The organism is Streptomyces sp. NPDC051913 (assembly GCF_044593635.1).
Classification (GTDB): Bacteria; Actinomycetota; Actinomycetes; order Streptomycetales; family Streptomycetaceae; genus Streptomyces.
The window spans coordinates 284,696-736,362 of sequence record NZ_JBIUCI010000001.1 but is presented as its reverse complement, the minus strand read 5'-3'; the positions used below and the strand labels follow the sequence as shown (position 1 = coordinate 736,362).

Annotated in this window: 420 protein-coding genes, 3 pseudogenes and 1 riboswitch (2 of these 424 running past the window's edge); of the genes and pseudogenes, 244 read left to right on the top strand and 179 right to left on the bottom strand. The window is 70.5% G+C overall.

The genetic code is table 11. From position 1 onward, the window contains the following. Window positions 1-350, top strand: partial view of a hypothetical protein gene (locus ACIHIX_RS03415; RefSeq protein ID WP_399949208.1) — the 3' portion only. Its footprint begins 595 nt before the window's first position; the window shows 350 of its 945 coding nt (coding positions 596-945); its start codon lies off the left edge, out of view; it ends in the stop codon at window positions 348-350. Between the two features lie 34 nt (window positions 351-384). Here the strand turns inward: ACIHIX_RS03415 and ACIHIX_RS03410 are convergent, their stop codons facing one another. Next, window positions 385-1,134: a hypothetical protein gene (locus ACIHIX_RS03410; protein ID WP_399949206.1), complete on the bottom strand. Its 750-nt coding sequence runs from the start codon at window positions 1,132-1,134 to the stop codon at window positions 385-387. A gap of 205 nt (window positions 1,135-1,339) precedes the next feature. On the opposite strand from ACIHIX_RS03410, the gene ACIHIX_RS03405 reads away from it, so the two are divergent. The 5 genes from ACIHIX_RS03405 (at window position 1,340) to ACIHIX_RS03385 (ending at window position 8,381) form a co-directional block, all read left to right on the top strand. Next, the gene (locus tag ACIHIX_RS03405) at window positions 1,340-2,839 is read left to right on the top strand and encodes an aldehyde dehydrogenase family protein (RefSeq protein WP_399949204.1); all 1,500 of its coding nucleotides are present in this window, start codon (window positions 1,340-1,342) and stop codon (window positions 2,837-2,839) included. 71 nt (window positions 2,840-2,910) lie between these two features. Continuing rightward, the gene (locus ACIHIX_RS03400) at window positions 2,911-4,437 is read left to right on the top strand and encodes a GMC family oxidoreductase (protein WP_399949202.1); all 1,527 of its coding nucleotides are present in this window, start codon (window positions 2,911-2,913) and stop codon (window positions 4,435-4,437) included. Then, on the top strand, window positions 4,437-5,477 hold the full coding sequence (locus ACIHIX_RS03395) for a glycine betaine/L-proline ABC transporter ATP-binding protein (RefSeq protein WP_399949200.1): 1,041 nt from the start codon (window positions 4,437-4,439) through the stop codon (window positions 5,475-5,477). Before ACIHIX_RS03400 ends, ACIHIX_RS03395 begins: the two co-directional genes overlap by 1 nt. Continuing rightward, window positions 5,477-7,420 carry an ABC transporter permease gene (locus tag ACIHIX_RS03390; RefSeq protein WP_399949198.1) on the top strand — a complete coding sequence of 648 codons (1,944 nt, stop codon included), beginning with the start codon at window positions 5,477-5,479 and terminating at the stop codon, window positions 7,418-7,420. Before ACIHIX_RS03395 ends, ACIHIX_RS03390 begins: the two co-directional genes overlap by 1 nt. 1 nt (window position 7,421) lies before the next feature. After that, entirely contained in the window at window positions 7,422-8,381 is a 960-nt protein-coding gene (locus tag ACIHIX_RS03385) for an ABC transporter substrate-binding protein (RefSeq protein ID WP_399949196.1), read from the top strand. Window positions 8,382-8,527: 146 nt separating this feature from the next. Here the strand turns inward: ACIHIX_RS03385 and ACIHIX_RS03380 are convergent, their stop codons facing one another. From ACIHIX_RS03380 to ACIHIX_RS03370, 3 genes are read right to left on the bottom strand one after another with little or no spacing between them, the layout of a single operon-like run. Continuing rightward, complete coding sequence (locus tag ACIHIX_RS03380; RefSeq protein WP_399950052.1) at window positions 8,528-9,244, bottom strand: isocitrate lyase/phosphoenolpyruvate mutase family protein; 717 nt, start codon at window positions 9,242-9,244, stop codon at window positions 8,528-8,530. 20 nt (window positions 9,245-9,264) lie between these two features. Then, on the bottom strand, window positions 9,265-9,741 hold the full coding sequence (locus ACIHIX_RS03375; RefSeq protein WP_399949194.1) for a carboxymuconolactone decarboxylase family protein: 477 nt from the start codon (window positions 9,739-9,741) through the stop codon (window positions 9,265-9,267). Next, complete coding sequence (locus ACIHIX_RS03370; protein WP_399949192.1) at window positions 9,738-10,265, bottom strand: carboxymuconolactone decarboxylase family protein; 528 nt, start codon at window positions 10,263-10,265, stop codon at window positions 9,738-9,740. Before ACIHIX_RS03370 ends, ACIHIX_RS03375 begins: the two co-directional genes overlap by 4 nt. 47 nt (window positions 10,266-10,312) lie before the next feature. On the opposite strand from ACIHIX_RS03370, the gene ACIHIX_RS03365 reads away from it, so the two are divergent. Beyond that, window positions 10,313-11,704: a PLP-dependent aminotransferase family protein gene (locus ACIHIX_RS03365; protein ID WP_399949190.1), complete on the top strand. Its 1,392-nt coding sequence runs from the start codon at window positions 10,313-10,315 to the stop codon at window positions 11,702-11,704. A gap of 52 nt (window positions 11,705-11,756) precedes the next feature. Here ACIHIX_RS03365 and ACIHIX_RS03360 read toward each other — a convergent pair whose 3' ends face one another. Then, a complete protein-coding gene (locus ACIHIX_RS03360) occupies window positions 11,757-12,632 on the bottom strand; it encodes a hypothetical protein (protein WP_399950049.1) in 876 nt (291 codons plus the stop codon). A gap of 127 nt (window positions 12,633-12,759) precedes the next feature. Here ACIHIX_RS03360 and ACIHIX_RS03355 point away from each other — a divergent pair, with 127 nt between their 5' ends. Genes ACIHIX_RS03355 through ACIHIX_RS03345 form a run of 3 tightly spaced genes read left to right on the top strand, consistent with a single transcriptional unit; the run spans window position 12,760 to window position 15,203 of the window. Continuing rightward, the gene (locus tag ACIHIX_RS03355; protein WP_399949188.1) at window positions 12,760-13,122 is read left to right on the top strand and encodes a hypothetical protein; all 363 of its coding nucleotides are present in this window, start codon (window positions 12,760-12,762) and stop codon (window positions 13,120-13,122) included. Between the two features lie 27 nt (window positions 13,123-13,149). Beyond that, the gene (locus tag ACIHIX_RS03350; RefSeq protein ID WP_399949186.1) at window positions 13,150-14,343 is read left to right on the top strand and encodes a glutathionylspermidine synthase family protein; all 1,194 of its coding nucleotides are present in this window, start codon (window positions 13,150-13,152) and stop codon (window positions 14,341-14,343) included. 44 nt (window positions 14,344-14,387) lie between these two features. Beyond that, entirely contained in the window at window positions 14,388-15,203 is an 816-nt protein-coding gene (locus ACIHIX_RS03345) for a methyltransferase domain-containing protein (RefSeq protein ID WP_399949184.1), read from the top strand. A 33-nt stretch (window positions 15,204-15,236) separates the two neighbouring features. On the opposite strand, the gene rocD is transcribed toward ACIHIX_RS03345, so the two are convergent. Further along, window positions 15,237-16,454 (bottom strand): ornithine--oxo-acid transaminase, encoded by a 1,218-nt coding sequence (gene rocD, locus ACIHIX_RS03340; RefSeq protein ID WP_399949182.1) that lies wholly within the window; start codon window positions 16,452-16,454, stop codon window positions 15,237-15,239. 91 nt (window positions 16,455-16,545) lie between these two features. Then, a riboswitch (ZMP/ZTP riboswitch) is annotated at window positions 16,546-16,635 on the top strand. 43 nt (window positions 16,636-16,678) lie between these two features. Here rocD and ACIHIX_RS03335 point away from each other — a divergent pair. Continuing rightward, on the top strand, window positions 16,679-18,130 hold the full coding sequence (locus ACIHIX_RS03335) for a glycine hydroxymethyltransferase (protein ID WP_399949180.1): 1,452 nt from the start codon (window positions 16,679-16,681) through the stop codon (window positions 18,128-18,130). 115 nt (window positions 18,131-18,245) lie between these two features. On the opposite strand, the gene ACIHIX_RS03330 is transcribed toward ACIHIX_RS03335, so the two are convergent. From ACIHIX_RS03330 to ACIHIX_RS03320, 3 genes are all read right to left on the bottom strand, one after another. Next, entirely contained in the window at window positions 18,246-19,001 is a 756-nt protein-coding gene (locus ACIHIX_RS03330) for a hypothetical protein (protein WP_399949178.1), read from the bottom strand. Between the two features lie 107 nt (window positions 19,002-19,108). After that, window positions 19,109-19,948, bottom strand: a complete 840-nt coding sequence (locus ACIHIX_RS03325) for a hypothetical protein (RefSeq protein WP_399950046.1) — start codon at window positions 19,946-19,948, stop codon at window positions 19,109-19,111. Between the two features lie 142 nt (window positions 19,949-20,090). Beyond that, window positions 20,091-20,651, bottom strand: a complete 561-nt coding sequence (locus ACIHIX_RS03320) for an RNA polymerase sigma factor (RefSeq protein ID WP_399949176.1) — start codon at window positions 20,649-20,651, stop codon at window positions 20,091-20,093. A 131-nt stretch (window positions 20,652-20,782) separates the two neighbouring features. Here ACIHIX_RS03320 and trpS point away from each other — a divergent pair, with 131 nt between their 5' ends. Both trpS and ACIHIX_RS03310 read left to right on the top strand, forming a co-directional pair. Then, window positions 20,783-21,796 (top strand): tryptophan--tRNA ligase, encoded by a 1,014-nt coding sequence (gene trpS / locus ACIHIX_RS03315; protein WP_399949174.1) that lies wholly within the window; start codon window positions 20,783-20,785, stop codon window positions 21,794-21,796. A gap of 185 nt (window positions 21,797-21,981) precedes the next feature. Further along, on the top strand, window positions 21,982-22,566 hold the full coding sequence (locus tag ACIHIX_RS03310; RefSeq protein ID WP_399949172.1) for a 2'-5' RNA ligase family protein: 585 nt from the start codon (window positions 21,982-21,984) through the stop codon (window positions 22,564-22,566). Window positions 22,567-22,623: 57 nt separating this feature from the next. Here the strand turns inward: ACIHIX_RS03310 and ACIHIX_RS03305 are convergent, their stop codons facing one another. Next, window positions 22,624-23,379: a decaprenylphospho-beta-D-erythro-pentofuranosid-2-ulose 2-reductase gene (locus tag ACIHIX_RS03305; protein WP_399949170.1), complete on the bottom strand. Its 756-nt coding sequence runs from the start codon at window positions 23,377-23,379 to the stop codon at window positions 22,624-22,626. Window positions 23,380-23,441: 62 nt separating this feature from the next. Beyond that, on the bottom strand, window positions 23,442-24,791 hold the full coding sequence (locus tag ACIHIX_RS03300; protein WP_399949168.1) for an FAD-binding protein: 1,350 nt from the start codon (window positions 24,789-24,791) through the stop codon (window positions 23,442-23,444). Between the two features lie 152 nt (window positions 24,792-24,943). On the opposite strand from ACIHIX_RS03300, the gene ACIHIX_RS03295 reads away from it, so the two are divergent. The 3 genes from ACIHIX_RS03295 (at window position 24,944) to ACIHIX_RS03285 (ending at window position 27,602) form a co-directional block, all read left to right on the top strand. After that, complete coding sequence (locus tag ACIHIX_RS03295; protein ID WP_399949166.1) at window positions 24,944-25,507, top strand: phosphatase PAP2 family protein; 564 nt, start codon at window positions 24,944-24,946, stop codon at window positions 25,505-25,507. After that, window positions 25,500-26,570, top strand: coding sequence for a decaprenyl-phosphate phosphoribosyltransferase (locus ACIHIX_RS03290; protein WP_399949164.1), 1,071 nt, complete (start codon window positions 25,500-25,502; stop codon window positions 26,568-26,570). Before ACIHIX_RS03295 ends, ACIHIX_RS03290 begins: the two co-directional genes overlap by 8 nt. A 120-nt stretch (window positions 26,571-26,690) precedes the next feature. Then, the gene (locus ACIHIX_RS03285) at window positions 26,691-27,602 is read left to right on the top strand and encodes a YihY/virulence factor BrkB family protein (protein WP_399949162.1); all 912 of its coding nucleotides are present in this window, start codon (window positions 26,691-26,693) and stop codon (window positions 27,600-27,602) included. Here the strand turns inward: ACIHIX_RS03285 and ACIHIX_RS03280 are convergent. Beyond that, window positions 27,556-28,836 carry a D-alanyl-D-alanine carboxypeptidase family protein gene (locus tag ACIHIX_RS03280; RefSeq protein WP_399949160.1) on the bottom strand — a complete coding sequence of 427 codons (1,281 nt, stop codon included), beginning with the start codon at window positions 28,834-28,836 and terminating at the stop codon, window positions 27,556-27,558. The two genes, ACIHIX_RS03285 and ACIHIX_RS03280, sit on opposite strands and share 47 nt — an antisense overlap. Window positions 28,837-28,927: 91 nt before the next feature. Between ACIHIX_RS03280 and ACIHIX_RS03275 the strand changes: the two genes are divergently transcribed. The 4 genes from ACIHIX_RS03275 to ACIHIX_RS03260 all read left to right on the top strand — a co-directional run bounded on the left by ACIHIX_RS03275 (window position 28,928) and on the right by ACIHIX_RS03260 (window position 32,714). Next, entirely contained in the window at window positions 28,928-29,170 is a 243-nt protein-coding gene (locus ACIHIX_RS03275) for an SCO4848 family membrane protein (RefSeq protein WP_399949158.1), read from the top strand. A 42-nt stretch (window positions 29,171-29,212) separates the two neighbouring features. Next, window positions 29,213-30,454: a metallophosphoesterase gene (locus ACIHIX_RS03270; protein WP_399949156.1), complete on the top strand. Its 1,242-nt coding sequence runs from the start codon at window positions 29,213-29,215 to the stop codon at window positions 30,452-30,454. A 205-nt stretch (window positions 30,455-30,659) separates the two neighbouring features. Beyond that, a complete protein-coding gene (locus ACIHIX_RS03265; RefSeq protein WP_399949154.1) occupies window positions 30,660-32,216 on the top strand; it encodes an ABC transporter substrate-binding protein in 1,557 nt (518 codons plus the stop codon). Between the two features lie 96 nt (window positions 32,217-32,312). Continuing rightward, entirely contained in the window at window positions 32,313-32,714 is a 402-nt protein-coding gene (locus tag ACIHIX_RS03260; protein WP_399949152.1) for an ATP-binding protein, read from the top strand. Window positions 32,715-32,769: 55 nt separating this feature from the next. Here the strand turns inward: ACIHIX_RS03260 and ACIHIX_RS03255 are convergent, their stop codons facing one another. Next, on the bottom strand, window positions 32,770-34,209 hold the full coding sequence (locus tag ACIHIX_RS03255) for a sensor histidine kinase (RefSeq protein WP_399949150.1): 1,440 nt from the start codon (window positions 34,207-34,209) through the stop codon (window positions 32,770-32,772). Further along, the gene (locus tag ACIHIX_RS03250; protein ID WP_399949148.1) at window positions 34,206-34,895 is read right to left on the bottom strand and encodes a response regulator transcription factor; all 690 of its coding nucleotides are present in this window, start codon (window positions 34,893-34,895) and stop codon (window positions 34,206-34,208) included. Before ACIHIX_RS03250 ends, ACIHIX_RS03255 begins: the two co-directional genes overlap by 4 nt. A 167-nt stretch (window positions 34,896-35,062) precedes the next feature. Here ACIHIX_RS03250 and ACIHIX_RS03245 point away from each other — a divergent pair, with 167 nt between their 5' ends. Continuing rightward, entirely contained in the window at window positions 35,063-37,471 is a 2,409-nt protein-coding gene (locus ACIHIX_RS03245) for an MMPL family transporter (protein ID WP_399950043.1), read from the top strand. A 6-nt stretch (window positions 37,472-37,477) separates the two neighbouring features. Here ACIHIX_RS03245 and ACIHIX_RS03240 read toward each other — a convergent pair whose 3' ends face one another. Further along, the gene (locus tag ACIHIX_RS03240) at window positions 37,478-38,242 is read right to left on the bottom strand and encodes a TetR family transcriptional regulator (protein WP_399949146.1); all 765 of its coding nucleotides are present in this window, start codon (window positions 38,240-38,242) and stop codon (window positions 37,478-37,480) included. A 24-nt stretch (window positions 38,243-38,266) separates the two neighbouring features. Beyond that, window positions 38,267-38,677: a VOC family protein gene (locus ACIHIX_RS03235; protein WP_399949145.1), complete on the bottom strand. Its 411-nt coding sequence runs from the start codon at window positions 38,675-38,677 to the stop codon at window positions 38,267-38,269. A gap of 131 nt (window positions 38,678-38,808) precedes the next feature. Here ACIHIX_RS03235 and ACIHIX_RS03230 point away from each other — a divergent pair, with 131 nt between their 5' ends. The 3 genes from ACIHIX_RS03230 to ACIHIX_RS03220 all read left to right on the top strand — a co-directional run bounded on the left by ACIHIX_RS03230 (window position 38,809) and on the right by ACIHIX_RS03220 (window position 42,203). Beyond that, window positions 38,809-39,228 (top strand): hypothetical protein, encoded by a 420-nt coding sequence (locus ACIHIX_RS03230; protein WP_399949143.1) that lies wholly within the window; start codon window positions 38,809-38,811, stop codon window positions 39,226-39,228. A gap of 96 nt (window positions 39,229-39,324) precedes the next feature. Further along, complete coding sequence (locus ACIHIX_RS03225) at window positions 39,325-39,717, top strand: hypothetical protein (RefSeq protein WP_399949141.1); 393 nt, start codon at window positions 39,325-39,327, stop codon at window positions 39,715-39,717. Beyond that, window positions 39,717-42,203 (top strand): DUF4132 domain-containing protein, encoded by a 2,487-nt coding sequence (locus tag ACIHIX_RS03220; protein WP_399949139.1) that lies wholly within the window; start codon window positions 39,717-39,719, stop codon window positions 42,201-42,203. The genes ACIHIX_RS03225 and ACIHIX_RS03220 overlap by 1 nt, the downstream gene beginning before the upstream one ends. Before the next feature lie 43 nt (window positions 42,204-42,246). Here ACIHIX_RS03220 and ACIHIX_RS03215 read toward each other — a convergent pair whose 3' ends face one another. The 7 genes and pseudogenes from ACIHIX_RS03215 to ACIHIX_RS03185 form a co-directional block, all read right to left on the bottom strand. Continuing rightward, entirely contained in the window at window positions 42,247-43,026 is a 780-nt protein-coding gene (locus ACIHIX_RS03215; RefSeq protein WP_399949137.1) for a hypothetical protein, read from the bottom strand. Window positions 43,027-43,087: 61 nt separating this feature from the next. Continuing rightward, window positions 43,088-43,695 (bottom strand): annotated as a pseudogene (locus ACIHIX_RS03210) (Uma2 family endonuclease). Window positions 43,696-43,850: 155 nt separating this feature from the next. After that, window positions 43,851-44,612 carry a succinate dehydrogenase iron-sulfur subunit gene (locus tag ACIHIX_RS03205; protein WP_046261720.1) on the bottom strand — a complete coding sequence of 254 codons (762 nt, stop codon included), beginning with the start codon at window positions 44,610-44,612 and terminating at the stop codon, window positions 43,851-43,853. Then, a complete protein-coding gene (gene sdhA / locus ACIHIX_RS03200; protein WP_399949135.1) occupies window positions 44,612-46,366 on the bottom strand; it encodes a succinate dehydrogenase flavoprotein subunit in 1,755 nt (584 codons plus the stop codon). The genes ACIHIX_RS03205 and sdhA overlap by 1 nt, the downstream gene beginning before the upstream one ends. A 22-nt stretch (window positions 46,367-46,388) precedes the next feature. After that, complete coding sequence (locus tag ACIHIX_RS03195; RefSeq protein WP_399949133.1) at window positions 46,389-46,874, bottom strand: succinate dehydrogenase hydrophobic membrane anchor subunit; 486 nt, start codon at window positions 46,872-46,874, stop codon at window positions 46,389-46,391. Between the two features lie 5 nt (window positions 46,875-46,879). Beyond that, complete coding sequence (sdhC, locus tag ACIHIX_RS03190) at window positions 46,880-47,260, bottom strand: succinate dehydrogenase, cytochrome b556 subunit (protein ID WP_399949131.1); 381 nt, start codon at window positions 47,258-47,260, stop codon at window positions 46,880-46,882. Between the two features lie 169 nt (window positions 47,261-47,429). Then, a complete protein-coding gene (locus tag ACIHIX_RS03185; protein ID WP_399949129.1) occupies window positions 47,430-47,999 on the bottom strand; it encodes a 2-oxo-4-hydroxy-4-carboxy-5-ureidoimidazoline decarboxylase in 570 nt (189 codons plus the stop codon). A 155-nt stretch (window positions 48,000-48,154) separates the two neighbouring features. On the opposite strand from ACIHIX_RS03185, the gene ACIHIX_RS03180 reads away from it, so the two are divergent. The 4 genes from ACIHIX_RS03180 to ACIHIX_RS03165 all read left to right on the top strand — a co-directional run bounded on the left by ACIHIX_RS03180 (window position 48,155) and on the right by ACIHIX_RS03165 (window position 51,843). Next, window positions 48,155-49,828, top strand: coding sequence for a glycoside hydrolase family 20 protein (locus tag ACIHIX_RS03180; RefSeq protein ID WP_399949127.1), 1,674 nt, complete (start codon window positions 48,155-48,157; stop codon window positions 49,826-49,828). A gap of 46 nt (window positions 49,829-49,874) precedes the next feature. After that, entirely contained in the window at window positions 49,875-50,558 is a 684-nt protein-coding gene (locus ACIHIX_RS03175; protein ID WP_399949125.1) for a DUF4328 domain-containing protein, read from the top strand. A 106-nt stretch (window positions 50,559-50,664) separates the two neighbouring features. Next, on the top strand, window positions 50,665-51,171 hold the full coding sequence (locus tag ACIHIX_RS03170; protein ID WP_399949123.1) for a hypothetical protein: 507 nt from the start codon (window positions 50,665-50,667) through the stop codon (window positions 51,169-51,171). Window positions 51,172-51,288: 117 nt separating this feature from the next. Then, a complete protein-coding gene (locus ACIHIX_RS03165; protein WP_399949121.1) occupies window positions 51,289-51,843 on the top strand; it encodes a hypothetical protein in 555 nt (184 codons plus the stop codon). 42 nt (window positions 51,844-51,885) lie between these two features. Here the strand turns inward: ACIHIX_RS03165 and ACIHIX_RS03160 are convergent, their stop codons facing one another. Further along, window positions 51,886-52,371 (bottom strand): DUF1877 family protein, encoded by a 486-nt coding sequence (locus ACIHIX_RS03160; RefSeq protein ID WP_399949119.1) that lies wholly within the window; start codon window positions 52,369-52,371, stop codon window positions 51,886-51,888. 111 nt (window positions 52,372-52,482) lie between these two features. On the opposite strand from ACIHIX_RS03160, the gene ACIHIX_RS03155 reads away from it, so the two are divergent. Beyond that, entirely contained in the window at window positions 52,483-52,890 is a 408-nt protein-coding gene (locus tag ACIHIX_RS03155; RefSeq protein ID WP_399949117.1) for a hypothetical protein, read from the top strand. 94 nt (window positions 52,891-52,984) lie between these two features. Here ACIHIX_RS03155 and ACIHIX_RS03150 read toward each other — a convergent pair whose 3' ends face one another. Then, window positions 52,985-55,660, bottom strand: coding sequence for an N-acetylmuramoyl-L-alanine amidase (locus tag ACIHIX_RS03150; protein WP_399949116.1), 2,676 nt, complete (start codon window positions 55,658-55,660; stop codon window positions 52,985-52,987). A gap of 216 nt (window positions 55,661-55,876) precedes the next feature. On the opposite strand from ACIHIX_RS03150, the gene ACIHIX_RS03145 reads away from it, so the two are divergent. The 5 genes from ACIHIX_RS03145 to ACIHIX_RS03125 all read left to right on the top strand — a co-directional run bounded on the left by ACIHIX_RS03145 (window position 55,877) and on the right by ACIHIX_RS03125 (window position 59,967). Further along, the gene (locus ACIHIX_RS03145; RefSeq protein ID WP_399949114.1) at window positions 55,877-56,308 is read left to right on the top strand and encodes a hypothetical protein; all 432 of its coding nucleotides are present in this window, start codon (window positions 55,877-55,879) and stop codon (window positions 56,306-56,308) included. A 131-nt stretch (window positions 56,309-56,439) separates the two neighbouring features. Then, on the top strand, window positions 56,440-57,057 hold the full coding sequence (locus ACIHIX_RS03140) for an RNA polymerase sigma factor (RefSeq protein ID WP_399949112.1): 618 nt from the start codon (window positions 56,440-56,442) through the stop codon (window positions 57,055-57,057). 33 nt (window positions 57,058-57,090) lie between these two features. Continuing rightward, complete coding sequence (locus ACIHIX_RS03135) at window positions 57,091-57,822, top strand: hypothetical protein (RefSeq protein ID WP_399949110.1); 732 nt, start codon at window positions 57,091-57,093, stop codon at window positions 57,820-57,822. Window positions 57,823-58,174: 352 nt separating this feature from the next. After that, window positions 58,175-58,864: an RNA polymerase sigma factor gene (locus tag ACIHIX_RS03130; RefSeq protein ID WP_399949108.1), complete on the top strand. Its 690-nt coding sequence runs from the start codon at window positions 58,175-58,177 to the stop codon at window positions 58,862-58,864. Then, on the top strand, window positions 58,864-59,967 hold the full coding sequence (locus tag ACIHIX_RS03125; RefSeq protein WP_399949106.1) for a hypothetical protein: 1,104 nt from the start codon (window positions 58,864-58,866) through the stop codon (window positions 59,965-59,967). Before ACIHIX_RS03130 ends, ACIHIX_RS03125 begins: the two co-directional genes overlap by 1 nt. A 198-nt stretch (window positions 59,968-60,165) precedes the next feature. On the opposite strand, the gene ACIHIX_RS03120 is transcribed toward ACIHIX_RS03125, so the two are convergent. Continuing rightward, window positions 60,166-60,987, bottom strand: coding sequence for a L,D-transpeptidase family protein (locus ACIHIX_RS03120; protein WP_399949104.1), 822 nt, complete (start codon window positions 60,985-60,987; stop codon window positions 60,166-60,168). 67 nt (window positions 60,988-61,054) lie between these two features. Between ACIHIX_RS03120 and ACIHIX_RS03115 the strand changes: the two genes are divergently transcribed. Beyond that, window positions 61,055-62,635: a methylmalonyl-CoA mutase gene (locus ACIHIX_RS03115; RefSeq protein ID WP_399949102.1), complete on the top strand. Its 1,581-nt coding sequence runs from the start codon at window positions 61,055-61,057 to the stop codon at window positions 62,633-62,635. 18 nt (window positions 62,636-62,653) lie between these two features. Next, window positions 62,654-63,301 (top strand): leucine efflux protein LeuE, encoded by a 648-nt coding sequence (gene leuE / locus ACIHIX_RS03110; RefSeq protein WP_399949100.1) that lies wholly within the window; start codon window positions 62,654-62,656, stop codon window positions 63,299-63,301. Here leuE and ACIHIX_RS03105 read toward each other — a convergent pair. After that, the gene (locus tag ACIHIX_RS03105) at window positions 63,291-64,742 is read right to left on the bottom strand and encodes an FAD-dependent oxidoreductase (RefSeq protein ID WP_399949098.1); all 1,452 of its coding nucleotides are present in this window, start codon (window positions 64,740-64,742) and stop codon (window positions 63,291-63,293) included. The genes leuE and ACIHIX_RS03105 overlap by 11 nt on opposite strands. A gap of 71 nt (window positions 64,743-64,813) precedes the next feature. Here ACIHIX_RS03105 and ACIHIX_RS03100 point away from each other — a divergent pair, with 71 nt between their 5' ends. After that, window positions 64,814-65,500, top strand: coding sequence for a TetR/AcrR family transcriptional regulator (locus tag ACIHIX_RS03100; RefSeq protein WP_399949096.1), 687 nt, complete (start codon window positions 64,814-64,816; stop codon window positions 65,498-65,500). Here the strand turns inward: ACIHIX_RS03100 and ACIHIX_RS03095 are convergent. Together ACIHIX_RS03095 and ACIHIX_RS03090 are read right to left on the bottom strand one after the other, a co-directional pair. Continuing rightward, entirely contained in the window at window positions 65,497-66,378 is an 882-nt protein-coding gene (locus ACIHIX_RS03095; protein ID WP_399949095.1) for a class I SAM-dependent methyltransferase, read from the bottom strand. The genes ACIHIX_RS03100 and ACIHIX_RS03095 overlap by 4 nt on opposite strands. Window positions 66,379-66,442: 64 nt before the next feature. Continuing rightward, complete coding sequence (locus tag ACIHIX_RS03090; RefSeq protein WP_399949093.1) at window positions 66,443-67,561, bottom strand: acyltransferase family protein; 1,119 nt, start codon at window positions 67,559-67,561, stop codon at window positions 66,443-66,445. 230 nt (window positions 67,562-67,791) lie between these two features. Between ACIHIX_RS03090 and ACIHIX_RS03085 the strand changes: the two genes are divergently transcribed. Together ACIHIX_RS03085 and ACIHIX_RS03080 are read left to right on the top strand one after the other, a co-directional pair. Further along, window positions 67,792-69,252 (top strand): glycosyltransferase family 29 protein, encoded by a 1,461-nt coding sequence (locus ACIHIX_RS03085; RefSeq protein ID WP_399949091.1) that lies wholly within the window; start codon window positions 67,792-67,794, stop codon window positions 69,250-69,252. Beyond that, the gene (locus ACIHIX_RS03080) at window positions 69,249-71,564 is read left to right on the top strand and encodes a glycosyltransferase (protein WP_399949089.1); all 2,316 of its coding nucleotides are present in this window, start codon (window positions 69,249-69,251) and stop codon (window positions 71,562-71,564) included. Before ACIHIX_RS03085 ends, ACIHIX_RS03080 begins: the two co-directional genes overlap by 4 nt. Before the next feature lie 41 nt (window positions 71,565-71,605). On the opposite strand, the gene ACIHIX_RS03075 is transcribed toward ACIHIX_RS03080, so the two are convergent. From ACIHIX_RS03075 to ACIHIX_RS03060, 4 genes are all read right to left on the bottom strand, one after another. Further along, complete coding sequence (locus ACIHIX_RS03075) at window positions 71,606-71,914, bottom strand: DUF6193 family natural product biosynthesis protein (RefSeq protein ID WP_399949087.1); 309 nt, start codon at window positions 71,912-71,914, stop codon at window positions 71,606-71,608. A gap of 10 nt (window positions 71,915-71,924) precedes the next feature. Continuing rightward, window positions 71,925-72,893 carry a hypothetical protein gene (locus tag ACIHIX_RS03070; protein WP_399949085.1) on the bottom strand — a complete coding sequence of 323 codons (969 nt, stop codon included), beginning with the start codon at window positions 72,891-72,893 and terminating at the stop codon, window positions 71,925-71,927. Between the two features lie 138 nt (window positions 72,894-73,031). Beyond that, entirely contained in the window at window positions 73,032-74,360 is a 1,329-nt protein-coding gene (locus tag ACIHIX_RS03065) for an alpha-2,8-polysialyltransferase family protein (RefSeq protein WP_399949083.1), read from the bottom strand. A gap of 1 nt (window position 74,361) precedes the next feature. Beyond that, entirely contained in the window at window positions 74,362-75,348 is a 987-nt protein-coding gene (locus ACIHIX_RS03060; RefSeq protein ID WP_399949081.1) for a glycosyltransferase family 2 protein, read from the bottom strand. A 198-nt stretch (window positions 75,349-75,546) separates the two neighbouring features. Here ACIHIX_RS03060 and ACIHIX_RS03055 point away from each other — a divergent pair, with 198 nt between their 5' ends. From ACIHIX_RS03055 to ACIHIX_RS03040, 4 genes are all read left to right on the top strand, one after another. Beyond that, a complete protein-coding gene (locus tag ACIHIX_RS03055; protein ID WP_399949079.1) occupies window positions 75,547-76,893 on the top strand; it encodes a DUF6716 putative glycosyltransferase in 1,347 nt (448 codons plus the stop codon). A 131-nt stretch (window positions 76,894-77,024) separates the two neighbouring features. Further along, the gene (locus tag ACIHIX_RS03050) at window positions 77,025-78,245 is read left to right on the top strand and encodes a cytidylyltransferase domain-containing protein (RefSeq protein ID WP_399949077.1); all 1,221 of its coding nucleotides are present in this window, start codon (window positions 77,025-77,027) and stop codon (window positions 78,243-78,245) included. A 15-nt stretch (window positions 78,246-78,260) separates the two neighbouring features. After that, window positions 78,261-79,202, top strand: coding sequence for an N-acetylneuraminate synthase family protein (locus tag ACIHIX_RS03045; protein ID WP_399949075.1), 942 nt, complete (start codon window positions 78,261-78,263; stop codon window positions 79,200-79,202). Window positions 79,203-79,257: 55 nt separating this feature from the next. Continuing rightward, window positions 79,258-80,340, top strand: coding sequence for a hypothetical protein (locus ACIHIX_RS03040; RefSeq protein ID WP_399949073.1), 1,083 nt, complete (start codon window positions 79,258-79,260; stop codon window positions 80,338-80,340). A 17-nt stretch (window positions 80,341-80,357) separates the two neighbouring features. On the opposite strand, the gene ACIHIX_RS03035 is transcribed toward ACIHIX_RS03040, so the two are convergent. Beyond that, on the bottom strand, window positions 80,358-81,017 hold the full coding sequence (locus tag ACIHIX_RS03035; RefSeq protein WP_399949071.1) for a class I SAM-dependent methyltransferase: 660 nt from the start codon (window positions 81,015-81,017) through the stop codon (window positions 80,358-80,360). Window positions 81,018-81,572: 555 nt separating this feature from the next. On the opposite strand from ACIHIX_RS03035, the gene ACIHIX_RS03030 reads away from it, so the two are divergent. The 8 genes from ACIHIX_RS03030 (at window position 81,573) to ACIHIX_RS02995 (ending at window position 91,407) form a co-directional block, all read left to right on the top strand. Next, on the top strand, window positions 81,573-82,793 hold the full coding sequence (locus tag ACIHIX_RS03030) for a M20 family metallopeptidase (RefSeq protein WP_399949069.1): 1,221 nt from the start codon (window positions 81,573-81,575) through the stop codon (window positions 82,791-82,793). Between the two features lie 300 nt (window positions 82,794-83,093). Beyond that, window positions 83,094-84,131 (top strand): BMP family protein, encoded by a 1,038-nt coding sequence (locus ACIHIX_RS03025; protein ID WP_399950041.1) that lies wholly within the window; start codon window positions 83,094-83,096, stop codon window positions 84,129-84,131. 223 nt (window positions 84,132-84,354) lie between these two features. Next, window positions 84,355-85,401, top strand: a complete 1,047-nt coding sequence (locus ACIHIX_RS03020; RefSeq protein WP_399949067.1) for a BMP family protein — start codon at window positions 84,355-84,357, stop codon at window positions 85,399-85,401. 224 nt (window positions 85,402-85,625) lie between these two features. Next, window positions 85,626-87,278 carry an ABC transporter ATP-binding protein gene (locus ACIHIX_RS03015; protein ID WP_399950038.1) on the top strand — a complete coding sequence of 551 codons (1,653 nt, stop codon included), beginning with the start codon at window positions 85,626-85,628 and terminating at the stop codon, window positions 87,276-87,278. Beyond that, on the top strand, window positions 87,275-88,393 hold the full coding sequence (locus tag ACIHIX_RS03010; RefSeq protein ID WP_399949065.1) for an ABC transporter permease: 1,119 nt from the start codon (window positions 87,275-87,277) through the stop codon (window positions 88,391-88,393). Before ACIHIX_RS03015 ends, ACIHIX_RS03010 begins: the two co-directional genes overlap by 4 nt. Beyond that, a complete protein-coding gene (locus tag ACIHIX_RS03005) occupies window positions 88,393-89,655 on the top strand; it encodes an ABC transporter permease (RefSeq protein WP_399949063.1) in 1,263 nt (420 codons plus the stop codon). Before ACIHIX_RS03010 ends, ACIHIX_RS03005 begins: the two co-directional genes overlap by 1 nt. Next, entirely contained in the window at window positions 89,652-90,053 is a 402-nt protein-coding gene (locus tag ACIHIX_RS03000; protein WP_399949061.1) for a cytidine deaminase, read from the top strand. The genes ACIHIX_RS03005 and ACIHIX_RS03000 overlap by 4 nt, the downstream gene beginning before the upstream one ends. 70 nt (window positions 90,054-90,123) lie before the next feature. Beyond that, complete coding sequence (locus tag ACIHIX_RS02995) at window positions 90,124-91,407, top strand: thymidine phosphorylase (RefSeq protein ID WP_399949059.1); 1,284 nt, start codon at window positions 90,124-90,126, stop codon at window positions 91,405-91,407. Window positions 91,408-91,466: 59 nt separating this feature from the next. Here ACIHIX_RS02995 and ACIHIX_RS02990 read toward each other — a convergent pair whose 3' ends face one another. After that, window positions 91,467-92,387 (bottom strand): AEC family transporter, encoded by a 921-nt coding sequence (locus ACIHIX_RS02990; RefSeq protein ID WP_399949057.1) that lies wholly within the window; start codon window positions 92,385-92,387, stop codon window positions 91,467-91,469. 122 nt (window positions 92,388-92,509) lie between these two features. Here ACIHIX_RS02990 and ACIHIX_RS02985 point away from each other — a divergent pair. After that, window positions 92,510-92,752 (top strand): annotated as a pseudogene (locus ACIHIX_RS02985) (hypothetical protein); the annotation flags it as partial. Window positions 92,753-92,782: 30 nt separating this feature from the next. Here ACIHIX_RS02985 and ACIHIX_RS02980 read toward each other — a convergent pair. Both ACIHIX_RS02980 and ACIHIX_RS02975 read right to left on the bottom strand, forming a co-directional pair. Then, window positions 92,783-93,805: a sigma-70 family RNA polymerase sigma factor gene (locus ACIHIX_RS02980; RefSeq protein ID WP_399949055.1), complete on the bottom strand. Its 1,023-nt coding sequence runs from the start codon at window positions 93,803-93,805 to the stop codon at window positions 92,783-92,785. A gap of 311 nt (window positions 93,806-94,116) precedes the next feature. Beyond that, the gene (locus tag ACIHIX_RS02975) at window positions 94,117-95,385 is read right to left on the bottom strand and encodes an MFS transporter (RefSeq protein WP_399949053.1); all 1,269 of its coding nucleotides are present in this window, start codon (window positions 95,383-95,385) and stop codon (window positions 94,117-94,119) included. Between the two features lie 63 nt (window positions 95,386-95,448). On the opposite strand from ACIHIX_RS02975, the gene ACIHIX_RS02970 reads away from it, so the two are divergent. Then, window positions 95,449-96,408, top strand: coding sequence for a LysR family transcriptional regulator (locus ACIHIX_RS02970; RefSeq protein ID WP_399949051.1), 960 nt, complete (start codon window positions 95,449-95,451; stop codon window positions 96,406-96,408). A gap of 26 nt (window positions 96,409-96,434) precedes the next feature. On the opposite strand, the gene ACIHIX_RS02965 is transcribed toward ACIHIX_RS02970, so the two are convergent. Continuing rightward, the gene (locus tag ACIHIX_RS02965) at window positions 96,435-97,196 is read right to left on the bottom strand and encodes an alpha/beta hydrolase (protein ID WP_399949049.1); all 762 of its coding nucleotides are present in this window, start codon (window positions 97,194-97,196) and stop codon (window positions 96,435-96,437) included. Between the two features lie 113 nt (window positions 97,197-97,309). Here ACIHIX_RS02965 and ACIHIX_RS02960 point away from each other — a divergent pair, with 113 nt between their 5' ends. Then, window positions 97,310-98,473 (top strand): adenosine deaminase, encoded by a 1,164-nt coding sequence (locus ACIHIX_RS02960; RefSeq protein WP_399949047.1) that lies wholly within the window; start codon window positions 97,310-97,312, stop codon window positions 98,471-98,473. Between the two features lie 139 nt (window positions 98,474-98,612). Beyond that, window positions 98,613-98,972 (top strand): ATP-binding protein, encoded by a 360-nt coding sequence (locus tag ACIHIX_RS02955; protein ID WP_399949045.1) that lies wholly within the window; start codon window positions 98,613-98,615, stop codon window positions 98,970-98,972. 77 nt (window positions 98,973-99,049) lie between these two features. Here the strand turns inward: ACIHIX_RS02955 and ACIHIX_RS02950 are convergent, their stop codons facing one another. The 5 genes from ACIHIX_RS02950 to afsQ1 form a co-directional block, all read right to left on the bottom strand. Next, window positions 99,050-99,259, bottom strand: a complete 210-nt coding sequence (locus ACIHIX_RS02950; RefSeq protein ID WP_399949043.1) for a PspC domain-containing protein — start codon at window positions 99,257-99,259, stop codon at window positions 99,050-99,052. Between the two features lie 105 nt (window positions 99,260-99,364). Continuing rightward, window positions 99,365-99,916, bottom strand: coding sequence for a VanZ family protein (locus ACIHIX_RS02945; protein WP_399950035.1), 552 nt, complete (start codon window positions 99,914-99,916; stop codon window positions 99,365-99,367). Between the two features lie 386 nt (window positions 99,917-100,302). Next, window positions 100,303-100,908, bottom strand: coding sequence for a hypothetical protein (locus ACIHIX_RS02940; RefSeq protein WP_399949041.1), 606 nt, complete (start codon window positions 100,906-100,908; stop codon window positions 100,303-100,305). After that, entirely contained in the window at window positions 100,905-102,452 is a 1,548-nt protein-coding gene (locus ACIHIX_RS02935; protein ID WP_399949039.1) for an ATP-binding protein, read from the bottom strand. Before ACIHIX_RS02935 ends, ACIHIX_RS02940 begins: the two co-directional genes overlap by 4 nt. After that, entirely contained in the window at window positions 102,449-103,126 is a 678-nt protein-coding gene (gene afsQ1 / locus ACIHIX_RS02930; RefSeq protein WP_013001223.1) for a two-component system response regulator AfsQ1, read from the bottom strand. The genes ACIHIX_RS02935 and afsQ1 overlap by 4 nt, the downstream gene beginning before the upstream one ends. A 242-nt stretch (window positions 103,127-103,368) precedes the next feature. Between afsQ1 and ACIHIX_RS02925 the strand changes: the two genes are divergently transcribed. After that, on the top strand, window positions 103,369-104,112 hold the full coding sequence (locus tag ACIHIX_RS02925; RefSeq protein WP_399949037.1) for a SigE family RNA polymerase sigma factor: 744 nt from the start codon (window positions 103,369-103,371) through the stop codon (window positions 104,110-104,112). A 178-nt stretch (window positions 104,113-104,290) separates the two neighbouring features. On the opposite strand, the gene ACIHIX_RS02920 is transcribed toward ACIHIX_RS02925, so the two are convergent. Together ACIHIX_RS02920 and ACIHIX_RS02915 are read right to left on the bottom strand one after the other, a co-directional pair. Then, the gene (locus ACIHIX_RS02920) at window positions 104,291-104,620 is read right to left on the bottom strand and encodes a DUF6281 family protein (RefSeq protein ID WP_399949035.1); all 330 of its coding nucleotides are present in this window, start codon (window positions 104,618-104,620) and stop codon (window positions 104,291-104,293) included. A 31-nt stretch (window positions 104,621-104,651) separates the two neighbouring features. Continuing rightward, window positions 104,652-105,359, bottom strand: coding sequence for a uridine kinase (locus tag ACIHIX_RS02915; protein WP_399949033.1), 708 nt, complete (start codon window positions 105,357-105,359; stop codon window positions 104,652-104,654). A gap of 60 nt (window positions 105,360-105,419) precedes the next feature. On the opposite strand from ACIHIX_RS02915, the gene ACIHIX_RS02910 reads away from it, so the two are divergent. Beyond that, window positions 105,420-105,827 (top strand): hypothetical protein, encoded by a 408-nt coding sequence (locus ACIHIX_RS02910; protein ID WP_399949031.1) that lies wholly within the window; start codon window positions 105,420-105,422, stop codon window positions 105,825-105,827. A gap of 78 nt (window positions 105,828-105,905) precedes the next feature. Here the strand turns inward: ACIHIX_RS02910 and ACIHIX_RS02905 are convergent, their stop codons facing one another. The 3 genes from ACIHIX_RS02905 to deoC are packed head-to-tail and all read right to left on the bottom strand — an operon-like array spanning window position 105,906 to window position 109,199. Continuing rightward, window positions 105,906-106,799, bottom strand: a complete 894-nt coding sequence (locus ACIHIX_RS02905; RefSeq protein ID WP_399949029.1) for an aldehyde dehydrogenase family protein — start codon at window positions 106,797-106,799, stop codon at window positions 105,906-105,908. Beyond that, complete coding sequence (locus ACIHIX_RS02900) at window positions 106,792-108,228, bottom strand: aldehyde dehydrogenase family protein (RefSeq protein ID WP_399949027.1); 1,437 nt, start codon at window positions 108,226-108,228, stop codon at window positions 106,792-106,794. The genes ACIHIX_RS02905 and ACIHIX_RS02900 overlap by 8 nt, the downstream gene beginning before the upstream one ends. A gap of 5 nt (window positions 108,229-108,233) precedes the next feature. Then, window positions 108,234-109,199: a deoxyribose-phosphate aldolase gene (gene deoC, locus ACIHIX_RS02895; RefSeq protein ID WP_399949025.1), complete on the bottom strand. Its 966-nt coding sequence runs from the start codon at window positions 109,197-109,199 to the stop codon at window positions 108,234-108,236. 107 nt (window positions 109,200-109,306) lie between these two features. Between deoC and ACIHIX_RS02890 the strand changes: the two genes are divergently transcribed. Both ACIHIX_RS02890 and ACIHIX_RS02885 read left to right on the top strand, forming a co-directional pair. After that, the gene (locus tag ACIHIX_RS02890; protein ID WP_399949023.1) at window positions 109,307-109,948 is read left to right on the top strand and encodes a PH domain-containing protein; all 642 of its coding nucleotides are present in this window, start codon (window positions 109,307-109,309) and stop codon (window positions 109,946-109,948) included. 100 nt (window positions 109,949-110,048) lie between these two features. Further along, complete coding sequence (locus ACIHIX_RS02885) at window positions 110,049-111,695, top strand: hypothetical protein (protein ID WP_399949021.1); 1,647 nt, start codon at window positions 110,049-110,051, stop codon at window positions 111,693-111,695. Window positions 111,696-111,704: 9 nt separating this feature from the next. On the opposite strand, the gene ACIHIX_RS02880 is transcribed toward ACIHIX_RS02885, so the two are convergent. The 4 genes from ACIHIX_RS02880 to ACIHIX_RS02865 form a co-directional block, all read right to left on the bottom strand. Further along, window positions 111,705-112,874: a hypothetical protein gene (locus ACIHIX_RS02880; RefSeq protein WP_399949019.1), complete on the bottom strand. Its 1,170-nt coding sequence runs from the start codon at window positions 112,872-112,874 to the stop codon at window positions 111,705-111,707. A 155-nt stretch (window positions 112,875-113,029) separates the two neighbouring features. Continuing rightward, on the bottom strand, window positions 113,030-114,661 hold the full coding sequence (locus ACIHIX_RS02875) for a phospho-sugar mutase (RefSeq protein WP_399949017.1): 1,632 nt from the start codon (window positions 114,659-114,661) through the stop codon (window positions 113,030-113,032). Window positions 114,662-114,858: 197 nt separating this feature from the next. Then, window positions 114,859-115,683, bottom strand: a complete 825-nt coding sequence (locus tag ACIHIX_RS02870) for a purine-nucleoside phosphorylase (protein ID WP_329335416.1) — start codon at window positions 115,681-115,683, stop codon at window positions 114,859-114,861. 102 nt (window positions 115,684-115,785) lie between these two features. Next, the gene (locus ACIHIX_RS02865; protein WP_329335415.1) at window positions 115,786-116,223 is read right to left on the bottom strand and encodes a gamma-glutamylcyclotransferase; all 438 of its coding nucleotides are present in this window, start codon (window positions 116,221-116,223) and stop codon (window positions 115,786-115,788) included. 97 nt (window positions 116,224-116,320) lie between these two features. Between ACIHIX_RS02865 and ACIHIX_RS02860 the strand changes: the two genes are divergently transcribed. Both ACIHIX_RS02860 and ACIHIX_RS02855 read left to right on the top strand, forming a co-directional pair. Further along, on the top strand, window positions 116,321-117,769 hold the full coding sequence (locus ACIHIX_RS02860) for an NAD(P)H-quinone dehydrogenase (protein WP_399949014.1): 1,449 nt from the start codon (window positions 116,321-116,323) through the stop codon (window positions 117,767-117,769). 166 nt (window positions 117,770-117,935) lie between these two features. Continuing rightward, on the top strand, window positions 117,936-118,901 hold the full coding sequence (locus ACIHIX_RS02855) for a DeoR/GlpR family DNA-binding transcription regulator (protein ID WP_399949013.1): 966 nt from the start codon (window positions 117,936-117,938) through the stop codon (window positions 118,899-118,901). A gap of 85 nt (window positions 118,902-118,986) precedes the next feature. Here the strand turns inward: ACIHIX_RS02855 and ACIHIX_RS02850 are convergent, their stop codons facing one another. Then, complete coding sequence (locus ACIHIX_RS02850; RefSeq protein ID WP_399950032.1) at window positions 118,987-119,529, bottom strand: TetR/AcrR family transcriptional regulator; 543 nt, start codon at window positions 119,527-119,529, stop codon at window positions 118,987-118,989. A gap of 249 nt (window positions 119,530-119,778) precedes the next feature. Here ACIHIX_RS02850 and ACIHIX_RS02845 point away from each other — a divergent pair, with 249 nt between their 5' ends. Beyond that, complete coding sequence (locus ACIHIX_RS02845) at window positions 119,779-120,768, top strand: response regulator transcription factor (RefSeq protein ID WP_399949012.1); 990 nt, start codon at window positions 119,779-119,781, stop codon at window positions 120,766-120,768. 114 nt (window positions 120,769-120,882) lie between these two features. Further along, window positions 120,883-121,581 (top strand): hypothetical protein, encoded by a 699-nt coding sequence (locus tag ACIHIX_RS02840; protein ID WP_399949011.1) that lies wholly within the window; start codon window positions 120,883-120,885, stop codon window positions 121,579-121,581. 90 nt (window positions 121,582-121,671) lie between these two features. On the opposite strand, the gene ACIHIX_RS02835 is transcribed toward ACIHIX_RS02840, so the two are convergent. Continuing rightward, entirely contained in the window at window positions 121,672-123,447 is a 1,776-nt protein-coding gene (locus ACIHIX_RS02835; protein ID WP_399949010.1) for an acetyl/propionyl/methylcrotonyl-CoA carboxylase subunit alpha, read from the bottom strand. Window positions 123,448-123,811: 364 nt separating this feature from the next. Here ACIHIX_RS02835 and ACIHIX_RS02830 point away from each other — a divergent pair, with 364 nt between their 5' ends. Continuing rightward, window positions 123,812-124,261, top strand: coding sequence for a hypothetical protein (locus ACIHIX_RS02830; RefSeq protein WP_399949009.1), 450 nt, complete (start codon window positions 123,812-123,814; stop codon window positions 124,259-124,261). Here ACIHIX_RS02830 and ACIHIX_RS02825 read toward each other — a convergent pair. Next, window positions 124,230-124,850 carry a Maf family protein gene (locus ACIHIX_RS02825; protein ID WP_399949007.1) on the bottom strand — a complete coding sequence of 207 codons (621 nt, stop codon included), beginning with the start codon at window positions 124,848-124,850 and terminating at the stop codon, window positions 124,230-124,232. The two genes, ACIHIX_RS02830 and ACIHIX_RS02825, sit on opposite strands and share 32 nt — an antisense overlap. A gap of 22 nt (window positions 124,851-124,872) precedes the next feature. Beyond that, entirely contained in the window at window positions 124,873-125,001 is a 129-nt protein-coding gene (mmpB, locus tag ACIHIX_RS02820) for a morphogenic membrane protein MmpB (RefSeq protein WP_399949006.1), read from the bottom strand. Between the two features lie 132 nt (window positions 125,002-125,133). Here mmpB and ACIHIX_RS02815 point away from each other — a divergent pair, with 132 nt between their 5' ends. Further along, window positions 125,134-126,216 (top strand): SGNH/GDSL hydrolase family protein, encoded by a 1,083-nt coding sequence (locus ACIHIX_RS02815; protein ID WP_399949004.1) that lies wholly within the window; start codon window positions 125,134-125,136, stop codon window positions 126,214-126,216. Between the two features lie 56 nt (window positions 126,217-126,272). Here the strand turns inward: ACIHIX_RS02815 and ACIHIX_RS02810 are convergent, their stop codons facing one another. Then, window positions 126,273-126,482, bottom strand: coding sequence for an acyl-CoA carboxylase subunit epsilon (locus ACIHIX_RS02810; protein WP_399949002.1), 210 nt, complete (start codon window positions 126,480-126,482; stop codon window positions 126,273-126,275). 9 nt (window positions 126,483-126,491) lie between these two features. Continuing rightward, window positions 126,492-128,087, bottom strand: a complete 1,596-nt coding sequence (locus tag ACIHIX_RS02805; protein ID WP_399949000.1) for an acyl-CoA carboxylase subunit beta — start codon at window positions 128,085-128,087, stop codon at window positions 126,492-126,494. A gap of 110 nt (window positions 128,088-128,197) precedes the next feature. On the opposite strand from ACIHIX_RS02805, the gene ACIHIX_RS02800 reads away from it, so the two are divergent. Further along, window positions 128,198-129,058 carry a biotin--[acetyl-CoA-carboxylase] ligase gene (locus ACIHIX_RS02800; protein ID WP_399948998.1) on the top strand — a complete coding sequence of 287 codons (861 nt, stop codon included), beginning with the start codon at window positions 128,198-128,200 and terminating at the stop codon, window positions 129,056-129,058. Window positions 129,059-129,200: 142 nt separating this feature from the next. Further along, entirely contained in the window at window positions 129,201-130,316 is a 1,116-nt protein-coding gene (locus ACIHIX_RS02795; RefSeq protein ID WP_399948996.1) for an adenylate/guanylate cyclase domain-containing protein, read from the top strand. Between the two features lie 78 nt (window positions 130,317-130,394). Here ACIHIX_RS02795 and ACIHIX_RS02790 read toward each other — a convergent pair whose 3' ends face one another. Beyond that, entirely contained in the window at window positions 130,395-130,997 is a 603-nt protein-coding gene (locus tag ACIHIX_RS02790) for a hypothetical protein (RefSeq protein ID WP_399948994.1), read from the bottom strand. A gap of 215 nt (window positions 130,998-131,212) precedes the next feature. On the opposite strand from ACIHIX_RS02790, the gene ACIHIX_RS02785 reads away from it, so the two are divergent. The 3 genes from ACIHIX_RS02785 (at window position 131,213) to hutH (ending at window position 134,938) form a co-directional block, all read left to right on the top strand. Then, complete coding sequence (locus ACIHIX_RS02785) at window positions 131,213-132,007, top strand: enoyl-CoA hydratase/isomerase family protein (protein WP_399948992.1); 795 nt, start codon at window positions 131,213-131,215, stop codon at window positions 132,005-132,007. Window positions 132,008-132,143: 136 nt separating this feature from the next. After that, window positions 132,144-133,298, top strand: a complete 1,155-nt coding sequence (locus ACIHIX_RS02780; protein ID WP_399948990.1) for a diguanylate cyclase domain-containing protein — start codon at window positions 132,144-132,146, stop codon at window positions 133,296-133,298. 101 nt (window positions 133,299-133,399) lie between these two features. Further along, entirely contained in the window at window positions 133,400-134,938 is a 1,539-nt protein-coding gene (hutH, locus tag ACIHIX_RS02775; RefSeq protein ID WP_399950029.1) for a histidine ammonia-lyase, read from the top strand. Window positions 134,939-135,008: 70 nt separating this feature from the next. Here the strand turns inward: hutH and ACIHIX_RS02770 are convergent, their stop codons facing one another. Together ACIHIX_RS02770 and ACIHIX_RS02765 are read right to left on the bottom strand one after the other, a co-directional pair. Then, window positions 135,009-135,797 (bottom strand): hypothetical protein, encoded by a 789-nt coding sequence (locus ACIHIX_RS02770; protein WP_399948989.1) that lies wholly within the window; start codon window positions 135,795-135,797, stop codon window positions 135,009-135,011. A 42-nt stretch (window positions 135,798-135,839) separates the two neighbouring features. Then, window positions 135,840-136,130 carry a hypothetical protein gene (locus ACIHIX_RS02765; protein WP_399948987.1) on the bottom strand — a complete coding sequence of 97 codons (291 nt, stop codon included), beginning with the start codon at window positions 136,128-136,130 and terminating at the stop codon, window positions 135,840-135,842. 110 nt (window positions 136,131-136,240) lie between these two features. On the opposite strand from ACIHIX_RS02765, the gene ACIHIX_RS02760 reads away from it, so the two are divergent. Further along, the gene (locus ACIHIX_RS02760; RefSeq protein ID WP_399948985.1) at window positions 136,241-136,585 is read left to right on the top strand and encodes a hypothetical protein; all 345 of its coding nucleotides are present in this window, start codon (window positions 136,241-136,243) and stop codon (window positions 136,583-136,585) included. 224 nt (window positions 136,586-136,809) lie between these two features. Then, a complete protein-coding gene (locus tag ACIHIX_RS02755; protein ID WP_399948983.1) occupies window positions 136,810-138,075 on the top strand; it encodes an Ig-like domain-containing protein in 1,266 nt (421 codons plus the stop codon). A gap of 503 nt (window positions 138,076-138,578) precedes the next feature. Here ACIHIX_RS02755 and ACIHIX_RS02750 read toward each other — a convergent pair. From ACIHIX_RS02750 to ACIHIX_RS02740, 3 genes are all read right to left on the bottom strand, one after another. Then, window positions 138,579-141,830, bottom strand: a complete 3,252-nt coding sequence (locus tag ACIHIX_RS02750) for a S8 family peptidase (RefSeq protein WP_399950026.1) — start codon at window positions 141,828-141,830, stop codon at window positions 138,579-138,581. A 263-nt stretch (window positions 141,831-142,093) separates the two neighbouring features. Beyond that, window positions 142,094-142,777 carry an ABC transporter ATP-binding protein gene (locus ACIHIX_RS02745; protein WP_399948981.1) on the bottom strand — a complete coding sequence of 228 codons (684 nt, stop codon included), beginning with the start codon at window positions 142,775-142,777 and terminating at the stop codon, window positions 142,094-142,096. A 109-nt stretch (window positions 142,778-142,886) separates the two neighbouring features. Next, window positions 142,887-144,362, bottom strand: coding sequence for an ABC transporter permease (locus tag ACIHIX_RS02740; RefSeq protein ID WP_399948979.1), 1,476 nt, complete (start codon window positions 144,360-144,362; stop codon window positions 142,887-142,889). 149 nt (window positions 144,363-144,511) lie between these two features. Here ACIHIX_RS02740 and ACIHIX_RS02735 point away from each other — a divergent pair, with 149 nt between their 5' ends. Next, window positions 144,512-145,282 carry a group II truncated hemoglobin gene (locus tag ACIHIX_RS02735; RefSeq protein WP_399948977.1) on the top strand — a complete coding sequence of 257 codons (771 nt, stop codon included), beginning with the start codon at window positions 144,512-144,514 and terminating at the stop codon, window positions 145,280-145,282. Window positions 145,283-145,286: 4 nt separating this feature from the next. Here ACIHIX_RS02735 and ACIHIX_RS02730 read toward each other — a convergent pair whose 3' ends face one another. Further along, window positions 145,287-146,213 carry a helix-turn-helix domain-containing protein gene (locus ACIHIX_RS02730; protein ID WP_399948975.1) on the bottom strand — a complete coding sequence of 309 codons (927 nt, stop codon included), beginning with the start codon at window positions 146,211-146,213 and terminating at the stop codon, window positions 145,287-145,289. Between the two features lie 172 nt (window positions 146,214-146,385). Between ACIHIX_RS02730 and ACIHIX_RS02725 the strand changes: the two genes are divergently transcribed. Together ACIHIX_RS02725 and ACIHIX_RS02720 are read left to right on the top strand one after the other, a co-directional pair. Further along, window positions 146,386-147,426 carry an NAD(P)-dependent alcohol dehydrogenase gene (locus ACIHIX_RS02725; protein ID WP_399948973.1) on the top strand — a complete coding sequence of 347 codons (1,041 nt, stop codon included), beginning with the start codon at window positions 146,386-146,388 and terminating at the stop codon, window positions 147,424-147,426. 92 nt (window positions 147,427-147,518) lie between these two features. Next, entirely contained in the window at window positions 147,519-148,340 is an 822-nt protein-coding gene (locus ACIHIX_RS02720; protein WP_399948971.1) for an SDR family oxidoreductase, read from the top strand. Between the two features lie 96 nt (window positions 148,341-148,436). Here ACIHIX_RS02720 and ACIHIX_RS02715 read toward each other — a convergent pair whose 3' ends face one another. From ACIHIX_RS02715 to ACIHIX_RS02695, 5 genes are all read right to left on the bottom strand, one after another. After that, window positions 148,437-150,170 (bottom strand): M48 family metallopeptidase, encoded by a 1,734-nt coding sequence (locus ACIHIX_RS02715; RefSeq protein ID WP_399948969.1) that lies wholly within the window; start codon window positions 150,168-150,170, stop codon window positions 148,437-148,439. A 63-nt stretch (window positions 150,171-150,233) separates the two neighbouring features. Beyond that, a complete protein-coding gene (locus ACIHIX_RS02710) occupies window positions 150,234-150,896 on the bottom strand; it encodes a hypothetical protein (RefSeq protein ID WP_399948968.1) in 663 nt (220 codons plus the stop codon). Window positions 150,897-150,993: 97 nt separating this feature from the next. Continuing rightward, window positions 150,994-151,587 carry a DUF4291 domain-containing protein gene (locus ACIHIX_RS02705; RefSeq protein ID WP_399948966.1) on the bottom strand — a complete coding sequence of 198 codons (594 nt, stop codon included), beginning with the start codon at window positions 151,585-151,587 and terminating at the stop codon, window positions 150,994-150,996. A gap of 104 nt (window positions 151,588-151,691) precedes the next feature. After that, window positions 151,692-152,360 carry a peptide-methionine (S)-S-oxide reductase MsrA gene (gene msrA / locus ACIHIX_RS02700; protein ID WP_399948964.1) on the bottom strand — a complete coding sequence of 223 codons (669 nt, stop codon included), beginning with the start codon at window positions 152,358-152,360 and terminating at the stop codon, window positions 151,692-151,694. A 121-nt stretch (window positions 152,361-152,481) separates the two neighbouring features. Next, a complete protein-coding gene (locus ACIHIX_RS02695; protein WP_399948962.1) occupies window positions 152,482-153,600 on the bottom strand; it encodes a hypothetical protein in 1,119 nt (372 codons plus the stop codon). 143 nt (window positions 153,601-153,743) lie between these two features. On the opposite strand from ACIHIX_RS02695, the gene ACIHIX_RS02690 reads away from it, so the two are divergent. Continuing rightward, window positions 153,744-154,901, top strand: coding sequence for a cystathionine gamma-synthase (locus ACIHIX_RS02690; RefSeq protein ID WP_399948961.1), 1,158 nt, complete (start codon window positions 153,744-153,746; stop codon window positions 154,899-154,901). A gap of 19 nt (window positions 154,902-154,920) precedes the next feature. Here the strand turns inward: ACIHIX_RS02690 and ACIHIX_RS02685 are convergent, their stop codons facing one another. From ACIHIX_RS02685 to ACIHIX_RS02675, 3 genes are all read right to left on the bottom strand, one after another. Further along, window positions 154,921-155,169: a hypothetical protein gene (locus ACIHIX_RS02685; protein ID WP_399948959.1), complete on the bottom strand. Its 249-nt coding sequence runs from the start codon at window positions 155,167-155,169 to the stop codon at window positions 154,921-154,923. Window positions 155,170-155,200: 31 nt separating this feature from the next. Continuing rightward, complete coding sequence (locus tag ACIHIX_RS02680; RefSeq protein ID WP_399948957.1) at window positions 155,201-155,704, bottom strand: sigma factor-like helix-turn-helix DNA-binding protein; 504 nt, start codon at window positions 155,702-155,704, stop codon at window positions 155,201-155,203. Window positions 155,705-155,902: 198 nt separating this feature from the next. Continuing rightward, window positions 155,903-156,409 carry a MarR family transcriptional regulator gene (locus ACIHIX_RS02675; protein ID WP_329344124.1) on the bottom strand — a complete coding sequence of 169 codons (507 nt, stop codon included), beginning with the start codon at window positions 156,407-156,409 and terminating at the stop codon, window positions 155,903-155,905. A 163-nt stretch (window positions 156,410-156,572) separates the two neighbouring features. Between ACIHIX_RS02675 and ilvA the strand changes: the two genes are divergently transcribed. From ilvA to ACIHIX_RS02660, 3 genes are all read left to right on the top strand, one after another. After that, window positions 156,573-157,811 (top strand): threonine ammonia-lyase, encoded by a 1,239-nt coding sequence (ilvA, locus tag ACIHIX_RS02670; protein ID WP_399948955.1) that lies wholly within the window; start codon window positions 156,573-156,575, stop codon window positions 157,809-157,811. Between the two features lie 146 nt (window positions 157,812-157,957). Continuing rightward, window positions 157,958-158,962 (top strand): ATP-binding cassette domain-containing protein, encoded by a 1,005-nt coding sequence (locus tag ACIHIX_RS02665; protein WP_399948953.1) that lies wholly within the window; start codon window positions 157,958-157,960, stop codon window positions 158,960-158,962. Next, on the top strand, window positions 158,959-159,816 hold the full coding sequence (locus ACIHIX_RS02660; protein ID WP_399948951.1) for an ABC transporter permease: 858 nt from the start codon (window positions 158,959-158,961) through the stop codon (window positions 159,814-159,816). The genes ACIHIX_RS02665 and ACIHIX_RS02660 overlap by 4 nt, the downstream gene beginning before the upstream one ends. Before the next feature lie 63 nt (window positions 159,817-159,879). Here ACIHIX_RS02660 and greA read toward each other — a convergent pair whose 3' ends face one another. Together greA and ACIHIX_RS02650 are read right to left on the bottom strand one after the other, a co-directional pair. Further along, window positions 159,880-160,380, bottom strand: coding sequence for a transcription elongation factor GreA (greA, locus tag ACIHIX_RS02655; RefSeq protein WP_399948949.1), 501 nt, complete (start codon window positions 160,378-160,380; stop codon window positions 159,880-159,882). Between the two features lie 168 nt (window positions 160,381-160,548). Further along, on the bottom strand, window positions 160,549-160,947 hold the full coding sequence (locus tag ACIHIX_RS02650; protein ID WP_399948947.1) for a DUF4307 domain-containing protein: 399 nt from the start codon (window positions 160,945-160,947) through the stop codon (window positions 160,549-160,551). Window positions 160,948-161,085: 138 nt separating this feature from the next. On the opposite strand from ACIHIX_RS02650, the gene mca reads away from it, so the two are divergent. Next, complete coding sequence (gene mca / locus ACIHIX_RS02645; protein WP_399948945.1) at window positions 161,086-161,967, top strand: mycothiol conjugate amidase Mca; 882 nt, start codon at window positions 161,086-161,088, stop codon at window positions 161,965-161,967. Beyond that, entirely contained in the window at window positions 161,960-162,208 is a 249-nt protein-coding gene (locus ACIHIX_RS02640; protein ID WP_399948943.1) for a hypothetical protein, read from the top strand. The genes mca and ACIHIX_RS02640 overlap by 8 nt, the downstream gene beginning before the upstream one ends. A 22-nt stretch (window positions 162,209-162,230) precedes the next feature. Here the strand turns inward: ACIHIX_RS02640 and ACIHIX_RS02635 are convergent, their stop codons facing one another. Then, the gene (locus ACIHIX_RS02635; protein WP_399948941.1) at window positions 162,231-165,431 is read right to left on the bottom strand and encodes a tetratricopeptide repeat protein; all 3,201 of its coding nucleotides are present in this window, start codon (window positions 165,429-165,431) and stop codon (window positions 162,231-162,233) included. A 139-nt stretch (window positions 165,432-165,570) separates the two neighbouring features. Between ACIHIX_RS02635 and ACIHIX_RS02630 the strand changes: the two genes are divergently transcribed. The 5 genes from ACIHIX_RS02630 to ACIHIX_RS02610 all read left to right on the top strand — a co-directional run bounded on the left by ACIHIX_RS02630 (window position 165,571) and on the right by ACIHIX_RS02610 (window position 174,169). After that, window positions 165,571-167,604 (top strand): thioredoxin domain-containing protein, encoded by a 2,034-nt coding sequence (locus ACIHIX_RS02630; protein WP_399948939.1) that lies wholly within the window; start codon window positions 165,571-165,573, stop codon window positions 167,602-167,604. A gap of 139 nt (window positions 167,605-167,743) precedes the next feature. Then, entirely contained in the window at window positions 167,744-169,012 is a 1,269-nt protein-coding gene (locus tag ACIHIX_RS02625) for a glycosyltransferase (protein WP_399948937.1), read from the top strand. Next, window positions 169,009-170,619 (top strand): ArnT family glycosyltransferase, encoded by a 1,611-nt coding sequence (locus tag ACIHIX_RS02620; protein WP_399948935.1) that lies wholly within the window; start codon window positions 169,009-169,011, stop codon window positions 170,617-170,619. The genes ACIHIX_RS02625 and ACIHIX_RS02620 overlap by 4 nt, the downstream gene beginning before the upstream one ends. Then, on the top strand, window positions 170,616-171,776 hold the full coding sequence (locus ACIHIX_RS02615; protein ID WP_399948933.1) for a glycosyltransferase: 1,161 nt from the start codon (window positions 170,616-170,618) through the stop codon (window positions 171,774-171,776). Before ACIHIX_RS02620 ends, ACIHIX_RS02615 begins: the two co-directional genes overlap by 4 nt. Continuing rightward, window positions 171,773-174,169, top strand: coding sequence for a galactose oxidase-like domain-containing protein (locus ACIHIX_RS02610; RefSeq protein ID WP_399948931.1), 2,397 nt, complete (start codon window positions 171,773-171,775; stop codon window positions 174,167-174,169). The genes ACIHIX_RS02615 and ACIHIX_RS02610 overlap by 4 nt, the downstream gene beginning before the upstream one ends. Here ACIHIX_RS02610 and ACIHIX_RS02605 read toward each other — a convergent pair. From ACIHIX_RS02605 to ACIHIX_RS02590, 4 genes are all read right to left on the bottom strand, one after another. Next, window positions 174,156-174,887 carry a Mut7-C RNAse domain-containing protein gene (locus tag ACIHIX_RS02605; RefSeq protein WP_399948929.1) on the bottom strand — a complete coding sequence of 244 codons (732 nt, stop codon included), beginning with the start codon at window positions 174,885-174,887 and terminating at the stop codon, window positions 174,156-174,158. The two genes, ACIHIX_RS02610 and ACIHIX_RS02605, sit on opposite strands and share 14 nt — an antisense overlap. A 33-nt stretch (window positions 174,888-174,920) precedes the next feature. After that, on the bottom strand, window positions 174,921-175,547 hold the full coding sequence (locus ACIHIX_RS02600) for a TetR/AcrR family transcriptional regulator (protein ID WP_399948928.1): 627 nt from the start codon (window positions 175,545-175,547) through the stop codon (window positions 174,921-174,923). A 4-nt stretch (window positions 175,548-175,551) separates the two neighbouring features. After that, window positions 175,552-177,096 carry a DHA2 family efflux MFS transporter permease subunit gene (locus tag ACIHIX_RS02595; RefSeq protein WP_399948926.1) on the bottom strand — a complete coding sequence of 515 codons (1,545 nt, stop codon included), beginning with the start codon at window positions 177,094-177,096 and terminating at the stop codon, window positions 175,552-175,554. Window positions 177,097-177,200: 104 nt separating this feature from the next. Further along, window positions 177,201-177,914, bottom strand: a complete 714-nt coding sequence (locus ACIHIX_RS02590; protein WP_399948924.1) for a hemolysin III family protein — start codon at window positions 177,912-177,914, stop codon at window positions 177,201-177,203. A gap of 342 nt (window positions 177,915-178,256) precedes the next feature. Here ACIHIX_RS02590 and ACIHIX_RS02585 point away from each other — a divergent pair, with 342 nt between their 5' ends. Next, the gene (locus ACIHIX_RS02585) at window positions 178,257-180,080 is read left to right on the top strand and encodes a phosphoenolpyruvate carboxykinase (GTP) (RefSeq protein WP_399948922.1); all 1,824 of its coding nucleotides are present in this window, start codon (window positions 178,257-178,259) and stop codon (window positions 180,078-180,080) included. A gap of 382 nt (window positions 180,081-180,462) precedes the next feature. Here ACIHIX_RS02585 and ACIHIX_RS02580 read toward each other — a convergent pair whose 3' ends face one another. The 6 genes from ACIHIX_RS02580 to ACIHIX_RS02555 form a co-directional block, all read right to left on the bottom strand. Then, window positions 180,463-181,062 (bottom strand): hypothetical protein, encoded by a 600-nt coding sequence (locus ACIHIX_RS02580; RefSeq protein WP_399948920.1) that lies wholly within the window; start codon window positions 181,060-181,062, stop codon window positions 180,463-180,465. Next, entirely contained in the window at window positions 181,049-182,572 is a 1,524-nt protein-coding gene (locus ACIHIX_RS02575) for a substrate-binding domain-containing protein (protein ID WP_399948918.1), read from the bottom strand. Before ACIHIX_RS02575 ends, ACIHIX_RS02580 begins: the two co-directional genes overlap by 14 nt. After that, the gene (locus ACIHIX_RS02570) at window positions 182,569-183,738 is read right to left on the bottom strand and encodes a toxic anion resistance protein (protein WP_399948916.1); all 1,170 of its coding nucleotides are present in this window, start codon (window positions 183,736-183,738) and stop codon (window positions 182,569-182,571) included. The genes ACIHIX_RS02575 and ACIHIX_RS02570 overlap by 4 nt, the downstream gene beginning before the upstream one ends. Continuing rightward, window positions 183,735-184,808, bottom strand: a complete 1,074-nt coding sequence (locus ACIHIX_RS02565; RefSeq protein WP_399948914.1) for a hypothetical protein — start codon at window positions 184,806-184,808, stop codon at window positions 183,735-183,737. Before ACIHIX_RS02565 ends, ACIHIX_RS02570 begins: the two co-directional genes overlap by 4 nt. Before the next feature lie 249 nt (window positions 184,809-185,057). Continuing rightward, a complete protein-coding gene (locus ACIHIX_RS02560) occupies window positions 185,058-185,453 on the bottom strand; it encodes a hypothetical protein (RefSeq protein ID WP_399948912.1) in 396 nt (131 codons plus the stop codon). 91 nt (window positions 185,454-185,544) lie between these two features. Further along, entirely contained in the window at window positions 185,545-186,756 is a 1,212-nt protein-coding gene (locus ACIHIX_RS02555) for a pyridoxal phosphate-dependent aminotransferase (protein ID WP_399948910.1), read from the bottom strand. A 125-nt stretch (window positions 186,757-186,881) separates the two neighbouring features. Here ACIHIX_RS02555 and ACIHIX_RS02550 point away from each other — a divergent pair, with 125 nt between their 5' ends. Continuing rightward, a complete protein-coding gene (locus tag ACIHIX_RS02550; protein ID WP_399948908.1) occupies window positions 186,882-187,568 on the top strand; it encodes a hypothetical protein in 687 nt (228 codons plus the stop codon). Between the two features lie 179 nt (window positions 187,569-187,747). Next, a complete protein-coding gene (locus ACIHIX_RS02545; RefSeq protein ID WP_399948906.1) occupies window positions 187,748-188,662 on the top strand; it encodes a serine protease in 915 nt (304 codons plus the stop codon). A 5-nt stretch (window positions 188,663-188,667) separates the two neighbouring features. Here the strand turns inward: ACIHIX_RS02545 and ACIHIX_RS02540 are convergent, their stop codons facing one another. Together ACIHIX_RS02540 and ACIHIX_RS02535 are read right to left on the bottom strand one after the other, a co-directional pair. Beyond that, on the bottom strand, window positions 188,668-190,248 hold the full coding sequence (locus ACIHIX_RS02540) for an amidohydrolase family protein (protein WP_399948905.1): 1,581 nt from the start codon (window positions 190,246-190,248) through the stop codon (window positions 188,668-188,670). Between the two features lie 11 nt (window positions 190,249-190,259). After that, window positions 190,260-191,540, bottom strand: a complete 1,281-nt coding sequence (locus ACIHIX_RS02535) for an amino acid deaminase (protein WP_399948903.1) — start codon at window positions 191,538-191,540, stop codon at window positions 190,260-190,262. A 126-nt stretch (window positions 191,541-191,666) separates the two neighbouring features. Between ACIHIX_RS02535 and ACIHIX_RS02530 the strand changes: the two genes are divergently transcribed. From ACIHIX_RS02530 to ACIHIX_RS02500, 7 genes are all read left to right on the top strand, one after another. After that, on the top strand, window positions 191,667-192,785 hold the full coding sequence (locus ACIHIX_RS02530; RefSeq protein WP_399948901.1) for a sugar kinase: 1,119 nt from the start codon (window positions 191,667-191,669) through the stop codon (window positions 192,783-192,785). After that, window positions 192,782-193,546: an IclR family transcriptional regulator gene (locus ACIHIX_RS02525; protein ID WP_399948899.1), complete on the top strand. Its 765-nt coding sequence runs from the start codon at window positions 192,782-192,784 to the stop codon at window positions 193,544-193,546. The genes ACIHIX_RS02530 and ACIHIX_RS02525 overlap by 4 nt, the downstream gene beginning before the upstream one ends. Next, window positions 193,543-193,953 carry a RidA family protein gene (locus ACIHIX_RS02520; protein ID WP_399948897.1) on the top strand — a complete coding sequence of 137 codons (411 nt, stop codon included), beginning with the start codon at window positions 193,543-193,545 and terminating at the stop codon, window positions 193,951-193,953. Before ACIHIX_RS02525 ends, ACIHIX_RS02520 begins: the two co-directional genes overlap by 4 nt. Before the next feature lie 116 nt (window positions 193,954-194,069). Then, entirely contained in the window at window positions 194,070-195,551 is a 1,482-nt protein-coding gene (locus ACIHIX_RS02515) for a GntP family permease (protein WP_399948895.1), read from the top strand. A gap of 121 nt (window positions 195,552-195,672) precedes the next feature. Next, window positions 195,673-196,782, top strand: a complete 1,110-nt coding sequence (locus ACIHIX_RS02510) for a hypothetical protein (protein ID WP_399948893.1) — start codon at window positions 195,673-195,675, stop codon at window positions 196,780-196,782. Beyond that, complete coding sequence (locus tag ACIHIX_RS02505) at window positions 196,779-197,462, top strand: hypothetical protein (protein WP_399948891.1); 684 nt, start codon at window positions 196,779-196,781, stop codon at window positions 197,460-197,462. The genes ACIHIX_RS02510 and ACIHIX_RS02505 overlap by 4 nt, the downstream gene beginning before the upstream one ends. Before the next feature lie 53 nt (window positions 197,463-197,515). Beyond that, on the top strand, window positions 197,516-198,181 hold the full coding sequence (locus tag ACIHIX_RS02500; RefSeq protein ID WP_399948889.1) for an RES family NAD+ phosphorylase: 666 nt from the start codon (window positions 197,516-197,518) through the stop codon (window positions 198,179-198,181). Window positions 198,182-198,188: 7 nt separating this feature from the next. On the opposite strand, the gene ACIHIX_RS02495 is transcribed toward ACIHIX_RS02500, so the two are convergent. From ACIHIX_RS02495 to ACIHIX_RS02410, 18 genes are all read right to left on the bottom strand, one after another. Beyond that, a complete protein-coding gene (locus ACIHIX_RS02495; RefSeq protein WP_399948887.1) occupies window positions 198,189-200,063 on the bottom strand; it encodes a caspase domain-containing protein in 1,875 nt (624 codons plus the stop codon). Window positions 200,064-200,114: 51 nt separating this feature from the next. Beyond that, window positions 200,115-202,142, bottom strand: a complete 2,028-nt coding sequence (locus ACIHIX_RS02490; protein WP_399948885.1) for a radical SAM protein — start codon at window positions 202,140-202,142, stop codon at window positions 200,115-200,117. A 58-nt stretch (window positions 202,143-202,200) separates the two neighbouring features. Then, the gene (locus tag ACIHIX_RS02485; RefSeq protein WP_399948883.1) at window positions 202,201-203,160 is read right to left on the bottom strand and encodes an aldo/keto reductase family oxidoreductase; all 960 of its coding nucleotides are present in this window, start codon (window positions 203,158-203,160) and stop codon (window positions 202,201-202,203) included. Then, a complete protein-coding gene (locus ACIHIX_RS02480) occupies window positions 203,157-204,641 on the bottom strand; it encodes a GMC family oxidoreductase (protein ID WP_399948882.1) in 1,485 nt (494 codons plus the stop codon). The genes ACIHIX_RS02485 and ACIHIX_RS02480 overlap by 4 nt, the downstream gene beginning before the upstream one ends. Further along, window positions 204,638-205,567 carry a PfkB family carbohydrate kinase gene (locus tag ACIHIX_RS02475; RefSeq protein WP_399948880.1) on the bottom strand — a complete coding sequence of 310 codons (930 nt, stop codon included), beginning with the start codon at window positions 205,565-205,567 and terminating at the stop codon, window positions 204,638-204,640. Before ACIHIX_RS02475 ends, ACIHIX_RS02480 begins: the two co-directional genes overlap by 4 nt. Window positions 205,568-205,650: 83 nt before the next feature. Beyond that, complete coding sequence (locus tag ACIHIX_RS02470; RefSeq protein ID WP_399948879.1) at window positions 205,651-206,454, bottom strand: HAD family hydrolase; 804 nt, start codon at window positions 206,452-206,454, stop codon at window positions 205,651-205,653. Continuing rightward, entirely contained in the window at window positions 206,451-206,996 is a 546-nt protein-coding gene (locus tag ACIHIX_RS02465; protein ID WP_399948877.1) for an NUDIX domain-containing protein, read from the bottom strand. Before ACIHIX_RS02465 ends, ACIHIX_RS02470 begins: the two co-directional genes overlap by 4 nt. Window positions 206,997-207,021: 25 nt before the next feature. Then, window positions 207,022-207,912 (bottom strand): SDR family oxidoreductase, encoded by an 891-nt coding sequence (locus ACIHIX_RS02460; RefSeq protein ID WP_399948875.1) that lies wholly within the window; start codon window positions 207,910-207,912, stop codon window positions 207,022-207,024. Then, window positions 207,909-208,925: an ROK family protein gene (locus ACIHIX_RS02455; protein WP_399948873.1), complete on the bottom strand. Its 1,017-nt coding sequence runs from the start codon at window positions 208,923-208,925 to the stop codon at window positions 207,909-207,911. The genes ACIHIX_RS02460 and ACIHIX_RS02455 overlap by 4 nt, the downstream gene beginning before the upstream one ends. After that, window positions 208,918-210,018, bottom strand: coding sequence for a sugar phosphate nucleotidyltransferase (locus ACIHIX_RS02450; protein ID WP_399948871.1), 1,101 nt, complete (start codon window positions 210,016-210,018; stop codon window positions 208,918-208,920). Before ACIHIX_RS02450 ends, ACIHIX_RS02455 begins: the two co-directional genes overlap by 8 nt. Beyond that, a complete protein-coding gene (locus ACIHIX_RS02445; RefSeq protein ID WP_399948869.1) occupies window positions 210,011-212,116 on the bottom strand; it encodes a glycosyltransferase in 2,106 nt (701 codons plus the stop codon). Before ACIHIX_RS02445 ends, ACIHIX_RS02450 begins: the two co-directional genes overlap by 8 nt. Window positions 212,117-212,128: 12 nt before the next feature. Beyond that, on the bottom strand, window positions 212,129-213,589 hold the full coding sequence (locus tag ACIHIX_RS02440) for a phosphotransferase (RefSeq protein ID WP_399948867.1): 1,461 nt from the start codon (window positions 213,587-213,589) through the stop codon (window positions 212,129-212,131). A gap of 3 nt (window positions 213,590-213,592) precedes the next feature. Beyond that, the gene (locus ACIHIX_RS02435; protein ID WP_399948865.1) at window positions 213,593-214,399 is read right to left on the bottom strand and encodes an ABC transporter permease; all 807 of its coding nucleotides are present in this window, start codon (window positions 214,397-214,399) and stop codon (window positions 213,593-213,595) included. Next, complete coding sequence (locus ACIHIX_RS02430) at window positions 214,396-215,193, bottom strand: ABC transporter permease (RefSeq protein WP_399948864.1); 798 nt, start codon at window positions 215,191-215,193, stop codon at window positions 214,396-214,398. Before ACIHIX_RS02430 ends, ACIHIX_RS02435 begins: the two co-directional genes overlap by 4 nt. Then, window positions 215,190-216,206 carry an ATP-binding cassette domain-containing protein gene (locus ACIHIX_RS02425; RefSeq protein WP_399948862.1) on the bottom strand — a complete coding sequence of 339 codons (1,017 nt, stop codon included), beginning with the start codon at window positions 216,204-216,206 and terminating at the stop codon, window positions 215,190-215,192. Before ACIHIX_RS02425 ends, ACIHIX_RS02430 begins: the two co-directional genes overlap by 4 nt. Further along, window positions 216,203-217,504 (bottom strand): aspartate aminotransferase family protein, encoded by a 1,302-nt coding sequence (locus ACIHIX_RS02420; RefSeq protein WP_399948860.1) that lies wholly within the window; start codon window positions 217,502-217,504, stop codon window positions 216,203-216,205. Before ACIHIX_RS02420 ends, ACIHIX_RS02425 begins: the two co-directional genes overlap by 4 nt. After that, the gene (locus tag ACIHIX_RS02415) at window positions 217,501-217,887 is read right to left on the bottom strand and encodes a cupin domain-containing protein (protein ID WP_399948858.1); all 387 of its coding nucleotides are present in this window, start codon (window positions 217,885-217,887) and stop codon (window positions 217,501-217,503) included. The genes ACIHIX_RS02420 and ACIHIX_RS02415 overlap by 4 nt, the downstream gene beginning before the upstream one ends. A gap of 98 nt (window positions 217,888-217,985) precedes the next feature. Then, window positions 217,986-219,194 (bottom strand): sedoheptulose 7-phosphate cyclase, encoded by a 1,209-nt coding sequence (locus ACIHIX_RS02410; RefSeq protein ID WP_399948856.1) that lies wholly within the window; start codon window positions 219,192-219,194, stop codon window positions 217,986-217,988. A 214-nt stretch (window positions 219,195-219,408) separates the two neighbouring features. Here ACIHIX_RS02410 and ACIHIX_RS02405 point away from each other — a divergent pair, with 214 nt between their 5' ends. Next, entirely contained in the window at window positions 219,409-219,909 is a 501-nt protein-coding gene (locus tag ACIHIX_RS02405; RefSeq protein WP_399948854.1) for a hypothetical protein, read from the top strand. Here the strand turns inward: ACIHIX_RS02405 and ACIHIX_RS02400 are convergent, their stop codons facing one another. Next, window positions 219,910-221,256, bottom strand: a complete 1,347-nt coding sequence (locus tag ACIHIX_RS02400) for a M14 family metallopeptidase (RefSeq protein WP_399948852.1) — start codon at window positions 221,254-221,256, stop codon at window positions 219,910-219,912. 186 nt (window positions 221,257-221,442) lie between these two features. Between ACIHIX_RS02400 and ACIHIX_RS02395 the strand changes: the two genes are divergently transcribed. Next, complete coding sequence (locus ACIHIX_RS02395) at window positions 221,443-222,759, top strand: Nramp family divalent metal transporter (RefSeq protein ID WP_399948850.1); 1,317 nt, start codon at window positions 221,443-221,445, stop codon at window positions 222,757-222,759. Here the strand turns inward: ACIHIX_RS02395 and ACIHIX_RS02390 are convergent. Further along, window positions 222,735-224,009: a hypothetical protein gene (locus ACIHIX_RS02390; RefSeq protein WP_399948848.1), complete on the bottom strand. Its 1,275-nt coding sequence runs from the start codon at window positions 224,007-224,009 to the stop codon at window positions 222,735-222,737. The genes ACIHIX_RS02395 and ACIHIX_RS02390 overlap by 25 nt on opposite strands. 83 nt (window positions 224,010-224,092) lie before the next feature. Then, window positions 224,093-224,602 (bottom strand): SigE family RNA polymerase sigma factor, encoded by a 510-nt coding sequence (locus tag ACIHIX_RS02385; RefSeq protein WP_399948846.1) that lies wholly within the window; start codon window positions 224,600-224,602, stop codon window positions 224,093-224,095. Window positions 224,603-224,742: 140 nt separating this feature from the next. On the opposite strand from ACIHIX_RS02385, the gene ACIHIX_RS02380 reads away from it, so the two are divergent. The 5 genes from ACIHIX_RS02380 (at window position 224,743) to ACIHIX_RS02360 (ending at window position 230,037) form a co-directional block, all read left to right on the top strand. Beyond that, window positions 224,743-225,120: a hypothetical protein gene (locus tag ACIHIX_RS02380; protein ID WP_399948844.1), complete on the top strand. Its 378-nt coding sequence runs from the start codon at window positions 224,743-224,745 to the stop codon at window positions 225,118-225,120. Then, a complete protein-coding gene (locus ACIHIX_RS02375) occupies window positions 225,117-226,100 on the top strand; it encodes a hypothetical protein (protein WP_399948842.1) in 984 nt (327 codons plus the stop codon). Before ACIHIX_RS02380 ends, ACIHIX_RS02375 begins: the two co-directional genes overlap by 4 nt. A 151-nt stretch (window positions 226,101-226,251) precedes the next feature. Next, the gene (locus ACIHIX_RS02370; RefSeq protein ID WP_399948840.1) at window positions 226,252-227,487 is read left to right on the top strand and encodes a glycosyltransferase; all 1,236 of its coding nucleotides are present in this window, start codon (window positions 226,252-226,254) and stop codon (window positions 227,485-227,487) included. Window positions 227,488-227,551: 64 nt separating this feature from the next. Then, window positions 227,552-229,711: an RNA polymerase recycling motor ATPase HelR gene (helR, locus tag ACIHIX_RS02365; RefSeq protein ID WP_399948838.1), complete on the top strand. Its 2,160-nt coding sequence runs from the start codon at window positions 227,552-227,554 to the stop codon at window positions 229,709-229,711. A gap of 38 nt (window positions 229,712-229,749) precedes the next feature. Continuing rightward, complete coding sequence (locus ACIHIX_RS02360; RefSeq protein WP_399948836.1) at window positions 229,750-230,037, top strand: hypothetical protein; 288 nt, start codon at window positions 229,750-229,752, stop codon at window positions 230,035-230,037. Between the two features lie 31 nt (window positions 230,038-230,068). Here the strand turns inward: ACIHIX_RS02360 and ACIHIX_RS02355 are convergent, their stop codons facing one another. Continuing rightward, window positions 230,069-231,763: a chitinase gene (locus ACIHIX_RS02355; RefSeq protein WP_399948834.1), complete on the bottom strand. Its 1,695-nt coding sequence runs from the start codon at window positions 231,761-231,763 to the stop codon at window positions 230,069-230,071. Between the two features lie 354 nt (window positions 231,764-232,117). Between ACIHIX_RS02355 and ACIHIX_RS02350 the strand changes: the two genes are divergently transcribed. From ACIHIX_RS02350 to ACIHIX_RS02285, 14 genes are all read left to right on the top strand, one after another. Beyond that, the gene (locus tag ACIHIX_RS02350) at window positions 232,118-232,951 is read left to right on the top strand and encodes a hypothetical protein (protein WP_399950023.1); all 834 of its coding nucleotides are present in this window, start codon (window positions 232,118-232,120) and stop codon (window positions 232,949-232,951) included. A 40-nt stretch (window positions 232,952-232,991) separates the two neighbouring features. Next, the gene (gene cpaB / locus ACIHIX_RS02345) at window positions 232,992-233,699 is read left to right on the top strand and encodes a Flp pilus assembly protein CpaB (RefSeq protein ID WP_399948832.1); all 708 of its coding nucleotides are present in this window, start codon (window positions 232,992-232,994) and stop codon (window positions 233,697-233,699) included. A gap of 7 nt (window positions 233,700-233,706) precedes the next feature. Further along, window positions 233,707-234,942: an AAA family ATPase gene (locus ACIHIX_RS02340; protein WP_329335249.1), complete on the top strand. Its 1,236-nt coding sequence runs from the start codon at window positions 233,707-233,709 to the stop codon at window positions 234,940-234,942. 47 nt (window positions 234,943-234,989) lie between these two features. Continuing rightward, window positions 234,990-235,310, top strand: a complete 321-nt coding sequence (locus ACIHIX_RS02335) for a pilus assembly protein (protein WP_399950021.1) — start codon at window positions 234,990-234,992, stop codon at window positions 235,308-235,310. A 1-nt stretch (window position 235,311) separates the two neighbouring features. Beyond that, window positions 235,312-235,701: a TadE/TadG family type IV pilus assembly protein gene (locus ACIHIX_RS02330; protein ID WP_399948829.1), complete on the top strand. Its 390-nt coding sequence runs from the start codon at window positions 235,312-235,314 to the stop codon at window positions 235,699-235,701. Window positions 235,702-235,714: 13 nt separating this feature from the next. Next, the gene (locus tag ACIHIX_RS02325) at window positions 235,715-237,052 is read left to right on the top strand and encodes a CpaF family protein (RefSeq protein WP_399948827.1); all 1,338 of its coding nucleotides are present in this window, start codon (window positions 235,715-235,717) and stop codon (window positions 237,050-237,052) included. A 12-nt stretch (window positions 237,053-237,064) separates the two neighbouring features. Beyond that, on the top strand, window positions 237,065-238,009 hold the full coding sequence (locus tag ACIHIX_RS02320) for a type II secretion system F family protein (RefSeq protein ID WP_399948825.1): 945 nt from the start codon (window positions 237,065-237,067) through the stop codon (window positions 238,007-238,009). 13 nt (window positions 238,010-238,022) lie between these two features. Further along, the gene (locus tag ACIHIX_RS02315) at window positions 238,023-238,910 is read left to right on the top strand and encodes a DUF5936 domain-containing protein (protein WP_329335242.1); all 888 of its coding nucleotides are present in this window, start codon (window positions 238,023-238,025) and stop codon (window positions 238,908-238,910) included. Between the two features lie 12 nt (window positions 238,911-238,922). Next, window positions 238,923-240,347, top strand: a complete 1,425-nt coding sequence (locus ACIHIX_RS02310) for a sensor histidine kinase (RefSeq protein ID WP_399948823.1) — start codon at window positions 238,923-238,925, stop codon at window positions 240,345-240,347. After that, window positions 240,347-241,114 (top strand): response regulator, encoded by a 768-nt coding sequence (locus ACIHIX_RS02305; RefSeq protein ID WP_399948821.1) that lies wholly within the window; start codon window positions 240,347-240,349, stop codon window positions 241,112-241,114. The genes ACIHIX_RS02310 and ACIHIX_RS02305 overlap by 1 nt, the downstream gene beginning before the upstream one ends. Window positions 241,115-241,210: 96 nt before the next feature. Next, entirely contained in the window at window positions 241,211-241,405 is a 195-nt protein-coding gene (locus ACIHIX_RS02300) for a Flp family type IVb pilin (RefSeq protein ID WP_399948819.1), read from the top strand. Then, the gene (locus tag ACIHIX_RS02295; protein ID WP_399948817.1) at window positions 241,405-242,001 is read left to right on the top strand and encodes a pilus assembly protein TadG-related protein; all 597 of its coding nucleotides are present in this window, start codon (window positions 241,405-241,407) and stop codon (window positions 241,999-242,001) included. The genes ACIHIX_RS02300 and ACIHIX_RS02295 overlap by 1 nt, the downstream gene beginning before the upstream one ends. A 34-nt stretch (window positions 242,002-242,035) precedes the next feature. Further along, window positions 242,036-242,623 (top strand): hypothetical protein, encoded by a 588-nt coding sequence (locus ACIHIX_RS02290; RefSeq protein WP_399948815.1) that lies wholly within the window; start codon window positions 242,036-242,038, stop codon window positions 242,621-242,623. Beyond that, window positions 242,620-243,258: an OmpA family protein gene (locus ACIHIX_RS02285; protein WP_399948814.1), complete on the top strand. Its 639-nt coding sequence runs from the start codon at window positions 242,620-242,622 to the stop codon at window positions 243,256-243,258. Before ACIHIX_RS02290 ends, ACIHIX_RS02285 begins: the two co-directional genes overlap by 4 nt. A 78-nt stretch (window positions 243,259-243,336) precedes the next feature. Here the strand turns inward: ACIHIX_RS02285 and ACIHIX_RS02280 are convergent, their stop codons facing one another. The 3 genes from ACIHIX_RS02280 to ACIHIX_RS02270 form a co-directional block, all read right to left on the bottom strand. Then, window positions 243,337-243,714 (bottom strand): nuclear transport factor 2 family protein, encoded by a 378-nt coding sequence (locus tag ACIHIX_RS02280; protein WP_329335228.1) that lies wholly within the window; start codon window positions 243,712-243,714, stop codon window positions 243,337-243,339. 63 nt (window positions 243,715-243,777) lie between these two features. Next, window positions 243,778-244,473: a DUF4232 domain-containing protein gene (locus ACIHIX_RS02275; protein ID WP_399948811.1), complete on the bottom strand. Its 696-nt coding sequence runs from the start codon at window positions 244,471-244,473 to the stop codon at window positions 243,778-243,780. 144 nt (window positions 244,474-244,617) lie between these two features. Beyond that, window positions 244,618-245,022 carry an ATP-binding protein gene (locus ACIHIX_RS02270; RefSeq protein WP_399948809.1) on the bottom strand — a complete coding sequence of 135 codons (405 nt, stop codon included), beginning with the start codon at window positions 245,020-245,022 and terminating at the stop codon, window positions 244,618-244,620. Between the two features lie 201 nt (window positions 245,023-245,223). Here ACIHIX_RS02270 and ACIHIX_RS02265 point away from each other — a divergent pair, with 201 nt between their 5' ends. The 3 genes from ACIHIX_RS02265 (at window position 245,224) to ACIHIX_RS02255 (ending at window position 246,912) form a co-directional block, all read left to right on the top strand. Next, complete coding sequence (locus tag ACIHIX_RS02265; RefSeq protein ID WP_399948807.1) at window positions 245,224-246,060, top strand: helix-turn-helix domain-containing protein; 837 nt, start codon at window positions 245,224-245,226, stop codon at window positions 246,058-246,060. Between the two features lie 8 nt (window positions 246,061-246,068). After that, window positions 246,069-246,257, top strand: coding sequence for a DUF397 domain-containing protein (locus tag ACIHIX_RS02260; RefSeq protein WP_399948805.1), 189 nt, complete (start codon window positions 246,069-246,071; stop codon window positions 246,255-246,257). Between the two features lie 64 nt (window positions 246,258-246,321). Next, window positions 246,322-246,912 carry a hypothetical protein gene (locus tag ACIHIX_RS02255; RefSeq protein WP_399948803.1) on the top strand — a complete coding sequence of 197 codons (591 nt, stop codon included), beginning with the start codon at window positions 246,322-246,324 and terminating at the stop codon, window positions 246,910-246,912. Between the two features lie 28 nt (window positions 246,913-246,940). Here the strand turns inward: ACIHIX_RS02255 and ACIHIX_RS02250 are convergent, their stop codons facing one another. After that, window positions 246,941-247,327 carry a DUF192 domain-containing protein gene (locus ACIHIX_RS02250; RefSeq protein WP_399948801.1) on the bottom strand — a complete coding sequence of 129 codons (387 nt, stop codon included), beginning with the start codon at window positions 247,325-247,327 and terminating at the stop codon, window positions 246,941-246,943. 407 nt (window positions 247,328-247,734) lie between these two features. Here ACIHIX_RS02250 and ACIHIX_RS02245 point away from each other — a divergent pair, with 407 nt between their 5' ends. The 8 genes from ACIHIX_RS02245 (at window position 247,735) to ACIHIX_RS02210 (ending at window position 254,063) form a co-directional block, all read left to right on the top strand. Continuing rightward, window positions 247,735-248,391, top strand: coding sequence for a hypothetical protein (locus tag ACIHIX_RS02245; RefSeq protein WP_399948799.1), 657 nt, complete (start codon window positions 247,735-247,737; stop codon window positions 248,389-248,391). Continuing rightward, window positions 248,379-249,425: a hypothetical protein gene (locus tag ACIHIX_RS02240; RefSeq protein WP_399948797.1), complete on the top strand. Its 1,047-nt coding sequence runs from the start codon at window positions 248,379-248,381 to the stop codon at window positions 249,423-249,425. The genes ACIHIX_RS02245 and ACIHIX_RS02240 overlap by 13 nt, the downstream gene beginning before the upstream one ends. 123 nt (window positions 249,426-249,548) lie before the next feature. Then, complete coding sequence (locus ACIHIX_RS02235; RefSeq protein ID WP_399948795.1) at window positions 249,549-249,869, top strand: hypothetical protein; 321 nt, start codon at window positions 249,549-249,551, stop codon at window positions 249,867-249,869. Further along, window positions 249,866-251,230, top strand: a complete 1,365-nt coding sequence (locus ACIHIX_RS02230; protein ID WP_399948794.1) for a hypothetical protein — start codon at window positions 249,866-249,868, stop codon at window positions 251,228-251,230. The genes ACIHIX_RS02235 and ACIHIX_RS02230 overlap by 4 nt, the downstream gene beginning before the upstream one ends. 25 nt (window positions 251,231-251,255) lie before the next feature. After that, a complete protein-coding gene (locus ACIHIX_RS02225) occupies window positions 251,256-251,915 on the top strand; it encodes a hypothetical protein (protein WP_399948792.1) in 660 nt (219 codons plus the stop codon). Between the two features lie 20 nt (window positions 251,916-251,935). Continuing rightward, the gene (locus ACIHIX_RS02220) at window positions 251,936-252,625 is read left to right on the top strand and encodes a hypothetical protein (protein ID WP_399948790.1); all 690 of its coding nucleotides are present in this window, start codon (window positions 251,936-251,938) and stop codon (window positions 252,623-252,625) included. Between the two features lie 41 nt (window positions 252,626-252,666). Next, window positions 252,667-253,557, top strand: a complete 891-nt coding sequence (locus tag ACIHIX_RS02215) for an LLM class flavin-dependent oxidoreductase (protein ID WP_399948788.1) — start codon at window positions 252,667-252,669, stop codon at window positions 253,555-253,557. Next, a complete protein-coding gene (locus ACIHIX_RS02210; RefSeq protein ID WP_399948786.1) occupies window positions 253,557-254,063 on the top strand; it encodes a GNAT family N-acetyltransferase in 507 nt (168 codons plus the stop codon). Before ACIHIX_RS02215 ends, ACIHIX_RS02210 begins: the two co-directional genes overlap by 1 nt. Here ACIHIX_RS02210 and ACIHIX_RS02205 read toward each other — a convergent pair. Further along, window positions 254,038-254,565 carry a DinB family protein gene (locus ACIHIX_RS02205; protein ID WP_399948784.1) on the bottom strand — a complete coding sequence of 176 codons (528 nt, stop codon included), beginning with the start codon at window positions 254,563-254,565 and terminating at the stop codon, window positions 254,038-254,040. The two genes, ACIHIX_RS02210 and ACIHIX_RS02205, sit on opposite strands and share 26 nt — an antisense overlap. A 50-nt stretch (window positions 254,566-254,615) precedes the next feature. Here ACIHIX_RS02205 and ACIHIX_RS02200 point away from each other — a divergent pair, with 50 nt between their 5' ends. Beyond that, on the top strand, window positions 254,616-255,425 hold the full coding sequence (locus ACIHIX_RS02200; RefSeq protein ID WP_399948782.1) for a methyltransferase domain-containing protein: 810 nt from the start codon (window positions 254,616-254,618) through the stop codon (window positions 255,423-255,425). Between the two features lie 84 nt (window positions 255,426-255,509). On the opposite strand, the gene ACIHIX_RS02195 is transcribed toward ACIHIX_RS02200, so the two are convergent. Beyond that, complete coding sequence (locus tag ACIHIX_RS02195) at window positions 255,510-256,694, bottom strand: winged helix DNA-binding domain-containing protein (RefSeq protein WP_399948781.1); 1,185 nt, start codon at window positions 256,692-256,694, stop codon at window positions 255,510-255,512. Window positions 256,695-257,538: 844 nt separating this feature from the next. Here ACIHIX_RS02195 and ACIHIX_RS02190 point away from each other — a divergent pair. The 8 genes from ACIHIX_RS02190 to ACIHIX_RS02155 all read left to right on the top strand — a co-directional run bounded on the left by ACIHIX_RS02190 (window position 257,539) and on the right by ACIHIX_RS02155 (window position 265,545). Further along, complete coding sequence (locus ACIHIX_RS02190; protein WP_399948779.1) at window positions 257,539-258,312, top strand: isoprenyl transferase; 774 nt, start codon at window positions 257,539-257,541, stop codon at window positions 258,310-258,312. 329 nt (window positions 258,313-258,641) lie between these two features. Then, window positions 258,642-259,967 carry a PhoH family protein gene (locus tag ACIHIX_RS02185; protein WP_399948777.1) on the top strand — a complete coding sequence of 442 codons (1,326 nt, stop codon included), beginning with the start codon at window positions 258,642-258,644 and terminating at the stop codon, window positions 259,965-259,967. Between the two features lie 399 nt (window positions 259,968-260,366). Beyond that, window positions 260,367-261,050 (top strand): transglycosylase SLT domain-containing protein, encoded by a 684-nt coding sequence (locus tag ACIHIX_RS02180; protein ID WP_399948775.1) that lies wholly within the window; start codon window positions 260,367-260,369, stop codon window positions 261,048-261,050. A 157-nt stretch (window positions 261,051-261,207) separates the two neighbouring features. Further along, window positions 261,208-262,548, top strand: a complete 1,341-nt coding sequence (locus ACIHIX_RS02175; protein ID WP_399948773.1) for an AI-2E family transporter — start codon at window positions 261,208-261,210, stop codon at window positions 262,546-262,548. 67 nt (window positions 262,549-262,615) lie between these two features. Then, window positions 262,616-263,584, top strand: coding sequence for a LysR substrate-binding domain-containing protein (locus ACIHIX_RS02170; protein WP_399948771.1), 969 nt, complete (start codon window positions 262,616-262,618; stop codon window positions 263,582-263,584). 178 nt (window positions 263,585-263,762) lie between these two features. After that, window positions 263,763-264,674, top strand: coding sequence for a MarR family transcriptional regulator (locus ACIHIX_RS02165; RefSeq protein WP_399948769.1), 912 nt, complete (start codon window positions 263,763-263,765; stop codon window positions 264,672-264,674). A gap of 42 nt (window positions 264,675-264,716) precedes the next feature. Then, a complete protein-coding gene (locus ACIHIX_RS02160; RefSeq protein WP_399948767.1) occupies window positions 264,717-265,112 on the top strand; it encodes a roadblock/LC7 domain-containing protein in 396 nt (131 codons plus the stop codon). A 4-nt stretch (window positions 265,113-265,116) separates the two neighbouring features. Next, window positions 265,117-265,545 (top strand): hypothetical protein, encoded by a 429-nt coding sequence (locus ACIHIX_RS02155; protein ID WP_399948765.1) that lies wholly within the window; start codon window positions 265,117-265,119, stop codon window positions 265,543-265,545. Window positions 265,546-265,598: 53 nt separating this feature from the next. Here ACIHIX_RS02155 and ACIHIX_RS02150 read toward each other — a convergent pair whose 3' ends face one another. The 5 genes from ACIHIX_RS02150 to ACIHIX_RS02130 form a co-directional block, all read right to left on the bottom strand. Next, complete coding sequence (locus ACIHIX_RS02150; RefSeq protein ID WP_399948763.1) at window positions 265,599-267,938, bottom strand: ABC transporter permease; 2,340 nt, start codon at window positions 267,936-267,938, stop codon at window positions 265,599-265,601. Beyond that, the gene (locus ACIHIX_RS02145) at window positions 267,935-268,621 is read right to left on the bottom strand and encodes an ABC transporter ATP-binding protein (RefSeq protein WP_399948761.1); all 687 of its coding nucleotides are present in this window, start codon (window positions 268,619-268,621) and stop codon (window positions 267,935-267,937) included. Before ACIHIX_RS02145 ends, ACIHIX_RS02150 begins: the two co-directional genes overlap by 4 nt. After that, window positions 268,618-269,142 (bottom strand): PadR family transcriptional regulator, encoded by a 525-nt coding sequence (locus ACIHIX_RS02140; protein WP_329335181.1) that lies wholly within the window; start codon window positions 269,140-269,142, stop codon window positions 268,618-268,620. The genes ACIHIX_RS02145 and ACIHIX_RS02140 overlap by 4 nt, the downstream gene beginning before the upstream one ends. 105 nt (window positions 269,143-269,247) lie before the next feature. Beyond that, on the bottom strand, window positions 269,248-269,475 hold the full coding sequence (locus ACIHIX_RS02135) for a hypothetical protein (RefSeq protein WP_194079577.1): 228 nt from the start codon (window positions 269,473-269,475) through the stop codon (window positions 269,248-269,250). After that, window positions 269,472-270,404, bottom strand: coding sequence for an SPFH domain-containing protein (locus tag ACIHIX_RS02130; RefSeq protein ID WP_399948758.1), 933 nt, complete (start codon window positions 270,402-270,404; stop codon window positions 269,472-269,474). The genes ACIHIX_RS02135 and ACIHIX_RS02130 overlap by 4 nt, the downstream gene beginning before the upstream one ends. A 248-nt stretch (window positions 270,405-270,652) precedes the next feature. On the opposite strand from ACIHIX_RS02130, the gene ACIHIX_RS02125 reads away from it, so the two are divergent. After that, window positions 270,653-272,953, top strand: coding sequence for a transglycosylase domain-containing protein (locus ACIHIX_RS02125; protein WP_399948756.1), 2,301 nt, complete (start codon window positions 270,653-270,655; stop codon window positions 272,951-272,953). A gap of 67 nt (window positions 272,954-273,020) precedes the next feature. Here ACIHIX_RS02125 and ACIHIX_RS02120 read toward each other — a convergent pair whose 3' ends face one another. The 4 genes from ACIHIX_RS02120 to ACIHIX_RS02105 all read right to left on the bottom strand — a co-directional run bounded on the left by ACIHIX_RS02120 (window position 273,021) and on the right by ACIHIX_RS02105 (window position 279,314). Beyond that, window positions 273,021-275,078, bottom strand: a complete 2,058-nt coding sequence (locus ACIHIX_RS02120; RefSeq protein WP_399948754.1) for a SpoIIE family protein phosphatase — start codon at window positions 275,076-275,078, stop codon at window positions 273,021-273,023. 304 nt (window positions 275,079-275,382) lie between these two features. Further along, window positions 275,383-276,075 carry a DUF402 domain-containing protein gene (locus ACIHIX_RS02115; protein ID WP_399948752.1) on the bottom strand — a complete coding sequence of 231 codons (693 nt, stop codon included), beginning with the start codon at window positions 276,073-276,075 and terminating at the stop codon, window positions 275,383-275,385. Between the two features lie 72 nt (window positions 276,076-276,147). Continuing rightward, the gene (locus tag ACIHIX_RS02110; RefSeq protein WP_399948750.1) at window positions 276,148-277,533 is read right to left on the bottom strand and encodes a class II fumarate hydratase; all 1,386 of its coding nucleotides are present in this window, start codon (window positions 277,531-277,533) and stop codon (window positions 276,148-276,150) included. A 113-nt stretch (window positions 277,534-277,646) separates the two neighbouring features. Further along, complete coding sequence (locus tag ACIHIX_RS02105) at window positions 277,647-279,314, bottom strand: fumarate hydratase (RefSeq protein WP_399948748.1); 1,668 nt, start codon at window positions 279,312-279,314, stop codon at window positions 277,647-277,649. 168 nt (window positions 279,315-279,482) lie between these two features. Between ACIHIX_RS02105 and ACIHIX_RS02100 the strand changes: the two genes are divergently transcribed. After that, a complete protein-coding gene (locus tag ACIHIX_RS02100) occupies window positions 279,483-280,172 on the top strand; it encodes a DUF1707 domain-containing protein (RefSeq protein WP_399948746.1) in 690 nt (229 codons plus the stop codon). 174 nt (window positions 280,173-280,346) lie between these two features. Then, a complete protein-coding gene (locus tag ACIHIX_RS02095) occupies window positions 280,347-280,724 on the top strand; it encodes a WhiB family transcriptional regulator (protein ID WP_399948744.1) in 378 nt (125 codons plus the stop codon). 171 nt (window positions 280,725-280,895) lie between these two features. Here ACIHIX_RS02095 and glpX read toward each other — a convergent pair whose 3' ends face one another. Further along, window positions 280,896-281,930 carry a class II fructose-bisphosphatase gene (gene glpX, locus ACIHIX_RS02090; protein ID WP_329335160.1) on the bottom strand — a complete coding sequence of 345 codons (1,035 nt, stop codon included), beginning with the start codon at window positions 281,928-281,930 and terminating at the stop codon, window positions 280,896-280,898. A gap of 126 nt (window positions 281,931-282,056) precedes the next feature. Between glpX and ACIHIX_RS02085 the strand changes: the two genes are divergently transcribed. Beyond that, window positions 282,057-282,590, top strand: coding sequence for a DUF4245 domain-containing protein (locus tag ACIHIX_RS02085; RefSeq protein ID WP_399948742.1), 534 nt, complete (start codon window positions 282,057-282,059; stop codon window positions 282,588-282,590). A 58-nt stretch (window positions 282,591-282,648) separates the two neighbouring features. Here the strand turns inward: ACIHIX_RS02085 and ACIHIX_RS02080 are convergent, their stop codons facing one another. From ACIHIX_RS02080 to ACIHIX_RS02065, 4 genes are all read right to left on the bottom strand, one after another. Further along, on the bottom strand, window positions 282,649-283,239 hold the full coding sequence (locus ACIHIX_RS02080) for a malonic semialdehyde reductase (RefSeq protein ID WP_399948740.1): 591 nt from the start codon (window positions 283,237-283,239) through the stop codon (window positions 282,649-282,651). 163 nt (window positions 283,240-283,402) lie between these two features. Next, a complete protein-coding gene (locus ACIHIX_RS02075; RefSeq protein WP_399948738.1) occupies window positions 283,403-283,645 on the bottom strand; it encodes an exodeoxyribonuclease VII small subunit in 243 nt (80 codons plus the stop codon). A 9-nt stretch (window positions 283,646-283,654) separates the two neighbouring features. Continuing rightward, the gene (gene xseA, locus ACIHIX_RS02070) at window positions 283,655-284,863 is read right to left on the bottom strand and encodes an exodeoxyribonuclease VII large subunit (RefSeq protein ID WP_399948736.1); all 1,209 of its coding nucleotides are present in this window, start codon (window positions 284,861-284,863) and stop codon (window positions 283,655-283,657) included. 80 nt (window positions 284,864-284,943) lie between these two features. After that, window positions 284,944-286,302, bottom strand: coding sequence for an APC family permease (locus ACIHIX_RS02065; RefSeq protein WP_399948734.1), 1,359 nt, complete (start codon window positions 286,300-286,302; stop codon window positions 284,944-284,946). Between the two features lie 105 nt (window positions 286,303-286,407). Between ACIHIX_RS02065 and ACIHIX_RS02060 the strand changes: the two genes are divergently transcribed. Next, window positions 286,408-287,418, top strand: a complete 1,011-nt coding sequence (locus ACIHIX_RS02060; protein WP_399948732.1) for a 4-hydroxy-3-methylbut-2-enyl diphosphate reductase — start codon at window positions 286,408-286,410, stop codon at window positions 287,416-287,418. 29 nt (window positions 287,419-287,447) lie between these two features. Further along, entirely contained in the window at window positions 287,448-288,191 is a 744-nt protein-coding gene (gene ppgK / locus ACIHIX_RS02055) for a polyphosphate--glucose phosphotransferase (RefSeq protein ID WP_399948730.1), read from the top strand. A gap of 1 nt (window position 288,192) precedes the next feature. Here the strand turns inward: ppgK and ACIHIX_RS02050 are convergent, their stop codons facing one another. Further along, entirely contained in the window at window positions 288,193-288,732 is a 540-nt protein-coding gene (locus ACIHIX_RS02050; RefSeq protein WP_399948728.1) for a DUF6542 domain-containing protein, read from the bottom strand. Window positions 288,733-288,897: 165 nt separating this feature from the next. Between ACIHIX_RS02050 and ychF the strand changes: the two genes are divergently transcribed. Beyond that, window positions 288,898-289,986, top strand: coding sequence for a redox-regulated ATPase YchF (gene ychF, locus ACIHIX_RS02045; RefSeq protein WP_399948726.1), 1,089 nt, complete (start codon window positions 288,898-288,900; stop codon window positions 289,984-289,986). An 85-nt stretch (window positions 289,987-290,071) separates the two neighbouring features. On the opposite strand, the gene ACIHIX_RS02040 is transcribed toward ychF, so the two are convergent. Together ACIHIX_RS02040 and ACIHIX_RS02035 are read right to left on the bottom strand one after the other, a co-directional pair. Further along, window positions 290,072-290,452, bottom strand: coding sequence for a nuclear transport factor 2 family protein (locus ACIHIX_RS02040; protein WP_399948724.1), 381 nt, complete (start codon window positions 290,450-290,452; stop codon window positions 290,072-290,074). A 33-nt stretch (window positions 290,453-290,485) separates the two neighbouring features. Beyond that, a complete protein-coding gene (locus ACIHIX_RS02035; RefSeq protein ID WP_399948722.1) occupies window positions 290,486-291,247 on the bottom strand; it encodes a nuclear transport factor 2 family protein in 762 nt (253 codons plus the stop codon). Between the two features lie 177 nt (window positions 291,248-291,424). Here ACIHIX_RS02035 and ACIHIX_RS02030 point away from each other — a divergent pair, with 177 nt between their 5' ends. Beyond that, the gene (locus ACIHIX_RS02030; RefSeq protein WP_399948720.1) at window positions 291,425-292,315 is read left to right on the top strand and encodes a helix-turn-helix domain-containing protein; all 891 of its coding nucleotides are present in this window, start codon (window positions 291,425-291,427) and stop codon (window positions 292,313-292,315) included. 34 nt (window positions 292,316-292,349) lie between these two features. Here the strand turns inward: ACIHIX_RS02030 and ACIHIX_RS02025 are convergent, their stop codons facing one another. After that, window positions 292,350-293,261, bottom strand: a complete 912-nt coding sequence (locus ACIHIX_RS02025; protein ID WP_399948718.1) for a LysR family transcriptional regulator — start codon at window positions 293,259-293,261, stop codon at window positions 292,350-292,352. Between the two features lie 90 nt (window positions 293,262-293,351). Between ACIHIX_RS02025 and ACIHIX_RS02020 the strand changes: the two genes are divergently transcribed. Beyond that, entirely contained in the window at window positions 293,352-294,182 is an 831-nt protein-coding gene (locus tag ACIHIX_RS02020; protein WP_399948716.1) for an oxidoreductase, read from the top strand. On the opposite strand, the gene ACIHIX_RS02015 is transcribed toward ACIHIX_RS02020, so the two are convergent. Together ACIHIX_RS02015 and ACIHIX_RS02010 are read right to left on the bottom strand one after the other, a co-directional pair. Next, a complete protein-coding gene (locus ACIHIX_RS02015; protein ID WP_399950018.1) occupies window positions 294,179-295,336 on the bottom strand; it encodes a serpin family protein in 1,158 nt (385 codons plus the stop codon). The genes ACIHIX_RS02020 and ACIHIX_RS02015 overlap by 4 nt on opposite strands. Before the next feature lie 5 nt (window positions 295,337-295,341). Beyond that, the gene (locus ACIHIX_RS02010; RefSeq protein WP_399948714.1) at window positions 295,342-296,565 is read right to left on the bottom strand and encodes a serpin family protein; all 1,224 of its coding nucleotides are present in this window, start codon (window positions 296,563-296,565) and stop codon (window positions 295,342-295,344) included. Between the two features lie 87 nt (window positions 296,566-296,652). Here ACIHIX_RS02010 and ACIHIX_RS02005 point away from each other — a divergent pair, with 87 nt between their 5' ends. The 6 genes from ACIHIX_RS02005 (at window position 296,653) to ACIHIX_RS01980 (ending at window position 303,063) form a co-directional block, all read left to right on the top strand. Beyond that, complete coding sequence (locus tag ACIHIX_RS02005; protein ID WP_399948712.1) at window positions 296,653-297,807, top strand: DUF4190 domain-containing protein; 1,155 nt, start codon at window positions 296,653-296,655, stop codon at window positions 297,805-297,807. Window positions 297,808-297,954: 147 nt separating this feature from the next. Then, window positions 297,955-298,707: a GntR family transcriptional regulator gene (locus ACIHIX_RS02000; protein ID WP_399948710.1), complete on the top strand. Its 753-nt coding sequence runs from the start codon at window positions 297,955-297,957 to the stop codon at window positions 298,705-298,707. A gap of 297 nt (window positions 298,708-299,004) precedes the next feature. Continuing rightward, window positions 299,005-299,199, top strand: a complete 195-nt coding sequence (locus ACIHIX_RS01995; protein ID WP_059192548.1) for an SPOR domain-containing protein — start codon at window positions 299,005-299,007, stop codon at window positions 299,197-299,199. A 10-nt stretch (window positions 299,200-299,209) separates the two neighbouring features. Next, entirely contained in the window at window positions 299,210-299,611 is a 402-nt protein-coding gene (locus tag ACIHIX_RS01990; RefSeq protein ID WP_399948708.1) for a (deoxy)nucleoside triphosphate pyrophosphohydrolase, read from the top strand. Window positions 299,612-299,760: 149 nt separating this feature from the next. Beyond that, complete coding sequence (locus ACIHIX_RS01985) at window positions 299,761-300,186, top strand: ATP-binding protein (RefSeq protein ID WP_399948706.1); 426 nt, start codon at window positions 299,761-299,763, stop codon at window positions 300,184-300,186. Between the two features lie 273 nt (window positions 300,187-300,459). Beyond that, window positions 300,460-303,063 (top strand): SpoIIE family protein phosphatase, encoded by a 2,604-nt coding sequence (locus tag ACIHIX_RS01980; protein WP_399948704.1) that lies wholly within the window; start codon window positions 300,460-300,462, stop codon window positions 303,061-303,063. Between the two features lie 11 nt (window positions 303,064-303,074). Here the strand turns inward: ACIHIX_RS01980 and ACIHIX_RS01975 are convergent, their stop codons facing one another. Then, window positions 303,075-304,502 carry a hypothetical protein gene (locus ACIHIX_RS01975; protein ID WP_399950015.1) on the bottom strand — a complete coding sequence of 476 codons (1,428 nt, stop codon included), beginning with the start codon at window positions 304,500-304,502 and terminating at the stop codon, window positions 303,075-303,077. A gap of 216 nt (window positions 304,503-304,718) precedes the next feature. On the opposite strand from ACIHIX_RS01975, the gene ACIHIX_RS01970 reads away from it, so the two are divergent. Continuing rightward, on the top strand, window positions 304,719-305,681 hold the full coding sequence (locus ACIHIX_RS01970) for a phosphotransferase (protein WP_399948702.1): 963 nt from the start codon (window positions 304,719-304,721) through the stop codon (window positions 305,679-305,681). Window positions 305,682-305,686: 5 nt separating this feature from the next. Continuing rightward, window positions 305,687-305,980 (top strand): hypothetical protein, encoded by a 294-nt coding sequence (locus tag ACIHIX_RS01965; RefSeq protein WP_399948700.1) that lies wholly within the window; start codon window positions 305,687-305,689, stop codon window positions 305,978-305,980. On the opposite strand, the gene ACIHIX_RS01960 is transcribed toward ACIHIX_RS01965, so the two are convergent. From ACIHIX_RS01960 to ACIHIX_RS01945, 4 genes are read right to left on the bottom strand one after another with little or no spacing between them, the layout of a single operon-like run. Further along, entirely contained in the window at window positions 305,961-306,731 is a 771-nt protein-coding gene (locus ACIHIX_RS01960; protein ID WP_399948698.1) for a succinate dehydrogenase/fumarate reductase iron-sulfur subunit, read from the bottom strand. The genes ACIHIX_RS01965 and ACIHIX_RS01960 overlap by 20 nt on opposite strands. Further along, a complete protein-coding gene (locus ACIHIX_RS01955) occupies window positions 306,728-308,671 on the bottom strand; it encodes a fumarate reductase/succinate dehydrogenase flavoprotein subunit (RefSeq protein WP_399948696.1) in 1,944 nt (647 codons plus the stop codon). Before ACIHIX_RS01955 ends, ACIHIX_RS01960 begins: the two co-directional genes overlap by 4 nt. Next, a complete protein-coding gene (locus tag ACIHIX_RS01950; RefSeq protein ID WP_399948694.1) occupies window positions 308,671-309,492 on the bottom strand; it encodes a hypothetical protein in 822 nt (273 codons plus the stop codon). The genes ACIHIX_RS01955 and ACIHIX_RS01950 overlap by 1 nt, the downstream gene beginning before the upstream one ends. A 19-nt stretch (window positions 309,493-309,511) precedes the next feature. Continuing rightward, a complete protein-coding gene (locus tag ACIHIX_RS01945) occupies window positions 309,512-309,802 on the bottom strand; it encodes a hypothetical protein (RefSeq protein ID WP_329335119.1) in 291 nt (96 codons plus the stop codon). Window positions 309,803-310,073: 271 nt separating this feature from the next. Between ACIHIX_RS01945 and ACIHIX_RS01940 the strand changes: the two genes are divergently transcribed. The 11 genes from ACIHIX_RS01940 (at window position 310,074) to ACIHIX_RS01890 (ending at window position 327,545) form a co-directional block, all read left to right on the top strand. Further along, the gene (locus tag ACIHIX_RS01940) at window positions 310,074-312,326 is read left to right on the top strand and encodes an ABC transporter family substrate-binding protein (RefSeq protein WP_399948692.1); all 2,253 of its coding nucleotides are present in this window, start codon (window positions 310,074-310,076) and stop codon (window positions 312,324-312,326) included. A 340-nt stretch (window positions 312,327-312,666) separates the two neighbouring features. Beyond that, the gene (gene typA, locus ACIHIX_RS01935; protein ID WP_399948690.1) at window positions 312,667-314,574 is read left to right on the top strand and encodes a translational GTPase TypA; all 1,908 of its coding nucleotides are present in this window, start codon (window positions 312,667-312,669) and stop codon (window positions 314,572-314,574) included. 653 nt (window positions 314,575-315,227) lie between these two features. Beyond that, window positions 315,228-316,265, top strand: coding sequence for an ABC transporter permease (locus tag ACIHIX_RS01930; protein ID WP_399948688.1), 1,038 nt, complete (start codon window positions 315,228-315,230; stop codon window positions 316,263-316,265). Between the two features lie 117 nt (window positions 316,266-316,382). Then, entirely contained in the window at window positions 316,383-318,191 is a 1,809-nt protein-coding gene (locus ACIHIX_RS01925; RefSeq protein WP_399948686.1) for an ABC transporter substrate-binding protein, read from the top strand. Window positions 318,192-318,281: 90 nt separating this feature from the next. Continuing rightward, window positions 318,282-319,262: an ABC transporter permease gene (locus ACIHIX_RS01920; protein ID WP_399948684.1), complete on the top strand. Its 981-nt coding sequence runs from the start codon at window positions 318,282-318,284 to the stop codon at window positions 319,260-319,262. Window positions 319,263-319,272: 10 nt separating this feature from the next. After that, window positions 319,273-320,334, top strand: a complete 1,062-nt coding sequence (locus tag ACIHIX_RS01915; RefSeq protein WP_399948682.1) for an ABC transporter ATP-binding protein — start codon at window positions 319,273-319,275, stop codon at window positions 320,332-320,334. A gap of 41 nt (window positions 320,335-320,375) precedes the next feature. Further along, on the top strand, window positions 320,376-321,506 hold the full coding sequence (locus tag ACIHIX_RS01910; protein WP_399948680.1) for an ABC transporter ATP-binding protein: 1,131 nt from the start codon (window positions 320,376-320,378) through the stop codon (window positions 321,504-321,506). Between the two features lie 114 nt (window positions 321,507-321,620). Next, window positions 321,621-321,761, top strand: a complete 141-nt coding sequence (locus tag ACIHIX_RS01905) for a hypothetical protein (protein WP_399948678.1) — start codon at window positions 321,621-321,623, stop codon at window positions 321,759-321,761. 62 nt (window positions 321,762-321,823) lie between these two features. After that, entirely contained in the window at window positions 321,824-322,897 is a 1,074-nt protein-coding gene (locus ACIHIX_RS01900) for a HesA/MoeB/ThiF family protein (RefSeq protein ID WP_399948676.1), read from the top strand. Continuing rightward, complete coding sequence (locus ACIHIX_RS01895; RefSeq protein WP_399948674.1) at window positions 322,885-324,105, top strand: hypothetical protein; 1,221 nt, start codon at window positions 322,885-322,887, stop codon at window positions 324,103-324,105. The genes ACIHIX_RS01900 and ACIHIX_RS01895 overlap by 13 nt, the downstream gene beginning before the upstream one ends. 47 nt (window positions 324,106-324,152) lie before the next feature. Beyond that, complete coding sequence (locus ACIHIX_RS01890; RefSeq protein WP_399948672.1) at window positions 324,153-327,545, top strand: BTAD domain-containing putative transcriptional regulator; 3,393 nt, start codon at window positions 324,153-324,155, stop codon at window positions 327,543-327,545. Between the two features lie 47 nt (window positions 327,546-327,592). On the opposite strand, the gene ACIHIX_RS01885 is transcribed toward ACIHIX_RS01890, so the two are convergent. Together ACIHIX_RS01885 and ACIHIX_RS01880 are read right to left on the bottom strand one after the other, a co-directional pair. Next, window positions 327,593-328,381, bottom strand: coding sequence for a BTAD domain-containing putative transcriptional regulator (locus ACIHIX_RS01885; protein WP_399948670.1), 789 nt, complete (start codon window positions 328,379-328,381; stop codon window positions 327,593-327,595). Window positions 328,382-328,489: 108 nt separating this feature from the next. Further along, the gene (locus ACIHIX_RS01880; RefSeq protein ID WP_399948668.1) at window positions 328,490-329,227 is read right to left on the bottom strand and encodes a class I SAM-dependent DNA methyltransferase; all 738 of its coding nucleotides are present in this window, start codon (window positions 329,225-329,227) and stop codon (window positions 328,490-328,492) included. Between the two features lie 72 nt (window positions 329,228-329,299). Between ACIHIX_RS01880 and ACIHIX_RS01875 the strand changes: the two genes are divergently transcribed. Both ACIHIX_RS01875 and ACIHIX_RS01870 read left to right on the top strand, forming a co-directional pair. Further along, window positions 329,300-329,686, top strand: a complete 387-nt coding sequence (locus ACIHIX_RS01875) for a VOC family protein (RefSeq protein WP_399948666.1) — start codon at window positions 329,300-329,302, stop codon at window positions 329,684-329,686. Window positions 329,687-329,728: 42 nt separating this feature from the next. Next, window positions 329,729-330,232, top strand: a complete 504-nt coding sequence (locus tag ACIHIX_RS01870; RefSeq protein WP_399948664.1) for a DinB family protein — start codon at window positions 329,729-329,731, stop codon at window positions 330,230-330,232. Between the two features lie 142 nt (window positions 330,233-330,374). Here the strand turns inward: ACIHIX_RS01870 and ACIHIX_RS01865 are convergent, their stop codons facing one another. From ACIHIX_RS01865 to ACIHIX_RS01845, 5 genes are all read right to left on the bottom strand, one after another. Next, complete coding sequence (locus tag ACIHIX_RS01865; protein ID WP_399948662.1) at window positions 330,375-331,421, bottom strand: ABC transporter ATP-binding protein; 1,047 nt, start codon at window positions 331,419-331,421, stop codon at window positions 330,375-330,377. Between the two features lie 26 nt (window positions 331,422-331,447). After that, entirely contained in the window at window positions 331,448-332,482 is a 1,035-nt protein-coding gene (locus ACIHIX_RS01860) for an ABC transporter ATP-binding protein (protein WP_399948660.1), read from the bottom strand. A 49-nt stretch (window positions 332,483-332,531) separates the two neighbouring features. Next, complete coding sequence (locus ACIHIX_RS01855; protein ID WP_399948658.1) at window positions 332,532-333,512, bottom strand: ABC transporter permease; 981 nt, start codon at window positions 333,510-333,512, stop codon at window positions 332,532-332,534. Window positions 333,513-333,613: 101 nt separating this feature from the next. Continuing rightward, entirely contained in the window at window positions 333,614-335,371 is a 1,758-nt protein-coding gene (locus ACIHIX_RS01850) for an ABC transporter substrate-binding protein (RefSeq protein WP_399948656.1), read from the bottom strand. 81 nt (window positions 335,372-335,452) lie between these two features. Further along, on the bottom strand, window positions 335,453-336,448 hold the full coding sequence (locus ACIHIX_RS01845; protein WP_399948654.1) for an ABC transporter permease: 996 nt from the start codon (window positions 336,446-336,448) through the stop codon (window positions 335,453-335,455). Between the two features lie 503 nt (window positions 336,449-336,951). Here ACIHIX_RS01845 and ACIHIX_RS01840 point away from each other — a divergent pair. The 5 genes from ACIHIX_RS01840 (at window position 336,952) to ACIHIX_RS01820 (ending at window position 342,916) form a co-directional block, all read left to right on the top strand. After that, on the top strand, window positions 336,952-338,592 hold the full coding sequence (locus ACIHIX_RS01840) for an ABC transporter substrate-binding protein (protein WP_399948652.1): 1,641 nt from the start codon (window positions 336,952-336,954) through the stop codon (window positions 338,590-338,592). Between the two features lie 7 nt (window positions 338,593-338,599). Beyond that, complete coding sequence (locus ACIHIX_RS01835) at window positions 338,600-339,523, top strand: ABC transporter permease (protein ID WP_399948650.1); 924 nt, start codon at window positions 338,600-338,602, stop codon at window positions 339,521-339,523. Further along, on the top strand, window positions 339,516-340,487 hold the full coding sequence (locus tag ACIHIX_RS01830) for an ABC transporter permease (protein WP_399948648.1): 972 nt from the start codon (window positions 339,516-339,518) through the stop codon (window positions 340,485-340,487). The genes ACIHIX_RS01835 and ACIHIX_RS01830 overlap by 8 nt, the downstream gene beginning before the upstream one ends. 424 nt (window positions 340,488-340,911) lie before the next feature. Then, window positions 340,912-341,886 carry an ABC transporter ATP-binding protein gene (locus ACIHIX_RS01825; protein ID WP_399948646.1) on the top strand — a complete coding sequence of 325 codons (975 nt, stop codon included), beginning with the start codon at window positions 340,912-340,914 and terminating at the stop codon, window positions 341,884-341,886. Beyond that, on the top strand, window positions 341,879-342,916 hold the full coding sequence (locus ACIHIX_RS01820) for an ABC transporter ATP-binding protein (protein ID WP_399948644.1): 1,038 nt from the start codon (window positions 341,879-341,881) through the stop codon (window positions 342,914-342,916). The genes ACIHIX_RS01825 and ACIHIX_RS01820 overlap by 8 nt, the downstream gene beginning before the upstream one ends. A gap of 124 nt (window positions 342,917-343,040) precedes the next feature. Here ACIHIX_RS01820 and ACIHIX_RS01815 read toward each other — a convergent pair whose 3' ends face one another. After that, entirely contained in the window at window positions 343,041-345,155 is a 2,115-nt protein-coding gene (locus tag ACIHIX_RS01815; protein ID WP_399948642.1) for a prolyl oligopeptidase family serine peptidase, read from the bottom strand. A gap of 178 nt (window positions 345,156-345,333) precedes the next feature. Here ACIHIX_RS01815 and ACIHIX_RS01810 point away from each other — a divergent pair, with 178 nt between their 5' ends. From ACIHIX_RS01810 to ACIHIX_RS01775, 8 genes are all read left to right on the top strand, one after another. Then, on the top strand, window positions 345,334-345,528 hold the full coding sequence (locus ACIHIX_RS01810; RefSeq protein ID WP_171142976.1) for a hypothetical protein: 195 nt from the start codon (window positions 345,334-345,336) through the stop codon (window positions 345,526-345,528). A gap of 31 nt (window positions 345,529-345,559) precedes the next feature. Continuing rightward, complete coding sequence (mshB, locus tag ACIHIX_RS01805; protein ID WP_399948640.1) at window positions 345,560-346,420, top strand: N-acetyl-1-D-myo-inositol-2-amino-2-deoxy-alpha-D-glucopyranoside deacetylase; 861 nt, start codon at window positions 345,560-345,562, stop codon at window positions 346,418-346,420. Then, window positions 346,417-346,827, top strand: coding sequence for a DUF6113 family protein (locus tag ACIHIX_RS01800; RefSeq protein ID WP_399948638.1), 411 nt, complete (start codon window positions 346,417-346,419; stop codon window positions 346,825-346,827). The genes mshB and ACIHIX_RS01800 overlap by 4 nt, the downstream gene beginning before the upstream one ends. 160 nt (window positions 346,828-346,987) lie before the next feature. Continuing rightward, a complete protein-coding gene (locus ACIHIX_RS01795; RefSeq protein ID WP_399948636.1) occupies window positions 346,988-349,381 on the top strand; it encodes a hypothetical protein in 2,394 nt (797 codons plus the stop codon). 131 nt (window positions 349,382-349,512) lie between these two features. Then, window positions 349,513-350,421 (top strand): ABC transporter ATP-binding protein, encoded by a 909-nt coding sequence (locus ACIHIX_RS01790; protein WP_399948634.1) that lies wholly within the window; start codon window positions 349,513-349,515, stop codon window positions 350,419-350,421. Next, window positions 350,415-351,173 carry an ABC transporter permease gene (locus tag ACIHIX_RS01785; RefSeq protein WP_399948632.1) on the top strand — a complete coding sequence of 253 codons (759 nt, stop codon included), beginning with the start codon at window positions 350,415-350,417 and terminating at the stop codon, window positions 351,171-351,173. Before ACIHIX_RS01790 ends, ACIHIX_RS01785 begins: the two co-directional genes overlap by 7 nt. Next, window positions 351,170-352,378: a sensor histidine kinase gene (locus ACIHIX_RS01780; protein ID WP_399948630.1), complete on the top strand. Its 1,209-nt coding sequence runs from the start codon at window positions 351,170-351,172 to the stop codon at window positions 352,376-352,378. The genes ACIHIX_RS01785 and ACIHIX_RS01780 overlap by 4 nt, the downstream gene beginning before the upstream one ends. After that, window positions 352,375-352,989, top strand: a complete 615-nt coding sequence (locus ACIHIX_RS01775; RefSeq protein WP_399948628.1) for a DNA-binding response regulator — start codon at window positions 352,375-352,377, stop codon at window positions 352,987-352,989. The genes ACIHIX_RS01780 and ACIHIX_RS01775 overlap by 4 nt, the downstream gene beginning before the upstream one ends. An 85-nt stretch (window positions 352,990-353,074) precedes the next feature. Here the strand turns inward: ACIHIX_RS01775 and ACIHIX_RS01770 are convergent, their stop codons facing one another. Both ACIHIX_RS01770 and ACIHIX_RS01765 read right to left on the bottom strand, forming a co-directional pair. Continuing rightward, entirely contained in the window at window positions 353,075-353,926 is an 852-nt protein-coding gene (locus ACIHIX_RS01770; RefSeq protein ID WP_399948626.1) for a transglutaminase-like domain-containing protein, read from the bottom strand. 29 nt (window positions 353,927-353,955) lie between these two features. Beyond that, window positions 353,956-354,966 (bottom strand): GNAT family N-acetyltransferase, encoded by a 1,011-nt coding sequence (locus ACIHIX_RS01765; RefSeq protein WP_399948624.1) that lies wholly within the window; start codon window positions 354,964-354,966, stop codon window positions 353,956-353,958. A 140-nt stretch (window positions 354,967-355,106) separates the two neighbouring features. Between ACIHIX_RS01765 and fdxA the strand changes: the two genes are divergently transcribed. Continuing rightward, the gene (fdxA, locus tag ACIHIX_RS01760) at window positions 355,107-355,424 is read left to right on the top strand and encodes a ferredoxin (RefSeq protein WP_010047804.1); all 318 of its coding nucleotides are present in this window, start codon (window positions 355,107-355,109) and stop codon (window positions 355,422-355,424) included. A 128-nt stretch (window positions 355,425-355,552) separates the two neighbouring features. Beyond that, a complete protein-coding gene (locus ACIHIX_RS01755; protein WP_399948622.1) occupies window positions 355,553-356,644 on the top strand; it encodes a bifunctional succinyldiaminopimelate transaminase/glutamate-prephenate aminotransferase in 1,092 nt (363 codons plus the stop codon). A gap of 64 nt (window positions 356,645-356,708) precedes the next feature. On the opposite strand, the gene ACIHIX_RS01750 is transcribed toward ACIHIX_RS01755, so the two are convergent. Both ACIHIX_RS01750 and ACIHIX_RS01745 read right to left on the bottom strand, forming a co-directional pair. After that, on the bottom strand, window positions 356,709-357,161 hold the full coding sequence (locus tag ACIHIX_RS01750; RefSeq protein ID WP_399948620.1) for an ATP-binding protein: 453 nt from the start codon (window positions 357,159-357,161) through the stop codon (window positions 356,709-356,711). A gap of 310 nt (window positions 357,162-357,471) precedes the next feature. Continuing rightward, a complete protein-coding gene (locus tag ACIHIX_RS01745; protein ID WP_399948618.1) occupies window positions 357,472-358,392 on the bottom strand; it encodes a heavy metal transporter in 921 nt (306 codons plus the stop codon). 141 nt (window positions 358,393-358,533) lie between these two features. Between ACIHIX_RS01745 and dapE the strand changes: the two genes are divergently transcribed. Then, window positions 358,534-359,613, top strand: a complete 1,080-nt coding sequence (dapE, locus tag ACIHIX_RS01740; protein WP_399948616.1) for a succinyl-diaminopimelate desuccinylase — start codon at window positions 358,534-358,536, stop codon at window positions 359,611-359,613. Between the two features lie 98 nt (window positions 359,614-359,711). Beyond that, entirely contained in the window at window positions 359,712-360,470 is a 759-nt protein-coding gene (locus tag ACIHIX_RS01735; RefSeq protein WP_399948614.1) for a TIGR00730 family Rossman fold protein, read from the top strand. A 4-nt stretch (window positions 360,471-360,474) separates the two neighbouring features. Here ACIHIX_RS01735 and folP read toward each other — a convergent pair whose 3' ends face one another. Further along, the gene (folP, locus tag ACIHIX_RS01730) at window positions 360,475-361,335 is read right to left on the bottom strand and encodes a dihydropteroate synthase (protein ID WP_399948612.1); all 861 of its coding nucleotides are present in this window, start codon (window positions 361,333-361,335) and stop codon (window positions 360,475-360,477) included. A gap of 141 nt (window positions 361,336-361,476) precedes the next feature. Here folP and ACIHIX_RS01725 point away from each other — a divergent pair, with 141 nt between their 5' ends. Together ACIHIX_RS01725 and ACIHIX_RS01720 are read left to right on the top strand one after the other, a co-directional pair. Further along, the gene (locus ACIHIX_RS01725; protein WP_399948610.1) at window positions 361,477-361,851 is read left to right on the top strand and encodes a DivIVA domain-containing protein; all 375 of its coding nucleotides are present in this window, start codon (window positions 361,477-361,479) and stop codon (window positions 361,849-361,851) included. Further along, window positions 361,848-362,432 (top strand): DNA-3-methyladenine glycosylase I, encoded by a 585-nt coding sequence (locus ACIHIX_RS01720; protein ID WP_399948608.1) that lies wholly within the window; start codon window positions 361,848-361,850, stop codon window positions 362,430-362,432. Before ACIHIX_RS01725 ends, ACIHIX_RS01720 begins: the two co-directional genes overlap by 4 nt. A gap of 80 nt (window positions 362,433-362,512) precedes the next feature. On the opposite strand, the gene ACIHIX_RS01715 is transcribed toward ACIHIX_RS01720, so the two are convergent. Continuing rightward, window positions 362,513-363,304: an enoyl-CoA hydratase/isomerase family protein gene (locus tag ACIHIX_RS01715; RefSeq protein WP_399948607.1), complete on the bottom strand. Its 792-nt coding sequence runs from the start codon at window positions 363,302-363,304 to the stop codon at window positions 362,513-362,515. Between the two features lie 363 nt (window positions 363,305-363,667). On the opposite strand from ACIHIX_RS01715, the gene ACIHIX_RS01710 reads away from it, so the two are divergent. After that, complete coding sequence (locus ACIHIX_RS01710) at window positions 363,668-363,835, top strand: DUF3117 domain-containing protein (RefSeq protein ID WP_003966491.1); 168 nt, start codon at window positions 363,668-363,670, stop codon at window positions 363,833-363,835. Between the two features lie 102 nt (window positions 363,836-363,937). Here the strand turns inward: ACIHIX_RS01710 and ACIHIX_RS01705 are convergent, their stop codons facing one another. Continuing rightward, a complete protein-coding gene (locus ACIHIX_RS01705) occupies window positions 363,938-364,570 on the bottom strand; it encodes an O-methyltransferase (RefSeq protein WP_399950012.1) in 633 nt (210 codons plus the stop codon). 229 nt (window positions 364,571-364,799) lie between these two features. Here ACIHIX_RS01705 and sigE point away from each other — a divergent pair, with 229 nt between their 5' ends. The 5 genes from sigE (at window position 364,800) to ACIHIX_RS01680 (ending at window position 370,080) form a co-directional block, all read left to right on the top strand. After that, the gene (gene sigE / locus ACIHIX_RS01700; protein ID WP_399948605.1) at window positions 364,800-365,570 is read left to right on the top strand and encodes an RNA polymerase sigma factor SigE; all 771 of its coding nucleotides are present in this window, start codon (window positions 364,800-364,802) and stop codon (window positions 365,568-365,570) included. After that, complete coding sequence (locus tag ACIHIX_RS01695; RefSeq protein WP_399948603.1) at window positions 365,567-366,541, top strand: zf-HC2 domain-containing protein; 975 nt, start codon at window positions 365,567-365,569, stop codon at window positions 366,539-366,541. The genes sigE and ACIHIX_RS01695 overlap by 4 nt, the downstream gene beginning before the upstream one ends. Window positions 366,542-366,703: 162 nt before the next feature. Further along, window positions 366,704-368,584 (top strand): trypsin-like peptidase domain-containing protein, encoded by a 1,881-nt coding sequence (locus tag ACIHIX_RS01690; protein WP_399948601.1) that lies wholly within the window; start codon window positions 366,704-366,706, stop codon window positions 368,582-368,584. Between the two features lie 182 nt (window positions 368,585-368,766). Further along, window positions 368,767-369,210, top strand: coding sequence for a sec-independent translocase (locus tag ACIHIX_RS01685; RefSeq protein ID WP_399948599.1), 444 nt, complete (start codon window positions 368,767-368,769; stop codon window positions 369,208-369,210). A 213-nt stretch (window positions 369,211-369,423) separates the two neighbouring features. Further along, on the top strand, window positions 369,424-370,080 hold the full coding sequence (locus ACIHIX_RS01680) for a hypothetical protein (protein WP_399948597.1): 657 nt from the start codon (window positions 369,424-369,426) through the stop codon (window positions 370,078-370,080). A 67-nt stretch (window positions 370,081-370,147) separates the two neighbouring features. Here the strand turns inward: ACIHIX_RS01680 and ACIHIX_RS01675 are convergent, their stop codons facing one another. From ACIHIX_RS01675 to ACIHIX_RS01665, 3 genes are read right to left on the bottom strand one after another with little or no spacing between them, the layout of a single operon-like run. Next, window positions 370,148-371,281 (bottom strand): Mrp/NBP35 family ATP-binding protein, encoded by a 1,134-nt coding sequence (locus ACIHIX_RS01675; RefSeq protein WP_399948595.1) that lies wholly within the window; start codon window positions 371,279-371,281, stop codon window positions 370,148-370,150. A 43-nt stretch (window positions 371,282-371,324) separates the two neighbouring features. Next, window positions 371,325-371,936 carry a DUF1003 domain-containing protein gene (locus ACIHIX_RS01670; RefSeq protein WP_399948593.1) on the bottom strand — a complete coding sequence of 204 codons (612 nt, stop codon included), beginning with the start codon at window positions 371,934-371,936 and terminating at the stop codon, window positions 371,325-371,327. Continuing rightward, window positions 371,926-373,221, bottom strand: a complete 1,296-nt coding sequence (locus tag ACIHIX_RS01665; protein WP_399948591.1) for a magnesium transporter MgtE N-terminal domain-containing protein — start codon at window positions 373,219-373,221, stop codon at window positions 371,926-371,928. The genes ACIHIX_RS01670 and ACIHIX_RS01665 overlap by 11 nt, the downstream gene beginning before the upstream one ends. A 181-nt stretch (window positions 373,222-373,402) precedes the next feature. Between ACIHIX_RS01665 and ACIHIX_RS01660 the strand changes: the two genes are divergently transcribed. Then, window positions 373,403-374,161, top strand: a complete 759-nt coding sequence (locus tag ACIHIX_RS01660; RefSeq protein WP_399948589.1) for a hypothetical protein — start codon at window positions 373,403-373,405, stop codon at window positions 374,159-374,161. A gap of 1 nt (window position 374,162) precedes the next feature. Here the strand turns inward: ACIHIX_RS01660 and ACIHIX_RS01655 are convergent, their stop codons facing one another. Beyond that, on the bottom strand, window positions 374,163-374,675 hold the full coding sequence (locus ACIHIX_RS01655) for a hypothetical protein (RefSeq protein ID WP_399948587.1): 513 nt from the start codon (window positions 374,673-374,675) through the stop codon (window positions 374,163-374,165). A gap of 22 nt (window positions 374,676-374,697) precedes the next feature. Next, complete coding sequence (locus ACIHIX_RS01650) at window positions 374,698-375,816, bottom strand: magnesium and cobalt transport protein CorA (protein ID WP_399948586.1); 1,119 nt, start codon at window positions 375,814-375,816, stop codon at window positions 374,698-374,700. 454 nt (window positions 375,817-376,270) lie between these two features. On the opposite strand from ACIHIX_RS01650, the gene ACIHIX_RS01645 reads away from it, so the two are divergent. After that, complete coding sequence (locus tag ACIHIX_RS01645) at window positions 376,271-376,855, top strand: suppressor of fused domain protein (protein ID WP_399948584.1); 585 nt, start codon at window positions 376,271-376,273, stop codon at window positions 376,853-376,855. A gap of 41 nt (window positions 376,856-376,896) precedes the next feature. Here the strand turns inward: ACIHIX_RS01645 and ACIHIX_RS01640 are convergent, their stop codons facing one another. Next, window positions 376,897-378,120, bottom strand: a complete 1,224-nt coding sequence (locus ACIHIX_RS01640) for an MFS transporter (RefSeq protein ID WP_399948582.1) — start codon at window positions 378,118-378,120, stop codon at window positions 376,897-376,899. Between the two features lie 168 nt (window positions 378,121-378,288). On the opposite strand from ACIHIX_RS01640, the gene ACIHIX_RS01635 reads away from it, so the two are divergent. From ACIHIX_RS01635 to ACIHIX_RS01625, 3 genes are all read left to right on the top strand, one after another. Beyond that, complete coding sequence (locus ACIHIX_RS01635; protein ID WP_399948580.1) at window positions 378,289-378,930, top strand: DUF6758 family protein; 642 nt, start codon at window positions 378,289-378,291, stop codon at window positions 378,928-378,930. 213 nt (window positions 378,931-379,143) lie between these two features. Further along, complete coding sequence (locus ACIHIX_RS01630; protein WP_399948578.1) at window positions 379,144-380,001, top strand: PHP domain-containing protein; 858 nt, start codon at window positions 379,144-379,146, stop codon at window positions 379,999-380,001. Between the two features lie 53 nt (window positions 380,002-380,054). Then, the gene (locus tag ACIHIX_RS01625; RefSeq protein WP_399948576.1) at window positions 380,055-380,660 is read left to right on the top strand and encodes a MarC family protein; all 606 of its coding nucleotides are present in this window, start codon (window positions 380,055-380,057) and stop codon (window positions 380,658-380,660) included. 59 nt (window positions 380,661-380,719) lie between these two features. On the opposite strand, the gene ACIHIX_RS01620 is transcribed toward ACIHIX_RS01625, so the two are convergent. Continuing rightward, window positions 380,720-380,872, bottom strand: a complete 153-nt coding sequence (locus ACIHIX_RS01620; protein ID WP_020136747.1) for a hypothetical protein — start codon at window positions 380,870-380,872, stop codon at window positions 380,720-380,722. Between the two features lie 195 nt (window positions 380,873-381,067). On the opposite strand from ACIHIX_RS01620, the gene ACIHIX_RS01615 reads away from it, so the two are divergent. Continuing rightward, window positions 381,068-381,961 (top strand): NYN domain-containing protein, encoded by an 894-nt coding sequence (locus ACIHIX_RS01615; protein ID WP_399948574.1) that lies wholly within the window; start codon window positions 381,068-381,070, stop codon window positions 381,959-381,961. Between the two features lie 32 nt (window positions 381,962-381,993). Here ACIHIX_RS01615 and ACIHIX_RS01610 read toward each other — a convergent pair whose 3' ends face one another. Further along, window positions 381,994-382,875, bottom strand: a complete 882-nt coding sequence (locus ACIHIX_RS01610; RefSeq protein WP_399948572.1) for an alpha/beta fold hydrolase — start codon at window positions 382,873-382,875, stop codon at window positions 381,994-381,996. Window positions 382,876-383,106: 231 nt separating this feature from the next. Continuing rightward, a complete protein-coding gene (locus ACIHIX_RS01605) occupies window positions 383,107-385,662 on the bottom strand; it encodes a DEAD/DEAH box helicase (protein WP_399948570.1) in 2,556 nt (851 codons plus the stop codon). A gap of 469 nt (window positions 385,663-386,131) precedes the next feature. On the opposite strand from ACIHIX_RS01605, the gene ACIHIX_RS01600 reads away from it, so the two are divergent. Continuing rightward, entirely contained in the window at window positions 386,132-386,869 is a 738-nt protein-coding gene (locus ACIHIX_RS01600) for a ferritin-like fold-containing protein (protein WP_399948568.1), read from the top strand. 107 nt (window positions 386,870-386,976) lie between these two features. On the opposite strand, the gene ACIHIX_RS01595 is transcribed toward ACIHIX_RS01600, so the two are convergent. From ACIHIX_RS01595 to ACIHIX_RS01580, 4 genes are all read right to left on the bottom strand, one after another. Continuing rightward, entirely contained in the window at window positions 386,977-387,246 is a 270-nt protein-coding gene (locus ACIHIX_RS01595) for a hypothetical protein (RefSeq protein ID WP_399950009.1), read from the bottom strand. 197 nt (window positions 387,247-387,443) lie between these two features. Next, complete coding sequence (locus tag ACIHIX_RS01590; RefSeq protein WP_059192479.1) at window positions 387,444-387,671, bottom strand: DUF3107 domain-containing protein; 228 nt, start codon at window positions 387,669-387,671, stop codon at window positions 387,444-387,446. Window positions 387,672-387,818: 147 nt separating this feature from the next. After that, window positions 387,819-388,460 carry a TetR/AcrR family transcriptional regulator gene (locus tag ACIHIX_RS01585; RefSeq protein WP_329334999.1) on the bottom strand — a complete coding sequence of 214 codons (642 nt, stop codon included), beginning with the start codon at window positions 388,458-388,460 and terminating at the stop codon, window positions 387,819-387,821. 201 nt (window positions 388,461-388,661) lie between these two features. Beyond that, window positions 388,662-388,877 carry a hypothetical protein gene (locus ACIHIX_RS01580; protein ID WP_399948566.1) on the bottom strand — a complete coding sequence of 72 codons (216 nt, stop codon included), beginning with the start codon at window positions 388,875-388,877 and terminating at the stop codon, window positions 388,662-388,664. 223 nt (window positions 388,878-389,100) lie between these two features. Between ACIHIX_RS01580 and ACIHIX_RS01575 the strand changes: the two genes are divergently transcribed. The 14 genes from ACIHIX_RS01575 to ACIHIX_RS01510 all read left to right on the top strand — a co-directional run bounded on the left by ACIHIX_RS01575 (window position 389,101) and on the right by ACIHIX_RS01510 (window position 408,212). Beyond that, a complete protein-coding gene (locus ACIHIX_RS01575; protein ID WP_399948564.1) occupies window positions 389,101-390,204 on the top strand; it encodes an alpha/beta fold hydrolase in 1,104 nt (367 codons plus the stop codon). 482 nt (window positions 390,205-390,686) lie between these two features. Next, window positions 390,687-392,054, top strand: a complete 1,368-nt coding sequence (locus tag ACIHIX_RS01570) for a DUF3152 domain-containing protein (RefSeq protein ID WP_399948562.1) — start codon at window positions 390,687-390,689, stop codon at window positions 392,052-392,054. Window positions 392,055-392,111: 57 nt separating this feature from the next. Continuing rightward, window positions 392,112-392,204 carry an Ms4533A family Cys-rich leader peptide gene (locus tag ACIHIX_RS01565; RefSeq protein WP_329334993.1) on the top strand — a complete coding sequence of 31 codons (93 nt, stop codon included), beginning with the start codon at window positions 392,112-392,114 and terminating at the stop codon, window positions 392,202-392,204. Between the two features lie 173 nt (window positions 392,205-392,377). Further along, window positions 392,378-394,096 (top strand): ABC transporter substrate-binding protein, encoded by a 1,719-nt coding sequence (locus ACIHIX_RS01560; RefSeq protein ID WP_399948560.1) that lies wholly within the window; start codon window positions 392,378-392,380, stop codon window positions 394,094-394,096. Between the two features lie 4 nt (window positions 394,097-394,100). Beyond that, on the top strand, window positions 394,101-395,087 hold the full coding sequence (locus ACIHIX_RS01555) for an ABC transporter permease (RefSeq protein ID WP_399948558.1): 987 nt from the start codon (window positions 394,101-394,103) through the stop codon (window positions 395,085-395,087). Continuing rightward, on the top strand, window positions 395,084-396,073 hold the full coding sequence (locus ACIHIX_RS01550) for an ABC transporter permease (protein ID WP_399948556.1): 990 nt from the start codon (window positions 395,084-395,086) through the stop codon (window positions 396,071-396,073). The genes ACIHIX_RS01555 and ACIHIX_RS01550 overlap by 4 nt, the downstream gene beginning before the upstream one ends. Next, on the top strand, window positions 396,070-397,692 hold the full coding sequence (locus tag ACIHIX_RS01545) for a dipeptide ABC transporter ATP-binding protein (RefSeq protein ID WP_399948554.1): 1,623 nt from the start codon (window positions 396,070-396,072) through the stop codon (window positions 397,690-397,692). The genes ACIHIX_RS01550 and ACIHIX_RS01545 overlap by 4 nt, the downstream gene beginning before the upstream one ends. A gap of 190 nt (window positions 397,693-397,882) precedes the next feature. Beyond that, window positions 397,883-399,577 (top strand): GT4 family glycosyltransferase PelF, encoded by a 1,695-nt coding sequence (gene pelF / locus ACIHIX_RS01540; protein ID WP_399948552.1) that lies wholly within the window; start codon window positions 397,883-397,885, stop codon window positions 399,575-399,577. After that, window positions 399,574-400,893 (top strand): hypothetical protein, encoded by a 1,320-nt coding sequence (locus ACIHIX_RS01535; RefSeq protein ID WP_399948550.1) that lies wholly within the window; start codon window positions 399,574-399,576, stop codon window positions 400,891-400,893. The genes pelF and ACIHIX_RS01535 overlap by 4 nt, the downstream gene beginning before the upstream one ends. A 264-nt stretch (window positions 400,894-401,157) precedes the next feature. Further along, complete coding sequence (locus tag ACIHIX_RS01530; RefSeq protein WP_399948548.1) at window positions 401,158-402,120, top strand: NAD-dependent epimerase/dehydratase family protein; 963 nt, start codon at window positions 401,158-401,160, stop codon at window positions 402,118-402,120. Beyond that, entirely contained in the window at window positions 402,108-402,863 is a 756-nt protein-coding gene (locus ACIHIX_RS01525) for a spherulation-specific family 4 protein (protein WP_399948546.1), read from the top strand. The genes ACIHIX_RS01530 and ACIHIX_RS01525 overlap by 13 nt, the downstream gene beginning before the upstream one ends. 63 nt (window positions 402,864-402,926) lie before the next feature. Continuing rightward, window positions 402,927-404,105, top strand: coding sequence for an adenylyltransferase/sulfurtransferase MoeZ (gene moeZ / locus ACIHIX_RS01520; RefSeq protein ID WP_399948545.1), 1,179 nt, complete (start codon window positions 402,927-402,929; stop codon window positions 404,103-404,105). Between the two features lie 386 nt (window positions 404,106-404,491). After that, entirely contained in the window at window positions 404,492-407,593 is a 3,102-nt protein-coding gene (locus tag ACIHIX_RS01515) for an ATP-binding protein (RefSeq protein WP_399948543.1), read from the top strand. Next, a complete protein-coding gene (locus ACIHIX_RS01510) occupies window positions 407,580-408,212 on the top strand; it encodes an SLATT domain-containing protein (RefSeq protein ID WP_399948541.1) in 633 nt (210 codons plus the stop codon). Before ACIHIX_RS01515 ends, ACIHIX_RS01510 begins: the two co-directional genes overlap by 14 nt. A gap of 365 nt (window positions 408,213-408,577) precedes the next feature. Here ACIHIX_RS01510 and ACIHIX_RS01505 read toward each other — a convergent pair whose 3' ends face one another. Beyond that, window positions 408,578-409,045 (bottom strand): NUDIX hydrolase, encoded by a 468-nt coding sequence (locus ACIHIX_RS01505; protein ID WP_399948539.1) that lies wholly within the window; start codon window positions 409,043-409,045, stop codon window positions 408,578-408,580. Window positions 409,046-409,063: 18 nt separating this feature from the next. On the opposite strand from ACIHIX_RS01505, the gene ACIHIX_RS01500 reads away from it, so the two are divergent. The 12 genes from ACIHIX_RS01500 to ACIHIX_RS01445 all read left to right on the top strand — a co-directional run bounded on the left by ACIHIX_RS01500 (window position 409,064) and on the right by ACIHIX_RS01445 (window position 416,455). Next, a complete protein-coding gene (locus tag ACIHIX_RS01500; protein WP_399948537.1) occupies window positions 409,064-409,843 on the top strand; it encodes a GntR family transcriptional regulator in 780 nt (259 codons plus the stop codon). A gap of 139 nt (window positions 409,844-409,982) precedes the next feature. Then, a complete protein-coding gene (locus ACIHIX_RS01495; RefSeq protein WP_399948535.1) occupies window positions 409,983-410,339 on the top strand; it encodes a hypothetical protein in 357 nt (118 codons plus the stop codon). Between the two features lie 14 nt (window positions 410,340-410,353). Continuing rightward, entirely contained in the window at window positions 410,354-411,697 is a 1,344-nt protein-coding gene (locus ACIHIX_RS01490; protein ID WP_399950006.1) for an FtsK/SpoIIIE domain-containing protein, read from the top strand. Between the two features lie 84 nt (window positions 411,698-411,781). Beyond that, window positions 411,782-411,988 carry a hypothetical protein gene (locus ACIHIX_RS01485; protein WP_399948533.1) on the top strand — a complete coding sequence of 69 codons (207 nt, stop codon included), beginning with the start codon at window positions 411,782-411,784 and terminating at the stop codon, window positions 411,986-411,988. Beyond that, complete coding sequence (locus ACIHIX_RS01480; protein ID WP_399948531.1) at window positions 411,988-412,656, top strand: DUF2637 domain-containing protein; 669 nt, start codon at window positions 411,988-411,990, stop codon at window positions 412,654-412,656. Before ACIHIX_RS01485 ends, ACIHIX_RS01480 begins: the two co-directional genes overlap by 1 nt. A 21-nt stretch (window positions 412,657-412,677) precedes the next feature. Next, complete coding sequence (locus ACIHIX_RS01475) at window positions 412,678-412,869, top strand: mobile element transfer protein (RefSeq protein WP_059191860.1); 192 nt, start codon at window positions 412,678-412,680, stop codon at window positions 412,867-412,869. 12 nt (window positions 412,870-412,881) lie between these two features. Beyond that, entirely contained in the window at window positions 412,882-413,037 is a 156-nt protein-coding gene (locus tag ACIHIX_RS01470; RefSeq protein WP_399948529.1) for a hypothetical protein, read from the top strand. 23 nt (window positions 413,038-413,060) lie between these two features. Further along, a complete protein-coding gene (locus tag ACIHIX_RS01465; RefSeq protein WP_399948527.1) occupies window positions 413,061-413,375 on the top strand; it encodes a SpdD-like protein in 315 nt (104 codons plus the stop codon). 94 nt (window positions 413,376-413,469) lie between these two features. Beyond that, window positions 413,470-413,655, top strand: a complete 186-nt coding sequence (locus tag ACIHIX_RS01460; protein ID WP_399948525.1) for a hypothetical protein — start codon at window positions 413,470-413,472, stop codon at window positions 413,653-413,655. Next, on the top strand, window positions 413,648-415,021 hold the full coding sequence (gene repSA / locus ACIHIX_RS01455; protein WP_399948523.1) for a replication initiator protein RepSA: 1,374 nt from the start codon (window positions 413,648-413,650) through the stop codon (window positions 415,019-415,021). The genes ACIHIX_RS01460 and repSA overlap by 8 nt, the downstream gene beginning before the upstream one ends. A 1-nt stretch (window position 415,022) precedes the next feature. Continuing rightward, window positions 415,023-415,220, top strand: coding sequence for an AlpA family transcriptional regulator (locus ACIHIX_RS01450; RefSeq protein ID WP_059191864.1), 198 nt, complete (start codon window positions 415,023-415,025; stop codon window positions 415,218-415,220). Next, window positions 415,220-416,455 (top strand): tyrosine-type recombinase/integrase, encoded by a 1,236-nt coding sequence (locus ACIHIX_RS01445; RefSeq protein ID WP_399948521.1) that lies wholly within the window; start codon window positions 415,220-415,222, stop codon window positions 416,453-416,455. The genes ACIHIX_RS01450 and ACIHIX_RS01445 overlap by 1 nt, the downstream gene beginning before the upstream one ends. 118 nt (window positions 416,456-416,573) lie before the next feature. On the opposite strand, the gene ACIHIX_RS01440 is transcribed toward ACIHIX_RS01445, so the two are convergent. From ACIHIX_RS01440 to ACIHIX_RS01430, 3 genes are all read right to left on the bottom strand, one after another. Beyond that, a complete protein-coding gene (locus ACIHIX_RS01440) occupies window positions 416,574-418,136 on the bottom strand; it encodes an alpha/beta hydrolase (RefSeq protein WP_399948519.1) in 1,563 nt (520 codons plus the stop codon). 130 nt (window positions 418,137-418,266) lie between these two features. Next, window positions 418,267-419,811 carry an alpha/beta hydrolase gene (locus tag ACIHIX_RS01435; RefSeq protein ID WP_399948517.1) on the bottom strand — a complete coding sequence of 515 codons (1,545 nt, stop codon included), beginning with the start codon at window positions 419,809-419,811 and terminating at the stop codon, window positions 418,267-418,269. Window positions 419,812-419,904: 93 nt separating this feature from the next. Then, complete coding sequence (locus tag ACIHIX_RS01430) at window positions 419,905-422,619, bottom strand: lysylphosphatidylglycerol synthase domain-containing protein (RefSeq protein ID WP_399948515.1); 2,715 nt, start codon at window positions 422,617-422,619, stop codon at window positions 419,905-419,907. A gap of 186 nt (window positions 422,620-422,805) precedes the next feature. On the opposite strand from ACIHIX_RS01430, the gene ACIHIX_RS01425 reads away from it, so the two are divergent. From ACIHIX_RS01425 to nudC, 5 genes are all read left to right on the top strand, one after another. Further along, window positions 422,806-423,183: an MGMT family protein gene (locus tag ACIHIX_RS01425; RefSeq protein WP_399948513.1), complete on the top strand. Its 378-nt coding sequence runs from the start codon at window positions 422,806-422,808 to the stop codon at window positions 423,181-423,183. Window positions 423,184-423,485: 302 nt separating this feature from the next. Continuing rightward, window positions 423,486-426,812, top strand: coding sequence for an ATP-dependent helicase (locus ACIHIX_RS01420; RefSeq protein WP_399948511.1), 3,327 nt, complete (start codon window positions 423,486-423,488; stop codon window positions 426,810-426,812). Between the two features lie 105 nt (window positions 426,813-426,917). Then, window positions 426,918-430,418: a UvrD-helicase domain-containing protein gene (locus ACIHIX_RS01415; protein ID WP_399948509.1), complete on the top strand. Its 3,501-nt coding sequence runs from the start codon at window positions 426,918-426,920 to the stop codon at window positions 430,416-430,418. Between the two features lie 10 nt (window positions 430,419-430,428). Further along, window positions 430,429-431,832, top strand: a complete 1,404-nt coding sequence (locus tag ACIHIX_RS01410) for a dipeptidase (protein ID WP_399948507.1) — start codon at window positions 430,429-430,431, stop codon at window positions 431,830-431,832. Window positions 431,833-431,898: 66 nt separating this feature from the next. Beyond that, window positions 431,899-432,840: an NAD(+) diphosphatase gene (nudC, locus tag ACIHIX_RS01405; RefSeq protein ID WP_399948505.1), complete on the top strand. Its 942-nt coding sequence runs from the start codon at window positions 431,899-431,901 to the stop codon at window positions 432,838-432,840. Between the two features lie 56 nt (window positions 432,841-432,896). Here nudC and ACIHIX_RS01400 read toward each other — a convergent pair whose 3' ends face one another. After that, window positions 432,897-433,139, bottom strand: a complete 243-nt coding sequence (locus ACIHIX_RS01400) for a mycoredoxin (protein ID WP_307026129.1) — start codon at window positions 433,137-433,139, stop codon at window positions 432,897-432,899. Between the two features lie 184 nt (window positions 433,140-433,323). Between ACIHIX_RS01400 and ACIHIX_RS01395 the strand changes: the two genes are divergently transcribed. The 5 genes from ACIHIX_RS01395 (at window position 433,324) to ACIHIX_RS01375 (ending at window position 437,218) form a co-directional block, all read left to right on the top strand. After that, window positions 433,324-435,525, top strand: a complete 2,202-nt coding sequence (locus ACIHIX_RS01395) for an ATP-dependent DNA helicase UvrD2 (RefSeq protein WP_399948503.1) — start codon at window positions 433,324-433,326, stop codon at window positions 435,523-435,525. A gap of 199 nt (window positions 435,526-435,724) precedes the next feature. Beyond that, window positions 435,725-436,009: a hypothetical protein gene (locus ACIHIX_RS01390; protein WP_079311785.1), complete on the top strand. Its 285-nt coding sequence runs from the start codon at window positions 435,725-435,727 to the stop codon at window positions 436,007-436,009. Between the two features lie 173 nt (window positions 436,010-436,182). After that, window positions 436,183-436,551, top strand: a complete 369-nt coding sequence (locus ACIHIX_RS01385; protein ID WP_399948501.1) for a WhiB family transcriptional regulator — start codon at window positions 436,183-436,185, stop codon at window positions 436,549-436,551. After that, window positions 436,548-436,874: a hypothetical protein gene (locus ACIHIX_RS01380; RefSeq protein WP_399948500.1), complete on the top strand. Its 327-nt coding sequence runs from the start codon at window positions 436,548-436,550 to the stop codon at window positions 436,872-436,874. The genes ACIHIX_RS01385 and ACIHIX_RS01380 overlap by 4 nt, the downstream gene beginning before the upstream one ends. Before the next feature lie 134 nt (window positions 436,875-437,008). Further along, window positions 437,009-437,218 carry a hypothetical protein gene (locus tag ACIHIX_RS01375; protein ID WP_399948498.1) on the top strand — a complete coding sequence of 70 codons (210 nt, stop codon included), beginning with the start codon at window positions 437,009-437,011 and terminating at the stop codon, window positions 437,216-437,218. A gap of 31 nt (window positions 437,219-437,249) precedes the next feature. Here the strand turns inward: ACIHIX_RS01375 and ACIHIX_RS01370 are convergent, their stop codons facing one another. Then, entirely contained in the window at window positions 437,250-438,617 is a 1,368-nt protein-coding gene (locus tag ACIHIX_RS01370; protein WP_399948496.1) for an ABC1 kinase family protein, read from the bottom strand. Continuing rightward, window positions 438,610-439,822 (bottom strand): annotated as a pseudogene (locus tag ACIHIX_RS01365) (TOMM precursor leader peptide-binding protein). The gene ACIHIX_RS01370 and the pseudogene ACIHIX_RS01365 overlap by 8 nt, the downstream one beginning before the upstream one ends. 337 nt (window positions 439,823-440,159) lie before the next feature. Between ACIHIX_RS01365 and ACIHIX_RS01360 the strand changes: the two are divergent. The 4 genes from ACIHIX_RS01360 to ACIHIX_RS01345 all read left to right on the top strand — a co-directional run bounded on the left by ACIHIX_RS01360 (window position 440,160) and on the right by ACIHIX_RS01345 (window position 444,056). Then, complete coding sequence (locus tag ACIHIX_RS01360) at window positions 440,160-440,756, top strand: M48 family metallopeptidase (protein WP_399948494.1); 597 nt, start codon at window positions 440,160-440,162, stop codon at window positions 440,754-440,756. Between the two features lie 127 nt (window positions 440,757-440,883). Next, window positions 440,884-442,590 (top strand): TerD family protein, encoded by a 1,707-nt coding sequence (locus ACIHIX_RS01355; RefSeq protein ID WP_399948492.1) that lies wholly within the window; start codon window positions 440,884-440,886, stop codon window positions 442,588-442,590. An 11-nt stretch (window positions 442,591-442,601) separates the two neighbouring features. Beyond that, complete coding sequence (locus ACIHIX_RS01350) at window positions 442,602-443,282, top strand: AIM24 family protein (RefSeq protein ID WP_399948490.1); 681 nt, start codon at window positions 442,602-442,604, stop codon at window positions 443,280-443,282. Between the two features lie 18 nt (window positions 443,283-443,300). Next, window positions 443,301-444,056, top strand: coding sequence for an AIM24 family protein (locus ACIHIX_RS01345; protein WP_399948488.1), 756 nt, complete (start codon window positions 443,301-443,303; stop codon window positions 444,054-444,056). A 52-nt stretch (window positions 444,057-444,108) separates the two neighbouring features. Here ACIHIX_RS01345 and ACIHIX_RS01340 read toward each other — a convergent pair whose 3' ends face one another. After that, on the bottom strand, window positions 444,109-444,624 hold the full coding sequence (locus tag ACIHIX_RS01340; protein WP_399948486.1) for an NUDIX hydrolase: 516 nt from the start codon (window positions 444,622-444,624) through the stop codon (window positions 444,109-444,111). Continuing rightward, a complete protein-coding gene (locus ACIHIX_RS01335; protein ID WP_399948484.1) occupies window positions 444,621-446,051 on the bottom strand; it encodes a zinc-dependent metalloprotease in 1,431 nt (476 codons plus the stop codon). The genes ACIHIX_RS01340 and ACIHIX_RS01335 overlap by 4 nt, the downstream gene beginning before the upstream one ends. 190 nt (window positions 446,052-446,241) lie before the next feature. On the opposite strand from ACIHIX_RS01335, the gene ACIHIX_RS01330 reads away from it, so the two are divergent. From ACIHIX_RS01330 to ACIHIX_RS01315, 4 genes are all read left to right on the top strand, one after another. Then, window positions 446,242-447,354: an SDR family oxidoreductase gene (locus ACIHIX_RS01330; RefSeq protein WP_399948482.1), complete on the top strand. Its 1,113-nt coding sequence runs from the start codon at window positions 446,242-446,244 to the stop codon at window positions 447,352-447,354. Between the two features lie 93 nt (window positions 447,355-447,447). Continuing rightward, entirely contained in the window at window positions 447,448-447,909 is a 462-nt protein-coding gene (locus ACIHIX_RS01325) for a molybdenum cofactor biosynthesis protein MoaE (protein WP_399948480.1), read from the top strand. A gap of 92 nt (window positions 447,910-448,001) precedes the next feature. Further along, window positions 448,002-448,211: a hypothetical protein gene (locus ACIHIX_RS01320; RefSeq protein ID WP_399950091.1), complete on the top strand. Its 210-nt coding sequence runs from the start codon at window positions 448,002-448,004 to the stop codon at window positions 448,209-448,211. 60 nt (window positions 448,212-448,271) lie between these two features. After that, entirely contained in the window at window positions 448,272-449,369 is a 1,098-nt protein-coding gene (locus tag ACIHIX_RS01315) for a PDZ domain-containing protein (RefSeq protein ID WP_399948478.1), read from the top strand. 74 nt (window positions 449,370-449,443) lie between these two features. Here the strand turns inward: ACIHIX_RS01315 and ACIHIX_RS01310 are convergent, their stop codons facing one another. After that, entirely contained in the window at window positions 449,444-449,986 is a 543-nt protein-coding gene (locus ACIHIX_RS01310) for a PPA1309 family protein (protein WP_399948476.1), read from the bottom strand. 163 nt (window positions 449,987-450,149) lie between these two features. On the opposite strand from ACIHIX_RS01310, the gene ACIHIX_RS01305 reads away from it, so the two are divergent. Next, on the top strand, window positions 450,150-451,667 hold the 5' portion of the coding sequence (locus ACIHIX_RS01305) for a UPF0182 family protein (RefSeq protein ID WP_399950003.1). It continues 1,446 nt past the right edge of the window; 1,518 of the gene's 2,964 nt are visible here — the first part of the coding sequence; the start codon lies at window positions 450,150-450,152; the stop codon falls past the right edge of the window.

Genomic DNA, 451,667 nt, shown 5'->3' with positions numbered 1-451,667 from the left:
ACGACGCCCCGGACGACGGCCGTCAGCTGCAGATCTTCCGGCTGGCCGAGGACAGTCCCGCCGAGTCGCTGCGCCAGGCCGAGAACGACCCCGGCTTCGGTTTCGCCCGCCAGCCCGGCTACCAGGCCCTCGAACGGGGCGAGGACACCACCTGGTCCGAGCTCACCTACCGCTACGACGACGAGGACAAGGGCGCCCGCCAGGTGATCGACCACCGTTTCGAGGCGGCCGACGGCACCCTCTACGCGATCCGGGCGAGCGGCCCCGAGGACCTGTCTCCCGCGCAGGTCCGCGAACCGCTCTCCATGGCGCTGAGCTCGTTCTGCCCCACAGGGCAGGAGTGCGCGTAGGCGTACGGGTACGCCGGGATCTCCGTGTGGTCCGTCACGCGTTCTCCAACTCCTGCTGGAGCTTGCCCACGTCCACCGACTCGTCGGCGGAGGGTGTGGCCGTCGGTACCGGCTTGTCGTAGTCCGTGAAGGTCAGGGTCAGGTCGGTGCCGCCGCCGCGCTGGGTGGCCTTCACCAGCCGGTGCGGGGCGTCCGAAGTGACGTACAGGACCGCCTGCTTGCCGTCCTCCACGCCTTTGAGCGGGATCACCTTCGTCCCGTCCACGGTCGTCTCGGTGCCCTTCTTCAGGGTCGACGCCTTGTCGTCGCCCGCGACCTCCTTCTGGAAGGAGGTCAGATCGCAGGTGTCGGCCATGCCCTTGAGCATGGCGTCCTTCGTGGAGCCGTGGATGTAGCGGTTCTTGAACAGCTCGGCCACCGCGTCGCCCTCGCCGCCGGGCACCTGTGCCTTCCAGAAGTCGGCGTCCGGCTTCATCCACACCTCGGCGCCCTGCTTGACGATCTCCACGCTGCCGCCGTGCGAGCCCATCGTCATGGAACCCACGCAGTTGCCGTGCTGGTCGAGGGCGAGGTCCATCGAGGCGGGCCGGGTGGTGCTCGCCCGGGTGTCGGTGCTGCGATCGGTCAGCTTGAGATGGACGGACTTCGTGTCGAGGAGGTGGTCCTTAGCCTGGTCGGCGAGTTGCCGCGCGGTCAGGTCGTCGCCGTCGTCGCCGTCCGCGGCGATCAGGACCGGCGAGAGGAGCAGAACCGCCGCCGCGCATATCAGCGCCTTGCCTGCCATGCGCCACCTCCGTGATCGGCGCCACACTGCGGAGCATCTCTCAGCGTACGATTTGCCCCATTTACCCGCATGTTCAGTGACGCGGGGCACTTTCAGGCACCGATTGCGCATGCAACGCGAGGGCGGGGGCAGGTGCTGACGGTCCCGGTGAGTGACACCTGTGTGACTCAGGGGAACCGAACTGGAACGGAAGGCGACAGCGAGCATGGCAAGGCAGCACGAAGAGCGGACGATCCACGTCGACGGAACATGGCGGGACGCGGTCTCCGGAGCCACCCGCGAGATCCTCGACCCCGCGGACGCCCGGCCCTTCGCCGTCGTCGCCGAGGGAGACGAGAAGGACACCGACCTCGCCGTGGCCGCCGCCCGGCAGGCCTTCGACCACGGTGACTGGCCACGCACCCCGGTCGCCGAACGCGCCGCCCTGCTCTACCGCGTCGCCGACCTCCTCATGCGCGACCGCGAACGGCTCGGCCTGCTGGAGAGCCGCGACGCGGGCAAGACCCTCGAAGAGGGCCGCGTCGACATCGACTGTGTCGCCGACGCCTTCCGCTACTTCGCCGGGCTCGTCGCCGCCGAGGCCTCCGGCCGGGTCGTCGACGCCGGCTCGCCCGACGTCCACAGTGTCGTCGTGCACGAACCGGTGGGGGTCTGCGCCCTCGTCACCCCGTGGAACTACCCGCTCCTCCAGGCCAGTTGGAAGATCGCCCCGGCGCTCGCCGCGGGGAACACCTTCGTCGTCAAGCCCAGCGAGATCACTCCGCTGACGACCGTCGCGCTGATCGAACTGCTCGCGGAGGCCGGTCTCCCGGCCGGGGTCGCCAACATCGTCACCGGGCCCGGCGCCTCGGTCGGCGCCCGGCTCGCCGAGCACCCCGACGTCGACCTCGTCTCCTTCACCGGCGGCCTGGTCAGCGGCACCAAGGTGGCCCAGGCCGCCGCGCCCTCGGTCAAGAAGGTCGCGCTGGAACTCGGCGGCAAGAACCCCAACGTCGTCTTCGCCGACGCCTGCGCCACCGAGGAGGGCTTCGACACCGCCGTCGACCAGGCCCTCAACGCGGCCTTCATCCACAGCGGCCAGGTCTGCTCGGCGGGCGCCCGCCTCATCGTCGAGGAGTCCGTACGCGAACGCTTCGTCGCCGAACTCGCCGACCGGGCGGGCCGGATCAGGCTGGGCCGCGGCACCGACGACGGCGTCGAGTGCGGCCCCCTCGTCTCCGAGCAGCAGCGAGCCAAGGTCGAGGCGTACGTCGCCTCGGCACTCGCGGAGGGCGCGGTGCTGCGCACGGGCGGCAAGCGGCCCGAGAGCCTGGACGCCGGGTATTTCTATGAGCCGACCGTCCTCGACGCCTGCCACCGCGAGATGAGGGTCGTACGCGAGGAGGTCTTCGGCCCGGTCCTCACCGTCGAGACCTTCCGTACGGAGGACGAGGCGGTCTTCCTCGCCAACGACACCGAGTACGGCCTCGCCGGCGGCGTCTGGACCGCCGACGCGGGACGCGCCCGCCGGGTCGCCGGCCGGCTGCGCCACGGCACCGTCTGGATCAACGACTTCCACCCCTATCTCCCGCAGGCGGAGTGGGGCGGCTTCGGCAAGAGCGGCGTCGGCCGTGAGCTGGGCCCCGCCGGGCTGGCCGAGTACCGCGAGACCAAGCACATCTACCAGAACCTCGCGCCCAAGCCCGTCCGCTGGTTCGCCGGCTGAACGGCCCGAGACCGTCGCCTGGTTCGCCGGCTGACCCCCGCCCTCCCCCCCACCTTCCAGGAGCAACCCCCATGCACCACAAACACGAGTACGACTATGTCGTCATAGGCGGCGGCACGGCCGGTTCCGTCATCGCCTCCCGGCTCACCGAGAACCCGGACGTCACCGTCGCCGTCATCGAAGGCGGCCCCAGCGACGTCGACCGCCAGGACGTCCTCACCCTGCGCCGCTGGATGGGCCTCCTCGGCGGCGACCTCGACTACGACTACCCGACGGTCGAGCAGCCACGCGGCAACTCCCACATCCGGCACAGCCGTGCTCGCGTCCTCGGCGGCTGTTCCTCCCACAACACCCTCATCTCCTTCAAGCCGCTCCCGTCCGACTGGGACGAGTGGGAGGCGAACGGCGCCAAGGGGTGGGGCGCGGTGCCGATGGAGGCGTACTACGCGCGGCTCCTCAACAACATCGTCCCGGTCGACGAGAAGGACCGGAACGCCATCGCCCGCGACTTCGTCGACGCCGCGCAGAAGGCGACGGGCGTCCCGCGCGTCGAGGGCTTCAACCGACGGCCCTTCAACGACGGCGTCGGCTTCTTCGACCTCGCCTACCACCCCGAGAACAACAAGCGGTCCTCGGCGTCCGTGGCGTATCTGCACCCGGTGATGGACGAACGCCCCAACCTGACGCTCCTGCTGGAGACCTGGGCCCACCGGCTCGACCTGGACGGCACACGCGCGCGGGGCGTCCACGTCCGCGCCAAGGACGGCGAGGAGTTCGTCGTACGCGCCCGCAACGAGGTGCTGCTGTGCGCGGGCGCCGTCGACTCGCCCCGCCTGCTCCTGCACTCGGGCATCGGTCCCGCGCGCGACCTGGAGGCCCTCGGCATACCCGTCGTGCACGACCTGCCGGGCGTCGGTGAGAACCTGCTCGACCACCCCGAGTCGGTGATCGTCTGGGAGACGAACGGCCCCATCCCGGAGAACTCCGCGATGGACTCCGACGCGGGCCTGTTCGTCCGCCGCGACCCCGAACACGCGGGCCCCGACCTGATGTTCCACTTCTACCAGGTCCCCTTCACCGACAACCCGGAACGGCTGGGCTACGAACGCCCCTCCCACGGCGTCTCGATGACCCCCAACATCCCCAAGCCGAGGAGCCGCGGCCGCCTGTACCTGACCAGCGCGGACCCGTCGGTCAAACCGGCCCTGGACTTCCGCTACTTCACGGACGAGGACGACTACGACGGCCGCACCCTGGTCGACGGCATCCGCATCGCCCGCGAGATAGCGCGCACCGAACCACTGGCGGGCTGGCTCAAGCGCGAGGTCTGCCCCGGCCCGTCCGTCACCAGCGACGACGACCTCAGCGAGTACGCCCGCAAGGTCGCCCACACCGTCTACCACCCGGCCGGCACCTGCCGCATGGGCGCGCTCGACGACGAACTCGCCGTGGTGGACCCAGAGTTGCGCATCCGGGGCCTTGCGGGCATCCGAATCGCCGACGCGTCGGTCTTCCCGACGATGACGGCCGTGAACCCGATGATCGGGGTGCTCATGGTCGGTGAGAAAGCCGTGGACCTGATCGGAGGCGGTGCGTGATGAGCGAAACCCCTGTCTTCTCCGTGAACGGGCTCTGGAAGGTCTTCGGCCCCAAGGCCGACAAGGTCCCCACCGACCCCGAACTCGCCGCCCTCGACCCCGCCGACCTCCGCGCCCGCACCGGCTGCACCGCCGCCGTCCGGGACGTCTCCTTCGACGTGCGCAAGGGCGAGGTCTTCGTGGTGATGGGCCTGTCCGGGTCCGGCAAGTCCACGCTGGTGCGCTGTCTGACCCGGCTCATCGAGCCGACGGCGGGCACCCTCGCCATCGACGGCGAGGACGTCCGCGCCATGGACCGGTCCCGGCTGCGCGAACTGCGCCGCCATCGCGCCGCGATGGTCTTCCAGCACTTCGGTCTCCTGCCGCACCGCACGGTCCTCGACAACGTCGCCTACGGCCTGGAGATCCAGGGCATGGGGAAGGCGGAACGCAGGGCGCGGGCGGCGGAGGTCGTCGCCAAGGTGGGCCTGGAGGGCATGGAGCAGCGCAGGCCGAGCCAGCTGTCCGGCGGCCAGCGCCAACGTGTCGGTCTCGCCCGGGCGCTGGCCGTGGACCCCGAGGTCCTCCTCTTCGACGAGCCCTTCAGCGCGCTCGACCCGCTGATCCGCCGGGACATGCAGGAGGAGGTCGTCCGTCTGCACCGCGAGGAGGGCCGCACGATGGTCTTCATCACGCACGACCTGAGCGAGGCCCTCAAACTCGGCGACCGCATCGCCCTCATGCGCGACGGCAAGGTGGTCCAACTGGGCACCCCGGAGGAGATCGTGGGCTCCCCGGCCGACGACTACGTCCGCGAGTTCGTCCGTGACGTACCGAGGGAGCAGGTCCTGACGGTACGCACGGCGATGCGGGCGGTGTCGGACGGCGACGCGGGCAAGGGCCCCGCCGTCCCGCCGAACGCCACGGTCTCGGAGGCGATCGAGGCGGTGGCCCGGGCGGGCGAGCCGGCTCGGGTGGTGGACCAGGGGCGGTGCGTCGGAATGGTGGACGCGGACGGGCTGCTCGGGGTGGTGGCCGGTACGGCCAAGGAGGCGGTCTGATGGCTGCGATCACCGTCTTCTCCCCGCGTACCGTGCCCGCCGTCCTCAGGCACCGTGCCGTCCACAAACTCGCGCTGCTGGCCCTGGCCGCCGCCGTCCTCGTCCCGCTGGCGACCGCCCGCTGGGCCGGCGGCGCATGGCCGGACGCCCTCACCGTCGACCTCTCCGACCCGCTCACCCGGGTCAGCACCTGGATCGTCGACAACCGCGACACCCACCCCCTGTTCCTCTACTTCTTCGGCCACATCAGCAACGCGGTCGTCCTCTCCGTACGCGCCGTCTACCTCGTGCTGCTGGCGGCCGGCTGGGCCGGCGTGACGGCCCTGAGCGCCCTGGTGGCCTGGCGGGTCGCGGGTCTGCGCCTCGCCCTCGGCACCGTGGCCGCGTTCCTCACCTGCGGCCTCCTCGGCATGTGGGTGCCGACGATGCAGACCCTCGCCCTGATGGTCGTGGCCGTCGCCGCGTCCGTCGCCGTAGGAGCCGTCCTGGGCCTCGCCGCCGGTCTGAACGACCGCCTCGACCGCGCCCTGCGCCCGGTCCTCGACACCATGCAGGTCCTCCCGGCGTACGCCTATCTCCTCCCTGTCGTCCTGGTCTTCGGCATGGGCGTCCCCGCCGCCGTCCTCGCCACCGTCGTCTACGCCGCCCCGCCCATGGCCCGCCTCACCGCGCTCGGCCTGCGCGGCGCCGACAAGGAGGTGCTGGAGGCCGTACGGTCCCTCGGCGCGACCGCCCGCCAGCGACTGCTGACCGCCCGTGTCCCACTGGCCCGCAAAGAGCTCCTCCTCGGCCTCAACCAGACGATCATGATGGCCCTGTCGATGGCGGTCATCGCGTCGGTCATCGGCGCGGGCGGCCTCGGTGACCGCGTCTACCAGGCCCTCGCCTCCGTCGACGTCGGCGCGGCCCTCGCCGCCGGCATCCCGATCGTGCTGCTGGCCGTCGTACTGGACCGGGTCACCGGAGCGGCGGGCGGCGGCTCGACGCCCCCCTCGCAGACGCGCCGCCGGGCATGGCCGTACGCCCTCGTCGCCGCCCTCGCGATCGCCGTCGCCGCACGTCTCATGGGCCGCCTCGACTGGCCCGACGCCTGGACCGTGCCGATCGCCGAGCCGGTCAACCGCACCGTCGACTGGATGACCGACCACCTCTACTCCGGCGTCCCCGTCGTCGGCGGCACCGCCGACTGGGCCGCCCACTTCACCACGTGGGTCCTCAACCCGCTCCGGGACGGACTGACCTGGCTCCCCTGGTGGTCGATGCTGCTCCTGGTCGCGACCCTCGCCTGGCTCATCGGCACCTGGCGCACCGCGCTCACCGCGGTCCTCGCCATGGCCGCGATCGGCGTCCTCGGCGTCTGGACACCGGCGCTAGACACCCTCTCCCAGGTCCTCGCGGCCGTCGCCGTCACCCTGGTCATCGGCTTCGCGACCGGTATCGCGGCGGCCCGCAGCGACCGCCTCGAACGGGCCCTGCGCCCCGTCCTGGACGTCTTCCAGACGATGCCGCAGTTCGTCTATCTGATCCCGGTCGTCGCCCTGTTCGGCGTCGGCCGCGCCCCCGCCGTCGCCGCGGCCGTCGTCTACGCGCTGCCCGCCGTCGTCCGCATCACCACCCAGGGGCTGCGCCAGGTCGACCCGGCGGCGATGGAGTCGTCGAGCTCGCTCGGCGCGACGAGCTGGCAGCAGCTGCGCCAGGTCCAGCTCCCGCTCGCCCGCCCGGCTCTGCTGCTCGCCGTCAACCAGGGCGTGGTCCTGGTCCTCGCCGTCGTCATCATCGGCGGCCTGGTCGGCGGTGGCGCCCTCGGCTACGACGTCGTCTTCGGCCTCGCCCAGGGCGACCTCGCGACCGGTCTGGTGGCCGGCGCCGCGATCGTCTGCCTCGGCCTGATGCTCGACCGGGTGACCCAGCCGACGGACCGCCGAACGAAGAAGGGAGCGTGACATGCGCATCCGTACCCGTATGTGTGCGACCGCCGCGGTCGCCTCGCTGCTGCTGCTCACCGGCTGCGGCGCCGCCGACATGACCCAGCAGTCCTCGCCCTTCGCCCATGCCCAGGGCGCGAAGACGGTGACCCTCTCCGTCCAGTCCTGGGTCGGCGCCCAGGCCAACGTGGCCGTCGCCCAGTACCTCCTGGAGCACGAGCTCGGCTACCGCGTCGACACCGTCCAGGTCGACGAGGTCCCCGCCTGGGACGCGCTCAGCCAGGGCCGGGTCGACGCGATCCTGGAGGACTGGGGCCACCCCGAGCAGGAACAGCGCTACGTCGACGACAAGAAGACCATCACGCGCGGCGGCGAACTCGGCGTGACCGGCCACATCGGCTGGTACGTCCCCACGTACTTCGCCAAGCAGCACCCCGACGTCACCAGCTGGAAGAACCTCGACAAGTACGCCGACCTCATGCGCACCGCCGAGAGCGGCGGCAAGGGCCAGCTGATGGACGGCTCACCGTCGTACGTCACCAACGACAAGGCGCTGGTGAGCAACCTCGACCTGGACTACCAGGTCGTCTTCGCCGGCTCCGAGGCCGCCCAGATCACCCAGATCAAGCAGTTCGCCAAGGAGAAGAAGCCCTTCCTCACCTACTGGTACGCGCCGCAGTGGCTCTTCGAGAAGGTCCCCATGACCGAGGTGAAGCTTCCCGCCTACAAGGAGGGCTGCGACGCCGACCCCGCGAAGGTCGCCTGCGCCTATCCGCACACCCCGCTGGAGAAGTACCTCAACTCCGACTTCGCCCGCTCGGGCGGCTCGGCGGCGGCCTTCCTGAAGAAGTTCAAATGGACGACCGAGGACCAGAACGAGGTCTCCCTGATGATCGCCGACCAGAAACTGTCACCGGAGGAGGCGGCGCGGAAGTGGGTCGAGGGCCATCGGTCCACATGGCGGGCGTGGCTCTCCTGAACGCCCCTGTTGGTGATCTGTTGTCTTGTCGGAGATCCGTCGAGAGGGCGTCGGGAATCCGCACCGGAGCCTCCGGCCGGCAGATGAGCAACGGCAGGGTCTACCGCACGCCGGAGGTCCGCTTCTGATGCCGGGGCTGGGCGGAGTCAGCGCATCTCCTCCATCAAGTCGTGGAGGATCGCCCCCGCCCGCCGCTGAAAGCCCGGCCCGAACGTGATGCGGGTGGCCCCGAGTTCGCCCAGCTCGGCGGGCGAGGGGCCCGTACCGACCTTCGCGAACACGTTCACCGGCCCATGGATCCCGGACCGCAGCAGGGGCAGTACGTCCGCCGGGGCGCCGATCGGATACACGCAGTCGGCGCCCGCTGCGGTGTACAACGCGGCCCGCTCGATGGCCCGTTCGGGATCGTCGACCCCGCGCAGGAAGGTGTCGATACGCGCGTTGACGAAGAGCCCGTCCCCGGCCGCGTACCGCACCTCGGCGAGCCATTCGGCGTGCTGGTGCGGGTCCTTGAGGACACCCCCGTTGGAGTCCTCAAGGTTGCAGCCCACGGCACCCGCCTCCAGCAGCCGCTCCACCAGCTCCTTGGGAGCCAGCCCGTACCCGTCCTCGACGTCCGCGGACACGGGCACGTCCACGGACCGGGTGATCCTTGCCACCGCCGCGAACATCTCGTCGGCCGGCGTCTCCCCGTCCTCGTAGCCCAACGAGGCGGCGACCCCCGCGCTGGGCGTCGCGAGCGCCGGGTAGCCGGCCTCGACGAACACCCGGGCGCTGGCCGCGTCCCAGGGACCCGGCAGGACGAGCGGGTCGTCGACGGCCCGGCGCCGATGGAGCCGCTGGAAGATCTCGACCTTGCTCATCTCGGGTGACCCTCCGACGCTCATGCTGTGTAACCCCCCGGCGGGATACGGCGGCTCACCATCACCCGGTTCCAGTTGTTGATGGCGACGATCAGACCGACCAGATGGGCGAGCCGGCTCTCGTCGAAGTGCTTGGCCGCCGTCGCGTACACCTCGTCCGGCACGAAACCTCCCCCAGAGCCGAAAGCCTGGGAGGTGCCCCCGGTCAGGACGGTCACCGCCTCCGTCAGCGCGAGCGCGGCCCGCTCCCGCTCGTCGAAGACCCCCTCGGCCTCCTCCCAGGCGGCCAGCAGATCCAACTGCTTCTCCGGCACCCCGTGTTGACGCGCGATCGTCAGATGCATGTCGAGACAGAACGCGCAGTGGTTGAGCTGCGAGGCCCGGATCACGACGAGCTCCGCCAGCGCGGGATCCCCGAGACCTCTCTTCGCCGCGGCGCTCAGCGTGGACATGGCCTGCGCGACCTGCTTGTCCAACAGCCGCGTACGCGCCGTCACTTGTGCCCCGGCTGGTAGTGCCCGGGAACCAGCCGGCAGGTCACTCCGAACCGGTTCCACGCGTTGATCACCGTGATCGCGGCGATCAGCTGCGCCAGCTCGGCCTCCTCGAAGTGCGCCGCCGCCCGCTCGTACACCGCGTCCGGCACGAACCCGTCGGTGAGCACGGTCACCGCCTCCGTCAGCGCCAGCGCCGCCAGCTCCCGCTCCGTGTAGAAGTGCTCCGACTCCTCCCACGCGCTCAGCTGCACGATCCGCTCGACGCTCTCGCCCGCCGCGAGGGCGTCCTTGCTGTGCATGTCGACGCAGAGCGCGCAGTGGTTGATCTGCGAGGCGCGGACCTTCACCAGCTCCAGCAGCTTCGGGTCGAGGCCCTTCCGGGCGGCGGCGTCGAGCCGGACCATCGCCTTGAAGACCTCGGGAGCCTGCTCGGCCCAGGCCAGCCGTGGGGTGTGCGCGGGGGCGTAGCCCACGGTGCCGGTTCCTTGATCGGTGGGGGTCCTGTCGTCGGTGTGCGTCGTCATGTCCTCGACCCTAGATTCGAGGCAGCCCACCGGTATGGTCCATTCCCATGGCGAAATCATGGGCCACTTTGGGCGTCGACCTCCACCTGGAACCCGCCGGCCCACACCTGCGCCGGGGCCTGACCGACGCCCTGCGCGAGGCGGTCCGCACCGGCCGCCTGGCCCCGGGCACCCGGCTGCCCTCGTCCCGCACCCTCGCCACCGACCTCGGCATCGCCCGCAACACGGTCGCCGACGCCTACGCCGACCTGGTCGCCGAGGGCTGGCTCACCGCCCGGCAGGGCTCGGGCACGAGGGTGGCGGAACGCACGGTGGCCGCCCCCTCCGCCGCCCCGGGCGGCCCCGGCCCCCGGGCGCCGCACCGCCCCGCCCACGACTTCCGCCCCGGCGCCCCCGACCTCGCCGCCTTCCCGCGCGCCGAGTGGCTCAAGGCGGCCCGCCGCGCCCTCCTCACGGCCCCGAACCACGCCCTCGGCTACGGCGACCCGCGAGGCCGCATCGAACTGCGCACCGCCCTGGCCGACTATCTCGCCCGCGCCCGCGGCGTCCGCACCGACCCCGACCGCGTCCTGGTGTGCTCGGGCATCGCCCACGGCCTGCGCCTGCTGGGCACGGTCCTGCGGGCCCGCGGCGTCCGTACGGCCGCTGTCGAGTCGTACGGCCTCGACGCGCACTGGAACCAGCTGGTCGGCGCCGGCCTGCGCACCCCGCCGATCCCCTTCGACCGCCTCGGCACGAACCCGGCCGACCTCGGCGACGCGGGTGCTCTGCTGCTCACCCCCGCCCACCAGTTCCCGATGGGCGTCCCCCTCCACCGGGCCCGCCGCACCGCGGTGGTCGAGTGGGCCCGCCGCACCGGCGGCCTGATCCTGGAGGACGACTACGACGGGGAGTTCCGCTACGACCGCCAGCCCGTCGGCGCCCTCCAGGGCCTGGACCCCGACCGTGTCGTCTATCTCGGCACGGCCAGCAAGTCCCTCGCCCCCGGCCTTCGCCTCGCCTGGATGGTCCTGCCCCCGTCCCTGGCGGCGGAGACGGCGGCGGCCAAGGGCAAGGTGGACACCTCCAGCGCCCTCGACCAGCTGACCCTGGCCGAATTCATCACCTCCGGCGCCTACGACCGCCATGTCCGCGCCTCCCGCCTGCGCTACCGCCGCCGCCGCGACGCCCTGCTCACCGCCCTCGCCGCCCAGGCCCCCGACGTCCACATCACCGGCATCGCCGCCGGCCTCCACGCCGTCCTGCGCCTCCCGCCCGGCACCGAACACTCCGTCGTCCAGTCCGCGTCCTGGCAGGGCGTCGCCCTCCACGGCCTCTCCTACTTCCGCCACCCCGAAGCAGCCCCGGACGGCCTGGACGCCCTGGTCGTCGGCTACGGCACCCCACCGGACAGCGGGTGGACGGGGGCCCTGGAGGCCCTGTGCAGGGCGATGCCGTAGGGGGTGCCCGCGGGTCGAGGAAGCGGCGCCGGAGGAGCCGCACCCGGGGCGGTCACCCAGAGGCCCCCGCACCCCTCACGCTGTCCGCACCCTCCCCGGCCCCACCCCCGGAGGCAGGTGCCTCACCGAAGCGGGCCAGGCCCAGCGCCCCCGCGACCGCCACCGCGAACCCCAGCACCGCCAGCCACCCCAGCCCCTCCCGCGTACGGTCCCCGAGCCACACCACCCCCACCAGCGCCGGCCCCACCGTCTCGCCGATCACCATCGCCGCGGTCGCCGTCGTCACCGACCCCCGTTGCAGTGCCGAGGTCAGACACAGGAAAGCGGCACCCCCGCCGAGGAGCAGCGCGTACGTCGCCGGATGCGTGAGCAACGAGGACAGGGCGAGGGAGTCGATCAACCGCACCGCCACCTCGACCACCCCGAACCCGACCCCCGCCCCGAGCCCGAGCACCAGCGCCCGCGAGCGCCCCGCCAACCGCCCCCCGGCGAGCCCGAGCAGCAGCACCCCCACGGCCACTCCGAGCATCACCCACTTCAGCGCCGGCGGCCCGTCCAGATCCCCCTCCGTCCCGGACGCGACCCCCAACATGGTGAGCCCGGCACACACCACCCCCACCGCCCCCCACTCCGCCCCGCTCAACCGCACCCGCAGCAACCGCGCCGCGACCACCGCCGTCACCGCGAGACTCGACGCCAACGCCGCCCCGACCGCGTAGATCGGAATCGACCGCAACGCCACGATCTGCAGCACGAACCCCAGCCCGTCCAGCCCGAGCCCGGCCAGGTACCGCCACTGCCGTACCGCCCGCAGCAGCAGCGCCGCCTCCCCGCCGGAACCGTCGGGCGTGCCCGCCGCCCGCGCGGCGACCGCCTGCAACACCGTCGCCGTACCGAAACAGACCGCCGCACCCAGCGCGCACACCATCCCAAAGAGCACAAAGCGACTGTAGGGGAGGCGTGAAGACGGACGGGGTGCCCGCGCGAGCACTCTCACCGATCTCTAGGCTGACCGCCGGACAACAGCTTCGAGGCACCACGGGGAGACGGGGAACATGGCGGAAACTCGGCGACGGCTGCGCTCCAGCACCGTCGTGCTCGGCGGCATGGGAGTCGTCGCGGCGGCACTCACCTCCTGCGGCTCGGACCCCGACCGCCGCTGCGTCGACCGCGACAGCTACACCTACGAGGGCTACAAGGTCGTCGCTGACAAGAACTGCAACTCCGGCAGCTCCGGCTCCTCGTCCTCCTCCGGCAAGGGCGGCAAGAAGAAGACCGGCACCGGCAAGAGCGCCGACGCCGCCTGGTACTACGACGCCGATGTCAGCAACGGCCGCGCCGACTTCGGCACCTTCAGCAAGAGCGAGGCCGTGGACCGCGGCGGCTTCGGCTGCTCCGGCGGCAGCGGCGGCGGCTGAGCACGGACCCCGCCCCGGAGAGACGCCATGGAACGCCGCACCATCGAACCCCGCCCCGGCTGGCAGCAGACCGTCGAGGAACAGGGCCTGATCTACCCGCTCACCCGCTACCCCGACGACTCCCTGCGCCCCTACTGGGACGAGAGCGCCTACTACGCCTTCTCCCTCGCGGAGGTCGAGGCCCTGGAGGACGTCGTCGAGGAACTCCACCGCATGTGTCTGGCGGCGGCGGACCACATCGTCACCGCGGACCGCTTCGCCGACCTCGGCATCACCGACCCGCGCGTCGCGGACGCGGTCGCCGAGGCCTGGCGCCGCCGCGCCGAACTCCCCTCTCTCTACGGCCGGTTCGACCTTCGCTACGACGGCACCGGCCCGGCCAAGCTGCTGGAGTACAACGCCGACACCCCCACCTCCCTCGTCGAGGCCGCCTCCCCGCAGTGGTTCTGGATGGAGGAGCGCTTCCCCGGCGCCGACCAGTGGAACTCCCTCCACGAACGCCTCGTCGCCGCCTGGAAGAAGCAGGCCGCGCTGCTCCCGCCGGGCAGCCCCCTCTACTTCGCGTACTCCTCCGCCGACGAACTCGGCGAGGACCTCATGACCGTCGCCTACCTCCAGGAGACCGCCGACCAGGCCGGCCTCGACACGGCCTGGATCTCCGTGGAGGAGATCGGCTGGGACTGGCTCTCCGGCCGCTTCGTCGACCAGCGACTCCGCTTCATCCGCAGCTGCTTCAAGCTCTACCCGTGGGAGTGGCTGACCACCGACCGCTTCGCCGACCACGTCCTCGCCACCCTCGACAACGGCGGCGGCACCGGCACCACCCTGTGGATCGAACCCGCCTGGAAGATGCTCCTCAGCAACAAGGCACTTCTGGCCATTCTCTGGGAGCTCTACCCCGGCCACCCGAACCTCCTCCCGGCCTATCTCGACGGACCCAGGGAGCTGGCGACGACGGCGGGCTACGTCGCCAAACCACTGCTCGGCCGCGAGGGCGCGGGCGTCACCGTCCACGCACCGGACAGCGCCGGTAACCTCCCTGCCCTGCGCGAAGAACCCTGCTGCTACCAGGAGTTGGCGCCCCTGCCCGATTTCGACGGCAATCGCGTCGTCCTGGGCGCCTGGGTCGTCGAGGACGAGTCGGCCGGCCTCGGCATCCGTGAGTCGGCCGGACTGGTGACCGACGAATACGCGCGCTTTCTGCCCCATGTGATCCTCTGACGCGACAGAATGATCGGCCCACAACCAACGAAGAGGGGCGATCGGTGGGCGACACGGCCACGATGGAGAGCGGATACGTCTTCGACCCGTCCTGGGAGCGGGAGCACGGGCGGTTACTGGCCCTGGAGGAGATCTACGACGACCAGAGCCGCCACCGCCTGACCGAGCTGGGAGTCGAAGAGGGCTGGCACTGTCTGGAGGTGGGCTGCGGCGCCGCCAGCATCGCGCGCTGGCTGGCCAAGCAGGTCGGCGCCGCCGGGCGCGTGCTCGCCACCGACCTGGACACCCGCTTCGCCCACGACCGCGGTCTGTCCAACCTGGAGATCCGCACCCACGACCTCCTCACGGACGAACTCCCCGCCGGCGCCTTCGACCTCGTCCACGCACGGGCCGTGGTGGAGCACCTGCCCGACCGCGACGAGGCACTGCGCCGCCTGGCCGCGGCGACCCGCCCCGGCGGCTGGGTGGTCGTCGAGGACTTCGACATCGACGGCCCGATGTACCCGGCCGCTGCCCGCTACTACCCGCCCGAGCACCTGGAGTTGGCCGAACGCCTCGGCCGCGCACTCCGCGCCGCCTTCGGCGCCGCCGGGGTCGACCCCGGAACGGGCCGCCGACTGCCCCAGGCCCTGACGGACGCCGGACTGACCGAGATCGGCGCACAGGTCCACGCCCCGGTCCTCACCGGCGGAGCCGCCGCCTTCTTCCCCCTCACCCTGCGCTCACTGCGCCCCCGGCTGCTGGCCACGGGCGAGGTCAGCGACGCGGACATCGAGGAGGTCATCACCCTGACAAAGAGTCAAGGCACCACCTACATCCCCAACTTCATGGTCATCGCCTGGGGTCGCAAGCCCTTCTGACCCGAGGCCGAAACCTCCACCCGGATCCGCTCCTCACGGGCCGGGGCGAGCCCCCAGCACCGCCCGCACCTGGTCCAGTCCCCAGTCCAGGTCCTCCTCGCTGATCACCAGGGGTGGAGCGATGCGGATCGTCGCGCCGTGGGTGTCCTTCACCAGCACGCCGCGGTCCATCAGCTTCTCGGACACCTCCCGGCCGGTGCCATGGGCGGGGGCGATGTCGACGCCAGCCCAGAGGCCGCGGCCGCGTACCGCGGTGACATGGCCGGTGCCGGACAGGGTGTTCAGTTCGCGGTGCAGATGGGCGCCCAGCTCCGTGGCCCGCGCCTGGTACTCGCCGGTGCGCAGCATGGCGATCACCTCCAGCGCGACCGCGCAGGCCAGGGGGTTTCCGCCGAACGTCGAGCCGTGGTCACCGGGCCGGAAGACGCCGAGGACCTCCGCGCTCGACACCACCGCCGACACCGGTACGACCCCGCCGCCCAGCGCCTTGCCGAGGACGTACATGTCGGGCACCACGTTCTCGTGCTCACAGGCGAACGTCCGACCCGTGCGGCCCAGCCCCGACTGGATCTCGTCCGCGATGAACAGCACGTTCCTCTCGCGCGTCAGCTCCCGGACCGCCGGGAGATAGCCGGCCGGCGGGACCAGGACGCCCGCCTCACCCTGGATCGGCTCCAGCAGCACGGCCACCGTGTTCTCCGTGACCGCCGCACGCATCGCCGTCGCGTCCCCGTACGGCACGATCTCGAACCCCGGTGTGTACGGGCCGAAGTCCGCCCGCGCCTCAGGGTCGGTCGAGAAGCTGATCAGCGTGGTCGTACGGCCGTGGAAGTTGTTGCCCGCCACCACGATCTTCGCCATCTCCGCGGGCACGCCCTTGACCCGGTACCCCCACTTCCGCGCGGTCTTCACCGCCGTCTCCACCGCCTCCGCGCCGGTGTTCATCGGCAGCACCGTCTCCATCCCGCACAGCTCGGCGAGCTCCGCGCAGAACGCGGCGAACCGGTCGTGATGAAACGCCCGGCTCGTCAGCGTCACCCGCTCCAGCTGAGCCTTCGCCGCCTCCACGAGACGCCGGTTGCGGTGACCGAAGTTGAGCGCCGAATAGCCGGCCAGCAGATCCAGATACCGCCGCCCTTCCACGTCCGTCATCCACGCCCCGTCCGCCGTGGCCACCACCACGGGCAGCGGACGGTAGTTGTGCGCACTGTGGGCCTCGGCCGCGCCGATGAGCCTCTCCGTCGCGTTCACGAGCACTCCCAGGGGTGAGGTGGCCCCCTTCCTATCGTCGCTCGCATGGTGGACGCGGGACCTCCGTCGTCCGGCGCGCCCGGTAGGCTGACCGGCAGGCCGTGACTGGCGCGCTGGGATGGGACGGACCATCGGGGAGCGGCCTGGGAATGACCGAGTGCCGTGCGCCTGGGCCGAACCGTGAATCGTGACCGCAACCCGCCACGCCATCCGGAGGCCGACGAATGTCAGAGCAGCAGCCCCTCTCCAGCGAGTCCACCGCCTTTCGCGCCGCCCTCGACGTGATCCGTGCCGTCGAGCCGCGCGTCGCCGACGCCATCGGCCAGGAGGTCCACGACCAGCGCGAGATGCTCAAGCTGATCGCCTCCGAGAACTACGCCTCCCCGGCCACGCTGCTCGCCATGGGCAACTGGTTCAGCGACAAGTACGCCGAGGGCACCATCGGCCGCCGCTTCTACGCCGGCTGTCGCAACGTGGACACCGTCGAGTCCCTGGCCGCCGAGCACGCCAAGGAGCTCTTCGGCGCCCGCCACGCCTACGTCCAGCCGCACTCCGGCATCGACGCCAACCTCGTCGCCTTCTGGTCCGTCCTCGCCGACCGCGTCGAGGTCCCCTTCCTGGAGAAGACCGGCGCCCGCCAGGTCAACGACCTCACCGACGCCGACTGGGCAGAGCTCCGCCAGGCCTTCGGCAACCAGCGCATGCTCGGCATGTCCCTGGACGCCGGAGGCCACCTCACCCACGGCTTCCGCCCCAACATCTCCGGCAAGATGTTCGACCAGCGCTCCTACGGCACCGACCCGGCGACCGGCCTGATCGACTACGAGGCGCTGCGCGTCTCCGCCCGTGAGTTCAAGCCGCTCATCATCGTCGCCGGTTACTCCGCCTACCCGCGCCTGGTGAACTTCCGCATCATGCGCGAGATCGCCGACGAGGTCGGGGCGACCCTGATGGTGGACATGGCCCACTTCGCCGGCCTGGTCGCGGGCAAGGTGCTGACCGGCGACTTCGACCCGGTCCCGCACGCGCAGATCGTCACCACCACCACCCACAAGTCGCTGCGCGGCCCGCGTGGCGGCATGGTCCTGTGCGACGACTCCCTCAAGGACCAGGTCGACCGCGGCTGCCCGATGGTCCTCGGCGGCCCGCTGCCGCACGTCATGGCGGCGAAGGCGGTGGCCCTCGCGGAGGCACGGCAGCCCGCCTTCCAGGACTACGCCCAGCGCATCGTCGACAACTCCCGGGCCCTGGCGGAAGGCCTGATGCGCCGCGGCGCGACCCTGGTCACCGGCGGCACCGACAACCACCTCAACCTGATCGACGTCGCCACCTCCTACGGCCTCACCGGCCGCCAGGCCGAGGCCGCGCTCCTCGACTCCGGCATCGTCACCAACCGCAACGCCATCCCCGCCGACCCCAACGGCGCCTGGTACACCTCCGGCATCCGCATCGGCACCCCCGCCCTGACCACCCGCGGCCTGGGCACCGCCGAGATGGACGAGGTCGCCGGTCTCATCGACCGCGTCCTGACCACCACCGAGGCGGGCACCACCAAGTCGGGCGCGCCCTCCAAGGCCGCGCACGTCCTGGACGCCAAGGTCGCCGACGAGATCTCACACCGCGCGACCGACCTCGTGGCGGGCTTCCCGCTGTACCCGGAGATCGACCTGGGCTGACAAACGCCCTGTTGAGTTGTCAAGGAACGGCGACTCACGAAGATCGTCGATGGATCAGACATCGACCAGAGATCAGAGATCAGGGATCAGGGATCAGGGATCAGAGGTTCCGAGATCACAGATCGATGAGCTCCTGGCGTGGTTCCTCCCGCGGCGGTCCGGCCTTCTGCCGGGCCGCCGCGCGGCGTATCAGCAGCGTTCCGCCCACCCCGGCCGCGATCCCCGGTAGCGCCCACCACCAGTCCGTGGTGCCGTCGCCCGGTCCGGACGATCGGGCGGAGGCCGCGGCGAGCGTCGGATCGGGGCTCGGGGGCGCTCCCACGTCCGTGCCGTCCGCGCCCTCCAGGCCCTCCGCCGTGTCCCAGGGCGGCGGATACTCCACCGCGGAGTCGCCGTCAGTGGCCTTGCCCATCACGCCCAGGTCCTTGAGCAGGTCGCGGAGCACGGCGGGCTGCCGGGCGCGGTGCCAGGTGCCGTTCGCCGACGCGTCCAGGTTCGCCGCCGTGTGGATCCAGACCGCCTCGGAGCCCTTCGCCGGGTAGACCCGGTCGACCCGCCAGGGCGACACGTCGTGCACCATCCAGGTGACGTTGAGCTGCGGGCCGACGATCAGGTCGGCCTCGGGCGGCTTGTCCGCCGTACCCGTGCCCGGCGCGCCGAGCAGGCGCTCCAACACGCCGTACTCCCGGTCGGAGTAGTACAGCGACGCCGTCTCCGCGCTCTCCGGGGAGACGATCAACACGCTGGTCGGCCCGCCGGCCACCGCGGAACCCGCGCTCCCGAGCGTGAGTCCGAGCGCCGCCGCCGACACCCCTGCGACCGCCGTCAGCCGACGACAGCCACCCCTCCAGCCGCTTGCCTGCGTATGCATCACGAGCCCCCAACTTGCCGATGCCGTACGGCCCGCCCCGGTCCCCGCGAGCCGTGTGTCACTTCTGGTACACCGCTCGGCCCGCCGGGGTTCCCACCCCGCCCGCACTATTGCGAAGAAGTCCCCGAACGCTCCGCGACCGACTTCGCGATCTCCACCGCCCGCCCCTTCGACGCCACTCCCTCCAGCCGCAGCGTCACCTCCGCGAGACCGACCGCACGGCTCCACAGCAAGGTCGGTCCGGCGGTCCGCTCCTCCCGGCCGAAGCGCTCCCCGTCCGCGCCCACCAGCCAGAAACTCAGCAGGTGGGGACGGGGAAACCACAGCGCCGTGCCGCCCGCGCCGCCGTTGTCGAAGCCGCCCAACGAGATCCACTCCGGCTGCTCGCGCACGGTCTTCGTGAACGCCAGGTCCAGCCCCGCGGCGAACTCGTCCAGCCGGATGGTCTCCCCGTCCACGCGCCAGCACAGCGTCACGACGAACCGCCCGCGCGGCCCGCCGGACACCGACATCGCCTCCGGCGCACCGAGCGCCTCCGGCACCAGAGGCTCGAACCCGGCCCGCCGCTCCGCCTGCGCCGCCGACACCGACCTGCCGCAGCCGGGCACCTCGGCACCCGGCGAGGGCGCCGCCGACGGGTCGTACCGCACCCCGACCCCACCGAAGTCGAACCAGTCGTAGACCGCGGCCCGCACCGGTGGAGTGAGCGCGAGCACGGTCAGCAGACCGCACAGCGCAGCGGTCAGGGACCGCCAGCGCACGCGGGTCCAGCGCCGGACCGCCCGCAGCCGCTCCCGGGCGCCCCGGGGCTCGGCCACCGGCACCGGCACCCGCTCGGCCAGTATCTGTCCCAGCACCCGCTCGACCATCGTCTCGGAACCGAGAGCGCCGTCGGTGCCCCCGTCGGCGTCCAGCGACCGCCCCAGCGCGCGCAGCTCCTCCGGCAGCCGCGACGCGTCGACCGGAGGCCCGCCGTCCCGACCGCGCCGCCCCGATCCGGGACGCCGCTCGCCGCCCCGGCCGCGCGGGCCCCGGCCACCGGCGGCCCCGGGACCACGGCCGCCGTCACCGCCGTAGGCCTCGTGTCCCTCACTCACACTCGTCACCCCCTTCCCGAGGCTCGGCGTCCGGCAGCAGTCGGCCCAGTTTCCGCAGTGCGCGGTTGAGCCGGGATTTCACCGTCCCCCGCGGCCAGCCCAGGGCCTGGGCCGTCTCCGACTCGTCCATCTCCAGCAGATAGCGGTAGGTGACGACCAGGCGGTGCTCCTCGCTCAGCTTCGCCAGGGCGGACTGGAGTGCGGCACGGCGCTCTATCTCCAGGGCCGCGACCGCAGGGTCCGCCGATTCCGGTATCAGCGGCTCCGCCTCCACCAACGCCGCCTCCCGGCCGGCGAGCGTGCGCTGCCGGGCCGCCGTCCGCACTGTGTTCCTCGTCTCATTGGCGACGATCGACAGCAGCCACGGCCGGAACGACGCGCCGGCCTTGAATCTGCCCAGCGCGCAGTACGCCTTGACGAAGGCCTGCTGCACCACGTCCTCCGCGTCCGCACCCGCCCCGAGTGCCGCGGCCGCCCGGAGCGCGATGCCCGTATGGGCGCGCACCAGCTCCGCATACGCCTCCGGGTCCCCGGCGCGTACGCGTGCGATCACCGCGGCCTCATCGACGATGCGGCCCCCCTCCCGCGTTCTCACATTCTTGTTACACCGCAGGAGACGGATCGGTTCCCATCTGTTTCCGACCAGTTCCGGATCGGACCCCGACACCTGAGAGAATGGTGAGCATGGCCTCTGATCGTCCTCGCGTGCTCTCCGGAATCCAGCCCACCGCAGGCTCGTTCCACCTCGGCAACTACCTCGGCGCCGTCCGTCAGTGGGTGGCCCTGCAGGAGTCCCACGACGCGTTCTACATGGTCGTCGACCTGCACGCGATCACGCTTCCGCAGGACCCGGCGGACCTGCGGGCCAACACCCGCCTGGCCGCCGCCCAGCTCCTCGCGGCCGGTCTCGACCCGGACCGCTGCACGCTCTTCGTGCAGAGCCATGTCCCCGAGCACGCGCAGCTCGCCTGGGTCTTCAACTGCCTCACCGGCTTCGGCGAGGCCTCCCGCATGACCCAGTTCAAGGACAAGTCCGCCAAGCAGGGCGCCGACCGAGCGAGCGTCGGCCTCTTCACGTACCCGATCCTCCAGGTCGCGGACATCCTGCTGTACCAGGCCAACGAGGTCCCCGTCGGCGAGGACCAGCGCCAGCACATCGAGCTCACCCGCGACCTCGCCACGCGCTTCAACGGCCGCTTCGGCGAGACCTTCACCCTCCCCAAGCCGTACATCCTCAAGGAGACGGCGAAGATCTACGACCTTCAGGACCCGTCGATCAAGATGAGCAAGTCGGCGTCCACGCCGAAGGGCCTCATCAACCTCCTCGACGACCCGAAGACCACCGCCAAGAAGGTCAAGAGCGCGGTCACCGACACCGACACCGTCATCCGCTTCGACACCGAGAACAAGCCGGGTGTCAGCAACCTGCTCACCATCTACTCGACCCTCACGGGCACGGGAATCGCGGAACTGGAGCAGAAGTACGACGGCAAGGGCTACGGTGCGCTCAAGACGGACCTCGCCGAGGTCATGGTCGAGTTCGTGACCCCGTTCCGGGAGCGCACCCAGCAGTACCTGGACGACCCGGAGACGCTGGACTCGATCCTGGCCAAGGGTGCGGAGAAGGCGCGTGCCGTCGCCGCCGAGACGCTGGCGCAGGCCTACGACCAGGTCGGCTTCCTGCCCGCCAAGCACTGAGGCGAGCACGCACGCGTACCACCGCACAGAACCGTACAGACGTACCACTGGGCAGAGCGCTGCACATCACTACGGTTGCGCCTGCCCACAACACAGCCGTGGCCGTACAGTCGATAGCCGGACGGCCGGGACGAACCCGACAAGGGGGAGACCCCCGACACCCGAGAGGGAAGACAGGAGACGACGTGGGGACCGTAACGATCGGTGTGTCGATCGCGGTCCCGGAGCCTCACGGCAGCCAGCTCCAGCAGCTGCGCGCGGGCTTCGGCGACGCCGCGGCTCACGGCATCCCCACGCATGTCACCCTGTTGCCCCCGACAGAGGTCGAGGCCGACGCGCTGCCCGCCATCGAGGCGCACCTCACCGAGGTCGCCGCGGCCGGCCGCGCGTTCCCGATGCGGCTGTCCGGCACCGGCACCTTCCGGCCCCTCTCGCCGGTCGTGTTCGTCCAGGTCGCCGAGGGAGCCGAGGCCTGCACCTGGCTCCAGAAGCAGGTCCGTGACGCCTCCGGGCCGGTCGCCCGCGAACTCCAGTTCCCGTACCACCCGCATGTCACGGTCGCCCACGGCATCGACGAAGCGGCCATGGACCGCGCGTACGAGGAACTCGCCGACTACGAGGCCCGCTGGCCGTGCGCCGGCTTCGCCCTCTACGAACAGGGCGCCGACGGCGTGTGGCGCAAGCTGCGCGAGTACGCCTTCGGCGGGACCGCCGTGGTGCCTCCTCAGGGTTCCTCCGCCTCCGTGGAGCAGGGCACGACCGCCCACTGACCCGGTCACGACGGGACGGCGGGGGAGGGCTCGGCACGACGTCCTCCCCGGCGGTCGCTAGATCGGCAGCCGTCGGAACGCCTCGCGCGGGACGTGCCGCAGAGCCGACATCACCCACCGGAGCACCCCGGGCACCCACACCGTCTCCGAACGCCGCCTGAGACCCAGCTCCACGGCCTTCGCGACCTCCTCGGGCGTCGTCGCGAGCGGTGTCTCGGGAAGGCCGGCGGTCATCTTCGTGCGGACGAACCCGGGGCGCACGACCATGACGTGCGCGCCGGTGCCGTGCAGGGCGTCGCCCAGCCCCTGGGCGAAGGCGTCGAGGCCGGCCTTGCTGGAGCCGTAGATGAAGTTGGAGCGGCGGGCACGTTCGCCGGCGACCGAGGAGAGGACCACCAGGGAGCCGTGTCCCTGCGCCTGCAACGCGCGCGCGGAGACCAGTCCCGCCGACACCGCGCCCGTGTAGTTGGTCTGCGCGACCCGCACCGCGTCCAGCGGTTCACGCTCGTCGAGCGCCTGGTCACCGAGGACACCGAAGGCCAGCAGCACCATGTCGATGTCGCCCTCGGCGAAGACCTTGCCGAGAACCGTGTCGTGGGACTCGGGGTCGAGCGCGTCGAAGGCGACGGTGCGCACCTCGGCCCCCAGGACGCGCAGGTCGGCCGCGGACTGCTCCAGCGCGGGCGACGGGCGCCCCGCCAGCCACACCGTGCGGGTGCGGCGGGCGACGAGACGGCGGGCGATGGCCTGCGCGATCTCGGACGTACCGCCGAGGACGAGCAGGGACTGGGGGAGGCCGAAGGCGTCCTTCACGGCAAGCAGCTCCTATGGGTCGTGCCAGAGGTTCCGGAAAACGAGGCAAGCTCTACGGGGCGCTAAAGGTCGAGGCGGCGGGACAGGTCCGAGACGAACACCCCGCGCGGGTCCAACTCCGCGCGCAGCGCGCGGAAGTCGTCGAGGCGCGGATACATCGCGGCGAGCAGTTCGGGGCGCAGCCGGGAGTCCTTGGCGAGGTAGACCCGCCCGCCGGCCGCGGCCACCTCCTCGTCCAGTTCGTCGAGGAGGGGGCCGAGGCCGGGCAGTCCCGTCGGGATGTCCAGGGCCAGGGTCCAGCCGGGCAGCGGGAAGGAGAGCCAGCCGGGGTCCGCGTCCCCGAAGCGCTTGAGGACGGCCAGGAACGACGGACAGCGGCGCTCCGAGAGGCGGCGCACGATCCGGCGCAGGGTGTCCTCCTGGCCGTACGGCACGACGAACTGGTACTGCACGAAGCCGCCGCGGCCGTAGATCCGGTTCCAGTGCGGGACCCCGTCCAGGGGATGGAAGAACGTCGAGAGCTTCTGGAGCCGGCCGGTACGCGCGCGGGGGGACGTGCGGTACCAGAGCTCGTTGAACCAGCCCACGCCACGGCGGCTCAGCAGTCCCTCCGGGAGGCGGGCGGGCGGGGCCGGGAGCCGCGAGGGCCGGAACGCCAGCGCGTCTCCACGCGCACGCGTGCCCAGCGCGTCGAGGGGCGCGTGCTCGCCGCGTGTGAGCACCGCGCGGCCGGTCGCGGTGCCCCGCGCGAGCAGGTCGATCCAGGCGACCGAGTACCGGTAGTGGTCGTCGGTGGCGGACAGCCGGGCCATCAGGTCGTCGAGGTCACGCGCGCGTTCGGTGTCGACCGTCATCAGCGAGGTCTGCACCGGCTGGAGCTGCACCGTCGCCGTCAGGATCACGCCCGTCAGGCCCATACCGCCGGTGGTCGCGTCGAACAGGGGCGTGCCGCGGCGCACGGTGCGGATCTCGCCGTCGGCGGTGAGGAGTTCGAACGACAGCACATGCCGGGAGAAGGCGCCGCAGACGTGGTGGTTCTTGCCGTGGATGTCGGCGCCGATGGCTCCGCCGACCGTGACGTAGCGGGTGCCGGGTGTGACCGGGACGAACCAGCCGAGCGGCAGCAGGACCCGCATCAGCCGGTGCAGGGAGACGCCCGCGGCGCACAGCACGGTGCCGCCGTCGGCGTCGATCGCGTGGACGCGGTCCAGTCCCGTCATGTCGAGGATCTCGCCGCCGGCGTTCTGCGCCGCGTCGCCGTACGCCCGTCCAAGGCCCCTGGGGATGCTTCCGCGGGCCCCGCAGCCGCGGACGGCGGCAACGGCCTCCTCGTACGTCCGCGGGCGGACCAGCCGGGCCGTGGTGGGCGCCGTACGGCCCCATCCCGTGACGGAAACGGTGTCGGCAGACATGCCGGTGACCGTATCGCCCTCAGGCGGGCGATTGGTTTGTGGACATCCGGAACATCACAGAACATCAACCCTCTCCCCGAAATGGGTGATTAATGGGATGTCGCTCAATATTGCCGGAGTTCAGACGGCGTCCGCGTGAACAGTGAGGCCTCATGGGCCTCTTCGACCACCACGTCGCGCACGGCGGCATCGACCACCGAATCCTTTCCGCATTCTGGGCGTCCGCTGCCGATCCGCGCGTCGGTGGTGCCGCGCGTGCGTTGTCCAAGGCCGGCGAGCACGGGGCGCTGTGGCTCGCGGCGGGCCTCGCGGGAGCCGCCGTGGACTGCGCGCGGCGCGGCGCCTGGTTGCGCGGAACAGCGCTCATCGCGGGCGCACACGCCGTCAGCATGGGCGTGAAAAGGGTGGTGCGCCGCCCTCGCCCCACGCATGTCGAACCCCTCGTCCGCACCGTCGGCCGCTACTCCTTCCCGAGCGCACACGCGGCCTCCGCCGCGGCGGCCGCGGTCGCCTTCGGCGCGCTGGGAGCCTGCGGAACGAGCAGGGCGCGCTCCCGGCACGGCGTGCGTCTGATCCCGCCCCTCGCCGCCGCCATGTGCCTCTCGCGCCTCGTCGTCGGTGTCCACTACCCCTCCGACGTCGCGGCGGGTGCGGCCTTGGGGGCGCTCACGGCGCGCTTCGGAGTGCGCTGGATGAGGAGGGGCGCGCATGACTGAAACAGCGCCGCTCACCAGCGGCGCACACCCTGACAACAGACATCCCGCCGACGCGCACCCTGACAACGGACATCCCGCCGGCGTACAGGCCACCACCCCGGCGCTCCTAGGTCAGCGCACGCCCCCGCGACCCCCCGCACCACCCCGCCGCCCCCGCTCCGTCCTCCTCGGCCTGCTCAAAACCGCCCGCCCCAAGCAGTGGGTCAAGAACGTCCTCGTCGTCGCCGCCCCCGCAGCCGCCGGCCAGCTCTTCACCCGGCACGCGCTCACCCAACTCGCGCTGGTGTTCGCACTGTTCACGGCCTGCGCGGCCGCCGTCTACCTGATCAACGACGCCCGCGACGCCGACGCCGACCGCGCCCACCCCACCAAGCGCCACCGCCCGGTCGCCGCGGGAGACGTCCCCGTACCCGTCGCGTACGGCGTCGGAGGCGTCCTCGCCGTCCTCGCGCCCGCCGTCGCCTGCTGGCTCACCCCGCCCCTCGTGCCGGCCCTGCTCATCGCCTACCTCGGCATGCAACTGGCCTACTGCGTCAGCCTCAAGCATGTCCTCGTCGTCGACCTCGTCGTCGTCACGACCGGGTTCCTGATGCGGGCGATGGCCGGCGGGCTCGCCCTCGGGATCCCGCTGTCGCGCTGGTTCCTGATCACGACCGGCTTCGGGGCGCTGTTCATGGTGGCGGCCAAGCGCTACTCCGAGGCCGTGCAGATGGCGGGCGCGGCGGGCGCCACGCGCGCGTTGCTCACCGAGTACACGACCGGCTACCTGCGCTTCGTGTGGCAGCTCGCGGCCGGGGTCGCCGTCCTCGGGTACTGCCTGTGGGCCCTGGAGGACGGCGGGACGCACCTCCTGGGGGCGCACACCGCCCCCGCGGCCACCGGCCTGCTGCCGTGGCGTCAGTTGTCCGTCGTGGCGTTCATCCTGGCGGTCCTGCGCTATGCCGTCTTCGCCGACCGCGGCATCGCGGGAGAGCCCGAGGAAGTCGTCCTCGGCGATCGCGCACTCGCCGTCATCGGCCTGGTGTGGCTGGCGATGTACGGGCTGGCGGTGGCGCACTGGTAGAGCGCCCGGAGGCTCCCCGAACGTGACGTCTCGGACGCCACTGTCCTGCGCTTTCGGGGTACCCGTACATGGGTCTTCAGGACGTGGGGCATACCTGGGTCACCTAGCACAGAGGCGGACATGGACTGGCTGAAGAACCTCCCCGTAGTCGGGCCGGCGGTCGTCCGGCTGATGGCCACGCACGCGTGGCGGTCTTACGAGCGTCTCGACCGGGTGAAGTGGACGCGGTTGGCCGCGGCGATGACGTTCATCAGTTTTATCGCGCTGTTCCCTCTGCTGACCGTGGCCGCGGCGATCGCCGCCGCGACCCTCAGCACGGCGCAGCAGGACGAGCTGCAGAACAAGATCGCCGACCAGGTGCCCGGCATCTCCGACCAGCTCGACATCGACAGCCTGGTCGCCAACGCCGGCACGATCGGGCTCATCGCCGGCGTCGTCCTGCTGTTCACCGGCATCGGCTGGGTCGGTTCCATGCGCGAATGCCTGCGCGCGGTGTGGGAGCTGCCCGACGAGGAGGTGAACCCGCTCCTGAGCAAGGCCAAGGACACCGGCATCCTGCTCGGCCTCGGCGGTGCCCTGCTCGTGACCATCGCCGCGTCCGCCGTCGGCTCCGCCATGGTCGGCTGGATCAGCGACCAGATCGGCATCGACCGGGAGGGCTGGGGCGCGGTCCTGCTGCGGTGTGCGGCGTTCCTGATCGCCGTGCTCGCCGACTTCCTGCTCCTGCTGTACGTCCTCACCCTGCTGCCCGGCGTCGAACCGACCCGCCGTCGGCTGCTGGTGGCGGCGCTGATCGGCGCGGTCGGGTTCGAGCTGCTGAAGCTGCTGCTGAGCGGCTATATGCAGGGCGTGGCCGCGAAGAGCATGTACGGCGCGTTCGGCGTCCCGGTGGCCCTGCTGCTGTGGATCAACTTCACGTCGAAACTCGTCCTGTTCTGCGCCTCCTGGACGGCGACGCAGAGCAAGGAGGACGAGCCGGACGAGGTCAGCGACGACGCCGTACGAGATCCGGCAGCGGCCACCGGCGGTTGACCAGGTACGCGCCGGCCGCGAGCAGTGCCAGCACCCCGCCGGTGATCGCGAGGGCGATGCCCATGCCGCCGGTGCCGGAGGACGCCGTGGCGCTCGCCACCGGCTTGGCGGAGGACCCGCCGCCGCCACCGACGGCGCCGCCCGCCTCCCCGGAGGCCGTCGCACCCGGCTGGGCGCTCGGCTGCGCCGCGCTCTTCGGCAGGACCAGCTCGCCCACCGGCTCCACCTTGCCCGCGGCCTTGAAACCCCAGTCGAAGAGCTTCGCGGTCTCCTTGTAGACCTCGTTGTGCTCGTTCTTCTCGGGGTTCATGACGGTGACCAGCAGCACCTTGCCGTTGCGTTCGGCGACGCCGGTGAAGGTGGCGCCCGCGTTGGTGGTGTTGCCGTTCTTGACGCCGGCGATGCCCTGGTAGACGTCTATGTCGGAGTCGCCGGACAGCAGCCGGTTGGTGTTCTGGATCTCGAAGGACCCGCGGACCTTCTTGCCCTTCTTGTTCTTCTTCGTCTCGCCCGGGAACTTGGCGGTGACGGTCGAGCAGTACTCGCGGAAGTCCTTCTTCTGCAACCCGGAGCGGGCGAACAGCGTCAGGTCGTACGCGCTCGACACCTGGCCCTCGGCGTCATAGCCGTCCGGGCTGACCACGTGGGTGTCGAGGGCCTGGAGCTCCTCGGCGTGCTCGTTCATCTCCGCGACCGTGTTCTTGACGCCGTCGTTCATCGCGGACAGCACGTGCACGGCGTCGTTGCCGGAGCGCAGGAAGACGCCGAGCCACAGGTCGTGGACGGTGTAGGTCTCGCCCTCCTTTATGCCGACCATGCTGGATCCGGCGCCGACGCCCGCCAGGTCGGAGGGGACGACCTTGTGCTCGGTGGTGCTGGGGAACTTCGGCAGGACGGTGTCGGCGAACAGCATCTTCAGGGTGCTCGCGGGGGCCAGCCGCCAGTGCGCGTTGTGCGCGGCGAGCACCTGGCCGGACTCGGCGTCGGAGACGATCCACGACCGCGAGGTGAGGTTCTTGGGCAGCACCGGCACCCCGCTCGCCAGGTTGACCTGGGTCCCGGCCTGCCCGAGCCGGGTGCCGCCGACGGTCGACATGGTCGCGGGCGGGGTGGCCGACGGGGACGTCGAAGGGCTGGGCGCGGCGAGCACGGGGGCGGCGGTCAGCGCGGCGGACGTCAAGGTGGCGGAAACGACCAGCAGGGTGCGCCTTGCGGTCTTCTTGGGTGCGGACACGGTCGGAAACGTACATGCCACCGCCCGTGAAGTCCCAGCGCCCTCCCCACCCCGACCGCGGAACCGGTCACCCGGCGGAGATACTGGACGTATGAAGCTCAGCCGCCCCGTCTCCTGGTTCCTGCTCGCCTTCGGGGTGTGGAGCTGGGTCATCTGGATCACTTTCGTCAAGAATCTCGTCAAGGACGGCAGCGGACTCGCGTTCGACGACGCGGGCGACCCGACCGCCTACTTCTGGGTCCACCTGACGCTCGCCGTCGTTTCCTTCGTATTGGGGACGGTCGTCGGCGGCATCGGGTTGCGCGGGGTGCGCGCATTGCGGCAGACGTCATAGCGGGACAGAACCCCGCAGAAGCCAACAGAGGGATACGACTTCGTGGTCATCGTCTTCGCCGTGCTCGCCCTGGCCGTCCTGGTGACCGCCAACTGGTATCTGTGGCGCCGTCTGTTCCGTGACACGACCAGTGGCCCCGGGTGGGTCCGGCGGACCGGCGCGGCGGTCGTCGCCGGTGGCTGGCTGCTGGCGATCGGCGCCCTCGTGGGCGAGCGCACCGGAGCGCCCTTCTGGCTCCAGCAGGTGCTGGCGTGGCCCGGTTTCCTGTGGCTCGCGCTGTCGATCTACCTGCTGCTGGGAGTGGTGGTGGGAGAGGCCGTACGACCGCTGCTGCGCCGCTTCCTGGAGCGGCGGGACCGGCGGAACGCACCTGCCGCTGTCGCCGTACCGCAGCCGGAGCCCGTACCGGCGGGCCCGGCCCCCGAAGAGCCCGCCGAACCCGCCTCCCCGCGTCTTCTCGCCGCCCCCTCCCGCCGCCTCTTCGTCTCCCGCGTGGTCGGCGGAGCCGCCGCCGCGGCGGCGGTCGGGACCGTCGGCTACGGGACGTACGGCGTGCTGCGCGGGCCGCGGGTGAAGCGGGTCACCGTGCCGCTGGCCAAACTGCCGCGCGCGGCGCACGGGTTCAGGATCGCGGTGGTCAGCGACATCCACCTCGGCCCCGTCCTCGGCCGCGGCTTCGCGCAGACGGTCGTCGACACGATCAACTCCACGCAGCCCGACCTGATCGCGGTCGTCGGCGACCTGGTGGACGGCAGCGTCAAGGACCTCGGCCCGGCCGCGGCCCCGCTCGCGCAACTGAAGGCGCCGGCCTACTTCGTCACCGGCAACCACGAGTACTTCTCCGGCGCCGAGCAGTGGGTGGCGGAGGTGCGCCGCCTCGGACTGCTCCCCCTGGAGAACACCCGTACGGAACTGCCCTGGTTCGACCTCGCGGGCGTGAACGACATCGCCGGGGAGAGCGAGGGCCAGGGCCCCGACTTCGCCAGGGCGCTCGGCGACCGCGACACCACGCGCGCGTGCGTGCTCCTCGCCCACCAGCCCGTCCAGATCCACGACGCCGTCGACCACGGCGTCGACCTCCAGCTCTCCGGCCACACCCACGGCGGCCAGCTCTGGCCCGGCAACTTCCTGGCCGAGGCCGCGAACCCGACCGTCGCGGGCCTGGACCGCTACGGCGACACCCAGCTGTACGTCAGCCGCGGCGCGGGCGCCTGGGGGCCTCCCACGCGCGTGGGCGCGCCCTCGGACATCACGGTCATCGAGCTGGCGTCACAGCAGGCGTGAGGCCGCGCGGAGCCGCTCTGAAACCGTTCGCGGCGGACTCTGTGGGAGCCCTGTGAAACTCTTCCGTAACACCTTGCGGCAATGACTTTCTCAACTCTCAAGATCCCCCTTCCCCAGGGTGAAACCCGTGTGATTAGGTGAGCCGCGCCGCTAGGGGAGTGGCATATGCGCTTGGGGGCCGTCAGGGGCCCGGGGAAGGAAACCGATGCGATCGGTTCGCATACGGATTCTCGCGACGCTGCTCGTGCTGGCGGCCGTGGGAGTGGGCGGCTGGCAGCTGATGCCGTCGCAGGAGGACACCGGCAAGACCATCACGGTCGGTACGACGGACGTCGTGACGTCCCTCGACCCGGCCGGCGCCTATGACGCCGGGTCCTGGGCCCTGTTCAGCAATGTCTTCCAGTCGCTGCTGACGTTCGACTCGGGCGGCACCAAGCCGGTACCGGACGCGGCGGAGAACTGCGACTTCGTCGGCGGCGGGCTCAAGACGTACCGCTGCGAGCTGCGGTCGGGCCTGGAGTTCCCGAGCGGGCGGGCGATGACCGCCGAGGACGTGAAGTACTCCTTCGACCGCGTCAAGAAGATCAAGTCGGACGTCGGCCCGGTCTCCCTCCTCGACACCCTCGACTCGGTGACGGCCAAGGGTCTGACGGTCACCTTCCACCTCTCCTCCGCGGACGCCACCTTCCCGTTCAAGGTCGCCACCGGGGCCGGCTCGATCGTCGACCGTGAGAAGTACCCCGCCAACGGCCTGCGCACCGACAACGGCGTGGACGGCACCGGCCCGTACGAACTCACGTCGTACACGAAGGACAAGAAGGTCGCCCTCGCGCCCAGCGGCCGCTACAAGGGCGCCGTCAAGGACTCCGGCCGCCCCGTGGAGCTGCGCTACTACAAGGACGCCGACGCGCTGAACTCGGCCTGGAAGGCCCGTCAGATCGACGTCGCCACCCGCCAGCTGCCGCCCGAGGTGCTCGCCTCGCTCAACCCGAGCGACCCCTCGATGCGGGTCTCCGAGGCCGACAGCTCCGAGGTGCGCAACCTCTACCTCAACACCCGTTCCTCCTCGCCGCTGCACGACACCAAGGTCCGGCAGGCGATGGCCTGGATGATCGACCGCGAGCGGCTGGCCGCCACGGTCTACGAGGGGACCGTCGACCCCCTCTACTCGCTGATCCCGGCCGGCCTCACCGGCCACACCACGGCGTTCTTCGACGCCTACGCCAAGCAGAGCACCGCGAAGGCCAAGGAACTGCTCACCGAGGCCGGGGTCTCGCTGCCGGTGAAGTTCACCTACGGGTACGCCACCGGTCGCGGCGCCGCCGACAAGGAGGCCGTGGAGCTCAAGAAGCAGCTGGAGGCGGGCGGCCTGTTCAAGGTGACGCTCAAGCCGTACGAGTGGACCGCCTTCCAGAAGGCGTGGGCCACCGGCAAGCTCGACGCCTACGCGGTCGGCTGGGTCGCCGACTTCCCCGACCCCGACACCTACGGCGGCCCGCTCGTCGGCACCGACGGCACCATGAACACCGGCTACAGCAGCGCCGAGGTCGACAAGCTGATCCAGGCCAGTCAGCAGTACGCCGACCGCGCGGACGCCGCGGACGACTTCCGGTCGATGCAGGACGCCGTCGCGCGCGATGTTCCCGTCATCCCGCTCTGGCAGGCCAAGGAATACGTCGTGAGCAGCGAGGACGTCGGTGGTGGCCAGTACCTTTCGGACGGCACCGGTGTCTTCCGTCTCTGGCGTCTCAACTGGATCTGACCCGAACGCGCGGAATCGACATGAGCCCGAGTGACGCCGGGCAGCCGCCCGACGCAGCACCATGTGACGGAGGTGTGTGCGGGGTGAGGAGCAAACGTGCTGAGACGCAACTCCTTCCGGCTGCCCCGGCATCCGGCTTCCGTCGGTCTGGCCCGGCGCCGGGTCCGGGACCATCTGGCCGACTGGGGGCACGGCAGTGACGACCCGGCCCTGGCCGACGCGGTGCTGCTGGTGTCCGAGCTGGCCACCAACGTCGTACGCCACGGGCCGCTCCTGGAGCGCGAGTTCGAGGTCGCGGTGACGGCGCTCGCCGACGGCTCCTGCCTCATAGAGGTCTCCGACGAGGGCCAACTGGAGCCACGACTCAGGCTGGTGGGGGAAGGGGACGAGGCCGGGCGGGGACTGCACCTGGTGGAGCACATCGCCGCCGCCTGGGGCGTGTGGAGCCGGGGCCGACACGGCAAGACGGTGTGGGCCCTGGTGCTGGCCGGTACGTGATCGCACGCGCGCGTCCGTGTCCGGCGCCGGCCGGTACGTGATCGCACGCGCGCGCTCATGCCCGCGTCGGCAGCATGACCGTCACCGCCAGCCCCTCGCCGGGTGCCGTCTGCACCGTCACCCGCCCGCCGTGGGCCTGCACCACGCCCTGCACGATCGCCAGGCCGAGCCCGCTGCCCGCGCCGCCGCCGGCCCGGAAGAAGCGGTCGAAGACACGAGCCGCGTCCTCCTCGGCGAGGCCGGGGCCCTCGTCCGCGACGCACAGGCGTACCGCCCCGAAGGACCGCTCCACCCCGAGCCGCACCGGCACATCGGCCGGCGTGTGGGTGCGGACGTTGCCCACCAGGTTGCCCAGGACCTGTCTGAGCCCCGCCTCGTCGGCGTGCACCAGCAGCGCCCCGTCGGCGTCGACGCTGATCGGCCGCCCCGGCTGCTGCACCCGCAGATCCTCGGCCGCGTCCCGCACCAGCCGGGTCAGATCGACGTTGCGGAACCGCAGTTCGGGCTGCTGGTCGAGGCGGGCGAGGGTGAGCAGCTCGTCCACCAGGTGTCCCATCCGGTCGGCCTCGGCCATCACCCGCCCCCACGCGCGCTTGCGCTCGTCGGGGTCCTGGAGCATCCCCTTGTCGTACAGCTGGAGATAGCCGCGTATCGCGGACAGCGGGGTGCGCAGTTCGTGCGAGGCGTCGGCGACGAAGCGGCGCAGCTGGGTCGCGCTGCGCTCGCGCGTGCGGTACGCCGACTCGACCTGGTGGAGCATGGAGTTGAGGGCGGTACGCAGCTGCTCGACCTCCAGCGTCGCCTCCCGGCTCGACGGGACGCGCCGGGTGAGGTCGCCCTCGGCGATCGCCGACGACGTCTCCACCATGTCCTCCAGCGGCCGCATCCGGCGCCGCACGCTGAACATGGTCAGACAGGCCAGCAGCGCCAGCAGCAGGCTGCCGATGGCGAGGTCGAGCCGCACCGCCTTGCCGATGCCCTTGTGGACGGCCTCGGTGGACGTGGCGAGCAGGATGTACGAGCCGTCGCTGAGCCGGGTCGCGGTGGCCCGGTAGGCGTCGCCGCGCACCCGGATGTCGTGCGGCTCGGTGTCGGCGGCCAGCGCGCGCGGGTCGGTCACGGTGTCCGCGAGCTCGCTCTGCACGTCGCTCGGGGCGAGATGGCCCAGCGCGATGGGGTCGCCCCGCTCGTCGACGACGGTGATGATCTGGTCGGGGCGGGAGCGCCCGGCGTCCTGCTGGAGGAACTTGTCGCGCACGATCGCCAGGTCCGCCAGGCCGTTGATGGTGTCCATCGTGAGCTGCGAACTGCCCAGGGACGTACGGGTCTGGGCGAGCTCGGAGTCGATCTGGTCCAGCAGGTAGTACCGCATGCCCATCACGCTCACCGCGGTCGCCGCGACGATGCCGAGCGCGAGCAGCGCCACGTTCGCCAGCGTCAGTTGGGCGCGCAGCGAGTGGATGCCGCGCTTGCAGCCCAGCTTGCGCAGCCTCATGCCAGCCCGTACCCGACGCCGCGCCGCGTGGTGATCATCGGCGGTCCGAGGGCGTCCAGCTTGCGCCGCAGATAGCTGATGTAGGTCTCCACGACGGTCGACTCGGGTGGCGTGTGCTCGTACTGCCAGACATGGCGCAGGAGTTGCTCCTTGGGCACGATCCGGCCGCCGTTGCGCACCAGGAACCGCAGCAGCGCGTACTCGGTGGGGGTCAGCTCGACCGTGCGTCCCGCGCGGTGCGCCGAGTACGTCGTCTCGTCCAGCTCCAGGTCGCCGTAGCGCAGCACCGGCCGCTGCGGCAGGACGTCGACGGGGCGGGTACGGCGCAGCACGGCGGTGATCCGGGCGACGACCTCGTCGATGTTGAACGGCTTGGTGATGTAGTCGTCGCCGAAGCCGAGGGCGCCGACGACCTCGGAGGGTGCGTCGCGCGCGGTGAGGAAGACCAGCGCCAGCTCCGGCCGCTCGGCGCGCAGTTGTCGCCCGAGGGCGCGTCCGTCGCCGTCGGGCAGCATCACGTCGAGCAGCGCCGCGTCGGGCCGGGTGCGCTCGACGAGCGCCAGGGCCTCACGGACGCCGCCCGCGACCATCACCTCGAACCGGTGGTAGCGCAGCGCGATGGCGAGGACGTCAGCGATGCTCTCCTCGTCCTCCACGACCAGCACGGTGCCTGGAGCCGTCGTCATGCCCCCAGTATCGGCGGCCCCACTGACAGCGGGTGGGTCCGGTGCTTTGGAGTTCCTTGAGAGTCGGTCGGCTTCGGTGTCCCCGCACGCGCGGCGCCGCCAGTCTTGTTGCCCAGGACCTGGGGGACCGACCGACGACCGACTGGGGAGTGTTTCGCGTGGCGGCATTGGCACGGTGGTGCTATCGGCACCGGCTGGTGGTCCTGTTCTTGTGGGTGGGGGCGTTGTTCGGGCTGGGCGCGGCGGGTTCGGCCGCGGGCACCGACTACGCGAACGTCTTCTCCCTGCCGGACACGGACTCGAAGACGGCGTACGACCTGATGACGAAGGCCTTCCCGCAGAGCGCGGGCGACACCGACACGGTGGTGTGGAAGGTCGACGAGGGCTCGGTACGGGACGAGTCCGTACGATCCCGGCTCGAACCCGCGCTCAAGGAGATCGCGGCGATGAAGGGCGTCGGTGAGGTCACCGACCCCTACGCGGCCGAGGGCGCCGCGCAGATCAGCGAGGACGGGCGGATCGCGTACGCCCAGGTCACCTTCGCCGAGCAGGCGAACGCGGTGCCCAAGGAGCTGATCGAGGACGTCGTCGACACCGCGCAGGCGGCCCAGCGGGACGGACTCCAGGTCGAGTTGGGCGGTCAGGCGATCGCCCGCACCCAGGAGCCGCCGCAGGGCACCGCCGAGCTGGTCGGTATCGTCGCCGCGGCGGTCGTGCTGTTCCTGGCCTTCGGCTCGCTGTTCGCGATGCTGCTGCCGCTCGTCGTGGCCATCGCGGCCCTCGGCACCGGCCTGATGGCGACCTCGCTGCTCAGCCATGTCACGGACGTGCCCGAAGTCGCCCCGCTGCTGGGCTCGTTGATCGGCCTGGGCGTCGGCATCGACTACGCCCTGTTCATCGTCACCCGGCACCGCCGCGGCATCCTGCGCGGCATGAAGCCGCAGGACGCGGCCGTCACCGCGCTCAACACCTCGGGCCGCGCGGTGCTGTTCGCGGGCGGCACCGTGTGCATCGCGCTCGCCGGCATGCTGGTGATGAACATGCGCTTCCTGGACGGGGTGGTCGTCGCGACCTCCCTGACCGTCGTCCTGAGCGTGCTGGCCGCCACGACCCTGCTGCCCGCCCTCCTCGGCATGCTCGGCATGCGGGTCCTCAGCCGCAGGCAGCGGCGCCGGCTCACCGCGAACGGCCCCGAGTCGGCGGAGGCGAGCGGGCTCGCGGCGCGCTGGTCGTCGTACGTCGAGAAGCGCCCGCGCTCGATCGCGGCGGGCGCCCTCGTGGTCATGGTGATCCTCGCGCTGCCCGTGCTGTCGATCCGGCTCGGCGCCACCGACCAGGGCAACCATCAGGAGTCCCAGACCACCCGGCAGGCGTACGACCTGCTCGCCGAGGGCTTCGGCCCCGGCTTCAACGGGCCGCTCCAGGTGGTCGTCGAGAAGGGCGACGCCCAGGCGCTCGCGACGACCATCAAGTCCACGGAGGGCGTGGCCCAGGTCGCCGCCGCGCCGCCCGCGAACGGCATCTCCGTCATCCAGGTCGTCCCGACGACCTCACCGCAGTCGGAGAAGACCGACCAGCTGATCGACCGGCTGCGCGACGACGTGATCCCCGCCTCCGGCGCCGAGGCCCATGTGGGCGGCGTGACGGCGGTCTTCAAGGACTTCGCGGCCGTCACCGGAGACCGGCTGCCCTACTTCGTCGCCACCATCATCGGCCTCGGCTTCCTGCTCCTGCTGGTCGCCTTCCGCTCGCTGGTGGTGCCGCTGACCGCGGCCCTGATGAACCTCATAGCGGCGGCCGCGTCCTTCGGCGTGCTGGTGGCGATCTTCCAGTGGGGCTGGGGCACGGAGTTCATCGGCATCGGCAAGGAGGGCCCGATCACGGCGTTCCTGCCGGTCATCATGCTGTCCCTGCTGTTCGGCCTCTCCATGGACTACCAGGTGTTTCTGGTGAGCCGGATGCACGAGGAGTGGGTCCACACGCGCGACAACGCGCGCGCGGTGCGTGTCGGCCTCGCCGAGACCAGCCGGGTCATCAACTGCGCGGCCCTGATCATGATCTGTGTGTTCTCCGCGTTCGTGCTCAGCGGCGACATGGAGGGCGCCATGGCGGGCATCGGCCTCGCCGCCGCCGTCGCCCTGGACGCGTTCATCCTGCGTACGGCGCTGGTGCCGGCCGCGATGCATCTGCTCGGCAACTCCAACTGGTGGCTGCCGGAGGGGCTGGAGAAGCGGCTGCCGCATCTGGCGGTGGAGCCGAAGGAGGACGAGCCCGCTTCGGTGGTGACGGAGCCGGACGGCCCGGCCTCGGCCGTCCACGGCTTCGTCCGCAACGCCGACGGGGAGGCCGTGGAGGGCGCCTCGGTGTCGCTGCTCTCGCGCGGCGGACGTCAGCTGGACCGGGTGGTGACGCTGGCCGACGGCTCGTACATCGTGTCGGTCCCGGCGCCGGGCACCTACCTCCTGGCGGTGTCGGCGGCCTCGTACGGCTCGCGCGCGGGGCACGTGGTCGTCGCGGACGGGCCGCTGGTGTACGACGTGGAGCTGGCCGAGGGCGAGGTCGACGCCGTCAACTGACGCGGCCTACGAGGGCTTCCTGCCGGGGTCGGGCATCATCTTCGTCATCCCCGGCAGGAAGTCCGTGAACAGCTCGTGCACCTCCCGCACCAGCGGCCGCAGCACCCGGAAGCGGGCCAGCGCGACCCCGCGCGCGGTGAGCCGGGCCCCGCGCTCGGCGAGCCGGTAACTCCGCTCCCGCCCTGGAGTCCGGTCGAAGATCCAGTACAGCACGAGCCCCATCTGGGAGAGCCACATCAGCTCGGGCAGCACGTCCCGCAGCTCCTCCGGCACCTTGGTCCGCGTCCCGGCCAGCACCTGGCGGTGGACCGAGATGGCCTCCACGCGCGCGTGCTCCGACTCCTCGGAGAAGGGGCTGAGCGGGCTGTCGGGGTCGGCGGCGTTCTTGAAGAACTGCACCGCGAACTCGTGGTACGGCGTGGCGATGTCCAGCCACGCCCGCAGTACGCCCGCGAGACGTGCCTCCAGGTCGGTCTCCCGCGCCAGGACCGCCCGGACGGCCACCTGGTGCTCGGCGGCGATCCGGTCGTAGAAGCCCTGGATCAGGTGTTCCTTGCCCTCGAAGTAGTAGTACGCGTTGCCGACGGAGACCCCGGCCTCCTTGGCGATGGCCCGCATGGTCGTCTTGTCGTAGCCGTGTTCCTGGAAGAGCCGCATGGCGGTCTCCAGGATGAGGGCACGGGTCTGCTCGGACTTGCTGGACGGCGCGGCGCCGCCCTCGTCGTTGTCACTGGACGGTACGAGGCCGTCCGCTTCGTTCTTCGCGGGCACGCAAAGAGCCTAAAGCCCCTCGCGTCACGGCCTGCGACCGAGCTCCGGCCGCTTGGTGTAGTCGGTGAACCCGAGGACGTTGCCCCATGGGTCGGCGACCTCGACGGTCCACCCGGTGGCCACCGAGAACGGCTCGTCCAGCAGCGCGATCCCGGCGGCGCGCAGCTCCCGCGCGGCCACCCGCGCGTCCGCCACCTCCAGCCACACGCGCGGGGACGGCCACGGCGGCGGACGGTGCCCGAGCGCCTCGTCCTGCCGGAGCAGCACGCCGGGTGTCTCACCCCCGACCTTCAGCACCGCGATCCCGGCCTCGTCGAGCCGGAACCCCACCACGAACCCGGCGCGCTCATAGAACCCGACGGCCTCGCCGAGGTCGCCGACGGGCAGCAGCACGTTGTCGAAACCGAGCAGTTCGTACGACTCGTCATCTGACATGCGATCAGATTAGGTGCGGGGGTGACGGTTGCCGGGCGGACCGACCGCGAGGTCACTCATTGGGCCGAGAACGGGCCCGCCGCGTCGGTACGCTGAGCGCTCGCCGGTGCCGTACGACCGAGGGGGCGCGGATGGTTGTGGAAGCAGAGGCCTTCTTCGACGAGGTGCGGGCGGCCTTCGCCGGGGCCGCGCGAAGACTGGCGCTGGACGGCCCGGAAGAGGCCGCGGACCGGCACCTCGCGGTCGCGACGTACGCCGGCGCAGACGTGCGGTACAAGGTCGTCCTCGGCCTGTGGGCGGGGGACGTCGAGATCCATGTCTGCCGGCGGACGGCGGCCACCGAGTGCAAGGTCGGCGTCGAGAAACTGGCCCGGGCGGCCGGGGTCGCGGGGAGCCGGCGGGAGGCGTCCTTCGGCGCCCGCAGTCTCCGGCAGCTGAGGAAGTCCCTGCGCAGTCAGGTCCGTTACGTCGAACTCGTCCACCCGCAGGTCACGGTCGAGCTGATGCGGGCGGCCGGGGCGCGGGAGTGGAGCAGGCCGCTGGTGCGGTGAGCGGATGCCTGGACGATGAGCGGATCATCGGACCGCGCCCCTCGGCCTGTGGACGGACGCCCGGCGTTGTCAGTGGTGGGCCGTACTGTCGGCGGCATGGGATTCGTGACGTTCGTCGACGAGACGACAAGCGGGGGCCGCAGCGACGGCTGGGGGCTGGAGATCGCCGAAGAGCGGCTCAGCGTGCGGGAGTTGATCCGCCGCCGGGTCTTCCAGGAGGTCGCCGAGTACAACGCGCGCACGCCCGAGGTCTTCCAGGGCCTGGTGCAGCCCGAGGACACCGAGCGCGTGCTCAACGGCTACGCGCTGCGGACGCCTCGCCGCATAGACCCGGAGAAGCAGACGGCCCTGGCGCTGAAGGCGTTCGCGGGGAACGGCTTCCTGGTGCTGGTCGGCGACCGCCAGATGACCGAGCTCGACGAGGAGATCGAGCTGGGCCTGTCGACCGAGGTCACCTTCCTCAAGCTCGTGGCACTGGTGGGTGGCTGATGACCGAGTCGACCGAGGGGCGCGCCGAGCTGATCCGGGTCGTCCTCGCGCTGATGGCGGCCGAGGACGCCGAGAGGCTGGCGCCGAAACTGCTGGAGCTCGCCGAGCTGGTCGGTGGCCCATGGGGTGGGCCCGAACAGGAGGTCCTCAAGGCGTTGCGGATCGTCGAACCCCCGTTCCGGCCCCGGCTGATCCACCGTCTCGCCGAGCGGTACTTCGAGCTGGACCAGGGCGCGGACGGCCGCCGGCACATCATGCACATGCTGGCCAACCTGCGGGACCGGACGATCGACGACGACCATCCGCGCGACCTGCGGCCCGTCCTGATCGCCGTGCTGTCCGAGCAGGAGGCGCACCACGACGTGACCCAACTCCTCCGGCTCACCGAGCTGGAACGCGCGGACGGCAACGACCTCCCGGGCGAGTTCGTCGCACTGATCCGCCGCACGCGCCTGACGTCGTGGAACGGAAAGGAACGGCTGAGCCCCTTGGTCGCGACGCTCACCCACCCCGTGGTGAACCCGGGAGAGGCCTGGTCCGACCACGCCCTGGCGGACCTGGCCGGACTCGACGAGGACTGGTCGCGGCTCGTCGCCCACGCGGCCACCGCCACCGCCGCCCGCCCCTCGCCCAAGTGGGAGGAGACCGGGCGGGCCCTGATCGAGGCCGTCGGCCCGGAGCCGGTGCGGCAACGCCTCACGGACTGGCTGCGCCTGGTGGGACGCCCCCGCACCCGCCCCCTCCTCGTCCCGCCGTACGGCACGGACCCCAACGTCACCTTCGACCCGTACAACGCCGACGTCCTGCGCGGACTGACCTGGCTCCTCTCCTTCCTGCCGCCCCACCCCGAGACCGCCCGCACCCTGGGCGCCGTCGTCGAGACCTCGCTCAAGAAGGTCTCCGGCCTGGGCCCGGTCAACCCCAAGGTCGCCAACGCCGGTGTCACCGCCCTGTCCCGCGTCGACGGCGCGGCGGCCCTCGCCGAACTGGCCCGCCTCGCCACCCGGGTCACCTACAAGGGCACGCTCAAGCTCCTCAACACGTCACTCGACGTGCGCGCCGAGGCCATGGGCCTCAGCCGCGGGGAGATAGAGGAACTGGCCGTCCCCGCCTACGGTCTGACGGAGGTGGGCCGTGCCGAGCACCAGCTCGGCGAGACCACGGCGACCATCGAGGTCCACGGCACCAAGACGGCGCTGGGCTGGCGCAACGCCGCCGGCAAGGCCGTGAAGAGCGTCCCGGCCGGCGTCCGCCGCGACCACCCCGACGAGCTCAAGGAGCTCAAGGCCGCCGTCAAGGACATCGACAAGATGCTCTCGGCCCAGAGCGAGCGCCTGGACCGCCAGTTCGTGGCCCGCCGCACCTGGTCCTTCGCCGTCTGGCGCGAGCGCTACCTGGACCACCCCCTTGTCGGCACCCTCGCCCGCCGCCTGCTGTGGACGATCGACGGCACCACGGCCGGCTACGCCGACGGCGCCCTGCGCACCCTCGCCGACACCCCGGTGGACAGCGGCAGCGAGGTCGCGCTCTGGCACCCCGTCGAGCATGAACCCGCAGAGATCGTCGCCTGGCGCGACTGGCTCGAACGCCACGGCATCACCCAGCCGTTCAAGCAGGCCCACCGCGAGGTCTACCTGCTGACGGACGCGGAACGCGCGACCGGCACCTACTCCAACCGCTTCGCCGCGCACTACCTCCGCCAGCACCAGTTCCACGCCCTGGCGGCGGTCCGCGGCTGGCGCAACAAGCTGCGCCTGAGCGTGGACGACGAAGCGCCGCCCGCCACCCGCGAGCTCCCCGAGTGGGGGCTGCGTGCCGAGTACTGGATCGAGGGCGACGGCGGCGAGAACCACGAGGACCTCACCGACTCGGGCAGCTTCCTGCGGCTGCGCACCGACCAGGTCCGCTTCTACCCGATCGACGCGCCGGAGAACTCCGCGCACTGCTGCGGCGGCGAGTACGGCATGTGGCTGCGCGACGGCGCGGAGCCGGTGGACCCGATCCCCGTCTCGGAGATCCCGCCCCTGGTCCTCTCCGAAGTCCTGCGCGACGTGGACCTGTTCGTCGGAGTCGCGAGCGTCGGCAACGACCCGACCTGGCAGGACGGCGGCCCCGGCGGCCGCTTCCGCGAGTACTGGACGTCGTACGGCTTCGGCGAACTGGGCGCGAGTGCCGAGACCCGCCGCACCCTGCTGGAACGCCTGATCCCCAGGCTGGCGATAGCCGACCGCTGCACGCTGGAAGGACGCTTCCTCCAGGTCAAGGGCGACCGCCACACGTACAAGATCCACCTGGGCTCGGGCAACATCCTGCGCACTCCGAACGACCGGTATCTGTGCATCGTCCCGAAGTCCAACCCGTCCGCCCCGCAGGCCGGTTACCTCCCCTACGAGGGCGACCGCATGCTCGCGGTCATCCTCAGCAAGGCGATGATGCTGGCCGCCGACACGAAGATCACAGACCCGACGATCCTGAGCCAGTTGTAGCCGAAGGGCCTCGATGGCACCCGGAGCCGGGAGGACCCCGGCCTCAGCCTCCGCAGCCACCCACCCGCCGCGTGCTCACGGCGATGTCGTCCAGACGCAGGTCGTACGACGACGGGCTCGGGTCGGCCTGGTACAACTGCCAGCCCAGCTTCAGCCTGTCGAAGGTCGGGAAGGTGAACGGGTCGCCGGTGCCCCCGTGTCGGCCGGTCGACACCGTCAGGTCGGGCTGCTCGACGCCGTCGAAGTAGACGGTCACGCGGTTGTCCGTCGCCTCCAGGTGGAACTCGACGCACTGCCAGGTGCCGGCCGTGGCCGGGGCGGAGGTCTTCCAGGACGTCCAGTCACCGGTGAGGCCGAGGTCCGAACCCACGCCCCAGAAGTTGCCGTGGTCGGTGGGCGCGTACTGCCCGCCGAGCGGACGGACGAGCGTGGGGGAGTCGGCCCCGGACGCCTCGGCGACGGTCCAGTGCGCCCAGTCGGGGGCGGTGGGGAAGGCGTCCACCCTCAGACGCAGCCGGGCCCAGTAGCTGTTGCCGGGAGCGGCCAGGTCCGGGAAGACGAGGAAGGCGCGGCCGTTGTCCTCGGTGTGGAGGCGGAGTTCACGGCCATGGCCGGTGGAGCTGGGGGCGACGGTCAGGGTGCCGTCGGCGGTGTCGGCGGTCCAGCCGTGGCCCTTCGTCACCAGGCCCAGAGGGAGGCGGTCGAAGGTCTCGCGGGCGAGGGTGCCGTGCGGGGTGGGGGCCGCCAAGGAGGGGGTGGGGATCGCGAGCAGGAGGGCCGCTGCGGCGGAGAGGGCGGCGGCGGCCTTCTTCAGGAGGGGCATGGGGTCAGTGTGCAACCGGGGTCACCCAAGTCCCAGGTGTCACAGGGGAGTTGGCTGGATCTCAGCCGCTCTTCGGCTGGCCTGCCTTGAGGATCTCCGCGACGTCGAGGGTGAATTCGGCGCCGATGGAGTCGGGGAGAGTGACGACTTCGCCGGGGGCGTGAGGGCGGTGGTTCTCGTATTTGTCCCCGGCGGGGTCGGTGAGGACGTGGAGGCGCTGGTGCTTGCGGTCGACGATGACGTAGACCGGGACCTTCGCCTCCGCGTAGGCGGTGACCTTGGTGCGCAGGTCGGCCCGGTAGTTGCTGGAGGTGACCTCCAGAACCAGGCGGAAGCAGGCGGGGTCGTAGCAGTTGTTTTCGATGGAGTGGTCCCGAAAATCGGCGTCCACCAGGGAGAGGTCGGGGATCGCGTAGTCCTCGGTGCCTGCGGGCAGCCAGAGACCGATGCCCTGGATCAGCCTGGATTCCGACCCATGCAGACCGCCGCCATGAATGGGGCCATAAGCTCGGTCAGGGCATCGCCGTGCGGTCCGTCCGGGGGCGGGCTCACGAGGATCTGGCCTTCGATGATCTCGACGCGGAAGCCCGGGTTGCGCTCGATGAGTCGGTTGGCCTGAGTGATGAGCGGCCGCTCGCCATGAGGCCGCTCGACGGCTGCTGCGGACATCGCGTGCCTCCCGTGGGCTTGTGCCGAGACCGACATCGTAGGCCGCCCCCACCGGTATGTCCTTGACGATCACGTTCACCCGAACGGGTGCCCACACGCCAGAGGACCCCGCTCCCAAAGGAAACGGGGCCCTCACAGCCGTACCGAAATCGACCTCAGAACCGGCGCGTGATCAGCGCCTTCTTCACCTCGGCGATCGCCTTCGTGACCTCGATGCCACGCGGGCAGGCGTCCGTGCAGTTGAAGGTGGTGCGGCAGCGCCACACACCGTCACGGTCGTTGAGGATCTCCAGGCGCTGCTCCCCGGCCTCGTCACGCGAGTCGAAGATGAAGCGGTGGGCGTTGACGATGGCCGCCGGGCCGAAGTACTGGCCGTCGTTCCAGAAGACCGGGCACGAGGAGGTGCAGGCGGCGCAGAGGATGCACTTCGTCGTGTCGTCGAAGCGCTCGCGGTCCTCGGCCGTCTGGAGACGCTCACGCGTCGGCTCGTTCGTGTCCTTCGTGATGAGGAAGGGCATGACGTCGCGGTACGCCTGGAAGAACGGCTCCATGTCGACGACCAGGTCCTTCAGGACCGTCAGACCCTTGATCGGCTCGACCGTGATCGGCTTCTCGGGGTTGATGTCCTTGATGAGGGTCTTGCAGGCAAGACGGTTCTTGCCGTTGATCCTCATCGCGTCCGAGCCGCAGATGCCGTGGGCGCAGGAGCGGCGGAAGGTCAGGGTGCCGTCCAGGTCCCACTTGATCTTGTGGAGGCCGTCGAGGACGCGCTCCTTGGGGTCGATCTCCAGCTGGAAGTCTTCCCAGGTCGCCTCGGCCGAGATCTCCGGGTTGAAGCGGCGGACTCGGAACGTGACCGTGATGTAGGGAGAGGCCGCGGACTCCGCCTCGACCTTGTCCAGAACAGGGGTAGCCATCAGTACTTACGCTCCATCGGCTGGTAGCGGGTCTGGACGACCGGCTTGTAGTCGAGACGGATCGACTCGGCGCCGTCGTCGCCCACCTCGCGGTACGCCATGGTGTGGCGCATGAAGTTGACGTCGTCGCGGTTGGGGTAGTCCTCGCGGTAGTGACCGCCGCGGGACTCCTTGCGGGCGAGCGCGGAGACCGCCATGACCTCGGCGAGGTCGAGCAGGTTGCCGAGCTCGATCGCCTCCAGCAGGTCCGTGTTGAAGCGACGGCCCTTGTCCTGGATCGAGACGTTCTTGTAGCGCTCGCGCAGCTCCGCGATCTTCTCGACCGCCGTCTTGATCGTCTGCTCGGTGCGGAACACCATGACGTTGGCGTCCATGGTCTCCTGCAGCTCCTTGCGGAGCACGGCCACCCGCTCGGTGCCGGTGGAGGCACGCAGCTTCTCGACCTGCTCGACCACGAACTCGGCCGGGTTCTCCGGCAGCTCGACGTAGTCGGCCGTGTGGCTGTACTCGGCGGCGGCGATGCCCGCACGGCGGCCGAAGACGTTGATGTCCAGGAGGCTGTTCGTGCCCAGACGGTTGGCACCGTGCACCGAGACGCAGGCCACCTCGCCGGCCGCGTACAGGCCCGGAACGACCGTGGTGTTGTCCGACAGGACCTCACCCTCGACGTTCGTCGGGATGCCGCCCATGGCGTAGTGCGCGGTGGGCTGGATCGGGATCGGGTCCGTGTACGGCTCGATGCCCAGGTAGGTGCGCGCGAACTCGGTGATGTCCGGGAGCTTCGCGTCCAGCTGCTCCGGCGGGAGGTGGGTGAGGTCGAGGTAGACGTGGTCGCCCTCGGGACCGCAGCCACGGCCCTCACGGATCTCCGTGTAGATGGAGCGGGACACGACGTCACGGGACGCGAGGTCCTTCATGACCGGCGCGTACTTCTCCATGAAGCGCTCGCCGTCCTTGTTGCGGAGGATGCCGCCCTCACCACGGGCGCCCTCCGTCAGCAGGATGCCCATGCGCCAGATGCCGGTCGGGTGGAACTGGAAGAACTCCATGTCCTCCAGCGGCAGACCGCGGCGGTACACCGCGGCCTGGCCGTCACCGGTCAGGGTGTGGGCGTTCGACGTCACCTTGAAGAACTTGCCGGTGCCGCCGGAGGCGTAGATCACGGCCTTCGCCTGGAAGACGTGGATCTCGCCGGTCGCGAGCTCGTACGCCACCACACCGGCCGACTTCTTGACGCCGTCGACCTCGGTGATGAGCTGGTCGAGGACGTAGAACTCGTTGAAGAACTCCACGCCCTCCTTCACGCAGTTCTGGTACAGCGTCTGGAGGATCATGTGGCCGGTGCGGTCCGCGGCGTAGCAGGACCGGCGGACCGGGGCCTCACCGTGGTTGCGGGAGTGACCGCCGAAACGGCGCTGGTCGATCGTCCCGTTCGGCGTCCGGTTGAACGGCAGGCCCATCTTCTCCAGGTCGAGGACGGCGTCGATGGCCTCCTTCGCCAGGATCTCGGCGGCGTCCTGGTCGACCAGGTAGTCACCGCCCTTGACCGTGTCGAAGGTGTGCCACTCCCAGTTGTCCTCTTCCACGTTGGCCAGCGCGGCGGCCATGCCGCCCTGCGCGGCGCCCGTGTGGGAGCGGGTGGGGTAGAGCTTCGTGAGCACGGCGGTACGGCTGCGCTTCGTCGACTCGATCGCGGCGCGCATGCCGGCGCCGCCCGCGCCGACGATGACGGTGTCGTACTTGTGGATCTTCATCAGGAATTCCTCAGCCCCGTGCCTAGCGGATGTTCGGGTCGAAGGTGAAGATCACCAGCGTGCCCAGCAGGATGGTGAACACCGTGGCGGTGTAGAGCAGGCCCTTGAGCCACAGCCGGGTGTTCGCGCGCTCCGCGTAGTCGTTGATGACCGTGCGCAGGCCGTTGGCGCCGTGCAGCATCGCCAGCCAGAGCATCAGCAGGTCCCAGACCTGCCAGAACGGGGACGCCCAACGGCCGGCCACGAAGGCGAAGCCGATCTTGGAGACGCCGCCGTCGAGCACCAGCTGGATCAGCAGGTGGCCGATGACCAGGACGACCAGCACGACGCCGGACAGGCGCATGAACAGCCAGGCCGCCATCTCGAAGTTGCCCCGAGTGGACTTCGGGGTCTTCTTGGTGCGCTTGCGCGGCGCCTCGATCAGCGGGGCCGGGTTGTCGACGTTGTAGAGCTCGCCGCCCTCGACGGGGCCGATCCCGGAGTCGGCGCTCTTCTCGGTAATGGACATACGCGTCAGCTCCCGAACAGTTCACGAGCGGCGTGGCCGAGGACGGGGTAGACCGCCCCGATCATCAGCACGAGCCACAGGCCGACGACCGACCAGAGCAGCTGCTTCTGGTAGCGCGGGCCCTTCGACCAGAAGTCGACGGCGATGACACGCAGGCCGTTGAGCGCGTGGAAGAGGATGGCGGCGACGAGGCCGTACTCCAGCAGCGCAACGATGGGCGTCTTGTACGTGGCTACGACCCTGTCGTAGTCCTCAGGGGAGACACGGACGAGAGCGGTGTCCAGCACGTGAACGAACAGGAAGAAGAAGATGAGGACGCCGGTGACTCGATGAGCCACCCAGGACCACATTCCTTCCCGGCCGCGGTACAGCGTTCCAGCCGGCACGGAAGTCCCTCCGGGAGCGGGGATTGGGGCCGCGCCGGCTTGTGCTGTCGGTCGGGCCCGGCCGGGTACGGTCCACCGGCCCCCAGCATCGTAGCGACGGTTGCCTTCAGGGCTTACGTCGGGCCTACCGGTGTGATCAAAGTGGCACGCGGATGGGTGAGCTTTGCGGCTAATGGGGTGGGGTGTGCTGTTGTGTGCCGGGTGCCGGTTCGTTGTGGCTGGTCGCGCAGTTCCCCGCGCCCCTTAGGGCGTCACACAACCGCTCCCTTGCGAGGCGCCGTAGCTCCTCCGCAGCCACTACCCGTTCCTCCTCCGGGTCGTTCGTCAATCGTGACCTGATGGCTGCGAGTACGTGGTCCAGGGCCTCGCCCGTGGACAGTCCCGCCAGGCAGATCACGAACGCGTGTCCGAACTTCGCCTCGTATGCGGCATGAGCGGCGTCAAGTGCCATATGGGCGATGTCGTAGGTCTCGTCCGGCAGGGCCGTCAATGTCTCGCCCGCCAGGGCCTCCGACAGGTCCGCCGGGGTCAGGTCGTAGGCCGCCTCGTCGGAGGCGGCGAGTAGGGCCGGGGCGTCCGGGTAGGGGCGGTGGGCGGTGATGCGGTCCGCCCAGCGGAGGCTGCGGAGGCAGGTGAGAAGGAGCTTGCGGGCCTCGGCTGCGGGGGCGACGTTGAAGGCGTCCAGGACTGTGGGCAGCGCCGGTATGGCGACTCGGCCAGGAAGGTGTGTGGGCGTCACGTGTGTTTCGGCAGGGGATGCTGGGAGAGGTGTGACGTCACGCTATCGAGTGCGGACATGACGTGTCCGACAGATGCCCGAATTTCACTCGCACGGGAGAGTTTCGGAACGTGTGGTGGACACTTCCGGCCACCCCTACACCCTAGGTTGGGCTCGTGAGCCAGCACAGGCGTCGGCCGCCGGCGCAGAAGGCGCGGCAGGTGAGGACCCGGGCGGTGATCGTGACGGCGGTGGCCGTGACGGTCGCGGCCGGGGTCGGGATCGGGCTGTGGGCCTCGGGGGACGGGGACGACAGCGGTCCCGCGGGGGCCGCGGCGCGCCAGCCCTCCGAGGGGCGGTCGGCCACGTCCGCCGGCCCGTCGTCCGGTTCGCCCGGTCCCAGTCCGAGTCCGACCCGCAGCTATCCCCTCTCGCAGTCCCCCCGGACGATTCCCGCGGTGGCGGCACACACTCCGGAACGGGGGCCGGGCTGGCGGCCGCGGAGCGGGGAGCGGGTGGTGGTGAGCGACGCGGAACTCGCCGACGAGGGGCGGCTGGTCGCGAGTGAGCTGGGGCTGACGTACGCGGGGCAGAAGGGCGACACGCGGGGCGGCGATCTGCGGCTCGTGCTGAACGACGACGCCAGGGGCGATCCGGAGTCGTACACCATGACCGTGCGCGGCGGGCGGGTCACCATCAGCGGGGCCGCCGACGCCGGGGTGTTCTACGGGACACGGACGCTCAAGCAGGAGGTGCACGGCGGGGGCACGGCGCCCGAGGGCGTCGTCAAGGACGCGCCGGCCAAGCCGGTGCGCGGGTTCATGCTGGACATCGCGCGCAAGCACTACACCGCGGGGTGGATCGAGGACCGGGTGCGGGAGCTCGGGGATCTGAAGTTCAACGAGCTGGGGCTGCACTTCTCCGACGACCAGGGGTTCCGGATCGAGTCGACGTCGCATCCCGAGATCGTGTCCGCGCAGCATCTGACCCGGGCCGAGGTGAAGCGGATCATCGACCTCGCCGCCGAACGGCACATCACGATCGTCCCCGAGATCGACTCGCCCGGCCATCTCGGCGCCGTCATCGCGGCGCACCCCAGCCTCCAGCTGCTGAACGCGTCGGGCGTCGCCGCACGGGGTGCGGTGGACATCTCCCAGGACGCGGCCGCGACGATCGTCGACGAGCTGCTCGACGAGTACGCCGACCTGTTCCCCGGTGACCGCTGGAACCTCGGCGGCGACGAGTACCGGGCACTGATGGTGTCCGACCCCGAGGCGTCGTACCCGCAGCTCGCCACCGCCGCGCGGAAGGCGTACGGCACCGGCGGGACCGTCGCCGACCTCACCACCGGCTGGCTCAACGACCGGGCCGACACGGTCCGGAAGCACGGCAAGGCGATGCGCGTGTGGAACGACGGCTTCTTCCGGGGGACGTCCGTGCAGCCGGCCGAGGACCTTCAGGTGGCCTACTGGACCGGCAAGGAGATCGGGGCACGGCAGCCGACGGAGTATCTGAGCGCGGGCCGCGAGCTCATCAACTACAACGACCTGTTCCTCTACTACGTCCTCGGCCAGCCCAACCAGTTCTACTACCCGACGGGTCAGCGGATCTACGAGGAGTGGACCCCGCGCGTGGTGCGCGGCACGCAGGCGGTCGACGCCAAGTACGACGACCAGATCCTCGGCGGCTCCTTCGCGGTGTGGGGCGACTACCCGGGCGCCCAGACGCAGGAGCAGATCGCGGCCGGCATCCGGCTGCCGCTGCGGGCGCTCGTGCAGAAGCTGTGGGACGCGGACAAGCCCCCGCTGACCTGGACGGAGTTCAAGTCCCTAGCGGACCGGCTGGGTTGAGAAAGAGCCTGGACTTACCGGGTTGGCGAACGTATGTTCCCCACTCGTGATCGACAACCGCCATGACCAATTCATCGCGCCGGCCGCCTGGCTCCGGTCGCCGATCGGGCTCGGCCGGGCCGCCGTCGCCGGGCTCGGCGTGGTCGTCGCCACCGATCTGTTCGCCATCGGGTCGGGCGTCTTCGTGTACGACGTGAGCGGCGACCTGGAGAGCGGCGCCCTCCTCGACGGGCGGGCCGAGCTCGCGGACCGGCTCTACTCCGCGGCCGGTGTCGTCCAGACCGTCGCGCTGCTCACGACCGCCGTCCTCTTCCTGTGCTGGTTCCACCGGGTACGGGTCAACGCCGAGGTCTTCGACCCGTACGGGCACGACAAGAAGCGCGGCTGGGCGATCTGGGGCTGGCTCGTGCCGATCGTCAACCTCTGGTACCCGCGCCGGATGACGCTGGACATCTGGGACGCCAGCAGCCCCTGGAGCGCGCCCCGGCCGCACGGGCTGGTCAACACCTGGTGGACGTTCTGGGTGATCGCGATGGGGTTCGGTCGCTCCGCGTCCACCGCGTACCGCAGGGCCGAGAGCGCCGACGAGATCCAGGACGCCGTGGGGCAGCTGATGCTCTCGGACGCCGTCGACGTCGTCGCCGCCGCTCTCGCCATGGCCGTCGTCCTGCGGCTGAACCGGATGCAGTACGAGAAGGCACTCGCGGGCCCGGCCCCCGTACCCGTCTGACGCCCGCCTGAGTCGCGGCGGATTGTCCGATACGGCTGCGAACTGCCGTGCGACTGTGGTGTATTCGGCCCGAGCCGCAGCCGAGTGTGTGCCGGGGGGAGCCGGAATGGGCTACTGGGGGTATTTCGTCGTGGGCCGCAGCGAGCGGCCGCTCAAGGAGCTGGAGGCGCTGGCCGGGGCGGCCGAGGGGCTGAGTCCCAGGGGTGAGGCCGCCGACGGGTGGCAGGTGTGGGAGTACCCGAGCGGGGACGGGGACGTCGGCAGCATGAACGCGCTGGCCCGGGAGACCGGAGCGCCCGCGCTGTTCGGGTATGTGATGGACAGCGCCTGTGTGGTCGTCGAGGCGGCCGGGCCGGAGAGCGGGGCCTGGACGACCTGTCTGGCGCGGGCGGCCATGGCCGGGTACATCGGCGCCGGTCAGGAGGGCCTCGCGCTGGAGGACTACTTCCTGGAGCCGCCCGACGCCGCCGAACGGGCCGCCGCCTGGGCCGAGGAGGCGGGGCGGGCGGTGGACGCCGGGGGACTGCTGGACGTGTTGACCGCCGACCCCGACCCATTGGCCGAAAACCTGTTCTTCCGGCTGCTCGACCGGCTGGCCGTGGTGCCCCTGTGACACTCCGGGGCCGTTGCACGCAGTAAGGGGAAGTGCGGGCTCCGTTAGGGGGTTTCGCAGGCGAAGCGGTGTTGCCGGGCTCCGGACGGCTCGGCGGTACCCCTCAGGGAGGCGTGGATGAGTCTGGTGGAGCTGATCGCTCAGGCCGACGAACGCGGACTGGCCGCCAGCGGGTTGGCTTGTTTGGATCGGTGCGTGCCCCTGCTGGGCGGCGACGACGAGATCCTGCGGCCGCTGTGGGCGAGCCTCGCCGATGGCGGTGCCGGCGACTGGGAGACGGGGCTGCGGGTCGCGCGGGACAAGCTCGCCGGGTCCGTCGACGCCGCCGAGGACGAGGCCGCCGACCATGCCCGCCGGATGCTCGACGCCGCTCCGGCCGCGCTGGACGCCGCCGAGCTGCGGGCGTGGGCCGACGCGTGCTCCGTGGCCTCGCTGCGGATCCACCGGCTGCTCGATCCGGCCGCGGACGACGTCCCGCTCGACGCCCGCCGCGAGGGCCGTACGGAGGGCATGCCCCCGCTCGTCGCCGCCGAACTGCGGCGCCAGGTCACCGTCCTGGAGGTGCTCGCCGGGCACGGCACGGCCGGGCTGCGCCGGGCCCTGGAGGTCTCCGTCGAGGGACGGCGCGTGCTGCGGGCGGTGGTGTCACGACGGGCACGCGGCACGCGCTGACCCCCCGCCTCACCCTGAGGCCCCCTATATCCCTTACATCCCTTACGGCACGAGCCACTTCACCACCGCGTCGCCGTAGTGCGCCGTCTGCCCGTAGAACGCGGTGAGGTCGCGGTGGGCCGCCGCGAAGACGCCGTGCACCTCCGGCTCGGTGTCCGTGCCGCCGTACGCCGGCAGCAGCAGGTCGCGCGCGTCCAGCCACAGGTTCTCGAAGTCGGCCTCGGCGAGATAGGCGGCGACCCGGCTCGTCTGGGCGGCGGTGAGCAGCAGGAACGGAGGCAGGCCGGAGTCGCGGTGCGGTATCGGGCGGCCACCGAGCACCACATGGGTGTGCGGGCCCTCGTCGCCTTGGGTGCCGGCGTAGAGGAGTTCGTTGTCGAGGTAGCCCTTGTCCAGGATCTCTTCGCGATGCCGGCCGATCCGCTCGCGTACGGCGTTCCAGTCGTCCTCGAAGAGCTTCTCCAGCCAGGCCGGGCTGTTGCGCAGGGCCGCGGGCGGTATGGCGCGGAAGTGGAAGTACATGCTCATCAGTGACTGGAGCGCACGGGAACCGTGAAGCGTCACTCACCGGCGGACCACACATGTGAGAGGTGTCCGGATCCGGGTGACGAACGCCACGTCCGGAACGCTCTTGTGGGTGTGACGACACAGTACGAAACCAGGCCCGCGGCGGCGACGAAGCCGGTGCGGTGGGCGGCGGACGCGGTGGCGACCATGCGCGAGGGGGCACGCGTGCGGCTCGACTACTCGGCACAGAGTCTGTGGCGCGTCGACCGGATGATCGACGACCTGCGCCGCGAGGAGACTCCGTACGCCGCCGTGGAGACGGTGCTGCGCGGATTCGGGGCGTACGCCGGTGAGGTGATCGTCCGTCAGACCGGCGCCGAGTGGTGGGCGAGCGGCGGCGACCACTGGATACGCACGCCCGACGGGCGGTTGTGGGATCCGCTCGACGAGGCGCGGCGGTGTTTCGCGGGGAACGGGTCGCTGCGGCTGCTGTGCCGGGACGCGACCGGGGCGGGCCACCGCGGGGACCGGGGGCGGTAGGGGGCCGTAGGGAGGGACGCTCGCGTTCCCCGACGGCCGGACAACGGCAGGGATCCCGCGCGGTGGTGGGGACCCCTGCCGTCGTCTCGGGCGCTTACGGCGTCAGCGTCTGGCCCAGTCGGGCGTCCGTCGGCGTCGCCAGCGTCGTCTTGCTGTAGATCGCCGCCTCCGTGTAGCCGAGCCCCGTGCTGTTGCTCGGGAGGTGGAGGAGGATGCCGTCGCCGCCGTCCTCGTTGTCGGCGCCGAAGGTGAGGTCGGCGCGGCCGTAGCCGGAGAGGTCGGACAGGGAGACCGCGGAGCCGAAGCGGTCGTCGGTCTCCGTGGAGCCGGGGATGCCCGAGGTGTCCTGGGAGACGGCGATCGAACCCGTGCCCGTCAGACCTGCCGAACTGCCCTTCACCAGGATCGCGTTGCCGGCGTTCGTGCGGTTCACGCCGTCGCGGACCAGGTCCTCGCCCGGCGCCCCCGCGAGCGCGTCCGTGTAGCCGTCGGCGTTGTAGTCGCCGACCGAGACGGAGCTGCCGAAGGCGTCGCCGGACTCGTTGCCGCCGGGGACGGACGCGGTGTCCTGGTGGATGGTCGTCATCCCGGTCGTCGTGAAGCCCGTCGAGGTGCCCGGCACCATCGTGATCTGCCCGCCCGACCTGCCGCCGGACTCGGACGCCACCGGCTGGCCGATGACGATGTCGTCGTAGCCGTTGCCGTTGACGTCACCGGCGGCGATGGACCGGCCGCCCTTGACCGAGATGACGCCGGCCTTGGTCAGCCCCGTCGCCGAGCCCGCGAAGCGGACCACACGGCCGATGCCGCCGGTGTCGCGGTAGTTGAGGGCGACGTCCGCGTAGCCGTCCCGGTTGAAGTCGCCGGTCGCGGCGTCGAGGTAGGCGACGGAACCGGTGGCGGTGGTGAGGGTGCCGTAGGTCGTCTTGCCGCCGGTGAGACGGACGTTGTAGTTGCCGCCCTTGCCCGCGCCCGCCGCGAACACGTCCGCCTTGCCGTCGCCGTTGAAGTCGCCGACGGTGACGGTCGAGCCGAGCTTGGCGCCCGCCGCCGTGACCCCTGAAGTGGTGTACGAGAAGCCGGTGTTCAGGGCCGGGCCGTACATCACCGTGACCTGGCCGCGGTCGGCGTTGCCGCTGGTGTCGTCCTCGCCGGGGGCGCCGATCGCGAGGTCGGCGTAGCCGTCGCCGTTCACGTCGCCCCACGCGGTCGAGGTGCCGAAGGCGTCACCGGACTCGGAGGAACCGGGGACGCCGGGGCTGGACTGGGTGAGGGAGACCTTCGCCGCCGTCACCGGCCCGTCGACACTGCCCGGCACGATCCGCACCGCGTTCGCCTTCGGCACGCCGGCGACCAGGTCGGTCACCCCGTCCCGGTTGTAGTCGGAGGTGGCGAGGGCGTGCGAGATGCCCGGTGTCTTCGCGAGCGACGCGATGCGCGACAGCTTGGAGTAGAGGTTGGCGCCGGGGCAGGCGGTGGCGTTGGTGTCCCGGTGGCCGAAGACGCGCGGCAGGGTGATCGAGCTGCCCTTGGCGACCTTGTTGCCGTCGACGCCCGCGTCGCTGCCGGAGACCAGGGTGACCTTGCCGGTCGGGTCGATGCCGTACATGCCGAACTTCCACGCCACGATCCGCGCGATGGAGTCCAGCGCGGCCTTGCTGGGCTGGGCGCTCTCGTAGTTGCCGATGTACGAGATGCCGACCGTGTTGGTGTTGAACCCGATGTCGTGCGCGCCGATCACCGGCAGGTCCATGCCGCCGCTGCGGCCCTCGAAGATCTGGCCGCACTTGTCGACGACGAAGTTGTAGCCGATGTCGTAGTAGCCGCGCGCGAAGTGCTCCTGCTGGATGGAGCGCATCCGGGCCCGGGAGTCGGCGCAGGACAGCGTGTTGTCACTGTCCATGCCGGTGTGGTGGATGACGGCGGCCTTGATCTCGGTGCCGTAGCCCGGTGTGCCGTCGTAGTCCGTCGACGCACCCCACTCCGCCTGGGTGATGACCGGCGGCTGCACGACCGTGGAGGGCCGCGGGGCCGGGACGGTGGAGGTGGGGGAGGGAGACGCGGTGGCGGTCTCCGTCGGAGAAGGCGACGCCGAGTCGGTCGGCGACTCCGAGGCCGACGGCGACTCGGAAACCGACGGCGACACCGACTCGCTCGGCGAGGCCTCCGGCGTCGTCGTCTCCGCCACGAACGCCGCGGGCTCCGCGGCCTCCGCGGAGGCCGCCGACACCCCGCTGCCCCGGGGGTCCGTCCCCGGGTCCAGCAGCTTGACGTCCATCCCGGCCGGCTGGCCGCCCGCCTCGGTGCCGTCGGCGTGGACCACCCGCACCTCGACGCCGTCCGAGTCGCCGGTCCACAGCGACTCCGTACCGCCGCGCAGCGCCGCCCGCTCGCCCTCGGCACCGTCGGCCTGGCTGGGGTCGACGGTCAGCTTCTGCCAGCCGGACCACTTGCCGGTCTCCAGGTCCCGGGTCCGCACCTCGGGCCGGCCCTTGGCCTGGGCCTCGGCGTCGTCCCAGGTCAGCAGGACCGCGCTGAACCGCTCCGTGCCGCGCTTGGCGAGACCCTTGCGACCCGCGCCCTCGCTCTGGAGCTTCAGTGTGTGGATGGCGGGCTTGCGGCTGCCCGCCTTGCCGTCGGACTGCGCGCCCTGGTCCGCCATCGCGTACGTCACGATGCCCGCGCCGCTCAGTACGACGGCCCCGGCGGTCAGCCAGGCCCGTTTCCTGAGACCGATCGGTCTGTACGCACGGCTCCTGCGAGGACTCAACTACCCCACCCCTGTGAAATGAACTCGGTCGCATCACCTGCCACTTGGGCAGCACTTACACACAGCGCATGGCTCTGGCCAAACATCACTGGCCGAAAGGGTTGTACGGCGCCCGTGGTTTTCCTGTGTGGGAATCGCCACGCCCGCGCCCCGTGATGTTCAGGGGACGGCATCCGCTGGAACAGCGGGAGAGCCGAGCGAATGGGGTGGGGGCTCATGGGGAAGCAGGTTGAACGCGTCACCTGCGCGGGCGGGATGCGGGGACAGGCGGCGGAGTTCGTGACCCGGGTCACGGCGCGCGGCAGGCTGCCGCTGGACTACTCGGTGGCCAGCCTGCGCGTCGTCGACTTCCTGATCGACGGACTGCGCAAGGGCGGCGCCGACCAGGACCGGGCGCGCGAGCCGCTGGCGGGTCTCGGTGCCTACGTCGGTGAGGTGCTGGTGCGCCGGGCGGGCGCGGTGTGGGTCGACCTGGACGAGTTGCAGCGCACGTACTTCGGCCAGGAGGTCGGCGTCCGGATGCCCGACGGCCGGGTCTGGAACCCGCTGGGCAAGGTCCTCAACCGCTTCACGTCGGGCGGCCCCGAGGACTCCCTGCAGACTTTCTATCTCACCCTGCACGGACGGGTCCGCCGGACCGCCGCCTGAGAAGGGCGGGCCCCGGGCGTGCAGTGACACTTCCGCGCGGCCCGGCGCTGTTGTGCGTGAAGGACTTGCGCAAGGGCGACCGCATCTGACGGTGTGAGATCGCCGCGAAACGTGATGAACGAGGACAGTTCTTGGGTCGAGGAGGCGAACCCCGCCGCGTGCAGGCGTACGACGTCGAGCTCGGCGCGGCTGTCGCGCGGGCCCAGGACGGCGACGAGGCCGCCTTCGCGGTCGCGTACCGGATCGTGCAGCCCGGGCTGCTCGGCTACCTCCGGGGGATCGTCGGCGACGACGCCGAGGACGTGGCCTCCGACGCCTGGCTGGAGATCGCCCGCGACCTCGGCCGGTTCAAGGGCGACGGGCCGGGCTTCCGGGGCTGGTCGGCGACGATCGCCCGGCATCGGGCGCTGGACCATCTGCGTCGGCAGAAGGTACGGCCCCGGTCGGCGACGCTCGAACAGGACGTACTGGAGCTGCCGGGCCCGCACAGCACGCACGACCAGGCGCTGGAGTCGCTCTCCACCGAGTACGCCCTGGAGCTGGTGCGCGGACTGCCGCGGGACCAGGCCGAGGCGGTACTGCTGCGGGTGGTCGTCGGCCTCGACGGCCCCGCCGCCGCCCGCGTTCTCGGCAAGCGGCCCGGCGCGGTGCGCACCGCCGCGTACCGGGGGCTCAAGCGCCTCGCCCAGCAGCTGGGCGTCGACAGTGTGACGGATGACGACCCCCACACGCTGGGGGAGTCGAAGTGAACGACGACGGGCCGGACAGAGACAGGAACGGACATGGGTGAAAGGCAGAACGGCGGGGTCCCCGGCCACCGACGTGTGCACCCAGGCGCCGGCGTCCCCGGTCCACAGGGCACGGACGGCACGGACGGTGCGGCCGGCGCGGACGGCCTGGAGAAGCTCCTGGCCGAGGCCATGCGGGCGCATCCCTTCGGCGGCGAGGGCGAGCAGCGGGCCGTCGCCGCTTTCCGGGCCGCCCGGGACACGGGCACCCACCGCGCCCGTACCCGTCGCCGCGACGACTGGCGGCCCCGGGAGCGCCGGGGCGCGGGCCGCTCGCTGAAGACCACCCTGTCCGTGCTCGTGGCGAGTCTCACCATCGGCGGCGTCGCGTTCGCCGCGATCGGCACCTCCGGCTCCGCCTCCCACGGCTCCGCCGGCCCGACCCCGACCCGGCAGCCGCACAGCGCCGCCTCCGAGCAGGCCGGCACCACCCCGGACACCGCCACGTCCGAACCCTCGGACCGCCCGGTCACCGCCCAGGACACCGAGGCCCACTGCCGCTCCTACGAGAAGCTCCAGGGCCGCGGCAACGCCCTGGACTCGGCGGCCTGGCAGCGGCTGGTCGAGGCGGCCGGCGGCGAGGACCAGGTCGCGGCGTACTGTGCGCGGCAGTTGGCGCAGGACACCCCTCGGGGCAAGGCGTCGGGCAAGGGCAACGCGGCCACGGACGCGCCGGGCAACAGCGGGACGAAGCCCGAGAAGGCCACGGGCAAGAAGAAGCAGTAACCACGGAAAACCCGAAAAAAGGGCCCAGCGACTTCGCTGTGCCCTCTGTCCCGCGCCCGCGGCACGCGGAGACGGCCGGGGCCGCCACCCCCCACAGGAGAGGCCCCGGCCGTCGCGCGGCACGGGCCGCGCGGCGGCCCGTACTTCCTACAGCGCCATGAGTGCGTTTTCTGTCACACCCGGCTCGAATCGGGGTCCGCCCACCCCGTCACGAGGTAGTTGCATCTTGTACGGACATGGACGAGCAGCGGTTTCAGGTCGTAACGTGCCTTTCGCGCCGAGCGGGAGGCGAGGAACCACCGCAATCGCAGGCGGCCCCGGGGGGCCGCGACCATCGACCGAGGAACCATGCGTGCTGGGGGATGACGCGGAGCTGACCGCCGCGGTGCTTGCGGCACAGGACGGGGACGAGACCGCGTTCCGGACTGTGTACCGCGCCGTGCACCCGCGGCTGCTCGGATACGTCCGCACGCTGGTCGGCGATCCGGACGCCGAGGACGTCGCCTCCGAGGCCTGGCTGCAGATCGCCCGGGACCTCGACCGCTTCAGCGGGGACGCCGACCGCTTCCGCGGCTGGGCCGCCCGGATCGCCCGCAACCGCGCCCTGGACCACATACGCATGCGCGGCCGCCGCCCCGCGATCGGCGGCGACGAAACGGAACTCACCGGGAAGGCCGCCGAGTCCGACACCGCGGGCGAGGCCATCGAGGCCCTGGCCACCGACAGCACCCTCTCCCTCATCGCCCGGCTTCCGCAGGACCAGGCCGAGGCCGTCGTCCTGCGCGTGGTGGTGGGCCTCGACGCCAAGTCGGCGGCGGAGACGCTGGGCAAGCGGCCCGGAGCCGTGCGCACCGCCGCGCACCGCGGGCTGAAGAAACTCGCCGAACTCCTGGGCGCCGAGACCCCGGAGGCCGCGGGCGCGGCCGATCCGGAATCGGCCGAGGCCCTCGACGCCCTGCCGCCCCAGCGAGAACCGCGCGACCGCGCGGTGACGTCCGCGAGTGTGACGCATACGCGTGCGCGGACGCAGAAGGACATGTGATGGCCGACAAGCAGTACGAGTGGCTCGACCGCGAACTGGCGGAGCGATTGCTGCGCGGCGACTCACTGGACAACGCTGTCGACCCCGCCGCCCGCGACGAGGCCGAGCGGCTCGCCAAGACCCTGGGCGCGCTGTCCCAGGACCCGCCGCCGAGCACCCTCGAACTCCCCGGCGAGGAAGCCGCCCTGGCCGCCTTCCGCAAGGCCCACGCCGACCGGGGCACGATCCCCGCGGGCCAGGCGCGCGCGGACGACGGGGGCAGGGCCGCCGCGCATGCCGACGTGGGCCTCGTCCGGATCAGCGGACGGCACGGCCGTACCGCCCCTCCGGCGTCCCGCCCCCGCCGCTCCCGCCCCGTCCGGCTCGCGCTCGCCGCCGCGCTGGCCTTCGGCCTGGCCGGCGGAGTGGCCGCCGCGGCCGGCGCCGGGCTGCTGCCGACTCCGTTCGGCGACGCCGAACCCGGCCCCAACGCCTCCGTCTCGGCCGCCGTGACCTCGGACCGCCCGCTGGTCTCACCGTCGCCGTCCGAAGGCACCGGCGAGGGCGAGGCGACGCCGGACGGTTCCAGTGGCGCCTCCGCCAACCCCGGCGGCGGACGCGACACGGCCCGCGACGGCGCGGGCGCCTCCCCGGGAGCCGGCACGGACGAGAAGGACGGCACGTCCGGCTCCTGGTGGAGCAAGGCGCCCTCGGCCTGCCGTGACCTGCGCGCCGGCAAGGAGCTGTCCGGCGACCGACGCCGGGCCCTGGAGGGCCTGGCGGGCGGTTCGACCCGGGTGTGGAAGTTCTGCCAGGGCGTCCTGGACACGTCCTCCGGCGCCCGTTCCGACAGCCGGCCCGGCACCGGCGAGGACCGGGACGGCGCCGGCAAGGACCAGGACGGCAACGGCGGCCAGGGCAAGGGCGACGACGACGGCCACCACAGAGGCTCCGGAGGCGGCGGCCACGGCCGCGGCAATGGTGGCGGCGACGGTGGGGGCAACCGGCACGACGAGGACGGGGGCCGCTCCACCGAGGAGCCGGACACCGCCGCCCCGCTCCTGCCGAAGCGGACGGCGACCGCACCGGAACCGGCGCCGAGCCCGTCGTACTCGACGCTCTGAACTCCTCCGCGGCGGGCCCCGCGGGATTTTTTTCCGGGGGGTGTGACGTTTTCGGACCCGGCGACGCAGTACTGAGTGAGCCGACTGGTCATCGGCCGTCGCACAGAGCCGGGGTTCCCCCCGTACCTACGGCTCGTGCATTCGGCGCGGGCGGGACACGTTCCCCCGGTCCCGCCCGCGCCCCACACACCCCGCGGTTCACCAGTGCACGACGACCTTGTCGCCGTCGCGCACCTCGTCGAAGAGCTCCGCGATCGCCGTCTGGTCCCGTACGTTCACACAGCCGTGCGAGGCACCCGCGTAGCCGCGGGCCGCGAAGTCCGTCGAGTAGTGCACCGCCTGGCCCCCGCTGAAGAACATCGCGTACGGCATCGGTGAGTCGTAGAGCGTCGAGTAGTGGTCGCGGGACTTCCAGTAGACGTGGAAGACGCCCTCGCGGGTGGGGGTGTAGTCGGACCCGAACCGCACCGGCAGCGTCTTCAGCGTCCGGCCGTCCACCATCCAGCGCAACGTACGGCTCGACTTGCTGATGCACAGCACCCGCCCGCTCTTGCAGCGCGCGTCCGGCGCGTCGGCGGGCTGGCCGCCCATCAGATACAGCTCCCACTTGCCCGGCTCGTGGGTCATCTTCTTCAGCCGCTGCCAGGTGACCGCATCGGTCTCGCCGGTCCGCGGCAGCCCGCGTTTGCCCTGGAAGCCCTTGACGGCTTCCTCCGTCGCGTCGTCGTACGTCCCCGTCGGGCCCTCGAAGATCCAGGCGACCTGCCGCAGCCGGGCCTGGAGTTCACGGATGTCCCGGCCGGTGTCGCCCGGGGACCACAGGACCGTGGACAGGAGGCTCGTGGACGGTGTCGGGGAAGGAGGGGTGGTGCGCGGCGCCGGCGAGGTGCTGTCCGGCAGCTCGATCCGCACCGGCGACCGGTTCTTCCCGTCGTCCTGCGTGCCCTGCACGGTGCAGCCGCCCAGGGCGGCCACGACCACCAGCGCGGCGACCACTCTCCCCATGCCCTCGATACGCATCGCGGCCCCCGTCGTCTCACCCTGGCATTGTGGGAACCAGTACCCCAGTGACGGGAGGCGGCACACCATGGCGCGCGAGTCGGAGTCCGGACTGCCCATCGAACCGGTGTACGGACCGGAGGCCCTGGAGGGCTGGGACCCGGCACGGCAGCTGGGTGAGCCGGGCGCCTACCCCTTCACCCGGGGCGTGTATCCGTCGATGTACACCGGCCGCCCCTGGACCATGCGCCAGTACGCCGGTTTCGGTACGGCCGTCGAGTCCAACGCCCGCTACCGGCAGCTCATCGCCCACGGCACCACGGGCCTGTCCGTCGCCTTCGACCTCCCCACCCAGATGGGCCACGACTCCGACGCCCCCCTCGCGCACGGCGAGGTCGGCAAGGTGGGCGTCGCCATCGACTCGGTCGACGACATGCGGGTCCTGTTCGAGGGGATCCCGCTGGACAGGGTCTCCACGTCGATGACGATCAACGCCCCGGCGGCGCTGCTGCTGCTCCTGTACCAACTGGTGGCGGAGGAGCAGGGCGTCGCGGCCGGGCAGCTGACCGGCACGATCCAGAACGACGTCCTGAAGGAGTACATCGCGCGGGGAACGTACATCTTCCCGCCGAAGCCCTCCCTCCGGCTGACCGCCGACATCTTCAAGTACTGCCGGGCCGAGATCCCGAAGTGGAACACCATCTCGATCTCCGGCTACCACATGGCCGAGGCGGGCGCGTCCCCCGCGCAGGAGATCGCGTTCACGCTCGCCGACGGCATCGAGTACGTGCGGACGGCGGTGGCGGCGGGCATGGACGTCGACGACTTCGCCCCCCGTCTCTCCTTCTTCTTCGTGGCGCGGACGACGCTCCTGGAGGAGGTCGCCAAGTTCCGCGCGGCGCGGCGCATGTGGGCCCGCGTGATGCGCGACGAGTTCGGCGCCCGGAACCCCAAGTCGCAGATGCTGCGCTTCCACACCCAGACGGCCGGCGTCCAACTCACCGCCCAGCAGCCCGAGGTGAACCTGGTCCGGGTCGGAGTCCAGGCCCTGGCCGCGGTGTTGGGCGGCACGCAGTCGCTGCACACCAACTCCTTCGACGAGGCGCTCGCCCTGCCCACGGACAAGAGCGCGCGGCTGGCGCTGCGCACCCAGCAGGTCCTCGCCCACGAGACGGACGTGACGGCGACGGTAGATCCCTTCGCCGGGTCCTACGTCATCGAGCGGATGACCGACGACGTCGAGGCCGCGGCGGTGGATCTCCTGCGCCGGGTCGAGGACCTCGGCGGCGCGGTCGCGGCCATCGAGCACGGCTTCCAGAAGGACGAGATCGAGCGCAACGCCTACCGGATCGCCCAGGAGACCGACGCGGGCGAACGGATCGTGGTCGGCGTCAACCGCTTCCGGCTCGACGCGGAGGAACCGTACGAGCCGCTGCGGGTCGATCCCGCCATCGAGGCCCAGCAGACGGCGCGGCTGGCGCGGCTGCGGGCGCAGCGGGACGGGGCGGCGGTCGAGTCGGCGCTGGCCGCCCTGAAGAAGGCGGCGGCGGGACAGGGCAACGTCCTGTATCCGATGAAGGACGCCTTGCGGGCACGGGCGACGGTCGGTGAGGTGTGCGGTGCCCTGCGGGAGGTGTGGGGGACCTACCGTCCGTCGCATTCGTTCTAGCGTGCGAGACTCCTTCGCATGCTCGGTGTCATAGACCTCCCCACCTATCTGGCCGGACTCGTCCTGATCGTCCTGCTCCCCGGTCCGAACTCGCTGTACGTCCTCTCCGTCGCCGCCCGGCGCGGGGTACGGGCCGGGTACACCGCCGCGGCCGGCGTGTGGTGCGGGGACGCCGTGCTGATGACGCTGTCGGCGGCCGGGGTGGCGTCCCTGCTCCAGGCCAACGCCGTGCTGTTCGGGATCGTGAAGTACGCGGGCGCCGGTTATCTGACGTGGCTGGCGTTCGGGATGCTGCGGGCCGCGTGGGGGATGTGGCGGTCGCGGACGGCTCCCGCCGGGGAGCAGGCCGGTGAGGTGGTCGCCGATGAGCGGCCGTACCGCCGGGCCCTGGTCATCAGCCTCTTCAACCCCAAGGCGATCCTGTTCTTCGTCGCCTTCTTCGTGCAGTTCGTCGATCCCGGGTACGCGTATCCGGCGCTGTCCTTCGTGGTGCTCGGCGCGTTCGCGCAGCTCGCGAGCTTCCTGTACCTCACCGCGCTGATCTTCAGCGGGACGCGGTTGGCGGACGCGTTCCGGAGGCGGAAGCGGTTGTCGGCGGGGGCGACGTCGGCTGCGGGGGCGTTGTTTCTCGGGTTCGCGGTGAAGTTGACGATGGCTAGTGCTTGAGCCGGGTGCGGGTACGTTGCGGCTGGTCGCGCAGTTCCCCGCGCCCCTGGAAGCCCATGCGCCCGACGTATGTCGTCAAGGCACTCGGTGATGTGCCTGCCCAGCCGACGTAGCCGTCCGGGCGTACCAAGAACATGCCGCTTCCGTACGACGGCTGCACGGGGCCGCTGATCACTCGCACCGGCTCCGGCAGCCCTTCCGGCGCCTCCACCCCCACCGCCACCAGCGTCCAGTGCGGCCCCCGGAACGCGTCGAACAGTCGTACGCCACCCAGCGTGCCGTCCGGTGCGCGGTCGCCGGCCCTCAGCGGACCCGGCAGGGTGCCCGCCCCCTCCGTCAGGGACGAGTCTCGGTACCCCAGGCCCAGCTGACGCGTCGCGTCCCCCCGCCGTGTCTCTCCCCGGTGGACGCTCGTCGTCAGGCCGAGCATCTGGGCGGCGATGGGGCGGCGCTCCTCCTCGTAGGTGTCGAGGAGGGACTCAGCCGCACCCCCCACCAGTACCGCGCCCAGCTTCCAGCCCAGGTTGTAGGCGTCCTGGACGCTGGTGTTGAGGCCCTGGCCACCCGCCGGGGAGTGGACGTGGGCCGCGTCCCCGGCGAGGAAGACGCGGCCGGCGCGGAAGCGGTCGGCGAGGGCCTGGCGGGGGCGGAAGTCGGAGGCCCAGCGGAGTTCCGTGATGGCGTCGGGGGCGAGGTGGGAGCGGGCGGCGACGACCTTGCGGACGCCGTCGAGGGAGACGTCCACCGCGGTGCCCTCCGGGAACTGGGCCACGACCTGGAAGTCCTCGGTCCCGGCCAGCGGGCAGATCGCGAGGAAGCCGTCGCCGTCCCCGCGCGGCGGGAAGACGTGCCAGTACTCGCGGTCGAGGCCGGTCAGCCGCACGTCGGCCACCAGCACCGGATTCGGGTCGACGGTCTCGCCGGTCATGGCGATGCCGAGGGCGCGGCGGACGGCCGAGCGACCGCCGTCGGCGGCGACGACGTACCGGGCGCGGAGGCCGGGGCCGTCGGCGAAGTGCGCGGTCACCCCGTCCTCGTCCTGGGTGAGGCCGGTGAGCTCACGGCCGAAGGCGACCGTGCCGCCCAGCTCCGCCAGCCGCGCCGCCAGGATCTCCTGCGTCCGCCACTGCGGCACCATCCACGGCTCGTTGTAGGGGGAGTCCTCGGTCGGCTCGGCCGGTTCGAACATCTGGTGCTCGCCGGCCTGCTTGCCGTCCTGCCAGATCATCCCGACCGGGTAGGTGCCACCGGCCGCGCGGATCGCGTCCCGGACGCCGAGGTCGTCGAAGACCTCCATGGTGCGCGGCTGGAGGCCCTTGCCGCGCGAGCCGGGGAACAGGGCGTCCGCCTTCTCCACCACCAGCGCGTCCACCCCGCGCCGGGCGAGGTCGATCCCGAGGGCGAGGCCGGTGGGGCCGGCTCCGACGATCAGAACGTCCATGATCCATCTCCTTAACGATGTTAAGTGCCGTCGATGGCAAGACTGCCCTTAACGCTGTTAAGCTGTCAACCGTGAGTACGGAGAAACGCGCCCCCCTCGACCGCGGTCGGGTCGCGGACACCGCCCTGACGCTCCTGAACGAGCTGGGCCTGGACGGTCTGACCCTGCGGGCCATCGCCAGGGAGCTCGATGTCAAGGCGCCCGCCCTGTACTGGCACTTCAAGGACAAGCAGGCGCTGCTCGACGAGATGGCGACGGAGATGTACCGCCGGATGGTCGCCGGGACCGCGCTGGACCCCGGCGACACCTGGCAGGAGCGGCTGGAGAAGACCAACCGCGGCCTGCGTACCGCCCTGCTCGGCTACCGCGACGGCGCCAAGGTCTTCAGCGGCACCCGCTTCACGAGCCTCGTGCACGTCGAGGCGATGGAGGACAACCTCCGCCTGTTCACGTCCGCCGGCTTCACCCTCGCCCAGGCGGTCCGCGCGGCCCAGACGACCTACCTCTACACCCTCGGCTTCGTCACCGAGGAACAGGGCGTCGAGCCCTTGCCGGGTGACCGAAGAGAGGGCTTCGACATAGAGGAACGAGCCCGCCTGATGGCCGACTTCCCATTGTCGGCAGCGGCGGGGAGGGAGATCTTCGAGAACTTCGACAGCCACTTCGAAGAGGGCCTGGCTCTGATCATCAACGGGATCGCAAACGCCCTGAAGGGGCGCGGGGAACTGCGCGACCAGCCCCCACCCACCCGCAGCTAACCACGAACGGTCAGAGCCCTCCGTACTGCCCGAGTAACAACCGGCGGCAACAGATCAACGGCAATACGACGCGCAGGCGACCGGCGAGGCGTCGAGGGAACCACCACCGTCGGCGCCACATAATGCCGCGACCTGGGAAACTCCACCGCCCGCATCCCTGTGGAACGCACCCGCACCAACCGCTGCCCCGCCGCCTCCTGCACACTCAGCCCGCAGTCCGGCCGCCCCCTGAGCATGGTCAGCAGCTCCTCCCGCACCACCTCCGGGTCACCCCACGTCCCGTACAGCTTCTGCGTGCTGAGGCAGACCACCCGAAGGCCCCGGTTCAGTACCGCCTCCCACACCGCCACCGACACCCCCGGCGTGTGCTCGGAACGGAAGTCGTCGAGGACGACGATCCCGTCCGGCACCAGCAACTCCCGCGCCGCACCGATGTCGTCGCGGACGTGCTCGTACAGGTGCGAGGCGTCGATGTGGACGAAGCGGCAGGTCTTCGGGGCGACCTCGGAGGAGATCACGGAGCTGGGCGCCTCGATGACGCGGGGCAGCTCGTCGTGGAAGGAGAGGTAGTTGCGCTCGAAGGACTGCCGGGTGAGGGAGGCGTACGACTTCGCCGTCTCGGCCTTGTTCGCCCCGTCCGGCGCCTCCCCGCCGAACAGGTCGCAGACGGTGAACTCCTCGCCCGCGCCCAGATGCCGGCCGAGCAGGATCGCGCTCTTGCCCATGTAGGCGCCCAGTTCCAGCAGGTCACCCTGGAGGCCCTGCCGCCGCTGGCGGTCGAGGAACCAGGTGAACAGCATCTGGTCGAGCGGAGGGAACCAGCCGGGTACGTCGCTGAGTTCACCGGGGTACGTGTACGTCTGCTGTGCGTGGACCATGAGACATTCCTGCTCGCCCACGGCCGGACGAACTGACCCTCGGCGGAACGTCAGATGAACAACCTCACCGAGCCTTGGCCAGAGCCGAACGCAGTTTCGGAGTCAGCGGCTTCTCCACGTACCGGTTCAGCAGCCAGGCCAGCAGGAGCATCGCGGCGACCGACAGGGCGAAGGTCGCCGCCGACGGCAGGCCGAGGCCGATGTGCAGGGCGTGGATGACCACCCAGCCGAGGTGCTCGTGGACCAGGTAGAACGGGTAGGTCAGCGCCCCGGCGACCGTCAGCCAGCGCCAGTTCGCCCAGTGGAGCCAGCCGAGCGCGATCGCCGCGACCGCGAGGAAGCCGAAGGCGACGACGGCCACTATCCCGAGCGTCGTCCGGTGCGCGAAGGCGCCCGGGTCCGTGGCGTTCCACAGGCCGCGCACCGCGTAGTGCTGGCCGATCAGGAAGCTGACGCCGACGATGCCCCACGCGTACACGTCCCGCCGGTCGCGGTGGACGAGGTAGAGGCCGACACCGCCGATGAAGAAGGGGGCGTACTCGGGCATCAGCACGACGTCGAGCAGCGGCTGGTGCGCGGCCTGCGTGATCGCCGCCGCGAGCGTCCAGCCCGCGCAGAACAGGATCACCCGGCGCCGCGAGGCCCCCGGCAGGACCACGCACAGGGCGAAGAGGGCGTAGAACCGGACCTCGGCCCACAGCGTCCAGCAGACCCCGAGCACCCGGTCGACGCCCAGCGGCTGCTGGAGCATCGTCATGTTCACCAGCGCGTCGCTCGGCGAGACGGTCCGGTACGCCACCATCGGCAGCGCGAAGACGGCGGTGACCAGCACGACCGCCGCCCAGTACGCCGGCAGCAGGCGGGACGCGCGGGACGCGAAGAACGACTTCAGGGGCCTGCCCCAGCCGCTCATGCAGATCACGAATCCGCTGATCACGAAAAAGACCTGGACGCCGAGACAGCCGTACGAGAAATACTGGTGCAGCGTCGGGAACTGGGATTTCGGGGAACTTCCCCAGGCCGCCGTGACGTCGCCGCCCCGGCCGCCGTAGTGGTACGCCGCCACCATCAGCGCGGCCACCAGCCGCAGCCCGTCCAGGGCCCGCAGCCGGGTCTCGCGGGGCGCCGCCGGTTCCGGCCGCAGGGGCGTTCCGGACACCTCGCGGACGGTCAACGTGGTCACGGATATCCCCTCGACAAGCTGTTCGCGTGCTGTTCCTACGGGTGCACACAGGGACATTAGTCCGAATCACAGGGATGTCTTGGCCGGCCAGCCAACGATTAGCCGCCCGGTCCCGGTGAGTTCACCTGAATGTCGTTTTGGCTTCCTAAATTCCCTCAGAATCCGCCCATGCAAGCGGCTAAACCCAAGAACTCGTCTGAGCTTTGGTAAGAAGACAAAACAGGAGTGCCATGACGACGGTCCAGAAGAGACGTGCACGTGCGCGTGGAGGGGAGCTGGACGACTGCCTGCGCGCCTGCGCGGTCCACAGCGGGAAGGTCGTCGGCAGCGTCGACCGCCGTCGCGTCGAACTCGCCGAGCAGTTGCGCAAGCTCCTCGTCGTATGGGGTACGACGAGTGCCGCCCCCGCGCCCGCCCCGGCCGGTGGCGCCACCGCCCTGCTCAAGCGGGCCGTCAAGGGCGCCGCCACCCCCGCGAACGGCATCCCCAACGAACTCCTCGACGCCCTGCTCGCCGTCGCCAACAAGGCCCTGGAGTGCGGCTACGACGACGAGTTGAACCTCGCCCTCGTCATCAGCGACACCGTCCTCGCCCAGCGCAAGAACTCCCGCGCCGGCTGGCGACTGCGCGCCCGGCTCCTGGAGACGCTCGGCGAGGAGACCGAGGCCGTCGAGGCGTACGACAAGTACCTCGCCCTCACCGACGACGACGGCTTCGGCGTCCGCGCCAAGATCGCCGGACTGCGCGCCGCCGCCGAGAAGGAGCGCGAGCTGCTCGCCCTGCTGCGGCGGCAGAACCCGCGCGCCGAGGAGTTCACCCGGCGCGCCGCCACGGACGTCTGGGCCGAGGGCCTCGCCGCGCAGGCCGTGGGGGACTGGACCGAGGCCGAGCCGCGCCTCGTGGGAGCGCTCCTCGCCCTGGCCGCCGAGGACGCCCCGGTCGCCGACCGGCAGGAACTCCTCAGCCAGTACCTGGACTTGAGGATGACGAAGGAGACGGACCTCCCCGCCCTCACCGAGGCCCTCGCCCTCTACGCCGAGCAGCGCCGCAACCGCATGCGCGGCCCCGTCGCCGACCCGACCGTCGGCGGAGTGCAGTGGATCAGCCTCGGCGAGTTCCGCAACCGCATCGCCGGCAAGTCGATCTGCCTGATCGCCAACTCCGGTCGCGTCGGCGCCAGTTCGATGGGCGCCGAGATCGACGCGTACGACCTCGTCGTCCGCTTCAACTCGTACCGGATCGACCCGCGGCACACCGGCAGCCGTACCGACATCCACGCCACCATCCACAAGCACGGCTTCAACTGGGACCAGCGGGTCGACACCCGGCTGGTGTTCGGCGGGATCTCCGGCGACTGGAAGTACTCCCTGCGCAACCGGCTCGTCCCCGGTGCCCAGACCTTCCTCGGCGACGAGTCGCTGCGCTGGCCCGTGCGCAACATCGGCAAGCTCTCCGCCGACGTCTGGTCCGGCATCCCGACCACCGGCTTCAACATGCTCTACCTGCTGGACTTCCTGGACGTCAGCCCGACCCTCGACCTGATCGGCTTCGACTTCTACGAGAGCGGCGCCTACCGCGTCCAGGAGGCGATGAAGCTCGCGATCACGTCCGTGCACGAATACACCAGCGAGAAGGCATGGGTCATGCAGCGGGCCCAGAGCGTGACCGACATGAGGATCTCCCTGCGATGACCACCACCCTGACCGCCGCTCCCGTCACCGACGCCCAGGCCCTCACCGGCAAGCGCCGCATCGCCTTCGCGTCCTACGTCGACGAGAACTACCTGCCCGGCTTCCTGAACCTCCTCAGGAGCCTCGCGCTGTCCAACCCGAGCGTGTGCGAGGACTTCGTCGTCCTCTACGACGATCTGCGCCCCGGTTCGATAGCCAGGATCCGTGCCCTGCACCCGCGGATCGTCCTCAAGCGCGTCAACGACACGCACTACGACTCGTACAAGAAGGGCGACCAGGACAACTACCTGGTCCGCAAGGCGTACTTCATCCTCGACGTGTTCCGGATCCGGGAGTACGACACCGTCATCACCCTCGACACCGACATGGTGGTGCTGGGCGATCTGCGCGAACTGCTGGAACTCCGGGAGGGGTTGGCGGCCGTCCCGCAGTTCTTCTACGGACAGCACAAGCTCAACTCGGGGCTGCTGGTCATCCAGCGCGAGTACCTGAGCGACGAGTTCTGCGCCAAGCTCGACCAGTGCGGGCGCTCGGGCGACTACGAGCTCGACAAGCACGACCAGGGCATCCTCAACGCCGTCCTCGACGGCGACTTCGTGCGCCTCGACCCGCGCTACAACTTCGTCAAGCGGCGGCTCTCCGGTGACCTGCCGGTCCCCGACGACACCGCGATCCTGCACTTCACCGGCCGCCACAAGCCGTGGCAGGGCGGTGAGGCGGGGTACAGCCAGGCGGAGGACCGCTGGCGCGAGTACGAGCTGTCCGACGCCGACTTCCAGGCGGCCTACCTGGAATCCAGCGGCGGCCTCCACCACGACCTGGTCGTCCACTTCGGCACCCCGCACGTCCAGCGCACCGGCGAGGTCGAGGTGGCCCGCAAGGTCGCCGCCGCGCACATCGCCAACGGCGACTACCAGGACGCGGTCGACGTCCTGAGCGGTGTCCGCATTCCCCTCGACGAGGCATGGCCGCACGAGGTCCTCGGCCACGCCCTGATGAGCGTCTCCCGCCACGAGGAGGCCAAGGCCCAGCTGCTCCTCGCCACCGCCGCCCCCAACCGGGCCGCCACCGCCTACGCGCGACTGGCCCAGATGGCGTGGGTGCACGGCGACAACACCGAGGCGTTGCGGTACGCCACCGCCGGCATCACCGTCGACCCGACGCACCGGTCGAGCCGGCTGTGGGCCCAGCGGGCCGCCGCCGTCCCCTCCCAGGAGCGGGGCAGCGCCGAGGACCAGCTCGCCCATGTCGCCTTCTACATGGACCGGCAGGGCAACGCGGGCGACAAGCTCCTCCCGGAGACCGTCCGCCTCGCCTTCGGCCCGGACACCACCTCCCGCCGCTGGCACTCGGTCCACGCCCACCGGCTGTTCGACGAGGCGGCGCTGGAGCGCGTCAACGCCCGCCGCGGGCTGGTCATCGGCGGTGGCGGTCTGTTCATCCCGGACACCATGCCCAACGGCAACAGCGCCTGGCAGTGGAACGTCCCGGACGCCCTGTTGAACCGCATCGACGTGCCCATCGCCGTCTTCGCGGTCGGCTTCAACGCCTTCGACGGCCAGTCCTACCGCGCCAACCGCTTCCGCGAGTCACTGCTCCAACTCGTCGAGCGTTCCGCCTTCTTCGGTCTGCGCAACCACGGCTCGATCGAGAAGGTCCGTGCGATGCTGCCGTCGCACCTGCACGACAAGGTGCGCTTCCAGCCCTGCCCGACCACGGTCATGCGCCAGCTGGTCGCCGGCTGGCAGGACCCGGCGCGCCGCGACGACACCATCCTCATCAACGCCGCGTACGACCGCGCGGGCCTGCGCTTCGGCCACGACTACGCCTACTTCCTCGCCCAAATGGCCCAGGCCGTACGTGACCTGGGGGCGCTCGGTGAGGTGAAGTGCGTGGCGCACTCGCTCGACGACGAGAAGATCGCCTTCGACCTGCGCCGCGAGCACGGCATCTCGATGCCCGTCATCCCGATGTACGACTTCGAGAACGACGAGATCCGCGACCTGTACGCCCGCACCAAGCTGGTCATCGGCATGCGCGGCCACGCCGGCATGATCCCCTTCGGCGTCGGCACACCGATCATCAGCCTGATCTCGCACCCGAAGATGGCGTACTTCCTGCGGGACATCGAGCGCCCGGAGTGGGGCGTCTCCGTCCACGACCGCCACCTCGCGGCCCGGCTGGTCGAACGCGCGAAGGACCTCCTCGCCGACCACGCCAAGACGGTCGCCGACGTCCACGGCCGCCAGCAGGAGCTGTGGAAGGTCACCGAGGCGAACGCGGCCGACCTCAGGGTGATCCTGGGCAGCTGAAAGACCGGTGCGGGCCCCCACGGCACAGGGAGGCCCGCACCTCACTCGTCCGGGAGCGTTTCGAGTACGAGGGCGACGGCCTCCCGCGCCGTCTCCACCCGGCCCACCACGTCCTGCCGGGTCGGGCCCATCACGAAGTACGTTCCCCCGTACTCGGACAGCACGAAGCGGGCGTCCCAGGTCCACGGATGCTCGGTGGTACGGCTGAAGTGCAGCTCGCCCATCCCGATCCACGGGTACCGGCGCCGCAGCCGGGGCTCCGCGTAGGCGAGGTCCAGCAGCTCCTCCCGTACGCGCCCGTCGGCCCGCGCCTTCCGCCAGCCCGCCTCCACCGCCGCATCCGTGTCCATCGGCCCATCATCAGCGGCCGACGGTCCTGCGCACCAGCTTGTCCAGGAACGACGGCTCGCTCTCGTAGGCCTTCCTCAGCTGCTCGAAGTGATCGGCCCGGGTGCGGCTCAGGTACTCGTCGGACCGCAGCGGCTTGGCGAGGGACCAGGCGCGCCGGTGCTGGCCGTCGTAGTGGGCGACGTACGCCTTGGACAGTTCCAGGACGGACTTGAAGGGGATGCCGCCGGTGTGGTCGCGGTCGATCCTCTCCTGGACCGCGGAGATGAGCGCGAGCTTCTCGTCGACCGTGTAGTCGTCCTCGGTGATCCGCTTGAGGACGTCCGCCGGGATCGGCTTCGTCACCTCGAAGGCGAGCGTGGAGCGGATCGGCGGCCCGGCGATCTCGATGTACGGCAGCAGCGCGCCGGTGCTGTGGTGCAGCCACGGCAGCCGGGGCCCGGCGAAGTCCTGGTGCAGGACGACCGAGCCGGGCCGTGTCCGGCTCAGGAACCGCTCCGAGACGCAGCGGAAGACCCGGGCCGTCTTGGCGATGTCGATGTGCAGGAACTCCACCGGGGTGGTGTCCTCGGGGTCCGAGGTCTGCCACAGGTCACCGGCGTGAATCTCCACGAACGGCAGGAACGGGCCGAGGCGGCGCCTGAAGTCGTCCAGGAAGGAGTTGTCGTCGGCCGGCTTGTGCCCGGAGTCGAAGAACTTCTCCGAGGCGAACGTGCCCTTGCCGACGCGGAAGAAGTCGTACGCGTGCAGTCGGCCCTTCCGCGGGTCGAAGACGGGGCTCTCGCTCAGCCCGAGCGCGAGGGCGTACGTCGATCCGCCGCCCCCGGAGCCGAGTTCGACGATCTGCCCCTGGCCCGTGAGGTGGTGCCGGCCCACCAGGTACAGGAACTGGAGTTCCCAGCTGCTGCACTGGGTGTAGGGCAGGTCCTCCGGCAGCTCGACGCTGTCGAAGAGGGAGTAGAGCCGGCCGAGCTTCGTCATGAGAGCCTCACGGGATACGGAGAGCGGTGCCCGTGATCCTAGGGACCTCGGACACCGCTTCACCATGGAATCAACGGAGTAACTCGATGATGGGGCCGTATTTCCATGCCCTTTCCGGGGAGTTCATGCCTGGTTCGCTCAGCGCTTCACGGCCTTCCTCAGCGCCCGGGCCTGGCGGACGACCCGGCGGGCCGTGGAGTTGTGCGGGAGGAACGCCAGCCGCTCCGGGATGCCGCCGGGCAGGCCCAGGGAGGTGAGGCGCTTCTTCTTGAAGTAGCGCTGGGTGCGCGGGCGCAGGTGCTTGGCGAGGTACTTCTCCGCCGTCGCGCGCCGGGCCGGGTAGATGCGGTCCTGCATGGTGAAACCGACCGCGACGACCAGATCGGTCAGCTCCTCGCCGGGCAGCGGCTCCTCGCCGCCCCGCTGCTCCAGGTCCGGCAGCACCGCGTCGGCCAGCACCACCGGGACGCGGTTGCTGTTCTGGTAGGGCGTGAGGCGGTCCAGGAGGGGCGCGGTGCCGACGCGGGCGACCGGGAGGCCGTAGAACTCTGCGGCCGTGAACAGGGCCGTGGAGAAGCAGCCGACGACCAGTCCGGGGCGGGCCTTCTCGAACAGCACCTCGGCGAGGACGGGGGTGTCGAGGACGGTCAGGTCGACGCCCAGCTTCTCCGCCTCGGTCTCCAGGGCGCGGCTGAAGCGGGCCGGCGCGGTGGGGTGCGGCTTGAACACGACGGAACGGTGCCCGCGTTCGACCGCCCCACGCAGCATCCGCACGTGGAGGTCCTCCTCCTCCTTCGCGGAGAGGATGTTCAGCGCGGACAGGTACTGGCCGAGCAGCAGCGCCGAGTTGTCGGGCAGCGCCGGCAGGTCCGCCACCGTGTCGGCCAGTTCGCGCAGCACCTTCAGGAAGGCACCCGACGGCACGACCTGCGCGGGTACGTCGAACTCGGTGAGCAGCAGGGGCGTGAGGCCCGGCACCAGGTCCAGGTGGAGCAGCCGGCGCACCCGCGTGCCGACCAACGGGTCGAGCTTGTTGCGGGTGGGGCCGTAGCTCATCAGGCCGTCCGCGTAGACGTGCACGGGGGCGCCGGTGAACAGCTGGGCCACGGTCAGCGCGGGCGTGACCTGGATGGACTCCAGGACCAGCTCCACCCGGTCGTCCCCGAGACCCCACAGCAGCCGCAGATAGCGCTCGAAGAGCGGGATGTCGTCGGCGCGCGGGGTCCAGGCGCCGGGGTGGAAGGGATGGATGGCCTCGTTCCAGGACAGCACCGCGTCGAAGTGCGCGCGGAGGGGCTCGAAGCCGGGCATCGCGTCCAGCGGGAGCGTGGTCTCCGGGGTCGCCGAGTTGTTGAACACCAGCAGCACCCGGCGCTCGGCCTCGTCGAAGAGGTCGGAGTCGACGGCGGCGGCGAGCGTGGCCGCCCCGTACAGCGTGGAGGCGCAGAAGATCTGGGTCGTGGGCATCTCAGGCAGCCGCCTTCGCTGTGCTGACCCTGCGTCGCAGCCGCCGCAGCTTGGCGGAGCGGCGCAGGTCCATCGTGTCGAGTACGTCGCCGAGCATGTCCTGCGGCATCCGCTTTATCGCCGCCGCGCTGCGGGCTCGCAGCTCCTTGGCGACGGCCGGCTCCCACTTGGCCTCGTCGGAGAGGTGGTGGGCGATGATCGCGCAGTACGTGCGCACGGCCTTCGGCAGCAGCCGGTCGGCGTCCGGGTCCTGCGCGGTCTCCTCGACGACCTGGTCGAAGGCGCGGATGAAGTCCAGCTGACGGGCGTCACCGATCTGCGTGAGCGAGGAGGCCACCCCGCGCCGGTAGAAGACGCCCAGGAGGCTCACCACGGCGAACGACTCGGCCTCGCGGTGCAGCTTCCAGATCCAGGGCCGGTCCTCGGCGGTCCGCAGCCCGTCCGTGAAGTGCAGCAGCCCCTGGTCGAGCAGCCGGCGGTGATAGGCCCCCGCCCACGCGTAGGCGTAGTCCACGGACGTCGTCCGGTCGGCGGGCAGGATCGCCTCGCGCGGGTTCAGCACCTCCCCGCGCAGTCCGACCGGGGCCCGGTGCACGGACCGGGCGCGGGCGGTCGCCTGCACATGGTCGGTGCGCACGAAGTCGCAGCCCAGCCCCTCGATGGCGGCCACCAGCTCGGCGAAATAGCCCGGCGCGAGCCAGTCGTCGCCGTCCAGGAAGGTGAGGTACTCGCCGGTCGCCGCGTCCAGTCCCGTGTTGCGGGCGGTCGCGAGACCTCCGTTCGTCTCATGGCGGATATATCTCACCTGCGCGACATCGGAAAGCGACTCGGCCGCCCGTTCGAGAATGGCGGGCGTTTCATCCTTCGATTTGTCGTCGACGAGGATGAACTCGAAGTCGCTCCGGGCGTTGAGCCGCAGACTTCTGAGGGTGTCCGGGGCGTATTGCTGCACGTTGTAGAACGGCACGATCACGGAGAGCTTTGGCACCCGGGAAACGCTAGAAGGCCGTCCGGCTGGGCAACTTGACGCCGATGGTACGGGGGGTGAACTCGATGTGTCGGAATGGTGCACCCCATGTACTTCCGGGGCTTTGCCGGGCCAGTTCGGTTCTCGGTGGGCTGTTGTTAACTTTTCGTTGATTCGCGGTTGGGCCGTACCTAGAAATTGCTTCCTAGCGTCTTCGACGTGCCAGCAAGTACGCCAGCAACCACAACGCCGCCGCTGCGAATCGCGGTCCTCGCGGACTCCGACACCCGCTGGAAATGGGGTGCCCTCACCGCTCATCGCATCGCACCGCGCGACCCCGCGCAAGACGCCCTCTCCCTGAACGGCTTCCTGCTGCGCGGCCGGGCCACGCCCACCCCCCGCCAGCTGGCGGAGGTCGGGGTCCAGGCCGAGTCGCTGCGCGAGGTGACGTCGGTGGAGTTCCTGCGGGCCATGGCCGAGGAGCCGTACGACATCGTCGTGCTCGCCCTCGTCGGCGGTGGCGTGCAGGCGATGCTGCACGGGCTGAAGCGGGTGTGGGAAGGGCGGGCCGCTCGCCCGGTGGTGGTGACCGGTTACGTCGGCGTCGTCTACGAGAAGCTCGCCGACGGACTGCTGCTGCGGCACGGGGCCGACCTGGTCCTCGCCAACTCCCGCCAGGACGCGGAGCGTTTCCGGTCCGTGTACGAGGGGGTCGGCGCCGACGCCTCCGCGGTGACGGAGGTGGCGCTGCCGTTCCTCGGCGGTGCGGCCTACGAGGGCGAACACGACCCGTACACCGTCGTCTTCGCCGTCCAGCCGTCCGTGCCGGACAGCCGCAAGGACCGTACGTATCTGCTCAACCGGCTGATCAGGCACGCCCGGTTGCACCCCGAGCGCGAGGTGCTGCTGAAGCTGCGCTCCAAGCCGGGGGAGCACACCACGCACATCGAGGAGCAGCCCTACCAGAAGCTGGTCCAAAGGCTCGCTCCGCCGGCCAACTTCCGTCTGGTGTACGGGAACATGGGCGAGGTACTGGACCGGACGGATCTGCTGGTCACGATCAGTTCGACGGCGGCCCTGGAGTCCCTGCACCGACGTATCCCGACCGTGGTCCTGACCGACCTGGGCGTGCGGGAAGTGCTGGGCAACCATCACTTCGTGGGGTCCGGCTGCCTCGCCTCCTGGGACCAACTCGACGACGGGTACCGGCCGGTGGCCGACGCGGAGTGGGTGGCGCGGCAGGGGGTCGCGGCTGCGGGTCCCCCCTCTGGGGGAGGGTCGTACGCCACCGCCTTCGACGCGGCGCGGGAACGGATCGCCAAGCTTCTCGCCGGTGCGCTTCCGCCGCTGACGCCGTATTACACGCCGACGACCGCGCCTGGATATCTGCCCGGAATTCTGGCTCGTCATCACCTCGGCCCCGACGGAGATCCGTTGCCGGGGGCGCCCGCCGCGGACAAGGAGCCCGGTCCTGTTCGGCAGATCGTGCGGCGGGCCGCGCGGGGTGCGTACCGGCACGGGGTGCAGCGGGTGGCTCCCGTCATTCGGCGGATGGGGGAGTTGTGAGCGCCTTCGAGAGTGCCGGGACGGGTCGTCTTGCGGGTGCGGCGCCGTCTCGGCTGGTCGCGCAGTTCCCCGCGCCCCTTGAAGGCGGCTCCGCCGCCTCCCTTCAGTCCCCTGCGCTAGGAGTGCAACCCATGTCCGACTCCCCGTCGGTACGCCGTGTTCTCGCGGTGATCCCTGCCCGCGGCGGCTCCAAGGGTGTGCCTGCCAAGAATCTCGCCCCCGTCGGCGGCGTGCCGCTCGTGGCTCGGGCCGTTCGTGAGTGCCGGGCGACCCGCCTCGTGACGGATGTCGTCGTCTCCACCGATGACCAGGGCATCGCCGCCGCTGCCCGGGAGGCCGGTGCCGAGGTCGTGTTGCGGCCCGCGGCCATCGCCGGGGACACGGCGACCTCCGAGGCGGCCGTGCTGCACGCCATGGACACGCACGAGGCGCTGCACGGCGCGGCCGTCGACGTGGTGATGCTCGTGCAGTGCACCAGCCCCTTCATCGTCCGCGAGGACGTCGAGGCGGTCGCCGCGGCGGTCGTGGAGATGGGTGCGGACACCGCCGTGGCCGTCGCGCCCTTCCACGGGTTCGTCTGGCGCGACGAGGCCGACTCCACGCAGGAGCCCGGCGGTTACGGCGTCAACCACGACAAGGCGTACCGGCCCCGCCGCCAGGACCGCCCCCAGGACCTGCTGGAGACCGGCGCCGCCTACGCGATGGACGCGGCCGGCTTCCGCACGCACCAGCACCGCTTCTTCGGTCGCACCGAGCTCGTCCGCACCGACCCCGCGCGCGTGCTGGAGATCGACGACCCGCACGACCTCGCGCGGGCAAGGGCGCTCGCGCCCCTGTTCGACGCGGACCGCCCCGGCGCCCTGCCGTCCTTCGAGGACGTCGACGCGGTCGTACTGGACTTCGACGGCACCCAGACCGATGACCGGGTGCTGATCGACGCCGATGGAAAGGAGTTCGTCTCCGTGCACCGCGGGGACGGCCTCGGTATCGCCGCGCTCCGCAGGAGCGGGCTGGCGATGCTCATCCTCTCCACGGAGCAGAACCCGGTCGTCGCCGCCCGCGCACGGAAGCTGAAGCTCCCCGTGCTGCACGGCATCGACCGGAAGGACCTCGCCCTCAAGCAGTGGTGCGAGGAGCAGGGCATCGCGCCCGAGCGCGTGCTCTACGTCGGCAACGACGTCAACGACCTCCCGTGCTTCGCCCTCGTGGGCTGGCCCGTGGCGGTCGCGAGCGCCCACGACGTGGTACGCGGCGCCGCCCGTGCGGTCACCACCCTCCCCGGTGGCGACGGCGCGATCCGAGAGATCGCCAGCTGGATCCTCGGCCCCTCTCTCGACTCCCTCGACAGTTAAGGAACGTCTGAAGCCATGTCTTCCAACACCCGTCTGCGCACCTTCGGCACCGAGCGCATCGCCGGTCCCGGCCAGCCCGTCTACATCTGCGGCGAGATCGGCATCAACCACAACGGCGAGCTGGAGAACGCCTTCAAGCTCATCGACGTGGCCGCCGAGGCCGGCTGCGACGCCGTGAAGTTCCAGAAGCGCACCCCCGAGATCTGCACCCCGCGCGACCAGTGGGACATCGAGCGCGACACCCCCTGGGGCCGGATGACGTACATCGACTACCGCCACCGCGTGGAGTTCGGCGAGGACGAGTACCGCCAGATCGACGCGTACTGCAAGGAGAAGGGGATCGCCTGGTTCGCCTCCCCGTGGGACACCGAGGCCGTCGCCTTCCTGGAGAAGTTCGACGTCCCGGCCCACAAGGTCGCGTCCGCGTCCCTGACGGACGACGAGCTGCTGCGTGCCCTGCGCGCCACCGGCCGCACGATCATCCTCTCCTCCGGCATGTCGACGCCGAAGCAGATCCGCCACGCCGTCGAGGTCCTCGGCTCGGAGAACATCCTGCTCTGCCACGCCACTTCGACGTACCCGGCGAAGGCCGAGGAGCTCAACCTGCGCGTGATCAACACGCTCCAGGAGGAGTACCCGAACGTCCCGATCGGCTACTCCGGCCACGAGACGGGCCTGCAGACCACCCTCGCCGCCGTCGCCCTCGGCGCCACCTTCGTCGAGCGCCACATCACCCTCGACCGCGCGATGTGGGGCTCCGACCAGGCCGCTTCGGTGGAGCCGCAGGGCCTTCAGCGCCTCGTCCGCGACATCCGCACCATCGAGGCCTCCCTCGGCGACGGCGTCAAGAAGGTCTACGACTCCGAGCTCGGCCCGATGAAGAAGCTGCGCCGCGTGACCGGTGTCGTGGCCGAGGCGGAGATCGCCGCGGCGGCGGGCGAGCCGGTGGCGGTCTGACGCGCCTGACTCCTTGATTCCCCTGATTCCCTTACGACGGGACGGTCGTACGTAGATGAGCCGCCGCGCCGGGTCAGCCGGCCCCCACACTCTCGCGTTCGTCGAGAGCCCGGTACAGCTGCTGAACGTGCTGGAGTGGGCGCATGCGCACGAGCATGCCTCGGGCGAGGCCCTGGGCGCGGGGCTCACCCTCGTCGTCCTGTCCCCGACGGACCCGATGACCCGGGGCCAGCTGCGCCGGATGGCGGAACTGGCCCGTGAGGAGGGGCACGAGGTCCGCTGGGAGGAGGCACGGGGCGGCCCGGCGGCCCCCTTCCAGACGATCGGCGGCCTCGCGGGCATGCTCCGCAGGGCCGACCGGGTCGTCCTGGGCGACCCGTTCTCGCGCTACGTACAGCTGCTGCTGACGATCACGAAGGCGCCCGCCCTCGTCGTGGTCGACGACGGCACGGCCACGATGGAGTTCGTGGCCCAACTGGCCCGCGGCGAACGCCTGGTGCGCTGGCACCGCAAGGGCGGCCGCCCGGGCCCCCGCGACCTGGTCTTCGCCCCGGTCTCCTCGGCGGCCCGCAGACGTCTGACGCCGTCGGGTGACCGGAGGGTCGAGATCTTCTCCTCGATGCCGATGCAGGAGAAGCCGGAGGGCGTGACGACGACCGCCAACACCTTCGCCTGGACCCGCTCCCGCTTCGGCCCGCCGCGTATCACCAAGGGCGCGGACATGGTGGGCACGTCGCTGGTGGAGACGGGGGTGGTGGACGGCGACGCCTATCTGGAGGCGGTACGCACCCTGTCCAAGGCGCACGGCACGACCCGCTACTTCGCGCACCGCCGCGAGAGCGCGGAGAAGCTGCACCGGCTGGCGGTGGAGACGGGCCTGGAGGTGGTCCGCCCGGACCTCCCCCTGGAACTGATCGCCCGCAGGGGCCCGATCGGCCGAACGATCCTGAGCTTCCCGTCGACGGTCGTCCACACCTTGCCGCTGGCGCTGACCGGCACGGACGTCAAGGTCGCGGTCTGCGACATCGACCCGGCCTGGCTGACGGAGAACGCGTCACCGCGCGCACAGGGCTTCCTGTCCGGGGTGACGGGCACGGCGAGGGACGTCACCCGGTTGTCGGCCGTGGCGGCGGTGTGACGCCGACAGGCCGCTGATCATCCGTCCTTACGGGCGAGGACATAGGCCTTCCGGTACTTCTCCTGACCCTGGGGCTCGCGCACGGTACGGCTGTGCAGCTGAAGCCCGGCGCCGGTGAGCAGCTCGACGACCTCCTCCGGCCCGCGCCAGTAGTAGTCGAGCGAGATGGCATGCCCGAACCGCTCGTCGAGATGCAGGTGATCCGTCTCCTCGTCGTACTGAAAGGCGAGCAGCAGATACCCGCCGGGTGCGAGCACGCGGAGGAACTCCGCGAACACGCCGGGAAGTTGCTCGTCCGGCACATGAATGACCGAGTACAGCGCGGCGATTCCGCCGAGCGTCGCGTCGGGCAGGTCGAGGGAGGTCATCGAGCCCACGTGGAACCGGAGTTCGGGATGGTTCCGCCGGGCCATGGCCACCATGCGCGGCGAGACGTCGATCCCGAACACGGGCACCCCGAGCGCGTGCAGCCGCGCGGTGACCACCCCCGGACCGCTCCCCACATCAGCGACCGGCTCCCGCCCCCGCTCCTTCACCAGCTCCGCGAAACCGCTGATCAGCGCCCTGTCGAAGGTGTGAATGCCGGCCCAGTCCGCACACTGCTCGGCGTAGTCGTCGGCGATGATGTCGTACGCGGCACTGGTGGACCGTATGAAGGCGGGGGTCTCGGCACTCATGGGGGCACCCTAGCGAGGCACCTCGAAGCCGGCCTGCCTGAAGGCTTGTTCCACACCCCCGCCCCCAGCACCCACCCCGCCGCGATCATCACCGTGAGTGACCGAAGCCGGCGCGGCCGTCGTGATCGTCATGCCGGGAACCGTGCTCCGGCCGGAGGGTCTCGTCACGCCGCGTGGCGGAAACGTCGCGTGGCGGTGATGATTCCGGGACCGGAACAAGCGTCTCAGCGGAGGCAGGGTGGATTCCTGGCTTAGTACGGTCCCGACAGGTGAACACGGGCGACGCGGGGGCATCGCGGCGTGGTATCCCAGGAGGAGGGGACGAGTGACGGGTGTGGCCGGATGCCTTCGACCGAGGCAGTCGCAGGTCAGCCGGCGGTCACTCTCCGTGGATCGCATGATCCATCCGGCCGGGAGGTCGGCCGAGTTTACCCATTCCAGCTCACACGTATGCGCCCAGCGGCCAGATTTTCTTCCCCTAACGGGTTGAACTTTTGTTGATCGAGGGTCAGTTGGCCACCCGGGCGTCCTACCCTTCAGAGGGTGAAGCAATTGATGTCCCAAGAGTCCGAGGCCGAGCCGGCCGGGGAAGCCGTGCTTCCCGGCACGCTGCCCGAGAGCCTGCGTGCCGAACTCGTCGCGTTCCGACGCGACTTGCACATGCACCCCGAGCTCGGCAACCAGGAGTTCCGCACGACCGCGGCCATCAAGGCGCGGCTCGAGAAGGCCGGGCTGCGGCCCCGGGTGCTCCCCGTGGGCACCGGGCTCATCTGTGACATCGGTGAGTGGGACGGACAGAAGCCGATGCTCGCGCTGCGCGCCGACATCGACGCCCTGCCCATCCCGGACACGAAGAGTGACTGCTCGTACCGGTCCACCGTGCCCGACCGGGCCCACGCGTGCGGACACGACGTGCATACGACCGTCGTCCTCGGGGCGGGGCTCGTGCTGGCCCGGTTGCAGCAGGAGGGCAGGCTGCCGCGCCCCGTCCGGCTGCTCTTCCAGCCCGCCGAGGAAGTCCTGCCCGGCGGCGCCGCCGACGCCATCGACTGCGGGGTGCTGGAGGGCGTCGGGAAGATGATCGCCGTGCACTGCGACCCGCGGGTCGACGCCGGCCGCATCGGACTGCGCACCGGCGCCATCACCTCCGCCTGCGACCGCCTGGAGGTCTCCCTCGACGGACCCGGCGGACACACCGCCCGGCCCCATCTGACCACCGACCTCGTCACCGCCGTCGCCCGCGTCGTCACCGACGTGCCCGCCGTGGTCGCCCGGCGCGTCGACAGCCGCAGCGGACTCGCCGTCACCTGGGGACGCATCGAATCCGGCCACGCGCCGAACGTCATCCCGCAGCACGCCGAGCTGTCCGGAACCGTGCGCTGCCTGGACCTCGACACCTGGCGCCAGGCGCCCGACATCGTCGTCGCCGCCATCGACGAGATCGCCAACCTGCACCGCGCCAAGTCCGAGATCAACTACGTCCGGGGCGTCCCGCCCGTAGTCAACGACGCGGACGTGACGGAGCTGCTGCGGGACGCCATGACCACCCGGCGCGGTGCGGAGTCCGTCGAGAGCACCGAGCAGAGCCTCGGCGGCGAGGACTTCTCCTGGTATCTGGAGCAGGTCCCCGGTGCCATGGCGCGGCTGGGCGTCCGCACCCCGGGTGAGCGGACCGTGCGCGACCTCCACCAGGGGGACTTCGACGCCGACGAGGCCGCCATCACCGTAGGCGTGGAACTGTTCACGGCTGCCGCGCTGCTCGACGCGGCTTCCTGAGAACGCCCCAGGGGGCGGCCGGGAAGATCATGTGAAGGGGTGCCACCATTGGTGCCCCTTCGTCCCCTTGTGTCACCCGTGTGTAACCGGGTTCTCGCGAACGTAACCCGATGGCGGCACGGTTCGATAACGGCCACGAGAAACCCCGTTCCCCTCCCCTTCTACGCGCGTTACTGTGCGCCGAAATCGCCACCGTTGGCGGCACATTGGGGATGCGGGGCCGTTCGGCGGTGCCGTGGGGATGAAGGGGTGCTTGCTGTGCGTCGAATATCTCGGAGGACCAGGTTCTCCCAAGCGGTGGTGGCTGTCTCGGTCATCGCCCTCGCGGCCGTCGGATGCGGTGAGTCCAGCACCAAGGCCGACAGTGACAAGGCGTCCACCTCGGCGGACGGCAAGTACTCGGGCAAGGGCATCGGGCTCGCCTACGACATCGGCGGCAAGGGCGACCAGTCCTTCAACGACGCGGCCTTCGCCGGCTTCGAGAAGGCCGACAAGGAATTCGGCATGGGCGGCACGGACATCGAGCCGCAGGACGGCGAGTCCGACGCGGACAAGGTCCAGCGCCTGGAGCAGCTCGCCAAGGCCGGCTACAACCCGATCATCGGCGTCGGCTACATCTACGCGCCGGCCGTGAAGGAGGTCGCCGCGAAGCATCCGGACATCACGTTCGGTGTCATCGACGACGAGCAGGTCAAGGCCGCCAACGTCGCCGACATGGTCTTCTCCGAGGAGCAGGCGTCCTACCTCGCGGGCGTCGCCGCCGCCAAGGCCTCCAAGGCCAAGCACGTCGGCTTCATCGGCGGTGTGGACATCCCGCTGATCCACAAGTTCGGCGCGGGCTTCAAGCAGGGCGTCCAGTCCGTCGACCCGAAGATCAAGATCGAGTCGCAGTACCTGACGCAGACCCCGCAGGAGGGCGGCTTCTCCAGCCCCGACAAGGGCAAGGAGGCGGCCAGCGGCCAGATCGAGAAGGGCGCCGACGTCATCTACCACGCCGCCGGCCTCTCCGGTCAGGGCGTGATCTCCGAGGCCGCCGCCAAGAAGGTGTGGGCCATCGGCGTCGACTCCGACCAGTACAACCAGGACGCGCTGAAGAACTACAAGGACTACATCCTCGGCTCGGCGCTCAAGAACGTCGGCGGCGCGGTCTACGACCTCGCCAAGTCGGTCTACGAGGGCAAGCCGCTCACCGGTGTCGTCCGCGGCGACCTCAAGTCCGGCGGTGTCGGCTTCGCCGACTCCAACCCCAAGTACAAGGCCATGACCGACGTCGTCGCGGCGGTCGAGGCGGCCAAGAAGGACATCATCGAGGGCAAGGTCACCGTCAAGACCTCCTGACCCCGCCCCGCATCAGTCCGCCAATAGGCCCTCTGGGCCCTTTGCAGGCCATACGCCCCTTGCCTCCCGCAAGGGGCGTACTGCTGTCCGTAGTCTGTCCACCAACTGTGGCCACAGCTCGATAACGGACCGGACAGAAGGGGTTTTCCGTCTGGTCTACGCGCGTTACGCTGCGGCGGAACCAGCGCCTGGTTTGGGCGCTTGCACAAAGGAGTCACGTTCCATGCGCCGGGTGTCCCGTATCACCGTTGCGGGTGTTGCTACCGCAGCCCTCGCTCTGACCGCGTCTGCCTGTGGCAGCTCGTCCAGCTCGTCCAGCAGCAGTGACAGCAAGGACCTGGGCCTGGCCCTGGCGTACGACGTCGGTGGCAAGGGCGACCAGTCCTTCAACGACGCCGCCACCGCCGGCCTGGAGAAGGCCGACAAGGAGTTCGGCTACAAGTCCACCGCCGTCGAGCCGCAGGACGGCGAGTCGGACGCGGACAAGGTGCAGCGCCTGGAGACCCTGGCCAAGCAGGGCTACAACCCGGTCATCGGGGTCGGCTACGCCTACGCGCCCGCCGTCAAGGAGGCCGCGGCCAAGTACCCGAAGACCACCTTCGGCATCGTCGACGACGAGCAGACCAAGGCCGACAACGTCGCCGACCTGGTCTTCTCCGAGGAGCAGGCCTCCTACCTGGCCGGCGTCGCCGCCGCCAAGGCCACCAAGTCCAACGTGGTCGGCTTCGTCGGCGGTGTGGACGTGCCGCTGATCCACAAGTTCGCGGCCGGCTTCAAGCAGGGCGTCGAGGACACCAAGAAGGGTGTCCAGGTCAAGGTCCAGTACCTGACCCAGACCGCCGCCGAGGGTGGCTTCTCCAGCCCCGACAAGGGTGAGAGCGCCGCCGAGGGCCAGATCGACGACGGCGCGGACGTCGTCTACGCCGCCGCGGGCCTGTCCGGCCAGGGTGTCATCAAGGCCGCCAACGCCAACAAGATCTGGGCGATCGGCGTCGACTCCGACCAGTACAAGCAGGACGCGCTGAAGGCGTACAAGGACTCGATCCTGACGTCCGCCATGAAGAACGTCGAGGGCGCGGTCTACGACCTGGCCAAGTCCGTCCACGACGGCAAGCCGGAGACCGGTGTGGTCCGCGGCTCGCTGTCCAACGGCGGCGTGAGCGTCTCGCAGTCCAACCCCACGTTCGCGGACAACACCGCGATCCAGGACGCGATCAAGAAGGCCGAAGAGGGCATCAAGGACGGCTCCATCAAGGTGAAGACCTCCTGACCGTCTGATCCCGACCCGGTCACAGGCCTTGGCCAAATATCCGCTGTAATGGCAGCGTGACGACCGCGCAACGGGGCACCTGGAGCATGGCTCCCTGTGCCCCGTTCTCGCGGCAGAATGCTCGGAACAGATCGTCTCTTCAACGAAGACGGTCACATCCGGGCACTATTTAAAGCAGGGGCGCTACGCGCGTAGAGTGGCCCCTTCCTCAAGGAGAGTGCGCCATCGACGCGACCAGCAGCCCTCCGCTCACCGCGCCGTCGACGATCGCGGTCGAGCTGGCGGGGATCACCAAACGATTCCCGGGTGTCGTCGCCAACCACGACATCCACCTGACTGTCCGCAAGGGCACCGTCCACGCCCTCGTCGGCGAGAACGGCGCCGGCAAGTCGACCCTGATGAAGATCCTCTACGGCATGCAGAAGCCGGACGAGGGCACGATCGCGGTCGACGGCGAGCAGGTGACCTTCGGCAGCCCCGCCGACGCCATCGTGCGCGGCATCGGCATGGTCCACCAGCACTTCATGCTGGCCGACAACCTGACGGTGCTGGAGAACGTGGTGCTCGGCAGCGAGAAGCTGTACGGCATCGGCGGCGCCGCCCGTAAGAAGATCAAGGAGATCTCCGACCGCTACGGCCTCGGCGTCCGCCCCGACGCCCTGGTCGAGGACCTCGGTGTCGCCGAGCGTCAGCGCGTGGAGATCCTCAAGGTCCTCTTCCGCGGCGCCAAGACGCTCATCCTCGACGAGCCGACCGCGGTCCTGGTGCCCCAGGAGGTCGACGCGCTCTTCGACAACCTGCGTGAGCTGAAGTCCGAGGGCCTCTCCGTCATCTTCATCTCGCACAAGCTCGGCGAGGTGCTCTCCGTCGCCGACGACATCACGGTCATCCGGCGCGGTACGACGGTCGGCACGGCCGTCCCCTCCGAGACCACTCCGCGCCAGCTCGCCGAGATGATGGTCGGCAGCGAACTGCCCACCCCGGAGACCGCGGAGTCCACGGTCACCGACAAGCCCGTCATCCAGGTCGAGGGCCTCACCGTCTACGCCTCCGGCGGCGCCTCCCTGGGCGTCGAGGCCGAGCCGTCCGGCGGCGTCGGCCTCGCCGCGGACAGCGGCGAGGTCAAGAAGGTCCTCGACGACGTCACCTTCACCATCCACGCCGGTGAGGTCATGGGCATCGCCGGCGTCGAGGGCAACGGCCAGACGGAGCTCATCGACGCGCTGATCGGCACCAAGAACGCCGACTCCGGCACGATCGCCTTCCTCGGCGAGGACATCACCTCCTGGGTCACCCGCAAGCGCCGCCAGTCCGGCGTCGGCTACATCCCCGAGGACCGGCACCGCCAGGGCCTGCTCCTGGAGGCCCCGCTCTGGGAGAACCGCATCCTCGGCCATGTCACCGAGGCCCCCAACGCCAAGGGCTTCCGGCTCACCCCCAAGGCCGCCCAGGCAGACACCCGCCGGATCGTCGAGGAGTACGACGTCCGCACCCCCGGCATCGACGTCACCGCCGCCTCGCTGTCCGGCGGCAACCAGCAGAAGCTGATCGTCGGCCGCGAGATGAGCCACAACCCCAAGTTCCTGATCGCCGCCCACCCCACCCGCGGTGTGGACGTCGGCGCGCAGGCCCAGATCTGGGACCGCATCCGCGAGGCCCGCCGGGACGGCCTGGCCGTCCTGCTGATCTCCGCCGACCTCGACGAGCTGATCGGCCTGTCGGACACGCTGCGGGTGATCTACGACGGCAGGCTGGTCGCCGACGCCGACCCGGCCACGGTCACCCCGGAGGAGCTCGGCTCCGCCATGACGGGTGCCGCCACCGGTCACCTGGAGCACGTCGAGGAAGAAAGCGCCCCGGAGGACGAGGCCCGATGAAGAAGTTCGACAAGGAGCGCGTGCTCCTCGCCGTGGCCGGACCGGCCCTGGCGCTCGTCGCGGCGATCCTGCTGACCTCGGTCGTGCTGATCGCCTCCGGCAAGAGCCCGATCGAGCCCTACCGGCTGATGATCGAGCAGGCCACCTACTCCGACGTACAGGTCCTGATCATCAACCAGGCGTCGATGTACTACATCGCCGCCCTCGGAGTCGCCCTCGGCTTCCGGATGAACCTGTTCAACATCGGTGTCGACGGCCAGTACCGCCTCGGTGCCCTGATGGCCGCCATCGTCGGCGCCCACGTGGCACTGCCGGCCGCCCTCCAGGTGCCGATGCTGCTCCTGGTCGCCGCGCTCACCGGCGCCATGTGGGCCGGTATCGCGGGCATCCTGAAGGTGACCCGAGGCGTCAGCGAGGTCGTCGCGACGATCATGCTGAACTCGATCGCCACCGCCGTCATCAGCTACCTGACCCTGCGCGACAACTTCGGCGTCGCCCTCGGCGACAACACCACCACCGGTGAGATGAAGGAGTCCGGCTGGGTCCCCGGCATCGACCTGGGCGCCGACGTCGGCGAGATCTACGGCCTGGTCTTCCTCGCCCTCGCCATGGGCATCGGCTACTGGTTCGTCCTCAACCGCACCCGCTTCGGCTTCGACCTGCGCGCCACCGGCGCCTCCGAGACCGCCGCCGCGGCCTCCGGCGTCAACGCCAAGCGCATGGTCCTCACCGCGATGCTGATCTCCGGCGCCGTCGCCGGCATCTCGGGTCTGCCGCTGCTGCTCGGCGACGCCCACACGTACAGCCTCAGCTTCCCGGCCGGCCTCGGCTTCACCGCCATCGGCATCGCCCTGCTCGGCCGCAACAACCCCGGCGGCATCGCGCTCGCCGCCCTGCTGTGGGCCTTCCTCGACAAGGCGTCCCCCGCTCTCGACTACGCGACTCCCGAGCCGTACGAGAAGGAGATCGCCACGATCATGCAGGGCCTGATCGTGTTCGCGGTCGTCATCTCCTACGAGGTCGTCCGCTCGTGGGGTCTGCGCCGGCAGCAGAAGCGCGTCGGTGAGGAACTCGCCGCGGCCGCGGCCAACACCAAGAAGGAGGTGGCGGTCTGATGAGCACCGCGACCATCGCCAAGCCCGCGGCCAAGCAGCCCGGCAAGGGCGGCCGGCGCATGTCGCTGCCCGTCCTCCTCCTGGTCATCTCGGGCGTGCTGATCCTGGTCTCGGCCGTCCGGCTGATCACCGGCGCCGACGGCATCACGTCCACCGGCCAGATGTCCACCGCCCTGCGCGCGGCCGTGCCGATCGGCCTCGCCGGCCTCGGCGGTCTGTGGGCCGAACGCGCGGGCGTCGTCAACATCGGCCTCGAGGGCATGATGATCCTCGGCACCTGGTTCGGCGCCTGGGCCGGCTACCAGTGGGGCCCGTGGACCGGTGTGCTCGTCGGCATCCTCGGCGGCGCGCTCGGCGCCGTACTGCACGCGATCGCCACGGTCACCTTCAACGTCAACCACATCGTCTCCGGTGTGGCCCTGAACATCCTGGCGCTCGGCACCACCCGCTACCTGTCGAAGTTCACCTTCGAGGACGCCCCGCAGGGCTCCTCCAAGCAGTCCCCGCCGATCGACTCGCTCGGCACCTTCGACGTCCCCGGCCTGTCCAGCTGGCTGGAGACCCTCAACCAGAAGCACTGGTTCCTGATCTCCGACATCGCCGGCCTCGTCGGCGGCCTGATCACGGACCTCTCCCCGCTGACCGTCGTCGCCGTCGCCCTGATCCCGACCACCTGGTACGTCCTGTGGCGCACCTCGTTCGGCCTGCGGCTGCGCTCCTGCGGCGAGAACCCGGTGGCCGCCGAGTCCCTCGGCGTCAACGTCTACAAGTACAAGTACATCGCCGTGATCGTCTCCGGCGGCTTCGCCGGCCTGGGCGGCGCCTTCCTGTCGATCGTGGCGTCCAACGTGTACCTCGACGGCCAGACGGCCGGCCGCGGCTACATCGGTCTCGCCGCGATGATCTTCGGCAACTGGATGCCGGGCGGCCTCGCCCTCGGCGCCGGCCTGTTCGGCTACACCGACAGCCTCAACCTGCGGGGCGGCACCACCAACGTCCACGCGCTGCTCCTGCTGCTGGCGATCCTGCTGGTGTTCGGCGTCGCGTACCTCGTCTGGAAGAAGAAGTACGTCCCCGCCGTCATCACCGCCGCGATCTCGGCCCTGATGTTCATCTGGTACGTCAACACGGACGAGGTCCCGAACCAGGTCGTGTCGGCCAGCCCGTACGTCATCACCCTCCTCGTCCTCGCGCTCTCCGCACAGCGCCTGCGGATGCCGAAGGCCGACGGACTGCCGTACCGGAAGGGACAGGGCAAGTGACCTCCGCCGACTTCGACTGGGAGCCCCTGAGGGCGGTGGCGCGCGAGGCGATGAGCCACGCGTACGCCCCCTACTCGGGCTACCCGGTCGGCGTCGCGGCCCTCGTCGACGACGGCCGCACGGTCTCCGGCTGCAACGTCGAGAACGCCTCGTACGGCCTCGGCCTGTGCGCCGAGTGCGGGCTCGTCTCGGAGCTCCAGCGCACCGGAGGCGGCCGGCTGACGCACTTCACGTGCGTCGACGGGCGCGGCGAGGTCCTCGTCCCCTGCGGTCGCTGCCGACAGCTGTTGTACGAGTTCGGCGGCCCCGACCTGCTGCTGGAGACACCGGCCGGGATCCTGCCCCTCTCCGAGATGCTGCCGCAGGCCTTCGGGCCGGACCATCTCACCTCCAAGTAACTCCCGTGCGGCCCCTCTGCTTCGGCGCGGAGGGGCCGCACGATTTCTCTGTACGTCCGGAAGGAAAGCCATGGCCATGGACGCCATCTCCGTCATCCGCACCAAGCGGGACCGCGGTGAGTTCAGCGACGAGCAGATCGACTGGGTCATCGACGCGTACACCCGCGGCGAGGTCGCCGACTACCAGATGGCCGCGCTGAACATGGCCATCCTCCTCAACGGCATGAACCGCCGCGAGATCTCCCGCTGGACCGCCGCGATGATCGCGTCCGGCGAGCGCATGAACTTCTCGTCCCTCTCCCGCCCGACCGCCGACAAGCACTCCACGGGCGGCGTCGGCGACAAGATCACGCTGCCGCTGGCCCCCCTGGTGGCGGCCTGCGGCGCGGCCGTACCCCAGCTCTCCGGCCGCGGCCTCGGCCACACCGGCGGCACCCTGGACAAGCTGGAGTCGATCCCCGGCTGGCGCGCGCTGCTCTCCAACGAGGAGATGCTGCACGTCCTCGACACCACCGGCGCGGTCATCTGCGCGGCGGGCGACGGCCTGGCCCCGGCGGACAAGAAGCTGTACGCCCTGCGGGACGTCACCGGCACGGTCGAGGCGATCCCGCTGATCGCCTCCTCGATCATGTCGAAGAAGATCGCCGAGGGCACCGGCTCCCTGGTCCTGGACGTGAAGGTCGGCTCCGGCGCCTTCATGAAGACCATCGAGGACGCGCGCGAGCTGGCCTCCACGATGGTCGGCCTCGGCACCGACCACGGCGTGAAGACGGTCGCGCTCCTGACGGACATGTCGACCCCCCTCGGCCTCACCGCGGGGAACGCGCTGGAGGTCCGCGAGTCGGTGGAGGTCCTGGCGGGCGGCGGCCCGGCGGACGTCGTCGAGCTGACGATCGCCCTGGCGCGCGAGATGCTCGACGCCGCGGGCGTCCGTGACGCCGACCCGGCGAAGGCCCTGGCCGACGGCTCCGCCATGGACGTCTGGCGCCGGATGATCGCGGCCCAGGGCGGCGACCCGGACGCCGAACTGCCGGTCGCCAAGGAGCAGCACGTCATCAAGGCGGGCGCCGCCGGCGTCCTGACCCGCCTCGACGCGTACGACATCGGCGTCGCCGCCTGGCGCCTCGGCGCGGGCCGCGCCCGCAAGGAGGACCCGGTGCAGGCGGGCGCGGGCATCGAGATGCACGCCAAGCCCGGCGACACGATCACCGAGGGCCAGCCCCTCCTGACCCTCCACACGGACACCCCGGAGCGCTTCGAGTACGCGCTCCAGGCGATCGAGGGTTCGTACGACATCGCCGCCGCGGGCACGGACTTCACGGCTTCCCCCGTGGTGCTGGAGCGGATCGCCTGATCCGCACGGAGGGACGAGGGCCGGTGCCTGAGGGCGCCGGCCCTCGTCCGTGCCCGGGGTCAGCCGAGCAGGGCCGCCACCACCACGAGCACCGGCACCGACAACACCGTCGACACCAGGATCGAGTCCCTCGCCAGCCGCTCGCCGACCCCGTACTGGGACGCGTACGTGTAGAGGTTCTGCGCCGCGGGGAGGGCCGATGTGACGACCACGTCCAGGAGTTGGTGGCCGCGCAGGCCGAAGACGCCGGCCGCGAGGACCCAGGCGAGGGCGGGCTGGCCGAACGACTTCAGGGCGACCGACAGCAGGACCGGGACGCGGTCGGGGCCCTTGCCCGGCATCGTGGAGCCGCACAGGGAGATGCCGAAGGCCAGCAGGACCGCCGGGACGGACATGCCGCCGATCAGGGTCAGCGGGTCCATCACCGGACTCGGGACGTGCACACCGGTCGCCGCCGCCAGCACGCCCGCCAGGGAACCCACGGCGATCGGATTGCGCAGGGGCGTGAGCAGACGGCGCCACAGCGGGCCCTTGTCACCGTCGCCGGACAGGTCCAGGACCGTCACCGCGATCGGCGCGACGAGAACCAGCTGGAACAACAGCACCGGCGCCACCAGTGAGGCGTCCCCGAGGACGTACACCGCGATCGGGATGCCCAGGTTCCCGGAGTTGACGTAACTGGAGCAGAGGGCACCGATGGTCGTCCGGCCCACCCCCCACCCCCGTACGACACCCACCGCTACGAACACGCCCGCCGCCGCTGCGGTGCTGAGCGCGGTCACCAGCAGACGGCTGGAGAAGACCACCGACAGATCGGCCTTGGCCAGCGTGGTGAACAGCAGGGCGGGGGACGCCACATGGAAGGCGAGCTTGGTCAGGACCTCGCGGCCCTGGTCGCCCAAGTAGCCGCGCAGACCGATGACATAGCCGACGCCGATCACGACCGCGATCACGGCGAAGCCCGTCAGCACTCCCTGCACGGAGCCTCCTCACAGGTGAGAAGGGCGTGCGGGATCCAGGGCGGTGCCGATATGTGGGGCATGCACCTAACCCTCTGGGGCAGAAGGGCCGCAGGTCAATGTGATCCCTGTCGGCCTGCGCGATGAGTTCCGCCCTTTCCTTCGGTCTACCGCTCGTGGACGCTGCCATGACACCCGCCGTGCTCGTGCTCGCCGGCCCCGTCACCCGGGACGAGGTGGCGGGGCTGTGCGACGACGTGCGGGCGCTGCTGGAGGCCGGCGGGGCCGGGGTCGTGGACTGTGACGTCGGTGGGCTTGGCCCGCCGGGGCTCGGCGTCGTCGACCTCCTCGCCCGGCTTCAGCTCACCGCCCGGCGGGCCGGGGGACGGATCAGGCTCCGCGATCCCGACCCGGCCCTACACGCCCTTCTCGACCTGGTCGGACTCCGCTTCGACAGCGTCGAGATGGAGGGGGAGCCCGAACAGCGGGAACCACCGCTGGGTGTCGAGGAAGAAGTGGAACCCGGTGAGCCGGCCGTCTGAGATCTCCAGCACCTGCACCGCCCAGGGGGTCCAGCCGCCCTTCTCGGGGTCCGGCTTGTACTGCGCGAAGCCCGGCAGACCGTTGACCTGGACCGGCATCAGCCGGGAGCCCTCGCAGGCCGAGCCCAGTGTGGTCATGAAGCCCGTGATGTCGTCGTGGCCGGTCAGCCACAGGTCGAACGGCGGCATCGTCATGATGGCGTCCTCGTGCAGCAAGGCCGTCAGCGCCGTCATGTCGTACCCCTCGAACGCCGCCACGTAGCGGTCCAGGAGCTTCTGCTGCTCGTCGTCCAACGGGTCGGAGACGGTCGCGTCCGCGCCGTGCTGACCGTCCCGCTCGGCGAGGGTGGCCCGGGCCCGCTGGAGGGCGCTGTTCACCGACGCCACCGAGGTGCCGAGCAGCTCGGCGACCTCGCTGGCCTTCCAGGCCAGCACCTCGCGCAGGATCAGCACCGCGCGCTGCTTGGGCGGGAGTTGCTGGAGGGCGGCCATGAAGGCGAGGCGCACGGACTCCTTGGCGACGGCCGCCTCCGCCGGGTCCTCGACGGTGGGCAGGATGCGGTCGTCCGGCATGGGTTCCAGCCAGGTGTGGTCGGGGCGGGGGGAGAGGGCGGCCTGGGCGAGGGGGGTCGACTCGCTGAGGTCCATGGGCCGGGCCCGCTTGTTGCCCGCGGACAGCATGTCCAGGCAGACGTTGGTCGCGATCCGGTACAGCCACGAGCGCAGACTCGACCGGCCCTCGAACTTCTCGTAGCTCCGCCAGGCCCGGACCATCGTGTCCTGCACCGCGTCCTCGGCCTCGAAGGAGGAGCCGAGCATGCGATAGCAGTACCCGGTCAGCTCGACCCGGTGCTTCTCCAGCCTGATGTCGAGGTCCGCCGTCGTCGTGTCCGTCATCGTCCACCCACCCCTGTGGCCGTTCTGCGTCGCGCCTTTGCGCCCAGCACGTTCGAAGCTATCGCAGCCCACTGACAATGGCGTGCGGAGTGATCAAACGCGCAGGTCAAAGGCTTCTTTCGCCCCCGCCGCCCTTACCCGTCCCATCACTGGGGGCTGCCGCCCCCAGACCCTCGCTTGGGCCCCGAAAGGGCCTCGTCCTCAAACGCCGGACGGGCTGGGTTCCTCAGCCCCGGGGGCGAGAAAAAGGCCGATCCCCCTGGCCGACCGACCTCGACCAGGGGGAAGACAGGGGGAGTGGGACGGGCGGCTCACGCCGTCAGGAGCCGCTGCTGCACGCGAGCCGCACGCGTACCGAGGAGCGTGATCGTGACCACGCCGAACACCGCCAGGAGGCCGACTCCGACCGTCCCGGCCCAGCCGCCCGCGTGGAAGGCGATCGCGCCGACCGTGCTGCCCGCGCTGGAGCCGATGTAGTACGCCGACTGGTACAGCGCCGAGGCCTGGGCACGACCCTCCGTCGCCGTCTTGCTCACCGCCGAGGACGCCACCGCGTGCCCCGCGAAGAAGCCGCCCGTGATCAGGACCAGGCCCAGCAGGACCAGGACGAGGGAGTCGGCCAGCGACAGGAGCAGGCCCGCCGTGGTCGTCGCGCCCGCCGCGTACAGCGCACCCCGGCGGCCGAGGCGGCCCACCAGCCGGCCGGCCGTCGACGCCGAGACCGTGCCCACCAGGTAGATCAGGAAGATCGAGCCGATGACACCCTGCGGCAGCCCGAACGGTGCCTCCGTCAGCCGGTAGCCGATCACCGTGTACACCCCGCCGAAGACGGTCATGAACAGCGCGCCGATCGCGTACAGCCGACGCAGCAGGGGGTTGGAGAGGTGGTCGCGGACCGTCTCCACCAGCACCCTCGGCCGCAGCGACCCCGCGACGAAGTGCTTCGGCGCCGGCAGCAGCAGCCGGAACGCCACCGCGCACCCGACGGCGATCACTCCGATCACGCCGAGGGCTGCCCTCCAGCCCCATTCCTGAGCCACCCACCCGGTGATGACCCGGCCGCTCATCCCGCCGACACTGTTGCCCGCGACGAACAGGCCGATGGCCGTGATCAGGGCCTTGGGCCTGACCTCCTCCGCCAGATAGGCGGTCGCGGAGGCGGGCAGTCCGGCCAGCGCCGCGCCCTGTACCGCCCGCAGCACGACCAGCGCCGGCAGCGAGGGAGCCAGCGGGACCAGCAGACCGACCGTCACCGCCACCGCCAGCGAGGCCGTCATGACCGTACGCCGTCCGAACCGCTCGGAAAGCGCGCTCATCGGCAGGACGAAGAGCGCGAGCCCGCCCGTGGCCGCCGCCACCGTCCAGCTGGCGTCGCTCGCCGCCACCCCGAACTCGTCGGAGATCAGCGGCAGCAGGGCCTGCGTGGAGTACAGGAGGGCGAAGGTCGCGACACCGGCGAGGAAGAGGGCGAAGCTCATCCGGCGGTAGCCGGGGCCGCCCGGGGACATACGGGAGTCGACGACAGGAACGACGGGGTCGGCGCCCACGCGGGTGGTGGACGCCTCGGTACTGGCAGGCATGAGTCGAAGCTACGACCACCTGCGTTGATGCGTCCAATGCATGAACTGGCCATAATCGTTCCCATGGTGCATCAACCCAGCTCACAGCCCCGTGTGTCACCGTCCAGTGACACAGAAGACATGACCGAGATGTCGCTGCTGCTGGCCCCGCGGCTCGCCTACTTCGCCGGGGTCGCCCGCACCGAGCACGTCACCCGGGCCGCCCTGGAGATGAACGTCCCCCAGTCCACGCTCTCCCGCGCGATGGTCCGCCTCGAACAGGACCTGGGCGTCGACCTGTTCGCCCGCATCGGCCGCACGGTCTCCCTCACGCCGTCCGGCCGCGCCTTCCTCCAGCACGTCGAACGCGCCCTCGCCGAGATCGACCGCGCCGCCGAGGAGGTCCGCGCCGACGCCGACCCGGCCACCGGCAAGGTCGCCTTCGGCTTCCTGCACACCATGGGTTCGGAGACGGTCCCCGGCCTGATCCGCGCCTTCCGCGCCGACCACCCGCGCGTCCGTTTCAGCCTCGTCCAGAACTACGGCGAGGCGATGATCGAACGGCTCAGGGCCGGCGAGCTGGACCTCTGCCTCACCTCCCCGGTGCCGGACGCTCCCGACCTCGTGGCCCGCCGCCTGGACGAGCAGAAGCTCCGCCTCGTCGTCCCCGCCGACCACCCCCTCGCCTCCCGCAAACGCGTCCGCCTCGCCGAGGCCGCCGACGAGACCTTCGTGACCCTGGAGCCGGGCTACGGCCTGCGCCGAATCACCGACGACCTGTGCAAGGAGGCAGGCTTCCGCCCGAGGGTCGCCTTCGAGGGGGAGGAGGCGGAAACCCTGAGGGGCCTGGTGGCGGCGGGTCTGGGGGTGGCCCTGCTCCCGCCGCCGGCCGTGGCCCGCCCGGGGGTGGCGGAACTGACGGTCACGGCTCCAAGGGCGGTACGGGAGATCGGCGTTGCATGGCTGGACGGCCACCCGGACACCCCACCGGTGGCCGCCTTCAAGAAGTTCCTGCTCTCAAGAAGGGGAAGCTTGTTGCCCTAGGGGAGCGGGGCTGCGTCTCTTCGCGGCTACCGCCGCAAGGACCGCCCGAACCCAGAAGCCAACGGCATCCGCAACCCCAACGGCGGCGGAGCGGCGAGCGCGTCCTCCACGGGCCGCGACAACGGCCTCCCGAACAACGCCCCCATCACGAAATCCTCGGCCAACGCCAGGACTTCGTCCCGGTACTGCCGCAACCCGTGTCCATCGGCGTGCACTTCGAACCGGCACACATCCCGGTTCGCCTTCTTCGCCCGCGACGCGAGCCGGAACGACAGCTCCGGGTCCGTACGTTCGTCATGCGTGCCGTGCACGACCAGCACCCGCCGTCCCACGAGCTGCTTCACCGGTTCGGGTGCCGCCGCCACATCCTCCTCCGGCAGCCAAGGAGCAAGCGCCACCACGGAGTTGACGGCTTCGTGCCCGCCCGCGTGGAGCGCCGCGCGTCCGCCCATGCCGACCCCGGCGAGGCACACGGAGACGTCGCCGTAGCGTCGTACGACCTCGTCCGCCGCCCATGCGGCGTCCCGCGCCAGATGGGCCTCCGAGCCGTTCCAGCCGCGATAGCGGTAGTGGACGACATGCGTGGCCAGACCGTCCTCCCGGCCCGCGCGGGTCAGCCTGCGGCCGAGGGCGCGGACGGAGGCGTTCGCCAGCATGGGGGACGGCCGGCGTTCGGAGGTCTCCTCGCCGCCGGGGAGCAGCAGCACCACCCCGCTCACCGCCGTCGGTTCCGGACCCGGTGCCCGCCCCAGCCGGGCCGTGCGAACCGGCGTCGATTGCTGTGCCATGACAGAACAGTGTCAGAAGCAAGGGTGTACGCCACCCGTCGGGGCGGTCACCGTTACGTATCGGCGGTGTTGTACACCGCGCGATCTACGCGCGTAGGAGTTAGAGTGCGGAAATGACGAGCCAGACTGACCGGATGGGGAACACCCCGAGCTCGGACCAGATCCGCCGGGCGCCCAAGGTTCTGCTGCACGATCACCTCGACGGCGGGCTGCGTCCCGGCACGATCGTCGAGCTCGCCCGGGAGACCGGGTACGGCCAACTCCCCGAGCACGACGCCGACAAGCTCGGCATCTGGTTCCGCGAGGCCGCCGACTCCGGTTCGCTGGAACGGTACTTGGAGACCTTCTCGCACACCGTCGGTGTCATGCAGACGCGGGACGCGCTGGTGCGGGTCGCCGCCGAGTGCGCCGAGGACCTCGCCGCGGACGGGGTCGTCTACGCCGAGGTGCGGTACGCGCCCGAGCAGCACCTGGAGAAGGGGCTGACCCTCGAAGAGGTCGTCGAGGCCGTCAACGAGGGCTTCCGGGAAGGCGAGCGGCGGGCCCGGGAGGACGGGTACCGCATCCGCGTGGGCGCTCTGCTCACCGCCATGCGGCACGCCGCCCGTGCGCTGGAGATCGCCGAGCTCGCCAACCGCTACCGCGACCTGGGCGTCGTCGGATTCGACATCGCGGGCGCGGAGGCCGGGTTCCCGCCCACCCGGCACCTCGACGCCTTCGAGTACCTCAAGCGGGAGAACAACCACTTCACCATCCACGCCGGAGAGGCCTTCGGGCTGCCGTCGATCTGGCAGGCGCTCCAGTGGTGCGGCGCCGACCGGCTCGGGCACGGGGTGCGGATCATCGACGACATCGAGGTGCGGGACGACGGGAGCGTGAAGCTCGGCCGGCTCGCCTCCTACGTCCGCGACAAGCGGATCCCGCTGGAGCTGTGCCCGAGCTCCAACCTCCAGACCGGGGCCGCCGCCTCCTACGCCGAGCACCCCATCGGGCTGCTGCGGCGGCTGCACTTCCGGGCCACCGTGAACACCGACAACCGGCTGATGTCCGGCACCAGCATGAGCCGGGAATTCGAGCACCTGGTCGGGGCGTTCGGCTACACGCTCGACGACATGCAGTGGTTCTCCGTCAATGCGATGAAATCAGCGTTCATTCCTTTCGATGAACGACTGGCGATGATCAATGACGTCATCAAGCCCGGATATGCCGAGCTGAAGTCCGAATGGCTGTTCCAGCAGACCGCCTCCACCAGCGGTTCTGTAGCGGAAGAGGGCTGATCGGGGGATATTGCGCACCTCGGAATGCGGACGGGTATTCACAATCCGTCCGCATTTCGATGTTTGCGGCGGGTGGCCTGGCGTGTTTACGGTCGTGGACCGCTCACACCCCGTCATCCCATTTCGAGGACGCAATTTCATGAAGCAGTCTGCTGCCAAGACCCTCGGTGTCGCCGCCCTCGGTGCCGCCTTCGCCGCCGCCGGTGCGGGTGCCGCCAGCGCCGCCCCGGCCGTCCCGGACGCCTCCCAGGCCCTGGACACCGTCACCAAGACGCTCCCGGCGGAGAACGTCGCCCAGGCGCTGCCCGGTGCCGGTGAGGCCCTGTCGCAGGCGCAGCCGGCCGTCGCCTCGGGCCTGTCCGCCGTGCAGCCGGCCGCCCAGAAGGTGCTCGCCGACGGTCCGACGGCGCCGGTCGCGGGCCTGCTCGGCGGTCTGCCGGTCGGCCAGACCGGTCTGCCCACGCACGGCCTGCCGCTGAACGGTCTTCCGCTGGGCTGAGCGGCGCCCTCGAACGCCCCGATGGGGCGCAACCCTTGATCCGGGCTGCGCCCCATCGGCGTACGTACGGGCCGGAGTTACCAGGCGGCCTGCGTCCCGCCGGCCTTGCCCTCGGAGGGGAACAGGATCCACAGGGCTATGTAGAGCAGGAACTGCGGGCCGGGCAGCAGACACGAGAGCAGGAAGATCACCCGCATCGTGGTCGCCGAGGTGCCGAAGCGCCGAGCCAGCGCGGCGCACACTCCGCCGATCATGCGGCCGTGGGTGGGGCGGGCGAGGCGGTTCATCAGCTGCTCCTTCGTGAGCGTCGGGTCAGAGGCTTCTCGTCCGGGTTCTTCCGGGTGCCTCATCTGCCATCAACGCTACGGAGACGAAGGGGGCAAAGCGTCGCTCTACGGTGCGATTCCGACCCTGGGAAACGTCGGGGTTCGACCCTGAGCCGCTTCCTCCTGCGGGACGGCGGCCCGCGCGTGGCGCTCGAAGCGGCGGCGCAGCCAGGAACGGGACACGGGCACGACAGCGAGGTGGGCGAGCATCACGCCGACCGTGTTGAGGAGCAGGGAGTCGACGTCCGGGACCCGGCCGGGCACGCCGGTCTGGAGGAGCAGGACGCCCAGGGAGACGAGGGAGCCGGCGGCCGCCGTACGGATCAGGGACCCCAGCGGGGACGCCTCCAGCCTGCCGTGGGCCGCCGGGAGCAGGACGCCGAGCGGGGCCAGCAGGACCAGGCCCTCGGCGATCCGCCGGGCCGCCCCGGGCCACCCCAGGGCCAGGTCGGCCCGGATACCGGCGAGCGGCGTCAGATTGGGCGGCATCACCCAGGGCACGTCCAGTGGACGCAGCGTGAACCAGGCGACGAACGCGAGGTGTGCGACGAGGAGGACACCCCCTGCCGCACGGACACGGATCGCGGCGTTGCCGCCGATGAAGCCTTGACGCTGCACGCCCCCCATGACGCCGCTCCCGACGCGATCGGTTCCGGAACCCCCGGATACGCCTGGGTGAGGCGTGCGACACAGCTCCACACCGCCCCCTGACACGAGCCAGCCCACGAGCGCCACCCACCCGCGGACCGCCAGCCCGGTCCCTCGACGGCCCGCCGACCGCCCGCCGTGAGCCGCGAGCCGCCTGACGCCAGTCCGCCCAGCCGTCAGCCGTCGCTCATCAGCCGCCGCGAGGTGCCGTGCGTCGGCCGCTCGCGAGGGGCTCGATCCGCAGGCCTCTTGCCCGTCCCTCGCCCGCCGAGTGCCGTTCCGCCGACCCGCCGCGAGCCACCGCCGCCGCCCACTGGTCGACCGCCGGCCCTCGACCGGCCGTCCTCGTGCGTTCGTCAGCCCTCCGTGACCTCCGACGACGGGGGTTTCTCGTGGTTCGGGTCGGTGCGGACGTCGTCCGTGCACTCGTAGGCGCGCAGTGGGGCCTTGTCCGGGCCGCCGAGGATGACCGAGCCGTCGCCCTCGGCCGCCGCGGAGTCGGAGAAGGTGCAGACGATCTGGGCGAGGGCGGAGTCCGTGAGCGCGTCCGGCGGGAAGCTGAGCCTCAGGGTGTCCTCGGGGTCGTCGGGGTGCGGTCCGCTCACCGTCATGCCGTCGCGGACCGTGGTGGTGTACCCGGCCTCCCGCTCGGCGGTCGAGGGCGCCGCCGCGAGCTGGTTGAGCAGCTCCTGCGCGACCTCGACCCGGCGCCGCGAGTCCGGCGTACCGTCCTCGACGCTCACCGTCCGGTCGACGGCCACCAGCGACGAACCGCACAGCAGGAACACCTGCACGGGCAGCCCCCGCGAGGACTGGGTCGAGATGTCCGGCGAGGAGGCGGAACAGGCCACCCGGGACGGGGCGGGGCCGAAGTCCGTCGGGACCTCGGTGGCCCGGATGCCGCATCCGGTGAGCAGCGCGGCCAGCGCCGGCAGCGCGAGGAGGCGTCTTAGGTTCGTCAACTCTTCTTCTCCTCGCCCTCCCGCGCCAGTTCCGACGCGTCCCTGGGCAGGTGCAGGGTGAACACCGCGCCGCCCTCGGGGGAGTTGGCGGCGGTGATCTCGCCGCCGTGGATGTGGGCGTTCTCCAGGGCGATGGAGAGGCCGAGTCCGCTGCCCTCGGAACGGGGGCGCGAGGCGCTCGCCTTGTAGAAGCGGTCGAAGACGTGCGGCAGGACGTCCTCGGGGATGCCGGGCCCGTGGTCGCGCACCTCGATGACGACCTCGGAGTCCGCGGTACGCACCGCGACCCGCACCGGCGAGCCGCCGTGCTTGAGCGCGTTGCCGATGAGATTGGCGAGGATGACGTCGAGCCGGCGCGGGTCGAGACGGGCGTGGATGCCGCGCTCGGCGTCCAGGTCGACCGCGTCCAGCCAGGCCCGGGCGTCGATGCAGGCGGTGATCTGGTCGGCCACGTCGACGTCGTCGAGGACCAGACGGGCGGTGCCCGCGTCGAAGCGGGTGACCTCCATGAGGTTCTCGACCAGGTCGTTGAGGCGCCGCGTCTCACTGACGACGAGCCGAACCGCCGGCTCGATCATCGGGTCCATCGACCCCGACTCCGCCTCCAGCTCCTCCTCCAGGATCTCCGTCACGGCGGTGATCGCGGTGAGCGGCGTACGGAGTTCATGGCTCATGTCCGCCACGAACCGCCGGGACGCCTCGTCCCGCGCGGCCATGTCGTCGACCCGTTTCTCCAGCGCCTCGGCCGCGTCGTTGAACGTCCGTGACAGATCCGCGAGTTCGTCCGTGCCCGACACCCGCAGGCGCGTGTCGAGCTTGCCCTCGCCGAGCCTGCGCGCGGCGACACCGAGCCGGTGCACCGGCTTCAGTACGGTCGTGGCGGCGGCCTGCGCGAGCAGCGCCGAGCCGATCAGCGCGAGACCGGTGGCGATACCGAGCGACCAGGCGAGCGAGTTGAGGTCCTTCGCCTCCGGCTCCAGGGACTTGAGCATGTACCCGGTGGTGCCGCCGTTGATGACCTTCGTACCGGCCACCAGATATGGGGTGCCGTCCTCCACCACCCGCTGCCAGTACAGGTGGTACGCGTACTTGTTGTGGGAGTCGACCTTCTGCTCCTCGCCCACCGCCGTACGCAGCGACTTGGGCACGTCCTGGAGCGAGAAGCCGTTCAGGGCACCGGAGTTGGCGGACACGTCCTCGCCGGCCGTGTTCTGCGCGACGAGCAGCACGCTGAAGCGCTGACTGCTGGTCGCCATCTCCCGGGCGGTGCGCTGGAGTTCGTACTGTTCCGGACGGGCGCGCAGCAGGCCCGCGCGGTTCTGCATCTCCTGCTGGAAGTCCCGCAGCACCGCGTCCTGGGTGCGGGTGAGGACCGCCTCGCGGTTGAGCCAGTACGCGATCCCGGACGCGGACACGGCGGCGGTGAGCGCGACGAGACCGAAGACGACGACGAGCCGGAGCCGCAGACTGGTGAAACGCAGCCGCGACAGATGTCCCTTGCGAGCCGCGGCCCAGCCGCGGACCCCCCCTTGCGGTGCTGTCACTGAGGCGTGTCCAGCCGGTAGCCGACACCACGGACCGTACGGATCAGGGTCGGGGAGGACGGCACGTCCTCGACCTTGGCGCGCAGCCGCTGCACACACGCGTCGACGAGCCGTGAGTCACCGAGGTAGTCGTGTTCCCAGACCAGGCGCAGGAGTTGCTGCCGGGAGAGCGCCTGACCGGGCCGCCGGCTCAGCTCCAGCAGCAGCCGCAGCTCGGTCGGCGTGAGCTGAAGGTCCTCGCCGTTCTTGGTGACGGTCATGGCGGCACGGTCGATGACCAGACTGCCGAACGTCGCCGCGTCGTTCGCCTCGCGCTCGCCGCGCCGCAGCACGGCACGGATCCGGGCGTCGAGCACCCGGCCCTGCACGGGTTTGACGACATAGTCGTCGGCTCCGGACTCCAGACCGACGACCACATCGATGTCGTCGCTGCGCGCGGTCAGCAGAATGATCGGCAACTGGTCCGTGCGCCGGATGCGCCGGCACACCTCGAACCCGTCGATGCCGGGCAGCATCACATCCAGCACGATCAGGTCCGGCCGCTGCTCGCGCAGCAGCTTCAGACCGTCCTCACCGGTGGCAGCCGTGGCAACCCGGTGACCCTGGCGCGTCAGAGACAGCTCCAGGGCCGTACGGATGGCGTCGTCGTCCTCGATCAGCAACAGGGAAGGCACGGGGCTCATTCTGGCCCATGGTGGGGTGGGGTTTCGACACCTGTACGGGTACGTGCACATACCGCTGCTCTCGGTGATCGGCCTGTGCGATTCCTGAGACAAGGCCCTGTGACAGGTCTGTGACAGTCGGCGGACACGGCCATGAAGGTGCGAGGGCAAGCTTCTCGGCACAGGCAAGGAAGCAAGAAGCCGAGCACCACGCAACAAGCCGAACACCGGAAGTCCACGACGGGGGGCGCGAGATGAACACGCTGCACAGCAACAGCACCAGCGCAGTGATCACGCGTCTGCACGACGTGAACGGGGGCCGGGGTTCCGAGAAGTCCGGTGCCGTGAGCGGGCGGGGGTGCGCTCGCGGCGCCGGGCGTCAGCACACCGCGTACATGACGGTGGTTGACGGTTTCACGGGGGAAACGCACGGGGGAGCCGCGTACGGGGAGGGCTCGGGGGAGCGTCGTTCGCTGTCGGAGGCGGAGTTCACCGCCTACGTCCAGGAGCGCCGCGCCTCCCTGTACGCAACCGCCTACCACCTCACCGGTGACCGCTTCGAGGCCGAGGACCTGCTCCAGAGTGCGCTGTTCTCGACGTACAAGGCATGGGACCGGATCAGTGACAAGGCCGCGGTCGGGGGCTACCTCCGCCGCACCATGACCAATCTGCACATCAGCGCGTGGCGCCGCCGCAAGCTGAACGAGTACCCGACCGAGGAACTGCCGGAGACGCCCGGCGACACGGACGCGATGCGCGGCACCGAACTGCGCGCGGTCCTGTGGCAGGCGCTGGCCCGGCTGCCCGAACTCCAGCGCACGATGCTGGTCCTGCGCTACTACGAGGGCCGCACCGACCCGGAGATCGCGGAGATCCTCGACATCAGTGTCGGCACGGTCAAGAGCAGCATCTGGCGGTCGCTCCGCCGGCTGCGCGAGGACGAGGTCCTCAGCCACGACCGTGACGAGCAGAACGCCTTCGGGGAGCTTGTCGCCTGAGGGTGGGGGGGAAGCGCCACCACGGGGGAAGCGGTAGCGGGGTGGCGCGGCAACACGGGGGAGCGGTGACCGGGGGGTCGCCGCACGGGGGGAAGCACCACGGGGGAAAGTACGGGGGAGCACCAAGAAGCGGGGCTGGAGGGCCGGGGGGTCCGTCCAGTCCCGCTTTGGTGTGCGGTCAGCGGGCCGTCATGGGAGCCGCGTCGGCGGGGGTGTCCCCCACGGCGACACTCTCGGCGGGGTCCACCCCCTCGATGGCGTACGCGCCCGTCCGCCGCTCGGCAGAGCCGTTGTCCACGCCGTCCCCGGTGTCGTCGCAGGCCTCGACCGTGGCGGTACCCAGGCGCTCGCCGACAGTGAAGACGGACTTCTCGGTGGGCAGATAGCCCCGCCCGTCGTAGTTCACCAGTCCCGAGCAGGAGGCCGAGCCGCCGCCCGACTCCGCGCATCCGGCCAGGGCCAGCATCGCGGCCGTCACCAGCAGTGCTCCACATCTGATCGTCGTCATGGTCCTACGACGGTGGAGGCGCCGCAGTCGTTCAGCCCGCCTGCGTCGAAGCCGCCGGACGGCGTCCCGCCGCCGCTGCCGCCAGCCGGCCCAGCGCCTCGTCCTTGTCGCAGGCGTGGGCGCCGAGGGCGGTCTGCCGGGTGATGATCGTGCGCTCCAGACGCATCAGCCGCCAGCCGCGGCGGAGCAGGAACGGCACCGACTTGCGGCCCTCCTTGAGGTCCCGCAGGAAGCGGCGGCGGAATGTCTGCAAGGGACCGCGGCTCAGGCACAGCGCGTCGGCGAGGACGCCGGCCTCCCGGCAGCGGGTGACGATCTCGGCGGCGAAGATGCCCTCCGCGATGAACAGCGGGGTCCGGCCGATGTCGACGGTCTCGGCGCCGGTGATGGCGCTCAGCGAGATGTCGTACTGCGGGACGTCCGTACGGCCCGTGCGGCACAGTTCGGCGATGGCCGCCACCGCCGCGTCCGCGTCCCACGACTGCGGGTGGTCCCAGTCGATGTCGGAGCTCCCCGCCACCAGCGGCAGCGTCGGGTCGTCGCCCTCCTTGTAGAAGTCGTCGAGGCGCAGCACCGGGAGGCCGGAGCGGGCCGCGAGAAGGGACTTGCCGGAGCCGGAGGGGCCGCAGAGCAGCACGACTCGCGTCGGTATGGACGAAGGGGAACTCACGGGACACCAGTGTGCGGCATTCACCTGCTGTTCAACGACCCCGCGGGTCGGCTTTGAAGCGCGCGTCACACGTCAACTACCCTTCGTGTCGACCTGATTACCCTGTGCAAGTCGAAGGTGGCAGCAGCAATGGCCCGACACGCGTCCTCCTCCACCCCCACCGCCCAGCGCGCGCTGGCCGCCCTCGCGACCGCGGGCGTGGCCCTGGGCGCAGGCGCCGCGTCGGCCGCCGCGGACACCCAGCCGGTCGACGAGCTGGTGCACACCCGCCCCACCTCGCTGGGCCGGATCGACCCGCAGGCGGGCCTCCAGGGCCTGACGAACACGGTCGGCTATGTCACCGGCCCGGTCGCCGGCCTCAAGCCCAACCCCCTTGCCGGTACCGGTGTCGACCCCCTCGACAACGGACTCGGCACGCAGATCGCCGACTTCCAGCCGGTGGCCACGCAGATGCTGACCGCGCCCGTCGCGCAGGCGCAGTCCATCGGGAGCATGCCGGTGGTCGGACAGGTCACGGGGCTGCTGGGCAACGGCTGAGACCACCGCCGGGCGCAGCGGAGAGCCGCGTCTCCCCCGGACGGAGGGGAGACGCGGCTCTCCGGTCTCGGAAGACCCTCAGTAGGAGGAGCCCGACGCGCCCAGCGAACCCGTGGGGTGCCAGACCGTCTTCGTCTCCAGGAACGCCGTCATGCGGTCGATCCCGGGAGTCGCCGCGTAATCCACAGCCTGTGGACGGAGAACCCGCTTCAGGTTGTCCGCCGCCGCGATCTCCAGTTCCTTCGCCAGTACGTCGTCGGCGCCGGCCAGATCGATCGCGTTGACGTCCTGGTGCGCGGCGAGCGGCGTCGCGATCTCCGCCGTACGGCCGGACAGGACGTTGACCACACCGCCGGGGAGGTCCGAGGTGGCCAGGACCTCGCCGAGGGAGAGGGCGGGGAGCGGGGACTTCTCGCTCGCGATCACGATCGCCGTGTTGCCGGTCGCGATGACCGGGGCGACGACCGAGACCAGGCCCAGGAAGGACGACTGCTGCGGGGCCAGCACGGTGACGACGCCCGTCGGCTCCGGCGAGGAGAGGTTGAAGTACGGGCCCGCCACCGGGTTGGCGCCGCCGATCACCTGGGCGATCTTGTCGGTCCAGCCCGCGTACCAGACCCAGCGGTCGATCGCCGCGTCGACCTGGTCGCCCGCCCTGGACTTCGACAGCCCTTCGGCGTCGGCCACTTCGCGCACGAACTGCGCCTTGCGGCCCTCCAGCATCTCCGCGATCCGGTACAGGATCTGGCCCCGGTTGTAGGCGGTGGCGCCCGCCCAGCCGCCGAACGCCTTGCGGGCGGCGACGACCGCGTCACGGGCGTCCTTGCGGGACGAAAGCGGCGCGTTCGCCAGCCAGTTGCCCTTCGAGTCCGTCACCTCGTACACCCGGCCGCTCTCGGAACGCGGGAACTTCCCGCCGACGTACAGCTTGTAGGTCTTGAAGACGCTCAGACGCTCATTGCGGTCAGACATCGAGGTATGCCTCCAGGCCGTGCCGACCGCCCTCGCGGCCGAAGCCCGACTCCTTGTAACCGCCGAACGGCGAGGTCGGGTCGAACTTGTTGAACGTGTTGGACCAGATGACGCCCGCGCGCAGCTTGTTGGCCACGGCGAGGATCCGCGAGCCCTTCTCCGTCCAGATGCCGGCGGAGAGGCCGTACTGGCTGTTGTTGGCCTTCGCCACCGCCTCGTCGGGGGTACGGAAGGTCAGCACGGACAGCACCGGGCCGAAGATCTCGTCCCGCGCGATGGTGTGCGCCTGGGTGACGTTCGTGAACAGCGTCGGGGCGAACCAGTAGCCGGAGGTGGGCAGTTCGCAGGCGGGCGACCAGCGTTCGGCGCCCTCCGCCTCGCCCGCCTCGACGAGCGAGGTGATCCGGGTCAGCTGCTCCTCGGAGTTGATCGCGCCGATGTCCGTGTTCTTGTCCAGCGGGTCGCCGAGACGGAGCGTGGACAGACGGCGCTTGAGGGAGTCCAGCAGCTCGTCCTGGATCGACTCCTGGACGAGGAGGCGGGAGCCCGCGCAGCAGACCTGGCCCTGGTTGAAGAAGATGCCGTTGACGATCCCCTCCACCGCCTGGTCGATCGGGGCGTCGTCGAAGACGATGTTCGCGCCCTTGCCGCCCAGTTCCAGGGTCAGCTTCTTCGACGTACCCGCGACCGTGCGGGCGATCTGCTTGCCGACGGCCGTGGAGCCGGTGAAGGCGACCTTGTCGACGTCGGGGTGGGCCACCAGCGCGGCGCCCGTGTCGCCGTATCCCGGAAGGATGTTGACGACGCCCTTGGGGAGACCGGCCTGACGGCAGATGTCCGCGAAGAACAGGGCCGAGAGGGGGGTGGTCTCGGCGGGCTTGAGGACGACCGTGTTGCCGGTCGCCAGTGCCGGGGCGATCTTCCACGCCAGCATCAGCAGCGGGAAGTTCCACGGGATGACCTGGCCCGCGACGCCGAGGGGGCGCGGGGTCGCACCGAAGCCGGCGTGGTCGAGCTTGTCGGCCCAGCCCGCGTAGTAGAAGAAGTGCGCGGCGACCAGGGGCAGGTCGGCGTCGCGGGTCTCCTTGATCGGCTTGCCGTTGTCCAGGGTCTCCAGGACGGCCAGTTCGCGGCTGCGCTCCTGGATGATCCGGGCGATGCGGAACAGGTACTTGGCGCGCTCGGCGCCGGGCAGCGCCGACCACTTCTCGAAGGCCTTGCGGGCGGCCCCCACCGCGCGGTCGACGTCCGCCTCGCCCGCCCGGGCGATCTCCGACAGGACCTCCTCGGTCGACGGCGAGACGGTCTTGAAGACCTTGCCGTCGGCCGCCTCCACGAACTCACCGTCGATGAACAGGCCGTAGGACGGCGCGATGTCGACGACCGAGCGGGACTCGGGTGCCGGTGCGTACTCGAATGCAGATGCCATGTGGATCAGTCCACCGTCACGTAGTCGGGGCCGGAGTAGCGGCCGGTGGCCAGCTTCTGACGCTGCATCAGCAGGTCGTTCAGGAGCGAGGAGGCGCCGAAGCGGAACCAGTGGTTGTCCAGCCAGTCCTCGCCCACGGTCTCGTTGACCAGGACGAGGAACTTCACGGCGTCCTTGGTCGTCCTGATGCCGCCGGCGGGCTTCACGCCCACCTGTACCCCGGTCTGGGCGCGGAAGTCGCGGACCGCCTCCAGCATCAGGAGGGTGTTCGCGGGGGTCGCGTTCACCGCGACCTTGCCGGTGGACGTCTTGATGAAGTCGGCGCCGGCCAGCATGCCGAGCCAGCTCGCCCGCCGGATGTTGTCGTACGTCGACAGCTCGCCGGTCTCGAAGATGACCTTGAGGCGGGCGTTGGTCCCGCAGGCCTCCTTCACGGCGACGATCTCGTCGTACACCTTCATGTAGTGGCCCGCGAGGAACGCCCCGCGGTCGATGACCATGTCGATCTCGTCGGCGCCCGCGGCGACCGCGTCGCGGGCGTCGGCGAGCTTCACCGCCAGGGCCGCGCGACCCGCCGGGAAGGCGGTGGCGACCGAGGCGACCTTCACGGTCGAACCGGCGACGGCCTCCTTGGCGGCGGCCACCATGTCGGGATAGACGCAGACGGCCGCGGTCGCGGGGGTCGTCCGGTCGGTCGGGTCGGGGCGGACCGCCTTGGCGCCGAGCGCCCGGACCTTGCCCGGGGTGTCCGCGCCTTCCAGCGTCGTCAGATCGACCATCGAGATGGCGAGGTCGATGGCGTACGCCTTCGCGGTGGTCTTGATGGAACGGGTGCCGAGGGACGCGGCGCGCGCCTCCAGGCCGACCGCGTCGACGCCGGGCAGCCCGTGGAGGAAGCGACGCAGCGTGCTGTCGGACGCGGTCACGTCCGTAAGAGCGTGTGCGGGAGATGCAGTGGTGGGCATGGTCACCAGCCGAGCATATCTACGCGCGTAGCGGCTGTACAGCCCCGAGTGCTCGTCGCATCGGGCCCCACCACTGACGAGCGTCGCCGTACCCGTCGGGCACAATCGGGCCCATGACGACCAAGGACCGGATCTACCGCTCACCCGCGGCCATCGCCGGAGGCGTGCTGCTGCTCGCCATCGCCGTGTGGCTCGGCATCGACGCCCTGGTCCAGGGCACGGGCCGGACGCCCTGGCTGGCGCTCGCCGCGATGATCCTGGTGATCCCGCTGGTCGCCGCCTTCACCCTGCGCCCGGCCGTCTTCGCCGACGAGGACCGGATGCGGGTCCGCAACCCGTTCCGCGTGATCGTGCTGCCCTGGGGCCAGGTCGCCGCCTTCCGCTCCAGCTACTCCAACGAGGTCGTCGCCGCCTCCGGCACCAAGTACCAGCTCTGGTCCATCCCGGTCTCCCTGCGCGCCCGCAAGAAGGCGGCGCGGCGCACGGCCCGGGCGGAGTCCGGCGGCGGGCGTTCCCGGGGAACGGGCGGGCTCGGCTTCCCCGGCGCCGGTTCCACCGCTGCCGCCGCCGATGCCGCCGACGGCCCGCTGCGCGCCGAGACCGACAAGGTCATGGACGAGCTCCGCGAGCTGTGGGAGGCACGGGAGAAGGCGGAGAGCGCGCAGGGCGAGGTGTCCGTGCGCTGGGCGTACGAGGTGCTGGCGCCGGTGGTGGCCGGTGCGGTGCTGCTGGCGATCCTCATCGCGACGGGCTGACCCACGGGTTCACAGCTTCCGGGGTGATGATCTGCCCCGCCTCGGCCGTGCCGGATCCGAGGACCGCGACCACCGGCGTGGTCCGAGTGTCTGGAAGACGATGAGTACGCATCCCCAGCGGCCCCTGCCGCTGCCCGCCTCCGCGATACCCGACGGCTGTGCCCCCTGGAGCGGAGAACAGACGCGGCACTGGACGCGGGCGCTTCCGCCGCGCCTGGTGCCCTCACGGCCGCGGACCGAGGCCGTGATGGCGGTGGTGCTGCTGGGCCTCGGCGCCGCGCTGATGCTGGTCGCCGTCACGGACGGGGGCGTACCGCCTGTGGCCGCCGCGTTCATGGCCCTCCAAGCGGTCTGGCTGGTGTCCCGGCCCGAGGTCGTACGGTTCACCGCGCCGACGGCGGTCGTCATGGCTGTGGCACTGGAGCCCTCCTGGCCGCTCTTCCTGGCCTGCGCCGTCCTCGCGGGGCTGTGCGCACGGGCCGCCGAGACACGGCTCGCCGCCCGGAAGCGGCAGCGCGCAGCGGCTCTCGCGGCGGCCGGGGGTGTCACCGCGCGCGTGCCGTACGCCGATTCGCCGGTGACCCGCGGGAAGGGGCTGGCCTGGTTCGGCTCCGCCGTGCTGGCGGCCGGTGTCGCGGTGAGCGTCACCTCCGGCGCCTGGGACGACGTCGTCGACCGGGAGGGGGCCGCGACCGCGGGGCTCTACGTGGCCGGTCTCGGTCTGACCGTGCTGCTCTCCGCCGCGCTGGGCCGCCGCCGGGCCCTCGCACTGCGCCGGGAGCCGGTGCCGGTGCTGCGGGTGCTGGTGCGGGAGAACGCGGACGTGGACGCGGAGGTCTTCGCCGCCGATGATCCGGGCGCGCTGCGACCACTGTTCACCGTCTCCACGCTGGAGCTGGACGACGAGGATCAGGACGAGACACAGAGCGAGACGGAGGGCGAGGGCGACGAGCTCGACGAGGAGGAGCTGAACGTCCTCCTCGACCGGCTCGACGACGACGCTCCCGGGCCGCTGCGCGAGGCCGTCCTGTACGGGACCCCCTACGACGGCGCCGAGATCGTGCTCCTCGCCGCCGACGAGGACCCGGACGAGCCGCCCGTCGCCGAGTACTCGACCGGGCCCGTACGGCCGCTCTCCGACCGCACCGTGAACCGCGCGCTCGTCAAGGAGAAGCGGGCCGCGGCGGAGGAGGGGCGGATCGAGGTCGCTGCCGTACCGAAGCCGGTGACCCTGGGGCGCTGGCGCGCCGGATGGCCCGACCGGCTCACCGCCACCGCGGTGGTGCTGTGGGCCGGCCAGAACCTGTGGGGCGAGACCGGGGTGTGGCGGTGGGGCGCCGGCGGCGTCCTCGCCCTCTGCGGAGCCTGGGTGCTGACCTACTGGGTCGGCTGGCGCATCACGGCGGACAGCGCCGGGCTGTGGTTCAACGGGGTGCGGCGCACCCGGCACATCGCGTGGGACCACATCCGGATCGTCCGCTGCAAGGGCACCGAGCTGAGGATCGACAGCCGGCGGGCCACCTTCTCGGAGTGGAAGGCGTTCAGCCTGCGCTGGCGATGGCTGGAGCGGAGACTCGGCTTCGTCCACCCCTATGAACGGGTCGCCGCCGAGATCACCGCCATGTGGAAGGACCCGGCGGCCCGGCCGACCGGAGAGATCGACGCACGGGAGCGGGACCGCCGTCTGTGGCCGGTGACGCTGACCCTGCTCCTCGCCTGGGCGGCGGCCCTCTACCTCATGCCGTAGGCAGGTGCCCTACGGCGCGCTCGGCCACACCAGCACCATGTACGCCCCCCAGTACGCCGACCCCAGCACCGCCCCCGTCAGCACCAGTGCGCGGTAGTGGGCGGGGAGACGCAGGAGACGGACGGCGAGGGGGAGCAGGAGCGGGAACGCCGGCAGGAGGAAGCGGGCACGCGGGAAGTAGACACCGCCGCTGGCCAGCACGATCGCCAGCAGCACGCCGGTGAACACCAGCAGCGGAAGCGGCTGGCGGTCCCGGAGGCTCAGCGCCAACAGCGCCACCGACACCAGCAGCGTGCACGTCACCAGGACGAGGAACAGCTCCGGCGTCGAGTCGCGCACCAGCAGCTCCCGGAACCGCCGCAGGGTCTCCCGGCCGCCGTCCACCTCGTTGCGCCACAGCGCCTGTACGGCGAAGTAGCCGTCCCAGCGACCCAGACGCAGGCCCACCCAGCCGACGTACCCGCACCAGCCGAGCGGGGCGATCAGGGCGGCGGCGAGAGCGCGCGGGGAGAACCCGCGGCGCAGGGCGAGCAGACACGTCACCGACACCGCCGCGGCGACCGCGACGCCCGTCGGACGGGTCAGGCCGGCCAGGACCGCGAGCCAGGCCGCGGTGAGCGGACGGTCGGCGAGCAGGGCGTACAGGGTCCAGGCGGCGAACGCCGTGAACAGGGACTCCGTGTAGCCCATCCACTGCACCAGGCCCACCGGGAACGCGGCCCAGAGGGTGGTCAGGAGGATGCCGGCGCGGCGGCCGTGCAGACGGTCGCCCACCGCGAACACGCCCCAGGCCGCGCCGAGCGAGGCGAGGACGGCGATCAGCAGGCCCGTGGTGGCCCGGGTGCCGGGGGTGACGGCCGCGACCGCCTTCACCAGCACCGGGTACAGCGGGAAGAACGCCAGGTTGTTCGCGTCGTACGCGGTGCCCAGCTCGTGCGCGTAGCCGTGGTCGGCGATGCCCAGATACCAGTGCGCGTCCCACTGCGTCGCCAGGATCGGCCACACGCCGTGGCCCTGGTGGTGCGCCCAGAAGGAGAGGAACAGCAGGCCCACGACGCGTACGGCGACGTAGGCGAGGAGGGCGGGGGCGGCCCGGCGCAGGACGGGCGCGGCGGGGCGGGCCGTGGGCGCGGTGTCGGGTCGCCGGCTGCCCGGGATGCTGGGGGCGGTCGAGGACACGGGGCGGCTCCGGGGCGTGCGGCGGACGGGTTGTCCGCTCACCGTTTCCCGGAGAGCCGGTCAGGGGGTGGAGCGTATGGGGGGAGGGGGCGGTAAATCACCCGTTGGGGTGCCCCGACGGGTCGGGACGGTCGGGACACCCCGTCGGGCGCGGGTCAGATGCCGGCCGCCGCCGACAGGTCCCGCTTGATCGTCTCCAGTACGTCCGTCGCCCTGGCGTGGGCCGCCGGGAGGTCGGCGTGCGTCGCGACGGGGACGACGACCTCCAGATAGCACTTCAGCTTCGGCTCGGTGCCGCTGGGGCGGACGATGACGCGGGCGCCGTCGAGGGTGTACCGCAGGCCGTCGGTGGGCGGGAGCCGGTCCGTGCCCCGGGTGAGGTCCTCGGCCCTGGTGATCGCGAGCCCGGCCAGCTCGGTGGGCGGCTGCTCACGCAGGCGGCGCATGGCGTCGGCGATCACCGACAGGTCCTCGACGCGCACCGAGAGCTGGTCGGTGGCGTGCAGGCCGTGCTGTACGGCGAGGTCGTCGAGGAGGTCGAGGAGCGTGCGCCCCTCCTCCTTGAGCTCGGAGGCCAGTTCGGTGATGAGCAGGGCGGCCGTGATGCCGTCCTTGTCCCGCACGCCCTCCGGGTCCACGCAGTAGCCGAGGGCCTCCTCGTAGCCGTACCGCAGACCGTCCACGCGGGCGATCCACTTGAAGCCGGTCAGGGTCTCCTCGTACGGCAGACCCGCCTTCTCGGCGATCCGGCCGAGCAGGGAGGAGGAGACGATCGACTCGGCGAACGTACCCTGTGCCCCGCGGTTCACCAGATGGGCGGCGAGCAGGGCGCCGACCTCGTCGCCGCGCAGCATCCGCCAGTCGCCGTCCGCCTTGACGGCGACGGCACAGCGGTCGGCGTCCGGGTCGTTGGCGATGACCAGGTCCGGGTCCGTGGCGCGGGCCTTCGCGAAGGCGAGGTCCATCGCGCCGGGCTCCTCCGGGTTGGGGAAGGCGACGGTCGGGAAGTCCGGGTCGGGTTCGGCCTGCTCGGCGACGAGTTCCGGGGCGGGGAAGCCGGCGCGGGCGAAGGCGGCCAGCAGGACGTCCTTGCCGACGCCGTGCATCGCCGTGTAGACGGTGCGGGCGGTGCGGGGGGAGTCCTGCGCGAGTACGGCGTCCGTGCGGGCCAGATAGGCGTCGAGGACGGCGTCGTCGAGGGTCTCCCAGCCGGCGTCCGGGCGGGGGACGTCGTGGAGGCTCGCGATCGCGTCGATCTCCGCCGCGATCTCCGCGTCGGCGGGCGGGACGATCTGGGAGCCGTCGCCGAGATAGACCTTGTAGCCGTTGTCGCGGGGCGGGTTGTGGCTGGCGGTGACCTCTACTCCGGCGACCGCGCCGAGGTGCCTTATGGCGTACGCCAGGACGGGGGTGGGGAGTGGGCGGGGGAGGATCGCTGCTTTCAGTCCGGCGCCGGTCATCACTGCCGCGGTGTCGCGCGCGAAGTCGGCCGACTTGTGGCGGGCGTCGTAGCCGATGACTACGAGGCCGTCGGTGCTGCCCTGCTTCTTGAGGTACGCGGCGAGTCCGGCCGCGGCGCGGATGACGACGGCACGGTTCATGCGCATGGGGCCTGCGCCGAGTTCGCCTCTGAGGCCCGCGGTGCCGAACTGGAGGGTGCCGCTGAAGCGGGCGGTGAGCTCGGTGACGTCCCCGGCCTCGATGAGCTTGCCGAGTTCGTCACGGGTCTCGGGGTCGGGGTCCTCGGCGAGCCATGTCCTGGCCTGGGTGATGAGGTCGTCGTGCACCGGGGGGAGCCTCTCGTCGGTTGTGCGGGTGCGGGTGCGTGGGGGTGGCGGCCCCTGGGGGCTCCGCCCCCAGACCCCCGGCCTGTGCCCGCCCACCACCCGTTTACTGTCGGCCAAGAGGTGAACCTTTCGACCCACCGAGTCGGGCGGTGGATGGGCATAGGCCGGGGGTCCAGGGGGCGGAGCCCCCTGAGCGGTCAGATGCGGCCGAGCACCTGGGCCAGGAGGGCGCCCATCTGCGTCGCGCTGTCCCGGCCCGCCTGGAGGACCTCTTCGTGGTTGAGGGGCTCGCCCGTCATGCCCGCCGCGAGGTTCGTCACCAGGGAGATGCCGAGCACCTCCGCGCCGGCCTCACGCGCCGCGATCGCCTCCAGCACCGTCGACATGCCGACCAGGTCCGCGCCGATCACGCGGGCCATGCGGATCTCGGCCGGGGTCTCGTAGTGCGGGCCGGGGAACTGGGCGTACACGCCCTCTTCGAGGGTCGGGTCGATCTCCTTGCACAGGGCGCGCAGCCGAGGCGAGTAGAGGTCCGTCAGGTCGACGAAGTTCGCGCCGACGATCGGGGACGTCGCCGTGAGGTTGATGTGGTCGCTGATCAGGACCGGCTGGCCGGGGCGCATGCCCTCGCGCAGACCGCCGCAGCCGTTGGTGAGGACGATCGTCTTGCAGCCCGCCGCCACCGCCGTACGGACGCCGTGCGCGACCGCCGCCACGCCGCGGCCCTCGTAGTAGTGCGTGCGGCCCAGGAAGACCAGAGCCCGCTTCTCGCCCATCTGGTACGAGCGGATCTTGCCGCCGTGGCCCTCGACCGCCGGCGGCGGGAAGCCGGGCAGCTCGGTGACCTGGAACTCGGCGTCGGGAGCGCCGAGGGCGTCCACGGCCGGCGCCCAGCCGGAGCCCATCACGAGGGCGACGTCGTGGGTCTCGGCGCCGGTCAGTTCGCGCAGGCGCGCGGCGGCGGCGTCGGCGGCGGCGTGCGGGTCGCCCTGGATGTCGTCCGGAAGAAGAGATGCGTTCACGCGGATGAGCGTAGCTGGTCTGGGCCTACGCGCGTAGATGACAGAGCGAACGGGATGGCGATCGTTGTCTTGTCGTTTCCAACGAGAGGTGTGACGCGCGCTTCAGCAGGGACGCTTGCGCAGTTCCATCACATAGTCGTGCGGCGCGCCCGCCGATTCGGCCGCGTCCGCGATCTCGCCGAGGTACCGGGCCGAGGGCAGGCCGCCCTCGTAGGCGTCGAGGACGTACACCCACGCCGACTCCTCGGTGTCGAGCGTGTGCACCCGTACCCGCATCCGGCGGTAGATGCCGAGGCCGACGCCCTCCCACCGGTCCATGGAGTCCTCGTCCGGCGGGGCGATGTCGTACAGCGCGACGAAGACCTGGGAGAGGGGGTCCTCGACGAGGGTGGCGAGGGCGCCCTCCCAGCCCATCTGCTCGCCGCCGAAGGTGAGCCGCCAGCCGTTCAGCCAGCCCGTGGCGCGCAGCGGCGAGTGCGGTGCGCGGCGCGTCATCAGCCGGGCGTCGAGATTGCCGGCGTAGGCGGCGTAGAGCGACATGCAGGAGAGGGTACGGCAGCGGCATCCGGCGTCACTCCCGTAACAGTGGCGTCTCGGGCGGGCCCCCGGGCAGTAGCACCTTGAAGCGTGCGGGACAATGGAGTACGTGACTCGGATCGTGATCATCGGTGGCGGACCCGGCGGATACGAAGCGGCGCTGGTCGCGGCGCAGCTCGGCGCGGAGGTGACCGTCGTCGACTGCGACGGTCTGGGCGGAGCGTCGGTGCTGACCGACTGCGTGCCGTCGAAGACCCTTATCGCTACGGCCGAGGTGATGACCACCTTCGACTCGTCGTACGAAGAGCTCGGCATCATCGTGGCCGACGACACCCCGCCCCTGGAGCAGGCCGCCCGGGTCGTGGGCGTGGACCTGGGGAAGGTCAACCGGCGAGTCAAGCGGCTCGCGCTCGCGCAGTCGCACGACATCACCGCCTCCGTCACCCGCGCCGGCGCCCGCGTCATGCGCGGCCGTGGACGCCTGGAGGGCATGCAGGGCCTGGACGGCTCCCGCAAGGTGATCGTCAGCACCGCCGACGGCACCGAGGAGACCCTCGTCGCCGACGCCGTGCTGATCGCGACCGGCGGCCACCCGCGCGAGGTGCCCGACGCGCTGCCCGACGGCGAGCGCATCTTCAACTGGACGCAGGTCTACGACCTGACCGAGCTGCCGGAAGAGCTCATCGTGGTCGGTTCCGGTGTGACGGGCGCCGAGTTCGCCGGCGCCTATCAGGCGCTGGGGTCCAAGGTCACGCTCGTCTCGTCGCGCGACCGCGTGCTGCCCGGCGAGGACCCGGACGCCGCCGCCGTCCTGGAGGACGTCTTCCGCCGCCGCGGCATGAACGTCATGGCCCGCTCCCGCGCCGCCGCCGCCAAGCGGGTCGGCGACCGGGTCGAGGTCACCCTCTCCGACGGCCGTGTCATCTCCGGCACCCACTGCCTCATGGCCGTCGGCGCCATCCCCAACAGCGCGGGCCTCGGCCTGGAGGAGGCCGGCGTCAGGCTGCGCGACTCCGGGCACATCTGGACCGACAAGGTCTCCAGGACGACGGCTCCCGGTGTGTACGCCGCCGGTGACGTGACCGGCGTCTTCGCCCTCGCGTCCGTCGCCGCCATGCAGGGCCGTATCGCCATGTACCACTTCCTGGGCGACGCGGTGGCCCCGCTGAACCTCAAGACCGTCTCCTCCAACGTCTTCACCGACCCGGAGATCGCGACCGTCGGCTACACCCAGGCCGACGTCGACGCGGGCAAGATCGACGCGCGGGTCGTGAAGCTGCCCCTGCTGCGCAACCCGCGCGCCAAGATGCAGGGCATCCGCGACGGATTCGTCAAGATCTTCTGCCGCCCCGGCACGGGCATCGTCGTCGGCGGTGTGGTCGTCGCGCCGCGCGCTTCGGAACTGATCCATCCGATCTCGATCGCGGTCGACAACAACCTGACCGTCGAACAGATCGCGAACGCGTTCACCGTGTACCCCTCCCTTTCGGGGTCGATCGCCGAGGTGGCGCGTCAGCTCCACACCCGGAAGGAAACCGGCGGCGCCTGACGGCCGAAACCGACTCCCCGCTGGTCACAGGGAGTTGTCGACCATTCGTGCGGCATAGTCGGGGCGATTAGGCCCTATACCACTTCCGACTCTGCCGTGCGAACAACTTCGTTTATTCGGCGCATACTGCTGAAAGCAGACGGTCGTCCGCGTTACTGTCAGTTTCGTGTTCGCTGCAGAACGTCGCCAATTGATCCTCGAAATGGTGCGAGCGAACGGGGCCGTGTCGCTCCGTGAGCTCGCCCGCGTCGTCCAGACCTCCGAAGTGACCGTACGGCGGGACGTGCGCGCACTGGAGGCAGAAGGACTCCTCGACCGCCGACATGGCGGTGCGGTATTGCCGGGCGGGTTCACGCGGGAGTCCGGCTTTCCGCAGAAATCGCATCTCGCGACCGCCGAGAAGACGGCCATCGCCGACCTCGCCGCGAACTTCGTCGAAGAAGGCGAAGCCATCGTGGTCGGGGCGGGTACGACGACACAGGAGCTGGCCCGCCGGCTCGCTCGCGTACCCGGGCTGACCGTCGTCACCAACTCCCTGCTGGTGGCTCAGGCGTTGGCCCATGCCAACCGGGTGGAAGTCGTGATGACCGGCGGCACGCTGCGGGGCTCCAACTACGCGCTGGTCGGTTCCGGCGCGGAGCAGTCCCTGCAGGGGCTGCGGGTGTCGCGGGCCTTCCTGTCCGGCAGCGGTCTCACCGCCGAGCGCGGGCTGTCCACGTCCAACATGCTGTCGGCGTCCGTCGACCGGGCGTTGGTGCAGGCCGCGGCGGAGGTCGTGGTGCTCGCCGATCACACCAAGCTCGGTACGGACACCATGTTCCAGACCGTGCCCACCGATGTGATCACGCGGCTGGTGACGGATGAGCCGCCGGCTCATGACGACCGCGCCGGCACGGAGTTGCAGGCGCTGGCCGACCAGGGTGTGCAGATCGCTGTCGCGGGGGCGTCGGGAAACTCGGGGGGTTCGGGGGGCTCGGGTGATTCCGTCCCCCCGCGCCAAGCTCGCCGTGACGTGGCCCTGCCGGGGCCTCGGCGGGGGCAGGTTCCGGGGGCGGGGCTTCGGACGTTGACGTCTGAGGCGCCGGGGGCTGAGCAGCAGCGGGCGCGGGTCGCTGACATGCGGCGGCGTTGAAGGGCCGATGCCTAGTCGCCGTAGGGGTTCGTGTGAGTGCGCGAGTGCAGGCCGTATGTGGCTGGTCGCGCAGTTCCCCGCGCCCCTAAGTAAGTCCCCGCAGCGTTAGTTGCAACAATCTGTCCGCCAAGTCCTCGTCCCCCGGGCTCTCCTCCGCCGCCAGTGCGATCGCATGGGTCAGTTGGAGGAGGTCGGTGATTGCCACGTCCTCGCGTACCGCGCCCGCCTCCTGCGCTCGCCGCAGCAGCGCGCTGCCCGCCTCCCTGATCGGGTCGCTGCACCGTGCCAGTGCCGACGTGTCGTCGGACGTCACCGACATCAACTGCCTTGCCAGGCCCCGGTACTCGCCTGCGTGCGTGACGATCTCGCGCAGCCAGGTCACCAGGGCCGCGCAGGGGTTGGGGTCGGCCAGGAGTTCGTGGGAGCGGGCCAGCAAGTCCGCCACCGCGTCCTCGAAGACCGCGCTCAGCAGGGCGTTGCGGTTGGGGAAGTGGCGGTAGAGGGTGCCGATGCCGACGCCCGCGCGTCTTGCCACGTCCTCCAGGGACGCCTCCGCGCCGTGCGCGGCGAAGGCCGAGCGGGCCTCGGTGAGGAGGCGCTCGTAGTTGCGGCGGGCGTCGGCGCGCATGGCGCGTGTCGGTGCGGAGGCCGCCGTGGCCTCCCGGTTCTCCGCGGTCTCCCGTGAGATCGCGCTCACCATGGCTCCCACCTGCTCTCTCGCACGCCCCCGGTATGCCCCCAGGATGCCATCGAAGGCGGCCGACCGGGCTTGCCGGGGCGCGCTGAGGCCGTACCTTCTTCTCGGGAGAGCCTTTCTCGGGGTTTCCTCTGACATCTCAGGACTTCTCAGGGCGAGAGCGGCGCCGGGAGAGTGCGTATGGAGATCGCCGGTCGGGATGCGCGGCGGGTGCTCGGGATCGCGGGCGAGCTGGAAGACGCCGGGTCGGAGCGGGAGTTGCGGGGGCGGGCGCTGGGGGCGCTGATGGAGTTGATCCCGGCCGACGCGGGGCAGGCGTACCGGCTCTCCGTCGACGGGGCCGGGGTGTCCGCGCTGTCCGTGCCCGAGGACTCCTTCCATGCCGACCCGAGGGTGATCTACGACCATCCCCTGGACCACCCGCTCACCGGGATCATGCTGGAGACGCCCACGTCGGCGGCCTGGCGGGTCAGCGATGTCGCCGGGGACCGGCAGTGGCGGCGTACCCACTGCTTCAATCTGGACTTCCGGCCCTTCGGGCTGCGCCGGCATCTGGTGGCGACGGCCGGTGCCGGGCAGGGCGCGGTCGAGGGGTACGCGCTCGTCAGGTCCGGCGCCGACTTCAGTGAACGGGAACGCGATCTGCTCGGCTTCGCCCAGCTTCAACTCGCGGCAGTGGAGCGGAGGTTGGCCGATCGGCAGCGGCTGCTCGCGTTCTCCGACGCCGCGCTGGCCCTCGCCACGAGTCATGGGTGGGGTGTCGCGGTACGGGGCGAGGACGGGCGGGCCCAGCCGCTGAACGCCCTCGCCGCCGACCTGCTGACCGTCGTACGTGACGATCCCCGGCTCGCTGACGAACACCGTTTCACCGTCCGGGACGTCGAGGTGCGGCCCGTGCCGCCGGCCGCGCCCGAGCTGCCCGCGTTGGTGCTTCTCCGCGACCTCGCCCGAGGCCGGGCCGCCGCACGGCTGTTCGGCGTGACCGAGCAGGAGCACCGGACCCTGCGCCAGCTGCACGACGGCCGTACGGCGACGGAGGCGGCCCGGCGGATGGGGCTCTCCCCGACCACCGTGCGCGGCTATATCGCGTCCCTGCACCGGAAGCTGGAGGCGGGGCACACGGCGGCGCTGCTGCGGCGGGGGCGGGACCTCGGGCTGCTGTCCGACTGACTGCCTGAGGACCGGCCGCCGCAACCCTCAGAATTGACGGATGGTCACCGGGCGGGGCCGCTCGGTTCACTGGCCTGAGGCGCTCCGAAAAGACGCGACCTCAGGGGGACTTCCATGGCCACCACGTCGTCACACCCGCCCACCACCACCGAACCGGCGCCCGCCGGGACCGCACGGCGGCTCGCGGCGGCCGCGGCCGTACTGGGGCCGCTGCTGTTCGCGGCGGCGTTCCTGATCAGCCCGTACGACACCAACGCCGACGCCGACGAGATCGCCCGGGTGATCGCCGCCCACCAGGGCGCCACCGAGGTGTCCGTGTGGCTGTGGACGGCCGGCACCGTCGTCCTCGCCCCCGGCCTGATCGCCGTCGGCATGCTGGCCACCGCGCGGTCCGCCCGGCTCGGCCTGTGGGGCTCGGTCCTCTTCGGTACCGGGCTGCTCGCGATCACCGCGACCCCGTCGCTCGACACCGTCGCCCTCGGCGCGTTCGACAAGGGGGTCCCCGTGGCCACCCTCGCGAAGGTGGCCACGGGGACCAACGATCTGCCCGCGGTGGGGGTCCCCGTCCTCTACTTCGTCGCCGCCCATGTCGTCGGCGCCGTCCTGCTCGGCGTCGCGCTGCTGCGCGGCCGGACCGTCCCGGCGTGGGCCGCCTGGCTGCTGATCCTGTCCATGCCGTTCAACGTCGCCGGCTACGCGACCGGCGTCGACCCGGTGACCGTGCTGTCGTTCGTGATGCTCGCCGTCGCCTTCGGCTACGCGGCCCTCGCCTTCGTGCGCCATGGCACGGGGTGGGTCCGCAGCCCCTCGTAGACCACCGCCTCGGGGGAGAAGGAAACGGAGCGCCCGGCGGACTGACTGCTCCAGTCCGCCGGGCGCCCCGGTATGCCGTGGGAGACCTGCTCAGTCCTTGATCTCGCAGATCGCCGCGCCGGACGTGATCGACGCGCCGACCTCGGCGGACAGGCCCTTGATGGTGCCGGAGCGGTGCGCGTTGAGCGGCTGCTCCATCTTCATGGCCTCCAGGACGACGACCAGGTCGCCCTCCTTGACCTCCTGGCCCTCCTCGACGGCGATCTTGACGATCGTGCCCTGCATCGGGGAGGCGAGGGTGTCGCCGGAGGCGACGGGGCCGGACTTCTTGGCCGCGCGGCGCTTGGGCTTGGCGCCCGCCGCGAGACCGGTGCGGGCCAGCGTCATGCCGAGCGAGGACGGCAGGGAGACCTCCAGGCGCTTGCCGCCGACCTCGACCACGATCGTCTCGCGGTCCTTGTCGTCCTCGTCCGCCTCCGCGTCGGTGGGGGCGGCGAAGGGCTTGATCTCGTTGACGAACTCGGTCTCGATCCAGCGGGTGTGGACCGTGAACGGGTCGGCGGAGCCGGTGAGTTCGGGGGCGAACGCCGGGTCCTTGACCACCGCGCGGTGGAACGGGATCGCCGTCGCCATGCCCTCGACCTGGAACTCCTCCAGGGCGCGGGCGGCCCGCTGGAGCGCCTGCTCACGGGTGGCGCCGGTGACGATCAGCTTGGCCAGCAGGGAGTCCCACGCCGGGCCGATCACGCTGCCGGACTCGACGCCCGCGTCCAGGCGGACGCCCGGGCCGGTCGGCGGGGCGAACGTGGTGACCGTGCCGGGAGCCGGGAGGAAGTTGCGGCCCGGGTCCTCGCCGTTGATGCGGAACTCGAAGGAATGGCCGCGCAGCTCCGGGTCGCCGTAGCCGAGCTCCTCGCCGTCGGCGATACGGAACATCTCGCGCACCAGGTCGATGCCGGCGACCTCCTCGGTGACCGGGTGCTCCACCTGGAGACGGGTGTTGACCTCCAGGAAGGAGATCGTGCCGTCCATGCCGACCAGGAACTCGACCGTGCCCGCACCGACGTAGCCGGCCTCCTTGAGGATGGCCTTCGACGACGCGTACAGCTCGGCGACCTGGGCGTCGGAGAGGAACGGCGCGGGCGCCTCCTCGACCAGCTTCTGGTGGCGGCGCTGGAGCGAGCAGTCACGCGTGGACACGACGACCACGTTGCCGTGGCTGTCGGCCAGGCACTGCGTCTCCACGTGCCGCGGCTTGTCGAGGTAGCGCTCGACGAAGCACTCGCCCCGGCCGAACGCGGCCACGGCCTCACGGACCGCCGACTCGTACAGCTCCGGGACCTCTTCCAGCGTCCGGGCGACCTTCAGACCACGGCCACCACCACCGAAGGCGGCCTTGATGGCGATCGGCAGGCCGTGCTCCTCGGCGAACGCCACGACCTCGTCCGCCCCGGAGACCGGGTCCGGCGTGCCGGCGACCAGCGGCGCACCGGCGCGCTGGGCGATGTGCCGGGCGGCGACCTTGTCACCGAGGTCGCGGATGGCCTGCGGCGGCGGGCCGATCCAGATCAGGCCCGCGTCCAGGACCGCCTGCGCGAACTCGGCGTTCTCGGACAGGAAGCCGTAGCCCGGGTGGATGGCGTCGGCCCCGGACTCCCGGGCGGCGTTCAGGATCTTGTCGATCACCAGATAACTGGTCGCCGGGGTGTCACCGCCCAGGGCGAACGCCTCATCCGCGGCGCGGACATGCAGAGCGTCCCGGTCCGGGTCGGCGTATACGGCCACGCTCGCGATACCGGCATCCCGGCAGGCCCGGGCCACGCGGACAGCGATTTCGCCACGGTTGGCGATGAGCACCTTGCGCACGATTGAGGCTCCCTCCTTGAAACAAGCCGAGTTTAGGGACTGCCGACACGGCACTTCGACCCGTCCCCAATGGTGAGCTTGCCCACACGGAGCGTGATTCGAGGCTCGCTCGACCCGCGAAATCCCTTGTCGCGCTTCGGTACGCAGGACTCCTCCGGGAAACCCTAGCCCTCCCTTGTGGTCAAGGTCTCTGTCACCACGTGCTGCGGGCCACTCCGTTTCTTTGTGGAGTCCCTACGAATGGCCCAATGATTCTTTGCCGTCCGCAGAACCCTTGTCCCACGGTTTACCCGTTAGTAGCGTTCGGGCTGTATCGAACGTACTTGGAGTAACCAGGGCTCGGCTTGAGAGTGGGTGGGGGCCGGTGGTGCGCAGGCCGGTGGCGTGGATCGTGGCGATAGTCCTCTTCGCGGAGGCACTCGGGATCGCGGCGGTCAACTGGTTCCTCGGGGTGGTCGTCGACCGTCAGGACATGTCCCTGGCCGGCCTCGACCCCGACATGATGTCGATCTCCTCGAAGATCGGCGGCGTCGTCTTCGGCCTCTACTTCGCCTTCTGCGGCCTGGTGGCGCTGCTGGTCGCCCTGCGCGACCGCGCCCCGGCCGGCTTCGGGCGCATCCTGCTGATCAGCGCGGCCGTGGTGCACGCCCTGCTGGGCGCGTTCGCGTGGGGTCTGCTGGGCCCGGCCCAGTTCGGGTTCATGATCGTCGTACTGGCACTGATCGTGCTGCTCCTGATGACGTACGACCGTCCTCAGCAGCCCAAGGAAGACGCCGTTCCGGTCAGTTCTCCGCCGGCGCCCACAACTCCGTGATCCCGACGCCCAGTTCGGCCAGCAGCCTCCGGACGAGGGGCAGGCTGATGCCGATCACGTTGCCGTGGTCGCCGTCGATACCGTCGATGAACGGCGCGCTGCGGCCGTCGAGGGTGAACGCCCCGGCGACGTAGAGGGGTTCGCCGGAGGCGACGTAGGCGGCGATCTCCTCGTCGCTCGGCTCGCCGAAGCGGACGACGGTCGAGGCGACGGCGGAGACATACCGGCCGGAGACGGTGTCGTAGACGCAGTGGCCGGTCTGGAGCGTGCCCGCGCGCCCGCGCATGGCCTTCCAGCGGGCGGTGGCCTCCTCGGCGTCCGCGGGCTTGCCGAGCGCCTCGCCGTCGAGGTCGAGCACCGAGTCGCAGCCGATCACGATCGCGCCCTTGACCTCGGGCTTCGCCGACACGACGGAGGCCTTCGCCTCGGCGAGCGCGAGGGCCAGTTCGGCCGGGGTGGGGGCGCTGACGGCGTCCTCGTCGACACCGCTCACGAGTACCTCGGGCGCCAGTCCGGCCTGCCGCAGCAGATTCAGCCGGGCGGGGGACTGGGAGGCGAGGACGAGTCGGCGGCGTGGCTGAGCAGTCATGCGGTCAGGGTATCGGCGCCCGTCACTTCGTGCCGAGCACGAGCATCGCCAGCACCATGGCCAACGCCAGGAACAGGCCCAGTCTCCGCAACATCTCCTGCATGTCGCGCAGTTCCTTGGGCGGTTCGTTCTCGGGGTCGGACCAGAGCATGGGTCCAGCGTGCGCCGCGGGGGTGGGGCGGCGCCTGAGTACGCGTACTCAACTTCACCAAAAGGGTCTGTGGTTCCGTTAGTGTGTCTATTGTTAAGGGAACTCTGGTCCCGTTTGAAGGGTCGTGCCGCTGTGTTCACCACTGTCTGGGCTGCTTCCCCCCAGCTCCCGAGCGAAGGCTTCACCCCCAACTGGTCCCGCGAGGGCTTCTGGCGCCAGTCCCTGCGCCAGGTCGTGCGGCTGAGCGGGGGCGGGGACCGGCTGCGGATACGGCTGTCGAACGCGTACGGCACCTCGCCCGTGCGGGTCGCCGGGGCGAGCGTCGGAGGGCGGCGGCTGAGCTTCGGGGGCGCCCGTGACGTGGCGATCCCGGCCCGGGGCGAGGTCGTCAGCGACCCCGCGCAACTGGCCGTCAGCGCGGGGGAGTCGGTGGCGGTCACGCTGTACTTCGAGGAGGCGACCGGACCGGCGACGTTCCATGCGCAGGCGTTCGCGACGACCGAACGGGGCGAGGGGGATCTGCTGGACAGTGCCGAGGGCTTTGATGCCGTGAGCGAGTCCTGGTACTTCCTGAGCGCCGTGGAGGTCGACGCCGGTCGCGGTGACGGGGTGGTGCTGTTCGGGGACTCCCTCACCGACGGGTTCGGGTCGACCGTGGACGCGGACCGGCGGTGGTCGGACGCGCTGGCCCGGCTGACCGGGCGGCCCGTGCTCAACGCCGGGATCGGCGGGAACCTGCTGCTCAACGACTCCGCGTGGTACGGGGAGAGGGGCGTCCGGCGGTTCGGGCGGGACGTCCTCGGGCTGACCGGGGTGGACACGGTCGTGGTGCTGCTCGGGCTGAACGACATCGGGTTCAGCGAGACGGACGAGCAGCCCACGTACAAGCCCTCACCGGTGGTGGAGGCGGATGAACTCATCGCCGGATACCGGGAGTTGATACGGCAGGCGCGGGGGCTGAGAGTCGTCGGGGGGACCTTGCTGCCGTTCGGGGGCTCGGACCACTGGGGGGAGCATGCGGCGAAGGTGAGTCACGAGGTCAACGAGTGGATTCGGGGCGCGGAGGAGTTCAGTGGGGTGGTGGATCTGCAACGGGTGATGGCCGATCCGGGGGATCCGGATCGGCTGCACCCCGCGTATGACTCCGGTGATCATCTGCACCCCAATGACGAGGGGTACGCGGTGATGGCCGAGGCCGTGTCGGGTTGTTTGTAGCTGCGGGTCGGTGGGGGCTGGTCGCGCAGTTCCCCGCGCCCCTGGGTGGGTTGCCGCTAGCTCGGCCAGTAGGTGCGGGCCCATGTACTGGGGCCCGGCTGGGGCAGGCGGCGGGTTGCGATGCGGGACGGGTCCGACCACCCGTCCCGCTGTTCGGGGGCGCCGGACGGCGTCTGCGCTGCCGCCGCGGCGCGGGCTCGGACCACCGCCAGGGCGGCGGCGAGCTCCTCGGGGGTGGGGTTGCCCCGTACGACCTTGATGTTCACAGCGTCTCCTTACAGGGGGATGTTGCCGTGCTTCTTCGGGGGCAGGGACTCCCGCTTGGTGCGCAGCTGGCGCAGGCCGCGGACCACATGGCGGCGGGTCTCGGACGGCATGATCACGGAGTCGACGTAGCCGCGCTCGGCCGCGATGTAGGGGTTGAGGAGCGTGTCCTCGTACTCGCGGATCAGCCGGGCGCGCACCACCTCCAGGTCCTCCCCGGCAGCCTCCGCCTCGGCGATGGTGCGCCGGTGCAGGATGTTGACCGCGCCCTGGGCGCCCATGACGGCGATCTGGGCGGTCGGCCAGGCGAGGTTGATGTCCGCGCCGAGGTGCTTGGAGCCCATGACGTCGTAGGCGCCACCGAAGGCCTTGCGGGTGATGATGGTGATCAGCGGAACCGTCGCCTCGGCGTAGGCGTAGATCAGCTTGGCGCCACGGCGGATGATGCCGTCGTGCTCCTGGTCGACACCGGGCAGGAAGCCGGGGACGTCGACGAAGGTGATCACGGGGATGTTGAAGGCGTCGCAGGTGCGCACGAAGCGCGCGGCCTTCTCGGACGCGGTGATGTCGAGGCAGCCGGCGAACTGCATCGGCTGGTTGGCGACGATGCCGACCGGGTGGCCCTCCACCCGCCCGAAGCCGGTGAGGATGTTCGGGGCGAACAGCGCCTGCGTCTCGAAGAACTCGGCGTCGTCCAGGATGTGTTCGATCACCGTGTGCATGTCGTACGGCTGGTTCGCGCTGTCCGGCACGATCGTGTCCAGCTCGCGGTCCTCGTCCGTGAGGTCGAGGTCCGCCTCCTCCGGGTAGACCGGCGCCTCGGAGAGGTTGTTGGACGGCAGGTACGACAGCAGCTGCTTGACGTACTCGATGGCGTCCTTCTCGTCGCCGGCCATGTGATGGGCCACGCCGGAGACGGAGTTGTGGGTCCTGGCCCCGCCCAGCTCCTCGAAGCCGACGTCCTCGCCGGTGACCGTCTTGATGACGTCCGGGCCGGTGATGAACATGTGCGAGGTCTGGTCGACCATGACGGTGAAGTCGGTGATCGCGGGGGAGTAGACCGCGCCGCCCGCACACGGGCCCACGACCAGGCTGATCTGCGGGATCACACCGGACGCGTGGGTGTTGCGGCGGAAGATCTCGCCGTAGGCGCCGAGCGAGGCGACGCCCTCCTGGATCCGGGCGCCACCGGAGTCGTTGATCCCGATGACCGGACAGCCGGTCTTCAGCGCGAAGTCCATGACCTTGACGATCTTCTGGCCGTAGACCTCGCCGAGGGCGCCGCCGAAGACGGTGAAGTCCTGCGAGAACACGGCGACAGGACGTCCGTCGACGGTGCCGTACCCGGTGACGACCCCGTCGCCGTAGGGGCGGTTGTTCTCCAGCCCGAAGTTGGTGGAGCGGTGCCGCGCGAACTCGTCCAACTCCACGAAGGAGCCCTCGTCGAGCAGCAGCTCGATCCGCTCACGGGCCGTCAACTTGCCCTTGGCGTGCTGCTTCTCCACGGCACGTGCGGAGCCGGCGTGCGTCGCCTCGTCGATACGACGCTGGAGGTCCGCGAGCTTGCCCGCGGTGGTGTGGATGTCGATCTCTTCCGGCTCGGACATCGGGTCGCGGCTCCCTGCCTGCTCAAAAGGGGGGACGGTTACTCATCCGTAGAGTAGTGCGGGGCCTACTAATCAGCAGTGCGGCGTAGGACACACCTAGGGTGGCTTGCATGACGCCGCGCGATGCTTCAGACGACAACCGCTGGTCCGACCTCGACCGTCCGCCGCTCAATGTCACCGCGCTGCGGCGTGGCCTGGTGCGGGAGGGCGGGCTGTGGCGCGAGGTGGACGTGGTGCAGAGCACCGGGTCCACCAACAACGACCTGGTGAACCTGGCCGCGAAAGGGGCGGCGGCGGAGGGCTCGGTCCTCGTCGCCGAGGAGCAGACCGCCGGGCGGGGGCGTCTCGACCGCCAGTGGACCGCGCCGGCCCGCTCCGGGCTGTTCTTCTCCGTCCTGCTGAAGCCGGCGGAGGTGCCGGTGTCCCGCTGGGGCTGGCTGCCGCTGCTGACCGGCGTGGCCGTCGCCACGGGGCTGTCGCGGGCCGCGGGGGTGGATACGGCACTCAAGTGGCCCAACGACCTGCTGGTGACCGTGGGGGGCCAGGAGCGCAAGGCCGGCGGGATTCTCGCCGAGCGGGCCGGGGAGGACGGGGTGGTGGTCGGCGTCGGCATCAACGTCACCCTGCGCGAGGACGAGCTGCCGGTGCCGGCGGCCGGTTCGCTGGCACTGGCGGAGGCCGTGAGCACGGACCGGGATCCACTGCTGCGGGGCGTGCTGCGGGCCCTGGAGGAGTGGTACGGGCGGTGGCGGGCGGCCGGCGGTGATCCGGCGGTGAGCGGGCTCCAGGAGACGTACGCGGCGGGATGCGCGACGCTGGGGAGGGTCGTGCGGGCGGAATTGCCGGGGGACCGTTCGATCACGGGAGAGGCGGTGGCGGTGGACGGAGACGGCCGCTTGGTGATCGCGACGGAGGAAGGCGTACAGGAACCGGTGGGTGCGGGAGACATCGTCCACTTGCGACCGGCGTGACTGGATCGACCTCAGGGGCGCGGGGAACTGCGCGACCAGCCACATCCGGCCCGCAGCCAACTGGGACGTGAGCTACCGCACACCTGCCGTAAAGTGAAGGCCGGTCGATACCTGACCGTGACAGATCGGAAGGGCAGCTGGCGTGACCGTCGACGACACGGGTTCCGGCGCGGACACGAACGGCGCCGACCCCGGAGGGGACCCGCACCCGCTCGCCGTGCGTCTCGAAGCGCTGATCCTCGGTGCGGAGCGGCGCTACACGCCCTTTCAGGCGGCCCGTACCGCCGGTGTCTCCATGGAGCTGGCCACCCGCTTCTGGCGGGCCATGGGCTTCGCCGACGTCGGACAGGCCAAGGCCTTCACCGAGGCGGACGTCCTCGCCCTGCGACGCCTCGCCGGTCTCGTCGAGGCCGGGCTGCTCAGCGAGGCGATGGCCGTGCAGGTGGCCCGGTCCACCGGGCAGACCACGGCCCGGCTGGCCGAGTGGCAGATCGACTCGTTCCTGGAAGGGCTGACCGAGCCGCCCGAGCCCGGTATGACCCGTACCGAGGTGACGTACCCGATCATCGAGCTGCTCCTGCCCGAGCTGGAGGAGTTCCTGGTCTACGTCTGGCGCCGGCAGCTCGCCGCGTCCGCGGGGCGGGTGGTGCAGGCGGCCGACGACGAGGAGATGGTCGACCGGCGCCTGGCCGTCGGCTTCGCCGACCTCGTCGGCTTCACGCGCCTGACCCGGCGCATGGAGGAGGAGGAGCTCGGCGAGCTCGTCGAGGCCTTCGAGACCACCGCCGCCGACCTGGTCGCCGCGCACGGCGGGCGCCTCATCAAGACCCTCGGTGACGAGGTGCTCTACGCCGCGGACGACGCGGGGGTCGCCGCGGAGATCGCGCTGCGCCTCATCGAGACCATGGCGAACGACGAGACCATGCCCGAGCTGCGCGTCGGCATCGCCTTCGGCACGGTCACCACCCGGATGGGCGATGTGTTCGGTACGACCGTCAATCTGGCCTCCCGGCTCACGTCCATAGCCCCTCGCGACGCCGTCCTGGTCGACTCCGACTTCGCCCAGGAACTGATCCGCACCGCCGAGGCGCCCGCCTCCGAGGCGGAGGCCGCCGAGGCCGCGGCCGCCGCGGAGAAGGAGGGCGAGGAGCCGCCGGCGTACCGCTTCGCGCTTCAGCCGATGTGGCAGCGGCCGGTGCGAGGGCTTGGGGTTGTGGAGCCTTGGTTGCTTACTCGGCGGAGTGAGACGACCGCCTGAGGGTGTGCCGCCGGGGCTTGTCGGGCGGGTGCGGGCGAGTGGGGCCGGTCGCGCAGTTCCCCGCGCCCCTTGGGGCGTTTATCGACCCAGCGGACCCACACACAGGCCGATCACCGGAACGCACACCCCACCACCGCCAGGGGGCTGGCTCGGCGTCGGTGTCGCCGGGGCCGGTGGCGGTGTGCTCGTGTTCTGACTCGGTGCCGGAGACGGTGTTCGTGTCGGTGTCGGCTGTGGGGGCGCCGTCGTCGGGTTCGGGGCGTCCGGGATGGTCGTGGGGCCCGGGGTCGACGCCACGACCCTCGCCGGTGTCGACGGCGGCAGCGGCACTTGGCTCACCCCACCCATGGGCGAGGTCGCCGACGGGCTCACCTTCGGCACCGCCGCGACCGTGGCGGCGGTGTTGGTCGCGCGGTCCGTGGCGGAACCGGCCGGCGGGTCGTCGAGGCGGGGTTCGGCCTCCGCGGTGCCGAGACCGCCGCCCAGGGCGCCCTCCGGAGCCATCCGGACGAGGCTCAGCGCCCCGGCCGCCACCGCCAGCCCGCCGACGGCGAGCAGGACCTTGCGGGGCCGGGGACGGCGGTGCCGGCCGCGTGAGCCGAAGAGACGCTGCGGTACGGCGTCGGGAACCGACAGCCCGGCAGCCGTGGCCTCCGTGTGCATGTCCGTCATCGTCGTCATGGCGACCCCTCCCCGATGCCCTCGCGCCCCCGGTGCGCCGTGGCGGAGCGCACGCTATGCGCTCTCGTGGGCGAAGGGGCCCGAGTTGGGCGGGATGTCACTCGAACGGGGTGTCGGGCGGCGATACAGGAACCGACCGCTCTTCCGCCGCTCCGGCCGGGCTGCGATGATCGGGCCCGGTGAAGTCTGTTAACCCGCGTTAACTGGAGGGTGTCATGAGCGAGGAACGGTACGGGGAGTTCGTGCTGGTACGGCGGCACGGGCACGTCGCGGAACTCGCCCTGGACCGGCCGAAGGCCATGAACGCCGTGTCGACGGAGATGGCCCGCTCGGTCGCCGCCGCCTGCGCCGCACTGGGCGACGACAGGGACGTACGGGCCGTCGTGGTGACGTCGACCCATGAGCGGGCGTTCTGCGTCGGCGCCGACCTGAAGGAGCGGAACTCCTTCACGGACGCCGATCTGGTCCGGCAGCGGCCCGTCGCGCGCGGCGCCTATACCGGCGTACTGGAACTGCCCGTCCCAACCATCGCTGCCGTCCACGGCTTCGCGCTCGGCGGCGGATTCGAGCTGGCCCTGTCCTGCGACCTGATCGTGGCGGACCGTACGGCGGTGGTGGGGCTGCCGGAGGTGTCGGTCGGCGTGATCCCGGGCGGCGGCGGCACCCAGCTTCTGCCGCGACGCGTGGGTGCCGCCCGGGCCGCCGAACTCATCTTCACGGCCCGCCGGGTTGAGGCGGCGGAGGCGCGGGAGCTGGGCCTGGTGGATGTGCTGGTGGAGGCCGGGCAGGACCGGGAGGAGGCCCTCGCCATGGGCACCAGGATCGCGGCCAACTCGCCCGTGGGGCTGAGGGCGGCGAAGAAGGCCCTGCGCCTGGGGCATGGGCTGGACCTGCGGGCGGGCCTGGAGGTGGAGGACGCGGCCTGGCGCTCGGTGGCCTTCTCGGGAGACCGGGTGGAGGGCGTGGCGGCTTTCAATGAGAAGCGGTCCCCGGAATGGCCGGGTGAATAGCAGGCTTTTTCAAGGGTGCGGGGAACTCCGCGGCAAGCCCCCACCGGCCGTCAGTCGCCCCGCAAGCCGCCGCCCCTGTCACTCCAGGCGCCCATCCAACGCACCTTTTCTCCCGGAACCTCCCTAACCTGGAGCAATGGCGGAGGACACGCGGCTCACGGCAGTCGTCGCGCTGGCGCAAGGCATGGCCGCAGCCCACGGCTCACGCGAGGCCTGGCGCGCGGCAGCGACCGGCGCCTGCCGCGCCCTGAGCGGCAGCTTCGCCGCCCTGTCGGTATGGGAACGCGAGCTGGGCCGGCTCCGCGTCCTGGTGAACGTCGGGGACCGGGCCCCCGACGAGGACGAGTTCCCCGATGCCGAGGCCTACCCGGTGCACCAGTTCCCGGAGATCACCGAGTTCCTGCACGAGCGCTGGGCGGGCGGCGGTGAGCCCAACGCGTGGGTGGAGACGGCCGAGGGGCCTGCCGCGGGGCGCCGTCCGGGGTACGTCCATCAGCGCGTCGCCGCCCTCCGCAGGAGAGGTCGAGGGTGTTGTGTCGTCGCGCCGATCGTGCTGAACGGCCGGGCCTGGGGTGAGCTGTACGTCGCCCGCCCGGCCGGTGAGCCTGTCTTCGACCGGGCCGACGCCGATTTCGCCACCGTCCTGGCCGCCGTCGTCGCCGCCGGGATCGCGCAGGCGGAGCGGTTGGAGGAGGCCCGGCGGCTGGCGTTCACCGACGCCCTCACCGGACTGGCCAACCGCCGTGCCGTGGACGTGCGGCTCGACGAGGCCATCGAGCGGCACAAGCGGGAGGGCGTAGCCGTCAGCCTCGTCGTCTGCGACCTCAACGGGCTCAAGCGGGTCAACGACACCCTCGGGCACGCTGTCGGCGACCGGCTCCTGGAGCGGTTCGGGTCCGTGCTGTCGCTGTGCGGCGCGATGCTGCCGGGGACGCTGGCCGCGCGGCTCGGCGGGGACGAGTTCTGTCTGCTCGCGGTCGGGCCGCCCGCCGACGAGGTCGTCAAGGCGGCCGACGAACTCTGCAGCCGGGCCGCGGAGTTGGAGCTCGGGGAGGGGGTGGCCTGCGGGGTCGCCTCCACCGAGGACCCCATCGGGCCGGTGCGGTCCGCCCGGCGGCTGTTCCGGCTGGCCGACGCCGCCCAGTACCGGGCCAAGGCCGAGCGCGCCGCCAAACCGGTCGTCGCGGGGCGGGAGGGGCCGGACGATCCCGTCGTACGGCTCGCGGACGCGCCCGCGGGGGAGCGTGAGGCGCACGGGGAGCGCCGTCGCTTCCGCGGGCGCCGACTGTGACGCACGGACCCCTGGCGGACTGGTGACGGATCAGTAAGGGGCGAACCCCGTCCCCACTCGTGACATCTTCGTCTTCACTGCGTACGCTCCTGAATATGGATATGCACACTGTGGTGGTGGGGACGTCCGGGGTGACCGCGTCCGACGTTCTCGCCGTGGCGCGCGACGGCGCCCGCATCGAGCTCTCCGGGGAGGCGGTCGCGGCCCTCGCCGCCGCCCGCGAGATCGTGGACGCGCTGGCCGCCAAGCCCGACCCGGTCTACGGCGTCAGCACCGGCTTCGGCGCCCTGGCGACCCGGCACATCAGCACCGAGCTCCGTGCTCAGCTGCAACGCAACATCGTCCGCTCGCACGCCGCCGGCATGGGGCCGCGCGTCGAGCGGGAGGTCGTCCGGGCGCTGATGTTCCTGCGGCTGAAGACCGTCTGCTCGGGCCACACCGGTGTGCGGCCCGAGGTCGCGCAGACCATGGCCGACGTGCTGAACGCCGGGATCACCCCCGTCGTGCACGAGTACGGCTCCCTCGGCTGCTCCGGCGACCTCGCGCCGCTGTCCCACTGCGCCCTGACGCTGATGGGGGAGGGTGACGCCGAAGGCCCGGACGGGGTCGTGCGTCCGGCCGGTGAACTGCTCGCCGAGCACGGCATCGCGCCCGTCGAGCTGCGCGAGAAGGAGGGCCTCGCGCTCCTCAACGGCACCGACGGCATGCTCGGCATGCTGGTCATGGCCCTCGCCGACCTGGAGATGCTCTACAAGTCGGCCGACATCACCGCCGCGCTGTCCCTGGAGGGCCTCCTCGGCACGGACAAAGTCCTCGCGCCCGAGCTGCACGCCATCCGCCCCCACCCGGGGCAGGCCGCCAGCGCCGCCAACATGCTGGCCGTGCTGAAGGACTCCCAGCTCACCGGCCACCACCAGGACGACGCCCCGCGCGTCCAGGACGCCTACTCGGTGCGCTGCGCCCCGCAGGTCGCGGGCGCCGGACGCGACACCGTGGCGCACGCCCGGCTCGTCGCCGAGCGGGAGCTGGCCTCCGCCGTCGACAACCCCGTCGTACTGCCCGACGGGCGGGTCGAGTCCAACGGCAACTTCCATGGCGCGCCCGTGGCCTACGTCCTGGACTTCCTCGCCATCGCCGCCGCCGACCTCGCGTCCATCGCGGAGCGGCGCACCGACCGGCTGCTCGACAAGAACCGCAGCCACGGGCTGCCGCCGTTCCTCGCCGACGACGCCGGCGTGGACTCGGGGCTGATGATCGCCCAGTACACCCAGGCCGCGCTGGTCAGCGAGCTGAAGCGGCTGGCCGTACCGGCGTCGGCGGACTCCATCCCGTCCTCCGCCATGCAGGAGGACCACGTCTCCATGGGCTGGTCCGCCGCGCGCAAGCTGCGCACCGCCGTCGACAACCTCACCCGGGTCGTCGCCGTCGAGCTGTACGCCGCCACGCGCGCCGTGGAACTGCGCGAGGGCCTCACCCCGGCGCCCGCCTCGCGCGCGGTCATCGAGGCCGTACGCAAGGCCGGTGTGCAGGGGCCGGGCCCCGACCGCTTCCTGGCCCCGGACCTGGCCGCGGCGGACGCGTTCGTGCGCGGCGGCCGGCTGGTGGCGGCGGCGGAGTCGGTGACGGGGCCGCTCCAGTAGGCCGCAGGCAGCCGAAAGGGGCCCTGTCGGGTGACGGGGCCCCTCTTCTCACGAGTGCTTGTACGAGTGCCTACTTGAGCTTGGCGACCTGGGCCGTGACGACCTCGGCCGGGATCTCGGTCTTGCCGCCCTTGCCCAGCGCGGCCAGGTTGACGGAGTAGAACGTCGCGACGGTGTTGCCCTTGCGGACCACCTCGGTGAGGAACGTGGCCGTGCCCTCGCCGTCCATGTCGACGTCCTCGGAGAACGCCACCGACTCGTCACCGGCGCCGGAGCTCTTCGCCGTGGCGACCTTGATGACCTTGGAGTTCTCGCCCTCGGCCTTGATGCCGTAACCACCGGAGCAGGCCGTCACGCCGTCGGAGACGGCCTTCACGGCCTTCTCGGCGCCGTCGCCGTCGTACGAGGACAGACCGACGAACGTGATGCTCACGTCGAAGGCGTTCTCGATGTCGGACTCGCTGAGGTCCGACGGGTCCTTGGAGGCCGCCGAGGTCTCCGCGGTGAGCGTGTTGCTGGCGTTCGCGTCCGTGTCGCCGGGGGCGAGCGCGGCGGTGGCCCAGGCCAGCGGGTCGCACTCCGCCTTGTCGGTCTTCACGTCGCTCTTGGACTTCGGGAGGGTGTCGTCGCCCGACTCGGCCTCGAAGCCCTTGATGTCGCCCTTGGCGAGCAGCAGCTTCTCCAGCTCGGCGGAGGTCAGCGCCTTCGCGGCCGGCGCCGACGAGGCGGCGGCCGACTCCTTGGCGTCACTGCCCTTGGTGTCGTCCGAACCGTTGTCGGAGCAGCCGGTGATGAGGGCGAGCGACAACGCGCTCACGGTGAGCGTGGCCGCTATGCGGGCCCCCGATGATCTCTTCATGAGCGGACTATGAGGTTTTGGTCAAAGGTCCGTCAAGTCGATTCAAAAACCGTGACGTTCCCGGCGTACGGAGTAGGTGACGAATCCGGCGCCGAGCGCGAGGAACGCCGTACCGCCGACGACGTACGGGGTGGTGTCGAAGCTTCCGGTGTCGGCCAGACGCGTGTCCTCGACGGTGCCCTCGGTGCTGACGGTGGACACCCTGGCCTGCTGCGTGACCTGCGATCTCGCCGGTTCGTCCTGGGTCGCGTTGGCGGACGGGACGAACCACAGGGCACACAGCAGCGTGCCCGCGGCGGTGGCGGTCAGCAACGAACGGCGAGCGGATGACACGGAATATCGATCCCCTTGTGGCGCTGGCGAATTGGCCGTGTGGGCAGATGTTAGTGAAAGGCGCGGGTCACGGGAAAGTCACGGGAGAAAAGGGCCGTACTCTCCGGGACATGAGCACTGAAGAGACTTCACGGTTTGTGCGGCTTCGGGTGGAATTGGTGGTGGAGATCGAGCAGGAGGACGCCGTCACCAAGGCCGCGCTGGAGCGGATCGCCGACGATGTGGAGATGCCGGCCGATGAGCAGGCGCACGCCGAAGGGGCTGTGACGGAAGACACCGCGGAGGCCCTCGCCTATCTCGTCGACCCGTTCGACCTGGTCAGCGAGGTGCCCGGAGTCGAGCTGGTGCAGGCCTCCTGGTCCAGCGAGCGGATCGACTACGACCCGGATTCGCCGGACTGGGACCTCGACGAGGATGATGAGGACGCGGAGGACGAGGAAGAGGCGGCCGGCTGAGTTCCCTTGGGGAAATCGTGACCCCGGGTGGCAACCGCCGTCCGGGGTTTCGTCGTCTCAGGGGGCGCACGGTCGACAGTCGCACCACCCGCCACGGCGGACGTGGTGTGCCCCACACGTTCGAAGAATGTGGAACGGGACGAACCGGTCGTAGCGTTTAGGTTTCATTGACGGGACTCTCGGGTTTGACGGGGGGCTCTCGGGTCTTTGGGGAATCGGCAACGATGGAGAAGCGTGTGATGACGGTCAGTAAGCGGCGCAGGGGCCTGGCGGTCGCGTCCGCACTGCTCGGCGGTGTGCTGGTGCTCTCGGCGTGTTCCGGTGGCGACGACGACGCCTCCGGCAGCGGCAGCAAGGACACCTCGCAGGCCAAGGCCGACGAGGCGGCGGCCAAGAAGACGTCCGAGGCCGACATCAAGATCACGCCCAAGGACGGCTCCGAGAACGCCTCCATCAACAACTCCGCGGCCGTGACCGTGAGCAAGGGCACGCTCACCGAGGTCACGATGACCACCGCCGACGGCGCGGCGGTCAGCGGCGCGATATCCGCGGACAAGACCAGCTGGAAGCCCAGCGCCCAGCTGGAGCGGTCGACGACCTACAAGGTCAACGCCGAGGCGAAGGACTCCGACGGCCGCGTGGCCCACGAGAACGCGTCCTTCACCACGGTCTCCCCGTCCAACAGCTTCCTCGGCTACTTCACGCCGGACGACGGCTCCACGGTCGGCGTCGGTATGCCGGTGTCGATCAACTTCGACAAGGCGATCACCAACAAGGCGGCCGTCCAGAAGGGCATCACGGTCTCCTCGTCCAGCGGCCAGGAGGTCGTCGGCCACTGGTTCAACGCCAACCGCATCGACTTCCGTCCCGAGGACTACTGGACCGAGAACTCCACCGTCACGCTGAAGCTCGCGCTGGACGGTGTCGAGGGCGCGGACGGTGTCTACGGCGTCCAGCAGAAGACGGTCACCTTCAAGATCGGCCGTAACCAGATCACGTACGTCGACGCGAAGACCAAGCAGATGAAGGTCACGCAGGACGGCAAGACGATCAAGACCATCCCGATCTCGGCCGGCTCCCCGGAGAACAAGACGTACGAGGGCATCATGGTGATGTCCGAGAAGTTCAAGGAGACGCGCATGAACGGCGCGACCGTGGGCTTCACCGACGACGACGGCAAGGGCGAGTACGACATCAAGGACGTGCCGCACGCCATCCGCCTCACCAACTCCGGCACCTTCGTGCACGGCAACTACTGGGGCGCGAAGTCCATCTTCGGCAGCGTCAACACCAGCCACGGCTGCGTCGGCCTCTCCGACACCAAGGGCGCCAACGACAAGGGCACGGCCGGCTACTGGTTCTACAACAACTCGATCATCGGCGACGTGGTGATCGTCCAGAACACCGGCGACAAGACGGTCTCCCCGGACAACGGCCTCAACGGCTGGAACCTGAACTGGGCGGACTGGAAGGCGGGTTCGGCGGTCTGACGCCGAACGTCTGACGTAAACCGATCGAGGGCGGCCACCTGAACGGGTGGCCGCCCTCAACTTTTGCCTCGCGTAAGGGAGTTGCCGGTAATGTCCGGCACGTGACGCCTTCGGGTGCGCCTCCCTTGTTCCGGGCCCCTCTCCTCGGGGCCCGGCCCGAAGCGAGGCGGTTCCGGGCAAATGAAAAAGGCCGCCTCCCTATGGAAAGGGAGGCGCACCTATGGGACGTCACGCCAGACCGAAACCGACTCTCGTGTGTCGGCTCACCCGGCGGCTGCCGGAACCCTGGGCCAAGCACGTGAGGAGGTGGTTGCTCTGGCTGCTCAGCAGGTAGCGGGAGGTCCCCCGAGACACTAGGGACCTCCCACCAAAGCTCCTGTTGAGCCGAAGCCCCTGTCACGGTGCCCGCCGTGGCGGGGGCTTCTTCCAGGAAAGTACACCGACGGCACCCTCCGCAACCGGGAGATGCCGCCGGTGTTCAGTTCGACCCGGTGCCGCGCGGACTACTTGCCGTAGTACGCGTTGTAGATCGAGACCGTCGACTTGTTGTTCTTCTTGTCGGTGATCTTGGCGTGGAACGAGATGCCCTTGCCCTTGTCCGGGTTCTTCACGGTGATCTTGCCGTCCTTGACCGTGACCTTCTTCCAGGTCTGGCCGTAGTCGTAGGACACGTACACCGTGAGGGACTTGAGGTTCGAGCCCTTGGCCGCGCCCTCGACCGTGACCGGGATCTTCACCGTCTCGCCGGCCTTGACGCGGCTGTCGAGCCCCGTCTTGGCGTTGAAGCGGACCGTGGAGGCCGGCAGCGTGACCGAGTCCTCGGAGGAGGCCCTCTTCGAGCGGAACGTGAAGCTCACGTCGATCCGCGTCGAGGCCGCCGCCAGCTTGACGCTCCGCTTCACGGACGACGTCAGCTTGTACTCGGCGTCCGCTGCGGGAACCGTGAACACCTCACCGAAGAGCGGGTCCTGGTTGGAGCCGATCTTCGTGCCGTTGCGGTACAGCTCGGTCTTCACCGAGGTGAAGTCCGACGATCCCGCGTGCTGCGCCCCGTCCGCGAACAACGGCAGCGATCCGTAGAGGTAGTTGCCCTCGCGGAAGACGCCGTAGTCCTTGTTGATGTGCGGGCCGAAGACCGCGGTGTTGAAGGTCTTCTTGTACGAGGTGCCCGCCTTGAAGGTCTGCGGGTTCCCCAGCGTGTAGCCGGCCTCCGGGATCGAGTTGCCCTGCTCGTCCTTGGCTCCCCCGTACTGAAGGAAGTCCAGGCCCCACTTGATCTGGTCGCCCGTCGACAGCAGCATGGTGCGGGTGCTCGGCAGCTTCTGCTCGACGGCCGTACCGAAGACACCGTCCTCGGGCAGCTCACCCCACGGGCTGATCGCACCGGTCTTGCCGCTCGCCGCGGCACCCATGTCGGCCTTGACCGTGGCGAAGTCGCTCGCCTTGTAGTGCTTGACCTTGTCGCCCACCAGGTGCTTGACCTTGGCCTGGGTCGCCACGTCGTACTCGGCGTTCGCACCCTTGGCCCACTGCCCGTACCAGGTCTGGGTCAGGCCGCCGGAGACATCGGCACCGAGGGCCGCTATCCGGATGTTCGCGAAGGAGTCCATGTTGACGCCGACCGGCAGCAGCGCGGGCTCGTAGAAGTAGCTGATCATCGCGGACAGCGGCTTGGCCGAGGTGTCCGGCACCGTGATGTCGGCCGACTTGGTCTTGCGGGCGTCGATCGTCACCGAACGGTTCTTGGTCATGCTCAGCTTCGGCTGCATCACCCAGTCGAGGCCGCCCTCGAAGGTGACCCAGTCCTTGGCGATCCAGGCGTCCAGCACGTACGTGCCCTTGGGCAGCCGCATCTTGGTGGTGCCGGATTCGTCGATCGTCACCTGGTAGGCGCGGTCCTTGGCCAGTCCCGTGTAGCCGAACGCGACGGTGTTGTAGTCCGCGGTCGGCTTGCCGTCCTTGCCGATGTGCTTGATCGTGAGGTCGTACGACTCGGCCTCACGCTGCACGGCAGCCGCCGTACGGACCGTCTGGCCGCCGCCCGTCGCCGTCACGTACGCGGAGTACGCGCCGTCGAGGGTGCCGCCCAGCTTGGTGTTGACGGTCGCCTTCACGGTGGCCTCGCCGCCCGCCGGGACCGTCACCTTGCTCGCGCCGAGCTTGAAGAAGCCCGTAGGAGCGGCCTGGCCCTTGGGGTTGGTGGCCTTCACCGACAGGGTGAGGGTCACGTCCTTCGTGCCGAGGTTGCGGTACGTCAGGTCCTTGGTGACCGGCTTGTCGTCGGTGTGCGGCCACGCCTGCGTACCGAAGCTCACCGACACCGGGTCGGCGACCACGGTCTGCTTGATGGCCTTGTCGACCTGGATGCGGCCCGAACCCTGTTCGAACGGGTTGTACTTGCCGCCCTTCGCGGAGCCCGTCAGGGCGCCCTTCAGTTCGGCGTACGTCCAGTCCGGGTGCTCCTGCTTGAGGATCGCCGCCGCGCCCGCCACATGCGGCGTCGCCATCGACGTACCCGAGATGGTCAGATAGCCGGCCGGCTTCTCGCCGACCTCCTGCTCGATGACGCTGCCCTTGGCCGAGGCGGCCGTGATGTCCACGCCCGGCGCGGTCACGTCCGGCTTGATGGCGCCGTCGCCGACGCGCGGGCCGGTGGAGGAGAACGGGGCGAGGACGTCCTTGTCGTCGACGGCGCCGACGGTGAGCGCGGCGTCCGCGCTGCCCGGCGAACCGACCGACTCGGGACCGGAGTTGCCCGCCGCGATCGCGAAGAGGATGCCCTTCTCGGCGGACAGCTTGTTGACCGCCGCCTCCAGCGGGTCGACCTCCGGGGTGTCCTGGCCGCCGAGGCTGAGGTTGACGACGTCGGCGCCCTCGGCGGCCGCCCACTCCATGCCGGCGAGGATGCCGGAGTCGTCACCGGAGCCGGTGTCGTCGAGGACCTTGCCGTTGAGGATCTTGGCGCCCGGCGCGACACCCTTGTACTTGCCGTTCGACTTGGCGCCGGTGCCCGCCGCGATGGACGCGACGTGCGTGCCGTGACCGAAGTGGTCGGTGGCGTCGGTGGCCGTGGAGAAGTTCTTGGCCTCGATCACCTGGTCCTTGAGGTCCGGGTGGCTCGCGTCGACACCCGTGTCCAGGACGGCGATCTTGACGCCCTTGCCGTCGTAGCCCGCGGCCCACGCCTTGGGGGCGCCGATCTGCGGGACGGACTTGTCGAGGCTGGCGGTGCGGACGCCGTCCAGCCAGACGTGCGCGACACCGGCCGCCGTCCTGTCGCCGTTGGTGACCGCGTCCCACAGCTCGGGCGCGTCGGCGGTCGGGGTCTGCACCGCGTCGGCGTTCAGCGTCTTCAGGGACTGCCGCAGGGTGCCCGCGTCCCGGACGTCGTCCTTCGCCGCGGTGGCGGCGCCCTGGTATCCGACGATCACCTTCAGGCCCTTGGCCTGCGACTTACGGGTCGCGGACTTGTCGAGCTCGGTGATGTCGAACAGCCGCTGGTCCAGTGTGCCGGCGGCGACCAGACGGGCCGCGTCACCGGGTATGACCAGGGTGTGTCCCTCGGCCTTGCGGACCTGGAACGGTATCTGCTCCCGTCCCTTCGCCCGCTCCACGCCGACGACCCGCCCCTTGGCGTCGACGGCGACCCGGTCGCCCGTGATCAGGGTGATGTGGTGAGGGGCACTGAACGGCTGGCTCGACCAGCCCGTCGGCCGTGCCTGAGCCTCCGGCTTCGCCGCTGCCGGGCTGGTCATGCCCGCGGCGAGAGCGACCGCCGCCCCCGTGGCCACGGTGGCAGCACAAACTCTTTTCACTTGTCTGCGCAAGATTCCCCCTTGCTGAAGGTCCGGGTGAAGTTCCCCGTTCACCCGGCCGGGGGTGGTCCCGCACAGACAAGCGTGCACCCCCCGGAACACGCAGTATGCCGGGGGGTGATCAGGCCCCTCAAGAGACAGGTGACGCACAGCATCGGACTGTTACGCGTTGCTCATACTCAGGAGGGGACGAGTTCTCGTACTCAGGAGCTCGCGTTCTCCTTCACCGTGATCTTTCCCTTGCGAATGGTGGCCAGCCGCGGGGCCTTCTTCGCGATCGCGGAGTCGTGCGTGACCATGATGAAGGTCAGCCCGAGCTCCTTCCACATGCGTTCGAGTACGTCCATGATCTCGTCGCGCATCGACTCGTCGAGGTTGCCGGTCGGCTCGTCGGCGAGCAGTACCTTCGGCTGCTTGACGAGGGCGCGGGCGATGGCGACGCGCTGCTGCTGCCCTCCGGACATCTCGGAGGGGAGGTGGCCCAGGCGTTCGCCCAGGCCGACGGAGCTGAGGGCCTCCGCGGCTCGTTCGCGGCGGTCCTTCACCTTGACGCCGAGGGGGACGAGGGCGGTCTCCACGTTCTCCTGGGCGGTGAGGGTGGGGATGAGGTTGAAGCTCTGGAAGACGAAGCCGATGTTCTCGCTGCGGACCTTGGTGAGCTTCGCCTCGGACAGCCTCGCCAGGTCCGTGCCGTCCAGGACGACTTCACCGGACGTGGGCTTGTCCAGGGCGCCGAGCATCTGGAGGAGGGTGGACTTGCCGCCGCCGGTGGGGCCCTGGATGACCAGGCGGTCTCCGTCGGCGATGGTGAGGTCGACGCCGGCGAGGGCGTCCACGGTGTCCTTGCCTCGGGTGTAGCGCTTGGTGACGCTTCTGAGTTCGTACATTTTGGGTGGCTCCTGGTTGTTGTCCGGGTGCGGGTTCGTTGTGGCTGGTCGCGCAGTTCCCCGCGCCCCTGAACAGCCTTCGAGCTCCCGTTCGCCTGAAAAGTGATCGCTACTCGACTCGCCTCAGCGCGTCCGCCGGCCTCAGCCGCGACGCCCGCCAGCCGCCGAACGCGCCCGCGATCAGGCCGCCCGCCACCGCGAGGCCCACGGCTGTCGCCACCGTCGTCGCGCTCACCGGGGCCGTCAGGGCGACCTCCAGGGTCTTGGCCGTGGTGCGGCCCGGGCCGCCGCCGAAGCCGCCGCCACCGCCGGGGCCGCCCATGCCGCCACCGCCGCCGGTGCCGCCGCCCAACTGGGCCTCCAGCGTGGGGCTGATGGCCGTGACGACGTACGCGCCCGCCAGGCCCAGGCCGATGCCGAGCGCGCCGCCGAGGAGGCCGTTGACCATCGCCTCGCCGACTACCTGCCGGGTCACCCGGCCCGAACGCCAGCCCAGCGCCTTGAGCGTGCCGAACTCGCGGACGCGGCGGGAGACCGCGGAGGAGGTGAGCAGACCGGCGACCAGGAACGCGGCGACCAGGACCGCGATCGACAGCCACTTGCCGACGTTCGTCGCGAGGGAGGACGCCGTGGAGAGGGAGCCGGAGACGGTGTCGGCGAGGTCGGCGGAGGTCGTCACCGTCGTACCCGAGATGTTCTTCTGGATCGTCGACTTGACCGAGTCGATCTGCTGGGAGTCGGTCGCCTTGACGTAGATCGTGGTGACCTTGTTCTTGGAGTCGCTGAGGGTCTGCGCCTGCTTCAGCGGGATGTAGAGGTTGGCCGCCGCGTCACCGCTGCTGGCGGTCGCGACACCGATCGCCTTGTACTTGGTGCCCTTGATGGTGATCGACGAGCCGACCTTGTACTTCTTCTCCTTGGCGTACGCCGAGTCGACCACGACGACCTTGGCGTTGGTCTCGGAGGTCTTGAAGGTACGGCCGCTGGTGATCTCCGAGGAGGTCAGCGGGCCGAGGGCCGGCTCGGTGACGTCGGTGCCGAAGACGGAGTAGTTGTTGACGTCGAAGTCGGCGCCGCCGCCCTGCACTTCACCCTGCGGCTGGCCGGTGCCGCCACCACCGGGGCCGCCCTGCTGCTGGCCGCCGCCGTTGCCGTTCTGCTGGAACTGGCCGCGGGTGAACTGGCCGCTGACCTTGATGACCTGGAGGCTGAGGCCGCCCACGGCGTCCGAGACGCCCTTCTGGTCGCCGACCTTGGTGACGGTCGAGGTCGCCAGCGTCTGGAAGCCCTGGACCATGACGCGGTCGCTGCTCTGCTCCTCGTCGGAGTCGCTGTCCTGCGCGTCGAAGTTGAAGCGCGGGCGCTCGGAGCTGTTGGCCGAGGGCGCGGCGGCGGCCTTGGTGACGGTCATGTCGGTGCCGAGGCCGTACAGCGACTGGAGGACCTTGTCCTGGGCCTTGCCCATGCCCGAGGACACGGAGCTGACCACGATGACCAACGCGATACCGAGCGCGAGCCCGGAGGCGACGACGAGGGCCGCCTTTCTGCGGCGGCGCAGTTCGCGCCTCAGGTAGGTGAAGAACATGGCCGCAAGCTAGGCACGGCGAGTGATGGCTGGATAAGGCTGAAATAAGAGAACGATGAGAAGGCTGTCCCTGGCCCAGGAAACAGCCCGTACGGACCTGTCAGGCGGAGGAGCAGCTTCCAGCTCGTCCGGCGTGTGAGTGTGGGGGCATGACCGCAGAGACCGTCGAATACATCCGATACCGCATCCCGGAAGACCGTTCGGCCGAGTTCCTGTCCGCCTACACCCGGGCGGCGGCCCAGCTGGCGGCCGCCCCGAGTTGCGTCGACTACGAACTCGCCCGCTGCGAGGAGGACTTCGAGCACTTCGTCCTGCGCATCACCTGGACCTCGACGGAGGACCACATCGAGGGTTTCCGCAAGTCCGAGCTGTTCGCCGACTTCCTCGCCGAGATCCGGCCCTACGTCGGTGACATCGAGGAGATGCGGCACTACAAGCCGACGGCGGTACGGGGGCGGGGGGCGGCCCTGCCCACCCTGTACGCGTGGGCGGGCGGCGCGGCGGCCTTCGCCCGGCTGACCTCGGTCTTCTACGAGAAGGTGCTGAAGGACGACCTCCTCGCCCCCGTCTTCGCCGGGCTGGCCCCCGAGCACGCCTCGCATGTGGCGATGTGGCTCGCCGAGGTCTTCGGCGGCCCGGCGGCCTACTCCGAGACCCAGGGCGGCCACGGCCACATGGTCGCCAAGCACATGGGCCGCGGCATCACGGAGCCACAGCGCCGCCGCTGGGTGAACCTGATCCAGGACGCCGCCGACGAGGCGGGCCTGCCGACGGACGCCGAGTTCCGTTCGGCGTTCCTGGCGTACGTGGAGTGGGGCACGCGGCTCGCCGTGTACTTCTCCGGGCCGGACGCCAAGCCGCCCGCCGAGCAGCCGGTGCCGCAGTGGGGGTGGGGGGTGGCGCCGCCGTATCGAGGGTGAGCCGTCAGGCCTTGGGCGTCGTGGCGTCCTTGCCCGCCCGCGTCGCGTCCGCGCCCCAACTGGCCAGCAGACGCAGGGCGTCGGCGGACGGGGAGCCGGGCTCGGCGGAGTAGGTGATCAGGGTCTGCTCGGTGCCGTCGGTCAGGCGGAACGACTCGAAGTTCAGGGTGAGTTCGCCGACCAGCGGGTGCATCAGACGCTTGACGCCGTAGCTCTTCTCCTTGACGTCGTGCGTGGCCCACAGGCGTCTGAACTCCTCGCTCTTGAGGGAGAGTTCGCCCACGAGCGCGGCGAGGCGCGGGTCGTCGGGGTGGCAGCCCGCGGCCATGCGCAGGAAGCTGACCATGTCGTACGCCTTCTGGTCCCACTCCACGAAGAGGTCGCGGTACTCGGGCTGGAGGAACACCAGCCGCGCCCAGTTCCGCTCCTGCGGCGGCAGCTCCGACCAGTCGCCGAAGACGGCCGCGGCCATCCGGTTCCAGACGAGGATGTCGGAGCGCCGGCCCGAGATGTACGCCGGGACGCCGTCCATCGTGTCCAGCAGCTGCCGCAGCGGCCCGCGCACCTGCTCGGTGCGGGCCGCCGGCTTCTTCTTGTGCTGCTTCGGCTTCGCGAGATGGGAGAGGTGCGCGTGCTCGGCGTCGCTCAGCCGCAGCGCGCGGGCGATGGCGTCGAGGACCTCCGCCGACACGTTCCGCCCGTTGCCCTGTTCCAGGCGGGTGTAGTACGCCACCGAGACACCCGCCAGCTGCGCCAGCTCCTCGCGCCGCAGCCCCGGCACCCGCCGGTGCCGCCCGAAGTCGGGCAGCCCCACGTCCTCCGGCTTCAGCCGGGCCCGCCGGGTGCGCAGGAACTCGCTGAGCTCGGCCCGCCGGTCCAGCGCGCCACCGGCTCCGCCCCGCTCCTCCGCCGTCTCGGCCATGTCGTCCATACGTCAAGTATTCACGGTCGTACGTCCACCATCCTGTCCCCGCCAGTGGTAGGACCAGCGAACGTACGCAAAGCTGTGGCCTGGGTGAACGGTGTCCGTTCCGGCACGCTGGACATCGTGCCCGGCCGGAAGGCAGCCGGGCGCGACCCCCCTCTGCTAGGAGAACCCCGGCATGACCACCGTTGCCGCTTACGCCGCCCCCGCCGCCAAGGCCCCGCTGGAGCGGACCACCATCGAGCGACGCCCGGTCGGCGAGTTCGACGTCCTGATCGACATCAAGTTCGCCGGCATCTGCCACTCCGACATCCACCAGGCCACCGAGGGCTGGGGCCAGGCGATCTTCCCGATGGTCCCCGGCCACGAGATCGCCGGCGTCGTCTCCGAGGTCGGCCCCGGCGTCACCAAGTACACCGTCGGCGACCGGGTGGGCGTCGGCTGCCTCGTCGACTCCTGCCGGGAGTGCGACAACTGCAAGGCCGGCCTGGAGCAGTACTGCACCGGCGGCAGCGTCCCCACGTACAACGGCGTCGGCAAGGACGGCGAGCCCACCTACGGCGGTTACTCGGAGAAGGTCGTCGTCGACGAGAACTTCGTCGTCCGTATCCCCGACGGCCTCTCCCTCGACGAGGCCGCGCCGCTGCTGTGCGCCGGCATCACCACGTACTCCCCGCTCAAGCGCTTCGGGGCCGGCCCCGGCAAGAAGGTCGCGATCCTCGGCATGGGCGGCCTCGGCCACATGGGCGTGAAGATCGCGCACGCGCTCGGCGCCGAGGTGACCGTGCTGTCCCAGTCGCTGCGCAAGCAGGAGGACGGCCTGAAGCTGGGTGCCGACCACTACTACGCCACCAGCGACGAGACCACCTTCAAGGAGCTGGCGGGCACCTTCGACCTCATCCTGTCGACGGTCTCGGCCCCCCTGAACCTGGACGCCTACCTCTCCCTCCTCAAGTCCGAGGGCGCCTTCGTCAACGTCGGCGCCCCCGAGGAGCCCGTCGCCCTCAACCTCTTCTCCGTCATCGGCGGCGGCAAGACCCTCGCCGGCTCCATGATCGGCGGCATCGCCGAGACCCAGGAGATGCTGGACTTCTGCGCCGCACACGGGTTCGGTGCCGAGATCGAGCTGATTGCCGCCTCGGAGATCAACGAGGCGTACGAGCGGGTGCTGAAGAGCGACGTCCGCTACCGCTTCGTGATCGACACCGCGACCATCTGAGTTTCGAGAAAGTCCGGCCCACCTGTCACATCGCTTCAGACCGCTCCGTCATACCCGCGAAGACACTTCGGCGAGATGAAACGGGAGCGGTCATGAAGCGCAGGGACCAGGCGATCCAGACGGACCGGACGGACCGGACGGACCGGACGGACCGGACGGAGATCATCCTCGTCACCGGTGGCACGGGCACCCTGGGCAGCCACGCCGTACCGCTGCTGCGGGCGGCGGGCCGCACGGTAAGGGTCCTCAGCCGCCGGGACCGCGAGGACACGGACGGGATCGAGTCCGTCACCGGCGACCTGATGACGGGCGAGGGCGTCGACGCGGCGCTGGCCGGGGTCGGGACGGTCCTGCACCTCGCGGGCGGACCCAAGGGCGACGACGAGGCGGCCCGCACCCTCGTCCGGGCGGCCCGCGCGGCCGGCGTACGCCACCTCGTCCACATCTCGGTCATCGGCGCGGACCGCGTCCCGCTGGCCTGGCTGCGGACCAAGCGGGACGCGGAGCGGGCGATCGCCGACTCGGGCATCCCGTGGACGACACTGCGAGCGGCCCAGTTCCACGACCTGACCCTGACGATGGTCGAGAAGATGACGAAGCTCCCCGTCCTGCCGGTACCGGGCGGGCTGCGCCTCCAGCCCGTCGACTCGGCCGAAGTGGCGGCGCGGATGGTCGAGTTGGCGCTGGGCGAACCGGCGGGCCTGGTACCCGACATGGCGGGACCGGCGGTGTACGACATCGCCGAGCTGGCCCGTCCCTACCTCGAACTGCGGGGCAGGAAGAGCCGGTTGAGGATGCCGGTGCGCATTCCGGGCAAGGCCGGCAAGGCGTACCGCGCGGGCGCGAACCTGACGCTGGAGGGGGCGGAGACGGGGGAGCGGACGTGGGAGGAGTTCCTGGCGGAGCGGGTGTGAGGGGGCGGGCGTCGGAACGCCTGTGTCCCCCTGGGACCTCTGCGTCACCACGCATGACGAGTTCCTCGCCGACGGACGCTCCGTCCAACTGTCGGGTCACGTCGCCGTGGCCAGAGGGTGAGGGGTGGCGAGCAGGGCGCGCAGGGGAGCGGTGTCGGGTGTGTCGGCCACGGCGGCGTCGAGGGCGTCGTCCATGCCCTTCTCCCATGCGTCGGGCAGGACGAGACCTGGCCGGCCCGACCAGGCGATGTCCGGCTGGGCCTGGCCGGACTCGGCGAGCCGCAGATGGATCAGGCCGGCGAGCCCGTCGAAGATCCGGGGGCGGATGAAGTTGCGGGCGGACGGGCCGATGAGTCGCGCCGCCTGATACGGCTTGGGCATCCGGTCGGCGACCTCCATCCACAGCAGGCCGCGGTCGAAGGCGTCGAGTATCTCCTCCAGGCCGGGCAAGGAGGAGTTGACCGTGCTGACCGCTCCGGCCGGGCTGGCCGGGCTGGCCGGGACCGAGGGTGTGGTGTCCCGGCGTACGGTCGCCGTGCCGTCTGTCGTCTGCTCCGCCTTCTGCTCGGTCGAGCGAAGTGTCCTGGCCACGGCGACTTGCAGCGGTCGCGACCAGCCCTCGGCGTCAGCGATCGCGCGGGCCATGGTGAGCTCGTCCCAGCTCTTGCGGGGCAGTTGCACGACCGTCGGTGGGAGCGTCCGGGCTTCCAGGGCGGCGAACAGGTGGTCCGTGTCGCGTAGGAGGGCCAGTGCGGGGGTGGGCTGATGCCGGGTGTGGCTGTGCGGGTCGAGTTCGACGTCGGCGGGGAGTTCCTCGATCAACGCGATGCGTTCGGCCAGCGGCGGATGTGAGTCGTACGGGTGTGGCCGCGGCGGCCGTTGGCCCGCGGCGAGCGCGGTGAGCCCCTCCTCGGTGCGGGCCGCGAGCAACCGGCGGAAACCGCCGTACACCTCGCCCACGGGCGGCAACGCGTCCTCCGCTGCTTCCGCTCCGCCGGCTCCCGCTGCTCCTCCTGCTTCTTCTTCCTGCTCCTGCGAACCGCCCATCGAGGCGTACGTCTCCAGGTAGTGGGCGTACGCGCTCATGAGTACCGGAAGGGCCCGCAGCGCGGCGGCCGTCGCGTCACGCCCCGCGTGCCGGGCGGCCATCCGGTCCGCGGCGAGTTCCTGGTGGCGGGCCACGGACTGCGTGGTGCGCAGGAACATCCGCGCGTAGCCGACGTACAGGACGCCGACCAGATAGTGGAAGTGGGTGCTGCCGTCACGAAAGGCCTCCACCGTGTGGATCAGGGCTGTCCGGCCGCGCATCGTGACGGCGCCGAGCCGGGTGTCGAGGTTGCTGAGGTGCCCGAACTCGTGGACGAGGACGGCGCGCAGCTGGGCGCCGGTCACCCCGGCCAGCAGCGGCAGGCCCAGGAACATGCGGCGTCGTCCTGGCAGCAGCCCCAGCCACCGGCTCTGTTCGGCGACCCCCGCGTTGACCTCGGCGACCAGGTAGAGCTCGTCCGGCGGCCGCTGTCCCGTCGCCTCGGCGGCGGCCCGTATCTGTTCCCACAGCTCGGGCTGGTCCTCCGGGGTGACCGCCACCGCGTCGGTCACCTGCGGCAGCCGCCCGGCCCGCAGAAACGCGAACATGCCGCGCAGAATCGCCACCGCCAACAGGAAGGTGACGGTCAGCAGCCCGCCTTCGACCCAGGCCGCCCGTGCGCTGTACAGCTTCGTCAACACCAGCCAGTCGAGCACCGCCATGGCCGTCAGCAGAACCGCGCCCATGAGAAAGAAGCCGACCAGCAGCGCGAACGCGCGCACGGCGCGCAGTCGGAACGTCATCGAGGTGCCCCCACCCACATGATTCAGCGGCCCTCGACGAGAGGCCGGAAGTGTCGGCGGATACTACCTTCGGCCGGCGCGGGTCCAGAGGGTGAGGTCGCTGCTGGTGGCGACGGCGAGGGTGTGGCCGGAGGGGGAGAAGCCGACGGTGCGCAGCTCGCTGTAGTGGGAGTTGAAGATGTGCCACCATCCCTCGCCGTGCGGCTCACGGTGGGGCATGCCGCTGCCGTGGGTGAGCAGGACGCGTTCGTGGGGCCAGGCCGGGTGGACGACCTCCAGACCCCAGCCGCCGGCGGCGGTCAGGTGGAGTCCGCCGCCGTGTAGCCCGGCGATGCGCACCCTGGGCCCGGCGATCGGACCCAGTCCCGGGCACGTGAGGTCGGCGGTGGAGTCGGGAGTGGCGTCCTCGGGGTCGGGGTCCCGCTCCCGGGCGATCTTCTCGCCGGTAACGGCGTCAAAGAGACCGTGTCCGTCGTGCGAGACGACCATGACCAGATCGTTGCCCCTGTCGGGATGACTGTCGGGATGCGTGGCGAAACCGATCCCGAGCAGCCCGCCGACGGGGGCGCACGAGGCGAAGACCGGCCGCCAGGGCTCGGGTGCGGGGAGCACGGGGGCGGCGAGCATACGGTCGCGCAGGGTCTGCTGGTACGGGGTGAGCACGGAGCCGAGCGGCTGTTCCGTCGGCTGCTCCGCCGGCTGGGTCTTCTCGGCACGCTTCTTCACGCCGCAATGATCCTCCAGGCGGGTGTACCCGGCGTCCACGGCCGGGTTCGGATGCCGAGATCCGCGTTGTCCGCCTGCGCGAGCCGCGAACGGCACCTCATCCGTGCAGGTGGGTGAGGGGTGTGTCGCCAAGCGGGTAGGGGCGTTCCTGGGGCAGCAACCGGGCGGCTTCGTCCAGGTCACCCCTGTCGACCAGGGCGTGGATCTCGTGGGCGAGTGGTGTCACGTCACGGATGGCGACCGCCCACTCGTCCGCGTAACGGTGTGCCGCCTCACCGGAGAGGCCGAGCTGCAACGACCGGTACGGCAGGGGTCGCAGGCGCAGATCCCGCTCCGGGTCCCACTGCACACGAGCGGGCGCACGCTTCAACTGGCGCTGCCAGGTGGCGCGGTCGGGATGCACCTCGCGGACGTAACTCGACAGACACGCGTTGGCGAGCGCCCAGTCGAAGCCTTCGCGGCTGATCTCGACGGCCAGAACGGTCTCCTGCCCCTCCTTGGCGCCCCAGCCGCAGCGGTACATCATCCACAGGAACGACGGCTTGATCCACGTCATCCTGTCGCGCTTCCACGCACCCGGGAAACGGCCCTCGCGGACGGCGGGCAGACCGATGTGCGGGGAGTACGCCTGGTAGACGGTGATCGTGGCGTCCGCATAGGCCGCGCGGATCTCACGGTGGGGTTGTTCCATGACCTACAGCGTGGGGGCGGTCGGCTCCGTCGACCACCGATTTTCAGTCGCCCCCGGACAAAGGCCCCCCGGTGGGGCGTGCCGGGCCCGCGAACCCGCAGAGGTCAGCCTTCGACCTTGGCGACACCGATCGGGCAGGACACCCCGGTGCCGTCCAGCCCGCAGTACCCCGCCGGGTTCTTGTCGAGGTACTGCTGGTGATATCCCTCGGCGGCATAGAAGGGGCGGTTCTCCGCCGGGAGGATCTCCGTGGTGATGGTGCCGGTGTGGCCGGAGGCCGTCAGGGCCTTTTGGTAGGCGGTGCGGGAGGCGGCCGCCGTGTCGGCCTGGGCCTGCGTGTGGGTGTGGATCGCGGAGCGGTACTGGGTGCCCACGTCGTTGCCCTGGCGGAAGCCCTGGGTGGGGTTGTGGGATTCCCAGAAGGTCCGCAGGAGGCGGTCGTACGAGAGGACGGCCGGGTCGAAGACCACGCGGACCATCTCCGCGTGGCCGGTGAGGCCCGAACAGACCTCCTCGTACGTGGGGTTCTCGGTGTGGCCGCCCTGGTAGCCGACGAGGGTGGTGTACACACCGGCCGGGAGCTGCCAGAACTTGCGTTCGGCTCCCCAGAAGCAGCCCAGGCCGAAGTCGGCGATCTCCAGGCCCTCCGGGTAGGGGCCGAGGAGCGGGGTGCCGAGGACGGTGTGGCGGTCCGGGACGGTGAATATCGGTTCGGGGCGGCCCTTCAGCGCTTGTTCGGGGGTGGGGAGGACCGGCGTACGGCCGAACAGCATGGAGGCTCCTTCGTCGGGGAGGCGGGGAGGGCGGCACGGCCCTCAACACCGGCCCGCCGCCCCGCATTCCGGGGCCTCACCCCGCATTCAGGCGCCACACGCGGCATTCCGCCGCCCCGCCTCAGTGCGGCAGCGTCGCCGGGCTGCCGCCGTTCGCCTCGTAGCCCGCCACCGCCAGCGCGCGGTAGACCGCGAACTCCGCCGCCGGGTCCGGGGACAGGGTCCACGGCAGGGCGCCCACGTGGCCGTCGATGTGTATGAGCTGGTTCATGGCCTCCGCCCAGCGCTCGCCGCGGACCAGGAAGAAGACCAGCATGTGCCGGACGTGCGCCAGCATCGGGTCGTCCGCGCGGGCCGAGTGCACGGCGTGCAGCGCGCCGTGGATCGCCTTCGTCACCACCTCGCTCTGATAGAAGCCGGCGACCAGGTTGACCTCGGGCAGGTGCTCGAAGACCGCGAACAGCGGCATCGCCGACAGGAGAGAGCCCTGGGGGGCACGCGCCGCGGCTGCCTCCGCGAAGGACATCGCCTGCTCGCGCGAGCCGTGCCACTTCTCGCACCAGTAGTGCAGCGCCGCCAGATGCGCGCCCATGTGCGCCGGGGCGCGGTCCAGGATCTTCAGCCAGAGCTGCTCGAACTCCTCGCGGGAGTAGGCGAGGCCACGGGCCACCGAGAGCTCGACGATGTACGGGATCGGGTCACCGGGCGCCAGCAGCGCCGCCTCGCCGCACGCCGCCCTCGCCTCCTCCATGATGATCCGGAAGTCGTCCGTGCCCGGCGTGGCCGTCCGCCACGCCTGCTGCACCAGGAACTCCGCGTGCACGGCCGCACCGCCCGCGTCCTTGGGGGCCTCGGCCCGCCACACCCGCAGCCACTGCCCGCCCGGCGTCTCGCTCACCCCGCCCGGCCGCTGAGCCAGCTCCAGGGAGGCCGCACCCGCGAAGGCCTGCACGCGCTGCCAGCGCGGCTCGCCCTCCGCCCCGGTGCCGGCGAGCAGCTGGGAGGCCGCGCGGTAGTCCTGGGTGCGCTGCACCAGGTCCAGTACGTCCAGCAGGTCCTGGTCGGGTCCGGGCATCCGGACGTCCAGCTCCTCCTGCCGTACGAAGCCGTACTCCGCCGGGTCCGCGGCGTCGGGGTGGCCCGGCGGGACCCGCTCGATCACGCCCCTCCTGCGCCGCAGGACGGGCAGCACCACGAAGCCCAGCATGACCAGCGCCATCAGGACCCAGAGAATCTCCATGCCACAAGCGTTCCAGACGCCGCCGACAATTGGCCAACCAGGTCCCCGGCCTGTGGACAACCGGGGACGGACAGCTCCGCAGTCGACGGCATGTACACCTCATCGCCGACATCGGTCCGGAATGCGGACTACGCTCGGGGCCCATGAGCGACAGGCACATCAGTCAGCACTTCGAGACCCTCGCGATCCACGCGGGCAACACCGCCGATCCCCTCACCGGCGCGGTCGTCCCGCCGATCTACCAGGTCTCCACGTACAAGCAGGACGGCGTCGGCGGTCTGCGCGGCGGCTACGAGTACAGCCGTAGCGCCAACCCGACCCGCACCGCCCTGGAGGAGAACCTCGCCGCCCTCGAAGGCGGTCGCCGAGGTCTCGCGTTCGCGTCCGGACTGGCGGCCGAGGACTGCCTGTTGCGTACGCTGCTCAGCCCCGGCGACCACGTGGTCATCCCCAACGACGCGTACGGCGGCACGTTCCGCCTCTTCGCCAAGGTCGTCGCCCGCTGGGGCGTGGAGTGGTCGGTCGCCGACACCAGCGACCCCGCCGCCGTACGGGCCGCCATCACCCCGAAGACCAAGGCCGTGTGGGTGGAGACCCCCTCCAACCCGCTGCTCGGCATCACCGACATCGCCGCCGTCGCGCAGATCGCCCGGGACGCCGGCGCGAAGCTCGTCGTCGACAACACCTTCGCCACGCCCTACCTCCAGCAGCCGCTCGCGCTCGGCGCGGACGTCGTCGTGCACTCCCTGACCAAGTACATGGGTGGCCACTCCGACGTCGTCGGCGGTGCGCTCATCGTCGGCGACGAGGCGCTCGGCGAGGAACTGGCGTACCACCAGAACGCGATGGGCGCGGTCGCCGGGCCCTTCGACTCCTGGCTCGTGCTGCGCGGCACCAAGACGCTCTCCGTGCGCATGGACCGGCACAGCGAGAACGCCACCAAGGTCGCCGACATGCTGACCCGGCACACGCGCGTGACGAAGGTCCTCTACCCGGGCCTGGAGGACCACCCCGGGCACGAGGTCGCCGCCAAGCAGATGCGGGCCTTCGGCGGCATGGTGTCCTTCCAGGTCGAGGGCGGCGAGGAGGCGGCCGTCGAGGTCTGCAACCGCGCCAAGGTGTTCACGCTGGGCGAGTCCCTCGGCGGCGTCGAGTCCCTCATCGAGCACCCCGGCCGCATGACGCACGCGTCCGCCGCGGGCAGCGCCCTGGAGGTGCCCGCCGACCTGGTGCGCCTCTCCGTGGGCATCGAGAACGTCGACGACCTGCTGGAAGACCTCCAGCAGGCGCTGGGCCGGTAGGTCCGAGGAGCCCGAGGGCTCACCAGTCGGTGAGCGGTGGAGTCGTCTGCGACGGCGGCTCCACCCAGGGGCGGGCCAGCACCGCCCACACGATGAAGGCGACGCTCGCCGCGAAGAGCAGGAACCACATCACGCGGCGGGCCGCCCGCCTGCGCCGCAGCATGCGGGCGCCCCGGCGCACCACCTCCGCGTGCAGCTCCGGGGGCACGGGCGGTGGCGCCTGGTCCATGATCCGCCGTACGGCGGCCTCACGCTCGGGCCGGTTCACGGCCGCCTCCCGCCGGTCAGCCCCGGCCCGCTCATGACGGCGCCATCTTCGCCCCGCCCACCGCGGGCGCCGGGCCCCGGGGCGGGTGCAGCAGGGTCGCTGTCGCCCGGTCGCAGATCGTGTGGACGCGCTCCGTCGGCAGGCCGAGGAGAGCCGCCGCCTGTTCCTCGGCGACACCCTCGTAGAGCCTGAGGACGAGGACGAGCCGCTCCTGCGGGGCCAGACCGGCCAGGGGGCTGGCGGGATGGGGACGTGCGCCGGCCAGACCGCCGTACTGGTGCCAGGCGCCGCGGGCGAACCGGGTGGCCAGGTACTGGCGGGTGCGGTCGTACGGGTCCTCGCCGTGCAGTCCGTCCCAGCACGCGTACGTGTGGGCGAGCGCCAGCGTCAGCAGGCGCCGCGCGCGCGGGTTGTCGTCCGGGGCCTCCGCGGTGAGGAGGGTCGCGGCATGCAGCAGCCGCCCGGCCGCGCCCGCGACGAACGCCTCGAACTCCCGGGCACGGCGGGCGTCCTGAGACGCATGCCGTTGTCGCACCGCGCCTCCCGCCGCAGACCGACCATGTGAGGGAACCGGCCCCCAGGTCGCGTACGGGATACGGAACCGTGTGCGACTCGGGACCCGGTCTCATATGAGGCCAGGGGTGGCCTTTCGGTCAAGAGCCGCGCGCGGACACATCAGCCGTTCAGGAATCCGACCACTCGGGCCGGCGGCTGTTTTCCGGAAGCCGACCGCTCAGGAAGCCGACGGGGAGTCCGCACCCGGCAGCCCCTGTGCCGCCATCCGGGAGGAGAGCGCGGTGTTGAAGCGCGTGAGGAGCGTGCAGAACGCCTCGCGCTCCTCCGGCGCCCAGTCGTGTGTCAGCTCGGCCATCAACTGACGCCGCGAGGAGCGCACTTCCTCCAGCCGCGACAGCCCGCGCGGGGACAGCTGGAGCACCACGGCCCGCCCGTCCTCCGGGTGCGAGGTGCGCTTGACGAGCCCGGTGTCCACGAGCGGCGCCACCTGCCGGGTCACCGTCGACGAGTCGATGCCCATGCTCGCGGCGAGCGCCTTGACGCCCATCGGGCCTTCCTTGTCGAGGCGGTTGAGCAGCAGGTATGCGGCGCGGTCCATGGAGTTGCGCACCTGCCCGACCCCGCCGAGCCGGGTCTGTTCGGCACGGCGGGCGAAGACCGCCACCTCGTGCTGCAGCGTGTCGAGGAGACCGGTGTCACCGACGGTCGTCATGTCCATCGACATTTCAGGTGTTGTGGGCATGGCCGGGGGCTCACTTCAGATGAGGGGTGCTGGGTTGGGGGACAGGGTACGCGGCTGGAAGGCGGGCCGTACCGGCGCTGCGCAAACCGGTCTCGGAGGTTGGTCACAGCGGCCGCTTGCGCCTGTGAACTGCGATGCTTGTGTCATGAGCTACGGCACGGCTGACTCCTTGCACTCCCTGCGGCCCGTCACCCTCGACGATGTGAAGGGCGCCCAGAAGATGCTCACGGGAGTGGCCCGGGTGACCGCGATGGAGGGCAGCCGGCACCTCTCCCAGCTGGTCGGCGCGCCGGTGCACTTCAAGTGCGAGAACCTGCAGCGCACCGGGTCGTTCAAGCTGCGCGGCGCCTACGTCAGGATCGCCGGACTGCTGCCCGAGGAGCGGGCCGCCGGGGTCGTCGCCGCGAGCGCGGGCAACCACGCGCAGGGTGTCGCGCTGGCGTCGGCGCTGCTGGGCGTGCGGTCGACGGTGTTCATGCCGAAGGGCGCCCCGCTGCCGAAGATCAGCGCGACCCGGGACTACGGCGCCGAGGTGAGGCTGCACGGGCAGGTGGTCGACGAGACGCTGGCCGCCGCGCAGGAGTACGCGGAGCGGACGGGCGCGGTGTTCATTCATCCCTTCGACCACCCCGACGTCATCGCGGGCCAGGGCACGGTCGGCCTGGAGATCCTGGAGCAGTGCCCGGAGGTGCGCACGATCGTCCTCGGCATCGGCGGCGGCGGTCTCGCGGCCGGCGTCGCGGTCGCGGTGAAGTCGCTGCGGCCCGACGTGCGGATCGTGGGCGTCCAGGCGGCGGGCGCGGCGGCGTATCCGCCCTCGCTGGCGGCCGGGCGGCCGGTGTCGATCGAGAACCCGGCCACGATGGCCGACGGCATGAAGGTCGGGCGGCCCGGCGATGTGCCGTTCGAGATCGTCGGCGAACTGGTCGACGAGGTGCGTACGGTCAGCGAGGACGAGCTGTCCGCGGCGCTGCTGCTGAGCCTGGAACGGGCCAAGCTGGTCGTCGAGCCGGCCGGCGCGAGCCCCGTCGCGGCGCTGCTGAGCGACCCCCGCGCCTTCGAGGGACCGGTCGTCGCGGTGCTGTCCGGTGGCAACGTCGATCCGGTGCTGTTGCAACGCGTGCTGCGGCACGGCATGGCCGCGCAGGGCCGCTACCTGGCCGTACGCCTGCGGCTGACGGACCGTCCCGGCGCTCTCGCCACGCTTCTCGGGGTGTTGTCAGTGGTGGACGCTAACGTCCTCGACGTGAGCCATGTGCGGACCGATCCACGGCTCGGGCTCACGGAGGCGGAGGTCGAGCTGCACCTGGAGACGAAGGGCCCCGAGCACTGCGCCGAGGTCGGCCAGGCCCTGCGGAACGCGGGCTACACGGTCATCGACTGAGGTCAGCGGCTTGGATTCACCCTTTCGTGAAAGTCCATTGAGACTCGCGATACATCGCGTTATGGTGTGTTGCGAGAAAAGGGCAGGCGGCAGGACCAGCGCAAACCTAGGCTTTTCGAAGAATCCCCGACGACGTGGAGACTCATATGCCAGGCGCCATCTATGCCGAAGGCCTGGTCAAGACCTTCGGTGACGTAAAGGCTCTGGACGGCGTCGACCTCGACGTGCCGGAAGGCACCGTCCTGGGCCTGCTCGGGCCGAACGGCGCGGGCAAGACGACGACCGTCCGCTGCCTCACGACCCTGCTGCGCCCCGACAGCGGCTCGGCGGTCGTCGCGGGCATCGACGTCCTCAAGCACCCCGACGCGGTACGCCGTTCCATCGGGCTCTCCGGCCAGTTCGCGGCGGTCGACGAGTATCTGACCGGCCGCGAGAACCTCCAGATGGTCGGCCAGCTCTACCAGATGAGGGCGAAGGCGGCGAAGGCCCGGGCGGTCGAGCTGCTGGAGCAGTTCGACCTCGCGGACGCCGCCGACCGCCCCACCAAGACCTACTCCGGCGGTATGCGTCGCCGACTCGACCTCGCGGCCGCCCTGGTCGTCTCCCCGCCCGTGATGTTCATGGACGAACCGACGACCGGCCTGGACCCGCGCAACCGGCAGCTGCTGTGGGAGGTCATCAAGCGGCTCGTCTCCGGCGGCACCACCCTGCTGCTGACCACGCAGTACCTCGAAGAGGCCGACCACCTCGCACATGACATCGCCGTCGTCGACCACGGGCGTCTCATCGCCCAGGGCACCTCCGACCAGCTCAAGGCCCGCACCGGCGGCGAGCGCGTCGAGGTGGTGGTCCATGAGCGCGAGGACATACGGACCGCCTCCGAGGTCCTGCGCGGCTTCGGCAAGGGCGACACCACGGTCGAGGAGCACACCCGCAAGCTCACCGTCCCCGTCACCGGCGGCGCCAAGCTCCTCGCCGAGGTCATCCGCGAGCTCGACACCCGGGGCATCGAGATCGACGACATCGGCCTGCGCCGCCCCACCCTCGACGATGTCTTCCTCTCCCTGACCGGCCATGTGGCCGAGGAGAAGGACGAGGCGAAGGACGAGGCGAGCGGCAAGGCCGGCGGCAAGGAGGCCGTCAACAAATGAGTGCTGTCACCGACACCGCACGCATCGCACCGGCCGGCAACCCGGTCAGCCAGTCCGTCCGGGACTCCCTGGTCGTCGCCAAGCGCAATCTGATCCGGATGTCCCGGATCCCGGAGATGATCATCTACGGGCTGATCCAGCCCATCATGTTCGTGGTGCTCTTCACCTACGTCTTCGGCGGTTCCATGCAGATCGGCGGCAGCACCAGCGCCGTCGACTACAAGAACTTCCTGATGGCCGGCATCTTCGCGCAGACCGTCACGTTCGCCACCGCCAGCTCCGGCGCCGGCATCGCCGACGACATGCACAAGGGCCTCATCGACCGGTTCCGCTCGCTGCCCATGGCAAGAGGCGCCGTGCTCACCGGGCGCACCTTCGCCGACCTCGTGCAGACCGCGCTCACCCTGATAGTGCTCGCGGTGGTCGCCCTCCTGGTCGGCTGGCGAGTCGGGTCGGACGCGGACACCAACGTCGGCAAGGTGCTGGGCGCCTTCGGGCTGCTGCTCCTGCTCGGGTACGCGTTCACCTGGATCGGCGCCCTGATCGGCATGTCCGTCCGTACCCCCGAGGCGGCCACCTCCAGCGGACTGATCTGGCTCTTCCCGGTCACGTTCATCTCGAACGCCTTCGTGGACACCAGCCATATGACGCCGTGGCTGCGCCATATCGCCGACTGGAACCCGTTCAGCGCGACGGTCCAGGCGTGCCGGGAGCTGTTCGGCAACCCGGGCGTCTCGTCCTCCGAGGCCTGGCCGATGCGGCACTCGGTATGGGCCTCACTGATCTACTCGGTGCTGATCATCGTGGTGTTCAGGACCCTGTCGGTCAGGAAGTACCGCTCGGCGACGGCGTGACCGCGAAGGCATGACAGAGCCCCCGGTGCCGGGAGGCGCCGGGGGCTCGTCGAAGCGAACGGATCAGCCGCTGTAGGGCTCGGCCGTGAGGATCTTCACGGACGCCTTCTTGCCGTTGGGCAGCTCGTACTCCGCGTCCTCGCCGACCTTGTGGCCGATCACGCCGGAGCCCAGCGGGGACTGCGGCGAGTAGGTCTCGATGTCGGAGCTGGCGTACTCGCGGGAGGCGAGCAGGAAGGTCATCGTGTCGTCCTCGTCGCCGTCGAAGGCGATCGTGACGACCATGCCGGGCGCGACCGTGCCGTCGGCGGACGTCGGGGCCTCGCCGACCTTGGCCTTCTCCAGGAGCTGGGTCAGCTGGCGGATGCGGAGCTCCTGCTTGCCCTGCTCTTCCTTGGCCGCGTGGTACCCGCCGTTCTCGCGCAGGTCGCCCTCCTCGCGCGCTGCCGCGATCTTCGCGGTGACTTCCTCGCGCGCGGGACCAGACAGGTACGCCAGCTCTTCCTTGAGCTTGGTGTACGCCTCCTGCGTAAGCCAGGTGACGTCTTCGCTGGTCTGGGTCACAGGTGCTCCTCGTAGGTACTGGGAATACAAAGCATCGCCCTACCCAGAAGAATGTTCCTTCACGGAAGGGCGAAACCACGAGCCTAACAATTCAACGGCCCAAGGGGGAGGACATAACCCACCAGATTCACGTCAACGCAGGTCAGCCAGTACGTAATGCAGATGAACTCAGTCGGCGTGACAGCCCAGGAGCTCGGCGGTGGTGCCCTGGGACGTCGTACGGAGCGTGACGACCTTGTCGATGCGGGTGGCGTCCCCGGAGAAGCGGAAGTCGGCCCGGCCGACCTCGGCGCCGTTCTCCGCCTGGGAGCGGATCGTGCAGTAGCCGCTGGCGCCGGCGTCCTTGCGGACCTCCAGATGCACCTGCACCGCGTCCTGCTGCGGTTCGAAGGTGATCACTTCGGCGCTGATCTCGTTCTTGGCGACGTAGTGCCAGGCGAAGTAACCCATCATCGCGACCAGCAGGGCCCCGAGGACGACGGCTGCGATCCTGAGCTTGTGGTCGGCGCGCTCGTCCGAGGAACGGCCGTAACGGCCCTCGGGCAGTCGCGTGGTCGACGCGCTCATGATCGTCCTCTCGGCAGAAACCGGACGGATACCGGGCCTCGTCCTGACCCCGGAATTATTCGCCCTCCGATTCGGTCACTATAGAAGCGCCGATCGCACCCGAAGACACCGGGGCGCCGACTTACTGAGGATTGAGTCTTGACTGACCAGCTGCGACTGATGGCCGTTCACGCGCACCCCGACGACGAGTCGAGCAAGGGCGCGGCCACCATGGCGAAGTACGTGTCCGAGGGGGTGGACGTGCTGGTCGTGACCTGCACGGGAGGGGAGCGCGGCTCCATCCTCAATCCGAAGCTGCAGGGAGACAGGTACATCGAGGAGCACATCCACGAGGTACGCAAGAAGGAGATGGACGAGGCCCGCGAGATCCTCGGCGTGAAGCAGGAGTGGCTCGGCTTCGTCGACTCCGGTCTGCCCGAGGGCGACCCGCTGCCGCCGCTCCCCGAGGGCTGCTTCGCCCTGGAGGACGTCGACAAGGCGGCCGGCGAGCTGGTCCGCAAGATCCGCGCGTTCCGTCCCCAGGTGATCACCACGTACGACGAGAACGGCGGCTACCCGCACCCCGACCACATCATGACCCACAAGATCTCGATGGTGGCGTTCGAGGGCGCGGCGGACACCGAGAAGTACCCGGAGGCCGAGTTCGGCCCCGCCTACCAGGCGCAGAAGCTCTACTACAACCAGGGCTTCAACCGTCCCCGCACCGAGGCGCTGCACCAGGCGATGCTGGACCGCGGTCTGGAGTCGCCGTACGGGGAGTGGCTCAAGCGCTGGAGCGAGATCGAGCGCGCCGAGCGCACGCTGACCACGCACATCCCGTGCGCCGAGTACTACGAGATCCGCGACAAGGCGCTGATCGCGCACGCCACGCAGATCGACCCCGACGGCGGCTGGTTCAAGGTCCCGATGGAGATCCAGAAGGAGGTCTGGCCGACGGAGGAGTACGAACTCGCGAAGTCCCTCGTCGATACCTCCCTCCCCGAGGACGACCTCTTCGCGGGCATCCGGGACAATGCCTGACATGAGCGCAAGCGTGAGCCTGGCAATGACGCATCTCGTCCCCCTCGCCAAGGAGGTGGACGAGAACAAGGTCACCCCCGGCGTCCTCGGCTTCATCGTCTTCGCGGTGATGGCCCTGGCGGTGTGGGGCCTGATGAAGTCGATGAGCCGGCAGCTGGGGAAGGTCGACTTCAAGGAGACCCCGGACCCGGAGGCCGAGACCGCGTCCGAGACGGCCTCGGCCAAGCCCGGCCAGAGCTGACCGCGGTCCGGCGGGGTGGCGGTCAGTTCCTGGCCGCCACCGCCACCCCCATGACCTCCCGCGCATGCCGGTTCGGGACCATGCCCAGCCGCCATGCCTGCCAGCCGGACTCCAGGCTCACCCCCCGCTCCAGCAGGAGCAGATACGCCTCGACGTAGTCGTCGAGCTTCTCGTCCCGGGACGGATGGCCGCCCCGGGACAGCTGGGACAGCTCCTCCTGCGCGACCGCCGTGCCGATCTCCATGCCGCCCGGGGCCGCGTAGGGGAGCAGGGTGCAGCGCAGGAAGCGGGCCCAGTCCTCGCCGCGGCGGTCGCCGTACGAGGTGAACAGGCCGATCGCCTCGTCGCACAGGGCGAGCGCCTGCGGGGTGCGGGCGTTGCCCGCGTCCACCACGGCCAGCTCCAGACAGGTCCACGCCTCGCCGTGGGCGACGCCGATCCGCTGGAAGTCCGCGCGCGCGTCGACGAGGAGCTGACGGGCGAAGCCGGAATTGCGGAGAGAGCCGGTCTGGGCCGCGCGCTGGTCCCTCGTGACGCGCGCCGAGTGGTGCCGGGCACAGGCCAGGCCGTAGACGTCACGGATGCGGGAGAACATCGTCCGGGAGCGTTCCAGCTCGCGCACCGCCAGGTCCAGGTTGCCGGTCTCCTCCAGGGCCTGGCCCAGGTAGTAGACGGACCAGGCCTCACCGCGCGCGTCCTCGTTCTCGCGATGCCGGGACGCCGCCTGGCGCAGTCCGTCCACCGCCGGCGAGGGGTCGCCGGCGACGAGCCGGGCGCGGGCCAGCTGGGTCAGGGCCCAGGCCTCGCCGCGGGCGTCGCGGGTGCGGCCGTAGAGATCCAGGGCCGTGCGCAGTTCCCGTTCGGCTCGCGGTACGTCGCCCATGCGCAGGGCCAGCTGGCCGAGCTGGAAGTGGGCCCACGCCTCGCCGTGCACGGACTCGCCCGCGTGGTGCAGGACCAGGGACTGGGTGAGCAGGTCCATGGCCTCGGTCAGATGGGCCCGGTCGCGTTCCACGGCCGCCAGAGCGTGCATCGTCCAGGCCCGGTCCGTGGCCAGCTCGGGGGCCGCCTGGAGGTCCAGGGCCTCGTGCAGCCGGGCCGCCGCCTCCGTCAGGTTGCCCTGGTGGTGCAGGGTGATGCCGAGGGAGCAGAGGGCTCGTGCGGCGCCCGCGTCGTGGTGGGCCTCCATGTAGAGGTCCACCACAGAGGTGAGGGTCGTGCGCGCCTTGTCCAGCTCGCCCAGCTGACGGGCGGCGATACCCGTGCGCCACTGCACGGAACGGACCAGGAGACCCTGGTCGACCGCCTGCGCCAGCTCGCTGATCTCACCCAGGCGGTAGAGGTCGCCGCGCAGCAGGCAGTAGTCGCACAGCGCGCCCAGGAGGTTCAGCACCGCCGCCTGGTTCACGCCCTCCGCGTGCCGCAGCGTCGAGGTGATGAAGCTCGACTCGTCGTCCAGCCAGCGCAGCGCCTCGTCCAGCGAGGTGAAGCCGTGCGGGGAGAAACGGTCCGAGCGGGTCGACATGTTGCCGTCGACCAGGCGCAGCACCGAGTCGGCGAGCTCGGCGTAGTTCACGATGAGACGTTCCTGCGCCGCCGTACGCTCCGCCGGTTCCTCCTCGTCCAGAAGACGGGCCTGGGCGAAGGCGCGGACCAGGTCGTGCAGGCGGTAGCGGTCACCGCGGACCTGGTCGAGCAGACCCGCGCGGGAGAGCGCGACGAGCTGCCGGGTCGCCTCCGCCTGGTCCGTGGCGAGCAGCGCCGCGGCGGCCGCCGCGCCCAGGGAGGCCCGGCCCGCCAGCGCCAGTCGGCGCAGCAGTCGGCGGGCCGGTTCCGACTGGTCGGTGTAACGCAGCCACAGCACCCGCTCGATCGGCTCCACCGGGCCGTACGCGCCCAGGTCAGAGGCCAGTTGACGCGGTGAACGCGGACCCAGGGACGAACCCGCGATGCGCAGCGCGAGCGGCAGACCGCCGCACAGTTCCCTGATCCGGTCGGCGGACTCGGCGTCGTAGGGCGCTGTCTTGTCCTGCGCGGACGCGGCGAGCAACTCCTCTCCGCCGGCCGGATCCAGCGCCTCCACCGGGAGGTGGTGCACCCAGGCCGGAAGATCGGCGGGCAGCTTCAGCGGGACCCGGCTGGTGACCAGGACCAGGCTGTCGGAGCGCTCGGGGACGAGCGTGCGGACCTGCTCGGGGTCCGAGGCGTCGTCCAGGACGACCGTCACCGGTAGGCCCGTCAGATGCTGGTGGTACAGCTCGCTCAGCCGCTTGACCTGCTGGTCGGGGGAGGAACGCTCCCGGAACAGCAGCTGCTCGCGGGGCGCGCCGAGCCGGTTCAGCAGATGCAGCAGCGCGTCACGGGTGGGCAGCGGGGGCTCCTCCGGGCTGTCACCGCGCAGGTCCACCACGCACGCGCCGCGGAAGTGGTCCCGCAGATCGTGCGCGGCATGCAGCGCGAGCGTCGAACGGCCGCTGCCGGACGGACCGTGCAGCACCACCACCGTCGGCCGGGTCTCCGTGCTCGCCCGCGCCGACTGCACCCAGTGTCTGATCCGGCCCACCTCCTGCCGCCGGCCCGCGAACGCGGCGACCGGCTCCGGGAGTTGGCCGAACGACTGCTCCAGCACGTTCCGCCCGCGGGCCGCCGCGCTCTTGTCGGCGCCCTTCAGCCGCGGCCCCGTCTTCTTCGGCCCGGTCGACGCGCTCCGCACCCGCTGCTGGTCCAGGAACGGCCTGATGCCCCGCACCTCGAGGGCGGTCAGCCACGACAGCCTGAGCTGCTCGGGCCCGCCCGGCTGACTCGCCGCGCCCGCCTGGTGGTGCGCGGCCGGCAGATGCGACCCGGCGACCTTCACCACGGTCGCCGCCGCCCCCACCACCCCGACGGTCACCCCGGCACCGAGGGCCGTCCCCGCGCCGGTCCCCAGCACCAGGTCGGCGACGACGGCCGCCGTCGCGGCAACCCCGGCCACCAGCAACGGAGTTCCGCCGCCCTCCTGCGCGTACCGCTGCCCGAACGTCAGCTGCCCGGCCGCCGCCTCGTCCAGCGCGCGCGTATACGCCTCGTACTCCTCGGTGGCCGTCTCGGCCATGGCGTCCAGTGCGCCGCGCGCCCGTGACAGCAGCACACCCCCGTCGATGCGCCCGCCCGACCGCCGCACCTCCTCCTCCACGGCCCGGGCCACCAGCCGCTCGGCCTCCACCCGATGGCTGTCCCGCATGTCTCGTCCCCCTCCGACGACAACGGTGTTCTTGGTCAAGTGTGCTGCCGACGGGGCGCTGTGGGGAGAGGGCCGGAGGATCACCTTCTGCGACACGCCTGCCGCGTGAGGGCCGGGGTACTGCGGCAGGATGGACCTCATGCCGAACCGACTGGCCCAAGAGACGTCCCCCTACCTCCTCCAGCACGCGGACAACCCCGTCGACTGGTGGCCGTGGTCCGGCGAGGCCTTCGAGGAGGCGCGCAAGAGCGGCAAACCCGTGCTGCTCAGCGTCGGGTACTCCAGTTGCCACTGGTGCCATGTGATGGCGCACGAGTCCTTCGAGGACCAGGAGACCGCCGACTACCTCAACGCCCACTTCGTCAACATCAAGGTCGACCGCGAAGAACGCCCCGACGTCGACGCCGTCTACATGGAGGCCGTGCAGGCCGCCACCGGGCAGGGTGGGTGGCCGATGACCGTGTTTCTCACGCCGGACGCCGAGCCCTTCTACTTCGGTACCTACTTCCCGCCCGCGCCCCGGCACGGGATGCCGTCGTTCCGGCAGGTGCTGGAGGGGGTGCGCGGGGCGTGGACGGACCGGCGGGACGAGGTCGCCGAGGTGGCGGAGAAGATCGTGCGGGACCTGGCCGGGCGGGAGATCTCGTACGGCGACGCGCAGGCGCCCGGCGAGGAGGAGCTGGCGGGGGCGCTGCTCGGGCTGACGCGGGAGTACGACCCGCAACGCGGGGGATTCGGCGGGGCGCCCAAGTTTCCGCCGTCCATGGTCGTGGAGTTCCTGCTGCGGCATCATGCCCGGACCGGGGCCGAGGGCGCCTTGCAGATGGCGGCGGACACGTGTGAGCGGATGGCGCGGGGCGGGATCTACGACCAGCTGGGGGGCGGGTTCGCGCGGTACTCCGTCGATCGGGAGTGGGTCGTGCCCCACTTCGAGAAGATGCTCTATGACAATGCTCTTCTGTGCCGTGTCTACGCTCATCTCTGGCGGGCCACCGGCTCCGAGCTCGCCCGTCGTGTCGCGCTGGAGACCGCCGACTTCATGGTGCGGGAGCTGCGGACCGCCGAGGGCGGGTTCGCGTCCGCGCTCGACGCCGACAGTGATGACGGGAGCGGGAAGCATGTCGAGGGGGCGTACTACGTGTGGACGCCCGCGCAGCTCGTCGAGGTGTTGGGCGAGGAGGATGCCGAGCTCGCCGCGCAGTACTTCGGGGTGACCGAGGAGGGGACCTTCGAGGAAGGGGCCTCGGTGCTGCAACTGCCGCAGCACGAAGGGGTCTTCGACGCCGAGAAGGTCGAGTCCGTCAAGCGGCGGCTGCTCGCCGCCCGTGCCGAGCGGCCCGCTCCCGGGCGGGACGACAAGGTCGTCGCCGCCTGGAACGGGCTCGCGATCGCCGCGCTCGCCGAGACCGGCGCCTACTTCGACCGGCCCGACCTGGTCGAGGCCGCCGTCGCCGCCGCCGATCTCCTCGTACGGCTCCATCTGGACCAGCAGGCGCGGCTTGCCCGGACCAGCAAGGACGGTCATGTCGGCGCCAACGCCGGGGTGTTGGAGGACTACGCGGATGTCGCGGAGGGGTTCCTCGCGCTCACGTCCGTGACGGGGGAGGGGGTGTGGCTGGAGTTCGCCGGGTTCCTGCTCGACCATGTGCTCGCGCGGTTCGTGGACCCTGAGTCGGGGGCGCTGTTCGACACCGCCTCCGATGCGGAGCAGCTCATCCGGCGGCCTCAGGATCCGACCGACAACGCCGTGCCGTCCGGCTGGACCGCCGCCGCGGGCGCGCTGCTGAGCTATGCCGCGCAGACCGGGTCCGAGCCCCATCGCACCGCCGCGGAACGGGCGTTGGGCGTGGTGAAGGCGCTCGGGCCGAGGGTGCCGCGGTTCATCGGGTGGGGGCTCGCGGTCGCGGAGGCGCTGCTGGACGGGCCGCGGGAGGTGGCGGTCGTGGGGCCGGAGATGGGTCACCCGGCCACAAAGGCCCTGCATCGAGCGGCACTTCTCGGCACCGCTCCCGGTGCCGTCGTCGCCGTGGGGGTCGTCGGGAGTGACGAGCTGCCGTTGCTGGCCGACCGGCCGCTCGTCGGCGGTGAACCGGCCGCGTATGTCTGCCGTAACTTCACCTGTGACGCACCGACGACCGAGGTCGAACGGCTTCGATCATCGCTGAACGGGTGAAGTCACCACACCCTGACGAAACACAGTATTTATCGGAGGATCTCCAGCGCTTCACAGATCGCCCATAACCTCTCCACAGTGGCGCGGCAGGAGCAACAGGCCTGCCGTGACCGGGGGTTTTCAGGATCTGGGGGGATCTTTGCTGACGTCTGTGCTCATCGCTGCCGTTTCACTGGCCCTGTTCTGGATGGCGGCGTTCACGCTGTGGTGGCAGATGCACGCGTGGCGTACGCCCGAGGTGCTCGCCTCCACCCGGTTCAGCAGACCGGACGGGGGCGAACACGTCTCGTTCTCGCTGCTGCTGCCCGCGCGGCACGAGCAGGCCGTACTCGACCACACCATCCAGCGGCTGCTGGAGTCCAGCCACACCGACTTCGAGATCATCGTCATCGTCGGGCACGACGACCCGGAGACCACGGCGGTCGCCGAGGCGGCCGCCGAGCGTGATCCGCGCGTCCGGGTCGTGGTCGACACCCACGAGAAGAAGAACAAGCCGAAGGCGATGAACACGGCGCTGCCGCACTGCCGCGGCGATGTCGTCGGGGTCTTCGACGCCGAGGACCAGGTCCATCCGGAGCTCCTCGCCCATGTCGACCACGCCTTCAGGACCACCGGGGCGGACGTCGTGCAGGGCGGCGTCCAGCTCATCAACTTCCACTCCAGCTGGTACTCCCTGCGCAACTGCCTGGAGTATTTCTTCTGGTTCCGCTCCCGGCTGCACCTGCACGCGCAGAAGGGGTTCATCCCGCTCGGCGGCAACACCGTCTTCGTGCGCACCGGCACCCTCAAGGAGGCCGGTGGCTGGGATCCCGACTGCCTCGCCGAGGACTGCGACCTGGGGGTGCGGCTGTCGTCCGTCGGCAAGAAGGTCGTCGTCGCCTACGACTCCGACATGGTGACGCGGGAGGAGACCCCGGGATCGCTGATGTCCCTGCTCAAGCAGCGCACCCGCTGGAACCAGGGCTTCCTCCAGGTCTACCGGAAGAAGGACTGGAAGCAGCTCCCGGGCTTCGGGCAGCGGCTGCTCGCCCGGTACACCCTGATGACACCGTTCCTCCAGGCCTTCTCCGGAGTGATCATCCCGCTCAACGCGGCCGTCGCCCTCTTCCTCGACGTGCCCGTCGGGATCGCCTTCATCACCTTCCTGCCGGCCGTCACCGCGCTCGTCACCTTCGTCTTCGAGCTCGTCGGACTGCACGACTTCGGCAAGCAGTACGGACTGCGGGTGCGCTTCGTGCACTACCTCAAGCTGATCGCGGGCGGCCCCTTCTACCAGGTCCTCCTCGCCGGGGCCGCGATCCGCGCCGTCTGGCGTGAGCAACGTGGCCGGACCGAATGGGAGTTGACCAGTCACGTCGGCGCCCATCTGAACACCACAGCGGTAATCCGAGAGGACGTCCCTGCGTGACCTCCACCCTTCCCGCGGTGACCGCTCCTGAGGTCCCCGCGCAGCGGCAGCCTGCGCCTCAAGCGCGTTCGACCAGCCGAACGACCCCGTCGAAACGACCCGATCTCCTCCTCTGCGGTGCCCTCCTCCTCGCGATCCTCGTCGTCCAGGGCTGGAACATCGCCGACTACCCGACCCTCAGCGACGACGAGGGCACCTACCTCGCCCAGGCCTGGGCCGTCCAGGAGGGCAAGGGCCTCGCTCATTACACCTACTGGTACGACCATCCGCCGCTCGGCTGGATCCAGCTCGCGCTGCTCACCTGGATACCGAAGCTGCTGAGCCCCGACTCGATGACCGTCGGCTCGATGCGGGTCATGATGCTGCTGATCAGCGGCATCAGCGCGGTCCTCGTGTACGTCCTCGGGCGCCGGCTCTCCCTGCCCCGCTGGGCGGCCGGGCTCGGCATGGCCCTGTTCGGGCTCTCGCCGCTCTCCGTCGTCCTCCAGCGCGAGATCTTCCTCGACAACCTCGCGGTCATGTGGACCCTGGTGGCGTTCACGCTGGCCGCCTCCCCGAGCCGCCACCTCTGGCACCACTTCGGCGCGGGCATCGCGGCGGCGACGGCCGTGCTGACCAAGGAGACGATGCTCTTCGTCCTCCCGGCGGTCTTCGTCACCATGTGGCGGCACAGCCACCGCGAGACCCGCAAGTTCGCCCTGACCGGCGCGATCACCGCCTGCGCGCTGATCGGCCTGTCGTACCCCCTCTTCGCCCTCCTGAAGGGCGAGCTGCTGCCCGGCAGCGGACATGTCTCGCTGTGGGACGGGGTCAAGTACCAGATGACCAGGCCCGGTTCGGGCTTCATCCTCGACGCCGGCTCCGGCTCGCACGGGGTGCTCACGTCCTGGCTCTACTACGACCGGGTCCTGCCCCTCGGCGGACTCGCGGGCGCGCTCCTGCTCCTGGCCACCTGGCGCTGGTCCGTCACCGCCCGCGCGCTCGCCGGCCCCTCGCTGGCCGTGGGCATCCTCGCCCTGGTCGCCATGCGGCCCAGCGGCTATCTGCCCGCGATGTACATCATCCAGGCGCTGCCGTTCCTCGCCCTCGTCCTCGCCGGCGGCACCGCCTCGATCGCGCACGCCGTCCTCAACAGGTCACGCTGGGTGGGCCGTTACGGCATCGCCGTCGTCCTCGCCGTCGCGGCCTGCGGGTACGTCGTACCCCGCTGGTACGACGGTGACCGCACCGCCCTGACCGCCGACGCCAACGCCCCCTACCGGGCCGCCGCGAAGTGGCTGGCGACCGAGGTGGCCGCACCGGACAGGACGCGGGTACTCGTCGACGACGCGCTCTGGCTGGACCTGGTGCACTCCGGGTACCGGCCCGGGCTCGGCGCCATCTGGTTCTACAAGGCCGACCTCGACCCGGCGGTCACGAAGACGATGCCGCGCGGCTGGAGGGACCTCGACTACGTCGTGGCCTCGCCGACCGTACGGCGCGACGCGGTCGACCTGCCCAACGTCAGGGCCGCCGTTCAGCACTCGACGCCCGTCGCCGTCTTCGGCACCGGCGCGGACCGGATCGAGATCCGGCAGGTACAGACCGCCCCTGGAGGCGTCCGATGAGCCATGAGTACACCGCGCCCGTACCGGACCTGACGGCCTCCGAGGTCCCGGAGCCCGCCGCCGTCACCATCGTCGTACCGACGTACAACGAGTCGGCCAACATCCGTGAACTCCTGCACCAGATCACCGCGTCCGTGCCCGCCCGGCTGCCCTGCGAGGTCGTCTTCGTGGACGACTCCACCGACGACACCCCCGAGGTGATCCGCGGGACCGCGAAGGACTGCCCCTTCCCGGTGACCGTCCTGCACCGGGACGAGCCGGTCGGCGGGCTCGGCGGGGCGGTCGTGGAGGGGATGAAGGCGGCGGGGTCGGACTGGATCGTCGTCATGGACGGCGACTGCCAGCATCCGCCCTCCCTGGTACCGGAGTTGGTGGCCACCGGACAGCGGGCGAACGCCGGGCTCGTCGTCGCCTCCCGCTACATCAAGGGCGGCAGCCGGGCCGGGCTCGCGGGCAGCTACCGCGTCGCCGTCTCCCGCGGGGCGACCTGGCTGACCAAGTCCCTCTTTCCCCGCAGGCTGCACGGCATCAGCGATCCGATGAGCGGCTTCTTCGCGATCCGGCGCAGCGACATCGCCGCGGAGGCCCTGAAGCCGCTCGGCTACAAGATCCTGCTGGAACTGGCGGTGCGGAGCCGGCCGCGCGCGGTCACCGAGGTGCCGTTCGTGTTCCAGGAGCGGTTCGCGGGCGAGTCCAAGTCCACGGCCGAGGAGGGGCGCCGCTTCCTGCGGCACCTCGCCGGACTGCGCACGGCGACCCCGCTGGCCCGCATGGTGGTGTTCGGGCTGATCGGTCTCACCGGTTTCGTGCCCAACCTGGCCGCCCTGTGGGCGCTCACCCACGCGGGCCTGCACTACCTCCCCGCCGAGATCGTGGCCAACCAGTTCGGCGTGGCCTGGAACTTCCTCCTCATCGAGAAGGTGCTCTTCCGCGACCGGCGCCGCCACCGGCACTGGGCCGACCGCACGGTCCGGTTCGCGCTGCTCGCCAACGCGGACCTGGTGCTGCGGATTCCGCTGATCGCGCTGCTGGTCACGCACTTCGGGCTGGCGGCGCTGCCCGCCACGGCCCTGGCCCTCGTCATCACGTTCGTCCTGCGCTTCGCCGGGACCGAAGCGCTGGTCTATCTCCCACGCCGTAGGAGCCGCACCACATGAAGAACCGCCGCAGACAAGCCCTGTTGGGGGTGACCGCCCTCACCGCCGGTCTCCTCCTCGCCACCCCGCAGCCCGCCTCCGCCGCCAACCTCATCAAGAACCCCGGCTTCGAGACCGCCGGCGGCGACATGCCGTACTGCTGGGAGAAGTCGGGATGGGGGGACAACGACTTCACCTTCAGTACTACCGCCGACGCCCATTCCGGCACCAAGGCGATGAAGGTCGAGCTCACCCGCCGTGTCGAGGGCGACCGCAAGGCCCTGATCACCGAGTCGGCCGCGTGCGCGCCGGTGGTGACGCCGGGCAAGCAGTACGACCTGAGCCTCTGGTACAAGTCGACGACCCCGGACACCGCCGTCACCCTCTTCCGGCACGACACCACCGCCGGCTGGCAGTACTGGACGGACCTGAAGACCCTGGAGATGGCCGGCAGTTGGACGCAGGCGAGCGTCCGCACCCCCGAAGTGCCCACCGGCACCGACCGGATCACCTGGGGCGTCTCCGTCTACGGCACCGGCTCCGCGACCACCGACGACTACACCATGGAGCAGGTCGCCGACCCGGTCCCGCCGGCGCAGTGCACCGGCACGGCCGACCAGTGCGCCAACGGCCGCTGGGACGTGCTGCCCACGCAGAACCCGGTGCGCTCCATGCACTCCGTCGTCCTCAACAACGGCAAGGTGCTGCTGATCGCGGGTTCCGGGAACAGCGAGGAGCAGTTCGACGCGGGGACCTTCACCTCGGCCGTCTACGACCCGGCCACCGGCGCCTACAAGGTCATCCCGACCCCGAAGGACATGTTCTGCGCCGGGCACGTCCAGCTCCAGGACGGGCGCGTGCTCGTGATGAGCGGCAACAAGGCGTATCCGGTCGTCGGCGGGCACGGCTACGAGGGGTTCAAGGACTCGTACGTCTTCGACCCGGTCACCGAGACGTACAGCAAGACGAACGACATGAACGACGGCCACTGGTACCCGTCGGCGACCGTCCTCGGCAACGGTGACGTCATCTCCTTCGGCGGGCTGCGCGAGGACTCGACCGGGTCGGTGACCGCCGAGCTGTTCTCCCAGGCGGAGCAGCAGTGGCAGCCGCTGTGGAAGGTCAACCAGACCTGGTCGTACTGGGGCCTGTACCCGTCGATGATCCTGATGCAGGACGGCCGCCTCTTCTACTCGGGCAGCCATGTCTTCGGCAACAACATCCCGGGCACCGGCAGCGCGATCTACGACTACGGCGCCAACACGATCACCCAGGTTCCCGGCCTCCAGAACAAGGACGAGCGCGACCAGTCCGCGAGCGTGCTGCTGCCCCCGGCGCAGGACCAGAAGGTCCTCACCCTCGGCGGCGGCAACATCGACTCCAACCCGGAGGCGAACCGGCTGACCGACGTCATCGACCTCAAGCAGCCCAACCCGGCGTACGTCGCCGGCCCGCCGCTCCCGCAGGGCACCGTCGACCTCGGCAACGGCCCGCAGCCGGAGACCGGCAACCAGGGCAAGATGTACGTCTCCGCCGTGCTGCTGCCCGACGGCAAGGTGCTGGAGACGGGCGGCGGTCTGCACAACCGGGCCAACCCCGTCCACGAGTCCTCGCTCTACGATCCCGACACCGGCACCTTCGACCCGGTGGCCGCCGACCCCGAGGCGCGTGGCTACCACTCCTCCGCGTTCCTCCTGCCGGACGGCCGGGTCATGGCGACCGGCGACAACCCGGGCAACGGCACCTGGAACCACAACGTGTCGATCTACACCCCGCCCTATCTCCTCAAGGGCCCGCGTCCGTCGATCACTTCGGTCATCGACACCGAGTGGACCTACGGCGACACCCAGCGCATCACCGTTGACCGGCCCATCGCCAAGGCCGAGTTGATCCGTCCCGCCGCGGTGACGCACTCCTCCGACCCCAACCAGCGGTTCGTGGACCTGCCGCTCGCGGTGGACGGCGACAACGTCGACCTGAACGTGACGAGCAACCCCAACCTGGCGCCCCCCGGCTGGTACATGCTGTTCGCGGTGGACGCCAACGGCGTGCCGTCGGTCGCGAAGTGGGTGCACTTGCAGGGCCCCGCGGCGCTGAGCGCCACGGACGCCTCGGCCCACGTCCACGCCTTCGCCGACGACCTCTCCGGCAAGGTCACCGGGCCGGGCAAGAAGCGCACCTCGCAGAAGGTCAGCCCGACCGTCTCCGGCTGTGACCGCCACTACGGCTCGCTCAACGTCTGCGTGCCGACGGCGTTCCCGAAGGAGGTGAAGGCGACGGCGGCGGCTCGCTGCACCTGGCTGAAGAAGAACGACTACGGCCGTCTGAAGGTCAACGGCAAGGACGACCCGCTGGGCCTGGACCGGAACAAGGACGGCATCGCCTGCGGAAAGGCGGACGTCAGGAAGCGTTAGGGAATTCGTCGAGGGCGCGCTCCACGATGGCCTCCAGCTGGTCGTGGTGCGCGCCCTTCCAGTACGCCCGCCCGCACTGCGCGCACTGCGCGAAGACGTCGTAGGACCGGTGCGTGCCGCTCGCCAGCTGGTCCGCCACCTCGTCCTTCGTGGCCTCCTTCAGCAGGCCGTTGCAGGCGGTGCAGCGGGTCCAGGGGCGCAGCTCGGGGCGGAAGCGGTCGAGGATGTCATGGAGCTGCTCCTCGGGGCGGGTGCTGTAGACGTAGGCGCCGGCCCACAGCTCGCGGCGCCGCAGCAGCCCCCGGTCGCGGCTGAGCATGACGCGTCGCTCGGCGGCGGAGAGCGCGGCGAGGGCGGGGTCGCCGAGGTCCGTCGACTCGTACGCCGTGTCCACGCCGAGCAGGCGCAGGCGGCGGGCGAGGGTGCCGAGGTGGACGTCGAGGAGGAAGCGGAGCGGGGCACCGGGGACCTGCTGGGGCCGGGCGACGGGCCGTACCTCCACCTGGTCGCCCGCCACGGGGACGTACGAGGTGGGTACCTCCCGGCCGTTGACCACCAGCGACCCGGCCTCGGGCAGTGGGACGCCGAGGGACTCGACGACATGGCCGAGGGTGGAGACGCCGTCGGTGGTCACCGGGGTGGCTCCGGACCGGCGTCCGTGCGGGACGAACAGGGCCAGTTCAGGGGCGACTTCGAGGTGGATCTCCGGTCCGTTCACCCGGTCAGGATGTCACGGGCGAGGGAGCCGGGCTCAGCTGTTTTTCGTGGGGAGGCCGTGGTCCAGGACGGTCAGGGCGCGTTCGAGGAGTGTGTGCAGGTCCTCCTCCATGTCGTTCTCCGCCCAGTACTGGTAGATCTCCGAGAGGCCGCCGATCAGGGACATCGTGTAGACCCGCACCTCCAGGTCGTCCGGGTCCCGGCCGGTGCGTTCCGCGACCGCCTGCGACAGCAGTCTGCCGGTGACGGACATGCTCTCCATCATCCGGGCGCGCACGGCGGGGACCTGGACCATCAGATGGGCGCGCACACGGGTGATCCGGACCATCTCGTCGGAGACGTCGATGGCCTTGTGCATGATGTGCCGCACGGAGTCCATCCAGGGCTCGTCCACGGGCCGGGTCCGCAGCTCCTCCAGCATCACCGGGTCGTACTCGTCCGTGAGGACGATGTCCTCCTTGGTGGGGAAGTAGCGGAAGACCGTGGACGGCGACACCTCGGCGCGGTCGGCGATCTGCTCGATCGTGGTCGTCTCGTAGCCCTGCTCCTCGATGAGGGCGTACGTCGCGTCGCGGATCGCCGTCCTGGTCTTGATCTTCTTCCGCTCACGAAGTCCCAGTTGGGGGGCGTCGGTGAGCGGGAGGGGGCGTGCGGGCGTCATGAGTTCATTGTCGGGCATCGGCAGGCGGCGCCACCATGTCCGGGGTGCCCGCGGCCTCGTCGGCCTTCCGAGCGCCCGGCAGGAACGCCGCCGCGAGCAGCGCCGAGACGAGGGCGGCGACTCCGCAGACCAGCAGGACGACGCCCATGCCGTGGACGTAGGCGCTGTTCGCGGAGGCCGCCAGGTCGGCGGAGCCGGTCCGCTCGGCGACCAGGTGGGCGGCGACCACCGACTCCCCGGCGGTGTCGGCGGCCCGGTCGGGCAGCCCTGTGACGTCGAGGCGGTCCTGGAAGGTGCCGGCGAGCAGGCTGCCGAGCAGGGCGATGCCGATCGCGCCGCCGACCTGGCGCAGGGTCATGAGGAGGCCGGATCCGCTGCCGGCGCGGTCGCGGGGAAGGGCGCCGAGCGCGTTGCCCATCGCCGGCATGAGCGCGAAGCCGAAGCCGAGGCCGGTGACGGAGAGCCAGAGCGCGGTGTAGGCGTAGCCGGAGTCGACCGTGGTGCGGCTGCCGAGGAACGCGGCGAACGCCAGGACGACCAGTCCGGCGCTGACCGTGGCGCGACCGCCGAAGCGGACGGCGGCCTGCGGTGCGGTGCGGGAGGCGATCAGGATGCCGCCCATCATCGGCAGCAGCCGCAAGCCGGTGCCGAAGGCGTCGCTGCCGAGGACCGCCTGGAGGTAGGGCGGCAGCACGAACAGCAGACCGGACAGGACGAACATCACCAGGGTCGCGGCGATCGTGTTGAAAAGGAAGCCGCGGTGGGCGAGCAGCGTCATGTCGAGCATGGGGCGTGCGGACCGGCGTTCGCGCAGGACGAGGGCGGTGATCAGGGCGACGGACGCGACCAACGTGGCGACGACCAGCGGGTCGCCCCAGCCTCGGGTGGGGGCCTCGATGATCGCGTAGACCAAGGCGCCGAGGCCGGTCGCGGTGAGCGCGGTGGCGAGGGCGTCGACCCTGGGCGAGGCGGGGTCTCGGGTCTCGGGGAGCAGGAAGACACAGGCGACTATGCCGATCGCGGCCATCGGGACGTTGACCAGGAAGACCGAGCCCCACCAGAAGTGGTTGAGCAGCCAGCCGCCGATGATCGGGCCGAGCGGCAGACCGAGCGCGGAGGCGGCGGAGACGATGGCGGTCGCCTTGGGCTGCTCGTCGCGGCTGAACAGCGTGGGCAGCACCGAGAGCGCGAGCGGGGTGACCAGGGCCGCGCCGACACCCATCACGGCACGGGCGGCGATGACCCAGTTCACGTCCCCGGCGAGGGCGCCGATCAGTGAACCGGCGAGGAAGATCACGAGGCCGGTGATCAGCATCCTGCGGCGGCCGAACCGGTCGCCCAGCAGGCCCGCGGGCAGCATCAGCGCGGCGAAGACGACAACGTACGCGTCCGCCATCCACTGCTGCTCACCGGTAGAGGCGCCGAGGTCGGCGGCCATGGTCGGCAGCGCCACATTGAGGATCGTCGTGTCGAAGCCGAGCGTCAGCATGCTCGCGACCAGGGCGGCCAGAGCCCACCAGCGGCGAGGGTCGGAAGTGGAAGTCTCCATGAAATGAGAGTAACTCTCAAAATAGAGTGTCTGTCAACTGGATACAGCCATCAAAAAGGGCCACGGCTTGAAGCCGTGGCCCTCGGAGGGGTGCGGGATGGGCGTTACGCGTGCTGGTACGCCACCAGCGAGATCCCCACGTAGTGGACGACGAACGCCGCCAGCGTCAAGGAGTGGAAGACCTCGTGGAAGCCGAAGAAGCGCGGTGACGGGTTGGGGCGCTTGATGCCGTAGATGACGCCGCCCGCGCTGTAGAGCAGCCCGCCGACGATCACCAGGACCAGTACCGCGATGCCGCCGGTGCGCATGAAGTCGGGCAGGAAGAAGACCGCCGCCCAGCCCATCGCGATGTAGCAGGGGGTGTACAGCCAGCGCGGCGCGCCGACCCAGAAGACCCGGAAGGCGATTCCGGCCAGCGCCGCGCCCCAGATGCCCCAGAGCAGCCACTGTCCCTTGCTTCCCGGCAGGAGCAGCATGGTCAGCGGGGTGTAGGTGCCCGCGATGATCAGAAAGATGTTGGCGTGATCGAGTCTGCGCAGGACGCCGTCCATGCGCGGACTCCAGTTGCCCCGGTGGTAGAGGGCGCTGACGCCGAACAGCAGGCAGGCCGTCAGGGCGAAGATCCCGCAGGCGATCCGGCCCCGGGTCGAGTCCGCGAGAGCGGTGAGCACCAGACCCGCGATGAGTACGGCCGGAAACATGCCGAGATGCAGCCAGCCCCTGAGCTTCGGCTTGATCTCTTGCGACAGGGAGAGCGCTACAGGACCGCGGCCGGCGGCCGAGGGGTCCAGATGCGCGTCGGAGGCGGACGCAGTCATGCCCGGCATCGTACCTACGGACCCGTAAGTCGCGGATGAGCAGGAGCTGATAACCGGCCGAGAGTGGCCATCATCTCACGGCAGTTGACGCGCCGGAGGGCTCGGTAAAGAACTCTCAAGTGAACCCAACGTGCACGCAAAGAAGCGCTCCGGCAACAGCGCGTCACGTGGCAATCCTCACTCCGCTCACCTGTGATGCCCTCTGGACAGATGGGCGGTAGCGTCGGATGATCAAATGAGTGCGGTCGGCACCGGATGAGCGCCAAGGTCACCACCGAGAAGCATCCGGGTCGCAGCCCCCACGGGGCCTCCAAACAAAAAATCCCTCATCAAGGAGCAATCGTGGCGCGCGACATCGCGGCTCCCCCCGTCATCCCCACCCAGCACAAGGAACTGATCTCGTGGGTGAACGAGATCGCCGAACTGACCCAGCCGGACAACGTGGTCTGGTGTGACGGATCCGAGGCGGAGTACGAGCGCCTGAGCGAGGAGCTCGTGGCGAAGGGCACCTTCAAGAGGCTCGACCCGATCAAGCGCCCCAACTCCTACTACGCGGCCTCCGACCCGACCGACGTCGCGCGCGTCGAGGACCGCACCTTCATCTGCTCCGAGAAGGAGGAGGACGCGGGCCCGACCAACCACTGGAAGGCCCCCGCCGAGATGCGGGACATCTTCCAGGGCGAGAAGGGCGTCTTCCGCGGCTCCATGAAGGGCCGGACGATGTACGTCGTCCCGTTCTGCATGGGCCCCCTCGGCTCGGACCTCTCCGCGATCGGCGTCGAGATCACCGACTCCGCCTACGTCGCGGTGTCCATGCGCACCATGACCCGCATGGGACAGCCGGTCCTCGACGAGCTCGGCACCGACGGGTTCTTCGTGAAGGCCGTGCACACCCTCGGCGCGCCCCTCGCCGAGGGCGAGGCGGACGTCCCCTGGCCGTGCAACAGCACCAAGTACATCTCGCACTTCCCCGAGAGCCGCGAGATCTGGTCCTACGGCTCCGGCTACGGCGGCAACGCCCTGCTCGGCAAGAAGTGCTACGCCCTGCGCATCGCCTCCGTCATGGCGCGCGACGAGGGCTGGCTGGCCGAGCACATGCTGATCCTCAAACTGACGCCCCCGCAGGGCGAGTCGAAGTACGTCGCCGCCGCCTTCCCCTCCGCCTGCGGCAAGACCAACCTCGCCATGCTGGAGCCCACGATCTCCGGCTGGACGGTCGAGACGATCGGTGACGACATCGCCTGGATGCGCTTCGGCGAGGACGGCCGCCTCTACGCCATCAACCCCGAGGCCGGCTTCTTCGGCGTCGCGCCCGGCACCGGTGAGCACACCAACGCCAACGCGATGAAGACCCTGTGGGGCAACTCCGTCTTCACCAACGTGGCGCTGACCGACGACAACGACATCTGGTGGGAGGGGATGACGGAGGAGACCCCGGCGCACCTCACCGACTGGAAGGGCAACGACTGGACGCCGGAGTCGCAGACCCCGGCCGCCCACCCCAACGCCCGCTTCACCGTCCCGGCCTCGCAGTGCCCGATCATCGCGCCCGAGTGGGAGGACCCCAAGGGCGTGCCGATCTCGGCGATCCTCTTCGGCGGCCGCCGCGCCTCCGCGGTGCCGCTGGTGACGGAGTCCTTCGACTGGAACCACGGTGTCTTCCTCGGCGCCAACGTGGCCTCCGAGAAGACCGCCGCCGCCGAGGGCAAGGTCGGCGAGCTGCGCCGCGACCCCTTCGCCATGCTGCCCTTCTGCGGCTACAACATGGGCGACTACATGGGCCACTGGGTCGATGTCGCCAAGGACAAGGACGCCGCGAAGCTCCCCAAGATCTATTACGTCAACTGGTTCCGCAAGAACGACGAGGGCAAGTTCGTCTGGCCCGGGTTCGGTGAGAACAGCCGTGTCCTGAAGTGGATCGTCGAGCGTCTCGACGGCAAGGCGGAGGGTGTGAAGACCCCGATCGGCATCCTGCCGACCCGGGAGGCCCTCGACACGGCCGGTCTCGAACTGGCCGACGCCGATCTCGACTTCCTCCTCACCGTCGACAAGGAGGTCTGGCGCGAGGAGGCCGCGCTGGTCCCCGAACACCTCAACACCTTCGGCGACCACACCCCGAAGGAACTGTGGGACGAGTACCGGGCGCTGGTGCAGCGCCTGGGCTGAAGTCCCCGCACAGACCGCCGCGGTCGGCTCCGATCGTGCCCTGACCAGCTGTATCGTCACGGCCGACCGCGGTGACAGCCGACGAGGTTCCGTACAACGGCGTGCGGGATCAGGCCGTGTCTTTCGGATCAGCCCGACTCGGAGCGACGGTGCTGAACCGGTGCCGGTGAGCGGGGCTTGGTGCGTGCAGCTGCAAGGCGGAGGAGGGAGTCGACGCGGAGCGTCGGCGACCGACGACAACGCGGCAGATGGGCGTGCCAAGCCCCGCGGCCCCGGGATGATCCGAAAGACACGGCCTAAGGCCTGGCATCGCGTGTCCGTCCGCCCCGACGGGAACGCGATGCCAGGCCTTCGTCTTCTTGTGGCGCCTCGTGCCGCTGGGTCAGTTCGCCCGGCCCCGGTCCTCCAGATAGCGGGTGTGCGACTCCTGTCGCCTGGCCTCCGCCTCCCGCAGCGCCGCCGCCAGCCGCTCCGCCTCTTCCTGGAGCAGGGTCAACTGCCGTTCCAGATGGCGCTCCGGGGCTTCCTGGCCCGGCGCGAGGCGGGTCCACCACCTGGTGCGTACGAAGGTGTCGACGGCCTCGGGAACGTCCTGCCGTACGGCCCGGGCGAGCGTGTGCACGCCCTCCGGGTCCTGGGAGAGGAGTTCCGTGGCCCAGCCGGGGTCCAGCAACGCCGACAGCAGGTCGGTCAGTTCGGTGAGGCGGCCCGCGGCGGCCGGGGGCAGCTCGACCTCCGCCAGATAGGCGCACAGCTTCCCGAAGTCGTCCCGCAGGGCGTCCAACTGGGCCGAAGGGTCGGGGAAGTCCGGCAGCGCGGGCCGCTCCGGCGGGGCGACCAGCGCCCCGGCGCCGTACAGCCCCGCCACGACCACCGGCCAGTACGCGCCCGCCACCCCCGCGAGCGTGAGCCCGACCCCGATGAGCCCGCACACGCTGCCCGCGATGTTCTTGCGGGACTCCAGATATCTACTGATAGCCACGGATCTCCTCGAAGGCACCGTCCAGCGACCCCGTCCGGGCGTCGAAGAGACGGCCGCCGGTCAGGTCGGCGATGTGTTCCAGTTCGGAGCGGTCGGAGTCGCCGAAGAGGATGGGGAAGACGGGGATCTGCCGCTGGGCGGGGCTGAGGGCGCGGTAGAACCCCTCGAACTCCGCTGCCGTGCTGCCCGTGGTGTTCTCACCGTCCGTCATCAGCATGATCGAGGTGAACATGTCCCGCTCACCGCGGAGTTGCCCGTACGCCTCCTCCAGCGAGGAGTAGATCGCGGTGTCGCCCTCGGCGGTGAGTGCCCGGATCTCCGCACGGACGTCCTCGATGCCGTCCCGGGGGTCGGCATCCATGGCCAGCCCCCGCACGTCCTTCACCTCCGAGCCGAACGGCATCAGCGTGACCTCCTCACGGCCCCGGAAATCGGCGCTGACGTCGGTGAGCGCCTTCTTCAGCCGCTTCAGCCGGTCACCCTCCATCGAGCCCGAGGTGTCGAGGACGTACACGGTCCGGGACGGCCGGCGCAGCTCGTTGTCGTACGCGTCGAGCAGCCCGTCCGCGACCGACCGGCTGCCCGGGAAGGCAAGTTCACGCCGTCGGTCGGTGCCGAGGCCGGCCGCGGGGGCGACCGAGGGGACCACCGGGCGGCGATGGGTGCGCTCGGTGATCTCGCGCTGGATCTCCGGAGTGCGCAGGGCCTCGGTCAGCCGGCGGACGGCGTCGCGCTGTGCGGCGTCGGCGGTGGTGAGCGTGGACAGCGGATAGTCGGCGGTGACGACCCCGTCGCGGGGGCGGATCACGGTCAGCTCCGGGATGCCCTTGAGGACGGACTCGTAGTTGATGAGCGCGTCGACGTTCCCGCGCCGCTTGTACGCCGAGGCCAGCCAGCCCGATGATCCCGAGGTCAGCTGCTGCCCCTGGAAGAACTCCTTCAGCCGCGGTGTCGCCTTCGTGACGTCCTCGTCCGTGAGGGCGGACTGCGCCCCGGAGAGCGCCGAGGCGACGGAGATCAGGGTGGAGAAACCGGAGTTGGAGACCGTGGGGTCGGTCATGCCGTACGTCAGCCCGTCGTCCCGCACGGCCTCGGCGACCTGTGCCCAGGTGACGTCGTCGGGCTGCCAGCCCAGTTCCCCGAGGGTGGCCTGCTTGACGCCGATGGCGACCGGGCTGGCCATCACCTCGGTCTCCGACACCACCCGCCGGGCGGCCTCGGGACGCAGCCGCAGATAGTCGTTGGAGGACAGCCACACCGCCTGGTACCGATGGTCCGCCTTCCCCTTGGCGAGCGTGTCCACCGCGTCGAGGGTGCCCGTGTAGGACAGGGAGACGTCGACGCCGATGTCCGCACCGACCCGTTCGACGATCGGTTCCATGTCGCGCAGTTCGCTGGAGGCCAGGATCCGTACCGCGCCCTCGGCCGGCCCGTCCTTCCTCTCCGTCGTCCCCGTGCAGCCCGACAGCAGCGCGACGGCGGCGAGGGTGCCTGTCAGTGCCCGTCTCATCCGAGGCCCCCTTCCAGCGCGCCCTGCGTCCGGCTGCGCTCCAGGTAGGCACCCGCGTGCTGGAGTTCGGCGGTCAGGGACTCCACGGTCGACGCCATGGCCTCGGTCGCCTGCACCTTGTAGGTGTCGATGGCGTCGAGGGTGCGATAGATCTGCTGGAACGCCGACCGCAGGGTCTCCGCGCCCACGGCCGGGTCGGCGGCGATGCGCTGGATCTCCCCGCTCTGCGTGGCGAGCATCTCGGCGTTGCCCCGGATGAGGTCCTCGGTCGTCCCGCGCAACGCGTTGACCTGCTCGACGACCTTCTTCTGGTTGTCCAGCGCGGAGGCCAGCATCACGGAGATCCGCAGCGCCGACACGGTCGTGGTGGCGGCCCGGTCGACGCCCTTGATCAGCTCCTCGTTGTTGCGGCGTACGACGTCCATGGCGAGGTAGCCCTGGGCGCACACGGCGAGCTGGGTCAGCAGGTCCTGGTGCTTCTGCCGGACCGGGAAGAGCACGTCGGCCCGCAGACCGTCGGCCTGCTGGGGGTCACCGACCCCGTCGATGTGGCGCTCGACGGCCGTGTCCAGGGCCTCGGTGAGCACGACGTACTCCTGGAGCTTGCCCATGGTCTCCCACAGCCGCACCCGCTCGGTCTGCAACGCCGCGTTGTCCCGACGCAGTTCGTCCTGTCCGCCACGCAGCGCACCCACGATCCGGTTCAACGTCCCTTGTGCGGAGGCGTACTTGGCGAGATGGTCCCGTACCTTGTTGCCGCCGGGCAGCCGGGAGAGGAACTTCCGCCCCTTGGTGGCGGCCAGGTCACGCGGGTCCAGGTCCTCGACCACGCGCCGCAGTTCTACGAGCGACCCGGCGACCTGCGCCTGTGCGTCGCCGCCCTTGTCGGGCAGGCTGCGCACGGTCCGCTCCAGCATCCGGTTGGACTGCGCGGCGGCACTGCGCATGTCCCCGGCGCCCAGTCCGGTGATCTCGCCGACCTTGCCCGCGAACTCGGGGGAGCGGGCGTCGAGCGCCGCGAGCCCGGCCACATAGTCGGCGGCCTTCTGCGCCATCCCCGTACGGACGGACTCGTCGACGGGCACGAGCCCACCGGCCCGCTCCCGCGGTACGGGAGCGACCGCCTCGGGCGGCGTGAGGGTGAAGTCGTCGGTGTCGTCGGTCACTTGTCGTCCCCCGTCGCTCGGCGGGCCAGCTCGTGCAGCACCGCGGAGGTGGGCACGGGAGCCTGGCGGACGCCGGTCAGTTCCTGCTTGAGATGCGCGTCGGCCGAGCCGAACGCGGTGGCCGCCCCCTGCGGCCGGAACCCGTGCCGGACCAGCAGCCTGCGCAACTCCTGGTCGGTGGAGAGGAGTTCGGCGAGCGCGCGCCCGTCCTCCGTGAGCGGTACGACGGTGTGGTCGCTGTTGACCGTGGTGTCCGGGTAGAGGACGACCAGGTCACCGGGCTGCTGCCCGCCCACGAGGAGCGAGGCGACCTGTGACTCGTACACGAGGACCAGCGGGTTGCCGACGCCGCTGACGAAGTCCCGGAAGGACGCGTCGGTGCTGGTCTGCTGGGTGCCCTGGACGCTGACGAGCTTCTTCAGCAGCGGTGCCGTGCGCTCGACGTCGGCGTCGCTCGCGACCACCTTGCCGCCGTTGGCGACGTAGGAGGTGGCGGCGAGATAGAGGGCGCCTGAGTTGGAGGACTCGGGGTCGGTGCTGGAGATGTAGAGCGTGCCGCCCAACTCCCCGTACTTCCCGGCCCCCTTGAGCTGCTGCCAGGTCCGCCCGGCGCGGGCCGCGTCGAGATAGGCGGCCATGTCCAGGGTGCCGCGGCTCTTCCCGTCCAGCTTCGCGAGCCCGTTGCCCGCGAGCACCTCGGCGGCGCTTCGGTGCGCCACGACGACGAGGGGCGAGTAGAACGGGCGGGGCAGCGTCCCGCGTACCTTGTACTTCGCGGCCAGCTCGACGGCCGGCGCCTGGCTGGACGGCAGGGCGAAGTCGTAGCCCTTGAGGTCCATCCCCTCCATGGCCCATGACCCGGAGGTCTCGGCCTGCACGGTGTAGCCCTTGGCGGCGAGGGCCTTCACCACGTCGGGATCGGCGAAGAACTCCGCCTTCTCCGATCCGATCACTCCCTGCACGGTCTTCGTTGCCGTGCCGTTGTCCCCATCGCTGCGCCCCGCCACGACGGCTGCCACCACGCCGCCGACCAGCAGGATCGCGAGGACGATTCCGATGATTCGTCTCACGGGGGAAGAGTGCTCGCGGAACCCAACATTCCCCGGCGCGGGGGGTGAACGGGGGGTGTCATACCGGCCCCGGTGCTGCAACGCCCCCGAAGGGGCGCGGGGAACTGCGCGACAAGCCACGACGAACCGGCACCCGCAAACGAACGTGAACCCCTACGGCGAACAGGCACCCGGCTCAAGCCAACGCAGTGCATGGCGCCCGGTCCGCGCGTCGCTGCGGGTGCACGCGGACCGGGGCCGTTCCTGGGGTCAGCCGACGCTGCTCAGCGCGTGGGCGTCCATCCGCTCGGCGGCGAGGATCGCCACCGCGGTGTCCGCGCGCGACGCGGCCACGACCAGCGCCCGGCCCGCGAGGGCATGCGCCCGCTCGTGCAGGTTCGCGGCGTCACCCGTACCGGAGGCGACCGCGCGAACCGGCGCCCCGCCACCGCGCAGTCGCGTCACCTGCTCGGCGAGCCGCTCGGCGGCGGTGTCGAGATCCTCGGTCGGCTCGATCGAGCGCAGCGAGTCCGTGACCGCGAGCAGCGCCGCCAGATGTCCCGCGAGCTGGATGTCCAACTCCTCCTCGCGGGTGCGGTGGGGGAAGTCGGAGGTGGGGTCGGCCATCGTGCTGTGGACCGACTTGGTGCGGATCGGTTCGTACATGGGAGGGCCTCCGTCGCGGTCAGGAAACCATCCTAGCTTAGATTCATTCTAAAGTTGGCTGCGATCGCGAAAACGGCCCATCGGCGGCACGCTACGGCTGGCTGTAACCGTCCAGGAAGTTCCCGATACGCGTGATCGCGTCCCGCAGATCGCGGGCGTTGGGCAGGGTCACGACCCGGAAGTGGTCCGGCTCGCTCCAGTTGAACCCGGTGCCCTGGACGACCATGATCTTCTCGCGCCGCAGCAGGTCCAGGACCATCTGGCGGTCATCCTTGATCTTGAAGACGTTCGGGTCGAGGCGTGGGAAGAGATACAGCGCGCCCTTGGGCTTCACGCAGCTCACGCCGGGGATCTGCGTCAGCAGCTCGTACGCCACGTCCCGCTGCTCGCGCAGCCGCCCGCCCGGCAGCACCAGGTCGTTGATGGTCTGCCGGCCGCTCAGCGCGGCCACGACTCCGTGCTGACCCGGCATGTTCGCGCACAGCCGCATGTTGGCCAGGATGGTCAGGCCCTCGATGTAGGAGTCGGCGTGTGCGCGCGGGCCGGAGATGGACATCCAGCCCACCCGGTAGCCGGCCACCCGGTACGCCTTCGACATGCCGTTGAAGGTGAGGGTCAGCAGGTCGGGCGCGACGGACGAGGTCGGGGTGTGGGTGGCGTCGTCGTAGAGGATCTTGTCGTAGATCTCGTCGGAGCAGACGAGCAGGTTGTGGCGGCGCGCGATGTCCGTCAGGCCGCGGATCATGGCCTCGTCGTACACCGCACCCGTCGGGTTGTTCGGGTTGATGATGACGATCGCCTTGGTGCGGTCGGTGACCTTCCGCTCCACGTCCGCGAGGTCCGGCATCCAGTCGGACTGCTCGTCGCACCGGTAGTGCACGGCGGTGCCGCCGGACAGGGACACGGCGGCGGTCCACAGGGGGTAGTCGGGGGACGGGACGAGTACCTCGTCGCCGTCGTCCAGCAACGCCTGCATCGCCATCACGATCAGCTCGGAGACGCCGTTGCCGATGAAGACGTGCTCGACGTCGGTCTCGATGCCGAGGGTCTGGTTGTGCATCACGACGGCTCGGCGGGCGGCGAGCAGGCCCTTGGCGTCGCCGTAGCCGTGCGCCGACGACACGTTGCGCAGTATGTCCTCGAGGATCTCCGGCGGGCAGTCGAACCCGAAGGCGGCCGGGTTGCCGGTGTTCAGCTTGAGGATGCGGTGACCCGCCGCCTCAAGCCGCATGGCCTCCTCGAGAACCGGGCCCCGGATCTCGTAACAGACGTTGGCGAGCTTGGTCGACTGGATCACCTGCATGCCAGGGAGCTTACGGCCCGGTAACGCGGCTTGGGCCGTGTTTTCCACCACTTGAGACGCGGCAGTTTGGGTGGTTATCGCCGGTAGCTGTCTCGGCGGCCCCCGCGTCCCTACAATGCGCGGCCATGTCCAGGCCACCCCAGAACGAGAACGGCATCGGCGCGGCCGGAGCGCCCCAGGGTGCGCCGAACGTGTACCACCCGCGGGCCGAGCCGCCCCCCGCCTACGACGAGTACGCCGACCCGGCCGTCGCGCACGGGTGGCAGAACGCGTACGACGAGACGGCCGAGCTGCCTTCCCTGCCGGGTGCCGCGGGCGTGCCGGGTGCAGCGGGCGTGCCGGGTGCGGCGGTCGCCCCCGGTCCCCGCTCCCGTCGTAAGCCCAAGCCGAGCCCCTGGCGCTCGCGGCGCGTGGTGGTCGCGGCCGGTGCGGTGGGCGCGGTGTCGATGGCGGCGCTGGTCGCCGGGTTCTCCCTGTCCGGGTCCCCGGGTGCCTCGGAGGGCAAGGAGCGGCGTACGGGTTCCGCGGCGCCGGACGTCACGGCGGGCTCCGCCACCGACACCCCGGGGGCGGCCGACGCTTCACAGGGCGGGTCCCCGTCCGTGGCCTCGTCGGCGTCCTCGTCCCCGGCGTCCGCGAAGACCGCGTCGGAGTCGGCCGCCCCCGCGGGCGTCACCCCCACCGCCACGGCGACCGCCTCCGCCCCCGCCGCGACCGCGACCCGGTCCGGCGACCCGGGTGACTCCGGTTCCGGTTCCGACTCCGACGGCAAGCCGGGCAAGGGGCTGGGCAACACCAAGCGTCCCCGCTGAGCCGCGTGATGCATGAAGTCCCCGACCCCGGGCAGGAGTCCGCAGGTTCGTAGGGAAACCCCCACGGCTCGAAACAAGTCCTTGCCCGGCCGCCCCGCCAAGATGACAATGCGCATGACAACTTGGCGGGTGGCCGGAGATTCTCCGGTCACCCTCGTCGCAATTGAGGGGACCCCCACATGAAGAAGCCTCTCGGTGCCGTAGTGCTCGCCCTGGCGATGGCCGGGGTCGGCGCGGCACCAGCGGTCGCGGCCCCGGACACCACGGGAGCGGTGGACACCAGCACCGCCGTCTCCACCGTCTGGGACACGGTCACGTCCGCCTCGGCGAGCCTGAACCAGGCCCTCGCGCCCCAGCTCCAGGCCGTCAACTTCGCCGGCACCGTCTCGCTCAGCAACTGTTCCGGGTCCGTCATCCGCTTCCCCAACTCCGAGGCCGACGACCCCGCGCTGGTCATGTCCAACGGCCACTGCCTGGAGACCGGCTTCCCGGCGGCCGGCGAGGTCATCGTCGACCAGGCGTCCACCCGGAGCTTCGGGCTCCTCAACTCCTCCGGTACCAGGGTCGGAACGCTCCGCGCCAGCAAGATCGCCTACGCGACGATGACCGACACCGACGTGTCGATCTACCAGCTCACGCGCACCTACGCCTCGATCAAGAGCACGTACGGCATCGACGCGCTGACCCTGAACGACACCCACCCGGTGGCCGGCACCGCCATCACGGTCGTCTCCGGCTACTGGAAGCGCACGTACGCCTGCAACGTCGACGGCTTCGCCTACCGCCTCAAGGAAGGCGAGTGGACCTGGAAGGACTCGGTCCGCTACACCTCCGCCTGCCAGACCATCGGCGGCACCTCGGGCTCGCCCGTCATCGACAACGCCACCGGCAAGGTCGTCGCCGTCAACAACACCGGCAACGAGGACGGCGGCCGCTGCACCGACAACAACCCCTGTGAGGTCGACGCGAGCGGCAACGTCACCGTCCGCCAGGGCATCAACTACGCCCAGGAGACCTACCAGATCCCGGCCTGCTTCGGCCTGGACAACAAGCTCGACCTGAGCGCGAGCGGCTGCACGCTGCCCAAGCCGTAGCAGTACTAGGGGGTTCGCCGGACGGAGCGTCCCGCGAGGACATCCGTCCGGTGGCCCTCCTCGATCACGAAACGGCCGTCGACCAGGACGTGCGGGATGCCGGTCGGGAGGGTGCGGGGCGCGGCGAAGGTCGAGCCCGCCGCCACCGTCGCCGGATCGAACAGGACGAGGTCGGCGCGGTAGCCCTCACGGATCAGGCCGCGGTCCGGGAGGCGGAGGCGGGCGGCGGGGCGGCCGGTCAGATGCGCGACGCACTCCTCCAGGGACAGCACCCCCAACTCCCGTACGTAGTGGCCGAGATAGTGCGGGAACGTGCCGTACGCCCGCGGGTGCGGCTTCGCGCCCTGGAGGATGCCGTCCGAACCGCCGGTGTGGACGCGGTGGCGCATGATGTGCCGGACGTTCTCCTCGTGGCCCACGTGCTGGATGATCGACGGGGCCAGCCGGTCGGCGAGCAGCAGCCGGCGGGCGGTCGCCCAGCCGTCGAGGCGGCGGCCCACCTGGTCCGCCAGCGCGGGGTCGGCCACCCCCGAGATCTCGATCGTCTCCCAGTCGACCGGCACCCCGTGACAGCCGTTCGAGCCGACGACCTCCAGATGGTGACGGATGCGTTCCGAGGTCCCGTCGTCGGCGAGCCGCCCGAGGATCTCCTCCTGGCCGCCCTCGCTCGCCCAACTCGGCAGCAGCGCGGCCAGAGTCGTACTGCCCGGGGTGTAGGGGTAGGTGTCGAGGCTGATGTCGGCACCGTCCGCCAGCGCCTTGTCCAGCAGCGCCGTCAGCTCCGGCGCGCGGCCCTCGTTCACACCGAAGTTCATCGTGGCGTGGGCGAGATGGAGCGAGCAGCCCGCCTCCCGCGTCAGGGCCACCATCTCCTCGTACGCCTCAAGGGCGCCCGCCCCGTAGGAGCGGTGGTGCGGGCAGTAGTAGCCGCCGTACGACGCCACCACCCGGCACAGCTCCGTCAGTTCGGCGTCCTTGGCGTACATGCCGGGCGTGTACGTCAGGCCGGACGACATACCGACCGCGCCCTGCTCCATGCCCTCGGCGACGAGCCGGCGCATCCGGTCCAGCTCGGCCGGGGTCGCCTCGCGGTCCTCCCAGCCGACGGCGAGCATCCGGACCGTGCCCTGGGGGATCAGATAGGCCGCGTTGACGGCGATGCCCCGGTCCAGCCGGTCGAGGTACTCGCCGACGGTCCGCCAGTCGAAGTCGATGTCGTCGCCGTACCCGTTCCACCCGGTGATGGCGCGGCGCACCTCGGCGAGCGTGCGGTCGTCGACGGGGGCGTACGACAGCCCGTCCTGGCCCAGCACTTCGAGGGTGATGCCCTGCGCGGCCTTCGCGCTGTGGTCGGGGTCGCGCAGCAGGGCGAGGTCGCTGTGGGCGTGCATGTCGATGAAGCCGGGGGAGAGGACGAGCCCCTCCGCGTCCAACTCGCGCCGCGCTGTGGGGCGTTGGCACCCGGCGTCAGCGGCCTCCTTGACGATCGAGACGATCCGGCCGCCGTCGACCACCACATCGGCGCGGTACGAGGGCGCACCGCTGCCGTCGACGACGTCCGCGTCCCGGATGACCAGTTCCTCCACGGTCGTACCTCCTAGAAGAACGTGCGGATGTAGTCGACCACCGTGCCGTCCGCCTCGGCCACCGGGATCAGCTGCCATTTGTCGAAGGACGTGCACGGGTGGGAGAGGCCGAGGCCCAGCCAGTCGCCGACCTCCAGGTCCGCGCCGGGGGCGGTGCGCAGCCAGGCGTGCTGGTCGGAAAGGCCGGTGACCTCGATCCCGGTCGCGGGCCGCTCCGCCGCCCCTTCCCGGCGTACCACCTGGGCGAACGGCAGATCCAGGTCGTAGGCGGCGTCCCGCTTGCCCGCGTTGACGAAGGCCTGCTCGGCGGAGGGCCGGGAGACGACCTGCGACCAGAGCCGGAACGCCGGTTCCAGGGCGCCCTCCTCCGGCACCCGGTTGAAGGGGGTGATCTTCCGGTAGTGCCCGTCGTCGTGCGAGACGTAGGCGCCGGAACGCAGCAACTTCAGTACGGGGAGGGAGAGTTCGGGGATCTGAGCGAAGACGTCCGCCACCGCGTCGAACCAGGCGCTGCCGCCCGCGCTGACCACGATCTCGGCCACGTCCTTGAAGCGGCCCGCCTTGTCGAAGTCGACGGCGAGCGCGACCAGCCGCCGCAGCCAGGCGTGCACCCGCTCGGGATCGGCCCGGGGCACCTCGCCCTCGTATCCCGCGACCCCGACGAGCCGCAGGGTGTCGGTGCCCGCCACGGCGTCGGCGACCGCCGCGCACTCCGCCTCGGTGCGGACACCGGTACGGGCGCCCTCACCCGCGGCGAGTTCCACGACGACGTCCACCGGCCGGACGGTCCCGCGCAGTGCCTCGTCCATCAGCTCGACGCCGCGCACGGAGTCGACGTAGCAGACGAGCCGGAAGGAGGGGTCGGTCGCCAGCTCACCGGCGATCCAGCGCAGGGCGGCGGGATCGGTCAGTTCGTTGGCGAGGAAGATCCGCTGGATGCCGTAGGCCCGGGCGACGCGGACCTGGTGCGGCACGGCCAGGGTGATGCCCCAGGCGCCGTGCTCGATCTGCCGCTGGAAGAGCTGGGGCGCCATGGAGGTCTTGCCGTGCGGGGCGAAGGCGAGGTGGTGGCGGGTCGCGTACGTCTCCATGAGCCGGAGGTTGTGTTCGAGCCGCTCGGCGGAGAGGGCCAGCACCGGGGTGGTGAAGCCGTCGGTGAAGAGGTTGCGGCGCTGGGCCGCCAGCTCGGCGACGGTGAGGCCGTCGGCGTCCGGGGGGAGGCCCTTGAAGCGGTGGTCGACCCGTTCCTCCGCGAGGCGGGCGAGAGCTTCGGTACCGGTGTCGAGGGACACGGGGCCTCCCTGATCAGGTCGGTTGCATGCTCTGCAACGTCCATTGCGTATGTCGCTTACTGGTGTCTAACATCCTGGCCAACGCCGGGTCAATGGAGCCGCCCGGGCCCGAGACGACGAGGAGCCATGACCATCCTGAACGCCCCCGACGTCACCGACACCGCCGGCGCCGCCGATGTCGTCTCGCTCGGCGAGTCCATGGTCACCTTCCTGCCCACGCGGCCGGGCCGCCTCGCCGATGTGCCGTCCTTCGACCGGGCGATCGGGGGCGCGGAGTCCAACGTGGCGTGTGCGCTGGCTGCCGCCGGTCATGCCGTGCGGTGGGTGAGCCGGGTCGGCGCGGACGGGTTCGGGGACCACCTCGTCGAGACCGTCGGGTCGTACGGCGTGGATGTGAGCGGCGTACGGCGTGATGCTTCGCGGCCGACGGGGGTGTACTTCCGTACGGCGGGGGAGCGGGGGACGGCCGCGCACGAGGTCGCCTATTACCGGGCGGGGTCGGCGGCGTCGGCGATGACGGTGGGCAATGTCGAGGTGGGTGCCGGTCGGATACTCCACCTGTCCGGGATCACGGCGGCGTTGTCCGACGGTTGCCTGGAGCTGATGCGGTCCCTGACCGCGCCGCGTGAGGAGCGCCCCGTCGTCTCCTTCGACGTGAACCACCGCTCGGGGCTGTGGCGCGACGCCGACGGGGCCGAGGTGCTGCTGGAGTTGGCGCGGGGGGCGGACGTGGTGTTCGTGGGGGAGGACGAGGCGGAGGAGGTGTGGGGGGTCACGGGCGGGCCGTCGGCGGTCCGTGAGGTGTTGCCGGAGCCGGCGGTGGTGGTGGTGAAGCAGGGAGGAACGGGGGCTACGGCTTTCGTGTCGGGTGCGGGTGAGTCGGGGCTGGTCGCGCAGTTCCCCGCGCCCCCAGATCCGCTTGACTGCGGGCAGTCGCCCACGGCAACCCCCACCTTCGAACCCGCCCCCACCGTCGACGTCGTCTCCACCACCGGTGCCGGAGATGCCTTCGCCGCCGGGTTCCTCTCCGGTGTCCTGCGGGGACTCCCCGTAGGCACAAGCCTGCGCACCGGGCACCTCTGGGCCGCCGCCGCCCTCACCGTGCCCGGTGACCTGGCGACGCCCCCTTCCCGCGCACACGCCGATCAGCTGGTCGCTCTCGACGAGCCGGCGTGGGAGAGACTTCGTCTCGGCCCCGGCTGGACGCAAGCCGCGCAGGCCCCGGAGGAGGTACGCACCCCATGAGTCAGACCGTCGACCGCGCGCTCAGCATCCTGCCGCTGCTCGCCGAGGGCCCCGCCGATCTCGGGCAGGTCGCCGACCGGCTCGGCGTGCACAAGTCCACCGCGCTGCGGCTGCTGCGCACGCTCCATGAACACGGCATGGTCTACCGCCAGTCCGACCAGCGCTACCGCCTCGGCGCCCGGCTCATCGCCCTCGCCCAGGAGGCGATGGAGAACCTCGACATCCGCGAGATCGCCCACCCCCACCTCGTACGCCTCAACGAACAGGTCGGCCACACCGTCCACCTCGCCGTGTACGAGGAGGAGGACGTCCTCTACATCGACAAGGTGGAGAGCCGCTACCCGGTGCGGATGTACTCGCGGATCGGGAAGCCCGTCGCCATCACGGTCGCCGCCGTGGCGAAGCTGCTGCTCGCCGACCTCCCGGAGGGCGAACGCCGCGCTCTCGCCGACAAGCTCGACTACCCCCTGTACACGGCCCGTTCGACACCCAACGCCCCTGCCTTTCTGAAGGAGTTGGAGCGAGTGCGCGAACAGGGCTGGGCCACCGACCTCGGTGGCCACGAGGAGTCCATCAACTGCGTCGCCGCACCGATCCGCGGCGCCGACGGCCGGGTCGTCGCCGCGATGTCGGTCTCCGCGCCGAACGTCGTCGTCACCGCCGACGAACTCCTCACCCTGCTCCCGCTGGTCCGCCGCACGGCGGACACGATCAGCGGGGAGTACTCCGGCAGAACCCCCGTCAAGGAAGTCACCCCATGACCGAGAAGATCGCGCTCACCCCCACGACCCACACCACCCCGCCCGCGAAGTTCTCGCACGGGGTGCGCAAGGGCAACATCCTCCAGGTCGCCGGGCAGGTCGGATTCCTGCCGGCGGTGGCGGGCCAGGCCCCGACGCCCGCCGGGCCGACCCTGCGGGAGCAGACCCTCCAGACCCTCGCCAACGTCAAGGCGATCCTGGAGGAGGGCGGCGCGTCCTGGGACGACGTGATGATGATCCGCGTCTATCTGACCGACGTCGACCACTTCGCCGAGATGAACGCCCTCTACAACACCTACTTCGAGGAGCAGGGGCTCACCCAGCCGCCTGCCGCCCGTACGACCGTCTACGTCGGTCTCCCCGCCGGGCTCCTCATCGAGATCGACGCGCTCGCCGTCCTCGGCTGAGCCGACACCCCCTCAACTCCCGCACGCCGTAAGCAGACGGCATGGCCCCCCACGGGTGGCCATGCCGCGATTCGCCCTGCCCGAAAGCTCCATGTTCTTACGCAGAGGACCCCCGTATGTCCCTTCCGCTCGCCGCGACCACCCCCACCGAGGCGCCACCCCACACCGGTGGACTGCTCCTCCTCATCGACGGCACCGCCGGTCTGCTGACCGTCGCCGCCCTCGGCATCGCGCTGCTGCTGTTCCTCATCATCAAGGTCAGGATCCAGCCCTTCGTGGCGCTGCTGGCCGTGTCCATAGCCGTCGGCCTGCTCGCCGGTCTCTCGGTCACCGAACTCTTCGGCACGGTCCAGAGGTCGGACGCCGTGTCCACCATCGAGTCCGGCATGGGCGGCATCCTCGGCCATGTCGCGATCATCATCGGCCTCGGCACCATGCTCGGCGCGATCCTCGAAGTCAGCGGCGGGGCGGAGGTGTTGGCGTCCCGGCTGCTCAACCTCTTCGGTGAGAAGAGGGCGCCCCTCGCGATGGGCCTCACCGGCCTGATCTTCGGTATCCCGGTCTTCTTCGACGTCGGCATCTTCGTCCTGGCGCCCATCGTCTACGCGGCGGCGAAGCGCAGCGGCAAGTCGATCCTCCTCTACTGTCTGCCCCTGCTGGCCGGCCTCTCGATGACCCACGCCTTCCTGCCGCCGCATCCCGGTCCGGTGGCCGCGGCAGGGCTGCTCCACGTCGACCTCGGCTGGGTCATCCTCATGGGCGTGGTCTGCGGCATCCCGGCGGTGCTGGCCGCGTGGGCGTTCTCGGCGTGGGTCGGCCGGCGCATCTTCGTCGCCGTACCGCAGGACATGGTCGAGGCGGCGGCGGAGGCGCGGCTCGCGGTGATCGAGGAGCAGCGGGCGCAGGGCGTCGTGCCTCGCGAGGACCCCGTCCCGCTCGGCACGGTCCTCGGCATCATCGGTACGCCGCTGGTCCTGATCCTCGCGGCGACGTTCTCCTCGATCGCCCTCGACCCGTCCACGCTCCGCTCGGTGGTCGAGTTCTTCGGCAGCCCCTTCGTCGCCCTGACGATCGCCCTGCTCCTCGCGTACTACCTCCTCGGCATCCGCCGCGGCTGGTCCCGCAAGTCCCTGGAAACGGTGTCGACCTCCTCGCTCAAGCCGGTCGGCAACATCCTCCTGGTCGTCGGCGCGGGCGGGGTCTTCGGCGCCGTCCTCAAGGCCAGCGGCGTCGCCCAGGCCCTGTCCGACACCTTCAACGACGTCGGCCTCCCGGTCATCGTCCTCGCCTACCTGATCTCGGTGGTCCTCCGGGTCGCCCAGGGTTCGGCCACCGTCGCCATCGTGACCACGGCCGGCATCGTCGCCCCCCTCCTCGCCGAGGCCGACCACTCCCAGGCCTTCGTCGCCCTCGTCATCATGGCCATCTCCGCCGGCTCCATCTTCGCCTCGCACGTCAACGACGGAGGCTTCTGGATGGTCGCCAAGTACTTCGGCATCAGCGAACGGGACACCTTGAAGACGTGGACGGTGCTGGAGACGGTGTTGTCGGTGGTGGGGTTCCTGGTGGCGGCCGTGTTGAGTCTGGTCGTTTCGTAACTGCCTTGAGAACGCCCTGAGTTCGCCCCGGGCGCGACCCGTTCGCGACCGGGGCGTGCGCTGGAATGGGTGTACGGGGCGGGCTTGTGAGGCCGGCGGCGGCGGTGCGATCCTGATCGTCATGCCGCGGTCTCCTCACGTGCCCGATCACGGAGCGGTGCTGGCGGAGGTGCGGAAGGTGCGGCGGGCCGGAGTCGTCAGGTTGCGCGCACTCGACGTACCCGCACTCGCCGGGGCCGCCCGTGAACTCCCGCGGGGAGACGGCGAGTCGCCAGGGGGGCCGGTGGAGAAGGTGCTGCGGCTCGCCGTCTCGCGGATCGGCGGCGGCACGCTCCAGACCGCCGCCGAGTACAGCCTCGGGCTCGCCCAGGGCACCCGCGACTGGCCGGCCGCCGACCGGCGCAGACGGGCCGCCCAGGTGTACGGGGTGAGCGTCGAGCGGTTCCGCAAGCACCACGAGCTCATGGTCCTCGGGCAGGTCGCCGAACAGGTCGTCCAGCTCGTCGTCCAAGGGGCCGGGAAAACACCGGCCCCCGCACCGTCGTACGAGCGCATGCCCGCCGCCCATCGCGCCCTGCGCCCGCGCGTCGACCGCCGTACCGTCCCCGTCACCCTGCACGTCCACTCCGTCGACCTGCTGCGGGACATCGATGTCGTCGTCTCGCCGTCGAACACCTACTTCGCGCTGCCCGCGCCCTACAAGTCGTCCGTCTCCGCCACACTGCGGCGCGCGGGGGCGCGCAGAGACCCCGTCGGGGGACTCGTCGAGGACAGGATCGACGACGAGTTACGGGGCTGGACCGCCCGGCACGGGTCTCCCGGCCGGGCGGCACAGCCCGGCACGGTCGCCGTCACCTCGGCGGGCGCCCTTCAGGGCCAGGGCATCCGGCGGATCTACCACGTCGCCGTCGCCGTACCCCGGCCCGAGACCAACGACTACGACGTCCAGCCCGCCGACATCACCCGAGGCGTCGCCCGGGTCTTCGCGCTGCTCGCCGAGGAAGCCGGCGCGCACGACCCGCCGCTGCGGTCCGTCTGTCTGCCCCTGCTCGGCGCCGGCCGCGGCGGACTCACCCCGCTGGAGAGCTTCGGCGCGCTGTGGGCCGCCGTCGAGGCCGAACTCGCCCGCGGCGCCGACTGGGAGATCCACTTCGTCGTACGCCGCCACGCCCGCGCCGACCTCCTGGAACGGCTGCTGACCACCGACGCCCCCGCGGAGGACGGCCGATGAGCGCGCCCGACGACCCGTACGTCGTCCTCGCCGCCGCCGCGGCCCGCTGGGACCGGGTCTCCGGGCGCCTCGCCACCGCAGAACGGGAGCGGCTGACCGGCCTGATCGCCGTCGTACGGGACCGGACACGGGACGAGCGGCTGCGGTACGCCGCCGCCCGCCAGGCCGCCGATCTGCTCGCGGCGTGGCTGCCGGACGAGTTCGGGGCGGACACCGGGGCGCGGTTCACCGGGACGCCGGGAACACCGCAGAACAGCGGGCGGCCGACCGTGCAGGGATTCGACGCCGAGGATCTCGCCGTCCTGCTCATCGACGGGCACCGTATGGTCGGCCCGGTCCTCGGGCCGGTGCGCGAACGGCTGCTCGCCGAGCCCGCGCTGGACGCCGAGACACTGCTCCGACGCGGCGGCGCCCCCTTCGCGCCCGAGCTGATCCGGCTGCCCGGCATCGGCGGACGGCTCCGGCTGCCACGGTTCCAGTTCTCTGAGGACACCCTGCCCTGGCTGGTCGTCCTGGAGGTCAACGCCCTCCTCGCCGCCGACCGCGACCCATGGGGCGCCGCCGACTGGTGGCTGTCCGCCAACGCCTGGCTCGGGACGACCCCGGTGAGTCTGCTGGGGACGGAACACGACCGCCAACTCCCTGACGTCGCCCAGTTCTTGATGAGCAGTGGAGAGTGAGCCGCCCGGTGGGAAACGATCCGCCGGACGGGAAGTGATCTGCCGGATGGGAAGTGACTGAACCCGTGCCCAACTACCGGCCGCCCGGCGCCCTGACCGGCACCCCAGGCAAGGTCACGCTCACCCGCGGCACCCCGCTCTACCGCATCCACGGCTCCCACCGCCCCGCCGCCGGCTTCAACCCGAAACCCTCCCACTGTCTGTACGGAGGCGGCCGTTTCGACGCCACCTCCTGCGACCCCTACGGCTATCTCTACGCCGGCCTCGGTCCCACGGCCGCCGTCTGCGAGACCCTGCTGCGCTCCCTGCCCTTCGACCCCGCGGGCGGCCCCCGGCTGCTGCCGCGCCGTGCCGTCGAGGGCCGCCGGCTGAGCACCCTGCGGCTCGCCGCCGACGTGGACGTGCTGCCGCTGGTCAGCGCCCAGGACCTGGCCGCCGTCCACCAGGACACCTGGCTCGTGCACACCGAGGCCCACGAGTACCCGTACACCCGCGACTGGGCCCACTGGATCCGCCACCACACCGAGCCCTGGGCCCAGGGGCTGCTGTGGGCGTCCAAGCGGGAGCCGGCCGACCGCACGGTGGTGCTGTTCGGCGACCGCAGCCCGGACGGCGCGCTGCGCGCCGAGGAGGAGGACGCCGTGGACTTCGACACGGCCGAGGGACGGGAATGGCTGAACTCCGTACTCCAGCCGTACTACGTCCAGTTGGCGCCTTAGGCCCCCGTTACGGCACGACCGTCCTGAGGGTGATCGTCTGGGTGGCCCAGCGGCCCGCCGCGCCCTGGCCGGCCGGTCCGAGGTCGCGTCCGCCGGAGGGCGCGCCGAAGCGCAGGACGTGCTCGTCCGTGCCGCCCGCCCACTGGTTCCACGCCCGCATCCGGAACGGCACGGTGTTCAACTCCCCCTCGGCCACGATCAGTTTGAGCCAGTCCCGTGCCTCCGCTCCGGACCTGACGGCCCTGGGCTGCGGCAGGGCCGGCCGCACCGGCTCCCCGTCCAGGGCGTGACCCGTCCGCCCCGGCCCGATGAAGTGGCCGGGGAACAGCACCGGGTCGCTGGCGTAGCTGTCGGTGAGGTCGAGCAGCACGCACCAAAGAGTTTTCTGTGAACGGTTGGTGAGCCGCACGGACAGCGACGGCGGCTCCCCGTCCGGTCCGTACGCGCACACGATCTCCCCCCGCCCGTCCGGCACCAGCGCGCTCCCACCGCCCCAGGGCTCGATCTCCACCCGCACCTGGTTGTCCAGGAGGGACGGCCGCGAGCCGAGATCACGGAGCCGGTGCCAACGGGTCAGGTGGGCAAGGCAGTCGACGACCACCCTTCCGTCGTACGACGATGTCGTGTCCGCCGGTGAGCCGTCCCGGTCGGCCGGCCGCGCGCCGAGCCGCAGCGGATCCACGAACCGCGTCCCGTCCCGCCCCAGCACCTCCACCGTGCCGCCGCCCGCCGCGACCACCCGGAAGTGCAGGTCGCCGAAGTCCTCCGGCGCGTCCACGACCTGGAGGAACGGCGTGGCGTACGAGGTGACGGCCGCGCGCAGCCGTGCGTCCGCGCCCTCGACACCGACCGTCGCGGGCGGTGCGGCCAGCGCCGTCGGGCTGACCGGGTAGGCCCGCCCGGGGTCCGGTGTCCAGTCCACCGGCTCCACCAGCGACCGGTCCGCCCGCACCGCACGAGCCCTGACGACCCGCCCGTCCCCGATGACCCCGAACTCCGTGCCCCCGGCGTCCGCCCCGCCCCGCAGGCCGTGCACCGTCCCGCAGTCCACCTCCCACCCCTCAGGACCGCACCGCAGCAGATGGTCGCCGACCGCGGTCGCCCCCGCGCCCGCCAGGAACGGCTGGTCGGCGGCCTCGGCCGTCTCCGGGAACAGCACTGGCTGCTGTCGGCCGCCGGACCGCCGGACCCGCGCGTCCGCCGCCGCCAGCACCTGGCGGTAGGTGGCGTCCGGGCCCGCGGTGCGGGCCGCGTCCAGCAGGGCGTGCGTGAAGATGCCGTGCCGACGGCCGTCGAACCAGCCCTCGTAAGAGAGCTGATCGAGCCGGCTCGCGGCCAGCAGGAGATGCCGTGCGGTGCCTGGAGCGGGGGCCGTGCCGCGGGGGGCGGGCCACTCCGGGCGGGGTGGTGCCCAGCGGGCGGTCAGATCCGCCGGGACCCGGTCCTCGCGGGTCGCGCCGCCCGAGTAGCAGCAGTCGAGGACCGCCACCACCTGCGCCCCGCGCCCCGCCACCTCGTCCAGCAGCGCGCCCAGGCGCTTGTCGGACAGCGGGCCGTCCACGCAGACCAGCGCCTGGCTCAGGCCCGTCGCCTCGACGAGGAGCTCGGCGCCGGTGGCCACCCGCTCACTGCCGTGCCCCGAGAACCAGAACAACGCCGTGTCCCCGGCCCCGGCCGACCCGAGGAACGTGCGAATGCCGTCCTCGACGACGGAGACCGTCGCCGCGCCGTCCAGCACCGTCCGCACCTCGACGCCGTCCCCGCCCCGCTCCTCCAGCAACTCCCGGGCCGCGCCCACGTCGTTGACGCAGCCCGAGAGGGGTGTGGCGATATGCGGTGGGTAGGCGTTGACGCCCGCCATGAACGCGTAGATCGTCCCCATGGCCGGAAGTGTGGCACGGCACCCGTCAGGTCGGGGTGCCCCTCCGTTCCCTCAACTCCGTTCCCTCAACTCCGTTCCCCGGCGCCGGATCGCGCCCGGGTCGCGCAGTTCGTGGGTGAGGAGGCGTTCCGCGAGGGCGGTGCGGTGTTCCGGGGCGAGCGCGGTCACGGCGGCGATCAGCTCGTCCGGGGTGGACGCGGGACCGTGGCCGAGGAGTCGGGCGGACTCGGCGTCCAGGGGCGGGTGGTCCTCGGAGGTCGGGGCGCCGAGGACCACCCGGCGCAGGGGCTCCGCCGAATCGTCCGGCAACAGGTCGGCGTAGCGGGGAAGGTCGGCGTCCGAGGCGATCAGCAGCAGGTGCTTGGCGATCAGGTCGGCTTCCGGGAAGGGGGTGCGGACGGCCAGGGGGGTGAGGGTCTCGGGCGGCAGGCCCAGGACACAGCCCGCGTGGAGCAGCACCTCGCGGACGTGGCCGGCCGCGGGGGCGTCGGGGAGCAGGGCCGCGGTGCGGGACAGGAACCCGGCGAGGAGCTCCTCGCCCACCGCCCGGTCGGTCTCCTCGGCGCCCCGGTAGTAGCGCGCCAGGTACAGCTGCCACCAGGCCAGTTGGACCCCGTACAGCTCCCCCACGACCGCCGTGTACGCCTCGTCGGGGAGCAGCTCCCGCAGGGCCGGCACCAGGTCGCGGTAGACCAGGCGCATCCAGGTGTGCGGGGAGCGCTGGATGCCCCAGCACTCGCCGTGGGTGTAGTCCCCGAGGAGCTCGGCGAGGCTCAGTGCGCCCCTGGTGAGGTCGGTGCGGAAGTCGCCCGCTCCGGTGGGCTCGAAGGCGTAGAAGTGGTCGGCGGAGCGTGACGGCCGGGGCGTGGGCAGGGCGTGGTCGATCAGCTCCTCCACCTCCGCGTACCGCTTCAGCAGTGTGTCGTGGTCGAGGGTGAGGCGCGGGTGCAGCGGGTCGGCGAACCGTGTCTTGATCTTGGCGATCTCCTCGGACAGCGCCTGGTAGAGGAAGACCTTGTCGAAGCGGTGGCTGAACGACAGCCCGATGTAGGGGAAGACGGTGCAGCTGCGGCACTCCGAGCGCTGGCCCACCTCCTCGTCCCGCACCCTGAGGAACTCCGGGTCCTGCACCAGCTCGCGCAACGGGCGGTCCCACTCGACCGAGTTGTCGAAGGCGTGGTAGCAGGGCAGCACCAGGCGGCCGTCCGGGCCGACGGTGAGGATGCGCTTGTTGGCGTAGCAGTCGGTCGGCGCGGTGGGATCGAGGGTCTCCATGTACTTGCGGAAGTGCAGGTTGATCAGCGCGAACGGCTGGTACAGCAGCCGCATCAGCCGGGCGGAGATCGGGCCGTCGGTCGGCTCCGACTCGTCCATCCGGTCCGAGCGGCCCGCGGGCACGGCGTCCGCGAGCGGCTTCCCGTTCTGCTCGATCAGCGGGAGCTTCAGCTTGCGGGCGGTCCGGTTGGTGTCACGGACGGTGTCCTGTTCGTCGAAGTACTCGAACATGCCGGAGAAGTAGACGGTGATCCGGTTGTCGTGGGCGAAGCGCAGCAGGTCCGGTATCTCGTCGACGTTCTCCCGGGTGACCACGCAGATCAGCTTGAGGTTGCCGGTGCCGGTGGCGATGACCTTCTCGATGACGTCGAGCGCGCGGTCCAGGGTGGGCACCCCGCGGATCTGCCGGTAGCGGTCCGCGCGGAGGGTGTCCAGGGAGACGTTCATGGTGTCGACGTACGGGACGATCGCGTCGATGTGCTTGGCGAACCGGATGCCGTTGCTGGTGATCTCCACGGCCATGCCGAGCGACTTGGCGTACTGCACGATGCCGTCGATGTGCGGGTGCAGCACGGGCTCGCCGCCGGTGAAGTCGACGTAGCGCACGCCCAGTTCGTACAGCTCGTCGAGGATCTGGTGGGCCTTGTCCAGGGTGAGTTCCTCGTAGCCCTTGAACTTGTCGTCCTGCCAGACGTTGCAGTAGCCGCAGAGCGAGTTGCAGCGGAAGGTGATGTAGAAGCGGGCCGAGGTGATCTGCGCCCGGTCCGTGGGCAGGGCGGTGGTGGCGGTGGTGCTCGCGGTCACGTGTGGGTTCTCCGTCGGTAGGTACGGCGGGGGAGGGTGGATGCGAACGGTTCCTGGGTCAGGGCAGCGGGGTCTCGCGGGCCGCGATCCACAGCTCGTACCACTCCTCGTGGGTGAGGTCGGGTGCGTGCAGGGCCGCGTCGCGGCAGGCGCGGATGCGGTCGGGCCGGCTGGTGCCGATGACCGGGACGACCCCGGCCGGGTGGCGGGCGAGCCACCACAGCAGGACCGTCTCGGGGGTGGTGCCCTTGGCGCGGGCCAGCCGGCGCAGCAGCCGGGTGGCGGGGGAGTCGGTGGGGCGGGGATCGTCGCCGGTGTAGCGGCCTCGGGCCAGCGCGCCCCAGGCCTGGAGCTGGATGCCCTGGTCGACGCAGTGCTCGACCGTGCCCTCGGGGAAGCCGTTGGCGGTGGCTGCGGAGGTGTTGAGCAGGACACCGGCCTCGACCCAGTCGCGCCGGGCCAGGCTCATCTCCAACTGGTTGACGGTGAGCGGCAGTTCGAGGCGGGCCTGGAGGTGGGCGATCTGGGCCGCGCTCATGTTGGAGACCCCGAAGCGGCGGACCAGGCCCCGCCGGTGCAGTTCGTGCAGGGCGCCCGCGATCTCGTCGGGGCCGGTCAGCGGGTCGGGGCGGTGGAGCAGCAGCGTGTCGACGACGTCGGTGCGCAGCCGGGCGAGGCTCTCCTCGACGCGCCGGACGACCGAGTCGGCCCGCAGGTCGTACCGCCCCGGCCGGTCTCCTTCGGCGAGCCTGATCCCGCACTTGGTCTGGAGCGTGATCCGCTCCCGCAGTCCGGGCGTCCGGGCCAGCACCTCCCCGAACACCGCCTCGGACTTCCCGAACCGGTAGATGTCCGCGTGGTCGAAGACGGTGATCCCGCACCCCAGAGCCGCCTCGACGGCGGCCTGCGCCCGGTCGACGTCCTCGGGGGTGTGGGGCGTACGGTCCCACGCGCCGCCGAGTCCCATGCAACCGTAGATCAGCCGGGTCTCGGGGGCGTTCACCGCGCTCGCGGTCATCGGGCGTCCCCCTCCTTGAGTGCGTCGGCCAGCAGCTCGGCCGTGGCGAGCACCGGCAGCTGGGTGTTGGCGGCGGGCACCGTCGGCAGGACGGAGGCGTCGGCGATCCGGAGGTTGGCCACACCTCGCACCCGGCCCACCCCGTCGGTGACGGCGAGCGGGTCGTCGTCGGGGCCCATCGCGCAGGTGCCCACGGGATGCCAGTAGGCGCCGAGCCGGGCGCGCAGCTCGTCGTCGGCCGGCCGGTGCGAGGCCGGGCGGTCCGCCAGGGCCGCGAGCGGTGGCGTCGCCGCGAGCCGTTCGGCCATCTCCAGGCCCTCCCGGAGTACGGCGAGGTCGTGGCCGTCCGGGTCGGTGAGGAACCCGGGGTCGATGTCGAGGGGGGCCGCGGGGTCGGCCGAGCGGAGCCGGACCCGGCCGCGCGAGGCGGGCTTCATCACGAACGCGGCGATGCCGGCCTCGTACTCGCCCGGCGGCAGCGTGCCGAACAGCGGATCTCCGGCGGAGGGCAGGAGGTGCAGGTCCCAGCCGCCCGGCGGACAGTGCGTGCTGGCGGCCCGGACCAGCATCCGGCTGACGTAGAGCTCGCCCTTCTCGTCCTGCGCGGCCAGCGCCGCGTTGAGGCCGGGCGTGGGGGTCAGGGGGAGGAACACCCCCGGCTGGTCGGAGAGGTTGGCGCCGACGCCGGGCAGGTCGACCTCGGCCCGGATGCCCAGCGCCCGCAGTTCGTCGGCCGGCCCGACGCCGCTGCGCAGCAGCAGCCCGGCGGAGCCGAAGGTGCCGCAGGCGACGACGTACGTGTCCGCGGTGAGCGTCTCGCGCCGCCCGGCGACGACGACCTCGGCGCCCACCACCGCGCCGCCGCGCAGCACCAGCCGGTCCGCGGTCGCGTCGCCCAGGACGGTGAGGTTGGCGCGGGAGCGGGCCGGGCCGAGATAGCCGAAGGCGGCGTTCCAGCGCAGCCCGTCGAGCGCGTTGAGCAGGGGCGTGCCGCGTCCGGGCGGGCCGGGAGCGCCCATGTCGACGGCGTCGTGGCCGAGTTCGCGGGCGCCTTGCAGGGCCGCGCGGGCCCATACGCTGAACTCCCCGTCCGGCACGTCCCGCAGCCGCATCCGGGCCGTGGCCCGGTCCCGGTACGGGGCCATGCCCGCCGCCGACCAGCGGGGACCGCCGGCCCGGGTCCACTCCGCGTGGTCGGCGGCCGAACCCCAGGTGTGCCAGCAGCCGTTGACGCAGGACGAGCCGCCGAGGACGCGGGCGCGCAGCCGGTGGACGGCGACCCCGCGCTCCCAGACGTGGTCGCGGGGCAGGGCGCGGGCGTCCCGCAGGGTGCGCGGCCAGGCCTCGGGGTCCGGGCCGTGGTCGGGGCCCGCCTCCACCAGGCAGACCGTGCGGTCCGGGTCCTCGCTCAGCCGGGCGGCGAGCACACAGCCCGCCACCCCGCCGCCGAGGACCAGGACGTCGTGGTGGAACCCGGTCACCCCCGCACCCCGGCGGCGTCCAACTCCGCGACCCGCGCGAGGAGTTCCTCGCGTCCGATCGCGTCGGCCCGCGTCGAGGGCACCGTGCAGGCGTGGGCGCCCGCGATCGCCCCGTACCGGGCGCAGCGCAGCGGGTCGGCGCCGTCCAGCCAGCCCAGCAGGAACGCGGCGGCGAAGGCGTCACCGGCGCCGTTGGAGTCGACCACGGGCGCCGGCGGCTCCACCACGGGCACGTGCGTGATCTCGCCGTCGACCAGCAGATACGCGCCCTCGGCCCCGGCGGTGGCGACGACGATCCGGGCCCGGCCGCGCGCCACGATGTCCCGCATGGTGGCCTCCGGGTCGGCCAGCGCGGTCGTGGACAGGAAGACCAGGTCGGCGCCGAGCGCGAACGGCTCGTGGTACGGGTTCGCGCCGTCCCAGTTGTGCAGGTCCGTCGAGATGCTGACCCCGGACTCGCGCAGCACCGGCAGCGCGTACGAGCACGGGTAGGTGATCACCACATGCGCGTGCCGGCTGCCGGCGGCCAGGGCGCGCAGGGTGTCCTCGGGCAGCCGGTCCGACTCCTGGCTGCGGGTGTCGTCGTACAGCGACAGCCGCCGGCCGTCCGGGTCGACCAGGTTGACCGCGCGCTTGGTGCCCGCGGCGGACGGCACCTCGGTGAGGCCGATGCCCCGGTCCCGGTGCAGTGCCCGGACCAGGTCGCCCTCGGGGTCGTCGCCGAGCAGGTCGATGTGGTGGGTGCGCAGCCCCAGGGAGTGCGTGCCGAGCGCGAAGAAGTCGCCGCTCTGGCCGCCGCGGGTCACGATGCCCGGCCTGATCATGTAGCTGTCGGCGTACGGGAGCGGCAGCTCCGGGACATGGACGACGGTGTCCACGCCCGCGCCGCCCAGGACGAGGACGTCGGTCTCGGTCTCGGTGCTCATGGGGTCGGCTCGTTCCTCTCGGGGGCCAAGGGTTGGTGAGTCAAGCAGCCGTGTGCACGACTGGCAAGAATTTGCAGAAAGTTTCAGCAAGTTGGGAACAACCGCTCCAGCACCGCCGCCACCCCGTCCTCCTCGTTCGTCGGGGCGATCTCGTCGGCGTGGTGGCGTAGTCCGGGGTGGGCGTTGCCCATGGCGACGCCATGCCCGGCCCAGGTGAGCATCGGGATGTCGTTGGGCATGTCGCCGAAGGCGACGGTGTCCGCGGCGCGGAAACCGAGCAGGCGAGCGGCCTCGGCGAGCCCGCTCGCCTTGGTCACCCCGGCCGGCAGCAGCTCGACCATGCCCTCACCGGAGTGGGTGACCTCGATCCGCCCGGCGCCGACCCGTACCGCGAGCCCGGCCAGCCGGTCGTCGTCCAGCAGGCGGCTGCGGATGAGGACCTTCTCCACGGGCCGCGTCCACAGCCCCTCCGGGTCCTCGACCAGCCGCCAGCCGTGCCGCACCCGCTCCCCGAACCCCGGCGTGACCAGGAACTCCCCGGCGAGCCCCGCCGTGACGACCCCGAGCGCCAACGGGCCCGCCGCCTCCGAGATGCGCCACACCAACTCCCGTACCAGAGTGCGGTCGAGGGTCGCCGAGGAGAGCAGGCGGTCGGCGCCGACGTCGTACAACTGGGCGCCCTGCCCGCAGATCGCGAGCCCCTCGTAGCCGAGGGGCGCGAGCAGGCTCCGGCAGCCCGCGGCAGGGCGCCCGGTGACGACCAGATGGCGGGCACCGGCGGCACCGGCCCGCGCGAGGGCCCCCTGGGTGCGCGCGGAGACGGTGAGGTCACCGCGGAGCAGGGTGCCGTCGAGGTCGGTGGCGACGACGGCGTACCGCGCGCTCACCCGGCCCCTCCCAGATGCAGCCCGAGCAGCGTGTACGCCGCGAGCGTCGCCGCGTCCGTGACGCGGCCCCCGCGGATCAGGGCCCGCCACTCGTCCGGCGCCACCCGGCGCTGCCGCATGTCGGCCTCGGTCGCCTCCCGCTCCGGGGCGCCCTCGGTCAGCTCCTCGGCGAGGAAGACGTGGCAGCCCTGGCTGGCGTACCCGTAGGCGACATGCATCCGGCCCAGGTACGTCATCCGGTCGGCCCGCAGCCCCGTCTCCTCGCGGAGTTCGGCGCGGGCCAGGTCGAGCGGGGCCTCGCCCTCGTGCCCGGCGGGCCAGGAGCCCTGCGGGAACTCCCAGTAGCGGCCGGCGACCGGGTAGCGGTACTGCTCCACGAGATGGAACCCGCCGTCTGCGTCCCGGGGGATCACCAGCGCGAAGTCCGGCTTGTCGACGACGCCGTACAACCCCGGGCTGCCGTCCGGCCGTTGGACGTCGTCCTCGCGGACGGTCATCCACGGGTTGCGGTAGACCTCGCGGGAGCGGACGGTACGGATCACGGACCCGCCTCCTCCATCACATCGATCACTTCGCGGCCTCCAGCAGGTCGCGTACGCCCTCGGCGACCCCGCGCACCCGCAGGCCGTGCGGACGCAGGACGTCGTCCAGGAGAGTGCTGGTCAGACAGGTGTGGGTGGGACGGCTGGCGTACCGGCCGTGCGCCTTGGGCACCCGCACGACCCGGGAGCGCGGCACGCCGAGCCCGTCGGCGACGGCCTCCGCCCACTCGGCCCGCGAGACCCGGTCGGGCCCGCCGAGATGCAGCAGCCCGGGCGTGCCGGGGGTGAGGGCGGCGGCGGTCACGGCGGCGACGTCGTCGACGAGGACCGGCGTCGTCCACTGGTCGTCCGGCGCCTCCACCCGCTCCCCGCTGCTGAGCCTATGGGCGCAGGAGGCGAAGAAGTTCAGCCACTTCACCGACTCGGCGGGCTCCCAGCCGTAGACCAGGCTCACCCGCAGCACGGTCGTGTCCGCGGCCTCCCGGACGATCCGCTCGGCGGCCAGCTTGGCCCGCCCGTAGGCGTTCGCGGGAGCGGTCGCGGTGGACTCGTCGTTGTCGGGGCGGCTGCCGTCGAAGACGTTGTCGGTGGAGATGAAGACCGTACGACGCCCCTGTGCGGCCCGGGTGAGATGGGCCGCCGCGGCGGTGTGCAGCGCGGTGGCCCGCTCGGGTTCTGCCTCGCACCAGGTCACGTCGGACGGGCCGTGCACCAGGACGAGCTGGTCGGGCCGCACCGCGTCGACGACCCGCGCGCAGGCCTCCGCGTCGGCCGCGTCGAGCCGTACCCAGGCCGCGTCGGACCCGGTGGGCAGCCGGCGTGAGGCCAGCACGGGGGTGCCGCCCTCGGCGGCCAGGCGGGCGGCGACGGCCCGTCCGACGAAGCCGCTGCCCACGATCAGCGTGGTGGTGCTCATACGACCGCCACCGCCCCCCGCGCCGCCAGCAGCCGCCCCGCCCCGATCAGACCGTGGTCGTCGTCCGGGGCGGCGAGAGACACCATCCGGCGGACCTCGGCACCGGACAGACCGAAGCAGCCGAGGCGTTCCAACTCCTCGGTGAGCAGCTCGACATAGCGCGGCCCGACGGCGAGGGCGAAGCCGCCCATCAGCAGATAGCGGCGAACCCCGATGGAGGTGAACACCGAGATGATCGCCGAGGCCAGATGGGTGAGGCCGGTGCGCAGGACGTCCGTCGCGAAGGCGTCCCCCGTGCGCACCGCGGCCACCAGCGCCGGGTTGTCCAGGAGTTCCGGGTCGGGGGCGGTCGCCGCGAGCGCCGAGCGGGCGTAGCCGTCGGGGTCGGCGTGGGCGGCGCGGCGCGCGGAGGCGAGGGCGCCCCGGCCTGAGGCGATGCCACCGAGGTGGCCCCGGCCGCCGCAGTCGCAGACCAGCGCCTGCGGGGAGCGGTCGCAGGTCCAGTGGCCCAGCTCACCGCCGTGGCCCTCGGCGTCGAGGAGCACCTCGCCCGCCCGGTACACCTTGCTGCCGATCCCGGAGCTCACCGTGATCAGACAGAACGGCGGCTCGTCGGGGCCGTGCACATAGCGCCAGGCGGCGGCCGTCAGATCGTTGACGACGACCACCGGCACCCCGAGCCGCTCCTCCAGCGTCTCCCGCACCGGCAGCGGCTCCCCGCGCCCGCCCCACACGGTGGGCGCGGCCATCACCCGGCCGTCGGCGGTCACGGGCCCCGCGAAGGCCACTGCGACCGCCCGGCCGCCGTGCCGCGCCAGGGCCTCCCGGCACAGCCCGGTGAGCTGCTCGGTCACCCGCTCCTGAAGCAGCGGCACGGGCGCGCCGGGGTGGCGGGCCAGGCCCTCGGTGGGGGTGCGGCGGACGTCGGACAGGGCGCCGGTGGCCAGGTCGTAGCGGGCGGTGCGCAGGGTGGTGCCGCCGAGGTCGACCACCGTGCAGGCGTGCTCAGACACGGGCCGCTCCCGTCCGCGACGCGACGGACTGCACGGTCCCGTCCTCCAGCACGACCGCCGAGTCGATCTCGGCCCCCGCGGGCACCACCGCCCCCGGCAGCAGCACACTCCGGCTCACCCGCGCCCCCGCCCCGACCCGGACGCCGGGAAAGGCGACGCTCTGCTCCAGCACCCCCTCGTTGACGAGGTCGCCCGGCACCAGGCTGCGGTCCACGCCGGGCGCGGACACCACCACCTCACGCCGCACCTCCGGCCGTACCGTGCGCGGCAGTTGGGCCAACCCCAGGGACGGCGCCGCGTCGACCAGCGCCAGATGCGCCCGGTGATAGCGGTCGACCGTGCCGATGTCCTCCCAGTGCCCCGGCACCTCGTGCCCGAGGATCCGCTCACCGCCCGCCAGCATCGCCGGGATGACGTCCCGGCTGATGTCGTGCTGCCAGTCGGTGCCGTCCAGCTTCTCCAGATAGTGGTGGAGCCGGGCGGCGTCGAAGACGCAGAACGCGGCGAAGACCAGGTCGCTGGTCGGCTCGGCCGGCTTCTCCACGAACGCGGTGAGGCTCCCGGACGCGTCGAACTCGACCATCCCGAACAGATGGACGTAGCGCCGCTCGATCCGCTGGTAGGCCACGGTCAGCGCGGCCCCGGAGCGCCGGTGCGCGGCGATCAGCGGCCCGTAGTCGAAGCGGTAGACATGGTCCGCGTGCAGCACCAGCACCTCGGAGGTGCCGGGCCCGAACAGATGAGGCGCCTTGCGGATCAGCGCGTCGGCGGTCCCCCGCTCGGGTGTGCCGCCCGGGGGCGGCGGACGGTACCCGGTGCCTTCGCGGTAGGAGCGGTCGTACGGCCCGAAGTGCACCCGGAACCCGGGCCGCCACCAGACGCGGTACAGGTCGTCCATCAGCTGCCGTTCCTCGTACTGGGACAGCAGCAGCACCTCGTCGAACCCGGACGCCTCGGCGTTGGCGAGCGAGAAGTCGATCAGCCGGCAGGAACCCCCGAACGGCACCAGCGGCTTGAGCCGGCCGTGCCCCAGCGGTCCCATCCGGCGGCCCTCACCGCCCGCGAGCAGCGCGGCGCGCACCCCGTCAGCCATGGCGCACCACGTCCCACGCGGAGCGGCCGTCGGCCAAGGTCAGCAGCAGGTTCAATTCCCCTCCAGTGGTCGGTAGTTCGTCCAGGCGGGCGGTGAACTCGCCGGTCCCGTGCGCGGTCAGCCGGTGGACCACCGGCTGCCGACGCCCCGCCCCGGCACCGGCCGCCGCGAGGGCGACCAGCTCCACGCGGGCGGCGTGCGGCAGGCGGTAGACCAACCGCCCGTCCTCGATCGAGCGACGCCCGTCGAGGCGGGCCCGCAGCTCCGGGTCGTCGCCCGCCGCACGGGCGCAGCGGGCGAAGTCGGCGCGCGCCCAGGCGGCTTCGAACAGCGCCCGGCGGACCTCGGGGTCCAGGGGACGGCAGCGTGCGTACACCTCGGCGTCGCCGTACCGCGCGGCGGCCGTGGCGACGGCGTCGGCATGGCGGCCGTAGTCCTCGTCGGACAGCAGGTCGAACCAGCCGTACCGCAGCAGGAGTTCGACATCGGGCGTCGGGCGCTCGCCCTTCCACAGGGCGGCGAAGGCGTCCAGGTGCTGCCGGGCGGTCTGTGACCAGGTGAACCGCCGGGCGTTACGGACCGAGTTGGCGCTCAGCCTCGCGTAGTCCTCCGGCCGCTCCCGCAACAGCGCCGCCGCCTCCTGGATGCGTCGGGCCAGTGCGTCGACGAGCAGCGAGTCGTCCTCGGCGAAGGAGCGGTTGACGGCGAAGCCCGTGGCGTCCGGGCTGGTCAGCGGGTCGGTGACATGGCCGAAGTGGGCCATGCCGAGCTGGGCGGTGGCGATCGGCACCGCGCCCACGGCCATGGCCTCGCCCTGGGCGATCAGGAACGTGTCCATCTCGAACTTGGACGGGAAGAGACAGAAGTCGGAGGAGGCCGCGTAGGCGACGATCCGCTCCTCCTCGACCCGCTCGCACTCCAGATGGACGCGGTCCTTGTGGCGTTCGACGACCTCACGGACGTACGGGTCGTCGATGCCGCCGTCGCTGAGGCAGCGCAGTACGAAGTTGGCGGCCAGGCCCTCGCCGAGGACGCGGTCGACGGCCCGGAACAGCTCCAGCTGGCCCTTGTGGTTCACGGCGTACCGGGCGTTGTGGAAGAAGGTGGGCAGGTCCGGGTCGAGGCCGAGCCGGCCGAGGACCGCGGCCCGGTCCACGGCGGGGCGCTCGGCCGCCGTCCAGCGGTCACCGATCGCGCACCCGCCGACGAAGCTCTTGTGCGCGTTGCGCCGCACGGTGTCGTACACCGGCAGCCGCCGGAACAGCTCCTCGAAGGGCGTGTCGGCGAACGCGGTGTAGAACTCCAGATGCCCGGGGGAGAGGAAGTCGACGAGGTCGGCGTGGTCGGCGACCAGGTCGTACACGCCGATGTGCCCCGGGCCGTACTCGTAGTGCAGATGGGTGCGTTGCTGGTAGGCGCTGAGCACGGGAGCAGGCGACTCGGCCGGATCGTCGGCGGGCAGGGTCAGGGGCGCGTCCAGGAATTCCAGCAGGCGTTCCACCTTCGGCCGGTACACCTTCTTGGTGATCGGCATGTTGCTCTGCACGGTCCCGACGACCAGCTTCGACGGGTCGTCGCGGAACGCGGCCGGCACCAGGTAGTGGTAGTACGGCTCGTGGGCGTGCACGAGCGCCTTCTCGCCGCCGAACCAGGACCGCACGAACCGCACGGTGTCGACCTGGTGGGCGAGCGGCTTGAAGAAGACCAGGTCCCGGCCCTTGCTGTCGTACGGCGGGTAGAAGCGGTCGGGGAGTTCGTCCAGCATCCGGTTGGAGAGGAAGTACAGGTCGACGCCGTCCAGGCGGAGCCGGTGCGCGGTCGTGGTGAGCGGGACGCTCACCTCCGCCGGGAAGCGCTCGCCCCAGGTGTCCGGATCGAGGACCAGCGGGAGTTCGTACGTGTCCTCGTAGTCGAGGGTTTCCAGGTCGTACGAGGCCCGCAGCTCGGCCGTTCGGCCGTGCGCCGGGGTGATGACGCTGACCCGGTGGCCCTCCTCGGCGAAGGCCTTGGAGAGGTTCCACAGGTAGACGGAGATGCCGCCCTGGAGGAAGCGGTGGTCGAAGCCGCCGCACTCGAAGTAGGTCTCTATGACATGCACGGGTGTGGGTCCTCACCCGGCGGCCGGGAGACCACTGGCCTCCACGGCGTGCCGCAGGTTGATCGCCGCGTGGTAGGCGCGGTCGTGGGCGTAGGCGTACTCGAGCTCGTGGATCAGCCGGCGCAGCCGGAACAGCCGCCAGGCCGGGTGGCCGTCCCGGTCCGGGCCCAGGTCGGCCAGCAGGCCGCCGACCCGCGCGGCCCACAGCCCGGCCGCCACCCTCAGCCGGCCCAGCCCCGCGAGGCGTTCGCCGGTCCAGCCGGGGGTGTCCGGGGCGACCCGCGCCGCCTGGAGCAGCGCGGTACGGCAGGTGTCCTCCGGGTCCATGCCGAGGACGTCGGCGGCGTGGTCGGAGAACTCGTCGGCGGTGAAGATCTCCAGACCGCGGGTGAGGGCGGCCAGGTCCTGCCACGGCGACTGCGCGGTCTGTGGGTCGGCCGGGTCGGCGCGCGGGGTGGACAGGTCGATGACGCACAACTCCCACCCGCCGTCGGGGTTTTCACGGCGCAGTACGTGGGACAGATGCAGATCGCCGTGGCAGGGACCGGCGGGCCACGGCCGGGACGGCAGCTCGGCCACGCGGGCCAGCTCACGGGCGAGCCCGGCCGCTGCGGCCTCCCGCACCGGCACCGGGTAGCGGGTGTCGGCGAGGATCAGCGGGGTGAGCGCGGCGAGCCGCCCCGTCGCCTCGTCGAGGGCGCCCGCGACCGGGAACTCCGGGTGCGGGCCCAGCCGTTCGGCCAGCTCCCGATGGAAGCCGCGCAGGAAGACGCCGGTGGCGCGCAGGGGGGCGACGAGATCCTTCTGCGAGGTCTCCACGGCACCCGAGACATCGACACCGCCGGTCCCCAGCAGCGGCCACAACGCCCGTATCCCGGCCCGCAACGGCACATTGAGCCCCTCGCCCTCGGCGTACCGGTACAGCACGCCCAGCGGCTCCCGCGCCCCCGTCGCCGTGTCCACGTACGTGTAGTCGCCGACCGGCCGCTGGGTGCGCCCGCCGTCCGCCATCAGACGCAGCAGCTCGGCCTCCCGGTTGCCGGTGCCCAGACGCCGGTAGCTCTTGTGGGCGTGGGCGGTGCCGCCGAGGTCGACGAGGGACAGGGCGTTGGAGCACCAGCCGGGGTCGAAGGGCAGCGGCCCGCGGTAGTCGGCCGGCGTACCGCGGAACTCGATGACGTTGCCGCGCCCGGTCGGCAGCCGCAGCCCCGCCCGCAGCGCGCCGGTCACCGCCCGGTCGAACGCGGCGGTACCGGCGGCATGGCGCCCGGGGTCGGCGTCCAGGACGGGCACGAACCAGCGGCTTCCGCCCGGCTCGGCCGTCCCGACGAGCAGCAGCCGCACCTCGCCGAGGACGGCCTGGTCGTACAGCTCGAAGCCGCCGCCGTGCCGGCCGGTCTCGTCCATCCAGGGGGCCGCGCGCAGCAGGTCGACGGTCGCGGGCGCGGGGGCGCCGGGCAACAGGGTGTCCATGGGTCAGCTCCCGGTCATCTCGTAACGGTCGACGCCCCGGTGCCAGACGGCCAGGGCGAGCGTCACCAGGCCCGCGGTCACCACGAACAGCCACGGCAGCATCGCCGTGCGCCCGAACAGGAGGTAGGTCGCGGGGACGTAGGCGGTGAAGGCGTAGGGCAGCAGCCAGGTCAGCAGCCACCGCAGGGACGGGTGGTAGAGGTCGAGGGGGTAGCCGGAGAAGTCGCCCAGCTGGTTGGCCGCGTACAGGGCCGGGAAGCTGTTCGTGGTCCAGAAGGCGAGGGACGCGAACAGCGTCTTGATCGACGCGAGGATCAGCGTGCCGCACAGCACCAGCAGCGGCGCGAGCAGCAACTCGCCCGTGCCCAGGTCGAGTTCGAGGTGGGCGGCGGCGTACCAGGTGAGCGCGGCGCCGGTGAGGAGCTCGCCGAAGCCGTCCGGGTAGAGGAAGCGCTCGGACAACAGCGAGAACAGGGGATGCACCGGCCGGATGAGATAGCGGAAGAACTCGCCGTTCTGCACCAGCTTCCTGGCCATGATCCACAGCTGGTCGGTGAACATCCGGTCCAGGCCGCGCGGCAGCAGCGAGAAGCCGAGCAGGAACAGCACCTCGTGGTACCGCCAGCCCGCGATCTCGGGCACCTGCCGGAACACCATGCCGATCACCGCGACCTGGCACACCACCCGCAGCAGCAGCCCGCCGGCCCCGAGCAGGAAGTCCATCCGGTACTCGGTCAGCCGGTGCACGCTGACGGCACTGAGATGCCAGGTGAGACGGGCGTACCGCGTCACGACGGTCAGGGCCCTCATCCGCCGAGCACCTCCACCCGCCGCACGGCCCCACGCCACGCCACCGCCGCGAGCCCGCTGAGCGCCACCGCCCAGAACAGCTGCACGCCGAGGATCCCGGCGGCGTCGAGCAGGCCGTCGTAGCGCCCCAGCAGCAGCCGCAGCGGACCGTCGACCATGCCCTGGAAGGGCAGCACATGGGCGACGCCGGCCAGCGGCCCCGGCATCAGCGCGAGCGGCACGACCTGCCCGGCGAAGAAGGCGACGACGGTGTCCTTGACGACCCGCACGCCCCAGATGTTGGTGGTGACGAACCCGGCGAGCCCGACCAGCAGGTTCACGCCGAAGCCGATGACCAGTGACAGCGCCGCCGAGCAGCCGAACAGCAGCACACCGGTGGCGGTGGGGGTGGTGAGCGGCAGCAGCACGGCGTACAGCAGCAGCACGGGTACGGCGACCAGGACGGCGTTGGTCAGCGAGACCGGCAGCCCCGCCGCGAACCGGGCGAGGGGATAGCTCACCGGACGCACCAGCGACACCGCGATGTCCCCGCGCTGGACCTCCCCGGAGACCTCCTCGTCGACCCGGTTGGCCTGCACGAGTCCGAGGATCTGGGCGAGCAGGACGTAGGTCGTCAGGGTGGGCAGGTCGAAGCCGCCCAGGACCCCCGAGTCCCGCCCCGCGTAGACCGCCCGCCACAGGAAGACCTGCACCCCGACCGCGGTGGTCGCGGTGACCGCGCTGATCAGGAACGTCGACCGGTACTGGAGGAGGGCCTGGAGCCCGGCGCCCGCGAAGGTGGCGTAACGCTTCACGCCACCACCCGGCTCTGGCCCTTGTGCCCCTGCCCGGCGTAGATGCGGCGCAGCACCATCTCCAGGTCGGGTTCGGGGGCGACGCAGTCGGTGACGTCGAAGTGGTCGAGGAGGAAGCCCATCACCTGGCGGGCGGTCCAGCAGGCGACCGGGTACTCGACCTTGATCCGCCCGCCGTCGACGACCTGGGCGGTCGCCCCGGCGAGCCCCTTCTCGATGAGCTCGGTCGCCTGCTCCGGGCCCCCGTGGTGCTCGAAGAGGACCGCCCGGGTGTCGGCGGTGCGCAGCAGCTCGTGCATCGTCCCGCGGTGCACGACCTCCCCGTGGTTGACGACCAGCACCTGGTCGCAGATGGCGCTGATGTCACCCATGTCATGGCTGGTGAGCAGCACGGTCGTGCCGAACTCGGCGTTGACGTGGTTCACCAGCTTCCGCACGGCCTCCTTCAGCACCAGGTCGAGGCCCACGGTCGGCTCGTCCAGGAAGACCACCTTGGGGTCGTGCACGAGACACGCGGCGACCTCAGCCCGCATCCGCTGCCCGAGACTGAGCTGCCGCACCGGAGTGTTGCCGAGGGCGTCGAGGTCGAGCAGCTCCTGGAACAGGGCCATGTTGCGCCGGTAGACGGCGTCCGGGATCTCATGGATGCGCCGCAGGATGCGGAACGAGTCCGGCACCGGCAGGTCCCACCACAACTGGCTGCGCTGCCCGAACACGACCCCGATGTGGGCGGCGTTGCGCCGCCGCTCCCGGTACGGCTCGAGCCCCGCCACCAGCGCCCGGCCCGAGGTCGGCGTCATGATGCCGGTGAGCATCTTGACGGTGGTCGACTTCCCGGCGCCGTTCGCCCCGATGTACGCGGCCCTGGTCCCGGCCGGAATCTCGAAGGACACCCCCGACACGGCCCGTACGACCCGGTGCTCCCGGCTGAACAGGGTGCTGAGACTGCCGACCAGGCCCGGTTTGCGCTCGGCGACCCTGAACTCCTTGACGAGGTTCTCCGCGACGATCACCGCGCGTCCCCCGTGGCGAGTTCCAGCGCCCGGTCGAGCAGCGTGACGCCCTCCTCCAGCAGCGCCCGGTCGATGGTGAACGGCGGTGCCAGCCGCAGCACATGACCGCCGATAGCGGTCCTCAGCCCGAGATCCAGGGCGTGCCGGTACACGGCCTGGGCGACCTCGGGTGCGGGCGTCCGCGACTCCCGATCCCGCACGAACTCCAGCCCGTGCAGCAGCCCGAGCCCTCGCACCTCGCCCAACACCTCGTACTTGGCCTGCAGTTCGCCGAGCCGCTCATCGAGCAGGGCCCCCAGCTCGGCCACCCGCCCGAGCAGCACATCTCGCCGTACGACCTCCAGCGTGGCCTTGGCCGCGGCGATCCCGAGCGGATTGTTGGCGTAGGTCGAGGCAGTCGACCCCGCCCGGGACGCCTCCGGATGCCGCAGTACCGAGGACCGCCCGGCCAGCGCCGCGAACGGGAACCCCGAGGCCAGCCCCTTCGACAGCGCCACCAGGTCCGGCTCGACACCGAACCGCTCGCTCGCCAGGAAGGTCCCGGTGCGGCCGCCGCCGGTGAGCACCTCGTCGGCGACGAGCAGCACCCCGTTCTCCCGGCAGCTGTCGGCGATCTGCTCCCAGTAGCCGGCCGGCGGCACGATCACCCCGGCGGCGCCCAGCACCGGCTCGAAGACCAGCGCCGAGACGTTCGGCTTCGTCGCGATGTGCTTGCGCACCAGCGACGCGCAGCGCACCCCGCACGAGGGGTACTCCAGCTCCAGCGGACAGCGGTAGCAGTACGGCGAGTAGCCCAGCACGCTGTTGCCGGACAGCGCCTGATGCCCGATGTCCCAGTGGACCAGCATCCTGGCCCCCTGCGTCTTGCCGTGGAACCCGTACCGCAACGCCCCGATCCGGTTCCGCCCGGGCTCGGCGACGGCCTGCACGGCCCGCAGCGCGGCCTCCACGACCTCGGCGCCGGTGGAGAAGAAGGCGTAGGTGTCCAGCTCCTCCGGCAGCAGCTCGGCGAGCAGCTCGCACAGGGCGGCACGGTCGGCGGTGGCGAAGTCGTGCACGTTCCACAGCCGTCCCGCCTGCTCGGTCAGCGCCGCCACGACCTCCGGATGGCAGTGGCCCAGGGACTGGGTGAGGGTGCCGGCGGCCAGGTCGATGTACTGGTTGCCGTCGAGATCGGTGAGAACCGCGCCACGGCCCTCCACGAACACGCGCCGCCCCAGCGCGGACTCCTCGGAGGCGCCGGGCGCGAGCAGCGCGGCCTCTCGATCGAGCAGTTCCTTCTGCAAGCGCCCGGTCATCGGGCGTCGCCTGCATCACCCAACGGCCCGACCTCGAAGACGAGCAGCCGCAACTCCCCGTCCGAGTCATTGGCCAACCCGTGCTCCCCATGAGCGCGGTTGGGAATGACATCGCCCTCCCGGACGTCGAACTCCTCCCCGTCCAGAGTCATCCGCCCCCGCCCGGAGAGGATCACGTACGTCTCCTCGTCATCTGCGTGCCGATGCAGCCCGATGGAGGTGTGCGGCGGCAGCACGACGAGATCGACGAAGGCGACGGGGCCGCGGGCGCCTTCGGCCCGGTAGGCACGGTGCGCGAGGATCGTCCCGAGGCCACCGTGATCCCCGGTCACTTCACGCAGCAGCCCTTCATGCAGATTGCTGACCAAATGGGCATGACTCATAGCGGCACGACTCCAAGAACGTTTGGGATAGCGCCCCTTCAGGGGCGCGGGGAACTGCGCGACCAGCCACAACGAACCCGCAGCCGAAGAACAAACGCCTACGCGACAGCGACCGGCACACGCCCCGCAAGCCGACGCAACGCCTCCTCCAACGCCCCCGCCGGAATGTCATCCAGGTCATCCACGAAAACCGCAGACCCCACCCCGTCCGGCACCACAAGATGCAACCGCCGCCCCCGCCGCTCCCAGGACGCCGTCAACGCATTCCGCATCAACTCAGGCGTACAGGTGGCCGCGTCATGAACAGGCAGCCCCAGCGCACCGATCAGCGTGACGATCCGCTCACACTCCACCGCGGAGATCAGCCCGAGCACCCGAGCCAGCTCAGTGGACAGAGCCATGTCGACGGCAACGGACTCCCCGTGCGCGATCCGGTACTCGCTGGCCGTCTCCATCACGGGCCCGAACGTATGGCCGAAGTCGACCAACCGAGCCAGATCGTGTTCACGCAGGTTGGGACAGAGCTCCGCCATCATCAGCTCCATCGAGGTACGCAACACATAGTCCTCGACCCCGTCCCCGCCCAGCCCGGCCGTCGTGAGAAAGGAAGGCGTGGGATAGGGCCGCTGAAAGATCTCCGGACACTCCTCCAGCGTCCGGAACAGCCAGGCGTCCTTGATGATGGCCATCTTGGCGATCTCACCGAGCCCGCACCGGATGTCCCGCGCTCCCAAGGTCCGTAGAAAACCAGGGTCGTTGAGAGAAGCGTGTGCCGGGTGATAGGCGCCGAGCATGTTCTTGGTCCCCAGCGCGTTGACGCCGGTCTTGACCCCGACACCCACGTCCACCTGTCCGACCAGGGTGGTGTTGACCTTGATGTAGCGCACGCCCCGGCTGTAGATCGCCGCGGCGAACCCGACGAGATCGCAGGTGACCCCGCCGCCGACGGCGAGCATCACCCCGCGCCGGTCAAGCCCCGCGCGCTTGGCCAGCGAGCAGATCTCCTCGACCGTCCCCATGGTCTTGCGGTCCTCGCCACCGCCGAGCACCTGCACGCTCCAACTGCCCGGAGCGAGCCGCGCCTTCAGATAGGCGCGCAGCCGCCCGCCGTACAGCCGGTCGACGGTCGGACTCACGAAGGCCGCCACCCGGCGCCCCTCGCAGTACTCCGCCAGCAGCGGATTCGCGGGTGCGAGCACCTCGCGGGTGAGATCGACGCGGTACGAGGTCCCGTCCGGGGCGCGGAGGGAGAAACCGCTGTCATCGCTTCGGACCCCGGGTTCGGCGACGGATATCTGCGCCGTCACGACACTCCTCGAATCGGCCGGTTGGACAACCGGCTGGCCGTCAACTGCGGTCAACAGGGCCTGAGTTAAACAGTGATCGACAGCGCCTGCAAGAAGTTGATGAAAGTTTCTGCGGATTCTTGCAAGCCTGGGCGGCGGCCGACCGCGACAGCTCTTGGGGCCTCATCCGCCCCCGCCGCCCCACGGCACAGCTTTGTCCGCCATACTTCCGACCGTGGAGCAGCGCATAGGTTCGAGCAGCAAGCCCCTGGAGGGCGCCGGATTCGACCCGGCCTTCATCCCCGGGCTGACCTCACCCGTGTCCGGCGAGCCCGAGGACGCCAAGCCGGAGGACGCCGAGGAGCCCCTCGCACAGGACGAGGCCGCCCCCGAGGAACCGGAGGCGGCCGAAGAGGCGGAGGAGGCCGAGGCGGACGAGGACGCGGCGGACGACGGCCCCGTCTTCGAGGCCGCCGACCGCCGCGCCAGGATCGTCGCCGACGCGAAGGGCGTACGCCTGAGCCTCGACGAGGAGCGGTGCGAGTTCGGCTGGGACGAGATCGGCGCGGTCGAGACGGAGTCCCCCCGCTTCGGCAAGCGATTCACGATCACGGTCCACACCCCTGACCGCCGCTGGTACCCGATCGAGATCGAGGCGGCGGCCAGGACGGACTTCAAGGAGTGGGAAGAACAGCTGGACGCTGTCCTCGACGCGTACTTCGAGGAGTCCGACTAGCTAGCTGCAGTACTGGGCTTCCTTCCCGATGGACCGGTACATGCAGTCCGCGTTCTCCAGCAGCTGCAACACGGCGTCCCGGTTCCTGGCGGTCTCCCGAGCGATCACCTCGTCGGGAGGATAGAACCCGCCCTGGGAACTGGACGTCGGATACATCTCGAAGGTGTAGGCGAAGATCTTCTGGTTGCCCCACAGCCAGTCGTCGATCGACCCGTCGGTGATGTACAGGTCGCTGGACTGCTCCGGTGTGTAGCCGTTGCTGGCGGCCATCTTCTGCCCGACCGTGGCGAACGCGTTCCGGTCGTCCGTCGTCATGCCGGTGGCGGTGTCGGCCGTCGTGTACCCGAACGGCCACAGCACCAGCTCGCTGTAGGTGTGGAAGTCGATGCCGGCCTTGATCTGCTGCACTCCGCCGACCACACGGCTGCGCACGAAGTTCGCGACGACCTTGACCTCGGGAGCCGACTCGGCGGCCGACCCGCGGTACGTCTCCGAGGACGTCGATCCGGACGAGCCGCCGCAGCAGCCCCACCGGTAGTTCCAGTTGCGGTTGAGGTCCGTACCGACGTACGAGGAACCGGAGTTGGGCTGCCGGTTCTTGCGCCAGGAGCGGTACGAGCCGGTGGCCACGTCGTACTCGCCGCCGTCGGGGTTGAGGTCCGGCACGATCCAGATCTCACGGTTGTTGACCAGGTTGGTCACGCGTGAGTCGGTGCCGTAGCCCGAGGTCAGCTGGTCGAGCAGATAGAGCGCCATCTCGACGGTGAGGTGCTCGCGCGCGTGCTGGTGGTGCGTGAAGAGCACCTCGGGCTCGGACTCGTCGGTCGCCACGTTGTCGCTGATCTTGAGGGCGACGATGTTCCGGCCCTGGTAGGACGTGCCGATCACGCGCTGGCTCACGATGTCCGGGTGGGCCGAGACCGCGGAGTTGATCGCGCTCGTCATCTCCGCGTAGTTGTGATAGCGCGAGTCGGCCGACGGGAAGTCGTACAGCCGCATCTCGTCCTCGGCCAGCCGGTCCGGGGCGGTGCCCAACGGCTGGACCTCGTAGCCGAGTCGGCGCAGCTTCTTGATCTGGTCGGCCCGGCCGGAGACCACCACGGTCTCCTCGTCGGCCTCGTCCACCGTGACCCCGGTCTCCTGGATGGCCGTCCGGGTCACGGGAGTCGTGTGCTGGTGGATCTCGTACTGCCGGACGTCGTCCGCGGAGGGGGCCGCCTTGGCGGCACTGTCGGCGGAGGCGTCCATCGAGGTGAGCGGCGCGGCGAGCGCCAGGGCGAGCAGGGCGGCGAAGGCGGCGGTGCGTCTGCCGCCCCGGGCGCCCGAGCCTCGTGTCCGAAGTCGCATGAAGTCTCCTTGTGGGAGTGGGGAGTGGCGATTCAGTGCGACGTACGCGGTGCGGGTGTGCGGCTCATCGTCGACTCATGGCATGAGCAGGTCAAGAGCGAATAAAGACGCAGTGGCGCGAATCGTGCGCCGGCGGACGGGCCCGCCCTCTTGTCAGTGCTGGATCTTTGCGGTTTGTTGACCTTCATGGCGGACACCACGGGACACCCCACTGACACCCAGGTATCGACCACCCCCACACCCCGCAAGTCCAGTTGGAAGTACATCGGCCCCGGCATCGTCGTCGCGGCCACCGGCGTCGGCGCCGGCGACCTGGTCGCCACCCTCATCGCCGGCAGCAACTTCGGCTACACGCTGCTGTGGGCCGCCGTCATCGGCTGCCTCGTGAAGATATCCCTCGCCGAGGCCGCCGGCCGCTGGCATCTGTCCACCGGCCGCACCCTGTTCGACGGCTGGGCGAGCCTGGGCCGCTGGACCACCTGGTTCTTCGTGGTCTACGTCGTGATCTGGGGCTTCGTCTACGGCGCGGCGGCGATGTCGTCGAGCGCGCTGCCGCTCCAGGCGCTGTTCCCGGACGTGATGGACCTCAAGTGGTGGGCGATCGCCTGTGGCCTGGTCGGACTGGTCTTCGTCTGGTTCAACAAGTACGAGGTCTTCGAGAAGGTCATGACCGTCCTGGTGGGCGTCATGTTCGTGGTGACCGTGTACCTGGCGATCCGGGTCACCCCGAACCTGCCCGACGCCTTCACGGGCCTGCTCCCCGTCCTGCCCGACGAGAAGGACTCGATCCTCAACACCCTCGGCCTGATCGGCGGTGTCGGCGGCACCATCACCCTCGCCGCGTACGGCTACTGGGTCAACGCCAAGGGCTGGACCGACACCGGCTGGATGAAGGTCATGCGGCTCGACAACCGGGTCGCCTACGCCACCACCGGCATCTTCGTCATCGCGATGCTCTTCGTCGGCGCGGAGCTGCTGCATTCGGCGAACGTGGCCATCGCGAGCGGGGACAAGGGCCTCATCCAGCTCAGCGACATCCTGGAGAAGGAGTACGGGGCGGCGACCGCCAAGTTCTTCCTGATCGGCTTCTTCGCCACCTCCTTCACCTCCCTCATCGGCGTCTGGCACGGGGTGAGCCTGATGTTCGCCGACTTCGTGGCCCGCTACCGCACGACGGAGACGGCGAAGGGCGAGGAGGTCGCCTCCGGTGCGCGCGAACGCTCCTGGCCCTTCCGCGCGTACCTGCTGTGGCTGACCTTCCCGCCCATCGTCCTGCTCTTCCAGGGCCAGCCCTTCCGCCTGATCATCCTCTACGGCGTCCTGGGCGCGGCCTTCCTCCCCTTCCTGGCCGGCACCCTGATCTGGCTCCTCAACTCCTCACGCACCCCCGTGCAATGGCGCAACGGCCTGGTCAGCAACGCGATGCTGGTGATCGCCGGGCTGCTGTTCCTGGTGCTGTGCGTGAAGCAGATCTGGGATCAGCCCTGGTCGGAGTTCTTCTGACCGTAGATGTCCTCCCGGCTCGGCCCCCACGCCGAGCTGAGCGCGATCTTCTTGAGCTGGTCCATCGTCAGGGCGGGCTTGGCACGGCTCGGGTCGTCGTGCGGCCCGCCCGCGTTGAGGGCGCTGATCACGACCCGCAGGCCGTTGATCCGTACCGTGTCGACGGTCCACCTGACCGTGCCCGCCACGTCCTTGTCCCCGGCGTCCTCACGGGTGACGAGCATCGTGCCGTCGCCGACCTCCTCGGCGCCCTCGAAGATGCTCTCGCCGAGCAGGTCCCCCATGTTCGGCTGCACGTTGATCTCGACGAGACTCCTGCCCTCGCCGTCGTCCACGACGACATACCCCCATCCGGACTCGTCCCCGCCCCGCGAGACCGGGGTGAGACCGTCGGGCAGGAGATCGACGAGCGTCTTGCGGATGTCGGTGGGGGCCGTGGTCTCCTCCGGCTGGGCCGACGGCCACGTCTTCACGGGAGTGGCGTCGACCGCCTTCAGCCACGCCGGCGCGGTCACCAGCTTCTTCAACTCCGCCGCGTCCAGCGGTGGTTCCTCCCGGGTGACCGGCGAGCCCTTCTCGGCCTCGGCGTTCCACTCGTACACCGCGACATGCTGGCCCTTCGGAGTGACCAGGTCGGCGGTCCACGACTTGGTGGGCTCGCGCTTGTCGGGATACTCGTACCCCTGGAAGATCCTCAGCACCGAGCCGTTGTCGAGACGGCTGGTCCTGCAACTGTCGTACGGCGTGTACGTCTTGTCCGGGCAGGCGGTCAACTCCCGGGCGTTCTGACTCCCCGGCTCGACCCGCTCCATGCTCACGGAGACGACGGCACCCCCGTCCCCGTCGTCCCACACGAGCCACGCATACGGCGCGTCCTCGGTGCCGCGACCGGTCTCCTGACTGAACTTGCCGTATCCCAGCTCCTTCTTGAGCGTGCTGATCAGCTCCTGGCCGGAGACCGGCGGCGCGGTCGGCTTGGCGGACGACGACGCGGTCGACGTCGAACCCACCGAGGCCTTGTCCGGGTCCGCACCCCCACCGGGCAGCAGCAGCGCCCCGCCCACCCCGACGAGCGCGAGCGACGCCGCGCCGCCCACGACGGCCGCCCGGCGCCGCAGCCGCAGCCGTCGCCCACGGGCCAGGCCGGCGGAGGTGAGCGCGGCCGGGTCGGCGTGGAACTGCCCACCGGTGGCGCGCAGTTCGTCGGCGACACGGTCCTCGAAGGGATCGCTGTGCTGATGTACGGGCATGGCAAACCACCGTTTCCGCGAGGTCTGAGTGAGGTGAAGTCGTAGGGACGGAAGATGAAGGGCGTCAGGGCATCAGGGCGTCGTCAGAAGCGGGCGTATTCGCCGAGGTCCTCGCCCAGCAGCTCGCGCAGCCGCCCGAGGGCCCGTGTGCACCGGGTCCGTACCGCCGCCGAGCTGACGTTCATCGCGTCGGCGGTCTCCTCGATCGAACGGTCCTCCCAGTAGCGCAGGACGACCACCGCCCGGTCCTTCGCGGGCAGCCGCCCCAGCGCCTCCAGCAGCGTCAGCCGCAGCGGCACGTCCCGCTGGTCGGTGGCGGCCCGGTCCGGCAGGGAGTCGGTGGCCCGCTCGGTGCTGCTGCGCCGCCGCTGATGGGCGAGGAACGTCCGGGTGAGCACGGTCTGCGCGTACCCGGCCGGGTTGCCGACCCGGCTCACCCGCTGCCAGCTGATGTACAGCCGGCCCAGGGCCTCCTGCACCAGATCCTCGGCGAGATGCGTGTCACCGGCGGTGAGCAGGCACGCGGAGCGGTACAGATGCCCCGCGCGTGCCGCCGCGAACTCCGCGTACTGGTCCGCAAGGACCTGTCTCATGTGTTCCCCCTGCTCGTGGGTGCCCGGCGCGCACCGTCCTCACTTGTACTGATGCGGCGGACCCGGGGAAATGTTTCACCGATAGGTTGCGGTACCGAAGTCGCACGACCGTTGTACGAGACACCCACCGGGGGACACCGATGACCCAGCCGCCGCCCTACGGCCCACCACCAGGAGCCTTCGGCCCCCCGCCCCCGCAGTACGCGCCGCAGGCCCAGCCCGTGCCGCCGGTCCCGGCCGGCCCGGAGTTCCTGGCCGTCGACCGCCACAACTCCGTGGTCATCGACATGTCCGGCGTCGCCTTCGAAATGCGCGGCGCGGAGGCCGAGTTCAGCTGGCCCGAGATCCACACCGTCCACTACAAGGCGACCCCGAACGGCAAGGCCCTGGTGGTGACGGTGGTCCTGCACAGCGGCCAGTTCTACGAGTGCGCGGTGGAGGCGAAACCCAAGGACCGCCTGCGGGAGTGGTTCGCGGGACTCCAGGCGATCCTCGGCTACTACAAGCCGATCCGATGACCCGTACGACCCCGCCCCGCCCCTTCGACATCGAGGCCCTGTTCCCCGAACTGGCCGCACACCGAGGCACCTGCACCCGCCTCCACCCCCGCCCCGGAGCCCCGACGCCGTACGACAGCTCGGTGGGCGGCCCGCTGCTGTGGCCCGCGGACGAGCCGTGGCCGACCTGCACGCAGGAGCACCGCAGGAACAAGGGCCGCAGGATCGCGGACATCCACGAGGAACGCCGTCTCCACGCGGCGGCGAAGGACCGCCCCCTCACCGACGAGGAACGCGAGCGGCTGACGACACTGCAACGCCGGCACAGGCTGCCGGACATCGAGGGCACCCACCCCGTTCCGCTTCTCCCGCTGGCCCAGCTGTACGCCCGTGACGTGCCGAACCTCCCGGCCCCGCCCGGCCAGGACCTCCTCCAGGTGCTGTGGTGCCCCTTCGAGGCCCACGGCTTCCCGCACGCCCCCGCCGTCCAGCTGCGCCGGCGCGACTCCACGGCCGCCCTGGACGCCGTACTCACGAACCCGCCGCTCCCGGCGGTGGTCGGCCACGCAGGGCTGGTTCCCGAGCCCTGCGTACTGCACCCCGAGCCGGGGGTCGTGGAGTACGAGTGGCCCGAACTCCTCGACGAGGGGCTCCAGTCGAGGATCGAGGAGTGGGAGGAGAGCCTCTGGGAGGAGGAAGGGGAGTCCGGCGAATCCCTGGGTTACGACACCGACTTCGCGGTGGCCGCCGGCTGGAAGGTGGGCGGTTACGCCTACTGGGGTGTCACCGGCCCGCACCCGATGGTCTGTCACTGCGGCACGCCCATGGAACTCCTGCTGGCGATCCGCCCGACGGAACACGGCGGCACCCGCAGCTGGATTCCCCTGGAGGACGAGGTCCTCGACCCCACGCACGTCAGCGTGGGCCGGGGCGGCTCGTTCAACGTCTTCGTCTGCCCCGCGGACCCGGCACACGACCACCGGACATCCCTCCAGGGTTGAGACGTGCCCCGGAAACACGAAAGGCAAGGAGGTGTGGACACCCCTTGCCATATTCAATGTATAGCGCACCGGGGGCCTTGCGGCAAGGCCCCCCTCGTGCCGCAGAATCGTCGGCCTGAGCCCGGGACCTGCGGAAATGAGGAAGTCACTGATGCGTGTTGTGCTGCTGACGTACGGATCGCGCGGGGACGTGGAACCGATGGCGGGCCTGGCGGTGGCGTTGCGGGAGCTGGGCGCGCAGGTGTCGGTGTGCGCGCCGCCCGACTTCGAGGAGCTGCTCGCCGGGGTCGGCGTCCCGCTGGTGGCGATCGGTCGGTCCGTGCGCGAACTGGCGACGGACGCCCTGACCGGTAAGCCGACGAAGCTCCCCCCGACCATGCGGGAGCGCGCCGCCGCGCTGTTCGCGTCCGTCTACGACACGGTCGCCCCGGTGGCCGAGGGCAGCGACCTGGTGGTGGCGACGGGACTCCTCCCGGCGGCCGCCGCGGCCCGTGCCGCGGCGGAGAAGTCGGGCGTCCCGTACGCGTTCGTCTCCTGCTTCCCGTCCTACCTGCCCTCCCCGCACCACCCGCCGCTCGCCTTCCCGGGCCACCCGCTCCCGGCGGACGTCACGGACAACCGGGCGCTGTGGGACCTGAACACCGACGTCCTGAACGAGCTGTTCGGCGCCGCCGTCAACACCCACCGCGCCGAGCTCGGCCTGCCCCCGGTGGCGAACGTCCGCGACCACGTCCTCACCGACCGCCCGCTCCTCGCGTCCGACCCGGCCCTGAGCCCCTGGCCCGAGCCCGCCGAGCTCGACGTCGTCCAGACCGGCGCCTGGATCCGGACCGACGACCGGCCGCTCCCCGAGGACCTGGAGGAGTTCCTGGCCGCGGGCGCCCCGCCGGTGTACGTCGGCTTCGGCAGCATGCCGCTGCGCGACGCGGCGGACGTCTCCCGGGCGGCCGTGGAAGCGGTCCGCGCGCACGGACACCGGGTACTGCTCGGGCGCGGCTGGGCCGACCTCGCGCTGACCGACGGCCAGGACGACTGCTTCGTCGTCGGCGAGGTCAACCAGCAGGAGCTGTTCCGCCGGGTGGCCGCGGTCGTCCACCACGGAGGCGCCGGTACGACCACCGCCGCCGCCCGGGCCGGGGCGCCGCAGGTGGTGGTGGCCCAGATGGCCGACCAGCCGTACTGGGCGCAGCGCGTCGCCGAACTCGGCATCGGCGCGGCCCACGACGGCCCGACCCCGACCTACGACTCCCTGTCGGCCGCCCTCACCGTCGCCCTGGCCCCCGAGACCCGCGAGCGCGCCCGGTCCCTGGCGGCCGAGATCCGCACGGACGGGGCCGCGGTCGCGGCGAAGCTGCTGGTCGACGTGGCGGGTCCCGCCGTGCCGTGAAGACGGCCATGCATGCTTGAACATCGTCCATCACCCGCATTCGGCCTCCATCGGAGCTGATCACGTGAACCCCCAGGGAACCGCCGGCACGGCGTTCGACCTGCCCGACCGCCTCTCCGCCAAGGCCGACCCCGCCCTGATCGCCGCCGACGAGGAGCACTTCGCGGCGATCGCGGCGAGCCTGGAGGAGTCGATCGCCGAACTGTCCGAGCGGCTCGACGCCGAGCTCAGGGCGCCCGGCGGCGCGGGCCGGGCCGCGATGGACCGGGACGCGGAGATCCACCGCCTGACCGCCCGCCTGCGTACGCTGCGCCGCTTCGGCCTCGACCTGTGCCTCGGCCGCATGGTCGGCGCCGACGACGCCGAGCCCCTCTATGTGGGCCGCCTCGGGCTCACCGACAGCGAGGGGCACCGGCTGCTGATCGACTGGCGTTCGCCGGCCGCCGAGCCGTTCTTCGCGGCGACCCACGCGCGTCCGATGGGCCTCGCGAGCCGCCGCCGCTACCGCTGGACCGAGGGCCGGATCAGCGACTACTGGGACGAGGTGTTCACCGCCGACGGCCTGGAGCGGCAGGTCGCCCTCGACGACCAGTCCGCCTTCATCGCCAGCCTCGGCAGCAACCGCTCGGACCGGATGCGGGACGTCCTCGCCACCATCCAGTCCGACCAGGACGCCATCATCCGCGCCGGTTCGCGCGGCGCGCTCGTCGTCGACGGCGGCCCCGGCACCGGCAAGACGGTCGTCGCCCTGCACCGCACCGCCCATCTCCTCTACTCCGACCCCCGCCTGGGCCACCGCAGGGGCGGCGTCCTGTTCGTCGGCCCGCACCGCCCCTACCTCTCCTACGTCGCCGACGTCCTCCCGAGCCTCGGCGAGGAGGGTGTACAGACCTGCATCCTGCGCGACCTGGTCGAGGAGGGCGCGGAGGCGACCCTGGAGACCGACCCGGAGGTGGCCCGGCTGAAGTCCTCGGCCGACCTGGTGAAGGCGATCGAGAAGGCCGTACGGTTCTACGAGGAGCCGCCCACCGAGGGCAGGACGGTCACCGTCGACCACACCGACCTCCGCCTCACCGCCGCCGACTGGGCCGAAGCGTTCGACGCCCCGGAACCGGGCACCCCGCACAACGAGGCCCGCGGCGAGATCTGGAACAAGCTCGTCGCGATCCTGCGGGAGAAGTACCAGGGCAAGGACCTCCCGCCCGAGCAGTTCCGCAGGGTGCTGCGCCAGGACAGGGAACTGGTGGAGGCCCTCAACAGCGCCTGGCCCCTGCTGGAGGCGGCCGACCTGGTCGGCGACCTGTGGACGGTCCCCGCCTATCTGCGGCTGTGCGCCCCGTGGCTCACCCGCGACGAGGTCCGCACCCTGCAACGCGCGAACCCGGCGGCCTGGACCGTCTGCGACCTCCCCCTCCTCGACGCGGCACGGCAGCGCCTCGGTGACCCGAAGGCGGATGCCCGCAAACGCCGGCAGGACGCCGCCCTCGCCGCCCAGCGCGACCAGATGGCGCGGGTCGTGGAGAACCTGATCGCGGCCGACGTGGACGGCGAGGGTCTGATGACCCAGCTGCGCCGCGAGGACTTCCAGCGCAACCTGGTCGACGACTCCGAACTCGGCGTGGCCGAACCCGACCTCCTCGCGGGCCCCTTCGCGCACATCGTGGTGGACGAGGCCCAGGAGCTGACGGACGCCGAATGGCAGATGCTGCTGCTGCGCTGCCCGTCCCGCAGTCTCACGATCGTCGGCGACCGAGCCCAGGCCCGCCACGGCTTCACCGAGACCTGGGAGGAACGCCTGCGCCGCGTCGGCCTGGACCGCGTCACCATGGCGTCCCTCAGCATCAACTACCGCACCCCGGAGGAGGTCATGAAGGAGGCCGAGCCGGTCATCCGCACCGCCCTCCCGGACGCCAACGTCCCCACCTCCATCCGCAGCAGCGGCATCCCGGTCACCCACGCCTCCACCGGGGACCTGACCTCGATCCTCGACACCTGGCTCACCGAACACCCCGCCGAGGGCATCGCCTGCGTCATCGGCGACCCGTCCTTCCGGGCCACGGCACGGGTCCGCTCCCTGCCGCCCGAGCTGTCGAAGGGCCTGGAGTTCGACCTGGTGGTCCTGGTCGACCCGGAGAACTTCGGCACGGGGGTGGAGGGAGCGGTGGACCGCTATGTCGCGATGACACGCGCGACCGAACGACTGGTCGTCCTGACCAGCTCCTGACAAGGTGAGGCATGTCGTCGACCGCCCAGGAGCTCTTCATGACAGTCGTCCGCGTCCGCAAGCGGCCGGTCACCGTGCGCGCGCTGCTCTGGACGGGCCGGAAGCAGGACCTGCCCGCCGTCCGTGCCTTCCTCGGCGACGACTTCGTCGCCATGGAAGAGCGGGACGGCGGGCAGGTCCTGCGCATCCGCACCATGGAGCGGGGCGCGGAGCCGGACGAGATCCCGCCCGGCTGGATGCTGATCGAAGGGGTGCGCGGCGAGCACTACGCCTGCGAGGGCGAGATCTTCGCCGAGACCTACGAGACGGTCGACGACGGCGACTGAGAAGCCCGGTCGCCTACGGCGGCCCGGCCGTCTACGGCAGCCCGTGCACGTGCGGTCCGACCGCGTTCGACCAGGCGTTCCCGGCCGACGCGTCCCAGTTGGTCGACCAGGTCATCGCGCCCCGCAGGTCCGGATAGGTCTTGGACGGCTTGAAGGAACCGCAGCCGGTGCCCTTCGTCAGACAGTCCAGGGCGTTGTTCACGACGGTCGGTGACACATACCCGCTGCCGGCGCCGCTCGTCGAGGCGGGCAGGCCCAGCCCCACCTGGGACGGGGCGAGTCCGCCCTCCAGCTGGATGCAGGCGAGCGCGGTGAGGAAGTCGACCGAGCCCTGCGAGTACACCTTGCCGTCGCAGCCCAGCATCGAACCGCTGTTGTAGTACTGCATGTTGACGACGGTGAGGATGTCCTTGATGTTGAGCGCGGTCTGGAAGTAGCCGTTCGACGTCGACTGCATGTCGATGGTCTGCGGCGCCATCGTGATGATCAGCGACGAGCCCGCCTTGGACGACAGCGACCTCAACGCCTGTGTCATGTAGGTGGCGTTGATCCCGTTCTCCAGGTCGATGTCGACGCCGTCGAAGCCGTACGTCTGCATCAGGGAGTAGACGGAGTTGGCGAAGTTCGTCGCCGAGGTCGTGTCGTTGATCGACACCGTGCCGTTCTGACCGCCGACCGAGACGATCACCTTCTTGCCGGCCGCCTTCTTCGCCGCGATGTCCGCCTTGAACTGGTCGACGGTGTAGCCGCCCAGCCCGGCCGAGTCGAGGTTGAAGGTCACCGCACCCGGCGTCGTCGTCGCGTCCGCGAAGGCCACGGCGATGATGTCGTACTGGGACGGGACGGCGGAGATCTTCTGGACGGTGGCGCCGTTGTTGAAGTTCTGCCAGTAACCGGTGACGGCGTGCTTGGGCAGCGCAGGGCCGGTCGGGGTCGCCGTCGTCGTGCCGGTCACGGTCGCCGACTTCGGTGACTCACCTGCCGAGTTGGTCGCCGTGACCTGGAAGGAGTACGAGGTGGAGGCCGCGAGACCGGTCACCGTGGCCGAGGTGCCGGTCACCGCCGTCACCTTCGTACCGCTGCGATAGACGTTGTAGCCGGTGGCGCCGGAGACCGTGTTCCAGGCCAGCGACACCGACGACGACGTCGTACCGGAGACGGACAGGCCGCCCGGTGCGGCCGGGACCGTGGGCGTGGGGTCGGTGCCGCCGCCCCCGTCGGGGCCGAAGACGGAGAGGTCGTCGGCGTAGTAGGCGGCCTGGCCGTACCAGCCGTGGGTGTAGACCGTCACGGACGTGGTCGAGGCGCCGGTGGTGAAGGTGGTCGACAGCTGCTTCCAGGACGCGGAGTCGGGGGTCCAGGTCGACACGTCGGTGGTGCCGGTGCCGGTGACGCCCAGGTAGCTGTAGCCGCCCTGGACCCAGGCGCTCAGGGTGTACGTCGAACTGGGCTTGACGGCGACGGACTGGGTGCACTTGGCGTTGTCCTGCCCGGCCGGGGTCGCCTTGAGGGCGGCGGCGCCCGAGTGGACCGGCGAGGAGACGGTCGTACCGCTGCTCGCCGTGCAGGTCCAGTTGGTCAGGCCGGACTCGAATCCGGCGTTCTTGGCGTTGTTGACGTCGGCTGCGGAGGCCTGACCCGCGCCCGCGAGGGAGAGGGAGAAGGCGACGAGGGTGGCGGTGACGACTCCGGACCAGAGCCGGGTCGATCGTCTCTGTGGGGACATGACAATAAGCTGGTCCAGACCAATCCATCTGTCAATAGGTCCAGACCAGTTCGTTCCCGAGAGTGGCCCGGCGATGTGGGCCCCTGGGCCCAGTCGACGACCCTGGCAAGGGCCCGGGGGTCGAAATGTGACGGGCGAGATGCTCAACCTGCCCCGATTTGACGCAACTTGTGTAACGGCAGTTCCTCGCCAGCTACACAAACGCTGTTCTCCGGTCACAACCGCGTGGTTAGAGTGCTGGCATAGTCACGCAGTGAAGTCGACTGGGTGGGTCGGGTAACGCCGGTCGGGCCGGCGGGGCATGGGAACGGGGAGCTGCGCGTGCCAACTGCCATTGCCGTGACCGGTGCCGACATGGCACTGCCGCCACAGGACGAGCGGACCGTGCCCGCGATCGTCCTCAAGGACCTCGACCAACAGCCGCTGGACCGCGCGCTGGCGGCGCTTCAGGGGCTCATCGACCAGCACGGACATGTGATCGTCGTGTGCTCGCAGGTGGTGGACCCCGGCGTGGAGCGGCGGCTGCACACCATCCGCTCCCTCCTGGAGAGCGACCGGATCGCGCTCTTCCGTCCCGCGCTGCCGCCCCTCGGACTGGCCGTCCTCGCCCGCCAGTTGCGCCAGCTCGCCTCCTGCGACCTCAGCCCCGGCGTCCTCGCCTCCGCGGGCCGCCTGCTCACCCACTACATCCACGCCGGCGCGGTCCTCGGCTCCGTCGCCCGACTCGACCGCGTCCCCGTCGGCCTGAAGTCCCACGCCAAGTCCTGGGTGCCCGGCAGCCAGTTCGGCGTGATCGCCCACCCGGAGCCGCAACTCGTCCGCGTCGGACCGGAGGCCACCCTCTCCGGCCCCGAGTTCGCCACCTCGATGCTGGTCGCCAAGGGTCAGTTCCAGTCCGACTGGATCGCGGGCACCCTGGCGCCCGCCTGGAACGTCCAGGGCCTGCGCGAGACCCCGCTGCCCGCCGAGTCCGCGACCTGGTGGGGCACCCCGAAGGTGATCGAGTTCTGCACCTTCCTGCCCGATCTCTCGGTCCTCTACCAACTGGTGACGTCCGTACGGCAGTCCAGCTGCCACTGGTGCGGCATCGACGTCATCGGCGACCGCTGCGTCTTCTGCTCCGCCACCCCGCCCACCGACCAGCATCCGAGCCCGCACCAGAACCAGAACCAACTCACCGCAGGGTGAGCCCTGTCGACCGATATCCCCCAATGAGGTTGTCCGGTTCATGAACTCCCGTCAGCGCCGCGGCGTAATACTCCTGATCCTGTCGGTCGTCTGCGCCCTGGCGGCCTTCGCCGGCGTGCTCTCCGTCATCAACGACGTGAAGTCCAAGGTCGGCCCCGAGGTCACCGCGTACGAGGTCAAGTCCGAGATCCAGCCCTACACGGCGCTGAGCAGGGCCCAGTTCGAGAAGATCTCGATGCCCGAGCGCTGGCTCTCGGACAACGCCGTCACCGATCTGCGCCAGATCGAGGGCAAGATCGCGGTGACCAAGCTGGAGAAGGGCTCCCTGCTGCAGAGCGACATGATCGTGGCACAGCCGGCTCTGCAGCCCGGGCAGCAGGAGGTCGCCATCATGATCGACGCGGCGACCGGCGTCGCCGGCAAGATCACGCCCGGCTCCACGGTCAACGTGTACGCCACCTTCGAGGGCGAGCGGGAGGGTAGCCCCGCCCAGTCCAAGATCATCGTAACCAATGCCAAAGTCCTCGACGTCGGCAGGCTGACCTCGCTCGACCCCGACGAGAGCAACCGGGACCAGCGCTCCAAGGAAGCCGTCCCGATCACCTTCGCCCTCTCCACCCTCGACGCCCAGCGCCTCACCTACGCCGAGTCGTTCGCCGAGCGGGTCCGCCTCGCCCTGGTGGCCCCCGGCGGCGCCCAGCCCGTACCGGACCAGGACCGCACGTACGAACTCGCGAAGGACAAGTGAGAGCCGTATGCCCACGAGGATCCTGCCGGCCGTAGGCGACGCGGACGCGGTCCGTTCCCTCACCACGCTGCTCAGCCAGCTCCCGGACGCCGAACCGGTCGCCCCGGTCGTCGACTCCACCCAGCTCGTCGACACCCTCGCCCGCCTCGCCGCCGAGTCCGTCGACGAACTCCCCGAGGTCGTCGTCGTCCACGAACGCATCGGCCCCGTCCCGGCGCTGGAACTCATCCGCGAGGTCGCCCTGCGCTTCCCCGCGGTGGGCGTCATCCTCGTCACCTCCGACGCGAGCCCCGGCCTCTTCCAGGCGGCCATGGACTACGGCGCCCGCGGCCTGGTCGCCCTGCCCCTGCACTACGAGGAGCTGGCCAACCGCGTCCAGGCCGTCGCCGCCTGGTCGGTGGGCGTACGGCGCCATCTCGGCGCGGGCGCCGACGTGTTCACCGGCGTCGGCGGCACGGTCGTCACGGTGAGCGGCGCCAAGGGCGGGGTCGGCGCCACGCTCACCGCCATCCAGCTCGCCCTGGCCGCCCAGGCGTCGGGCCGCCCCACGGCCCTGGTGGACATGGACCTCCAGACGGGAGACATCGCCTCTTTCCTGGACGTGCAGTTCCGCCGCTCGGTCGTCGACCTCGCCGCCATCACGGACATCTCACCGAGGGTCCTCGCGGACGCCGTCTTCCGCCACGACACCGGCCTCGCCCTCCTGCTGGCCCCCGGCGAGGGCGAACGCGGCGAGGAGGTCACCGACCGCGCCGCCCGCCAGATCGTCGGCGCCCTGCGCTCCCGCTACGAGGTCGTCGTCGTCGACTGCGGCGCCCAGCTCAGCGGCGCCGGCGCGGCGGCGGTGGAGATGGCGGACGTGGCCCTGCTGGTCACCACGCCGGACGTCGTCGCGGTACGCGGCGCCAAGCGGACCGTACGGATGTGGGACCGGCTCCAGATCCGCAAGGGGGAGGAGACGACGGTCGTCGTCAACCGCCACACCCGCGGCACGGAGATCCAGCCGCACCTGATCCGGCGGATCACCGGCACGCCCGTCGCCGGAACCGCGATCCCCGCCAACTTCAAGGAACTGCAAGGGGTCGTGGACGCGGGCCGCGTGCACGAGCTGGAGAACAAGAGCGTGGTGAAGCAGGCGCTGTGGACCCTGGCGGGGGAGCTGGGGCTGGTCAAGGCCAGGGAAGGCGCGCAGCGGGAGCGGGGTTCCACGGCCTTCCGGCGCCGCAAGGAGATCGGGCCGTGAAGCGGCGCTACGGGGACTCCGGCCAGGTCGCCGTCGAGTTCCTCGGGATGACGCCGATCATCATCGTGACGCTGGTGCTGGTGTGGCAGTTCGTGCTGGTGGGATACACCTTCACGCTGGCGGGGCATGCCGCGGACGAGGCGGTGCGGGCGGGCACGGCGTCGGAGGGACAGGCGGCCTGCGAGGAGGCGGGCCTCAAGGACCTCCCGGGCGCGTGGCAGGGGGACGCCGAGGTGAACTGCACGGCGGACGGCACGTATGTCACGGCGGAGGTGTCCCTCAAGGTGCCGGTGCTCTTCCCGGGCGCGATCGGCTTCCCGTTCACCGTCGAGGGCCACGCCGGGGCCGTGCAGGAGGAGAAGGACTGAGATGTCGTACGACGCGAACGACTCCGAAGTCCGCGACGGCCGCAGCGGCGCCGTCGGCCGCCGCGACCGCGGCCAGGTGGCCATCGAGTACCTGGGATTCATCCCGATCCTCCTCCTCGTCGCGCTCGCCGGCGTCCAGGTCGGGCTCATCGCCTACGCCGCCCAGCAGGCCGGTACGGCGGCCAGGGCCGGGGCACGGGCGGCCTCCCTCGACCACGGCGCGCAGGAGGGCTGCGCGACGGCGGTCAGCGACTGGCTGTCCGTCACCTGTTCCGAGTCCGGCGGCGACGACTCGGTGACCGTCACCGCCACCGTCGACATCCCGAACCTCGTCCCCTTCTGGGACTTCGGCACCGCTCAGAAGACCGCGACCATGCCGCTCGACCACTGAACGAGGTACGACCATGAGCCTGCGCGCACGCATCAACACCCCCGAGGAGAACGGCGCCCGGGGCGAGGACGGCCACCTCGTCGCGTCGTACCGCGCCAAGCTCCTGGAGGAGATCGACCTCGCGGAGATGAGCTCGCTGGCGGCGGCCGAGCGCCGGGCCCGCCTGGAGCGCGTGCTCGGCCACATCATCAGCCGCGAGGGCCCGGTCCTGTCGACGGTCGAACGCTCCCAGCTGATCAGGCGGGTCGTCGACGAGGCACTCGGCCTCGGCATACTCGAACCGCTCCTCGAAGACGCGTCGATCACCGAGATCATGGTGAACGGCCCTGACGCGATCTTCGTCGAACGCGGCGGCAGGGTCGAGCAGTTGCCGCTCCGCTTCCCCTCCCACGACCAGCTGATGCAGACCATCGAACGGATCGTGTCGACGGTCAACCGCCGGGTCGACGAGTCGAACCCGATGGTCGACGCCCGGCTCCCCTCGGGCGAGCGAGTGAACGTGATCATCCCGCCGCTGTCCCTGACCGGCGCGACCCTGACCATCCGCCGCTTCCCGCGCTCCTTCACCCTGCACGAGATGGTCGGCTTCGGCTCGCTGGACGAGCACATGCTGTACCTGCTGGCGGGGTTGGTGCGGGCGAAGTTCAACATCATCGTCTCGGGCGCGACCGGCACGGGGAAGACCACGCTGTTGAATGCCCTCTCCGGCCTGATCCCGGAACACGAACGCATCATCACCATCGAGGACTCGGCCGAACTCCAGCTCCAGCAGACGCATGTCATCCGCCTCGAGTCCCGCCCCCCGAACGTCGAGGGCAAGGGTCAGATCACCATCCGCGACCTGGTCCGCAACTCCCTGCGCATGCGCCCCGACCGGATCGTCGTCGGCGAGGTCCGCGGCGGGGAGTCCCTGGACATGCTCCAGGCCATGTCGACGGGCCACGACGGCTCACTCGCCACCGTCCACGCCAACAGCACCGAGGACGCGCTGATGCGGCTCAAGACCCTGGCGTCGATGTCCGAGGTCGGCGTCCCCTTCGAGGCGCTGCACGACCAGATCAACAGCGCGGTGGACGTCATCATCCAGCTCACCCGCTTCCCGGACGGAGCCCGCCGCATCACCGAGATCGCGGTGCTGGACAGCCACGGCGGCGAACCGTACCGCCTCGCCACGGTGGCCCGCTTCCACGCCCAGCCGATGGCGGCGGACGGCCGCGTCTACGGCGCCTTCGAGTACTCCCCGCTCCCACGCCGTACGGCCAACCGCCTCTACATGGCGAGCCAGCCGATCCCGCAAGCCTTCGGCGTGGCCCAGAGCGTGGCCGAGCTGACGACCCGAGAAACCAGGTAGGTGGACTGGCTGATGGAACTGCAAACCCTGGTCCAGCTGGCCACCGGCCTCACCCTGGTCACCTGTGGCCTCGCGGTGGCGGGCCTGCACGCGTACGCCATGGGCAAGGCCCAGCGCCAGGCCCTCATCGACCGCCTCTCGTCCACCGGCCAGATCGAGGCGGGCGGTCGCAGGCGCCGCTTCCCGAAACTGGACCGGCGGCTGCGCCGCACGAAGCTCGGCAGGAAACTGGAACTCCGCCTCGCGGCCACCGGCCTGGACATCACACCGGGCGAGTTCTTCGTCTACATGATGTCGAGCGCGGCCGGCCTGTTCCTCGTCGGCCAGGCGTCCCTGGCGCCCTTCTTCGGCCCCATCGCCGGCCTCCTGGGCATCTGGGCGGCGCTCCAGTTCCTCAACTGGCAACGCCAGAAGCGCATCGAGAAGTTCATCAACCAACTCCCCGAACTCTCCAGGATCCTGGCGAACGCGACCCAGGCGGGCCTGGCCCTGCGCACGGCGATCGGGATGGCGGCGGAGGAGCTGGAGGCCCCGGCGGGCGAGGAGTTGGGGAAGGTGGCCAACCAACTCTCCCTGGGCGCGTCCCTCGACGACGCCCTGGGAGAGATGGCGGAGCGCCTGCCCTCTCGTGAGCTGGTGGTACTGGTCACGACCCTGGTGCTGTCCAACCGGGCGGGCGGTCAGGTCGTGGGCGCGTTGCGGAACTTGACGGAGACCCTCGAAGAACGGAAGGAGACCCGTCGTGAGGTCCGCACCCAGCTCTCCCAGGTCAACATGACGTCGTACGCGGTCCCGATCCTCGGCATCGGTTCCCTCTTCCTGATGAACGGGGTGAAGGACGGCGCCCTGGACCGCATGACCGGCTCCCCGGTGGGCCAAGGGGTGGTGATCGTCGCGTTCGCGATGTACGCGGTCGGGTTCATCCTCATCCGCCGTCTGTCCCGTATCGACGTCTGAAGGGGGCGGAGAGATGGCGATAGGACTCGCACTGCTGATGGGGCTGGCCGTCTGGGGCGTCTTCGCCGGAATCCGCATGTACCGGGCGGACGCGAAACTGCCGAGCGACCTGGTCCTCGCCCTGGAGATCGGCGCCACGCGCACGGGCGCGGTGGACTCGGTGATCGACCGCTTGGGAATGCGGTACGCGCCGGCGGTACTGCGCCTGATGGGCCCCAAGCAGGTGGCCAAGTACCGCAGGAAGATCGACCTGGCGGGCAACCCCGGGGGCCTGACGATCGACCGCTACGCGGCGCGCCGGGCGGTGTACGGCTTCCTGGGCGGCTTCGGCGGCCTGCTGTCCCTGATGCGCGGCAACCTGCTCCTGGCCCTGCTCCTCTTCGCGTTCGGGGTCTTCTGGACCGAGGTCGGCATCTGGTCGGCGATCCGCGTCCGCAAGGACGTCATCGAGCGCACCCTGCCGGACTTCCTGGACGTCCTCGCGGTGGTGGTCAGCGCGGGCCTCGGCTTCCGCCAGGCCCTCGACCGCGTCGCCACGAAGTACGAGGGTCCGTGGGCGGACGAACTCCGCATCACACTCCGCCAGATGGACCTGGGCATGAGCCGCCGTCAGGCGTTCGCGGAACTGCGGCGCCGCAACGACTCCGAACAGGTCGCGATGTTCGTGACGGCGTTGCAGCAGGGCGAGGAGCTGGGCGCCCCGATCGTCGACACGCTCATCGCCCTCGCCAAGGACATGCGCCGCACCGACGCCCAGAACGCCCGCCGCAAGGCCGCCCGCGCGGTCCCCAAGGCCACGATGATGATCACCACCTTCATGGTCCCGGCCACGATGCTCCTCCTGGGCGCGGGCCTGATCCTGGGCTCGGGGACGGACTTCGGTTCGATCACGGGGAAGTAGGGAGGGGGCGGGATGGCTATGACGAGGCCGAGGCCACAGCCGGGGCGACAGCCGGGGACCAGGGCGGTAGCGGATGGCTTCCGTTTGCTGCGGAGCCGTTCTATACGGTCAGCCGCCGACGCCGCTGAGCCCCCAAAGGACCCACCCGCACCCGCCGCTGAGCCCCCACAGGCCCCACCCGCACCCGCCCTCACCTCCGCACCCGCCCCCACCATCCCCCTCCAGACCAACGCCCTCCAAGCCATGTGCCGTCAGGTCTTCGGCTTCCGCCTGGCCATGATCGCGCTCGCCGCCCCCGCCGCCCTCCTCAACGCCGCCCCCGGCCTGAGCGCACGCCTGGTCGCCGCGGCCGTACTGGTCACCTTCATGGGCTCGTACGTCCTCTTCAGGGACTGGGAACGCTTCGGCCCCCTGCTCCTCCGCCACCCCACCCTCCTGGCCGCGGACACCCTCTTCGGCGCCCTGCTCCTGATCTCGGCCGGCCCGGACACCACCCTCGCCTACGTCAGCGTCTGCACCCCGCTGCTCGCGGGCCTCGTCTACGGCTGGCGAGGCGCAGGCTGCTTCGCCTCCCTCCAGGGCCTGATACTCGTCACGGTCTACGCCGGTTCCAAGGACCTCCACCCCACGGTCGCCGAGGCCCTCCTCCTCCCGGGCCTCTGTGTGGTGACCGGAGCCATGGGTGTGACCCTGCGCAACCTGATGCTCCGTTTCGGCGCGGCGACCCAGGCCCTCACCACGGTCCAGGCCCGCCTCGCGGCGACGGAAGCGGTCAGCGCGGAACGCGCCCGCCTGGCCCGCGAGATGCACGACTCGGTGGCGAAGACCCTGCACGGCGTGGCCCTGGCCGCGGACAGTCTGGCGACGTCGGCGGGGGCGGCGCACACCGACCCGGCACGCATACGGCAGCAGGCCGACCTGGTGGCCCGCTCCGCCCGCAGGGCAGCAGCGGAATCCCGGGAACTCCTGGCCGACCTCCGCCGCCAGGAGACCCCGGACCACGGCACCGACGTCATGGCGGAACTGGCGGCCAGAACAGCCGACTTCAGCACCCGTACGGGCCTGCCCGCCACCTACCACCCCACCGGCGACCACCATCTCCCCCCGCTCCCGCCTCCCGTCGCCCGCCAACTCCTCACCATCGCGACGGAAGCCATGGAGAACGCCCACCGCCATGCCTCCCCGACCCGCGTGGACGTGAGCGGCGGGGTGGAGGGCGACCTCCTGCGCATCACGGTCTACGACGACGGCCGGGGCCTCCCGCACGATCTCACGCTCGAACAGCTGCGCAGAGCCGGCCACTTCGGCCTCGTAGGCATGGTCGAACGGGCGGCAGCGCTCGGTGCCCGCATCCGCATCGGCCGAGGAGACCACTCCAAGGGCACGGAGGTCCGCCTGGAACTCCCGCTGGCCACGATCCGAGAGGAGGCCGCGTGATGCCGACCCGTTTGCGGGTGCTGGTCGCGGACGACAACCCGGTGGTTCGCGCGGGCCTGACCGCCCTGCTCTCCGGCCACGAGGACATCACCGTCGTAGCGCAGGCGGCCGACGGCCGCGAGGCATACGAGGCCGCCCACCGCCACCGCCCCGACGTGATCCTCCTGGACGTCCGCATGCCCGGCGTCGACGGCATCTCGGCACTTCCGCACCTGGTGCCGATCGCCCCGGTCCTGATGCTGACGTACAGCAGCGAGTCGGAGATCGTCCACGAGGCCCTGCGCCGAGGCGCCGGCGGCTATCTGGTGCACGGCGAGTTCACCACGGACCAACTGGTGGCGGCGGTACGGGACGCAGGAACCGGAAGCGCCCACCTGACGGCGTCGGCGGCGGGCGCGGTCATGGCCCGACTGCGCAGTTCGAAGGCCGCGACCCTGCCGGAGAACCTCGGCGTGGCGAGTGCAACTGCATACGATACAGAGATCTCAAATCCCCATCCACAAGCCAGTTCTGCCAAAACCCTTTCGCAACTGCAACCATCTGTGGCACAGTCTCGCTATCAACTCAGCGCGAGGGAGGCGGAGGTCATGGAACTCATCGCGTCCGGCATGAACAACCAGCAGATCGCCGCCACCTGCTTCATCAGCGAGAAGACCGTCAAGAACCACATCAACCGCATCTTCGCCAAACTCCACAGCACCAGCCGCGCCGAGGCCGCGGCGAAGTGGCTCGGGACGGCACCGGATTCCTACGGAGACCTGCGGTGACCGGGTTTTGGGCCCGGATTTGGGCCCTGGGACCCTCTGAGGAGAAGGTCGTTCCCTCGTACGTTGCTCGTACCACGGACAACGGAGGGCAACGCCATGAGCAACTGGATCAACACCACGGTCTCGTACCTCAAGGCCCGCGCCGGGCGGAACGACAAGGGCCAGACGGCGGTGGAGTACCTGGGCATCATCGCGGTGGTCGTCGCGATCATCCTTGTTCTCCTCAGCACGGACTTCGGCGCACAGATCGCCGACGCGATCACGACACAGATCGGGCAGATCACGGGCTGATGCGCGGGCGCGCTCGCGGAGACGCAGGGCAGGCTTTCCCCATCTACATCACGGTGGTGGGCGGCCTGCTCTTTCTCGCGTTCGCGTACCTTGCGGTCGGCCAGGCCGCGGCGAACAAGAACGGTGCCGATACGGCCGCCGACGCGGCGGCCCTCGCGGCAGCCCAGGACCGGCGGGACCAGCTCGCGGACCTGTGGGTGACGGACGTCCTCGACCCGACCAAGTGGCAGGACATCTTCGACGGCAACGCGGAGGGACTCGACCCTTCGTGCGGACGTGCGGAGCAACTGGCGGCGCAGAACGACGCCGTGGTGCTGTCGTGCGCCCCGGAGGGGCCGTTGGCCTACACGGTCGAGGTGAGGACCAACAAGACCGTGGGGGAGTCCGTCATCCCCGGCACGGAGGACAAGCAGTCGACGGCGTCCGCCACCGCCGAGATCGAGTCCCTGTGCACGTTCGAACCCCCGGCCGAGGACGCGGCGGACGACGTACTGCCGCGCCTCTCCTGCAAGGACAGGAACTGGGACCTGGACCCGGAGGACCTCGGCGTTCTGCCCGAGCCCGAGGACCTCTTCGATGTCCACCTGGCCGACTGACAAGCGAACGACGAGTGACGAAGGAAGCGGAAGCATGAGCAGCATTCGGTTCACGGCGAAGGCCCGCAGAGGGGCGGTCGCGCTGGCACTCGCGGCCGGACTGGCCGCCGGTGTGGCCGGCTGTGGTGGAGGCGGTGACGACGACAACAAGAAGCCGGAGACGACGGCGTCCGCTCCGCAGAAGGACGGGTCCGACCCGAGCCCGCAGGAGGGCCAGTCGGACGATGTCCAAGCCGAGTTGAAGGGTTCGAGCGGGCTGCTCCTCCAGATCACCACCGCCGAGCGGGACGCCGGTGGATTCGTCACCGTGAACGGCACCCTGAAGAACGACAGCGCCAAGTCGGTCACGGTGCCGATGCTGCTGCGGGGCGACGAGACGGAGGTCATCGCACACGGCCGGTCGCTGGGCGGCGCTACCCTCGTCGACTCCAAGGAGAAGAAGCGCTACTACGTACTGCGCGACACAGAGGGCCGCCCGCTGACCACGACAGGCTTCTCCACGCTCAAGGCAGGGGAGGAACTCGCGGTCTTCATGCAGTTCCCGTCCCCACCCGAATCCACCACAGACGTCACCCTCCAACTCCCCACCTTCTCCAGCGCCACGATCAAGATCTCCGGATGAGGCAGGCGATGACCCTCACCTCCTCCCGCGTGGCCTGGGCCGCGGCGACGGTCCTGATCGTCACCAACCTCTACGGCGTCACGTCCGCCCACGCCGACGAGACGCCCAGCGTCCCCCCGGGCACCGAAGCCACCGCCACCGCCCCCGTGAAGGTCGACCCGAACGACCCCGACCTGAAGCTCCCCGAAGGCGCCACCCTGGCCGAGCCGAAGGTCCTCGACATCAAACAGGTCGTGGAGGACGAAGGCGGCGAGGAACGCCGCGAAGACACCAACGCCGACGTCAAGTTCGCACTCCAGGCCGAGGTCCTGTTCAGCAAGGACAGTGCGAAGCTGAGCGACGACTCCAAGGCCCGTATCGCCGCGATCGCGGACGAGATCAAGAAGCAGAACGCGACACGGATCAGGGTCTTCGGCTTCACCGACAACCTGGGTTCGTCGGCGCACGGCGACGTCCTGTCCCGCCAGCGGGCGAACGCGGTCCAGGACGTCCTCGACGAGGAACTGAACGACGCGGGCATCACATACGAGGTGCGCGGCTACGGCGAGCAGTACCCGATCGCCGACAACTCGACGGAGACGGGCCGGAAGAAGAACCGAAGGGTGGAGGTCTCCTTCCCGCGCACGGAGAGCTGACGTTGGGGGCACTGGGCGCCGCCGGTTGTGGCAGTGGAAACAGCGATGGAGGCGGGAGAGCGGGACGCACGGCGTCGGTCAGGAGCCGGACGGCTTGATCTCCCCGGCGAAGACGATGATCTGGTCGATGAGGCTCCGGCGCAGATGGACGACGTCCGTTCCCGCGAGACGGGGACCGCCGTCCGGGGTGGTGAAGACCCACTCGTAGCGCGCCCACTCGTCGGGCATGTCCACGGCCGAGCAGCGCACCATCGTGCCGGCCCCGGCCGGATGCCGTCGGATGTCCAGCACGAACCGCTCGACCGCCTCGATCCCCTCGCTACGACCGAGCGGCCCCCAGAAGACGACGTCCGAAGTCAGAGCCTGCGAGAGCAACGACGTCACATACGCGTCGTCCGAGGCGTTGAAGGCGGAGATGAAGGTGTCGATCGCGGACCGCGCCGTATCTTCCTGCATTCACCATTCATACCAGTCGGCATACGGGACTTGAGCGCGGTCACGCGAGCGTACGGGGCACCGTCACCTGGCGAACATGAACTTCTCGGTCGCCGCCAGGTCGGTGTTCCAGAACGTGACCTGAGGGGTGGCGCTGACGGCGGGATCCCCGACGTTCAGGAAGTCCGTGCCCTCGGGGAACTCGACGGCGAGCTGGGCCACCCCCGCCTCGACGTTCTCGATGTCCACGAAGCCGATCGTCATCGACTTCACGGCGGTCGTCTCCTCGTCAGCCCGCCACAGCAACAACCCCGCGTACCCCTTCCCGCCCGGTGCGACCGTCGCGAGCTTCTTCGGCTTGGACTCCATCGGGCCGATCTGCTCCACGGCACCGTCGCCGAAGGACACGTACGGGTACAGGTACAGCGTGCACTTCGAGTCACTGATGTTCGTCGCCGTGAGGAGCAGATGCCGGGCCTCGTCGTGCGGGTAGACCTTCGTGACGACGGAGACGTCGGAGTCGGTGCAGGGCCTGGCCTCCTCACCGGAGGTCTCGCCGCCGGCGTTGTCGTCGTCGTTGCTGTCGTTGTCGGGGGTGGCCGTACCGGGCGCGCCGGAGGCGGACGCGCTCGGCGTACTGCTGGACGAGCTGGACGGCGTACCGCTCGTCGCCCCGTCGTCACCGCCCCCGCCCGCCTCGCACGCAGTCGAGGTGAGCAGCGCGGCGACGGCGGCGGCGCCGAGGGCGTACGTCCTGAGTCTGATGCGGGCAGCGCCCATGGTGTTCCCCCGTGTGATTGGCCTGGACTGGCGCTCCGATTCTGCACAGCGGAGCGCACCGATCCAGACACCCTCCGCGATCGTTACGGATCAAGGACATGGACGGGACACTTCCGTTTCTCCAGGTCAGCGCGGCGAAGCGACTCAAGCGGCGGCAAGCTCGCACCACACGTACTTGCCTCGCCGGCCATCCCGGGACAGAGGCTGCCAGCCCCACAGGTCAGCACAGGCCCGGATCAGCACGAGCCCCCGTCCCTCTTCCGTGAGCCCCAACTCCGTGACCGGCTCCGGCGGTTGAGGGTCGGCGTCCCACGCCCCGATGCGCAGTACCCCCGCCGCCCAACGGACCCGCAGGGCGGCGGGCCCCTTCGTGTGCCGTACGGCGTTGGAGACCAGCTCGGCCGCGAGGAGCTCCGCGACGTCGACGAGGCGGATCAGGCCGTGCAGGGTGAGGATGAGGCGGAGGGTACGGCGGCTGACGGTGACGGAACGGACGTCGTTCGGGATGTAGAGCGTGTACTCCCAGGGGACGGATTCGGTTTCGGGCATGGTCGGCTCCCGGTCGGTGGGGGGTGAGTGGTGCGCGGTGGCGGTGCCGCCGGCGCCGTGGCAGGGCGGGGCGGTGCACTTCCGCAGTGTGTGCGGTGCGTCACTGACGGTAGGGGGTACATGTAACTTCCGGCAAGCTGATCGCGTAATCTGGCCCCTAACGGGCGTCACCGGCAGGCCTGTTGAGTCGAGGAGCGGCGGATGGTCCCGAGGCGTGAACCAACTGCGCGTCAGATGCGTCTGGCGGTCGAACTGCGCAGGCTTCGCGAGGCGGCAGGGCTCACGGCGATCGAGGCGGCGGCGCTGCTCGGGGTGAACAGGGTCCAGATCAGCCAGATCGAGTCCGGGATGAAGGGAGTGAGCGAGCAGCGTCTGCATCGACTCGCGTCCCACTACGCCTGCACGGACAAGGAGTTCATCAGCGCGCTAGTCGCCATGGCCACGGACCGAACACGCGGGTGGTGGGAAGAGTGCCGGGGGCTGCTGCCCACGTCCTTCCTGGATCTCGCGGAGTTGGAGCACCACGCCACTTTCCTGCACGAGGTGGCGATTCTGTACGTCCCGGGTCTGGTGCAGACGGAGGACTACGCTCGCGCTGTCTTCTCCTCCAGAGTGCCCGAGCTCGCCGAGGACGAGCTGGAACTTCGTCTCCGTCACCGCTTGCGACGCCAACAGATCACCACCCCCTACGAGTTGGTGATTCACGAATGTGCCCTGCGGATCAGGGTCGGCGACCGTGCTGTGGCCAGGGCCCAACTCGCCAAACTGGTAGAGGTCTCCGAGGCTGACAGCATCACGGTCCGTGTGATCCCGTTCGACCTGGACGGCTTCGGCAGTGCAGCCAGCGCCATGACGTATGTCGGCGGCACCCTCTCCAAGTTGGACACGGTTGTGCGCGACGTACCTCACGGCTTGGCGTTCGTCGACTCCGAAGCCCAACTCGAGGTCTTTCGAACGCGCTTCCGTAAGGTGGAAGCTGTATCACTCGACCCCGACCGGTCCCGTGACTTCATCCACCGGCTGGCGAAAGACCTGTGAGGCACCCTATGGACAACTGGCGGAAGTCGTCCTACTCAGGCCCCGATGACGGCAACGCCTGCGTGGAGATCGCCAACACAACCACCCACGTAGCCGTCCGCGACTCCAAAACCCCCTCAGGCCCCACCCTCACGTTCCCCACCACCACCTTCACCCCCTTCATCGAGGGGCTGACAATCACGCCCCCTGCCCCGTAACGCGCAATGGGCGGCCGGCGAAACCGATTGGCGACCGCTCGCAACGCCGTGCGAGGCTCCGCCCATGGGCAACTCCAAGGCATACCCGGTGCTCCGCACCACCGACGCGGCGACGGCATACGCGCAGGCCAAGCGCCTGGTAGGGCTCCTGGAGCAGATCGCGGACGAGGTATGGCTGATGGCCGAGCTGCACACGGTCGCGGACGTACGCAGGATGGCGCGGGCGCTCCCGCAGGGCCCGTACGACTACCTGAACGCCCGCAAGGACCCGACCACGGGCGAGTACCTCAGCTTCGATGCGGACGTGACGACGGCGGACGACGCCACATTGGAGGCGGCCCTGCCCCTGGACCTCTCGGAGGAGTTCCCGAGGGGAGAGGTGGAGGACCTCTTCGTGGCGGCTCTCGGCACGGGGACGGCCTCCATCGACTGGCACGGCAGATGGCCGGAGGACGACGAGGCGGACTGCCACGGCACGCCGCGATACGACGGCGTCCAGGTCGTCTTCCACGGCAGCCACGCCCAGTGGGACACCTGGACCGAGCACCACACCGTCTTCGTCCACACGGACAAGTGGGGCGACCTGCCGAGGGCCCGCAAACTGGCGGCGTACATCGGGAGTGAGGTGGTGGGGGAGCAGGAGGTGGGTTGGTAACCGTCGCGTACGCCCGCCCCACCCACCCCTACGCAGCGGAGCCGGCCCCAGCCTCGGCCACGACCTCCACCCGCACCCCGCTCCGCAACCCCCACCCGGCCATGACACCGGCGTCGGCCTCCACCACATGCCGGGCCCGCACCCGCGGCAGCCCCAACCGCCCGGGCTTCATGGTCCGGACGGCGATGACGACGAGGTCGCGATCGAGATAGGCGACGTCGATGGCCATACGCATCCGGAAGGTGTGCACGCTGTTGGCGGGCGACAACAGCATGGCCCCCTCAACCCCGTCCCGCCCCAACAGCCCTTTGGTGCGGGCCCGATAGGAGGCGGCGACCTCTACCGGAACAGAAACCGCCCCCGCCTCCCCCCGCACAACCAACACTCCCCGCCCATCCCGAAACCGCCGCCCCACGCCCGTCCCACCTCTCTCCCGCCCGAAAGCACAGAGGGCGTGTGCTGCCCCGCCCCTTGGATAGCGTTCCTCACCCAAGAAGGCCACACTCCAGGAGGCTGACCTCACCCTGAGCCCGCGGTGGATGGCGACGGCAGGAAGCGCCAAGTGCCAGCCGCGAATAAGACCGGCGGCGAGCGACATCACCACTTCCTCCTTTGCTCATTCATAAGTGGAACAACCAGTTCGCCGTGCGCTCGGGCCGCCTGCCCCCGCGTTACCCAACCGTGACCGCTCAATCGAGCCTGGGAGTGCACGATTTGGCCCCATACATACCCCCAAGTGCTCCGCTTCACCCTGGTGTCACCCCATCCCGCTGGATAGCGTTGGTTCGCTCAAGAGAAGCCTCGCCTCACCAGGAGCCGATCGTGAATCGCCGCCCCACCCTGATCGCAGCGCTCACGCTGACCGCCGCAGCGGCCCTGACGCTGTCCGCGTGCGGGAGCGATGACAGCTCCAAGGACGACAACGACAAGATCGCGGGAGCGGACACCGGCGGTGGCGTATCGGCTTCACCGACTGCCTCCGCATCGACAGCAGCGAACCGCCCGAAGATCGAACTGCCGTCGGATCTGAGCTATGCCTTTGACTGGCCCAAGACGGGCAATCAGGACAAGGATGCGGTTCTGGCCGACGGAGAGCAGTCCATTAAGGCGGTGGACCTGGCGATCGTGAACCAGGACGCACTCGACAAGGCCTACCCCTACTACTACGAGGGGGAGGCCGCGGTCGGTGTGCAGAAGTTCGTGCAGGAGTACGTGGACGCCAAGGCCAGCATTACCGGGGCCTACCGCTTCTATAACCCCGAAGTGGCCGTCGACAAGGACGGCACCGCTTCCCTCAGCTATTGCGAGGACCAGGGGAAGGCGTACGTGAAAGACCTCAAGACCAACAAGGTCAAAAAGACCAAGGTCACTGCTGATAGTTACGTGATCTACCACACCTCCCTCAAGAAGAACGACAAGGGTGTGTGGGCGATCCAGAAGATCGTCTCGCAGAGGGGGAGCGCCAAGTGCCAGCCCTGACACGCGCAATGAAGAGGATTCACGGGGGCATTGCTGTCGGGGCGTGCCTGTGGCTCCTTGCTGTGCCCGGAGTGGCACAGGCCGATGACTCCCCGACCGGGGGAACTCTCGACTCCAGCGATACCGAGCAGAATGCCAACGCCAGCGACGACGGCACCCTCAGCGTCACCGCCGGAGGCGTCGTCTTCGACCGTTCCAAGAACGGCAGCGGCACCTCCACCGGCGCCCTGACGTCTAGCACCTCCTGGACCCCGCCGCCTTGCTGGTACGCGCCCAAATACACCCCGGAGCAGCTCCAGAAGACGCTGGAGCCGATCTGGGAAGCCGAGTCGACCGGCTACGAGTGGGATGCCGAGCAGCGGAAGAAGTACAACGCGGACGACGAGGAAAAGGGCTTCAACAAGGACAAGACCGGCAAGGGTTACTGGTGGGACTCCTACGTCGACAAGAGCTACCCCCCGGGCTGGGACTCCTGTGACAAGGGACCGTTCTGGGTGGACACGGGCGACGCCCCGCCGGCCCAGTACGAGAACGCCGTCACCCCCGAGATCCTCGCCGAACTCGCCTACAACGAGATCCGCGTCCCGGGCACCGAGGTGACCCTGGCTCCCGCCGAAGCGACCAAGGTCAACCTCCCCACCTGGGCGTGGCTCGACGGCGCCGCCTTCAAGCCGGTGTCCGTCACGGCCTCCGTCCCGGTGCTCCGAATCGAGGCGACCGCGACCGCGGAACCCGTCTCCTTGAAGATCGAGCCCGGCACCGCCGACGCCGTGACCTACCCGGCGTCCGGCGTCTGCGAGATCAACGACGGCCGGATCGGTGAGCCGTACGCCAAGGGGAAGGCCGACGAGACCCCGGTCTGCGGAGTGAAGTACCTGCGGTCGTCCGGCGACGGCACGTTCCCGCTCCGCGCGACGGTCACGTGGGAGATCCACTGGACCGGCACCGGCGGTACGGGCGGTGACCTCGACGACGGCAACTTCGGCGCCACGCAGAACGTCGTCGTACAGGAGATCCAGGCCGTCAACCGCTGACGATCGCAGGGTCCCACAGTCGGGCGATCACTCCCCTCGGGAGAGTGATCGCCCGCCTTGCTGAGCAGGTGGCGTGGATAGAGTCCGTCACTCGCGCACACGGCAAGAGCGGGGAGCGAGTGCATGGCGGGTCGGCTGGCCGTTGACGGTGATGAACTCTCCAAGTTCATGGGCAAGTTGAGGAAGTCGACCAGCTCGCTCGCGGGCGTGCGCAAGGCGCTGTCAGGTGCCGACATCCGAGGGCTGGGCACGGATGATCTCGACTCCGCGTGTGAGGACTTCCAGGACGACTGGAAGTACGGAGCCGAGGAGATCGGCAAGCAGACGGAAGACCTCGCCGAGATCATCGGCAAGAGCCGGGACAGCTACCGCGAGGTGGACAAGGCGCTGGAGGCGGCTCTGGAGAAGGCCGTACGGGAAGCGAAGCGCAGGGGCGGGAAGTGACCCTCACACCCGGTGTCGAGCGGACCCGCTCCACCGACTCCCGGTACCAACAGTACGACGACGACCTCAGGAAACCCCAAGGCCTGCAGACGACTGCGCCTGTCCCGAACCCTCACTACCCTCACCTGGGCTTCAATCCGGTGCCGGGCGACACCGAGACCGTACGGGGGCTGCACAAGAAGCTTGCCGACTGCGCCAAGACTCTTGAGGACGCACGCGACTTGGTGACCAAGTTGCTCGACGGCAGTTGCTGGGAGGGCGGTGCCGCGGTCGCCTTCCGCGAGCAACTCGACGGTGGCCCGCTGCCGTTGAATCTGAAGAACGCCGCACATTCCCTCCGCAAGGCGGGCAAGCAACTGGTCCGCTGGGAGAGCGAACTCGACGACTACCAGCGGCGTGCCAAGAAACTCGAAGAGGACGCGAAGGACGCCCGAGAGGTGGTGGCGCGGGCGAAGGGGCGGGCGACCAAGGCGGCGGACGACCCCCACCTGGAGGGAAAAGGGTCCGACAGCGATGCCGCGCAGAAGGCCCTGACCCACGCCAATGCCGATGTCGAGGAGGCGCAGGCCGAACTCGACAAGGTCATCGGTAAGGCGCGGAAGCTCGCCGAAGAGCACGAGAGCAAAGCCAAGCATCGCGCGGGCAAGATCCGGGACGCGACAAAGAAACTCGTCCCGCACGAACCGGGCTGGTTCGACGAGGCCCTCGACTGGCTGGGCGACAACCTCCCGGACATCCTGAGCTTCGTGGCGGGCGCGCTCGCAGTGGCCGCGCTGCTGCTCTCCGGCCCACTCGGCTGGAGCCTGGCCACGATCGCAACACTCATGCTCACGTCGTCGGCGATCAGCTTGGCGGGCTTCGGGCTGAGAATCTCGGCCCCGGAGGTGCGGGCTTCGCTTTGGGACGGGATCACCAAGGGTGAGCTCGACGCCGACTTCTGGAGCAACGCGGTTTCGGCGGGGGCGGATCTGGCTGGGGCCCTGCCTGGCGTGGGAGCCGTGGTCAAGGGAGGTGTCGAGGCTACGCAGGCGATTCGAGCGGGCAGCCAGAGCCTTGGCTTCTGGCAGAAGGCGGCCACCTACGGCTCCAAGACCTTCGACGAAGCGGGGACCATCAGTCGGCTGGACAATCCCTTGATCGCGCGAGCCGTCCGCAGTTGCAGCAACCCAGAAATGGCTGCCCGAGCCGTCGAGGCAACCTCCGGGCTGACCGGTGTCGGGACGGGCGGATTCGGCTTGTACGACAAAGCGGTGGATGCGGACGCCAGCGGTATCAAGGACGGAATGGTCGCAAGTGTCGATGGTTCACGTCTTGTCCTCGATAACGCCGGAATTTTCAGGTTGGCGACTCATGTCTTCTGAGGTTCCACAGGAAGGAAAAGGCCTCGTGACCCCCGTTGAGCATGCCACTGCATGGGACCATCCACCCACCCGTCGTGCCTGGGCAGCGCACATGGCCATGAATGCCATCGGCTTCATTGGCTGGATCGGCATTTGGGTTGCACTACTGGGAATTTCCCACCAAGGTCCCGGCTGGGTCGTCTGGATCTGCATGCCTTACTTCATCTACGGCGCATACCGGGCTGTGACTCAATTCCGCTACTTCGGACCGGCACTGTGGATGCTTCGGATCCTGCGCACGTACCCCTGGCAGGTCGTACCCGGCATCCCGCACGGACTGACCAGGAGGCCAGAAGTGCTTGGCCGTCAGTACGGATGGTTCGAGCTGCCCAATCCAGCCCGTACCGATCACCGGATGCCACTCGTCTTCGCTGAACACTTCCGCACCGGATGGTGGAGCCGCCGTATGGCGCCCCGTGCCAAGCCCCACTTGAAGGCCGAGATCGAAACGGTCTGGTTCGCGGGCGATCCACGCTTCGTGGGGGTGATCGGTGCACCTACTGCGAAGGGGACAGCTCCTCGGAGGCTCCACATCGTTGAGCAGAAGACCGATGTACGCAGTGGACAGCGCTTCGCTGACTGGGGCGCCACACCTGCCGACGTCGAGCGTGGGCGACAGGCCGGCGTATCACCGGCACACCCCTGAACTGCGCGGAGAGGCACGCTGTGACCGCCCCCACGATCCTTCTTCACGACTCCCTGAACGACCCCCTCGCGGAACTCTGGTTCGCCGAACCCGCCGGCTTCACTGAATTGCCACTCGATGCTCTGCTCCCGGCTCCGGACTCGGCGGCCGTCGACGACTTACGGGCAGCGGCTGCTCCGCTGCTGTACTCGGCACCAGACGATCTGGCTCGCCAACAGTTCATCGCCCACATCGCGAAGGCGCAGCAAACGCTGGCCGCCCTCCGCGACGTGGGGATGGTCTACTGCGCAGTGGGCCTGCACCGTGATGACGTGGAGGAGACGGACACAGGTGGCCACCGCCTTCTGTTTTCTTTCCTCACCATCTCCTGGTGCGGTTCCAACGTTGCCCCGCGCGGAGTGACCGCAGCCCGGGCAGTCACGTCAGCCGAAGGTCACGACCACGTCGATTTTCTTGATCTGCCCTGCGGGCCGGCGGCTTTGAGCGAGCGGCTGCTACGGCCGTCGGGGTCGCCCGGCCTGGTACCGCAACCGCTTCTCCAGGTCCAAGCGCATCTGCCGCACCCTGACTGCCGACGCCTGGCCGTGCTCACGCTGAGCACCACCGCCGTCGCGCGTCGGGGTGAGTACCGCGTCATCCTCAGACAGATTGCGGAGACGGTTCGCTTCGAGCGGCCGGAGGAGATCGGGGCGTGGACCAGCAGCGCGTAAAGAAGTTGTCCAGCCCCCTCCCCCTGGGTAGGAAGGTCCCCATGACCGCACTAGGCGCCGTCTTCCGCCCCCAACTCCCCCCAGAACGCCTCCGCGACATCGCCCGCCTCGCCGACGAGTCCGCTCTCGATGAGCTCTGGCTCTGGGAGGACTGCTTCAGAGAGGGTGGCGTCTCCACAGCCGCAGCAGCCCTCGCCTGGACCGAGCGGGTAAAGATCGGCGTCGGGCTGCTTCCCGTGCCGCTGCGCAACGTCGCCATCACGGCCATGGAGATCGCGTCCCTGGACCGAATGTTCCCCGGACGGGCCGTCGTCGGCGTCGGGCACGGTGTGCAGGACTGGATGGGGCAGGTCGGGGCGCGGGTCGAGTCGCCGGTGACCTTGCTGCGGGAGCATCTCGTCGCGCTGCGGGCGCTGTTGAGAGGGGAACGCGTCACCACCGACGAGCGATGGCGGTACGTCCGTCTCGATGACGTCGGCCTTGACTGGGCGCCGACCGCTCCCGTGCCTGTCCTCGCCGGCGCCACCGGCCCCCGTACCCTCCGGCTCACCGGGGAAGCCGCCGACGGGACCATCCTCACGGCCTCCACCACCGCCGACGGCGTACGACGGGCGCGGCAACTCATCGACGAGGGGCGGGAATCCGCCGGGCGCGGGGACCGGGGCACCGGAACGCATCGCGTCGTCGTCTACCTTCTCACCGCCACCGGGCCCGACGCCGCTCGGCGGCTGCGCGCCGAGCTTGCCGACGAAGGGCTTCAGGACGTTCCCGATCTCGGGGTCGCCGGCGACGCGGGTGCCGTCGCCAAGGCCGTTCAGCGGCTTGCCGAGGCCGGGGCCGACGCCGTGATTCTTCAGCCGACCGGGGACGAGCCGGACCCGGAGGGGTTCGTGCGGTTCGCGGCGGAGGAAGTACGGCCGCTGGTGCCGTGATGAGCGCCGGTGCGGGCGGGAGGGTGCGGCTGCGGGCCGTCAGAGACACCGACCTCGAATGGTTCCTCGCCTTCGAGCATGACGAAGAGGCCCTGCGGCGGTCCCGGTTCACCGCCCGGCCGCGCGAGCGGTTCATGGATCACTGGCGCGACAGCGTCCTCGGTGACGAGAGCTGTCTCGTCCGCACCGTCACCGTGGACAACCGGCCCGCCGGGCATGTCGTCAGCTGGTGGGAGGAAGAGGAAGGGGAACGGCGGTTCCTCGGGTACTGGCTCGGGCGGGAGTACTGGGGGAGAGGCGTCGGCGGCGCCGCCCTGACGCTGTTTCTTCAGTACGAGGAGCCCGTCCGGCCGCTCTACGCCGATCCCTTCATCGGCAATACCGCCTCTGTACGGCTCCTCGAGAAGCTCGGCTTCCGGCACACCGGCACGGTGTGGCACGGCGACGACGAACACACCCTCCTCGAGCTCCCCGGCCACCTCACCCCCGCCGGTGATCCCCCGTAGCCCCGTCGATCAGCTCCCGCACCACGTCCATGTGCCCGGCGTGCCGAGCCGTCTCCTCGATCATGTGGACGAGGACCCAGCGCAGGGACACCTCGTGGTCACGCCAGGACGGGCGGCCCAGCCCCTCCAGCGGAGTCTTCGCGATCACCCGGTCCGCCGCCGCTCTCGCCCGACCGTAGAACTCGACGATCTGCGCCGTCGTCTCACCCTGGTCGGCCCGCATGTCCTCGTCCGTCTCCGGGTCGAACCAGAACTTCTCCACCTCGCCGCCGAAGGTCTCCGCGAACCAGCCGTACTCCACCGACCCCAGATGCTTGACCAGGCCCAGCAGACTGGTGCCCGACGGCGTCATCGGGCGGCGCAGCCGCTCGTCGTCCAGGCCCTCCAGCTTCCACAGCACCGCGTCCCGATGCCGGTCCAGGCTCGCCCGCAGCGTCTCCTTCTCACCGCCGCGGTACGGCATCCCGGCGCCCATGTCCTCCGTGACCTCAGCATTCGTCATGCCGGAAAATTAGCAGCGCCCACTGACATCGCTCTGCGACGATCATCCCTATGCCCGCCGCCGCCGAAAACCACCGTCAGCACCCCGCCTTCGACGACCTCGTCGCCGAGGGTGCCGCAGTCCCCACCGACGGCTGGGACTTCTCCTGGTTCGAGGGGCGGGCCACCGAGGCGCGACCCTCGTGGGGGTACGCCACCGCGATGGCCGACCGGCTCGCCGGCGCGACCGCCGCCCTCGACATCCAGACCGGGGGCGGGGAGGTGCTCGACTTCGCCCTCGCCCAGGTCGAGCCGAAGGCCCCCGTCCTCGCCGTCGCCACCGAGGGCTGGCCGCCCAACGTCACCAAGGCCACCGCCCTGCTCCGCCCCCGCGGTGTCGCCGTCGTCGCCGTCCCCGAAGACGCGCCGCTGCCCTTCGCGGACGAGGCCTTCGACCTGGTCAGCAGTCGGCATCCGGTCAGCCCGAACTGGCCGGAGATCGCGCGCGTGCTGCGGCCCGGCGGGACGTACTTCGCCCAACATGTCGGCGCGCGCAGCGTGTTCGAGCTCGTCGAGCACTTCCTCGGACCGCTCCCGGGCGAGCAGAGCGCCGTCCGCCTCCCCGAGCGGGAGCGCGCGGGTGCCGAGGCCGCCGGTCTGGAGATCGTCGACCTGCGCTCGGAACGCCTCCGGATGGAGTTCTACGACATCGCCGCGGTCGTCCACTTCCTGCGCAAGGTGGTGTGGATGGTCCCGGACTTCACCGTCGAGAAGTACGAGCCCCAACTCCGTTCCCTGCACGAGCGGATCGAGTCCGAGGGCCCCTTCGTCGCCCACAGCTCCCGCCACCTCTTCGAGGCCCGCAAGCCCCAGCCCCACTAGGCCCGCTAGCCCCCAGCCCCACGAGGCCCGCTAGCCCCCAGCCTTACCCACGAGGCCCGCAAGCCCCAGCCCTCCGCCTGAGACTCAAGCGTGCGGCCCCGTCGTCACCTCGCCCACCACCAGCTCCGCCCGCTCCACCTCCCATACCTCCCCGACCCTCTCCACCTGTTCCGCCAACTCCCGTTCCTGCCACGCCGTCAGCCGCCCGAGCGGCTCCACCGTCACCGTCGTACGACGCCCCTGGCGCCGCTGGTGCCAGACGCCGGCCACCACGCCGTCCACCAGCAGCACCGGGTAGTTGCCGGCCTGGCCGCCCGCGAGTGCCCTGCGGTACGCGTCCCCGGGGAACAGCCGCTCCCGGGGTTGCGCGGCGATGCCGTACGCGTCGAAGTACGGCAGCAGCCGCACCCCAGGCACGCGCCCCCGCGTCGGCCCGCGCCCCGTCCCCGCGCCCGGGAATTCCGTGTCCCCGGCCGCCACCCACGCGTCGCCCACCCCCTCGAAGGCGACCCGCTCGATGTCGCCCTCCTCCGCCATCCGGGCGAAGAGCCGCACCGCCCAACCCCCGGGAGCCGCAAGCCACTTGGCGAACCACGCCGGCGTCGACGGGCCGTAGGCGCACAGAAAGCGGCGTACGAGTTCACGTACCGCCTCCTTCGGCGGCAGCGGGTCGAAGTGCGGGGGGCGGGTGTACGTCACCTTGCGGCCCCGGTTCGGGCCGAAGCACAGCGCGCCGGACTGGCCGGCCCGGTGCAGCACCTGGCGCCAGCGGGGCCACAGGGTCTGGAAGGCGGGCATCACCAGGTCGCCGGCCCAGGGACCCGTGCGGGCCACGACCTCCTCGTTCAGTTCGTCGATCGTGAGGTGTACGCCGTCCAGGGCGTCCCCGATCGCCGCCACGACCTGGTCGGCCTGCTGCTCGCTCAGCCGTACGTCCGGCGCCTGGCCGCCCGCGCCGGACGGGACGGCGGGCAGGGCGGCGCACCACAGGGGGAGCTCGGCGGTGGGAAGGAGATGGACAGTGCCTCGTGGGCCGTGGGTCTTCACCAGGGAGCGGTCCTCCCACAGTGCGGTGCGTACGTCCGCGCGGGTCAGCCCGGTGCTCCGTACCCCTACGGAGAGTTCGGCCGCGGACATCACCTGCGCGTGCGCCCCGAGCATCGCGGCGACCACGTCGGCGGCCGGGACGTCCTCGGGGGCGGAGATGGCCAGGAACTGGCGGTCGAGTCGGCGTGCGCTCGCCTGATCCCACGTGATGCTCGTCGTCATGGGGCGACGCTAGGACGGAACGAGGTCAGAAGCTGTCCTCTTGGGGTCGGCGAGGACGCACCCAGTAGAGGAGTGCAAAGAGGGCAATCTACGCATTAATCCCTCATTCCCCCTTCGTATTCACGGGACTCACGAGGTTTCCACATCGTTATCACCGTCAGCTCGCTTCTTACCTTCTCCTCACGTAAGTTCAGACCAAGGTAATTCGCGTGAGCAAAGCTGCGTGAGTGGTACCGCGCAGCGGAGGGGGCTGCGCGGTGCCCTGCCCCGCAGCTCGCGGGACCGGGGGGTCGGCGTCAAGGGTGCGCGCGGGGCCGGGGTCACCCGGGTGGGGGATGCGAACGCGACACGCCCGGACGGTGTCGGCGATGCCACGAGCCTTCCGGGTCCCGCCGGATCTCACCGGATCTCGCCCAACCACCCTGAGAATCAGCTGTGTTCCGGCCATGAGCCCGCCGTGAATGGGGTGTTTCGCGACCACCGGGCCGTCGCCGCATGACTGCGGAGAGTAGTTGTGGCACGCCGATGCACGCAGCATCACTTACGAAGGGTTATGGTGGAAACCCCCCCTCGGGCCGGTCCGTCTCCCCCCCACGGACCGGCCCGTTTTTTGTGTCCTCGCACTCCCCCTCAGGCCCGGCGCCCCCACCCGCCCCGGCCCGGGCCGGAACCGCCCCCACCTGCCAAGACCCCCGCACCAGGCGTGCCCGCCGCACCTCCGCCGGCACCCCGGACGCCGCCCGCGCCCTCAAGTCGTACGCGACCCGCGCTCAAGCGTCCCTCCACCGTCCCGGTAGGCTTCCGCGCGCGGGGACCGCATCTGCACGGAGGGGCTGACAATCTCGTGAACCTGCGCGACAAGCTGCGTGGCCTGCTGGTCAGGCTCTACGCACGCCGGGTGGAAGGCCACCTGGACCACGCTCAGGTGCCCAAGCACATCGGCGTCATCATGGACGGCAACCGCCGCTGGGCGAAGGCCGCCGGCTCCACCACCGTGCACGGTCACCGGGCGGGTGCAGAAAAGATCGAGGAATTCCTCGGCTGGTGCACCGAGACGGACGTCGAGGTCGTCACGCTGTGGCTGCTCTCGACGGACAACTTCGACCGGCCGCAGGACGAACTCGGGCCGCTGCTCGGCATCATCGAGGACGTCGTACGGACGCTCGCGGCGGACGGCCGCTGGCGGGTGCACCACGTCGGCACGCCCGACATCCTGCCCTCCCAGATGCAGATGGCGCTGAAGGAGGCGGAGGAGGCGACCGTCCATGTCGACGGAATACTCGTCAACGTCGCCATCGGCTACGGCGGCCGCCAGGAGATCGTCGACGCGATGCGCTCGATGATGCTGGACGCCGCCCACCACGGCACCTCGCTGGAAGAGCTCGCGGACTCCGTCACCGTCGACGCGATCAGCCGTCACCTCTACACAGGCGACCAGCCCGACCCCGACCTCGTGATCCGCACCAGCGGCGAACAGCGGCTGTCCGGATTCATGCTGTGGCAGACGGCCCACTCCGAGTACTACTTCTGTGAGGTCTTCTGGCCGGCCTTCCGCAAGGTCGACTTCCTGCGCGCCCTGCGCGACTACGCGGCACGCCACCGGCGTTACGGCGGCTGACACACGTACTCCGCCAAGGGGTGCCCCGAGTACCCCGTTTGGGGCGGAAGTAACAGAGAGTTCACCAGCGCGCCGTCATATGCACTGGCATGGCAGCGCGTGTTCGAGGGCATAAGGCAAGCAGGTCGACACCCGAACCACGGGTGTCGGATCCTCAGCGGACGGCACGGGGCCGTCCGCCCGGGAGGCCCTTTGCACCAGCCCGATCGTGCGGCGACCGCACGGACGAACAGGCGGAGGGCCGGTTCCCGGCCCGTGCAGACGGGCCGTCGACCGGTCCAGCTCCACTCCGTCGCTCCCCGACCTCATCCGAGGGGGTACGTCCTTCCGTGGTGACCAGCACAAAGCGCCGTATGCCTGACCGGCGCACCTATGTTCTCGACACCAGCGTTCTGCTGGCCGACCCGAACGCCCTGAGCCGCTTCGACGAGCACGAGGTCGTGCTCCCCATCGTCGTGGTGACGGAGTTGGAGGCCAAGCGGCACCATCCCGAACTCGGCTACTTCGCCCGGCAGGCGCTGCGCCTGCTCGACGAGTTCCGGGTGCGGCACGGCCGCCTCGACGCCCCCATCCCGATCGGGGAACTCGGCGGGACCGTCCGTGTCGAGCTCAATCACTCGGACCCCAGCGTGCTGCCCAGCGGCTACCGCCTGGGGGACAACGACTCCCGTATCCTCGCGGTCGCCCGCAATCTGCAGGCCGAGGGGTTCGACGTCACCGTCGTGTCGAAGGACCTCCCGCTCAGGATCAAGGCGTCCTCGGTCGGTCTCCTCGCCGAGGAGTACCGCGCCGAACTCGCCATCACGGACTCCTCCGGCTGGACCGGAATGTCCGAACTGACCCTGCCGGGCGAACAGGTGGACATCCTCTTCGAGGAAGGGCACGTGTATGTGCCCGAGGCGTCCGACCTTCCCGTACACACGGGCCTGACCATCCACTCCGAGCGCGGCAAGGCGCTGGGGCGCGTCTCGCCGGACGGGAACGTCCGTCTGGTGCGCGGCGACCGGGAGGCGTTCGGCATCAAGGGCAGGAGCGCCGAGCAGCGGATCGCGCTCGACCTGCTCCTCGATCCGGACGTCGGCATCGTCTCGATGGGCGGCCGGGCCGGCACCGGCAAGTCGGCGCTCGCGCTCTGCGCGGGTCTGGAGGCCGTGCTGGAGCGGCGTCAGCATCAGAAGGTGATGGTCTTCCGTCCGCTGTACGCGGTGGGCGGGCAGGAGCTGGGCTATCTGCCGGGTTCCGAGGCCGAGAAGATGAGCCCCTGGGCGCAGGCGGTCTTCGACACGCTGTCCGCGGTCACCAGCCGCGAGGTCATCGAGGAAGTCACCGCGCGCGGGATGCTCGAAGTACTGCCCCTCACCCACGTTCGCGGACGCTCGCTGCATGACGCGTTCGTGATCGTGGACGAGGCGCAGTCGCTGGAACGGAATGTGCTTCTCACCGTTCTGTCCCGAATCGGCGCCAATTCGCGGGTGGTTCTCACCCATGACGTGGCCCAGCGGGACAATCTGCGGGTGGGCCGGTACGACGGTGTCGTCGCCGTCGTGGAGAAGCTGAAGGGGCATCCGCTCTTCGCCCACGTCACGCTGACGCGGTCCGAGAGGTCCCAGATTGCGGCCCTTGTGACCGAAATGCTGGAGGACGGGCAAATCTGAGATAGTCACGGCCAGTTGGCGCCGTCCGGAAAGGCGAAGAGCCTAGCCGGGCGGCGCCTTCGCGTGTTGCTGTTTCTCAGAATCGCAGGGGCCAAACGGGATGTGAGCTTTCACACGCAACTCAGAATTGCCACCCGGCGTCCGGTTACGGCAGAGTCTCATTCCTGTCAGGCCCCGCATACGACACATCTGTACCGCCAGCGGTACGGCACCACAGCAACACCAGCTTCAACTCCATAGTCGACGTCGTATGCCGCCCGAGCACCACGCGGCGCCTCCCGCACGGGAGTTGCCCACCGGGCCCGTACCTCCCGTGACCCAGCAGTTGGGAGGTCAGCGCCAGGGGCAAGATTGCGTCCGCCAGGGTCACCGAAGCGGACGACGCTGGAAGGAAACCGTGTGAGTCCGATTTCGGTCCGGGGATTCGCAGTGGCCTCTGCCACCGCGGTCACCGCTGTCGGAAGCGTCGTCGGCGTTGCCTCGGGCAGCACCGCACAGACCAACGACGCCGAGGCGGCAGTTGCCGATTCGACGCTCCTCGCGGACATACCCGCGGGCCAGCAGGCCCAGGTGCAGACCGCATCCCTGACGCAGCAGGCCAACGTCCAGGCCATCCAGGCCGACGCGAGCGCCAAGAAGGACGCCGAGGAATCGGCCCGCAAGGCCGCTGCCAAGTCGGCGATCCAGAAGAAGGCCGACGCCGAGAAGGCCGCGAAGGAAGCCAAGGAGCGCCTGGAGGCCAAGGCCGCCGCCTCCCGCAGCTCTTCCAGCTTCCCGGTGCAGAGCTCGTACACCACGGCGCAGATCCAGGCGATGGCCGCCCAGATGGTGCCGAGCGGCCAGTTCCAGTGCTTCAGCAACATCGTGGACCACGAGTCCAGCTGGAACTACACCGCCGTCAACGCCTCCTCCGGCGCCTACGGTCTTTTCCAGGCGCTGCCCGGCTCGAAGATGTCCTCGGTCGGCGACGACTGGCGGACCAACCCGGCCACCCAGATCAAGTGGGGCCTCAACTACATGGACAGCCGCTACGGCAGCCCGTGCGAGGCATGGTCCTTCTGGCAGGCCAACCACTGGTACTAGGCGGCCCCGGTACGCAGTTCGTACCCCGCTCAACCCTGCAAGGCCCCTCACCGTCCTTTCGGTGAGGGGCTTTCGCTGTTCTCCGGCCCCGCATGTACGGTCGGGACGGACGGCTCCAGGGGGAGTGGTGGGGAGAGACGGGGGAAGAGGACGGATCATGTCGCGAGTGCCAGGGTGGCTCGGCCGGGTCGGAGCCGGACTGAGCGAGATGGGGGAACGGTTGGACGAGCGTCGAGCCGAGGTGGAGCGGGAGGAGACCGAGGACTCCGCCGAGCCGTCCGCGCCGACGCCGCCCCCCGCCGAGCAGGCGCCCGTGGTGGTGGTCCAGCGCCCCGACCCCGCCCAGGCGGTGCCGTGGGGTGTGCGGGTCGCCGCGGAGGCCGGCTGGCGGCTGCTCGTCCTCGCGGGCACCGTCTGGGTCCTGATGCGGGTCATCAGCGCCGTACAACTCGTCGTCTTCGCCTTCGTGGTCGCCCTGCTCATCACGGCCCTGCTGCAACCGACGGTGGCCCGTCTCAAGCGGTACGGCGTGCCGAGCGGCCTGGCCACCGCGCTCACCGCGATCTTCGGCTTCGTCGTCCTCGGGCTGCTCGGCTGGTTCGTGACCTGGCAGGTCATGGAGAACATCGACGACCTCTCCGACCAGATCCAGAACGGCATCGACGATCTGCGTGACTGGCTGCTGAAGAGCCCCTTCCATGTCACCGAGAAGCAGATCAACCAGATCTCCAAGAACCTGGCGGACGCGGTCGGCGCCAACACCGACCAGATCACCTCCGCGGGCCTGGAGGGCGTCCAGGTCGTGGTCGAGGCGCTGACCGGCATCCTGCTGACGTTCTTCTCCACCCTCTTCCTGCTGTACGACGGCCGACGCATCTGGGAGTGGACGCTGAAGCTGGTGCCGGCGGCGGCCCGGCCGGGGGTCGCGGGCGCGGGTCCGCGGGCGTGGCGCACGCTGACGGCCTATGTGCGGGGCACGGTGATAGTGGCCCTGATCGACGCCATCTTCATCGGCCTCGGCATCTACTTCCTGGGTGTGCCGATGGCCGTGCCGCTGGCGGTCTTCATCTTCCTGTTCGCGTTCATCCCGCTGGTCGGCGCGGTGGTCTCCGGCGCGCTGGCGGTGGTGGTCGCGCTGGTGACGCAGGGCGTGTTCACGGCGGTCATGGCCCTCGCGGTCGTGCTGGCGGTGCAGCAGATCGAGGGGCACATCCTCCAGCCGTTCATCCTGGGCCGCGCGGTGCGGGTGCATCCGCTGGCGGTGGTGCTGTCGGTCGCGGCGGGCGGGATGGTCGCGGGAATCGGCGGCGCGGTCGTCGCGGTGCCGCTGGTGGCGGTGACCAACACGGTGGTCGGCTATCTACGGTCGTACTCGCAGGGCACGGAGGCCCCCCAACCGGCGGTGGCAGCCGCGGAAGGTCCGGGGACACCGCCCCCGGACCCGGTCGAGGATGCCGCCACTCGGCCAGAAACCCCTCAGCCTCCGGCGTCACCCTGACCACCCACAAGGTGCATTGATCGCCGAAATCGCTACGCTTGGTCATGTTGATCGAGGGGAGCTATCGGTGACCGTGAGTGGCGTCGGGGCCAAGAGGCGTCAGCCCAGCCTCGCCCAGCTGCGGGCCTTCGTCGCCGTCGCCGAGCATCTGCACTTCCGGGACGCCGCCGCCGCGATCGGTATGAGCCAGCCCGCCCTGTCCGGTGCCGTCGCCGCGCTGGAGGAGACCCTCGGGGTCACGCTGCTGGAGCGCACCACCCGCAAGGTGCTGCTCTCACCGGCCGGCGAGCGGCTCGCCGTACGCGCGAAAGCGGTCCTGGAGGAGGTCGGCGCGCTCATGGCGGAGGCAGAGGCGGTACGGGCCCCCTTCACCGGCGTACTGCGGCTCGGTGTCATCCCCACCGTCGCGCCCTATCTCCTGCCCACCGTCCTCCAGCTCGTCCACGACCGCTATCCGCACCTCGACCTCCAGGTGCACGAGGAGCAGACCACGAGCCTCGTCGACGGCCTCACCACCGGCCGCCTCGACCTGCTTCTGCTCGCCGTCCCGCTCGGGGTGCCCGGAGTCGTCGAACTCCCGCTCTTCGACGAGGACTTCGTGCTCGTCACGCCTCTCGACCATCCGCTCGGCGGACGCGAGGGCATCGCCCGCGAGGCGCTGAAGGAGCTCAACCTGCTCCTCCTCGACGAGGGCCACTGCCTGCGCGACCAGGCCCTCGACATCTGCCGCGAGGCCGGACGCGCGGACGCCCCCGTCACCACCACCGCCGCCGGACTCGCCACCCTGGTGCAACTCGTCGCCGGCGGGCTCGGGGTGACGCTGCTGCCGCGGACCGCGGTCCGGGTCGAGACCTCCCGCAGCGACCAGCTCCGCACCGCCTCCTTCGCCGCACCCGCCCCGGCCCGCAGGGTCGCCCTCGCCATGCGCACGGGCGCGGCGCGCAGCACGGAGTACGCCGAACTGGCCTCCGCCCTGCGGGAAGCACTGCGGTCCCTGCCCGTACGGGTGCTCGACCGACCGGAGAAACTCACCTGAGATTCGTTCAAATGAGCGCCGAACGCAGCGAATTGCGCGGCGCCATATTTCAAATTCCGTCAGGTGGAGGCAGCTAGGAATACGCCGCCCGACATATGCCCTACGGCTGATACACATACCCCCCTCAGTGCTACGCGCCAGGCGTATGTGCGAAATGCCAGGGGGAGTGATGGCGGGCATGCGGTATTCCCTCGACCGCGTCGGCTACGACCTTCTGGCGCATGCCCTGCACCGGTGCGGGCGCGAGGAGTTCACCGGGGTGGTGCACGTGGCCGGGGCGCCCGGGGGCACCCTTCATCTGCGGGCCGGGCTGGTCGTGGGCGCCGAGAGCCCCGGCGCGCCGGGACCGGAGGCGCTGCTGCTGCGCTCCGGGCGGGTCAGCGGCGAGCAGTGGGCCGAGGTGGTGCGGGAGTCGGGCGGGGCGCGCTGGCCCGCGACCGGGCTGATCGGGCGCGGATACGCCGGATCCGCCCAGCTCAGGGTCGTCTGTGTGATGGCGCTGCACGACGCGGCCTTCGCGATCGTCGCCGGCCGGGTGCACGGCTGCGAACGCGTCGCCGAGGCCGAGCCGTTCGCCACCGTCGCCGTGGGCGAGACCTGCGTACGGCTGCTCCAGGACGCCACCCGTCGGCTCGCGGCCCTCTCCACCCTGCCCCACCCACTGCGTCCCGACCGCGAGCGCCCGATTCCCGTCCCCGGCGCCGACGCGGGCCCGCTCACCCCGCTGCGACGCGTGCTCCTCGACGAGGCGGACGGCCGTAGCACCGCACGTGACCTGGCCTTCCGTACCGGTCGCGGGGTCTACACGGTGACCGTCGAGATCGCCCGGATGCTCGCCGACGGGCTGCTGGAGTGCCCCGACGCACCGGTCCCGATCGCGGTCCGCCCGCCGCCCGACGGCCAGGGCGTCCGGCAGCGGAAACCGGCGCCGGTGGTGTCGGCGCCGCCCGCCGCGATACCGCCCGCCGTGCCCGACGCCCTGCCCCGAAGACGCCCCGGTGCCAGCGGTATCGCCGAAGCTCTCGCCCCGGACCGCACCGGAGTGAGCTGGAAAGGGTTCTTCCGCCTACGAAACGGAGCCCCGAAATGAAGAAGCCGAACAGATGTGAACAGAAACAGGGGAGTTGATTACATGGATCGCGAAGCACTGGCCCTGGAAATGCGGGGACTACGGGAACAGGTCACCGGTATCACCGACACCGCCGTGGCCGCCGCCGACGGGCTGCTCATCGCGGCCGACACCGCCGACTCGATCGACCCGGAGGGCCTCGCCGCCCTCGCCGCGGCCGGTCTCGGCCTCGCCCGCCGCACCGTGGGCGCGACCGACCGCGGCACCCTGCGGCGGACGGTGACCTACGGCAGCCACGGCTGTGCCGCCTTCTACGCCGTCGGCGACACCGCGCTCATGGTCGTACTCGGAGACGAGGGGATGGACGTGGACGGCCTGCACCGGGCCAGTCAGCCGGCGCTGGACCGGATCGACACGATCCTGAGCGCGCCCGCCGAGAAGGCGGCGGAAGGAGTCTGAAGGGATGGCGACGAAGCGTATGACCCCCGGTTTCTCCGACCAGGTGATGGGCCTGGTCAAGTCCCTCCGTACCGACGCCCCCGACTGTGTGGCCGCGGGCATCGTCGACATGTCCACGGGCATGCTGCTGTCGTACGAGACCGTCGACAACCACCCGCCCGAGGTCCTGGACCTGCTGGCGGGCGCGACCCTCGACCTCTTCCAGGGCCGTACGGTCGTGATGATCGAGGACGTCTTCAAGGAGCGGCGCGGGATCAGCAGTGACAACCACTTCTTCCAGGAGATCCTCGTCAACAGCGAGAACCTCACCCACCTGTTCGTGCGGCTGACCGAGCAGCAGGACGTGGTGGCCGTGGTGGTGTGCCGCAAGTCGGTCAACGTGGGCATGCTCTTCGCCCAGGTGCGGCGCGTGGTGCGGGAGTACAGCCTCTGAACGCAGGGAAGAGGGGCCCCGCGCGGGGCCCCTCTCCTCATTTCATTCCTCGCTCACTCCGTCCGCAGTCCGTCCGGTCGCATCAGCCGCAGCAACGGCGGCAGGCTGAGCAGGGTGACGGCGAGGACGACCGCGGCGCCCGCGCCCGTCATCTGGAGCACGCTCGTCCAGTCCACGGACACCGGGGTGGCCGTCATCTTCAGCAGGACGACGCCGAGCGTCAGACCCACCGCCGCGGCCAGCAGCAGTCCGAGGCCGATCGGGATCGCCGTCTGCCACAGCACCGACAGGCTCAGCGTGGAGCGCCGGGTGCCGAAGGCGATCAGGGACGACAGCAGCTTCTTGCGCTCGCGCAGCTGCTCCAGCTGGGAGACCAGCAGGCTCGCGCCGATCAGCATCAGCACACACGCGGCGCCGACGAACAGACCACCGCGGATGGCGGCGTAGTTCTCGTTGCGGTCGATGTTCGTGAACTGGTTGGGCTCCGCATACGGATCGAGGCGCGCCGCCGTGTTGCGGACGTACTCGCGGGCGTCCGCCACCGAGTTGTCGAGCCGCAGGAACAGCTCCGTGGTGAGCAGCCGGTCGGCTCCCGAGGGCAGCGCCGCCGGGGTCATCAGCAGACCGGCGCGGCCGATCCGGGTCGAGTCCTGCGTGGGCAGGACGCCCTTGACGTCCTTCGGGACGGTCCAGGCGAGCGGTTTCGTCGCCGGGTCGTCGTCGGAGTCGTCGAACCAGAGCGTCTTGCCGTCCTTGACCACGTCGGTCGTCTCGTAGTCGTACGCGTTGCCCGTCAGGAGGAACACGTCGCCGTCCCGGCAGGAGGGGAGCTTCGCGACCTCGCGCAGGGAGGCACAGCTGCCGACGGAGACGGGGGCGAAGTGCTGGGGGTCGGTGCGGGTGTCGCCGAGGTAGCTGTCGGAGATGTCGTAGACGTGCTCGACGCCCCGGGTCGCGGCGAGCTGCTTCTCGGCGGCGGCGACCGGGGTGCCGTCCATCACGCTGACGGACATCTCCGCCCCGGTGGCGACATCCTCGCTCTTCCGCTTCGTGTACTGGCCGTCGACGCCGGCGAACAGCATCTGAAGGGCGATGGCGCCGGCCACCGCGACGGCGATGCCGTTGACCATGCGGGCCGCCGTACCGCTGCTCAACTGGAGTCGGCGTACGGCCAGTTGCCAGGCGACGGGGCCCGCGCCGAGCCGGGAGACGACCGCCTCGACGATCCAGGGCAGCAGCGCGGTCACACCGACCAGCAGCAGCATGACGCCGCCGACGGTGAGGTACTGGTTGAAGTTCCCGCGGTCGTTGCCCTGGCCGATCATCGGGTAGAGCATCGCGAGTCCGCCCACCGGCAGCAGCAGCCGCCACCACAGCCGGCGCCGCGAGGGCTTCGCCGTCCGCACCACACCGAGCGGCTCGATGACGACCCCGCGCAGCGCGAGCTGGGTGACCAGCACGGCGGCGGCGGGCACCGCGACGGCGACCAGCAGGGCCAGCAGCGGGGAGGGGTTGAGATAGCTGGGGAAGAAGCTGTAGTCGAACAGCTCGACGGAGCCCGCGATCTCGCGCCCGACCATGAAGAACCCGGCGCCCAGGACCAGACCCACCACGGCCCCGGCCATCGCCTCGCCCGCCGCGACCCGCCGGGTCATCCGGGCGTCGGAGCCGACCAGCCGCAGCGCGGCGAGCCGCCGGTCGCGCCGCTCGCCGCCGAACCGTACGGCCGCGGCGATGAAGACGGCGACGGGCGTCAGCAGCACCGCGAAGACGACGAGGATCAGCAGCAGCAGCACCGGATCCAACGGATCGGACGCCGGACTCGGCTCCCCGAACCGCTTGATGCGGTCCACGTTGCCGCCGTCGATCTTCGGTGCGAGTCCCTCGGCGCCCCGGTAGAAGGCGAGTTCGGCCGAGCCGATCAGCCCCTTCTCCCCGATGGTGCCGACGATCCGCTGCGGCAGCCGCTCCCGCAGCAGCTTCCCGTCGGCGGAGTCGAGGAGCTTCTTCAGAGCGGGGGAGACCACCATCTCGCCCGGCGCCGGGAAGTCCGAAACCCCCGGCGGCAGCGGCGACTTGGACCCCTCGGGCTCCAACTCCCGCCCGCGCACGCTCTTGTCGTGGTAGGTGGTGGTGACGTACCCGACGACCAGGGTGTCGTCGGCCTTCTTGATCCGGGTCGCGCTGTACGACATGTCCTGCCGTGCGGCCTCCCGTTGATCCCGCACCGACATCGCGTTCGGGATCGCGGTCGTCAACAGCAGCAGCGCCACCCCGAGCCCGACGCCGACGGCCGTCAGCAGGACCCGCACCCAGCCCTCGCGTCCCCCCGCGAACGCGAATCTGACCCCCATGGCCAGGTCCCGCACCCACTGTCCCCCTGGTGAACTCATACGATCCGCTCCATGTCCCGGGACTTGCCGTCCCGTACGACGATCTCGCGGTCGGAGTAGGCGGCCACCCGTGCCTCGTGCGTGACCAGCACGACGGCCGCGTTGGTGGACCGGGCGGCTTCGGTGAGCAGTTCCATCACGCGCTCGCCGTTGAGCGAGTCGAGCGCGCCGGTCGGCTCGTCGGCGAACAGCACGCGCGGGCTGGTCACCAACGCCCGCGCCACGGCGACCCGCTGGCCCTGACCGCCGGAGACCTCGCCGGGCCGCTTCTTCCGAAGATCGTCGACCTCAAGGCGCTGCATCCACCCGAGGGCGGTCTTCTCGGCCTCCTTGCGGGAGGTGCCGGTGAGCCGCAGGGGCAGCGCGACGTTCTCCACGCAGGTCAACTCGGGCACGAGCTGGCCGAACTGGAAGACGAAGCCGAACTCGGTGCGCCGCAGCTCGCTGCGCTGCGCGTCGTTCATGGTCGCCATCTCGCGGCCGTTGTACATGATCGAGCCCGAGTCGGGCGTGACGATCCCGGCGAGACAGTGCAGCAGCGTCGACTTGCCGGAGCCGGAGGGGCCCATCACGGCGACGACCTCACCGGGGTGGATCGAGAACTCGGCGCCGTCCAGCGCCAGGGTCGGACCGTACGCCTTGCGCAGGTTGTCGGCGACCAGCAGGGAACCGGCGGGAGTCACTTGGCCACCACCTGCGCCAGCTTGTCGAGGCGCGCGGCGGTGAGCTCCAGCCAGCGCAGATCGGCTTCGAGGTGGAACAGGGCGTGGTCGCAGATGAGCTGGTCCGCGAGATCCCCCTTCCGCTTCCGGTCGGTCAGGATGCGCATCATCCGCAGATGCTCCGAACGCTGGGTGTCGAGGATGTCGGCCGCGTCCCGGTGCGTCAGCAGCGCGAGCACGATCTTGGTGTAGAGGGTCGACTGCAGATACGGCTCGGGCTTCTCGGGCGTCGCGAGCCACTGCTGTACGTCGGTGATCCCGGCCTCGGTGATCGCGTACCGCTTGCGCTCGGGGCCGCCGCCGGGCTCGATGCCGTCGACCTCGACGAGGCCGTTCTTCAGCAGCCGGGACATCGTCGAGTAGACCTGGCCGTAGTGCAGCGGCCGGTCGTGACCGAACTTCTCGTCGAAGGCCCGCTTGAGGTCGTAGCCGTGGCGGGGCCCGGACTCCAGGAGTCCCAGGAGGGTGTGACCGATGGACATGGGGAGGACTGTACATGCGGTGTATACCCCGCATGTATACGTCGAGTGTGTAGACCGTGAAACGCGGTGCCGAACCGCAGGTCGCGGCCGATTGTCACGGTTCTGCTACTGCGTCGGCGGACGCCCCCGGCGCGGGATCGGCTTGGCCTCCCCGGGCAGCCGGCCGGCGTCCGCGAGGGCCTTGCGCAGCAGGAACTCGATCTGCGCGTTCGCCGACCGGAGCTCGTCCCCGGCCCACCGGGCCAGCGCCTCGTACACCGACGGGTCCAGCCGCAGCAGCACCTGCTTGCGCTGCTGCGGCCGCCGCGCCTTCGGCGTGGACTCCTCGGTCACTGGTACAGGGTGCCGGTGTTGAGGACCGGCTGTGCGGCACGGTCCCCGCACAGCACCACCATCAGGTTGGAAACCATGGCCGCCTTCCGTTCGTCGTCCAGTTCGACGATGTCCTGCTCGCTGATCCGGGCGAGCGCCGCCTCCACCATGCCGACCGCCCCGTCCACGATCTGCCGGCGCGCCGCGACGATGGCCCCCGCCTGCTGCCGCTGGAGCATCGCCGAGGCGATCTCGGGAGCGTACGCGAGGTGCGTGAAGCGGGACTCGATGATCTCCACCCCGGCGGCCTCCACGCGCGCGTGCAGTTCGAGCGCGAGCTTCTCGGTGATCTCCTCGGCGTTGCCGCGCAGCGAGAGGCCGCCCTCGTCATGGGCGTCGTAGGGGTACTCGATGGCGATGTGGCGGACCGCCGCCTCGGTCTGCGTCGAGACGAACTCGAGGTAGTCGTCGACCTCGAAGGTGGCCTGCGCGGTGTCCTCGATGCGCCACACCACGACCGCGGCGAGCTCGATCGGGTTGCCGTAGGCGTCGTTGACCTTCAGGACGGCCGTCTCGTGGTTGCGCACCCGGGTGGAGATCTTGGTCCGCGAGGTGAAGGGGTTCACCCAGCGCAGCCCGTCCTGCCGGATCGTCCCCCGGTAACGGCCGAAGAGCTGCACGACCCGCGCCTCACCCGGCGCCACCGTGTTGAGCCCGCACATGGCGAGAAAGGCGGCGAGACCGACCAGGATGCCGCCGGCGATGAGCGCCGCCTTTGCGCCGGTCGACGAGACCGCCGTAGCGCCCGCAATCATTCCGGCACCGGCGAACAGGCCCAGCAGGCCGAGCAGCAGGGCGACTCCGCCGCCGATGCTGTGCGCGGCGAACTCGCGCACGCGTGGGGCGGGCATCGCGGGTACGTCGGCGATCGTGTCGTCGTGGGTGGTCATGGGGATCCCCCGTTCTCGTACGGCATAGCTTTGGTCTAGCTAACTGATATCACTTTAGCCCAGCAGGGCAACCTTGGGCAGCCCTCGTACGTCGGTTCCATAGGAACGGGTGCTGATTGTCACGTCCGCAAAAGGCCGGATCGGCAGCCCTTTGTCACATCTCCCGGTGTTAGCTTTCTGAGCTGACCTGAGCGGCGAACCTGTGTGACAGACGCGCACACATGAACGAAGCGGAGCGGAACGGGCCCATGGGACGAGCGGAAGAAAGACGAGCGCGACAGCGCGGCGGTCGACGTGCCGCGCCCAAGCGCCGTTCGTCGCAGGCGACCGGCAGCGCGAGCGTCGGCTCCGGCGCCGGGGCGCAGAAGAGCCTCATACGCAGGCTCTTCACCTGGAAGAAGATCCTGGGCACGTTCCTCGGCTTCTGCCTGCTCGGCATCGGCGCCTTCATCGTGCTGTACATGATGGTGGAGGTGCCCGAGGGGAACGCCGACGCCCAGCTCCAGAGCAACACCATCAAGTACAGCAACGGTGACGTCCTGGTCCGCGACGGCAAGGTGAACCGCGAGAACGTGGAGCTCGCCAAGATCCCCAAGAAGGTGCAGCTCACCTTTGTCGCCGCCGAGAACAAGAGCTTCTACCAGGACTCCGGCGTCGACCTGAAGGGCACCGCCCGCGGTCTGCTCAACACGCTGTCCGGCAAGGGCAAGCAGGGCGGCTCGACGATCACCCAGCAGTACGTCAAGAACTACTACCTGACCCCGGATCAGACGGTCACCCGTAAGCTCAGGGAGCTGGTGATCTCGCTCAAGGTGGACCGCCAGAAGTCCAAGGACGAGATCCTCGAGGGCTACATCAACACCAGCTACTACGGCCGCGGCGCCAGCGGGATCCAGGCCGCCGCGCAGGCCTACTACCGCGTCGACGCCGACAAGCTCAGCGTCGAGCAGGGCGCCTACCTCGCCGCGCTGCTCCAGGCGCCGAGCCAGTACGACTGGAACGTCGCCACGGACTACAGCAAGAAGCTGGTCAAGCAGCGCTGGAACTACGTCCTCGACAACATGGTCGAGGAGGGCTGGCTGGACGCCGGCAAGCGCGCGGACATGGAGTTCCCCGTTCCGCAGAAGCCCAAGGCCGAGGCCGGGCTCAAGGGGCAGAAGGGCTACTTCGTCAAGCTCGCCAAGCAGCAGCTCGTCAAGCAGTTGATGGCCGACGACGGCCTCACCGAGGACGAGGCGCAGGCTCAGTACGACAAGGGTGGCTGGACCATCACCCTGAACATCGACAAGAAGAAGCAGGCGCAGCTGGAGAAGGCCGTCAAGACCCAGCTCACCGACAAGCTGGACCCGGACAAGCGGACGGTCGACAAGAACATCCAGGCCGGCGCCGTCTCCGTCGACCCCAAGACGGGCAAGATCGTCGCCCTCTACGGCGGCGCGGACTACATCAAGCACGACTACAACAACGCCAACCGCGAGGACTACCAGCCCGCGTCGACGTTCAAGCCGGTCATCCTGGCCGCCGCCCTGGAGGAGGGCGCCGAGACCCAGGACGGCGACAAGATCACCGCGAGCACGGTCTACGACGGCACGAGCAAGCGTCCCGTCGAGGGCAGCGACATCGCCTTCGACCCGGAGAACGAGGACGACACCGACTACGGCGACGTCACCGTCCAGACGGCGATGAACAAGTCCATCAACTCCGTCTTCGCGCAGATGGGCGTCGACGTCGGCATGGACAAGGTCCTGAAGACGGCCGAGAAGCTCGGCATGGACACCGGCGACCTCAAGGGCCTGCCCGCCTACACCCTGGGCACGATGGGCGCGAGCCCGATCCAGATGGCCTCCGTCTACGCCACCCTCGACAACCACGGCAAGCAGGTCACCCCGACCATCATCAAGTCGGCCGAGCGCAACGGCAGCGAGGTCGACATGCCGGACCCGATCGGCGAGCAGGTCATCAGCCGGGAGACCGCCGACACGGTGACCTCGGTGCTGACCGGCGTGGTCGACGACGGTACGGCCAAGACGTCCGTCCGCGACAACCCCCTGCGCGACGGTCAGGAGGTCGCGGGCAAGACGGGTACGTCCGACGACAACAAGTCGGCCTGGTTCACCGGTTACACCCCCGACCTGGTCACGTCGGTCGGCCTGTTCGGCGAGAACCACGCGAAGCCGGGACAGGCCAAGATGTACGGCGCCGGCGGCTTCGACCGCGTCAACGGCGGTGGCTTCCCGGCGCAGATCTGGGCGGCGTACATGTTCGGCGTGACCTCCACGTCCGCCGAGTTCGACCTGGACACCGACCAGGGCGCGGCCGTGGAGCCGACGTACACCCCGACGCAGACGCCCAGCCGAACGGCGACGCAGACGCCGACGGAGGAGCCGACGACCCAGGAGCCGACCACCGAGGCCCCGACGACTCAGCCCGCGACGCAGACGCCGACCCAGACACCCACCCAGACACCGACGCAGACACCCACCCAGACGCCGACGACGAGGCCGCCGACGGACGACACGGATCCGGTGGATCCCGGGCTGGATCAGTAGCCGTAGGAGGACAGAAGGGGCGCCCGGTTCTCACCGGGCGCCCCTTCTCCGTGTCCGCCTCGCGGGGTCAGCCCCCGCGGTTCAGCTCGAACCAGACGACCTTGCCGGTGCTCAGCCGGGTCGCCCCCCACCGCCGGGCCAGCCGGTTGACGAGGTACAGGCCGCGTCCGCCCTCGTCGGTGGCCCGCGCCTGCCGCAACCGGGGCAACTGGGGTACGTCGTCGCCCACTTCGCAGCGCAGCACATCGGTCCGCAGCAGCCGCAGTGTGACCGGCCGCGACGCGTAGCGCACCGCGTTGGTGACGACCTCGCTGACCAGCAGCTCCACGGAGTCGCTCATCTCCTCCATGCCCCAGCGCGACAGGGCCCGCCGGGCCAGCCGCCGGGCACGGCCGGGGGCCGCGTCCTCCGGCTCCAGGAACCAGTACGCCACGTCGCTGGGCGCGATCCCGTCGAAGCGGGCCGCGAGCAGCGCGATGTCGTCGTCCCGGTCGCCGGGGCCGAGCATGTCGAGCACCTCGTCGCAGAGGGCCTCAAGGGGCGGCGGATGATCAGGGCCGGTCAACTGCGCGGTCGCGGCGAGCTTCTCGCGCAGCTGCTCTATGCCGGTCCACACGTCCCGCAACCGGGACTCGACGAGCCCGTCCGTGTAGAGGAGCAGGGTCGCTCCGGCCGGGGCGTCCAGTTCCACGGCCTCGAAGTCGACGCCGCCGACACCGATGGGCGCGCCCGGGGGCACCCGCAGCACCTCGGCCCGGCCACCGAGGTGGAGCAGGACGGGCGGCGGATGGCCGGCGTTGGCGATGGTGATCCGGTGCGAGACCGGGTCGTAGACGGCGTAGAGGCAGGTCGCCATGCGGTCGGTGCCGAGCCGCTGCGCCTGCTCGTCGAGGTGGTGGAGCACCTCCTGAGGCGGCAGGTCGAGCCCGGCCAGCGTCTGGGCGGTGGTCCGCAGCTGGCCCATGATCGCGGCCGAGGTCATGGAGTGGCCCATGACGTCACCGACGACCAGCGCCACCCGGCTGCCCGGCAGCGGGATCGCGTCGTACCAGTCACCGCCCACGCGCGCGGTCTCGGCGGCCGGGAGATAGCGCGAGGCCAGCCGGACACCGGTCGGGCGCGGAAGGGTCTCCGGCAGCATCGTGCGCTGGAGTTCGTCGGCGATGTACGCCTCGCGGCCGTACAGCACCGCCTTGTCGATGCCCAGCGCGCTGTGCGTGGCGAGCTGGGCGGCGACCAGGAGGTCGTCCGGCTCGAAGGCGATGCGGTCGGGGCGGCGCAGGAACAGCGCGGCACCGATGACCCGGCGCCGGCCGCGCAGCGGGGCGAGGATCGCCCGCTGTCCCGCCGGAACGATCAACTCGCCGCCCTCACCAAGCAGTTCCGGCAACGCGGCGCGGGCCGCGGGGGAGTCCGTGAAGACCGGACGGACGCCCCGCAGCACCTCGGCGAGCGCACCCCCCGCCCGCACTTCGCACAGTTCGGCGGTGACGGCCGACAGCTCGGTCAGCTCCGTCGGTTCCGGCTGGAGCGCGGGCGAGACGAAACCGCCCTCGGTGTCCCGCTCCTCCGGAATGCGGTCGGTGCGGCGCAGGCGCAGCACCAGCGGGCCGGTGGGCCGCTCGTCGCCGACCGGCAGCGGGTCGCGCAGATAGACCAGGATCGCGTCGGAGAAGGTCGGCACGGTGGCCCGGCACAGCCCCATCACGATCTCGTCGAGGTCGATGCCGCGGGCGATCCGGCGGGTCGCCGCGCCCACGAAGCGCAGCCGGTCCCCGTCCCGTCGCATCGGCGTGGGCCGGCCGGGCTGGACACCCTGTCCGGTGCGGCGCTCACCGGCCGCGGAGTCGCCGCCGCCCTGGGCCGGGATCGTGTCGGGGAGTTCGGGCACGGGCCTCGGCCGGTGGGTGTCGGGCTCGGCGGCGACGGTGGGCTGGGAGTGCTCCGGGTCGCTGCCGGGCTGCGGTGTGGTCATGTCAGGTCCGGGGGCAGGCGTCTCGCCGGCCCGGGCTTGTGCCGGTAAGGCGTTGTGCGGGGGCGTGGAGGCACGCAGGAGCGCCCCGCGAGGGTCCGCGGGGTCGGGGCCCGTCTGTGGGCGCTCGAACGAGGTGGGCTGCTCCGTCACGCGTGTCGATTCCGTCCGTTGGGGGCTGCGCGCCGCGCGTGCAGTTCGTCCCGCAGAAATGCCGATACCCGGATTGCCTGCCCCAGGAACGGAATTCCCTCGTGGTCAGCGGCCGTTCCTGTGCCACGGCCGCACCGTCCGACCCTGGGGCCTGCGTCGTCCGTGTGGCCCTCGTACCCCTCGATCACGTCCTGCCGCCCCTCGGTGACGAATGGTCAAGCTCAGTGCACGCTCCGGTAGTTGCCGCCGCGCGCTCTTGCGGAGGACGATCCTACGTTTGTTGCCCGGGGGCGCATCAAGGGTCTCATGAGGACACGTGCGCGGGCGTACGGTCCCAGTCTTCCGGGAGCAACGGTACGGCCCAGGACGGATCCGGGCGCCAGTGCTGCCAGCCGTCCGCGTACGGCCGTCCCCAGGAGCGGATCACCTCGACCGCCGAACGGCCCGCCTGCCGCACCTGTTCGGCGAGGTGGGCGTCCATCAGCCCGTCCCGCTGGGCCTGCGCGAACTCGTCCTCGTCGCGCCAGTGCCAACTGCGGTCCGGGTGCACGGAGATGTCGAGAAAGTGGTCCTCGGAGTCGACTCCGCCGTCCCAACGCGCCAGCGGGGTCTCCAGGTTCACGTACCAGTTCTTGAACTGCCAGCCCGGCTCCCAGAACAGCCACACCGACCAGGGTTCACCGGGCCGCGCCAGTTTCAGCACCCCCGTACCGAACCAGCGGTCGCGCTGGACGGTACGGGGCTTGGTGTAGCGGGTCTCCAGCGGCTCGGCGTGCACCGGGGTGCCGTCGGCGAGCACGGGCTTCACACACTCGGTGCCCGGCGCCATCCACACGGCGAGCAGGTCGTGATCGTCGCGCACGACGGTCACCGGGCGGGCGATGTGGACATGATCGCCGCCGTTCTCCCGGTAGCGCCACAGGATCTGGGCTCCGGGCTCCCAGAAGGACGCCGACGGACCCGCTTCCGTTGCTCTCACCGCTCCACCCTCTGCCATGCACAGATATTAGGTGCCATGGGCATACGACGCTGCGGCACGCGTCACGGTTCTGCGGACCGGCGTCTCTTGTTACGGACGCGTCATCCGCAGGACATCCAGCGCTTCGTCGAGCTGTTCGAGGGTGAGGTCGCCCCGCTCCACATACCCGCCCTCCAGGACGACTTGACGAATGGTCTTCCGCTCCGCGAGCGCCTTCTTGGCGACCTTGGCGGCCTCCTCGTACCCGATGTACTTGTTCAGCGGCGTGACCACGGACGGTGACGACTCGGCGTACTCACGCGCGCGTTCCCGGTGCGCGACGATCCCGTCGACGGTGCGGTCGGCGAGCAGCCGCGACACGTTGGCGAGCAGCCGGACGGACTCCAGAACGTTCTTCGCGATGACCGGCAGCATCACGTTGAGCTCGAAGTTCCCGGCGGCGCCGGCGGTGGCGACGGTGGCGTCGTTGCCGACGACCTGCGCGGAGACCATGAGGACGGCCTCGGGAATGACGGGGTTGACCTTCCCGGGCATGATCGACGACCCGGGCTGAAGGTCGGGGAGGGAAATCTCGGCGAGCCCGGTCCTGGGCCCCGAGGCCATCCACCGCAGATCGTTGGCGATCTTCGTCAGGCCGACCGCGATGGTCCTGAGCTGCCCGCTGGTCTCCACGATCCCGTCCCGGGCGCCCTGCGCCTCGAAGTGGTCGCGGGCCTCGGTCAGCGGCAGCCCGGTGGCGCGGGCGACCTCCTCGATGACGGCGGCGGAGAAGCCGGGCGGCGTGTTGATCCCGGTCCCGACCGCGGTCCCGCCGAGCGGCAGTTCGGCGAGCCGGGGGAGCGAGGCGTAGAGCCGCTCGACGCCGTACCGCACCTGAGCGGCATACCCCCCGAACTCCTGCCCCAGCGTGACCGGCGTGGCATCCATGAGATGGGTCCGCCCGGACTTCACGACATCGGCGAACTCCTCCGCCTTGCGACCGAGGGACTCGGCGAGATGTTCCAGGGCGGGGATCAGATCGCGGGTGACGGCGGCGGTGGCGGCGATGTGGATGGAGGACGGGAAGACGTCGTTGGACGACTGCGAGGCGTTGACGTGGTCGTTGGGATGCACGTCCCGCCCGAGCCGCTGGGTGGCGAGCGTGGCGATGACCTCGTTGGTGTTCATGTTGGACGAGGTCCCGGACCCGGTCTGGAACACGTCGACGGGGAAGTGCGCGTCCCACTCCCCGCGGGCGACCTCCTCGGCCGCCTCCTGAATCGCCTCGGCGACATCCTTGTCGAGCACCCCGAGCCGCGCGTTCACCTTCGCGGCGGCCCCCTTGATCCGCGCGAGCGCCTCGATGTGCGCCCGCTCGATCCGCTGCCCGGAGATGGGGAAGTTCTCGACGGCCCGCTGGGTCTGCGCCCGCCACTTGGCGTCCACCGGGACGCGGACCTCACCCATGGAGTCGTGCTCGATGCGGTATTCGCTCATGCCCGGTACAGCGTTCGGGACGGGGGAGATGTTCCAACCGATGGGCCGAACGGAGACGGTGGGGACGGGGGCCGCGGGGGCGAGAGTCGTCTCCCGCCGCCCCCGAACACGACCTAGGCCAGCCCAGGTCCCCGTACCGGGATCGACGTGAACGTCGGTGCGGGCGCCGGGTCCTGGAAGAAGTCGTTGCCCTTGTCGTCGACCACGATGAACGCCGGGAAGTCCTCGACCTCGATCTTCCAGACCGCCTCCATGCCGAGCTCCTCGTACTCGACGACCTCGACCTTCTTGATGCAGTCCTGGGCGAGACGGGCGGCGGGGCCTCCGATGGAGCCGAGGTAGAAACCGCCGTGGGTGTCGCAGGCGTTGGTGACCTGGGCGGACCGGTTGCCCTTGGCCAGCATGACCTTGGAGCCGCCCGCCGCCTGGAACTGCTCGACGTAGGAGTCCATGCGGCCGGCCGTGGTCGGGCCGAAGGAGCCGGACGCGTAGCCCTCGGGGGTCTTGGCCGGACCCGCGTAGTACACCGGGTGGTCCTTCAGGTACTGCGGCATCTCCTCGCCCGCGTCGAGCCGCTCCTTGATCTTGGCGTGCGCGATGTCACGGGCGACGACGAGCGGGCCGGAGAGGGAGAGGCGGGTCTTGACCGGGTACTTCGTCAGCTCCGCGAGGATCGACTCCATCGGCTGGTTGAGGTCGATCTTCACGACGTCACCGGCCTCGTCGAGGTGCTCGTCCGTCGTCTCCGGCAGGAACCGCGCCGGGTCCGTCTCCAGCTGCTCCAGGAAGACACCCTCGGCGGTGATCTTCGCGACCGCCTGACGGTCGGCCGAGCAGGACACGGCGATGGCGACCGGGCAGGACGCGCCGTGACGGGGGAGGCGGACCACCCGTACGTCGTGGCAGAAGTACTTGCCGCCGAACTGCGCCCCGATCCCGATCTTCTGCGTCAGCTCGAAGACCTTCTCCTCGAGCTCCTTGTCCCGGAAACCGTGGCCCAGCTCCGAACCCTCGGCCGGGATCTCGTCCAGGTAGTGCGCGGAGGCGTACTTGGCCGTCTTCAGGGCGTACTCGGCGCTCGTACCGCCGACCACGATCGCCAGGTGGTACGGCGGGCAGGCGGCCGTACCGAGCGAACGGATCTTCTCCTCCAGGAACTTCATCATGGAGGCCTCGTTCAGGACCGCCTTCGTCTCCTGGTAGAGGAACGACTTGTTGGCCGAGCCGCCGCCCTTGGCCATGAACAGGAACTTGTAGGCGCCGCCGTCGGTGGCGTACAGCTCGATCTGGGCGGGCAGGTTCGAGCCCGTGTTCTTCTCGTCCCACATGGTCAGCGGGGCCATCTGCGAGTACCGCAGGTTGAGGTTGAGGTACGCGTCGTAGATGCCCTTGGACAGCGCCGCCTCGTCACCGCCCTCGGTCAGCACGTTCTGGCCGCGCTTGCCCATGACGATCGCCGTGCCCGTGTCCTGGCACATCGGCAGGACGCCCGCCGCCGCGATGTTCGCGTTCTTCAGCAGGTCCAGCGCCACGAACTTGTCGTTGCTGGACGCCTCGGGGTCGTCGATGATCCGGCGCAGCTGGGCCAGGTGGGCCGGGCGCAGATAGTGCTGGATGTCGTGGATGGCCTCTTCGGCGAGCTTGCGCAGCGCCTCCGGCTCGACCCTGAGGAACGTGCGCCCGTCGGCCTCGAAGGTGGAGACACCCTCGGAGGTCACCAGCCGATAGGGGGTGGTGTCCTCTCCCATGGGGAGCAGATCGGTGTACGCGAACTCAGGCATCTCAGCCCATTCCTCACTCGACAGACGACGGCCGGCCTCCATTGGCGCAGGCCTCACCAGCGTAGAACCTGTCGGACGCCCGAAGCTTGTGAGGTCAGGCTCAGTCGGTCGGGGTCAGGTTTTCCACAGGCCTAGTCGCGATCTATCGCGTTTGGGTACGCTGCTGCCGTGGACCTTGAGAAGCAGACCCCGACCGCTGCCACCACCGACCTGCGCGCCTCCGACGCGGACCGCGACCGCGTCGCGGACATCCTGCGCGAGGCGCTCGCGGAGGGGCGCCTGACCGCCGACGAACACGCCGAGCGGGTCGAGGGTGTGCTGGCCGCCAAGACCGTGGGCGAGCTGGACGTCTTCATCCAGGACCTGCCGGCCGCGCATGAGCGCCGGGAGACGACGACGTACTCCGTGGCCCCCAACCGCCCGACCACGGGCGCCATCCCGGTCGACCCCGACGAGAACGTGGTGGCGGTGTTCAGCAGCGCCGTCCGCAAGGGCCGCTGGCGCGCGGGCCGCCGTATCCACGCGTACGCGGTCTTCGGCAGCGTCGAGATCGATCTGAGCGAGGCCCTCTTCGAGTACCAGCAGGTCGTCGTCAAGGCGATCTCGGTGTTCGGCACCATCGAGGTCCGCGTCCCGGAGAACGTGTCGCTGCGCGGCACCGGCGGCGGCGTCCTCGGCAACTTCGAGGTGCACACGCTCGACGCGGCCGACCCCGAGGCCCCCGTGGTCTACGTGGACGGCTGGGCCGTCCTCGGCAACATCGAGGGCAGGGCCCGGCGCGGCAGGCTCGTCGCGGACATTCTCGACCGCGTGCAGCACAAGGTCGACCGGAGTTTGCGCAAACACCTGGACCGTTGACGGTTGTGAATCCACCCCCGACCGGAGGGGGCTGGTCCGCCCGCGGACCGCTCCGCGGGCGTCCGCGGTCCACCAGGAATCCAGCGGTTCGGAACTCAGTGCATAGGCACGCGCACAGCGGGTAGGCCTTGCTGCATCGTCTCTCGCTCGCGAAGCCGTCGTCAGGAGTAGACCGTGCTGCAACCGCCGCATTCGTCCCTGCAGGTAGCTGCTGTTCCGGCTCAGCGGGTGCCAGTGCGAGACAGGGACCAAGACGCACCATGGCACACCGAGGCGGTGTGCCGCCGCGACGAGGCCGGCCTGTTCTTCGCCCCCTCCAAGGAACCCACCGCGGCCCGGCTCTCCCGTGAAGAGGCAGCGAAACGGGTCTGTGCCCGCTGTCCCGTCATGGTCGAGTGCCGCGAGCACGCCCTCCTGCAACCAGAGCCCTACGGCGTCTGGGGCGGCCTGACCGCGGCAGAACGCCGAGTGGTCCTCGCCAGGAGGCGCCGCCGCGACATGGAACTCAAGAAGACGGCCAGGACGCCGGACCGCATAGCGCAGGCAGGCTGAAGACAGCCCGCACGCGAAAAAGGGGCGCTCCCACCGCACCGGGAGCGCCCCTCGCTTTTCGGCTTACGGGGTGGTCATGCCGTCAAGGGGCGCGGGGAACTGCGCGAACGGCCACGGCGCACCCGCAGCCGCCCACGCACGGAACCCCCCGAACCCGTGGGCGCCGTCTCCCTACTTCGCCCGATCGAAGTCGATCGCGCTGTAAGCCCGCAGCTTGCTGAGCCGATGCTCGGAATCGATCCTCCGCACCGTCCCCGACTTCGACCGCATCACGATCGAGTCGGTCGTCGCCGTCTCCGACCGGTACCGCACACCCCGCAGCAGCTCCCCGTCCGTGATCCCGGTCGCGACGAAGAACACGTTGTCCCCGGCGACCAGGTCGTCGGTCATCAGCACCCGGTCCAGATCGTGCCCGGCGTCGATCGCCCGAGCCCGCTCCTCGTCGTCCTTCGGCCACAGCTTGCCCTGGATCGTGCCGCCCAGGCACTTCACGGCGCAGGCCGAGATGATGCCCTCGGGGGTGCCGCCGATACCGAGCAGCATGTCGACGCCGGTGCCTTCGCGCAGCGCGTAGATGGAGCCCGCCACGTCACCGTCGGAGATCAGCTTGATCCGCGCGCCGGCCTCCCGGATCTCCTTGATGATCCCCTCGTGCCGGGGCCGGTCGAGGATGACGACCGTCACGTCCTCGGGCGTGGACCGCTTCGCCTTGGCGACCCGCCGGATGTTCACGGACACCGGCGCGTTGATGTCGACGAAGTCGGCGGCCTCGGGGCCGGTGACCAGCTTGTCCATGTAGAACACGGCGGACGGGTCGAACATCGACCCCCGGTCCGCGGCGGCCAGCACGGAGATCGCGTTCGGCATGCCCTTGGCCGTCAGCGTGGTGCCGTCGATCGGGTCGACGGCGATGTCGCACTCGGGCCCGGTGCCGTCACCGACCCGCTCCCCGTTGAAGAGCATCGGCGCCTCGTCCTTCTCGCCCTCGCCGATGACGACCACGCCGTTCATCGACACGGTGGAGACGAGGGTCCGCATGGCGCGCACGGCGACACCGTCGGCGCCGTTCTTGTCGCCGCGCCCGACCCAGCGGCCCGCGGCCATCGCGGCGGCTTCGGTCACCCGGACGAGTTCCAGGGCGAGGTTGCGGTCGGGGGCCTCGGAGGGTACTTCGAGTTCGGACGGCAGATGATGATGCTCGGTCATCGGAGCGCACCTTTCTGATACGACGACGGCCGGATGAGGGTTCGATCCTCGACTCTATCGTCAGTCCGACAAAATGAGCAGGGGACCCCACGGATGAGCGGCCCGGGCACCTGCGACGATGGGGGCGTGGCAGGTTCGAATGGCAAGAGCGGCAAGCAGAAGACGGTCCGGGACATGGTGCTCTCCCTGGCCCTGATCGGTCTCATGGCAGGTGTCATCTACCTGTTCATCCCGCACGACGACTCCGAGCCCGACGTGAAGCGGGTCGACTACCGGGTCGAACTGCTGACGGCACGCCGCGCGGCCTCGTACCCGGTGCTCGCGCCCGAGGGCCTGTCGGCCGGCTGGAAGGCGACCTCGGTCCGCTACGACGGCGCCGATTCGGAGACCTGGCACCTGGGCTTCGCCACCCCGGGCGGGGAGTACGCGCAGGTCGAGCAGTCGGCGACGCGGAAGGCGGGCGCGTTCATCGACAGCGCCAGCCAGGGCGGCGAGGAGACGGAGACCACCGCGGAGATCGGCGGCCGCACCTGGACCCGCTACGACGGCGGCCGTTACGACGCGCTCGTGTACCAGGGCGACGGCGCCACCACCGTCGTCGCGGGCACGGGCGGTTATGACCAGCTGGCGCAGATGGCGAAGGCGCTCCAGGCGAAGTGACCCCACGCGCACGCGAAAGGCCCCCGGAAGCCGGGGGCCTTTCTGCTGTTCAGGCGGGTCAGACCGTGGTGACGACCTCGTCGTAGCCGAGGCGCGGCGAGCGCGGGTAGGAGGCGTTCTCGCCCGGCTTGCCGATGTTGACGACCATCAGCGGGGTGTGGTCGTCGTCCAGGAACTCCTTGCGCACGCCCTCGTGGTCGAAGCCGGTCATCGGGCCGGCGGCGAGGCCGGCGGCACGGACGCCGACGATGAAGTACGCGGCCTGGAGGGCGGCGTTCATCCGGGCGGCGGACTCACGGGCCGGACGCTCGCTGAAGAAGACGTCCTTGGCCTGCGGGAAGGCCGGGAACAGGGTCGGCAGCTCCTCGTGGAACTCGTTGTCCGCGGAGAGGATCGCGACCAGCGGCGCGGTGGCGGTCTTGGGCTGGTTGCCCTCGGCCATGTGCTGCACCAGGCGCTCGCGGGCCTCGGCGGAGCGGACCAGGGTGATGCGCAGCGGGGTCTGGTTGAAGGCGGTCGGGCCGAACTTGACCAGGTCGTAGATCGCCTGGATCTGCTCGTCCGTCACCGGCTCGGCGGTGAAGGCGTTCGCGGTGTGGGCCTCGCGGAAGAGCAGGTCCTGGGCGGTGGGGTCAAGAACGAGAGACATGCGGGGAACCTTCTCGTGGGGACGTCGGGCCCGGGGTGCCGGACCGGCTGACGCATATGACTCTACGCGAAATAGGTTGAAGCTTCAACAAAAAACGGGGCGTGGTGATCCGCTTCACAGATCACGCAGATCACGCAGATCACGGCGCAGATCGCACAGGACCTCAGTCGGAGTCCTCGTCGTCCCCGGAGCCGGCTTCCTCCTCCTCGGCCAGCGCCGCGTCCAGCCGCGCCCGCGCCCCCTCCAGCCACCGCCGGCACACCTTGGCCAGCTCCTCGCCCCGCTCCCAGAGCGCCAGGGACTCCTCCAGCGTCGTACCGCCCGCCTCCAGGCGTCGTACGACGTCGATCAGCTCGTCCCGCGCCTGCTCGTAGCCGAGCGCCTCATCCACCTTGCTGCTGGTCATGCGCCCACCCTAAGAGTCGACTCGGACAGTGAACTCACCCTCGGACACCCGCGCCCGCAGCACCTCGTCGCCCGTGACCTCCTCCGGGTCGCGCACGACGTGCCCGTCGGCCTTCTGCAGCACCGCGTACCCCCGCTTCAGGGTCGCCGCGGGCGAGAGGGCCACCACGCGCGCGTGCGTGTGCGTCAGCTCGGACTCGGCGCGGTCGAGATGGTGCCCGAGGCAGCGCCGGGTCCGGTCGACCAGGGAGGCCACCTGGTCGGCGCGCTCGTCGATCATCCGGTGCGGATCCTCCATCGCCGGCCGGGCGAGCGCGTGCGCGAGCCCGCGCTCCTCCCGCTCGACGATCCCCACGACACACCGCCGCGCGCGGTCCCGCAGCATCCGCACCCGCTCGAACTCCTCGCCCACGTCCGGTACGACCTTCTTGGCGGCGTCGGTGGGCGTGGAGGCCCGCAGGTCGGCCACGTAGTCGAGGAGCGGGGTGTCCGGCTCGTGCCCGATCGCGGACACGACCGGCGTACGGCAGTCGGCGACGGTCCTGATCAACTGCTCGTCGGAGAACGGCAGCAGATCCTCGACGCTGCCGCCGCCCCGCGCGACGATGATCACGTCCACGGAGTCGAGCGCGTCGAGCTCCTTGACGGCCTGCACCACCTGCGGCACCGCGTGGACACCCTGCACGGGCACGTTGCGCACCTCGAAGCGGACGGCGGGCCACCGATGGCGGGCGTTCTCCAGCACGTCCCGCTCGGCGGCCGACGCGCGCCCGCACACCAGCCCGATGAGCTGCGGCAGGAACGGCAGGGGTTTCTTCCGGTCGGCGGCGAACAGCCCCTCGGCGGCCAGCGTCTTCTTCAACTGCTCAAGTCGCGCGAGCAGTTCACCGACTCCCACGGGCCTTATCTCGGCGGCCCGCAGCGACAGCTGCCCCCGCGGCGCGTACCACTCCGGCTTCGCCAGGACGACGACCCGCGCGCCCTCGCTCACCACGTCGGCGACCGCGTCGAACACCTGCCGGTAGCAGGTGACGCTCACGGAGATGTCGTACGACGGGTCGCGCAGCGTCAGGAAGACGACCCCGGCGCCGGGGCGGCGGGACAGCTGGGTGATCTGGCCCTCCACCCACACGGCCCCGAGCCGGTCGATCCAGCCCCCGATGAGCCGCGACACCTCACCGACGGGGATGGGGGATTCCGCGGACGTGTTCACAGCCATGCCGGTGAGCGTAACCGCAGGCACCGACATCGATGTGGCGCGCGAAGTGTCTCAACGGATCGCGTGGTCTGCCGCCCCCGTCACGCCCGCCGCCTCTGCCCCACCAGCACCGCCACCCCCACCACGAACCACACGGCCCCCACCACCTGCGCCGCCCCCGACGCCTCCACGATCACCGCGACCGTGATCACCGCGCCCACCACGGGCATCAGCACATGGCGCCACCAGCTCACCGGGCCCCCGGCCCGCCGGACCGCGAACCAGCCCACCACGCTCGCGTGCAGCAACGTGAACGCCACCAGCGCGCCGATGTCGACCACCGAGACCAGGTGGTCCATCCCGTCGTCCCGGCGGGCCGCCCACACGGCCGCGACCAGCGTGATCACGGCCGCGCAGAGGAGAGCCACGCGCGGTACGCCGGACTCCGTCCGTGCCAGCGCCCGCGGCAACCGCCGGTCCCGGCCCATCGCGAACAGCAGCCGTCCCGCCGCCGCCTGCCCCGCCAACGCCGCGAACGCCGCGCCGATGGCCTTGCTGACGGCCACCAGATCGTGCAGCCAGGTCCCCACCGACACGTCGACGGCGTCGTAGAAGGCGGACCCCTGTCTGCCCGGGTCGGCGGCCAGTTCGGCGGAGGTGACCGGCTCCAGGAGCGCCACCAGATACGTCTGTGCCACGAACAGCACACCCGCCAGCGCCAGACAGAACAGCACCGCGCGCGCGACCTTCTCCGAGCCGCCCGTGACCTCCTCCGCGAAGGTCGCGATCGCGTCGAAGCCCAGATAGGAGAGGACCGCCACCGACACGGCGCCGATCACCGCCGTCAGCGCGAACGCCCCTTGCGTGCCGTCCCCGGACAACGGGGACAGCCAGCCCCGTTCCGCGCCGTCGCGGGAGAGGACGACGGCCGCGGAGACCACGAAGACCAGCAGGACCACGATCTCCAGCGCCAGTACCAGGAAGCCGACCCGGGCCGCGGCCCGTACGCCCCACAGGTTCAGCAGGGTCGTGACGACGACCGCCAGGGCCGTCCACACCCAGCGCGAGACCTCCGGGACCAGCGCGTTCATCGCGATCCCGGAGAACAGGTAGGCGACCGCCGGGATCAGTAGATAGTCCAGCATCGCCATCCACCCGGCGATGAACCCGGCCTCCTTGCCGAGCGCCACGCGCGCGTAGGCGTAGACCGAGCCCGCGCGGGGGACCACCCGCACCATCTGCGCGTAACTGAAGGCGGTGAACGCCATCGCCACCGTGGCCACGAGGTAGACCAGCGCCACCGCCCCGTGCGACCTGGCGTCGAGCGTGCCGAACACGCCGACGGGCGCCATGGGGGCGATGAAAAGCAGCCCGTAGACCACCAGATCCCGGAAACCGAGACTGCGCCGCAGGTCATCGCCCGCCTCGGGCGCTCGGTTCGCCGTGCCGGTCTCGGACATCGATGCCTCCGCCAGTCGCCTGTCGTCGCGCGGTCCCCACCCTTCACACTTCCCGGCCAGTCTCGCGGTCCACGCGATCTTTGACCCGTCGGGCGCGGCCTTACGATGGGACGCATGACTGCTTCGCCTGGCCGCCGTGTCCTGCTCGCCGCCCCCCGGGGCTACTGCGCGGGTGTGGACCGCGCCGTGATCGCCGTCGAGAAAGCCCTGGAGCAGTACGGCGCTCCGGTGTACGTCCGGCACGAGATCGTCCACAACAAGTACGTCGTGCAGACCCTGGAGAAGAAGGGCGCCATCTTCGTCGAGCGGACGGAGGAGGTCCCGCCGGGCAACATCGTCATGTTCTCGGCGCACGGCGTCGCCCCTGTCGTCCACGAAGAGGCCGCGCGCGGACAGCTCGCCACCATCGACGCGACCTGCCCGCTGGTCACCAAGGTCCACAAGGAAGCCGTCCGCTTCGCGAACGAGGACTACGACATCCTCCTCATCGGCCACGAGGGCCACGAAGAGGTCATCGGCACCTCCGGCGAGGCCCCCGACCACATCACGATCGTCGACGGCCCCGCCGACGTCGCCAAGATCGAGGTCCGCGACGAGTCGAAGATCGTCTGGCTCTCCCAGACGACCCTGTCCGTCGACGAGACGATGGAGACCGTCGACGCCCTCAAGGAGAAGTTCCCGCAGCTCATCTCCCCGCCCAGCGACGACATCTGCTACGCCACGCAGAACCGTCAGCTCGCGGTGAAGCAGATGGGCGCGGAGGCCGAGCTGGTCATCGTGGCCGGTTCCCGCAACTCCTCCAACTCCGTGCGGCTAGTCGAGGTCGCCAAGCTGGCGGGCGCCCGCGAGGCGTACCTGGTCGACTTCGCGAGCGAGATCGACGAGGCCTGGCTGGAGGGCGTGACGACGGTCGGTGTCACCTCCGGCGCGTCCGTGCCCGAGGTCCTCGTCGAAGAGGTCCTGGAGTACCTCGCCCAGCGCGGCTACGGCGATGTCGAGCTGGTCAAGGCGGCCGAGGAGTCCATCACCTTCTCGCTCCCCAAGGAGCTGCGCCGCGATCTGCGCGAGGAGGCCGCGGCCCTGGTCGCGGAGCGCAAGGGCACCTCGGGGGAGTGACTGTCCGTCGTCCGTCGTAACGTAGGGCCATGCAGATCTTCGGCGTGGACATCGGCGGATCCGGGATCAAGGGCGCCCCTGTCGACTTGGCCAGGGGCGACCTCGCCCAGGAGCGGTGCAAGGTGCTCACCCCGCATCCGGCGACCCCGGACGCGGTGGCGGACGGCGTGAAGGAGGTCGTCGACCACTTCGGGTGGACGGGACCGGTCGGGCTGACCTTCCCGGGCGTGGTCACCGGCGGTGCCACGATCCGTACGGCGGCCAATGTCGACAAGGGCTGGATCGACACGGACGCGCGCGCGTTGTTCAGCGAGCGGCTCGGCGGGCTGCCGGTGACGGTGGTCAACGACGCGGACGCGGCGGGCGTCGCCGAGATGGAGTTCGGCGCCGGTCACGGCCGCGGGGGCACCGTCATCCTGCTGACCTTCGGCACCGGCATCGGCAGCGCCGTCTTCGTCGACGGCGTCCTCGTCCCCAACACCGAGCTGGGCCACCTCGAACTGCACGGCCACGACGCGGAGAAGCGCGCCTCCAGCAAGGCCCGCGAGGACGGCGAACTGACGTGGGAGCACTGGGCGCACCGCGTCCAGAAGTACCTCGCCCATGTCGAGATGCTCTTCTCGCCCGAGCTGTTCGTCATCGGCGGCGGCGTCAGCCGTAAGGCGCAGAAGTTCCTGCCCCACATCGAGGGCATCAAGGCGGAGATCGTCCCGGCGCAGCTGCAGAACAACGCGGGGATCGTGGGAGCGGCGATGCGGGCGGCGAAGCAGTAGCTCACCCTGGACGGCGGCTCGCCCGACGCCGGCGGTTCATCAGCCGGACCTTGCGTACGGTCACGATCAGACCGGCGACGAGCGTCCCGCCGTACAGCCACCCGGCCTCGGTGGCGAGCGCCGTCACCAGGCCCATCAGCCGGGCGCCGAGCCCGTCCCCGCCCTCGGTGACGGGTACGACGCCCACGGCGAAGGCGATCGGGACCACCACGGGCGCGGTGACCAGGTCGCCCCGCCGCACCCAGACGGCGGTCAGCACGCACACCGGCAGGAACAGCACGCCGTACACCGTCAGCGACCCGAACGTCAGGGCGTCCAGGCAGCCGAGCAGCAGCATCGACGCGATGCAGAACAGTCCGCCGCCCAGCCCGGTGAGCCGGGGATCGGGAAAGCGTCGTACGGCCTGCGCGGCCGGGGGAGCGGGCCGCCGTACGGCCGCCGGACGGGCCGCGGGACGCCCGCCGCGGGCCGCCTGCGGGGGCAGGGAAGCCGTCTCGCGCCGTGCTCGGATGTGCGGGGGTCGCGTCCTGTGTTGCTCCACTGGACCAACTTAGGACGGTTTATATGCAGAATCGCCCCTCAGACACGCCGAGGGATCGTCCTTGGCCAAGTGTTCGACGCGTCGCGAGGGCGGGGCCGGGCACGCCGTAGACTGGTGGATCGGCCCTCTGAAGTCCCCCTCCTCTCATATACGGGAAGTCGCAACGTGTCGCTCACGATCGGAATCGTCGGTCTGCCGAATGTCGGCAAGTCGACCCTGTTCAACGCCCTGACCAAGAACGACGTGCTCGCGGCCAACTACCCGTTCGCCACGATCGAGCCGAACGTCGGCGTGGTCGGCGTCCCGGACCCGCGCCTCACGAAACTGGCCGAGATCTTCTCCTCCCAGAAGATCCTTCCGGCGACCGTCGACTTCGTCGACATCGCGGGCATCGTGCGCGGCGCCTCCGAGGGCGAGGGCCTGGGCAACAAGTTCCTCGCGAACATCCGTGAGTCGGACGCGATCTGCCAGGTCATCCGTGCCTTCAAGGACGAGAACGTCGTGCACGTGGACGGCAAGGTCTCGCCCAAGGACGACATCGAGACGATCAACACCGAGCTGATCCTCGCCGACCTCCAGACCATCGAGAAGGTCCTGCCGCGCCTCCAGAAGGAGTCGCGGATCAAGAAGGACGTCGCTCCGAAGGTGGCGGCGGTCGAGGCGGCCAAGGAGATCCTGGAGAAGGGCGACACGCTGTTCTCGCAGGGCATCGTCCAGGGCGGCGAGCGCGCGGAACTCCTGCACGACCTGCACCTGCTCACCACCAAGCCCTTCCTCTACGTCTTCAACGTCGACGAGGACGAGCTGACCGACGACTCCTTCAAGGACGAGCAGCGCGCCCTGGTCGCCCCCGCCGAGGCGATCTTCCTCAACGCCAAGCTGGAGGCGGACCTCGCCGAGCTCGACGAGGAGGACGCGATGGAGCTGCTGGAGTCGGTGGGTGCCGAGGAGCCGGGCCTGGCCACCCTCGCCCGCGTCGGTTTCAACACCCTCGGCCTCCAGACCTACCTCACGGCCGGCCCCAAGGAATCCCGCGCCTGGACCATCAAGAAGGGCGCCACGGCCCCCGAGGCCGCCGGTGTGATCCACACCGACTTCCAGAAGGGCTTCATCAAGGCGGAGGTCATCTCCTTCGCCGACCTGGTCGAGACCGGCTCGGTCACCGAGGCCCGCGCCAAGGGCAAGGCGCGCATGGAGGGCAAGGAGTACGTGATGCAGGACGGGGACGTGGTGGAGTTCCGCTTCAACGTCTAGCGGACGCGGACGCGGACGGGACACGGACACCGACAGGCCGACAAGGGCCCGGCTCTTCGGAGTCGGGCCCCTGGTCGTTCCCGGCTCAGAACATGGTGTTGTCGTTCTGGGACGTCGGTGGGACGACCTGGAGGACGTCCCAGTGTTCGACGATCCTGCCGGTGGCGTCGAAGCGGAAGATGTCGATGCCCGCGTACTCCTCGTCGGGCCAGACCTGGTGGCAGTGCAGGACGACGTGGTCGCCCTCGGCGAGGGCGCGCTTGAACTCGACGCGCTTGCCCGGGTACTCGGCGGCCATGCGGTCGAAGTAGTCGACGAACGCCTGCTTGCCGTCGGCGACGTGCGGGTTGTGCTGGGTGTAGGTGTCGCCGGCGTACCGCGCGATGGCCTCGGCGGGGCGGCACTGGTTGAACATCAGGTCGTAGAACGCCTGAGCCGTGGCTTTGTTCTTCTCCGGGTCGCTCATGCTGTCACCGTACTTTCGCGAACTGGGGCCGGGTCAGAACAGGCCGTTGGGGTGCGGGAGCTCGGCGGGGACCGGGGTGACGACGTCCCAGTGCTCGACGATCCTGCCGTCCTGGACGCGGAACAGGTCGTAGTAGGCGACGGGGACGCCGAACTCGCCCTCGGACTGGAGCAGGACGAGATCGCCCTCGGCGACGACCTGGTGGACGGTCCGGTAGACGAGGTTCCTGCCCTGCTCGGCCCACCGCGCGGCGGCGGCGCCGAAACCGTCGAGGCCGTCGGCCGCCTCCGGGTTGTGCTGGTGGTAGGTCTCGGTGGAGATGTAGTCGGTCAGCACCGAGTAGTCGGCGCCCTTGAGGACCTTCTCGGCGAACTCCAGGACCAGGGCGCGGTTGGCCTCGGTCCGGTCCAGGTCGGCCGGCTCGGTGGGGCCGTCGGTCTGGGAGCGCCCGGAGACGGTGTCCGCGATCAGCGGGGTCAGCGCGTCCCAGTGCTCGGCGAGCCTGCCGTCGCCGTCGACGCGGAAGATGTCGAAGCCGACCAGCGGATCCGGGCCGAAGCCGTGGTACGTGCCGTGCAGGGCGACCAGGTCGCCGTCGGCGATCACCCGCGCACCCTCGTAGTGGAAGCCCTCCGGCAGACCGGCGACCAGCCCGCGCAGCGCCTCGGGCCCGTCGGCGGCGAGGGCGCTGTGCTGGCGGTAGCCGGCGGCGACCCAGCGGTCCACCGCGCTCGGGTCCCGCTTGCCGAACAGCTCGCCGACGGCGGTCAGGACGGTGTGCTTGGCGTTGCTCATGGCGGGTACTCCTTGCGAGGTTGCGAGCGCGCGAGGGTTGAGAGGGCGCGAGGTCGGGCCGGGTGGGCGGTGAAGATCGGGATGTCTGCTTTCCGACACCGGCTCCACGCCGGACGGGTTGACCTCTCCAAGCTAGAGGCGACTACCTGGGGAAATCGGATACCCTCGTGACTCGCTATGGTCAGAATGCGACACGACGCCGATCGCGGTATCCCGGAGATCTCCTTCGCCGCGCCCGCCGGAACCCCCGCCGGCGTGGAAGTGCTGCCCCTCGCCGACCTGCGCCACCGGATGCCCGCCGAGCGGCTCACGGCTCCCCGGCGACCCGACTTCCACCACCTGGTCACCCTCTCGTCCGGAACCCTGCGGCACACGGTCGACTTCACCGCGTACGCCCTCGAACCCGGCGGCTGGCTGTGGGTCCGCCCCGGCCAGGTCCACCAGTGGGGCGACCTCACCCACGCCGACGGCACCCTGATCCTGTTCCGGCAGGAGTTCCTCGACCCGGCCACCGCCGCCGGTGCCCGTACGGAGGACCGGCACGCCATGGTCCTGCGCCGCCCGCTGCCCGACGACGAGGCGGCCCTGCGGCTCGCCGTCGATCACCTCACCACCGAGTTCCACGCCCTCGGCCGGCTGCCTCTGGAGATCCACACCGCGGCCCTGCGCCATCTGCTCGCGGTCCTCGTGCTGCGCCTGGCCCACCTCACCGAGCCCGCCGGCCGCCCCGCACCCGCACCCGACGCCACCTACCTGCGCTTCCGTGACGCCGTGGAGCAGGACTTCACCCGCACCCGACGCGTCGAGGACTACGCCCGCGCGCTCGGCTACTCGACCCGCACCCTGTCCCGCGCCACCCTCGCCGCCGCGGGACTCGGCGCCAAGGAGTTCATCGACCGCCGTGTCGTCCTTGAGGCCAAACGCCTGCTGGCGCACGGCGACCGGACCGCGACGAGCATCGCCGGCCACCTCGGCTTCGCCAGCGCGACCCACTTCAGCAAGTACTTCCACCAACGCACCGGACAGACCCCGATCGCCTTCCGGGACACCGTCCGGAACCCGGGCTGAGACCGACCGGGTCTGTCTGCCCATGCCTGCCATGTCACCCAGAGCGCCCCGCCACCCCCCGCCCCGCCTCCGCATAGGCCCGCACCAGCGCCCTCCGCTCGCCCCTCCGCCACGCCAGCGCGTACCGGCTGGGTGACACCCCGCGTACCGGCCGGGTCACCACCCCGCCCAGGGTGATCAGGGGCGCGTTGCCCGCGGCCACCAGGCAGATGCCGAGGCCGGCCACCAGGGCCTCGTACGTCTCCTCCGTACCGGCGACCTCCGCGCCGACGCGGGCCGGGCGGCCGGCGCGGGAGTCGAGGGCGAGCCAGTGGTCACGCAGCGGGCCGGCGCTCTCGGGCAGGGCGAGGAACGGTTCGTCGGCCAGGTCGGCGAAGTCGAGCTCCGTACGGGAGGCCAGCGGATGGCTCTCCGGGAGGGCGATCAGCCGGGGTTCCTCGGCGACCACCGTCCACGCGTAGCGCTCCGCGTCCGGCAACGGCAGCCAGACGAAGGCCACATCGACGTCACCGGCGGCCAGCCCCGCCGTCGGGTCCTCCCAGCTCACCTGGCGCAGCCGTACCGTCGCCTCCGGATGCGCGGCGGTGAAACGGGAGCGGATCGCCGGCAGCAGCCCGCCGCGCCCGGGGCTGGTGCTCATCCCGACGGTGAGCGTGCTCCGCCCCGCCGTGCGGACCGCGTCCAGCGCCGCCGCCCCCTCCGCCCATCCGTCCACCACTCTCCGGGCATACGGCAACAGCGCCTCGCCCGCCGCGGTGAGCGCCACGCCGTGCCGGTCGCGCCGGAACAGCTCGACGTCCAACTGCCGCTCAAGGGCCCGCACTTGCTTGCTCAGCGCGGGCTGGGACACGTACAGCCGCTCGGCGGCCCGGGTGAAGTGCAGCTCCTCGGCCACCGTGAGGAAGTAGCGCAGGTCCCGCAGATGCACATCGGTCGTCATGCCCATCGGTTATCACCACGGGTCTTGGACGGGCAACCGTCCACCGCAGCAAGCTGGTGCACAAGACGGACCCACAAGAGTGTGACGGGAGCGGTCATGAACAAGGTGTGGCTCATCACCGGCGCGAGCAGCGGATTCGGGCGGGCGATCGCCGAGGCGGCCCTCGCCGACGGTGACGTGGTCGTGGGCGCCGCCCGTCGCCCCGAGGCGCTGGACGACCTGGTGGCCGCCCACCCCGACCAGGTGGAGGCGCTGCGCCTGGACGTCGCCGACACGGCGGCGGCCGAGGCGGCGGTACGGGACGTGGTGGCCCGGCACGGCCGGATCGACGTCCTGGTCAACAACGCGGGCCGCACTCACGTCGGTGCCTTCGAGGAGACCGGCGAGGACGAGCTGCGGGCGTTGTTCGACGTGCATGTCTTCGGGCCGGCGGCCCTGGTGCGGGCCGTCCTGCCGGCCATGCGGGAGCGCCGCTCGGGGGCGATCGTGCAGCTGAGCAGCATGGGCGGGCAGATGTCCTTCGCGGGCTTCTCGGCGTACAGCGGCACGAAGTTCGCGTTGGAGGGGATGTCCGAGGCGCTCGCGGACGAGGTCGCAGAGTTCGGGATCAAGGTGCTGATCGTCGAGCCGGGGGCCTTCCGGACCGGGCTGTTCGAGAAGGACCGGGCGGGCGTCAGCACCGACAGCGGCGTCTACCCCAAGGTCAGCGCCACCCGCGGCTTCGTCGCCGACGGCGGCGGCACCCAGCCCGGCGACCCGGCCAAGGCGGCCGCCCTCGTCCTGGCCGCCCTCCGCTCCGACCGCACCCCGCTCCGCCTCCCCCTCGGCGACGACGGTGTCACCGCCGTCCTCGGCCACCTCGACCAGGTCCGCGAGGACATCACCCCGTGGGAGAAGGCCGCACGGGCGACGGCGTTCGACGCCTAGGCCGTGTCCTCGCGGAAAGGTGTCGGGTCGGTGATCCAGCCCGCCGCGAGGGCCAGCCGGGACGCGCGGTGGACGGCGAGGAAGCCGAAGGGGCGGTCGAAGGTGGCCCAGGCCCGCTTCGACTCGTGGTCCGGCTCGGGTTCCCAGCCCAGCCACACCATGTCCAGCGCGGTCACCGCGGCCGCCCTGAACCCCTCGCCGCCGAAGGCCGCCGTCACCGACTGCCGCCCGGCCGCGAGTGCGAGGGGCGCCGGGCTGATGCCGGGGAAGTGCCCGGGGGAGCCGTCGCCCGCGGTGGTCAGCCCGAACACCTCCGGGGCGGCCGGCAGATCGTGGTCGGCGGCGACCGTGAACTCGGGGGTGTTGAGCGTGAGACTCGGCGGCTCGGGCCGCTCGGTGCGGATCGACGCGACCCTGAGACCGGGCCCCGCCTCGCCGTACGGCAGCCGGCTTCCCGGTACGGCGGTCAGGGCGTCGGTCAGCAGATCGACCCCGGCACCGAGCACCTCCCCGGGCGTCGACTCCGCCTCCCCGAGCAGCAGATGGACGTCGATCCCGTTCGTGCCGCGCACCCGGGCCTGCGTCAGGGCACCCGCCGGTGTCCGTGCCACCGCCACGGCGTCCAGGTCGGGCGTCGTACGGGTCAACCCGGCGCGGTCCTGGTCGCGCCACGGCATGAGGTCCCCCTTGAACGACACCTCCCACTCCGTGCGCACCGTCAGCGCGCTCGCCGACACCAGCGAGGAGTCCGGCCGCAACGCCACCGGCATCCGTGTGATCGCCCCGGACGTCCGCTCGGCGGCCCACGCGTCCAGCGCCGCGTGATCGGCGTCCAGGTCGCCGGTGAGGACGCCGTGCGTTCCCGTGGGCAGCCCCGCCACCCACTCCTTCCGCAGTTCCACGTGTCGCTTGGTCCACAGCCCGAGGGCTGAGTCCAGACCGTCGACGGCCGCGAGGGTCGCGAGCAACTCCCGCGCGGTCGCGGCGGCTTGTTCCGCCGGCACCCCGACCGCCTCCGCCAGCTCCTCCCGGGCCGCGCCGGTCGCCCCGTCCGCGAGCAGCGCGAGCAGCGGCCAGACTCCGGCCGCCGAGAAGACGGTGCCGCCCTGGACCGATGCGGCCCAGCGGGCGGTCAGCGCGTTGACCGCGTCGATCACCTTCAGAAGTCCTCGTCGTCCTCGTCGTGTGCGGGGTGTTCGGGCTCTTCGGGATACTCCGTCGGCTCCGTGACCCAGCCCGCCGACAGCACGAGCCGCGAGTGGCGATGCACGGCGAGGAAGCCGAAGGGGCGGTCGAAGCGGGCGTCGACCCGGGTGGTGATCCAGCGGAGCGAGGGCACACCGCCCGCGGCGGCGCCGAACGCCGTCACCGCGCCGGCGCGGAACCCCAGAGCGGTGAACCGGGCCATGGCGGTCTGCTTGGCCGACTCGACGGCCAGGGGGGTGCCGGCGCTGATGCCCGGGAAGTGGCCCCTGCCCGTGTCCATGGCCGTCGTGAGACCGAACAGCCGGTGCAGCTCCAGGAGGTCGTGCAGGGCGTCGACGTCGAAGCCCACCGTCGCCACATGCAGTGTCGGCGGCTCGGGCCGCGCCGCACGCACCTTCACCACGCTCAGCCCCGGGCCCACCTCCCCGTAGGGCAGCTGCGGCCCCGGCAGGACGCTCACCCTCCGTGCGAGGACGTCCACCCCGGCCCCCAGGACCTGACCCGGCGTCATGCCCTCCTCCCCGAGCAGCAGACGCACGTCGATCGCGTTGTCGCCGTACACCTTCAGCTCGGTGACATGCCCGGCCGGAGTGTCCGCGACGCCGACCCGGTCGAGCAGGGCGCCGCTGCGGTGCAGCCCGGCCAGCTTCCGGTCCGCCCACGGTCCCGTCCGCGGCCACATCGGCCAGTCCTCGAACGGGCTCAGCCACTCCGTCCGCAGCGCCAGCGCACTCGCGAGCACCATTTCGGTGTCCCGGGTCACCCGCACGGGCATCTTCTCGATCAGCCCGTCCGTCCGCTTCGCCGCCCACGCGTCCAACGCCGCCTGGTCGGCGGCCTCGTCCCCCGTCAGCACGCCGTGCGCCGCCGCCGGCAGCCCCGCCTCCCACCGCTCCCGCAGCTCCAGCGTCCGCCCGGTCCACAGCCCGAGGGCCGAGTCGAGGCCCCGCATCCGCCCCATGGCACCCAGCAACTCCCGCGCGGCGCCCGCCGATTCCTCCGCCGGCATCCCGACGGCCTCGGCCAGCTCCGCCCGAGCCGCCCCCGCCGCCCCGTCCGCCAGGAACGCCAGCAGCGGCCAGACTCCCGCCGCCGAGAAGACCGTCCCGCCCTCCGAGGCCCCGGCCCACCGCGCGGTCAGCCCGTTGACCGCCTGAATCGTGGCATTCGTGACCACCGTTCCGCCCCCGCTCACCCTGCGCTTACCATGCGCCCAGTCGTACGACAGTTCGTCACCCCAGTCCGAACCAGGAGCACGGTACCCGTGTCCATACCTCCGCCTCCCGGCCCCCACCAGCCCCAGGGGCCCTACCCGCCGGGTCCCTTCACCCCGCCCGGGCCCTGGGGCTACGGCTACGGCGGTTACGCGCAGCCGGTGCCCGTCAACGGCGTCGCCATCGCCGCCCTGGTGCTCGGCATCCTCTGCTTCCTGCCCGCCGTCGGTCTGGTCCTCGGCCTGATCGCGCTCGCGCAGATCAAGCGGAAGGGCGAGCGCGGCAAGGGCATGGCGATCGCCGGGGCCGTGCTGTCCACCGTCGGGCTCGTGCTGTGGACGGTGTCGCTGTCGACCGGCGTCGCCTCCGACGTCGTCGACGGTCTCAAGGACGCCGCGCGGGGCGAGGGCACCGCCTACGCGCTCGCCAAGGGTGACTGCTTCGACTCGGGCACCGGATCCCTCCAGGGCGACGCGTACGACGTCGACGAGGTGCCCTGCTCCCGCGCCCACCATGGCGAGGTGTTCGCCGTCGTCACCCTGCCCTCGGGCTCCTTCCCCGGCGACGACGAGGTCACCGACCTCGCGGACGACAAGTGCTACGCGCTCCAGGAGGACTACGCGATGGACGCGTGGGCCGTACCGGAGAACGTGGACGTGTACTACCTGGTGCCGTCGGAGGACAGCTGGACCTTCGGCGACCGTGAGATCACCTGCGTCTTCGGCGACATCGACGAGAAGAAGAGCCTGACGGGCTCGCTGCGCAACGACGCCACGACGCTCGACGCGGACCAGATCGCCTTCCTGAAGTCGGCCAACGCCCTTGACCGGGTGCTGTACGAGGAGCCCGTGGACTACGCCGAGGACGACCTCCCGGCGAACCGCGCGTGGGCCGCCGACGTCGACAAGGTCCTCGGTCAGCAGGCCGAGGCGCTGCGCGGCCACTCCTGGACCGGCGCCGACGACAAGGCCGTCGCCGACCTCGCCGCCGACATGGAGGCCGCGCGCAAGGAGTGGGCGAAGGCCGCCGCCGCGAAGAACGTCGACTCGTACTACGTCCACTACGACGCCGGGTACGAGTTCGTGGACGGCGACACCACGGTCACCGCACGCAAGGCTCTGGGCCTGGCCACCACGGTGCCCTCGTACGACGAGGACTACGAGGGTGGAGGCGGCGGCGGGGACGCGGGCAACCTCGATGTGTGATCGCCGCTATAGCGGGGAGAAAGTGCCTGCGTAAAGCCTGAGGCGGGCACATGTCACTACATCGAGTGATTCTCTGGCCTTTGCTTGCACGGCTCAACCCACGGTTGCCACGCTGTTGCTGTCTGTACAACCTGATGGGAGCGGCCAGTGACTTTCGGTGAGCAGCCGGCGTATCTGCGTGTCGCGGGTGATCTCCGCAAGAAGATCGTCGACGGTTCGCTGCCCCCGCACACACGGCTGCCCTCCCAGGCCAGAATCCGCGAGGAGTACGGCGTCTCGGACACGGTCGCCCTGGAGGCCCGCAAGGTGCTGATGGCCGAGGGGCTGGTGGAGGGGCGTTCCGGCTCCGGGACCTATGTCCGTGAGCGGCCCGTACCCCGCCGGGTGGCCCGGTCCGGGTTCCGTCCGGACGGCCTGGCCACACCGTTCCGCCAGGAGCAGGCCGACGGCGAGGCGCGCGGCACCTGGGAGTCCAGCAGCCGGCAGGCCGAGGCCAGTGTCGCCGTCGCCGAGCGGCTCGCGATCCGCCCCGGCGACCGCGTGATGTGCACCAAGTACGTCTACCGGGACAACGGCGAGCCGATGATGCTCTCCACCTCCTGGGAGCCCCTCGCCGTCACCGGCCGCACCCCCGTGATGCTCCCCGAGGAAGGGCCGCTCGGCGGCATGGGCGTCGTCGAGCGCATGGCGGCCATCGACGTGATCGTGGACAACGTCACCGAGGAGGTCGGCGCCCGCCCCGGCCTCGCCGAGGAACTCCTCGCCCTGGGCGGTGTCCCCGGCCATGTCGTCGTGGTCGTCCACCGGACGTTCTACGCCTCCGGCCGCCCGGTAGAGACGGCCGACGTGGTCATCCCGGCCGACCGCTACCGGGTCGCGTACCACCTTCCGGTGAAGTAGCGCACACCTTTACGGCCGTTGCCCCGGACGCCGGGTCAACGGCCGCCCTTTCGAACGGCGTTGGATTCTGGCCGTTCTCGCAGGTGGCCCCGTGCGCGCGGACACGCCTCTGACCGGACGCATCAACGCCCGCGCACGGCGCGTTCGGTGCCGTACGCCCCCCTCGTTCTGGCCGGTTGCGTACCTCTTTGTGAAAAGGCGTATTCGCTGCGTAAAGGTTAGGCGTAGGCTCGGGCATATGCGGATTGCGGTTTCCTTAGCGGGCGGAGCGTTGTCGGGAAGGAGCAGTGGGGGGCGATGAACGACAGCACGATCACTCTTCCCTGGCTCGTCATACGACAGGACGACAACGGCAACCGCTACCGCGTGGGCCGTTACGCCACCCGAGCCGAGGCCCAGAAGATCGCCGACAGCCTCGACGACCGCGGACACAAGCAGCTGTACTGGGTCGAGCGCATCGGCCAGAACGGCGAGGCCACCCGCAACGCGTAGGCTCCCCCGCATGAGCGAACGCACGGTGGTGGTAGGGGCCGCCCTCCTCGACACCGGCCGCCTCCTCGCCGCCCGCCGCAGCGCCCCACCCGACCTGGCGGGCCGCTGGGAACTCCCGGGCGGCAAGGTGGAACCGGGCGAGACTCCGGAAGCGGCCCTGGTCCGGGAACTCCGCGAGGAGCTCGGGGTGGAGGTCGAGGCGGGGGAGCGGGTCCCAGGCGAATGGCCCCTGAAGCCGCCGTACGTCCTCCAGGTCTGGACGGCTCACCTGCTCCCGGGTTCCCCGGATCCCAAGCCCCTACAGGACCACGACGAGCTGCGCTGGCTGACGGGGGACGAGCTCTGGGACGTGCCGTGGCTGGACCAGGACATCCCGGCTGTTCGGAAACTGGCGGCTGAGTGGCCGACTTAGGGGCGCGGGGAACCGCGCGCTCAACCCTCACGGACCCGCACACGCACCTGGGCGCCGCCCATACCCCCGTTCGCACCACAGTGCGCCCCGCCACACGGTAATCCCCACCGGATATCGGGTATGTGCCCATTAACCCCACGAAACCGGACATGGGTGTGGCCTGGGAAGTGATCGGCGTGATCGACACCGAAGGCGACTGCGCCGAGTGGTCGTTCCCCGCGGACCCCGGCGCCGTGCGCGCCGCCCGCGGAGCCGTCCGCGGACGACTGCGCGAGTGGGGCCTCGACAGCCTGGCCGACATCACGGCCCTGCTGGTGAGCGAGCTGGTGACGAACTCCCTGCGGCACGCCACCGGCCCGATCGGTGTGCGCCTCGTACGTCCCAGCGGCCTCGATGACGTCCTGCTGGTGGAGGTCTCCGACCCCCTCCCCGACCCGCCCCGCGAGCGGGTCGCGCGCCCCGAGGACGAGAGCGGACGGGGTCTTCAGCTGGTCGCTCTCTCCTCGCGCCGCTGGGGTACCCGCCCCGGCGCGGCCGGAAAGACGGTGTGGTTCGAGCTCGCGGTGCCGCCGTGAACGCGGCGATGCACCGGGGGCGTACGGGCTGTACGCGTGCGCCCACGCTGTCCACCGACAGGTTCAGGCCACTGACGGTTGCCGGAGTACGTGATTCGACTGTGTGTTGGCTGGTTAGAAGACTGGAAGTGTTGTCGCGGTGCGGTCCAAAAAACGCTGGGACCGTGCTGTGATCGTGAACACCGTGTTGTGCGGCGCCGTAGTGCTGGATACTGCGGGCAGCCGCTGCCGGTGACCGGTGCCGGACGCGGTGAGCTGGAGGGGACGGTTCGCGTGAGCGAGATACCAGCGAAGGCCACGGAGTCCGAGGACCCGTCGGACGGCGCGAGGTCACAGGCCGCGGCTGACGCCGTGGCCCCGCAGGGTGACGCCATGTGGCAGAGCAGTCCGCCCGGCTCGATCTACGACTACATCAAGGTCGCCTCCTTCTCCATCGGCCCCGACGGGCTGGTCGACCAGTGGAGCCTGCGGGCCGAGCAGGTCTTCGGCATCCCCGCCGTGCAGGCGGTCGGCATGGACCCCATCGAGGCGTTCATCGACCCGGACCGGCGCGAACTCGGCCAGCGCAAGATGGCCGAGATCCTCGACGGCCGCGAGTGGACCGGCGTCGTCCCCTTCCGCGCCCCGGACGCCGAGGACGGCACCCCCGGGGCGGAGGGCCTCGCCGAGGTCTATGTCATGCCGACCCGGACCGAGGACGGCGAGAAGGCCGCCGTCTGCATCGTGGTCGACGTCCGCACCCTGCGCAGCATCGAGACCGACCTCGCCGCCTCGCAGTCGATTTTCGGTCAATCTCCCTTCGGCTTCCTGCTGATCGACCTGGATCTGCGGGTGCGCCGCGCCAACCAGCGGTTCGCCACCGTGTTCGGCGGGACCCCGGACGACCACCGGGGCAGGGGAGTGCACGACTATCTTCCGCGCCCCGAGGCCGAGCGGGTCACGGCCACGCTGCGCCGCGTCCTGGAGACCGGCGACTCCATCACGGACATGCACGTCACCGGCTTCGTACCGGGCTCCGAGGAGCGCCGGCACTGGTCGGTCAACCTCTACCGGGTGCACAGCGGCTCCGGCCGCCCCATCGGCATCGCCTGGCTCGCCATCGACATCACGGCCCGCCGTCAGGCCGCCCGGGAAGCCGCCGCCGCCCGGCGCAATCTCGCCCTCCTGAACGAGGCCGGCGCGCGGATCGGCAACTCCCTCGACCTGGAGACCACGGCCCGTGAACTCCTCGACGTCGTCGTCCCCGGCTTCTGCGACCTGGCGACCGTCGACCTCTACCAGGGCCTCCTGGCCGGCGACGAGACCCCGCCGGGCCTGGCCGACGGCAGCGCGCAACTGCGCCGGGTCGCCTTCGCCAGCGCCGTCTCCGACGCCCCCTTCGTCGGCGCGGGCCCGCCCATAGCGGTCGGCGCCGTCCACCACTACCCCTTCAACTCGCCCTGCGCGGACGCCCTGCGCACCGCCCGTCCGCAGTACATCCCGGCCGAGGAGGGTGGCCTCGTGCAGTCCACGCTCGCCGTGCCGATGGTCGCCCATGACACCGTCGTAGGCCTCGCGCAGTTCGCGCGGACCAAGGGCAGCGAGCCGTTCGGGGACCGGGACCGGGAGCTGGCGGTCGAGCTGGCGGCGCGGGCCGCGGTCTGTATCGACAACGCGCGGCTGTACCGGCGGGAACACGAACGCGCGTTGATGCTCCAGCGGTCCCTGCTGCCGCCCGGCGACCCGGTCGCCTCCGGCCTCGACATCGCCTGCCGCTACCGGCCCGGCAACTCCTCCTCCGACCGGCCCAGCGAGGTCGGCGGCGACTGGTTCGACGTCATCGAACTGCCCGGGCACCGTACGGCCTTGGTGGTCGGGGACGTCATGGGGCGCGGGCTGCGCGCCGCCGTGGCGATGGGGGAACTCCGGTCCGCCGTCCGTACCCTGGCCCTTCTCGACCTCGAACCGGCGGAAGTGCTCAGCGCGTTGGACGAGATCGCTCGGGGGCTCGGTGCGCCCGGCGGCGTCCAGCAGGCCACCCGGGCCGCCCGCCGGCCCCGTGAGGCCGACCTGTCGGAGGTGTACCTGGCGACCTGCGTGTACGCCGTCTACGACTCGGTGACGCGCCGGTGCACCTTCGCCAACGCAGGGCATCTGCCGCCGGTCCTCGTCGAACCCGGTGAGGCGGCGCTGATGCTCGACGTCCCGCCGGGCATGCCGCTCGGCGTCGGCGGGGAGCCCTTCGAGGAGGTCGAGGTCGAACTGCCCGAAGGCGCCCTGCTCGCGCTCTACACGGATGGACTGGTCGAAAGCCGCGATCACCCCCTCGACGAAGGTCTGCAAGCCTTCGTGGGCGCGCTGACCGATCCGACGCGCCCTCTGGAGGACGTCTGCGACCACGTCCTCAACACCCTCGACACCCATCACGGCGAGGACGACATCGCCCTGCTGATGGCCCGCGTCCAGGGCCTGCCCGCCGACTCCGTGGGCGACTGGACCCTGCCGCGCGAGCCGCGCAGCGTGGGCCGGGCGCGGGAGTACGCGCGCGGGCGGCTGCTCAGCTGGGACCTGGAGCCGCTGGTCGACACCACGGAGCTGCTGGTCAGCGAGCTGGTGACCAACGCGCTCAGATACGGCGAGGGCGAGATCCGGTTGCGGCTCCTCCTCGACCGCACCCTGGTCTGCGAGGTCTGGGACTCCGGCCTGGTCCAGCCGCGCCGCCGCCGCGCCCGCGACACCGACGAGGGCGGCCGGGGCCTGCAACTGGTCGGCCTGCTCAGCGCGGCCTGGGGCTCACGCCGTACGCCGCGCGGGAAGACGGTGTGGTTCGAACTGCCGCTGCCGGACGGCGAGACGGGGCTGACGGACCCGGCGGAGGCGTTGCTGAGCCTGTTCTGACCCGGGCAGGGTCAGGCGCGGCGCCCCCGGCCGCGTGGGCCGCCGAAGCTGGCCGCCGCTCCGCCGTCGAGGAGGATGCCGCCGAGCACCGCCCCGGCGCCCCCGCTCTCGTGCTCGGCTGCCCCGGCGACGGGGTTGCCGTGCACGCGGACGTCCTGCTCGGCCAGCTCACGGGCCGCCACGGCGAGCGCGTCGGCGGCCACCGGGTCCGCGGTGAGCAGCCGCGCCGCCTCCGCCAGCCGGGTGCGGGCCGTGGCACCCACCGCGCCCCGGTGCGTGGCGACGAATTCGTCCGCACCCGCGACCGAGGCCCGCCCGACCAGCGCCGCGGCGGCCCCCAGCACCCCGGTCGTCGGCTCCGCGGCCAGCGGCGCGACCGCCCGCACGATCCGGCGCAGGGCGTCGAGCGGATCGTACGGAGCGGCACCCGCCACCTCGTCCCGTACGAAGGCCAGCACGTTGTCGGCGTGCAGGATCCGCGCCCGCAGCTCGCCGACGGGGGTCTCGGTACCGCTGTTCCGCAGCCGGGCGAGTTCCGCCTCCGCGCCGGTCAGCGCGGCCGGCAGCAGGGCGGCGGCCCCGGACAGCTCCGTGTCGAGGCGTTCGACGCCGTGGAGGAAGACGGCGGCCTGGGCGATCGCGCCCTCGGCGGCGCGCAGATGCAGGGCGGCCCGGTCGTGGGCGGCGAGGTCGGCGGCCTGCCGGGCCTGGTTGAGCCGGAGGGTGGCGAAGACGAGCCGGTCCTTGGCCTGCTCGACGTACCCGGTGACCGCGCCGACGGCGGCGGAGCCGTACCGGGCGGTTGGCCCGGTGAGCAGGGCGTCGACGGCCTGGGTGCGTCCGGTGAGCGCCCGGAACCGGGTCTCCGCGAGCCCCAGCGCGTCGCCCGCGCCCTGTTCCAGGCCGCGCAGCTGGTCGACGCCCGCGGCGGCCTCGTCCAGCCGCCGCCCGGCCTCCTCGCAGCGGCCGACGATCCCGGCGAGCGCGTGCTGCCGGGCCGCGGCCTCCTCCGGTACGCCGTCGTCGTACTGCTGCCGCATCCGGAAGGCGGCCGCGAGCTCGGCCTCGGCGTCCCGCACGGCGAGCACGGAGGGCTCCATCTCGCTCTGTCCGAACCGGGCCTCGACGAAGCCGAGCTCCTCCCGGCTGGTGCGGACGCTGTCGTCGGCGGCCACCAGCAACACCCGGGCCTGCTCGTCCAGTTCGGCGAGCGGCGGCGGTGCCGCGGGCGAGGCGGGGGTGCCGCCGGGGGTGGTCCGGGTGCGCGCCCGACGCGTCCGTCGTACGTAGGTGTACCCGGCGACCACGACCGCCGCGCCCACGGCCACGAGCGGCAGCACGAGGTCGGCGGCGGACGACCCTTCCTCGTCCGGTGCGCCGGACGGGGCGGCTGCCTGCACACGTTCGTCCGCGACCGGAGTACGGTCCTCGACCGTCATCCCCGGCAGCACCAGCCACATGACGCCGATCAGCGCACCCAGCAACGTGTGCAGCACACGCACGGATATGTGCGAGGCCGCGCGCCGCGGCCTGCCCCGGATCAAGGATGACGTCACATTTCGGAGCGTATGAGCAGTAATGCGGGGGCGCGACCGGGAGGCGGCGGGGAGGAATGCGGCTGCGGCCGGCGGGACCGGGGTGCCAGGATCGGGCGGATGACCGCCATCCGCAGGGCCCTCACCCGCGAAGACCTCGTCCCGCTCGCCAGTGCCGCCGTCGGCGGCGGCCGTGTCCTCGCCGACGCCGCCCGGCTGCCCGGCGGCAGCAAGAAGGGCGTCTACCGGCTCACCTTCGACGACGGCTTCAGCGCGATCGCGTACGTCTGGTCGCCGGACGAGGACTACTGGGACGCGGGCCCCTCCGACCTGCGCGACCCCTTCTCCCACGGCACCGGCCTCGACCTGTTCACCGCCGCGCACGACCGGCTGGCCGCCGCGGGCGTCCGCACCCCCCGTCTGCTGCACGTGGACACCGGGGCCCGCCAGGCCGTCGTCGAGGACCTTGCCGGCGGCAGTCTGGAAGCGGCGCTGCCCCACGACCCGACCCTGCCGGACCGGCTGGCCGTCCTCATCGACACCTTGCACGCCCACACCGGCCCGCGCTTCGGCAAGGTCGCCCTCGTCGACGCCGGCGGCTCCTCGCACGGGACGTCCTGCGAGCGGCGGGTCCTGGAGGGTGCCCTGCGCGACATCGAGGAGGTCGCCGGGCGGGAGCCGCGTCTCGCCGCGGTACGGGACCGGGTCGCCGACCGGGTACGGGCTTGGGCCGCCGAGGTCCGGCCGCGCACTCGGCACACCCTCATCCACGGCGAACTCGGCCCGGACCATGTGCTGTTGACGCCGGACGGGCACCTCGCCCTCATCGACATCGAAGGGCTGCTCTACTTCGACGTGGAGTGGGAGCACGTCTTCCTGGAGCTCCGGTTCGGGCAGGCGTACGACGCCCTGCGCCGCCCCGGCCTCGACGAGGACCGGCTGCGGTTCTACCGGCTCGCCCTGCATCTCTCCCTGGTCGCCGGGCCGTTGCGGCTGCTCGACGGGGACTTTCCCTTTACGGAATCCATGCGCGCCATTGCCGAGTACAACCTGGTGCGCGTCCTTGAGCTGGTGGGACGATGATCGGCGTGCACGAGACATTGGTGGTGGTGGCCGTCCTGGTCCTGACGGCCGGGCTGGTGCTCGGGCTCGCCGCGGTCACCACCGGGTGGATGATCCCGGGGCCCGGGCGTGACAAGGTGGCGCGGCCCAGGGTGTGGGGGTACGGCGCGCTGATCGGGCAGGCCGGGATCGGGACGTTCCTGTTCGTCGGGCCACTGAGCGGGCTCAGCATGGAGCACGTGCCGTACGCGATGGCCGGCATGGGGGTGTTCGCCGTCGGGTTGTACGTGCAGCGGCTCGCTACGAGGACCTCCTTCTGATCTTCGAACCCAGCCACACCAGCGGGTCGTACTTGCGGTCCACCGCCCGCTCCTTCAGCGGGATCAGCGCGTTGTCCGTGATCTTGATGCCTTCGGGGCAGACCTCCGTGCAGCACTTGGTGATGTTGCAGTAGCCGAGGCCGTGCTCGTCCTGGGCGGTGGTCTTGCGGTCCAGGCCCGACTCCGCCGCCGCGTCCAGCGGGTGCATGTCCAGTTCGGCCACCCGCATCAGGAAACGCGGGCCGGCGAACGCCTGCTTGTTCTCCTCGTGGTCGCGCACGACGTGGCAGGTGTCCTGGCACAGGAAGCACTCGATGCACTTGCGGAACTCCTGGGAGCGGTCCACGTCCTCCTGCATCATCCGGTACTCGCCGGGGCCCAGGTCCGCGGGCGGCACGAACGCCGGGACCTCACGCGCCTTCTCGTAGTTGAAGCCGACGTCGGTCACCAGGTCACGCACGACCGGGAACGCCCGCAGCGGGGTGACGGTGATCGTCTCCTCGCGGGTGAACACCGACATCCGGGTCATGCACATCAGCCGGGGCCGCCCGTTGACCTCCGCCGAGCAGGAACCGCACTTGCCCGCCTTGCAGTTCCAGCGGACGGCGAGGTCGGGAGCCTGGGTGGCCTGGAGGCGGTGGATGATGTCGAGGACCACCTCACCGTCGTTGACCTCGACCGTGAAGTCCTCCAGGCCGCCGCCGCCCACATCGCCCCGCCACACCTTGAACTGGGCCTTGTAGCTGCTCACTCGTACAGCTCCTCTTCGGCGAGGTACTTGACCAGCTCCTCCTTGTCGAAGAGGGCGAGCAGGTCGGGGCGGATGGGGTCGGTTGTCTCGCGGGTGAGGGCGATCTGGCCGCGGACCGGGTCCGTGGCGGCCAGGCCGCCCGTGGGGTCGGTGAGCGCGCACAGCAGGTTGACGTTGCGCCAGGTGCGTTCCATCGCCGGGTGGTCCTCGCGGGTGTGGCCGCCGCGTGATTCGGTGCGCTCCAGCGCCGCCCGGGCCACGCACTCGCTGACCAGCAGCATGTTGCGCAGGTCGAGTGCGAGATGCCAGCCGGGGTTGAACTGGCGGTGGCCCTCCACCCCGGCGCGCCGGGCCCGTACCCGCAGCTCCGCCAGCTTCTCCAGGGCCTGAGCCATCTCGGCCTCGCGGCGGATGATGCCGACGAGGTCGTTCATGGCCTGCTGGAGCTCCTGGTGCAGGGAGTACGGGTTCTCCGGCGGGCGGCCGTCCTCCTCGCCCGGCGCCGGGCCCTCCGCGGAGAACGGGCGCAGCGCCTCGGCCGCCGCCGTGTCGACCTGGGTCTCGTCCACCGCGGGGCGCTCGAAGGCGAGGGCCGCCGCGTACTCGGCGGCGTGCAGGCCCGCCCTGCGGCCGAACACCAGCAGGTCGGAGAGCGAGTTGCCGCCGAGCCGGTTGGAGCCGTGCATGCCGCCCGCGACCTCACCGGCCGCGAACAGCCCCGGCACCCCGCGGGCCGCCGCCGTGTCCGACTCGACCGCGATGCCGCCCATCACGTAGTGACAGGTCGGCCCGACCTCCATCGCCTCCGCGGTGATGTCGACGTCGGCCAGCTCCTTGAACTGGTGGTACATGGACGGCAGCCGGCGTTTGATCGTCTCGGCGGGCATCCGCTTCGACACGTCCAGGAAGACGCCGCCGTGCGGGGAGCCGCGGCCCGCCTTGACCTCGGCGTTGATGGCGCGGGCTACCTCGTCGCGGGGGAGGAGCTCCGGTGGCCGGCGGTTGTGGTCCGGGTCCTCGTACCAGCGGTCGCCCTCCTCCTCCGACTCGGCGTACTTCTCCTTGAAGACGTCGGGGATGTAGTCGAACATGAACCGCTTGCCGTCCGAGTTGCGCAGCACTCCACCGTCGCCGCGGACGGACTCCGTGACGAGGATGCCTTTGACCGACGGGGGCCAGACCATGCCCGTGGGATGGAACTGCACGAACTCCATGTTCAGCAGCGGCGCCCCCGCGAGCAGGGCGAGGGCGTGACCGTCGCCGGTGTACTCCCACGAGTTCGACGTCACCTTGAAGGACTTGCCGATGCCGCCGGTCGCGATGACGACGGACGGCGCTTCGAGGACGAAGAAACGGCCGGACTCGCGCTCGTACGCGAAGACGCCCGAGACGCGGCTTCCGTCCTTCAGCACCCGGGTGACCGTGCACTCCTGGAAGACCTTCAGACGGGACTCGTAGTCGCCCGTCTCGCGATGGTCCTGCTGTTGCAGGGACACGATCTTCTGCTGGAGGGTCCGGATGAGTTCCAGGCCCGTGCGGTCGCCGACGTGCGCGAGGCGCGGGTACTCGTGGCCGCCGAAGTTGCGCTGGGAGATCCGGCCGTCCCTGGTGCGGTCGAACAGGGCGCCCCAGGTCTCCAGCTCCCACACCCGCTCGGGGGCCTCCCGGGCGTGCAGTTCGGCCATCCGCCACTGGTTGAGGAACTTCCCGCCGCGCATGGTGTCGCGGAAGTGCACCTGCCAGCTGTCGTGCTCGTTGGCGTTCGCCATCGCCGCGGCGATGCCGCCCTCGGCCATCACGGTGTGCGCCTTGCCGAACAGCGACTTGCAGATGACCGCCGTACGGGCGCCTCGCTCACGTGCCTCGATGGCGGCGCGCAGTCCGGCGCCACCGGCACCGACCACGACCACGTCCCACTCCTGGCGTTCCACCACGGACATCAGAACAACCTCGGATCGTCGAAGGCGCCGGAAGCGACCAGGTAGACGTAGAAGTCGGCGAGCGCCACGCTCACCAGCGACGCCCACGCCAACAGCATGTGACGGGCGTTCAGCCTTCCCACGAACTTCCACGCCCGGTAGCGCACGGGATGCTTGGAGAAGTGCTTGAGCTGGCCGCCGACGATGTGCCGGCAGGAGTGGCAGGAGACGGTGTACGCCCAGATCAGCACGATGTTGACGAGGAACACGAGGGTGCCAAGACCCATGTGGCCCCACGCGTAGTGCTCGTCGCGGAAGGCGAGCACGGTGTCGTACGTGAGGATGCCGGCGACCACGATCGCGGCGTAGAAGAAGTACCGGTGCAGGTTCTGCAGGATGAGCGGGAAGCGGGTCTCGCCCGAGTACCTCTTGTGCGGCTCGGCCACCGCGCAGGCCGGCGGGGACGCCCAGAAGCCCCGGTAGTAGGCCTTGCGGTAGTAGTAGCAGGTCAGACGGAAGCCGAGCGGGAAGATCAGGATGAGGATCGCCGGGGACAGCGGCCACCAGCCGCCGAAGATCTCCCAGTTGGGGCCCGAGCGCATGGTCTCGCACTTCTCCGCGAGACAGGGGGAGTAGAACGGCGAGACGTACGGCGCCGCGTAGTAGTCCGCGTTCGTGAAGGCCCTCCACGCCGAGTAGACGACGAAGGCGAGCAGCCCGGCGGCGGTGGCGGCGGGCGCCAGCCACCAGCGGTCGGTCCGCAGATGAGGAGCGGCGATCGCGGCGCGCGTACCGGACCGTACGCCGCCGCTGTTCTGTTGGGGTTCCGTACCAGTGGCCAACTCATGACTCCGGTCGGGTTCAGGGGGCGTGGCGGTCGCGGGCGCCGAGACCCTCGTCGTCCGAGTCCGTCCACAGGCTGTTGTCGTACGGGGTGTCGGGGATGGAGACGAGGTCGGTCCGCTTCGACTGGGCGAGCGCGGGATCGGCCTCCTTGAGCAGGGCGAGGCTCTCGCGCAGGCGGTCGGTGTCCACGCGGACACGGCGCATCTCCAGGCCGCCGCTGCCGAGTTGCTGCTCCAGGCGTTTCACATACCGGTGCAGCTCGTCGAGGCAGCGCTGGGCTGACGCCAGTTCGTCGTGCAGGGCCATGACGTGACCTCACTTAGGGCGGCAACGTTCATGTGCGCCTGCGAGTGTTGCGCGTCACACCGGCCCATGTGAAGGGACGTGCATGGATTGGCGGATCGTGAGCCTCCGTGCGCCCCCCATTGCGCCGCACGGGTGGGCTTCCGCGCCGCCCCCGCCGTGTCGCCACCGCCTGCCGAACCCTTTCCTCTTCAGTGGCCGCATACATCTGATCAGCTCCATATACCGCCAAACGTGATCCGAACCAGGCGGCGCACCCCCGGAGGTAGACGGCATGTCCCACGACGGCGTCGCACTGCGCGCGGTGATGCGCTCGGTCGCCTTCCTGAGCGCGGGCGCGCTCGCGGTCCCGCTGCTCTCCGGATGCAGCTCCGAGGATCCGGCCGGAAAGCCGCTGGCCGGGCAGGACATCGGGATCGCCGAGCGTTCCCTGGTCGCCGACGGCGGCACCCTGCGCTGGGCGGTGGACTCCGTGCCGGACACCCTCAACACGTTCCAGTCGGACGCCGACGCCACCACCACCCGGGTCGCCCAGGCCGTCCTGCCGGCGATGTACCGGCTCGACGCGAACGGCCGCCCCCAGGTCGACGCCGACTACCTGGAGAAGGCCGAGGTCGTCGAGACCGAACCCCGCCAGGTCGTGCTGTACAAGCTGAACCAGCAGGCCGTCTGGAGCGACGGCCGCGAGATCGGCGCCGCCGACTTCGCCGCCCAGTGGCGCGCCCTGTCCGGCAAGGACACCGCGTACTGGACGGCCCGCAACGCCGGCTACGACCGCATCGAGAAGATCGAGCGCGGCAAGAACGACCTGGAGGTCAAGGTCACGTTCGCGCGGCCGTACGCCGACTGGAAGTCGCTGTTCTCCCCGCTGTACCCGAAGGACGTCATGGGCACCCCGGACTCCTTCAACGACAGCGCCCGCAAGAAGCTCAAGGTCACCGCCGGTCCCTTCGCGCTGAAGAAGGTCGACCGCAAGGACGACGAGGTCACCCTCGCCCGCAACCCGCGCTGGTGGGGCAAACCCGCCAAGCTCGACGAGATCGTGCTGCGTGCCGTACCCCGCGACAAGCGGGCCGCCGCACTCGCCGCGGGCACCCTGGACCTGGCCGAGATCGACCCCGAGGCGGTCAAGCGGATCACCGTGGCGGCCAAGGGCCGTGCGAGTGCCACCCCGCTCATGGGCCCCGGCAGCAATCTCACCGCCGCCGACTCCCTGCGCTCCTGGGCCGTGGCCAAGGGCACCGACGAGGAGGCCGCCGACGCCGAGATCAGCGCCCGTGAGAAGCAGCGCCGGGAGGTCTCCGCGTACGCCCGCCGGCAGCAGGCCCTGCGCGGCTTCGAGGTCCGCCGCTCCCTGGAGCCCGCCTACACCCAGCTCGCCCTCAACGGCGCCGAGGGCCCCCTCGCCGACGAGCGGGTCCGCCGTGCCGTGGCCCGCGCCCTGGACCGGGAGGCCCTCGCCTCGGTCGTGCTCAGCCCGCTCGGCCTGCCCGCCGAGCCGGTCGGCAGCCACCTCGCGCTCGCCGGGCAGGCGGCCTACGCCGACAGCAGCGGCGCCCTCGGCGGCCAGGACACCACCGAGGCCGAGGCCCTCCTCGCGGACGCCGGCTGGGTGCCGGGCGGGCCGCTGAAGGAGGAGAAGAAGAAGGGCGAGAAGGCCGCCGGGTCGAAGAGCGAGAAGGCGTCCGAGAAAGCCGCCCAGGAGGACTCCGAGGACGGTGACGACAGTACGTACATCGTCGGCGAGGACGACAAGGCGCCGCGCGAGGCCGACAAGGTCCTGCGCGAGGCCGACCGGGAGAAGAAGCAGGACCCCAAGAAGCACGGGAAGAGCGGGGACGGCTCCCAGCACCTCGCGCAGGACGGCAAGCAGTACGCGAACAAGCTGAAGCAGGGCGGCGCCCCCGGCGCCTACGCCCCGCGGGGCACCGCCGCGCCCGCCGGTGCCGCGGCCGGGATGCTCGCCAAGGACGGCAAGCCGCTCACGCTCCGCTTCGTCCTGCCGTCGGGACCGGGCTCGCAGACCCTGCGCACGGTGGCCGACCGGATCTCCGGGATGCTTCAGAAGGTCGGCATCCGTACCGAGATCACCAAGGTCGCCGACGAGAGCTACTTCAAGGACCACATCGCGTCCGGCCAGTTCGACCTCGCCCTCTACTCCTGGCCCGCCTCCGCCTTCCCCGCCACCGACGCCCGCCCGATCTACGCCAAGCCGGTGCCGGCCGCCGACGGCTCCCTGAACGTCGAGCAGAACTACACCCGCGTCGGCACCGACCAGGTGGACCAGCTCTTCGACCAGGCCGTCTCCACACTGGACGAGGGCGAGAGCCGGGGCCTGATCCGCAAGGCCGACTCCCGGATCTGGGCCGCCGCCGGCTCGATCCCGCTGTATCAGCGGCCCCAGCTCACGGCCGCGAGGAAGAACATCGCCAACGCCGGTGCCTTCGGCTTCCAGACGCCGGTGTACGAGGACATGGGCTTCCTGAAGAAGGGCGCGAGGGTCTCGGCGAGCCCCACAGAAAAGTAGGAGATCTACAACCGGACGGTCAGCCCCGTGCCGCCCGGCGCGGGCGGGTCGGGGGTGCTCGCGGCGCTGGACGAGCACCTGGAGCCACGTCGGTCTCGTCGACGCCACATCCGCTCCTGTGCCGAGCCCGCGCCGAGCGAGAGCGGCCGGGAGGCCGCCGTCCGCCGCTGTCCGACCGGTTCGAAGGCCGTGCAGGAGGCATGAAACGGCCCCCGGAGGCCGTCCCTGCCAATGCCACGTACCATGGGGTGAGGCCGTGGCATGTACAGCCCGGCAGGGTCCGCGTCGCACAGACGTACGCGCAGGCCCCTTCCACACCACTCCGGGAGTACGCCGCACTATGGCCACGCGCCACGACATCCGCAATGTCGCCATCGTCGCCCACGTCGACCACGGCAAGACCACCATCGTCGACGGCATGCTGAAGCAGGCCGGCGCCTTCGCCGCGCACCAGCTCGAAGGCGTCGACGACCGCATGATGGACTCGAACGACCTGGAGCGTGAGAAGGGCATCACGATCCTGGCCAAGAACACGGCCGTGAAGTACCACCCGAAGGATGGCGGCGACGTCATCACCATCAACATCATCGACACCCCCGGTCACGCCGACTTCGGTGGCGAGGTCGAGCGTGGTCTGTCGATGGTCGACGGTGTGGTGCTGCTGGTCGACGCCTCCGAGGGCCCGCTGCCGCAGACCCGCTTCGTGCTGCGCAAGGCGCTCCAGCAGCGTCTGCCCGTCATCCTCTGCATCAACAAGACGGACCGTCCGGACTCCCGGATCGACGAGGTGGTCAACGAGACCTACGACCTCTTCCTCGACCTGGACGCGGACGAGGAGCAGATCGAGTTCCCGATCGTCTACGCCTGCGGCCGTGACGGCATCGCCTCGCTGACCAAGCCGGAGAACGGCACGGTCCCGTCCGACTCCAACAGCCTGGAGCCGTTCTTCTCGACGATCCTCCAGCACATCCCGGCGCCGACGTACGACGAGGACGCGCCGCTCCAGGCCCACGTCACCAACCTGGACGCCGACAACTTCCTCGGCCGTATCGCGCTGCTCCGCGTCGAGCAGGGCGAGCTGCGCAAGGGCCAGACCGTCACGTGGATCAAGCGCGACGGCTCGATGTCCAACGTGCGCATCACCGAGCTGCTGATGACCGAGGCGCTCACCCGCAAGCCCGCCGAGGTGGCGGGACCCGGTGACATCTGTGCCGTCGCCGGTATCTCGGACATCATGATCGGCGAGACCCTCGCGGACACCGAGAACCCGGTCCCGCTGCCGCTGATCACGGTCGACGAGCCCGCGATCTCCATGACCATCGGCACCAACACCTCGCCGCTGGTCGGCCGGGGCGGCACCGGCAAGGGCGCCGACAACAAGGCGGCCGTCAAGGACCGCAAGGTCACCGCCCGCCAGGTCAAGGACCGCCTGGACCGCGAGCTGATCGGTAACGTCTCGCTCCGCGTCCTCGACACCGAGCGTCCCGATGCCTGGGAGGTCCAGGGCCGTGGTGAGCTGGCGCTCGCCATCCTGGTCGAGCAGATGCGCCGCGAGGGCTTCGAGCTGACCATCGGCAAGCCGCAGGTCGTCACCAAGGAGGTCGACGGCAAGACGTACGAGCCCGTCGAGCGCATGACGATCGACGTGCCCGAGGAGCACATGGGCGCGGTCACGCAGCTCATGGGTGTCCGCAAGGGCCGCATGGACAACATGTCCAACCACGGCTCGGGCTGGGTGCGCATGGAGTTCGTCGTGCCGTCCCGCGGTCTGATCGGCTTCCGGACCGAGTTCCTGACCCAGACCCGCGGTACGGGCATCGGGCACTCCATCCACGAGGGCTTCGAGCCCTGGTTCGGCACCCTGCAGACCCGTAACAACGGCTCCCTGGTCGCCGACCGCTCCGGTGCCGTCACCGCCTTCGCGATGACGAACCTCCAGGAGCGCGGTGTGCTGTTCACCGACCCGGGCACCGAGGTGTACGAGGGCATGATCGTCGGCGAGAACTCGCGCTCCGACGACATGGACGTGAACATCACCAAGGAGAAGAAGCTCACGAACATGCGGTCGTCGTCGGCCGACTCGTTCGAGGCGATCGTCCCGCCGCGCAAGCTCTCCCTGGAGCAGTCCCTGGAGTTCTGCCGCGACGACGAGTGCGTGGAGGTCACCCCGGAGGCGGTCCGCATCCGCAAGGTGAACCTGGACGCCCGCGAGCGCGCCCGCGCCGCGAGCCGCGCCAAGCACGGCTGATCGCCGATCAGTTCCTGAGCCCGGGCACCCCCATCAAGGGGGGTGCCCGGGCTTTTTGCAACCCGTTTTCAGTCACGCTCCTGTGGATCAGCGGTGAGGCATGTCCGTAATGCGGAGATCCTCGCCCGATACACATGTAACACGTCCGTTTCGCGCCCTTCTCGCACCAGACAGTTTGTCCAGATTTTGGAAGATGTACGGGCCAGCTGTGACTGAATTGAGATTTAAGAACAGTGGTCGGTACTTGGCTCATGGCAGATAGTTAGCCGCGTAGCGCTCGGGTCAATGGGTCTCGCGCCGTGGGGACGGCGCCGACTCACGAGCACCAGGGGGTGCCTGACCCTCCGTCAGGGGTGTCGGAGGACGGGCAGTACCCCCTCCTGTTGGTGAACACGTGGAGTCATGAGGAGGAGTCCCATGCGCGGTGTCACAAGCACCAGGTGGGTCACAGCGTCCGCAAACTGCGTCAACTCCGCGCCGGCGTACGGCGATCGGCTCTGAGGGGCTTCGCTCCTACCACTACGCGCGTCCGGCTGCGGGTTCTTCCGCGGGCCGGGGCATGCGCCGACGCTTCTTCATGATCCGACCCGCGATCGCGCACACCCGTGCCGGTCGCCGGTTCGGCACACCCACACCTGCGAAACGGACGAACTGTGACCAGTCCTATCGACATCGAAGGCGGCGGGACCCCGGTCGTCGTCGACGGCGACCAGCAGCCGAAGACGAAGCCGGAGGAGGCCAAGCAGCTGGAGGGCCGCTCTCCGGGCCAGTTGATGTGGATCCGCTTCAAGCGCGACCGCACCGGAGTGATCTCGGCATACGTCGTGATCTTCTTCTTCGTGGTCGGCCTCGCGGCCCCGCTGATCTCCAAGCTGTACGGCAAGGACCCCTACACGGTGTTCGCGGACGAACGCCCCGAACTCTTCGACAGCGCGGGCGTCCCGTTGCAGCCCAACGGCGGTATCAGCGGCGAGTTCTGGTTCGGTCTGGAGCCCGGCAACGGCTACGACGTCTTCACCAAGCTGCTCTACGGCATCCGCAACTCCCTGATGATCTCGCTCGCGGTCACCGTCGCGACCGTGCTGACCGGCATCATCCTGGGGGTCGCGGCCGGCTATCTCGGCGGCAGGACCGACCAGTTGATCAGCCGGGTCATCGACTTCCTGCTCGCCTTCCCGGCCCAGCTGTTCTTCATCGCGAGCATGCCGGTCGTGGTCTCGCTGTTCGTCAGCCCGCGCGACGAGACGCCGGTGTACGTCCGGGTCGTCGCCCTCATCGCGGTGCAGTGGTTCCTCGGCTGGATGAGCCTCGGCCGCATCCTGCGCGGCACCACACTCTCCCTGCGAGAACGGGAGTTCATCGAGGCGGCCAAGGTCAGCGGAGCGTCTCCCACCCGGATCATCCGCAAGGAGATCCTGCCCAACGTGGTCACCCCGATCCTGGTGCAGTCGACGTACATGCTGCCCAACTTCGTGACCGCCGAGGCCGGTCTGAGCTTCCTCGGCGTCGGGATCGTCGAACCGACGCCGGACTGGGGGCAGATGTTCTCCAAGGCGTCGACCGAACTCGTGATGCAGAACGACATCACCTACATGTTCTTCCCGGGCATCTCGATGATCATCTTCATCGTGGCGTTCAACCTGCTCGGGGACTCGGTCAGGGACGCCTTCGATCCCAAGACGGCGCGCTGACCGACGAGTTGTGGGCGTCCTCGCCCGACACCGACCGGATGGCATGTTGCCGGTCCGCACTTCAAACCGCACTGGCGCAGGTCGCACCGGTGACACAAGATGGGTGGAATCTGAGTGATGGGTAAGGGTGGACGCCACGCGTACGCCGCGCTCTCACTGCTGGCGGCGGGGGCTCTCGTGCTCACCGGCTGCAGCGAGGGCGGCAGCAAAGGCAGCGACAACGACAAGCAGGACAAGGAGAACGCCCAGCGGCAGCAGGCCGGCATCTCCTTCGGCAACGCCAAGGACTCGACGGGACCGGCCGCCGAGATCGCGGGCGCCAAGGCGGGCGGCACCATCACGGTGCTCCAGCGGGACAGCTTCGCGCACCTGGACCCGGGGCAGATCTACGTCTCCGACGAGATGGCCCTCTCGCAGCTCATCCACCGCGGTCTGACCGCCTACAAGGCCACCAGCGACGACGGCAAGAAGCACCAGGTCGTCGGCGACCTCGCCACCGACAGCGGTACCACCAGCGACGGCGGCAAGACCTGGAAGTACACGCTCAAGGACGGGATCAAGTGGGCCGACGGCTCCGCGATCACCGCCAAGGACGTGCGCCAGACCTTCGAGCGGCTCTTCGCGCCGTTCATCTCCAACGGCCCGACCTACATCCAGCAGTGGCTGGCCGACACCCCGGGCACGGAGTACCGCAAGCTCCTGCCGGACGGCCCGTACAAGGGCAAGCACCTCCCGGACACCGTCCTGGAGACGCCCGACGACAAGACGATCGTCTTCAAGTTCAAGTCGGCCAAGCCCGACCTGCCGTACGCGCTCGCCATGGCGGGCTACTCCGTCGTGTCCGCCGAGAAGGACACCAAGGTCAAGTACGACAAGTCCCCGATGACCTCCGGTCCTTACAAGATCTCGGAGTTCAAGTCGGGCAAGACGATGACGCTGGTCAAGAACACCAACTGGGACCCGAAGACCGACGCGGTCCGGCACCAGTACGTCGACCAGTTCAACATCGAGTTCAACAAGCAGTTCGAGGACTCGACCAAGGCCATCCTCGACGACTCGGGCGCCAACGCGACGGCGATCAGCCTCAGCAACCAGGTCGACGCGGGCAACCTGACCAAGGTCCTGAACGACGCCGCGATGAAGAACCGCACGGTCTCCGGCTACCAGCCGTACGTGGGACAGATGAACATCAACCTGTCCCAGCCGGAGATGCAGTCCAAGGAGGTCCGCGAGGCCATCGCCTACGCCCTGCCGATCACGCCGTTCGTGCGTGCCTTCGGCGGCACCGACGCGATGGAGGTCGCCGGCGGTCTGATCAGCCCGACCGTCTCCGGCTACGACCCCAAGTTCGACCCCTTCGGCAAGAAGGCCAAGCCCGCCGGTGACCCGGCCAAGGCCAAGCAGCTCCTGGAGAAGGCCGGCAAGGTGGGCCTGAAGCTGACCTTCGGCTACATCAACACCCCTGAGGGCCAGCAGTACTCCACCGCCATGGCGGCGGGCCTGGAGAAGGCCGGCTTCGACGTGCAGCGCCAGGAGATCCCGGCCGAGACGTACTACGACAACGTCAGCAAGGTCAAGAACAACTACGACATCTACCACACCGCGTGGGGTGCCGACTGGCCGAGCGCGTCGACCGTGATCCCGCCGCTCTACGACGGCCGCCAGATCCAGGACGGCTCCTCGAACTACTCGCACATCAACGACCCGAAGGTGAACGCCGACATCGACAAGGCGAACACCATCACCGACCCGATCAAGGCCGCCGAGGCCTGGAACAAGATCAACGAGTACATCGTGAAGGACGTCGTCTCCAACATCCCGACGGCGTACTACAAGCAGACCCAGATCGCCGGGTCCAAGATCGGTGGCCTCGCGTACGACGACGTCATCGGTGGCGTCGACCCGCGCAGGCTCTTCGTGAAGTAACCCGTCCAAGCGGCGTCCGGTGCGTCCCGCCCCGTTCCTGCGGTGGGGCGCACCGCGCCGCCCAGGCTTCGCCCGAAAGCTGCCACTGAGATGCTGCGCTTCCTCCTCCGCCGGATCCTCGGCTCACTCGTGATCCTGGTCCTGCTGACCGTGGTCGCCTTCCTGCTCTTCTTCGGCATGCCCCGCGATCCGGCGCTGCTGATGTGCGGCAAGACCTGCACGCCGGACTCCCTGGCGAACATCCACCACACGCTGGGGCTCGACAAGTCGATCCCGGAACAGTTCTGGATCTTCCTGTCCGGGCTGATCACCGGACGCAACGACTTCGAGCAGGGGCCCTGCCCCGCCCCGTGCTTCGGGTACTCGTACCACACCAACGAGCAGGTCTGGTCGACCCTGATGGACCGGCTGCCGCTGACGCTGTCGCTCGCGGCCGGCGCCACCGTCGTCTTCCTGTTCGTCGGGCTCGGCACCGGACTGCTCGCCGCCTGGAAGCGCGGCACCCTCGTGGACAAGTCCTTCACCGCCGGGTCCATGGTGATCAGCTCGATGCAGATCTACTTCCTGGGCCCGCTGGCGCTGGCGATCCTCGTCTACCAGACCCATATCTTCGACGAGCCGGACTACACCCCGATCACCGACAACCCCGCCGCCTGGTTCACCGGGCTGATCATCCCCTGGGCGGTGCTGTCCACCATCTTCGCCGCGCAGTACACCCGTATGGCGCGCTCCTCGATGATCGAGCAGCTCCAGGAGGAACACGTCCGCACCGCCCGCGCCAAGGGCATGAGCGGCCGCTACGTCTTCTTCCGCTACGCCTGGCGCGGTTCGCTGATCCCCATCATCACCATCCTCGGCATCGACCTCAGCTCGCTGCTCGGTGGCGCGATCATCACCGAGTTCACCTTCGGACTGCCCGGCCTCGGACGGCTCGCGGTGGAGTCGGTGCAGTTCAGCGATCTGCCGCTGCTGCTCGGCGTGATGCTGTTCTCGGCCGCCGTGATCCTGCTGTGCAACATCGTCGTCGACGCCTGCTACGCCTTCATCGACCCGCGCGTGCGGCTGTCCTAGGAGCTCTGTCGTGACCACTGTGACCAAGGAGGACGGGGCGCCCGTCCCGTCCGACGCGGGCGCCTTCCTCTCCGTACGCGACCTGCACGTCAGCTTCCGCACCGAGGACGGCACGGTCCGCGCCGTCGACGGGCTCTCCTTCGACCTGGAGCGCGGCAAGACCCTCGGCATCGTCGGCGAGTCCGGCTCCGGCAAGTCCGTGACCAATCTGACGATCCTCGGGCTGCACAACCCGAAGTTCACCACCGTCGAGGGCGAGATCCTGCTGGAGGGGCGGGAGTTGACCACCGCCCGGGAGCACGAGCTGGAGAAGCTGCGCGGCAACAAGGTCGCCATGATCTTCCAGGACCCGCTCACCGCGCTGTCGCCGTACTACACGGTGGGCCGGCAGATCGCCGAGCCGTACATGAAGCACCGGGGCGCCTCCAAGAAGGCCGCCTGGGACCGCGCGGTGGAGATGCTCGGCAAGGTCGGCATCCCCAACCCCAGGGAACGGGCGAAGGACTACCCCCACCAGTTCTCCGGCGGTATGCGCCAGCGCGCGATGATCGCCATGGCTCTGGTGTGCGACCCGGACCTGCTGATCGCCGACGAGCCCACCACGGCCCTCGACGTCACGGTCCAGGCCCAGATCCTCGACCTCCTCAAGGACCTCCAGCAGGAGTTCGGCTCCGCGATCATCTTCATCACCCATGACCTCGGCGTCATCGCCGACATGGCCGACGACATCATGGTGATGTACGCGGGCGGCGCGATCGAACGCGGCACCACGAACGAGGTCCTGCGCTCGCCCCAGCACCCCTACACCTGGGGCCTGTTGAACTCGATGCCGCGCATCGACTCGGACCTCGACGCCCCGCTGGCACCGATCCCGGGTCAGCCGCCGTCCCTGCTGAACCCTCCGTCCGGCTGCCGTTTCCACCCCCGCTGCACCTTCCAGGGCCGGGTCGACGGCACTCGTTGCGTCGACGAACGCCCCTTGCTGGCCCCGGACCGCGCCTCCGCCTGCCATCTCACGGCGGACCAGAAGCGGACCATCTTCATCGAAGAGATCAAGCCCAGCCTGGGCTAGGGCCTGTTCCCGTCGTAGTCCCAGTCCTAGGAGGACACGTCATGAAAGAGGACCTCGTCCTCCCGGCCCCGCGCGAGGCGGTCGCCGAATCGTCCGGCGACCCGCTCCTCGTGGTCGAGGGGCTCACCAAGCACTTCCCGGTCAAGGGCGGCTTCCCGATCCGCCGTACGGTCGGCGCGGTCCAGGCGGTGGACGGCATCGACCTGTCGGTCAACGTCGGCGAGAGCTTCGGCCTGGTGGGGGAGTCGGGCTGCGGCAAGTCGACCACGGGCCGGCTGATCACCCGGCTGCTGGAACCGACGGCCGGGACGATCTCGTACCGCGGCAAGGACATCACGCACGCCAGTCGCAGGGAACTGGCCCCGATCCGCTCCGAGATCCAGATGATCTTCCAGGACCCGTACTCGTCGCTGAACCCGCGGCAGACGGTCGGCAAGATCATCTCGGGCCCGATGGAGATCAACGAGATCGAGCCGGAGGGCGGCCGGGAGCGGCGGGTCCGCGAGCTGCTGGAGATCGTCGGCCTCAACCCCGAGCACTACAACCGCTTCCCGCACGAGTTCTCCGGCGGTCAGCGCCAGCGCATCGGCGTGGCACGGGCGTTGGCGCTCGAACCCAAGCTGATCGTGGCGGACGAGCCGGTCTCGGCCCTGGACGTCTCCATCCAGGCGCAGGTGGTGAACCTGCTCCAGAAGGTCCAGCAGGAGCTGGGCATCGCGTTCCTGTTCATCGCCCACGACCTCGCCGTCGTACGGCACTTCTCGCAGCGCGTGGCCGTGATGTACCTCGGCAAGATCATCGAGGTCGGCGACCGCGAGTCCATCTACACCCGCCCCCGGCACCCCTACACCCACGCCCTGCTCTCCGCGGTGCCCGAGGTGAGCCTCACGGGGGAGGCGGACACGGGCGGGCGGGAGCGCATCCGGCTCGCCGGGGACGTTCCGTCGCCGATCTCGCCGCCGTCGGGCTGCCGCTTCCGGACGCGGTGCTGGAAGGCGCAGGACAAGTGCGCGGCCGAGGAGCCGCCGCTGGTCCGGATCTCCGGGAACCATGACGGCCATCTGACGGCCTGCCACTTCCCGGAGGACCCGACGATCGAGGGGCGCGACGAGGACATCGTGCTGGACCCGGCACTGGCGGCGCTGGAGGAGGACCTGAACGACGACCGGTGAAAGACCGGTGAAAGACCAGGGAAAGACCCCTGCCCGAGGCTGGGACGCAGGCGCGGGACGGTCGTTGTCCGACGGCCGCCCGCCGCATCCGATCCATCGGAAAGGGAGAGCATCGTGGAATCCACCACGCACGCCGAGACCTTCGGTGACCAGGGCACGCCCGGCACCTCCGAGGCGCCGCAGCAGCCCGAGTTCATCGAGGTCCGGCTGCTGGACAAGATCGAGACGATCCAGAACAAGCAGATCGACACCTGACAACGGCAGACCCCGGCGGCGGCCCGAACCGCCGCCGGGGTCGTTCTTCGAAGGAGACGATCGTGCAGCTGCCCCGGATCAAGGCGGAACACACCCCGCACCGCTTCGACGACGGAACCCTCCGGCTCGGCGGCGGGGTCTACGGAGTCGCGGCGGAGATCGCCGATCCGCACGGCTGGGTCTGGGACGCGCTCACCCTGCTCGACGGCACCACACCGCCGGACCGGATCGAGCGCACCCTCGCGGACAGCCACCCCGCGCTGGGCCCCGAAGGCGCCCGCAAGCTGCTCGCCGAACTGCTGGACACCGGCTATGTCGAGGACGCCGCCGTCACTCCTCCGGACGGCCTCACCGACCGCGAACGCGAGCGTTACAGCAGGAACCGCACCTACTTCCGGTACATCGACCTGCGCCCCGGCGTCGATGCCTGGTCCTCCCAACTGCGCCTCAAACAGGCCCGCGTGACCGTGCTGGGCGTGGGCGGCTCGGGCAGTCACGCCGCGTGGGCGCTGGCCGCCGTGGGCGTGGGCACCCTGCACCTGGTGGACCCCGACGTGGTCGAGGAGTCCAACCTCAGCCGGCAGGTCCTCTACACCGAGGCCGACCTCGGCCGCCCCAAGGCGGAGATCGCGGCCCGCCGGCTCGCGGCCGTGAACTCCTCGGGCCGCTTCACCCACGAGACCCTTCGCGCCGACACCGAGGCAGCGCTCACCGAACTCGTGCGGGACCGGGACGTCTTCGTCCTGTGCGCCGACGAGCCCCGCGGCGACCTCATCCGGAAGATGACGAACCGGGTCTGCGCGTCCCTGGGAGTGCCGTGGGTGTCCGCCGGCTACAGCGGGCCCCTGGCGACGGTCGGGGTGTACGCACCCGAAGGCCCCTGCTTCGAGTGCGTCGGCGCGGGCGAGGAGGCCAAGCTCAAACCCGGCTGGACCCCGCACCTGGGCACCGCCGGCGCCCTGGCCCCGGCCGCCGGTATCTCCGGGCAGCTCATCGCCCACGAGGTCGTCACCCTGCTCACCGGCGTCGGCGCCACCCCGCCCGGCTATGTGCGCGGGGTGAACCTGATCGCGCCCGACCAGCATGTCTTCGTACGGCACCCGGCCCGGCCCGACTGCCCGCTGTGCGGGACGTGACGGCCGCCGCGCCGCCGGAGCCCGACCCCACGGTCGTCCTGCACCCGCTGGAGGTACGCCAGGACCGGGACGAGTGGATCGTCGGCCGGCAGGGCAACGAGCAGGTCGTCGCCCTCCCCGAGATCGGCATGGCCGCGCTCCGGCTGCTCGCCGGGGGACACAGCGTCGGCCAGGCCCGCGGCACGCTGCGCCAGGACACCGGCCGTGACCTCGATGTCGAGGCGTTCGCCGAATCGCTGGCCACGGCCGGTCTGGTCGCCTCGATCGGGACCCGGCGTTTCGAGACCGCGCCGGTCCCGGTCTCTCTGCCGCGGCTGCGGCAACGCCACGTCCGCTGGGTGCTCGCTCCCGTTCTCCACGCCGCCGTCCTCGCCGTCCCGGTGGCCGGACTCGTGGCCGTCGTGCTGCGGGGGCGCGGCCTGCCCTCCTGGGACGACCTGGTGTGGGCGCGGCTCGGCACCGTCAACCTCCTCGTGCAGTCGCTCGCCGCCTGGTGTCTGATCGGCCTGCACGAACTGGCGCACCTGGTGACCGCGCGGGCCGCCGGAGTGGCCGGGCGGGTGCGGCTGGGCACCCGGCTCCAGTTCCTGGTGGCGCAGACCGAGGTGTCCGGGATCTGGCTCAAGGGCCGCCGTGCGCGGCTCACCGTGTATCTGTCCGGGCTCGCCGTGGACGGCGCCGTCTGGGGCGGCTGTCTGCTCGCCCTCGCGGCCGGTGCCGACTCGCCCCTGCTGCCGGTCGTCGCGATGACCCTGGTCACCTCCTTCGCCAACCAGTGCCTGGTCTTCATGCGCACCGACCTGTACTTCGTCGCCCAGGACCTGACCGGGTGCCGCAATCTCTACGGCGACGCCGGCGCCTGGCTCCGCCACCTCGGGGCCCGGCTCCTGGGCCGGGTGAGCCGCGACCCGCTGGCCGGGCGGCGACCCGCCGAGCGGCGGATGCTGAAGGCGTACGCGGCGGGCGCGGTGGCGGGCTCGATCGGCTGTGTCTTCGTGGGGCTGCGCCTGCTGCTGGACGTGACCTGGCCGCTGCTGGCCCGCTCCGGCCACCGCCTGCTGACCGACACCGGCCCGTTGCTGCGGCTCGACGCCCTCATCACACTGCTGCTTCTGACGGGACTTCAGCTGCTGTGGGCACGGTTGTGGTGGCGTCGGCACGGGCCGCGGGTACGCGGGGCGGTGCGCACCGCACGCCAATTCCTGTGAGCCGGGCGGGCGTTGCTTGCCCGTCAGCCCTGGATTACGTTCTGTGAATGCTCACCCCCCGGCTTTGCTTTCGTGTGCTCGGCCCCCTGGAAGTCGAGATCGAAGGGCAGATCGCCGCACTCACCGGACGGCAACGCGCGCTGTGCACCGCGCTTCTGCTCCACGCCAACCACGTGGTCTCCGTCGACCGGCTGATCGACTTCCTGTGGGACAGCCGCCCACCCGGAGCGGGCGCCGCGCGCGTGCGCGCCCTCGTCGCGGAGGTCCGACGGGTCCTCGGTCCCCTCGGCCCCAGCCTGCTGACCACCCGTCGGCCCGGCTACGTCATGCACGCCCGCCCCGGCGAACTCGACCTGCTCACCTTCGAGCAGCTGGTCGAGGACGGTTCGCGCGCCGCGGCGGACGGCGACTGGGACACCGTGCGAGACCACGCCGAGCGGGCCCTCGGTCTGTGGCGGGGCGAGCCGCTGTCCGACCTCCCGGAAGCGGCCGTCCGGGAGGCGGAACGGCGACGGCTCGGCGAACTGCACCTCGCGGCCCGGGAGAGCGCGGCCGAGGCGGACCTCGAGACCGGCCGGCACCGGCAGGCCGTCGCCGAACTGCTGCGCCTCACCACCGCCCACCCCCTGCGCGAACACCCGCACGCCCTGCTGATGCGCGCGCTCCAGGCGGACGGACGGCCCGCCGAGGCCCTCCAGGTGTACGCCGAGCTGCGCCGCCGCATGGTCGACGAGCTCGCCCTGGAGCCCTCGGACGACCTGCGGACCCTGCACCGACGGCTGCTGGACGGCGGCCCCCCACCCGCCGCGCCGGCCCTGCGCCGCCCGCCCGCCGCCCGGCCCGCGACCGCCACCCCGGAACGGTCCGAGCGCCGGGTGCCACGCCAGCTCCCGCCCGCGCCCCGGCGCTTCGTCGGCCGCGACGCCGAACTGCGGCGCCTGGACTCCGGTCTGCACAGCGCCGAACCGCTCGCCCTGCTCGTCGGCCCGGCCGGCGTCGGCAAGAGCGCCCTGGCCCTGCGCTGGGCCCACCAGGTCGCCGACCGCTTCCCCGACGGGCAGCTCTTCCTGGACCTGCGGGGTTTCGACGACGCCGAACCCATGGGCGCCGAGGAAGCGCTGCCCCTGCTGTTGCAGGGACTGGGCTGCGGCCCGCGGGACATCCCGCTCGGCACGGAGGCGCAGACCGCTCTGTACCGGACCCTGCTGGCGGACCGCCGGGTCCTCGTCGTCCTGGACGACGCGGCGGACCCCGCGACCGTACGGCTGCTGCGGCCCGCGTCCCCCGGGTCCCTGACCCTGGTGACCAGCCGCGCCAAGCTCAGCGGACTGGTCACCCTGGACGGGGCGTACCGGGTGGCGTGCGACGTCCTGGACCCCACCGGCGCCCTGGAGCTGATCAGCTCCGTGGTCGGTGCCGAGGCCGTCGACGCCGATCCGGAGGCCGCCGCCGAACTGGTCGAGCTCTGCGACCGGCTGCCGCTGGCCCTGTGCGTGGCCGGTTCATGGATCGGCGGCAGACCCGGCAGCATCCGGACCTACGTCCGCGACCTCGCCGACCGCGGCCGGCTCGCCCGGCTGCATGTCGAGGGTGAGGAGAGCATCGCCGTACGCGCCGCCCTCGACCTGTCGTACGGCGCCCTCCCGGACGCCGCCCGGCGCGTCTTCCGGCAGCTGGGCCTGGTCCCCGGCACCGGCCGCTCGCTCCGTGCGGCCGCCGCGGCCGCGCACACCGACGAGGCCGCGGCGAGCGACCTGCTGCGGCTGGCCCAGCGCGTGCACCTGCTGCACGACGCCGGGCACGGCCGCACCTCCTGGCACGACCTCGTACACGAGTACGCCCGCGACCGCACGGCCGCCGAGGACACGGCCGCCGAACGCGCCGCGGGCGTCGAGCGGGTCCTCGACCACTATGTGCAGAGCGTCGTCAACGCGGCCGGGACGGCGGGTCTGTACCTCATGCGGGACCGCCCCGACGCCGTCGACGGCTCGCTGCCGCGGGAGTTCCGCACGACGGAGGAGGCGTACGACTGGTTCGACGCCGAGTGGGACGACATCGCGGCGGCCATCGGCCATGCCGCCGAGCACGGTCCCGCCCGGTTCGCGTGGGGACTGGTCGACGCCCTTCAGGACCTCTTCCACCACCGGCGCCCGCTCGCCGACTGGATGCGGCTGGCCCTGCTGGCCCGGGACGCCGCCGAACGCGACGGGGACCTGCGCGGCCAGGTCGCGATGTACGTGTCGGTGGGCCACGCCCGCTGGCGCAACGGGGACCTGCGCGGCGCCCTCACCGAGTACGAGCAGGCGGAGGAGCGGGCGCGCCGGGCCGACTGGACCCACGGCGAGGCCGTGGCGCTCCAGGGCCGGGCCGTCACCCTGAAGCTGCTGGGCGAACCGCTGCGGGCCCTGCCCTGCTACCGGCGCGCACTCGCCCTGTACCGCGCCCTGGGAGACGTCAAGAGCGAGGAGATCATGCTGATCAACACGGCCTCGCTCAACCTGGCCCTGGGCCGGACCGACGCGGCCGAGGAGGCGGCCACCGCCGCGCTCGCCCTGATCGGCGGTACCGCACACCACCACCGGGCGATGGCCCTGGTCAACCTCGCCCTGACCCGGCAGAAGCAGGCCCGGTTCGCCGAGGCGGAGACCGCGCTGCGCACCTCCTTCCTGGTCTGCCGTGACTCCGGGTCCACCTACGCCGAGGCGGTCGCCCTGGAGACCCTGGGCCGGGTACGGGCCGACGCGGGCCAGGACGAACGCGCGCTGCCGGTCTACGAGGACGCGCTCGCCGTCTCGCTGCGGGCGGAGAACCGCAACTGCCAGGTCGACTCCCTGGTGGGGCTGGCGGCACTGAAGCTGCGGGCCGGGTGGGCGGACGAGGCGGCCGACCACCTGGACGCAGCCTTCGAGATCGCCGAACGGACCGGGCATCGCGCGGGCCACGTCGAGATCCTGGTGGAACGCGCCGCCGTCGCCCGCGCGGCCGGCCTGCCCGGCGTGGCCCTTGACCACCTGGAGCGCGCCGCACGCCTGGCCGCCGACGGCAGCCCGCTCACGCTTCCCCGGGTCCGGGTGGCTGCCGCCGTGCTCCGGTTGGAGAGCGGCGATTCGGCCGGAGCGCTGGGCGCGGCCGAGGAGGCGGTGGCGCTGGCCCGGGACTCCGGCCAGCGCCTGATCCACGCCCGCGCCACGCTGGCCCTGGCCGCCGCTCAGGAGGCACAGGGCGACCCGGAGCCGGCCGCGGCGGCGCGGGCGCGGGCCGCCGCCCTGTTCGACGCGACCGGCACCCCGGAACACGCCCGCACGGCGCTGCACGGACCGCCCCCCGGCCCGGTACGGCCACGGCCCGAGGCCCCGCACCGGGAGCTGCCGAGGGACGCGGAGTCCCGGCTGGACCTGTATCTGAGCGAGCACTTCACCGAGCCCGGCGACGGGGGATGAGACGGAAGCGCGGCGTGCACAGGGGGCCGTCCGGGGTGAGGCGGAGGTCAGCGCGGTGTCGCCGTGTGGACCGCGGCCGGGAGCAGATCCGGGTCCCGGGCCAGGATCCGCCCGTGCAGGGCACGCAGTTCGGGACCCGGCTCGCAGCCCAGCAGGTCGGTCATCCGCAGGCGCAGCAGGTGGAAGCAGTCCAGTGCGTCCGCCTGCCGGCCGGCCTGGTGGAGAGCGAGCATGAGCAGACCGGTGACCTTCTCGTCGAAGGGGTGCATGTCCGCCAGCCGGCTCAACCGCCGCAGGCACTCCTCGACCCGCCCCGCCCGCAGTCCGAGTTCGGCGCTGCCGACCAGCGCCTCCCGGTGCTCGCGCCGCAGCGCCACCCGCGCCGTCTCCGCCCAGGGAGTGGGCACATCGGACAGCGGTTCGCCGCACCACAGGTCCAGGGCCCGGGCGTACAGGTCGAGCGCGTGCTCGGTGCCCCCGTCCCTGGCGCTGAACCGGGCCTGCCGTACCAGGGTGCGGAACCGCACGGTGTCCACGCTCTGTTCGTCGATGACGAGCACGTATCCGCCGCGCCTGCGGGACAGTTCGAAGACCTCGCCCGTCCGGCCGGCGCCACCCAACGCCTTGCGCAGCCGCGTGGCCTGGATGTAGAGCGCCTCGCGCGGATGCTGGGGCAGCCGCTCGGACCACACGCGCTCGGCCAGTACCTCGTCGGCCACGAAGGTGCCCGGAGTCCAGGCCAGGGCGGCCAGCAGGAGTTTCGTGCCGTGCGGGAGCGGCACCCTTTCGCCGGTGCGGACGCGTGCCTCCACGCATCCGAGTAGCTGTACGTCCATGGCGTCCCCCGTATCCGGAACCGCTGAGGCCACCACTGTGCCGGGCCGCTGTTCGGCTTCCGCACGGATCCCGCACGGCCGCCCGGGCGGTGGGCCGGCCCCGGGGCGTCAGCGGTGTCCGGCGACGGTGATGATCTCGGGGCTCGCGGCGGTCAGCGGCCCCCGCCCCCAGTCCCCGTACTGCTCCGTCACCGTCAGGCCCGCCTCGGCCAGGAACCGCTCGATGCCGTGCCCGTCGAGGAACCGGAGCGTGGTCGTGCTGATCCGGGGACGGTCCCAGTGGGCGCCCTCGTAGGTCTCGGTGAAGGTGACCCGGTCGCCGAGGACGGGGCGGGTGACCTGCTGCCACATCCAGGCGACCGATCCCTCGGCGTCGGCGCACTCGCGGATGTGCTCCGGGCCCCAGCCCTCCCACGCCCGGGCCGCCGGGTTGCGGGTCTCGAACACGAACCGCCCTCCGGCGCGCAGCGCGTCCCGGACGGCGCGCAGGGTCTGCCGTACGTCCTCGTCGGCGACGAGCGTCTGGAAGGCGTGCCCGGTCATCACGACGAGGTCGAACTCCCCGTGCCAGACCTGCGATCGCAGATCGCCGAGCACCCACTCCACGCCCGGTTCCCGGCGCCGTGCCTGGACCAGCATGGCGGCGGCCGGATCGACCCCCACCAGCCGCCCGTGATGCCCCGTGGCCCGGGCCCGGGCGAGCAGCCGTCCGGTGCCGCAGCCGACGTCGAGGACGGTGGCGGCGTCCCGCACGAGACCGACGTAGAAGTCGTCGCACGGGCCCCAGGGGTTGAGGGAGTCGTACAGCGCGGCGAGCGAGAGATCCGCGAACGAGCGATCGACCATCGCGGCAGTGTGCCACACCCTACTGAACGGCGTGACAGGATCAGGCCTCCACGACCCTGGAGGGAGCGGGAGTTGCTGCACCACGTCGAGCTGTGGGTACCGGATCTGGAGCGGGCGGTGGCGTCCTGGGGCTGGCTGTTCGAGCGGCTGGGCTGGGAGCCGTACCAGGACTGGCCGGCGGGCCGCAGCTGGCGCACGGGGGAGACGTACGTCGTCCTGGAACAGTCCCCGGCGCTGACGGGCGACCACCACGACCGGCTGCGCCCCGGCCTGAACCACCTGGCGTTCCATGTCCGAAGCCGCGGGGAGCTGGACGCGCTGGTGACGGAGGCGCCGGGGCACGGCTGGACGCTGCTCTTCCCGGACCGGCATCCGTACGCCGGCGGGGCGGAGCACTGTGCGGGGTATCTGGAGGACAAGGACGGTTTCGAGGTGGAACTGGTGGCCAGAGGGCAGTAATTGGCTCGCCCTTCGACACCCGGGACGGCAAGCTCGTCCTCGATGACTCGAACCGATACCCCCGCCGCCTGGGACGAACGCACCCAGCTCACCACCTTCCTCGACTACGCCCGGGCCACCGCGGTGGCCAAGTGCGAGGACGTCTCCGCGGAGAACGCGGTCAGGGCCCCGCTGCCGGGCTCACCGCTCATGACCCTGTCCGGCCTGATCAACCACCTGCGCTGGGTCGAGTACTGGTGGTTCCAGGTCGTCTTCCTCGGGGAGGAGGACGCGGGCCCTTGGACGGACGAGGACCCGGACCGCGAGATGCGGATCGCGGTCGACATGCCCCTGGCGGACGTCCTGCGTGACTACACCGACCAGTCCGCCCGCTACCGCGAGCTGGTCGCCGCGAACGACCTGGACACCCAGGCAAAACGCCCCATCCGCGACGGCCGCCACCCCGACCTCCGCTGGATCCTCCTCCACCTGATTGAGGAAACGGCCCGGCACAACGGGCACTTGGACATCGTGCGGGAACTGGTGGACGGGACGACCGGGGCGTGATGTTCCGGGGCAGCAGCACAAAGGCCCGCGCCTGGGTGGGCGCGGGCCTCTGTCTTCCCCTGGAAGCGGACGATCTCGGGCTCGGGTCAATGGGCCTTGAAAGTCCGTTCCCTGTAGGAGACGGCTGACGGAAAGGGGTGTGTCAGCTCGCCGCCTGGGGGTCCTTGGAGAGACGCGGGGCCGGAATGGTTCCCTCCGTCTCCGGGTAGTGGCACGCCGTCAGATGGCCCGGCTTGTTGCCCTCGACCTGGACCAGCGGGGGCGCCTCGGTCGCGCACTTCTCCGTCGCCTTCCAGCAGCGGGTGCGGAAGCGGCAGCCCGACGGCGGGTTCAGCGGGGAGGGCACGTCGCCCTGGAGGCGGATGCGCTCACGGGCCGGGGTCTCGTCCACCGTCGCCTCCGGCACCGCGGACAGCAGGGCCCGGGTGTAGGGGTGGCGCGGGTTGCCGTACAGGTCGTCGCGGTCGGCGATCTCGACGATCTTGCCGAGGTACATCACGGCCACGCGCTGCGAGAAGTGCCGTACGACGGCGAGGTCGTGGGCGATGAAGACGAACGCGATGCCCAGCTCCTGCTGGACCTTCTGGAGCAGGTTCACCACCTGCGCCTGGATGGAGACGTCCAGGGCCGAGACCGGCTCGTCCGCCACGATCAGCTTGGGTTCGAGCGCCAACGCCCGTGCCACGCCGATGCGCTGGCGCTGACCGCCGGAGAACTCGTGCGGGAAGCGGTTGTAGTGCTCGGGGTTGAGGCCGACGATCTCCAGCAGCTCGCGGACGCGCTTCTCGCGACCGCCCGCCGGGTTGATGTCGTTGATCTCCATCGGACCCGCGATGATCTTGCCGACCGTCTGCCGCGGGTTCAGCGAGGCGTACGGGTCCTGGAAGATCATCTGGATCTCGGAGCGGATCGGCGCAAGACCCTTGCGGCCCGCGTGCGTGATGTCCTGCCCGCGGTAGGAGATCTTGCCGCCGGTGGGCTCCAGGAGGCGCGTGATCAGCCGGCCCGTCGTGGACTTGCCGCAGCCCGACTCGCCCACCAGGCCGAGGGCCTCGCCCTCGTTGACCTGGAAGTCGAGCCCGTCGACGGCCTGCACCGCGCCGACCGTACGGCGGATCGGGAAGCCGCCCTTGACCGGGAAGTGCTTCGTCAGACCGGAGACGTCCAGGAGGGGTTTGGTGTTGCTCATGATGGTGAAGTCCCGTCTCGGTTACGTCAGTGCCGGGTCGCGGCGAGGTCGGCGAAGAATTCCTGGCGCTGGTCCAGCGTGAGGTGGCAGGCGGAACCCCGGCCGTCCTCGACCTTCAGCAGCGGGCGCTCGGTGGAGCACCGCCCGCCCGGAACCTTCTCGGCGAAGGAGCAGCGCGGGTGGAAGCGGCAGCCCGACGGGGGGTTCAGCAGCGAGGGCGGCGAACCCGGGATCGGCGACAGCGGCACGTCCACCGGACCGTCCAGGCTCGGCATGGAGCTCAGCAGGCCGACCGTGTAAGGGTGCTGCGGCGTGCGCAGCACCTCCTCCTTCGTGCCCCGCTCCACACACCGGCCGCCGTACATCACCAGCACGTCGTCCGCGATGTCGGCGATGACACCGAGGTCGTGGGTGATGAAGATGATCGCGGTGCCGAACTCCTGCTGGAGGTCCTTGAGCAGGTCCATGATCTGGGCCTGGACCGTCACGTCGAGCGCGGTGGTCGGCTCGTCGGCGATCAGCAGCTCGGGGTCGCAGACCAGCGCCATGGCGATCATCGCGCGCTGGCGCATACCGCCGGAGAACTGGTGCGGATAGTCGTCCACCCGCATGTCCGGCTGGGGGATGCCGACACGCCGCAGCATCTCGATCGCCCGCTTGCGGGCCTCCGCCCTGGAGGCACCGGTGTGCTTGCGGTACGTCTCACCGATCTGCTTGCCGATGGTGTGGTACGGCGACAGCGAGGCCAGGGCGTCCTGGAAGATCATCGCCATCTTGTTGCCGCGCAGCTTCTCCAGCTCGGCCTCGCGAGCCGTGGTCAGCTCCTTGCCGTCGAGCAGGATCTCGCCGTCGATGGCGGTGCGGTGCCGGTCGTGCAGGCCGAGGATCGTCAGGTTGGTGACGGACTTGCCTGAGCCGGACTCGCCCACGATGCCGAGGGTCTTGCCCTTTTCGAGGTCGAACGAGAGACCGTCGACGGCCTTGACGACGCCGTCCTCGGTGGAGAAGTGGACTTTCAGGTCCCTGACGGAGAGGAAGGGCTGCTGATCGGTGCTCGTCACGGGGACGCTCCTGGGGGTCATGCCGGGGGGTAGCTGGAGGGGGACCGGATCAGGCGAGCCGGATGCGCGGGTCGATGAGGGCGTAGACGGCGTCCACGATGATGTTGGCGAAGACGATGCCGGCCGCCGCGATCATGGTGACGCCGAGCAGCATGGGCAGGTCGCTGTCGTCGACCGAGCGGACGGCCAGCGTGCCGAGGCCCTGGATGCTGAAGACCGACTCGGTGATGATCGCGCCGCCGACCAGGGTGCCCATGTCGATGCCGAAGATCGTCACGATCGGGCCCATCGCTCCACGCCAGGCGAAGCGGAAGAAGACGGAGCTGCGGGACAGGCCCTTGGCCCGGGCCGTGCGCACGTAGTCCTCGCTGAGCTGTTCCACCAGCTGCGAACGGGTCATACGCGTGTAGTTGGCCGTGAAGATGATCGACAGCACCAGCCACGGCAGCAGCAGGCCGGAGGCCCAGGCGCCGGGGTTGTCGGTGAACGGCGTGTACGACGGCTGGTCCAGCAGGTGGAGCTGGGTCACCAGGAGGAACATCGCGATGTAGCCGACGAAGTAGATCTGCATCGACGAGCCGATGAGCGAGAAGGAGCTGGCGGCCTTGTCGAGGAACTTGCCCTGCTTGAGCGCGGCCAGCATGCCGGTGCCCACACCGATGATCAGGAAGAAGAAGGCGCCGCCGATGGCGAGCGAGATGGTGGTGGGCAGCCGCTCCATGATTGTGTCGAACACGTTCACGTTGTTGCTGAACGAGTAGCCGAAGCAGGGCGCGTCGCAGTGTCCGACGCCCACGTAGTCCCGGCCCACGAAGACGGCCTGGAGCCAGTGCCAGTACTGCACCGGCATCGGGTCGGCGATCCCGAGGTTCTGCCGTACCTGTGCGAGCAGTTGGTCGTCACAGACCTTGCCGCAGGCCATCCGTGCCGGGTCGCGCGGGATGGCGTAGAAGAGGAAGAAGGTGACGGCGCTGATGATCAGCAGAATCACGAGTGCGCCGAGCACTCGGCGGACCAGGAAACGGAACATGGGGTGAGACTTTCCGGACGGGGCGCCGTCGCCGGGGTGTGGGGAGCGGGCTTGGACGGGGCCGGGGCGGCGGTCGGTCGGACCGCCGCCCCGGGAAAGCGTCAGGCCTTCGCGAAGACCTTGCCGAGGGCGACGCAGGTGTCACCGGCGTTGTAGACCACGCCACCGACCTTCGAACCGTAGAAGTAGTTACGGATCGGGTTGTAGTCGGGGACGCAGGCCGCGAGCGTCATGATCTGCTTGTCGATCGCGCCCCAGGCCGCGTTGGCCTTGTCCGCGTCGGTGATCGAGGTGGCGGCGGCGATCGCCTTGTTGACGCTGGTGTCGTTCAGCTGCGACCAGTTGACGCCACCGTCGGCGATCTGGCTGCCGTCCCAGCAGGGCTGGATGACGGCGTAACCGGCCGGCCAGTCCGGGCCCCAGCCCGCGGCGAACAGGTCGAAGCCGTTGTCCAGCTGACCGATCTCGGAGTAGAAGGTGGTCTTGTCGACCTGCTTGGTCACCACGTCGAAGCCCGCCTTGGTGAGGGCGTTCTTGATGGTGACGGCTTCCTTGACGGCCTTGTCGGACTGCTGGAAGGCGATGACCAGCTTCTGGCCCTCCTTGCCGGCTTCCTTCAGCAGCGCCTTGGCCTTCTCCGGGTCACCGGTCGGCTTGGTCTTCTTGCCGTACAGGTCGAAGTCCTCGTGACCCGGGGTCAGCGGGGAGATGATCGTGGTCGCGGTCGCGGTGACCTGCGAGCCACCACGCTGCTGCTTGAGCTGCTGCGCCGGCCACGCCCAGTTGATCGCCTGACGGACCTTGACGTCCTTGATGCGCGTCATGTTGATCGGGAAGTAGTAGCAGGTCGTGTCGACCTGGGTCAGCACCCGCTGCTTGAGCGTGGCGTCGCCGAGCACCTTGGTGATGCGCTCGGAGGCGACCTCGTTCAGCAGGGACAGCGCGTACTGGTCGTTGCCCGAGTCGGCGATGTAGCGGTCCGTGGAGGCCAGGCCCTGGAAGCCGAACTGCATGACGACCTTGTCCGGGTAACCGTTGCGGCACGGGTCGAGGCTGGCGTCCCAGTTCTCGTTGCGCACCAGGGTCAGGGACTTGTCGATGCTGCGGGACTCGATCTTGTACGGGCCGCAGGAGAACGGACGCTGGTCGTACTTCTTCTTCGTGTCCTTGGCCTTGGGCACGATCGCGTAGCCGCGCATGGCGAGCATGAACGGGAAGTCGGCGTGCGCCTCCTTCAGACGGAAGGTGACGGTGTTGCCGTCCGTCTCGATGGAGGAGAGGTGCTTGCCGTCGTAGGGGCCCTTGTACTTGTCGCCGCCCTCGAGCCAGTTCTGCGGGTAGCGGGGGCCCTCGGTGACGAAGTCGGCGAAGAGGCGCTCGAAGGTGTGACGGACGTCGTCGATGGTGACGACCTTGCCGTCCTCCCACTTGATGCCGTCCTTCAGCGTGAAGGACCAGGTCTTGCCGCCGTCCTTGACGGTGCCGGCGTCGGTGGCGAGGTCGCCGACCAGGGTGGTGTTGCCCTTGGAGTCGACACGGTAGCCGGTCAGACCACGCAGGAACAGGACCGAACCGGCACCCGTGTACGAGGAGTAGATCTGCGCCGGGTCCAGGTGGTCGAAGTCGATCTGGTCGAGCGTGTAGATGGTGCCGCCCTTGCGCGCGCCCGGCATCTCCGGGGCGGGGCCCTTGGAGTCGGTGGCGGTGCCGACGGCGATCTCGGCGGCCTTGCCCTTCTCGACCGACGGGGTCTTGCTGCTCGAACCACCGGCGTCGCCGCTGCTGCAGGCGCTCAGGACGGTGCTGGCTCCCGCCGCCACACCGGTGGCGATCAGGAAGTTTCTGCGGGAAAAGGACATGGCTACCTGCCTAGACGTGATGGATGAGAGAGACGTGCTGCCGCTGACGGCCGGTGGACGGCTGTGTCCGGGCCGGGGAACTCAGCGCTTGGACTTCGGGTCGAGTGCGTCGCGGACCGAGTCGCCGAGGAGGTTGAACGCCAGGACGAAGATGATCATCGAGACGCCCGGGAAGATCATGAAGGTGATGTCGTCCGTGTAGTACTGCGCTCCACGCTGGATCATCACGCCCCAGTCCGGGGTCGGGTCCTGGATGCCGACGCCGAGGAAGGCGAGGCCCGCCTCCGCGGTCACGAACGCCGGGAGGGCGAGGGTGGACTGGATGAGGATCGGAGTCCACAGGTTGGGCAGCAGTTCCTTGAAGATGATCCGGCCGGGGGAGGCTCCGGTCACCTTGGCGGCCTCGACGAACTCACGCTCGCGCAGGGCCAGCACCTGGCCGCGCAGCAGGCGGGCGATGGAGGCCCAGCCGAAGGCCGTGAGCAGCACGACCAGGCAGACGCCGCGTCCCCAGGCGGGGATCTCCTCGTCGGCGGCCCAGAAGAGGCCGTACACGACGGGCGTGAAGGCGATGAAGAACAGGGTGGAGGGGAACGACAGCACGATGTCGATGACCCGGCTGACGAGATAGTCCGTCTTTCCGCCCAGGTAGCCGGCGGAGACGCCGACGATCACACCGAGGACCGTGACCAGGACCGTGGTGATCGTGGCGATCATCAGCGAGGTCCGGATGCCGTAGAGCAGGAACGTGAACACGTCGCGTCCCATGGCCGGCTCGATGCCGAACCAGAAGTTCGCGTCGATGCCGCCGTTGGGTTTGATGGGGTAGCCGGCGTCGTTCAGCAGTGTGCCGATCGGCGCGTCCTGGCCGTACTGGTCGTACGGGTTCTTCCCGTACAGCTTGGCTATGAGCGGAGCGGCGACGGCGATCGTGAAGAAGAAGATCACGATGTACGCCGATATGACGCCCGTGCGGTCACGCTTGAACCGGCGCCAGGCGAGCTGCCCGGGTGAGCGGCTTTCGTTGGCCTTCGGAGAGGGAGAAGTGATCGACTTCTCGGCGCTCTCTTCGGTCACCTCAAGCGGGGCAGCCGCCGATGGAGTTGGGGGGGTCATGGTGCTCCTGGCCCAAGGGAGGGTCTGATGACTCCGCAGGGCACTCCCCTACGGGCTACGCCGGACTTTTTCAACGCAATTCATTCAAGGTCAATAAATTCTCGGTCGACTTGGGTTTCTCTTTACTTTCTTTACCTGGACTTGACCAATCTGTAGCTACGCGTGTAGCGCCTCGTGATCGATCCGTGTTTTATATCGGGCCAACTGCCCCAATCGGGCAATGAGTTCGATATGCGGACTGTGGCGTGTCGAAATCCGTACATAGGCGGGTCGCAATCCAACGGTTCTGCATCGGAACGTGAAGATCCATTGCGTCCTGCACGCAAGATCCACTGACGGAGAGGTCGGACCTTCCCGGGAGGTCTCCACCCGTTCCCCTAAAGGGCTCAATACGTGTGCGGTTTGCCTGATTTACGTCGATATTTGCCGGTAACGGATCAGCGCAGTCAATCAGGAGGCACTCCATGCGTGGAGCCACGCACGCCAAGTGGGCCGCATGCGCGGCGGCGGTAGCCCTCGCGGCGACGGCCTGCGGAGGTGGGGACAGCGACAGCGGCGGCGGCGGTGGCGACAGCAGCGCGACGCTCAGCGCCTCCTGGGGCGACCCGCAGAACCCGTTGGAGCCGGCCAACACCAACGAGGTGCAGGGCGGCAAGGTGCTCGACATGATCTTCCGGTCCCTGAAGAGGTACAACCCGGAGACCGGCAAGGCCGAGGACATGCTCGCCGAGAAGATCGACACGAGCGACTCGCAGAACTTCACCGTCACCGTCAAGAGCGGCTGGACCTTCTCCAATGGCGAGAAGGTCACCGCGAAGTCCTTCGTCGACGCCTGGAACTACGGGGCCAGCCTCAAGAACAACCAGAAGAACGCGTACTTCTTCGGGTACATCGACGGCTATGACAAGGTCCACCCCGAGGACGGCGGCAAGCAGACCGCGCAGACGCTCTCCGGCCTGAAGGTCACCGGCGACCTGACCTTCACGGTCAAGCTCAACCAGAAGTTCTCGACCTTCCCCGACACCCTCGGCTACCCGGCCTACGCCCCGCTCCCGCAGGCCTTCTTCACCGACCACGACGGCTGGCTGAAGAAGCCGGTCGGCAACGGCCCGTACACCATCGCGTCGTACACCAAGGGCTCGCAGATGAGCCTGAAGAAGTGGGACGGCTACCCCGGTGCGGACAAGGCGCAGAACGGCGGAGTGACCCTCAAGGTCTACACCGACAACAACACCGCCTACACCGACCTCATGGCCGGCAACCTCGACCTCGTCGACGACGTCCCCGCCGCCCAGCTCAAGAACGTCCAGGCCGACCTGGGCGACCGCTACCTCAACACCCCGGCCGGCATCATCCAGACCCTCGCCTTCCCGTTCTACGACAAGAAGTGGAACACGGCGGGCATGGAGAAGGTCCGCACCGGACTGTCCCGGGCGATCAACCGGGACCAGATCACCAAGACCATCTTCAACGACACCCGCACCCCGGCCAGCGACTGGACCTCCCCGGTCCTCGGCGAGGCCGGCGGCTTCAAGGAAGGTCTGTGCGGGGACGCCTGTGAATACGACGCCGCCGCGGCGAAGAAGCTGATCGAGGAGGGCGGCGGCCTCCCCGGAGGCCAGGTCAAGATCACGTACAACGCGGACACGGGCTCGCACAAGCAGTGGGTCGACGCGGTGTGCAACTCGATCAACAACGCGCTCGACAACGACAAGGCCTGCGTCGGCAACCCGGTCGGCACCTTCGCCGACTACCGCAACCAGATCACCGAGAAGAAGATGAGCGGCCCCTTCCGGGCCGGCTGGCAGATGGACTACCCGCTCATCCAGAACTTCCTCCAGCCGCTCTACTACACCAACGCCTCCTCCAACGACGGCAAGTGGTCCAACAAGGACTTCGACAAGCTCGTCGACGAGGCCAACGCCGAGACCGACACCGCCAAGGCCGTCTCCACGTTCCAGGACGCCGAGAAGGTGCTGCGGGACAACATGGGCGCGATCCCGCTCTGGTACCAGAACGGCAGCGCCGGCTACTCGGAGCGGCTCTCCAACGTCAAGCTCAACCCGTTCAGCGTCCCGGTCTACAACGAGATCAAGGTCGGCTGAGCCTGCCATGGGACGCTACGTCGTCCGGCGCCTGCTCCAGATGATCCCGGTGTTCATCGGCGCCACGCTCCTCATCTTCCTCATGGTCAACGTGATGGGCGACCCCATCGCGGGCCTGTGCGGCGACCGGCAGTGCGACGCCGCCACCGCCGCCCAGCTGGAGAAGGAGTTCGGCCTCGACAAGCCCGTCTGGCAGCAGTACCTGACCTACATGGGGAACGTCTTCACCGGCGACTTCGGCACCGCGTTCAACGGGCAGAAGGTCACCGAGCTGATGGCGACGGCGTTCCCCGTCACGATCCGCCTGACGATCGTCGCGATCCTCTTCGAGATCGTCATCGGCATCACCCTGGGTGTCGTCACGGGCCTGCGCCGCGGCAAGCCCGTCGACACCTCGGTCCTGATGCTGACGCTCGTCGTGATCTCGGTCCCGACCTTCGTCACCGGCCTGCTGCTCCAGCTCCTCCTCGGCGTCGAGTGGGGCTGGATCAAACCGTCGGTGTCCGCGGACGCCACGTTCAGCGAACTGATCGTGCCGGGCCTGGTGCTGGCGTCGGTGTCGCTGGCCTACGTGACCCGGCTGACCCGGACGTCGATCGCGGAGAACCGCCGCAGCGACTACGTCCGTACGGCGGTGGCGAAGGGGCTGCCGAGACGACGGGTCGTCATCCGCCACCTCCTGCGCAACTCCCTCATCCCGGTCATCACCTTCATCGGCACCGACATCGGCGCCCTGATGGGCGGCGCGATCGTCACCGAGCGCATCTTCAACATCCACGGCGTCGGCTACCAGCTCTACCAGGGCATCCTGCGCCAGAACACCCAGACGGTGGTCGGCTTCGTCACCGTCCTCGTGCTGGTCTTCCTGGTGGCCAACCTGCTCGTCGACCTCCTGTACGCCGTACTCGACCCGAGGATCCGCTATGCCTGAACCCCAGGAGCCCGAGGGCGCGATCGCCGGGACCGGCATGGGCGGCGCCATGGACCTCGCGGTCAGCGAGGCGACCACGCTGGAGAAGGGGCCCGGCCCGTCGGGCGGCCCCCAGGGCAAGCCCCGCTCGCTCTGGTCGGACGCCTGGCGGGACCTGCGCCGCAACCCGGTCTTCATCATCTCGGGCCTGGTCATCCTCTTCCTGGTCGTCATCTCCCTGTGGCCGTCGCTGATCGCCTCCGGCAACCCGCTCAAGTGCGACCTGGCCAAGGCCCAGGAGGGCTCCCAACCAGGCCATCCCTTCGGCTTCGACGGGCAGGGCTGCGACGTCTACACCCGCACCGTCTACGGCGCCCGTACGTCCGTCACGGTCGGCGTCTGCGCCACGCTCGGGGTCGCGATCCTGGGCTCGGTGCTCGGCGGCCTGGCCGGCTTCTTCGGTGGCTTCTGGGACTCGATCCTGTCCCGCATCACCGACGTGTTCTTCGCGATCCCCGTGGTCCTGGGCGGCCTGGTCCTCCTGTCCGTGGTCACCAGCAACACGGTCTGGCCGGTGATCGGCTTCATGGTGCTGCTGGGCTGGCCGCAGATCTCCCGCATCGCGAGGGGCTCGGTCATCACGGCGAAACAGAACGACTACGTCCAGGCCGCGAAGGCGCTGGGCGCCTCCCACTCCCGCCAGCTGCTCCGCCACATCGCGCCGAACGCGGTGGCCCCGGTGATCGTCGTCGCGACCATCGCGCTCGGCACGTACATCGCCCTGGAGGCGACGCTCTCCTACCTCGGCGTGGGCCTGAAGCCGCCGACCGTCAGCTGGGGCATCGACATCTCCGCGGCCTCCGCCTACATCCGCCAGGCCCCCCACATGCTCCTCTGGCCCGCCGGCGCCCTCGCCCTCACCGTCCTCGCGTTCATCATGCTCGGCGACGCGGTCCGCGACGCCCTCGACCCGAAGCTGAGGTGAGGGGCGTGCGCGTGCTGGAAGCCGCGAGGCTGCCGCGAGCCGTTGGGACGCGGGGCGTCGTGAGGGCGCTGGGCGTCGTGAAGGCGCCCCGAGCCCTGAGGCCGTCCGGCGTCACGGGCGTCTCTGAAGGGCGTCGTGGCGTGCCGGCTCCCCTCGACCGGCCCGGTGGCGATACCGCCGCCCGGCCGGTCGCCGTATCGGCCTTCGCTGTCCGCATGGGCCTCGCCCGCGACGCCCTCGACCCGAAGCTGAGGTGAGGGGCGTGCGCGTGCTGGAAGCCGTGAGGGTGCCGGGAGGCATGGTCTGCCCGCTCTCCTCGACCGGCCCGGTGGCGATGTCGTCGCCCGGTCGGTCGCCGTATCGGCGTTCGTTGTCCGCGTGGACCTCGTCCGCGACGCCCCCCGACCCGAAGCTGAGGTGAGCCGTGCTCCTGGAAGTGCGTGATCTGCACGTGGAGTTCAAGACCCGGGACGGGGTCGCCAAGGCGGTCAACGGGGTCGACTACGCCGTGGACGCGGGGGAGACCCTGGCCGTGCTGGGGGAGTCCGGGTCCGGGAAGTCCGTGACCGCGCAGGCGATCATGGGCATTCTCGACATGCCGCCGGGGCGCATCGCGGGCGGCGAGATCCTCTTCCAGGGCAAGGACCTGCTGAAGCTCAAGGAGGAGGAGCGGCGCAAGGTCCGTGGCGCCGAGATGGCGATGATCTTCCAGGACGCGCTCTCCTCGCTGAACCCGGTGCTGTCCGTGGGCGATCAGCTCGGTGAGATGTTCGTCGTGCACCGGGGCATGTCGAAGAAGGACGCGCGGGCCAAGGCCGTGGAGCTGATGGACCGGGTGCGCATCCCGGCCGCGAAGGAGCGGGTCAAGCAGTACCCGCACCAGTTCTCCGGCGGCATGCGCCAACGCATCATGATCGCCATGGCGATGGCCCTGGAGCCCGCCCTGATCATCGCCGACGAACCGACCACGGCCCTCGACGTCACCGTCCAGGCGCAGGTGATGGATCTGCTCGCGGAGTTGCAGCGCGAGTACAACATGGGGCTCATCCTCATCACCCACGACCTCGGTGTGGTCGCCGACGTCGCCGACCGGATCGCGGTGATGTACGCGGGCCGCATCGTCGAGCAGGCGCCGGTGCACGACATCTACAAGGCCCCGGCACACCCCTACACGCGTGGTCTGCTGGACTCCATCCCGCGCCTGGACCAGAAGGGCCAGGAGCTGTACGCGATCAAGGGGCTGCCGCCCAACCTGATGGACATCCCGCCGGGTTGCGCGTTCAACCCCCGGTGTCCGATGGCCCAGGACGTGTGCCGGACGGACGAACCCCCGCTGTACGAGGTGTCGCAGGACCGCACGAGCGCCTGTCACTTCTGGAGGGAGTGCCTCAATGGCTGAGCCGATCATCGAGGTGAGCGGACTGGTCAAGCACTACCCGCTCACCCAGGGCGTGCTGTTCAAGAAGCAGGTAGGGGCCGTCAAGGCGGTCGACGGTGTGGACTTCACGCTGGGCAGTGGAGAGACGCTCGGGATCGTCGGGGAGTCGGGCTGCGGCAAGTCGACCGTCGCCAAGATGCTGGTCAACCTCGAGCAGCCGACCGCCGGTTCGATCAAGTACAAGGGCGAGGACATCACCAAGCTGTCCGGCAAGGCCCTCAAGTCGGTGCGCCGCAACATCCAGATGGTGTTCCAGGACCCGTACACCTCCCTCAACCCCCGTATGACGGTGGGCGACATCATCGGCGAGCCCTACGACATCCATCCCGAGGTCGCACCCAAGGGCGACCGCCGCCGCAAGGTCCAGGACCTCCTGGACGTGGTCGGCCTCAACCCCGAGTACATCAACCGCTATCCGCACCAGTTCTCCGGTGGCCAGCGCCAACGCATCGGCATCGCACGGGGCCTGGCGCTGCGCCCGGAGGTCATCGTCGCCGACGAGCCGGTCTCCGCGCTCGACGTCTCCGTCCAGGCACAGGTCATCAACCTGATGGACCGCCTCCAGAACGACTTCGACCTCTCCTACGTCTTCATCGCCCACGACCTCTCCATCGTCCGCCACATCTCCGACCGCGTCGGCGTGATGTACCTCGGGCGGATCGTGGAGATCGGCAGGGACGCGGAGATCTACGACCACCCCACGCACCCCTACACCCAGGCGCTGCTCTCCGCCGTCCCCGTGCCCGACCCCGAGGCCCGTGAGCACCGCGAACGCATCATCCTGTCCGGCGACGTCCCCTCCCCGACGAACATCCCCTCCGGCTGCCGCTTCCGCACCCGCTGCTGGAAAGCACAGGAGCGGTGCGCCATGGAGGTCCCGGCCCTGGCGGTGCCGAGCGAGTTCCGTCTCCTCCCGGGCCCCGCGGCCCATGACTCGGCCTGCCATTTCGCGGAGGAGATGCAGGTGGTGCCGCCCGAGGCGCCGGAGTAACACGGAGGCAACTTGGCTGACCCGGTTCCGATATACGGACGCGTCAGGCTGAACAACGTACGGCCGTGCGGGTGCCGTAAACGGGCCGGGACGCGCCATGTCGTCCCGGCCCGTTGCCGTACCCCTACGACCCCAACGACCGCTTCAGGAAGTCCACCTGGAGCAGCAGCAGGTTCTCCGCGACCTCCTCCTGCGGGGTCATGTGGGTCACCCCGGACAGCGGCAGCACCTCGTGCGGGCGGCCCGCGGCGAGGAGGGCCGAGGACAGCCGCAGGGCGTGGGCGAAGACCACGTTGTCGTCGGCGGTGCCGTGCACGATCATCAGCGGGCGGTGCGGGTCCGAGGGGGCGGAGAGGCCCTCGTCCGTCACCAGTGAACTCTTCGCGTACACCTCCGGTGCCGTACCGGGATCGCCCAGGTACCGCTCCGTGTAGTGGGTGTCGTACAGCCGCCAGTCCGTCACCGGGGCGCCCGCGATCCCGGCGTGGAAGACGTCGGGGCGGCGCAGGACCGCGAGCCCCGCCAGCCAGCCGCCGTACGACCAGCCCCGGATGGCCACCCGGTCCAGGTCCAGCGGGTAGCGCTCGGCCAGCTCGTGCAGCGCCTCCACCTGGTCGTCCAGGGACACCGTGAAGTCGTCGCGGATCGCCTTCTCCCAGGCCGGCGAGCGGCCCGGGGTGCCCCGGCCGTCCGCGACCACGACCGCGAAACCCTGGTCCGCGAACCACTGGCTGGTGAGGTGCGCGTTGTGGGCCGCGAGGACGCGCGGACCGTGCGGTCCCCCGTAGGGATCCAGCAAAACCGGAAGACGCTCATCCCCTTGGTGGTTCCGAGGCAACAGCACGGCGCACGGGATCCGCCGTGCGCCCCCCTCGGTCAGCGTCACGCGCGGGGACATACCAGGATCTTCGGCGTACGAGGTGATCGTCGCCGTCGGCTTCCCGTCCCGCAGCACCTGTGCCACGGACCCGGCCCGCCCCGGCACCGCGGAGACCAGCACGCCCACGCTCCCGGCCCGCACCGCCGAGTGCACCCCCGGCTCCTGCGAGACCCGCTCCACCCCGAGCTCGTTGACCCGGTACACATGCACCTCGCCGGTCTCGGGCGCCGCCGCCCGCTCCCCGGCCGACGCCGAGACCAGCACGTCGTCGTCGGACACGTCCAGCACCGCGCGGACGTGCAACTGCGGTCCCGTCAGCGGGCGGTCGCCCACCGCGAGGACCCGCGCGCCGCCCTCGTCCGCGATCCGCACCAGTCGTCCGGACGGGCTCCAGCAGGGCACCCCTGGGAAAAGATCAAGCCAAGTTGGATCTTCGTCCGCGTGCACCATCCGGGTCGTCCCCGAGGCCGGATCCACGGCCAGGAACAGCTGACTGCGCTGGTCGCGCGCCTGTACGAGGAGGAGCGGGGCACCCGCCGCTGACCAGTGCACATGCGCCAGATACGGGTAGCGGGCCCGGTCCCAGGAGACCTCCGTGCGGGCCCCGTCGAGGCCGACCACGAACAGCCGTACCTCCGCGTTCGCCGTCCCGGCCCTCGGATACGCGACGTGCTGTGGATCACGTTCCGGATGGGCCGGGTCGGAGATCCACCAGCGCTCCACCGGCGTGTCGTCCGCGCGCGCCACCAGCAGCCGGTCCGCCTCCGGGGACCACCAGAACCCCCGTGACCGGCCCATCTCCTCGGCCGCGATGAACTCGGCGAGACCGTAGGTGACGTGATCCGACTCCGGCTCCGCCAGGGCCCGGTCCCCCTCGCCCTCGGCGCCGACCACCCGCAGGGCGCCCTGGGCGACGTACGCGACGAAGCGGCCGTCGGGGGAGGGGCGGGGGTCGATCACCGGTCCCGGGACCCGGAGTTCACGTGCCGTACCGGCCCGCAGTTCGGCCGTGAAAAGCCGCCCTGACAAGGCGAAAGACGCCAACTCCACGGCCGCGTCGGTGGCGTAGCCGACGATCCCGGCGCCGCCCTCCCGGCTGCGTTCGCGCCGCGCCCGCTCCTGCGGCGAGAGGTTCTCCGTGGAGCCGCCGAGGAGGGCGCGCGGGTCGGCCGCCACGCGCTCCCCGCCGTCCGCGGGGTCGAGCACCCACAGCGAACTGGCCCGGTCCGTACCGGAGGACGAGCGCAGGAACACGACACGGGAACCGTCGGGAGCCACGGTGAACGCACGCGGCGCGCCGAGCGTGAAGCGCTGGGTGCGGGCGTGCCGGCGAGGAAAGGAGTCGGACGTCGTCGTCATGCCCCGACCATATTGGCCATACGCCCCCTTGTGCGTCCGTGCGCCGACCGATGCGCGAGTACGGATAGTTATGATCACTAGCGCATAGTGGGTATGAACCTGCTGGCTGTCGTATGGATTTATCTGCCCCCCTGGTCCGAACCCCCCGCGCTCTTGGGATCTTTGGAGGTGAGCCGCCGTGGCGCTCTCGATTTCGGCGGTAGTGCTGCTGGCGATCATCGTCTTCCTTCTGGTCAAGAAGTCAGGACTGAAGGCCGGACATGCGGTCGTCTGCATGCTGCTCGGGTTCTACCTGGCCTCTTCGACCGTCGCGCCCACCATCAGTGAGCTGACGACGAACATCGCGGGGATGATCGGCAGCATCAAGTTCTGACCCGTCCCGGGGTCGCCTTTAGGGTGGTCCCATGACGGAACCACCGGCCCGACGCCTCCTCCTGGTGCACGCGCACCCGGACGACGAGTCGATCAACAACGGCGCGACGATGGCTCGCTATGCGGCCGAGGGTGCCCGGGTGACCCTGGTCACCTGCACGCTCGGTGAGCGCGGCGAGGTCATTCCGCCGGAGCTCCGGCACCTGTCGGGCACCGCCCTGGGCGAGTACCGCCTCGGCGAGCTCACCGCCGCGATGCGCGCACTCGGCGTCGAGGACTTCCGTCTCCTCGGCGGCCAGGGCCGCTACCGGGACTCCGGGATGATGGGCCTCGCCGACAACGACGACCCCGCCTGCTTCTGGCAGGCGGATCTCGACGAGGCCGCCGCCGCTCTCGTCCGGGTGATCCTGGAGGTACGGCCGCAGGTCCTCGTCACGTACGACGAGAACGGCGGCTACGGCCACCCCGACCACATCCAGGCCCACCGCGTCGCCATGCGCGCCGCGGACCTGGCGGCCGAAGCGGGCTGGACGATCCCCAAGGTCTACTGGAACCGCGTCCCGCGCACGGTCGGCGAACAGGCCTTCGAGCGGCTGGCCGAGGCACTGCCGGGGCTGCCCTTCGACAAGCCGGGCGTCCTCGACGACGTACCGGGTGTCGTAGCCGACGAGCGGATCACCACCGAGATCGACGGCACCGCCCACGCCGCCGCGAAGGCCGCCGCGATGGCGGCGCACGCCACCCAGATCACGGTCGCCGCCCCGTACTTCGTCCTCTCCAATGACCTCGTGCAGCCCGTCTTCACCACCGAGTACTACGAGTTGGTACGAGGGGACCGGGTACCCGGGGATCGGGAGACCGACCTCTTCGCCGGCACCGGGGGCCTCTCGTGAACGACCACGGATCCCTGCTCGCCCAGCCCCTCAAGGCCCCCTCCGCCGCACGAGCCCTCCTCTACCTGGGCCTCTTCGTGCTCGGCGCGCTCGTCGGCGCCGCCGGGTCCCTCGTACAGTCCGGCTGGTTCCCGGGCGGCCTGCTGCTCGCGCTCGCCGGCGAGGCCGGACTCTGCCTCGGCGGCGCGCGTGCCGTCGGAGGCCGGGGCGGGGCCGTCGCACCGGCGGCCGGCTGGATGCTCGCCGTCATCCTGCTCACCGCCACCCGCCCCGAAGGCGACTTCCTCTTCGGCGCGGGAGCGGGCTCCTACCTCTTCCTGCTCGGTGGCATGGCTACGGCTGTGATCTGCGCCACGCTCGGGGCGGGGCGGCAACCGGACGGCGACGCCGTCCGACTTGGCAAGTGACGTACCACTTCGCCGCGACAGGGACGTGCGAGTCCCGTGTGGGTTTCCCCAGCGGTCGTGGGATACGGGCCAGAAGTGGCCAGTATGGTGGTGCGCGCCGCCGAGCCGCCCGAAGCACTGGGGCCGACACGGTCGGTGGAGCCAACCGGGAGAACCTGCCTTGAGTCGTGAAACTGACAGTCCGTCCTCCGGGCCCAACGGGCGCGGCGGAGCCGCATACCCTTCGGGCACGCCGCCCTACGGGACCCCCATGGCTTCCGATGACGGTACGGACGCGGGCCGTTCGGCCTCGCAGTCCGAGGAGCGCAAGACCGAGACCACGCTGACGACCCGGATCCGGATCAACATCCCCGGGTCGCGGCCCATCCCGCCGGTCGTCGTACGGACGCCCGTCGCGGACGCCGAGGGCACCGCGGGTGACACCACGGCCGAGACGCCGGCGCCGAGCGCCCCCGTCGCCGACAGCGCGGCCCACGGCACCGTCGAAGCTCCCGCCGAGCCGGCTCCGTCCGCCGAGGAGAAGACGAGCGACTGGTTCGCCCCGCGCAAGTCCGGCCCCGCCAAGGGCGGTCAGGGCGGCGGCGCCACCAACGGGGCCGGTCTGCCCGGGGGTTCGGCGCCCGCACCGGCCGCTTCCGGCGCCGCGCCGGGTGCCCCGGCCGGTGCCGCTCCCGGCGGTGCGCGGCCCGGTGCCGGGCGCCCCGGTGGGGTGGTCGGCTCCATGAGCGTGCCGGGCGGTTCCCGCTCCGGCTCCACCAACGGCGCGGGCCTGCCCGGCGCGACCGGCGGTCCCGTGGCCCCGGGCCACGGCGGCGGCACGGGCTCCTTCGACGTGACCGAGGCGCTGGCGGCGGGCCCGCTGGGCGGCGGCTCACGCCCCGGCGGCGAGCCGCGGCGCGACGACCTGCCGTACTTCTCGGACAACGACGGAGCCCAGAACGCCCACAGCGGTCAGAATGGCCCTGTGGGGCAGAACGGTTACGGCGCCCAGGGCGGCCTCCCCGGCGGTGCGGACGACTTCAACAGTTCGACCGGCTCGCACCGCTTCCCGCCCGCCAACGACTTCAACGGGCCGAACGACTTCGGCGGCCCGGCCGGCTACGGCGGCCCGCAGGGCCCGGCAGGCCCGACCGGCGGCCCGGTCACCGGCGACGGTCCCGTCGTACCGCCGGTCGGCGGCCCCCGGGTCGGCCCGGGCGGACCTGGCGCCCCCGGCGGTCAGCGCCGCCAGGGCGGCCCCGGTGTTCCGGGCGCGGCCTCCGCCTCCACCGGTTTCGCCGGACCCGGCGTCACCGCCCCGCCCGGCGCCCCCGGCGCCGGTCCGCAGGGCGGCCCCGGTCGCGGTCCCGGTGGTGGTCTGAGCGACGACACCGCGATCCTCACCCCGCAGAAGCCGGCCCCCGAACCGGGCACCCCCGGCTACGGCACCCCGCCGGACAACGTCTCCGGACACACCGTCACCAGCGGCATCCCGGTCGTGCCGTCCACCGGCCAGAACTCCCCGTTCGGCCCGGGCCCCGGCACCGACGGACCGCTGCCGCACACGCCCCCGAAGCTGCCCGAGCCCGTCGCGCAGAACGTGCCGGCGTCCTCGAAGAAGAAGCCCAAGAAGAAGGGCCGCAGCAAGCTGACCCTGGTCGGCGTGGGTGTGGTCGTCGTCGCCGGCGGCGCGTACGGCGCCGGTCTGCTGATGAACCACTCCGACGTGCCCAAGGGCACCACGGTCCTCGGCGTCGACATCGGCGGCGGCACTCGCGACGACGCGGTCAAGAAGCTCGACGCGGCCTTCGACAAGAAGGTCAACGAGCCGCTGAAGCTGTCGGTGGACGGCAGGACCGTCCAGCTCCAGCCCGACCAGGCCGGCCTCCAGTTCGACATGCAGGCCACCGTCAGCAAGGCCGCGACCAGCGACTACAACCCGGTCTCCGTGATCGGCTCGCTCTTCGGCGGCCAGCGCGTGATCGAGCCGGAGATGCCGGTCGACGAGGAGAAGCTCACCGCGGCCCTGGAGGACGCCTCCGGCAGCTCCGGCTCGGCGACCGAGGGCACGATCAAGTTCAAGAACGGCAAGGCCGTCGCCGTCTACGGCAAAGCCGGCAAGGGCATCGACGTCGCCAGGTCGACGACGTCGGTCGAACAGGCGTACCGCACCCAGGTGGAGACCGGCTCGGCCGGCGCGGTCACGCTCCCGACGACGACCAAGCAGCCGACGATCTCGAACGCCGAGGTCGACGCGATGATGAAGTCGATCGCGGAGCCCGCGATGGCCCAGACCGTCCAGGTGCAGACCGACGCGGCGCACTTCATCAAGTTCGGCCAGCTGTCGTTGCCGGACATCCTGAGCTTCAAGGCAGTCGACGGCAAGCTCGTCGACTACTACGACCTCAAGGCGCTCAAGGCCGCGTACGGCACCACCTTCGCCGGTGTGCAGATCAACGGCGCGAGCGGCAAGCGGGACGTCCTGCCCGAGGACGTCGCCTCGGCCCTCCGCAAGGCCCTGCGCGGCAAGAGCACGGCGGAACGCGTCGTCACCATCGACACCGACCCGAGCTAGCCGCACCAGGCTCTGACCAGGGGCACCCGGCACTCGCCGGGTGCCCCTGGCCGTCGTATGACATCTGTCATCCGGCAGTCAGGACCGCCGACACTGCCGGGCAGGGGGCCTCGGCGGCCACTCTGGATCACATGACAACGACAGTGGTCGCGTTCGACCAGGTGAGCAAGGCGTACGGCGAGGTGCGGGCCGTCGACGGTCTGACACTGAGCCTCCATCCCGGGGAGACCGTGGCCCTGCTGGGCCCGAACGGCGCCGGCAAGTCGACCACGCTCGACCTGCTGCTCGGGCTCAAGCAGGCGGACAGCGGAAGCGTCCGGCTGTTCGGCACCAGTCCGCGTGAGGCGATCGTCGCCGGGCGGGTGGGCGCGATGCTGCAGAGCGGCGGGCTGATGGACGAGGTGACCGTCGCCGAGTTGGTGCGACTCGCCTGCGACCTGCATCCGAAGCCGTACAAGGCCAAGGACGTCCTCGCCCGGGCCGGCGTCACCCAGATCGCCGACCGGAAGGTCAACAAGCTCTCCGGCGGCCAGGCCCAGCGGGTCCGCTTCGCGCTCGCCACCGCCGGCGACAGCGATCTGATCGTCCTGGACGAGCCGACCACCGGTATGGACGTCACCACCCGCCAGGCCTTCTGGGCCACCATGCGCGAACAGGCCGACCAGGGACGGACGGTGCTGTTCGCCACCCACTACCTCGAAGAGGCCGACGCCATCGCCGACCGGGTGCTCGTCCTGCACCGCGGCCGGCTGCTGGCCGACGGCACGGCCGCCGAGATCAAGGCGAAGGCGGGGGCGCGGAGGATCTCCTTCGACCTGGAGGGCCCGATCGACCCGGACACGCTGCGCGATCTGCCCTTCCTCGCCCACCTGTCCGTCTCCGGCACCACCGTCCGCATCCAGTCCGCCGACGCCGACGCCACCGTGCACGCCGTCTACGGTCTCGGTCTCTACCCCCGCAACCTGGAGGTCGCCGGGCTCGGCCTGGAGCAGGCCTTCGTCGCCATCACCGAGGCCGAGGAGGCCCGTTCGTCATGCTGAACACCTTTGCCTCGCGGAGCCTCATCAAGCTGGAACTCAGCCGTGCCCTGCGCAACCGCAAGTTCCTGTTCTTCTCCGTCCTCTACCCGTCCCTGCTCTTCCTGCTCATCGCGGGCAGCGCGGACGGCACGGACCGGATCGACGGCACGGGCCTGACCCTGCCGACCTACATGATGGTCTCGATGGCCTCCTTCGGCGCCCTCACGGCCGTCCTGATGGGCAACAGCGAGCGCATCGCCAAGGAGCGGGAGAGCGGCTGGGTACGGCAGTTGCGGCTGACGACCCTGCCCGGGCACGGCTACGTCCTCGCGAAGACGGCGAGCGCGGCCGTGGTGAGCCTGCCCTCCATAGTCGTCGTCCTCGTCGTCGCCGCGGCCGTGAAGGACGTACGGCTTGCCGCCTGGCAGTGGCTCGCGCTCACCGGCGTGATCTGGGCCGGCAGCCTCGTCTTCGCCGCGCTCGGCGTGGCCATCGGGTATCTGGCGAGCGGGGACGCGGTCCGGCCGATCACGATGATCACCTACTTCGGGCTGTCCATCCTCGGCGGTCTGTGGATGCCCACGACGAGCTTCCCGGACTGGCTCCAGGACATCGCCAAGTGGGTGCCCACGCACGCGTACGCTGCCCTGGGACAGGCGATCGAACAGAGCCAGGCCCCGCATGCCAAGGACATCGCCGTCCTCGCCGTCTTCTTCGCCCTGTTCACCGGCGGCGCGGCCTGGCTCTACCGGAAGGACACGCTGAAGGCGTGAGCGCGATGACGGACGATCTGCGGCCCGACGACGAAGCGCGGGCGGAACGGCTGATCCGGATCGGCCGGCCACCCCGCAACCGCGGCGAGGCGATCCGGAAGCTGGTGTGGGTCCTGCCCTGGCTGGTCTTCCTCGCCTCCCCGGTGCGGGACCTGAACGCAGGCCACCACACCACCGCGGCCACGGCGGCGGGCTGGGCGGGTCTAGTGGCCTTCGTCGGGATCTATCTGACCCTCGTCTTCCGGACCATGGGCCGGCCCTTCCGCGGCGGGATCATCAACGTCCTGGCCGCCACCCTCTGGGCGCTCGGGCTCGCCCTGGCCTTCGGCTTCGGCAGTGCGTGGCTCGGCCTGTTCGTGTACGTCTCGGTCACCTGCGGGGTCGCCTTCCCGCTGCGGACCGCCTACTGGACGATCCCGCTCACCACCGCCGCGATGATGCTGGCGGGCTGGCACGCCCACAACCTGGACGAGGCCTGGGGCCTGTTCCTGGTGGTGCTCCTGGTCGGCTACTCCATGACCGGCATCCGGCAACTCGTCGCCACCACCGTGGAGTTGCGCAAGGCCCGCGCCACGGTCGCCCAGCTCGCGGCCAACGAGGAGCGTCTGCGCCTCGCGCGTGACCTGCACGACCTCCTCGGCCACTCCCTGTCCCTGATCACGCTGAAGAGCGAACTCGCCGGCCGGATGCTCCCCGACCACCCCGACAAGGCCGCCCAGCAGGTCGCCGACATCGAACAGGTCAGCCGCCAGGCCCTGGTGGACGTACGCGAGGCCGTCACCGGCTATCGCCGCCCCCGGCTGTCCGAGGAACTCGCGGGCGCCCAGGTCGCGTTGACGGCCGCCTCGGTCATCGCCGACGTACCCGCCGAACCCGACCTCAGGGACGTCCCCGAGGAGAGCGAGAGCGCCCTCGCCTGGGCGCTGCGCGAGGCGGTCACCAACGTCGTACGGCACAGCGGCGCGACCCGCTGCACGGTCGAGGTGCTGCGCCGCCAGACCCTCGACGGACCGGTGCTGGAACTCTCCGTCGAGGACAACGGCTCGGGCGGCTCCGGCAAGGGCCCCGGCAACGGTCTCACGGGCCTCACCGAGCGCCTGGAGAAGGCGGGCGGCACCCTGGACGCGGACCGCACCAAGCAAGGCTTCCGGCTGGTCGCCCGCGTCCCCGCGGGCACCCCGGCGCCCGTAGGATCCGGGGCATGAGCCCTACGATCAAGGTCCTCCTCGCCGAGGACCAGTCGATGGTCCGCGAGGCCCTCGCCGCCCTCCTCGGCCTGGAGGACGACATCGAGGTGGTCGCCCAAGTGGCCCGGGGCGACGAGGTGTTGGCCGCCGCTCAGGCTCACGCGGTGGACGTGGCCCTCCTCGACATCGAGATGCCCGGGATGACCGGCATCGAGGCGGCGGCCCAGGTCCACAAGGCCCTGCCCGGCGTGAAACTGGTCGTCCTGACGACCTTCGGCCGCCCCGGCTACCTCCGCAGCGCCATGGAGGCGGGCGCCGACGCGTTCCTGGTCAAGGACGCCCCGGCCGCCCAACTGGCGGCGGCGGTACGCAAGGTACTCGCGGGCGAACGCGTCATCGACCCGACGCTGGCGGCAGCGGCACTGGCGGAGGGCGCGAACCCCCTGACGGACCGGGAGCGCGAGGTCCTGCGGGCAGCGGAGGACGGCTCGACGAACGCCGAGTTGGCGGCAACCCTGCACCTGTCGCAAGGCACGGTCCGCAACTACCTGTCGACGGCGATCCAGAAGTTGGCGGTACGCAACAGGGCAGAGGCAGCGCGCCTCGCACGAGAAAAGGGCTGGCTCTGAGGCTCTTGGGGGCGCGGGGAACTGCGCGACCGGCCACGACGCACCCGCACTCGCGCTACCAGCGAACCCCTACGGCGTTCGGGCGTCAATTCAGCATCGCCCGAGCCGACCGAGCCTGCCCCCGAACCCGCTCAGCCGCCCCCTCGTCCACCGCCCCCACCACCTCCGCATAAGCCTCCAACTCCGAGGCCCCCGCCAGGAAATCCCCCCGCTTCACCAGCAACTGAGCCCGCTCGTACCGCAACCGAGCCGGATGAGAGGGCAGCAGCAGCGACAACTCCACACCCCACAGCGCCACATCCGACCGCTCCGGCCGAGCCGCCGCCCACGCCCGCACGTTGTTGAGAATCCGCACCACCACCTCCAACGGATCGGCCGGCGCCAGCATGGACGGCTGCAACGGCGCCCCCGTGGCCCCCACGACCAGCAACTCCGCGTCGGACCCGGTCAGCACCCGGCCTCCCTCGAAGGGATCGGCCAGCACCTGCTCCTCCGCGGCGCCGAACCCGACCACGAAGTGCCCCGGCAGCGCGACCCCGTACACATGCGCCCCCGCCCGCCGCGCCACCTCCATCCACACCACGGACAGCAGGATCGGCAGCCCGCGCCGCCGTCGGAGCACCTCGTGCAGCAACGACGACTCCAGCCGCTGGTAGTCCCCGGCGGTGCCGCGGAACCCGCACCGCTCCCCGAGCAGCTCGCGCAGCGCCACCGCCCATGACCGCGGCCCGCCCGGCCGGAACGGCAACCGCCCGGCCAGTTCGTCCAGTTCGATCTGCGCCGCGTCGATGCCCGCCTCGTCCAGGCCCGCGTCCGCCTGCGCGCCCAGCAGCAGACAGAGCGCGGCCAGGTCGGGCCGCTCGGAGCGGGCCTCTTCGGCGAACCGCTCGCGCAGCTCGGCGGAGCGTTCCGGGGACGGTGGATGCGGCAGACGCATAGCTGGCTCGTGCCCTCTCACAGCGATCGCTACCGGCTGTTTCCGGCGGCCGCCGGTTCCCGGTAGTGGTGGTACGCGTGATGCGCCGCGAAGCCCATCCCGGCGTAGAGCGCCCGCGCCCCCGCGTTCTCCGTCTCGACCTGGAGCCAGGCCGCCGACGCGCCCTCGTCGAGCGCCCGCCGGGCCAGCGCGGCCATGACCTCGGTGGCGAGGCCCCGCCGGCGCTGCTCGGGACCGACCTCGACCGCGGCGAAGGACGCCCAGCGTCCGTCCACCACACACCGCCCGATGGCGGCAGGCACGCCACCGCTTCCCGGCACCTGCGCGAACCACACCGAGGGCCCGCTCGACAGCACCTTCAGCGCCACCTCGCTCACCCCCTTGCGCTGGTACCGCGCGAGCCACGCCTCGTCCACGTCCCGGGACAGCTCCACCCCGGCGCCCTCGGCCCGGTCGGCGATCGGCGCCAGCGCCCCGATCCACAGCTCGGCCGTCACCTCACGCACCCACCCGCGCCGCTCCAGCTCCGCGCACAGCAGCTCCTGCGTGCCCTCGGCGCCGGTCGCGGTCTGGACGTAGGCGGGCAGCCCGCGAGCTCCGTACCAGCGCCGTACGGCGTCCAGGGCCTCGTCCAGCGGCAGGCCCGGGTCGCCGACCGGCAGGACCGAGTTGGCTCGCCGGGTGAACCCCGACGCGGCCCGCAGCTCCCACGCGCCGAGCCGCTCGCTCTCCACCGGCCGCCACGCGCGCGTGGAGACATGGGCGAGTTCGGCGTACGAGGCGGAGGGCCCCCGGCGGCGGGCCGGTGCGCTCGGCACCACCTTGCCCGCGACCAGCGAGGATTCCGCGATGTGGACGGTCTCGCCGTCCTTCCGTGTGATCAGCAGCACACCGTTGTCCCATGATGCGAGAACACCCACCGTGTCGGTGAACTTCTCACCCGGAACCGCAGGATCGTTCATGCGGCGTACAGAGACCCGTTTACCCACGTCAGCAGCGGTGATGCGGACCTCAAGGCGTCCCGTCGCAGAGATTTCCACAGGTCAGTTCACCCCTCCTGTTCGGACCATGCCCAAGAACGGAGATACTAGGGGCGGGCATCGACGACGCCGCGCTCCCGCGCGCCAGGCGGCGGAGCCTATGGAGGCCCGCCAGCGCCCTATCGAGGAGGAACGACAGCGTGACCTACGTCATCGCGCAGCCTTGTGTCGACGTCAAGGACAAGGCGTGCATCGAGGAGTGCCCGGTCGACTGCATCTACGAGGGCTCCCGGTCCTTGTACATCCACCCGGACGAATGCGTCGACTGTGGTGCCTGTGAGCCGGTCTGCCCGGTCGAGGCGATCTTCTACGAGGACGACACTCCGGAGGAGTGGAAGGACTACTACAAGGCGAACGTCGAGTTCTTCGACGAGCTCGGCTCCCCCGGCGGCGCCAGCAAGCTGGGTCTGATCGAGCGGGACCACCCCTTCATCGCCGCGCTGCCGCCCCAGGCGTAAGCGCGCAAGCGGCCCGCAGTCTTCGTGCCGCCTCGGTCCCGTACGGCCGGATCAGCTCTGATCGCCGTACGGGACCGAGGCGTTTTGCCGTACGAGAACCATCCGTACGAGAAAGTGAGCCAGAACCCGTGTCCGCAGTCTCCGACCGCCTCCCCACCTTCCCCTGGGACAAGCTGGAGCCGTACAAGAAGACGGCCGCGGCCCACCCCGGCGGCATCGTCGACCTCTCCGTCGGCACCCCGGTCGACCCGGTTCCCGACCTGATCCAGAAGGCCCTGATCGACGCGGCGGACTCCCCGGGCTACCCGACGGTCTGGGGCACCCCGGCGCTGCGCGACGCGATCACGGGCTGGCTGGAGCGCCGCCTCGGCGCCCGTGACGTCACCCACCGGCACGTGCTGCCGATCGTCGGCTCAAAGGAGCTCGTCGCCTGGCTCCCCACCCAGCTGGGCCTGGGCCCCGGCGACCGCGTCGCCCACCCGCGCCTCGCCTACCCGACGTACGAGGTCGGCGCCCGTCTGGCCCGCGCCGAGTACCAGGTCTACGACGACCCGACGGAGCTGGACCCCGAGGGCCTGAAGCTCCTGTGGCTCAACTCCCCGTCGAACCCGACCGGCAAGGTCCTGCCGAAGGCGGAACTGACCCGGATCGTCGCCTGGGCCCGCGAGCACGGGGTGCTGCTGTTCTCCGACGAGTGCTATCTGGAGCTCGGCTGGGAGGCCGACCCGGTCTCGGTCCTGCACCCGGACGTCAACGGCGGCTCGTACGAGGGCATCGTGGCCGTCCACTCCCTCTCCAAGCGCTCCAACCTGGCCGGGTACCGGGCGGCCTTCCTGGCCGGTGACCCGGCCGTCCTCGGTCCCCTCCTGGAGATCCGCAAGCACGGCGGCATGATGACGTCGGCGCCGACGCAGGCGGCGGTCGTCGCGGCACTGGGCGACGACACCCACGTACAGGAGCAGCGCGAGCGGTACGCCGCCCGCCGTGAGGCGCTGCGTGAGGCGCTGGTGCGGCACGGCTTCCGCATCGAGCACAGCGAGGCCAGCCTCTACCTCTGGGCCACCCGCGACGAGTCCTGCTGGGACACCGTCGCCCACCTGGCCGAGCTGGGCATCCTGGTGGCGCCGGGCGACTTCTACGGCGAGGCGGGCAAGACGTACGTCCGCGTGGCGTTCACGGCGACGGACGAGCGGGTGCGGGCGGCCGTGGAACGTCTGTGATCACAGACAGAGCGACGGGGCCCGGGAAACTCCCCGGGCCCCGTCGGCCGTTCGAGCCAGGCACTCAGCCGAGCGGCAGCGACTTCACCGGCAGCGAGTCGGCCGCGGGCAGGCCGCCCTTGGTGAGGGCGTCCGTCGGCAGGCCGCCCTTCGTCGCGGTGGACGTGGTGTCGCCCAGGATGTCGCCGGCGGAGCCCGCCGCGTCACCGGCCGTCTGCTGTGCGGCGGGCGCCGCCTTCTTCGCGACCTTGCCGCTGGTCTTGCCCGCCGTCGGCACGGCCTTCTTGACCGCGTTGCCACCGGTGTTGCCCGCGAGCTTGGTGACGTTCTGCGTGGCACCGTCGACGTTGTTGCCGACGCTCGCCGCGTCCAGGGCGGTCAGACCGCTCAGGTTCGGAGTGGCGGGGAGCTCGGCGGGGGCCGCACTGGCGGAGCCGGCCGCACCGACCCCGGCTGCCGCTCCCGCAGCGACGAGCAGCGCGGCACGGGCGATCCTGCGGGTCAGGGGGAGGGACATGATGCTCCTTTGACGGGAGAGAACGAGGAAGTGTCCAGCCGATCCCGGCAGTTGATCACCGGGCTCGGACGCAGTGACTACCGCTCGAAGCCCGCGAAGGTTGCGGACGCCCAACGTAAAGAGTTGGCAATGCGTCGCATTATCGGCTGCGGATAAAAACGGGCAAAAGGCGCCCGATCCGAAAGTCCGCCGAATCCTTACAGCCCTGTGTTCGCAAGGGATTCGGCGGATACGAGGGTGAGACCACGAAAACCTGCGCACACCCGCGTCCGCGGAGGGCCCGCGTAACCCCTGCGGGTGACGGCCCGTACTACTGAGCAGTCACGATCCGCACGGACCCGGTGCCCCGCTCCGCCCCGCCCGCGCCCTCGGCCGCCGCCACGGCCCGCCACTCGCTCTGGGTGTTCCCGGCGGTCCACTGCCGCCCGGCGTAGCGGACGCTCTCGATGTGCAGCGTGGCGGCGTTGGCCACCGCCCAGTGCGCGAGCTGCCAGCCCCGCTGCCGCGCCGAGCGCTTGGCCGCCGAGTCGTCGGCGGTGACGGGCACGGTCAGCGTCCGCTCCGCGGCCGTCGCCTCGGCGGCGGGGGCCGAGGTCGCGCCCTCGGCCACGTCCTCGGCCGCCGTGTCCAGCGCGTCCCGCCCGAAGTCCTTCACCAGCGCGTCCCGCACCCCGGCCGGCCCGGCGGCCAGGGTGGCGGCCGGCCGTCCGTCGCAGGTCAGCGTGGCCGGTGAGGATCCGGTGAGCGCGGCGGCGAGCAGCGTCGCGTCCGGCTCGTGCTTGGCGTACGCCTCCGGGTAGCCGCTGCGCTGCACGCGCTGGGCGGCCTCGGTGAGCGGCATCTTCGTATAGCCGGAGACCTTGACCAGATGCTCGTAGAACTTCCCCGCCGCGTACGCCGGGTCCATGATCTGCTTCTCCGTGCCCCAGCCCTGTGACGGCCGCTGCTGGAACAGACCGAGCGAGTCCCGGTCGCCGTGGGTGATGTTGCGCAGCCCCGACTCCTGGATCGAGGTCGCCAGCGCGATCGCCACGGCCCGGTCGGGCAGCCCGCGCCCGGTGCCGACGGCCGTGATGGTCGCCGCGTTCACCGCCTGCTCCGGCGTGAAGTCGTACGCCGTCCCGTCGTCCTTGCCCGAGACCACCGTGCAGCCCGGCTTCCCCGCGCCCCCGGTGACGTACTGCACCACGAGATAGCCCGCGACGGCACACAGGACCACGAGGGCCCCCATGAAACGGAGGAAGCGGCCACGACGACGGCGTCGGGGAGAGGGTGACGGCTCTGGCATCCGTACAAGGTACTGGAGGCCTCTGTGGCCCCCGAGCCGGGTGTGGACAGCGACCGCGAGCGCCCGGGCGTTAGGGTCGGGGCCATGGCCGATACCCCGCTTGACCTCACGCTGGACGCCGCGGAGCTGACCGCGCGGCTTGTCGACTTCCCCTCGGTGAGCGGTACCGAGAAGCCCCTCGCGGACGCCATCGAGTCCGCGCTGCGCGCCCTGCCGCACCTGACGGTCGACCGGTACGGCAACAACGTGGTGGCCCGCACGAACCTGGGCCGCGCGGAGCGGGTCATCCTCGCCGGCCACATCGACACCGTCCCGATCGCCGACAACGTCCCCTCCCGCCTCGACGAGGACGGCTACCTCTGGGGCTGCGGCACCTGCGACATGAAGTCCGGCGTCGCGGTCCAGCTGCGCATCGCGGCGACCGTCCCGGCCCCCAACCGCGACCTCACCTTCGTCTTCTACGACAACGAAGAGGTCGCCGCCCACCTGAACGGGCTGGGTCATGTCGCCGAGGCCCACCCCGAGTGGCTGGCGGGCGACTTCGCGGTGCTCCTCGAACCCACCGACGGCCAGGTGGAGGGCGGCTGCCAGGGCACGCTCAGGATGCTGCTCAGGTTCACGGGGGAGCGGGCGCACTCCGCGCGCGCGTGGATGGGCTCCAACGCGATCCACGCCTCCGCGCGCGTGCTGGCCAAGCTGGCGGAGTACGAGCCGCGGCAGCCGGTGGTGGACGGGCTGAAGTACCACGAGGGCCTCAACGCGGTCCGCATCGAAGGCGGCGTCGCCACGAACGTCATCCCCGACGCCTGCACGGTCACCGTCAACTTCCGCTACGCGCCCGACCGCAGCGAGGAGGAGGCCGAGGCCTTCGTCCGCGACTACTTCGCCGACTGCGGCGTGGACGAGTTCGTCGTCGACGACCACACGGGCGGTGCGCGGCCGGGCCTGAACGACCCGTCGGCGGCGGCGTTCGTGAAGGCCGTGGGCGGCGAGGTGCACCCCAAGTACGGCTGGACGGACGTGGCGCGCTTCAGCCGCCTCGGCGTCCCGGCCGTCAACTACAGCCCCGGCAACCCGCTGCTGGCCCACAAGGTCGACGAGCGCGTGAAGGCGTCCCTGATCCCGGTGGCGGAGGAGCGGCTGAGGGCGTGGCTGACGGCCTGAGCCCCTGAGGCTTCACGGCGGACACGCATACGTCCCCCCTCCGTAACCGGCGTGGATCTACGCTGAAGCGGAACTACCCGCTAGTGGAGGGAGCGCACATGGCTACCGGCAACCCCGAGGGGAAGAAGCAGCCACCGTCGGAGCAGCGCCTGGGACCGGTCCTCCGAAGGCGCGAGCAGGTGACGGCCAGCACCACCGACCAGCGGCTCCTCGACGCGGGCGGCCCCTCCGACTGGGTCCACACCGACCCCTGGCGGGTCCTGCGCATCCAGTCGGAGTTCATCGAGGGCTTCGGCACGCTCGCCGAACTGCCGCCCGCGATCAGTGTGTTCGGCTCGGCGCGGACACCGGCGGACTCCCCGGAGTACGAGGCGGGTGTGCAGCTCGGTCGAGGCCTGGTCGAGGCCGGCTTCGCGGTGATCACGGGCGGCGGTCCAGGGGCGATGGAGGCGGCCAACAAGGGCGCCTGCGAGGCCAAGGGCATCTCGGTGGGCCTCGGCATCGAGCTCCCCTTCGAGCAGGGCCTCAACCCCTACGTCGACATCGGTCTGAACTTCCGGTACTTCTTCGTCCGCAAGATGATGTTCGTGAAGTACGCGCAGGGCTTCGTCGTCCTCCCCGGTGGCCTCGGCACCCTGGACGAGCTCTTCGAGGCCCTGACCCTCGTCCAGACCCAGAAGGTCACCCGCTTCCCGATCGTCCTCTTCGGCAGCGCCTACTGGGGCGGCCTGGTGGACTGGATCAAGAACACCCTGATCGCCCAGGGCAAGGCCTCCGAGAAGGACCTCCTCCTCTTCCACGTCACGGACGACGTGGACGAGGCGGTGGCACTGGTGTCGAAGGAGGCGGGCCGCTAGCGCGTCAGGCGAGTCCCCGGCGGGCGACCGCCGGGGGCCGGTGGCCGGCGATCGACGCCACCATGTCCAGCACCTGCCGCGTCTCCGCGACCTCGTGCACCCGGTACACCTGCGCCCCCAGCCACGCCGACACAGCGGTCGTCGCCAGCGTCCCGATCACGCGCTCCTTCACCGGCTTGTCCAGGGTCTCGCCCACGAAGTCCTTGTTGGACAACGACACCAGCACCGGCCACCCGGTCTCGACCATCTCGCCGAGCCGCCGCGTCGCCTCAAGACTGTGCCGCGTGTTCTTCCCGAAGTCGTGCCCTGGATCGATCATCACCGACTCCCGGGGCACCCCCAACGCCACGGCCCGCTCGGCCAGCCCCAGCGTCACCCGCAGCACATCGGCCACGACATCGTCGTACGTCACCCGATGCGGCCGCGTACGAGGCTCGGCACCCCCCGCGTGCGTGCACACCAGCCCCACCCCGTATCGCGCGGCCACCTCCGCGAGCCCCGGATCGACCCCGCCCCAGGCGTCGTTCAGCAGGTCCGCCCCGGCCTCGCACACGGCCTCGCCGACCGACGCCCGCCAGGTGTCCACGCTGATGACGACATCCGGAAACCGCCGCCGCACCTCCGCCACGAACCCGACCGTCCGCCGCGCCTCCTCCTCGGCGGACACCTCCTCGCCCGGCCCGGCCTTGACCCCGCCGATGTCGACGATCGCGGCACCCTCGGCCACCGCCTGCTCCACGCGAGCGAGGGCGGGCTCGTCACGGAAGGTGGCGCCCTGGTCGTAGAAGGAGTCCGGGGTCCGGTTCACGATCGCCATGATCACCGGCTCGTGCGGCTCGAATTCCCGCCTGCCCAGCCTGAGCATCCCCTGTGACCTCTCCTAGTACGTCCTGGCAAGTCGTCGGCCTACGGCCGCCTGCGACCCTAACTGTCAGACTCGCATGGCACGATCGGACTCTGACACATTCGACTCCGACACATTCACCGAGCGTGGGGGCCCACAGCGATGGTTATGTTCTTGTTCCTCGTCGTCGCGCTCGCCGTCGTGATCGCAGCGGTGACGCTCGCCGTCGTGGGCGGCGGTGAGACGGGCACACTGCCGGAGGCCGCCCCGGAGCGCCTCCAGGACCCCCTGCCGTACGACCGCCCGGTCAACCGCGCCGACGTGGAGTCCCTCCGCTTCCCGCTCGCCGCGCGCGGCTACCGCATGGCCGACGTGGACGACGCCCTCGGCCGCCTCGGCGCCGAGCTCGCGGAGCGCGACGCCCGCATCACCGACCTGGAGTCCGCGCTGGCCGGCGCCCAGGCCGCCGCCCACGGCACGCCTGCCTCGCACGCCCCCCACGTCTCCATGGAGAAGCCCGCGCAGGAGGACCAGTGAGCGACGGCACGGCTCTCGCCGGCCCGGACGGCCGCCTGCGCTGCCCCTGGGGCGTCTCCACCGAGGACTACATCGCGTACCACGACGAGGAGTGGGGCCGCCCGGTCCACGGCGACGACGCCCTCTACGAACGTCTCAGCCTGGAGGCCTTCCAGTCCGGTCTCTCCTGGATCACGATCCTCCGTCGCCGAGAGGGCTTCCGCGCGGCCTTCGCCGGCTTCGAGATCGCCAAGGTGGCGACGTTCACGGACGCCGACCGCGACCGCCTGCTGCTCGACGAGGGCATCATCCGCAACAGGTCCAAGATCGAGGCGACGCTCGCCAACGCGCGCGTACTGGCGGATTGGGCGCCGGGTGACCTGGACACCTTGATCTGGTCCCACGCCCCGGAAACGCCGGGCCCGGCTCCCAGGGCGGTGGGAGACGTCCCGGCGATCACTCCGGAGTCCACGGCCCTGTCGAAGGCCTTGAAGAAGAAGGGCCTGCGCTTCGTGGGCCCGACGACGGCATACGCCCTGATGCAGGCGTGCGGCCTGGTGAACGACCACTTGGAAGCCTGCGTGGCCAGAAGAGGCGTTTAGGGGCGCGGGGCTGTATCGATCTGCGGCTCCGCCGCGCGGGCGCGACCAGCCACAGTGCCACCCGCACCCGCCGAACAACCTCAGCGCCCCAAATACCTAGGCGCTTCCTTGTTCACGAACGCCCGCACAGCGATCGCATGGTCCTCCGACGCCCCCGCCCGCGTCTGCAACTCGTCCTCCTTCTCCAACGTCTCCGCCAGAGAGTGCGAGAACCCGTAAGAAACGGCCTCCTTGATCGCCGAGTACGCCACGGTCGGCCCCTCGGCAAGAGCCCGCGCCACCTTCTCGGCCTCGCCGCGAAGCTCACCCGCGGGGACCAGACGGTTGGCGATACCCAGCTCGTACGCCTCCTGGGCCTTGATCGTCCGCGGGAAGAGCAGCAGGTCGGTGGCGCGCCCAGGGCCCACCACGCGCGGCAGCGTCCACGACACCCCGGAGTCCGCGGTCAGCGCGACACCGGCGAACGAGGTGTTGAACCCGGCAGTGTCCGCGACCACCCGGTAGTCCGCCGCCAGCGCGAGACCGAAGCCGGCCCCGGCCGCGACGCCGTTCACCCCGGCCACCACCGGCTTGGGCATCTCCGTCAGCGCCCGCACGACCGGGTTGTAGTGCTCCTTGACCGTGCTCATGACCGAGGTCGAGCCCTCGGCGAGCAGCCCGATGTGCTCCTTGAGGTCCTGGCCCACACAGAACGCCCGCTCCCCGGCGGAGGTCAGCAGCACGGCCCGTACGGCGTCGTCGCCAGCCGCGGCCTGTACCGCGTCCCGCAGCGCGACCTTCGTCGCGATGTTCAGCGCGTTCATCGCCTCGGGCCGGTTGATCGTGATCGTCGCGAGTCCGTCGCTCACCTCGTAGAGCACGGTGTCGGCCATGGTGCGTCCCCTCCTGCGTCCTTGCGGGTTACTTGCGGGTTACCAGGGACAGCATGGCGGAGATCACCGCCGGGGGACCGGAACGGACGTGTGACCTGCGTCAAAGAATCCGCGGCCGAAATCCGTCGCCGAACGTGTGCGCGGCCGCGCAGTATCGCAGTCACATCGCCGAATTGAGTGGTTTTGCTCGCGCGCGTTGCCCAAGCGATGCCGACTGATGTTGGTCATCGGGTCCTGAGATGCGGGATAATGGCCTGGAAGCAATGTGTTCGATGCCGGTGTCGCGTGCTCACGCACGACACGCGTGCCCTCCCAGGGGCCGTCGGCTTAGACGATGAGCTGGTTTCAGGAAGGGGAACGAGCATGGCGGCCATGAAGCCGCGGACGGGCGATGGCCCGCTCGAGGTGACCAAGGAGGGGCGGGGCATTGTCATGCGCGTTCCGCTCGAAGGCGGCGGTCGGCTCGTCGTCGAGCTGACCCCTGACGAGGCCGACGCGCTCGGTGACGCCCTCAAGAAGGTCGTCGGCTGACGCGGAAGCGACCATACCTTTTCGACAACCCCGGCATCGCACGCGGTGCCGGGGTTGTCGTTGTCCACACAGAAGCGGCCGTCCGCCGACCGCGGACAGGCTCTAACGCTTGACCGCGCAGAGCAGCCCGTCACCCACCGGCAGCAACGAGGGCACCAGGTCCGGACTCTCCCGTACCGCGCGCAGCAGCTCGCGCAGTCGCAGCACCTCGGTCGGCTGCGGGCCCGAGTCCACCGTCCGGCCGTGCGCGAAGACGCCCTCGAAGACCACCAGGCCGCCCGGTCGCAGCAGGCGCAACGATTCAGCGAGGTAGTCCATGACCTCCTGCCGGTCGCCGTCGCAGAAGACGAGGTCGTAGCCGGCGTCGGCGAGGCGGGGGAGGACGTCGAGGGCGCGGCCGGGGATGAAGCGGGCCCGGTTGCTGGCGAAGCCGCAGGCGCGGAACGCCTGCCGGGCGAACTGCTGGTGCTCCGGCTCGGGGTCGACGGTCGTGAGCACGCCGTCGGGGCGCATTCCGTGCAGCAGATGGATGCCGGAGACTCCCGTACCGGTGCCGATCTCGGCGACGGCCTTGGCGTCCACCGAGGCCGCCAGCAACCGCAGCGCCGCGCCCGCGCCGGGCGACACCGAGCGCAGCCCCGCCTCGCGGGCCCGGTCACGGGCCCAGAGCAGCACTTCGTCCTCGGCGACGTAGGCGTCGGCGAACGCCCAGCTCGTCTGCCGGTTGCCGGTAATGACCCTCTCCTGTCCCCGTGGTTGCCTGGGCGTGACTGTATCCGTTGGGGGCGGGAACCTGCTGATGGGACCGGGCGTTTAGAGGGGTGGAGACGCACACGGGGGGACACAGTTGGATCACGACGACGGGCAGGCACTCGGGCGGGCGGTGACGCAGCCGCACGAGCGGTATGAGCCCAGATCAAATTCTCGTAAAACCGCTTATCCGGAGCTAACGGGCGAGGTGGCTATGGTAGGGGCTCCACTGGACACCACCAGAGCCGACAGGGGAGGTGCGGCCGCGCCTGTGGATCGCGGAGGGGCGCTGCGGCGCTTCCTCGGATCGGCGGGCAAGCCGAAATCCGTGAACGACACCGCTGCTGACCACCGCCACGACGAGTACAGCCAGACCGCGACCTTCTCCACCGACGCGGACGGGCAGGCGTGGACTCCTCCGACCTGGGAGGACATCGTCAGCACGCACAGCGGCCGGGTCTACCGGCTCGCCTACCGTCTGACGGGCAACCAGCACGACGCGGAGGACCTCACGCAGGAGGTCTTCGTCCGCGTCTTCCGCTCCTTGTCGACCTACACGCCCGGCACCTTCGAGGGCTGGCTGCACCGCATCACCACCAACCTCTTCCTGGACATGGTGCGCCGCAAGCAGCGCATCCGCTTCGACGCCCTCGGCGAGGACGCGGCCGAGCGCCTGCCCAGCCGCGAGCCGAACCCGCAACAGGCCTTCAACGACGCCCACTTCGACGCGGACGTCCAGCAGGCCCTCGACACCCTCGCGCCCGAGTTCCGCGCCGCGGTCGTCCTGTGCGACATCGAAGGCCTGTCGTACGAGGAGATCGCCGCGACCCTCGGCGTCAAGCTCGGCACCGTCCGCTCCCGTATCCACCGCGGCCGTTCCCAGCTGCGCAAGGCCCTTGCGCACCGCTCGCCGGAGGCCCGCAAGGAGCGCCGCTCCTTCGTGCCCCGCGTCGCCGCACTGGGAGGAGGGGGCGCGACCGCGTGAGTGGATCCCGGCCCAATCCCGCCAAAGGGCATCTCGCGGAGCAGCATCTGGGAGACCGACTCGCCGCGCTGGTGGACGGCGAGCTCGGTCATGAGACGCGCGAGCGCGTCCTCGCGCACCTTGCCACCTGCACCCGGTGCAAGGCCGAGGCCGACGCCCAGCGCCGACTGAAGAACGTCTTCGCGGAGGCGGCACCGCCGCCTCCCTCCGAAAGCTTCCTCGCGCGCCTGCAGGGGCTGCCCGGAGGAGGTGGCACGGACGACGGCGGTGGCTCGCCGTTCGGGGGAGGCTTCCCCGACGCCTTCTCCGACCGGCCAGGAGCCACCGGAGTCTCGGGGGCCTTCGGACTGAAGCGCGGCGAGCGCTTCGAGTTCGACTACGTCCCCGCCCGTGCGCACGGCTCCGTCCTGCCGCCCGGCATGGACCGCGGTGGCTTCCGCATCCACGACGTCAGTCGGCACGAGGCCGAGCGGACGGCGTCGCGCAGCATGCGGTTCGCGTTCGTCGCCGCCGGAGCGGTGTCGCTGGCCGCGATCGCGCTGGGCGGTGTCACCTCCGGGGTCCCGGCCGACACCGACGCACGCGGCGGCTCGGGCGGCAGCAATGTCACCCCGGCCCGTTCCCAGGGCACCGGAACCGCGGCCACGCCCGACAGCCAGCGCCGCCGTGCCGTGGGCCCGCTGCTCGCCGCCGGTCAGTCCCGGGTCGGCGACACCCCGGTCGCCCCGACTGAGGCGTCCGCCCCGCTTCTGCCCGGCGTGCCGGTCCAGGCGGACGCGCACACGCTGACCATGCCCGTCGTGGCCGGCGCGGCCGCCATGTCCCCCCTGATACGCCCGCTCAGCACCACCCCGCAGCTGACGCTCACCTCGTGGTCCACGCCCCCGGACCTCACCCCGCCCGCCCTTCTCGCCGCACCCGTCCCCGACGCGACCCCTTCTCCTTCCACCTCCTCCGGCCCCACCGGCTGACCGGCGTCTGCGCACCGGCCGGTGAACCTGGTTGAATCCAGGGAAAGCCATGCCGTGGCCTGTCCGGCGGCTCAGGCCGTGTCGTCGAGGTGACACGCCTGGTAGGTGTAGGTGAGCGGGGTCTGAGGTGCCGGACAGGCAGGCCCTGGCTGTGGGGAGAGCATGAACGAGGGGAAGCCCACGAAGGCGAAGTGGTGGAGCCGTGCGGGCGGAGGTGACGCGGCCCCGCCCGAGGGAGACTACGAGCTGAGGCGCCCCCAGGACGCCTCAGCCGGTGACGGCCCCGCACCGGTCCTGCCCGAGGGCGATTTCGAACTGCGCTCACCACAGGACGTGCCGCCCCGGACTGACTCGCCGAGCGAGAACGCCTCCGGCAGCTCCGGCGACTCCGGCCACTTCGAGCCGGACCGCCCGGCGGAGGCACCCACGACCGTGGCAGAGCGCCCCAAGCCCCTGCACGACCCCGACCCCTACAGCACCCCGCCGTACGGTGAGCCCGGCCCCTGGGCCCCCGCCCCACCGGTCCAGCACCCGGTGACGACCCCGGCCCACGGGACGCCCGCGGCGACCCCGCCGACCGGCGCCACAGCGTCGCCCCAGCCGCACGACACCCTCCCGACGCCGCTCCCCGCCCCCGCGCCGGCCCCGCCGCACGCGACCGCCACACCGACCCCGCATCACAGCGCCACCCCGCCCCGGGCCCCCGTACCGCCCGGCGCCACCCAGACCCCCGCCCCGGCCTCCGCCGCCACACCCCACGTACCCGACGCCGCGACCCCACCCCCCGCCAACCCCTGGCAGAACTACGACCCCTGGGCCGCCGCCCCGGCCGTCTCCGCCACCCCCACCTCCCTCCAGACGCCTCTCTACCCGCACCTCCACACCCCGTTCCAGCAGAACGGTGCCGCCGTCGCCACCCAGGATCAGCGGCGTAAGCGGGCCAAGAAGGCGCTTGTCGTGGCCGCGCTGCTGCTCGCGCTCGTGTCAGGGGGCGTCGGTGGGGTCGTAGGGGCCTATCTGGAGCGCAACGGAGGGGTGGGGGACATCGAGCTGCCGCAGGCCGCCGCGGAGCCCGCGGGGCGGGCTCCGGACAGCGTGGCCGGGATCGCGGCGCGGGCGCTGCCCAGCGTGGTGACCCTGCATGTCACCGGCTCCGAGGAATCCGGCACCGGAACCGGCTTCGTGCTCGACGACCGGGGCCACATCCTCACCAACAACCACGTCGTCGAACCCGCCGGCGCGGACGGCGAGATATCGGTGACGTTCCACAGCGGGGACACCGCCAAGGCCACCGTCGTCGGCCGGGACAGCGGCTATGACCTCGCCGTGGTCAAGGTCAGCGGAGTCAGTGGGCTCAAGCCCATGACCCTCGGCAACTCCGACAGCGTCCAGGTCGGTGATCCGGTGGTCGCCATCGGCGCCCCCTACGACCTGGAGGGCACCGTCACCTCCGGCATCATCAGCGCCAAGGAGCGGCCCATCACGGCCGGCGGCGAGAGCGGCGACGGAAGCGATGTGTCGTACGTGGACGCGCTCCAGACCGACGCGCCCATCAACCCCGGCAACTCCGGCGGCCCGCTGCTCGACTCGCAGGCCCGGGTGATCGGCATCAACTCCGCCATCCGCTCCGCCGACAGCGGCTCCGACGAGAGCGGTGGCCAGGCCGGCTCCATAGGCCTCGGCTTCGCGATCCCCGTCAACCAGGCCAAGCGCGTCGCCGAGGAGCTGATCAACACCGGCAAGGCCACCCACCCGGTCATCGGTGTCACGCTCGACATGGACTACCTGGGCGACGGGGCCCGCGTGGGCACCAAGGGCAACGACGGTGGCGCAGCGGTCAACGCGGGCGGCCCCGGCGACAAGGCCGGCATCAAGGCGGGCGACGTCATCACCGAGGTCGACGGCCAGCGCGTCCACTCCGGCGAGGAGCTGATCGTCAAGACCCGCGCCCACCGCCCGGGCGACCGCCTCGCACTCACCGTGGAGCGCGACGGCAAGGAGATGACCATCTCCCTGGTGCTCGGATCCTCGGACGGCGACTGAGGCAACGGACACAGCGGACCGATTGACAGAAACCTCATAGCCGCGCCCCGAAACCCCGTCCCACATGGCAAACAACCCTCAAAACCGCCCATGCGCGCCCACTCCGGGGGCTCGGGACAGTACCGGTCGTACCGGATCGCCGGGTACCGTGGACCCGGCCCGGACATGGCAAGGAGCTTCAGGTGTTCAATGACATAGGACCGCTCGAGCTGGTGACGCTCGTTGTCCTCGCCGTGCTCGTCTTCGGTCCGGACAAGCTCCCGAAGGTCATCCAGGACGTCATGCGGACCGTGAAGAAGATCCGCGAGTTCTCGGAGACCGCCAAGCAGGACATCCGCTCCGAGCTCGGCCCCGAGTTCAAGGACTTCGAGTTCGAGGACCTGAACCCCAAGACGTTCATCCGCAAGCAGCTGGACAACGACGAGCTGGGGCTCAAGGAGATCCGCAACGGCTTCGACATCAAGAAGGAGATGGCGGAAGTCACGGACGCGGTCCACGGCCGTGAGTCGGACTCGTCCGGCTCTTCTTCGTCCTCCTCCTCGTCGGGTGGCCGGATCGACATGACCAAGAAGCCGGACGACGACGGCAAGGACGACCGCCCGGTCTTCGACGCGGACGCCACCTGACCCTCGTCACACCCTCGTACGTGACGCGTTTCATACGCCACCCGAGCCCCGTACGGCCTGAACCCGCCCGTCGCGCGACCCACGCGGCGGGCGGTTTCCGTTCCGGTCCCAGTGAGGTGGCTATGCTGCCGAGTTGTTGTGCGGACCGGACGAGTCGCCCGAAGGGGGGCGGGCCGTTCCGGTCCGACGAGGAACGAGGAGGCGTCCGGGCACATGGAGACGACGAGTCAGGCAGTCGCGCAGGCGCCGGCCGCGGAGGGCGGACAGCAGGTCCCCTCCGCCCGGCGTACGGTCGACGGCTACCTGCAGGCGCCCTTCCCGTGGTACGGCCTCGACGAGGCCTTCACGGGGCCGCGGTGGCTGATGCAGGTCGGAACGGCGGCCGACGGTGCCGTCGAGCACGGTTCGATCGGGCACGGTGACGAGCCCTCCGTACGCAACGAGGCCTCGGAGGACAAGGAGAAGTTCGCGGTGGTGGTCACCGTCGCGGCGAATCCGTCCCGCAGGAGCGCCGACGGTACGGGGCTCCTCGAGGCCACGTCCGTCTCGTCCGCCGCCTGGCTCGCGGGCGTGGGGCTGCTCTCCTTCACCTGGCCCGGCTCGATGGACCACTCCCTGCGCGACGACTGGCTGGACCAGCAGACCGAGACGGCGTGGGCGCTGGCCGACGACCTCGACGGCCCGGACTGGTCGACCCTGTCGCTCCCCGTGGACGGGGTGCCGACCTCCTTCCACTACCGCGAGTCCGAGTTCGGCTGGGTGCTCGCCGGTTCGACCCAGGAGGGCGTGCACGTCGGGGCGTACGGCAGAGGCATGAGCGCCTACGGCCTCGGCTTCGCCATGATCAAGGACATCAGCGTCTACGCGTAGACGGTGCGACACGACGAGGGGGGCGCCGTCCGCAGCGGACGGCGCCCCCCTCGTCGTAAGAGAAGAGCTAGAACTTGTTCCTCGGGGTGATCCCCAGGGACAGGCCCGAGAGGCCGCGCTGGCGGCCGCCGAGCTTGCCCGCGATGTCGCGCAGGGCCTTGCCCGCGGGGGAGTCCGGGTCGGAGAGGACGACGGGCTTGCCCTCGTCGCCGCCCTCGCGCAGGCGGACGTCGATCGGGATGGCGCCGAGGACGGGGACCGTGGCACCCGTGGTGCGGGTCAGGCCGTCGGCGACCGTCTGGCCGCCGCCCGTGCCGAAGACGTCGACCATCTCGTCGCAGTGCGGGCACGGCAGGCCCGACATGTTCTCGACCACGCCGACGATCTTCTGATGGGTCTGGACGGCGATGGAGCCGGCCCGCTCGGCCACCTCGGCCGCCGCCTGCTGCGGGGTCGTCACGACCAGGATCTCGGCGTTCGGCACCAGCTGGGCCACCGAGATCGCGATGTCACCGGTGCCCGGCGGCAGGTCGAGGAGGAGGACGTCGAGGTCGCCCCAGTACACGTCCGCGAGGAACTGCTGGAGCGCGCGGTGCAGCATCGGGCCGCGCCACACCACCGGGGCGTTGCCCGGGGTGAACATGCCGATGGAGATGACCTTCACGCCGTTCGCCGTCGGCGGCATGATCATGTTCTCGACCTGGGTGGGACTGCCGTCGGCGCCCAGCATGCGCGGTACGGAGTGGCCGTAGATGTCGGCGTCGACGACACCGACCTTCAGGCCGTCGGCCGCCATCGCCGCCGCCAAGTTCACCGTCACCGAGGACTTGCCGACGCCGCCCTTGCCGGAGGCGACCGCGTAGACGCGCGTGAGGGAGCCGGGCTTGGCGAAGGGGACCTCGCGCTCGGTCTGGCCGCCGCGCAGGGCCGTCGCCAGCTCCTTGCGCTGCTCGTCGCTCATCACGTCGAGCGTGACGTCGACACGGGTGACGCCCTCCACGGCCGCGACCGCGTCCGTCACGCGCTGCGTGATCGTCTCGCGCATCGGGCAGCCGGAGACCGTCAGATAGACGGTGACCGCGACCGCTCCGTCCGCGGCGATGTCCACCGACTTGACCATCCCCAACTCGGTGATGGGTCGGTTGATCTCGGGGTCGTTCACCGTCGCCAGTGCCTCGCGCACCGCGTCTTCGCTAGCCATAAGGACGATGGTACGGCTCGGTAGCCTGCGCCAGGGATGCCCGTCAGCGGTCTTCTACGTCACGTCCGGGCGACCGTTCTGCCGGGAATACTCCGTGCTCGTTGCCCTGGCCGCCCCCGTGGCCGTTCTGGCGCTCCTCCAGCTCCTTCACCAGGTCCTGCAACTCGGAGCGGATCCAGTCCCGGGTGGCGACCTCACCGAGGCCGATGCGCAGGGAGGCGATCTCGCGGGTCAGGTACTCGGTGTCGGCGATCGACCGCTCGTTCTGCTTGCGGTCCTGTTCGAGGTTGACCCGGTCGCGGTCGTCCTGCCGGTTCTGCGCGAGCAGGATGAGCGGGGCCGCGTAGGAGGCCTGGAGGGACAGCATCAGGGTCAGGAAGATGAAGGGGTAGTTGTCGAAGCGCAGAGCGCCCGGCGCGAAGACGTTCCACAGCACCCACGCGATGATGACGACCGTCATCCAGACGATGAAGCGTCCCGTGCCGAGGAACCGCGCGATGCGCTCCGAGAGCCGTCCGAAGGCCTCCGGGTCCCACTCGGGCAGCAGCCGGCGCCGCGGCGGGCGGGGCTGGTCCAGGCGGGTGCGCGGGCGGGTGGTGGCGGTGGCACCGCTCGGGGCGCGTTCGCGGGTGGTCGTCTCGCGCTCAGGAACCATGAGGGGCCACCCCGCCCTCACCGAGCTCCTCGTCGAGGTGGAACTCCGTCTCCCGCCAGTCCTCCGGCAGCATGTGGTCCAGCACGTCGTCCACGGTGACCGCGCCCAGCAGCGACCCGGAGTCGTCCACGACCGGCGCCGCGACCATGTCGTACGTCGCGAAGAACCCGGCGACGACCGGCAGCGCCGCGTCCGGGTCCAGCGGCTGAAGGTCGTCGTCGATGATCGCGCTGACCAGCGTGTACGGCGGGTCCCGCAGCAGCCGCTGGAAGTGGACCGTGCCCAGGTACTTGCCGGTCGGCGTCTCGTCGGGCGGACGGCAGACGTAGACCTGGGCGGCCAGCGCGGGGGAGAGGTCGGCGTTGCGCACGCGCGCGAGGGCGTCGGCGACGGTCGCGTCGGGCCGCAGGACGATGGGCTCGGTCGTCATCAGACCGCCCGCCGTGTGCTCCTCGTACGACATCAGGCGCCGCATGTCGGCCGCGTCGGACGGCTGCATCAGGCTCAGCAGCCGCTCCTGGTCCTCCTCGGGCAGCTCACCCAGCAGGTCGGCCGCGTCGTCCGGGTCCATGGCCTCCAGCACGTCGGCCGCCCGCTCCTCCTTCAGTTTGCCGAGGATCTCGATCTGGTCGTCCTCCGGCAGCTCTTCGAGCACGTCGGCCAGGCGGTCGTCGTCGAGGGCGGCGGCGACCTCGGCGCGCCGCTTGGGGGAGAGGTGGTGCAGGACGTTGGCGAGGTCGGCGGGGCGCAGCTGCTCGAAGGTGGCCAGCAGGCTCTCGGCGCCCTGTCCGTGCTCCTCCAGGGAGAAGCCGGTGACCGCCGACCACTCCACGGTCAGGGACTCGCCCTTGCGCCGGAACGCGCCGCCCTTGCCGCCCTTGCGGACGAAGACCTTGTCGATCTCCCAGTCCCGGCGGGCCGGCAGCTGCTGCACGGACACGTCCAGGACCGTCACCTCCTCGCTCGTCTCGACGAGGGTGACGCGTCGGTCGAGCAGTTCGCCGAAGACGAGGCGCTCGGTGGGCCGTTGCTCGAAGCGGCGGACGTTGAGCACGCCGGTGGTGATGACCTGGCCGGACTCGATGCTGGTCACCCGGGTCATGGGCAGGAAGATGCGGCGCCGCGTGGACAGTTCGACGACCAGCCCGAGCACGCGCGGCGGCTTGCGGCCCACGCGCAGCATCACGACCAGGTCGCGCACCCGGCCCACCTGGTCGCCGTTCGGATCGAACACGGCGACACCGGAAAGGTGCGAGACGAAAATCCTGGGGGCGCCCCCTGCCATCGCCACGACTCCTTTCCGCTCTCCGCTTGAATTGTCCGTCCAGGTGGGCTTCAGGCTAGCCCGTCCCGATCCGGTACGCCCTGGTGAGGGGTCCGGACGGTCTGGCTCCGCTCGGCCCGCGGCGCCCCGGTACTCTGCGGTACGCCGCTTGATGGACCCTCGTCGGAAAGGCGCCCCACCTGTGACTGCGATTCCCCAGGGCCGTACCCGCCGGATGGGACTGCTGGGAGCGATGTGCGCCCTGGTCGTGACGGGAACGGGCCTGACGGGGTGCAGTAGTGACGACCCCGACGCGGGCACCAACGGTGTCGGCAAGCTGCCGGCCGACCAGATCCAGACGAAGACCCGGGCGGCCGCGGACGCCGCGGACGCGGTGCGCCTCTCCGGAACCGTGGTTACCAGTGGGCGCACTTACAAACTCGACATGCGTCTCAAAGCCGACGGCGGCACCGGCTCGGTCACCGCCGAGGGTGCCACGTTCCGGCTGCTGCGGGTCGGGGAGAAGCTCTTCCTCAAGGCCGACGCGGAGTTCTGGACCCACGAGGACGGCAAGGCCGACGACAAGGGCACGGACACGGCCGCCGCCGACAAGCTCGACGGCAAGTTCGTGAAGGTGCCTCAGGGCGACCCCTCGTACAAGAGGTTCAGCGGCTTCACCGACAAGGACGTCCTGCTCGCCGGCCTGCTCACCCTGCACGGCGACCTCGCCACCGACGGGCACCACGAGCAGTCCGGCACCCGCACCATCCGCATCACCGGCGACGACGGCTCCGGCGGCACCCTGGACGTCTCCCTGGAGGGCACGCCCTACCCGCTCCGCCTGGAACGCGCCGGCGGCGCGGGCACGCTGACCTTCTCCGGCTGGGGCAAGTCCTTCGAGCTGGCGGCACCGGCCAAGGGCGAGACGGTGGACTACGGCAAGCAGCTGCCGACGTCCTGACCTACTTCCGGCGCCGCCGCTTCAACAGCAGCTTCGGCAGCCCCGCCGGGATCGGCTGCCGGGTCGTGGCGGACGTCGGCACCGGCGCCGTGGCCAGGTCACCGTCGGGCAGCGGCGCCATCGCCCCCGTCGGCTCCAGCCGCAGCACCCGGCACTCACGCCCCCAGCGCTCCGGCATCGCCTCTCCGTCGGGCGCGTTCAGGCGCTTGCCCTTGAGCTCGGCGACGGCCGCCTCCCAGGCTTTTGAACCCGACGGCAGCTCCACGACCTTCGCCGTCCAGGAGACCAGCCGCCCGCCCTTGTCCTTGCTGCGGACCGTGACCTCGGCCGAACCGCCGTCCGTCAGCCCCGGCAGCGGCTGCTCGCCCGGCCCGTCCCCGACCAGACACGCGGCACCCTCGTGCCACACGTGCCACAGCGCCCGGGCGGGGCCCTCGGGACCCCTGACCCAGATGAGACCGGACTTCTTCGTGGCCTCCTCGACGAGGGCCTGGTCGAGCAGCTCGCTTGTCATGGGGGCAGCCTATCCAGGCGGTCTACAGCCAGCCGTTGCGCTTCAGGGTGCGGTGGATGCCGAGGCAGATGACACCGGTGATCATCATGATCACGGGGTAGCCGTACTTCCAGTGCGTCTCGGGCATGTAGTCGAAGTTCATGCCGTACACGCCACACACCATCGTCGGTACGGCGATGATCGCGGCCCATGAGGTGATCTTCCGCATGTCCTCGTTCTGCGCGACGGACGCCTGCGCGAGGTTGGCCTGGAGGATCGAGTTGAGCAGCTCGTCAAAGCCGATGACCTGCTCCTGCACGCGCGCGAGGTGGTCGGCGACGTCCCGGAAGTACTTCTGGATGTCCGGGTCGATCAGCCGCATGGGCCGCTCGCTCAGCAGCTGCATGGGCCGCAGCAGCGGCGACACCGCGCGCTTGAACTCCAGTACCTCACGCTTGAGCTGGTAGATCCGGCCCGCGTCCGAACCGCGCGGGGAACCCTTGCGCCCCGGCGAGAACACGTCCGTCTCCACCTCGTCGATGTCGTCCTGCACCGCGTCGGCGACCGCGATGTAGCCGTCGACGACATGGTCGGCGATCGCGTGCAGCACCGCCGAGGGGCCCTTGGCGAGCAGCTCGGGGTCGTCCTGGAGGCGGTGGCGCAGCGCGCGGAGCGAACCCTGGCCGCCGTGCCGGACGGTGATGAAGAAGTCCCGTCCGGTGAAGCACATGACCTCGCCGGTCTCGACGACCTCGCTGTTGGCGGTGAGGCGGTCGTGCTCGACGTAGTGGATGGTCTTGAAGACGGTGAACAGGGAGTCGTCGTAGCGCTCCAGCTTGGGCCGCTGATGGGCCTGTACGGCGTCCTCGACGGCCAGCGGGTGCAGCCCGAACTCCCCCGCGATACCGGAGAATTCGGCCTCGGTCGGCTCGTGCAGGCCGATCCAGACGAAGCCGCCGTCGCGGCGCACCTGACGCATCGCCTCGTGCGGCGTCAGCGGCGCCGGGGTCTCGACGCGGGCGCCGTCGCGGTAGACGGCGCAGTCGACGACGGCCGAGGGGGTGCCGGGGTCGCGGGTGGTGTCGTACGAGCCGGTGTCCTTGCGCAGCGGCGTGCTGCGGGAGGGCCGGACCGCGGCACGGAGGTCACGGATCATCGACATGGCTGGCTCCTTCGTGGCAGGCAACGAAAGGGCGCCGACGATGGTTGGAACTACCCGGAATGGGGACGTCCTGCTGTGGGTGTTTGGCACGTCCACAAAGCGGGGAGCACCGCACCATCGCGGTGGCGAGCTTCGCTGCAGAGTCAGATCAGACGGATCAGGCAAAACGAGACGAAGCGCTCTTCCGCAAGAAGACGTGAGCGTGAAAGGCGGCGGTCAGCCAGAGCCGGATCAGCTGTATCAGCGGCGGGAAGAGCGAGTGGTACTGCACGGGTGACTTCGATCCATGACAGCCCCACCTCCTCCGGCCGGTCCCTCGTAAGGGAGTACCAAGCGCGTCGGGACTTGATCGCGACGCTTCTGCGTGCTGCCCGAACGACCGGGCCAGAGTATCAGCCGCCCAAACTGTCAAGGCGCTGCTTTGCCCGGTACTGACGAGTTCTATGCTCGCGACATGGCTGATGTTCTCCCTCTGGTCGAGGCCCGGTTGCGTTCCGCGCTGGGCGAGCCGGACGCCCGCGCGGCGGTCACCTTCCTGGGCACGGACCGCATCGAGGTGCTCCGCTTCCACGAGGGCGACATCGTCCGCTACGCCACCCTCGGCATGTCGGCGGCGCCGATGGGTGACCCCACGGCGATGCTCGCCGACCCGGTCAAGGGGCCCCGCGCCGAGCTCGTCCTCTCGGTCCGCGCGGGCCTCGCCGACACCGACAAGGCGCTGCGCCCGCTCGCCGTCCTCGGCGCGTCCCCGCAGGTCGAGGGTGTGATCGTGGCCCCCGGCGCCTCCCTCGACGTGGGCGAGCCACTGTGGCCCGGCGCCCCCTTCACCTCGGTCCTGGTCGCCGAACCGGGCGGCCTGGTCGAGGACCTGGAGCTCGACGAGCCCATGGACCCGGTCCAGTTCCTCCCCCTGCTCCCCATGACCTCGAACGAGGCCGCCTGGAAGCGGGTGCACGGCGCCCAGGCCCTCCAGGAGCTGTGGCTGACGAACGGGACGGACCTCAGGGACCCGTCCCGGAAGTCCGTCCCGCTGGAGTGATCCTCGCGTGAGCAAGGTCACCAAGTGGTGTCCGGAAGCCGTCAGTTGGCGAAGACGGCCACACCGTCCTCGGTGGCGTGCCTCGACTCCAGCTCCGCCGCCTGTCGAGTGAGCGCGTTCCGCCGTACGACGACCACGAGCGCGCCCACGAGCGCGGTGACCGCCGCCACCACGAACGGGACGTGGACGTCGGTCCACTCCTCGATCTTCGGCGCGAAGTAGGGCGCCGCCGCGGCCGCGAACCACCGTACGAAGTTGTAGCCGGCACTGGCGACCGGACGCGGAGCGTCGGAGACGCCGAGGGCCAACTCCGTGTAGACGGTGTTGTTCACGCCGATGAACGCGCCGGACAGGATCGTGCAGACGACAGCCGTGGTGTGACTGCCGTATCCGAGCACCAGCACGTCGGCCGCGAGCAGCACCAGCGAGCCACCGAGCACCTTCAGCGAACCGAACCGCGCCTGGAGCCGCGGCGCCACGATCACCGAGAACACGGCGAGCAGCACACCCCAGGCGAAGAACACGGCACCCGACTTGTACGGGGTCATGTCCAGCACGAACGGGGTGAAGGCCAGCACCGTGAAGAACGTGTAGTTGTAGAAGAAAGCCGACGCGGCGGCGGAGGCGAGACCCCCGTGGCCGAGCGCCTTCAGCGGGTCGAGCAACGAGGTCTTCGTGGCGGGCCGCGGCTGCTCCTTCAGGAACACCGTGATGCACAGGAAGCCGACCGCCATCAGGAAGGCCGTGCCGAAGAACGGGTAGCGCCAGCTGGCGTCGCCGAGCAGCGCGCCGAGGAGCGGGCCGCACGCCATGCCGAGGCCGAGCGCGGACTCGTACAGCAGGATCGCCGCGGCGCTGCCGCCCGCCGCCGCGCCGACGATGACCGCGAGGGCCGTCGAGACGAACAGGGCGTTGCCGAGACCCCAGCCCGCGCGGAAGCCGACGAGTTCGGCGACCGAGCCCGAGGTGCCGGCGAGGGCGGCGAAGACGACCACGAAGGCGAGGCCGAGCAGCAGGGTCTTGCGGCCGCCGATCCGGCTGGAGACCCAGCCGGTGACCAGCATCGCGAACGCGGTGATCAGGAAGTACGAGGTGAAGAGCAGGGAGACCTGCCCCGCGGTGGCGTCGAGGCCCTGGGCGATGGACGGCAGGATCGGGTCGACCAGCCCGATGCCCATGAAGGCGACGACGGAGGCGCCGGCCGTGGCCCAGACCGCCTTGGGCTGTCGCAGGAGGCTGTTCGCTCCCGCGTCGAGGGCGTCCATGGTTTCTCCCTTTCCGACGTTCAGGTCCGGAGATGGTTGGTGTATGCACATAGTAAGTTAGGGACGCTAATTAATGCAAGCTACATCTAGTTCCGTACGGTGAGCGGTTCCGCCCGGACGGGTGATCGTCCTTGACGTGGCGGGGCAGGGGTAGGACCGTGGGGCCCTATGAGGGGCGAACCCAGTTGCCCGAAGTGTGGTGGCCGGGTCAGGGCTCCCGGACTTTTCGCCGATTCCTGGCAGTGCGATGTGCACGGGACCGTGCACCCGCTGCAGCCCGTGATCCCGCCCAGCGTCGAGGCCCTCGGCGTCGTGGTGCATCGCACGCAGGTGCCGGTGTGGATGCCGTGGCCGCTGCCGGTCGGCTGGCTCTTCACGGGCGTCGGAAGTGCCGGTGACGACCGCAGCGGCGGGCGGGCGACGGCTGTTGCGTGCTCCGGACCCGGACCGCTCGGCGGTTTCGGCGAGCTGATCCTCGTCGCCGAGGAGCTCGGCGTCGGCCTCGGCGCGCGGTACGCGGGCATCGACGGACCGGACCCGGGACCGTACATGAGCGTCGAGAAGCCACCCCAGGCCAAGGTGCTGGCCGCCGGCCGGCCGACACCGCTGTGGCATGTCTCCGGTACCCCCGACGACCGGGCCGTGTTCGCGGGCGAGGCGCTCGGGCTGTGGCTGTGGGCGGTCGTGTGGCCCGAGCAGTCGGGGTTGCTGATGTACGACGAGCTGGTGCTGACGGATCTGCGGGACGCGGGGGCGGAGTTGGAGTTGGTGCCCTGCGGGGCGTTGTCGCCGCGCTTGCTCAAGCCGTAGCGCTGCGCCGCTGGAGCCGTTGCGCCCAAGGGGTGGGGCGCTTGCGTTGTCGGGCGGCTGCGGGTTCGGGCTGGCTGGTCGCGCAGTTCCCCGCGCCCCTGAGGTGCGTTTGTGTAAAGGGTGCTCACAGGTTTCGGGTGTGACAGTGGTCCTCGAAAATCCGGTTATCCTTGAGCGTCCCCACCCGTACCGTCACCGCCTGGAGTTCGCGTCGTGCGTATCGATCTGCACACCCACTCCACCGCGTCCGACGGCACGGACACCCCGGCCGAGCTGGTGCGCAACGCCGCCGCTGCCGGGCTGGACGTTGTCGCGCTGACCGATCACGACACCACCCGCGGTCACGCCGAGGCCGTCGCCGCGCTTCCGGCGGGGCTCACCCTCGTCACCGGCGCCGAGTTGTCCTGCCGTATCGACGGCGTCTCCATGCACCTGCTGGCCTACCTCTTCGACCCCGAGGAGCCGGCGCTGTTCGCCGAGCGTGAGCTCGTGCGGGACGACCGGGTGCCGCGGGCACGGGGCATGGTCGCCAAGCTCCAGGGGCTGGGCGTGCCCGTCACCTGGGAGCAGGTGGCGCGGATCGCGGGCGACGGCTCGGTCGGCCGCCCCCATGTCGCGACCGCGCTGGTCGAGCTGGGTGTCGTACCGACCGTGAGTGACGCCTTCACCGAGGACTGGCTGGCGGACGGCGGCCGGGCCTACGTGGAGAAGCACGAGACGGACCCCTTCGAGGCGATCCGGCTGGTCAAGGGCGCGGGCGGGGTCACCGTCTTCGCCCACCCCGGCGCCAGCAAGCGCGGCCGTACGGTCCCTGAGGACGCGATCGCGAAGATGGCGGCGGCCGGGCTCGACGGCATCGAGGTCGACCACATGGACCACGACGCCGAGACGCGCGACCGGCTGCGTGGGCTCGCCGCCGACCTGGGGCTGCTGGTCACGGGCTCCTCGGACTACCACGGCAGCCGCAAGACGGTGGCGCTCGGCGCGTACCGGACCGACCCCGAGGTGTACGGGGAGATCACCCGGCGGGCGACGGGCGCGTTCCCGGTGCCGGGGACCGGTGGGGCCTGAGGGATCGTCCTCGGCCCATCTGATCTGCTCTTTTCTCTCCGCAAGGCTCTTCTGTGTTCGACGTTGCCGTTTTCGGCTCTCTCTTTCTGACCCTGTTCGTCATCATGGATCCCCCAGGGATCACCCCGATCTTCCTCGCCCTGACCGCCGGCCGGCCCGGCAAGGTGCAGAAGCGGATGGCTTTCCAGGCCGTCTGCGTGGCCGGTGGAGTGATCGCGGTCTTCGGGCTCCTCGGCCACCAGATCCTCGACTACCTGCATGTCTCCGTCCCCGCGCTGATGATCGCGGGCGGACTGCTGCTTCTGCTGATCGCCCTGGACCTGCTCACCGGCAAGACCGACGAGCCCAAGCAGACCAAGGACGTCAACGTCGCCCTGGTGCCGCTGGGCATGCCGCTGCTGGCCGGGCCGGGCGCGATCGTGTCCGTCATCCTCGCCGTGCAGAAGGCCGACAGCGTCGCCACGCAGGTGTCGGTGTGGACGGCGATCCTCGCCATCCATGTCGTGCTGTGGCTGGTCATGCGGTACTCGCTGCTGATCATCCGGGTCATCAAGGACGGCGGCGTCGTCCTGGTGACCCGGCTGGCGGGCATGATGCTCTCCGCGATCGCCGTGCAGCAGATCATCAACGGGATCACCCAGGTGATCCGGGGGAGCTGAGAAAGCGCAGAGCCCCCGTACGACATCGTTGCCGTACGGGGGCTCTGAAGCTGTGTTGGTTATGAGGCCGTGGTGTCGGCCGGGCGAATCCAGAGACGCTGTCCGATGGCGGCGGCCTGCTGAACGATCCGGTTGACGGAGGCGGCGTCCACGACGGTGCTGTCCACGGGGGTACCGTCGACGTCGTCGAGTCGCATGATTTCGAAGCGCATGGGCTTCTCCCTTCGTCTGGTCATCCTCCTGAGGAGAACATCTGCGTACGTCTGTATCTAACGGGCTGCGTGTTACAAACATTCCCTACGCTAAAGAAATTTTTCGAACGACTAACTACTGACCGGTAAGCGGTCGGTACGAGACTGACCGGGACCGGTTGTGTTCGCAGCGTGACCGCCGGGACAATGGTGGCGATGAACGACGACCACGAGGCGCTGGGCGCCCGCATCGACCACACCAACGAGCTGTTGCAGCGCATGCTCGCCGAGGTGGCGAAGACGCCCTCGACCCACGCGATCTTCGTGGACGCGGGGTATCTGTACGCGGCCGCGGGACGTCTGGTCGCCGGCACGGAGGACCGCCGCGCCTTCGACCTCGACGCCGAGGGACTCATCGAGGCGCTCATCGACCGGGCCCGCACGATCTTCGCGGACAGCAGACTGCTCAGGGTCTACTGGTACGACGGCGCCCGCCGCCGTATCCACACCGCCGAGCAGCAGTCGATCGCCGAACTCCCGGACGTGAAGGTGCGGTTGGGCAATCTCAACGCCAACAACCAGCAGAAGGGCGTCGACTCACTGATCCGCTCCGACCTGGAGTCCCTCGCCCGGCACCGGGCGATCAGCGACGCGGCCCTGCTCGGCGGCGACGAGGACCTCGTCTCGGCGGTGGAGGCAGCGCAGGGCTACGGCGCTCGCGTCCACCTCTGGGGCATCGAGGCGCCCGAGGGTCGCAACCAGGCCGAGCCCCTGCTCTGGGAGGTCGACAGCCAGCGCGTCTTCGACCTCGACTTCTTCAAGCCGTACGTCGCCCGCCGCACGGCCGCCGGGTACGAGGCCTCCGTGAACCGGCCCGCCCGCGAGGACGTCCGTTTCGTGGGCGCCCAGATCGCGGCGAAGTGGCTGGCGGCGCGGGGGCACGAGGCCCTGGTGGAGCTGCTGCCGGGCCACCCCTATCTGCCCGGCTCGGTCGACCAGGACCTGCTGGTGGAGGCGGAGGGGCTGCTCCAGTACTCCCTGCGCGGCCAGGCGGACCTGCGGCGGGCGCTGCGGGACGGCTTCTGGGAGCACTTGCGGACGCAGTACTGACCGGTCTTGACGGTTCTGGTCGGTTGGCGTTTCTAGTCGGACTTGAGGGTGCTGTCCCAGAAGTCGGCGAAGGCGCGGGCCGTCTCCAGGGGGCGGTCGGTGTTGGGGGAGTGCTCGGCGCCGGCGACGACGGTCCGGTGCGCGTCGAGCCGTACGGCCATCTCGTCGAGGAGCGGGACGGGCCAGGTGTCGTCGTGCGCCCCGGACAGCACATGGAACGGCAGCGGTACGGCGGCCAGTTCACCGACCCGGTCCGGCTCGATGCACAACTGACGCCCGGTGGCGATGAGTTGGGCGGGCTTGTTGCCCAGCCAGCGTCGCCGCAGATCGTCCCGGTCGTCGAGCCCCTCGTCCAGGTCGCCGGTCTCGGTCTCCTCGGGTGGCTCCATCGCCTGGATCGCCGTCCACACCTCCGCCATGCCCATCACCGCGAGGGCGTCCCGTAGCAGCTTGACGCGCTGCTGCTGGGAGCCGGAGATCTGGGCGGGGCCCGAGGCCATGAGGGTCAGGGAGAGGAACGGCCCGGGATCGAGGAGTACGGCGGCCCGGGCGATCTGCCCACCGAGCGAGTGCCCGACGAGGTGAACGGGCGTCCCGACCGCGGCGGCCTGCGCGAGCACGTCCTTCGCCAACTCGTCCTGGGCGTAAGCGGATTCATCGGCCTCGGGCCCGTCCGACTCGTACTGCCCGCGCCCGTCCACGGCGACGGTCCGGTACCCGCGCGCGGCGAGCGGCTCGTGCAGCGGATTGAAGTCCTCCTTGCTGCCGGTGAACCCGGGCAGCAGCAGCGCCGTCCCACGAACCGCGACACCGTCCGCCACCGGGGCGTCGACGACGGCGAACTCACCACGCGAGGTGCGCAGGGAGTAGGCGCGGGCGCCGGGGGGCGGGGCGAAGGTGGGGGGACGGCTCATGGCTTGAGGCTATCGGGCGGGAGTGGAGAGTGCCGGGTTGGGTGGCGCCGTTCAGGGGCGCGGGGCTGTGTTGATGTGCGGCGTTGATATGCGGCTCCGCCGCGTGGGCGCGACCAGCCCGCACCGACCTGTGACCGCACGAAAACCGTTGCACGCCCTTACGCAGGCGCCCCTCATGCCGACGGCCCGGCCCACACGCGGTGGACCGGGCCGTCAGAGACAAACGCGCGCTCAGCCTTCCGAAGCCGCCGCGGCCTTACGCGTACGCCGCACCTTCGGCTTGACCTCCGCCTCCTCGGCGGCCTGCGCCGGGATCTCGGCGGCGGCAGCGGCCTTCCGGGTCCGACGCGGCTTCGCCTCGGCCGCCTCCGGGGCGGCGGCAGCCGTCTTCCGGGTGCGGCGCGGCTTGGCCTCGGGGGCTTCGGCGACCTCGGCGGGGGCCTCCGTGGCGGCGGCGACCTTGCGGGTGCGCCGTACCTTCGGCTTCGCCTCGACGGCCTCTGCCGTGTCGACCACGGCCTCCGCGGCGGCAGCCGCGGTCTTGCGCGTACGACGCGGCTTCGCCTCCGCCTCGGCGGGAGCCTCCGCGGCCTGGGCCGGGATCTCGGGAGCGGCAGCGGCCTTCTTCCGCGTGCGACGCGGCTTGGCCTCGACGGCCTCGGCGGTGTCGACGGCGGCCTCGGCAGCCGTGGTGGCGGCGGTCTTCCGCGTCCGGCGCGGCTTGGCCTCGGCGGCCTCGGCGGTGTCGACGGCGGCAGCCGTGGTGGCAGCGGCAGCCGTCTTCCGGGTGCGGCGCGGCTTGGCCTCGGGGGCTTCGGCGACCTCGGCGGGGGCCTCCGTGGCGGCGGCGACCTTGCGGGTGCGCCGTACCTTCGGCTTCGCCTCGACGGCCTCTGCCGTGTCGACCACGGCCTCGGCGGCGGCAGCCGTGGCCTTGCGGGTGCGGCGGCGCGGCGCGGCGGCCGGAGCCTCGGGCTCGGCGGCGACCGCAGGAGCGGTCTCGACGACCTCGGTGGCGACCGGCTCCGCCGTCTTACGGGTGCGGCGGCGCGGCGTGGCCTCGGTCGCCTCGGCGGTGTCGACCGCGGTCTCGGCGGGTGCCGTGGCCTTGCGGGTGCGGCGGCGCGGCGCGGCGGCCGGAGCCTCGGGCTCGGCGGCGATGACGGGTGCTGCCTCGACGACCTCGGTCACCTCGGCGGCCACCGGCTCCGCGGTCTTGCGGGTACGGCGTCGACGCGGCTTCGTCTCCGTGGCCTCGACCGTCTCCACGGCGGTCTCCGCGGCCTCCGACGGCGTGGTCTCGGGCGTCGCGGCCACGGCCGGCACCTGCTCCGGCGCGGCCCCGTTACGGGTGCGGCGACGGCGGCGCGGGGTGCGGGACGCGGGCGCGTCCTCGGTCAGCGCGGTGTCCGCGGACGGCGCGGTCGCCTCGGCGGCGGGCGCCGGGGCTCCGTCCAGCAGGGCCCCGTTGCGGGTACGACGGCGACGGCGCGGCGTACGGGACGGGCGCTCGCGGTCGGCGGAACGGGACTCGTCCCGGCCGCCACGACCACCCCGGTCGTTGCGGTCGCCGCGACCGCGGCCACCACGGCCGCCGGTCTCGCCGAGGTCCTCGAGCTCCTCCGCGTCGAGGCCCGCGCGGGTGCGCTCGGCACGCGGCAGGACACCCTTGGTGCCCGCGGGGATGTTCATCTCCTCGTAGAAGTGCGGGGAGGTGGAGTACGTCTCCGGCGGGTCGTTGAAGTTGAGCTCCAGCGCCTTGTTGATCAGCTGCCAGCGCGGGATGTCGTCCCAGTCGACGAGGGTGATCGCGATGCCCTTGGCGCCCGCGCGGCCGGTGCGGCCGACCCGGTGCAGGTACGTCTTCTCGTCCTCGGGGGACTGGTAGTTGATGACGTGCGTCACGCCCTCGACGTCGATGCCGCGCGCGGCCACGTCGGTGCAGACGAGGACGTCCACCTTGCCGTTGCGGAAGGCGCGCAGCGCCTGCTCGCGGGCGCCCTGGCCGAGGTCGCCGTGGACCGCGCCGGAGGCGAAGCCGCGCTGCTTGAGCTGGTCGGCGAGGTCGGCCGCGGTGCGCTTGGTGCGGCAGAAGACCATGGCCAGTCCCCGGCCCTCGGACTGCAGGATGCGCGCGACCATCTCGGGCTTGTCCATGTTGTGCGCGCGGTACACGTGCTGCGAGATGTTCGCGACCGTCACGCCCTCGTCGTCCGGCGCGGTGGCGCGGATGTGCGTGGGCTGCGACATGTAGCGGCGGGCGAGACCGATGACCGCGCCCGGCATGGTCGCCGAGAACAGCATCGTCTGACGGCGGGCCGGCAGCATGTCGATGATCTTCTCGACGTCGGGCAGGAAGCCCAGGTCGAGCATCTCGTCGGCCTCGTCGAGGACGAGTGCCTTGATGTGCTTGAGGCTGAGCTTCTTCTGGCCCGCGAGGTCCAGGAGGCGGCCCGGGGTGCCGACGATGACGTCGACGCCCTTCTTGAGGGCTTCGACCTGGGGCTCGTAGGCCCGGCCGCCGTAGATGGCGAGAACGCGTACGTTGCGGACCTTGCCCGCGGTCAGCAGGTCGTTGGTGACCTGCTGGCACAGCTCGCGCGTGGGGACGACGACGAGGGCCTGCGGGGCGTCGGTGAGCGCCTCGGGGGCGGCGCGGCCGGCCTCGACGTCGGCGGGGACGGTGACGCGCTCGAGGAGCGGGAGGCCGAAGCCCAGCGTCTTGCCGGTGCCGGTCTTGGCCTGGCCGATGACATCCGTGCCGGAGAGGGCGACGGGGAGGGTCATCTCCTGGATGGGGAAGGGGTTGATGATGCCGACGGCCTCGAGGGCTTCGGCGGTCTCGGAGAGGATTCCGAGATCTCTGAACGTCGTAGTCAGGGTGCTGCCTCTTCTGTGTGCGCGGTGCGAGGCGAGCTCGGGGGTCTCTTGAAGACCGTGCTGGGGACGTCGACTGCCTTACGGACCAGCCGTAATGACACGGGACCTCTGCCGACGCTCTAGCGCTCGAACCGCTGAGGGTCCCTCCGGATGCCGTACGCACAGTGCCGTACGGGCGAGGAGAGCTGTCAGGTCGGAGCCGATCGGGCCACCGACCGGGCATCCTCATACGTGCAGCCCGTCGAATATTCGGCAGGCGCATTACCACCATACCTCGGAATCACGCACACGCGATGGCCGATTTGGTCACGTAGTCGTCGTCACACTGATTGACCAGGGCCTTCCGAGGCTCGGCGAGCGGACTATTGTGCGCTTCATGACCACGCCTGACAACACCTCTGACGCACCCGCCGAGCCCACCGGAGTGGCGGCCCAGGACTGGGCCACGGCCTCCACGGAGCCGCAGTACCGGGCCGCGGTCGTCGACCTCCTCGGCGCACTCGCCTACGGCGAACTCGCGGCGTTCGAGCGGCTCGCGGAGGACGCCAAGCTGGCGCCGACGCTGGCGGACAAGGCGGAGCTGGCGAAGATGGCGTCGGCGGAGTTCCACCACTACGAGAAGCTGCGCGACCGGCTGACCGAGATCGGCGCGGAGCCGACGCAGGCCATGGAGCCGTTCGTCGCCGCGCTGGACGGCTTCCACCGGCAGACGGCGCCCTCGGACTGGCTGGAGGGGCTCGTCAAGGCGTACGTCGGCGACTCGATCGCGAGTGACTTCTACCGCGAGGTCGCGGCTCGGCTGGACGCGGACACACGGGAGCTGGTGCTCGCCGTTCTCGACGACACCGGGCATGCCGGGTTCGCCGTCGAGAAGGTGCGGGCCGCGATCGACGCCGATCCGCGCGTGGGTGGACGTCTCGCTCTGTGGGCTCGGCGTCTCATGGGTGAGGCGCTGTCGCAGTCGCAGCGGGTGGTCGCCGACCGGGATGCGCTGTCGACGATGCTCGTCGGTGGGGTGGCCGACGGGTTCGATCTCGCGGAGGTCGGGCGGATGTTCTCGCGGATCACCGAGGCGCACACGAAGCGGATGGCTGCGCTGGGCTTGGCGGCGTAGCGCCCAAGGGGCGGGGGCTTGTGTGTGAGGGCGGCTGCGGGTTCGTTGAGGCTTGTCGCGCAGATCCCCGCGCCCCTGGGAGCGATGCCCTGATCGGCGTCGGAAAGCTACGCCGCCACTGATCGGCGGCGGAGCCTCCCGGCCGGGCGGAGCAGGAGCGACAAGGACGCGATCGAGACCACTGTCGCGCCGATCAGCGTCAGCAGGACGTTGCCCTCGCCCAGGGCGCTGTGGGTGATGAAGGCGCCGAAGAGGGCACCGGCCACGCCCGTCGCGAAGACCAGGGAGCGGGCGGGCAGACGGTGGGCCAGGCGGTGGGCGGCGGCGGCCGCCAGGACGAGACCGAGCAGAGCGGAGCCGAGCGCTTCCAGCAACATCATTGAGAGTCCCTCCCACACGGCCACGCTGCGTATGTCGGTCGTAGCCCGTCATACCCGTGACCTGCGGAATGCAATCCTCCTCTGTGCGCGACTTGTGCTCCATATGTGGAGAAAAGAATCTTGAGGAGCGCCGGCCGCACGACGAGAAGGGCCCGGCGACCGTGAAGTCGCCGGGCCCTTCCGTATGCCTCTGCCTACAGCGCGCCGAAGCCCACCTTGCGCGGCGCCGGCTCACCGAGCTCGACGTACGCGAGACGGTCGGCCGGGACCAGGACCTTGCGGCCGTGCTCGTCCGTGAGGCTCAGCAGCTGCGACTTTCCGGCGAGCGCCTCGGCCACCACGCGCTCGACCTCCTCGGCACTCTGACCGCTCTCCAGAACGATCTCGCGGGGCGCGTGCTGCACGCCGATCTTGACCTCCACGGCTATGTCCCTCCGACGGTCAGTGAAGTGCGCGTCCTTCCGCGCCGTACCCCGCACACATTAGCCCGGTGAGGGGACGTACACGCTCCGCGCAAGAACGCCAGGAGCGAACAGCGGACGGGAACAAATGTCCCCGCACGCGCGCGGTCAGTGGTGGTCGATGCCGTGCAGCGGGAAACCGGCGATGCCTCGCCAGGCGAGCGACGTCAGCAGCTGGACCGCCTGGTCGCGCGGGACGCTGCGGTCGCTGTGCAGCCAGGAGCGGGCCACGACCTGGGCGAGCCCGCCGAGCCCGGAGGCCAGCAGCATGGACTCGGCCCGCGACAGACCGGTGTCCTCCGCGATGACGTCGCAGATCGCCTCGGCGCACTCGTTCGTGACCTTGTCGACGCGCTCGCGCACCGCGGGCTCGTTCGTCAGGTCCGACTCGAAGACCAGCCGGAAGGCACCGCCGTCGTCCTCGACGTACGCGAAGTAGGCGTCCATGGTCGCCCGCACGCGCTGCTTGTTGTCGGTCGTCGACGCGAGCGCCTGTCGTACGGAGCCGATCAGCGACTCGCAGTGCTGGTCCAGCAGCGCGAGATAGAGGTCGAGCTTGCCCGGGAAGTGCTGGTAGAGCACCGGCTTGCTGACGCCGGCGCGCTCGGCGATGTCGTCCATCGCGGCCGAGTGGTAGCCCTGCGCCACGAAGACTTCCTGGGCGGCGCCCAGCAGCTGGTTCCGTCGGGCACGGCGCGGCAGGCGCGTGCCTCGCGGGCGCGCCGCCTCTGTCTGCTCGATGGCTGTCACGCCGCCTCCCATAAGTCGTCCACTTGCGGTGTGCGCCGCGCCGCCATCGTACTTTTCGGTAACCGTGGTGTGCGCGGTGCGAGCGCAGAATTTCACGTACCGGACGATGACGAAAGCCTCCCAAAGGTTTCAAAGAGGGATCGACCGGGCAGTGGCCGCGCCTCTCCGCACCACTCCCGCTCACCGTCGCGGTGGGTGTGGTCAGCGGTAGTCGTCCTCGTCGGTCCGGACGACGCGGGCCTGTTCGATGAGGTCCGCCTCGTTCGCCCGGCCGGGATCGACGCCGGTCAGCGGGTCGTCGCGGTCCGTGGTGACGTCCGTCCGCTGTTCGGCGGCGTCGTTCTCAGGGGCCTCGACATCGAGCTCGGCGCGGTCGCCGTCCTCGAAGGTGTCGGGGTCGCTGGGGTCGTAGGCCATGGCGGGCTCCCTTCCTAGAACGTCCCTGGGGAAGCAGGGGGCCACATGCGGGTGCCCTGCGTACGAGCCTAGGAGACACACGATTCCGGCGCTATGCGATCCGGGTCGGGGGATGGGGGCGGGAGGCCGGTCGGGAGAAGAGGCGGGTGCTGGACGGGATCTGAGTGCAGCCTGTGACGGCGAACACATGAACCAGTGCGTGATCGTCTCGTAACATTGCCGCATGTCTTCGACCGAGGTGCCGTTCGTGCCGGCCACCAATGTGCTCCCGAAGGTGGCGGCCGTCAGGGTCGCGGAAGGTGAGCGGCTGCGGTCGGTCGGGCTGCCGGGGATCACGCTGACGGTGCGGTCGAGGCCGCCCGCGCGCGAGGGGCTGCCGGCCGCGCTCTACGTCCATGGCCTCGGCGGTTCCTCGCAGAACTGGTCGGCGTTGATGCAGGAGCTCGACGCGGTGGTCGACGGTGAGGCCGTCGATCTGCCCGGCTTCGGGGACTCGCCGCCACCGGACGACGGCGACTACTCCATCAGCGCACACGCGCGTGCGGTGATCCGCCATCTCGACGCCTCCGGGCGCGGGCCGGTGCACCTCTTCGGCAACTCCCTCGGCGGCGCGGTCTCCACGCGGGTCGCCGCGGTGCGCCCCGACCTCGTCCGCACCCTCACCCTCGTCTCGCCGGCGCTCCCGGAGATCCGTGTGCAGCGCAGTGCGGTGCCCACGGCGCTGCTGGCGGTGCCCGGGGTGACCGCGCTCTTCACCCGGCTCAGCCGCGACTGGACGGCCGAGCAGCGCGTCCGCGGCGTCATGGCGCTCTGCTACGGCGATCCCGAGCGGGTGACGCCGGAAGGGTTCCGGCACGCCGTCGAGGAGATGGAGCGGCGGCAGCAACTGCCGTACTTCTGGGACGCGATGACGCGTTCCGCGCGCGGCATCGTGAACGCGTACACGCTGGGCGGGCAGCACGCGCTGTGGCGTCAGGCCGAGCGCGTCCTCGCGCCCACGCTCCTCGTCTACGGCGGCCGCGACCAGCTCGTCGGCTACCGCATGGCCCGCAAGGCGGCCCGCGCGTTCCGCGACTCCCGTCTGCTCACCCTGCCGGACGCGGGGCATGTGGCGATGATGGAATACCCGGAGACAGTGGCCCGGGCGTTCACCGAACTCCTCGCGAGCCAGGGTGACTTGGAGGCGGGCGTGGGCGCTGGTGGAGTCAACGGGAATGACGCCGAGGGGGCGTTGGCCTCGGAGGCGGTGTCCGGCGGTGACGTCGGCTCCTCGCGCGCTGGTGACGGCATCGATGACGTGGTCGAGTCTTCTGGTGCGGGGGGCTGAGGCGCGACGTGGGACGCCACAGCCGCCGCGGACCCGCCCCCAAGGGCGACTCCGCGGACATAGCCGCAAGGGGAGGCGGCCGGGGGGACGAGGGTTCTCCGGCGCCACGAGGACAGGGGCAGGTGCGGGGCCGGGGCCCGGGGCAAGGTCAGGGTCAGGGTCAGACCGCGCCGCAGCAGCCGGGCACCGGGCGACAGCAAGGCGCGGGTGAGGGTCGACAGCAGGGCTCCGGGTGGCCGCAGGGTCCGGGGCGGCAGCAGGGGGCTGGGCCTTCGGTGGGCGGGCCTTCGGCGAGTGGGCCTTCGGTCTACGGGGATCCGGTGTACCGGATTCCGCAGGGGGCCCGACTCCCGGATGGGACGCCCGCGCGTGGTGTGCCGAGGTTTGGCGACGGGACGCCGGCTCAGGGTGTGCCGAGGCTTCCGGATGGGACGCCTGCTCGCGGTGGGCCGAGGTTTGGCGACGGGACGCCTGCTCGCGGTGTGCCGAGGTTTGGCGACGGGACGCCGGCTCAGGGTGTGCCGCGCTTCGGTGACGGGACGCCTGCCCGTGGTGTGCCGAGGCTTCCGGACGGGACGCCTGCCCGTGGTGTGCCGAGGCTTCCCGATGGGACGCCTGCTCGCGGTGTGCCCCGGTTCGCTGACGGCACTCCTGCGCACGGCAGCCCTCGCGTGCGGGGTGGTCACCCCGAGCAGCGTGAAGGCGGCGGCGGTTGGGGTGAGCTGGGGGCGCACGGGGCGGCCTCCGGGCAACCCGGTGTCGCGCTGCCACGGCAGCGACAGGCGCCTCCCGGTGATCCCCGGCGGGGGCGGGGGGTCGGGCCTAGGCAGGACTATCTCGACGCCTTCGGGGACCAGGACGTCGACCTGTTCGCGTCGCGAACCAGCCAGGGTGCCGAGTTCTCCCGCCGTACCGCTCACGCCGCCGTGGCCACCGACCCGTACGCCTCCGTCAGCGACTGGCAGACCGTCCCGGAACCGCGTACCGGCGCCGACGGCGACGCCGGGGACGCGCCGCCCATCGGTGAGCCCGTGCGCGACAAGGGCGGCAAGGGGCGGACGTTCACCGGGATCGCGGCCGCCGCCGTCACCACCGTGCTGGCCGTCGTCGTCGCCGGTCAGGTCGCCGAGCGGCAGGACGACTCGCCCGTACAGTCGCAGTCGGCCAACGACCAGGCGCGGGACGCCCGCGACTCCGCCTCGCGCGGGGACGGGCGGCCGACGCCGTCGTCGTCGCCCGGCGTGGTGACGCTGACGTACGCGCAGATGATGGACAAGAAGTACCCGCTGGCCGCCGGGCTGAAGGGGTCGGGGAAGTTCGACGCGGTGAAGAGCGTCGCCAAGGCGCCCGGCAGAGGACAGAAATACACCTACCGCGTGGATGTCGAGCAGGGGATCGGGCTCGACGCGGAACTGTTCGCCGACGCGGTGCAGAAGACGCTCAACGACGACCGGAGCTGGGCCCACAACGGCGCCCGCACCTTCGAGCGGATTTACTCGGGCAAGCCCGATTTCGTGATCACCCTCGCCAGCCCGGGCACCACGGCGGAGTGGTGCGCCAAGTCCGGTCTGGACACGACCGTGGACAACGTGTCCTGCGATTCGGCCGCCACCGAGCGCGTGATGATCAACGCGTTCAGATGGGCTCAGGGGTCCAAGACCTACGGCGACCAGATCCACGCCTATCGGCAGATGCTGATCAATCACGAGGTCGGCCATCGGCTCGGCAACCACCACGTGACCTGCGACAAGGACGGCGAACTCGCCCCGGTCATGCAGCAGCAGACCAAGTTCCTGGACCACAACGGAATCCACTGTCTGCCCAACCCCTGGCCGTATCCCGGGAGTTGACGGACGCCTCACAGGTCACGTTGACATGCGCAGAAAAGTCGTACTAATTTTCTGCGCATGTCGTCCCGTCACGCCTCCGTTCGCGCCGCCATCGAGCTGGCGCTCATCGGCGTGACCGCGTTGTGCGTGGCCGACATTCACTGTCGCTGACGTCCGCCCTCTGGCGTTCGCGTCGCGATCCGTTCTTTCTCCCGTGAGCCGTCGCTCGCGGTTTTTCGACGACCTGACGCCCGGGCAGACGTCTGTTCACCTCCGTCTCACCCTTCGTCAATCTGTCTCGTTATCCGAGATAAGCAGATTCATCCTTCGAGAGGTCGTCTCCGATGCGTCAACCGTCCGTCATCGCGCGCCGCGTGGCCGCGGCATCCGTAAGCCTGGTTCTGGCCGCGGGCGCCGCCGCCTGCGGCCCCGAGGACAACGATGCCAAGAGCTCCGGTGGCGACTCCGCGCCCCACAAGGGCGGCACCCTCACGGTCCTGAACTCCGAGCCGCAGACGGACTTCGACCCGGCCCGGCTGTACACCTCGGGCGGCGGCAACGTGCCCTCCCTCGTCTTCCGCACCCTCACCACCCGCAACCGCGAGAGCGGCGCCGCCGGCGCGAAGGTCGTCCCCGACCTCGCCACCGACACCGGGCGCCCCAACAAGGACGCGACCGAGTGGACGTACACCCTGAAGAAGGGGCTCAAGTACGAGGACGGCACCGCGATCACCTCGGCCGACATCAAGTACGGCATCGAGCGCTCCTTCGCGCCCGAGCTGTCCGGCGGCGCGCCCTATCTGCGGGACTGGCTGGTCGGCGCGGCCGACTACCAGGGGCCGTACAAGGACAAGGGCGGGCTCGACGCGATCGAGACGCCGGACGACCGGACCATCGTCTTCCATCTGAACAAGCCCGAGGGCGAGTTCCCCTTCCTGGCCACGCAGACGCAGTTCGCGCCTGTCCCGAAGGCCAAGGACACCGGCACGAAGTACGAGGAGCACCCCGTCTCGTCCGGGCCCTACAAGGTGGTCAAGAACGAGAACGACGGTGAGACCGTCCTCCTGGAGCGCAACACGTACTGGTCCGCCGCGACGGACGCCGAGCGCAAGGCGTACCCGGACAAGATCGACGTCAAGTCCGGGCTCGACTCCGCGGTGATCAACCAGCGGCTGTCCGCGTCCCAGGGTGCGGACTCGGCGGCGGTCACCACGGACACCAACCTCGGTCCGGCCGAGCTCGCCAAGGTGACCGGCGACAAGGAGCTCGCCGCGCGGGTCGGCACCGGGCACTTCGGCTACACGAACTACATAGCGTTCAACCCGACCGTCAAGCCGTTCAACAACGTCAAGGTGCGGCAGGCGATCTCGTACGCCATTGACCGCTCGTCGGTCGTGAACGCCGCCGGCGGGTCGTCGCTCGCCGAGGCCGCCACCACCTTCCTGCCCAACCAGAAGTCCTTCGGCTACGAGCCGTACGACCTGTTCCCGGCGGGTGACTCCGGCAACGCGGCCAAGGCCAAGGAGCTGCTGAAGGAGGCCGGTTACCCGAACGGGCTCACCGTCACGCTGACCCACAACAACGCCCAGAACTTCAAGACCAGCCCCGAGATCGCGACCGCGCTCCAGGACGCGCTCAAGAAGGCCGGCATCACGGTCAAGCTCCAGGGCCTGGAGGACAACAACTACTCGGACACGATCCACAGCGTGAAGACCGAGCCGGGCTTCTTCCTCACCGCGTGGGGTGCCGACTGGCCCTCCGGGGGCCCCTTCCTCGCCCCGATCTTCGACGGCCGTCAGATCGTCAAGGACGGCGCGAACTTCAACTCGGGCCTGCTCAATGACAAGTCGGTCAATGCCGAGATTGACGCGATCAACAAGTTGACCGATCTTGACGCCGCCGCCAAGCGGTGGGGTGCGCTGGACAAGAAGATCGGTGAGCAGGCGCTGACCGTGCCGCTGTTCCACCCGGTCTACAAGCGGTTGGTCGGCAAGGACATCAAGAACGTCGTGATCAGCGACTGGACCGGTGTGCTGGACATCTCGCAGGTCGCGGTCAAGTAACCCGATGAGCGAGGCACTTGTCGCCGTCGAGACCCCCGGGGCAGCCGTCCCGGGGGTTTCGGGGGCTCGTCAGTTCTGGCGGCGGCTGCGGACGCAGCGGGCCGCCGTGGTCGCGGCGGGCGTCGTCGCGCTGCTCGTCCTGGTCGCCCTCGCGGCGCCCCTGCTCACCGCGCTGGAGGGCCAGGACCCCACCACCTACCACCCCTCCCTGGTCGACTCCGCGCGCGGCGGTGTGCCCGTCGGGTCGCTCGGCGGCATCGGCGGGGACCACTGGCTCGGCGTCGAACCGCAGACCGGGCGCGACCTGTTCGCACGGCTCGTGTACGGCGCCCGGGTCTCGCTGGGGGTCGCGCTGGCCGCGACCGTCGTCCAGGTGTTGATCGGTGTCGTCGTGGGTGTATCGGCCGCGCTGGGCAGTCGATGGGTTGATCAACTGTTGAGCAGGTTCACGGATGTCATCGTCGCCATGCCCCTCATGATCATGTCGTTGGCGCTGCTCGCGATCGTCCCGGCGAGCTTCCCGCGACCTGTACTGGTCGCGGGAGTCATCGGGTTGATCGGGTGGGGCAGTATCGCCAAGATCGTGCGCGCCCAGACGCTCACGCTCAAACAGCTCGACCATGTCGCCGCGGCCCGGCTCAGCGGCTGGGGCACCTGGCGCATCGCCCGCCGTGAGCTGCTGCCCGGGATCGCCGCGCCGATCATCACCTACGCGGCGCTGCTGGTGCCGTCCAACATCTCCGCCGAGGCGGCCCTGTCCTTCCTCGGCGTCGGTGTGAAGCCGCCGACGCCGTCCTGGGGACAGATGCTCACCGCCGCCGACGTCTGGTACCAGGCCGCCCCGCAGTACCTGCTGCTGCCCGCGGGCGCGCTCTTCGTCACCGTCCTCGCCCTGACCGTCCTCGGTGACGGCGTACGCACCGCCCTGGACCCGCGCGCGGCGTCCCGGCTGCGCGTCGGCACCGGCCGCAAGAGGGAGGCCAAGGCATGACCGGCTTCCTCCTGCGGCGCGTCCTCGGCGCCGTCGTCACCCTGTTCGCCATCTCGGTGATCGTCTACGTCGTCTTCTACGTCACCCCCGGCAACGTCGCCCAGATCACCTGCGGTCCGCGCTGCTCGCCGGAACAGGTGCACCAGGTCGCCCAGCAACTGCGGCTCGACGACCCCCTGTACGTGCGCTACTGGCACTTCCTGGAGGGCCTCGTGGCCGGCCAGGACTACTCCACCGGCACCTCTGTGGAGCACTGCTCGGCGCCCTGCCTCGGGCTGTCGTACCAGAGCGACCAGCAGGTCACCCAGCTGATCCTGAACAAGCTGCCGGTCAGCCTGTCGCTGGTGCTCGGCGCGATGGTGCTGTGGCTGATCCTCGGCGTCGGCACCGGCGTCCTGTCCGCCTGGCGGCGCGGCCGACTCAGCGAACGGCTGCTGACCGGCGTCACGCTCGCGGGCGTGGCCACGCCGGTCTTCGTCATCGGCCTGGTCCTGATGATCGTCGTCTGCGGACAGCTCCAGCTGCTGCCGTTCCCGCAGTACGTGAACTTCACCGACGACCCGGAACAGTGGGCGTGGAACCTGCTGCTGCCCTGGTTGTCCCTCGCCCTCATCGAGGCCGCCGCCTTCGCCCGCCTCACGCGCGCGTCGATGCTGGAGACGCTCGCCGAGGACCACATCCGCACCTTCCGGGCGTACGGCCTCGGCGAGCGGTCCGTCATCGGACGGCACGCGCTGCGCGGGGCGTTCGCGCCCGTCATCGCGCTCAACGCCAACAATTTCGGCAGCGCGGTCGGCGGCGCGGTGCTCACCGAGACGCTGTTCGGCCTGCCCGGCATCGGACAGGAACTGGTCCACGCGGTCAACGTGATCGACCTTCCGGTCGTGGTCGGCATGGTCCTGGTCATCGGCTTCTTCGTGGTCCTGGCCAACGCCGTCGCGGACGTCCTGTACGCGGTGGCCGACCGACGGGTGGTGCTTGCATGAGTACGGTCAACGTCACCGACGAGCTGGTCAACGTGGGCGACAGCCTGGTCGATGTCGCCGACCTGACCGTCGAGTTCGGCTCGCTGCGAGCCGTCGACGGGCTGTCCTTCCGGCTGGCGCAGGGGGGTGCCCTCGCCCTGGTCGGCGAGTCCGGCTCCGGCAAGTCCACCGTCGCCGCCGCCCTGCTGGGGCTGCATCGCGGCACGGGCGCGCGGGTCGGCGGCTCGATCGAGGTCGCCGGCGTCGACGTGGAGCAGGCATCGGACGAGGACCTGCGGCGACTGCGGGGCGGCAAGGCCGCGATGGTCTTCCAGGACCCGCTCTCGTCCCTCGACCCGTACTACGCGATCGGCGACCAGATCGCCGAGGTGTACCGCGTGCACACGCGCGTGTCGCGACGAGCCGCACGCGCGCGTGCGATCGAGGTATTGGACCGGGTCGGAATCCCGGACGCGGTACGCCGGTCCCGGTCCCGTCCGCACGAGTTCAGCGGAGGCATGCGCCAGCGCGCGCTGATCGCCATGGCGCTCGCCTGCGAACCGGCCCTGCTGATCGCCGACGAACCGACGACCGCCCTCGACGTCACGGTCCAGGCCCAGATCCTCGACCTGCTGCACACGCTGCGCGAGGAGACCGGCATGGGGCTGCTGCTCGTCACCCACGACGTGGGCGTCGCCGCGGAGAGCGTCGACGAGGTGCTGGTCATGCGGCACGGACGGGCCGTCGAGCACGGGCCGGTCGGCACGGTGCTCGGGCAGCCGGGGGAGACGTACACGCGCGACCTGCTCGCCGCGGTCCCGCGCGTGGACGCGCCCCGGGCGGTCGTCGGGAAGCCCGGCGAGGTCGTCCTGGAGGCGACGGGCCTGCGGCGCGAGTTCGGGCGCGGCAAGAAGGCCTTCACGGCCGTCGACGACGTCTCGCTGACCGTCCGCCGGGGCGAGACGCTCGGCGTGGTCGGGGAGAGCGGCAGCGGCAAGACGACACTCGGTCGGATGCTGGTCGGCCTGCTGGAGCCGACGGCCGGGGAGATCAAGCCCGGTGGCGGAGTGCGCCCCGACATCCAGATGGTCTTCCAGGACCCCGTCTCCTCCCTCAACCCCCGCCGCAGCGTGGGCGAGTCCATAGCCGACCCGCTCCGCGCGCGGGGGGAGCGCGACGAGCAGCGCATCAGGGGGCGCGTGACAGAACTGCTGGAGCGCGTGGGGCTCGAAGGGGCGCACTACGACCGCTACCCGCACGAGTTCAGCGGCGGACAGCGCCAGCGCGTGGGCATCGCCCGGGCGCTCGCCGCCGACCCGCGCGTCATCGTCTGTGACGAGCCCGTCTCCGCACTGGACGTCACCACACAGGCCCAAGTGGTGGCCCTGCTGGGCGAACTGCAGCGCGAACTCGGCCTGGCGCTCGTCTTCGTCGCGCACGACCTGGCCGTCGTACGACAGGTCAGCGACCGTGTGGCCGTGATGCGGCGCGGCCGGATCGTCGAGTCCGGACCGGCGGACGAGGTGTACGACAACCCCCAGGACCCGTACACCAAGCAGCTCCTGGCCGCCGTACCGGCACTCGACCCCGACGAGGCCACGCGGCGCAGAGCGGCCCGTCGGGAACTGGCCGTTGCCTGACGTAACGTAACTGCTTGATCTCTTAGCGCGATCGAACGCGACCCGCACGGGAAAGTTACGACCGTTCACCCCTTTTGGTGGCGCGATGGACAACCGTCCATCGCGCCACCGCCTTGTCCGCATACGTTCGTCCCGCTGCGAGCCGCCGGGTCAACGGCGGCTCCCCATACGGGAGATCGGGGGTGTACTCGTGCGCATCGGACTGCTTACGGAGGGTGGCTATCCGTATGTGAGCGGTGACGCCAGGCTGTGGTGCGACCGGCTCGTGCGCGGGCTCGATCAACACGAGTTCGACATCTACGCGCTCAGCCGCAGCCGGCGGCAGGAGGACGAGGGCTGGGTCACGCTTCCGCCGCAGGTCAGCCGCGTACGCACGGCACCGCTGTGGACCGTCGAGGACGACGGGAGCGTGCTCGGGCGCCGCGCGCGCCGACGGTTCGCCGAGCACTACGGCGAGTTGGCGGCCGTCCTGTGCGCGGGCCGCTCCGAGAGCCCTTCGGCCACTGAGGCGGACCGTTTCGGCAGCGCGCTGTACGGCCTCGCCGAACTCGCCCGCGACGAGGGCGGGCTGACCGGCGCGCTCCGGTCCGAGATCGCCGTACGCGCCCTGGAGCGCGCCTGTCGTACGCCGGGCGCCCACCGCGCGGCCCGCGAGGCACGCGTCCCCGATCTGCTCGCCGTCGCCGCGCACCTGGAGCGCGCCCTGCGCCCCCTGTCCCTCGACTGGCACGAGGACGAGGGCCTCGGCTCGGTCGACCTCTGCCACGCCGCCTCCGGCGGCCCCGCGGCGCTCCCCGGCCTGCTCGCCCGGCACTTCTCCGGCGTACCGCTGCTGGTGACCGAGTACGGCGTCCAGCTCCGCGCGCACTACCTCTCCGCCACCGAGGCCTCCCCGTCGGTACGCGCCCTGCTCGCCGCCTTCCACGTCAGGCTCGCCGCGGAGGTCTACGCCCGGGCCGCCCTCGTCACCCCCGGCAACGCACACGCCCGCCGCTGGCAGGAACGCTGCGGCGCCGACCGCGACAAGATCCGCACCGTCTACCCCGGCATGGACGCCGACCGCTTCGCGGAGGTCGGCGAGTCCCCGGAGTGCGCGGACCCGGACACGCTCGCGTGGGTCGGCCGTGTGGAACCGACGAAGGACCTGATCTCCCTCCTCCACGCCTTCGCGGAGGTCCGCAAGGAGGAGCCGAAGACCCGCCTGCGGATCATCGGCGTCCCGGCGGGCAGCGAGGGCGCGGCCTACCTCGGCCACTGCAAGGCGCTCGCCGCCCAGCTCTTCCCCGACGAGGCGGACGGTCTGCACGCCGTCGGGGACAACCCGGTGTCCTTCGAGGAGATCGGCGGCCCGGACATCCCGAGTCCCGCCGAGGCGTACGCGTCCGGCGCGGTGACCGTGCTGTCCAGCGTCGTCGAGGGCTTCCCGATCAGCCTGGTGGAGGCCATGTTCTGCGGCCGCGCGACGGTGTCCACCGACGTCGGTGCCGTGGTCGAGGCCATCGGCGGCACCGGACTCGTCGTACCCCCGCGCAATCCGCGGGCGCTCGCCGAGGCGTGCGTCGCGTTGCTGCGCGACCCCGAGCGCCGCGCACGCCTGGGCGCCGCCGCGCGCGCCCGGGCGCTCGAGCTGTTCACCGTCGAACAGAACATCACGGCATTTCACGGCATTTACCTGGAGATCGTCTCGCGCCACCCGGTCCGCCGGGTCGTCCTGGACGACACCACGGGAGAACCCCGCCCGTTCGCCGTCCCCGCCGAGGCCCACATGCCCGCCCGCTGGACCGGCCCCGCCGCCCGCGTAGTGGCCCGCGGCGGCCCCGGCTGGGCGGCAGGCCCTCCGGTGCGCGCCAACACCCCGCTGCCCGCGACGGGGGGAGCGCGATGAGTGACCTGGGCGAACTGGACCGACCCGGCACCCCGGACAGCCCCGGCGCGTGGGACGCCAGGTCGGAGGAGTGGGCGACGGGGGAGACGGGGCGCACGACGCCGGACACCACCGACGCCTCCGGCGCGGCACCCGCCGCCAAAGTGCTCCCGGCGGGCGAAGACCACCCCGCGCCCGCCCACCGCACTACCCCCACCCCGACCCCCACACCAAAGGCCGCTTCCACCCCACGCCGAACCGCCGGGGACCCGGTCAAGGCCCTGATGCACCGCCATCGAGAGCTGTGCGCACGAGCCGTCGACCCCTTGGAGATCGCGGCGGGCCTGGAGGCACACGGCGTCACCGACCGCACCGCCACCCGCTTCCGCCACCGGGACGTCTTCTCACTCGCCGAGGAGATGTACGCGCGCGCGTCCCGAGAAGGCGAACCCCCCGCGGCGGCCGCGCCCCCCGAGATCCCCCGGGCCCGCGCCGACTGGGCGCTGCTGACCTTGCTGCCGGGCGCCCTGTGCGCGGCGACCCTCACCGGCATTCACCTGACGCACGGCCAGTCGCGCCTCATCACAGCGGCCGTGGGCACCCTCACCGTGACCCTGGCCCTCCGTGCGGCACTGACCAGAGGCCCCCTGCGCACCACCCACCCCACCCACCCCCGAACCCGCACCCTCACCTGCTGGTTGATGGCCTACGCCCTGCTCGGCGACGGCCTGCTCCACTCAGCCCTCACCGGCGGCCCCGACACCCTCCCCTCCGGCGCCGCGAACGCCCCCTGGCCCATGTCAGGCGCCCCCGCGCTCGCCCTGGCCCTTTCCCTGGCTCCCGCTGCCTGGAGTGCCCACCTCCTCACCACCCGGGCCCGCCGCAAACTGACGGCCAGCCGAGGCCTGGAGGACTTCGCGGCGGCCGTACGCCCCCTCCTCCTGGGCGCGTTCGCCTTCTACCTGTCCACGCTGACGGCCCTTCTCGCCGTAACGGCAGCAGCCCTGGACGAGCCGGCCCCGTACGCACAGACGCTCACCCTCGGCGCACTCCTCTTCCTCTCCCGGCTCCTCACCACCCACGGCTTCACCCACGCACCCGCCCTGATCCTCACGGCCACGGCCGCCACAGGGGCAACCGCCCTGGCCACGACCTTCGCGTCCCGCCTCCCCAGCTGCGACTTCCTGGGCACCCCGGTGACGACCCTCGTGGAGCACTGGGGCCCAGGCACGATCCCCACGCTCGCCTGCGGCCTCGGAGCGGCAACCCTCCTCCTCCACGCAACCCGCCGGCTGACAAGAGCCTCGGCCCACGCGACCACGGACGCACGGTGCTGAGCCGGCCGCGACGGCGGAAAGCGGCTGGGACCACCCCCCGGCGCGGCACCGACCCACAACGAGCCCCGAGCGTCCGACCCGCGGACCTCCCTCGGACGCGCCCCGCCACCCCCACTCCCACTCCCACTCCCACCCCCACACCCACCCCGCACAGGCCGCCGCAGGCATCCCCGCCCACCGCCGGAGCCCGGAGGCACACCTTGCTGAAGGAGAGCACCAGATGATCACCTCCCGACCCGACCACGAGGCCCCGGGAGCAGCACGATGAGGGTCCTGCTGATCGGAGCCAACGGCTACCTCGGCCGCTTCGTGGCCGACCGCCTCCTCGCCGACCCGGCCGTCCAGCTCACCGCGCTCGGCCGTGGCGACGACGCCGACGTCCGCTTCGACCTCGCATCCGGCAGCCCCGGCGCGCTGACCCGCTTCCTCGACGCGGTCCACCCCGGCGTCGTGGTCAACTGCGCCGGCGCGACAAGGGGCGGCGCCCGCGAACTCACCCGCCACAACACGGTCGCCGTGGCCACCGTCTGCGAGGCGCTGCGCCGCAGCGGATGCGGCGCACGGCTCGTCCAGATCGGCTGCGGCGCCGAGTACGGTCCCAGCCAGCCCGGCAGCTCCACCGCGGAGGACGCCGTCCCGCGCCCCGGCGGCCCCTACGGCGTCAGCAAACTCGCCGCCACCGAGCTCGTGCTCGGCTCCGGTCTGGACGCCGTGGTCCTGCGGGTCTTCTCACCCGCGGGCCCGGGCACCCCCGCGGGTTCCCCGCTCGGCAGGCTCGCCGAGGCGATGCGCCGGGCCATGCAGTCCGGCGACGGCGAACTGAAGCTCGGCGGGCTCGGTGCCCAGCGGGACTTCATCGACGTACGGGACGTCGCCCGCGCCGTGCACGCGGCGAGCCTGTCCGCCGCGCAGGGCGTCATCAACATCGGCTCCGGCCGCGCCGTCCGCCTCCGGGACGCCGCCGCGATCCTCGCGCGCGTGGCCGGCTACGGCGGCGCCCTCCACGAGCTCGACGGTCCGCCCGGCCCGCCGCTGCGCCCCACCATCGGCCACCCCCGCCCCGAGCCGGACCACGCGGCCCCGGTCGCCTACCCGTACCCGGACGGCTGCGGCAGCTGGCAGCAGGCCGACGTGCGCACCGCCCGCGACCGCCTCGGCTGGCGTCCCCGTATCAACCTCGAAGAGTCCCTGGCGGACATCTGGATGGAGGCGGCATGCCGCATCTGACCAGCACCAACCGAACGAAACAGGGCACCGGTCTGCACACCGGTCTGGGCATTCCGGGTTTCGCCCACCCCCTCGTCGCCCCCGCCGAGTGGGCCGAACTCACCCGCCCCCGCTCCGCGCCCCTGCACTGGGTCGTCCTCAATGTCGCCGACGGCCCGGGCAGCCGCCCCGACCCGCACTGTCTGGCGGCGGCCGGGCGACTGCGCAACGCGGGCATCCGTGTCCTCGGACATGTCGACGCCACGTACGGGGCGCGGTCGTTCGGGGAGATGGTCTCCGACGCGCACCGTTACATCGACTGGTACAAGGTCGACGGCTTCCTCCTGGACCGCTGCCCGACCGAACGCACCTCGCTCCCCGAGATCCGGCGCACGGTCACCACGCTCCGCGCGATAGCCGACAAGGACGCTCATGTCGTCCTCGGCCACGGCACGCATCCCTATCCCGGCTATGCCGAGAGCGCGGACCAGTTGGTCACCTTCTCCGGCCCGTGGAGCGACTACCGCTGGTCGCAGGTGGCCGAGTGGACCGCCGACTATCCGCCCGACCGCTTCTGCCACTTCGTCCACGGCGTGCCGGCGCCGCATCTCGACGAGGCCCTTCGCATCGCCCGCTGGCAGGGAGCCGCCACCCTCTACTTCACGGACCGCACGGACCGCGACGGCCGGAGCGACCCCTGGGAGACGATGCCCGGCTACTGGGACGACATCGTCTCGCGGATCGGGACGGGTGTCTCGGAATGAAAAAGGCCATGGCAGTGTTACGGGGAGAACAACCGTAATGATTGACCGACCAACGGAGTCCCCGTGTCGCTGCCACCCCTGGTCGAGCCCGCTGCCGAGCTCACCGTAGACGAGGTCCGCAGGTACTCCCGCCACCTGATCATCCCCGACGTCGGGATGGACGGGCAGAAGCGGCTGAAGAACGCCAAGGTGCTGGCCGTCGGCGCCGGCGGCCTGGGCTCGCCGGCGCTGATGTACCTGGCCGCGGCGGGCGTCGGCACGCTGGGCATCGTGGAGTTCGACGAGGTCGACGAGTCGAACCTGCAGCGCCAGATCATCCACAGCCAGGCCGACATCGGCCGCTCCAAGGCCGAGTCCGCGCGCGACTCCGTCCTCGGCATCAACCCGTACGTCAACGTGGTCCTTCACGAGGAGCGGCTCGAGGCCGACAACGTGATGGACATCTTCAGCCAGTACGACCTGATCGTCGACGGCACGGACAACTTCGCGACCCGCTACCTGGTCAACGACGCCTGCGTGCTGCTCAACAAGCCGTACGTGTGGGGCTCGATCTACCGCTTCGACGGCCAGGCCTCGGTCTTCTGGTCCGAGCACGGCCCCTGCTACCGCTGCCTCTACCCGGAGCCCCCGCCGCCGGGCATGGTCCCCTCCTGCGCCGAGGGCGGCGTCCTTGGCGTGCTGTGCGCATCCATCGGCTCCATCCAGGTCAACGAGGCCATCAAGCTCCTCGCGGGCATCGGTGAGCCCCTGGTCGGCCGCCTGATGATCTACGACGCCCTGGAGATGCAGTACCGCCAGGTCAAGGTCCGCAAGGACCCGAACTGCGCGGTCTGCGGCGAGAACCCGACCGTCACCGAGCTCATCGACTACGAGGCCTTCTGCGGCGTCGTCTCCGAGGAGGCCCAGGAGGCGGCCGCCGGCGCGACGATCACTCCCAAGCAGCTCAAGGAGTGGATCGACGACGGCGAGAACATCGAGATCATCGACGTCCGTGAGATCAACGAGTACGAGATCGTCTCGATCCCCGGCGCCAAGCTGATCCCGAAGAACGAGTTCCTCATGGGCACCGCCCTGGAGGGCCTCCCGCAGGACAAGAAGATCGTCCTGCACTGCAAGACGGGCGTCCGCAGCGCGGAGGTCCTCGCCGTGCTCAAGTCCGCGGGCTTCGCGGACGCCGTGCACGTCGGCGGCGGTGTGATCGGCTGGGTCAACCAGATCGAACCGCACAAGCCGGTCTACTAAGCGCCCGTTCCGCTGACCAGCGGGACAGAAGAAGCCCACGGCTCTGACCAGCTCAGATGCCGTGGGCTTCTGTCGTTGTTGGTGGGCGTCGGGTGGCCTTGGACGGCCCAGGGACGGCCCGGGACCTCGGCCGCCTCACCTCCGCGCGGGAGCCAGAAAATGACACACCGTGATCACTCCAGGGGCGCAGGAGCGACCTGGGAGCTGCTCCCTGTGGTGTCGCGTGAAGGTGTGGTCCGGTTTGAGGTAGGACTCTCCCCGACCCCTGCGGCAAGTCCCCGTGCTCGGATTCGGGCTGCGCAAGGGGCAATCTACCCAAGTCCCGCGCAGTGATGTCCAGTTGACGCTAGCGTTACATAACGTCCTACGACATCCCTGGGAGCATAATGAGTTCATTCCCCTCGCTTGCCGAAAACTACGCAAACGCGGCATGCGATCTTCCTGCATTTGGTGGAATCAGTCTCACTCAAACAAGAAGAGAAATGGAGGAACTACTGGGAAGGATTGGAAGTTACGGCTTTTTTGACGAGTACACCAAACATGATATTACGCACATTGAGGCTATGCTGGGAAAGCTGGATTGGCTAGTCACGGCCCGAACGTGCGAAGCAATGACTCCAGCCGACTGGTTACTGATTGTCCTTGCTGTATATTTTCACGACCTGGGGATGCTTGTCACTAAGGATGAATACGCGAGACGAGGCGAATCAGATTTTGCGCAGTTCTGTGAGAGCACACTTAACACACCGGACGCCGACGGGCGTGACTATTTTGCGCGCCTAAGCGGACTATCCAGAGAAGAGCAGGAAAAGTTCCTCTACCAAGAGTTCGTTCGCTACAATCACGCCGCAAGGGTGCGGAAATGGATTGAGGGAGACGCTTCTTCTAAGCTGGGGGCGAATGAGCGAATTGTTGACGAAATCCAGCGCATTCTTTCGCAGCTCGATCCTGTTTTTAGGGAAGACCTTGCCAAGGTGTGCGAAAGCCACCATCTTGATGATCTATTTGATGTCAAAAAGTACCCTGTTGAGCAGTATTACGGATCTGCGAGTAGCGAGCGAGCTAATGTGCAATTCGCAGCCATTCTCCTCCGGACGGTGGATCTTTTTCACATCACGAGGGACCGCACGCCGTCTGTGGCATTCCGTATCTTCAATCCAGCCGATCCGATCAGTCAGAACGAGTGGGCCAAACAGGCAGCCGTACGGGCAGTTGTTCCTATGATGGGCGTCGACAAGGATGGCGTCCCTTCGGAGGAAGCGCCGCGCGACACCATTTCTGTTCACGCTACTTTCACTGACGAGAATGGCTTCTTTGGCCTAACCTCTTACCTAAAGTACGCTGCGGATCAATTGCGCAAAAGCTACGAATGGGCTCAGCGCTCAAACTCCAGCCAGGGAACAAAGTACTATTTCCCCTGGAGAGCAATCGACACGACTCGCATTGAGGCGAGAGGATTCCTCACAGAGCCATTCCAATTCACCATCGATCAAGACAAAGTATTGGACCTTCTAACCGGACATACTCTCTACAACGACACGAATGTCGTTCTTCGTGAACTCCTGCAAAACTCGATCGATGCTGTGCGCCTAAAGCATGGTCATGATTCTAATCTTGCCGGAAGAGTCAGGGTTCACTGGGACAGTAAAGCGCGCACGTTGGAGGTGTGCGACAACGGCACGGGTATGACGCAAGGGGTGATTGAAAACAATCTACTCCGGGCAGGTGCAAGTCTTTATCAGGATCCTGAATTCCGCAAGCGCAATCCATCCTTTAACCCTATTAGTCGATTCGGAATTGGTGTTCTCTCTACCTTCATGGTGGCCGATCAAGTGGAAATTGTTACGTGCCATCCAGACGAGGAGCAAGCGCGGCAACTGTCACTACGCTCGGTTCACGGCCAATACCTCGTGCGGACCCTTGATAAGAATCAAGAGGTACCCGAAAGTATTCGTCCTCATGGAACGATTGTAAAACTGACACTCAGGCCGAGTGCAGAGCTAAAGAATGTAACGCAAACGGCGCAAGATTGGGTTATTCTTCCTGAATGCAATGTGTCAGTTCAGGAGGACGAAGGAGATCCGCGGAAAATCGGATTCACCTCGGTAACTGAAGCTCTGAGGTCGTCAATTGCGCGATCGAGCCCTGCAAGCGCACTGGCATTGGAACAGGAAAAGATTCGGGTCGTTGAACGACGCGCCGAGAACGTGACCATCGCATACGCTCTTAGGTGGAACCAACATTTTAGGGAATGGACGTTCCTGGCAGCAACAGCACCCCAGCAAGTAAGGAGGCGTTCGCAGGAATGGGTTCCTACAACGGGTGTTTGTGTGGGCGGCATACGCGTAGAGCACTATACGCCAGGCTTTCGTGGCATCGGTCCGATCGCTGCCCTTTCTAATACGCACGGGCCCACAGCGCCACGTACAAATGTTGCTAGATCTGCATTGGAGCCCACTCGCGAGTTGGGGGAATTCGTTCGCAACTGCTATGAAGCCTACTGTGAGCACGTAATCGAAGAGATTCAGTTGTTGCAGACTGAGCGTCAGCACTCGATTACCTGGGCAACAGAGGAAGCTCTCTTCATCGCTGGACCCCTTACTGGCCGAGGGCAAAGCAATCCGGTTTCGCCTCTGGCGCTTAAGGAGGCCGTCCAACAGATTCCGTTCTTCCTCATTGAGGATGAAGGCACGAGAAAACGTGTTACGGCCCGAGAGTTGCACAAGTTCGATGAAGTGGCGACAACGGAAAGCGCCGTAACGGAACATGTCGAGTACTTGCTTCGAGAGCTACCCGGCGGTACGCGGGAGTCGGTGGTCAATCTTCTGAGCGCTCAACAACAGGAGTCCACGGGGCAAAGGCTTCCTGTGCTGTGCTCACGCCTTGGGCGGACTGACGAAGTCGATGATCTATTCCTGACAAGTTGGGAGATTGCCAAGGTCAGAGGGAATATGGAGCACCGGAGTTGCAATGTCACCTGGGTGAAAAAGGGTGATGTGCTGCGGTGGACCCCGCGTTTCCTTGCCGGTACTCCTCTTGAAGCTCTAGAAGGGGAGCGCGAAAGCTACAGCAGTCAGCCTATGGGGCTTGTCAGGCTACCAATCGGCGAGGTTGAAGTCGCCGGGTTTAACGATAGTATGCGGGGTTTCATCATTGGGGAAACTCGTTATCTGCTGCCTGGACATCCCTGGCAAGAAATGGTAGATGCACTCTCTGGCGAACCAAATACGGCAACAGCGGAGATTCGTCTACTGCTTCTTTGTTGGCTCATTTCGAACCGTATTCATTCCGAGGATCAACATTATCGTGCGGGGAGGAAAGCGTTCTCGGTAGCGGAAACCCAAGAATCCTTGCAACGCCAAGGTATCCTAGATCTGGTCGACTGGCCAGAATTCGCCAAGATCGCGCGTTCTGACGAAAGTTCCGTGGAATTTTTCGATACGCGGAAATGGCAAAGGTGGGGTGGGGGCTACTATGGCGCCTTCTAGTATAGGTGGCGGCGGGTCGGGGGCTGATCGTTATTCAACCGGCGATTTGCGCGCTATTGGTTTTCAAGGCGTTTCGCAGCACGGCGCCCTCGAAAGTACCCTCAAGGACCTCTTTGTATGGGTAGAGTCCTTCGCTACTGAGTCCATTAATTGGTACAGTCAAGAAAAGGTGTCGAAGGCGCGATGGTCTCGATTCCTTCGGCTGGCGTCCGTATTGCTTTTTAGCCTAGGGACGGTAACGCCGGTGGTGGCCGTAGGGATGGGATGGTCAAAACAGTCCATCTGGGGATACGGGCTCATAGGACTTGGAGCATGCTGCGTCGCAGTCGATAGGGTGTGTGGTTTCTCATCCTCTTGGATGCGGTATGTCTCAACGGCCATCTCTCTTAATCGTCGGCTGATCGCATTCCAGGCGTCCTGGCCTAGGATAGAGGCCAGGGTTACCGGCAACCCAGATGTCGATGAGTTTTCTAAAGCAGTCCAGGAATTGGTCACTTTCGTGGACGACTTCGCCATGCTCATGGAGACAGAAACGCTGGCGTGGGTGTCAGAGTTCCAGAACCATCTCCTGCAGTTGGAATCAGGTACAGTGCCGGCATTGCCATCTCGTTCTCAGTGATGACGGGGGACCGTCTTCTGAAGGTCCGGTGATTAGGTAATAGAGGTCGGTGTAGCGGCTTTGGGCTGGAGCTGATTTGGCGCGAGTGATCATGGCCCCTTAAGCTTCCGGCGAGTCGGGCAGTCTGTGGACCTGCCCGTTAAAGCACGACGTTGGGGCCATGATCTTCGAGGCTCGCGCCAAATTGGCTGCCTAAAGCCGTGGAGCCGACCGCCCCAGCCGCAGAGGGTTTCTCCCGTACTCGCCCGCATGCACGTAGCGCGCCGCCGTGGCGCGGCCAGCCGGGGCGAAGACAGAGGCAGGCCGCGCCGCAGAGGCGGCGCGCGCCCGCGCCGTGCGCGGGCCTTGATGAAGTAGGGAAAGTTCTATCCCGCTGGGATGAGGCGCTTGCCGTCGTGGCTCCGTACGTGAGGGCCGTTGCCGTCCAAGGCGTCCAAGAGCCTGATCGAGAAGACCTCGGACATGCGCTCCGAGACCTCCTCGGGCGTGAGCCACGAGACCGCCGTCGATTCGTCCGACGTCCGCTCCGATCCACCGGAGGGCTTGCAGCGGAAGACCAGGGCGACGATGCCCCGGGTCGTGTTCTTGTAGACCCCGGTGAGCTCGTCCACCTCGACGTGGACGCCCGTCTCCTCTTGGACTTCGCGGACGACGCCCGCCTCGGGGGTCTCGTCGAGTTCGAGTACACCGCCCGGGAGCTCCCAAGAGCCGTTGTCGGCCCGGCGGATCGCCAGGAGGCGGCCGTCCTCGCGCACCACCACTCCGGCCACGGAGACTGAGTGCAACGGCATCGACGACCCTGCTTCCCGTGATGTACTCATGTACAGGAGCATAGGAGGCAGAGAAGGACTATGGGAACCGCAGCAGGAGGAGAGCGGTCCGTACCCCGGTACGTGCAGATCGCCGAAGAGATCGTGCACCAAATCCGGGCCGGTGTCCTGAAGCCGGGTGACATGGTGCCGAGTGAAGCGGACCTCGTCGACCGCTACAACGTCTCCGGAGGCACGATCCGCAAGGCCATGGTCGAGGTACGCGCGAGCGGACTCGTCGAGACCCGGCATGGCAAGGGCTCGATCGTGAAGGACCGGCCGCCGGTACGCCACCGCTCCTCCGACCGCTTCCGGCGCTCGCTCCGGCAGGGCGGTAAGGCTGCGTACCTCGCCGAGTCCGCGCAGTCCGGCGCCACGGCCAAGGTGAGCGTGCTCTACATCGGACCGATGGAGGCTCCGGAGGACGCGGCCCAGCGGCTGGGCGTTCCGGCCGGCACTCAGGTCCTGGCCCGGCGACGCCTCTACTTCCGGAACGGCACGCCCGTCGAGACCGCCACGTCGTACCTCCCCTGGGACGTCGTGAAGGAGATCCCGGAGCTGTTCGCCGAGAACCCCGGCGGCGGTGGCATCTACGCCCGACTCGAAGACCATGGGCACGAGTTCTCTGAGTTCGTCGAGACGCTCCAAGCCCGCCCGGCCTCCAAGGCAGAGGCGTCCGAACTGGCACTCAGCCCCGGTGCCCCGGTGGTTCACCTCATCCGTGAAGCCCGTACGACCGAAGGTCTCGTCGTCGAGGTCTGCGACACGCTCATGGCCGCTGACCAGTTCGTTTTCGAGTACCGCATCCCCGCCGTCGACTGACGCACGCTCAACTCCCCGCAGCCCGTCGCGAGTTCTTCTTCGCGGCGGGTTGACTCATGTATAGGAGTCGGGCACTCTTCTTCATGTCACTCATGTACATGAGTGACGGAGTCCAGCCTCTATAGAGGAGTGATTTGCTGTGCGCTCGATCCCCGTCAACACCTCCGACGCGACCGTGATGGTCGCCAAGTCCCCGCAGCCCAAGGTCAAGGACCGCCGTACCGGCGAGATCGCCACCGACGCCGAGACCGGCGCGAAGATGATGACCGTCGACGTGATGTTCGCGGCCAACGACGAGGTGGAGATCCTTTCCATCACGGTCCCCGAGACCGGTATCTCCGGTGAGCTGGCCATGGGCACTCCGGTGGCGCTGACTGGTCTGATCGCCCGGCCGTGGGAGAACGAGTTCAACGGGCAGAAGCGGCACGGGATCGCGTTCCGCGCGGTCGCGGTCACCTCGCTCGCCGCCGCTACCGCGAAGCCGAAGGCGGCCTGACCGTGAACGCCTTCATGGTCGCTCTGGTGCTGGTCGTCGTCACTGCGGGTCTCCTGCGGTGGCGGGGCCCCGCCTGGTACTGGATGACCTTCGGCGTCGTCCTCGCCACGGTCCGCGTCCTGGTCCGGTACGGCTCGGTCATGGACGCCTGCGGGCTGACGGTCCCGCCCTCGCGCTGGCGCCTGGCTCTGGCCCGGATCGCCAACCGGCCTGTGCCGGAGTCCCGCGCGCCGGGCATCCGGCGGTTACGTCCGACTCGTACCGGCCTGGTCCTGCGGCTCAAGCTTCGTCCCGGACAGGACGCCTTCGATATCGCCGCCGCCTCCGACCGGTTACGGCACTCCTTCTCAATGTACGGCGTGACCTCCCGCGAACTCCGCTCCGGCGTCGTCGAGTTGCGGATGACCGGCTACGACGTCCTCAAGCAAGTGCGCATGCCCGCCGACCCCGACACCCGCCCGATGCGCGTCCCGGTCGCCCTGCGCGAAGACGGCACGATCCACTACCGCGACTACCGGGCGATTCCTCACGCCCTCACCCTCGGCGCCACCGAGTCCGGCAAGTCCGTCTACCAACGCAACCTGGTCGCCGGGCTGGCGCCCATGGACGTGGCCCTGGTCGGCATCGACTGCAAGCAGGGTGTCGAACTCTTCCCGCTGGCCCGCCGGTTTTCCGCGCTCGCCGATAACCCCGACACCGCCGCCGACCTCCTCGACGCGCTCGTCAGGCACATGGAGGACGTCTACCAGCTCATCCGCGCTGAACAGCGCATCACCTCCGACGTCCCGGACGCCGACATCGCCGCCGACATCTGGGCCTTGCCCGACGACCTGCGCCCGACCCCGATCGTCGTCCTGGTCGACGAGGTCGCCGAACTCGCCCTGTACGCCAACAAGGAGGAGGAGAAGCGCCGGGACCGGATCATCACCGCCCTCGCCCGGCTCGCCCAGCTCGGCCGTGCCGCCGGGATCTACCTGGAGATCTGCGGGCAGCGCTTCGGCTCCGAACTCGGCAAGGGCATCACGATGCTCCGCGCCCAGCTCACCGGCCGCACCGCACACCGCGTCAACGACGAATCCAGCGCCAACATGGCCTTCGGCGACATCTCCCCGGACGCCGTCCTCGCCGCCATCCAGATCCCCGCCGACATGCGCGGGCTCGCCATCGCGGGCGACTCCACCGGAGGCTGGCATCGCATCCGGGCCCCGCACACCACGCTGCGCAAGGCCGTCAACGTCTGCAACCGGTACGCCGACCTGACCCCGGACGTGCCCGCCCTGGCGCCCTTCCGGCCCGCGCTCGGCATCCCGCGGCCGATGACCGCTCCGGCCGTCGAGTCGGCCCCGGCCGCCGCCTGAACCCTCCCGCTCCACGGTCGGCGCGACCGCACCCGCGCCAAGTCCCTACCCGACCCATGCCTGAACTGAGGGAGTCAACCCGCCATGTGCCCGCCCTGTGAGGACTTCACCCGCACCGTCGGGATGCTGGCCGACCTGGCCCTGTACGCCCACACCGACGACGCCGACGAGGGGTTCATCGGCATCGTCGGCCCGTGCCTGGCCGCGTCCCTGCCGGAGCCGCCGCCCGGCCTCTTCCCGCCCGGCTACGACCCCAACGACGGCCCGGCCTACCCCGGCCGGGACTCCTGATGGCCCGCCCCGCCCTCCGCGTGGACGCCGTCCTCGTCCAGGCCGTCATCGCCGGAGCCCTCTCCTTCGCCCACCTGCACGACCTGGCCGCCGCTGCCGGACAGGACGGCTGGAAAGCCTGGGCCTACCCCGTCTCCGTCGATCTGCTCCTGGTCGCGGCCTGGCGACGCCTGCGCAACGACGGCCCGTCCCGGCTGGCCTGGTGCTGGTTCGTCATTGCCCTGGTCGCCTCACTCGGCGCCAACATCGCCACCGCCGGATTCCTCGACCTGGCCAACCCGCCCGCCCTGCTCCGTCTCGGCGTCGCCGGATGGCCCGCCCTCGCCTTCCTCGGCGGCACGCTCCTCGCCCACGCCTCGACCCCGGCGAGCGACCGGGTGCCGGTTCCGCCGGCACCCGCAACCGCACCCGAAGTCGAGCCCGATCCCACCCCCGAACCGGCTCCGGAAGCAGCCTCGGTCACCGCACCCGAACCGACCCCGGCCCTGCCCGCCGCCGACCCGGCTCCGTCCATGCCGCCCGTCCCGGCCGCCTTGGTCGACCACGCCCGCAAGGTCGCCGACGACCACCAGTCCCGGACCGGCGCCCCGATCGACACCGACACCCTGCGCGCCCGCCTCGGCGTCCCGCCCCAGCTCGCCGACGCCATCGCCGCCCAACTCGCCTGACCGGAAGGGAGAACCACCGCCATGCCCGCCAACGAGCACTTCCACTCGCTGATGCAGATCGGCCCCGTGCAGATCGGCACCCACCGCGACCGCAACGGCAGGACCGCCCACGCCGCCGTGTGCACCGCCGACCGCTGCGGCTGGTCCGCCGACTACACGAGCCGGAGCGCCGCCCAGCTCGCCGCCCGTACCCACCGTTGCCGCGTCCGCTAGGAGGCCACCGCCATGGACGTCCCCCTCTGGTTCGCCCTGCTCGTCGTCGGCTACCTCGGCGTCAAGCTCATCCGCCCGCCCTGGTGGCTCATCGCCGTCCTCCTGCTCGGCGGCTACCTCCTCGCCGACAGCCTGCTCGCCCCCGCGATCGACGCCGCCGTCAAGTAGCCCACACCTGAAGGGAGTTCACCATGTTCCGCCCGAAGATCCCGACCATGCCCACGCCGACCGGAGTCACCACACCGCCGACCGTCATCGAGCCGACCTCCGTCATCCCGCACACCCCGACCACACCGACACCCCCGGTTCCGGCCTCTGCCCGTCCCACGATCCAGCTCACCCCCGGCACCGCGCTCGCCCTCGTCGGCGGCGGCACCGCCGTGGTCCTGGTCGTCGGCGCCGTCCTCGTCTCCCTGCTCCTGGCGGTCGCCATCACCGGCGCGTCCCTCGCCATCTGTGCCCTGGTGATCCGCTCCCTCGTCACCACCAGCGCCAAGCAGCGCTGACCGGCCCCCGGGCTGCCTCGATACCGCCAAGCATCCACCGCCCGGGAGCCGTGCCCCTTCTCCGATCCCGAGGAACCGAAAAGGAACCCCCAGCATGACGGAACGCACCACGCCCGCGCGGCGCATCTGCCCGGACTGCGACGGCTTCGCCTCCGCCGCCGTCACCCTCGGCGGCCGTGACCGGCGCGGACACCTGCGCACCATTACCGCGTACTGCCCGGCCTGCAACGGCCTCGGCGTTATCCGCACCCGCCGCACGCGGGAGGGTGCCCGTGCCTGACACGCTGCTCGACCCGACCACCCTCGGCGACCTGCTGAGGGTGGCTTCGGCCTCCGACTATGACCGCTGGGAAGACCAGATACGCCGCACCGGCGGCTGCTCCGACCCGATCCACCTGACCGGCTGGACCCTCCACAAGGACAAGGTCACCGGCGAGACCCTGCACCACTACTCCACCGAGAACGAACCCGGCGGACGCCTCCGCCTCGCCTGCGGCAACCGCCGCGCCTCCCGCTGCCCGTCCTGCGCCTGGACGTACGCGGGCGACACGTACCACCTCATCCGCGCGGGCCTGGCCGGAGACGACACCCGCGACATCCCCTCCACCGTCCGCGACCATCCCCGCGTCTTCGCCACCCTCACCGCCCCGTCCTTCGGCCCGGTCCACAACCGCCCCGACCGCGGCACCTGCCGCTGCGGCACCCGCCACCCGGCCGACGATCCGGCCCTCGGCACGGCCCTCGACGCGACAACGTACGACTACGCGGGCGCCGTCCTCTTCAACAACCACGCGGGCGACCTCTGGCAGCGCTTCACCACTCGCCTGCGTCGCGAGATCGCCGCCCGTGCCGGACTCACCCGCAGTGAACTGCCCGACCACGCCCGCGTCTCCTACGGCAAGGTCGCTGAGTTCCAGAAGCGCGGTGCCCTGCACTTCCACGCAGTGATCCGCATCGATGGCCCGGACGGTCCCGACACACCCCCACCCGCCTGGGCCACGACCGACCTCCTCACCGACGCCATCCGCGCCGCCGCCGCGCACTCCTACACCTCGGTCTCCGTCCCGGCCGCCGACGACCAACCCGCCCGCACCTTCCGATGGGGCACCCAACTCGACATCCGCCCGGTCAAGGCGTTCGGCGACGGCTCCGACATCACCGAACAGGCCGTGGCCTCCTACGTTGCCAAGTACGCCACCAAAGCCGCCGAGAACACCGGCACCCTCGACCGCCGCATCGGCGAACTCTCCGAACTCGACCGCCATCAGGTCCCCGACCACACCCGCCGCCTGATCGAAGCCTGCAAGACCCTCGACCCGCTCTATCCGGAGCGACGTCTATGGGCCTGGGCTCACATGCTCGGCTTCCGAGGCCATTTCAGCTCCAAATCCCGCCGCTACTCGACGACCCTCGGCGCCCTCCGCCAAGCCCGCGCCGACTACCGCGCCGCGCAGGAACGCGAATCCCTCGGCATGGACGACCGCGAGCCGGACACCGTCCTCGTCCTCACCGACTGGCAGTACGCCGGACACGGCCACACCCCCGGCGAATCCGTCCTCGCCGCCACCATCGCCCGCGGCCTCCAACTCGGCCGCGAGACAGCCCGCGAAGAACTCCGCGCCCTGGCCGACGAAAGGCAGTGGTGACATGACGGCGCTCCCGAACAGGTTCCTGACCCCGGAAGACCTGGTGGAGATGTTCGAGCTGCCCAGCGTCGAGACGGTCTACCAATGGCGTCGCAAGCGCACCGGTCCCCGCGGCTTCCGCGTCGGCCGGCACCTCCGCTTCGACCCGGAGGACGTACGCGCCTGGGTCGACTCCCAGCTGAAGGGAGCTGCTGCCTGATGGCCGGACACGTCCAAGACCGCTGGTACCGGACTGAGCCGGGCCCGGACGGCAAGCCCAGCCGGGTCAAGACCGATCGCCACGGCATGGGCATGCGCTACCGCGCCCGCTACATCGGCCCGGACGGCACCGAGAAGTCCAAGAGCTTCCCGGACAAGCAGAAGCGGCTCGCTGAACTGTGGCTCACGCAGATCGAAGCTGACATGTCGCGGGGGCAGTACATCGATCCGCAAGCCGGTCGCCTCACCGTTCGACAGCACGCCGAACGATGGTTGGCGTCGCTCACCATGGACCCGGGCACCTTCGTGGGCACCGAGCAGCGCATCCGCCTGCACGTCCTGCCCTACCTGGGCAGTCGTACGCTGGGCTCACTCCGGCCGACGCACATCCGTGAGTGGTTGCGGAAGCTGCATGATGGGGGAGTCGCACCGGCTTATCAACGGGTGATCTTCGCGAACTTCTCCACCATGCTCACGGCGGCTGTTGATGATCGCCTGATCCCGGAGAATCCCTGCCGCTCGTCGTCTGTCCGTGCGCCGAAGCTCGATGTTCGCCGGATTGTTCCTTGGCCGCGTGAGCGCGTGCTCGCGGTCCGCTCGGCGCTACCAGAGCATTACCGGGCCATGGTGGATCTGGCTGGCGGGTGCGGCCTGCGTCAGGGTGAGGTGCTGGGGCTGGCGGTCGACGACTTGGACTTCATCGACGGCGTGGTTCATGTGGTCCGGCAGGTCAAGCTCATTCGCAACCGTCCCGTTTTCGCTCCGCCCAAGGGCGCAAAGACGCGCACTGTGCCTCTGCCCGCAACCGTTGCCCGGATGGTCGAGCAGCACATCAGCCAGCATCCACCCACGGTGGTGACGCTCCCTTGGAGGGCGGTCGACGGTCCCCCTGTCACGGCATCCCTGCTCTTCCACAGGGATCAGGGCCGCCCGGTCAACCGAAACGACTTCAACCGTTGGGCATGGCGTCCAGCATTGGAGGCGGCTGACGTCCCTTACGGCCGGGTTAATGGCATGCACGCGCTGAGGCACTTCTACGCGTCCGTCCTGCTCGATGCCGGGGAGAGCATCAAGGCTGTCTCCCAGTACCTCGGGCACCATGACCCGGGCTTCACTCTGCGGACCTATACGCACCTGATGCCTAGCAGCGAGAAGCGGACCAGGGAAGCCGTGGACCGAGCCTTCGCGGACGGCCCCGAGAACGATGACGGCCCCACGACGGCCCAGGAGGGGTGACGAGATGGGGAACATGCAGTTCAGGCAGGTTCCCGCCTGACTTGCCGGTCTACTGACCGACGGTCTGCCGTACGGCGGGGGCCGCGTGCACCACGGGTGCGTGCGGCCCCCGTCGTCGTCATGAGCAGACCTTGCCGTCCTTCGGCACCGTGCCCTTGAGCAGGTACGCGTTCACCGTGGAGTCGACGCAGTCGCTCCCGCTGCCGTACGCCCCGTGTCCCTCGCCCTTCCAGGTGAGCTCCACGCCGACGCCCTTGCCCAGCTCGTCCGCCATCTTCCGGGCGCCCTCGTACGGGGTCGCCGGGTCGCCGGTGTTGCCGACCACGAGGACCGGCGCCGCGCCGGGCGCGCTCACCTCCGGGGTGTCCCACTGCCCGGCCACCGGCCAGTCGTGGCACCAGCCGGCCGTGTCCCAGCCCAGGAAGGCCCCGAAGACGGGCGAGAGCTTCTCGAACGTCGGCAACAGCTTCTTCGTCTCCGCCGCGGTCGGCCGCTGCTTGTCGTCCAGGCACGATATGACCCGCTGGGAGTGGGTCGTCGTGCCGTAGTGGCCCGAGGTGTCCCGTTCGTTGTAGCCGTCGGCGAGCGTCAGCAGCTCCGCGCCGTCCCCCTCCTCCGCGGCCTTCAGGGCGCTGGTCAGCGTCGGCCAACTGGCCTTGCTGTAGAGCGGCAGCACGATGCCGGTGACCGCGAGGGTCTGGGTCAGCTTCCGGGAGGTCCCCGTCGGCAGCGGGTTCGCGTCGAGGTCCTTCAGCAGCGCGGCGATCTTCCGCGTGCCCTGTTCGGGGTCCTGGCCGGTCGACTTCAGGTAGTCGTCCAACGCGCGCTGGAAGCCCCGGGTCTGGTTCTCCGCGTGTCCCACGGTGTCGGCGCTCGGGTCGACGACCGCGTCGAGGATCAGCCGCCCCACGTTCTTCGGGAACAGATGGGCGTACACGCCGCCGAGTTCGGTGCCGTACGAGATGCCGAAGTAGTGCATCTTCTCGTCGCCCAGCACCTGACGCATCAGGTCCATGTCGCGGGCGGTGTCGGTGGTGGAGACGTGGGCCAACAGCTCGCCGGCCGCCTTCTGGCAGCCCTTGCCGAAGTCGGTGGCGTCCTGGAAGTAGGCGGCCTCCTCGGCCGCGGTGTCCGGCGTGGCGTCGATCGACTCGGCGGACTCGATCGCCTTGTCGCCGCGGCAGCGGACGCCTTCGCTTCCGCCGACCCCGCGCGGGTCCCAGCTCACCAGGTCGTACCGCTCGCGCAGCGGTGAGACCGTCGCGCCGTACAGCGGCATCATCGACACACCGGAGCCGCCGGGGCCGCCGAAGTTGAACAGCAGCGAGCCGATCTTGTCGTCGCCACGGGCCTCGGCGCGGATCAGCGCGAGGCCGATGGTCTTCCCCGACGGCTTCGCCCAGTCCAGCGGCACCTTGAGCGTCGCGCACCGCCATTCGCTGCTCGGGGCGGGGGAGTCGGCGGTGCCCTTGCAGTCTTCCCAGTCGAGCTTCTGCGAGGTCAGCGAGGCGGGCAGGGCTGCCGCGGCCTCGGTGCCGGAGGGGCTCGACGACGGGCCGGACGCGTGGGTCTCCCCGTCGCCCCCCTCTCCCTTTCCGTCGTCGGACGAGCCGCCGCTACAGGCTCCCACCAGTAGTGCCGCGGCGGCGGCCAGAGCCGTCCACCGTACGAAACGCGTCATCGCAGTCCCCCCTCGCGGGCCGTCCGCATCGTGCCGCGGATGGCGGTCATGCCATGGTAGGCGGATCACACGAGGACCGCCGAGGCCTGTGGATAACGTTCTGACCTGCACTTTTCCTGATGCGGGAGGGTCAGGAGCACACGGTCCCGGCGGTCGGGACCCTGCCGTCCAGCAGATAGCCGTTCACCGCGCTCTGCACGCACTTGTTCTTGCTGTCGTAGGCGCCGTGTCCCTGGCCCTTGTACGTCAGCTCGACGCCGACGCCCTCGCCCAGCGCGTCCACCATCCTTCGCGCCCCTTCGTACGGTGTGGCCGGGTCGCCGGTGTTGCCGACGACGAGGATCGGTGCCGAGCCGGACGCGCTCACGTCGGGGTGCTCGGCGGCGCCCTTCACGGCCCAGTCGGTGCAGCTGACCATTCCCCAGGCCAGATAGTCGCCGAAGACCGGGGAGGCGGACCGGAACTCGGGGAGCTTCTGCTCGACGTAGTCCTCGGTGTACCGGGCCTTGTCGTCCGCGCAGTTGATGGCGATGTTGGCCGCGGTGAGATTGCTGTACGTGCCGTCCTCGTTGCGCCCGTTCATGGAGTCGGCCAGCAGCATCAGGACCCTGCCGTCCCCGGCGTAGGCCTGGTCCAGGCCCTCCGTCAGGTACTCCCAGAAGTCCTGCGAGTACAGCGACTGGGCGATGCCGCTGGTCGCCGCGGTCTGGGTCAGCTTGCGCAGTCCGACGCCGGGGATCGGCGTGGTGTCGAGGTCCTTCAGGAGTCTGGCGATGCGGTCCTTGACGTCCTGTGCGGTGTCGCCGATCGGGCAGTCCTCGGTCTTCGACACACAGTCCTCGGCGAAGTTGTCGAGGGCGAGCTGGAAGCCCTTGGTCTGGCCGAGCGAGCCCTGCTCGGAGTCCTCGGTCGGGTCGACCACGGCGTCGAAGACGGCCCGGCCCACCCGCTTGGGGAACAAGTGGGCGTACACGCCGCCGAGTTCGGTGCCGTACGAGATGCCGAAGTAGTGCAGCCGGTCGTCGCCGAGGACCTGGCGCATCAGGTCCATGTCGCGGGCCGCGTCGGTGGTGCGCACATGGGGGAGCACCTTCTTGGAGTTGTCCTCGCAGGCCGCGTTGAACTCCTTGGTGTTGTCCAGGAGCTTGGTGCGCTCGGTCGCGTCGTCGGGGGTGGCGTCCTGCTGGAAGTACGCGTCGAGCTGGAGGTCGTCGAGGCATTCCACGGGGGCGCTGCGGCCCACTCCGCGCGGGTCGAAGCTCACCAGGTCGTACCGGGTGCGCAGTTTCGCGTAGTCCTCGCCGAAGGCGGGCAGGGTGGTGACGCCCGAGCCGCCGGGGCCCCCGAAGTTGAAGATCAGGGAGCCGATCCGCTTGCTCTCGTCGCCGCTCGTCCTCGCTCGGATCAGCGCCAGCCCGATCGTGTCGCCTTTGGGATCGTCCCAGTCGCGGGGCGCCTTGAGGGTCGCGCACTGCCACTCGTCGCCGTCGGGCAGAGGCGACGGGGCGTCACCGCCGCCCTCCGCCGTGGACGGGGCCGGGCAGTCCTCCCAGCTCAGCTTCTGGGCCGTCAGATCCTGATCCTTGGAGTCGTCGCCGCAGCCCGCCAGCACGCTGGACAGCAGGACGGCGGAGGCGGTCAGGGCAGCGGCCCGCAGACGGGGAGGGTTCGGCATGGTCCCATCCTGCGGGCGGGCAGGACGGCCCGCTCGGGGCACGGGCCGTACGAGGTACGCGCGCGTGCCCCTGAGGCGGGCCCTGCGTGGTGCCTACAGCGCTCCCTTGCGGGACAGGTGGTTGAAGGCCAGCCAGCCCGGCAGCACCGGCAGCCACAGGGTCAGCAACCGGTACAGGAGGACGGCGGGTGCGGCGACCTCGCTGGGCAGGCCCACGGCGATCAGACCGACCGTCAGGGTCGCCTCCACGGCGCCCACACCGCCCGGTGTCGGAGCCGCCGAACCGAGCGCGTTGCCGGCGAGGAAGACGACCGCGACGCTGGCGATGCTGAGCGAGGAACCCTCGGTGCCGAAGGCCCGGATCGAGGCGTCCAGGCACATCACGAAGCAGGCGGTCAGCAGCAGCATGCCGCCGATGCCGGTGAAGAGCTTCTGCGGCCGCTGCAGCACGTCGAGCATGCGCGGGATGACGCCGGCGAAGAGCGAACGCACGCGCGTGACCACGAACTTCCGCAGGAACGGAACGGAGGTGACCACCAGCACGAGCACCGCCACCGTCAGCAGACCCGCGATGACCGTCCGGGAGGGCGACAGCGACGGCGTCTTCTCGGTGCCGGTCAGATAGCCGAAGGAGAGCAGCATCAGGATGTGGCAGCCGAGCCCGAACAGCTGCGAGGCGCCGACACTGGCCACCGCGAGCCCGGGTCGCACCCCCTGTCGTTGCAGGAAGCGCGTGTTGAGGGCGACGCCGCCCACCGCGGCCGGCGCGACGATCTTCACGAAGGACCCGGCGACCTGCGCGCCCACGGTCCGCATGAAGGGCACCCGCTCGGGCACGAACCCCAGCAGTGACATCGCCGCCGCGAAGTAGCTCGCCGCCGAGAACAGCACGGCCGCCGCGACCCAGCCCCACTCGGCGTTCTGGATGAGCGGGCCGAACTCGATGTGGGTCAGCTGCGTCAGCAGGAAGTACGCGCCGATGGCACCGGCGATGACGCTGATGAGCGTGCGCGGACGCACCCGCTCCAGACGGGCCGGCTCGACGGGCGCCTGGGGCCTGATCAGCAGTACCTCATGGCGGATGAGCGTGAGCAGATCGTCCTCGCGCGCCTCGTCCAGTGCCTCGTCGATGGCCCGCTTCTCGGCCCGCGCCTCCGCGCGTACGGCCTTCTTGTCGGGCTTGTCGAGCACCGGCTTGGCGTCCTCGTGGGCCTCTTCGAGCCTGGCCTGCTTGGCCTGTCGGGAGGCCTCCAGGATCGCGTCGCGCTCGCGCTGGGCGCGTTCCCGGGCCAGCGTGCGCAGTGTCGCGCGCGTGGAGCGGCTCAGGGCGATGGGCTGGAGCATCGGCAGACAGTCGGCGACGGCGTCGGGGCCGAGCACGTTCACCGCGGCCGCCACCGCGCGTTCGGCGCCCACGCGCAGCCCGAGCGTCACCAGCAGCTGGGAGATGTCCATGCGCAGCAGCAGGTCGCCGGCCGCGATCTCACCGACGCGCAGGTCGGTGAGGATCACGGTGCCGGAACGATCCACCAGAATCGCGTCGCCCACGAGGCGCCGGTGCGCGATGCGCCGGGACTGCAGGGCCCGCACCTGGTGCCAGGTGTCGCGCAGCAGGTCGTCGGTGATCTCCTCGTCCGCCAGCGAGTCGAGGGTGCGTCCGCCGGTGTGCTCGTAGACGAGCATCACGGCGTCGGGGCCGAGCTCGGAGGTCGCGATCAGCTTGGGTGCGTTGGCGCCGGCCCCGATGGCGGCGTAGGCCAGCAGGGCCTCCTGCTCCAGGGCCTGGCGCAGGGAGGGCAGGCTGCTGCGGGTGGCGAAGCCGCGCAGGGTCAGATTCCTCCACGCGCGGTAGAAGAAGCCCTGCGCCTGTTGCTCCCGGTCGACGACCGTCACATCGAGCGGCGGGCCGTCCTCCAGGGTGACGAAGTAGCGTCGGCCCCGGTCTCCGGTCTCCGGGGTCTCCACGGCCTCCTCGCGGGCCGCGCTGACCGGGTGGAAGCCGACGTGCCGCAGGCCCGCCATCAGCGTGCGTCCGGTGGGCCGGACGTTGGGCGAGCCGACCGCGTACAGCGTGCCGTAGGCCACGGTCCAGCCGATGAGCACCGTCAGGATGATCGAGAACGGGGTCGTGTAGCCCGTGACGAGCATCGAGAAGGCGTCGAGCATCAGCACGATCCAGAGCACCGCGCGCCAGCGCGGCCGTCGAGACATGCCGACCGCCGTCATGTACGCGATGACCGGCGCGAGATAACCGTGCACCGGGTCGGTCAGGGCGTGGATGTCGCCCGGGGAGGGCTGGGTCAGCGCCTCCTGGATCGAGTCCGGAGCGGCCTTGGCGACCCAGAGGTCGGTGGCCAGGGTCACACCGTGGGCGAGGACCGCCGCGAGCACGCCGTCGGCGATGCGCAGCCCGTCGCGTTTGATCAGCCGCTCGATCGCGAAGGCGACCGGCACCAGCAGGATCGCGATGCTGGAGGCGAGGCCCGCGATCTTGATGAGCAGGTCGGGCGCCTGTCCGGTGCCCTTGTTGATGTCCTGTTCGAGGCCCGAGGTCGTGCCGTGCGCGAACGCGGCGATCGCCAGCAGCACGACGACCGCGAGAACACCCACCAGGAGCCGCATCAGGTCCGAGGGCCGGTGCACGCGCGCGGGGAGGAGGGGTTCGTCGCCCTCGACCTCTTCGGCGTGGGTCTCCTCGTCGAAGTCGGCGCTGGTCGCGGAGGTGTCGGCCGCGTCGTCGGCGCCGGGGCGCGACGAAGCGTCAGAGGTGCTCTCCGTGTCCTCCGGGGGCACGCCCTGTTGCTTCATCGTCTCTTCTTGATCTCGTATCACCGGTCACCGCCCGCACGATGGTGGCATGCTCCGCCGACACACCGGGGCGTCAGGGTGCACATGCGGGGGCGCACAGTCTGCCGGAAGCGCCGCTCCAGGGCGAGGGATCCTCGCGGTCGCCAGCGCGTCACATTGTCGGTGGGGTGGGGCAGGATGGGGCGGATGAGCGACGAGAGCCTTGTGCGGGACGTACCGCCGGACGCCCTCCCGGAGTACGCCGAGCGCGTCCTCGAGGTGGCCGATCTCATCCCGCCCGGGCGCGTCATGACCTACGGCGACGTGGCCGAGTGGTTGGAGGAGGGCGGCCCGCGTCAGGTCGGCCGGGTGATGGCGCTCTACGGAGGCGCCGTCCCGTGGTGGCGTGTGGTCCGCTCGGACGGCGTGCTGCTGCCCGGCCACGAGCTGCGGGCGCTCGATCACTACCGGGCCGAGGGCACGCCCCTGAAGACGGCGAGCAGGGCCGCCGAGGGCCACATGCCGCGCCTGGACATGAAACGGGCGCGGTGGGACGGCGGTGGACGCGCGGAGGGTCACACCTGACAGCTTCCGCCATCGGACGGGCCCTGGGGGAGCCTGTGATCCGTACGGGGGAACAGGGGCACGTCCGTGGCATGGCGTACGTTCGAGGGGCGAGGGACGTACGTGCCGCGAGGGCCGCGAGTGCTCCGGGGGACGTACGGGTCGAGAGTGCCGCGCGTGCTCCGAGGGAAGAAGCGGAAGCCCTGCTTCCAATCCGTTGGTCGGCGTAGCGTCGGCTGCACACGCCCCCCTCACCCCGCGATCACCGCCCTGCACGCATGGCGGACAGCCAACCAGCACACCCACCAGGACCGGCGAACCACGTGAGCTCCTCTTCCTCCACAAGGCGCCTGGCGCACCCCCAGGTGCGCCAGGGGAACCGTGGCGCTTACCGACTGGTGCGTACCCCGCCGGCCCGAGTGGATCCCCCTCCTCTGGACGCCGCGCAGCGCTCCGTGGTTGAGCACAAGGGCGGCCCGTTGCTCGTCCTCGCAGGCCCGGGCACCGGCAAGACCACCACCCTCGTCGAGTCCGTGGCCGCGCGCGTCGCCCGCGGCGGCGACCCCGCGCGCGTGCTCGTGCTGACGTTCAGCCGCAAGGCCGCCGTCGAACTGCGTGACCGCATGGCGCTGCGCATAGGAGCCGGCCGGGCGCCGCAGGCGACCACCTTCCACTCGTTCTGCTACGCCCTGGTCCGCGCCCACCAGGACAGCGACCTGTTCGTGGAGCCGCTACGGCTGCTGTCCGGCCCCGAGCAGGACGTCACCGTCCGCGAACTCCTTTCCGGCCAGCCCGACCTGGAGCGGCTGGGCCTCGCGCACGTGCGCTGGCCGGACGAACTGCGGGCCTGTCTCACCACCCGGGGCTTCGCCGACGAGGTCCGCGCGGTGCTCGCCCGCAGCCGCGAACTGGGCCTGGACCCGGCCGCCCTGGACGCCTTCGCCCGCCGTATCGGCCGCCCCGACTGGCGTGCCGCCGCGGCCTTCCTCGCCGAGTACCTCGACGTCCTCGACCTCCAGGGCGTCCTCGACTACGCCGAACTCGTCCACCGCGCGGTGCTCCTCGCCCACAGCCCGGAGACCGCCGGGCGGCTGGCCGCGCAGTACGACGCCGTCTACGTCGACGAGTACCAGGACACCGACCCGGCCCAGGTGCGGCTCCTGCACGCCCTCGCCGGCGGCGGACGCACCCTCGTCGCGTTCGGCGACCCCGACCAGTCGATCTACGCCTTCCGCGGCGCCGACGTGAACGGCATCCTGGACTTCCCCGACGCCTTCCCGCGCGTCGACGGCCGCCCGGCGCCCGTCGAGGTCCTGCGCACCTCCCGCCGCTCCGGCGCCGGACTGCTGACCGCGACCCGGCTGCTGACCCAGCGCATGCCGCTCACCCGGCTGCCCGCGGAGAAGGTCCGCGCCCACCGCGAGCTCACACCGGTCAGGGAGGGCGGGCGCGTCGACGTCTTCACGTACCCGACGCCCGGTACGGAACTGGACAACGTCGCCGACATCCTGCGCCGGGCCCACCTGGAGGACGGCGTGCCCTGGGGCGAGATGGCCGTCCTGGTGCGCGCCGGGTCGCGCACCATCCCGACGGTGCGCCGGGCGCTCACGGCAGCGGGCGTACCCCTGGACATCGACGGCGACGACCTTCCGCTGCGGCACGAACCGGCGGTGTCGCCCTTGCTGACGGCATTGCGGGCGGTGGCGACGGCGGAGGCCGGGGCGCGGTCCGAGGAGGCTGAACCCCAGCCCCAGGAGCCCGAAACCTGCTGGCTCGACACCGAGACCGCCCTCACCCTCCTCACCTCCCCCCTCGCCGGCATGGACGCCGCGGACCTGCGCCGTCTCGGCCGTGCCCTGCGCGACGAGGAGCGGGCAGCGGGCAACGCCCTGCCGCCGCCCTCGGACGAGCTGCTCGCGCGGGCGCTCGCGGAGCCCGAGCGGCTGGCCGTGCACGACCCCGCGTACGCGCGAGGTGCCCAACGCCTGGGCGCGCTGCTGCGCAAGGCCCGTGAGCGCCTCGCGGGCGGCGGCAGCGCGGAGGAGGCGCTGTGGGACCTGTGGAACGGCACACCGTGGCCCGCCCGCCTGGAGCGGGCCGCCCGGCGCGGCGGCGCGGCCGGCCGCAACGCCGACCGCGACCTGGACGCCGTGTGCGCGCTGTTCGCCACCGCCGCCCGCGCGGAGGAGCGCAGCGGCGGCCGCGGCGCCCTCAACTTCCTGGAGGAGATCGACGCCGAGGACATCGCCGCCGACACCCTCACGCGGCGTGCCGTACGCCCCGACGCCGTCCGTCTGATGACCGCGCACCGCTCCAAGGGCCTGGAGTGGCGTCTGGTCGTCGTCGCCGGCGTCCAGGAGGGCCTGTGGCCCGACCTGCGCCGCCGCGGCTCCCTCCTGGAGGCCGACCGCATCGGCCGCGACGGCCTCGCCGAACCGCTCACCCCGGGGGCGCTGCTGGCCGAGGAACGCCGCCTGTTCTACGTCGCCGCCACACGCGCGCGTGAGCGCCTCGTCGTCACGGCGGTCAAGGCCCCGGCCGACGACGGCGACCAGCCCTCCCGCTTCCTGACCGAGCTCGGCGTCGAACCCAAGGACGTCACCGGCCGCCCGCGCCGCCCCCTGTCCGTCGCCGCGCTCGTCGCCGAGCTGCGCGCCACGACCGTCGACCCGCGCGTGTCGGACGGCCTGAGGGAGGCCGCCGCCCGCCGGCTGGCCAGGCTCGCCGCCCTCACCGACGAGGACGGTCGCCCACTCGTCCCCTCCGCCCACCCCTACCGCTGGTGGGGCATGTTCGAGCCGACCGAGTCCAAGGTGCCGCTGCGCGACCGTGACCAGCCCGTCGTGCTCTCCGGCAGCGCCCTCGACCAACTCGCCAACACCTGCGCCCTGCAATGGTTCCTGGGCCGCGAGGTGAAGGCCGACGCGCCCGCGACGGTCGCCCAGGGCTTCGGCAACGTCGTGCACGTCCTCGCCGACGAGGTCGCCTCCGGACATACCCCGGCCGACCTCGCCGTCCTCATGGAGCGCCTCGACTCCGTGTGGAACGCCCTCGCCTTCGACGCGCCCTGGAAGTCGGCGCAGGAGAAGGAGAACGCGCGCGTGGCGCTCGAACGCTTCCTGAAGTGGCATGTCGACACGAGTGGCGCCCGCGCCGGCCGCACCCCGGTCGCCAGCGAGCACGACTTCGACGTCACCCTCGAAGCCGGCGACTACGAGGTGCGCATCCGCGGCCAGATGGACCGCGTCGAGGCGGACGGCGACGGTCGCGCCTATGTCGTCGACTTCAAGACCGGCAAACAGGCGCCGACCGCGCGCGAGGTGGAGCACCACCCACAGCTCGCCGTCTACCAGCTCGCCGTCCGCGAGGGCGCCGTCGACGAGGCCTTCGACGGCGTACGCCCCGAGCCGGGCGGCGCCGAACTCGTCCAGCTGCGCCAGGGCGCCGCCAAGCGCGACGGCGGCGAGACCCTGCCCAAGGTGCAGGCACAGGAGCCGCTGGAGGGGGAGTGGGTCGGCGACCTGCTCGCCACGGCCGCCGGCAAGGTCCTCGACGAACGGTTCACCCCGACCACCGGCCAGCACTGCACCCACTGCGCCTTCCGGGCGTCGTGCAGCGCCCGACCCGAGGGACGCCAGGTAGTGGAGTGACCGGACGGCTGTGACGCGTCGCACCACACGTGATGACCTGCGCTTCTCTCGAATCGGCGGTCGATTCGTCCTCGGCTGTCAGTGGCCGCCGCTAGCCTCTGCCACATGCCCGCCCGTATCACCGATCCCGATCAGCTCAAGGAGCTCCTCGGCATCCCGTTCACCCCGGAGCAGACGGCCTGCATCGTCGCGCCGCCCGCCCCGCAGGTGATCGTGGCCGGTGCGGGCTCGGGCAAGACGACGGTGATGGCGGCCCGCGTGGTCTGGCTGGTCGGCACCGGCCAGGTCGCCCCCGAGCAGGTCCTCGGCCTGACGTTCACCAACAAGGCCGCCGGTGAACTCGCCGAGCGCGTCCGCAAGGCGCTGATCAAGGCGGGCGTCACCGACCCCGACGTCATCGACCCGGACGACCCACCGGGCGAGCCGGTCATCTCGACGTACCACGCGTTCGCGGGCCGCCTGCTCACCGACCACGGCCTGCGCATCGGTCTCGAACCGACGTCCCGCCTCCTGGCCGACGCCACCCGCTACCAGCTCGCCGCGCGCGTGCTGCGCGAAGCCCCCGGCCCCTACCCGGCGCTGACCCGCTCCTTCCCGGACCTCGTCGGCGACCTCCTCACCCTCGACGCCGAGCTCGCCGAACACCTCGTACGACCGGAGGCCCTGCGGGCGTACGACGCCGAGCTGCTGCTCGCCCTCCAGGGCGCCAAGCTCACCAACGCGGACCTGCGCAAGGTCCCCGAAGCGGCCGCCGCCCGGCGTGAACTGGCCGAGCTGGTGGGCCGCTACCGGGCCGCGAAGCGCGAGCGCGACCTGCTCGACTTCGGCGACCAGATCGCCCTGTCCGCCGAGCTCGCCCGGATCCCCGAGGTGGGTCGCGTCCTGCGCGACGAGTTCCGGGTCGTCCTGCTCGACGAGTACCAGGACACGTCGGTCGCCCAGCGCATCCTCCTGGCGGGCCTCTTCGGGGGCGGCACCGGCCACCCCGTGACCGCGGTCGGCGACCCCTGCCAGGCGATCTACGGCTGGCGCGGCGCCTCCGTCGCCAACCTCGACGACTTCCCCGAGCACTTCGCCCACGCCGACGGCAGCCGGGCCACCCGCCAGTCGCTCAGCGAGAACCGCCGCAGCGGCGGCCGCCTCCTCGATCTCGCCAACGGCCTCGCCGAGCCGCTGCGGGCCATGCACGCGGGCGTGGAGGCCCTCCGCCCGGCACCCGGTGCCGAACGCGACGGCGTGGTGCGCTGCGCACTGCTGCGCACCCACGCCGAGGAGATCGACTGGATCGCCGACTCGGTCGCCCACCTCGTGAACACGGGCAAGGCGCCCGGCGAGGTCGCCGTCCTGTGCCGTACGGCGACCGACTTCGCCGAGATCCAGGGCGCCTTGGTCGCCAGGGACGTCCCCGTCGAGGTCGTCGGCCTCTCCGGGCTGCTGCACCTGCCCGAGGTCGCCGACCTCGTCGCCGTCTGCGAAGTCCTCCAGGACCCCGGCGCCAACGCCTCCCTAGTCCGTCTGCTGACCGGCCCGCGCTGGCGCATCGGCCCCCGTGACCTCGCCCTCCTGGGGCGCCGCGCCCGTCTGCTGGTGTCCCACGCGCGCGTGGACGCGGGCGACGACCGGGACCGCCGACTCGCGGAGGCCGTCGAAGGGGTCGACCCGTCCGAGGTGATATCGCTCGCGGACGCGCTGGACACGTTCGTGGAGCTGCCCTTCGCCACCGAGCGCGAGGAGGACGGTCTGCCGTTCTCGCCGGACGCGCGCGTGCGGTTCGCGCGGCTGGCCACCGAACTGCGCGACCTGCGCCGCTCGCTCTCGGATCCGCTGATGGACGTGCTGCACCGCGTCCTCGCGGTCACGGGCCTCGAAGTGGAGCTGTCGGCGTCCCCGCACGCCCTGGCCGCCCGCCGGCGCGAGACCCTGTCCAACTTCCTGGACGTCGCCGCCTCCTTCGCCGCGGGCGACGGGGAGGCCACCCTGCTGGCCTTCCTCGGCTTCCTGCGCACCGCCGCCCAGTACGAGAAGGGCCTCGACAACGCCCTGCCCGGCGGCGAGAACACCGTCAAGGTGCTCACCGCGCACAAGTCCAAGGGCTTGGAATGGGACGTCGTCGCCGTCCCCGGCCTGGTCACCGGTACCTTCCCCAGCACCCAGGGCCGCGAGAAGTGGACCGCCCAGGGCAAGGTGCTGCCGCACGAACTGCGCGGCGACGCCGCCACCCTGCCCGAGGTCGAGGCCTGGGACTCGCGCGCCCTGAAGGCCTTCCAGGAGGCCATGAAGGACCACCAGCACACCGAGGAACTCCGCCTCGGCTACGTCACCTTCACCCGCCCCCGCTCTCTCCTCCTCGGCTCGGGCCACTGGTGGGGCCCCGCCCAGAAGAAGCCCCGCGGCCCCTCCGACTTCCTCCAGGCCCTCCACGACCACTGCGCGGCCGGACACGGCGAGATCGAGGCCTGGGCCGAGGAGCCCGCCGAGGACGAGGAGAACCCGGCCCTGCACCGGGCCACCGACGACCAGGTGTGGCCGCTGCCCCTGGACGACGCGTCCCTGGCCCGCCGCCGCGCCGCCGCCGAGACGGTCCTGGCCCACCTGGAGCACCTCGCCTCCCGCGCGGACGCCCACGACCCGGACGACTACGAGGACCCCGACTGGCCACCCCCGCCCGAGGACGACGAAGCCCCCTACGAGGAGGAGCCCTCCTCCGAGGACGACCCGGACGACCCGGCCGACTGGGACTCCTGGACCACGGACCGTCCCTCGGTCCCGCACCAGGCGACCGCCCCGGAACCCCAGGCGCAGTCCCCACGGGCGCTCCCACACCCCACGGACCGGGAACCCTTCCCCCGGGAACCCGACCCCTTCACCCCGGAGGAAGCCCGCACCCTCGCCTCCTGGGACCGCGACCTCGACGCCCTCACCGGCGAGCTCCTGCGCGCGCGGCAGGCCGTCACCGACGTACCCCTGCCTGCCTCGCTCACCGTCTCCCAGCTGATGCGCCTGGCCGAGGACCCCGACGGATTCGCGCAGGAACTCGCGCGCCCCATGCCGCGCCCCCCGCAACCGTCCGCGCGCCGGGGCACCCGGTTCCACGCCTGGGTGGAAGCCCGCTTCGAAGAGCTGACGCTGCCCATGCTCGACCCGGAGGAGCTGCCCGGCAGCGAGGCCGACATCGCCGACGACCGCGACCTGGAGTCCCTCAAGGAGGCGTTCGAACGCACCGAGTACGCCCACCGCACGCCGTACCGCGTGGAGGCACCGTTCCAGCTCGCCATCGCGGGCCGGGTGGTCCGGGGGCGTATCGACGCCGTCTACCGGCAGGACGACGGCGGGACGCCGTCGTACGAGATCGTCGACTGGAAGACCAGCCGCGACGGTACGTCCGACCCCCTGCAACTCGCCCTCTACCGGCTCGGCTGGGCCGAGCAGCAGGGAGTGCCCCTGGAGTCGGTCACGGCGGCGTTCGTGTTCGTGCGCACCGGCGAGGTCGTACGGCCGGACGGTCTGCCCGGGCGCGGAACACTGGAGCGATTGCTTCTGGAGGGCTCCTCCGCGCAAGCAAACTGTGAGGAACCGCCCACCGAGGATGTCGGTGCGGGCCGATAGGCTCGTGACCATGAGCCTGACCCCGGACAGCGCCGTCCGTACGTACATCGAGCAGCACCGCACCGCCTTCCTCGACGACCTCGCCGAGTGGCTGCGCATCCCCTCCGTGTCGGCCCAGCCCGACCACGCGCCCGATGTACGCCGCAGCGCCGACTGGCTCGCCGCCAAACTCACCGAGACCGGCTTCCCGACCACCGAGGTCTGGCCGACCCCGGGCGCCCCCGCCGTCTTCGCGGAGTGGCCCTCCGACGTCCCCGGCGCTCCCACGGTCCTGGTCTACGGCCACCACGACGTACAGCCCGCCGCCCTGGCGGACGGCTGGGACAGTGAGCCCTTCGAACCCGTCGTCCGCGACAACCGCCTCTACGCGCGCGGGGCGGCCGACGACAAGGGCCAGGTGTTCTTCCACACACTCGGCGTCCGCGCCCACCTCGCCGCCACCGGCCGCACGGCCCCCGCCGTCAACCTCAAGCTGCTCATCGAGGGCGAGGAGGAGTCCGGTTCGCCGCACTTCCGCGCCCTCGTCGAGGAGCACGCGGAGCGCCTGGCCGCCGACGCCGTGATCGTCTCCGACACCGGCATGTGGTCCGAGGACACCCCCACCGTCTGCACCGGCATGCGGGGCCTCGCCGAGTGCGAGATCCAGCTGTACGGCCCCGACCAGGACATCCACTCCGGTTCCTTCGGCGGTGCCGTGCCCAACCCGGCGACCGCCGTGGCCCGCCTGGTCGCCGCGCTGCACGACGAGCACGCACGCGTGGCCGTCCCCGGCTTCTACGACGGCATCGTCGAACTCACCGACCGCGAGCGCGCCCTCCTCGCCGAACTGCCCTTCGACGAGGACCAGTGGCTGCGCACCGCCAGGTCGTACGCCACCCAGGGCGAGGCCGGGCACACCACCCTGGAGCGCATCTGGGCTCGCCCCACCGCCGAGGTCAACGGCATCGGCGGCGGCTACCAGGGAGCCGGCAGCAAGACCGTCATCCCGGCCTCCGCCATGGTGAAGCTCTCCTTCCGGCTCGTCGCCGGACAGGAACCCGACCACGTCGAGAAGGTCGTCCGCGCGTGGGCCGCCACCCAGGTGCCCGCCGGGATCCGCTGCGAGATCACCTTCAGCGGCGGCACGCGCCCGTGTCTGACCCCGCTGGACCACCCGGCCCTTGAGTCCGTCGTCCGCGCGATGGGCCGCGCCTTCGAGAAGCCCGTCCGCTTCACCCGCGAGGGAGGGTCGGGGCCGGCGGCCGACCTCCAGGAGGTCCTGGGCGCCCCCGTGCTCTTCCTCGGCATCTCCGTCCCGTCCGACGGCTGGCACGCGCCCAACGAGAAGGTCGAACTGGATCTCCTCCTCAAGGGCGTCGAGACCACCGCGTACCTGTGGGGCGACCTGGCGGAGCACTGGCGCCATGTGCCCTGAACCTCGACCGTCCCGCCGAACCGCCCGCCGAAACAATCCGTTCCACCGGGGGAGTTGGAAGCACCCGTGACCACCTGGACCGACCACACCGCCGACCGACCCATCTCGCTCACCGCCCCCAGCGGCATCGACCGGGCAGCCCACCACCGGCTCGACGAGGCCTGGCTCGCGGCGGCCTGGAGCCACCCCACGACCCGCTGCTTCGTGGTCTCCGGCGGTCAGGTCCTCATCGACGAGACGGCCGAGGGCCGCACCGAACTCGTCATGACGCCCGCCTTCGAGGCCCCGCTCACCGAGGCCCACCGCTACTTCCTCGGCATCGACGAGGACGGCGTCAGCTACTTCGCCCTCCAGAAGGACACCCTGCCCGGCCGTATCGACCAGTCGGCCCGTCCGGCGGGCCTGCGGGAGGCGGGCCTGCTGCTGTCGCCGCGCGAGGCGGGCCTCATGGTCCACGCCGTCGGACTGGAGAACTGGCAGCGCACCCACCGCTTCTGCTCCCGCTGCGGCGAGCGCACCGTCATCGCCGCCGCCGGGCACATCCGCCGCTGCCAGGCCTGCGGCGCCGAGCACTACCCGCGTACCGACCCCGCCGTGATCATGGCCGTCACCGACGAGGACGACCGCATCCTGCTCGGCCGCCAGGTCCACTGGCCCGAGGGCCGCTTCTCGACGCTCGCCGGCTTCGTCGAGCCCGGCGAGTCCATCGAGCAGGCGGTGCGCCGGGAGGTCTTCGAGGAGGCAGGCGTCTCCGTCGGCCAGGTCGAGTACGTCGCCAGCCAGCCCTGGCCGTTCCCGTCCAGCCTCATGCTCGGCTTCCTGGCCCGCGCCACCTCCACCGAGATCAACGTCGACGGCGACGAGATCAGCGAGGCCCGCTGGTTCTCCCGCGACGAACTGGGCGCCGCCTTCGACTCCGGCGAGGTCCTGCCGCCGTACGGCATCTCGATCGCGGCACGGCTGATCGAGCTCTGGTACGGAAAGCCGCTGCCGACGCGCAGCGTCTGAGCATGCGAAGGGGCCGCTCCCGGCGAGGGGAGCGGCCCCGAAGCGCCGTACGTCCGTCAGGCGGCGATCTTCTGCTTCACCTGAGCCAGAGACGGGTTCGTGAGCGTCGAACCATCGGCGAACAGCACGGTCGGAACCGTCTGGTTTCCGCCATTCGCCTTCTCCACGAACGCGGCGGACGCCGGGTCCTGCTCGATGTTGATCTCGGTGTACGCGATGCCTTCGCGGTCCATCTGCTTCTTCAGCCGCTGGCAGTAACCGCACCACGTGGTGCTGTACATCGTCACAGTGCCCTGCATGTCTCGCGCGCTCCTCTGGTGGCTCGGGGGAAGGGGTCGTCCAGTGGGGGAAACGTACGCGAGCGGGTCACCATTCCCACCCGGGGTATCCCCGCACGTGACGCCTGCCGCATTAGTACGACTGCGAGCCCCTGCCTGTGGACAACCGGCACAGCCGTCTCCGCCGACCTGGCAGCATGGCGGTGTGACAGCAGCAACGCACTCCCCCCTCTTCCCGCAGGTACCGGACTCGGCCGACGCGGTGCTCGAAGGGCTCGACCCCGAGCAGCGCGAGGTGGCCACCGCCCTGCACGGCCCGGTGTGCGTGCTGGCCGGAGCCGGGACCGGCAAGACCCGGGCGATCACCCACCGCATCGCCTACGGCGTGCGCGCCGGCATCCTCCAGCCCTCCAGCGTGCTGGCCGTCACCTTCACCAACCGCGCCGCCGGCGAGATGCGCGGCCGGCTGCGTCAACTCGGCGCGGCCGGGGTCCAGGCCCGTACGTTCCACTCGGCCGCCCTGCGTCAGCTCCAGTACTTCTGGCCGAAAGCCGTCGGTGGCTCCATGCCCCGCCTCGTCGACCGGAAGATCCAGCTCGTCGTCGACGCGGCCGCCGCCTGCCGCATCCGCCTCGACCGCGGTGAGCTGCGGGACGTCACCGCCGAGATCGAGTGGTCCAAGGTCACCCAGACCGTCCCCGGCGACTACGCACTCGCCGCCGCCAAGGCCGGCCGCGAGGCCCCCCGCAACCCGGCCGAGATCGCCCAGCTCTACGCCGCCTACGAGGACCTCAAGCGGGACCGCGCGGTCATCGACTTCGAGGACGTCCTGCTGCTGACGGTGGCCGTCCTCCAGGACCGGCACGACATCGCCGACCAGGTCCGCGCCCAGTACCAGCACTTCGTCGTCGACGAGTACCAGGACGTCAGCCCCCTCCAGCAGCGGCTGCTGGAGCTCTGGCTCGGCGACCGCGACAGCCTGTGCGTGGTCGGCGACGCCAGCCAGACGATCTATTCGTTCACAGGAGCAACTCCCGACCATCTTCTCGACTTCCGCACCCGCCACCCCGGCGCCACCGTCGTCAAGCTGGTCCGCGACTACCGCTCCACCCCCCAGGTCGTCCATCTCGCCAACGGTCTGCTCTCCCAGGCCAGCGGTCGCGCCGCCGACCACCGTCTGGAGCTGGTCTCCCAGCGCGCCCCGGGCCCCGAGCCCGTCTACAGCGAGCACACCGACGAGCCCGCCGAGGCCGAGGGTGCCGCCCGCCGCATCCGCGAACTGCTGGCCGCCGGCGTCCAGGCCGCCGAGATCGCCGTGCTGTTCCGGACGAACGCCCAGTCCGAGACCTACGAGCAGGCGCTCGCCGACGCCGGCATCCCCTACCAGCTGCGGGGTGCCGAGCGGTTCTTCGACCGCCCCGAAGTGCGCAGAGCCATCGTCAACCTGCGCGGCGCGGCCCGCTTCGGCGGCAACGACTCACGGCTGGACGACGCTCCCGACCTGGCCTCCCAGGTGCGGGCCGTCCTCTCCGGCGAGGGCTGGACCGCGCAGCCCCCGGCGGGCTCCGGCGCGGTCAGGGAACGCTGGGAGTCGCTCGCCGCACTGGTGAACCTCGCCCAGGACTTCACCGCCGCCAGAGCCGACGCCACCCTCGCCGACCTGGTCGCCGAGCTCGACGAGCGGGCGAACGCCCAGCACGCCCCGACCGTCCAAGGCGTCACCCTCGCCTCCCTGCACTCGGCCAAGGGCCTGGAGTGGGACGTCGTCTTCCTGGTCGGCGTCGCCGAGGGCATGATGCCGATCACCTACGCAAAGACCGACGAGCAGATCGAGGAGGAGCGCCGCCTCCTCTACGTCGGTGTCACCCGCGCCCGCGAACACCTTCATGTCTCCTGGGCCCTCTCCCGCTCGCCCGGCGGTCGCCCCAACCGCCGCCCCAGCCGCTTCCTCGACGGACTGCGCCCCGGCTCGGCCACGGCCGCGGGGCGGACCGGCGGCGGAGGCCCCGGGGGCGTCGAACGGGGCTTCACGAGCAGTACGGCGGCGGACGTGGTGCCGCGCCGGACCCAGCGCACCCCCGCCCGCTGCCGGGTCTGCGGCCGCACGCTCACCGACGCCGGCGAGATGAAGCTGATGCGCTGCGAGGACTGCCCCTCCGACATGGACGAGGGTCTCTACGAGCGGTTGCGCGAGTGGCGGGGCACCCAGGCGCGGCTCACCGGTCAGCCGGACTTCTGTGTCTTCACGGACCGGACCCTGATGGCCATCGCCGAGACGGAGCCGAGCACTCCGGCCGAGCTGTCGCGCATTCCCGGCGTCCTCAAGCGCAAGCTCGACCGCTACGGAGCCGATGTTCTGGCCATCTGTGCAGGTCAGGGCCCCGGGACGGAAGAAGTTGGGGACTGAGGCGAACTCGTCGAAAAAATAGTTTGCGCATGCCCCGGCAATCCCCATAGGTTCTTAGGCATTGGAACGGAGGCCTTCTCTGAGGGCCCTCTTCCATGCTGTACTTACATACCCGTAGGACTGGCTCACCCCAGTCCCCCCGAGACGCCGAGAGGAGGCGAGTCCAGTGACCAGCATCAACGCCAGCTTCACCGCGAAAATGACCGATCGCTCGGTCGTCGCCTCCCTGTGCATGCTCGCCGTCTCGAACCAGGGCACCGGTCTGTCCGGCATTCGTGTCGCCGGCCCGGCGTCCTCCGTGTCTCTCGCGGGTCTCCCCGTTCGTGAGCGCAATGAGCGACCGACCAAGGCACTGGAAGCAGTAGAGGGACAGGCGCATGCCTATGCCTTTACGGCAGCCGGTGCCGGAAGCCGGAAGCAGGCAACGCAGCACCACCTGATGTGGGCCTTCCGTGGGCCAGAACCCTGGAGTGATCCAGCCTGATCGACTCAGGCCGGCGCCTTCAGGGCCGCGGAACCCCATCCGGGATCCGCGGCCCTTTTGTTTTCCCCTCACCGGGAGAACGAACGAAGGAGCCTCGGGACAAGAAAAGAACCCGGTACCAAGCCGACCACCGGTCCAACAGGGCCGGACCGACCAGACGAGGAAAACCAACCGTGCAACTCGAAGCGCACGCCCCGTCCGTACCGCCTTCAGACGCGATCCCCAAGCCCGGCCTCACGGAGGACTCCACCTTGATCCCGCTCACCGCGCTCACCGCGCTCGACGACGCCATCGAGAACCTCGGCGTACCCGTCCCCTGCCGTTCCTACGACCCGGAGGTCTTCTTCGCCGAGTCGCCGGCCGACGTCGAGTACGCCAAGTCCCTCTGCCGCACCTGCCCGCTGATGGAGGCCTGCCTCGCCGGCGCCAAGGAGCGGCGTGAGCCCTGGGGCGTCTGGGGTGGCGAGCTGTTCGTCCAGGGTGTCGTCGTCGCCCGGAAGCGGCCGCGTGGTCGCCCGCGCAAGAACCCGGTCACGGCATGAACACCATCGCAGGAACGATCGACCGCCCCCTCACGCACGACCCCAAGAAGCAGGCCCCGATGAAGCCGTCCACCACTGAGCCCGCCGGCTCCGCGATTCCAGACTTCACCATCACCGGTGCGACCGACTTGCGCCAGAACAGGACCCGAGAGATGCAACTCCAACCAGAAGCCCTGGCTCGTGCGCATATGCACGAGCGACTGCACGCCGCGCAGCAGGAGCGCCGGGCCGTGAGCCTGGCGGCCGCGCGCCGGATGCAGCGCAGGGCCGAGCGCGCCTCGATGCGCGCCCGCCGTGCGCTCGCCATCGCGGTCATGCAGTGATCACCACCACCTGAAGCGGTGGCCTCCCGGACCCGGGAGGCGAATGCTCCCCGCGGGGGCCGGTCCGTCCGAACGGACCGGCCCCCGCGGTGCGTTGTGCGCCGTTCCGCCAGGCGCGGGGATATCGTCGCGACGTGACGAGTCTTCCCGGCGGCAGTGACGAGGGCGGCTCCGCCCCGGAGCCCGAGCCACTCGTGTGCGCCCGCTGCGGAGTCATCGCCGACGGTCCGCGGCCCACCTGGACCTGCTCCGTGGAGAACGGCGTCCGCGAGTACTTCTGCGACACCTGCTCCAGGGAGAACCTCAGGGCGATCGAGGGGCGGCTGGACTCGGCCTGGTGGTAGGCCCTCGCTCAGCCGCTCGCGTCTCAGCCGTTCATGCCTCCGCCGCGGGCTCCTCGGACGCCTCCTTCGCCGGCACGAATCCCGGCAGCCATGCCTCCAGTTCCTCGCGGAGGCGGACCGTCGCGCCCAGCTGGCACAGGACACCGATCGTGCTGAGCGTCACCCGGTGGATGAGCAGGTACGCCGGCGGGAGGTTGAGCTGCTTGCCCAGCTGGTAGGCGGGGGAGCGGATGTCGGCGATACGGGCCGCCTGACTGCGCATCCAGCCACGGGTGAAGGTGAACTCGTCGACCAGGGCCGGTTCGATGATCGGCCGGAGGTAGTCGAGGACGGCGTCGGGATCGAGGTCTATGGAGTCCTTGACGAAGCCTTCCGCGCGGAGCAGTTCGTAGACGGCCTCCGCCTCGTCACCGAGGGTCATGCGCAAGGAGTCCCCGATGGGCGTGGGCAGGCCGCCCGGGAGACGGTCGACGGTGCCGAAGTCGAGGACGCCCAGACGCCAGTCGTCCTCGCCGTCCGGGCCGCCGGGCAGCAGACGGAAGTTGCCCGGGTGCGGGTCGGCGTGGAGCAGGCCGGTGCGGGCCGGGCCGGAGAACAGGAAGCGGGCCAGGAGCTGGCCGGCGCGGTCGCGCTGCTCCGGGGTGCCGTCCGCGATGATCTCGGACAGCGGGACGCCGTCGATCCACTCGGTGACCAGGACCTGCTCGCACTGGTGGACCACCGCCGGCACCACCACGTCCGGGTCGCCCGCGAACTCCTCGGCGTGGACCTGTTGGGCCTGCGCCTCCAGGCCGTAGTCCAGTTCCTCCGAGACCCGGTCCCGGAGCTCCGCGATCAGCGGCTTGATGTCCATACCGGGAATCAGCGGACCCAACAGACGGGCGAAGCGGCTCAGTTGGTTCAAGTCGGACAAGAGTGCCTCTCCGGCGCCCGGATACTGCACCTTGACCGCGACCTCGCGGCCGTCGTGCCACACCGCCCGATGCACCTGCCCGATCGACGCCGCCGCGGACGGCTTGTCCTCGAACTCCAGGAACAGCTCCTGCCAGTCCTTGCCGAGCCGCTCCTCCAGCACGCCGTGCACGGTCCGCGTCGGCATCGGAGGCGCGGCCTCCTGGAGCTTCGTCAGGGCCGCGCGGTAGGGACCGGCGACCTCCTCGGGCAGCGCCGACTCGAAGACGGACAGGGCCTGGCCGAACTTCATCGCACCGCCCTTGAGCTCGCCGAGCACCTTGAACAGCTGCTCAGCCGTGCGTTGCTGAAGCTCACGGCCGACGATCTCCGCGGACTCCCCGACGATTCTCTTGCCGAGCCCCCAGGTCGCCCGGCCGGCGAAGCCGAGCGGGAGCGCGGCGAGCTTGGCGGTCCGGGTGACCGCCTTCCGGGGAAGATCAGACATGCGCCCTCCAAGTCCCAGCCGGCCGTGTCGACTGCCTAGCGGCGTGGCTCCGTCGACGGCCCTAGTCCCGACATTGTCTCGTGCGACTCCCCGGCATTGGAGGTGTGTTCTGCCTTACCTTTCTCCGCGGCCCCGCAGGGGCATGCGGGGTGCGCCCAGACCGGCCGCGCGTGCCAGTTGAGAGCGGGCAGCGAAACCTCCCACCGGGCACCGGCACTCGACGGCATCCGCCCGTCGAGGAAGGCGAGGGCGTGCGCCGCCGCCAGCCCGGCCACTGTCGTGGCCAGCGCGAGATCGCAGGGCGGCACCTGACGACTCCGCCGGCCACCCGACCGCCACTGCGCGACCAACCGCGGCCACGCCGGGTCCCGGTCGACGCGCCACTCGTGCAGACAGCCCGCGCAACTCGTCTCGCCGGGCAGCACCAGGGGGCCGACGACACCGGTCGCCTCCACGACTCCGGCGTACAGATGGGGCGTACCGGAGTCGACGAAGGAGTCGGCGGGGGCCGGCGCGTGGACCGCGACATCGTCCCTCGGAGCGAGGACCACCAGGGAGTAGCCCGGGTCCTCGGCCCCGGGCGGGGTTCGCGGACCGCGGCGCAGCGGGTTGTCGGGGGCGCAGCGGCGTACGGCGCGCCGGGCGGCCTCGTCCCTGCGGACGCCTACGGACTCGGGAGGCAACCCGCCCGGTGCGACGTCCCATGCCTCGACATGGCCGCCGTCGCGCACGTCGACCTCGCCGATCCCGGCACCCGACAGCAACGAGGCCAGCACCGCGCCGACCCGGCCCGCGCCCCGCACCTGGACGCGCAGGGTGCGACGGGTGGCCAGCAGTTCCATCGCCTCGCCGGCTTCGGACGTGGTCAGGGACAGCGAGGCCAGGTCGGGGCGGAGGCGGTCGAGGACCTTCTTCCTCCTCCTCAGTTCCTCCACCGCCGGGTCGCCGCCCCGCGCGTCGTCGAGGAGCCCGGCCCGCGCGAGTCCCTCCAGCAGCCCGTCGACATGGCCCTCCGGCAGATCCATCCGCTGTCCCTCCGCACGCAACAGCGCCGGACCGCGGGTGCCGTTGAGCAGGTCGAGGAAACTGCCCGTCGCCGTGTCCATCGGGCCCAGCGTCATCGCGTGCGCCGGACTCATCCCGAACTGCACGGTGTTGAGATCACGCCAGCCACGGCGCAGCGCGGGCTTCAACACCGGCACCACCGGGATCCGCACCGGTGCCTTCTTCGAGGTCGGTACCGACGAGACGCTCGACGCAGATACCGGCGAGACGCTCGACGCCGCGACCGGCGAAGTCTTCGACTGCATGACAGGCCCCCGTAGCCCTCGTGGAACAACCCCGTACGCCGCGCCGAGCGCTCCCGGTGGTCGGCCGTGGCTCCGGCGGCGAGTGCCAGCATGCCCGGACGCGGCGGACCGTGCCGAAAGTTGTCCACAGGCGGGGGGTATTCGTCGTACAAATCCAGCGCATGGCGGGGGATCGGAACCGAACCGTCCCGGAGTCGGGACTTCCGCCATGTACAGCGGGTAACGTCGGGGCGTGTCCGCCGACCCACTGCACCGTGCCGGAACACCACAGCGCAGCACGACGAGCCAGCCGCCGAGCGGCTCGGGAGCGACCGCGATCGAGGTGCGCAGGAGCGCTCGTCGACGCCGGACGGTCTCCGCGTACCGCGAGGGCGATCGCACCGTCGTGCTGATCCCTGCCCGGATGTCCGAGGCGGAGGAGCAACGCTGGGTGAGCGTCATGCTCGACAAACTCGCCGCACAGGAGAGCAAGCGGGTGCTCGGCGACGCCGAGCTGGCCGAGCGCGCCGAGCGGCTGTCGGCGCAGTACTTCGACGGGCGGGCCCGGCCCGAGTCCGTGCGCTGGGTCACCAACCAGAACACGCGCTGGGGTTCGTGCACCCCCTCCGAGGGCAGCATCCGCCTCTCGCACCGGCTCCAGGGCATGCCCGAGTACGTCGTCGACTACGTGCTGCTCCATGAGCTGGCGCATCTGCTCGTGCCGGGACACGGGCCGCGTTTCTGGCGGCTCCTGGAGGCGTATCCGCGGACCGAGCGGGCCCGGGGCTATCTCGAAGGGGTGGTCGCCGCCGAGCGGCTGCCGCATGTTCCGGGCGCGCGCGGGGAATGACCCGCGTTCCCGAGCGTGCCCGGGCAGGGGATTGTGTACCGGCTCTGTACCGACTTCGTCCGCTCCCGGAATTTGCCGTTAGCCTGGCGCGACGCACTCGCTTTTGGATGGGGGACGGTCGTTACGCATGGCCAGGGAATTCCAACGCGGCCACAAGGCCAAGGTCAGTGACCTCACCGCGGGCACCGATCTGTACGTAGGCGTGCAGATCACCGGCCCCGGGCTGAGCTTCGACATCAGCTGCTTCGGCCTCGACGCCGACGAACGGCTCTCGGACGACCGGTACTTCGTCTTCTTCAACCAGCCGAAGTCCCCCGAGGAGTCCATTCAGCTCCTGGGCGCCCAGGCGGGTGACACGGAGTCCTTCCGCATCACCCTCGACCGGGTCCCGGCGCAGATCCAGAAGCTGTCGTTCACCGCGACGATCGACGGCGCCGGGCAGATGTCGCAGGTCGCCCCCGGCTACCTCCGGATCGTGGCGGGCGGCGAGGAGGTGGCCCGCTACTCCTTCAACGGCTCGGAGTTCTCCACCGAACGCGCCGTGATGCTGGGCGACTTCTATCTGAAGGACGTCTGGCGCTTCGCCGCGGTCGGACAGGGCTTCGACGGCGGCCTGGAGGCGCTGCTGAAGAACTTCGGCGGCGAGGTCATGGAGGAGGAGACCCCCGCGGCCCCCGCCCCGCAGCAGCCGCAGGCCGGTGCGACCCCCGGGTTCGCCCCGCCCGCCTTCGGCGCCCCCGCCGCTCCCGCCCCGGCCCCGCAGCCCGTCCAGGGCTTCGCGCCGCCGCCCGGAGCGACCCCGCCCCCGGCACCCGCACCGGCCCCCGCGCCGAACGTGCACGCCGCGCCCACCATCGTCGCGCCCCTGACCCCGCCCGGCGGCGCCCCGGTGCCGCCCCCGGCGCCCGCGCCCGCCGCCCCCTACGGCCAGCCGCCGCAGCAGCAGCCGTACGGCCAGGGTGCCCCTGGCCAGACCGCCCCCCTGCCTCCCGGCTACGGCGGCCAGCCCCACGCCCCGCAGGCACCCCACGCCCCGGCCCCGCCGCCCGGCTACGGCCAGCCGACCCCGCCCCCCGGGTACGGTCAGCAGCCCCCGTACGGCCAGGTCCCCGGCCAGCCCGCCCCTTACGGAGCACCCCAGGGCGTCCCGCAGGGCGTGCCCCAGGCCCAGGCGCCCGGAGTCGCCGCCGCGCTCCAGCAGTTCAAGGAGACGCCGACCGGCCAGCGCTGGACGCAGCAGAACAAGAAGATGGTCCGCGTCGACCTGGGCATCGGCGGCCAGCCCGTGCTCGCCCGGCAGGGCAGCATGGTTCTCTACCAGGGCAAGGTCGACTTCAGCTACAAGGGCGCGGGCTTCGCCGGCCGGATCGTGGGCAACGCGACCGGCCAGGAGATGCAGCTCATGCGCTGTACCGGCCAGGGCCAGGTGTTCCTCGCCGAGAACTCCACGATGCTGCACCCCATCGAACTCCAGGGCGACGGCATCTGCGTCTCCGCCGAGAACGTCCTCGCCTTCGACGAGAGCCTCCAGTACGAGGTCCGCCGCGTCGAGGGCCACGGCATCCCCGGCGGCGCGCTGTTCACGATGCAGTTCACCGGCACCGGCACGATCGTCGTGAAGACCCACGGCACGCCCGTGGTCCTCCCGGTCACGCCGACCACCTTCGCCGACGCCAACGCCGTGGTCGCCTGGTCGTCCGCCGCCCAGGTGATCGTCTCCAGCCAGGTGCGGATGCGTCGCAACGCCTACCCCGGCGACACCGGAGAGAGCGTCAACCTCCAGTTCCGGGCCGCTCCCGGCAACTTCATCGTCGTCCAGCCGTACGAGATCTGAGGGAGCCCGTCATGAACCAGCCGCTCGCGGGCTTCGCTCCCGCGCCCGTCGCCGCGCGCATGGAGAACCACGGCAACCACATGCTGAAGGTCGCCATGCAGACGGGGAACGACCTCTTCGCGCGCGTGGGCTCGATGGTCGCCTACGAGGGCTTCGTCCAGTACGAGCCCAACCCGCCCGCCGTCCGCCAGATCGCCAAGGACTGGATGACCGGCGAGGGCGCCCCCCTGATGAAGTGCACCGGCGACGGACTGCTCTACCTCGCCGACTACGGCGCCAACGTCGTCGTCATCAACCTCAACGGCGACGGCATCTCCGTCAACGCCACCAACCTGCTCGCCTTCGACGCGCATCTGACGTGGGGCGTGGAACGGGTCAAGGGCCTGGCCAAGTTCGCCGGACAGGGCCTGTGGAACACCAAGATCTCCGGGCAGGGCTGGGTCGCGCTGACCTCCCGGGGCAAGCCGATCGTCGTCGACTGCGGCGGTGGCGAGGACGAGACGTACGTCGACCCGGACGCGCTCGTCGCCTGGTCGCCCAACCTCAAGGTCAAGGGCAAGCGCAGCTTCAAGGCGCAGTCGCTCATCGGCCGGGGCAGCGGTGAGGCCTACCAGATGGCCTTCTCCGGCCAGGGCATCGTCGTCGTCCAGCCCAGCGAGGACAGCACCGACCGTCTCCGGGTCCGGGGCTGAGGGGGAGCCAGAAACGCCATGCAGAGCCCGATTTTCGCCTACAACGACCAGCAGACCCAGGACCGCTGGAGTCTGCAGAACAAGCAGATGCTCCGCGTCACCCTTGAGGGCCATGACGACATCCTCGCCCGCAAGGGCACGATGGTCGCCTACCAGGGGATGATGGAGTTCGACGCCGAGTACCAGTCCAACCAGCAGGGACGCGCGCGTGCGCGCACCGGCGAGGGCCTGGACCTCATGCGCTGCCACGGGCAGGGCACGGTCTACCTCGCCAACCTCAAGCAGCACGTCCACCTGGTGGACGTGGAGCAGGACGGCCTCACCGTGGACAGCTCCTACGTCCTCGCCATGGACTCCTCGCTGCACCACGAGGTCATCGCCGTCGACAGCCTCTACGGCATCTCCGGCTCGGGGAAGTACCAGCTCAACATCACCGGCCGTGGCAAGGTCGCCCTCATGACCTCCGGCATGCCGCTGATGATGCAGGTCACCCCCGACAAGTACGTCAACTGCGACGCCGACGCGATCGTCGCCTGGTCGACCTCGCTGCGCGTCCAGATGCAGGCCCAGACGCATTCCTCCGGGGTGTTCCGGCGCCGTGGCAACACCGGTGAGGGCTGGGAACTCAGCTTCATGGGCAGCGGTTACGCCATCGTCCAGCCCAGCGAACTGCTGCCGCCGCAGAACGCGCAGATCGGCTCCGGCATCGCCGCCCAGTACGGGATGGGCCAGCAGGGCGCACGTGGGCAGAACCAGGGCAACGTCTGGAGCTAGCCGACACCTGGCAGGTAAGGGGCGACCGCCTTTGCGGTCGCCCCTTACTCGTTCACAGCCTCGCGCGCGTCGCTTCCAGCAGGCGTACGACCGACTCGTCCGCCACGTCCGCCACCTCGTCGTACGCGAACCAGCGCAGGTCCAGGGACTCGTCGCTGATCGCCTCGACCGAGCCCACCGGGGCGAGCGCGGCGTACTGGACGTCGAGATGCCAGGCACACGGGGTGTGGTGGCGGTCCAGACGGACCGGACCGCCGGGGAGCAGGGTCAGGCCGTCGATGCCCGACTCCTCGGTGCCCTCGCGCAGCGCCGCCGCTTCCAGCGTGGCGTCCGCCGGCTCGCAATGGCCGCCCATCTGGAGCCACATCCGCAACTTCTTGTGAAGGGTGAGCAGCACGCGCCCGTGTGACGGGTCGATCACCAGTGCGCTCGCCGTGATGTGCCCGTCGCCGCAGGCCTTCCACATGCCGTCCGGGTGGCTCGCCAGATGGTCGAGGTAGGTCTGGCGCAGCTCTTCCTGGTCCTCGTAGCTCTTCAGTACGAGGACCGCGTCGTCGAACAGGCTCACTCGGAGTCGTCGCCCTTTTCGTCCTCGTCCTTCTTGCGCAGGTCGGGCTTCTGGGCCGCCTCGCCGAGCATCTTGTCCAGCTCGGAGAAGTCCAGCTGCTCGCGGTGCACGAAGCCGTCCGGGTCGTCCAGGTCGGACGCGGTCGGCAGCATGTCCGGGTGGGCCCACAGGCCGTCCCGGCCGTCGACACCGCGCGCGTCCGTGAGCGAGGCCCACAGCCGGGAGGCGTCGCGCAGGCGGCGCGGGCGCAGCTCCAGACCGATCAGCGTGGCGAAGGTCTGCTCGGCCGGGCCGCCCGAGGCACGGCGGCGGCGCAGGGTCTCGCGCAGCGCGTCCGCGGACGACAGCCGGGGCTTGGCGGCCGCGTGGACCACCGCGTCGACCCAGCCCTCGACCAGCGCCAGAGCCGTCTCCAGACGGGCCAGGGCCGCCTTCTGCTCGGGCGTGTCCTCCGGCTGGAACATGCCCTGCTGGAGCGCGTCCTGCAGCTGCTCGGGGTTCTGCGGGTCGAACTGGCCGACCACGTCCTCCAGCTTGGCGGTGTCCACCTTGATCCCGCGCGCGTAGCCGTCGACCGCGCCGAACAGGTGCGAGCGCAGCCACGGCACATGCGTGAACAGGCGCTGGTGGGCGGCCTCGCGCAGGGCGAGGTACAGCCGCACCTCCTCCTTGGGCACGCCGAGGTCCTTGCCGAAGGCCTCGATGTTGATCGGCAGCAGCGCCGCCCGGCCGGCCGGGCCGAGCGGCAGGCCGATGTCGGTGGAGCCGACGACCTCGCCCGCGAGCACGCCGACGGCCTGCCCGATCTGCGTGCCGAACATCGCTCCGCCCATCGAGCGCATCATGCCGATCAGCGGGCCGGCCATGGCCTGCATCTCCTCCGGCAGGACGTCGCCCATGGCGGTGCCGACGCGCTCGGCGACCGGGTCCACGAGCTCCTTCCACGCGGGCAGGGTCGCCTCGACCCACTCCGCGCGGGACCAGGCCACGGCGGAGCCCGCACTGGACGGCAGCGACGTCGCGTCGTCCAGCCAGAGGTCGGCCAGGCGGACGGCCTCCTCGACCGCGGTGCGGTCGGCGGGACCGACGCTCGCGTCCTTGGTGCCGTCAGAGGTGCCCTGGGAGACCGTCTGGCGGGCGATCTGCTTGGCCATGTCCCAGTTCACCGGACCGCCCTCGTACGAGAGCATCTGGCCCAGCTGCTGGAACGCGGCGCCCAGGTCGTTGGGGTTCAGGGAACCGAACATGGCCGCGAACGGATTGTCGGCGCCGGGGGAGCCGAAGCCGCCCGCGCCGGGCAGGCCGCCGAAACCGAACGGGTTGGCCGGGCCCTGACCACCACCGCTCTGCTGGTCCTTCTTCTTGCCCTCGTCGCCGTCGTCCGGCTCCTCCGGCGGAAGGCCGAATCCGAATGGGGTGTCACTCACGGGATTCCTCGGCTGGTAAGGCCACCGGTGTCCCGGCGGCGCGACTGCCCGATAACACCACCCAGCGTAAACACCGCGGGCGGTTCGGGCCTCGGTGCTCCGCCGACTCGCGGCCTGCGGCAGGATGGATGCCACCTGGTACGTACGCGTCACTAGCGCTCGTACTGAAGACAACCGCTGGAGACGCCCGGTGAGTTCCCCTGATCCGCAGGTTCGCGCAGCGCGAAACCAGTCAACCGGTCCCGGCCTGCGCGGGCCCGTCGTCGCCGTGACCGGTGCCGCCGCCGGAGTCGGCGCGCTGCTCACCGAGCGGCTCGCCGCCTCGGAGGAGATCAAGCAGGTCATCGCCATCGACGAGCGGCGCGGCGAGTGCGCGGCGGCGCAGTGGCACATCCTCGACGTACGGGACCCGGCGATCGCGGAGAAGCTGCGCGGCGCGGACGTCGTCGTACATCTGGCCCTGGACCTCGACCTGGAGACGGACGCGGCCGCCCGGACGGCGTACAACGTGCGGGGTACGCAGACCGTGCTGACCGCCGCCGCGGCGGCCGGGGTGCACCGGGTCGTGCTGTGCACGTCCGCCATGGTCTACGGGGCGCTGGAGGACAACGCGCTGCCGCTGTCCGAGGACGCGGAGCTGCGGGCGACCGCGGAGGCGACCGGCGTCGGGGACCTGTTGGAGGTCGAGCGGCTCGCGCGGCGGGCACCTCGGGCGCATCCCGGGCTCAATGTCACCGTGGTACGGCCCGCCGTGCTCGTGGGCGGCACTGACACCGCGCTGACCAGGTACTTCGAGTCGCCACGACTCCTTGTCGTCGCCGGGTCGCGGCCCGCCTGGCAGTTCTGCCACGTCGAGGACCTGTGCAGCGCTCTGGAGTACGCCGTCCTGGAGAAGGTCGAGGGCGAGCTCGCCGTCGGCTGCGACGGATGGCTGGAGCAGGAGGAGGTCGAGGAGCTCAGCGGGATCCGCCGGATGGAGCTGCCGTCCGCGGTCGCGCTGGGGGCGGCGGCCCGGCTGCACCGCATCGGGCTGACGCCGTCTCCCGCCGGGGACCTCGCCTACACGATGTACCCCTGGGTGGTGAGCGGCAGCCGGCTGCACGACGCCGGGTGGCGGCCGCAGTGGACCAACGAGGAGGTTCTCGCGGAGCTGCTGGAGGAGGTCTCCGGGCGGCACACGGTGGCCGGGCGGCGGCTGGGGCGCAAGGACGCGACGGCCGCGGGCGCGGCGGGCGCGACGGTCGCTCTGCTGGGTGCGGCGGCCGTGGTGCGGAGGGCTCGGAAGGCTCGGCGGCGGATCTGAGGCGACCCCTGTAGAAGGCTCCAAACGCGCACACACGCGTGCCGGGCGATAGCGCTATTCCCCCTGTTCCTGTGCGTGAGGCACGATGGGGTCATGGGAACCACCTACGACCATCCCGGTGAGCAGACTGCCGACGAGCCGATCAAGCTCATCGCCATTCGTGAGACGCCCCTTTCCCTGGACGAGGTCTTCAAGGCCGTCGGGGACGAGGCGGCCGGGGGGACCGCGCTGTTCGTGGGGACCGTACGGAACCACGACGGGGGAGCGGACGTCGACCAGCTGGGGTACTCCTGCCATCCCAGTGCCGAGGCCGAGATGCGGCGGATCGCGGAGAAGGTCGTCGCGGAGTACCCCGTGCGGGCGCTGGCGGCGGTGCACCGGATCGGGGACCTGTCCGTCGGGGACCTCGCCGTCGTCGTCGCCGTTTCCTGCCCTCACCGCGGGGAGGCCTTCGAGGCCTGCCGGAAGCTGATCGACGACCTCAAGCACGAAGTGCCCATCTGGAAGCACCAGAAGTTCTCCGACGGGACCGAGGAGTGGGTCGGCGCCTGCTGACCCCCGGCCGCGTCGGCTGACCCTCGGCCACCTCACCTGCCCCTGCCTCCAGTTGCGTAACCGCACCCCGCACATGAGCGTTGTCAGTGCGGATGGTTAATCTGCTGATCAGTCAGTTGCGGTTGCTCATCGGTTGGGAGGTCGGCATGGCGGCGCTCGCCTGGTTGCTGATTCCGCTTGTGGCTGCGATCGGTGCCGGTGTGTGGGGAAGCTGGGCCAACCGCACCCGCAGGGCACGCAGCGACGGGCCCGAGCTGGACGGGTACGCCCGCTTCCGCAAGGCGATGGAGAAGCAGCACTGAGGAGCTGCCTCAAGGCAGCCCTGACGGGACGCTGACAGGCACGTCCCGTACTGTCGTTCCATGCCACGCCGCACCGCGACGATGCTCGCCTCCACCCTGATGCTGATCGCGCTTCTCTGCGCGGGAGTCTTCATCCCCGTCCCGTACTCGGAGATGTCCCCGGGGCCGACGGTGAACACCCTGGGCGAGCACGACGGCGAGCCGGTGCTGCAGATCTCGGGTCGCAAGACGTACGCCACGAGCGGGCACCTCAACATGACCACCGTCCGGGTCACCAGCGCCGACTACAAGATGAACCTGGTCGAGGCGGTGTACGGCTGGCTCGCGCACGACAACAAGGTCGTGCCGCACGACACGCTCTACCCCGACGGCAAGACCGAGGAGCAGTCCACCCAGGAGAACGCCGAGGAGTTCAGCCAGTCCCAGGAGAGCGCCAAGGTCGCCGCCCTGAAGGAGCTGGACATCCCGGTGAAGTCCTTCGTGATCGTCTCCACGGTCGCCAAGGACTCCCCCTCCGAGGGCGTCCTGCACGCCGGTGACGTCATCAAGGCCGTCGACGGAACCGCCGTCAAGGAGCCCACCGACGTCGCCGAGCTGGTCACCAAGCACAAGCCCGGCGAGAAGGTCACCTTCACGATCGTGCCCGCCAAGGAGCAGGCCGCCGCGGAGAAGGAGAACAAGACGGCGACGGAGACCGAGGACGTGACCATCACGACCAAGGAGTCCGACGACGAGCTCGAGAAGCGCGCCATCGTCGGCATCACCGCCGGGACCGACCACACCTTCCCGTTCACCATCGACATCAAGCTCGCCGACGTCGGCGGCCCGAGCGCCGGTCTGATGTTCTCCCTCGGCATCTACGACAAGCTCACCCCGGGCAGCCTCACCGGCGGCTCGTTCGTCGCCGGCACCGGCACCATCGACGACGAAGGCAAGGTCGGCCCCATCGGCGGCATCGAGATGAAGACCGTCGGCGCTCGGGACAAGGGGGCGCAGTACTTCCTGACGCCCGCCGAGAACTGCGCCTCCGCCGCCAAGGACACCCCCGGTGGGCTCACCCTGGTCAAGGTGCACACCATCGAGGACGCCCTCGGCGCCCTCAAGGACATCCGCTCCGGCAAGACCTCCGACCTGCCGAAGTGCACGACCAAGGGCTGACGGACCGGCACGCGCGTACATGAAAGGGGGCGCCCCCAAGACCGGGGGCGCCCCCTTTCCCGTACAAGAGGCAATCAGTCCTCGAACGTCGCCGCCAGGGCCTCCGCCAGGCCCGGTACCAGGGCGCCGCCGGTGAGGACCTCCGTCGGGGAGTCCTTCTCGCGCAGGCGTACGGCCGAGTCGCGGGTGCCGTCGCGCAGGACCGCGACGGTCATGCGGACCTCCTGGCGGTCGGGGTGCTTGGCGACCCACTGGGCGAGCTTCTTGTCGCTCAGGCCCTCCGGGACCTGGGCCTCGGCGGACGGGGGCAGCATGAGGCGCTCCACCGTCAGGGCGCAGCCGGCGACGGCGTCGGGCCAGGCGATCGTGCCGAGGAACTCGTCCAGCGGCTTGCCCGCCGGGATCTCCTCCTGCTCGATCGGGGTGAGCGCGGCTGACTCCTGGCCGTCCTCCAGGCCGAGCTGGGCCGCGAGAGCGGGTTCCTGGACCCGCAGTCGCGCGGTGTCTACGAGGGCGAAAAGGCGAGCGGGCTGGTCCCAGCCGAGGCCGGAGACGTACTCGTCGATCTCGAGTACGGCCCGGGTCAGGGGGCTCGCCGCCATGGGGGTGTTGGACATGGTCACAATCCTGCCTCGTTCATGGCCGGAATCGGGAACCGAGTAAAGCGTGAGTAAGTTGCATAGGTGAGGGCCTACGATCACGTGGCCCACGGACGGCCCGTGAAAGCGCGGGCCTGACGGACCAACAGCGAACTTCGAGGTGCGCACCTTGGCTTTCCAGATGCCGGACCGCGGCGGAGGCCCGACGGGGCCGCGGATGAGAGTGGGCCGCCCGTCCCGGCGTGTCCGGACCCTGCTCATGACGCTGGGCGTCCTTGCCGTACTCGGCATGGCGTTCACCATGTTCGCCGGGTTCTGGACCGACTGGCTCTGGTATCGGTCGGTGAAGTACTCGTCCGTGTTCACGACCACCCTGTGGACCAAGATCGGGCTGTTCTTCGTCTTCGGCCTGCTGATGGCCCTGGCGGTCGGCTTCAACATCTGGCTGGCGCACCGGCTGCGGCCGCCGCTGAGCGCGATGTCGATGGAGCAGCAGAACCTCGACCGCTACCGGATGGGCATCGCGCCGTACAAGAAGTGGCTGCTGCTCGGGATCACCGCGCTGGTCGGTCTCATCGCGGGCGCCTCGGCGTCGAGCCAGTGGCGTACCTGGCTGATGTGGGTCAACGGCGTGTCCTTCCACCAGAAGGACCCGCAGTTCAAGCTCGACATCTCCTTCTACACCTTCGACCTGCCCTGGTACCGGTTCCTGCTCGGCTTCGGCTTCGCCGCCGCGATCCTGTCCGTGATCGCCGCCGCGCTGACCCACTACCTGTACGGCGGTCTGCGGATCACCTCCCCGGGCGCGCGCGCCACGGCCGCCGCGACCGGGCATCTGTCGGTGCTGCTCGGCATCTTCGTCGCCCTGAAGGCGGTGGCGTACTGGCTCGACCGGTACGGCCTCGCGGTCAAGTCCAGCGACTTCAAGGCGACCGACAACTGGACCGGCCTCAGGTACGTCGACGCGAACGCGTACCTGCCGGCCAAGACGATCCTGTTCTGCATCGCCGTCATCTGCGCCCTGCTGTTCTTCGCCACCCTGTGGCGGCGCACCTGGCAGCTGCCGGTCATCGGCTTCGGCCTGATGGTGCTCTCCGCGATCCTCATCGGCGGTCTGTACCCGGCGATCGTCCAGAAGTTCCAGGTCCAGCCGAACGAGCAGGCCAAGGAAGCGCCGTACGTCGAGAAGAACCTCAAGGCGACGCGTGAGGCGTACGGCATCGACGACGCCCAGGTCACCGAGTACGACGGCACGTCCACCACCTCGGACAAGACCAAGCTGCGCGACGACGTCGACAGCACGGCCAGCATCCGCGTGATGGACCCGAACATCGTCTCGCCGACGTTCCAGCAGCTCCAGCAGATGCGGAACTACTACGCGTTCCCGACCAATCTGGACGTCGACCGCTACAGCAAGGACGGCAAGGACCAGGACACGGTCATCGGTCTGCGTGAGCTGAACCTCAACGGCATTCCGAAGAACAACTGGATCAACGACCACTTCCGCTACACCCACGGCTACGGCGTGGTCGCCGCCAAGGGCACCGCCGCCGACTCCGAGGGCCGCCCGGTCTTCACCGAGTCCGACCTGCCCTCGCAGGGCGACCTCGGCACGTACCAGCAGCGGGTCTACTACGGCGAGAAGACCACCGAGTACTCGATCGTCGGCGGTCCCCAGAAGGAGATCGACTACTCCGAC

Excerpts from the sequence above, each read along its gene's own strand:
- ACIHIX_RS03410 (WP_399949206.1), bottom strand. The coding sequence starts at position 1,134 with ATGGCAGGCAAGGCGCTGATATGCGCGGCGGCGGTTCTGCTCCTCTCG.
- ACIHIX_RS03405 (WP_399949204.1), top strand. The coding sequence starts at position 1,340 with ATGGCAAGGCAGCACGAAGAGCGGACGATCCACGTCGACGGAACATGG.
- ACIHIX_RS03400 (WP_399949202.1), top strand. The coding sequence starts at position 2,911 with ATGCACCACAAACACGAGTACGACTATGTCGTCATAGGCGGCGGCACG.
- ACIHIX_RS03395 (WP_399949200.1), top strand. The coding sequence starts at position 4,437 with ATGAGCGAAACCCCTGTCTTCTCCGTGAACGGGCTCTGGAAGGTCTTC.
- ACIHIX_RS03390 (WP_399949198.1), top strand. The coding sequence starts at position 5,477 with ATGGCTGCGATCACCGTCTTCTCCCCGCGTACCGTGCCCGCCGTCCTC.
- ACIHIX_RS03385 (WP_399949196.1), top strand. The coding sequence starts at position 7,422 with ATGCGCATCCGTACCCGTATGTGTGCGACCGCCGCGGTCGCCTCGCTG.
- ACIHIX_RS03380 (WP_399950052.1), bottom strand. The coding sequence starts at position 9,244 with ATGAGCAAGGTCGAGATCTTCCAGCGGCTCCATCGGCGCCGGGCCGTC.
- ACIHIX_RS03370 (WP_399949192.1), bottom strand. The coding sequence starts at position 10,265 with ATGACGACGCACACCGACGACAGGACCCCCACCGATCAAGGAACCGGC.
- ACIHIX_RS03365 (WP_399949190.1), top strand. The coding sequence starts at position 10,313 with ATGGCGAAATCATGGGCCACTTTGGGCGTCGACCTCCACCTGGAACCC.
- ACIHIX_RS03360 (WP_399950049.1), bottom strand. The coding sequence starts at position 12,632 with ATGGTGTGCGCGCTGGGTGCGGCGGTCTGTTTCGGTACGGCGACGGTG.
- ACIHIX_RS03355 (WP_399949188.1), top strand. The coding sequence starts at position 12,760 with ATGGCGGAAACTCGGCGACGGCTGCGCTCCAGCACCGTCGTGCTCGGC.
- ACIHIX_RS03350 (WP_399949186.1), top strand. The coding sequence starts at position 13,150 with ATGGAACGCCGCACCATCGAACCCCGCCCCGGCTGGCAGCAGACCGTC.
- ACIHIX_RS03335 (WP_399949180.1), top strand. The coding sequence starts at position 16,679 with ATGTCAGAGCAGCAGCCCCTCTCCAGCGAGTCCACCGCCTTTCGCGCC.
- ACIHIX_RS03330 (WP_399949178.1), bottom strand. The coding sequence starts at position 19,001 with ATGCATACGCAGGCAAGCGGCTGGAGGGGTGGCTGTCGTCGGCTGACG.
- trpS (WP_399949174.1), top strand. The coding sequence starts at position 20,783 with ATGGCCTCTGATCGTCCTCGCGTGCTCTCCGGAATCCAGCCCACCGCA.
- ACIHIX_RS03300 (WP_399949168.1), bottom strand. The coding sequence starts at position 24,791 with ATGTCTGCCGACACCGTTTCCGTCACGGGATGGGGCCGTACGGCGCCC.
- ACIHIX_RS03295 (WP_399949166.1), top strand. The coding sequence starts at position 24,944 with ATGGGCCTCTTCGACCACCACGTCGCGCACGGCGGCATCGACCACCGA.
- ACIHIX_RS03290 (WP_399949164.1), top strand. The coding sequence starts at position 25,500 with ATGACTGAAACAGCGCCGCTCACCAGCGGCGCACACCCTGACAACAGA.
- ACIHIX_RS03285 (WP_399949162.1), top strand. The coding sequence starts at position 26,691 with ATGGACTGGCTGAAGAACCTCCCCGTAGTCGGGCCGGCGGTCGTCCGG.
- ACIHIX_RS03275 (WP_399949158.1), top strand. The coding sequence starts at position 28,928 with ATGAAGCTCAGCCGCCCCGTCTCCTGGTTCCTGCTCGCCTTCGGGGTG.
- ACIHIX_RS03265 (WP_399949154.1), top strand. The coding sequence starts at position 30,660 with ATGCGATCGGTTCGCATACGGATTCTCGCGACGCTGCTCGTGCTGGCG.
- ACIHIX_RS03255 (WP_399949150.1), bottom strand. The coding sequence starts at position 34,209 with ATGAGGCTGCGCAAGCTGGGCTGCAAGCGCGGCATCCACTCGCTGCGC.
- ACIHIX_RS03250 (WP_399949148.1), bottom strand. The coding sequence starts at position 34,895 with ATGACGACGGCTCCAGGCACCGTGCTGGTCGTGGAGGACGAGGAGAGC.
- ACIHIX_RS03235 (WP_399949145.1), bottom strand. The coding sequence starts at position 38,677 with ATGTCAGATGACGAGTCGTACGAACTGCTCGGTTTCGACAACGTGCTG.
- ACIHIX_RS03230 (WP_399949143.1), top strand. The coding sequence starts at position 38,809 with ATGGTTGTGGAAGCAGAGGCCTTCTTCGACGAGGTGCGGGCGGCCTTC.
- ACIHIX_RS03225 (WP_399949141.1), top strand. The coding sequence starts at position 39,325 with ATGGGATTCGTGACGTTCGTCGACGAGACGACAAGCGGGGGCCGCAGC.
- ACIHIX_RS03220 (WP_399949139.1), top strand. The coding sequence starts at position 39,717 with ATGACCGAGTCGACCGAGGGGCGCGCCGAGCTGATCCGGGTCGTCCTC.
- ACIHIX_RS03215 (WP_399949137.1), bottom strand. The coding sequence starts at position 43,026 with ATGCCCCTCCTGAAGAAGGCCGCCGCCGCCCTCTCCGCCGCAGCGGCC.
- ACIHIX_RS03205 (WP_046261720.1), bottom strand. The coding sequence starts at position 44,612 with ATGGCTACCCCTGTTCTGGACAAGGTCGAGGCGGAGTCCGCGGCCTCT.
- sdhA (WP_399949135.1), bottom strand. The coding sequence starts at position 46,366 with ATGAAGATCCACAAGTACGACACCGTCATCGTCGGCGCGGGCGGCGCC.
- ACIHIX_RS03195 (WP_399949133.1), bottom strand. The coding sequence starts at position 46,874 with ATGTCCATTACCGAGAAGAGCGCCGACTCCGGGATCGGCCCCGTCGAG.
- ACIHIX_RS03170 (WP_399949123.1), top strand. The coding sequence starts at position 50,665 with ATGGGCTACTGGGGGTATTTCGTCGTGGGCCGCAGCGAGCGGCCGCTC.
- ACIHIX_RS03165 (WP_399949121.1), top strand. The coding sequence starts at position 51,289 with ATGAGTCTGGTGGAGCTGATCGCTCAGGCCGACGAACGCGGACTGGCC.
- ACIHIX_RS03160 (WP_399949119.1), bottom strand. The coding sequence starts at position 52,371 with ATGAGCATGTACTTCCACTTCCGCGCCATACCGCCCGCGGCCCTGCGC.
- ACIHIX_RS03145 (WP_399949114.1), top strand. The coding sequence starts at position 55,877 with ATGGGGAAGCAGGTTGAACGCGTCACCTGCGCGGGCGGGATGCGGGGA.
- ACIHIX_RS03135 (WP_399949110.1), top strand. The coding sequence starts at position 57,091 with ATGGGTGAAAGGCAGAACGGCGGGGTCCCCGGCCACCGACGTGTGCAC.
- ACIHIX_RS03125 (WP_399949106.1), top strand. The coding sequence starts at position 58,864 with ATGGCCGACAAGCAGTACGAGTGGCTCGACCGCGAACTGGCGGAGCGA.
- ACIHIX_RS03120 (WP_399949104.1), bottom strand. The coding sequence starts at position 60,987 with ATGCGTATCGAGGGCATGGGGAGAGTGGTCGCCGCGCTGGTGGTCGTG.
- ACIHIX_RS03115 (WP_399949102.1), top strand. The coding sequence starts at position 61,055 with ATGGCGCGCGAGTCGGAGTCCGGACTGCCCATCGAACCGGTGTACGGA.
- leuE (WP_399949100.1), top strand. The coding sequence starts at position 62,654 with ATGCTCGGTGTCATAGACCTCCCCACCTATCTGGCCGGACTCGTCCTG.
- ACIHIX_RS03105 (WP_399949098.1), bottom strand. The coding sequence starts at position 64,742 with ATGGACGTTCTGATCGTCGGAGCCGGCCCCACCGGCCTCGCCCTCGGG.
- ACIHIX_RS03095 (WP_399949095.1), bottom strand. The coding sequence starts at position 66,378 with ATGGTCCACGCACAGCAGACGTACACGTACCCCGGTGAACTCAGCGAC.
- ACIHIX_RS03085 (WP_399949091.1), top strand. The coding sequence starts at position 67,792 with ATGACGACGGTCCAGAAGAGACGTGCACGTGCGCGTGGAGGGGAGCTG.
- ACIHIX_RS03080 (WP_399949089.1), top strand. The coding sequence starts at position 69,249 with ATGACCACCACCCTGACCGCCGCTCCCGTCACCGACGCCCAGGCCCTC.
- ACIHIX_RS03075 (WP_399949087.1), bottom strand. The coding sequence starts at position 71,914 with ATGGACACGGATGCGGCGGTGGAGGCGGGCTGGCGGAAGGCGCGGGCC.
- ACIHIX_RS03070 (WP_399949085.1), bottom strand. The coding sequence starts at position 72,893 with ATGACGAAGCTCGGCCGGCTCTACTCCCTCTTCGACAGCGTCGAGCTG.
- ACIHIX_RS03065 (WP_399949083.1), bottom strand. The coding sequence starts at position 74,360 with ATGCCCACGACCCAGATCTTCTGCGCCTCCACGCTGTACGGGGCGGCC.
- ACIHIX_RS03050 (WP_399949077.1), top strand. The coding sequence starts at position 77,025 with ATGTCCGACTCCCCGTCGGTACGCCGTGTTCTCGCGGTGATCCCTGCC.
- ACIHIX_RS03045 (WP_399949075.1), top strand. The coding sequence starts at position 78,261 with ATGTCTTCCAACACCCGTCTGCGCACCTTCGGCACCGAGCGCATCGCC.
- ACIHIX_RS03040 (WP_399949073.1), top strand. The coding sequence starts at position 79,258 with ATGAGCCGCCGCGCCGGGTCAGCCGGCCCCCACACTCTCGCGTTCGTC.
- ACIHIX_RS03035 (WP_399949071.1), bottom strand. The coding sequence starts at position 81,017 with ATGAGTGCCGAGACCCCCGCCTTCATACGGTCCACCAGTGCCGCGTAC.
- ACIHIX_RS03030 (WP_399949069.1), top strand. The coding sequence starts at position 81,573 with ATGTCCCAAGAGTCCGAGGCCGAGCCGGCCGGGGAAGCCGTGCTTCCC.
- ACIHIX_RS03020 (WP_399949067.1), top strand. The coding sequence starts at position 84,355 with ATGCGCCGGGTGTCCCGTATCACCGTTGCGGGTGTTGCTACCGCAGCC.
- ACIHIX_RS03010 (WP_399949065.1), top strand. The coding sequence starts at position 87,275 with ATGAAGAAGTTCGACAAGGAGCGCGTGCTCCTCGCCGTGGCCGGACCG.
- ACIHIX_RS03005 (WP_399949063.1), top strand. The coding sequence starts at position 88,393 with ATGAGCACCGCGACCATCGCCAAGCCCGCGGCCAAGCAGCCCGGCAAG.
- ACIHIX_RS02995 (WP_399949059.1), top strand. The coding sequence starts at position 90,124 with ATGGCCATGGACGCCATCTCCGTCATCCGCACCAAGCGGGACCGCGGT.
- ACIHIX_RS02980 (WP_399949055.1), bottom strand. The coding sequence starts at position 93,805 with ATGACGGACACGACGACGGCGGACCTCGACATCAGGCTGGAGAAGCAC.
- ACIHIX_RS02975 (WP_399949053.1), bottom strand. The coding sequence starts at position 95,385 with ATGCCTGCCAGTACCGAGGCGTCCACCACCCGCGTGGGCGCCGACCCC.
- ACIHIX_RS02970 (WP_399949051.1), top strand. The coding sequence starts at position 95,449 with ATGGTGCATCAACCCAGCTCACAGCCCCGTGTGTCACCGTCCAGTGAC.
- ACIHIX_RS02965 (WP_399949049.1), bottom strand. The coding sequence starts at position 97,196 with ATGGCACAGCAATCGACGCCGGTTCGCACGGCCCGGCTGGGGCGGGCA.
- ACIHIX_RS02960 (WP_399949047.1), top strand. The coding sequence starts at position 97,310 with ATGACGAGCCAGACTGACCGGATGGGGAACACCCCGAGCTCGGACCAG.
- ACIHIX_RS02955 (WP_399949045.1), top strand. The coding sequence starts at position 98,613 with ATGAAGCAGTCTGCTGCCAAGACCCTCGGTGTCGCCGCCCTCGGTGCC.
- ACIHIX_RS02950 (WP_399949043.1), bottom strand. The coding sequence starts at position 99,259 with ATGAACCGCCTCGCCCGCCCCACCCACGGCCGCATGATCGGCGGAGTG.
- ACIHIX_RS02925 (WP_399949037.1), top strand. The coding sequence starts at position 103,369 with ATGAACACGCTGCACAGCAACAGCACCAGCGCAGTGATCACGCGTCTG.
- ACIHIX_RS02920 (WP_399949035.1), bottom strand. The coding sequence starts at position 104,620 with ATGACGACGATCAGATGTGGAGCACTGCTGGTGACGGCCGCGATGCTG.
- ACIHIX_RS02910 (WP_399949031.1), top strand. The coding sequence starts at position 105,420 with ATGGCCCGACACGCGTCCTCCTCCACCCCCACCGCCCAGCGCGCGCTG.
- ACIHIX_RS02905 (WP_399949029.1), bottom strand. The coding sequence starts at position 106,799 with ATGTCTGACCGCAATGAGCGTCTGAGCGTCTTCAAGACCTACAAGCTG.
- ACIHIX_RS02900 (WP_399949027.1), bottom strand. The coding sequence starts at position 108,228 with ATGGCATCTGCATTCGAGTACGCACCGGCACCCGAGTCCCGCTCGGTC.
- ACIHIX_RS02890 (WP_399949023.1), top strand. The coding sequence starts at position 109,307 with ATGACGACCAAGGACCGGATCTACCGCTCACCCGCGGCCATCGCCGGA.
- ACIHIX_RS02885 (WP_399949021.1), top strand. The coding sequence starts at position 110,049 with ATGAGTACGCATCCCCAGCGGCCCCTGCCGCTGCCCGCCTCCGCGATA.
- ACIHIX_RS02865 (WP_329335415.1), bottom strand. The coding sequence starts at position 116,223 with ATGTCGCTCTACGCCGCCTACGCCGGCAATCTCGACGCCCGGCTGATG.
- ACIHIX_RS02860 (WP_399949014.1), top strand. The coding sequence starts at position 116,321 with ATGGAGTACGTGACTCGGATCGTGATCATCGGTGGCGGACCCGGCGGA.
- ACIHIX_RS02850 (WP_399950032.1), bottom strand. The coding sequence starts at position 119,529 with ATGCGCGCCGACGCCCGCCGCAACTACGAGCGCCTCCTCACCGAGGCC.
- ACIHIX_RS02845 (WP_399949012.1), top strand. The coding sequence starts at position 119,779 with ATGGAGATCGCCGGTCGGGATGCGCGGCGGGTGCTCGGGATCGCGGGC.
- ACIHIX_RS02840 (WP_399949011.1), top strand. The coding sequence starts at position 120,883 with ATGGCCACCACGTCGTCACACCCGCCCACCACCACCGAACCGGCGCCC.
- ACIHIX_RS02825 (WP_399949007.1), bottom strand. The coding sequence starts at position 124,850 with ATGACTGCTCAGCCACGCCGCCGACTCGTCCTCGCCTCCCAGTCCCCC.
- mmpB (WP_399949006.1), bottom strand. The coding sequence starts at position 125,001 with ATGCTCTGGTCCGACCCCGAGAACGAACCGCCCAAGGAACTGCGCGAC.
- ACIHIX_RS02805 (WP_399949000.1), bottom strand. The coding sequence starts at position 128,087 with ATGTCCGAGCCGGAAGAGATCGACATCCACACCACCGCGGGCAAGCTC.
- ACIHIX_RS02800 (WP_399948998.1), top strand. The coding sequence starts at position 128,198 with ATGACGCCGCGCGATGCTTCAGACGACAACCGCTGGTCCGACCTCGAC.
- ACIHIX_RS02790 (WP_399948994.1), bottom strand. The coding sequence starts at position 130,997 with ATGACGACGATGACGGACATGCACACGGAGGCCACGGCTGCCGGGCTG.
- ACIHIX_RS02785 (WP_399948992.1), top strand. The coding sequence starts at position 131,213 with ATGAGCGAGGAACGGTACGGGGAGTTCGTGCTGGTACGGCGGCACGGG.
- ACIHIX_RS02780 (WP_399948990.1), top strand. The coding sequence starts at position 132,144 with ATGGCGGAGGACACGCGGCTCACGGCAGTCGTCGCGCTGGCGCAAGGC.
- hutH (WP_399950029.1), top strand. The coding sequence starts at position 133,400 with ATGCACACTGTGGTGGTGGGGACGTCCGGGGTGACCGCGTCCGACGTT.
- ACIHIX_RS02770 (WP_399948989.1), bottom strand. The coding sequence starts at position 135,797 with ATGAAGAGATCATCGGGGGCCCGCATAGCGGCCACGCTCACCGTGAGC.
- ACIHIX_RS02760 (WP_399948985.1), top strand. The coding sequence starts at position 136,241 with ATGAGCACTGAAGAGACTTCACGGTTTGTGCGGCTTCGGGTGGAATTG.
- ACIHIX_RS02755 (WP_399948983.1), top strand. The coding sequence starts at position 136,810 with ATGGAGAAGCGTGTGATGACGGTCAGTAAGCGGCGCAGGGGCCTGGCG.
- ACIHIX_RS02750 (WP_399950026.1), bottom strand. The coding sequence starts at position 141,830 with ATGACCAGCCCGGCAGCGGCGAAGCCGGAGGCTCAGGCACGGCCGACG.
- ACIHIX_RS02745 (WP_399948981.1), bottom strand. The coding sequence starts at position 142,777 with ATGTACGAACTCAGAAGCGTCACCAAGCGCTACACCCGAGGCAAGGAC.
- ACIHIX_RS02740 (WP_399948979.1), bottom strand. The coding sequence starts at position 144,362 with ATGTTCTTCACCTACCTGAGGCGCGAACTGCGCCGCCGCAGAAAGGCG.
- ACIHIX_RS02735 (WP_399948977.1), top strand. The coding sequence starts at position 144,512 with ATGACCGCAGAGACCGTCGAATACATCCGATACCGCATCCCGGAAGAC.
- ACIHIX_RS02730 (WP_399948975.1), bottom strand. The coding sequence starts at position 146,213 with ATGGACGACATGGCCGAGACGGCGGAGGAGCGGGGCGGAGCCGGTGGC.
- ACIHIX_RS02725 (WP_399948973.1), top strand. The coding sequence starts at position 146,386 with ATGACCACCGTTGCCGCTTACGCCGCCCCCGCCGCCAAGGCCCCGCTG.
- ACIHIX_RS02720 (WP_399948971.1), top strand. The coding sequence starts at position 147,519 with ATGAAGCGCAGGGACCAGGCGATCCAGACGGACCGGACGGACCGGACG.
- ACIHIX_RS02715 (WP_399948969.1), bottom strand. The coding sequence starts at position 150,170 with ATGACGTTCCGACTGCGCGCCGTGCGCGCGTTCGCGCTGCTGGTCGGC.
- ACIHIX_RS02705 (WP_399948966.1), bottom strand. The coding sequence starts at position 151,587 with ATGGAACAACCCCACCGTGAGATCCGCGCGGCCTATGCGGACGCCACG.
- msrA (WP_399948964.1), bottom strand. The coding sequence starts at position 152,360 with ATGCTGTTCGGCCGTACGCCGGTCCTCCCCACCCCCGAACAAGCGCTG.
- ACIHIX_RS02695 (WP_399948962.1), bottom strand. The coding sequence starts at position 153,600 with ATGGAGATTCTCTGGGTCCTGATGGCGCTGGTCATGCTGGGCTTCGTG.
- ACIHIX_RS02690 (WP_399948961.1), top strand. The coding sequence starts at position 153,744 with ATGAGCGACAGGCACATCAGTCAGCACTTCGAGACCCTCGCGATCCAC.
- ACIHIX_RS02675 (WP_329344124.1), bottom strand. The coding sequence starts at position 156,409 with ATGTCGATGGACATGACGACCGTCGGTGACACCGGTCTCCTCGACACG.
- ilvA (WP_399948955.1), top strand. The coding sequence starts at position 156,573 with ATGAGCTACGGCACGGCTGACTCCTTGCACTCCCTGCGGCCCGTCACC.
- ACIHIX_RS02665 (WP_399948953.1), top strand. The coding sequence starts at position 157,958 with ATGCCAGGCGCCATCTATGCCGAAGGCCTGGTCAAGACCTTCGGTGAC.
- ACIHIX_RS02660 (WP_399948951.1), top strand. The coding sequence starts at position 158,959 with ATGAGTGCTGTCACCGACACCGCACGCATCGCACCGGCCGGCAACCCG.
- ACIHIX_RS02650 (WP_399948947.1), bottom strand. The coding sequence starts at position 160,947 with ATGAGCGCGTCGACCACGCGACTGCCCGAGGGCCGTTACGGCCGTTCC.
- ACIHIX_RS02640 (WP_399948943.1), top strand. The coding sequence starts at position 161,960 with ATGCCTGACATGAGCGCAAGCGTGAGCCTGGCAATGACGCATCTCGTC.
- ACIHIX_RS02635 (WP_399948941.1), bottom strand. The coding sequence starts at position 165,431 with ATGCGGGACAGCCATCGGGTGGAGGCCGAGCGGCTGGTGGCCCGGGCC.
- ACIHIX_RS02630 (WP_399948939.1), top strand. The coding sequence starts at position 165,571 with ATGCCGAACCGACTGGCCCAAGAGACGTCCCCCTACCTCCTCCAGCAC.
- ACIHIX_RS02615 (WP_399948933.1), top strand. The coding sequence starts at position 170,616 with ATGAGCCATGAGTACACCGCGCCCGTACCGGACCTGACGGCCTCCGAG.
- ACIHIX_RS02610 (WP_399948931.1), top strand. The coding sequence starts at position 171,773 with ATGAAGAACCGCCGCAGACAAGCCCTGTTGGGGGTGACCGCCCTCACC.
- ACIHIX_RS02600 (WP_399948928.1), bottom strand. The coding sequence starts at position 175,547 with ATGACGCCCGCACGCCCCCTCCCGCTCACCGACGCCCCCCAACTGGGA.
- ACIHIX_RS02595 (WP_399948926.1), bottom strand. The coding sequence starts at position 177,096 with ATGGAGACTTCCACTTCCGACCCTCGCCGCTGGTGGGCTCTGGCCGCC.
- ACIHIX_RS02590 (WP_399948924.1), bottom strand. The coding sequence starts at position 177,914 with ATGACTGCGTCCGCCTCCGACGCGCATCTGGACCCCTCGGCCGCCGGC.
- ACIHIX_RS02575 (WP_399948918.1), bottom strand. The coding sequence starts at position 182,572 with ATGAGACGGGCACTGACAGGCACCCTCGCCGCCGTCGCGCTGCTGTCG.
- ACIHIX_RS02560 (WP_399948912.1), bottom strand. The coding sequence starts at position 185,453 with ATGTACGAACCGATCCGCACCAAGTCGGTCCACAGCACGATGGCCGAC.
- ACIHIX_RS02555 (WP_399948910.1), bottom strand. The coding sequence starts at position 186,756 with ATGCAGGTGATCCAGTCGACCAAGCTCGCCAACGTCTGTTACGAGATC.
- ACIHIX_RS02550 (WP_399948908.1), top strand. The coding sequence starts at position 186,882 with ATGTCCAGGCCACCCCAGAACGAGAACGGCATCGGCGCGGCCGGAGCG.
- ACIHIX_RS02545 (WP_399948906.1), top strand. The coding sequence starts at position 187,748 with ATGAAGAAGCCTCTCGGTGCCGTAGTGCTCGCCCTGGCGATGGCCGGG.
- ACIHIX_RS02530 (WP_399948901.1), top strand. The coding sequence starts at position 191,667 with ATGACCATCCTGAACGCCCCCGACGTCACCGACACCGCCGGCGCCGCC.
- ACIHIX_RS02525 (WP_399948899.1), top strand. The coding sequence starts at position 192,782 with ATGAGTCAGACCGTCGACCGCGCGCTCAGCATCCTGCCGCTGCTCGCC.
- ACIHIX_RS02520 (WP_399948897.1), top strand. The coding sequence starts at position 193,543 with ATGACCGAGAAGATCGCGCTCACCCCCACGACCCACACCACCCCGCCC.
- ACIHIX_RS02515 (WP_399948895.1), top strand. The coding sequence starts at position 194,070 with ATGTCCCTTCCGCTCGCCGCGACCACCCCCACCGAGGCGCCACCCCAC.
- ACIHIX_RS02510 (WP_399948893.1), top strand. The coding sequence starts at position 195,673 with ATGCCGCGGTCTCCTCACGTGCCCGATCACGGAGCGGTGCTGGCGGAG.
- ACIHIX_RS02505 (WP_399948891.1), top strand. The coding sequence starts at position 196,779 with ATGAGCGCGCCCGACGACCCGTACGTCGTCCTCGCCGCCGCCGCGGCC.
- ACIHIX_RS02495 (WP_399948887.1), bottom strand. The coding sequence starts at position 200,063 with ATGGGGACGATCTACGCGTTCATGGCGGGCGTCAACGCCTACCCACCG.
- ACIHIX_RS02485 (WP_399948883.1), bottom strand. The coding sequence starts at position 203,160 with ATGACCGCGAGCGCGGTGAACGCCCCCGAGACCCGGCTGATCTACGGT.
- ACIHIX_RS02475 (WP_399948880.1), bottom strand. The coding sequence starts at position 205,567 with ATGAGCACCGAGACCGAGACCGACGTCCTCGTCCTGGGCGGCGCGGGC.
- ACIHIX_RS02460 (WP_399948875.1), bottom strand. The coding sequence starts at position 207,912 with ATGAGCACCACCACGCTGATCGTGGGCAGCGGCTTCGTCGGACGGGCC.
- ACIHIX_RS02450 (WP_399948871.1), bottom strand. The coding sequence starts at position 210,018 with ATGGCTGACGGGGTGCGCGCCGCGCTGCTCGCGGGCGGTGAGGGCCGC.
- ACIHIX_RS02440 (WP_399948867.1), bottom strand. The coding sequence starts at position 213,589 with ATGGACACCCTGTTGCCCGGCGCCCCCGCGCCCGCGACCGTCGACCTG.
- ACIHIX_RS02435 (WP_399948865.1), bottom strand. The coding sequence starts at position 214,399 with ATGAGGGCCCTGACCGTCGTGACGCGGTACGCCCGTCTCACCTGGCAT.
- ACIHIX_RS02420 (WP_399948860.1), bottom strand. The coding sequence starts at position 217,504 with ATGACCGGGCGCTTGCAGAAGGAACTGCTCGATCGAGAGGCCGCGCTG.
- ACIHIX_RS02415 (WP_399948858.1), bottom strand. The coding sequence starts at position 217,887 with ATGAGTCATGCCCATTTGGTCAGCAATCTGCATGAAGGGCTGCTGCGT.
- ACIHIX_RS02400 (WP_399948852.1), bottom strand. The coding sequence starts at position 221,256 with ATGCGACTTCGGACACGAGGCTCGGGCGCCCGGGGCGGCAGACGCACC.
- ACIHIX_RS02395 (WP_399948850.1), top strand. The coding sequence starts at position 221,443 with ATGGCGGACACCACGGGACACCCCACTGACACCCAGGTATCGACCACC.
- ACIHIX_RS02390 (WP_399948848.1), bottom strand. The coding sequence starts at position 224,009 with ATGCCCGTACATCAGCACAGCGATCCCTTCGAGGACCGTGTCGCCGAC.
- ACIHIX_RS02385 (WP_399948846.1), bottom strand. The coding sequence starts at position 224,602 with ATGAGACAGGTCCTTGCGGACCAGTACGCGGAGTTCGCGGCGGCACGC.
- ACIHIX_RS02380 (WP_399948844.1), top strand. The coding sequence starts at position 224,743 with ATGACCCAGCCGCCGCCCTACGGCCCACCACCAGGAGCCTTCGGCCCC.
- ACIHIX_RS02375 (WP_399948842.1), top strand. The coding sequence starts at position 225,117 with ATGACCCGTACGACCCCGCCCCGCCCCTTCGACATCGAGGCCCTGTTC.
- ACIHIX_RS02370 (WP_399948840.1), top strand. The coding sequence starts at position 226,252 with ATGCGTGTTGTGCTGCTGACGTACGGATCGCGCGGGGACGTGGAACCG.
- ACIHIX_RS02360 (WP_399948836.1), top strand. The coding sequence starts at position 229,750 with ATGACAGTCGTCCGCGTCCGCAAGCGGCCGGTCACCGTGCGCGCGCTG.
- ACIHIX_RS02355 (WP_399948834.1), bottom strand. The coding sequence starts at position 231,763 with ATGTCCCCACAGAGACGATCGACCCGGCTCTGGTCCGGAGTCGTCACC.
- ACIHIX_RS02350 (WP_399950023.1), top strand. The coding sequence starts at position 232,118 with ATGGCACTGCCGCCACAGGACGAGCGGACCGTGCCCGCGATCGTCCTC.
- cpaB (WP_399948832.1), top strand. The coding sequence starts at position 232,992 with ATGAACTCCCGTCAGCGCCGCGGCGTAATACTCCTGATCCTGTCGGTC.
- ACIHIX_RS02340 (WP_329335249.1), top strand. The coding sequence starts at position 233,707 with ATGCCCACGAGGATCCTGCCGGCCGTAGGCGACGCGGACGCGGTCCGT.
- ACIHIX_RS02335 (WP_399950021.1), top strand. The coding sequence starts at position 234,990 with ATGACGCCGATCATCATCGTGACGCTGGTGCTGGTGTGGCAGTTCGTG.
- ACIHIX_RS02330 (WP_399948829.1), top strand. The coding sequence starts at position 235,312 with ATGTCGTACGACGCGAACGACTCCGAAGTCCGCGACGGCCGCAGCGGC.
- ACIHIX_RS02325 (WP_399948827.1), top strand. The coding sequence starts at position 235,715 with ATGAGCCTGCGCGCACGCATCAACACCCCCGAGGAGAACGGCGCCCGG.
- ACIHIX_RS02320 (WP_399948825.1), top strand. The coding sequence starts at position 237,065 with ATGGAACTGCAAACCCTGGTCCAGCTGGCCACCGGCCTCACCCTGGTC.
- ACIHIX_RS02315 (WP_329335242.1), top strand. The coding sequence starts at position 238,023 with ATGGCGATAGGACTCGCACTGCTGATGGGGCTGGCCGTCTGGGGCGTC.
- ACIHIX_RS02310 (WP_399948823.1), top strand. The coding sequence starts at position 238,923 with ATGGCTATGACGAGGCCGAGGCCACAGCCGGGGCGACAGCCGGGGACC.
- ACIHIX_RS02305 (WP_399948821.1), top strand. The coding sequence starts at position 240,347 with ATGCCGACCCGTTTGCGGGTGCTGGTCGCGGACGACAACCCGGTGGTT.
- ACIHIX_RS02300 (WP_399948819.1), top strand. The coding sequence starts at position 241,211 with ATGAGCAACTGGATCAACACCACGGTCTCGTACCTCAAGGCCCGCGCC.
- ACIHIX_RS02295 (WP_399948817.1), top strand. The coding sequence starts at position 241,405 with ATGCGCGGGCGCGCTCGCGGAGACGCAGGGCAGGCTTTCCCCATCTAC.
- ACIHIX_RS02290 (WP_399948815.1), top strand. The coding sequence starts at position 242,036 with ATGAGCAGCATTCGGTTCACGGCGAAGGCCCGCAGAGGGGCGGTCGCG.
- ACIHIX_RS02285 (WP_399948814.1), top strand. The coding sequence starts at position 242,620 with ATGAGGCAGGCGATGACCCTCACCTCCTCCCGCGTGGCCTGGGCCGCG.
- ACIHIX_RS02280 (WP_329335228.1), bottom strand. The coding sequence starts at position 243,714 with ATGCAGGAAGATACGGCGCGGTCCGCGATCGACACCTTCATCTCCGCC.
- ACIHIX_RS02275 (WP_399948811.1), bottom strand. The coding sequence starts at position 244,473 with ATGGGCGCTGCCCGCATCAGACTCAGGACGTACGCCCTCGGCGCCGCC.
- ACIHIX_RS02270 (WP_399948809.1), bottom strand. The coding sequence starts at position 245,022 with ATGCCCGAAACCGAATCCGTCCCCTGGGAGTACACGCTCTACATCCCG.
- ACIHIX_RS02265 (WP_399948807.1), top strand. The coding sequence starts at position 245,224 with ATGGTCCCGAGGCGTGAACCAACTGCGCGTCAGATGCGTCTGGCGGTC.
- ACIHIX_RS02260 (WP_399948805.1), top strand. The coding sequence starts at position 246,069 with ATGGACAACTGGCGGAAGTCGTCCTACTCAGGCCCCGATGACGGCAAC.
- ACIHIX_RS02255 (WP_399948803.1), top strand. The coding sequence starts at position 246,322 with ATGGGCAACTCCAAGGCATACCCGGTGCTCCGCACCACCGACGCGGCG.
- ACIHIX_RS02235 (WP_399948795.1), top strand. The coding sequence starts at position 249,549 with ATGGCGGGTCGGCTGGCCGTTGACGGTGATGAACTCTCCAAGTTCATG.
- ACIHIX_RS02215 (WP_399948788.1), top strand. The coding sequence starts at position 252,667 with ATGACCGCACTAGGCGCCGTCTTCCGCCCCCAACTCCCCCCAGAACGC.
- ACIHIX_RS02210 (WP_399948786.1), top strand. The coding sequence starts at position 253,557 with ATGAGCGCCGGTGCGGGCGGGAGGGTGCGGCTGCGGGCCGTCAGAGAC.
- ACIHIX_RS02205 (WP_399948784.1), bottom strand. The coding sequence starts at position 254,565 with ATGACGAATGCTGAGGTCACGGAGGACATGGGCGCCGGGATGCCGTAC.
- ACIHIX_RS02200 (WP_399948782.1), top strand. The coding sequence starts at position 254,616 with ATGCCCGCCGCCGCCGAAAACCACCGTCAGCACCCCGCCTTCGACGAC.
- ACIHIX_RS02195 (WP_399948781.1), bottom strand. The coding sequence starts at position 256,694 with ATGACGACGAGCATCACGTGGGATCAGGCGAGCGCACGCCGACTCGAC.
- ACIHIX_RS02175 (WP_399948773.1), top strand. The coding sequence starts at position 261,208 with ATGTCGCGAGTGCCAGGGTGGCTCGGCCGGGTCGGAGCCGGACTGAGC.
- ACIHIX_RS02165 (WP_399948769.1), top strand. The coding sequence starts at position 263,763 with ATGCGGTATTCCCTCGACCGCGTCGGCTACGACCTTCTGGCGCATGCC.
- ACIHIX_RS02160 (WP_399948767.1), top strand. The coding sequence starts at position 264,717 with ATGGATCGCGAAGCACTGGCCCTGGAAATGCGGGGACTACGGGAACAG.
- ACIHIX_RS02155 (WP_399948765.1), top strand. The coding sequence starts at position 265,117 with ATGGCGACGAAGCGTATGACCCCCGGTTTCTCCGACCAGGTGATGGGC.
- ACIHIX_RS02150 (WP_399948763.1), bottom strand. The coding sequence starts at position 267,938 with ATGAGTTCACCAGGGGGACAGTGGGTGCGGGACCTGGCCATGGGGGTC.
- ACIHIX_RS02140 (WP_329335181.1), bottom strand. The coding sequence starts at position 269,142 with ATGTCCATCGGTCACACCCTCCTGGGACTCCTGGAGTCCGGGCCCCGC.
- ACIHIX_RS02130 (WP_399948758.1), bottom strand. The coding sequence starts at position 270,404 with ATGACCACCCACGACGACACGATCGCCGACGTACCCGCGATGCCCGCC.
- ACIHIX_RS02125 (WP_399948756.1), top strand. The coding sequence starts at position 270,653 with ATGGGACGAGCGGAAGAAAGACGAGCGCGACAGCGCGGCGGTCGACGT.
- ACIHIX_RS02115 (WP_399948752.1), bottom strand. The coding sequence starts at position 276,075 with ATGGCAGAGGGTGGAGCGGTGAGAGCAACGGAAGCGGGTCCGTCGGCG.
- ACIHIX_RS02110 (WP_399948750.1), bottom strand. The coding sequence starts at position 277,533 with ATGAGCGAATACCGCATCGAGCACGACTCCATGGGTGAGGTCCGCGTC.
- ACIHIX_RS02105 (WP_399948748.1), bottom strand. The coding sequence starts at position 279,314 with ATGCCTGAGTTCGCGTACACCGATCTGCTCCCCATGGGAGAGGACACC.
- glpX (WP_329335160.1), bottom strand. The coding sequence starts at position 281,930 with ATGACCGAGCATCATCATCTGCCGTCCGAACTCGAAGTACCCTCCGAG.
- ACIHIX_RS02080 (WP_399948740.1), bottom strand. The coding sequence starts at position 283,239 with ATGTCTCTCGTTCTTGACCCCACCGCCCAGGACCTGCTCTTCCGCGAG.
- ACIHIX_RS02075 (WP_399948738.1), bottom strand. The coding sequence starts at position 283,645 with ATGACCAGCAGCAAGGTGGATGAGGCGCTCGGCTACGAGCAGGCGCGG.
- xseA (WP_399948736.1), bottom strand. The coding sequence starts at position 284,863 with ATGGCTGTGAACACGTCCGCGGAATCCCCCATCCCCGTCGGTGAGGTG.
- ACIHIX_RS02065 (WP_399948734.1), bottom strand. The coding sequence starts at position 286,302 with ATGTCCGAGACCGGCACGGCGAACCGAGCGCCCGAGGCGGGCGATGAC.
- ACIHIX_RS02060 (WP_399948732.1), top strand. The coding sequence starts at position 286,408 with ATGGGACGCATGACTGCTTCGCCTGGCCGCCGTGTCCTGCTCGCCGCC.
- ppgK (WP_399948730.1), top strand. The coding sequence starts at position 287,448 with ATGCAGATCTTCGGCGTGGACATCGGCGGATCCGGGATCAAGGGCGCC.
- ACIHIX_RS02040 (WP_399948724.1), bottom strand. The coding sequence starts at position 290,452 with ATGAGCGACCCGGAGAAGAACAAAGCCACGGCTCAGGCGTTCTACGAC.
- ACIHIX_RS02035 (WP_399948722.1), bottom strand. The coding sequence starts at position 291,247 with ATGAGCAACGCCAAGCACACCGTCCTGACCGCCGTCGGCGAGCTGTTC.
- ACIHIX_RS02030 (WP_399948720.1), top strand. The coding sequence starts at position 291,425 with ATGGTCAGAATGCGACACGACGCCGATCGCGGTATCCCGGAGATCTCC.
- ACIHIX_RS02025 (WP_399948718.1), bottom strand. The coding sequence starts at position 293,261 with ATGGGCATGACGACCGATGTGCATCTGCGGGACCTGCGCTACTTCCTC.
- ACIHIX_RS02020 (WP_399948716.1), top strand. The coding sequence starts at position 293,352 with ATGAACAAGGTGTGGCTCATCACCGGCGCGAGCAGCGGATTCGGGCGG.
- ACIHIX_RS01995 (WP_059192548.1), top strand. The coding sequence starts at position 299,005 with ATGAACGACAGCACGATCACTCTTCCCTGGCTCGTCATACGACAGGAC.
- ACIHIX_RS01990 (WP_399948708.1), top strand. The coding sequence starts at position 299,210 with ATGAGCGAACGCACGGTGGTGGTAGGGGCCGCCCTCCTCGACACCGGC.
- ACIHIX_RS01985 (WP_399948706.1), top strand. The coding sequence starts at position 299,761 with ATGGGTGTGGCCTGGGAAGTGATCGGCGTGATCGACACCGAAGGCGAC.
- ACIHIX_RS01975 (WP_399950015.1), bottom strand. The coding sequence starts at position 304,502 with ATGACGGTCGAGGACCGTACTCCGGTCGCGGACGAACGTGTGCAGGCA.
- ACIHIX_RS01970 (WP_399948702.1), top strand. The coding sequence starts at position 304,719 with ATGACCGCCATCCGCAGGGCCCTCACCCGCGAAGACCTCGTCCCGCTC.
- ACIHIX_RS01955 (WP_399948696.1), bottom strand. The coding sequence starts at position 308,671 with ATGTCCGTGGTGGAACGCCAGGAGTGGGACGTGGTCGTGGTCGGTGCC.
- ACIHIX_RS01945 (WP_329335119.1), bottom strand. The coding sequence starts at position 309,802 with ATGGCCCTGCACGACGAACTGGCGTCAGCCCAGCGCTGCCTCGACGAG.
- ACIHIX_RS01940 (WP_399948692.1), top strand. The coding sequence starts at position 310,074 with ATGTCCCACGACGGCGTCGCACTGCGCGCGGTGATGCGCTCGGTCGCC.
- typA (WP_399948690.1), top strand. The coding sequence starts at position 312,667 with ATGGCCACGCGCCACGACATCCGCAATGTCGCCATCGTCGCCCACGTC.
- ACIHIX_RS01925 (WP_399948686.1), top strand. The coding sequence starts at position 316,383 with ATGGGTAAGGGTGGACGCCACGCGTACGCCGCGCTCTCACTGCTGGCG.
- ACIHIX_RS01920 (WP_399948684.1), top strand. The coding sequence starts at position 318,282 with ATGCTGCGCTTCCTCCTCCGCCGGATCCTCGGCTCACTCGTGATCCTG.
- ACIHIX_RS01910 (WP_399948680.1), top strand. The coding sequence starts at position 320,376 with ATGAAAGAGGACCTCGTCCTCCCGGCCCCGCGCGAGGCGGTCGCCGAA.
- ACIHIX_RS01890 (WP_399948672.1), top strand. The coding sequence starts at position 324,153 with ATGCTCACCCCCCGGCTTTGCTTTCGTGTGCTCGGCCCCCTGGAAGTC.
- ACIHIX_RS01885 (WP_399948670.1), bottom strand. The coding sequence starts at position 328,381 with ATGGACGTACAGCTACTCGGATGCGTGGAGGCACGCGTCCGCACCGGC.
- ACIHIX_RS01880 (WP_399948668.1), bottom strand. The coding sequence starts at position 329,227 with ATGGTCGATCGCTCGTTCGCGGATCTCTCGCTCGCCGCGCTGTACGAC.
- ACIHIX_RS01870 (WP_399948664.1), top strand. The coding sequence starts at position 329,729 with ATGACTCGAACCGATACCCCCGCCGCCTGGGACGAACGCACCCAGCTC.
- ACIHIX_RS01865 (WP_399948662.1), bottom strand. The coding sequence starts at position 331,421 with ATGAGCAACACCAAACCCCTCCTGGACGTCTCCGGTCTGACGAAGCAC.
- ACIHIX_RS01855 (WP_399948658.1), bottom strand. The coding sequence starts at position 333,512 with ATGTTCCGTTTCCTGGTCCGCCGAGTGCTCGGCGCACTCGTGATTCTG.
- ACIHIX_RS01850 (WP_399948656.1), bottom strand. The coding sequence starts at position 335,371 with ATGTCCTTTTCCCGCAGAAACTTCCTGATCGCCACCGGTGTGGCGGCG.
- ACIHIX_RS01840 (WP_399948652.1), top strand. The coding sequence starts at position 336,952 with ATGCGTGGAGCCACGCACGCCAAGTGGGCCGCATGCGCGGCGGCGGTA.
- ACIHIX_RS01835 (WP_399948650.1), top strand. The coding sequence starts at position 338,600 with ATGGGACGCTACGTCGTCCGGCGCCTGCTCCAGATGATCCCGGTGTTC.
- ACIHIX_RS01830 (WP_399948648.1), top strand. The coding sequence starts at position 339,516 with ATGCCTGAACCCCAGGAGCCCGAGGGCGCGATCGCCGGGACCGGCATG.
- ACIHIX_RS01820 (WP_399948644.1), top strand. The coding sequence starts at position 341,879 with ATGGCTGAGCCGATCATCGAGGTGAGCGGACTGGTCAAGCACTACCCG.
- ACIHIX_RS01815 (WP_399948642.1), bottom strand. The coding sequence starts at position 345,155 with ATGACGACGACGTCCGACTCCTTTCCTCGCCGGCACGCCCGCACCCAG.
- mshB (WP_399948640.1), top strand. The coding sequence starts at position 345,560 with ATGACGGAACCACCGGCCCGACGCCTCCTCCTGGTGCACGCGCACCCG.
- ACIHIX_RS01790 (WP_399948634.1), top strand. The coding sequence starts at position 349,513 with ATGACAACGACAGTGGTCGCGTTCGACCAGGTGAGCAAGGCGTACGGC.
- ACIHIX_RS01785 (WP_399948632.1), top strand. The coding sequence starts at position 350,415 with ATGCTGAACACCTTTGCCTCGCGGAGCCTCATCAAGCTGGAACTCAGC.
- ACIHIX_RS01775 (WP_399948628.1), top strand. The coding sequence starts at position 352,375 with ATGAGCCCTACGATCAAGGTCCTCCTCGCCGAGGACCAGTCGATGGTC.
- ACIHIX_RS01770 (WP_399948626.1), bottom strand. The coding sequence starts at position 353,926 with ATGCGTCTGCCGCATCCACCGTCCCCGGAACGCTCCGCCGAGCTGCGC.
- ACIHIX_RS01750 (WP_399948620.1), bottom strand. The coding sequence starts at position 357,161 with ATGTCCCTCCCCCTGACCCGCAGGATCGCCCGTGCCGCGCTGCTCGTC.
- ACIHIX_RS01745 (WP_399948618.1), bottom strand. The coding sequence starts at position 358,392 with ATGGGGGCCCTCGTGGTCCTGTGTGCCGTCGCGGGCTATCTCGTGGTG.
- dapE (WP_399948616.1), top strand. The coding sequence starts at position 358,534 with ATGGCCGATACCCCGCTTGACCTCACGCTGGACGCCGCGGAGCTGACC.
- ACIHIX_RS01735 (WP_399948614.1), top strand. The coding sequence starts at position 359,712 with ATGGCTACCGGCAACCCCGAGGGGAAGAAGCAGCCACCGTCGGAGCAG.
- folP (WP_399948612.1), bottom strand. The coding sequence starts at position 361,335 with ATGCTCAGGCTGGGCAGGCGGGAATTCGAGCCGCACGAGCCGGTGATC.
- ACIHIX_RS01725 (WP_399948610.1), top strand. The coding sequence starts at position 361,477 with ATGGTTATGTTCTTGTTCCTCGTCGTCGCGCTCGCCGTCGTGATCGCA.
- ACIHIX_RS01715 (WP_399948607.1), bottom strand. The coding sequence starts at position 363,304 with ATGGCCGACACCGTGCTCTACGAGGTGAGCGACGGACTCGCGACGATC.
- ACIHIX_RS01710 (WP_003966491.1), top strand. The coding sequence starts at position 363,668 with ATGGCGGCCATGAAGCCGCGGACGGGCGATGGCCCGCTCGAGGTGACC.
- sigE (WP_399948605.1), top strand. The coding sequence starts at position 364,800 with ATGGTAGGGGCTCCACTGGACACCACCAGAGCCGACAGGGGAGGTGCG.
- ACIHIX_RS01690 (WP_399948601.1), top strand. The coding sequence starts at position 366,704 with ATGAACGAGGGGAAGCCCACGAAGGCGAAGTGGTGGAGCCGTGCGGGC.
- ACIHIX_RS01680 (WP_399948597.1), top strand. The coding sequence starts at position 369,424 with ATGGAGACGACGAGTCAGGCAGTCGCGCAGGCGCCGGCCGCGGAGGGC.
- ACIHIX_RS01675 (WP_399948595.1), bottom strand. The coding sequence starts at position 371,281 with ATGGCTAGCGAAGACGCGGTGCGCGAGGCACTGGCGACGGTGAACGAC.
- ACIHIX_RS01670 (WP_399948593.1), bottom strand. The coding sequence starts at position 371,936 with ATGGTTCCTGAGCGCGAGACGACCACCCGCGAACGCGCCCCGAGCGGT.
- ACIHIX_RS01665 (WP_399948591.1), bottom strand. The coding sequence starts at position 373,221 with ATGGCAGGGGGCGCCCCCAGGATTTTCGTCTCGCACCTTTCCGGTGTC.
- ACIHIX_RS01655 (WP_399948587.1), bottom strand. The coding sequence starts at position 374,675 with ATGACAAGCGAGCTGCTCGACCAGGCCCTCGTCGAGGAGGCCACGAAG.
- ACIHIX_RS01650 (WP_399948586.1), bottom strand. The coding sequence starts at position 375,816 with ATGTCGATGATCCGTGACCTCCGTGCCGCGGTCCGGCCCTCCCGCAGC.
- ACIHIX_RS01645 (WP_399948584.1), top strand. The coding sequence starts at position 376,271 with ATGGCTGATGTTCTCCCTCTGGTCGAGGCCCGGTTGCGTTCCGCGCTG.
- ACIHIX_RS01640 (WP_399948582.1), bottom strand. The coding sequence starts at position 378,120 with ATGGACGCCCTCGACGCGGGAGCGAACAGCCTCCTGCGACAGCCCAAG.
- ACIHIX_RS01635 (WP_399948580.1), top strand. The coding sequence starts at position 378,289 with ATGAGGGGCGAACCCAGTTGCCCGAAGTGTGGTGGCCGGGTCAGGGCT.
- ACIHIX_RS01620 (WP_020136747.1), bottom strand. The coding sequence starts at position 380,872 with ATGCGCTTCGAAATCATGCGACTCGACGACGTCGACGGTACCCCCGTG.
- ACIHIX_RS01615 (WP_399948574.1), top strand. The coding sequence starts at position 381,068 with ATGAACGACGACCACGAGGCGCTGGGCGCCCGCATCGACCACACCAAC.
- ACIHIX_RS01610 (WP_399948572.1), bottom strand. The coding sequence starts at position 382,875 with ATGAGCCGTCCCCCCACCTTCGCCCCGCCCCCCGGCGCCCGCGCCTAC.
- ACIHIX_RS01605 (WP_399948570.1), bottom strand. The coding sequence starts at position 385,662 with ATGACCCTCCCCGTCGCCCTCTCCGGCACGGATGTCATCGGCCAGGCC.
- ACIHIX_RS01600 (WP_399948568.1), top strand. The coding sequence starts at position 386,132 with ATGACCACGCCTGACAACACCTCTGACGCACCCGCCGAGCCCACCGGA.
- ACIHIX_RS01595 (WP_399950009.1), bottom strand. The coding sequence starts at position 387,246 with ATGTTGCTGGAAGCGCTCGGCTCCGCTCTGCTCGGTCTCGTCCTGGCG.
- ACIHIX_RS01580 (WP_399948566.1), bottom strand. The coding sequence starts at position 388,877 with ATGGCCTACGACCCCAGCGACCCCGACACCTTCGAGGACGGCGACCGC.
- ACIHIX_RS01575 (WP_399948564.1), top strand. The coding sequence starts at position 389,101 with ATGTCTTCGACCGAGGTGCCGTTCGTGCCGGCCACCAATGTGCTCCCG.
- ACIHIX_RS01565 (WP_329334993.1), top strand. The coding sequence starts at position 392,112 with ATGTCGTCCCGTCACGCCTCCGTTCGCGCCGCCATCGAGCTGGCGCTC.
- ACIHIX_RS01560 (WP_399948560.1), top strand. The coding sequence starts at position 392,378 with ATGCGTCAACCGTCCGTCATCGCGCGCCGCGTGGCCGCGGCATCCGTA.
- ACIHIX_RS01555 (WP_399948558.1), top strand. The coding sequence starts at position 394,101 with ATGAGCGAGGCACTTGTCGCCGTCGAGACCCCCGGGGCAGCCGTCCCG.
- ACIHIX_RS01550 (WP_399948556.1), top strand. The coding sequence starts at position 395,084 with ATGACCGGCTTCCTCCTGCGGCGCGTCCTCGGCGCCGTCGTCACCCTG.
- ACIHIX_RS01545 (WP_399948554.1), top strand. The coding sequence starts at position 396,070 with ATGAGTACGGTCAACGTCACCGACGAGCTGGTCAACGTGGGCGACAGC.
- ACIHIX_RS01535 (WP_399948550.1), top strand. The coding sequence starts at position 399,574 with ATGAGTGACCTGGGCGAACTGGACCGACCCGGCACCCCGGACAGCCCC.
- ACIHIX_RS01530 (WP_399948548.1), top strand. The coding sequence starts at position 401,158 with ATGAGGGTCCTGCTGATCGGAGCCAACGGCTACCTCGGCCGCTTCGTG.
- ACIHIX_RS01525 (WP_399948546.1), top strand. The coding sequence starts at position 402,108 with ATGCCGCATCTGACCAGCACCAACCGAACGAAACAGGGCACCGGTCTG.
- ACIHIX_RS01515 (WP_399948543.1), top strand. The coding sequence starts at position 404,492 with ATGAGTTCATTCCCCTCGCTTGCCGAAAACTACGCAAACGCGGCATGC.
- ACIHIX_RS01510 (WP_399948541.1), top strand. The coding sequence starts at position 407,580 with ATGGCGCCTTCTAGTATAGGTGGCGGCGGGTCGGGGGCTGATCGTTAT.
- ACIHIX_RS01505 (WP_399948539.1), bottom strand. The coding sequence starts at position 409,045 with ATGCTCCTGTACATGAGTACATCACGGGAAGCAGGGTCGTCGATGCCG.
- ACIHIX_RS01500 (WP_399948537.1), top strand. The coding sequence starts at position 409,064 with ATGGGAACCGCAGCAGGAGGAGAGCGGTCCGTACCCCGGTACGTGCAG.
- ACIHIX_RS01490 (WP_399950006.1), top strand. The coding sequence starts at position 410,354 with ATGGTCGCTCTGGTGCTGGTCGTCGTCACTGCGGGTCTCCTGCGGTGG.
- ACIHIX_RS01485 (WP_399948533.1), top strand. The coding sequence starts at position 411,782 with ATGTGCCCGCCCTGTGAGGACTTCACCCGCACCGTCGGGATGCTGGCC.
- ACIHIX_RS01480 (WP_399948531.1), top strand. The coding sequence starts at position 411,988 with ATGGCCCGCCCCGCCCTCCGCGTGGACGCCGTCCTCGTCCAGGCCGTC.
- ACIHIX_RS01475 (WP_059191860.1), top strand. The coding sequence starts at position 412,678 with ATGCCCGCCAACGAGCACTTCCACTCGCTGATGCAGATCGGCCCCGTG.
- ACIHIX_RS01470 (WP_399948529.1), top strand. The coding sequence starts at position 412,882 with ATGGACGTCCCCCTCTGGTTCGCCCTGCTCGTCGTCGGCTACCTCGGC.
- ACIHIX_RS01465 (WP_399948527.1), top strand. The coding sequence starts at position 413,061 with ATGTTCCGCCCGAAGATCCCGACCATGCCCACGCCGACCGGAGTCACC.
- ACIHIX_RS01460 (WP_399948525.1), top strand. The coding sequence starts at position 413,470 with ATGACGGAACGCACCACGCCCGCGCGGCGCATCTGCCCGGACTGCGAC.
- ACIHIX_RS01450 (WP_059191864.1), top strand. The coding sequence starts at position 415,023 with ATGACGGCGCTCCCGAACAGGTTCCTGACCCCGGAAGACCTGGTGGAG.
- ACIHIX_RS01445 (WP_399948521.1), top strand. The coding sequence starts at position 415,220 with ATGGCCGGACACGTCCAAGACCGCTGGTACCGGACTGAGCCGGGCCCG.
- ACIHIX_RS01440 (WP_399948519.1), bottom strand. The coding sequence starts at position 418,136 with ATGACGCGTTTCGTACGGTGGACGGCTCTGGCCGCCGCCGCGGCACTA.
- ACIHIX_RS01435 (WP_399948517.1), bottom strand. The coding sequence starts at position 419,811 with ATGCCGAACCCTCCCCGTCTGCGGGCCGCTGCCCTGACCGCCTCCGCC.
- ACIHIX_RS01430 (WP_399948515.1), bottom strand. The coding sequence starts at position 422,619 with ATGAAGCAACAGGGCGTGCCCCCGGAGGACACGGAGAGCACCTCTGAC.
- ACIHIX_RS01425 (WP_399948513.1), top strand. The coding sequence starts at position 422,806 with ATGAGCGACGAGAGCCTTGTGCGGGACGTACCGCCGGACGCCCTCCCG.
- ACIHIX_RS01415 (WP_399948509.1), top strand. The coding sequence starts at position 426,918 with ATGCCCGCCCGTATCACCGATCCCGATCAGCTCAAGGAGCTCCTCGGC.
- ACIHIX_RS01410 (WP_399948507.1), top strand. The coding sequence starts at position 430,429 with ATGAGCCTGACCCCGGACAGCGCCGTCCGTACGTACATCGAGCAGCAC.
- ACIHIX_RS01400 (WP_307026129.1), bottom strand. The coding sequence starts at position 433,139 with ATGCAGGGCACTGTGACGATGTACAGCACCACGTGGTGCGGTTACTGC.
- ACIHIX_RS01390 (WP_079311785.1), top strand. The coding sequence starts at position 435,725 with ATGACCGATCGCTCGGTCGTCGCCTCCCTGTGCATGCTCGCCGTCTCG.
- ACIHIX_RS01380 (WP_399948500.1), top strand. The coding sequence starts at position 436,548 with ATGAACACCATCGCAGGAACGATCGACCGCCCCCTCACGCACGACCCC.
- ACIHIX_RS01370 (WP_399948496.1), bottom strand. The coding sequence starts at position 438,617 with ATGTCTGATCTTCCCCGGAAGGCGGTCACCCGGACCGCCAAGCTCGCC.
- ACIHIX_RS01355 (WP_399948492.1), top strand. The coding sequence starts at position 440,884 with ATGGCCAGGGAATTCCAACGCGGCCACAAGGCCAAGGTCAGTGACCTC.
- ACIHIX_RS01350 (WP_399948490.1), top strand. The coding sequence starts at position 442,602 with ATGAACCAGCCGCTCGCGGGCTTCGCTCCCGCGCCCGTCGCCGCGCGC.
- ACIHIX_RS01345 (WP_399948488.1), top strand. The coding sequence starts at position 443,301 with ATGCAGAGCCCGATTTTCGCCTACAACGACCAGCAGACCCAGGACCGC.
- ACIHIX_RS01325 (WP_399948480.1), top strand. The coding sequence starts at position 447,448 with ATGGGAACCACCTACGACCATCCCGGTGAGCAGACTGCCGACGAGCCG.
- ACIHIX_RS01320 (WP_399950091.1), top strand. The coding sequence starts at position 448,002 with ATGGTTAATCTGCTGATCAGTCAGTTGCGGTTGCTCATCGGTTGGGAG.
- ACIHIX_RS01315 (WP_399948478.1), top strand. The coding sequence starts at position 448,272 with ATGCCACGCCGCACCGCGACGATGCTCGCCTCCACCCTGATGCTGATC.
- ACIHIX_RS01310 (WP_399948476.1), bottom strand. The coding sequence starts at position 449,986 with ATGTCCAACACCCCCATGGCGGCGAGCCCCCTGACCCGGGCCGTACTC.